The following is a 449,598-nucleotide window of genomic DNA, read 5'->3' as shown; positions in this document are numbered from 1 at the left end:
CCTGTCTGTCGTATCCGGACAGCGGGATGGCATTCACCGGCCGCCGGGACGGCGGGTATACTGACGGCCTGAGCCGCCCGGGCGGCCATCCCAACCGAGGTAAGGAGCAAGTCGTGATCGAAGGGGTCAAGCACATCGTCGCCGTGGCGTCCGGCAAGGGGGGCGTGGGCAAGTCCACCGTCACCGCCAACCTGGCGCTGGCCATGGCCGCCGAGGGCTATCGCGTGGGCGTTCTGGACGCCGATATCCATGGCCCCAGCCAGGCCAAGATGCTCGGCGTGGCCGAGGGCGCACGCCCCGAAGCGGCGGGCGAGAAGACCATGAAGCCGATGCGGGCCCACGGCCTGCAGGTGATGTCCATGGCGTTCCTGATCGATACCCGCGAGCCCACCGTCTGGCGCGGCCCGATGGTCGCCGGCGCCTTCCAGCAGCTGCTGACCCAGACCGTGTGGGACGACCTGGACGTGCTGTTCGTCGACATGCCGCCGGGCACCGGCGACATCCAGCTGACGCTGGCCCAGAAGGTGCCGGTGGACGGCGCGGTGATCGTCACCACGCCCCAGGACATCGCGCTGCTGGACGCGCGCAAGGGCATCGAGATGTTCCGCAAGGTCAACGTGCCGGTGTTCGGCGTGGTGGAGAACATGAGCCTGCACGTCTGCTCGAACTGCGGCCACAGCGAGCCGATCTTCGGCGAGGGCGGCGGCGAGCGCATCGCCGGGGAATACGACACCCGCGTGCTGGGTCAGCTGCCGCTGACGCTGTCGATCCGCGAGCAGGCCGACGGCGGTGCGCCCACCGTGGTCGCCGAGCCGGACGGCGAGATCACCGCCAGCTTCCGCGCCATGGCCCGTCAGGTGGCCGAGCAGCTCGAGGGCGCCTCCCCCGACGCGGGGCCGGCGATCTCGTTCAGCGACTGAAGACGCCGGCGGCGAGAACCGTGACGCCCGCCCCCGGGGCCGCTATCATGGCGGCCCCTATTCGTTTCGATTCCACCCAGCAGGACGACCCATGAGCATCAAATCCGACCACTGGATCCGCCGCATGGCCGAGCGGGAAGGCATGATCGAGCCTTTCGAGGCCGACCAGGTGCGCTATGTGAACGACCGGCGGGTGATCTCCTACGGGACGTCCAGCTACGGCTACGACGTGCGCTGCGCCGACGAGTTCAAGGTGTTCACCAACATCCACTCGGCGGTGGTGGACCCCAAGGGCTTCGACGACAACAGCTTCGTCGACGTCAAGGGCGATGTCTGCGTGATTCCGCCCAACTCCTTCGCCCTGGCGCGCACCGTGGAGTACTTCCGCATTCCGCGCAGCGTGCTGACCATCTGCCTCGGCAAGTCGACCTATGCCCGCTGCGGCATCATCGTCAACGTCACGCCGCTGGAGCCGGAGTGGGAAGGGCACGTGACCCTGGAGTTCTCCAACACCACCAACCTGCCGGCCAAGATCTACGCCAACGAGGGCGTGGCGCAGATGCTGTTCCTCGAGTCCGATGAGGTCTGCGCGACCTCCTACAAGGACCGCGGCGGCAAGTATATGGGGCAGCGAGGTGTGACCCTGCCGCGGACCTGAGAAAGCGTCGATTTGCGGCTGCGCTTGCCATCCTGGCCGCCGGCGGTGCTCGGAATCCTCATGTAGCAGGCTACACTCCGGGTCCTGCGCTCCGGCGGCGCCCAGCCTGCCATCGCTCGCTGCGCAAATCGCCGGCTTTCTTGAGTCTGGGCACCTCGAAAACAGAAGACCCCGAAGGTTCAGCCTTCGGGGTCTTCTTTTGCTCTCGGTGCTTCCAGGCTATCGACTGGCAGCTTGCAGCTTACTCCTCGATATCCTCGTCCAGCTCCTCGGCTGCGTCGGCGTGGGACATGCGCAGGCCCTGTTCCGGCAGCGGCATGCCGTCGAAGCGGGCGCCGCCGTCGCCGAACTGCAGGCGACCCTCCAGGCACCACTTGACGGCGATCGGGTAGATCAGGTGTTCGCGGGCGTGGACCTTGTCCTTGAGGCTTTCTTCGGTCTCGCCGTCGGCCACCTCGACCGCCGCCTGGAGCAGCACCGGGCCGCCGTCGAGCTCCTCGGTGACGTAGTGCACGCTGCAGCCGTGCTCGGCGACGCCGTCGGCCAGCGCCCGGGCATGGGTGTGCAGGCCCTGGTAGGCCGGCAGCAGGGACGGATGGATGTTGATCAGCCGGCCCAGGAAACGCTGCACGAAGCGCGGCGTCAGGATGCGCATGAAGCCGGCCAGCACCACCAGGTCGGGCTCGTGACGCTCGATGACCTTGATCAGGGCGCCGTCGTAGGCCTCGCGGCTATCGTACTCGCGATGGGGCAGGGCGACGGCGTCGATGCCGGCCTCGCGGGCGCGCTGCAGGCCGTGGGCGTCGGCCTGGTTGGAGATCACCGCGACGATCTCGCCGCCCAGGCGGTCGTGGACCTGCTCGTCGATCAGCGCCTGGAGGTTGCTGCCGTTGCCGGAGATCAGCACCACCACCCGACGCGCCTCGGCGGGCTCGGGGGTGAAGTCCTGCAGGGTGTCGCTGCTGTAGTCGCTCTCGCTCATCCCTTCAGGTTCTCCAGCTGGACGACCTCCTCGTCGTCTCCGCGGGCGACGATCTCGCCGATGCGGTAGACCGTTTCACCGAGGCCCTGCAGGTGGGCGCGGGCCTGGTCGGCCTTGTCGGCCGGCACCGCGATGACCATGCCGATGCCGCAGTTGAGCACGCGGTACATCTCGTTCTCCTCGACGTTGCCCTGCTGCTGCAGCCAGTCGAACACCGCCGGGCGCTCCCAGCTGGCCACGTCGACGCGGGCGGCGGCGCCCTCGGGCAGCACCCGCGGCAGGTTCTCGGTCAGGCCGCCGCCGGTGATGTGCGACAGCGCGTGCACCGGCACGTCGGTTTCCTTGATCAGCGACAGCAGCGGCTTGACGTAGATGCGCGTCGGCGCGAGCAGCGCCTCGCCCAAGGGCTTGCCGTCGATGGCGGTGTCCAGGGAGGCCCCGGAGACCTCGAGGATCTTGCGGATCAGCGAGTAGCCGTTGGAGTGGGGGCCGGAGGAGGCCATGCCCAGCAGCACGTCGCCCTCGGCGACCTGACTGCCGTCGAGGATCTCGTCCTTCTCCACCACGCCGACGCAGAAGCCGGCCAGGTCGTAGTCGTTGCCCTCGTACATGCCGGGCATCTCGGCGGTCTCGCCGCCCACCAGGGCGCAGCCGGCCTGCTCGCAGCCGGTGCCGATGCCGGTCACCACGTCGGCGGCGATGTCCACATCGAGCTTGCCCGTGGCATAGTAGTCGAGAAACATCAGCGGCTCGGCGCCGGCCACCACCAGGTCGTTGACGCACATCGCCACCAGGTCGATGCCGATGCTGTCGTGTCGACCCAGGTCCATGGCCAGGCGCAGCTTGGTGCCCACGCCATCGGTGCCGGTGACCAGTACCGGCTCGCGATAGCCGCTGGGCAGTTGGCACAGGGCGCCGAAGCCGCCCAGGCCGCCCATCACCTCGGGACGGCTGGTACGCTTGGCGACGCCCTTGATGCGGTCGACCAGCGCATTGCCGGCATCGATGTCGACGCCGGCGTCCTTGTAGCTGAGGGAGGCGCCGCTCGGGCGGTTGGTGGAATCGGTCATGGCCTGTCCTGTATGAACATTGCGGTCAATGAGGCCCGCGACGCTGGCGGCGCCGCCGGGCTGGGCAAGATGGGGCGTGAATTGTAGCATCACGACGCACGGCTCGCACCGCCGTGCCAGGCATCACACAGGGAGAGCGAGATGCGCAGACAGGGGTGGGTCCTGGCCGTCACGGCGGCGCTGGGACTGTGGTTCTTCATCAGCATCGAGCCGGTGCTGATGCCGTTCTTCGTCAGCATGGTGCTGGCCTATCTCGGCGACCCGCTGGCCGACCGGCTGGAAGAGAGGGGGCTGTCGCGGCGACTGGCGGTGTCGCTGGTGTTCCTGCTGCTGACGCTGATCATCGTGCTGACGCTGCTGCTGGTGATTCCGCTGCTGGGGCGTCAGATCGGCCAGCTGGCCCAGCTGCTGCCGGCGGCCCTGGACTGGGTGCAGGTCACGGTGCTGCCCGAGTTCCGCGAACTCACGGGCATCGACCTGGGCACCGATTTCGACCAGCTGCGTCGGGCGTTGCTCGACAACTGGCGCGAAACCGGCACCGTGGCGGCGACCCTGCTGGCCAAGGCCTCGAAGTCGGGGCTGGCGCTGGCGGCCTGGATCGGCAACCTGGCGCTGATCCCGGTGGTGACCTTCTACCTGCTGCTCGACTGGGACGTGCTGGTGGCCAAGCTGCGCGGTTCGCTACCGCGCCAGTGGGAGCCGGCGGCGGCGCGCCTGGGCCGCGAGTGCGACGAGGTGCTGTCGGCCTTCCTGCGCGGCCAGCTGATCGTGATGCTGTGCCTGGGCGTCATCTACGCCGTCGGCCTGACCCTGCTGGGGCTCAAGTTCGGCCTGCTGGTCGGCCTGCTGTCGGGACTGGCCAGCATCGTGCCCTACCTGGGCGTGATCGTCGGCATCAGCGTCGCCGGCCTGGTGGCCTTCTTCCAGTTCGGCGACTGGCTGATGCTGCTCGCCGTGGCCGGGGTCTTCGGCTTCGGCCAGCTGGTCGAGAGCACGGTGCTGCAGCCCAAGCTGCTGGGCGACAAGATCGGCCTGCACCCGGTGGCGGTGATCTTCGCCGTGCTGGCCGGCGGCCAGCTGTTCGGCTTCACCGGTATCCTGCTGGCGCTGCCGGTGGCCGCCGTGGTGATGGTGGTGTTGCGTTATCTTCACGAGCATTATAAAAACAGCACACTTTACGATGCGGGACGCGGCCCCCAGGACGAGGAGTCACCATGAGTCGATCACCCGCGCAGCTCCCGCTGGGCGTGGGGCTGCGTGACGACGCCACCTTCGCCAACTTCCACCCCGGCCCCAGTGCCACCCTGGTCGATCACCTGAAGCGGCAGCTGGACGACGACGGCGAGCCCTTCCTGTACCTGTGGGGCGGCGAGGGCGTGGGTCGCAGTCACCTGCTGCAGGCCGCCTGTCATGCCGCCTCGGACCGCGACCGTCGCGCGCTTTACCTGCCGCTGGAGGAGCTCGGCCATTTTCCGCCGCTGATGCTGGAGGAGGTGGAACGGCTCGATCTGGTCGCCATCGATGATCTGGAGCGCGTGGTGGGGCGCAAGCGCTGGGAAGAGGCACTGTTCCACGCCTTCAATCGCCTGCGTGACGCGGGCAAGCGGCTGGTGATCGCCGCCGAGGCGCCACCGCGTCAACTGGCGGTCAAGCTGCCCGACCTGGCCTCACGGCTGACCTGGGGCATGACCTTCCACGTACAGGGCCTGGGCGACGACGACCGCCTGACCGCCCTGCAGCTGCGGGCGCGGGTGCGCGGCATGCAGCTGCCGGATGAGGTGGCGCGCTACATCCTCCATCGCGGGCCGCGCAGGCTGGAAGCGCTGTTCGATGCCCTGGAAACCCTCGATCGCGCCTCGCTTTCTGCCCAGCGCAAGCTGACCATCCCCTTCGTCAAGCAGGCGCTGGGCTGGTAGCCGGGAGATGACGTTCACCCCTGATGGCGACACAGCCAGTCGGTATCGAAGCGGAAGGCGTTGAGGACGTCGTCCTGGGTGAAGCCATGGCCTTCCAGAGTGTCTTCCCAGGCCTGGGTATTGCGATAGTCGAGCAGCACCTCGTCGAAGGCGTCGCGTAGCGTGGTGGCGTCCTTCGGGAAGGCGAAGGCGCCCCAGCTGCGCACGATCTCCCCGTTCACCTTCGGATCCTCGAAGCCCTGCACGATCTCGACGCCGGGGTGCTGTGCGTCCAGTTGGCTCACGGTGAGGCCGGTGCCGGCGTAGGCGTCGGCCCGGTCGGCGAGCAGGGCGTCGATGGCCGCCGCATTGTCGTCGAGGCTCACCACCCGGTCATCCGGGACGCCCAGCGCCGACATGATGTCGACCTGGGTCGCGCCGGCGAGTACCGCGACGCGAATGTCGTCGCGTTCGGCGAAGTCCTGGTAGCCGTTGATCTCGAGCGGATTGGAGGCGCGCACCAGCAGGCCTTCCCCGTAGGAGGTGTTGGGGGCCGAGAACAGCACCCGCCGGCAGCGCTCGGGGCGAATCGCCATCTCGGCAGCCGCCATGTCGAAGCGGCCCTCCTCGAGGCCGGGTATCAGGTCGCCGAAGGCGGTCACCTCCCACGCGATGTCGTCGATGCCGAGTTCACCGAGCACGTGGCGGGCGACGTCGGGGCCTGCTCCTCTTGCCTCGCCGTTCTCATCCAGGTAGCCATAGGGCGCTTCGTCGGCCACCGCGATCCGGATGCCACCGCGTGCCTGAAGCGTGTCGAGGTCGGCTGCGAACGACTGGATGGCGACGGTCATCGCCAGCGGCAGTGCCGCCCAACGGACGAGCGTGGTCCAGTCGGCGCCGTACATGCTCCGTTTCATGTCGTGTCTCCTGTCCGACCTGGCGACGCAGGTCGACGCAGGCCTCGACTTCAGGGTAGAAGCCTGCCGGGAGGGGTGCCATCGGAGGCGTCAGCGATTGAGCCGCACCTCGCGATGCTGGCCGTCGGAGAGCGACACCTGATGGACGATCACCCGACGCTTGCCGCTGGTGGGGTCGACCACGCTGCCGGAGACATAGAAGCTGCCGGACGGCAGGCCGCGCAGCATGAAGTAGCCGTCGCCGTCGGTGCGGGCGGTGTGGGTGTAGGCCCGGGCCCGTGGGTCGGCGGGCTCCACCGCGCGTCCGGCCAGGGCCTGTTCGGCGGCCTCGGCGGAGTAGGTGGTGATCGGCGCCACCGAGACCGTCTCGCCGCGGCCGACCACGGTGCCCGAGGCGGTGTCCAGGGTCAGCCGGCCGCTGAGGGCGGCGCTGCCGGTCTTCTCCAGGGCGGCGTACTCGTCGGCGGGGAAGGCCACCTGGCGTGGCACGCGGCCCTCCGGCGACGGTGCCGTGTCGGGGGCCCGCTCGCCGATGTCGATCACCTCGGCGGGGCCGCGCCGCGTGGCGCCGTCGGGCGGCAGTATCTGGCAGCCGGTGAGGATCAGGCCCATCAGGATGGGCAGGAAGGCAGGTCGCATGGCGCGCGTCGCTGCGCGGTTCATCGTACTGGTCATCGCACTCTTCATCGCACTCTCCCCTGAGGGTTGGCCCTGTGCGGGGGAGAGCTTAACGCATATGCACAACGAAAGGGCCACCGCCGATGGCGGTGGCCCTGGGAGACTGTCTGACCCTGGGGCTTACTTGGCGGCCTTGGTCGCGGTCTCGGTGGCCTGCTTGACGTTCTCTTCGGTCAGCTTCTGGCTCTGCTGGACGAAGTCCTGCTGAAGGGAGACGACCTTCTCGGCGTCGCCTTTCATGCGCTCGGTGAGGTCCTTGGCGACCTTCTGCTGGCCTTCCATGTAGCTGCGCAGGCCTTCGGCATCCTTGACGTCGAGCAGGGCGCGAAGCTGGGCCATGCCGGTTTCGCTGTAGGCGCGACCGGCCTCGAGCTGGGCGTTGGTCAGCTTCTCGGCGAAATCCACGGACAGGCTGGCATAGGCACGGGCCGGGCCGAAGAACATGGACTCGAACTGTTCGGTGAACTGCTTGGTATCGAAGTTTTGCATCGTCTTCGCCTCCTGTGATGGCGCACGTTGCGAAGGCCTGGGCGGGATGCCGTCGCCTTCTCTCTTCTGTTGCAATGCACAATAGCAGCGCATTTTGTGCAGTGCAACATCCCCGTTTCGGCCTTTCGTCGTGTCGGCGTCTTGCAAGCCGGCGGGCGCGCCACCATGGTGACAGGAGACCATCAGCCAGGAGGCGAACATGAGCGAGCACCGCATCGAGCGCGACAGCATGGGCGAGCTGGAGGTCCCGGCCGATGCCCTTTATGGCGCCCAGACCCAGCGGGCGGTGAACAACTTCCCGGTCTCCGGCCAGACGATGCCGACGGGCTTCATTCATGCCATCGCCCGCATCAAGCTGGCGGCGGCCCGGGTCAATCGCGACCTGGGGCTGCTGGACGCGGCCCGGGCCGAGGCCATCGAGGCGGCCGCGGAGGCGGTGATCGCCGGCGACCACGACGACCAGTTCCCGGTGGACGTCTTCCAGACCGGCTCCGGCACCTCCAGCAACATGAACGTCAACGAGGTGATCGCCCATCTGGCCAGCCGCGACGGCCTGGACGTGGGCCCCAACGATCACGTCAACATGGGCCAGTCGAGCAACGACGTCGTGCCCACCGCGCTGCATCTCTCGGCGGCGCTGGGCGTGGCCTGCGAGCTGCGCCCGGCGCTGGTGCACCTGCGCGGCACCATCGACGTGCGCGCCGAGGCGCTGGACGGCGTGGTCAAGACCGGCCGTACCCACCTGATGGATGCCATGCCGCTGCGCCTGAGCCAGGAGCTCGGCGGCTGGTCGAGCCAGGTCGGCCAGGCCATCGAACGCTTCGACGATGCCATGGGGCGGCTGTGCCGGCTGGCCCAGGGCGGCACCGCGGTGGGCACCGGCATCAACGCCCATCCCGAGTTCGCCGGGCGCATGGCCGCCGAACTCGGCCGGCAGACCGGGCTGTCGCTGGCGCCCAATGACAGCTTCTTCGCCAGCCTCGGCAGTCAGGACGCGGCGGTGGAGCTCTCCGGCCAGCTCAAGGCGCTGGCCTGTACGATCATGAAGATCGCCAACGACCTGCGCTGGATGAACTCCGGGCCGCTGGCGGGGCTCGGCGAGATCGAGCTCGAGGCGCTGCAGCCGGGCAGCTCGATCATGCCGGGCAAGGTCAATCCGGTGATTCCCGAGTCGGCCGCCCAGGCCGCCGCCCAGGTGATCGGTCACGACGCGGCGGTGACGGTGGCGGGGCAGAGCGGCAACTTCCAGCTCAACGTCATGCTGCCGCTGGTGGCCTACAACCTGCTGGATTCGATCACCCTGATGCGCAACGCCGCCTGGCTGCTGGCCGACCGCGCCATCGCTACCTTCAGGGTGCGCGAGGATCACCTGAGCGAGCCGCTGTCGCGCAATCCGATCCTGGTGACCGCGCTGAACTCGGTGATCGGCTACGACGCCGCGGCGGCCATCGCCAAGAAGGCCTATCAGGCGGGGCGGCCGATCATCGACGTGGCGGACGAGGAGACCGACCTCGGTCGCGAGGAGCTCGAGCGGCTGCTGGATCCGGCGGCGCTGACCCATGGCGGCATCCCGGGCTAGGCATGGTCTGAAAAGTGACTGCGCTCGGCGATACGGTGGCCCGGGGCGCGTCAGTCGTCCTGCTCGCGCTCCCGGGCCTGCTCGACGGTCTCGACCGCGTCGCGATGCTCTTCCCTGGTCGCCGTCGGGTTGTCGTGCTCGTCGGCGCGGGAGGGGCGATAGCAGAGCGTGGTCAGGATCGGGAAGTGGTCCGAGCCGAAGCGTGGCAGGCGCTGCATGCGCCGGAGGGTGAAATGCTCGCTGGCGAAGACGTGATCCAGCGGCCATCGCAGCAGCGCATGCTGGGCATGAAAGGTGCTGAACATGCCGCGGCCGCGGCGTGGATCGAGCATGCCGCTGACCCGGCAGAACAGCCGAGTGCTGCGCGACCAGGCCACGTCGTTGAGATCGCCAGCGACTACGGTGGGCACCGGGTCCTGATGAATGTGCTTGGCCACCAGCATCAGCTCGCCGTCCCGCCACAGCGATTCCTCGCTCTCGTTGGGGGCCGGCGGGCGAGGGTGCAGGGCGTGGAAGCGGATCCGCTCGCCGCTCTCGAGCTCGATGCCGCAATGGATCGACGGGATGTCGTCCTGGATCAGCCACTTGACCTTTGGGTCGACCAGCGGCCGGCGCGAATACAGGTGCATGCCGTAGAGGTTGTCCAGCGGCACGCGCACCGCATGCGGCCAGTCGTCGCCGAGTCCCTCGTCGAGGCGCTCGCCCCACCAGGCGTCGGACTCCAGCGTCAGGATCAGGTCGGGGTCCTTCTTGCGGATGATCGCGAGCAGGGTCTCGCTCTGGCGGTTGGGGGTCAGTACGTTGGCGACCAGCAGCGTCAGGCAACGGTCCGGCCGGTCGTGCCGGGCGCGCTTCACCTGCACCGGCCACAGCGGCGTCCAGGGCAGGATGTAGCGCAGCTGGATGGCGAACACGATGAGGCCGCCGGCGGCGATCCAGGGCGTCACGGCCGCATCGGCCAGCGGCGAGGCCAGCGCGCAGGCGGCACCGGCGAGGCCGATCTGCAGGCGCGGGAACTCACAGATCCGCAGCCACCACCAGTGCCCGGGCACCCGGGCGATCAGGCTGGCCAGCAGCAGAAGGGCGGCGATTCCGCCGAGCAGCCATCCGTGCATGTCGCGTCATCCCTCCGGCATGTCCACCTCGAAAGGGCGTGACCTCACGCCCTCCTCAACATGATGCAACTCGCTCTCCGCTGATCGGTGCCGAGCCATCGCGGTGGCTGAAAGCAGGACCTCGGCCAAGCCCGCTCCAGCCGTCAGGATGGCGCCGGCCGCTAGAGAACCTTGCGGCGCAGCAGGCCTGTCACCGCCTCCCCGACCAGCACCAGCGCGATGATGGCGATGAGGATCGTCGCCACGGTAGGCCAGGCGAAGGTGTCGATGGAACCCTGCAGGATGACCCCGATGCCGCCGGCGCCCACCAGTCCCAGCACTGTGGATTCGCGGATGTTGATATCCCAGCGCAGGATGACGATGGCGAAGAAGGCCGGCATGACCTGGGGCACCACCGCATAGGCGATCACCTTGGCCTTGGAGGCGCCGGTCGCCTCCATGGCCTCCACGGGGCGGCGGTCGATCTCCTCGATGGCCTCGCCCATCAGTTTGCCGATGAAGCCTACCGAACGGAACATGATGGCCAGTATGCCCGCGAGCACCCCAGGGCCGAAGATCGCCACGAACAGCAGTGCCCAGATGATCGTGTTCACCGAGCGGCTGGAGACCAGGATGAAGCGCCCCAGCCACAGGCAGGCGCGGTTGGGCGTGGTGTTCTGCGCAGCAATGTAGGAGACCGGCAGGGCGATGAAGATGGTGAGCATGGTCGCGAGGGTGGCGATGTGCACCGTCTCGATCATCGCATCCGCGATCTCGGCCAGCCGGGTCGGATCCGGCGGCCACATGCGCGCGCCCAAGCTCGAGATCTGGTTGGGGGCGTCCCATACCCATGGCCAGAAGATATCGATGTCGCTGACGGCCCAGACCACCACCATCAGGGTCAGCAGCATCACGCCGAAGCGGATCAGCCGCTGCTTGGGATTGTGCCGTCGCCAGATGCGATCGGCCAAGAGGTCGGTATCGTCTACCATATCTTCTTCCTTACCCAGCCGCTGACGCCTTCGCTGGCCAGGATCACCGCGATGATCACCAGCAGGATGGCGAAGGCGAAGTCATAGTCGTAGCGCCCGAAGGCGTTCATCAGGGTGCTGCCGATGCCGCCGGCGCCGACGATGCCGACCACCGCTGAGGCTCGAAGGTTGCTGTCGAGCTGATACATGGAGAGTCCTACCTGGCGGGGAAGGATCTGCGGGAAGACGGCGTAGAAGAGCGTCGTCAGATAGCCGGCGCCGGTGGAGCGCATCGCCTCCACCTGTCCCCAGTCGATCTCCTCGATCTCCTCGGCGAGCAGCTTGCCGACGAAGCCGATGGAGTAGAGGGTCAGCGTCAAGATCCCCGCCAGCGGGCCGAAGCCCACCGCCGCGACGAACAGGATGGCCACGATCACCGGGTGGAAACTGCGCGAGACGATGATCACCGCGCGCCCCAGCAGGTAGATCGGCAGCGGTGCGACGTTTCGAGCCGCCATCACCGCGAACGGCACCGACAGCAGCACGCCGAGCAGCGTCGCCAGGATGGCGATCTGCAGGCTCTCGGTGAAGCCGGTGAGCAGCAGGTCGAAGCGCGACAGGCTCGGCGGGAAGCCGCCGCCGAAGATGCGCGCCGCCCGGGGAAGCCCCTCGCTGATGCGCTCCCAGTTGAAGGGCAGGCTGCCGAAGGCCCACACCAGGTAGGCCGCCAGCACCACCAGCAGGCCGTAGCGCACCAGCGGGTTGGCGATGAAGGGGGGCTTGCGCCAGGTGCGCGGCGTGGCGCGCGCCTCGCGGTCAGGACTGGCCATCGCGCACCTCCTCCGCGGGGGGCGGGGCGAGTTCGTCTTCCGGCGCCTCGATACCGCCGTAGATGGCATCCAGGGCGGCCTTGTCGAAGTCCGCGGGAGCACCGTCGAAGATCATGGTGCCGTGGCGCAGCCCGACGATACGGTCGGTGTAGGTCCTCGCCTGCGCCACGTTGTGAATGTTGATCAGCACCGGCAGCGCGAGCTCGCTCGCCAGGCTCTGCAGCAGCACCATGATCTGCTCGGAAGTGCGAGGGTCGAGCGAGGCCGTGGGCTCGTCGGCGAGCAGCACCTCGGGCTCCTGCATCAGTGCCCGCACCACGCCGACGCGCTGGCGCTCGCCGCCGGATAGCTCGTCGGCACGCTTGTTGGCGTAGTGGGCGATACCCACGCGCTCCATCAGCACGAAGGCGCGCTCGATGTCGGCCTCCGGGTAGCGCCGGGTGATGGCCTGGAAGAGGTTGACGTAGCCGAGTCGACCGGCCAGCACGTTCTCCATCACGGTGAGACGGTCGATCAGGTTGAAGCCCTGGAAGACCATGCCGATCTTGCGTCGGGCGCGGCGCAGTTCTCCGTGGCGCAGCGTGACAAGCTCGGTACCGTTGAGCTTGATCGAGCCCGAGGTCGGCTCCACCAGGCGGTTGATACAGCGCAGCATGGTGCTCTTGCCGGCGCCGGAGGCTCCCACGATGGAGACGACGCTGTTGCCTTCCACGGTCAGGTCGAGTCCCTTGAGGACCGGCTCGTCACGGCCGTAACGCTTGATCAGGTTGGATATCTCTAGCATGAGGGGTCCGTCGAGAAAGGATCATCAAGACGTCGACGCCGGCCCTGCGGGAAGGCCGGCGCCGCTGACTCGTGAAGGTTACTGGAGGTTGTCGGGGGTGTACTCGACGCCGTTGGCACTCTGGATCGTGCGGATGACCTTCCAGTTGTCCTGATAGTTGATGGGGACGAACTTCTCGACGCCCTCGAATTCCTCGCCAAGCTCGGTGCCAGTGAACTCGAAGCTGAAGAAGGCCTCCTCGATCTTCTCGACCAGGTCGGGATGCAGGTTGTGGGCGTAGTTGTAGGAAGTGGTCGGGAAGCTGTCCGACTCGTAGATGATCTTGACGTCTTCCGGATCGTAGAGGCCGCGGGCGGCCATGCGATCGACCACCTCCGAGGCCACCGGAGCCGCGTCGTAGTCCTGGGCCACCACCCCGAGCATGGATTGATCATGGCTGCCGGAGTACACCACCTCGTAGTCTTCGCCGGGCACGATGCCCATTTCGGGGAAAAGTGCCCGCGGCGCCTGGTTGCCGGAGTTGGAGGTCGGCGAGGTGTGGGCGACGCGCTTTCCCCTCAGGTCCTCCATCTCGTCGATGCCGGAATCGACGTGGGTGTAGAGCTGCAGGGTGTAGCCGAAGCGACCGTCGTCAGAGCCCATCAGCGCGAAGGGCACGGCGCCCGCCAGGTTGACGGCGAAGGGGGTCGGGCCGGTGGAGAAGCCGGCGATGTGCAGGCGGCCGCTGCGCATGGCCTCGACCTGGGCCGAGTTGGACTGCACGGCGAAGAAGCGCACGTCGCGTTCGGTCACCTCCTCGAGGTGCTCGATGAACGGCTGCCAGATGTCGGAATAGATGGCCGGATCCTCGACCGGGGTGTAGGCGAAGATCAGGGTATCGGGATTGGCCCATTCGGATTCGTCTGACGGCCGGTCGGCGACCATGTCGCCATTCTCGTCGCAGTAGATATTGGCCAGTGCGCCGCGCTCGCACTCCTCCTGCGCCTGGGCCTGGCTCGCCAGCATGGCCAGCGGCAGCAGCGTGGAGAGGGCGATGGGGACGAGCGAGCGGTTTCCGGGGCGAGCGGAAGGGTAGATCATGGCGTGCCTCACGATTATTGTTTTAGGGCATGTGGTGTGTTGCATGTTCGGATATCGACATCAGCGAGTCACTGATGATTGATTCCGAATAACCTCTTTCAATCTAGGGTTTGTTACGAAACCATGTCAAACACTTTCCCCGGCGCCGACGGCGCCTGGCGCAACCGCTACCTGCTGATGCGCCACGGGCACAGCCAGGCCAACCAGGAGGGGCGGATCATCAGCTCGCCCGCGCTCGGCCTGACGGGGTTCGGGCTCTCGTCCCAGGGGCATGCTCAGCTCGACCAACTGCTGGTCGACTGGCGCTGGGCCAGGCCCCGGCGCATCCTGCACTCGGACTTTCTGCGGACCGCCGAGACTGCCGAGCGCGTCGCCACGCATTTCGGCCTGGCGCTCACCGCCGAGCCGCGCCTGCGGGAGCGTCATTTCGGTGAGCTCGAGGGGCAAAGCGACGCGCGCTATGCCGAGGTCTGGGCGCTCGACGCCCAGGATCCGACGCTTCGCCAGGGGGACGTCGAGGCCGTGGCCGAGGTGGCGGCGCGCATGCGTGCCGTGATCGACGAGATGGAGGCGCGCCACCGCGACGAGACGATCCTGCTGGTCAGCCACGGCGATCCGCTGCAGATCCTGCTGACCGCCCTGGAGGGGCGCGCGCTGAGCCAGCACCGGGAGCGGGAGCCCCTGGCGCCTGCCAGCATCACGTCTCTATAAGTTCGCCGTCGCCACAACGACGCGCCTGGGCCGGGCTCAGGCGGGGTGTCGGGCGCCCGCATCCGATGTCTCGGGGCCGAGCGTGGCGGACGGTAGTGCGGCCTCGAGGTAGTCGCTCAATCGCTGTCGCTCGGTGTCGGTGACTCGAAGCGCCAGCTTGGTGCGTCGCCAGAGAATGTCCTCGGCGCTGCGTGCCCACTCCTGCTCGACCAGATAGTCGACCTCGGCGGCGGTCAGGCCGGCCCCGAAGGCCTCACCCAGGGCCGCCTGACTGTCGCGGCCGTCGAGGAAGGCTCGGCACAAGGTGCCGTAGGTGCGGGCGAAGCGACGCGCCTGGTGGGCTTCCAGATAGGGATAGTCGACGAGCAGACGAGCCTCGAAGCTCGTTGGGTCGTCGATCTCGCCCCCTGGCAGCGGTGCCGCGGCAGTCCAGGGAGGGCGCATCCCGGTCAGGAAGGGGGAAAGCATCTCGAGGGCCGCCTCGGCCAGCTTGCGGTAGGTGGTGATCTTGCCACCGAAGACCGACAGCAGCGGGGCGCCCTGGGTGTCGAGGTCCAGGGTGTAGTCCCGGGTCATGGCCGACGGGTCGGCGGACTCGTCATCGCAGAGCGGGCGAACGCCGGCGAAGGTGCGGATGACATCGTGGCGGGTCAGGGGAGTCTCGAAGTGGTCGTTGACGACATCGAGCAGATAGTCGACTTCCTCGTCGCTGGCTTCGACCCGGGCGGGGTCGCCCTGGTATCGCCGGTCCGTGGTGCCGATCAGGCTGAAATCTTCCTCGTAGGGCAGCACGAAGACGATGCGCTTGTCGGTGTTCTGCAGAATGAAGGCGCGATCGTCGTGGTTGCGCCGCGGGACGATGAGGTGGCTACCCTGGATCATGTGTACGCCGTAACGCGACGTGCGCGGAGTCATGCCGCGAATGACACCTTCCACCCAAGGGCCTGCCGCATTGATCAGCGTGCGCGCGTGTCGCGTGAAGCGCGTGCCGCTGTCCGCGTGCTCCAGTTCGATTTCCCAGTGGCCATCGACCTCCCGGACGTTGACGCATCGAGTGCCGACCATGATCTCGGCCCCGTGTTCGCGTGCCTGGATGGCGTTGAGGACCACGAGTCGAGCGTCGTCGACCCAGCAGTCGGAGTACTCGAATCCTCGGGACAGATCGGCAGACAGGCCCAGTTCCGGCGTCAGGCGGAGCCCCTGTGACGCCGGCAGGCGTTCACGCCTGCCGAGATGGTCATACAGGAACAGGCCGGCACGGAGCATCCAGGCCGGACGCAGATGGGAGCGGTGGGGCAGGATGAAGCGCAGTGGCCAGATGATGTGGGGCGCCTTGGCGAGCAGTACCTCACGTTCGCGCAGCGCCTCGCGCACCAGTCGGAATTCGTGATGTTCCAGGTAGCGCAGTCCGCCATGGATCAGTTTGCTGCTGGCGGACGAGGTGGCACTTGCCAGGTCCGATTGTTCGCAAAGGCCGACCGAGAGGTCGCGCCCGGCCGCATCGGCGGCGATGCCGGCGCCATTGATGCCGCCGCCGATCACGAACAGATCCAGAATGCCGGGAGACGTCGCCATATCATGCTCCGTCGGGCGCAGGCCCTTGTGAAATCTCGATGATGTTGGAAATCGAAAATAGGGTATTTGGAATCGAACATCAAGCGGGCGTCATGCGAACCGCGTTGCCCCGAACGAGGGGGCTGGTGGCGGCGGAGGGCGGGCAGGGTGCGCTCAGGCGAGGTGCAGGGCGACGTCGTGCTGGCGAAGCAGTTCCTGGATGCGCTCAGAAGGCGGTCGGTCGGTGAACAGCGCATCGAGCTGGGAGAGGTTACCCTGGCGCACGACGGGGTTGCGCTGAAACTTGGAATGGTCGGCGGCCAGGAAGACCTGACGAGAGTTCTGGATGATCGCCTGGGCCACGCGGACTTCCTGGTAATCGAACTCGAGCAGCGAGCCGTCTTCGTCGATGCCGCTGATGCCGATGATCCCGAAGTCGACCTTGAACTGATGGATGAAGTCGATGGTCGCCTCGCCGATGATGCCGCCGTCCCGCGAGCGGACCTGGCCGCCGGCGACGATGACGTTGAAATCTTCCTTGCGCTGGAGGATGGCGGCCACGTTGAGGTTGTTGGTGATGACCTCGAGGCCGCTGTGATCGAGCAGGGCTTCGGCAACGACCTCGTTGCTGGTGCCGATGTTGATGAAGAGCGAAGCGTGATCGGGGATATGCTGGGCGAGCAGATGCGCGATGCGCTGCTTGGCTTCCAGGTTCAGGTTCTTGCGCATCGCATAGGCGGTGTTGACCGTGCTGGATTCGAGGCCGGCGCCGCCGTGAACACGCCGGAGCTGGCCTTCCCCGGACAGTCGGTTGAGATCGCGGCGGATCGTCTGCGGGGTGACGGCGAAATGCTCGGTGAGCTGCTCGATGCTGGCGTAGCCCTGGCGTCGAACGAGTTCGACGATGCTGTCCTGGCGCTGCTGTGGGGTCATGCTAACTCCTTGATGGTTGGCCATCTGCGCCAACCCGGACGCCGCTGCAGGCTGATGCTCGGCCCGTGGCGCGCCGAAAGTCTTAGTCGGGAGGCGGCATCACCAATTGAGTGCTATCAGTCGCTAGCGTAATCTTTTGATCATAATTGAACATTTTCCGGTGAAAAAGCGAAAGTGTTCCCGTGACAACGAGCCATCTCAGGATGCTTTCTCATGGCTTCTTACCTGCTTGCTATCGACCAGGGGACCACCAGCTCGCGCGCGATACTCTTCGATCGAGAGAGTCGCGGCATCGCGATGGCCCAGAGGGAGTTCCCTCAGCAGTTTCCCGCTGACGGATGGGTCGAGCATGATCCCGAAGCCATCTGGGAGAGCGTGCTGGCGACCTGTCGCGAGGTGATTGCCGAGCAGGGAGTGGCCATCGAGGAGATCGCCGGGATCGGCATCACCAATCAGCGGGAGACCACGCTGCTGTGGGATCGGGAAACCGGCAAGCCGCTTCACGACGCGATCGTATGGCAGGATCGGCGTACCGCCGAACACTGCCAGCGCCTTAGAGACGCCGGGCATGCCGAGCTGGTGCAGGCGCGTACCGGGCTTTTGATCGATCCCTATTTCTCGGCCACCAAGCTGGCCTGGCTGCTGGATAACGTCGAGGGTGCCCGTGAGCGAGCCGAGCGTGGCGAGCTGGCATTCGGCACGGTGGATACCTTCCTGATCTGGCGTCTCACCGGTGGTCGGGTGCACGCGACGGATGCAACCAATGCGTCGCGCACGGCACTGTTCGACATTCATTCGCAGCGCTGGGACCCGGATCTGATGGCGCTGTTCGATATCCCGGCCAGCCTGCTACCCGAGGTCAAGGACTCCAGCGACGACTTCGGTCGCACCAATGCCCATTGGTTCGGCGGCGAGCTGCCCATTGCCGGGGTGGCGGGTGACCAGCAGGCGGCCCTGGTGGGCCAGGCCTGTTTCTCGCCGGGCATGGGCAAGAGCACCTACGGCACCGGCTGCTTCATGATCGTGAACACCGGCCTGCAAGCCGAGGTCTCTCGTAATCGTCTGCTGACCACCGTGGGTTATCGCCTGAATGGCGTTCCGACCTATGCCATGGAGGGCAGTATCTTCGTGGCTGGAGCGACCGTCCAATGGCTGCGTGACGGGCTGAAGCTGTTCGCCGATGCATCCGAGACCGAGGCCCTGGCGCGAGAGACCAGTAGCGGTCACGGCGTGTATCTGGTGCCGGCCTTTACCGGGTTGGGGGCGCCACACTGGGATCCCAAGGCCCGCGGTGCGATCCTCGGGCTGACCCGAGACACCGGCATTGCCGATATCGTGGCCGCCGGCCTCCAGGCGGTCTGCTATCAGACGCGGGATCTGCAGGTGTGCATGAGTGACGACATGCGCACGCCGCCGGGCACCCTTCGGGTGGATGGCGGCATGGTGGTCAATGGCTGGGTGATGCAGTTCCTGGCCGACATGCTGGGCGTGCAGGTGGACCGTCCGGGCATTCTCGAGACCACGGCGCTTGGGGCGGCTTATCTGGCCGGTCTGCGACTTGGCTGGTACCGGGATCTCGAGGAGATAGCGGCACTCTGGCAGAGCGAGCGCAGCTTCTTCCCGTCAATGGAGGAGGGCGAGCGCGAGCGCCTCTATAGCGGTTGGCTGGAAGCGGTGGAACGCGTGCGCTGTGACCCTGAAGGTGCAGCGCCAAGCTCCTGATCCGCCGTGACTTGTTTGTGGCGTGCCTGGAAAAAGCGCTTGCATATTTTCGCGGAGTCCGTAGAATACGCATCCGTTGTCACGGCACAGATCGCCGCAAACAGCGACAGCAGGACCATAGCTCAGTTGGTTAGAGCGCCACGTTGACATCGTGGAGGTCGGCGGTTCAAATCCGCCTGGTCCTACCAGATTCCGCAAAAACGCCCCAAGGCTTCCGCTTCGGGGCGTTTTTCGTTGTGCCGATGGCTCGGGCGGGGGCGATGCGCTTCCGCCCGGCGGCATTTGCGGCCGCCGGGCGGATCAAGTCCCTAGTCGAGATCGCTGCGCTCGGCGAACACCTTCACCAGCGCCTCGAGGCCGGCCTGGTCGTCGGCGCCGAAGCGGCCGCGCGTCGGGCTGTCCAGGTCGAGCACGCCCCACAGGCGGTCGTTGACCACGATCGGGATCACCAGCTCGGCCTGGGAGGCGGCGTCACAGGCGATGTGGTCGGGGATGGCGTGGACGTCCTCGACGCGCTGTGTCTCGCGGGAGCGCGCCGCGGCGCCGCACACGCCCTTGCTGAACGGAATCGGATGGCAGGCGGGCTGGCCCTGGAAGGGGCCGAGCGACAGCACCTCGGGCTGGCGCTGCAGGTAGAAGCCGGCCCAGTTCAGCTCGGGCACCTGCTGCATGATGAAGGCGCAGGTCTGGGCGCTGTTGGTCAGCCAGTCACGGGTGTCCAGCAGGGCGTCGAGCTGGCGGGCGAGCAGAGCGTAATCGGTCATGGTCTCTCCTTCAACGACAGGGGCCGGCACAGTGGCCGGCCCCCTTTGGTAGCGTGATCGCGCGCTATGACGCGATCATGCGCCTTATTCGGCTTCGTCTTCGGTCCAGCCCGGCACCGCGGCGCCGTCGAACAGCTCCTCGGCCTTGGCGGCCACTTCGTCGCTCTGGTAAGCATCGACCAGCTGTTGGATCGCCTCGCGGTCCTCGTCACCGGCGCGCACGGCGATCAGGTTGACGTAGGGGGAGTCCGGGCCTTCCTTGATCAGGGCATCGTCCAGGCTCAGGCCGGCCGGCTGGGCGAAGGTGTTATTGATGAAGGCCATGTCCACATCGGGCAGCACGCGGGGCAGCTGGGCGGCCTCGATCTCGCGGAAGTCGAAGTCGTGCGGGTTCTCGACGATGTTCAGCGGGGTCGCCTCGAGGTTCTCGGGATCGTCCAGGGTGATCAGGCCCAGCTCGTGCATCAGGATCAGCGAGCGGCCCTCGTTGGTCGGGTCGTTGGGCAGGGCGATGGTGGCGCCGTCCGGCAGCGCGTCGATGCTGTCGACCTTCTCGGAGTAGGCGCCGATCGGATAGACGAAGGTGCGGCCGGCGATGGCGAAGTCGTAGCCGCGGTCGTCGATCATCGACTGCATGTACGGCTCGTGCTGGTAGGCGTTGGCATCCAGGCTGCCGTCGGCCAGTGCGGCGTTGGGCGTGACGTAGTCGGTGAACTCGACGATCTCGACGTCCAGGCCGTACTCGCGCTCGGCGACGTCGGCGGCGACCTGCATGACGTCGGTCTCGGGGCCGGCCACGGTGCCGACCTTGATGCCGTGCTCGTCGGCGTTGGCCTGGCCGATCGCGAGGGCCAGGGCGGAAGCGGCGAGGCCGCCGATCAGGATGCTGCGCATATCGATGTCTCCCTGTCGAAGCTGACGTGAGGTTCACCCACGACTATAAAGGTATAAAAACGAGATGTGTAATGCGATCTGGTTATCGAGGCGATGTCCTCACTTGTGATCGCTCTTGCGTACCAGATAGTCCCCCAGGCTCTGGAAGCCCTGCACCATGACCACCAGGATCACCACGGTGATGAGCATGATGGTGGGGTTGAAGCGATTGTAGCCGTAGCGGATGCCCAGATCGCCCAGGCCGCCGCCGCCTACCGCGCCGGCCATGGCGGAGTAGCTGATCAGGGTCACGACGGTCACGGTCAGGGCGGTGAAGATACCGCCGCGGGCTTCGGGAAGCAGCACTCGGGTGATGATCTGCCAGGGCGTGGCGCCCATGGACTGGGCGGCTTCCACCAGGCCTGGCGGGATCTCGTTCAGCGCGCCTTCGACCAGGCGTGCCACGAACGGGATGGCGGCGATGGTCAGCGGCACCACCGCGGCGTTGGTGCCGATGGAGGAGCCGACCAGGGTGCGGGTGAAGGGGATGATGGCCACCATCAGAATGATGAAGGGCACCGAGCGGCCGACGTTGGTGATGATGCCGAGCACGCCGTTGAGCGCCGGCTGGGCAAGTACCTGGCGGGGCCGGGTGACGTTGAGCAGCACGCCGAGCGGGATGCCCACCGCGGCGGAGATCAGTCCGGAAATCGCCACCATGTAGAGGGTGTCTAGGGTGGCTTCGAGGATCAGTTCAATTATCGCGCTGGACATGGCCGAGCACCTCCACCTTCAGGTCATGGGTTTCCAGGTAGGCGATGGCGCGGCGCGTCTCGTCCGCGTCGCCCATCAGTTCGGCGATCATCAGGCCCAGGGTGCGATCCTGGATCGACTCCACCTTGGCCTGAAGAATGCTGACGTCGACGCCGCACTCACGGGCCAGCCGCGAGATCAGCGGCGTGGAGACGGCGTCGCCGGAGAAGGCCAGGCGTACCACCGGATGCGTCTTCGCACCGGGCGACTCCTCGAGGCGTTCGACCAGCGTGCGTGGCGGCTCGAGCTCGAGGAAGTCGTTGAGGAAGTCGCGCCCAAGCCGGGTGCCGGGGGCGGTGAAGAAGTCGCCGACGTCGGCTTCCTCGACCAGCTCGCCGCCGGAGATCAGGCTGACGCGATGGCAGATGGTCTTGACCACCTCCATCTCGTGAGTGATCAGCAGGATGGTCAGGCCGAGCTTCTGGTTGATGTCCTGCAGTAGCTCCAGGATGGCGCCGGTGGTATGCGGGTCGAGCGCCGAGGTCGCTTCGTCGCACAGCAGCACCCGCGGACGGCTGGCCAGCGCCCGGGCGATGGCCACGCGCTGCTTCTGGCCGCCGGAGAGCTGGGCCGGGTAGTGGCTGGCCTTGTCGGCCAGGCCGACGAGCTCCAGCAGCGGCGTGACGCGCTCGCGGATCTCCGCTTTCTTCACGCCCATCAGCTCCAGCGGCAGCGCGACGTTGTCGAACACGGTGCGCGAGGTCAGCAGGTTGAAATGCTGGAAGATCATGCCGATGCGATGGCGCGCCTGGTTGAGCGCGTCGCGGGACAGGCCGGTGAGTTCCTGGCCGTCCACCGTGACGGTGCCCGTGGTGGGGCGCTCGAGCAGGTTCACGCAGCGGATCAGGGTCGACTTGCCGGCGCCGGACAGGCCGATCACGCCGTGGATCTGCCCCTTGGGCACGTGCAGGTCAACGGGCTTGAGCGCTTCGACGCCGTCGCGCTTGCCCTTGGTGAAGTAGGTCTTGGATACGTTCTGGAGTCGAATCATCTGGGCCACCGGGGTGGCGCCGGGGGAGGGGCGGGCCGTCAGCCGGCGAGCGGCCAAAAAAAAGGCCACCCTGACGGGTGGCCATCAACGCTGGACACACCCTTTTAGCTGCACTTCCTGCCGCACGGCTCGAAAACCATGCGTCAGCGGCGCCCGCAATCCGGGTCCAAATCGGCGCCGTCAAAATGTGCGCGTATCCTAGGGTTCGAACGGGCGTATGTCAAACCATTTGGTCCAAGTTGGTGTTCGCTAGCCGGGCTGATGGTGAGAATACCCAGAAAAACGCCTGAGACAGGAAAAACGTCTGGCGTAAGGGGCAGGGAGGGGCATCCGGTCGCTCCCGCGCCTCACCGGTGCCGCCATGGACGCCTGGTGTTGCCTTTCCCTACACTGATCACCTTTGCGCCCGTCCGGGCGGCATGACACGAGAGGAAGATCAGCACATGTTCACAGGCATCGTGCAGGGCATCGCCGAGGTGGTGGCCATCGAGGAGGCGGAGGCCTTCCGTACCCATGTAGTGCGCCTGCCGGGGGCGCTGGGCCAGGGGCTCGAGATCGGCGCCTCGGTGGCCCACAACGGGGTCTGCCTGACCGTCACCGAGATCGAGGGCGAGCGCGTCAGCTTCGACCTGATGCGGGAGACGCTGCGCGTCACCAACCTCGGCGAGCTGGCCGTCGGCGACCGGGTCAACGTCGAGCGCGCGGCTCGCTTCGGTGACGAGATCGGCGGCCACGCCATGTCAGGCCACGTGATCGCCACCGCCGAGCTGGTGTCCCTCGACGAGGCGCCCAATAACCGCCGGCTGTGGTTCGAGCTGCCGGAGTCTCTGGGTCGCTTCGTGTTCGACAAGGGCTACATCGGCGTGGACGGTGCCAGCCTGACCATCGGCGAGGCGCGGCCGGCCACTGCCGAGCACGGCCCGCGCTTCTGCGTCGATCTGATCCCCGAGACCCTGGCGCGCACCGTGCTTGCCGACCGGGTGCCGGGCGACCGCGTCAACATCGAGATCGATCCCCAGACCCAGGCCATCGTCGAGACGGTGGAGCGGGTGATGGCCTCTCGCGACGCCTGAGGTGTTCAGCGTGCGTTGGCGAGTCCGCTGGCCAGCGTTCCAAGCATCCCTTATATATCAGGAAGCCGTGCCGCATCGCCGGTAGCGGATGGCGCCTCGATTCCCGGGACGCCATCCGCTACCATGTGCGGCTTTTCTCGCACCCAGCAGGACGCCAAGCGCCGCACAGGACGAATTCTCCATGCAGAAAAGCCTGATCGAACGTCACTTCAAGCTCGCCGAACACGGCACGAACGCGAAGACCGAGATCATCGCCGGGATCACCACCTTCCTGACGATGGCCTACATCATCTTCGTCAATCCGAGCATCCTCTCCGAATCCGGCATGGACTACGGTGCGGTGTTCGTGGCCACCTGTCTGGCCTCCGCGGTGGGCTGTCTCATCATGGGGCTGTGGGCCAACTATCCCATCGCCCTGGCGCCCGGCATGGGCCTCAACGCCTTCTTCACCTATGGCGTGGTGATGGGGATGGGCTACAGCTGGGAAGCGGCGCTGGGCGCGGTCTTCCTGTCCGGCTTCACCTTCTTCCTGCTCAGCGTGTTCCGCATTCGCGAGTGGATCATCAACTCGATTCCCATGTCGCTGCGCCTGGGGATCGCCGCCGGTATCGGCCTGTTCCTGGCCATGATCGCGCTGCAGAATTCCGGCATCGTGGTGGCCAACGAGGCAACCTACGTGGCTCTCGGCGATCTGTCCGAGCCCGCGGCGCTCTACGCGCTGCTCGGCTTCTTCGTGATCACGGCGCTGGCACACCTGCGCGTCACCGGCGCGGTGATGATCGGCATCCTCGGCATCACCGCGCTGTCGATGCTGCTCGGCCATAACGAGTTCGGCGGCATCGTCTCCATGCCGCCCTCCATCGCGCCGACCCTGATGCAGCTCGACCTGGCCGGTGCTCTGGATGTGGCCATGCTCAGCGTGGTGTTCGCCTTCCTGTTCGTCGATCTGTTCGACACCTCCGGCACCCTGATCGGCGTCGCCCATCGGGGCGGCCTGCTCGACAAGGACGGCAAGCTGCCGCGTATCGGCCGCGCCATGATGGCCGACAGCGGCGCCTCCATGGCCGGTGCCGCGCTCGGCACCTCGACCACCACCAGCTACATCGAGTCCACCGCCGGCATCATCTCCGGCGGACGCACCGGCCTGACCGCCGTGGTGGTCGGCGTGCTGTTCTTGATCAGCCTGTTCTTCTCGCCGCTGGCGGGCTCCATCCCGGCCTTCGCCACCGCCGGCGCGCTGCTCTACGTGGCGGTGCTGATGGCGGGCAGCCTGGCCCACGCCGACTGGAACGACGCCACCGAGGCGGCGCCGGTGCTGATTGCGGCACTTGCCATGCCGCTGACCTTTTCCATTGCCGAGGGCATCGCCTTGGGCTTCGTCAGCTACGCCGCCATCAAGGCCCTGTCCGGTCGCTTCCGCGACCTGAATCCGGCCGTGGTGGTGCTGGCGCTGGTCTTCAGCGCCAAGCTGCTGTTCCTCGACTGACACCGACCGACGAGAATCGTGATGAGCATCTACGGCGACTACATCAAGTCCGTCATCCGCACTGTACCCGACTGGCCGCAGCCGGGCGTCAACTTCCGTGACATCACGCCGCTGCTGCAGAACAGCTCGGCCTTCCGCAAGCTGATCGACAGCTTCGTGCACCGCTATCAGGATCTGGAGCTCGACGCCATCGCCGCCATCGATGCCCGCGGCTTCATCGTCGGTGCGCCGCTGGCCTACGAGCTGGGTTGCAGCTTCGTGCCGGTGCGCAAGAAGGGCAAGCTGCCGTTCAAGACCATCAGCGAGACCTATACGCTGGAATACGGCGAGGCCGAGGTCGAGCTGCACAGCGACGCCTTCCGCGAGGGCGACCGCATCCTGGTGGTCGACGACCTGATCGCTACCGGCGGCACCATGCTGGCCGCGGCCAAGCTGATCACCCGCAGCGGCGGCCATGTGGTGGAGACGTCCACCATCGTCGACCTCCCGGACCTGGGTGGCGCCGATCGTATTCGCGAGGCCGGTTTCAACGTCTTCGCGGTCTGTTCCTTCACCGAGGACGAGTGACGCCATCATGAGTCATCGCTATCACCAGCACTTCACCGTGTCCTGGGACCAGCTGCACCGGGACGTGCGCGAGCTTTGCCATCGACTGGTCGAGCGCGACTTCCAGGGCATCGTCGCCATCACCCGCGGCGGCCTGATTCCGGCGGCGCTGATCGCCCGCGAGCTCAATGTGCGACTGATCGACACCGTCTGTATCAAGAGCTACGAGGGGCAGGACCAGGGGGCGCTCGAGGTGATGAAGGGCGTCGACCACGACGGCGACGGCTGGCTGCTGGTGGACGATCTCGTCGATACCGGCAAGACGGCGCGCAAGGTACGCGAGATGCTGCCTCGCGCGCACTTCGTCACAGTCTATGCCAAGCCGGAGGGGCGCCCGCTGGTCGACCAGTACCTCACCGAGGTGGCCCAGGACTGCTGGATCCAGTTCCCCTGGGACATGGGGGTGACCTATGTCGAACCCCTGGCCGACCGGATCAAGCGCTGACTCATGAATAGCCCGTTACCCGACAGCTGGCAGCGCTGGCTCGGCGACGAGTTCGCCGCGCCCTACATGCAGGCGCTGCGTGATTTCCTGGCGGCCGAGAAGGCCGCCCGCAAGGTCATCTACCCGCATTCCTCCGACTGGTTTCGCGCCTTCGAGCTGACGCCACTGGATCGGGTCAAGGTGGTGATCCTCGGTCAGGACCCTTACCACGGGCCGGGCCAGGCCCACGGCCTGTGCTTCTCGGTGCGTCCCGGGGTGCGCATTCCGCCGTCGCTGGTCAACGTCTACAAGGAGCTGGCCACCGACGTCGGCTTCGTGCCCGTCGACCACGGCAACCTGGAGCACTGGGCGCGCCAGGGCGTGCTGCTGCTGAACACCTCGCTGACGGTGGAGCAGGGCAATGCCGGCTCCCATCGCGGCAAGGGCTGGGAGACGTTCACCGATCGCGCCATCGCCACGGTCAGCGAGCACGCCGAGCCCACAGTCTTCCTGCTGTGGGGTAGCCACGCGCGCCAGAAGAAGGCGTTGATCGACACCTCGCTCCATCTGGTGCTGGAGTCGCCGCACCCGTCGCCGCTGTCGGCGCACCGCGGCTTCTTCGGCAACCACCACTTCTCGCGGGCCAATGGCTTCCTCGCCGAGCACGGCCGTGAGCCGGTCGACTGGCAGCTGCCGGCCACGCCGGAGTGACGGACCGCCGTTCCCGGGAGTGGCGACTCGCCCGGGAACGGCCCTTTCCGTCGCTGATTTCGCGTCGTTCAACACCTGTTCCACGACGATCGAGTCGTGTCGTTCCGCTGTCAACGGTCGCCTTAACCTTGGGCCGGCTTGCGGGTAGAATGGCGCGCGATTTTGCGCACGCCCCGTGTGCGACTAAGCTTGCCGACGAATCCCCACGCCCGAAGAGGTCCGCCCCATGAGTGTCCATGCCATCCAGCATCCCCTGGTCCAGCACAAGCTGGGACTGATGCGCGAGGCCGGTATCAGCACCAAGAGTTTCCGTGAACTGGCCGGCGAGGTGGCCAAGCTGCTGACCTACGAGGCGACCCAGGATCTGGAGCTGGAAACCACCGAGCTCGATGGCTGGAGCGGCAACAAGATTCCCGTCCAGCAGCTCAAGGGCAAGAAGACCACCATCGTGCCGATCCTGCGTGCCGGTCTCGGCATGCTCGACGGCGTCACCGATCTGATTCCCAGCGCGCGCATCAGCGTGGTCGGCCTCTATCGCGACGAGGAGACCCTCGAGCCGGTGCCGTACTTCTCCAAGTTCGCCGGCGAGATGGACGAGCGCATGGCCATCGTCATCGATCCGATGCTGGCCACCGGCGGCACCATGGTCGCGACGCTGGACATGCTGCGCGAGCGCGGCTGCCAGCACATGAAGGTGATCGTGCTGGTGGCCTCGCCCGAGGGCATCGAGCGCGTCCAGGAATCCTACCCGGACATCGAGATCTACACCGCCGCGGTGGACGAGCGCCTGGACGAGCACGGCTACATCGTCCCCGGGCTCGGGGACGCCGGGGACAAGATCTTCGGCACCCGCTGATTCAATAAATCATTGATTGCTTTGACGCCCCTTCTTCAGGGGCGTTTTTCTGCCTGGCTCTTACGGAGACTTCGGATGACGGAAAGTACCGCTTCCTCGACCGCCCCGACGGTCGAATCCCCGCTGCGTACGCTGATCGTCGGCGCCCAGATGCTGTTCGTGGCCTTCGGCTCGCTGGTACTGGTGCCGCTGCTGACCGGTCTCGATCCCAACGTGGCGCTGTTCACCGCCGGCATCGGCACCCTGGTGTTCCACGCCGTGACCCGCAACAGCGTGCCGGTGTTCCTGGCCTCGTCCTTCGCCTTCATCGCGCCGATCCAGGGCTCGGTGGCGAGCTTCGGCGTGTCCGCGACCCTCGGCGGGCTGCTGGCCGCCGGCGTGGTCTACGTGGTGATCTCTCAGATCGTGCGCCTCAAGGGCACCGTCTGGCTGCATTACCTGTTGCCGCCGGTGGTGGTGGGCCCGGTGATCATGGTGATCGGCCTGGCCCTGGCGCCGGTGGCGGTGGACATGGCCACCGGCGGCACCAGCGATGCCATCGGCTACGGCCGCGCGATGGTGCTGTCCATGGCCAGCCTGCTGGTGACCCTGGTGCTGGCGGTGTTCGGCCGCGGCCTGATCCGTCTGATCCCGATCCTCGGCGGCATCGTCACCGGCTACGTGCTGGCCGCGCTGATGGGCGTGGTCGACTACACGCCGGTGCGCGAGGCGGCCTGGCTGGCGATGCCCGAGTTCGTGGCGCCGAGCTTCCACTGGGCCGCGGTGCTGTTCATGATCCCGGTGGCCATCGCCCCGGCGGTGGAGCACATCGGTGACATGATCGCCATCGGCTCGGTGACGCGTCGCAACTACCTGGACAAGCCCGGCCTGCACCGCACCCTGCTGGGCGACGGTCTGGCGACCTGCACGGCCTCGCTGTTCGGCGGCCCGCCCAACACCACCTACTCCGAGGTCACCGGTGCCGTGACCCTGACTCGGGCCTTCAATCCGCGGATCATGATCGTCACTGCGGTGATCGCCGTGCTGCTGTCCTTCCTCGGCAAGCTCGGTGCCGTGCTGCAGACCATTCCCGGCCCGGTGATGGGCGGCATCATGACCCTGCTGTTCGGCTCCATCGCGGTGGTCGGCATGAACACCCTGGTGCGCGCCGGCAAGCCGCTGACCGCACCGCGCAACCTGGTGGTGGTGTCGCTGATCCTGGTCTTCGGCATCGGCGGCATGCAGCTCGGCGGTGGCCAGTTCACGCTGCAGGGCGTCGGTCTCGCCGCGCTGGTGGGTATCCTGCTCAACGCCATCCTGCCGCGCGCCGAAGAGGAATAAGGCCTCGCCGCCGGCGCTGTCGCGGCGCCGGCGGCCGGCCTCCCTTTGCGTCTTGCTTCTCTCGTTGCTTTCCCCTCATTCCTTCGCCCTTGGTCTGGCTTGGCAAGGACGCTTCTCGGGTCTACATTTTTATAAAATGTAGAAATTTACCGGAGCGCCTTCATGAGCCAGATCACTCCCATGACCTGGGACGACCCCTTCCGCCTCATCGATCAGCTGGCCGGCGACGAACGCCTGGTCCAGCAGACCGCCCACGACTACTGCCAGGAGCAGCTGCTGCCCCGGGTGCGCGAGGCCAACCGCCTGGAGCGCTTCGATCGCGAGATCATGACCGAGATGGGCGAGCTCGGCCTGCTCGGGGCGACCATCGACGGCTTCGGCTGCGCCGGGATGAACTATGTCAGCTACGGGCTGATCGCCCGCGAGGTCGAGCGGGTCGACTCCGGCTATCGCAGTGCCATGAGCGTGCAGTCGAGCCTGGTCATGTACCCGATTCACGCCTTCGGCAGCGAGGCCCAGAAGGATCGCTACCTGCCGAAGCTCGCCAGCGGCGAGTGGGTCGGCGCCTTCGGTCTCACCGAGCCGGATCACGGCTCCGATCCCGGCGCCATGTCGACCCGTGCCCGGCGCACCGACGGTGGCTGGCGGCTCAGCGGCACCAAGACCTGGATCACCAACGCGCCGATCGCCGACGTCTTCGTGGTCTGGGCCCGGGACGAGGAGGGCACGATCCGAGGTTTCGTGCTGGAGCAGGGCATGGAAGGGCTCTCGGCCCCCAGGATCGACGGCAAGTTCAGCCTGCGCGCCTCGACCACCGGCCAGATCGTGATGCAGGACGTGGAGGTCTCGGACGACGCCCGTCTGCCCGGCGTTACCGGCCTCAAGGGGCCCTTTTCGTGCCTCAACCGTGCCCGCTTCGGCATCGCCTGGGGCAGCATGGGCGCCGCCGAGGCCTGCTGGCACGCCGCCCGTCAGTACACCCTCGATCGCCAGCAGTTCGGTCGCCCCTTGGCCGCCAATCAGCTGATCCAGAAGAAGCTCGCCGACATGCAGACCGAGATCGCGCTGGGACTGCAGGCTGCGCTGCGGGTGGGGCGGATGATCGACGACGGTCAGCTGGTGCCCGAGACCATCTCGCTGATCAAGCGCAACAACTGCGGCAAGGCCCTGGACATCGCCCGTCAGGCGCGGGACATGCACGGCGGCAACGGCATCAGCGACGAGTATCCGGTGATCCGCCACGTCATGAATCTCGAGGCGGTCAACACCTACGAGGGCACCCACGATATTCATGCGCTGATACTCGGCCGGGCGCAGACCGGCATTCAGGCCTTCACCGGATAACGCTTATATCGACGAGCGAGGAGCGCCGGGGGCAAGGCTGAGAGGAGGTCCTACGCCAAGGAAGGCGTCGGTAGCGTACAGGGAGGTATTCACAGCGCCTCCTCGATGGCTTGACGCCGGAGCAGCCACGAGAGGAGGGGGAACTCAATGAGCGGACCGCTGGACGGCGTGGTGGTGCTGGACCTGTCCCGGGTGCTGGCCGGGCCCTGGGCGGGGCAGCTGCTGGCCGACCTGGGCGCCCGGGTGATCAAGGTCGAGCATCCCGTACGCGGCGACGACACTCGCGGCTGGGGGCCGCCCTGGCTGGAGGGCGAGGCGAGCGGCGAAGGGGGCGGCGAGGAGGACGCCGAGCGTTTGGCCGCCTATTACCTCTGCGCCAATCGCGGCAAGCAGTCGCTGGCCGTGGATATCGCCACCGAGGCGGGCCAGGCGCTGGTGCGTCGGCTCGCCGCCGGCGCCGACGTGCTGCTGGAGAACTTCAAGGTCGGCGGCCTGGCCCGCTATGGCCTCGACCATCGGAGCCTGAAGGCGGTGAATCCGGGCCTGATAGGCTGCTCGATCACCGGCTTCGGCCAGGACGGCCCCTACGCCCACCGCGCCGGTTACGACTTCATGATCCAGGCCCTGGGCGGGCTGATGAGCCTGACCGGCGAGCCCGATGGCATGCCGATGAAGACCGGGGTCGCGATCACCGACGTGATGACCGGCCTCTACGCCGCGGTCGGCGTGCTGGCGGCCCTTTACGAGCGGGAGCGGGGCGAGAAGAGCGAGCGGGGAGAACAGGCCGAACAGAGTGAGGAGAGGACCGAAGGGCGTCATATCGACGTGGCGCTGCTCGACGTCCAGCTGGCGACCCTGGCCAATCAGGCGCTCAACGCCCGGGTAACGGGCGAGAATCCCGCCCGCCACGGCAACGCCCACCCCAACATCGTGCCCTACCAGGCCTTCGCCTGCGCCGACGGCTACCTGGTGCTGACGGTGGGCAACGACGCCCAGTTCGCGCGCCTGGCCGAGCTGCTGGGGCATCCGGGCTGGGTCGACGATCCCGCCTTCGCCACCAACGCGGCCCGGGTCGCGCACCGCGAGGCGCTGGTCCCGCGGATCGCCGAGGCGTTCCTGAGCCGGCCGCGCGATGCCTGGCTGGCCGATCTCGAGGCCCTCGGCATTCCTGCCGGGCCGATCAATACCCTGACCGAGGCCTTCGACGATCCTCAGGTGCGTCATCGCGGCCTGTGCCGCAGCCTGGCGCATGCCGATGGCCGGACGGTGCCGCAGATGGCCAACCCGCTACGCTTCGACGGCGAGAGCGCCACCTCCGATTGCCCGCCGCCGGGCCTTGGCCAGGACAGCGATGCCGTGCTCGCCGAGCTGGGCCTCGACACCGAGGCGATCGCGCGGCTGCGGCGGCTGAATATCGTGCGTTGAGGCGCTTCGTGACCTGGGCTCGGTGTTCCTGAGGCCTGGTCAGCGCGGCGAGAAGCGTCGGCTGATGCCGGTCTCGGCGATCATCCGTGTCGAGATCTCCTCCACCGAGAAGCGCGTGGTATCGATGTAGGGGATGTGCATGCGACGATACAGCGCCTCGGCCTCGGCCACTTCCTGCACGCACTGGTCCATGGAGCTGTAGCGGCTGTTGGGACGGCGTTCGTGGCGGATCGCCGCCAGCCGGCGCGGATCGATGGTCAGGCCGAACAGCTTGTGGCGATGCTTGGCCAGCACCGGCGGCAGCTTGAGGCTGCCGTTCTCGTCCTGGTCGTCTTCGGTCAGCGGGTAGTTGGCGGCGCGGATGCCGAACTGCAGCGCCAGGTACAGCGAGCTCGGCGTCTTGCCGCAGCGTGACACCCCGACCAGGATGATGTCCGCCTTGTCGTACTGGTGAGTGCGGGCACCGTCGTCGTTGTCCAGGGCGAAGTGCACCGACTGGATGCGGTCCATGTAGACATCGTCGCTGCCGATGGCGTGGGTACGGCCCACGCTGTAGGAGGAGTGGGTGGCCAGCTCCTGCTCCAGCGGCTCGAGGAAGGTCGAGAAGATGTCGACCTGGAAGCCCTCGGCGTCGCGGATCACGGCGCGCACGTCCTGGTCGACGATGGTGTCGATGATGATCGGCGTGTTGCCGTCCTTGACTGCGGTGGCCTGGATCACCTCGACCAGGCGCTTGGCCTTTTCGACGCTGTCGATGTAGGGCTTGGTCAGCATGCGGATCTCGACGTTCTCGAACTGGGCCAGCAGGCTGCGACCCAGGCTCTCGGCGGTGATGCCGGTGCCGTCGGAAATGAAGAAGGCGGTGCGTGTCATGGGGCTCGCTCGGGCGGGGGAGAATGGCCTCATTGTCGAGTCTCGCGCGGGGCCAGACAAGCGCGACTACAGGAAACGCCAGGATCGGCGAATTGTTGTAAAAAACCTTCAGTGACTTAGCTGTTAGACCAATGGCGAATATGGAAGGCCGTTGATAGAGTCGTTCGCATCCACCCATGACGCTGCGTCATGCACTTTCCGGTGTCGGTTTCCAATCCTAAGGGGGTTTCGTGGACGATTACATTCAGTGGTTCGATCAGCTGGGCATGAACGACGTCGAGCGCGTCGGCGGCAAGAATGCCTCGCTCGGCGAGATGATCTCCAACCTGGCCGAGGCCGGCGTCACCGTGCCCGGCGGCTTCGCTACCACCGCCCACGCCTACCGCGAGTTCCTGTCCCACGAAGGCCTCAACGAGCGCATCAACCAGGCGCTGTCCACGCTGGACGTCGATGATGTCGCCGAGCTGGCCCGCGTCGGTGCCCAGATCCGCCAGTGGGTGATCGACACGCCGCTGCCCCCGACCTTCGAGGCCGCCCTGCGCGAGAGCTACGACAAGCTCGCCTCCATGCACCCCAACCTCAAGGTCGCCGTGCGCAGCTCGGCCACCGCCGAGGACCTGCCGGATGCCTCCTTCGCCGGCCAGCAGGAGACCTTCCTCAACATCGAAGGCTTCGACAACATCAAGCGTGCCGTGCACGAGGTGTTCGCCTCGCTGTTCAATGACCGTGCGATCTCCTACCGCGTGCATCGTGGCTACGCCCACGAGAACGTGGCGCTGTCCGCCGGCATCCAGAAGATGGTGCGCTCCGAGACCGGCGCCTCCGGCGTGATGTTCACCCTGGACACCGAGTCCGGCTACCGCGATGCGGTCTTCGTCACCGCCTCCTGGGGCCTGGGCGAGACCGTGGTGCAGGGGGCGGTGAATCCCGACGAGTTCTACGTCCACAAGTCGACCCTGGCCGCCGGCCGCCCGGCCGTGCTGCGTCGCAACCTGGGCTCCAAGCTGATCAAGATGATCTACACCCAGGATGCCAGCGCCGGCAAGTCGGTCGAGACCGTGGACGTTCCGCTGGCCGACCGCGCGCGCTTCTGCGTCGACGACGAGCAGGTCATGGCGCTGGCCCGCCAGGCGGTGATCATCGAGCAGCACTACGGCCGCCCGATGGACATCGAGTGGGCCATGGACGGCGACGACGGCAAGCTCTACATTGTCCAGGCACGCCCCGAGACCGTGGTCTCCCAGCAGGAAGGCGGCAAGCTCGAGCGTTTCCAGCTCAAGGAAAAGGGCCGTACTCTGGTGACCGGCCGGGCCATCGGTCAGCGCATCGGCAGCGGCGCGGTCAAGGTCGTCGAGACCCCCGAGGACATGGACAAGATCCATGCCGGCGACGTGCTGGTTACCGACATGACCGATCCGGACTGGGAGCCGGTCATGAAGCGGGCTTCGGCCATCGTCACCAATCGCGGCGGCCGCACCTGTCACGCGGCGATCATCGCCCGCGAGCTGGGCATTCCCGCCGTGGTCGGCTGCGGCGACGCCACCGAGGTGCTGGAGGACGGCCGTGAGGTGACCGTGTCCTGCGCCGAGGGGGATACCGGTCACGTCTACGACGGCCAGCTGGCCTTCGAGCGCAACGTCACCAGCGTCGACGCCATGCCGGAAATCCCGTTCAAGATCATGATGAACGTCGGCAACCCGGACCGCGCCTTCAGCTTCGCCGGCCTGCCCAACGCCGGTGTCGGTCTGGCGCGCCTGGAGTTCATCATCAACCGCATGATCGGCGTGCACCCCAAGGCGCTGCTCGACTACGAGACCCTGTCGCCGGATCTGCAGCAGACCATCGACGTGCGCACCGCCGGCTACGACGACCCGGTCAGCTTCTACGTCGACAAGCTGGTCGAAGGCGTCTCCACCCTGGCGGCCTCCTTCTACCCGCAGCGGGTCATCGTGCGCCTCTCGGACTTCAAGTCCAACGAGTACGAGAACCTGATCGGCGGCAAGCTCTACGAGCCGGGCGAAGAGAACCCGATGCTCGGCTTCCGCGGCGCCTCGCGCTACCTGTCCGAGGACTTCCAGGCCTGCTTCGAGCTGGAGTGTCGGGCGATCAAGCGCGTGCGCGACGAGATGGGCCTCGACAACGTCGAGATCATGGTGCCCTTCGTGCGCACCACCGAGGAAGCGAGCGGCGTCATCGACCTGCTGGCCGCCAACGGCCTGAAGCGCGGCGACAACGGCCTCAAGGTCATCATGATGTGCGAGCTGCCGGCCAACGCCCTGCTGGCCGACGAGTTCCTCGAGTACTTCGACGGCTTCTCCATCGGCTCCAACGACCTGACGCAGCTGACCCTGGGCCTCGACCGCGACTCCGGCATCGTCGCCGGCCTCTTCGAGGAGCGTAATCCGGCGGTCAAGAAGCTGCTGTCCATGGCCATCCAGGCCTGCAAGGCCCAGGGCAAGTACGTGGGCATCTGCGGCCAGGGCCCGTCCGACCACCCCGACCTCGCCAAGTGGCTGATGGAGCAGGGCATCGATTCCGTGTCCCTGAACCCGGACGCGGTACTGGAAACCTGGTTCATGCTGGCCGGCGAAACCCTGGGCTGATCGCCCGAGACCGCTGAGCCGGACATCACGACACCCGGGCCTCGGCCCGGGTGTCGTCGTTTCTGCACGCCCTTTGCACGCTTGATGGCGCGCGAGTGGCTAGACTGCAGGCATCACTCAGGCAAAAGGAGGATGCCCGTCATGCCCTCACAGAAACCACGATTCCATCGCCTGGCGACGGCCGGCGCCCTGATCCTCGGCCTCGTGGCGCTCCCGGCGCTGGCCAATCCCGGCAACGGCGGCGGACCGCCGGAGCATGCCAAGGGCGGACAGGGCAGTCAGGGATCATCGGAACGGCTGCACCGGGACGCGACCGACCGTGATCGCCAGCGACACGAGGAGCGCCGCTTCGATGATCGGGACTGGGATCGTGACCGCGACCGCTATGGCCGTGACGGCCCCAGCCTCGAGGAAGCGCTGATCCGCGATATCTTCTACGGCCATCGCGATCGCTATGCCCGTGAGGATCGCGCCTCGATTCCCCCGGGGGTGCGGCAGAACCTGGCCCGCGGCAAGCCCATGCCTCCCGGCATCGGCAAGCGGTTCGACGACGATATCCGTCGCGACCTGCCGCACTACGACGGCTACGAATGGCGCCGCGTCGGTGTCGATGCGGTGCTGGTCGATATCACCAACGACATCATCTACGACGTGATCCGCGACGTGCTCGACTGATCCGCATCGGGTCGCCTTCTCGGGGATCCACCTGTTTCCGACGACGACGGAGACGGGCCATGGTGGATCCCCTCGAGGTGGAGGCGGTGTTCCGGCGCTGCCCGAGCGAGCACTTCGTCTTCGCCCTGACCAGCGAGCTGGTGCCGCGGGACATGATCGAAGGCCAGCCTGGGGCGCGGGATGCCCTGATGCTGGGTGCTTCGATCCGACGCGGCAGCTTCAATCTCTAGGTGCGGGGGGCTCCCGACCACGGCCTGCAAGGCCTGGTGATCCGCTTCCTGGAGCGACAGGCGGCATTGGTGCCGCCTCCGCCCGATCTCTGCCATCGCCACGACGTCGACGATCCCAGCGTGCCGCTGCTGGCGGAGGATGCCGACTGGCTGTCGCGGCCGACGATTCCGGTGATCGTGCTGCCGTGAAGCCCCACAGAGGGCGCGGCTTTTGGCATCATGGGCGGTTGATTGTCTCGAGGAGCCGCCCGATGGCGTATTTTCTGGTAATGGGCGGGCTGGCCCTGACCGTGTGCTTCACCTTCGGATGGATCGTCTGGCGGATGCTGCGCTGGGCCTTCGCGCGTCTGGGGCGCCGTGCGCCGGCCGGAAGAAAGAAGAAGACGGCTGCCAGGGTGTCCAAGGGCAGGCAAGCGGCCGCCAAGGCGTCGGCCAGGGCGTCGAGCAAGGCGACGCCCAGGGATAAGGAGAAGGCGCCATCGCGCCGTGATGCCGCCGCCGCGGGAAAGGATGCCGCGCGCCGTGACAACAAGGCGGAGCCGTCGCCGCCCTGGCGGCTGACCATGGCGCTGGCGCCGCTGCGCGGCGCCTGGCCGCTGGCCGTGCTGCTCGCCGCGCTTTACGGCGGCGGGCGGCTGGTCGCCCATGGCATGGTGGCCCGGCCCCAGCACGCCCCCGATGCCTTTCGCCAGCTGGTCGAGGCCGTGGGCTGGGGCGCGATGGCGTTGGTCGGTGTCGCGCTGGTCGGCCTGTTGGCGAGCTGGCGCTGTCGTCGTCACGCCTAATCACGCAGCCAGTGACGCAGCTTCAGCAGCAGCAGGGCGCCGTCGCCCAGCGAACGGCGCTCGGTGAGCAGCTGGCGCAGCGCGGCCGGGCGATCGGTGATGATGCCATCCACGCCGAGGTCGATCAGCCGGGACATGCGGGCCGGGTCGTTGACGGTCCAGGCCATCAGGGCGTAGCCGTGACGGTGAGCGAGCCTCACCTCGCGGTCGTCGATGCGATTGTGACGCAGCGCCAGGGCATCGTAGCCGCGCCGGGGCAGGGCGCCCCGTAGCGTCAGCTGGGCCAGCAGGATGCGGCGCATCGCGGGCGCCTGGCGGGCGACCTCATCGAGCAGCTCATAGGACTGGGCGGCCAGCCATATTCTCGAGCTCAGATCGGGCTCGCCGCAGGCCGCGCGGCGGACACCGTCCGGCGCGCGGTTCCGGCAGTCTCGCCGTGCCCGGGCCTCGTCTTCCAGTATCGCCACTACCCGGCTCACGAGCCGCTGGCGACGGCCGGGGTCCGGCTTGAGCTCTATCACCAGCCCCGCACGCCCCCTGACCCTCATCAGGGTCTCCTTGAGGCCGGGAATGCGCGTGCCCACGAAGGGGTCGCCGAACCACCCGCCCACGTCCACGTTGTCGAGGACGCCGCGATCGAGGTCGGCGATGCGGCGATCGTCGCCCGCCAGGCGGGACAGGGTGGCGTCGTGGTAGAGCACCACCTCGGCCTCGGCGGTGAGCCGGGCATCGACCTCGATCAGGTCGGCCCCGTCATGGATGGCCCGCTCGATGGCCGGCAGGGTGTTCTCCGGGGCTGCCATCGAGCTGCCGCGGTGGGCGATGTTGTCGACCTCCTCGCGGATCGTGGTGCCCTGGACGACCCACCAGGCCTGGGCGATGGCGAAGGCGAGAACGCCGAGCTCCACGCCCCAGGCCAGGCGCCCGGGGTGTGCGGCTGCCGGCGCCGGCGGACGAGGCTCGCGGTGCGCCAGGCGCAGGTAGAGGCAGCTTCCCAGCAAGGCGTTGGCGGCGATGCCGACGAAGACCGCGGCCAGGGTCACCAGACCGTAGGCGGTGACATAGCCGAGCATGGCGGGTAGCAGGATCTCGCGACGCTCGGGGAGATGGCCCAGCAGCGGGGTGAAGAGGGCGTCGAAGAGGGCCCCGACCCCGAGCGGCAGCACCAGGATCGCCGCCAGCAGCACCAGGATCGATGCCGCGATGCCGGTGCGGCAGCCGTGGGTCAGGCGGGCGCTGCGCTTCAGGGCGCGAAGCGGGCCGACGCCTTCCAGGATCAGCGCCGGCAGGGCCAGATGCCAGCGGGTGTAGAGGGTGGCGGCCAGGGCGGCCCAGCCCAGCACCACCGGGGCGATCGTGGCGAGGAAGGCCCACAGTACCGGGGGGCGCACCTGCTGGACATAATAGGGGTCGAGGTCGCCAAGCAGGCGGCCGTGGAGCGTCACCACGATGCCGGCCATGGGCAGTATCAGCAGCAGCTGCGTGCCGACCTGGAGCAGGGCCAGGCCGGACAGCGCAGGCAGCCGTCGCAGGCTCTGCCATAGCGCCTCGGCGGCCAGGCGAAGATGGTTGTCACGGGGACGCACCGCGACCAGGGTCATGCCGGCCTGCTGCAGGTAGAGGATCAGGAAGGTGATGGCCAGCGTGGCCAGCAGCCAGGCCATTCCGCCCGGTGTCCAGAGCGCCGCGAACAGGGCCTCGAGGGTGATCAGCGGGCGGTCGAGGCGCCCCAGCATCCGGGCCAGGCCCCAGCCCGCCGCCGGCAGCAGCAGGCTGGAGGCGAGCAGGGTGAAGAAGGCGTGAAAGGCGATCAGCGGGCGCAGATGGTGCTTGAGGCTGCGCAGCACATCGCCGCTCAGGCGAGGCGTGGTCAGCATGATGTCGGCATGTCGTGGAGCATGCTCTCACCCTGCCAGCCGAATCAGTCGGGCGGCAAGCCGCCGGACCGTGTCTGCCCGGGTTCAGTCCAGCACGAGGCGGTCGTCGGCGATCAGGATGCCGTTGTTGTCGGCGTAGAGCCACTGGCCCGGCTCGATGGTCGCGCCGCCGAAGCTGACCGGAATGTCCCGCTGGCCCTCGCCGTGCTTCTCGCTCTTGCGCGGATGGGCGGCCAGGGCCTGGATGCCGAGCTCGGTCTCGGCCAGCTCGTCCACGTCGCGCACGCAGCCGTACATCACCACGCCCGCCCAGCCGTTGCCGGCGGCCTGTTCGGCGAGACGGTCGCCGAGCATGGCGCAGCGGGTGGAACCGCCGGCGTCGACCACCAGCACGGCGCCGTCGCCGGGCTCGTTGACGGTCTGGCGCACCAGCGAGTTGTCCTCGAAGCACTTGACGGTGCGCACGGGGCCGAAGAAGGCCTCATGACCGCCGAAGTTGACGAACATCGGCTCGAGCACGGTGACATCGGGGTAGGCGTCGCAGATATCGGGGGTAACGATGGCGGGCATGACGGGGTGTCTCCTCGGTCGCTGAACCCTCGATGATGCCACAGGCAGTCACACAGGAAAGTCCCCCTTGGGAGGAATCGCGACACGGGCAGGGCGCACAAAAAAGCGCCCCGCACGGGGCGGGGCGCTTCGGTCGTCGTCGGTCCACCGGGCGGCGGACCTGCGATGTTGCGAGCATCGGTGACGATGGCGGTGATCAGGCTTCCTGGCTCACCGGGATCACGTTCGAGGCGGCCTTCTGGAATTCCTCGATCTCGTGGAAGTTCATGTAACGATAGATCTCGCCGGCCATGGCATCGAACTCGCTCATGTAGCGGCGATATTCGCTGACGCTCGGCAGGCGACCCTCGACCGCGGCCACGGCCGCCAGCTCGGCGGACGCCAGGAAGACGTCGGCGCCGTCGCCCAGGCGGTTGGGGAAGTTGCGCGTGGAGGTGGAGACCACGGTGCTCTTGGCGGCGACGCGGGCCTGGTTACCCATGCACAGCGAGCAGCCCGGCATTTCCATGCGTGCGCCGGCGCGGCCGTAGATGCCGTAGTAGCCTTCCTCGGTCAGCTGGTGCTGGTCCATCTTGGTCGGCGGTGCCAGCCACAGCTTGGTCTTCAGGCTGCCCGCGGGCTGCTTCTCGAGCAGCTTGCCGGCGGCACGGAAGTGGCCGATGTTGGTCATGCACGAGCCGATGAACACCTCGTCGATGGACTGGCCGGCCACGTCGGAGAGCAGGCGGGCGTCGTCCGGGTCGTTCGGGGCGCACAGCACCGGCTGGTCGAGCTGGTCGAGGTCGATCTCGATCACCTCGGCGTACTCGGCGTCCTTGTCGGCGCGCATCAGGCTCGGGTTCTCGAGCCACTCTTCCATGCCCTTGATGCGGCGCTCGATGGTGCGCGCGTCGCCATAGCCGTTGGCGATCATCCACTTGAGCAGGGTGATGTTGGACTTCAGGTACTCGCTGACGCTGTCCTCGGAGAGGGTGATGGTGCAGCCGGCGGCGGAACGCTCGGCGGAGGCGTCGGAGAGTTCGAAGGCCTGCTCGACGGTGAGGTCCTCGAGGCCCTCGATTTCCAGCACGCGGCCGGAGAAGGCGTTCTTCTTGCCGGACTTCTCGACGGTCAGCAGCCCCTGCTGGATGGCGTAGTAGGGGATGGCGTGGACCAGGTCACGCAGGGTGACGCCGGGCTGACGCTGGCCCTTGAAGCGCACCAGCACCGATTCCGGCATGTCCAGCGGCATCACGCCGGTGGCGGCGGCGAAGGCCACCAGGCCGGAGCCGGCCGGGAAGGAGATGCCCATCGGGAAGCGGGTGTGGGAGTCGCCGCCGGTGCCCACGGTGTCGGGCAGCAGCATGCGGTTCAGCCAGCTGTGGATGATGCCGTCGCCCGGGCGCAGCGAGACGCCGCCGCGATTCATGATGAAGTCGGGCAGGGTGTGGTGGGTCTCCACGTCGACCGGCTTCGGATAGGCGCTGGTGTGGCAGAAGGACTGCATCACCAGGTCGGCCTGGAAGCCCAGGCAGGCCAGATCCTTGAGCTCGTCGCGGGTCATCGGACCGGTGGTGTCCTGGGAACCCACGGTGGTCATCTTCGGCTCGCAGTACATGCCGGGACGGACGCCGTCCATGCCGCAGGCCTTGCCGACCATCTTCTGGGCCAGGGTGAAGCCCTTGCCGGTATCGGCCGGCTGCTCCGGCAGGCGGAAGACGTCGGACGGGGCCAGGCCCAGGGACTCGCGGGCCTTGGCGGTCAGGCCGCGGCCGATGATCAGCGGGATACGGCCGCCGGCACGGGCCTCGTCGAGCAGCAGCTGGGTCTTAAGCTCGAAGGTGGTGAGCACCTCGTCGGTGCCGTGCTTGCAGACCTTGCCTTCATACGGGTAGACATCGATGACGTCGCCCATCTCGAGCTTCTCGACGTCCATCTCGACCGGCAGGGCGCCGGAGTCTTCCATGGTGTTGAAGAAGATCGGCGCGATCTTGCCGCCGAAGCAGAAGCCGCCGGCGCGCTTGTTCGGCACGTTGGGAATGTCGTCGCCGAAGAACCACAGCACGGAGTTGGTGGCGGACTTGCGCGAGGAACCGGTGCCGACCACGTCGCCGACGTAGACGACCGGATGACCCTTGGCCTTCACTTCCTCGATCTGCTTGAGCGGACCGGTAACGCCCGGCTCGACCGGCTCGATGCCGTCGCGCGGGTTCTTGAGCATGGCGTTGGCATGCAGCGGGATGTCCGGGCGCGACCAGGCGTCCGGGGCCGGGGAGAGGTCGTCGGTGTTGGTCTCGCCGGGCACCTTGAACACGGTCAGGGTGATCTTGTCGGCCAGCTTGGGCTTCGCGAGGAACCACTCGGCCTCGGCCCAGGACTCGATGACCTCCTTGGCCACGGCGTTACCGGCCTTGGCGCGCTCTTCCACGTCGTGGAAGGCGTCGAACATCAGCAGGGTGTGCTTGAGCTGCTCGCCCACTTCCTTGGCCAGGTCGGCGTCGTCCAGCAGCTCGACCAGCGAGGCGATGTTGTAGCCGCCCTGCATGGTGCCCAGCAGCTTGACGGCGTGGATCCGGTCGATCAGCGGTGACTCGGCCTCGCCCTTGGCGATGGCGGTCAGGAAGCCGGCCTTGACGTAGGCAGCCTCGTCGACGCCCGGCGGCACGCGGTTGGTCAGCAGGTCGAGGATGGCCTCTTCCTCGCCGGCGGGCGGATTCTTCAGCAGTTCGACCAGGGCAGCCGTCTGCTCGGCGTTCAGCGGCTTCGGCGGAACGCCCGCCTGGGCGCGCTCCTCGACATGTTGGCGATAGGCTTCAAGCACGTGGTGGCCCTCATTGGTTGGTAGTGGCCGAGCGGACTGCGGCGGCGATGACGCCGCGGCGAGTCGCTCGGCTCGTCGGAATCAGCACGGTCAACGGTGGCGCTATTCTAGGAGAAACTGTCGACAATGTTAAGAATCCCGGCCATGGCGGGGGTCGAACTTTGGTCTCTGGTCATGTCCGAGCGCCTTCGGGGTGCCAGTGTGCGGGCGTCGCGTTACCATGGTGCGACTTTCATCAACGCAGAGGAGTGCCGATGGCGGGGCGTGTTGCTTCCCCCTGTGTGGGCCTGTGTTCGACGACGGTGGGCGATCGCGTCTGCCGCGGCTGTCAACGCATCGACGACGAGATTCGCGACTGGCCGGCCCTGAGCGGCGACGAGCGGGAGCAGCGCATGGCCGAGCTGGACGCCCTGCGCGTCGACGTGGCCGGGCGTCATCTGAGCGTGGTCGATGCCGATGCCCTGGAAGCCCAGCTGGTGCGCCACCGGATTCGCTTTCGCGCGGAGCAACCGCCGCTGTCCCGGGCGGTGGAGCTGCTGCGCGTCGGACGCGACCGTATCCGCGACCTGTCGCGTTACGGCCTGGCGCCGCTCAAGCCGCTTGAGCCGCTCGATGCCGCGACCCTGCACGCCCGTCTCGCCGCCGACCTGCTGGCCGCCGCCGAGGCGCGCCGCGAGGCCAGAGCCTCGCACTCCTGATGCTTCCAGACACGAACCGCCGGACCCTTCGATGACCGCCATTGCCGACGCTCCATCCCCCGTTGACCTGCTGCCCGAGGGGCTGCTCGCCTTTCTTCACTGCACGACCCCCGATGCCTGGATCGACTGGGCCCTCGACAACCCCGAACTGCTGCTGATCGACCACGCCCAGTGCGAGAAGAAGGCCGCCTCAACGGCCATGAGCCTGCTCTACCGCTACGTGGATCACCCGCTGCTGCTGACCAAGATGTGCCAGCTGGCCCGCGAGGAGCTGCTGCACTTCGAGCAGGTGGTCAAGCTGATGGAGGAACGTGGCATCGTCTATCGTCACCTCTCGGCCTCGCGCTATGCCGAGGGGCTGCGGCGCCATGTGCGCACTGAAGATCCCGAGCGACTGGTCGATATCCTGATCGTGGGCGCGCTGATCGAGGCCCGCAGCTGCGAGCGCTTCGCCCGTTTGATTCCCCACCTTGACGATGAGCTTGCCAAGTTCTATCGCAGTCTGGTTAAGTCGGAAGGGCGTCACTATGAGGATTACCTGATGCTGGCCCGCCGGGCCACCCCGGAGGCCATCGACGATCGCATCGCCTTCCTCGCCGCGCGAGAAGCCGAGCTGATCACCATGCCGGATACGGCATTTCGTTTTCACAGCGGTGTGCCCGCCTGAGTTCGGGCCGCCGCCCAGCAGGGCCTAACAATCATGCGGGATGCTTCCGACGCCGTAACCCGTGAAGAACAAGATCGCCTGGCGTTATTCGGTCATTTTTCGCTGACCCTGGGCGACGATGCGCTGACCCATTTCAGCTACGACAAGGTCAAGGCGCTGCTGGTCTACCTGCTGCTGCACGAGCAGCCGGTCAACCGCGCGACCCTCGCCGAACTGCTGTGGCCCGACCAGGGCCTCTCCTCGGGGCGGACCAACCTGCGGCATGCCTTGCACTGCCTGCGTCAGTCGCTGGGCGAGCAGGCCGAGGAGGTACTGTCGGTATCCCGCCAGACCATCGCCTTCGAGCTGCCCGAGGCGTGGCGGTTCGACCTCCACGAGCTCCAGTCGATGCTCGAGGCGCCCGCCGAGGTGGCGACCCTGGAAGACATCCTGGAGTGCTACCAGGGCGACCTGGTGGAGGAGCTGCAGCTCGCCGCCTGCGCCGAGTTCCAGCGCTGGCTGGTCCAGGTCCGCAACGAGTGGCGTCAGCGCGTGATCCGCTACGCCGAGGCGGTGCTGGAACAGTCCGAGCCGCTGCCCGATTCGCTGCTGGAGACCCTGGTCAGCCGCTTCTCCGGCTACGGGCCCTTTCACGAGCGGCTGGTGCGCCAGCTCGCCGAGCAGGGCCAGCTGGCCGCCGCCCACGAGCAGTACAACGCCTACCTGCAGCTGCTGGCGCTGACCGGCCAGCAGCCGGATCCCGCCTTCCTTCAGCTGGCGCGCTACTGGTCGGATGGCGTCCCCGACGAGGCCAACGCCCCCGGCGTCGGCTTCTCGCGTACCCTGGCCGCGGACAGCGCACCGCTGCGCGACGACGAGATCGAGATGCGCCAGCTGTCGGTGATGGCGATTCGCCTGGAGCTGGACGCGGATCTTTCCACCCGCGGTGAGACCCGGGCCTGCCTGACCCTGCAGATCGAGCTGATGCGCTGGCTCGAGCAGCAGTGCCATCACCTGGGCGGTTTCTGGCTGCCCGGTGCCGCCGGCGGCATCGGCCTGGCCTGCTTCGGCACCCACGGCCCGGCCCACCAGCTCGCCGAGCTGGTGGCGCTCTACGAACACTGCCAGCGCTCGCTCTCCGACGAGTGCGTCCGACACTGGAGCGGGGAGAGCGAGCCGCCGAGCATCTGCCTCGCAGCCGGCCTCAACAGCGGCCAGGTGGTCTACCTGCCGGAGCGCCACCTGGTCGACCCGCTGGGCGAGGTGACCCAGGGCGCGCTGGAGCTGATGGCCGCCTCCCAGGGCAGCGAGCTGGTGATTTCCCAGCAGGCCAGCCAGCACATGCCGCCGGCGCTCGACCTTCAGCCGCGGCTTTCCTCGCGGCTGGTGGCCAGCGACGGCCGCGTGTGGCTGCGCGCCCTGGTGCTGGGCAGCAACGAGGGCGGGCGCGAGGCGATGCCGCCGAGCCTGATCGGTCGCGAAGGAGCGCTGCGCACGCTGCGCGATGCCCTGGCCCGGGCCGGCATCGGGCTGCGCCAGAGCGTGCTGGTCCGCGGGCCATCGGGGCTCGGTAAGTCGGCATTGCTGGTCGGCTTCCGCCATCTCGAGCAAAGCCGCGAGGCGGCGATCTGCTGGCAGCCCACCACCCGGCTGTCGATCCAGGAGCCCTATGGCGTGGCTCGGCAGCTGCTGCACTGGCACTTCGGCGATGACGTCGATGCCGAGCGACTGGCGTCGCTGATGCCGGAAGACCTCGGCGACGAGTCGCGGCTGCTGCTGGAGGAAGCGCTCGGCGTCTGCGAGCCCCGCGAGGTGGCCTTGCTCACCCAGAACGGCGAGGCCGTGGAGCTGGTGGTCGGGGTGCTGCAGCGCCTGATCGAACGTCTCACCGAGTCGCGCACCCTGGTGCTGATGGTCGACGACCTGCAATGGCTCGACGAGCCCTCCTTCAAGGTGCTGGCCGGCCTCCAGGCGCGCCTGCCGATCAACTGTCCTTTCCTGATGGTGGCCAGCCACCACGGCCGCGAGGCGCTGCCGACCTCGCTCGACTGGGATCAGCAGATCACCCTCGGCCGGCTCGACCCCATGCAGTCGTCCCGGCTGCTCACCCAGCTGGCCCGGCGCTATCGGCTGCAGCTCAGCCCGCGCCTGCGCAGCCAGATCGTCGAGCGCTGCGACGGCGTGCCGCTGTACCTGCAGGAGATCTGCCGCCGCGTCGACCTGGATCGTCGCGAGGGGCGCCAGGTCGACCTCGACGAGCTGCCGCGGGGCCTGCTGGGGCTGTTGGCCAGCCGCATCGACCAGCTCGACGCCGACCGTGACGTCGCCCACGTGGCGGCGGTGCTCGGCCGTCGCTTCCGGCTCGATTTCCTCGCCGAGTGCAGCGACCGGGAGATGCCGCAGCTGAATGCGGCACTGGAGCAGATGATCCGCCTGGAGATCGTCGAGCCGGTCGACGAGACGGAAGAGGGGCGCGAGTACCAGTTCACTCATCAGCTGCTGCAGGAAGCGGCCTACCTGTCCTGCCCGCGGGACGTGCGTGTGGCGCTGCATCGCCAGGTCGTGTCGCTGATCGAGGAGCGTTTTCCGGTGTGGATCAGCCGCCACCCGGGCGATTTCGCCGTCCATCTGCGGCGCAGCGGCCACCACGCCCGCGGGGCGCGCTACTTCGAGCTGGCCGCCCGCGAGGCGCTCAAGGTCAGCGCCAACCGCACCGCGCTGCGCATGGCCGACTTCGGGCTGGCCAGCCTGCGTCACGTGGAAGGCCAGGAAGAACGCGAGGTCAGCCTGCACACGGTGCGTGGCCAGGCCGCCTTCGCCCTGGAAGGGCACGGTTCACCCACCGCCCACGAGAGCTTCGTGCGTGCCCGAGAGCTGCTGACCTGCACCGATGAGGTGCCGGAGGACAGCGAGGACCTGGAGCAGGTGTTTCTGGTCAAGTGGGGCCTGTGGGTCGGCTGCAGCCAGCGCAACGCCCACGCCGATGCCTTCCTGCTGGCCTCGCGGCTGGCGGACCTGGCCGCGCGGCTCGAGGACCCGCGCTACCGGCGCCTGGCCGACTTCGCCCGGGCCAGCTGCGAGTACTGGGCCGGCCGCATCCAGCAGGCCTACGAGCATCTCGAGGAGATCGACCCGCTCAACTCGCCGATGATGATCGAGTGGCTGCCGTTCTCCGATCACCCCCAGGTGGCGGCGACCTGCTTCCAGAGCTGGGCGCTGTGCCTGCGCGGCGACTATCATCGCGCCCAGCAGCAGGTGGAGTCGGCGATCCGCCTGGCCGAGCGCATCAATCACCCGGGCAGCCTGGCCATGGCGCTGATGTATGCCGCGGCGCTCTATCGCCAAGTGGGACACGAGCATCTGGCGTCCCAGCGCGCCGAGCGCGCCTACGAGATCACCGGCACGCCGGACCTGCAGCTGTGGCAGGTCTCCGCGCGGCAGGTGCTGGGCTGGCAGCGGGCGCTGTCCGGCGACCGGGAAGGGCTCAAGCGCATCGAGGCGGCCCAGGAAGAGTTCGTCGAGGTCACCGGTCGCGATCCCTACCAGCGGCCCTCGCTGTGGTGGGTGGACGCCTGTACGTCGCTGGGCGAGCTGGCCCGGGCCGAGGACTATCTCGACCAGTGCCTGCTGATTGCCCGTGAGCGGACCACGCTGTTCGTCGCCGAACTGGCGGTGCACCTGGCGAAGGTGCGCCACCGCCTGGGGCATCCCGCCGAGGAAGTGCGCGGTCTGATCGAGCAGGCGCTCGAGCAGGCACGCGGCGACGGCAACCTGCACCAGCAGCTGTGCGCCCTGGAAGCCTGGCTGACGATGGTCGATCCGGAGGATGAGGACGCGCGCATGGCCTTCCGGGGCCTGCTGGGCGAGGTCAGTCACAGCGATGCCCCGGTGCTGGTGCGCTGGCGGACCCTGCTCGACAAGCGGCTGCCGCATACCGCCGACCTGGAGGACTGACGGCGCACACGCCTGAGGTGCCATGGAAGAAGCAAAACGCCCGGCGAGGCTCGAGAGACGAGCGTCGCCGGGCGTTTTGTGTCGTGCGGGAGGTCGTGTGAGAGAGCCTGTGGAAGCGCGAGGCGTCGAGGCTCAGGTGGCGACTTCCAGCGCGGCGATTCGCGCCAGCGCCTGATCGCGGTGGTCGCCGCACAGTTCGCGGTCGTAATCGAAGCGGGCGCAGACCGCTGGCCGCTCGGGCCGGCCGAACAGCCGGCACAGGTTGTCATCGTCGAGCTGGGCGCAGCGCACCCCGGCGGGCTTGCCGTCCGGCATGCCGGGGATCGGCGAGCTGATCGACGGCGCGATGCAGCAGGCGCCGCAGCCGGGACGGCAGCCGCCGGCGTCCTGTTCTTCGCTCATGGCCGGGCGCGAGCTCACGCCTCGGCCTCCGCCAGCGCCCCCTTGTCGATGCCCTCGAAGGCCTGCACGCGGGTGGCGCGGCCGGTCTCGCGGGCGATCTCGCCGGCCAGCCAGGCGGCGATATGTTCCACCGTGGTCGGCGTCGGCATCGGGATGCAGCGCTCCCGCGGCAGGGTCAGGGCGAAACGCCCCTGTTCGGCCGTGTAGCGGGTGGTCAGGCGGCCGGTGAAGGCGGCATCCAGGCCCTCGACCACGTCGGCCTCGTCCACCAGGTAGCGATCCGCGAGGCGTTCGGCCCACTCGGTCTCGAGCGCCGGGCACCGCTCGCCGTCCTGCCACACGTGCAGCCGCGAGCGGTGGCCGTGGGCGATGCGCTGGCAGTTGCCGGCGTGGCGCTTGAGGCCGTGGCTGTAGGTGTAGGCGGCGCCGTCGATGGCCTCGTCGGTCAGCGTCAGGCGGATCGCCTCGACCCGGGCCGGCGGCTGGCGGCTGAGCGAGGCCGACAGGTGCTCGGCCAGGCGCTCGGCGGTGATGGCCGGCCAGGGCAGCAGGGCGAAAGCCTGGCGCGGGCCGCGGACCTCGAACGGGTAGGGCGACTCGGCGCGCACGCACAGGCCCTCGGCGCACTCATGGACGCTGACGCCGGACGCCTCGGTGGGCACCAGCAGAGTGTGATCGGGGCCCTGGTCGATGCGCGACTTGATCCACGGCTTGACCTCGCCGAAGTCGAACAGCATGCCGTCCTCGCCGAGCTCGCCGTCGAGTTCGGCGTCGACCCGCCAGCTGGCGCCGATCAGCCCGCGTTCGGGGCACCACAGCGAGGCGTCGAGATGGGTGAGGCGGTTGACGAACAGCGTCATCAGTCGATTCCCGTGATCTTGTGGGTCTGCAGCGAGAGCCGCCACTGGGGATGGCTCAGGCAGTAGGCCACGGTCTCGGCCGTGACGTCACCGCCGCCGACCGCCGCGGTGTCCATCGGCTGCAGGAAGAAGTGATGGAAGTCCAGGGCGGTGAAGCGCTCGGGCGGGGCGTCGCTCTGCGGGTAGACCAGCTTGAGCTCGTCGCCGGAGGTCTGGGCCAGCACGCTCTCGCCCTTGGGGCTGACGCACAGCCAGTCGATGCCCGGCGGGGCCGGCAGGGTGCCGTTGGTCTCCACGGCGACGTCGAAGCCGCGCTCGTGCATGGCGGCGATCAGCGCCTCGTCGAGCTGCAGCAGCGGCTCGCCGCCGGTGAAGATCACCTGGGGCGTGGCGGTGCCCGGGGCATCCGGCCACAGCGCGGTCAGGTGATCGACCAGGGCCTCGGCATCATGGAAGCGTCCGCCGTGCTGGCCGTCGGTGCCGCGGATGTCGGTATCGCAGAAGCGGCAGGCCGCGGCGGCGCGATCGGCCTCGCGGCCGGACCACAGATTGCAGCCGCTGAAGCGGCAGAACACGCTGGCGCGGCCGGCCTGGCCGCCTTCGCCCTGCAGCGAGTAGAAGGCTTCCTTGACGCTATACATGGTCGGTCCCTTCGGCGGCGGCATCGGGCCGCTGAGAAGAGGCGGCGGCATCGGGCCGCTGTGAAGAGGTGGCCGCTTCGTCGCCGGTGGTGTCATAGGCGATGGGGTCGATGGCGCCGTTGGCGGCGAAGGCCGCCAGCCGTTCCCGGCAGCTGCCGCAGCGCCCGCAGGCCAGGGCTTCACCACGGTAGCAGGTCCAGGTCTTGCCGTAGTCCAGCCCCATGGCCAGGCCCTCGGCGAGGATCTCGCCCTTGTCGGTGCGCAGATAGGGCGCATGCAGGGTCACCGGCTCGAAGTTGGCGATGCCGGCGACGTCGTTCATGGCCTCGACGAATTCGGGGCGGCAGTCCGGGTAGAGCACGTGATCGCCGCCATGGGCGCCGTAGTCGACCCGGTCGGCGCCGATGTTGACCGCCTTGGCGATCGCCAGCGACAGCAGGATCATGTTGCGGTTGGGGACCACGGTGGCCTTGAGGTTGGCCTCGGCGTAGTCGGCGTCGGGCAGCGCCTGGCTGGCGTCGGTGAGCGCCGAGGCGTCGATCAGGCCATGGATGGCGGTGATGTCGACCACCTGGTGGGGCACGCCCAGCTCGCGGCAGACCTCGCGGGCGACCTCGAGCTCGCGGGCATGACGCTGGCCGTAGTCGAAGGACAGGGCGTGGACCTCGCGGCCTTCGCGCAGGGCGCGATGCAGCACGGTAAAGGAGTCCATGCCACCGGAGTAGATCACCACGGTGGCCGGTGCGGCGGATTCTGACATGGGATACCTGTGGGGCGGAGAATTTGTCTGCCCGGCGCGCGTCACGGGCGCGGCGGGACCTTGGCCGGGGTCCGGTCCGGCAGGGGCGCACAGTGTACTTGACCAACGGGACAGGCGCCAAGGACGCTGATCCATGTCATTCAGCGTGGACAGGCGACGTTGCTAGACTTCGCCCCTTTGCCACCGGTGATGTGAGCCTCATGGAAGCCCCCGAACTGCTGTCGCCCGCCGGCACCGTCAAGAACATGCGCTACGCCTTCGCCTACGGCGCCGATGCGGTCTATGCCGGCCTGCCGCGCTACTCGCTGCGCGTGCGCAACAACGATTTCAGGATCGACAACCTGCACGAGGGCATCGCCTATGCCCACGAGCGGGGCAAGGCGTTCTATGTGGCCTCCAACATCGCGCCGCACAACAGCAAACTCAGGACCTACCTGCGCGACATGGAGCCGGTGATCGAGGCCGGCCCCGACGCCCTGATCATGTCGGATCCCGGGCTGATCATGATGATCCGCGAGCGCTGGCCCGATCAGGTGATCCACCTGTCGGTGCAGTCCAACGTCGTCAACTATGCGGCGGCGAGGTTCTGGCAGCAGCAGGGCATCCGCCGCGTCATCCTGTCCCGCGAGCTGTCGCTGGAGGAGATCGGCCAGATCCGCGCCGAGTGCCCCGACCTCGAGATCGAGACCTTCGTGCACGGCGCGCTGTGCATCGCCTACTCCGGGCGCTGCCTGCTCTCCGGATACTTCAACCGCCGCGACCCGAACCAGGGCACCTGCACCAACGCCTGTCGCTGGAAGTACCACACCGTGGCGGCCGCCGAGGACGAGACCGGCGACCTGGTGCCGGCCCACGCCGCCAGCGGCATCTGGGCCCCGCGTCAGGACGGCGGCATGATCGCCTCCGCCGGCGGCAGGGAGGGCCAGGACACGCTGTCGGCGTTGATCGAGGACCGCTCGCGGCCGGGCGAGCCGATGCCGATGTACGAGGACGAGCACGGCACCTACATCATGAACTCCAAGGACCTGCGCGCCGTCCAGCACGTCCCGAGGCTCGCCGAGATGGGCGTGACCTCGCTGAAGATCGAGGGACGCACCAAGTCGCCCTACTACGTGGCGCGCACGGCCCAGGTCTATCGCCGCGCCATCGACGACGCCATGGCCGGTCGGCCCTTCGACATGCGCCTGATGGACGAGCTCGAGAACCTGGCCAACCGCGGCTACACGGAAGGCTTCTATCGCCGCCATGTCCACGACGAGTATCAGAATTACGAGCTCGGCCATTCGGTGGGCGTGCACCAGCAGTTCGTCGGCGAGGTGCTGGGCTACGATCCCGATCGCGGGGTGCTGGATATCGACGTCAAGAACCGCTTCGAGGTCGGTGACGGCATGGAGCTGATGCTGCCCGGCGGCAACCGTCGCTTCGCCCTCGAACGCATCGAGAACAAGCGCGGCGAAGCGGTGGGCGTGGCCCCGGGATCGGGCCACGTGGTGCGCATCCCGGTGCCGGGCGAGGCCATCGCGCCGGAACGCATCGAGTTCGCCCTGCTGATGCGCGACCTCGCCTGAGGCCGTGCCGGGCTGGACACCACCCGGGACCTTCGGTGAAGCTGACACGGCAGCACAGGCCCACAGCACAAGGAATCGGCATGGCCACCATCGAACATCGCGCCATTCTCGAGGCGCCGCCCGAGCGTGTCTTCGCCCTGCTCGAGCGGGTCGAGGACTTCGTCGACTATTCGGACCTGATCGAGCGCATCGAGCCGCTGGGCGAGGGGCGTTATCGCTGGCACGTGCACGCGGTGCGCATGGACTGGACCTTCGAGGTGGCGATCACCGAGCATCAGCCGCCCGAGGTGCTGGCCTGGGAATCGCTCAGCGGGGTGTGGAACCGAGGCCGCTATCGGCTCACGCCGGTGCCCGAAGGCACCGAGGTGGCGCTGACCCTGGAGTACGAGATTCATAACCGGCTGGTCGAAAAGGCGGTCAAGCGCGCGGTGACACCGTTGGTCAATCGCGTCAGCCAGCAGATTCTCGACCGCGTCGCGGCCAGACTATAGCGTGATCCGAAAGCGGGAACGCCGCCCATCCGGGCGGCGTTCTCGTTTGGTGGCGTCGCTTTGTTCCAGGCACTTTCCGGCGCTGTCTGCTCAGCCCTTGCGCAGCGAGGCATTGAGATGGTCGACCACCTCGGCCCAGTCGGCGTCGGCTTCGAGCGCCTCGCGCAGGAACTCCGCCTGGCCTTCGTTCCAGCAGGGCGCGTCGGGCAGTTCCACGTTCTCGGGCAGCGGCGAGTGGCGCTCGATGAAGCGCTGGATGGCCGCCGGCTCCGAGGCCAGGCCGAGCTGTTCGAAGAGTTCGCTGAACGGATGATCGGGATGTTCCATGACAGGGCACCTGTGCGGGCGGACGTGTGTCTCCACTCTAGCCGTTCGGGCCCCGTCATGGCGATGGTGCGGTCGAGGCGTCTTCAACGCTCGCTCCTCCGTTCCGCCTCAGGGGGCGGCACGCTCGCCGACCAGCGGGGTCAGGAAGCGCCGGCGCCGTTCCTCATCGGGGAGCGGCTGGGCCAGCAGGTGGACCAGCTTGGCCACGGCGGCTTCCGGCGTCATGTCGTCGCCGGACAGCACGCCGGCATCGGACAGCGCCTGACCGGCGGCGTAGTGGCCGATGGCCACCGCCCCGTGGGGGCACTGGCTGATGGCGGCGAGCAGCTTGCCCTCGCCGACGGCCTGGGCCAGTACGCCGGCCAGGCGCGGATCGTCGGGCACGTTGCCGCCGCCCCAGACCTCCAGCAGCGCGCCCTTGACGCGATCGTCCAGCAGCCAGGTCTCGAGCTGCCAGGCGGCGAGCCCCGGCCACAGCACGATGCGCGGCACCGCGCCGGCGGCCAGCGGCGCATAGTCGGGCAGTTCGAAGCGTGGCGCGCCGCGCTGGGCACGCTCCAGGCCGCGGCCGGGGTAGAGCACGGCGTCGTCGTCGACCCATTCGCCGAGCGGCGGGTGGTTGGGGCTGACGAAGGCGTCGGCCTCGCGAGCCTGCCACTTGCGGCTGCGTGCGCCGCGCAGCAGGCGGCCGGCGAAGCAGATCGCCACCTCCTGCAGCCGCGGATCGGCGGCGAAGCGCAGCGCCGCCTCGACGTTGGTCAGCGCATCGCTGCCGGGCGCTTCCAGCGGCTGCATGGCGCCGGTGATCACCACCGGGCGGTCCAGCCCTTGCAGCTGATAGGCCAGGCTGGCGGCGGTCCAGGCCAGCGTATCGGTGCCGTGGATCACCACGATGCCGGCATGATCGGCGTAGTGTTCGGCGATCAGCCCGGCCAGGCGCTGCCAGTCCGCGGGGGTGGCGGCGCTCGAGTCGATGGGCGTCGGCGTGGCGATGAGTCGGAAGTCGGCCAGTCCGGCCTGGCGCGCCGGGGGCAGGGTCGCCAGGGCGCGCCGCAGGCGCGACTCGATGTCGTGGCCGGGGATCAGTCCGTCGGGACTGTCCACCATGCCGAACGTGCCACCGGTGTAGATCACCAGCAGGGAAGAAGCGGTTGACGTCATGGGAGCTCCAGGCGGAAGACGCCCACCATGATAGGGCGCCGGCGCCGGCAGACAAGAGGGTCTGGGGCGGGGCGGGATCAGCGCACCACGAGGTGGCCGGTCTCTTCGCTGGCCAGGCGACGATCGCGCCCGGCCAGCAGGGCGAAGACCATGGCGGCGGCAGTCACGGCCGTCAACGCCAGGGTGATGCCAGGCAGCCCCAGGTCTAGCTCGAGCATCACGCCGATGCCCAGCGGGCCCAGCGAGGCCAGGGCGTAGCCCACGCCCTGCACCATGCCGGAGAGCTTGCCGGCCAGTCGGGCATCCGCGGTGCGCAGCACGATGAGCGACAGCGCCAGGCTGAAGCCGCCGCCCTGGCCGAAGCCGAGCAGCGCCACGCCGGCCCAGCGCCACTCGATCGGCCCCTGCAGCAGTACCCAGAAACCGCCGGCGATCAGGCTCAGCACCAGCATCAGCGCCGGTCGCTGGTCGCGGCCGAGGCGGGCCAGCCAGGGGGCCGACAGCGCCGCGCCCAGCTGCAGCATCACCGAGGCGCCGGTCATCCAGCCGGCCTCGGCATCGTCGTAGCCGCGTTCCACCAGCAGGGTCGGCAGCCAGCCGAAGACGATGTAGGCCAGCGAGGACTGACAGCCCATGTAGAGGGTGACCTGCCAGGCCAGTGGCTGGCGCAGCAGCGCGCCGGTATCGCCGCGGGCCGAGGTTTGCGTCCGCGGTGGCGGGGATGCCGGCATCAGCGTCTGCCAGGCGATCAGGCTGATCGCCGCAAGCGCCGCCCAGCTGGTGAGCGCCGGCGCCCAGCCGCCCAGCGTCTCGGCCAGGGGGATGCTGAGGCCGGCACCCAGGGCGCCTCCCAGGCACAGCGCCATGGTGTAGACACCGGTCATCAGGTCGGCGCTGTCGGGAAGTTCTCGCTTGACCAGCCCGGGCAGCAGCGTGCCGGCGACGCCGATGGCGGCGCCCACCAGCAGGGTGCCGCCGAACAGCCATGCCGGTGCGGCCAGACCGCGCAGGGCGAGGCCGACGGCCAGGATCAGCAAGGCCAGCGACAGGGTGCGCTCGGGGCCCAGGCGTCCTGACAGCCAGGGCGCCATGGGGGCGAAGAGTCCGAGGCAGAGCACGGGCAGGGTGGTCAGGGCGCCGATGGCCAGCACCGGCAGGCCGCTGTCGGCTTCGATGCGAGGGAGCAGTGGGGCCAGTGACGATAGTGCCGGCCGCAGGTTGAGCCCGACCAGCACCATCAGGGCGATGAATGCCAGGGGGGAAGGCGCGGCCCGTTGGCGCGCGCCGTCAGTGATCGCCATCCGGCCCCTCCGTCTGTCGACGGCGCTGCCAGCGTGCGGCGAATTCGGCCTCGCCCTCGAGCTCGTCGGCCGCGCCGAACTGCAGGTGCCGCCCGTCGGACTGGGCGTCGCTGGTGGCACGCTGGCGGATGCCGCTGACGTCCTCGCTGCTGACCAGATCGAAGTCGCCGTGGGTCATGGTGTGCGCGACCAGCGGCCCGTCGTAGGTCCAGCAGCGCTGGGGAACCTTGGAGACGTGCCACCGCTGGCCCTGCCAGTGGGCGATGCCGTCGGCGTCGAGCCGGAAGGCGTCGTCCGGCAGCAGGGCCGCGAACAGACGGGCGTTGAGCACCAGGCCGTTGTCGATCATTTCCACGGGGCCCTGGTACTCGCCCCGCTTCAGGGCGCTGAGCATGTCGTCACGGGCCCGCTTGCCCTCGGGAGTGATCCTGCCCTCGCCGCACAGGTGCAGCAGGTCGCCGTCGACCTGCTTGATGACCCAGACGTGAATCGGGGGCTTGCCGAACAGTCGCTTCCACATGGTTCAGCTCATATGTTGACGCAGGTCGCCTCTCACACTGTCGATCAGGGTGATGAAGTGGCTGTCGCCGCTGGCATCGATGCGATCGACCCGCGCCATGCTGGCCAGGCCGCGATCGACCAGCAGCTGGTCGAAGATCTCCAGCGTGATGGATTCGACGCCGGCCTCTGCCGGTGGCAGGGTGCCGTCGGTCAGGGTGAAGCTCGGCAGCAGGGCGGCGCGTACCCGGGTGGCGCCGCCCTCGGCGAGGACCCGGCGCACGAACAGCCAGCCCTCGCAGGCCAGCCGCTCCCCCGATTCGAGCTCACGCTGGAAGAGGGTGCGATAGCAGGCCCCCTGGGTCGCGGCCTTGTCGGCCATGCTGCGGTAGGCTTCGGTGGTGCGCTGGGCCGAGACCCCGGCGGATTCCAGCTGCTGCCAGGCCGCGCGATGCTCGCGGTCGAGTTGTGCCTGGCGCTGAAAGCGCTGCCAGAGTCGGTAGTCGTTGATCAGCTCTCGCGTGTCCATGGGCATCCTTGCAGGCGTCGTGTCGGCCGATAATGCGAATACATTCGCATTATCGGATATCAATTGCCAGTGCGCTGGCGATCCTGTCCGCCGCGCCGACGCCGGCGCCGCCCCGGTGACTGGCCGTCGCGGTCGCCGCCGTTTCCGCCATGGTTGCCGCCGGCGCTGCTGCGGTTGCCACCGTTACCGCTGCGACCACCGCCGCCGTTGCCGCGACCGTTGCCACCACGTCCATTGCCGCCACGGCCACGATTGCGGCCGTTCTCGATCGGCTCGGGCTTGGCGTTGGGGTCGGGCTCGAAGCCGGGCTCGATGTGCTTGGTCAGGTCGCGCTTCATCAGCTTCTCGATGTTGCCGAGCAGACCATGCTCGTCGACGCACACCAGCGATACGGCCTGGCCGTCGTGACCGGCGCGACCGGTGCGGCCGATGCGGTGCACGTAGTCTTCGGCCACGTTGGGCAGCTCGAAGTTGACCACGTGGGGCAGCTCGTCGATGTCCAGGCCGCGGGCGGCGATGTCGGTGGCCACCAGCACCTGCAGGTCGCCGGACTTGAAGGCGGTCAGCGCGCGGGTGCGGGCCGACTGGCTCTTGTTGCCGTGGATCGCCATGGCCGAGATGTCACGCTTGTCGAGGTGCTCGGCCAGGCGGTTGGCGCCGTGCTTGGTACGGGTGAAGACCAGCACCTGGAACCACTGGCGGCTGCTGATGAGGTGGGTGAGCAGATCACGCTTGCGTTCGCGGTCGACCCGGAAGACGGCCTGGTCCACGGTCTCGGCGGGGGTGTTGCGGCGCGCCACCTCGATCAGCGTCGGATCGTCGAGCAGCTTGTTGGCCAGCGCCTGGATCTCCTTGGAGAAGGTCGCCGAGAACAGCAGGTTCTGGCGCTGCTCGGGGAGCAGCTTCAGCACCTTCTTGATGTCGTGGATGAAGCCCATGTCGAGCATGCGGTCGGCTTCGTCCAGCACCAGGATCTCGACCCCGGAGAGGTCGACGTGGCCCTGCTGCTGCAGGTCGAGCAGACGGCCGGGGGTAGCCACCAGGATGTCGAGCCCCGGGCGGATGGCATCCACCTGGGGCTGCTGGCCGACGCCGCCGAAGATCACGTGGGAGGTCAGCGGCAGGTGCTGTCCGTAGTCGCGCACGCTGTCGCCGACCTGGGCCGCCAGCTCGCGGGTCGGGGTCAGCACCAGGGCGCGCACGCCGCGCTTGGCCGGGCGACGGCCGTCCTTGAGGCGCTGCAGCATGGGCAGGGTGAAGCCGGCCGTCTTGCCGGTACCGGTCTGGGCGCTGCCCAGCAGGTCGCCGCCGCCGAGGACGGCGGGGATGGCCTGGCTCTGGATAGGAGTCGGGGTGGTATAGCCCTGGGCGTCGATGGCGCGCAGCAGCTCGGGGCACAGGCCAAGGTCGGAAAAGGTCATGCAGTCTCCGCGGCAACGTCCCGCCCGATCCGTCGCGCGGGGCGGTCGGATCGAGGCGGAACGAGGGAATGAGGTGAATCGCGGCGGCGGGAGGCGGCCGCGAGAGGCGTCAGTATGCCATAGCGCTGAAAGCGGCGCAGCCGGCGCGGGGGCGTGTCAGGGTGTCGCGCGGCGCTGCTGGCGCGCGACCGCCGACGCGATCTGCTCGGCGGCGGCGTCCCAGCTGCGGCCCAGGGCCCGGACCAGGGCGGGGTAGCCGTCCTCGGCCAGGGGCGTGGTGACGCGGAAGGTCGCCGCATCCAGCAGCGACTGATCGGCGTCGAGCAGCTGCCAGCGTCCGGCCGCCAGGGCCTGGCCGTCGGGGCGCCCCTGGAAGCGGTCCACCGTGACCCTCAGCTGCAGCGGATCGGTGGAGATGCCGGCCTCGGTGTCGAGCAGCACTCGGGTATCGGGCAAGGCACCGGTCAGGCGATCGCGCAGGCCGCGCTCCAGCTGACGGCCCAACGGCTCGGCCCAGCGGTGGCCGCCGGCCTCGCGCAGGGTGATGTCGTCGAGCTGGACGACGATGCCCTCGGCGTCCAGCAACGGCGCCAGGCGAAGCGGCCGCAGCACCAGGGCATGCGTGGCGTTCGAACCGGCGGCGGCCGGCGCGTCGGCATCGGGCAGGGTGTAGCGGGTCGCCGGCGTGCCCCCCAGGGCACAGCCGGTGAGCCAGAGCAGGGCCAGCAGGGCCAGCAGGGCGCGCGGCGCGGTCATGGCGAACTCCTGTCGGTCGGGGCGCGGGGCATGGGATCGTCGGCGTCCAGGCTGTCGAACAGCAGGGCGCCGGGATTGTCGCCGAGGCGGCGGGCGGCCGGCTGGAGGTCTCGCAGCAGGCGCTCGAGCTGGTCCAGGGTCTCGGTGATATCCCGGTAGGCGGGAGCCCCGGGGGAGACGCCCTCGAGGGTGCCGCGCAGCGCCGACAGGGTGCTGTTGAGTTCGCCGGGCAGGGCGCGGGTCTCGGGATCGTCGAGCAGCGACTGGACGCCGGCGGTAAGCTGGCGTACCTGCTCCAGGGTGGCCTCCGACGTGGCCAGGTTGGTCTCCAGGCCCGCGAGGATCGGTTCGAGCTCCAGGTCGTTGAGCTTGTCGAGCAGCGCGGTGACCTGGGCCTGGATCTGTGCCAGCCCGCCGGAAGTGGTGGGGAAGACGGTGCGCTCGGCGAAGGTCTCGGGGGTGTAGTCGTCGGCTCGCTCGGCGTCCAGGCCGAGGTCGACGAACAGCGCCCCGGTGAGCAGGTTGCCGCTCTTGAGCGAGGCCCGCAGGCCGCGCTGGAACAGCCGTTCGAAACGCGCCCGCCACTCGTCCATGTCGAGGGTCTGGCTGTCGATGCCGAGCCGCTGGGGTTCGATACGGATCAGCACCGGGATGGCCAGGCGGGCATCGCGCTCGGGCTGGGGCGAGGTGAAGTTCCAGGGCACGCTGGCCACGGTACCGATGCGCACGCCGCGGAATTCCACCGGGGAGCCCCGGGACAGGCCGCGCACCGTGTCCTCGATGAGCAGCACGTACTCCAGGTAGCGGTCGAAGGTGCCCTCGCGCGCGCTGTCCTCGTCGGCGTAGAGAGTGAAGGTGCTGTCGGGCTCGGCCTGAAGGCCACGCGGCAGATCCTCCGGGACGCCGAAGGTGACGCCGCCGCTGACCATGGCCTCCAGCGAGTCGAGCCTGACGCGCACGCCCTCGGAGTCGAGCCGCAGGTCGACGCCGCTGGAGCCCCAGAAGCGGGTGTTGTCGGTGACCAGTCGGTGATAGGGGCTCTCGATGAAGATGCGGTGGCGCATGCGCCGGGTCTCGACGTCGAACTCGGATTCCTCGACCCGGCCCACGGTGAAGCCCTGGTAGGTCACCGGATCGCCGACGGTGAGGCCGTTGCCCGCCTCGCTGAGCAGGTTGATGCGCAGCCCCTCGGCCCCCGGGGGGGCCACCGGCGGCTGTTCGCTGACCGTGAAACGCTCCGCCTCCTCCTCGCTCTGGCCGGGTTCGAGCTGCAGGTAGGCCCCTGACAGCACGGTATTGAGCCCGCTGATGCCCTCGCGACCGATGCGCGGCTTGACCACCCAGAAGGTACTGTCCTCGACCAGCATCGGCGCAGCCTCGGGCGTCATGCGAGCGGTCAGCACCACCTCGGACAGGTCTTCGGACAGGTTCACCGAGGTCACCTGGCCGATCTCGACGTTGCGGGTCTTGATCAGGGTGCTGCCGGCCTCGATGCCGTCGGCGCTCTCCATGGTCAGGGTGATCAGGGGCCCGCGGCTCAGGTAGCTGTCGTAGACCAGCCAGGCACCGATCAGCAGCGCCACGATGGGCACGATCCAGATCGGCGACAGCGGCGCCTGGCGGGTGGCCCGGGCGCGGTGCTCGTTGTCGGGCGCGGCGTCAGGGGGCGTGTCGTTCATTGCGGGGCTTCCTCATCCGCTGTGGAAGTGGGCGTGTCCCAGATCAACCGGGGGTCGAAGCTCATGGCGGCGAGCATGGTGAGCACCACCACGCCGCCGAAGGCCACGGCCGCGGGGCCGGGCTCGACCGCCATCAGGTTGCCGGCGCGGATCAGCGCCACCAGGATCGCGACCACGAAGATGTCGACCATCGACCAGCGGCCGATGAACTCGGTCAGGCGATACATGCGGGTACGCGTCAGGGAGCGGTCGCCGCGGGCGCGCGGCGCCACCAGGCATAGCCAGACCAGCGCCAGCAGCTTGCCGATGGGCACGATCACGCTGGCGACCAGGATCACCAGGGCCACCGGCCAGGAGCCCATCTCGATCAGCTCGACGATGCCGCCGATGATGGTGCTGGGGCTGGCCCGCCCCAGGCTGACGGTGGTCATGATCGGATAGACGTTGGCCGGCACGTAGAGCACCGCCGCCGCGGCCAGCAGCGCCCAGGTACGTTGCAGGCTGTGGGGGCGGCGCGCATGCAGCGGCTCGCCGCAGCGCCGGCACTGGCCATGGCCGGCGGCATCCAGGCGGCCCACCAGGCCGCAGGTGTGACAGCCGGTGAGTCCCTGGGGGGCGGCGGGGCGGCCGGTCTGGCTGCCCTCCGGCGCCGGCGGTTCGCCGGCCAGCGCGAACCACAGCCAGTCGCGGTCCACGGACTGGTTGGTCGCCAGCAGCAGCAGCGCGAAGGCGCCGAAGGCCCAGAAGGCCGGCCCGAGCGCGATCTGGGCGAGCCCGACGATCTTGATCAGGCTGACCAGGGTGCCGATCAGGAACACGTCGGCCATCATCCAGGGCTGCAGGTGGGCCAGGGCACGAGCCGCGCTGCGACTGGCCGGCAGCGGTCTGCCGCCCAGCAGGCCGATCTGCAGCCACACCACGGCCAGCAGGTAGAGGACCGGCAGCACCAGGATGGTCAGCAGCACCACCATGGCCACCAGGGGAGCATGGTGCGCGATCAGATCGGTGGCGGTCTGGGGCAGGTCGATGCCGTGACCCACGCCGCGCACGCTGAACGCCAGGAAAGGAAAGGACGCGGCGATCGCCAGGCAGGCCAGCGCGGCGATCGCCAGCGCCAGGCTGCGCTGGGCCGGATAACGATGGCGGCGCACCTCGGCGTGGCCGCAGCGAGGGCATACCGCCTGCTCGCCGGAATGCAGCGGCGGCAGCGCCATCAGCCAGTCGCATTCGTGGCAGGCGCGCAGGCGTCGCCGGGTGGCGCGGGCCTCCGGCGGCATGCGGTCGACGTAGGGCGCCTGGGTGGGCAGGGCGAGATGGCGAAAGGCCGGCCTTGGCACGGCGATGGCGTCCTCCTGACGATCCAGCGGCTTGACCTGAAGTGTGTCACGTTGACGCGGGGGGCACCATAGTCAACCATGCGCGTCTCATTTGTTCCGATGGAGACACCATGATGCTTCCCGCCCTGGCGGTGGTGGCAGGCCTGATCCTGCTGGTCTGGAGCGCCGAGCGCTTCGTCGACGGCGCGGCGGCCACGTCCGCCCGACTCGGTCTATCCCCGTTGCTGATCGGCATGCTGGTGATCGGCTTCGGCACCTCGGCACCCGAGATGGTGGTCTCGGCCATCGCCGCCGGGCAGGGCAATCCCGGCCTGGCGCTGGGCAACGCCTTCGGCTCGAACATCGCCAATATCGGTTTGATCCTGGGCCTGGTGGCGCTGATCGCACCGCTGGCGGTGCATTCCGGGATGGTACGGCGTGAGCTGCCGGTGCTGGGCGGCGCGACGGCATTGTCGGCGGTATTGCTGCTGGGTGGCGTGGTGCGCCTCGAGGGCGCGCTGCTGCTGGTGGTGCTGGTGGCCTTCATGGCCTATAGCGTGATTCGCGGCCTGCGCGATGGCACCGATCCGCTGTCGGCGGACACCGAGGCTGAGCTGGCCACGCATCCGATGTCGCTGAAGGCCGCCCTGGGGTGGACGCTACTGGGTCTGGTGCTGCTGGTGGCCAGCTCGCGGCTGCTGGTGTGGGGCGCGGTGGACATCGCCCAGAGTCTCGGCGTCAGCGACCTGGTGATCGGCCTGACGGTGGTGGCGGTGGGCACCTCACTGCCCGAACTGGCGTCGGCGATCAGTGCCCTGCGTCGCGGCGAGCATGACCTGGTGCTGGGCAACGTGGTGGGCTCCAACCTCTTCAATACCCTCGGCGTGGTGGGGCTGGCCGCGGTGATCGCGCCGATCGAGACGGGTCGCGAGGTGCTGTTGCGCGACTGGAGCATGATGGCGGCGATGACCATGCTGATGCTGGTCTTCGCCCTGGGGCGCCGCGGTCGCCAGGGGCGTATCAACCGCCTCGAGGGTGGCGTGCTGCTGGCCATGTACGTGGCTTATATCGGCTTCATGGTGCATCTGGTGGTAGACGCCGGCGGCGCATGATGCACTGCGACATCGCGACACACACGAGCGACATCTCGGCGCGATAAGATGACTTCGTTGCCTGTTCCAGCGGCCGGGGATTCGGCTAGGCTGGGACGGGCAAGGGAAGAATGCGGCAGGGCGCGTCGCGCCCGACGATCAAGAGCACGGAGAGTGCCTTCGCATCACGTTCATCGATCCGCAGGAACGAGGTGTACCTCATGGAACTGGATCCTCTGCTGCTGTCTCGGCTGCAGTTCGCCTTCGTGGTGTCCTTCCATGCCATCTTTCCGGTCTTCACGATCGGGTTGGCATCCTATCTGGCCGTGCTCAACGGTCTCTTCTATCGCACCGCCAATCCCGCCTGGGAACGCCTGGCCAACTTCTGGGCCCGGGTGTTCGCCGTGGTCTTCGGCATGGGGGTGGTCTCCGGCATCGTCATGGCCTTCCAGTTCGGCACCAACTGGAGCAACTTCTCGCTGGCGGCCTCCAACCTGCTCGGCCCGATGCTGAGCTACGAAGTGGTGACCGCCTTCTTCCTCGAGGCGGCCTTCCTCGGCGTGCTGCTGTTCGGGCGCGGCAAGGTGCCCCAGGGCGTGCACCTGTTCGCCTCGATCATGGTGGCGTTGGGCACCTTCATCTCGGCCTTCTGGATCCTGGTGTCCAACAGCTGGATGCAGACGCCGGCCGGCACCGAGCTGATCGACGGGCGCTTCCACGTCACCGACTGGAGCGAGGCGATCTTCACCGCCTCCTTCCCGTATCGCTTCGTGCACTTCGTCATGGCGTCCTTCCTGACCGGCGGCTTCGTGGTGGCCGGCGTCAGCGCCTGGTATCTGCTGATCGGCCGTGACGTCGAGGCCAATCGCAAGGCCTTCTCCATGTGCCTGTGGATGCTGCTGGTGCTGGCGCCGGCCCAGGCCTGGATCGGCGACGAGCATGGCCTGAACACCCTGGAACACCAGCCCACCAAGGTGGCGGCCATGGAGGGCAACTGGGAGACCCAGTCGCGGACGCCGCTGCTGCTGTTCGCCTGGCCCGACCAGCAGGCCCAGGAGAACCACCTCGAGATCGGCATTCCGGGGCTCGCCAGCCTGATCCTGACCCATGATCTGGACGGCGAGGTACCGGGCGTCAGCGCGGTGCCGCCGGAGGAGCAGCCGCCGGTGTGGTGGGTGTTCTGGTCGTTCCGCGTGATGGTCGCCATGGGCCTGGCGATGATCGTCGCGGCGCTGATCGGCGCCTGGCTGCGCGCGCGGGGGCGGCTCTATGAGAGTCGCGGCTACCTGCAGTTCATGCGAGTGATGACGATCGCCCCCTTCCTGGCGGTCCTGGCCGGCTGGTTCGTCACCGAGATCGGTCGCGCGCCCTGGCTGGTGTACGGTCTCATGACCCAGGAAGAGGCGGTGACGCCGTCGCTGACCGGTGGCATGGCGCTGTTCACCCTGATCGGCTATGTCCTGGTCTACGCCGTGGTCTTCTACGCCGGCACCCTGTATCTGACCCGGGTCGTGCGTCAGGGCATGCTCCCCGAGCCGCCCCACGACGACGAGGTGGAGCGACCCAAGCGTCCGCTGTCCGCCGCCCACGTGCCCTTCGAAGATGCCGCCAACCAGCCGGGAAGGAGCTGAACCATGGAAATGTTCGATCTGACACTGATCTGGGCCGGCATCATCGGCTTCGGTGTGATCATGTACGTGCTGATGGATGGCTTCGACCTGGGCGTGGGCATTCTCTTTCCGTTCGCCCCGGACGAGGACAGCCGCGACGTGCTGATGAACTCGGTGGCACCGATCTGGGACGGCAACGAAACCTGGCTGGTGCTCGGCGGGGCCGGGTTGCTGGCGGCCTTCCCGGTGGTCTACTCGGTGTTCCTGCCGGCGCTCTACATCGGCGTCTTCCTGATGCTGGCGGGGCTGATCTTCCGCGGCATCGCCTTCGAGTTCCGCTTCAAGTCGCATCGCAATCGCCATTGGTGGAACCGGGCCTTCAGCTGGGGCTCCACCGTGGCGGCCTTCGCCCAGGGGGCCGTGGTCGGCGCCTACATCCAGGGCTTCCCGGTCGAGGACTTCGTCTATGTCGGCGGTGCCCTGGACTGGCTGACCCCGTTCTCGGTGCTGACCGGCATCGGTTTGGTGGCCGGCTATGCGCTGCTCGGCGCCACCTGGCTGATCATGAAGAGCGAGGGACACACCCAGGCCTGGGCCTACCGCCTGGCGCCGCGCCTGCTGCTCGCGGTGCTGGCGGTGTTCGCCATCATCAGCCTGTGGACCCCCTTCGTGGACGACGCGGTGCGCGAGCGCTGGTTCGGCCACCTGCACCTGCTGTGGGTGTTCCCGGCGCTGGCCCTGCTGTGTGCCTTCTGGCTGTGGCGCTCGGTGCAGGAGCGCCGCGAGGGCCAGCCGTTCATCGCCACCCTGGGGCTGTTCGTCTTCACCTACCTGGGGCTGGTGGTCAGCAAGTGGCCGGTGATCGTGCCGCCGAACTACACCCTCTGGGACGTGGCCTCGGCGCCGGAGTCCCAGCTCTTCCTGCTGCTCGGGGTGCTGTTCGTGATCCCCATCGTGCTGGCCTACACCGCCTGGAGCTACTGGGTGTTCCGCGGCAAGGTCCGCGTGGGCGAGGGGTACCACTGAGACGATGACGCAGGCATCGACATCGCGCGCCTGGCTCGCCGGCCTGGCGCGCGCCGAACGAGGACGATTGGGGCTGGCCGTGGGCTGCGGCCTGATCGCCGGCCTCGCCACCGTCGCTCAGCTGGTGCTGCTGGCCTGGCTGGTGACATCACTCCTGGTGGAGGGCCGCGCGCCCTCCACGCTGTTTCCGGCCTTCGCTGTCCTGGCGGGACTGATGGGGCTGCGCGCCCTGGCCCAGTGGGGCCAGGAGACCCTGGGCCTGGCCGCCAGCCTGCGGTTGCGCCGCCGGGCTCGGCGCGAGCTGCTCGATCACCTGGAGCGGCTCGGGCCGGTGGGCCTCACCGGCCATCACAGCGCCAGCCTGGCGCAGCGGGCGGTGGACCAGGTCGAGGCGCTGGACGGCTACGTGGCCCGCTTCCTGCCGCAGCGCTATCTCGCCGTGCTGCTGCCGCTGGTGATCCTGGCGGTGGTGGCCTGGCTCGACTGGCTGGCGGCCATCTTCCTGCTGCTGGCGGCGCCGCTGATCCCGCTGTTCATGGCGCTGGTGGGCATGGGCGCCGAGCGACTCAACGAGGAGCAGTTCGATGCCGTGGCGCGGCTGTCGCGCCACTTCATCGATCGGGTGCGCGGCATCACCACCCTGCAGCTGTTCGGCCGCACCGCGGCGGCCACCGGGGAGGTGCAGGCCGCCGCCGACGACTATCGGCGGCGTACCCTGCGTCCGCTGCGGCTGGCCTTTCTTTCCTCGGCGGTGCTGGAGTTCTTCGCCGCCGTGTCGATCGCCGTGGTGGCGATCTACGTGGGCTTCGGCCTGCTCGGCTACATCACCTATGGGCCGTCCGATCAGCTGACGCTGTTCTCGGGGCTGCTGGTGCTGCTGCTGGCGCCGGAATTCTTCCAGCCGCTGAGAAGCCTGGCCCAGCACTATCATGACCGGGCCTCGGCCCTGGGGGCGGCCGAGGGCATGGTGGCGCTGCTCGACGAGACGCCGCGCCGCAGCGGCCTGACGCCGGCCGCGCCCCATACCGCTCGTGCGGTGGCCGAGCTGGAGGCGGTCGCGGTGTCGCATCCCGAGCGAGGGCGGGTGCTGGGGCCGCTGGACCTGGCGCTGGCGCCGGGCGAGGTGCTGGCGATCAGCGGGCCCTCCGGCGTCGGCAAGTCGACCCTGCTGCAGCTGCTGGCGGGGTTCCTCGATCCGGACGCCGGCGAGCGTCGCCTCGCCGCGTCGCTTCAGGTGGCCTGGATGGACCAGCGCCCGCTGCTGGTGCATGGCAGCCTGGCCGACAATCTGCGCCTGTCGGCACCGGAAGCCGATGATGCGGCCCTGCACCGGGCGCTCACGGCCGCCGGGCTGGGCGAGCTGGTGGCCGGGCTGCCCGACGGGCTCGACACCCGGCTCGGCGAGCGCGGGGTCGGCCTCTCCGGCGGCCAGGCCCAGCGTCTGGCGCTGGCCCGGGTGTTTCTCTGCGAGGCGCGGCTGGTGCTGCTCGACGAGCCCACCGCCAGTCTCGATGCCGAGAGCGAGGCGGTCGTCATCGAGGCGCTGATGGCCCTGGCCGCCGAGGGGCGCAGTCTGGTCATCGCCAGCCACCGGGCCGCGCCGCTGGCCTGCGCCGACCGCCACCTGACGCTGCGTGACGGCCGTCTGGAGGAGGTGACCCATGACTGAGCGACGGGGCGTGATCGCGACCCTCTCGCCCTGGCTGCGCCTGCTCGGCCACCGCCGCAGCCGCCTGCTGGCCGGCGCCGCGCTGATGGCGCTGGCGCTGGCCTCGGCGATCGGCCTGCTGGCGCTGTCCGGCTGGTTCATTACCGCCACCGGCCTGGCCGGCATCGCCCTGGCCGCCGGGGCGGCCATGACGCTGGACGTCTACGTGCCGGGCAGCGGCATCCGCGGCTTCGCCGTGACCCGCACCGTGGCGCGCTACGTCGAGCGGCTCTACAACCACGACACGGTGCTGCGCCTGCTGGCCGACCTGCGCGGGCGGATGTTCGCGGTGCTGGCCGGCCTCGACGGTCAGACGCTGTCGCGGCGCCGGGCCAGCGACTGGCTGAACCGGCTGACCGCCGACATCGACACCCTGGACAGCCTGTTCCTGCGCCTGCTGGCGCCGGCGGCGGTGGCGCTGCTGGCGATCCTCGCCCTGGCCGGCTTGCTGGCGATCTGGTCGCCGGCGGCGGCCCTGGCGGTGGCGGGGCTGCTCGGCGCCGCCTGGGGCTGGCTGACGCTGGGGCAGGCGCGGCTGGGGCTCGCCGCCAGCCGGCAACGGGTCGATGAGCTGGAGCGCCTGCGCGGCCGGCTGATCGAACAGCTCCAGGGGCTCGCCGAGCTCGAGACCTACGGCACCCTGGCCGGCCAGCGGCGGCGCCTCGAGGCCATCGAGGAGCGGCTCTACGCCGATCAGCGCCGCCTGGGGCGGTTCTCGGCCCTGGGCACGGCGGTGGCCGGGCTGGCCGTCGGGCTTGGCTGGCTCTCGGCGCTGTGGCTGGCGGCGCTGGCCTGGCAGGCCGGAGCGCTGTCCGGCCCGCTGATGGTGATGATGCCGCTGGCGGTGATGGCAATGAGCGAGGCGCTGACCGCGCTGCCCACGGCCTTCACCCAGTTCGGCGCCACCCTGGCCGCCGCCGAGCGGCTCAATGCGCTGGAGGACGCCCGTCGCGACGATGCCGGCGGGCGCGTGGCATCGCTGCGCTCCGGCGCCCTGGCGCTCGCCTTCGAGGAGGTCGCGTTGCGCTATCCCGGGGCCCTGACGCCGGTGTTCGACGACTTCTCGCTGGCGCTTTCGCCCGGCGAGCGGCTGGCCGTGCACGGGGTGTCGGGCAGCGGCAAGTCCAGCCTGGCGGCGCTGGTCACCGGCCAGATGGCGCCGGACGCGGGCCGGGTGCGGCTGAATGAGGTGCCGGTCGGCGAGATCGCCGCCGACGTTCTGGCCGAGCGAGTCGCCTGCCTGACCCAGCACACCGAGCTGTTCGACGACAGCCTGGCGGCGAACCTTCTGCTGGCGGCGCCCGAGGCCGATGACGCGCGGCTGTGGGCCGTGCTCGAGACGGTGGAGCTGGCCGACTGGGCGGAATCGCTGCCGCGCGGGCTCGACACGCGGGTGGGCGAGGGTGGTCGGCGGCTCTCCGGTGGCCAGGCGCGTCGGGTGGCGCTGGCGAGGCTGCTGCTGCGCGACCCGGGGCTGGTGATCCTCGACGAGCCCTTCGCCGGCCTCGATCCGGCGCTGGCCGCGCGCCTCGCCGAGCGTCTCGATGGCTGGCTCGCCGGGCGCAGCGTGCTCTATCTGGTGCACGAGCGGGCCGAACAGACGGCGCTGCCCGGCGTCGACCGCTGGCAGGCCCTGAGCCTGCTGTCGGAGAAGGACTTTGCGCCGCCGCGCGGAATCTTTCAGGATAGGGCAGAGCATTGATACGAGGTGATTCATGCGGGATTTCCTGAAGGCCCTGCCCAAGGCCGAGCTGCATCTGCACATCGAGGGCACCCTGGAACCCGAACTGATGATGGCGCTCGCCGAGCGCAACGGCGTGACGCTGCCCTACGCCTCGGTGGAGGAGGTGCGCGCCGCCTACGATTTCGACGACCTGCAGTCCTTTCTGGACCTCTATTTCCAGGGCATGAGCGTGCTGCTCACCGCCCGGGACTTCGAGGACCTGGCGATGGACTACTTCCAGCGCGCCGCCGCCGAGGGCGTGGTGCACGTGGAGATGCACGTCGATCCCCAGGCGCATCTGTCGCGGGGCGTGGCGCTGGAGGCGGTGATGGAGGGGCTCGAGCGTGCCCGCCGTCGCGCCGAGGACGAGCTGGACCTGTCCACGGCGATGATCCTCGCCTTCCTGCGCGACCGGCCCGCCGAGGAGGCCGAGTCGCTGCTGGAGCAGGCCGCGCCCTATCTCGACCGGATCGACGCCGTGGGCCTCGACAGCGCCGAGGTCGGCCATCCGCCGAGCAAGTTCCGCGAGGCGTTCCGCCGCGCCGGTGAGCTGGGCCTGGCCCGGGTCGCCCACGCCGGCGAGGAGGGGCCGCCCGCCTATATCCATGAGGCGCTGGACGTGCTCGACGTCTGTCGCATCGACCACGGCGTGCGCTGCCTGGAAGACGAGGCGCTGGTCGCGCGGCTGCGCGACGCGGCCATGGTGCTGACCGTGTGCCCGCTCTCGAACCTGCGGCTCAAGGTGGTCGAGCGCATGGAGGCGCATCCGCTGCCGGCGATGCTCGAGGCCGGGCTCAACCTGACGCTCAATTCCGACGATCCCGCCTACTTCGGCGGCGGCATGCTGGAGAATTTCGAGGCCTGCCAGCGTGCCTTCGGCTGGTCCCGCGAGACCTTCACCCGACTCGCCGGTAATGCCATCGAGGCGGCCTTCATGAGCGAAGAACGGCGTGAAGCGCTGCGCGCCAGGCTCGCGGCCTGCGGCTGATCTCGGCGGGAATCCACGAGAAAAGGGCGGCTCCTCGGAGCCGCCCTTTTTCGTACCTGCCTTGCACCTGATGCGTGCCTGGAGGCGCGGTCAGGCGTCTCGCTGATGCACTCGCCGGCCGTTGGCCCAGGTGGCGTACACGGTGCGGTCGTCGCCCAGCATCATCAGTGCGAACAGCGTCTCGGCCAGCGTGCGGCAGCGGGCGGTGCGGCGGGCCAGCAGCGGCGTGGCCTGCGGGTCGAGCACCACGAGGTCGGCCTCGCCACCCTCGCGCAGGCGGCCGATGCGGTCCTCCAGGTGCAGGGCCCGGGCGTTGCCCAGCGTCAGCCGGTAGAAGCCCTGCCAGGCGGTGAGTGGCTGGCCGCGCAGCTGGCCGACCTGGTAGGCGGCCTTGAGGGTGGCGAGCCCCGAGAGATCGGTGCCGGCGCCCACGTCACTGGCGAGCGTGGTGGCGAGCCCCGCCTCGCGGCAGGCCAGGCGGTCGAACAGCCCGCTGCCGAGGAACAGGTTGGAGGTCGGGCAGAAGGCCACGCTGGCGCCGGCCTCGGCCAGCCGGCGGCGCATCGGCTGGTCGAGATGGATGCCGTGGGCGAAGGTGCTGCGCAGGCCCACCAGTCCGTAGCGTTCGTAGACGCCCAGGTAGTCCTGGCACTCGGGGAACAGCTCGCCGACCCAGGCGATCTCGCCCTCGTTCTCCGAGAGGTGGGTCTGCAGGTGCAGGTCCGGGGCATTGCGCAGCACCGCGCCGGTGGCCTCGAGCTGTTCGCGGCTCGAGGTGGGCGCGAAGCGCGGGGTCAGGCTGTATCCGAGGCGGTCCCGGCCGTGCCAGTCGCCGATCAGCCGCTCGCTGTCGGCCAGCCCGCCGAGGGGATCGTCGACCAGCGCCTCGGGGGCGTGGCGATCCATCAGCACCTTGCCGGCCAGCATGCGCAGGCCGCGGGCCCGGGCGGCGGTGAAGAAGGCGTCCACCGAGCCGGGGTGCGAGGTGCAGAATACCTGGGCGGTGGTGGTGCCGGCGCGCAGGGTCTCGTCGAGGAAGGCCTCGGCCACCGCTTCGGCGTGGGCGCGTTCGGCGAAGCGACATTCCTCGGGGAAGGTGTAGTCGTTGAGCCAGTCGAGCAGCTGGCGGCCGTAGGAGGCCATGATGTCGAGCTGGGCGTAGTGCACATGGCTGTCGATGAAGCCCGGCATCATCAGCTTGTCGCCGTAGTCCACCGTCTCGATGCCCGGCGGAAGGTGGGGAGCCAGCTCGGCGAAGTCGGCCACGGCGTGGATGTGGCCGTCGACCAGCCAGACGGCGCCGTCTTCCAGATGGCGCACGCTGCCCGCGGCCGGGGCGTCGTCCTCGCCCGGATCGGCGTCGAAGCTCAGCAGCGGGCCGCGCAGCAGGCGCATGTGGGGTTGGGGGTCGGTCATCAATCTCTCCGCTGAACGCCGCTTGGCCGGCGCTTGGAAAATACGGATTCTGTTGGGTTCTGGCGAATGTTCAGGCGATCAACTGTTCCGGCGCTTATCGGCGTGGTTCTTGGCTATCCGAGGGAAACGCCTGGCGCAGCGGCTCCGGGGCGACGCCGCGGCGGTCGTCGCGTGCGGTGTCGGGCTTGAGCGTCAGCAGCTCGGCGGCCACCGCCAGGGCGATCTCGCAGGGTCGCTTGCCGTGGGCGCCGGGCACGCCGATCGGGCAGCGTACCGTTGCCAGTGCGGTCTCGTCGTGGCCGGCGTCGCGCAGCCGGCTCCTGAAGCTCGCCCACTTGCTGTCGGAGCCGATCATGCCGATCGAGGCGCAGTCGCCGCGCCGGAGCAGGGCGTCGACCAGGGCGCGATCCTCGGCGTGATCGTGGGTCATCACCAGGGCGTGGCAGCCGGCCGGCAGCGAGGCCACCGCGGCCTCTATGTCCACGCCCTCGGCGCCGGCTGCCGGCTGCATGAGATGCAGTCGGTCGCGGTCGCGAGCGTCGTCGGGGAAGGCGTGCTCGCGGCTGTCGAACCACCAGACACGCCAGGGCAGCGGGGCCAGCGCCTGGACCAGCGCCCGGCCGACGTGGCCGGCGCCGAACAGCGCAATGTCCATATCGGCGCCGGCGAACGGCTCGATCAGCACGTGCACGTAGCCGCCGCAGCACTGGCCGGAGCGTCCACCCAGCGGGAAGGCCTCCAGCCGGGTGTCGGTGCGGCCGCTGGCCAGCGCCTCGCGGGCGGCCTCGATCACCTGCTGCTCGAAGTGACCGCCGCCCAGGGTGTCGTGGACGTCGTCGGCGGTGATCACCATCTTGGCGCCGGGCTCCCGCGGGGTGGAGCCGGCCACGCCCACCACGCTGGCCAGGGCGTGGGGGCGCGCCTCGCGCTGTAGCCGGGCGAGCGCCGCGTACCAGGGCTCAGGCGGGCGCATGGTCAGGCCTCTCGTCACGGTCAGCGTCACGCTCGGCATCGGCGCTGGTGCGTGCCTGCCGCAGGGCCTCGGCGGCCATCAGCACCCGCTCCGGGGTGGCGGGCGTGTCCAGTGCCGGGCTGACGCGGTAGTCGGCGAGGCTCGCCAGGGCGTCGCGCAGCGCCGACCACACCGAGATGCCGAGCATGAAGGGCGGCTCGCCCACGGCCTTGGAGCGGTAGATGCTGGCCTGGGAGTTGGGATGGCCCTGCATCAGCTCGACGTTGAAGGTCTCGGGCAGGTCGCCGAAGGCCGGGATCTTGTAGGTGGCCGGGCCGTCGGAGACCAGCCGGCCGGCCTCGTTCCAGACCAGCTCCTCGCTGGTCAGCCAGCCCATGCCCTGGATGAAGCCGCCCTCGATCTGGCCGATGTCGATGGCCGGGTTCAGCGAATCGCCCACGTCGTGGAGGATGTCGGCGCGGCTGACGCGGTACTCGCCGGAGAGCGTGTCGACCTCGACCTCGGCCACGGCGGCCCCAAAGGCGTAGTAGTAGAAGGGGCGGCCGCGGCCGGCGGCGCGGTCGTAGTGGATCAGCGGCGTGGCGTAGAAGCCCTTCTCGGAGAGCGAGACGCGGCCGATGTAGGCGGCCTGGACCAGCTCGCCCCAGGGGATGCGCGTCTCGGCCTCGCCGAGCCCGGCCACCAGCTGGCCGTCCTCCAGGCGCATGGTCTCGCGGTCGAGCCCGCCCGCCTCCTGGTCGAAGTGGCCGGCGGCGAAGTCGAACAGCCGCTCGCGCAGCTTGCTCGCCGCGTCGCGGGCCGCCTGGCCGTTGAGGTCGGCGCCGCTGGAAGCGGCGGTGGGCGAGGTGTTGGGCACCTTGTCGGTGCGGGTGGCGCTGATGCGCACGCGTTCCAGGTCGAGGCCCAGCTCCCGGGCCACCACCTGGCACACCTTGGTGTGCAGGCCCTGGCCCATCTCGGTGCCGCCGTGGTTGATCAGCACGCTGCCGTCGGTATAGACGTGGAGCAGCGCGCCGGCCTGGTTGAGGTGCTGGGCGGTGAAGGAGATGCCGAACTTCACCGGCGTCAGCGCCAGGCCGCGCTTCACGACCGGGCTTGCCGCGTTGAAGGCGGTGATCTCGCGGCGCCGGACCCAGTAGTCGCTGCTCCGCTCCAGCTGGCCGATCAGGTCGTGCAGCAGGGTGAGCTGCTCGACCCGCTGGCCGTAGTGGGTGATATCGCGGGTCACGTCCAGCGGCGTGTCGTCCTCGCCCAGGGCGCGGTAGAGGTTGCGCTTGCGCACGGTCAGCGGGTCTTCGCCGAGATAGCGGGCGATGTCGTCCATGGCGCGCTCGATGATCATCATGCCCTGGGGGCCGCCGAAGCCGCGGAAGGCGGTGTTGGAGGCCTTGTGGGTGCGGGCGCGCTGGCCGGTCACCCGGGCGTCGCCCAGCGAGTAGGCGTTGTCGGCGTGGAACATGGCGCGGTCGACGATCGCCTCGGACAGGTCCGGCGAGTAGCCGCAGTCGCCGATCACGGTGATGTCGCCGCCGGCGAGCACGCCGCGCTCGTCGAAGCCGAGCCGATAGCGGTTATGGAAGGGGTGGCGCTTGCCGGTGGCACGCAGGTCCTCGGCGCGGGGCAGGCGCAGCTTGGCCGGGCGGTTCGTGCGCCGGGCGATCAGTGCGGCGATGCAGGCCCAGGGCGAGGCCTGGGTCTCCTTGCCGCCGAAGCCGCCGCCCATGCGGCGCATCTCCATGGTCACCGCGTGGAAGGGCACGCCGAGCACCTCGGCGACCAGCTTCTGGCTCTCGCTGGGGTGCTGGTTGGAGGTGTAGACCATCACGCCCTCGTCCTCGGAGGGCACCACCAGGCAGGCCTGGCCCTCGAGGTAGAAATGCTCCTGGCCGCCGACGAACTGCTCCCCCTCCAGGACGTGAGGCGCCTCGCTCAGGGCGCGCTGCCAGTCGCCGCGCTCGTGCACGTGGGTGGGGCGCACGAACTCCTCGCGCTCGGCGGCGGCCACCGGGTCCAGCGACGCCGGCTGCTCGTCGATCTCGACGATCGCCTCCCGGACCGCCAGCCGGGCCTCGCGGTGGCTTTCCGCCGCCACCGCGAACAGGCTCTGGCCGAGGTAGCTGATCTCGTCATCGGCGAAGATCGGATCGCCCGGGAACACCGGACCGATGTCGGTATGGCCGGGCACGTCGGCCAGGGTGATCACGTCCACCACGCCCGGCGCGTGGCGGACCTTTTCCAGGTCGAGCCGGGTCAGCCGGCCGTGGGCCACCGGCGAGAAGCCCACCGCCACGTGCAGGGCGTTGGCCGGCGTGGCGATGTCGTCGATATAGGGCGCGCGGCCGGTCACGTGCTTGACGGCGCTCTCGTGGGCGCGGGCATGGCCGGGCGCCTCCCGGGAAGCGCTGGCCGGAGACGTCTCGGAAGGGATATCAGTGAGCGTACGCATCGAGAGTCACCTTGGTCGCGGAATCGTTGTTGTCGTTGGCGCCGTTGTCGTCGATGAGGTCGGCGGAGCCGTGTTCGGCGGCGATCATCAGCCGCAGCCGCTCGAGCAGGTTGCCGGCGGCCAGGCGGCGGTACTCGGCGCTGCCGCGGACGTCAGTCATCGGCGCGAGCTCCTCGCCCAGCGCGGCGCGGGCGGCGGCGAAGGCCTTGGCGTCCGGGGCGCGGCCCTCCAGCGACGCCTCGGCAGCGGGCGCGCGGCGGGGCACGGCCGCCATGCCGCCGAAGGCCAGGTGGACGTCGCGCATCACGCCGTCGTCCAAGCGCCAGGCGAAGGCGGCGAGCACCGCGGAAATGTCGTCCTCACGTCGTTTCGACAGCTTCCAGACCTTGAGATTCTGCGCCGCACTCGGGCGCGGCAGGAAGACGGCGGCGATGAACTCGTCCTCGGCCAGCGCCGTCTTTCGGTAGTCGAGGAAGAAGTCGGACAGCGGCAGCTCGCGCGGGCCACGGGGGCCGTCGAGACGCAGTCGGGCGTCGAGGGCGAGCAGCACCGGCGGGGTGTCGCCGATCGGCGAGGCGTTGGCGATATTGCCGCCGAGCGTGGCGCGGTTGCGGATCTGCGAGGAGGCGAAGCGGTGCATCAGGTGCGCGAAGGCCGGATAGGGCTCGGCGAGCAGCGGCGTCAGCCGGGCCAGGGTCACCGAGGCGCCGATCCACCAGCCGGCCTCGCTCTCCTCGATGGCGTTCAGTTCGGCGACCTGGCGCACGTCGATCAGATCATCCAGCGCCTTGAGCTGCTGGGTGGCCTCGAGCCACAGGTCGGTGCCGCCGGCCACCAGCCGGGCGTCGGGGCGCTCGGTTTTCAGAGAGCGCAGGGCCTTGAGGTCCTGGGGCGTGACGTAATGGCTGACATCGTGGCCCGCCGCGGCGGGCTCGCCACCGCGGGGCTGGCGCAGCCAGGCGATGTTGCCGGCCAGCCCCGCGTCCTCGGCCCAGGCGGGATTGGCCGCGGGGTAGTCGCCCATGCCGAGGGCGGCGTCACGGATCGGGCGGTAGCCGGTGCAGCGGCACAGGTTGCCGCCCAGGGCCTCTTCCAGGCGCGCCTGGTTCAGCGGTGCGGGGCGGCGCCGCTGATCCTCGTAGAGGGTGAACAGCGACATCACGATGCCCGGAGTGCAGAAGCCGCACTGGCTGCCGTGGCAGTCGACCATGGCCTGCTGAGCGGGGTGCAGCCGCTCGCCGTTGGCCAGCCCCTCGACGGTGACCAGGTGGCAGCCGTCCAGCTGGTGGGCCGGGGTCAGGCAGGCGTTGGCGTTGTGATAGACCAGCTCGCCGTCGTCGCCGGGCTCGCCGATCGCCACGGTGCAGGCGCCGCAGTCGCCGGAGGCGCAGCCTTCCTTGGTACCGGTCTGTCCGAGCCGGTCGCGCAGCAGCTCGAGGGTGCTGGTGTCCGCACTGACGTCACGACAGCGCTGACGCCTGCCGTTGAGGTAGAAGTCGATCATGGGGTGTCGGCTCCGATTGTGGTTGTAGTGGCCGGGAATCATGGGATGACTTAATTCTTGACCATATGGTCAGCTTTGGCAAGTACCGCGGCGCCTCTCTCTACTTTTTATACGCCGATCGCGCGTTGGCGGTGATGCCGAATTGCCTTGGTGCCGGGCTCTCAGGCACTCTTTGGCCCCAGATCGGTACCGACAGCGAGGGCCCATGGCCAAGGCAGACAACGGCAGTGAACAGGAAGGCGGTGCCATCCGCCGGCGCAACGAGCAGGCGATCCTGGCGGCGGCGGAGCGGGTCTTCGCCCGTCACGGCTATCGCGGGGCCAGCGTGCAGGAGATCGCCGAGCAGGCGGGGCTGCCCAAGTCCAACGTCCTCTATTACATGGGCAGCAAGCGCAAGCTCTACGTACGCCTGCTGGAACGGGTGATGGAGCGCTGGAACGCCATGCTCGACGACATCTCGGCCGACGACGATCCGGCCGAGGTGCTGTCGGCCTTCATTCGCTCGAAAATGTGGATGTCGCGCCGGCATCCCGAGGGCTCGCGGCTGTTCGCCAGCGAGATCATCGGCGGCGCGCCCTTCCTGCAGGAGTATCTGAGCGGCGAGCTGCGCGACTGGGTGCACAGCCGCGCGGCGGTGTTTCGCCAGTGGGCCGAGCGGGGCCTGATGGACCCGGTCGACCCGGTGTGGCTGATCTTCCTGATCTGGTCCTCGACCCAGCACTACGCCGACTTCGAGGCCCAGGTGCGGGGGATCACCGGCCGCGAGGCGCTCTCCGACGAGGATATCGAGCGCATCACCGAGTTCCTGACCCGGGTGGTGATCAAGGGCTGCGGGGTGAAGCACCCCGCCGACCGCGTGCCGGCCGACGAGGCACCGCTTACTGAGCGGTGACCAGCAGCAGCACCGACAGCGCCGCCGACACCCACATCGCCGGGCGGATGTCCTCGAGGCGCCCGGTGGCCACCTTGATCAGCACGAAGCTCATGAAGCCGAAGGCGATGCCCAGGGTGATCGAGTAGGTCAGCGGCATCAGGATGATGGCCAGGAAAGCGGGGAAGGCCTGGTCGAAGCGCTGCCAGTCGATCTTTCCGATGGGGGCCATCATGAACAGCCCCACCAGCACCAGCGCCGGGGCGGTGGCAATGCCGGGGACCAGCGACAGCAGCGGCGAGAGGAACAGGAAAGGCAGGAACAGCAGCGCGATCACCACCGCCACCAGGCCGGTGCGGCCGCCCTGGGCGACGCCGGCGCCGGACTCGATGAAGGTCTGGGCGGCGCTGGTGCCGAGTGGTGCGGCGATCATCGAGGCGAAGGCGTCCACCGTCATCGAGCGCTTGAGGTTGCGCGGATTGCCGTCCTCGTCCTTGAGGTCCGCCGATTCCGACAGCGCCATGAAGCACGACAGGGCGTCGAAGAAGTTGGTGAACAGCATCACGAAGATGAACGGCAGGTAGGCCACCTTCAGCGCGCCGAGGATGTCGACCTGCATCACGGCGCTGAAGTCCGGCCAGGCGGCCAGCCCGTTCCAGGCCACCATCACCTCGTCGCCCCACAGCCGGCCCATGGGCGCGGCCATCAGCGTGGTCAGGGCGATGCCCATGATCAGCGCGCCGTTGAAGCGCAGGATCACGAACACCGCGGTGGCCACCAGCCCGAGGAAGAAGGTGGCGAGATGGGCGTCCATGGTGCCGAGCGACACCAGGGTGGCGTCGCTGCCGACGATGAAGCCGGCGTTCTGCAGCCCGATGAAGGTGATGAACAGCCCGATGCCGCAGGTGATGGCGTAGCGCAGCGACAGCGGGATGGCCTCGATGATGGCGCGACGCACGTTGAACACCGCCAGCAGGGCGAACAGCACCCCCGACCAGAACACGCAGCCCAGCGCGACTTCCCAGCTGAGACCGGCGCCCAGCACCAGGGTGTAGGTGAACAGCGCGTTCATGCCCATGCCCGGGGCGACCAGGATCGGGTTGCGGGCGTAGAGGCCCATCGCCAGGCTGCTCATGAAGCTGATCAGCACGGTGGCGGAGAGCGCCGCGGAGAAGGGAATGCCGGCGTCCGAGAGCACGGCGGGATTGACCACGATGATGTACATCCCGGCCAGGAAGGTGGCGATGCCGGCCAGGATCTCGGTCTTCAGCGTCGAGCCGCGACGGGTGACGCCGAACCACCGATCGAGGAGAGGCAGGCTGGCCTGCCGCGAGGGGACGTCCGCGTGGAGCGCCCCGTCGGCGCGGGGGGAAGTCTGTTGCATGCCGATACCCTGTTGTTGTTGTGGGTGGTGTGAGGCAGATTTTTTCTGACCTTTTGGTCAAGATCAGCGAGAACCAAGGCTAGCCCCTGGTTCGCCGGCGTGCAAGCGTCGGGCCGGCGGCACCCGGTCACCCGGGGCGTCGTGAAGCGCGCGCCCCTGGGCGGAAGGCAAGAGCGATGACAGACGAAACGACAAGAGACGAGCATGACCACAGGCGTGAATGACGCTACTCCGACCGGCCTGCCCATCGAGGCGAGGCTTGATGACATCCAGGTCGCGCTGGCCGGGCACGCCCGCGCCCTGCTGGTGGCCGAGCCCGGCGCCGGCAAGACCACCCGCGTGCCGCTGGCGCTGCTCGAGGCCGACTGGTGCCGCGGGCAGCGCCTGCTGCTGCTCGAACCCCGCCGCGTGGCCGCCCGGCTGGCGGCGGGGCACATGGCCGATTCCCTGGGCGAAGCCGTGGGGCAGACGGTGGGCTACCGGATGCGTGGCGAGTCCCGCGTCGGGCCCGAGACGCGTCTCGAGGTGGTCACCCAGGGCGTGCTGACGCGCATGCTCCAGGAGGACCCGCTGCTCGAGGGCGTGGCCGGGGTGATCTTCGACGAGTTCCACGAGCGCAGCCTCGACGCCGACCTCGGGCTGGCGCTGACCCTCGACGCCCAGTCGGTGCGCGACGACCTGCGCCTGCTGGTGATGTCGGCGACTCTGGACGTGGCCTCGCTGACCGCCGTGCTCGGCGAGGAAACGCCGGTGATCGAGTGCGAGGGGCGCCAGTTCCCGGTCGCCACTCATCACCGACCGCCGAATCGCTCGTCCCATCCCCGTGACGACGCCGCGCGTCATCAGGCGGCGGTGGTGGCCGAGGCGCTGGCGGCCGACGATGGCGATGCCCTGGTGATCCTGCCGGGCGTCGGCGAGATCCGCCGGCTGGCGCGGGCGCTGTCCGATCGGCTGCCCGATGCCGCCATCCACGAGCTTCACGGCCGGCTGCCGCTGGACGCTCAGCGTCGGGCGCTGGCACCCGACGCCGAAGGCCGCCGCCGGGTGGTGCTGGCCACCGCGATTGCCGAGTCGAGCGTCACCGTGCCCGGCGTGCGGCTGGTGATCGACGCCGGCCAGGAGCGGCTGCCGGTGTTCCAGCCGCGCACCGGCCTCACGCGCCTCGAGACCCGCCGGGTCAACCGGGCCAGCGCCGATCAGCGCCGCGGCCGCGCCGGCCGCCAGGGGCCCGGCGTCTGCTACCGGCTGTGGGCCGAGGAGCAGCCGCTGGTGCCGGACCGCGAGCCGGAGATCCGCCAGGCCGACCTGGCCCCGCTGGCCTTCGAGCTGGCGCGCTGGGGCATCACCGAGCCGCAGTCGCTGACCTGGATCACGCCGCCGCCGGCGGGGGCGCTCGCCGCCGGGCGCGAGCTGCTGCGCGGCCTCGGCGTGCTGGACGATGCCCATCGGCTGACGGCGCTGGGCCGCGCCTGCGCGCGCTGGCCGACCCACCCGCGGCTGGCGGTGATGCTTCAGCGCGCGTCCGAGCTCGACGCGGCGGCCCTGGCCTGCGGCCTGGCGGCGCTGCTCGAGGGTCGCGGCGCCGACGACGAGCGTGACCTGGCCGCGGCACTCGAGCGGCGCTTCGCCAGCCCAGGCGAGGATCGCGCCTGGCAGCGCGATGCCAAGCGCCTGGCGAGCCTGATGGGCTGCCGGCTGTCGTCGCCGCGGATGGAGGCGCTCGGCGAGCTGCTGGCGCTGGCCTGGCCCGAGCGCATCGCCCAGCGGCTCTCGCCGGGGCGCTTCCGGCTGGCCGGCGGCGGGCAGGGCACGCTGCCCGAGTCGCACCCGCTGGCCCACGCCGAGCTGCTGGTGGCGGTGGCCCTGGACGGCGAGGGCGGCGGCGGGCGGATCTTTCGTGCCGCGGCCCTGGACGAGGCACGGCTCACCGCGCTGCATCCCGAGGCCGGCCAGTGGCGCGATCATCTCGAATGGTCGGACGAGCGCGGGCGGCTGGTCGGCGAGCGGCGTCGCGGACTCGGCGCCGTGGTGCTCGAGCGCCGGCCGCTGACGACGCTGCCGCCGGAGGCCGCCCAGCAGGCGCTGCTCGAGGCGGTGCGCCGGCGCGGGCTGCCGTTCGACGAGGCCACCGAGCAGCTGCGCGCCCGGGTCGCGCTGCTGCGCCGCACCCTGGGCGACGACTGGCCGGACTGGTCCGACGAGGCGCTGCTCGACGACCTGGACGCCTGGCTAGGGCCCTACCTGGCCGGGCTGTCGCGCCTCGACGAGGTCGAGGCGCTGCCGTTCGCGCGCATCCTGCGCGACGGCCTGGCCGGCGGCCAGTCGGCCCGGCTCGACGCCCTGGTGCCGACGCATCTGGCGGTGCCCAGCGGCTCGCGGGTGGTGCTGGACTATCGCGGCGAGACGCCGGTGCTGGCGGTGAAACTGCAGGAGGTGTTCGGCTGGGAAGCCGCGCCGCGGCTGGTCGACGGCCGGGTGGCGCCGCTGCTGCACCTGCTGTCGCCGGCGCGGCGCCCGCTGCAGGTCACCGCAGACCTGGCGAGCTTCTGGGCCAACGGCTACCCCGAGGTGCGCAAGGACATGCGCGGCCGCTACCCCAAGCATCCCTGGCCGGAGGATCCGTGGTCGGCCCAAGCCACCGCACGGACCAAGCGGCGGAGCTGAGTCGTTCCCGGGGTCAGGCTCGACGGCGCCACAGCGCCTTTTCGCCCTCGACGATCAGCAGTACGGCCAGCGCGGTGGCCAGGATCACGACCCAGTGCATCGGCGCCAGGCCTGCGGCGCCGAACAGGCGTTGCAGGACGGGCACGTAGGTCCAGGCCAGCTGGATGACGGCAATCAGGCCGATGGCCACCCATACCGGACGACTGCCGAACAGGCCCCGCCATGAGAGCACCCCCTGGATCAGGTAGCGGCTGTTGACCAGGTAGGCGGCGGAGCCCGCGACCAGCATGTTGACCGCACCGGACCTGGCCTGCTCGAGAGCGCCGCCTTGCATGTCGTGGATCCAGGTGAAAATGCCATAGGTGGCCAGCAGCAGCAGCGTCGAGACGAAGATCACCCGCCACAGCAGGAAGAGGTCCAGCAGGGCGGCGTCCGGTTTCCTTGGTGGGCGTCGCATCAGGTCGTGTTCGCCGGGTTCGAAGGCCAGGGCGAGGCCCAGGGTCACCGCCACGGCCATGTTGACCCACAGCGCCTGGAGCGGGCTCACCGGCAGCAGCGCCCCGCACAGCACCGCGACCATGATGGCCAGGCCCTGGGCGCCGTTGGTGGGCAGCAGGAAGGTGATGGTCTTGCGGATGTTGTCGTAGACCTTACGGCCCTCGCGGATGGCGGCGACGATGGTGGCGAAGTTGTCGTCGGCCAGGACCATCTCTGCGGCCTCCCGAGCCGCTGCCGTGCCCTGTCGCCCCATGGCCACGCCCACGTCGGCGCGCTTGAGGGCCGGGCCGTCGTTGACGCCATCGCCGGTCATCGCGCAGACCTCACCGCATGACTGCAGGGCCTCGACCAGCCGTAGCTTGTGCTCGGGGGTGGCTCTTGCGAAGACGTCGACCGTCATGACGCTGTCGATCAGCGCCGCCTCGGACATGCTCTCGATCTCGTGGCCGCTGATCACCCGGCCCGTGTTGGCGAAGCCCAGCCGCTCGGCGATGGCGCGCGCGGTGACGCCGTGGTCGCCGGTGATCATGACCGGACGAATGCCCGCGGCCCGGCACTCGGCCACCGCGGCGATGGCTTCCTCCCGGGGCGGGTCGAGCATGCCCACCAGACCCAGCAGTACCAGTTCCGACTCGGCGTGCTCGTCGGTCAGCTTCAGGCGTGAGGACAGCGGTTTCTCGGCCAGGGCCAGCACGCGCAGGCCCCTGTCGGACAGGGCATGGAGGCGTTGCTCCCAGAGAGAAAGATCCAGTGAGTCCTCGCCCCGCTCGGTGCGCACCCGGTGGCACATCGCCAGCAGCCTGTCCGGCGCGCCCTTGACCAGCAGACGGCGACTCCCTTCCATGTCGTGAAGGGTGGCCATGTACTGGCGTCCGGCGTCGAAGGGGATGGCGTCGTGTCGGACATGATGACGGCGCGTCTGCTCCACCGGCAGGCCGGCCTTGGCGGCGGCCACCACCAGCGCTCCCTCGGTAGGGTCGCCATGGATGCGCCATGCCTCGTCTTCGTGGACCAGCTCGGCGTCGTTGCACAGTACGCCGACGTTCAGGAAGTGACGCAGGGCATGCTGGTCATCGAGGTCGAGCGGGGCCGGGCTGGTCTCGCCGTTGTCGACGCGGTGGAATGCGCCCTCGGGGGCGAAGCCGATGCCGTCGAGGTGAAACTCGCCTTCGGGCAGCCAGATCGACTGGGCGGTCATCTCGTTGCGGGTCAGGGTGCCGGTCTTGTCCGAGCAGATCGTCGATACTGACCCCAGGGTCTCCACCGCGGGGAGACGACGGATGATGGCTCGCGAGCGGGCCATGGCCTGAACTCCCAGCGCCAGGCCGATGGTGACGATGGCCGGCAGCCCCTCCGGGATGGCCGCGACCGCGAGGCCTACCGCGGCCATGAACATCGTCGGCCAGGGACTCCCGTGCAGCAGCACGCCGACCAGCGCCGTGGCGATCGCGCATGTCAGGATCAGCGTTGCCAGTACCCGTCCGGCGCGGTCGAGCTGGCGCAGCAGCGGCGTGCGCAGTGGCTCGACCCTGCCCAGCAGCGCGGAGATGCGGCCGAGTTCGGTGTCCGCTCCGGTCGCCACCACCAGCCCCCGGGCGCTGCCCTGCGCCACCAGGGTGCCGGCATAGGCCATGCTGCTGCGATCGCCGAGCTCGGCGTTTTCCGCCACCGCTGCGGTGCCCTTGTCCACGGGTAACGACTCGCCGGTCAGTGTGGCCTCCTGGTGTCGCAGCCGACGTGCCTCCAGCAGGCGCAGGTCGGCAGGCACGCGATCGCCGCTCTCCAGCAGGACGATGTCTCCCGGCACCAGTGCCTCGGCAGGCACTTCCTGGCGGCGGCCGCCGCGCAGTACCTGGGCGCTTGGGGCGAGCAGGTCGCGAATGCGGGCCAGCGCCTGCTCGGCACGGCCTTCCTGGACGTAGCCGACCAGCGCGATGATGGCGACCACGGAGAGGATGGCAATGGCATCCACGATGGCGCCGAGGGCCAGGCTGCCGAGGGCCGCGACGATCAGAATGACGATCAGCAGGTTCGCGAACTGTGACACCAGCCTGCGCCAGGCGGAGCGAGGGCGTGCCTGGGGCAGGCGGTTGGGACCGAAGCGTCGCCGGCGCTCGGCGACGGCCTCGTCGGACAGGCCGCGCGGATGGCTCTGTTGGCGATCGAGGGCCTCTTCGGCACTCAGGGCGTGCCAGGATGTGGTCGGGGAGTGATAGGCGACGTCCATGCCTTGGCCTCCGTGGCGAGGGCGTGTGATGAGGATGCTGCAGCGCAGCGGAGGCGACAAGTGACGGACACGATTCGCTATCATGTCCGGTTCACCCCTTGACCTGGATCAATGCCATGAATGACGCCGAACCCTGTCCCTGCGGCAGTGGCCTGCCGCTTACGGCCTGCTGTGGCCGCTACCATGACGGTGAGCCGGCGCCGACGCCCGAGGCGCTGATGCGCTCGCGCTACAGCGCCTTCGCCCTGGGCCTGAACGACTATCTGCTGGAGAGCTGGGCGCCCGAGACGCGTCCGACGGCCTTGCCGGACGACGATCCGACCCAGTGGGTGCACCTCGAGATCCTCGATCACGGCGAGGACGGCGATACCGGCAGGGTGCACTTTCGCGCCACCTTCCGCGAGGGGCGCCGCTGGGGCGCTCTGGAGGAGCGGTCGCGCTTTCGGCGCGAGGCGGGCCGCTGGGTCTACGTGGACGGCGAGCCCTCGGTGACCCGGCTCAAGCCGGGGCGCAACGATCCCTGCCCGTGTGGGAGCGGGAAGAAGGGCAAGGCCTGCTGCGTTCGAGGCTGATCCGCCTGTTGGCCGGATCGCCGGCATGAAACACAACAGCCCCGCCGGCATATACCGGCGGGGCTGTTGTGTCTTGCAGCTTCAAGCGTTCGGCTTGCCGCTCCCGGGCAACGCCCGGGTTCAGAGCGTCATGGCGGCGAGCCAGCCGAAGCCGATCAGCGGGATGTTGTAGTGCAGGAAGGTCGGCACCACGCTGTCCCAGATGTGGTCGTGCTGGCCGTCGGCGTTGAGGCCGGCGGTCGGGCCGAGGGTGGAGTCCGAGGCCGGCGAGCCGGCGTCGCCCAGGGCGGCGGCGGTGCCGACCAGGGCGATGGTGGCCATCGGCGAGAAGCCGAAGCCGATCGCCAGCGGCACGTAGATCGAGGCGATGATCGGAATGGTCGAGAACGACGAGCCGATGCCCATGGTGATGAACAGGCCCACCAGCAGCATGACCAGGGCGGCCAGGCCCTTGTGGTCGCCGATCAGGGCGGTGGAGCTTTCTACCAGGCTCTCGACCTGGCCGCTGGCCTGCATGACGCTGGCGAAGCCGGCCGCCGCGATCATGATGAAGCCGACCAGCGCCATCATGCGCATGCCTTCGGTGAAGATGTCGTCCTGCTCGTGCCAGTGGAACACGCCGCTGACGGAGAGTACGGCGAAGCCGAACAGGCCGCCGAGCACCATGGAGCCGCTGACCAGCTGTACCACCACGGTGCCGACCAGCGACAGACCGAGCACGGCGATCTGCCAGGGCTTGAGGTGGCCGGCGGCCTCGGCGGGTGTCTCGTCGCCGTGGGCCAGGTCGCGGTCTTCGTAGCTGCGCTTGCCGCGATAGCTGAGCAGGATCGCCACGACCAGGCCGATCGCCATGCCGCCGATCGGCACGATCATCGCCGTGGGCACCATGGCGGCGGTCACGTCGAGGCCGTTGTCGTTGAGGTTGGTCAGCAGGATGTCGTGGAGAAAGATCGAGCCGAAGCCTACCGGCAGCAGCATGTACGGTGCGGTGATACCGAAGGTGATCACGCAGGCCACGGCGCGACGGTCGAGCTTCAGGTGGTTCATCAGCTTGAGCAGTGGCGGCACCAGCACCGGGATGAAGGCGATGTGCACCGGGATCAGGTTCTGCGAGCTGACCGAGAAGGCCAGCAGCACGCCGAGCAGCACATAGACGATGGTGCGGCGGTGGGGGATTCCCTGGTCCAGCCGGAGCCCGGCGATGGCCTTTTGGGACAAGAGCTGGGTGATGCCCGAGCGTGACAGGGCCACGGCGAAGGCGCCGAGCACGGCGTAGGAGATGGCCACGGTGGCCCCGTTGCCCAGGCCGTCGTTGAAGGCGTCCATGATCTCGCCGATCGGCATGCCGGCATAGAGGCCGCCGACCAGGGTGGCGGCGATCAGCGCGAAGACCACGGACACCCGCATCAGGCTCAGGGTGACCATGACCAGGATGGCAAGCACGATGGCGTTCATGAGGGTTCCTTGCGGGAGGGTCGGAGGAATGGGCGGAAAATCAAGCCGCCCATTGTAGTCATCTCGGCTGGCGATGCCAGGCATGCCGCGCCGTTCGGGCCATCGAGGGCCCGAGAGTGGCGGGGCGAGGGGACGGTTACGATTGCATGGCATCTTTTAGCTTGCTAAAAGAATTGCTATCATCTCGGCCTTTTGCCCCATCCGGTCGTCCTGGCCGGTGGCATCGACGGGAGCGAGTCCATGACTCCAGATCAGAGTTTCGCGCGCTGGGTCCGGGTCGCGCTGGCGGCCTTCGGCGTGCTGTTCGTCTACTTCATCATCGCCGACACCTTCATGCCGATGACCCCCCAGGCCCGGGTGCTACGCCCCGTGGTGCGGGTTGCGCCGGAGGTGTCGGCCCGCGTCGAGGCGGTGGCCGTGACCAACAATCAACGGGTCGAGCGCGGCGACGTGCTGTTCTCGCTCGATCGCGCGCCCTTCGAACTGGCGCTGCACCAGGCCCGGCTTGCCCGAGAGGCGGCGGTCCGCGACAACGCGCTGCTCGAGGCCGATCTCGCCGAGGCCCATGCCGATCTCGATGCGGCCCGGGCCTCCGCCGACGAGCTGGCCGGGGAGCGCCGTCGAGCCGAGACGATGCTCAGTCGCCACAGCATCTCCCGGCAGCGGGTCGACAGCATCGTGGCCGAGGAGCGCCAGGCGCGTTCCTCGGTGGCGGCGGCCCAGGCCCGTATCCGTCAGCTGGAGGTACAGCTCGGCGAACGCGGCGACGGCAACCTGCAGCTGCGCCAGGCGGATAACGCCATCGATCAGGCCGAGCTCGACCTGTCGCACACTCTGGTGCGCGCCGAGCGCGACGGCGTGGTGACCAATCTTCAGCTGCGCGAGGGCGATTACGTCACCCGCGGGCAGCCGGCGCTCGCGGTGGTGGGCGAGGGGCTCGATCTGGTCGCCGACCTGCGCGAGAAGAGCCTTCGACACGTGCGCGAAGGGGAATCGGCCCGGGTGGTCTTCGACGCCCTCCCGGGACGGGTGTTCGAGGCGCGCGTGGCCTCGCGGGATGCCGGCGTGCAGGATGGTCAGCTGGCCGCGGACGGCACGCTGGCGGACATTCCGGCGACCGACCGCTGGGTACGCGACGCCCAGCGCATTCGCCTCCACCTCGAGGTGGAGGATCCGCCCGAGCCGCTGCCCGTCAGCGGCGCGCGGGCCACCGTGCAGCTGCTGCCCGAGGCGAATCCACTGGCGACCCTGTTCGGCGGCCTGCAGATCCGGCTGATGTCCTGGCTGCACTATGTCTATTGATCGGCCAGATCGGCCTGGGCAGGGTGACGACGCTACGGCATCGGAAACGTGGCGCGAGCTGGTGCATCGGGTGAGACGGCTGCTGCTGCGCTCCGCAGGACTGGTGCTGCCGCATCGCGGCCATGGCCCCGAGGAGCAGGAAGCCGGGGAGTCTCGCTTCTCGTCCAACGACATGCGGCAGTGCCTGCGCGTGGCTTTCGCGGGCATGATCGGCTTCGCCATCAGCCACTTCATGCACTGGGACTATGGGGTCTTCTTCACCGTCTATCCCATGTTCCTGGTCGGCATGATACCGGTCTTCAATGCGCACGTGGTGCGCCAGTTCCTGGGCAACGCCTGCCTCAACGTGGTCGAGGTGTCGCTGGTGGTCGGGTTGACCCAGCACATGCCGGTGGTGATGACGGGACTGGCGTTCCTGCTGTTCTATTCGCGTTTCCGGCTGATGGCGAAGGGGCCGCTGTTCCTGTTCGGCGCCAACGGCGTGCTGACGCTCAGCGTGCTGTTGCACTTCGCCAGCTATCCCGAGGTCGATCTCTTCGATCTGCTGACCCATAACGTGGTGGCCAGCGTGCTGGCCGTGTGCCTGGCGGCGTTGATGCACTTGCTGTTTCCCGATCGAGAGGCGCGCCAGCCTCCGCCGACGGTCGACAAGCCGGCTTCCCTTGTGCGACACCAGACGCTGATCGGCGCCATCATCGCCACGCTGTCCTTCACCGTCTTTCAGATCCTGGACCTGAGGGACTCGCTGTCGGCGCAGATGGCCACCATCCTGATTCTCTTCGCGCTGGGTTACCCCAACGCCAGGGTGTCGGCGGTCAAGCGCGGGGTCGGGGCCCTGCTGGGCTGCAACATGGCGATCCTGATGCAGCTGCTGCTGTTTACCCAGGCCGACCATCTGCTGCTGGTGATGCTCAGCTACTGGGTGGGATTGATGCTCTTCGCGCGCATCCATCTGCTCGAGGGCGGGGGATCGGGCGTCGGCTTCGGTGCCCTGACCACCCTGGGCATCCTCTATGGCCAGTACCTGGGCCCGAATCAGGATTTCGTCTATGCCGCCCTGTACCGGTTCAGTTCCATGAGCGTGGCGATGGTCGTCACCCTGGTGGCGATGGCGGTGCTGCATCGGCTGCTCAACGCTTCGCCGATGACACGAGACACGGCGCCCTGAGGGCATACGGCCTGGAGGCACGAGGGGCGATGGGGCTATCATCGGCGCGGTTTCATTTGTTCACGCTTTCGCCAGAGGCACGCCATGACCGATGCTCGACGTTACAGCCCTGCCGCGGCCCGCAACCGCCAGCCGATTCTCGAGGTGCTGGCCGAGGCACTGCCCGGCCCGGCCCGGGTGCTCGAGCTGGCCTCCGGGAGCGGCGAGCATGCCTGCCACTTCGCCGCGGCTCGGCCTGACTGGGACTGGCAGCCCAGCGACCCGACCCCGGAGGCCCGGGCTTCCATCGCGGCCTGGCGTGAGGTGGTCGAGCTGCCCAACCTGCGGTCGCCGCTGGCGCTGGATGCTACCGGTGACTGGCCAGCGGGCCGCTTCGAGGCGATCGTCGCCATCAACCTGATCCATATCTCGCCCTGGGCGGTGACCGAGGCCCTGATGGCGCGGGCCGGAGAGCGTCTCGAGGAAGGCGGTACGTTGCTGCTTTACGGCCCCTACCTGCGCGCGGATCAACCGACCGCGGCCAGCAACCTGGCATTCGATGCCGATCTGCGGTCGCGGGATCCGCGCTGGGGGATCCGCGATCTGGCGGACGTGAGCGCGGAGGCAGAGCGATACGGCCTCTGGCTTGAGCGCCTGGTCGAGATGCCGGCCAACAACCTCTGCCTGGTATGGAGAAAGGGGCTGGCGAAGGAGGCGTGAGTCAGGGCGTCGTGGCAGGCGAGTGACGCCCCGGCCGTGCCAACGGCGTTATTCGGGTACTTCGCCCGGCTGGCGATACTGCACGCCCTCGGCGCGCCTTTGCTGGTCGGTCTTGGTGTCGTCTTCGGCGGGCACGCCCCACACCGTCTCGCGGTGCCCATCGGGCCAGGTGTAGGTGGTGCAGCCGCCGAGGGTGGCCAGCAGGGCGAGGCAGAGCAGGGCGGTCGGGACGCGTCTTGGCATGTCGGGCTCCTTATGAGGAGCGCCCAGCCTATCAGACATGCTCGGGATCGTGGGTCCACACCGAGACGCCGCGTTCTTCACCGGGCACACGGACCGAGAATTCTCCCGGGCCGAGACGCTCCACCTCGTGACCGTCACGGGTCTTGAAGTTCGGCAGCCCACGGCTGATGGCGCCTCCATGCTGTAAATCCTCCAGGTCGGGCAGGTCGTGGTACTCGTCGATGACGTACTCGTTGCCGTGCTCGTCGAAGCCGATGTGGGTCTGTTCGTAGTGGCGCACGTTGGGTCCTCGCATGGCTGGACTTCCTGCAGTATTGCAAGCGGCTAGCCGAAAGGCGAATGGTGCCTTGCAGGCGCCGTGGGTAATCTTGTGAGTCGAGTCATGCGTTTGAAACAGGAGTCTGACATGCCCACTTCCCTGACCCCCGAAGTGCTCGATCACTGGACCGCCGTGGCGGCCGCCAAGAACGAAGCCGAGAAGGCCATTGCCCATTACATGGGTTGAGGCGGTCTCGGCCGAGGTCTGACAGGCCAGGCCGGCACTCGCCATCGAGCATGTGAAGCGGGAGCCCCATGGGGCTCCCGGTTTTCGTTTTGGTATCTCTTCGCCCTGACGTTCTTCCTGTCGTTCCTGCTGGCTTCCCCTGATCGCCCAGCCGGGGCCAGCCATGGAGGAGGCGTCATACTCGATACAATATTTGTACAAAAAGAACATATGGTATAACTTGCTGTACAATATTTTTCTGGCTGGAGATCGAAACGCCATGCTGGCTTCCCTCGTCACGCTTCTCTCGTCCCCCGCGCTCGAATCGCGCAAGCCCCGGTCGCCCCTGGCCGCTGCCCTGCACCGGCATACGGCCACGGTGACGTTCACCCCCGAGGGCATCATCCGTCAGGCGAGCCCGGCTTTCCTGTCGGTTCTCGGCTATCAGGCCTCGGAGGTGCTGGGCCGCCACCATCGGATGTTCTGCGACCCGGAAACGGTGAACGGCCGGGAATACGGAGAGTTCTGGGCGGCACTGGCCCGAGGCGAGCACCGGGCCGGCACCTTCCGACGCCTCGACAAACGGGGGCGCGAGGTCTGGATCGAGGCCACTTATCTTCCGGTGATGAATCGGAGCGGCAAGCATGTCGACCATGTGATCAAGATCGCCAGCGATGTCACCGAACAGCATCAGGCGGCGATGTCACGCAAGGCACTGGTCGAGGCACTCGGTCAGTCCATGGCCGTGATCGAGTTCACGCCGGAGGGTGTCGTGCTCGATGCCAACCCCAACTTCCTGGCCGCGACCGGCTATGAGCGTGAACAGGTCCTGGGCCAGCACCACCGCCTGTTCTGCCACGAGGCCTTCTACGAGCAGAATCCGGACTTCTGGCAGCGTCTGGCCCAGGGCGAGCTCCGTCAGGGCAAGTTCGAACGGATCACGGCCTTCGGGGAGCCGCTGTGGCTGGAGGCCACCTACAACCCGGTCTTCGATGCCGATGGCAGGGTGGTGCGGGTCGTGAAGTTCGCCACCGATGTCACGGCCGACGTGCAGGCCGCCGAGGCCACCCGTGCTGCCGTCGTCTCGGCCCGGGAGACATCGGTCCAGACGGAGCAGATCACGGCCAGCGGCATGGCGCAGCTGCAGGATATCGTTCGGGAGTGCATGGCGTCCGTCGACGAGATGGGGAGCGCCCGGGAGGCCGTGCAGGCACTCGTGGCCCAGGCGGAACGCATCAACGGCATCACCTCGGAGATCGCGCGAATCGCCGAGCAGACCAATCTGCTGTCGCTGAACGCCACCATCGAAGCGGCTCATGCGGGAGAGCACGGCAGGGGCTTCGCTGTGGTGGCGGGCGAGGTTCGACAGCTGGCTCATCGGGCGAGCGAATCGGTGGGGCGGATCGACGACGTGCTCGCCGACAACGCCGCCATGGTGGCCCAGGCAAGCGAGCAGATGCAGTCGGCCGTGGCCAAGAGCCAGCAGATCCATGCCCATGTGACGGACATCGAGCGACTGGTCGGCGAGATTCGGCGAGGCGCTTCGGATGTCACCTCGTCCGTCGACCGTCTGATCGCCGACCAGGCCCCAGACGCCTGACGCGGCGCCTGTACCGGGTGGCGCTCGGCCGCCGCTAAGATAGCTGAGTCCGCCGCAGTGGCGCTTCAGGAAGTGGCTTCAAGACGCCGGCGAGAAGCTTGGTTTCGATGCCTGCTTGTCGCGAATCTTTTCCACCTTGGTCCATATGCTGGCGAGCTCATCCTCGCCGGCCTTTTCCATGTCGATGCCATGCGCGCGGCAGAGCGCGGCGAGTGTAACCTGCACGCCGCCCACTTCCTGAACCGGATCGCCGGCCTTCCGGCCGAAGACGTATTCGACGAGCTGGCGGGCTTCTTCCTGGGTACAGCCGCAGGCCTGGACCAGCTCCAGCGCTTCTTCCAGGAAGCGATGATTGCGTTCGGAGGTGTCTCCGGCAATCTGGCTGCCGAAACATGCCAGTAGCCAGGGCGTCACCCGCTCCTGAAACGATGCGCTGGCGTGAGCTGTGCGGTCCTGAGCGCCGGGCATCGATTCGAGGGTGCCAGTTCTAGGCTCAGACGAGGACCGTACCTGTTCTAGTTCCCTGATCAGCCGGGCGTTTTGCGCGAGCAGTTCCTCGTACGTCGGGTCTTCGCTGCTGCTGCCTTGGGTCATATCGAGTCTCTTTTCGATGCGGGTAGGTAAGCGAAACGCTTTTCGGCGTTGATGCGAGGGGGCTTGATGGTGCCGGCGAGCCGTCTATACGGGGCATGCCTGGTGAGCGTATCGCGATGGCGTGATTTGCCTCTACAGCGAGGGCTGACGACACCTGGCGTTCGAGGCTAAGTCTGATGAGCGACTGCGCCATTCTCTTGTGCGTCTCGGTAAATCCCGGTTCCGACATCTGCCATGACGTATCGCCGACAGCATGGCTACGATGGTCGTGCGTCGGTGCAGCGCAGCAGTTCATTGATGACAAGGAGTCAGTTCATGGCGGATCGTAAAGTGACGGCATCGGGGAAAGGGATCGACGGGGATATCGTCCAGCTGTGTCAGAGCGGTGCGGCCTGGTCGCCCACGTCGCAGGCCGACGCGATCAACGAGATCGAGAGCAACCAGCACTGCTATTACGTCGAGGATGATCAGGGGCGCCGTGCCGATCTTCACGTGGCCGGGTTCGGCGGTGAGAAGTATCTGCGTACCGATCCGGATGCCACCTGCGACAACGATCTTCATCGGCTGCCCGACTGCTGAGTGGCAGCCGCACATGGCAGTGAAAGGCCCGCCAATGGCGGGCCTTTTGCATATTCGGCTACTTGCCGGAATTCTTGCGCTGCTGGTACTGGCTGTAGGCCTGCTTCGCCGCCCGCTTGGCCTTCTCACGGTTCTCGGGCTTGCGGAACCAGTTCGCAATCGCGGCACCAATGGCTTTCTTCATGGCGTGCGCTCCTAGGATATATAGCCTGTCCGATAGTGATGGATGCGACAGTGGGTGAGATCAAGTCCTGTCACAGCCGACCAAAGCTGTTGCAGTGAGCCACCTTGTGAGACGCGTGCGAGCATCCTGCTTCTCTACCGCCGGATGGCGATTTTCATATGCTGGGCCAGTCGGCGCAGAGAGAGCGTTTGGCCATGATTGCGCTTCTCGATCACTGTGCGTATGAACAGCACCGGAAGGAGGGCTGGTGAGCGAGAGAAGTGGTGGTATAGCGTCGAATCGGTGAGACAGATGCGGAAAAGTGAGACAGAGGGTAGGGCAGAGCCCTGATATGGAAAGGGGGACCGGCTTAGGTGTGGCTCTACCATTGAGCTATTCCCAACAGGGCGCAGGCCCGGTGAGCTAGGGAATCAGGATCCTCTGTCGATTCCATTCGCAGAGTCAGGCATGGTCGCTCAGCAAGCCATTTTTCATGCCTTCCCAGACTCCGTCCTGTCATGACGCCAGCGTCGTATTGGGCTGCCCATTCGAGAAACCCAGGATCGACCGAGCCGTATCGCTGCAGGTCTCGTTGTGTGATGCGTTCGAGCCTGGTCTGAGTGGGAGCGGTCAAGAAAATGATCGCATCGAATCCGTCCTCTACCTCTTCGCCCCAGGACATCACGGATCCTGATACCACGAGTCGCGAATTGTGGTTGATCACGGAGCGCATGAGATGGAGGCGTTCCTCTGCCTTGCGCTTTTCCTGAAACGGGGGAGTGGTCGGCATCCAGTAGATGTCGTCGGCTTCTTGAAAGGCTGCCCCGAGATATGTTGCCAGAACGCTCCCCAGTGTCGATGTGCCGGCACCGGCGGCACCTGTGACGAGAGCTCTCATCGCTTGTTCACCACCATGCTTGAGGATTCGCTGGACGTGCATTTGCTCGGTGGCAGGGGAGCAAGTTTTCCGAAAAATGTCCAGACAAAGAAAAACGGCCACCGCTCTGATGAGCTAAGTGGCCGTTTTTCTTGATGTTTGATGGTCGGAGCGACTGGATTCGAACCAGCGACCTTTGCAACCCCATTTTTGCGTCAAGTATCCTTTAAGTTCTTGGTATTGCTGGAAAAAAAAGGGCTATTTAAGGGGCGGCCAAAATGGCCATCGCAGCCAATACGAATCAACAGGTTACGAGCCTTGTTTTCCAAGCAGCTCGGCCATGCTCAGGGCCGTGCCCTTGGCCTGCTGCCAGCGGATGTCGTGGCCGTCCAGGTAGACCTGCGTCATGTCTGGGTCGGCGTGTCCCATCAGCACCTGGATGTCAGCGACCTCGGTACCGGCGAGCTCCTGAAGACGTGAGCCCAGGGCCCGTATCTCGTGGAACGTCGGCCGGGCATTCTCCGGCAGCCGCTTGATGCTCGGCACCTTCAGCCGCAGCCGGGCGAACTCCTTGCTGACCTGGTCGCCGCTGAGCTGTGTCCAGTGATCCTTGCTGGCGCTCTTGCGCATCCGTTCCGGGTGGCGGTGCACGAGGTAGGGCGACATCGGCGGCAGGGCCCGAGCGCGCTTGATGAGGTCATCAACGGGTGGGGTGACCTCGATCGCCACGTATGCGGTCTTGCTGCGTTCTTTGGTCTTCTGGCGGACGTAGTGCAGGCGGTTCCCGCGGACATCATCGAAGCGTGCGTTGACGGCCTCGGCGCGCCCGAACAGACACAAGAGGCCGAGCTCCATCGCGATCTGCATCCAGTCGGGAGCGTGAGCGTAGATGGCCTGAAACTGCTCGACCGTCAGGCGCCGCCGGACCTTCTCGTACTGGTTGCTCGAGCGGGTGGGCTCCACAGGGTTCGTCTGCAGCCAGCCCTTCGTCTGCGCGAATTGGCATACCTGCTTGAGCACGGCGCGATACTGCACATAGGCGCTGCCCTGGTGATTCTCGTCGAGGTACTGGGCACACCAGCGCGTGTCGAGGGTGGCGAGCGGCATGTCGCCGGCGTCCTCGATCAGCCGATTGCCGCGGCCACGCTTGGCTCGCTTGGTCCACTTCGAGAGCTTCTTGTCGGGCTCGACCCATTCGGCAAGCCAAGCCTTCACCGCGGTGGCCAGGGTGTCGCCTTCCTCTCCCAGCACTCGTGCGGCATAGTCGACTCCCTTCATCAGACGAGCGTTCAGGATCCGGGCGGCATCTTGAGCCTTGGCGCGATCCCGGCCCATACCGTGTCGCGTGCCAGTATCCGGGCGGCGGTAGATGTAGTAGCCGTTCTCCTCGTACAGGTTGGGCTCCAGCCCCTTATATCTGCGTTTCCTTGGCCGTGGCGCCATCTCAAGCCTCCAGCACGCTATCCGCCAGCGAATTGCCGGTCTGGCGCCGCTCTGCATCTAGGTCGATGAACCAGGTGCCGCCCATCTTTTTGGCGGGCACGTGTCCCTCGCGACACCAGCGGCGTACGGTGGTCATGGATGGCGGATTGCCGGCGAAGCGAGCCTGCCGCCACTGATCGAGATCCATCAGCTTTCCCATCATCTTAGTCTCCCGTTCTCCGTTGCCCGCCCGGGCCGTGCCCGCGGCTTCCTCGCCACTGTTGTTCCTGCTGGCCCACAGCCGCGTCCTGACGCTGCTGCACCAGCTCCTGCACCTCAGGCATGGCCTCGAGGGTGTGCAGCCGCTGCAGGGCTGTCTGCTGGCGCTGGAGCAGGCGGCTGGCGATCTCGGCCAGCTGCCACATGTCGGCCGGCGCCTCGCCGTCGCGGCGCACCTTGCCGAGGCCATAGCAGCCGCCGCACGGCTGCCGCTGGTTGCCCTTGATCTGGTCGGTACCGCTGCCCATGCACAGCGTGCAGTCGTCTTTCTCGATCTCCCGCCAGTGCTGGTGCCATTCCCCCTCGAGGGCAACGCTCTCGACGTCGCGGTCCAGGTCCCGATAGAGCGCCAGACGCTTGCCATCGAGCGCTCCAGCGCCATGGTGCAGAGCGACCAAGGCGAAGCGTCCGCCTTGGGTCTTGTGGGTGTGGGTGGGCTGGGTCATGGCTCTTTCTCTTCTCTTGACGGCTGATGGTCCCGCGCTGATTCAAATTGGTGCCGGACAGCCCCGGCGGACTCACCACTTCGCAGGTGACGCGCCCTGCTATCACCACAACAGCAGGAAAGCCTAAGTACGCTGTGCTAGCGTGGAGGTACACCACAACAGCACAGGAATGACTAAATGAGTAAAGACAAGTCAGGAGGCAGAGCTCCGCGCCCCTCTTCGCCACCCCCGTCGAGGGAGTATCGGGATCACGTTCCCATTCATCGGGCGCCGCCACCTCCGCCACCAGATCGCAAGTCTTGATAGCCTCAAGGAGAAGTACATGAGCCCGGAGCGGAACACGAAAGAGTTCACCGTCTATAACTCTTTCAATGTGGAAAAGCTGACCGAGACCCTGAACGCCCGGGCTGATCGCCTTTGTACCTTCCTGCTGATCCTGTTGGGGTCGGCTGTTTTCGGCGATCTTGCTAATACCTTCCTTTTGGGGTTCGCCGTTGCCTCTATCGCTGCCATCCAGTTTGTGTGTCGCTTCGGTGAAGCAGCTGGCGGAGCCAAGGCTCAGAAACAGCGTTATGCAGCCCTTCTTGGGCGAATGGGCGATATGCCTGACGAGTCGTTGATCGAACAAATAGAGCGCGTCCACGAACAAGACAGTCGCTCTCTCTCTGCAGTTGAGCTGATTGCATTCAATAAAGCTTGCTTGATGCGCGGCCAGCCTGAGCACATGAAGGCTCTGACCTTTTCTGCTCGTTTGTTGGCACCACTGATAGGTGGTCATCCCTGTGAGCCTGCTGCTACTTCGAAACAGGGGCATGGCACTTCTCCCTGACGCGACTGCAGCTGCCATCTCTAACTCCTCAGAACTGCACCAGCTGGCGCTGGGCGTTATCCATGGGTTGCAGGCGGGCAGGGCACTGCTCTTCGGCGATGCCTTGCCAGTCGGGCTGGCCGGCGCGGCGGTTCAGCGGCACGCCGCGCTCGACCTCGGCGCGCCACAGGGCGACGTCCTCGCAGTACTGCCGGTGCGCGGCGCTGGCGACTTGGGTGTCCATCCGGGTGATGGCGGCGATGGCGAGCAGCAGGGCGGCGCCCACCACCAGGCCGATGAAGATGACGACGCACCCGAGAGCGCGGCGGTCGTTGGGTGTCATGCGCATGGGGTGGCCTCCTCGAGCAGCTGGTGCAGCGCCTCGGCGACCTGGCCGAGCTGCTGGATGCAGGCGTGACGTTCGATGTCGTCGGCATTGCGATCAGGCAGGTAGACCAAGTCACGCAGGCCCGTGCCGTCGGTCCAGTCGGCGGCTTCGGCCTTGGTGCCGATCACCAGGGCGTGGCGGCCCGGGGCGGCGATGCTTCGTTCGTAGCTGACGACAACGTCGTGGCCGCCGGCGAGGTTGATGGCCATGGCGATCTCGTGGATCTGCGCCACCGGTGCGGTGATGCCGATGTGGATGCCGTGACGCTGGAAGACGCGGGCGATGTTCTGGGCGCCCAGGGCGAGAGTGCTCATGCGATCAGCTCTCCCAGGTCGAGGCCACGGCCGCCGGAGCTGGCGCGGGCGCTGACGGTGGTCTGCTGGCGCGTGCGAACCGGAGTGCGGGCACGTAGGCTCTGGCCGTGGAGGTCGGCGACCATCAGCAGGATGGCGAGCGGGGCGATCCAGCCGCGGCGCATGCCCTTCACGATGGCGTCAGCGGCGCGGACGGCGTTCAGCCGGTAGTAGATCGCCTCCGCGGTGCTCTTCACGGTGGCCGGGCTGATGCCGCGCTCTCGGGCGATCTCCTTCTGGGTCATGCCGTTGGCCAGGCCGGCCAGCACCATCGCCTGCTTGGCGGTGGGCCAGCTCGACCCGCGGCCGCCGACGCGGCAGCGGAAGCCGGCGAACTCGATGGTCTGCGGTTGCGGTGTGTGTTCCATGAGAGGCCTCCCCATCCATATCTTTACCTGATGGGTAACTATTACCCATGGGTAAACATTTAGTCAATACCTGCGGGTAATTTTTGGGCGAGCGGGCATAAAAAAACCCGCCTCGAGGGCGGGTTCGATGGGGGCAAAGTGGTGATCAGTGCATCGCGGCTGGAGTCTCTGCAATCGCCTTCTGTATGGCCTGCTGGCCCATATTGTCGGGCAGTAGGCGTATGTGGGGCTTGCTCTCCAGCTCCCGAACAACCTCTCTGTAGGCTTTCAGGCGGGGGCCATTTGCCTCAGGCTGACGGCTGATGAAGACGGCATCCGATGGGGCGGCGCCTGCCGCTATCAGGCGTTCCATCTTGGAGATCCACTTGTCTCCCTTCTCGATGATGCTGCTGGGATCTTCGAGATCGAAGGAGATTGGTTTGATCGCCTGTCGGGTAGTGCTGTTGTCCTTCCAAAGAAATGGGAAGGTCACCTTGTAGTAGCCCGCGGTCAGCGTGCCCCTGTCATAGTGGCGATTCGGCAGATTCTTCAGGAGACGGTTGACCCGCTGGGTCAGCTGCTGCTCGGCGTCCGGCTTGTTGTCGAACTCATGGTGGACGTAGTTGAGGAACAGCTTCTCCAGGGCGTCTTCAGGCTTGGCCGCGGCGATGACGCCGGGGCGGCTGAAGCGCAAAATCGTCTCGGTCGGGCTAGTTAGGTGCTTGAACACAGAGAGCTGTAGTTCGCTATCGTGAGCATGGCTCTTCATCACATCGCTGATTCGTGCCAGCTCGTCGGCAATGCCGCGGCGGGCGTTCAGCAGCACCTTCTTATCCAGTTTGGAGAAGAATTGCGTGATGCGCTTGTAGTGACGCGTCTCAAGACGATATAGGAACGTGCCATCGCTACAGAGCATGACGACCCCCAGGTTCGCGAACTCACCTGTCTCGGGGTAGGGCTGGAAGCGCAGCACCGCATAATTGCAGATGGTGCTCATAGGTTCCTCCAGATGTCATCCTCGTTTAGCCGCTTCAGCCACTGGTGGCGCGCTTCAAGCGTCGGCTGGGATGGCGTCGTATCGTCGTCTGGATCTCTGTAGACCCATTCGTCAGGTAAAAGGTCGACGATCGTATCCCAGTCGGCCAAGGCTCTGTCAAGCACCTCGATATGCGCTTCTCGTACCACCAGGTCGTCCAGGGTCGTCGTTTGGCCGCTGAATACGTGTAGATTCGTCCAGTCCGGCGGTTCAAGGTCCAGCAGGGCGACGTTGTGATCAATGACGGCCAGCTGGTTTTCAGGCGTCATCAGGAGATTGACGTTACCGCCAAGAGCGGTCAACTGCCGGTCACCGTTGTTGACCCATATGTCGAACAGTAGCACACGCTGTTGTAGATCTTCGCCGATGCTGGCTACTTGAGAGAATCGCATTTCTGCTGCCTGATCGAGCAGTAGCGAGGCGAAGGCTGGCCCGCCGCCGAGTTCGTGAGCTTTCTCCACCCCGCAATGCGCCAGCAGCGTTGGTGAGATCTCCATGATGCCGTGATCCGGGATAGGAAGCCCACAGCGGTCACCGAGCTCGGCGCAGAGCAGCTCCGAGACGAGTGCTGAGCGGCCGGCGCCATCAATCCCCTTTACGACATAGACGTCGCCTTCCGTGTCCCTCACTAGGAAAGGGCAGGAACGGCCTTGCTCGGCGGGCCTGAGAATCTCTTCGGCCACCAGCTTGCGTTGGATCATCATCCCTGAGTCGTTGCCTCCCAGCTCACAGTCGGGTCTTTGCCTCCACGGCCACGCCGAGGATCCGGCAGTTGCCGTTGATGGGGATCAGCGGGTAAGCCGGGTTCAGGGCCTTCAGGTAGCGCTGCCCGCTGTCCTCGATCAGCTGCTTGAACGTTGCCTCGTTGCTGTCGGCGAGCAGGGCGGCCACCAGCTTGCCCGGCACGGCTTCGATGCCGGTATCGAACAGCACCAGTGTCCCCTCAGGAACGCTGGGGCGGCTGCCTGCAGGAGCGGTCATCGAGTCGCCCTGCACCTCGAGCCAGAATGCGCGGCCCTGTGCACGGTAGTCGGTGGACTCCTCGTGGGGCTCGGCGCCGGGCTCATAGGGCGTGACACACTCCGTCCAGGCACCGGCCTGCACGCGGCTGATGACCGGGTAGCGGTGGTAGCGAATCGGCTGCGGTGCTTCTTGGACATTGGAGGCTGTTGCCGTTTCGGGCTCCCTATCCAGCCAGCCCTGCGCCAATCCCAGCGCCTTCTCGATATGTCGCGCGAAGTCCTCGCCGATCTTCTTCCGGTGAGCCTTGTCGCTTAAACAGCGTGAGATATAGCTCGGCTCTCGCTCGATGGCGTGAGCCAGAGCGGCTCTCTTCCCCTCAAACCGGTCATTGAGGAGGGCCTTCAGATTGTCACGGCGACGGTCGGCGATATTCATGTGGGTATATTCGGGCACTGTTACTCACAGGTAAATTACCCGCGGGTATTGACTAAAAGATTACCCATGGGTAATTCTTTGGGCAGCAATCACAGGAGCTGCCCATGAAAATCCGCCATGAAGGCCTGCTTCGCTGGATCAGAAGCGCCAGCGATAAGCAGGTTTCCACCACTGGTACCACGCGCGCCTACCTCAAGCAGATCGCCTATGGCCATAAGCCGGCATCCCCGGAGATCGCTGTGCGTGTCGAAGTGGCTTCTGACGGCGCGGCAACTCGCAAGTCACTCCGGCCGAATGATTGGCATGTGCTGTGGCCGGAGCTGATCACTTCCCACACCCCAAAGCCTACCCCCGGCCGGGATACGCCGACGACCGCCTGACCGGGGTGGATATCCATACAGGTAAAGGACAAGGGGACGAGATGACCGCCGCATTGACGCTGCCGAGCTACGGGAATAGCTCACGCACCGACCTGATCCTCGAGGTGGCCAGCCTTGGGCTTGCCGTCGAGGGCGCACTGCATGATTTGGGGCCGGCCGGTGAAGCTCGGGCCCGGGCACAGTTCCATCATGCCATGGCCACGCTGCTGGCGCTGGTGGAAGCCGAACAGGAAGACGACGAGGCCCGGGAGCGGGTCGTCGAACACTGGAGCCACCACGCGCAGCTGGTCGAGGCCTATCAGGCCGATCTGGCGCAGATCGAGGGAGACGAATGATGGGACTGGATATTGCTCAGCTAGATCAGTGGGAGATTGAGCAGGCGTTAGGCGATCTGCATCGGCAGCTCATGCGTGCCCAGTGTGAGGTAGGGGACCTGGAACGCCAGGCAGCTGAACGACGCGAGGAGGAGGCAAGGCTGCTGGCGGCGATCCGTGAGCACCGCCAGCAGTTGGGTCTTGAGGATACGCCTATAGAGCGTCGCTCCAGCTTGTCTTCGCGGCGGTCGGGTCATGGGGTTTCAGCATCGGGTAAAGGGCCATATCGCAAAGATCGCCATGACAAGCCTCAAACGCCTTCTGAGGAAGTGTGAAGCTATGCAGCTCTCGATGCAGTATCCGAGCCAACGCAGGAGCGTCCATCTGATCAGTGTCGCTGGGGAGCAGCCGCAGCTTCTCTCGCGCTATCAGGCGGGCGCCATCCAGTCCTTCCAGGGGGGCCCATGCAGTGCCTATCTCGAGACGAATGCTCTCCGAGAAACAGGTGAGCAGGAAGTCCCGGAAAGCCTCCTTGAAGGCGCCTATCAGTTCCGGCGCGTTCAGGGCGCCATCTGGATCGGCGTCGTTGCGCTCAATCGCTTGATCGCGCAGTTCCTGCCACGTCCGACGATATGGAAGTCTCTTTTCCTCTGTTTCGGTCACAGTGTTGCTCCATCAGGTGCGTTGCGGTGTGTGGAAACTCCTAATTTACCGGAGAGCACTGTGACCCTCTATTCGGGTAATGGAGGTGGCGATGTCCGTTGAAGCCACGTCCTGGGCGCTCCAGCAGCAGGCCGTCACCGATCCCGGTGCGAGGTCGGTGCTTTTCGGCCTGGCCAACCATGCCAACCACGAAGGCCGCCACGCCTTCCCGAGTGTCGACCTGCTGCGCCGCTACACCGGCCTGGGCCGTCGCACGGTGATCGCCAAGCTCAAGCTGCTCCAGCAGGCGGGGCTGATCCGCAAGGGTAACCAGCGGGTCGCCGCGGCGATCATCGACCGCGCCGACCGTCGCCCTACGGTGTATGACCTCGCCCTGGGCATGGGGCTGGAAAGCGTCGAGCCGATCGGCGACGAGCAAGAGCCGGACATGCCGACCGAGCCGGGTGCAAATGCTGCACCCCGTGGGAATGGCTCACGGGATGCACAGGCTGCACCCCGTGAAGGGAACGGGGTGCAGGATTCTGCCAACGGGGTGCAAATGACGACGCCACGGGGTGCAGGAGCTGCACCCGAACCGTCCGGAACCAACCCCAACTCTCTCTCCGGCGCGGGCGACGAGCATCCGATGTTCGGCCAGGCCGCCGGACGCGATGACGACGGCCAACCCCCGGCGGGGGTTCACCGCGTCGCTATGACCCTCGGCTGGCAGCCCGAGCCCGAAGCGTTCGCCATGGCCTGCCAGCGCGCTGGGCTGGCTGCTGACACCGAGTACACCCCGGCCCAACTGGCCAAGTTCACCGCCCACCACGCCGATGCCCCGGGCCGCCGCCACGGCCAGGCCGCCTGGCTCGCCAAGTTCGTCGACTGGATCCGCAACGATGACCGCCGCGCTCAGGCCGCGGCGAGCGCCACCACGGGAGGACAGCCTCATGGAAACCGCACAGGACATGCTGGCCAGCGTCAGCGCTTCGCCAACCTCAGCGCCGCAGAAGGTCGTCGCCTCGTTGAGCAGCGCCGCCGAGAGCAAGCGGCGGGAGCGCCAGGGGGCGAGATCTACGACGGGGACGCTGGCGCCGGTCACTGAGCAAACCATCGACTGGCTGTTCGATGCCCTGGGCCAGCTCTACGGCGTGCACTGGCGCCGCCGCTGTGCCGATGCGGGCTGGGGCGAGGAGATCGAGGGCCAGTGGATCTGCCTCGACGCCACCGGCGAGTGGTTCCAGGCCCTGCAACACCTGAGCGAGCCCCACGTGACCTGCGGGCTGGCCGCGCTGAACGAGGCCGCCGCCACCGCCGTGGCCGAGGGGCGCACCGCCTGGCCCCCGGACAGCGCGATGCTCTTCGCCAAGAGTTGCCGCCTGCGCCCGGAGCCGCTGGGTCTGCCGAGCCTCGAGGAGGCCTGGCGCAATGTGCAGGAGCACGCATTCGCCGGCCAGCCGTACCTCCACGACGCCGTGGCCGCTGCCGCCGAGCACGTGGATCTGCACAACCTGCGCAGCGCGAGCTATCACCAGCTGGCCGAGCACCGCCGGCAGTTCGCCCACTACTACGCCAGCAGCAACCGCGATTGCGTGGTCGAGCGGGTGGCCCGCGGCGAGAGCCTGCGCCCCCGGGCGGCTCTGGGGCACGACGGCCAGCGCAGCCGCGCCGAGTTGGCCGAGCGCACCGGGCGCGAGGCAGCACAGCAGCGCGTGGCCGATGCCGGCCTGCCGCACAGCATGAACGCCGACCAGGGGCTCCGGTCCCTGCGGGCCGCACTGAAAGGAGCCTGACCCATGAGCAACGTGATCCCCTTCGAGTTCGATCAGCAGCAGGTGCGTGTCGTCCAGGATGACGACGGCGACACGCTCTTTCTGGCCCATGACGTCGCACGTGCCTTGGGGTATGCCAAGCCGCGCAATGCCGTGGCCCGTCACTGCAAGGGGGCCCTGAAACGGGGCGCCCTTACCGATGGCGGTCAGCAGGATATGACGGTCATCCGTGAGCCCGACGTCTATCGCCTGATCGTGAAGAGCAAGCTGCCCAGCGCCGAGCGCTTCGAGGCCTGGGTGTTCGAGGAGGTGCTGCCCGCGATCCGCCAGACCGGTGGCTATCAGGTAGCCCAGCCTGCCCCGGCCGAGGACACCACGGCCATCGCTCGCGCCTCGGCCATTGCTGGCGCCCTGGACGGTGCCGCCCGGGCCTTCGGCTTCGACGACAGCATGCGGATGCTCTCGGTCAACCAGGCGGTGCAGAAGCGCACAGGGGTCAACCTGCTCGAGGAGCTGGGCGCGACTCACCTGCTGAGCCCGATGAACGAGCGCTACCTTACGCCGACCGAGCTGGGCCTGCCGCTGGACATGAGCGCCATCGCGGTGAACCGGGCGCTGCGCGACCTCGGCTTCCAGACCCAGGAGGCGGACGGCCGCGGCAAGAAACATTGGGTGATGACCGAGGCCGGGCGCCGCGCGGGTGGGCGGATGCTGGATACCGGTAAGCGCCATGGCGATGGCACGCCGGTGCAGCAGCTCAAGTGGCCGAAGAGCGTGGGCGATGCCCTGCGGGAGGCGGCGGCGTGACCAGCTACAAGGGCGGCCAGCAGGCCCGGCGCGCCGCGATGCTGTGCCAGAACGCGCGTTTCCGCCTCTACCTCGACCAGACGCAGCGCCGCCGGAACCGGCTGAGCCTCTCCGATCTGCCGGACGGTACCCACGCTGAGCAGGACGCCGCCGATGCCATCCGGCGGGCCTGTGGCGTCGGCAGCCGGGCGGAGATCGACCACAGCGACGAGGCGCGGGCGATGCTCGACCGGATCGTCGCCGACTACCAGCGCTGGGAGCGACAGCAGCTCCGTGCCGTATCCCCTACAGGGGATAACCGCGAAATATCCCCCATGGGGGATAAAGCCCCGTCACAGCCACAACAGCAGGAGCGGTACCTATGACCACTGGCAGCAAGGCGCGTCCGGTACGCCGCAAGCGTACCTGGCGGGAACGGTCGCTGACGGGGAAAGCGCTGGGCGCCAACGGGGCAGGCAAGCCTGCCGCGTCTCGCGTCGACCACGAGGGCAGCGAGCAGAAGGCGCTGATCAGCTGGCTGCATGGCGAGTGGCATCGCGGCTCCGAGGTGGGCCAGGCCTACCCGGTGACCTTTCATGTGCCTAATGGTGGCGCTCGCCACAAGCGCACCGCGGGAGAGCTGAAGGCCCAGGGCGTGAAAGCGGGCGTCTCGGACCTGGTGGTGATGGAGGCGCGCGGTGGTCTGCATGGGCTCTACCTCGAACTCAAGGCGACGCCACCGCGAAATGCGTCGCTGGCGCCTTCCCAGCGCGACTGGCTGGCGCTGGCGGACGAGCGAGGATATGGCGCCGTGCTGGCGCAGGGGCTTGAGGAGGCCCGGCAGGTGCTGCGGGAGTACATGGCGCTTCCGCCGACGCAGGTGGCTGGAGCGGTGCAACGGATCGAGGCGGGTACCGACTGGAGGAAGTGATGCGGCTGCCCAAGAGCGTTCAGCAGATTGCCGACGTGATCGGCCAGGAGAAGGCCCTCGGCCTGGTGGTCCACCGGGGCGCGCAACGGCCAGGAGCTGAAGCTCAAGATGACGACATGAGTGCAGCGCTTTATCCGCTCAAGAGGCTAGACGGCGGTTTATCTCTCTGCAGCGGATATTGGGAAGCAGAAGACAGGGCGGATCAACGAGGAGCAGGCATGAGTTACATCGAACACAATCCGCGCATCGCATGGGCCCAGGCCTTCGACTCCGGTATGCGTACCCAGGCCTGTGCCGACCTCGAGGAGGCAGGGTGCAAGGTTCAGACGAGCGGTGCCAAGTCCGGCGGGTGCTACAACGACCACTATCTGCCGGTCTACTCGGCGGTACGGCGCCTCGAACGCGATCAGCCGGTGATCGCCGCAGTCGGCCACTGGCTGTGCCTAGTCGATACGGGCGAGGCGAACGACTATCTGGATGACGTCGCCGACACGGTGCTGACCCGCTTCATTGCGGCGACACCGGAGTGGGCCAGCTACCGCAAGGCGCGCCGCGAGCGCATCAAGGCGCTGGTCTACGCTCGCGTGATGATGGACCGGCTCGACATGGACGGCAGCCGCCGCCCGTGGCGGCCGCTGGAGGTCTGCGAGTTTGTGATGGAATACCAGGGAGTGAAGATCGTCAGCTACAACTGGCAGCGCGACGGCTGGGAGGAGACCTGGGGTCGGCTTGGGTGGGTGGTGGCTGCCTTGGAGCACGAGGCCATGGAGCCGGTGATCGAGGCCAGTCGCCATGCGAATCGGGCGATGCGGGACGAGGCTCTTGCTCCGTTGAGGCTTACGGCCTGATGATCAGTGGTCATTCCAAGAAAGATGGCTCATCCGGATATTTGTCCTTGAGGATCGTGTTGATCACTTCGAACCTGAAGTCTCGTATGGCGTGCCCCTTATCCCGCAATTGCCTAATCATCGCGGGAAGGGGGCGCCCCCCTTTCTTGATGATGGAGTTCACTCCTTTGACCTCGCTTGGGTAAGGCGCATTATGCCCATACTTTTCGACTTTCCCTTTGATGGCAGTGAGAGGGACCCCTGGCGGAGAATCCCAGCACACGATCACAAGGTTAATCGCATTCAGTAGCTGCTGCGATGCAGGGTGAAGCTGTTTTTTTGTGCTGCTAGGAGATCCGCCTGAACTGCTGCTCTGAGCTCCTGGAGAGCGGATGCTCTTGAGCGGATTGAAGTGCGGAGGGCGCGTGGAGTTGGTTAGCTCTAGGAAGTGCTCTGCTGCAACCTTTCCACAGTAGAATGTGTCGCTCAGGTCGCCGTCTCTTTCCTTGTATGAGAATAGGAAGTACTCGTCTGTCAGAGGATCCCCAGTACAGCTCCGTTTCTCTTGCCCTGGGATGATGCTGCTGTAGAAGACGGGCGTGATGACGTACTTTTCGACGAGCTCCACTCTTCGTTCAGGCTTCCGGCAGTACATGTCAGTCCTTGATCTAGTTGATCCATGGATCTGTTTTTCTACCATGACTTTGCATGGCTTGCCTAATTGAAGGTTTGCTGGTAGCTTCATTGCTAAGCTGCGACATGCTTCGCCCTATGGCAGCTGATAGATGCTTATAGCCCCGCCATCAAGCGGGGCTTCTTCGTTCCTAGGCCCTAGGCCCTAGGCCATTGGCGCTTGATTGCTCGCATGGAGCCGGCGAGTATTATCTCCACTTCGATGAGGCAAAAAGCAAGGGAAATGCACAATGGCCGACAGATTCGTCACTTCTTGGTTCTTGGCTCCGCTTAAGCAATCTGATGCTCCGCTCCGGAAAGGCCTTGCAAGGGTCACAGGAGGGGAGGCATACGATAACTCCTTGGTGGATATGGACGAGTACGCAGACATGCTTGCGGACCAATATAATGAGCTCGATAAGGAAGGCTACGACGTCGTGAACGTAGTCCCCATTGAATCCGGTCAGCAGGTGGGAGCCACACTGGGCTACTCCATCACCCAGGGTGCCGTGGTCGTAGGCAAGAGGCGCGACTAAGAGGCACGCCTATAGCAAGTGTTCGGGCCCTGCAAGCATCTTGTGGGGCCTGTCTTCCATAAGCCCGCCGTCGTGCGGGTTTTTTTCGTTTCCGAGGTCGCGATGTCCTGGCTCGATGAGATCGAGATGGCCCGAGATGCCGTTTCGCCCGGGCTGCTTCTCGTCGCCATGCCTAATTGCCTCGAGCCCGTCGAGTGGGCGGATCAGCTCTCCGACGCTTTGGCCTGGGGGCGAATTCGCAAGCCTCAGGAGGTCGCGCTGTTCCTGGCCCACGTCGGCCACGAGTCACGCGACCTGACTAGCCTTGAGGAATCGCTCTGGTACAGCGCAGGGCGCCTCTGTGAGGTCTGGCCTCGCAGGTATCCGAGTATCGAGGCTGCCCGGCCTTACGCCGAGAATCCCGAGGCGCTCGCCAACCACACCTACGGGGGGCGCTTGGGCAACACCATGAAGGGCGATGGCTGGCGATTCCGGGGGCGCGGCTCTATCCAGCTCACCGGCCGTTACAACTACGCCGAGTGCGCTAAAGGAACCGGGCTGCCGCTGATCACCCACCCTGATCGGCTGGCCAGCATTCCGCGCTACGCTGCGATGTCCGCCGTTTGGTACTGGACCACCCGCGTTACTCCGGGCGGTGACATCCGCTCAACCACGAAAGAGATCAACGGCGGCCTCCACGGCCTCGTCGACCGCGATCACCGATTCACAAGAATTCTCCAGCACCTGGGAGGTGCCTGATGCCATGGAAGGATGCAAGTTGGTGGCAGGCGCTGCTCGATGCGGCGTCACTCTGGTGGGAAGACGCGTTGCTGGCGCTATCAGTGGGGTTCGCCGTCATGGTTGGCTTGCTCGCCAAGATTGCCCATGAAGTCCAGTCGGGCCAGCGCCGGCGCTTCATCACGCGCCGCCTGTGGCTCGACATTCCTGCGCTGGTGGCCATGGTCTCCGTCGCCGCCGGCATTAACGTCTATTACGACCTGACCGGCTGGCCGTCATCGGCCGTCGGCGTCGTCTGTGGCTGGCTGGGGCCGCGCAGCATCGACGTGCTGCTGATGGCCGTGGCTGAGCGAGTGCGGGGAGGCAAGTGATGAATGGATTGATCGAGAAAGCCGTGGGTGCGCTCGTCGAGCCGCTATTCGATGTGATCGACCAGGCGGTCACCGACAAGGACGAGGCCAATCGCCTCAAGCAGAAGATCCAGTCTCGTCTGATCGACTCCCGAGACTCGGCCATCAAGGCCCGGATGCAGATCATCCTGGCGGAGGCTACCGGCGAGAGCTGGATCCAGCGCTCGTGGCGCCCACTGCTGATGCTGGTGGTCGTGGCCATCGTCGCCAACAACTACCTGCTCGCTCCCTACCTCGGGGCGATGTTCGGCGTTGGCCTACAGCTTGAATTGCCCGAGCGCCTTTGGGACCTCATGACGCTGGGTGTGGGCGGCTACATCGCCGGCCGCTCTGGGGAGAAGATCGCCCGTGGCGCCACGGGTGGCGGGCTGGTGAGCATGGTGCAGGCCAAAAAACGTGATTGATCGATGGTTTGGTGGTCGGGCTCTGAAAATGTTGTGAGTGCCCCTTCAGGATCTGTGTATTTGGTCGATGATAAAAGTTCAGTCCATTTAGGCCAGCAAGGATCGAACGATGAAAGGAATTACCAAAGCACTCGTTTTTAGCTCGGCGGCTCTTCTCTCCACCAGTGTTCTGGCATTCGGTGAAAGGGGACAGTGGTCGAGTGGCTGGGGGCAAGGGACCAGCGAGTATATGGCTGTCAATCAATACGGTGATGAGCTGTATATTGCTTGTAATCCATATGAGCCTGTCTCCATGACCTTGACGGTAGGAGATAGAACATATGGTGGTGGGCGATATGCCGATGGTGATTTTTCTCTGATCATTGATGGAACTGAAGTCCAGACCCCTTACGATACCGTCTCCCGCGTTGGCGCAAACAACTTCTTCTACGCTTGGGAAAACCTCCGAAGTGCAACGAGCATTGTCGCTTTGACCTCCGACGGAGTGCATGTGGAACTTCCCAGCAAGGGATCATTTGATGCGCTGCCTGAGGCCTTTACGGAAGGTTATCCCTGCCGAACGGAATTCTAAATCTGTCAGAATGGATGAAGCGCCCTGCGGGGCGCTTTTTTGTGCCTAGGCAAGACAAGACGCTTTTGAAAGCGGAGTTAGTTCCGTCGCCATACAGATGGGAAAAACCTGCAGAAACATCGGCAGGAATGGTGAGCCTGGAGGGCATATGCAGTTCGGAGCCAGTATCGACATCGAGGGCATCGAGGCGCTGCGCCGCCAGATGCTGGGGTTTGAAAAGCAGATCCCGTATGCGACGGCGCTGGCTCTGACGCGCGTCGCTCAGCGCGTCAAGGAGGGCGAGCTGGCGGTCATGAAGCGCCGCTTCGATCGCCCGACCAAGTTCACCATGAACAGCCTGTACGTGAAGCGGGCGAAGAAAAGCGACCGGCCGCCGCGGGCGACGGTCTACTTCCGCGACTTCGCGCCCAAGGGCACGCCGGCCGGCACCTACCTGCAGCCCCAGGTCCACAGCGGTAAACGCAACAAGAAGCGCTTCGAGAAGGCGCTGATCCATGCCGGGGCGATGCGCCCCGACGAGTGGGCGATCCCGGGCGGCGGGGCTCGTCGAGACGTGTACGGCAACGTGGCCAAGGGGCAGATCACCCAGATGCTGTCGGGCCTGCGGGCGCTCGGCGAGCAGGGCTACCAGGCCAACGCCACGAGCAGCAGGAGCAGCCGGCGCAAGGGTAACGCGCGGCGCTACTTCGCCGGCTAGGTCGATGACCAGCGCGGCGTCTGGCAGCGCATCAACTCGGCCTTCGGCGAGGGCGTGAAGCCGATCTTCCTGTTCACGCGCGACGAGCTGGGATACCGCACGCGCCTGCCGATGACCAAGATCGCCGAGAACATCGCGAGGGCCAACTATGACCGCGAGCTCTCCCGGGCCATCGAGGAGGCGATCGCCACCGCGCGATGACCTCGAGGCAGGTCGAGCGGGTCCTCCTGTAGGGTGGCCCCATTGCGGGTAATTCGAACCCCAATCGTCGGCTACATACGAGATTTTTCCAGGGTGAGGTTGTTGTTTTGTCGAAGCGCGATAACACGCAGCAGCTCCATCCCGGCTGGCTCAACAAGAAGGACATGGCGGCGAGCCTGCGCATCAGCGTCCAAGCCTTTGATAAATGGGGCGTCGAGCCGGTCGCCCGGATCGGTCGCTCGGTCTACTTCGACGCGGCGTCGGTGCTCGAGAGCCGGATCGCCAAGCTCGAGGAGAAATACCAACCGACAGCAACCGGCGGCGAGCAGGTCGACCCGCTGATCGAGTACAAGATCGACCTCGAGCGGAAAGGCCTGCTGGCGGCCCAGCGAATCGGCCAGGAGCAGAAGAACCAGGTCAAGGCCAAGGAGCTGGTGCCGGCCGACTTCGCGACCTTCGCCCTGTCAAAGATCGCTGCCGAGATCGCCACGATCATGGACACCCTGCCGCTGACCATGCAGCGAAAGCACCCCGACCTCGAGACTCGGCACATCAATACGCTGATGCGTGAGCTGGCCAAGGCCAGGAACAAGGCGGCGGGGTTGGATGACCGCCTGCCGGGGTTCCTGGATGACTATATCGACGCCAACAGCTGACCAGCTGACCGAGCTGGCCAAGGCCGTGCGCATCGGCCTGGCGGCCCTGTACCGGCCGCCGCCCATGACCGCGGTGGAGTGGGCCGACGAGAATTTCTACTTGTCGTCGGAATCGAGCTATCACGAGGGGCGCTGGGAGACCCTGGCGTTCCAGGTGGCCATCCTCAACGCGATGGGCAATGACGAGATCCGCAAGGTGAACGTCATGAAGTCGGCGCGCCTGGGCTACACGAAAATGCTCCTGGCGCTGTGCGGCTACAAGATCGAGCACCAGAAGCGTAACGGCCTGACGTTCTCGCCGACCGACGACGACCGCGATCGCTTCATGAAGTCTCACGTCGAGACGATGATCCGCGACGTGGAGGTGGTGAACGACCTGGCGCCCTGGTACGGCAAGAAGCACCGCGACAACACCATGTCGGCCAAGGTGTTCGCCAACGGCAAGCAGCTGATCTGTCACGGCGGCAAGGCCGCGCGGAACTACCGAGAGATCTCCGCCGACTTCGTCATCTACGACGAGCTGGCCGGCTTCGACCGCGACATCGAGAAGGAAGGCACGCCCACCAGCCTAGGCGACAAGCGCCTCGAGGGCGCGACCTATCCGAAGTCGATTCGCGGCTCGACGCCCAAGGTGCGCGGCAAGTGTCAGATGGAGCAGGCGGCCGACGAGGCGCCGATCCGGCTGCGCTTCCATGTGCCGTGCCCGAGCTGCGGCGAGGAGCAGGTGCTCAAGTGGGGCGGCGACGACTGCGGCTTCGGCTTCAAGTGGGACCCGGGCGATCCGGCCTCGGTGTTCTACCTGTGCGAGCACACCGGCTGCGCGTTCCGCCAGCATGAGCTCCACGACGAGAGCCGCGAGCATCACATCGGCCAGGGCCGCTACATCTGCGACGAGACCGGCATCTGGACCCGCGACGGCATGGAGTGGTTCGACGCCGACGGCCGGGCGATCCCGACGCCGCGGGCGGTGACGTTCTATATCTGGACGGCCTACAGCCCGCTGACGACCTGGGAGCAGATCGTCATCGACTGGCTCGATGCCAAGGACGACTCGGTCAAGCTCAAGACGTTCGTCAACACCACCCTGGGCGAGACCTGGGAGGACGAGCTCGGCGAGAAGCTGGAATGGGAGGCGCTCTATGGGCGCCGGGAAGTGTTCGCCAAGATGCCGGCCCGTGCGGTCGCGCTGACGGGCGGCATCGACACCCAGGACGACCGCTACGAGGCGCGCGTCTGGGCGTGGGGCCCCGGCGAGGAGGCCTGGCTGGTCGATCGTTGGATCCTCTACGGAGACCCGGCCGGCGCCGAGCTGCTCAAGAAGGTCGGCGAGCGGCTGCACCGGACCTACACCCGCGAGGACGGCGCCAAGCTCGGCGTCACGCGCTGGTGCTGGGACTCCGGCGGCCACTACACCGACGAGGTCTACGGCCAGTCGAAGAAGCACGGTCGACGCTGGGTGGTGCCTGTCCGCGGCGCGCCGATCTACGGCAAGCCGATCCAGAACTTCCCCAGGAAGCGCAACCAGAAGGGCGTCTACGTCACCGAGGTCGGCACCGACAACGCCAAGGAGCTGGTCTTCAATCGCTTGCAGATCCAGCCCCAACCCGGGACCCCGGTGCCCGGCTGCGTCCACCTGCCGGTGGACGACGAGCTCTGTGACGAGGAGGAGCTCAAGCAGCTGACCGCCGAGGTCAAGGTCATGAAGATCGAGAAGGGGCGGCGCGTCTATCGCTGGGACGCCGGCGGCCGGCGCAACGAGGCGCTCGATTGTCTCGTCTACGCGCTGGCGGCGCTGCGCATCTCGCAACAGCGCTTCGGCCTCGATCTCGAGGCCGCCAACGATCCCGTCGTGCCGGCGCCGCCGGCGGCGGCATCCACCCCCACGACACCCGCCCCCGCACCACCGGCGTCGCCGTCGGCCGGTGGCGGCTGGCTGCGCACCGAAGGAGGCAACTGGCTATGACGGTCAACCCACAGGACATGCTCGATCGCTACCTCGAGGCCGAGGAGGAGGTGTTGGCGGGCCGCGAGGTCAAGATGAACGGCAAGAGCCTGACCCTGGCCGACCTGCCCGATATTCGCGCGGGTCGCCGCGAGTGGGAGCGGCGCGTCGAGCGGCAGAAAACCGGCGGCGGGCCCGCCTTCGTGAGGTTCGTATGAGGAACTGGATCGACCGGGCCCTGGAGCCCTTCGCCCCGGGCATGGTGGCCCGCCGTGTCGGGGCGCGAATGATGATCCAGGCCTATGAGGCGGCGAACCCCAGCCGGCTGCACAAGGCCAAGGGCGAGACGCGCAGCGCCGACATGGCGCTCCAGGTGGCCGGCAAGCCGCTGCGCGAGCAGGCCCGCTGGCTGGACGAAAACCACGACCTGGTCACCGGGCTGCTCGATCGCCTCGACGAGCGGGTGATCGGCGCCCACGGCATCGGCATCGAGCCGCTGCCGCTGGACAAGAACGGCAAGCGACATCGCGCGCTCGCGTCCCGGATCAAGGCCCGCTGGGCTGCCTGGTCGCTGGCGCCGGAGACCTCGGGGGAGCTGACGCGGCCCCAGATGGAGCGGCTGGTCGCGCGCAGCTGGCTGCGCGACGGCGAGATGCTGGCGCAGAAGATCCGCGGCCGGGTGCCCAACTACCGCTATCTGACCGAGACACCCTTCGCCCTGGAGCTGCTCGAGGCGGATTACCTGCCGTTCGACTTCGACCACCCCGAGCGGGGCATCTATCAGGGCATCGAGCGCAACGAGTGGCGCCGCGTGCGGGCGTATCACGTCTACAAGCAGCACCCGGGCGACCGGCGCGGCTTCTCGTTGAGCACCAAGCGGGTGCCGGCCGAGAACATGATCCACCTGGCGCACCGCAAGCGGATCGGCCAGAGCCGCGGCGTCTCGATCCTGCATGCTGTGCTGACGCGGCTGGCCGACCTCAAGGAGTACGAGGAATCGGAGCGGGTGGCGGCGCGGATCGCGGCCTCGATGACCATGTTCATCAAGAAGGGCGAGCCGCACATGTACGGCGAGGGCGGCGAGTCGGGCGGCACTTCGGGCGCCGGACAGCGCATGCCGGACGGCGGGCGCACCATCCCCGTCGGCCCCGGGATGATGTTCGACGGCCTGATGCCCGGCGAGGACGTCGGCACCATCGAGTCGAACCGGCCCAGCGCCCTGCTCGAGGGATTTCGCGGCGCCATGGTGCGCGCCGTGGGGGCCGGTACTCGGGTGGGCTACAGCACCGTCGCGCGCGACTACAACGGCACCTATAGCGCCCAGCGACAGGAGCTGGTCGAGGCCCAGCTGGGCTACGAGGTGCTGCAGAACGACTTCATCGACGGGTGGTCGCGGCCGGTCTATCGCGACTGGCTGCGGATGGAGATCACCACCGGCGGCATCGAGCTGCCCGACGACCTCGATCCCGACACGCTCTATAACGCCTTCTACCTGGCGCCGGTCATGCCCTGGATCGATCCCAGCAAGGAGGCCAAGGCCTGGCGCGAACTGGTCGAGAGCGGTTTCGCCGACGAGGCCGAGGTGGCGCGTGCCCGCGGCCGCAACCCGGACGAGCTCAAGGCGTCCCGCGAGGACGAGGTGCGCATCAACCGCGAGAAGGGGCTGGTGTTCAGCTCCGACGCATTCCACGAACACTACGGAGGCCAGGCCAATGCCGAGGACCGACAACGCCGGCGCGACCGGCGCGCCGCTGCTGATGCCGCCGATGGCGAAGGCGACACCGATTGACAGCGTGCCGGCGGAGAGCTGGTACAGCATCAATGCCCGCGGCGGCGGGGTTGCCGAGATCGCCATCTTCGACGAGATCGGCGCCTTCGGGATCTCCGCGCAGCAGTTCGCTGAGGAGCTGCAAAGCCATGGCGACGTCTCGCTGATCCGGCTCTATATCCACAGCCCGGGCGGCTCGGTATTCGATGGCATGGCCATCTATAACCTGCTGCTCAATCACCCGGCTCGGGTGGAGGGCGAGGTGCTGGGCGTGGCCGCCTCGATGGCCTCGGTAATCGCGATGGCCTGTCAGCCACTGATCATGCCCGAGAACGCCATGATGATGATTCATCGGCCGAGGGGTATCCAGGGCGGCGAGGCGGACGACATGCGTCGCTATGCCGAGCTTCTCGACAAGGTCGAGGGGACGCTGCTGGCGGCTTATGGAAAGAAGACCGGCAAGAGCGAGGACGAGCTCAAGCCGTTGCTCGCCCAGGAAACCTGGTTCACCGGCGTCGAAGCCGTGGAGCAAGGCTTTGCCGACCAACTGGCGGAACCGCTGCAGGTGGCTGCCTCCCTGAAATCTCAACGTATGCAGGAGTTCGAGCACATGCCTCAGAAGCTCAAGAACCTGATGGATCCCCGCGGCCATGGTGGCCAGACGCCCCCGCCGAACAACGGCGGGCAAGGAGGCGGCGCGCCCCAAGGTGCCGGCCAAGGCGGTGGTCAGACGCCCCCGCCGAACAGTGGCGGCCAAGGCGGCACGCCCCAGGGCGGCGAGGGTGGCGGTCATCAGGCCCCACCCAGCAACGGCGGCCAGGGTGGCGGAACACCCCAGGGCGGGGCCTCGCTGGCGGATTTCCAGGCCCAGGAGCAGCAGCGCCGCAACGCTATCCGGGCGGTGTTCCAGCCGTTCGGCGGGGTGCACGCCGAGCTCGAGCGCGAGTGCCTGGACGACATGAGCATCAGCGCCGAGGCGGCCAAGGACAAGCTGCTGGCCGGCCTCGGGGGGGAGACCACGCCCACCGGCGGCCCGCGCCGCGATACCGGCATCCACGCCGGTAACGGCAACATCGTCGGTGACGGCATCCGCAACTGCATCGAGGCCCGCGTCGGCCTCGGCAACGTCGAGCGCGACAACGCCTACGCCGGCATGACGCTGATGGAGTGCGCCCGCGCCTCGTTGTCCGAGCGCGGCGTCGGCATCGCCTCCTATAGCGGCGACCGCATGGCCATCGTCGGCGCGGCCTTCACGCACTCCTCGAGCGACTTTGGCAACCTGCTGGCCGACGTGGCCCGCAAGGCCATGCTCAAGGGTCACACCGAGTCCGAGGAGACCTTCCAGAAGTGGACGGCCAAGGGCACCCTGCCGGACTTCCGGCCGATGAAGCGGGTCGACCTGACCGCCTTCCCGAGCCTGCGCCAGGTGCACGAGGGCGCCGAGTACAAGTACGCCAGCGTCGGCGATCGCGCCGAGCAGATCATGCTCGCGACCTACGGCGAGCTGTTCGCGATCACCCGGCAGACGATCATCAACGACGACCTGTCGGCCTTCAACCGCATCCCGAGGATGATGGGGCGGGCCGCGATCCGCACCGTCGGCGACCTGGTCTACGCGGTGCTGATGAACAACCCGAAGATGTCCGACGGCAAGGCGCTGTTCCACGCCGACCACAACAACCAGCTGAGCGCCGCGGCGCTGTCGGTGGCGCGCTATGACGAGGCCAAGACCAAGATGCGCCGCCAGAAGGAAGGCGACGCGACGCTCAACATTCGCCCGGCCTACAACATCGTGCCGGTCAGCCTCGAGTCCACCGCCAAGGCGTTGCTGGCGGCCGAGTACGACCCGGCGATGGCCGAGGCCAAGGTGCCCAACCCGGTGCGCGGGCTGGCCGAGGTGGTGGCCGACGCGCGTCTCGATGAGGCCAGCACCACGACCAGCTACCTCGCCGCCGATCCCAACATGCACGACACCATCGAGGTGGCGTACCTGGACGGCAACGACGCGCCCTACCTGGAGCAGCAGGACGGCTTCACCGTCGACGGGGCCAAGTTCAAGGTGCGCATGGACGCCGGCGTCGCGCCGCTGTCCTTCCGCACCATGGTCAAGCTGCCGGGCGCCTGATCGGCTGACGACGAAGCGCTAGACACGCCCACAGGATGACCGGCCTCGGCCGGTTTTTTTGTGGGCGTGATTTTGTCACGTAATAGGAGAGCGAATCATGGCCAAGAACTGCCACCAGATGGGCGACGTCCTCGACTGGACCAACGATACCGGCTCCACCGTCTCCAGCGGTCAGGTCGTCGTGATCGGCGCGCTGATCGGCGTCGCCCTGGTCGACATCGCCAACGGCGCGACCGGCTCGGTCGCCATCGACTACGTGTGGGAGCTGCCCAAGGGCAGCAACGCCATCGGCGCCGGCGAGCGGGTCGACTACGACATCTCGGCCTCGGTGATCGACCAGATCGGCACCCCGGCCAGCGGCGACCTGGTCGGCTGCGGGGTGGCCATCGCCGCCGCGGCCGGCGGCGATGCCACCGTGCTGGTCAAGATCAACGCCCGCGGCGCCGCGGTGACCGCCTAACCCATGACGCGCCCGCCTAGCGGGTGCGCCTCGAGGAGACTGCCATGGCCTGGGAGGACATCGCGGTGCGCGCCCAGCGCCGCATCCTGCGCAAGCTGGGCGAGGACGTCACCTACACCCCCAACGGCGGCGCACCGGTCACGGTGCGCGGGCTGTTCGAGGAGCAGCACCAGTCCGTCGATCCCGATACCGGGGTGCCCGTCTATAGCGTCAACCCGACGCTGACGGTCGTGCTGGCCGACCTGCCGGACGGCAGCCCCGGCATGGGGGATCGCATGACCCGCAAGGAGCGGACCTATCGGGTCGTCGGCAGTCAGCCCGACGACAACGGCGGCACCCTGCTGGAGCTGAAAACGTGACGCATCCCAGAAAGCTGATCCGCGACAAGATCGTCGAGCGGCTCAAGGGCAACACCGATGCTGGCCTGAGAGTCTACGGCAGTCGCGTGCTGCCCTACTGGAATGGCCGGCAGGGCCTCGAGTCGGCCCTGCCGGCCATCCTCGTCTATACGCTCCGCGAGCCGGCCGAGATCTTCAATCAGGCCCCGCGGGAGTATCGGCGCATCGTGCAAGTGGCGGTGCAGGCCGTGGTCATGGGCGAGGACGTCGATGATCCCCTGGACGACCTGGCGCGTCAGATCGAGCTGTGCCTGTTCGCCGAGGACACCCTCGACGGCACGGCCGCCGACCTGGTGTTGCAGGAGACGGAGATCGTCTTCACCGACGAGGGCGAGCGCGAGATGGGCGCCGCCCGTCTGGCCTGGGAAGTGACCTACTACGACGAGATCGAGCCGGCGCTCGAGGACAACCTCGCCACGATTCACGCCGAGTGGGACGTGGCGCCGGCCGACGGCGACCCCGAGGCCTCGGACACCATCACCCCCGAGCAGGAGTAACCCATGCACACCGAGACCCTGAAGCCCGCGCGCGGGCTGCGGGTGCGCGATCCCCTGCGCGATCGTCACCTGCACCACGACGGCGAGCCGGTGACGCTCGACGGCTACTGGCGCCGCCGCCTGCGCGACGGCGACGTGGAGCGCGTGAGGTCCCAACCCGCCCGCCCCCAGGCGAAACGCGACGAGGAATAACCGATGCCTGTTTCATTCAACGAGGTCCCGGCCAGCTTGCTGACGCCGGGCTTTTTCGGCGAGTTCGACAACTCCCGCGCGGTCTCCGGGCCCGGCTTGATGCCCTATCGCCTGCTGATCCTGGGGCAGATGCTGTCGACCGGAACGGCCACCGCCGACACCCCGGTGCGCGTGTTCAGCGCCGACCAGGTGGGCAAGCTCGCCGGCCGCGGTTCGATGCTCCACGGCATGGCACAACGCCACTTCGAGGCCAACGACTACGCCGAGACCTGGGTCATCCCGCTTTCAGACGCGCCCTCGGCAGTCGCTGCGACCGGCGCGATGACCTTCGGCGGCGCGCCCACCGAGGCGGGCACGCTCAACCTCTACCTGGCCGGACGCCGGGTGCGGGTCGGCATCGCCAGCGGGCAGTCGCTCTCGGCGATCGCCACCGACGTCGCCGCCGCCATCAACGCCGACGGCGACCTGCCGGTGACCGCCGAGGTGGACGGCACCACCGCCGAGAAGGTCAACGTCACCGCGCGCAACAAGGGTCCGGCCGGCAACGACCTGGACCTGCGCCTCAACTACCAGACCGGCGAGGAGACGCCCGCGGGCCTGACCGTGACCGTCGAGGCCATGAGCGGCGGCAGCGCCGCGCCCGACCTGGCCGCTGCGATCACGGCCATGGGCGACGACCAATACCACCTGACGGCGCTGCCCTACACCGACTCGACCAGCATCGGCGCCCTGGACGCCGAGCTGCGCGATCGCTGGGGGCCGCTGCGCCAGATCGAGGGCCACGCCTTCGCCGCGGCCCGGGGCACGGTAGGCGAGCTCGGCACCCTGGGCGACGGCGAGAACAGCGAGTTCGTGACCGTCCTCGACGCCGGCTCGGCGCCGACCCCGCCCTATGAGTGGGCGGCGAGCGTCACCGCCGTGGCGGGCTACTACGCCGAGATCGATCGCGGCCGGCCGCTGCAGACGCTGGCGCTGCCCGGCGTGCTCGGCCCGGTGAAGGGCGACCAGCGCACCCAGACGGAGCGCAACCAGCTGCTGCTCGACGGCATCAGCACCCACAAGGTGGGCGCCGACGGCGCGGTGCGCATCGACCGGCTGGTGACGCTCTACAAGACCAACGAGTTCGGGGTGGCGGACCCCTCCTATCAGGACGTCAACACCATGCTGGTGCTGGGCTACCTGCGCTGGGACTTCCGGGCCATGTGGCTGCGCAAGTATCCCCGCCACAAGCTCGCCGACGACAGCACCCGCTTCGGCACCGGGCAGAAGGTGGTGACGCCCAAGCTCGCCAAGGCCGAGGCGATCGCCAAGTTCCGCGAGTGGGAGGAGATCGGCCTGGTGGAGGACGCCGAGCAGTTCAAGCGGGACCTGGTGTGCGAGCGCAACGTCTCGGACCCCAACCGGCTCGACTTCATCCTGCCGCCGGACCTGATCAATCAGCTGCGCGTGACCGCGGCGCAGTTCCAGTTCCGGCGCTGATTCACTCGGGCGGGCGCGGCCCGCCCCTAGCAAGAGGATTCGCACATGAACAAACGAGTCGGCGGCATCATCTTCCTGAAGGTCGACGGCGACCTGATGAGGGCCAAGGGGGCGTTTACCTACAACCTCGGCAAGCCCAAGCGCGAGCCCGTGATCGGCGGCGATGGCATCGCCCACGGCTACAAGGAGAGCGGTCAGGTGGCCTTCATCGAGGGCGAGATCACCGACGATCGCAAGCTCGACCTGGCCACGCTCCTCGAGCTCGAGGACGCGATCGTGACCCTCGAGCTCGCAAACGGCAAGGTCATTTCGCTGCGCGATGCCTGGTACGCCGGTGACGGCACCGGGCAGAGCGAGGAAGGCAACATTCCCGTGCGCTTCGAAGCGCCGGCGGGTGAGGAGATCAAGTGATGGTGAAGCCTGAAACCGTGGTCAAGCTCGACCAGCCGATCGAGTACGGCAGCGAAAAGATCCACGAGCTGGTGATCCGCCGGCCCAAGGCCAAGGACTTTCGCGAGCTGCCGGCCGAGCCCGACATGGGCGACATCCTGACGTTCGCCGGCGACCTGGCCTCGCAGCCGCCCAGCGTCATCGACGAGCTCGACGTCGCCGACATGATGAAGGTGGTCGACGCGGTGGGAAAATTCATGCCGGGTGGCCAAAAGACTGGCGGCAACAGCTCGGCGTGATCGCCTACCTGTTCCATTTCCCGCCGTCCGAGCTGTGGGACATGGACGCCGCCGATCTAGCGTTCTGGGCCGCCCGGGGCGAGGAAATCGCGGAGTATCGCAATGGCTAATCCGAACCCCTTGCGGGTGGTCATCGAGGGCGTCGACCGCCTGACGGCCCCGCTGCGCCGGATCAACCGGCGCATCGAGTCGATGACCTCGCCCATCCGGCGGGTCAACAACAGCCTCAGAACCATGGGCGAGGCGGCCGGCATCGGCCGCCTGGGCTCGGCGATGGGCAACGTGCGCAACCGGGTCGCCGACACGACCCGGCAGGTGGGCGCCCTGGGCGCCCGCCTCGGGGCGATGGGGGCGGTCGCGGCCGGCACCTTCGGCATCCTGGTCAACGGCTATTCGCGCTCGGCCAACGAGGTCAGCGTCTGGTCGGAGCGTCTGGGCATGGGCACGCGCTCGTTCCAGGAGTGGCAGTACGTCGCCGGCCAGTTCAACGTCGAAAACGACGCGCTTCGGGACGGGCTCAAGGAGCTGACCATGCGCGCCGACGAGTTCGTGGTCTCCGGCGCCGGCCCCGCGGCCGAGGCCTTCCAGCGGCTCGGCGTCAGCCAGGAGCGGTTGCGCGAGACCGGCGGCGACACCGAGAAGATGTTTGCCCTGATCCGCGACCGGATCCGCGACATCGACAACGTCGCCAAGCGGCAGCGCATCGTCGACGAGCTGCTGGGCGGCCAGGGCGGCGAACAGATGACCGTAATGCTCTCGGCCAGCGCCGACGAGCTGGCGCGCCTGCGCGGCGAGGCGCACCGCCTGGGCGAGGTCATGGACGAGGGCGCGATCGCCGGCGCCGCCCGCTTCACCAACGGCATGCGAGATCTCTCCGGCGCCCTGTCCGGGGCCCGCAACGCCGTGCTGGGGCCGCTGATGCCGGCGCTGACCGACCTCGCGGCCACCCTGACGGAGCTGTTGGTCGACAACCGCGAGCGGCTGGCCGCCTTCGGCGAGGCCCTGGCCGAGCGCCTGCCCGGCGCCCTGGAGCGCCTGCTCGAGGGATTCCGGGAGGTGCGCGGCGTGGTGGGCGACGTGCTCGACTTCATCCGCCCGATCACCGACCGATTCGGCGGCCTGCGCGTGGCCCTGGCCGCGGTGGCGGCGGTGCTGTTCGGCCCGCTGCTGATGGCCCTGGCGGGCGTGGCTCAGGCGCTGGTCTCGCTGGGCGTGGCGCTGGCCACCACCCCGGTGGGCTGGTTCCTGGGCGCGGTGGCCGCGATCGCCGGCGCCGTCTATCTGATCTACCGCAACTGGGACGGCATCAGTCGGTGGTTCACCGACAAGATCGACGCCGTGCGCTCGGCCTTCGACGAGGGGCTGCTCCAGGGCGTGTATACCCTGTTGCGCGAGTTCAACCCGGTGCTGCTGGTGGCCGAGGCGATCGACGCCATCGTGGAGTACATCACCGGCGTCAGCCTGAGCGATGTTGGTGCCGACCTGATCGACGGCCTGTGGGAGGGTATCGGCGACAAGTTCGACGCCCTGACTCGCTGGTTTCGCGACAAGGTCGAGAGCCTCACCGACCTGGTACCCGACTGGATGAAGGATGCCGGCAGCGCCGTCAGCGACGGCGTTTCCCGGGTGACCGGCGCCGTGGGCGAGGCGTTCAGCGGCGAGTCGCAGCCGGTGCAGCGCGGCATCGGTCCCGGGCCTTCCCGTGCGCTGGCCGATACCGTGCGCGGTGCAGCGGGTGACGCGGGGCAGGGAGGTGAAGCCTCGGTGACGATGCGCTTCGAGAATGCCCCGGCAGGCCTGCAGGTCGTTCAGCAGCAGAGCCGCGGCCTGAACGTAAGCAACGACCTCGGCGAATCCATGGGGGACAGCTGATGACATGGCGCGACCAGTATCGGCCCGCCTCGTTCCGGGGCGTGCCCTTCCATGCGCGGCAGGCCGGCCATAGCGGCGGCCGCCGCAACGTCCAGCACGAATACCCGGGCCGCGACCTGCCCTGGGCGGAAGACCTGGGGCGCAAGGCGCGCACCTACCCGGTCGAGGGCTATGTGCTCGGGGGCGACTACATGTCGGCCCGGGATGCGCTGATCGAGGCCCTCGAGGCCGAGGGCCCCGGCGAGCTGATGCACCCCTATCACGGGGCCCGGCAGGTGGTGGTCGACACGTTCGACGTCCGCGAGGGTAGCCGCGACGGGGGCATGGCCCGCTTCTCGATCACCTTCCTGGAGGCCGGCGAACGCTCGCATCCGGCGGGCCGGCTCGACCAAGTAGCGGCGATCGACCAGCAGGCCAGCGCCCTGACCGACGCCTCGGCCGGGGACTTCGCCGAATCGTTCAGCGTCGCCGGGCTGCCGGCCTTCGTCGCCCAGGCCGCCGAGGCCCTGGTGGGCAATCTCGCCGGCACCGTCCAGGACGTGGCCGACGGTATTGTCGGCACGGTCGAGCAGGCGGCGCGCTTCGCCCGCGACCTGCGCTCGCTGAGCGACGAGGCGAGCGACCTGGTGCAGTCGCCCGATGACTTGGCCGGGCGCGTCATCGGCGTGTTCGAGGACCTGGGGCAGCGGGGGCGGGCGAACCCCGCGGCCGGGACCTCCGCCCTGCAGCGGCTGGCCGATTGGGGGCAGGGCGTGCCGGCGGTGCCGCGCACCACCGGCACCCGGGCCCGGCAGGACGCCAACCGCCAGGCCTTGGCCGACCTGGTGCAGCGGGTGGCCACCGCCCAGGCGGCGACCCAGGCGGTGCGGACGGACTGGCCCACCCACGACGAGGCGGTGGCCGCCCGGGATGCCCTCGGTGATCGGCTCGACACCGCCATGGAGAGCGCCGCCTCGGATGCCGTCTACCTCGAGGCCCAGGCGCTGCGCGCCGACCTGGTGCAGGCGGTGCCGCCGCCCGACCAGTCGCTGGCGCGTCTGTCGCGCTACACGCCCCGGGCGACGCAGCCGGCCCTGGTGCTGGCCTATCGGCTGTACGGCGATGCCGCCCGGGCCGACGAGATCGTGAGCCGCAACGACGTGCGCCACCCCGGCTTCGTGGTCGGCGGCGACCCCCTGGAGATCCTCAATGGCTGACACCCTGACCCTCACCGTCGGCGGGCGCATCTACAGCGGCTGGACCTCGGCCGACGTGACCCGCGACCTCGAGGCGGTGGCGGGTGGCTTTCAGATCGGCGTGACCGACCGTTGGGTGGGGCAGACCGAACCCTGGCCGATTCGCCGCGGCGACGCCTGCCGCGTGGCGGTCAACGGCGAGACGCTGATCGACGGCTATGTGGATGGCGTCTCGCCGAGCATCGACGGCCAGAGCAAGACGCTGACCGTGAAGGGCCGCGACCGCACCGGCGACCTGGTCGACTGCTCCGCGCTCCACAATCCTGCCGAGTGGCACAACATCGGCCTCGAGCGACTGGTGCGGGTGCTGTGCGAGCCGTTCGGCATCGAAGTGACGCGCGAGGTCGACGTGGGCGCGCCCTTCCCTCGCTTCGCCGTGCAGCCTGGCGAGACGGCCTGGGAGGCCATCGAGCGGGCCTGTCGACTTCGTGCCGTGCTGGCCACCGGCCATGCCGGCGGCGTGCTGATCACTCGCGCCGGCGATCAGCGTGCGGCCGATGACCTGGTGTGGGGCGAGAACATCGAGGCGGCCAGCGCCGAGCTCGACATGTCGCGGCGCTTCAGTCACTACACGGTGCAGGGCCAGAACGTCGGCACCGACACCGCCTGGGGTGAGGCCGCCGCCGAGATCGAGGGTGCCGCCCGCGACGCTGGGGTGCCACGCTATCGCCCGCTGATGGTGATGGCCGAGGGCGCCGCCGATGGCGGCAACGCCCAGCAGCGCGCCGAGTGGGAGGCCATCGTGCGCGCCGCCCGGAGCTCGACGGCCAGCGTGACCGTAACCGGCTGGACGCAGCGCAATGGCGAGCTGTGGCGGCCCAACCGCCGCGTCCGCATCAGCTGCGCGTGGCTGCGCCTCGAGGGCGAGATGCTGATCACCGCCGTGACCTATCGCCAGGACGACCAGGCCGGCACCACCGCCACCCTCAAGCTGCAGCGCCCCGACGCCCTGACGCCCAAGCCCGAGGTCCCCGACGCGGCCACCTCGGGCAGCGGCGAGGACGTCGGGCTCAACGACTGGTAGGAGAACCCTCGATGCGCAACGGATCGCTGGCGCGGCTGTCGCGGCGCGTGATGCTGATGCTGGCCCGCGGGGTGCTGCGCCAGGTGGACGACACCGGCCGCCTGCAGCTGCTGCAGGGGACCTTCCTCAAGGGCGAGACCCGGGCCGGACTCGAACGCATGCAGCAGTACGGCATGACCAGCCACCCCCACCCTGGGGCCGAGCTGGTGTCGCTGTTCCTGGGCGGCAATCGCGACCACGGCCTGGTCATCGCCGTGGACGATCGCCGCTATCGCCTCAAGGGGCTGGCCCAGGGGGAGGTCGCGCTCTACGACGATCAGGGCCAGCGGGTCCACCTGACCCGGGACGGCATCGTGATCGACGGCGTCGGCAAGCCGGTGAGCTTCGTCAATGTACCCACCGTGACCATGGACGGCGACCTCGAGGTCGCCGGCCAGGTGTCGGACGCCAAGGGGACGATGCAGGAGATGCGGGACACCTACAACGATCACGATCACGCCGAGAACGACAGCGGCGGTCCCACCGATAAGCCCAACCAGTCCATGACCTGACCGCGAGTCACCGCCCATGACCGATATTCGCCTTGGCTGGCGCGAGGAACTCGCGTCGGCCGACGTCGTGTTGTCGCCCACCGGCGGCGACCTCGAGACCGACGACGGCCTCGAGACGGCCGTCATCGTGTCGCTGTTCACCGATCGCCGCGCCCTCGACGACGACCGCTTGCCGGCCGAGGCCGACGACCGTCGCGGCTGGTGGGGCGACGTCGCCCCACCGGTCGAAGGCGACCAGACCGGGAGCCGCCTGTGGCTGCTGGCGCGCGAGAAGCGCACCGCCGACGTGCTCAATCGCGCCCGCGAGTACACCCGCGAGGCGCTGGCCTGGCTCCTCGAGGACCGGGTCGCCACCCGCGTCGAGGTCGATGTCGAGTACCTCGACGTCGACTGGCTGGCGCTGCTGGTCGAGATCCACCGCCCGGACGGCAGCCGCCTGTCGGGCCGCTACCGCTACAACTGGCGCGCGCAATTCACCGAGGGAGAGTGATCGATGGCATTCCAGCGGCCGACCCTGGCGCAACTGATCGAACGAACCAACGCCGACGTCGCGAGCCGGCTACCGGCCGGCCGCGGCGCGGTGCTGCGCCGCTCCGCGCTCGGCGTGCTGGCACGGGCCCTGGCGGGGCTGAGTCACCTGCTGCATGGCCACCTGGACTACAACGCCCGTCAGCTGCTGCCGGACACCGCCGACAGCGAGCACCTGCGGCGTCACGCTAGTCTGTGGAAGATCCAGCCCACGCCGGCCACCTACGCCAGCGGCCCGGTCACCCTGACCGGCACCGGCAACGTGGCGGCCAATACCGTCCTGCAGCGCGACGACGGCCGCGAGTACCTGGTCGACGCCGGTGTGGTGCTGAGCGGAAGCGGCGAGGTGACGGTGACCGCCCGGGAGCCCGGGGCAGGCGGCAACGTCGAGGCCGGCCTGGCCATGTCGCTGCTCTCGCCGGTGCCGGGGGTCGACAGCGCCGGCACCGTGGCCGCCGGCGGCATCACCGGCGGTGCCGACCCGGAGAGCGATCCCCGGGTGCTGACGCGGCTGCTCAAGCGCATGCAGGAGCCGCCCCAGGGCGGCTCGGATCCCGACTACGAGCAGTGGGTGCTCGCCGTGCCCGACGTGACCCGGGCCTGGGTATACCGCCGCTGGCAGGGCGCCGGCACCGTCGGCGTGGCGTTCGTCTGCGACGACCTCGACCCGATTATCCCCGACGCCGCCAAGGTGGCCGAGGTGCTGGCTGCCATCGAGGAGGAGCGCCCGGTCACTGCCGAGCCGGTGGTGTTCGCGCCCACGCCGGCGCCGCTGAATCCGACCATCAGCGGGCTATCGCCCAACACGCCCGAGGTGCGCGCGGCGATCGCCGCCGAGCTCGCCGACCTGGTCAAGCGCGAGGCCGAGCCGGGCGGCACCCTGCTGATCTCGCATATCCGTGAGGCCATCAGCGTCGCCGCCGGCGAGAGCGACCACGTCCTCGACTCGCCCACCGCCGACGTCCCCCATCCCGCCGGGACCATCGCCGTCATGGGGGACATCACATGGGCATGAATGCGGACCAGTACCGCGACCAGCTGGCGGCGCTGCTGCCCAGCGGGGTGGCTTGGCCCCGCGAGCTGGGCAGCCGCCTGATGCGCCTGCTGCGCTCGCTCGCCGAGGAGCCCGCGCGGGTCGACAGCCGGGCCGTGGACCTGCTGCGCGAGTCGGATCCGCGACGGGCACTGGAGATGCTGGACGATTGGGAGCGCAACTACGGGCTGCCCGAGGTGTGCAGCGCCGCCGGCGAGCAGACCCTGCAGCAGCGCCGCGATGCCCTGGTCTCGAAGATCGTCACCACCGGGGGGCAGTCGCGCGGCTACTTCATCGGCGTGGCCGAGGCCCTGGGCTACTCGATCACCATCGAGGAATTCCGGCCGTTTCGCGTCGGCATGAGCCGCGTCGGCGATCCGCTGACGAACGGCGATTGGCAATTCACCTGGCGCGTGCGCGCCCCGGCGGTGACCGTGCGGGCCTTCCGTACCGGGCGCAGCGCCGTGGGCGAGCCGCTGCGGCAATGGGGCAATGCCGAGCTCGAGTGCAAGCTCGCGCGCCTGCAGCCCTCTCACACCATCCTGCAATTCGCATACGGGGAGTGACCCATGCACAAGATCGAGGCGCCTGGGGCGACCCAGGACAATCGCTTCACCGAGGGCGACCCCTCGTCCGGGGTGCCGGCGACGGAGCTGAGTGCGTCCTTCATGAATGCCGTCCAGGACGAACTCGCGAACGTGATCCAGGAGGCGGGGCTGACCCTGAAAACGGCGGGCACCGAGACCGGCGATCAGCTGCTGGCGGCGCTCAATGCCATGGGGGTGAACACCGGCCAGTTCCAGGACTACTCGGCCCTCCGCACCTATTCGACCGGAGAAGTGGTGCGCGGCAGCGACGGCCAGTTCTACGAGTTCTATGACCGCGACCAGGCCGGCACCGTCCAGGGCGTCGATCCCACCGACAGCCAGAACCGCCCCCACGTCTGGATGGAGTGGGACGGCGTCAAGCCGGGCACGACCATCGAGTGGCGCAGCGAGACGCTGCCGGAGGGCTACCTGGAGAACGACGGCTGGCAAGGTGCGCCGCGCCAGGATTATCGGCGCATCTTTGCCGCCTTTGGCACGACCCATGGGGCAGGGGATGGAAGCACGACGTTCGGCATGCCTGAAGACCGTGGTGAGTTCAAGCGTGGCTGGGATAACGGCCGTGGTGTGGACCCGGGGCGCTCGTTGGCGGCCCATCAGTGGCATGCCGTTGAGAGGCACATACACGCCCTGCCGACGGGAACGGGCATTGATGGGAGCGGCCATTGGGGGGTAGATGACCAATATTGGCAGCATACCAACTCAGCGGGTGTTAATAACACGCCGTCAACTGGCCAAACCGCCGGAACTTACCACGATGACGATGGAGACGGATCGCCGAGCGGCACCTCGTGGACGCCCGGCAACTACGCCGACGAAACCCGCTCCCGCAACAACGCTGTTATCTACCTGACCAAGATCTGAGGAGGCCGCCGTGCGCATTTACGACATCAACCCCACCGACGGCACCGTGATCGACCCGGCCGGCCGCGAGGCACCCCTCGACCCCATGCGCCGTGAGCCGCGCATCCCTGCCGGCGCGACCGGCATCGAACCGCCGGCCACCGGCGCGAATGAGGCCGGCCGCTGGACCGGCGAGGCCTGGGAAGTGGTGGCCGACTGGCGTGGCCACGTCTATTGGCTCGTTGATGGCAGCCGCCACGAGATCACCGAGCTCGGCGTCGAGCCGCCGGCCGAGGCCTTGGACGAGGCCCCACCCGAACCCCTCGGGGATCTCGCCGCCCGCAAGCGCGCCGAGATCGAAACTGGCCTCTCTGCAGCGCTCTATGCCGGCATGCCGTACACGATGCCGGACGGCACCGACGACGTCGTGCAGACCCGCCCCGAGGACGAGTCTAACCTGCTGGGCCTGGCGATCGAGGCGCGTGACCTGCGCGACGGCGGCGAGACCGGCGCCGTTCAGGAGCTCCGCGCGCAGTCGAACGCCCTCTATGCCATGACGCCCGAGCAGATGATCGCCGTCACCGACGCCGCAAAGGTCTTCAAGAAGCAGCAGCTGGCGCGCAGCTGGATGCGCAAGGACGAGATCAAGGCCGCCCTCGAGGCGGGCGATCGAGAAAGTATAGAAGCAGTTGTCTGGAAAAATTAGGACCAAAGCGGAGGTTAGGCCGGCACTTGTTGTGCCGGCCAAGGAAGGCCTAGAAGTCTTCTATGGGAGCATTCTGGGCTTGATCTTTAAGCCTTTCAAAGGTTTTGCCTGGTAGCGCAAAGCTCACCTCCATCGAAGGGCCATAAACCTCGTCATAATATATAACTAATTCGCTCATCCTGACCCCCTCTGGAGTCTCCATTAGCATGTTCTGAAAGTTTGAGTAATCTTCCCACTGGCGAGCGTAAGAGTTTTCGAAATATATTAAATCAAGGTAGCCATTTGCGAGATTGGTTCCTTCAAACTGTGAAACCTTTTGCTCCATGTCTTGTGGTGTTTGAATGCTTCCTTCTTTCATTTGGCTGACAATGTCAAGTTCGCTCGCCTGACCTGCCATAAATGCTAATGAGAAGTCTCGAGAAATGGCGCCGATAATAGAGGCGTAGGTATCTGGAGTAAAATCTGTTGTCAGAGAGACAGTGTCAAGCTCTTGGTCGTCATTGAAATAAAGGCTAGCGAAGAAGTTGTAGGAGAGGAAGCTGGTCTGTTCCTTGCACAGGGCCAAAGACCCCATGTCAGCGCTACAGTCGTAGAAGCCTTCGCTGCGAGGGAAGCTGTCCATGCTCTCTCCGTAATCCCAGCTCTTGAATAGTCTGACATCAGAGGCTATGGCATAGCCTGAAAACGCTACGGCCGACAGACACAGCAAAGGCTTGGTTATAAGCTTTATGCTCAAAACATTTCTCCCTGGAAACCTAAAGCATTTGGTTCGTTGACTATGTTGCTTGTCTCATCGGCCGACAGGCAATGATCTTGAGCAACTCCAGAAACCTAGGATGGCGATGCCTGCGTGTGTGGACAGAGGTGGGGCTCAACCCTGGTCGTTCGCTAGTCTGGTGGCGGGGCCTCGATGCCTCGCCGTCAGACAAAGGAGAACACGCATGGGAACATGGATGAAGGCCGCCGCCGTGGTGGCTTGCGGCCTGGCGCTCTGCGGCTGCAAGACGCAGATCACCACGCAGGTGAACCTCTCGGACCTGGACGATCCGGAGGCGCTGGAAGCGCCCGGCAAGGTGCGCCTTGAGGTCTCAAGCTGCGCCGACTACCAGGACTCGCGACAGCCGTCCGACTCCCTGGTGAAGGCTCAGGAGATGCTACCGCGGATCTTCCCGGCCGCCGAATACCGGGAATGCTATCGCCAAGAAATGAACAGCTGGGCCGAGTTCGACCTGCCGGTGGCCATCGACCATACCTCGGGGGATGGCCCGACCAGCGAGGACACCATCAACCTGGCATCGTCAGAAGGCTATCCGCTATCGCTCTATGTGCCCGAGGCCCTGAGTCAGCGCCTCGAGGAGGCGAAGCGCTCCAATCCGATGATGGGCAGCCTCGACATGTCGGTGCGGATCGAGGTCAACAACGACACCGAGCAAGCCCGATCCGTCCAAGTGTTTGGTGCCTGGGTCGATGGGGCGCCGTATGTGCTGGGCCAGATCGAGCTCGAACCCGGAGCCGAGCACGCCTTCTACCTCTCCGACGTGAGCATCGATCAAGCAATGAAGCATCAGTATGCGGCGGTGCTGAAGGCGCCGTGAGGAAACCTTGACGCGAGCCCCTTGCGGGCGGGGTTCGTCTCCTCGAGCAGCACGCCCCCGGCCATCCGTGGCCGGGGGCTTTTGCGTTTCGGGGATGGCCTATCAACCAGTGTCACATCAGTCAGCGGAACGGCAGATCACCATAGCCCCATATCACGGTTCCGGTGATGAGAAGCCAGATAGCTAGGCGCTGAAACCAGACTCGGCGAGGATCGTCTTGTGCGCGGCTCAGCCCCATCAGTAGCGAGAGTTCGACTCGCTGCTCTGGTGAGGCCTCGGCAAGCAGGCGGGCTTGCCGAAAGTCCAGCCAGGCAGCGAATAGCACCATCAATGAGCCGGATCGTTGGAACCAGCCGCCGCCGTCGACGAGATGCCAGCTGAAGTAGGCCGATAAGAGGGCAGGGCCGGTGGCAGTGATAACCAGCAGCCAGTCTTTTCGGAATGTGGTCATATGCGTGCTTCCAAGGAGAGGCAGCCCTGTCTTTCTTCAGCTCGCTTCATCGATCACGGCAAAACTTTCTGACTGCCGCATTGAGCATGTCCTCGTAGAAGGCGGCCCCTGTTCTGGCGACACCGACAACATCCGAGGGATCGATCGCTTGATTTTGGTGTGTGGTGGGTGGCTCATAGGTGGTTCCATAGTTGGTCACTGGAATGAGCTTGACCTTGCCAGGTGTAAAAGCAATGTCTAGATGGCCATCGGCTTCATAGGTTGCCGGCCCACCACCAGTGACATCGAGTTTGGTGATGGTGATCGGCCCGCCGGAATTGTTGCTAATGGTTGTACCTCCAGGAAGCCTGTCGGTGATTTCCTCGACGGAGTGCTGATCGGCATTCCTTGCGTGCCGCAAGTAGGTAATCAGGGCGTCCCGGGATCTCATGTTTACGTACTTGCCCCTCCATCCTGCCCAAGCGGGTGACTGCTTGAAGTGTGCCTCTGACTTGTTCCAAACCCTTTCGATGAAATGAAGAAATAGTGCCCAGTGATGCTCGAAGTCATCAAGAGATTCGGCGCTCTCCATGGCTTGAATTTGTTTTTTTGCTCTGTCCAGCTCCTGCTGCGGCTTTCGTGGAAGCTCCATGAAATACTCCTGTCTCAGGCTGAAGTGTTGACCATAGCATTCACTGCATTCTAATCGTGCTCAGGATCCTCTGGCACGCCATGTTGGAGATAATCGCCTATCCTCTCTCCATGTGTGGACGCTTCGCCCTCTATGATATTCCCCGCGTCACGCGGTCGCTGCGGCAGGTTCTTGGCGCTGGTATCGAACCGCCGCCGACGTCGCCGCGCTATAACGTGTGCCCGGGTACCTGTATCACTGCCGCCTGGCGTCTAGATGAGGCCGCGCCTCTGGCGTTCGGCCAGCTGTGGTGGGGCTTCCGGCCGCATTGGGCCACCGGCAAGGCGCCGGAGCCGATCAACGCCAAGTCTGAGGGTGTGCCAGCTCCCGCTACTTTCGCTCGGCGTTCGTCCGGCACCGCTGCCTGATTCCGTCGGACGGCTGGTATGAGTGGCTGGCGCCGGCGTACGGCAAGCAGCCGCACTTCATCACCCGCACCGATCGTCAGCCCCTTTGGCTGGCCGGCATCTGGACTCACCGGGCCGACGGCAATCCCGGCTGCGCCATTCTCACCGAGCCCGCCCGAGGAGCCGCGGCCGAGATCCACGACCGCATGCCGCTGGCGCTCGACGACGCCAGCCTCGAGCCTTGGATCGATCCCCTCCTGACCGATCGCGAGGCGCTGCGTCACACGGTCCGCCACATCGATGGCTCTCTCCTGACGCACTGGCCCGTGAGTCGTCGCGTCAATCGCCCCTGCAACGACGATGCCTCGTTGATAGAGTCGACCGACGGCGCAGCGGGGTGAACGCCTACAGAACGGGGGGCTCAGCTCACTATGCTGAGGGTGTGATGTCAGGCGCTTGCGAGTTCATGGCCGAGCCCGCCGCCAGGGAGGCAAGCCGGCGTCACCATCTTCATTCCACCCTGTGGCGGGCCAAGGATGGCCCATTTGCCTCACAGCGGCAGCCGCCGATGCACCTGCCTTGGGCGCCCGGCCTGGTCCCTGGCCACCCGCCACGCTCCATCCGTCACATCCGTCCCGCGCAAGAGCATGTTCATGGTCGTGCCCGGCTGCCACACGTCTTGGCTCGAGTGATCGCTCAGCCGGATCCGGCCCGACACCAGGTGGCCACGCCAGACGAGGTGATACTCGATCAGGCTGCTGTGAGGTGGGGTGGCTCGCCTGACTCCGGTCCAGCCGTTCCGCTCAAGGCGCTTACGCCACTGGGTGATGCGGAGTAGGGTGGCGTCGTCCATAGTAGCAGCGCGTCACGCCTCGCTAGGCACCCAGCTGACCAGCCAGCCCTCTGGTGTCCTCGTGATGTCGACGTTCGCGTTCTCGTCGATCTCGGAGACGATGCTGTCCCAAGCGTCGAGGTCGTCGCCGTCTTCTGGCTTCAGGTGCACCTGACGGCACTGTCTGCGGTTTGCTCCCTGAATGGCGATCTGGATGCGCTGGGCCAGCTGCTCGTGGCTGGATGGCTGGGGCATGATCGATCTCCGGTAGCTGTACGGATGAACAGTATCGGCAGGAGAGGGCGGTAGGGCAAGTGCGCGGATCTCGCAGCGGGCGCGCGTCCGCCACTGCGGCGGTGGTCGCAGATCAGGTGCGACCGCGATAGAGGGTGGGACAGGTGGAAAGCTGTAAGCGGCTGATTTTTCAGCAAAGGCCCGTAGCGAGCACGGCCGTGAATAATTGAAAAACGGATTCAAAACCCGCCGTGATAATCCCTTCGGCGGGCACAAACGACTTAGTTCTTGTCCCTGGGCGGGTTTGGGTCGCCTCCATGGCTGTCAGGGTTCTGGATGGTCCCGTCTTTACGGTGAGGGATGAACTCGCTTCCTTGGTTACGGCTCACCTGCCGCCCATAGTCTATGGCGTCTGCCTTTCGATCGAAGTGTTTGCTGGCGCGTTCTGCTCCCTTTGGATTGCGACGAAGCTCTCTAAACTAAAAGGAAGATTAGTCCATGTGGATCGCGCACAGCTGTGCAGGAACAAGCCTCGATCGCCTACTGAGCTGTTGTCAGGGGAGGAGAGTTTTCCGAATATTTTCCAGAAGTTTTCCAGACAAAGAAAAACGGCCACCGCTCTGATGAGCTAAGTGGCCGTTTTCTCTAATGTTTGATGGTCGGAGCGACTGGATTCGAACCAGCGACCTTTGCAACCCCATTGCAACGCGCTACCAAGCTGCGCCACGCTCCGACGTTCTCGTTTGGGCTTGTCGCCGTTGGGCGTGTCCCCCGAGAACGAGGCGTATATTACCTCGCTCCCCCGGAAATGAAAAGTCCTTTTTGCGCTTTTTTTCAAAAGGTTGGCTCCCCGCGTGGAGAACTGCCCTCGCGTCCCGCGCTTTGTAGAATAGGGGTGACACGGACAGGGAGAACGACGATGCCGCTGATATTGGGGATGAGCATGCTGCTGGCGTGCCAGATGTTGGGTGAGCTGCTGGCGCGGGGGCTGGCGGTACCGATCCCCGGGCCCGTGCTTGGCATGGTGATCCTGCTGGTGGCCCTGCTGGTGCGTGGCAAGGTGCCCGATAGCCTGCGCACCTCCGGCGAGGGCCTGCTGCGTTACCTGACGCTGCTGTTCGTGCCGGCTGGCGTCGGGGTGATGGTGCACGGGGCGCTGATCGGTCGGGACATCCTGCCGATTCTGCTGACGCTGGTCGTCTCCACCGCACTGACGCTGGGCGTCACGGCCTGGGTGCTGTCGCGCCTCCAGGGGCGGCTCGGCAAGGGAGGTCGCGGATGAACGTCGCGCGTCTGGACCAGCTGTGGGTCTATCTGTCCGGCAATCCGCTGCTGTCGCTGTTGCTGACCCTGGTGGCTTTCGCCCTCGCGGTGAGGATCAACAAGGCGCTGGGTGGCACGCCGCTGTTGCATCCGGTGATGCTGTCGATCGCCCTGCTGATCGGCAGCCTGCTGCTGCTCGACATGGATTACGCCACCTATTTCGAGGGTGCGCAGTTCATCCACTTCCTGCTGGGGCCGGCGACGGTCGCGCTGGCCATCCCGCTTTATGACCATCGCGAGCGCGTCCGTCGCCTGCTGGTGCCGCTGGTGTTGGCCTGTGTGACCGGCATCGTGACCGCGGTCGCCAGCACCCTGGGACTGGCGCTGGTGCTGGGGGCCCGACATGAGACCCTGATGTCGCTCGCGCCGCGGTCGGTGACGTCGCCCATCGCCATGGGCATCGCCGAGCAGATTGGCGGCATACCGTCACTGGCGGCCGGACTGGTGCTGCTGACCGGCGCCATCGGCTGTGCGCTGGGGCCGGTAATCTTCCGCTTGCTGCGTATCCAGGACCCGGCGATACAGGGCTTCGCCATGGGGCTGTCAGCACATGGGTTCGGCACCGCCCAGGCGTTTGCTCGCCTCGGCGCGGTGGCCGGCGCCTTCTCGGGACTGGCGATGGGGATCACCGGGTTGCTGACGGCCTTCCTGCTGCCGCCGCTGGTGCATCTGCTGGGGCTGGGCTGAGCCAAAAGACACGGGCACCGGAGGGGTGCCCGTTCGGCTGGCCGTTCAAATCTCTTCCCACAGGCGCTTGCGGAAGTCCTCGGAGAGTTCGGCGACTTTCTCGAGCCGCTGCCAATGTGTCTGGGCAACGTCCTGCATGAGCCGCTGATAGCACGCCTGCAGCGCCTGGGGATCCGCCTCTTCGCGGTAGCAGCCGGCCATGCGCTCGCCGCTCTCGGCCAGGGCGCGCAGGCACTTGGCCTCGAACTGCATGGCCTCCGCCAGACTCTCCAGCCAGGCGAACTGCATCCGTACCAGGGGTATCGGGCCCTGCATCAGCTGTGGGTTCCACCACTGCAGCATGGCCTCGCTGGCGGGCGGGAACACATGGGGGGTGTCTCCCGTTGACTGGGTCATCTCGAACCTCCCGAATCGCACGGTGACAGGATGGTGCAGCGCGTCCGCGACGGTCGCTGCCGTGTTCGAAGTATAGGCGCTCCTGGCCCGGTCGAGGTTCATGGCCGGGCTTTCCTTTTTCCACTTGATGCGGATCAGGGAGTGCGCATATCGGCGATCCCTGGTCTACGGTCTAGGGACGAGTCGATCGGAGGGCATGTCCATGTGGCGCGTCATCTCATCGGTACTGGCAGCCTTCTTCGGTGTACAGAAGGAGGCGAGGCGCAAGGAAGATTTCTCCCGTGGTGGGGCGGGTCCCTTTATCGTCGCGGGGGTGCTGCTTGCCGCCGTGCTGGTGGTGCTGATCGCCGTGGTGGCGATGCTGGCGGCTCGCTGAGGGATCCCGGCTGCGTTGAAGGGCTCGTTGGTGAACAGGGCGCTGGCCTCGCGGTCAGCGAGCAGCGGGAACCTATACTCGATCCAGGCGTGGTGGATGCACGTCGACGTTCAGGAGGGGGCGATGCGGATGCGCAAGCGGCTCGTTTGGACGATGAGCGGGGCCGTCCTGGTCATGCCGGCCACGGCGGCGTTGGCCAACGGCTGGAACATGCCGGTCGGGGTCACCGATCTGAGCCGTGATATCCACGGTCTGCACATGGCCATCTTCTGGATATGCGTGGTCATCGGCATCGTTGTCTTCGGAGCGCTCTTCTATTCGCTCTTTCGCTATCGCCGCTCCCGCGGCGCCCAACCCGCGCGTTTCCACGAGCACACCACGGTCGAGGTGATCTGGACGGTCGTGCCACTGCTGATCCTGGTGGCGATGGCGGTGCCCGCGACGGCCACGCTCAAGTCGATGTACGACGCCTCCGAGGCCGACATGGAGGTGATGATCACCGGCCAGCAGTGGCGCTGGCGCTACGAATACCGCGACGAGGAGGTCGCCTTCCTCTCCAGCCTGGCGACCCCGCGCGAGCAGATCGCCGGCCAGCAGGCCAAGGGCGAGCACTATCTGCTCGAGGTCGACCGGCCGCTGGTACTGCCGGTCGACCGCAAGGTGCGCCTGCTGCTGACCTCCGATGACGTGATCCATTCCTGGTGGGTCCCGGAACTCGGCGTCAAGCAGGATGCCATCCCGGGCTTCGTCAACGAGAACTGGGTACGCATCAACGAGCCGGGCATCTACCGCGGCCAGTGCGCCGAGCTATGTGGCCGCGACCACGGTTTCATGCCGGTCGTCGTCGAGGCGGTGGAGCCCGAACGTTTCGATGCCTGGCTGGCCGAGCGCCAGGCAGAGGCCGCCGAGGCCGCCATGGGGCTCGATCGGGAGTGGGCCATGGAGGAACTGATGGCGCGCGGCGAGCAGGTCTACGGCACCATCTGCGCGTCCTGTCACCAGCCCGATGGCAGTGGCAACCCACCGGTGTTCCCGGCCCTGGCCGGCAACCAGGCGCTGCTGGACGACCGTGAGCGACACATCGAGACGGTGATCGATGGCATCGCGGGCAGCGCCATGCCGGGCTTTGCCAACACGCTGGATCCGGCGGAGATCGCCGCCGTGATCACCTACGAGCGCAACGCCTGGGGCAACGAGGCCGGCGACAGCGTTCAGCCCTCGGCGATCGCCGAGCGGCTCGCCGACTAGACACGCTGGCGATACTTCTTTCGACGGGCGCGTCCTCGAGGCGCCAACCAGGGGGAACCACGATGGCTTCGCACCTGCCTCCCAAGTCGACCACGCAGCACGGCCAGCCCGCCTCCGCGGGGGTGGCCGCCGAGCCGCACTCGCCGCCAGGGGGGCTCAAGCGCTGGCTGCTGACCACCAACCACAAGGACATCGGCACGCTCTACATGCTGCTGTCGCTGTCGATGTTCTTCATCGGTGGCCTGTTCGCCATGGTCGTCCGCGCCGAGCTGTTCCAGCCGGGGCTGCAATTGGTCGAACCCGAGTTCTTCAACCAGATGACCACCATGCACGGGCTGATCATGATCTTCGGCGCGGTGATGCCGGCCTTTGTCGGGCTGGCCAACTGGATGGTGCCGTTGCAGATCGGCGCACCGGACATGGCGCTGCCACGGCTCAACAACTTCAGCTTCTGGCTGCTGCCGGTGGCCTTCTCGCTGCTGCTGTCGACCTTCTTCATGCCCGGCGGGGCGCCCAACTTCGGCTGGACCTCCTACGCGCCGCTGTCCACCACCTATTCGCCGCCGTCCACCACCTTCTTCATCCTCTCGCTGCACCTGGCGGGCATCAGCTCGATCCTCGGTGCGATCAACATCATCGCCACCATTCTCAATCTGCGAGCGCCGGGCATGCGGCTGATGGACATGTCGCTGTTCGTGTGGACCTGGCTGATCACCGCCTTCCTGCTGATCGCGGTGATGCCGGTGCTGGCCGGGGTCATCACCATGATGCTGCTGGACATCAACTTCGGCACCAGCTTCTTCGATGCCGCCGGCGGTGGCGACCCGGTGCTGTTCCAGCACCTGTTCTGGTTCTTCGGCCATCCGGAGGTCTACATCATGATCCTCCCGGCCTTCGGTATCGTCTCGGTGATCATCCCGACCTTCGCGCGCAAGCCGCTGTTCGGCTACGCCTCCATGGTCTATGCCACGGCCTCCATCGCCATCCTGTCGTTCCTGGTCTGGGCGCACCACATGTTCACGGTGGGCCTGCCGCTGGTGGCCGAGCTGTTCTTCATGTACAGCACCATGCTGATCGCGGTGCCGACCGGGGTGAAGGTCTTCAACTGGGTGACCACGCTGTTCCGCGGCTCGATCACCTTCGAGCCGCCGATGCTGTTCGCCCTGGCCTTCGTGGTGCTGTTCACCATCGGCGGCTTCTCGGGGCTGATGCTGGCGATCTCCCCGGCGGACTTCCAGTATCACGATACCTACTTCGTGGTCGCGCATTTCCACTACGTGCTGGTGCCCGGCGCGGTGTTCGCGATCATGGCCGGCGTCTACTACTGGCTGCCCAAGTGGACCGGCCACTATCCGCACCTGCGGCTGTCCCAGTGGCACTTCTGGCTCTCGGTGATCGGCGTCAACCTGACCTTCTTCCCCATGCATTTCGCCGGGCTGGCCGGGATGCCGAGACGGATCCCCGACTACGCGCTGCAGTTCGCCGACTTCAACATGATCACCAGCATCGGCGCCTTCCTGTTCGGGCTGTCCCAGCTGCTGTTCGTGGTGGTGGTGGTGATGTGCGTGCGTGGCGGAGAGAAGGCACCGGCCTGCGCCTGGGATGGCGCCGAGGACCTGGAATGGACGGTGCCGAGTCCGGCGCCGCTGCACACCTTCGAGACGCCACCCGATTTCGAGCCGCGGCGTCACTGAGCCGGCTCCCGGCGGAGGAGGTCGAACATGAGCGGTGGAAGCTACTACGTGCCCGCGTCGAGCAAGTGGCCGGTGCTGGCGTCGCTGGCACTCGGCGCGATGATGGTCGGCACCGGCACCCTGCTGGTCTTCGGGGTCGCCGGCATGCCGGTGATGGTGGTCGGCCTGCTGGCCGTGCTGGGGGTGATGACGCTGTGGTTCCGTGATGTCATCCACGAGTCGCGCAGCGGGTTATACGACGCTCAGATGGATCGCTCCTTCCGCTGGGGCATGGGCTGGTTCATCTTCTCGGAGGTGATGTTCTTCGCGGCCTTCTTCGGCACGTTGTTCTACGTCCGCACCTTCGCGCTGCCATGGCTGGACGGGGAAGGCGCCAAGGGCGTGGCCGCCCTGCTGTGGCCCGATTTCACCGCCTCCTGGCCGCTGCTCGAGCCCCCCGGCGAGGGCATCGAAGGGCCCCGTGCGGTGCTGTCGCCCTGGCAGTTGCCGCTGGTGAATACCCTGATCCTGGTCGGTTCCAGCATCACCCTGACGGTGGCCCACGAAGCGCTCAAGGAAGGCTATCGCACCACGGCGCGACACTGGCTGGCCGGAACCGTGCTGCTCGGGCTGTGTTTCATCGTCATCCAGGGCGTCGAGTACTACGAGGCCTACGCCCACTACGGTCTCACCCTGCATGCGGGTATCTACGGCGCCACCTTCTTCCTGATGACCGGCTTCCACGGCCTGCACGTGATCATCGGCACCATCATCCTGATCGCCATCCTGGTGCGGGTGTCGCGAGGGCATTTCAGCCGGGACGACCACTTCGGCTTCGAGGCGGCGGCCTGGTACTGGCACTTCGTCGACGTGGTATGGATCGGGCTGTTCACCTTCGTCTATGTGTTCTGAGTGCCTGTGTTTCTGAACGCGTGTGTTCCGAGGGCGTGTCCCGAGCCAGTCAGCCGCCGAGGTGGCCGACATGAAAGCCATAGAAGAGCAGGACCAGCAGCAGCGTCGCCAGCACCACGCGCAGCTTGAGGGAGACGAGGACGCGCCGCGAGCGGCCCCCGTCCTTGATCAGGAACCCGGCGCCGGCGACAAGGCTCGCCACCATGGCCAGGAAAACGAGGGCGATCAGGGTCTTGAATAGCATCTCACACTCCGTGAAAGCGTCCGCCCTCCGGGCCGCCGTACGTGGCAGGGGGCGCCGCCTGGGACTCTGGCTCCTGTGCTGGAGCCTGGTGGTGGCGCTCGGACTGGGACTGGGACTATGGCAGTGGCAGCGGGCCGCCGACAAGCGCGAGCTGCTGGTCCGCCACGAGACGGCACCCGAGCTCGAGAACCCCGCCGCATTGCCGCCGGACGGGGCACGTTTGACCCTGAGCGGCGAGTATCTGGGCGACGAGACGCTGTTTCTCGACAATCGCACTCACGGCAATCGGCTGGGCGTGGCGGCCCTGACGCCGCTGCGCGATGAGAAAGGGCGACTATGGCTGGTGGAGCGTGGCTTCCTGGCCACCGGCCCCCGTCGGGAGACGCCGACGGTGACCACGCCCGAGGGCATGGTGACGGTCGGCGGACGCTGGCAGCTCGCCGGAGACAGCGCGCCGCTGTTCGGTCCCAATCGCGAGGGGCGACGGCTGCAGCGCATGACGCTCTCGGCCTGGCCGTCGCTCCACGAGTTTGCCCATGACGGCTGGCTGCATTTAGAGACGGGCCCCGGGCGGCTCGAATCCTGGTGGACGCCCACGGTACTGCCGCCGGAGCGCCACCAGGCCTATGCCCTGCAGTGGTGGGGGCTGGCCCTGGCCGCGCTGGTGGTGATGTGGCTGGGTGGCCGGCGCCTGATACGCGATGGTCGTTCGTCGTCTGTGGACGTGAAGCCTGATCCCGAGGAGTGAGCCGATGCCCCACGATGCTGCCGTTTCCTCCGTCTCGTCGCGGCTCAAGCTGCTGGCGCTGTTTGCGGTGTTCCTGCTGCCCATGGCCGTGGCCTGGGGCATGGTCGAGTGGCGACTGGGCATTCCCGAGGGCCGTATCGCCCACGGGCAGCTGACCCCGGACCTGCCGGCGCTGGAGGACTGGCCCCTCGCTGAGGTGGCCAAGCAGGGCGAGGATGACTGGGTGCTGGCCTTCGACTGTCCGGCGGATTGCGACGCCCAGGCCGATCGCTGGTGGCGCCTGCACCGGGCGCTGGGGCGCGATGCCCATCGCATCAGCCGGCTGCGTCTCGGCGGCAGTGGCGAGGTGCTGCCGGGGGCAGCGGCGGCCGCCTGGACGGAAGCGGCAGCCTGGCGCTCGCCGGGCCGGTTGTGGGTGTTCGATCCCGACGGTCGCGCGGTGCTGGCCTATGCGCCGGATGTCGAGACGGCACAGGTGCTCGAGGACCTCGAGCTGCTGCTCGAGCGCAATCCGGAGCCGCCCATGGCGAGACTCCATGCGGAGTGAGCGCGAAGGAGGTTCGTAGCGTTGCAGTGAGCGGTGGCGGACAGTGAGCAAGGAGGATGGCGATGCGACTCTCCCAGGCGTCTCCGGCATGGCGAAGCGTGCTGCGGCTCAGCCTGGCCGGTACCGGGCTCTGCGCCCTGGTGGTGCTGGCCGGGGCGGCGACCCGGCTGATGGATGCCGGTCTCGGCTGTCCCGACTGGCCGGGCTGCTATGGCGCGCCGCTGGTGCCCGATCCCGAGCGTGCCCTGGCGCACAGTCCCGAGGTGCCCCTGGAGGTCACCAAGGCCTGGATGGAAATGCTGCATCGCTATCTGGCGGCGGGGCTGATCGCCGTTGCCCTGCTGCTGGCGGCACGCGGTCTGCGCCTGCGCCGCGGCCGTGACGGCTATCCCTGGCGATTGACGCTGGGGCTGCTGGTCGTGCTCGCGGTTCAGGGCGCCTTCGGCGCCTTCACCGTGACCTTCAAGCTGTGGCCCCAGGTGGTGACCCTGCACCTGCTGGGTGGCCTCTCGGTGATGGCGATCTTCCTGTGGCTGCACCTGCGGCTGCGCCGTCTGGCGTTTGGCGCTCCTGCGGTCATGCGACCCCGCCGCCTGACGTCGCTGTGGCGGGTGACGCTGCTGGCACTGGTGCTGCAGCTGGCGCTGGGCGGCTGGACTTCGAGCAATTACGCCGGTATCGCCTGCCAGGGGTTCCCTTCCTGCAATGGTCGCTGGGTCGAGGCGCTGGACTGGGGGGAGGGCTTTCATCTGACCCAGGCGGTGGGGCCCAGCTATCTCTACGGCCAGCTGCACGCCGAGGCGCGCAGCGCCATCCAGGTGGGCCATCGCCTCGGGGCCGCGGCACTGCTGGCCTGCCTGATGGCGCTTGGCTGGCGCTATCGCGGTGAGCGACAGATGCGTCCGTGGCTGGCGCTGGCGGTCGGCACCGGCCTGGCCCAGGCGGCCCTGGGCGTGGCCAACGTGCTGCTGTGGCTGCCGCTGTGGCTGGCGCTGCTGCATACGGCGGGCGCCGTCTGCCTGGTGGCCAGCCTGGCCCTGGCGGCGTGGCGATGGCGCTGGCCGGTGCCGCAGGCGGCGTCGGCCAGCGCTCTTTCGGCCTACCAGAACAGCGTCACCAGCGGATAGGCCAGCAGGCTGACCAGCAGGGTGCCGATCAGGTTGAGGACGAAGCCGGCGCGGATCATCGACTGGATGCGCATGTGGCCGGTGGCGAACACGATGGCGTTGGGTGGCGTGGCCACCGGCATCATGAAGGCGCAGCTCGCGGCGATGGCGGCGGGCACGGTGATCAGCAGCGGCGAGATACCCAGCGACACGGCCAGCGCGCCGAGCAGCGGCAGGAAGGCGGCCGCGGTGGCGGTGTTGGAGGTCACCTCGGTGAGGAAGATGATGACCAGCACCACCACCCCGATCAGGACCAGCAGCGGAAAGGCGCCGAAGATCTCGAGGCGCTGGGCGATCCACTCGGCGAGTCCCGAACGGCTGATGGCGCCGGCCAGGGTCAGGCCGCCGCCGAACAGCAGCAGGATGCCCCAGGGCAGCGACTGGGCCGCGTCCCAGGTCATCAGCCGCTCGCCGCTGGCGTCACCCGAGGGCGCCAGAAACAGCGCGATGCCGGCGGCGATGGCGATGCCGGTGTCCGACAGCCAGTCGAGGCCGGCCTGGTTGAGCAGCGGGCGACACACCCAGGCGAGGGCGGCCAGCAGGAAGATCAGGCCGACGCGACGCTCGGCGGCGCTGGTGCGGCCCAGCTTCGCCAGCTCGCGGCGCACCATGCCGGCGCTGTCTTCCCCGCCCGCCAGATGGAAGCGGCGGCGTGTCAGCCACCACCAGGCGCATGCCATCATCGTCACGCTGACCGGCAGGCCGACCAGCATCCACTGGGCGAAGCCGAGGTCGATGCCGCGGCTGTCGGCCAGATAGCCGGCCAGCAGCGCGTTGGGCGGGGTACCGATCAGGGTGGCGATGCCGCCGATGCTGGCGGAGTAGGCGATGGCCAGCAGCAGGGCGGTCGCGTAGCGGGCGAGCTCGTCGGGGTCGCTGTCGTCCAGCAGGCTGATCACCGACATGCCGATGGGCAGCATCATGATCGCCGTGGCGGTATTGGAGACCCACATGCTGAGAAAGCCGGTGGCCAGCATGAAGCCGCCGATCTGGCGGCGCGGTTCGTGGCCAACCACGCGCAGCACGTGCAATGCGATGCGCCGATGCAGGTTCCAGCGCTGCATGGCGATGCCGAGCAGGAAACCGCCCAGGAACAGATAGATGATCGGGTTGGCGTAGCTCGCGGCGGCCTGCTTGATGTCGCCGAGTCCCAGGGCCGGGATCAGCACCAGCGGCACCAGCGAGGTGGCGGGAATCGGGATCGCCTCGGTCGACCACCAGGTCGCCATCAGCAGCGCCAGCCCGGCGCAGGCCCAGGCGCTCTCGTTCATGCCGCCAGGCGGCGGCAGCGTCAGCGTCATCAACAGCCACAGCGGGCCGAGGATCAGCCCGATGCGGGCCGCGGTGGTGGGGGAGCTTTCCGAATCGCTCATGCCTGGCTCCTTGCCGTGAAGGCCCTGGGGGATTGGGGCCGTGGGGGGCAGAGTATAAAATGCGTGTCCTTACCCTTCGATGTTTCCGGGAGTCTGCATGTCCCTTACTACCGCGCTGATCCTGCTGGGCATTGCCCTGGCCATCGTGGCCGGCCTGGCGGCCTATGCCGTGACGCTGTGGCGCGAGGTGCGCCGCCGCCGGGCCTTCCGCGAGGATGAGCTTCGTCGCGCTCATGAGAACTGCCTGGAGAACCTGGAGCTGGTGGCCGCGGCCCTGCAGCAGAAGCAGGTCGATATCACCGAGGGTGCCTGGCGCTGCAAGACGCTGCTCGACATCCTCGACCCGAGCCTGGTCGAGCGCCCGGAGTTTCGCGCCTTCGGTGAGGTGCATGGTCGTACCCGCCACCTGCATACGCACTCCGCGCGCCAGGCACTGACGCCGAAGGCGCGTTTCCAGGAGGACCGTGAGCGCCTGGCCGTTGAGGACGAGATGCGCGAGGCCGTGCTCGAGGCGGCTGGCGCCGTGCTGCAGTTCCGCCGAGACTGGCCCGGTTCGCTTCACTGACGCGTATCTTGTAGGCGATCGCTGACAACGTATGGTTTGCATCCCGCGGTCAGCTTCGGCAAGCTTGTCATCGCACCGTGAATGGCTCATATGCGGAAGGATGCCAGCGTCATATCACGGTCTCTGCTGGCTGAAACCACATTTTCGTGCTTTCTTAACGATGTAGGCGAACGCTGTTCGCTGCCGCTGGCTATGTACCATCGGACCTCCTGGATGGCGTCCCCACGATGGCCATGCAGATTTGTGTGAAGAAGGAGTCTTACATGAAAAAATCTACGACTGGCTTGCTGCTCGGTTCCGCTCTCGTCGTTGGCCTCTCCGGCTGCGCGAGCTCGGCTTCTCAATCCTCCGGCATGGGCGACAGCGCCTCTTCCGATCGTGCCTGGTACCAGCATCCGGCGGTTTGCGGTCTGGCCGGTGGTCTGATCGGTGGCGGCATCGGCTATGCCTCCTCCAGTGAATCCGACGAGGACACCGGTGCGGCCCTGGGCGGCACTGCCGGCGCCACCATCGGCGCCCTGCTGTGCGCCGAGCCCAACAAGGCGGCCGAGCCGGCACCCCGTGACACCGACGGTGACGGCGTGATCGACGCCAACGATCAGTGCCCGGGCACTCCGGCCGGCGTGGCCGTGGATGCCGTGGGCTGCCCGCTGGACTCCGACGGTGACGGCGTGCCGGACTACCAGGACCAGTGCCCGGGTACCCCGGCCGGTGCCGAAGTCAACGCCCTCGGCTGCGTGGAAGACCTGGTGCTGCGTGACGTCAACTTCGAGTTCGACTCCGCGACCCTGACCATGGGCGCCGAGGGCATCCTCGACGACGTCGCCGACAAGCTGGTGGCCAACGAGAACGTCCGCGTTCGCATCGAAGGTCACACCGACGCCGTGGGCAGTGCAGCCTACAACCAGGACCTGTCCCAGCGCCGTGCGGATTCCGTGGCCGACTACCTGGCATCCCAGGGCGTCGATCGCAACCGCATGCGTACCATCGGCTACGGCGAGTCCCAGCCGGTTGCCTCCAACGAGACCGACGCCGGCCGTGCCGAGAACCGTCGCGTCGAGCTGGGCGAGTGGGAGTGATCTCCGACTGAGCCCTCGCCCCGGCCTGCCGGGGCATCTCGAGAGTGAAAGAGGCGCCTTCGGGCGCCTCTTTTCGTTGGGGCGGCAGGTTTCATTGCGACGGCATGGCCTCGTGCCGGCGCCGTCTGCTAGGCTAGGCGCGCTTTCGTAAGCGCTTCCGACGACCATTCTTCTTCTGGCGGCATGTGATCCCTGGTATGGATCACCACTGCGCACAAGGAAATTCTTCATCATGCCCATCGTGACCCTGCCGGACGGCAGCCAGAGAACCTACGACGAACCGCTCACCGTGATGCAGGTGGCCGAGAGCATCGGCACCGGCCTGGCCAAGGCCTGCGTGGCCGGCCGCATCGACGGCGAGCTGGTGGACGCCGCGGACGTCATCGACCGTGACGCCGAGGTGGCCATCATCACTGCCCGCGACGAGGCCGGCCTGGAGATCATCCGCCACTCCTGCGCCCACCTGATCGGGCATGCGGTAAAGCAGCTCTATCCCGATGCCAAGATGGCGATCGGTCCGGTGATCGACGACGGCTTCTACTATGACGTCGACTTCGGCCGCTCGGCGACTCCCGAGGACCTCGAGGCCATCGAGCAGCGCATGAAGGCGCTGATCGACACCGGCTACGACGTGGTGCGCGAGTACGTCGACCGCGACAAGGCCATGCTGACCTTCCTGCATCGCGACGAGCCCTACAAGCAGGAGATCGTGCGCGAGATTCCCGATGGCGAGACCATTCGTCTCTACCATCACCAGGAATACACCGACATGTGCCGCGGCCCGCACGTGCCGAACACGCGCCACCTCAAGGCCTTCAAGCTCACCAAGCTGGCCGGCGCCTACTGGCGCGGCGACGCCGAACGCCCGATGCTGACCCGCATCTACGGCACCGCCTGGGGCGACAAGAAGCAGCTCAAGGCCTATCTCAAGCGCCTCGAGGAAGCCGAGAAGCGCGATCACCGCAAGCTGGCCAAGAAGATGGATCTTTTCCACCTGCAGGAAGAGGCCCCGGGCATGGTCTTCTGGCACCCCAACGGCTGGACCATGTACCAGGCGCTGGAGCAGTACATGCGCCGGGTACAGATCGAGCACGGCTATCAGGAGATCAAGACGCCCCAGGTGGTCGATCTCTCGCTGTGGAAGGCGTCCGGTCACTGGGGCCACTACAGCGACCTGATGTTCACCACCGAGTCGGAGAAGCGCGAGTACGCGGTCAAGCCGATGAACTGCCCCTGCCACGTGCAGGTGTTCAATCAGGGCCTGAAGAGCTACCGTGATCTGCCGCTGCGCCTGGCCGAGTTCGGCAGCTGTCACCGCAACGAGCCCTCCGGCTCGCTGCACGGCCTGATGCGCGTGCGTGGCTTCACCCAGGACGACGCGCACATCTTCTGCACCGAGGGGCAGATCCAGTCCGAGGCCGAGGCCTTCATCGCGCTGACGCTGCAGGTCTACAAGGAGCTGGGCTTCGAGGACGTCGAGCTCAAGCTCTCGACTCGCCCGGATGACTTCATGGGCGAGGCCGAGCTGTGGGATCGCGCCGAGGCCGGTCTCGAGGCCGCGCTGAACAGCACCGGCCTGGACTGGGAGCTGCAGCCGGGCGAGGGCGCCTTCTACGGGCCCAAGATCGAGTTCTCGCTGCGTGACTGCCTGAACCGCGTCTGGCAGTGTGGCACCCTGCAGCTCGACTTCAACCTGCCGGGTCGCCTGGGCGCCCAGTTCGTCGACGAGCACGGCGAGCGCAAGACGCCGGTCATGCTGCATCGTGCTATCCTGGGCTCCTTCGAGCGCTTCCTCGGCATCCTCATCGAGCACTACGCCGGGGCCATGCCGCTGTGGCTCGCGCCGGAGCAGGCCGTGATCCTCAACATCACCGATTCGCAGCGGGATTTCGTCGAAAATCTCGAACGCCGCTTGCAGAAAATCGGCATGCGCGTCAAGGCGGACTTGAGGAACGAGAAGATCGGCTTTAAAATTCGCGAGCATACGTTGCAGAAGGTCCCCTATCTCCTGGTGGTGGGAGATAAGGAAGTCGAAGCCGATTCCATCGCCGTGCGCACCCGCACCGGCGAGGATCTCGGCACCATGACGGTGGAGACCTTCATCGACAAGGTGCTGGCCGAACGGTTATAACGACATCTTCCAAGACTAAAGTGGAGACGGAACCATCAAGCGAAGCAACCCCAGAGGGCGTCCGCAGGACAAGCGGCCCCCGATGAACGAGCGGATTACCGTAGATGAGGTTCGCCTGATCGACAGCGACGGCGAGCAGCTCGGCGTCATGCCGACTCGCGACGCCCTGGAGCGCGCGGAAGCCGCCGGTATGGACCTGGTCCAGATTTCCAATGCCGATCCGATCGTCTGCAAGATCATGGATTACGGCAAGTTCGTCTTCGAGCAGAAGAAGCAGAAGGCGGCACAGAAGAAGAAGCAGAAGCAGATTCAGGTCAAGGAAGTCAAGTTCCGGCCTGGCACCGACGAGGGCGACTATCAGGTCAAGATGAAGAACCTGACACGTTTCCTCGAAGGTGGCGACAAGGGCAAGGTCACGCTGCGCTTCCGCGGACGCGAGATGGCCCATCAGGACCTCGGTCGTAAACTGATGGAACGGATCGCCGCCGATCTCGAAGATCTCGGCACCGTGGAGTCCTTCCCGAAGATGGAAGGGCGGCAGATGATCATGATCATTGCCCCCAAGAAGAAGTGATCCGACGGCCCGTCAAACGGATGGCCGGCGTCTAGCCGGCCATTGGCCCCGGATTTTCTCAAAAACCTCGAGCGGAGTGTATTCTCATGCCGAAAATCAAGAGCAACAGCGGCGCTGCCAAGCGCTTCAAGAAGACGGCCAACGGCTTCAAGCACAAGCAGTCGTTCCGTAGCCACATCCTGACCAAGAAGTCCACCAAGCGTAAGCGTCAGCTGCGTGGTATGCAGCAGGTCCACGACGCCGACAAGCAGCTCGTGCAGCGCATGCTGCCGAACCTGTAATCCTTGGTAGACCATTTTTAAACGTCAGGAGTAAGCCATGACTCGCGTCAAGCGTGGTGTCGTCGCACGTCGTCGTCACAAGAAGATTCTCAGCCAGGCCAAGGGTTACTACGGTGCCCGTTCACGCGTTTTCCGCGTTGCCAAGCAGGCCGTCATCAAGGCCGGTCAGTACGCCTACCGTGACCGTCGCCAGCGCAAGCGTCAGTTCCGTGCCCTGTGGATCCAGCGTATCAACGCCGGTGCCCGTCAGCACGGTCTGTCCTACAGCCGCTTCGTCGGTGGCCTGAAGAAGGCCGGCATCGAGATCGACCGCAAGGTCCTGGCCGATCTGGCCGTCAACGAAAAGGCTGCCTTTGCCGCTATCGTCGAGAAGGCCAAGGCTGCCCAGTAAGTGATCTCGTGACGGCATGGTGGGCTTCTCGTGAGCGCACCATGCCACGGATCGTCGCAGGGGAAGAGCAGCCGCTCTTCCCCTGTTTTTTTGGCATGTGACCCCCTGATCAAGACATCGGAGCACAACGGATGGACCACCTTCCCACTCTGGTCGCCGAGGCCCGCGACGCCGTTCAGGCCGCCGAGAGCATGGCCGCCCTGGACGAGCTGCGAGTGCGCTACCTCGGCAAGAAGGGCGAGATCACCGCGCTGCTCAAGGGCCTCGGCAAGCTGCCCCCCGAGGAGCGCCCGGCTGCCGGCGAGCGCATCAACGAGGCCAAGCAGGCGCTGTCCCAGGAGATCGATGCTCGCCGCCAGGCCCTGGAGAAGGCCGCACTGGAAGCGCGTCTGGCCGCCGAGCGCCTCGACGTGACCCTGCCCGGCCGCGGCCAGCCCAGCGGCGGCCTGCACCCGGTGACCCGCACCCTGGAGCGCATCGAGGGACTGTTCACCCGCGTCGGCTTCGACGTGGCGGTCGGCCCGGAAATCGAGGACGACTATCACAACTTCGAGGCCCTCAACATTCCCGCCCATCACCCGGCGCGGGGCATGGCCGATACCTTCTATTTCGACGCCACCCGGCTGCTGCGTACCCACACCTCGCCGGTCCAGGTGCGCACCATGAAGGACCAGGAGCCGCCGATCCGCATCGTCTGCCCGGGCCGTGTCTATCGCAGCGACTCGGACCTGACCCACACGCCCATGTTCCACCAGGTGGAAGGGCTGCTGGTCGACGAGGACGTGCGCTTCTCCGACCTCAAGGGCACCGTCGAGGACTTCCTGCACGCCTTCTTCGAGCGTGACGACCTCTCGGTCCGTTTCCGCCCGTCCTACTTCCCGTTCACCGAGCCCTCCGCCGAGGTCGACATCGAGTGCGTGATGTGCAGCGGCGACGGCTGCCGCGTGTGCTCGCACACCGGCTGGCTCGAGGTGATGGGCTGCGGCATGGTGCATCCCGAGGTATTCCGCCACGCCGGCATCGACAGCGAGCGCTACAAGGGCTTCGCCTTCGGCATGGGCGCCGAGCGCCTGGCCATGCTGCGCTACGGCGTCAACGACCTGCGGCTGTTCTTCGACAACGACCTGCGCTTCCTCAAGCAGTTCGCCTGATCGACCACCGACTACGCGGAAACAGGAACTGACATGAAATTTTCCGAACAGTGGCTGCGTGAATGGGTCTCCCCGGCGCTGGCGACCCAGGCACTGGCCGACCAGGTCACCATGGCCGGCCTCGAGGTCGATGCCATCGAGCCGGTGGCGGCCGAGTTCACCGACGTGGTGGTGGCCGAGGTCGTCGCCCGCGAACAGCATCCCGACGCCGACAAGCTCAACGTCTGCCAGGTCGAGGACGGCAGCGGCGAGCGCGTCCAGGTCGTGTGCGGCGCGCCCAACGTCGACGTCGGCCAGAAGGTGCCCTTCGCCCGGGTCGGCGCGGTGCTGCCCGGCGACTTCAAGATCAAGAAGGCCAAGCTGCGCGGCGTCGAGTCCCGCGGCATGATCTGCGCCTCCTCCGAGCTCGGTCTCGAGGAAGAGGCGTCGCCGGGCATCCTGGTGCTGCCGGCCGACGCGCCGGTGGGCGAGGGCGTGCGCGATTACCTGGGCCTGGACGACCACACCATCGAGGTCGACCTGACCCCGAACCGCGGCGACTGCCTGAGCGTCAAGGGCATGGCCCGCGAGGTCGGCGTGCTCAACCGCCTGCCGGTCGAAGGCCCGGCCATCGCGCCGGTGGCGGCGAGCCACGACGAGACCTTCCCGGTGCGCGTCGAGGACGCCGACGGCTGTCCGCGCTACCTGGGTCGCGTGATCAAGGGCGTCGACGTGACCGCCGAGACGCCGCTGTGGATGGTCGAGCGCCTGCGTCGCAGCGGCATTCGTACCATCGACCCGGTGGTCGACGTCACCAACTACGTGATGCTCGAGCTCGGTCAGCCGCTGCACGCCTTCGATCGCGCCAACCTCAGTGAAGCCGTGGTGGTGCGTCGCGCCCGCGAGGGCGAGCGGCTGGTGCTGCTCGACGGCCAGGAGATCACCCTGGGCGACGGCACCCTGGTGATCGCCGACGAGCGCGGACCACTGGCCATCGCCGGCGTGATGGGCGGCGAGCACTCCGGCGTCAGCGCCGAGACCCGCGACATCTTCCTCGAGGCGGCGCACTTCTCGCCGCTGGCGGTAGCCGGTCAGGCGCGCTCCTACGGTCTGCACACCGACGCCTCCCACCGCTTCGAGCGCGGCGTGGACCCGGCGCTGGCCCGCGAGGCCGCCGAGCGGGCCACCGCGCTGCTGCTGGACATCGTCGGCGGCGAGCCCGGCCCGCTGGTCGAAGTGGTCGACGCCGAGCGGCTGCCCGGCGACCGCGAGGTGCTGCTGCGTCGCGAGCGCCTGGATCAGGCCCTGGACAAGGTGCTCGACGGTGAAGAGGTCGGCGAGATCCTCGAGCGCCTCGGCCTCGCGGTCGAGAGCGTCGAGGCGGGCTGGCAGGCCCGCATGCCGAGCTGGCGTTTCGATCTGGCCATCGAGGAAGACCTGATCGAGGAAGTGGCGCGTATCCATGGCTACAACCGCCTGCCGGTGCGTCGTCCCCAGGCCCGCCTGGGCCTCGAGCCCGATGTTGAGGCCCGCACGCCGCTGTCCCGTCTGCGCAACCAGATGGTCGCGCGGGGCTACTTCGAGGCGGTGACCTACAGCTTCGTGGCGCCGGAACTGCAGTCCACGCTGCTGCCGGAAGCCGTCTCTCCGACGCTGGCCAACCCGATCTCCAGCGACCTGTCGGTGATGCGGGCGAGCCTGTTTCCGGGCCTGGTGCGTGCGCTGCAGCACAACCTCAATCGCCAGCAGAATCGGGTCCGTCTGTTCGAGACCGGCCTGGTGTTCCGCGGTGAGCTGGACGGCCTGCATCAGGTGCCGATGCTCGGTGCCCTGGTCTGCGGCGCCCGCGATCCGGAAGGCTGGAACGGCGGCAAGGACAAGGTCGACTTCTTCGACCTGAAGGGCGACCTGGAGACCCTGCTGGCCATGGGCGGCGAGCCCGGGGCCTGGCGCTTCGAGCCGGCCGAGCATCCGGCGCTGCATCCCGGCCAGTGCGCGCGCGTGCTGTACCGCGGCGAGGAGGCCGGCTGGATCGGGACCCTGCATCCGGCGGTTCGCGCCGAGCTGGGCCTGAAGGTCGATGCGGTGCTGTTCGAGGTGCGTCTCGAGGCGCTGACCCAGGGTCAGGTGCCGGCCTTCGCGCCGCTGTCGCGCTATCCCGAGGTGCGTCGTGACCTGGCCTTCCTGGTCGACGCCGAGCGTCCGGTCCAGGCGCTGCTGGACACCGTCCACGCCCAGGCCGGCGAATGGCTGGTGGATGTGCGCCTGTTCGACGTCTATCAGGGCAAGGGCGTGGCCGAGGGTCGCAAGAGCGTCGCCCTGGGCTTGACCTGGCAGCATCCTTCGCGCACGCTAAATGACGAGGAAATCAACCACTTGGTCGATGCCATCGTCGAGGAGTCGCGGCTGCATCTGGGCGCCGAGCTTCGCGCATGAGGGATTCCGGGCTCGACCAGCAGCGAGAGGGAAGCGACATGGGGGCGTTGACCAAGGCCGAACTGGCCGAACATCTGCACGCCGACCTCGGTCTCTCCAAGCGTGAGGCCAAGTCCATGGTGGAAGCCTTCTTCGAGGAGATCCGCGCCTGCCTGCGCGAGAACGAGCAGGTCAAGCTGTCGGGCTTCGGGAACTTCGACCTCAGGGACAAGAGCGAGCGGCCGGGCCGTAACCCCAAGACGGGAGAGGAGATTCCGATCTCCGCCCGGCGGGTGGTGACCTTCCGGCCGGGGCAGAAGCTCAAGACGCAGGTCGAGGAGTATCAACCCGAGGAGGGCTGATCGCGCCTCCTTCATGCGACACGCCGACGCCATCCTCCGGGGTGGCGTCGGCTTTTTTGTGCCTGTCGGGACTGCCGCTAGAGGGCGCCGCGCTCCAGCCACCAGGTGATCACCACCTTGAGCACATAGCCCAGCATGCCGGCGCCGAGTACCACGAACAGCATCAGGGTACCGAAGCGTCCGGCCTTCGACTGCCTGGCCAGGTCCCAGATGATGAAGCACATGAACAGCATCAGGCCGCCGATCATCAGGGGGGTGATCCAGGCTTCGAAGGTGTGGGTCATGAGGGCTCCCGGAGATGAGGTGGGCGGGGTGGCCAGTATACGGTCTGACGCCCTGGTCCGCAGTGGGGCGAGGGTGCGGTCATGCCGGCGAGCATGTTAATATCCGATCAAATTTCTCAGGCAAATCCATGACATGCCCAAGCTCAAGATATTCGTCGGCACCATGTATGGCGGCGCCCTGGATGTGGCCGAGCAGGTTCAGCCGCTGTTCGAGGACGCCGGCTATGAGGTCGAGATCTTCGACCAGCCGACCCTGGCCGACCTGACCGACACACCCACCGATCTGGCGCTGTTCTGCGTCTCCACCACCGGCAGCGGCGACGTGCCCGGCAATATGGTGCCCTTCGTGCGCGAGCTGGATGCCCGTAGCCCCGGGCTCACCGAGCTGCGCTACGGCATGATCGCCCTGGGCGACGGTTCCTACGTCGATTCCTTCTGCGGCGCCGGGCGCTCCCTCGACGAGCGGCTTCAGGGGCAGGGCGCCACGCGTCTGGGCGAGCGCCTCGAGATCGACGCCATGGAGACCTTCATGGCCGATGATGCCGCGATACCCTGGGTCGAGGAGTGGATCGCCACCCAGCAGCTGAAGGTGGCCTGATGGGCGCGACCTCGAGCCCCGAGCGGCTCAGTCTGCTGGTCGGGCTGGCGGTGATGATGGCGGCGACCCTGCCGCGCTATCTGATCGGTGGCCATCAGACGCGCCTGATCCTGCTGACGTTCGCGATCGTCGCGGTGCTTGGCGTGGCGCTGGCCCAGTGGCGGCTGCTGGCCGCCGAGGCCCGTCCCAGGCTGCCGGTACTGCTGCGCCGGCTGGTGGTCTTCCTGGCGGCGGGGCTGGTGGCGATGGCGGCCTGGCAGGGCCTCGTCGCCGGCTGGAGCGGCTGGGCGCTGCTGGCTTCCCACGGCACGACCCTGGGGCTGCTGCTGCATGCGATCGCTATCTGGCTCAAGCCCCTGCGCGACTGAGCGCCTGCCCATGCCAGACGAAGAAGCCCCGCCGGCGGATGCCGGCGGGGCTTTTCGTTGGCGGCTTCTCCGGCGCTCAGTTCAGCGTGTAGCAGGGCTCGTATTCGCCGGCCAGCTTCATGCGGCCCTGGGCGACGAAGGAGTTCAGCAGCTCGTCGAGTCGGGCCATGAGTTCGGGCTCGGCGTTGAGGCGGAAGGGGCCGTGGGCCTCGATCAGCCGGATGCCGCGTTCCTTGACGTTGCCGGCCACGATGCCGGAAAAAGCCCGGCGCAGGTTGGCGGCCAGTTCGTGCACCGGCTGTTCGCGATGCAGGGCGAGATTGGCCATGGTCTCGTGGGTCGGGTCGAAGGGCGCCTGGAAGTCGCGGGCCACGGTCAGGCGCCAGTTGTAGTAGAAGGCGTCCTGGCGCCGGCGGCGATACTCGGTGACGCCGTCGATGCCCTTGCGCATGGTGCGTGCCACCTCGACCGGGTCGTCGATGATGATGTCGTAGAGCTCGCGCACGGAGTCGCCCAGGGTGTAGACCAGGAACTCGTCGATGCGCTTGAAGTAGTCGGCGGAATCGGCGGGGCCGGTGAGAATCACCGGCAGCTGCATGTCGGCGTTGTCCGGATGCAACAGGATGCCGAGCAGGTAGAGAATCTCCTCGGCGGTGCCGACCCCGCCGGGGAACACGATGATGCCGTGGCCCAGGCGCACGAAGGCCTCCAGGCGCTTCTCGATGTCCGGCATCACCACCAGCTCGTTGACGATGGGGTTGGGCGCCTCGGCGGCGATGATGCCGGGCTCGGAGACGCCCAGGTAGCGGCCTTCGGCGCGGCGCTGCTTGGCGTGGGCCACGTTGGCACCCTTCATCGGCCCCTTCATGGCGCCGGGGCCGCAGCCGGTGCAGATATCCAGCTCGCGCAGCCCCAGCTGGTAGCCGACGTGCTTGGTGTAGTCGTATTCCTCGCGGGAGATCGAATGGCCGCCCCAGCACACCACCATGCTCGGGTCGCGGCTGGGGTGCAGGGTGCCGGCCTTGCGCAGGATATGAAAGACGGCGTTGGTGGTGCCTTCGCCGGTGGTCAGATCGAAGCGCTGGTGGGTCTGGATCTCGTTGTAGACGTAGACGATGTCGCGCAGCACCGAGGAGAGGTGCTCGCGGATACCGCGGATCATCTTGCCGTCGACGAAGGCCTCAGCGGGGGCGTTCGTCAGCTTGAGGCGAACCCCGCGGTCCTGCTGGATGACCTCGATGTCGAAATCGGGATAGGTCTCCATCAGCGCCAGGCCATCGTCGGTCGGGTTGCCGGAATTCAGCACCGCCAGGGCGCAGCTTCGCAGCAGCTCATGGAGCCCGCTGCGGGAGGTGTCATGCAGCCGGTTGACCTCGTGCTGGGAGAGGATCTCGAGGCTGCCTTCCGGGGAGATGGTGCTGGAAATGGTATTGGCCATGCAGCGCGTCCGTGTCACTGGAAAGGGAGCGGCGGTGTCCGATCGTGCCTGGCCTTCGCTTGCCGGCGCGTCGGATCGCGCCTGGATGACGGCTCGCGGCCGTCTCCTTCGATGCTACCACGCCCCCGGCGAAGGCGCAGCGCTGCGCGTCTCGGGGGGAACTGGTAGAATCTTCAGGCCCGGTCCTTCTGGTCAAGATGCCTTCCGTCATGTTCAACGCCCTGTATTTCCGTACCTTCATCACGCTCGTCGAGACCGGCAGCTTCACCCGGACCGCCCAGCGCCTGGAGATGACCCAGCCCGGCGTCAGCCAGCACATCCGCAAGCTGGAGCGCTACCTCGACAAGTCGCTGCTCGACCGCCAGGGTCGTCGTTTCGTGCTGACAGAAGCCGGTCGGCGGGCCTATGACTACGCCCTCAAGCTGTTCGCCGAACACGAGCAGTTTCGCCACTCCCTGGACGACGAGAGCCTCGACAGCGGCGAGTGCCGCATCGCTTCGCCGGGCAGCGTGGGGCTGATGTTCTATCCCTTCATCCTCGGCCAGCAGCAGATGCATCCGGGGCTGACGGTGAGCTACAGCTTCGCCTTCAACCACGAGATCGTCACCGACGTGCAGGCCGGCCGGCATGACCTGGGCATCGTCACCGAGGCGGTGCGTCACCCCGAGATCGACTGCGAGGCCTGGCACCAGGAGCCGCTGTGCCTGGTGGTGCCGGCGGACTTCACCGGCACCGGCCTGGCCGACCTGATGGCGCTGGGCTTCATCGGCTATGCCGATGGCGTCAACCGCGCCGGCGGGGTGCTGCGACAGAACTTCCCCGGCGAGTTTCGCTCGATGAGCCACTTCCCGCGCCAGGGCTTCACCAACGAGGCCAGCATGGTGCTCGACGCCGTGGCCCGGGGGCTGGGCTTCACCGTGGTCTCGCGGCTGGTGCTCGAGACCTCGCCCTGGCAGCGCCAGGTGCGCGAGCTGTCGTTGCCGAATCCGGTGCAGGAAACGCTCTACCTGGTCACCCGGCGCGGTATGCGCATGCCGCGGCGCTATACCCGTCTGCTCGAGGCGTTCCGCGAGCATCGTCACCACGAACGCTATGGCCACGGCGAGCCCGGCCTGGCCGATCTCGGCGAGGTGCCGGGCGCCGGCGGCCCGCACGGCTGAGTCCCGTCGGCCCAGGTCGCTCACCGCACCATTCTGATCCCGAAACGACAGCGCCCCGCCGAATGGCGGGGCGCTTGCTTGCGTGGCGTCGGACGCGCGGGATCACTCCCGGTAGGCGTCGATGCTCGGGCAGGAGCAGATCAGCTGGCGGTCGCCGAGCACGTTGTCGACCCGGTTGACGGTCGGCCAGTACTTGGCTGCCTTCACCGCCTCGGAGGGGAAGGCGCCCAGCTCGCGGGAGTAGGGGCGTTCCCAGTCGGCGTCCATCAGGTCGGCCATGGTGTGCGGCGCGTTGACCAGCGGATTGTTGTCGGCGGGCCACTCGCCGGCCTCGACCCGGGCCACTTCCTCGCGGATCGCGATCATGGCGTCGCAGAAGCGGTCGAGCTCGTACAGCGACTCGGACTCCGTCGGCTCGATCATCAGCGTGCCGGGCACCGGGAAGGACATGGTCGGGGCGTGGAAGCCGTAGTCCATCAGGCGCTTGGCGATGTCTTCCTCGCTGATGCCGGAGTCGGCCTTGAGCGGGCGGATGTCGATGATGCACTCGTGGGCCACGGTGTCGTTGGCGCCCTTGTAGAGCACCGGATAGTGCTCGCCCAGGCGGGCGGCGATGTAGTTGGCGCCGAGGATGGCGAGCTCGGTGGCCTCGCGCAGGCCGCGGGCGCCCATCATCTTGATGTAGGCCCAGGAGATGGGGAGGATCGAGGCGCTGCCGAAGGGCGCCGCCGCCACCGCGCCGCTGCCGGCCTCGACGCCGTCCAGCGGACGCGCCACGTGGTTGGACACGTAGGGGGCCAGGTGCGCCTTGACGCCGATCGGGCCCATGCCCGGGCCGCCGCCGCCGTGGGGAATGCAGAAGGTCTTGTGCAGGTTGAGGTGGCTGACGTCGCCGCCGAAGTCGCCCGGGCGGGCCAGGCCGACCTGGGCGTTCATGTTGGCGCCGTCGATGTACACTTGGCCGCCGTGGCCGTGGACGATGTCGCAGGCCTCGCGCACGCCTTCCTCGAACACGCCGTGGGTGGAGGGGTAGGTGAGCATGATCGCCGACAGCGACTCGGCGTGCTGCTCGGCCTTGTCACGCAGGTCGTTGAGATCGATGTTGCCGTCGTCGTCGCACTCCACCACCACGACCTTCATGTGCGCCATGGCCGCGGACGCCGGGTTGGTGCCGTGGGCGGAGCTCGGGATCAGACAGACGTCGCGGTGCCCCTGGCCTTCGGCCTGCTGGTAGCGGCGGATCGCCACCAGGCCGGCGTACTCACCCTGGGCGCCGGAGTTCGGCTGCATGGAGATGTGGTCGTAGCCGGTGATCTCCACCAGGAAGTCGGCCAGTTCGTCGATGATCTGCTGATAGCCGGCCACCTGATCCTTGGGCGCGAAGGGGTGGATGCGCGCCAGTTCCGGCCAGGTGATGGGGATCATCTCGCTGGTGGCGTTGAGCTTCATGGTGCACGAGCCCAGCGGGATCATGGCATGGGCCAGCGACAGGTCCTTGTTCTCGAGGCGCTTGAGGTAGCGCAGCATCTCCGTCTCGCTGTGGTAGCGACGGAAGGTCGGGTGCGTGAGGAAGTCGGACTCGCGCTGGCTGCCCGCCGGGATGCCGCTCCTGCCGGCCTCGACGACCTCGGCATCGAGCACCGACACTGCCTGGCCGTGCTCGGCGTCGAGCAGCACGTCGAACAGCAGGTCCAGATCGTGGGCAGTGGTGGTCTCGTCGAGGCTGACGCCGATGTCGCCGTTGTCGAAGTAGCGCAGGTTGACGTCATGGGCCATGGCGCGGCCGTGGATCTTGCGCGCGTCGACGCCGGTCAGGCGCAGGGTGTCGAACCAGCTGTCGTGGGCCAGGCTCACGCCGCCACGGGTCAGGCCCTCGGCGAGGATGGTGGTCAGGCGATGCACGCGGCCGGCGATGGTGCGCAGGCCTTCGGCGCCGTGGTAGACGGCATAGAAGCCGGCGATGTTGGCCAGCAGCGCCTGGGCGGTGCAGATGTTGGAGGTGGCCTTCTCGCGGCGGATGTGCTGCTCGCGGGTCTGCATCGCCATGCGCAGCGCGGTCTCGCCACGGCTGTCCTTGGAGACGCCGATGATGCGGCCCGGGATCGAGCGCTTGAGCTTGTCGGTGGTGGCGAAGAAAGCGGCATGCGGGCCGCCGAAGCCCATCGGCACGCCGAAGCGCTGGGCGGAGCCGACCACCATGTCGGCGCCCATGGCGCCCGGTTCCTTGAGCAGCACCAGCGACAGGATGTCGGCGGCCACGCAGGTCATGATGCCCTTGGCCTTGGCGGCTTCGAGCAGCGGTGCCAGGTCGTGGACGCGACCGCCGTCGCCCGGGTACTGCAGCAGGGCGCCGAAGACGTCGTGCTCGGCGACTTCCGCGGCCGGGGCGACGATCAGCTCGAAGTCGAAGTAGTGGGCGCGGGTGCGCACCACGTCGAGGGTCTGCGGGAAGACGTCGTCGGCGACGAAGAAGGCGTTGGTCTTGGCCTTCTTGTTGGCGCGACGGCACAGCGCCATGGCTTCGGCGGCGGCGGTGGCCTCATCCAGCAGCGAGGCGTTGGCCAGGCTCATGCCCGTGAGGTCCATGACCATCTGCTGGAAGTTGAGCAGGCCTTCCAGGCGACCCTGGGAGATCTCCGGCTGATACGGGGTATAGGCGGTGTACCAGCCGGGGTTCTCCAGCACGTTGCGCTGGATGACCGCCGGCAGGTGGGTGTCGTAGTACCCCTGCCCGATGTAGCTCCGGGCCACGCGGTTCTGGCGAGCCAGGCGATGAAGGTAGTCCAGGGCTTCGGCTTCGCTGCGCGGCGGGTCCAGGTCCAGCTCGCGGCCCAGGCGGATGCCGGCCGGCAGGGTGCGCTCGAGCAGGCTGGCCAGGCTGTCCATGCCCAGAGTGTCCAGCATGGTGGCCACGTCGGAGGCCTCCGGGCCGTTGTGGCGACGGAGGAAGGCGTCATGGTTGGCCAGTTCGGCCAGGCGGCGTTGTTCGAAAGCCATGGAATACCCTATTGCGGTCGCGCCCGATGCGGGCAGGAATAAAGGGAAGAGGGGAACGCGGGGCACGGCGCCAGGGGTGCCCTGGGCGGCCATGCCCCGCCGCCGGGACCGACGGGGTCGGATCAGTCCTCGGCGTCGGCCAGCGCCTGGTAAGCGTCGGCGTCGAGCAGGTCGTCCAGAGCGCTGGTTTCCTCGAGGCGCAGCTTCAGGATCCAGCCGTCTTCATAGGGCGATTCGTTCAGGGTCTCGGGCGCGTCCTCGAGTTCCTCGTTGACCGCGACGACCTCGCCGGACAGCGGGGCGTAGAGATCGGAGGCGGCCTTGACCGACTCGACCACGCCGAACTCGTCGCCCTTGGCCAGGGCGGCACCCACCTCGGGCAGCTCGACGAAGACCACGTCGCCGAGGGACTGCTGGGCGTGGTCGGTGATGCCGATGGTCACCGTGCCGTCGCCGTTGTCGAGGATCCACTCGTGGCTTTCGGCGTAGCGCAGGTTGGCGGGGATAGCACTCATGACGTTTTCCTATACGAAAAAGGTTTCTGGTGTGGGGGCATCCTAACGCCCCCGGCGGCGTTTGGCGAGCCCCGGACGCCATGGGGCATTGCGGGGTGATGCGTGAACGCCCCTCCCAGCGTAGGCCGGGCCGGGGATTCCTGCTCGTTTGTCATGGCGTGAGCCTGCTCGGCGCTGTATGCCGAGTGTGCGGGCCGTCACGGAGCCGGGCTTGCTCCCCTGGTGGCAGGCGGCTAGAGTGGCGCCTGTTTCCGATAAGAAACAAGTTTCTCCGAGTGCGGCGGGTGTGGCCGCGCCGGCGCCGGTGCGTCCGGTGTCAGATGCGATCTCGGCTATGCTTCATGCTGTGAGCTGGCGAAATTGCCGTATTTTCCTATAGGAGACTAGAGCGCCAACGGAATGATCCGCTATGGTACGCGAGTTCGTATCATCGTTGGTATCACTCGCCCGCAAGACATTGCACGTTGGTGCATAACAACAAGCTTTAGGGAGACAAGACGTGGAAACCTTGACCAATTTTCTATCGGCCATCGAAGGGGTCGTGTGGGGCCCCTTGATGCTGGTGCTGCTGCTGGGGGTCGGCCTCTATCTGCAGGCCGGCCTGAAGGCGATGCCCATCCGCAAGCTGGGCACGGGCTTCAAGCTGCTGTGGAAAGGGCGCAGCACCGAGAAGGGTGAAGAGGGCGAAGGCGAGGTCTCGCCGTTCAATGCACTGATGACCTCACTGTCCGCGACCATCGGCACCGGTAACATCGCTGGTGTGGCGACCGCCATCTTCCTCGGCGGCCCGGGCGCGGTGTTCTGGATGTGGATCACCGCCCTGGTGGGCATGGCCACCAAGTTCTCCGAGGCGGTGCTGGCCGTGCGCTATCGCCAGGTCGACGAGGCCGGCGATCACGTCGGCGGTCCGATGTACTACATCCGCAACGGCCTGGGTCAGAAGTGGGCCTGGATGGGCGGCGCCTTCGCGCTGTTCGGGGCCGTGGCGGCCTTCGGCATCGGCAACACCGTGCAGTCCAACTCGGTGGCCGACGGCCTGGGCGAGTCCATCGGCCTGCCGCACTGGGTCACCGGTCTGGTGATCATGGTGCTGGCCGGCGCGGTCATCCTGGGAGGCATCAAGCGCATCGCCAAGGTGGCGGGCAAGCTGGTGCCGATCATGGCCGTGGCCTACATCGTCTGTGGCCTGCTGGTGCTGATCATCAATGCCGACCAGATCGGCCACGCCCTGGGCCTGATCTTCGGCCATGCCTTCACGCCGATCTCCGCGGCGGGCGGCTTCGCCGGTGCGGCCGTGGCCAAGGCGATCCAGTTCGGCGTCGCCCGCGGCGTGTTCTCCAACGAGGCCGGCCTCGGCAGCGCGCCGATCGCCCACGCGGCGGCGCAGACCAAGAACCCGGTCCGCCAGGGCCTGATCGCCATGCTCGGTACCTTCATCGACACCATCGTGGTGTGCTCGATCACCGCGCTGGCGATCCTCACCACCGCCTGGACCTCCGGCGAGACCGGCGCGGCCCTGACCACGCTGTCGTTCAACGAGGCGCTGCCGGGCATCGGCCAGTACGTGGTGTCCTTCGCCCTGGCGGTGTTTGCCTTCACCACCATCCTCGGCTGGGCCTTCTACGGTGAGAAGTGCTTCGAGTACCTGTTCGGCGTGGGCGCCATCAAGTACTACCGGGTGGTCTACATCCTGGCCATCTTCGTCGGCTCGGTGCTGCCGCTCGGCTTCGTGTGGCTGCTGGCCAGCGTGTTCAACGCCATGATGGCGATCCCGAACCTGATTGCCCTGGCGCTGCTGTCGCCGGTGGTGTTCAAGCTTACCCGCGACTACTTCGACGGCAAGGAAGTGCTGCCGGGCGAAGACCTCAACAAGTAAACAACATGCGGCGCGGGACCGTTCTCCGGCCCGCGCCCTCGCTTTCATGGGAGTGATACGACCGCGATGAACGAACAACGCCAGACGCCGCTTCACGATCTCCATCTCGAACTCGGTGCCAAGATGGTGCCCTTCGCCGGCTACAGCATGCCGGTGCAGTACGCGCTGGGCGTCAAGAAGGAGCACGAGCATACCCGCCAGGCCTGCGGCCTGTTCGATGTCTCACACATGGGGCAGGTGCTGGTACGTGGCCCCGAGCCGGCCCAGGCGCTGGAGACCCTGGTCCCCGCCGATCTGGTCGGCCTGGCCGAGGGGCAGCAGCGCTATGGGCTGTTCACCTCCGAGGAGGGGGGCATCCTCGACGACCTGATGATCGTCAACGGCGGCGATCACCTCTACCTGGTCGTCAATGCGGCCTGCAAGGAACAGGACATCGCTCACCTGCGTCGTGGCCTGGCCGGTCACGAGGTCGAGGTGCTGGATCGCGGCCTGCTGGCGCTGCAGGGGCCGAAGGCGGCCGACGTCATGGCACGGCTGTGCCCCGAGGCCTGCGAGATGGTGTTCATGCAGCACGGCCGCTTCACCCTCGACGGCATCGAGACCTGGGTCAGCCGCAGCGGCTACACCGGCGAGGACGGCTTCGAGATCTCGGTGGCCGCCGAGGACACCGAGGCCCTGGCGCGTCGCCTGCTGGCCGAGGAGGAGGTCGAACCGATCGGGCTGGGGGCGCGCGATTCGCTGCGCCTCGAGGCCGGGCTGTGTCTCTACGGCCACGATATCGACACCGCGACCACCCCGGTGGAGGGCGGCCTGATCTGGGCCATCGGCAAGCCGCGCCGCCGCGGCGGCGAGCGGGCCGGTGGCTTCCCCGGCGCCGATCTGGTCCTGCATCAGGTGGCCGAGAAGGATCATCGCCGCAAGCGTGTGGGCCTGCTCGGCGAGGGGCGTGCTCCGGTGCGCGAGGGCGCCGAGCTGTTCGACGACCAGGGCAATGCCGTGGGCGTGGTGACCTCCGGCGGCTTCGGCCCCAGCGTCGGCAAGCCGGTGGCGATGGGCTACGTGACCATCGACCGGGCCGAGGCCGGCACCACGGTCTTTGCCGAGGTGCGCGGCAAGCGCCTGCCGATGGTGGTCAGCAAGATGCCCTTCGTCACCCCGGGCTATCATCGCGGCTGATGTTATACCGTTATCTCAGCCTCCTGGTCTGAGTGCACCGACGAAGCCGTGTTTCGCAGGTGCGTCGAGTCAGAGACGGCCATCCCGAACGGGATGGCCGTTTTTTGTGCGCGTCGTGCGGATGGTGTGTGGAGAGTGTGCGGAGAGTGGGCCAGGGCTGGGCGGCCAAGGAGAGGGGGCGTCAGTCGCGCTGCACCCAGCGAAACGTCAGGCTGATGCGCAGCCCGTGGCCGCGCCGCGACAGCAGGGCATGTTCGAGGTCGGCCTGAACGCCCGGGCCCATCAGCAGCAGGCTGTCGTGGGGCTGGGCGACGTTGAAGGCCGGTGCACGGCGATCCTTCCAGCGGAAGCGCAGCGGGCGGTCGGCGCCGAGGCTGACGGCGGCGATCAGCGGCGCCTCGCCAAGCTCCGGCTCATCGTCGCTGTGCCAGCCCATGCGCTCGTCGCCGTCGGCATAGCGGTTGAGCAGCACGCTGTTGAAGCGGGTCCGGATGCCGGCAACGTTCAGGCGCGCCACGGCGGCGTCACGGATCGCCAGCGCGACGGGGTGCCAGGGTACCGGCGCGAAGTGCTGGCCCGAGTAGCGGTAGCCGGCGTCGCCCATCCACACCTGGCGGCGAGGAATCGGGTGATCGCGGCCGTAGAGGCGCAGCGTCGGGCGCTGCCAGTCCAGTTCGGCGTCGAGCCGGGCGAGGGCCTGGTCGGCGGCGTCGCCGAGCAGATGGGGGAAGCGGCGCAGCGGCGGATGCTCGAGCAGTGGCTCGCCGTCATCGGCGGGGGAAGAAAACAGGTCCATGCCCGCAGGGTGCCAGCCCCAGGGGCCGTAGACCAGTAAGCCACAGGGTCAGACCCCGGCCGCGCCTGATAAATCGCGATGGCTGGCCAGACAACGATACATCGATGAGCTCGGGGTCTGACCCGTCCCGATGTAGTGGGGTGCCAGCTACCGAATCAGGCGGCCAGCGCCAGGCTTGCCAGCGCCATGGCATAGCCGATGGCGGCGCCGGCGATGACATCGCTGATGTAGTGCAGGCCGAGGCCGACCCGGGAGATCGCGATCAGGGCGGCGACCGGGATCAGCACCGGGAGCAGCCAAGGCGAGTGCGCCGCGACCAGAGTGCAGAACATCACCGCGTGCATGGTATGGCCGCTGGGAAAGCTGTAGCGATCCCGGGCCGGCTCCTGGCAGGCGATGCTCGAGAAGGTGATGAAGGGGCGCTCGCGGCACAGTCGTGTCTTCACCAGCCGGTAGAAGACGATCGCCACCAGGGCGGTCAGGGTGTAGTGGAAGGCCAGCTCCCAGCCCTCGTCGCGGCCGTGCAACCAGGGCTGGGCGGCGATCAGCACGACCCAGATCGGCCAGTCGCCGGCCTTGCTGGCCAGGCGCAGCGACCATAGCCAGGGGCGGTGGATGCTGAACCCGGCCAGGCGCTGGCAGAGGTGCCATTCGAGCATATCCAGGCGGTCAAACACGGCAGGGGCGCGAGGTTTCATCGGACATCTCCCGGGCGTGGGTCAGGGCGGCGAGAAAGTCATCGGCGATGGCGGGCCAGCGGTAGCCAAGGGCGCGCTGCCGGGCGGCGCGGCCGAGGCGCCCGTAGCGGGCCGGCTGCTGGCACAGCGCCACCGCGGCGTCGCGGAAGCCGGCCTCGTCGCCGACCGCCAGGTGCACGCCATTGACGTCGTCCTCGATCAGCTCCGCGCCGGCGGCGTGGCGGAAGGCGACGGTGGCCAGGCCGCTGGCCATGGCCTCGAGCAGCACGTTACCCCAGGTCTCGGAGATCGACGGGAAGACGAACAGGTCGGCGCTGGCGTAATAGCGAATCAGCTCGTCGGGTGACACGAAACCGGCGAAGTGGGCCTGGGGCAGAGCGCGCTCGAGGTTGGCGCGGCCGGGCCCGTCACCGACCACCACCAGCGTGAGGCCGGGATGGGCGTCGAGCATGGCGGCGAAGGTGTCGCGCAGCAGGTCGAGGTTCTTCTCGGGCGCCAGGCGGCCCACGTAGAGCGCCACCGGTCGATGCTCGTCGGCGCCCCATCGCTCGCGCAGGGCCGGGTCGCGATGGGCCGGGGAGAAGCGTTCGCCGTCGATGCCGCGCGCCATCACCTTGACCCGTTCGAAGCCGCGCTGACCGAGGTCGCGGGCCTGGGCGTGGGTCGGCACCAGGGTGGCGCCGCAGCGGTTGTGGAAGCGGCGCAGGCGCTGAGTGACCAGCGGTCGGAGCCAGTCGACGCCGTAGTCCCGGCAGTAGTGATCGAAGTTGGTGTGCCAGCCGCTGACCACCGGGATGCCGAGCTTCTCGGCGGCGGCCAGCGCCGACCAGCCGAGCGGGCCCTCGGTGGCCACATAGACGACGTCGGGGCGCTCGGCCTGCCACAGGCGACGGATGCGTCGCCCGGCCGGAAAGCCCAGCCGCACTTCGCGATAGCCCGGTACGGAGGCGCCGCGTACTTGGAGTTCGCTGTCCATGCCTTCGGCGCGATGCGCGCCGTCGGCGGGGCGCGGGCGCACCAGCTGCAGGGAGAAGCCGCGTTGCCGCAGCTGATCGCTGAGCTGGGTCAGGGTGTGAGCCACGCCGTTGATGTCCGGCGTCCAGGTTTCGCTGACCAGGCAGATGCGCATGTCCATCCTCGTGCCGTCGGTGACCGGAGTGGCCCCGTTGACGATTCAGGATGGCCGGGCGGGGTGACAGCACCGCGACATCGGCATGACGCCGTGATGACAGTCGTCGCGGCTTTCGACCAAGTCAACGCAGCACGGTGCGGGGGTCGATGGGCTTGCCGCCGTGACGCATGTCGAACAGCAGGTCATAGCGCCCGGTGGAGGCATGTCGGCTCACGGTGCACAGCGGCGTGCCCTGGCTGACCCGGGTGCCGCTGTCCACCAGCAGGCTGTCGCACATGGCGTAGACGCTCTGCAGGTTGTCCGCATGGTGCACGATCACCACCCGGCCGAGCTGACGCATGCTGTCGGCGAAGCGGACCTCGCCGTCGGCCACGGCCTTGGCGCGGGCGCCCTGGTCGGTGGCCAGCAGCATGGGTTGCAGGGTCCCGCGGCTGTCCTTGCCGAAGGCGCGGGCGACACGATAGTCGTCCAGCGGCCAGGGCCAGTCGCGGGCATCGCTCGGCACCGGGCCGGGATCGGGCGCCGGCCGGGGGCTCGATGACGACGAGCGTGACGGGGCGCTGGACGTGCTGCGGCGGCTCGAGGCGGTCCGGGTGCCGTGCAGCGGCACCGAGACCAGCTGGCCGACCTTGAGGTCGGTGGGGCTGACGCCGGTGTTGGCCGCGGCGATGCTGACCGGCGAGGTGCCGAAGCGCCGGGCGATGGCGCTGTAGGTGTCCCCGGGGCGGATCTGGTAGCGATAGGGGCCGCCGGACGGGGCGCGCTCGTTCTGGCTGGGCACCAGGATACGCTGCCCCACGGCCAGGCCGCGCGGATTCACGCCGGGATTGAAGCGTCTCAGCCGTACCAGCGGCACGTCGGCGCGTCGTGCGATCGCGCCCAGGGTGTCCCCTCGCTGGATAGTCACCCAGTTGCCGGCGGGCGAGCCGCCGCGCATCACTCCCGAGGGGCCGGCGCAGCCGGCCAGCAGGGCGATCAGCAGCAGGGTGAGAAACGTCAGGGCGTATCGAGGGCGGCGTCCTTGGCCTGCCACTGGGCGTTGAGCCATGTGTGGAAGCGTTCCTTGTAGGCGGGATCCTGGTGATAGTCGCCCTGAGTCATCCACTCGGGCACGGTCAGGCGGCGGGCAGTCAGGTGGATCGTGCCCTCGCGGCCGCAGAGGAAATCCCAGAAGCGGGGCTCGGGGCGCGAGTAGCGAAGCGTCACGTCGAGAATGCCGCCCAGCCGGTCGCCGAGCAGGCCCAGCACCTGGGCGATGCCGCCGGCGCGCGGCGGCAGCAGGTGCCGGTAGGGGCTGTGGCGGGCGGCGTGCTTGGCCGGCGTGAAGCGGGTGCCTTCGACGAAGTTGTAGATGGCGATCGGGCGCTCGCGGGCATGGGCGCACATGCGTTCGGTGGCTTCTCGGTCGCGGCGGGCCAGGTGCGGATGGCGCTCGCGCTGCTCGCGGGTCAGCCGGCGCAGCATCGGGAACTCCAGCGCCCAGAAGGCCAGCCCGACCACCGGGATCCAGATCAGCTGGCGCTTGACGAAGAAGTGCGGCATCGGCAGCCGACGGTGCAGGGCCAGGAACAGCGCGAAGATATCGGTCCAGCTGCGGTGATTGGCCAATACCAGCCACCATTCGTCGCGGCTCAGCCCCTCCGGCAGGTCGACGCGCAAGTCGGGGCGAATCCAGTGGCGGATCCACCACAGGTTGACGTCGACCCAGCCCAGGGCCACGCCGTTCAGCCAGCGCAGCACCCGGCGCCGCAGCGGGCGGCCCGGGGTGATCAGCTTGAGCAGGGTGAGCGCGATCAGCGGCACCGCCCAGCACAGGGTGTTGAGGGTCAGCAGCAGCAGGCTGACGATCCCCCTGAGGGTCGACATGCCGTCGGTCTCCTTGAAGAAAGCTATAGGGGTCAATGCTAATGGATCGTGGCGGGGGTGCCCAGCGGTGAGGGCAACATCATGGTCGGGGGCCTGTGTCGTCGACGACTCGGGCCGCTCAGGCGCCAAGTCGCGAGGACAGGCAAGAATGCTTTCCTGTCGCCCGCGATGGCCTGCGGCGCTTCGCATTCGGCTCTGCTTGCAGGGCCAGTGCTGGCCATCCTTGGTCAAGCCGCCCGCTACGACCTGTCCACGGCGCCTCTCGTCCTCGTCAGTCCCTCAGTTCGGGAAGATCCTCGAACAGCGACAGCGCATCGGGATTGGCCAGTGCTTCCCTGTTCCTGACCGGCCGGCCGTGGACCACGTTGCGCACGGCGAGCTCCACCAGCTTGCCCGACAGGGTGCGCGGGAGGTCCTCGACCTGGAGGATCTTCGCCGGCACGTGGCGCGGCGTGGCGTTGGCGCGGATGGTCTCGCGAATGCGCTCACGCAGGCCGTCGTCGAGGGTCAGCCCCGGGCGCAGGCGCACGAACAGCACCACGCGGATATCGTCCTCCCACTCCTGGCCGATGCAAAGCGACTCCAGCACCTCCTCGACCTTCTCCACCTGACGGTAGATCTCGGCGGTGCCGATGCGCACCCCGCCGGGATTGAGCACGGCGTCCGAACGGCCGTGGATGATCAGGCCGTCCTCCGGGGTGATCTCGGCATAGTCGCCATGGGCCCAGACGCCGGGGAAGGTGGAGAAGTAGGCGTCGTGATAGCGCTCTCCGTCGGGGTCATTCCAGAATCCCAGCGGCATGGCGGGGAACGGTTGCGTGCAGACCAGCTCGCCCTTGTCGCCGCGCAGCGGCCGTCCCTCGTCGTCGAACACGTCCACCGCCATGGCCAGCCCGCGGCACTGGATCTGGCCGCGATGGACCGGGCGAATCGGGCAGCCCAGCGCGAAGCAGGAGACGATGTCGGTGCCGCCGGAGATCGAGGCCAGCAGCAGGTCGGCCTTGATGTCGCGATAGACGTAGTCGAAGGAGGCGTGAGACAGCGCCGAACCGGTGGACAGCACCGACCTCAGCGCCCCGAGATCGTGCTCGTGGCCGGGGCGCAGGCCTTCCTTCTCGCAGGCGGCCAGGTAGCGGGCACTGGTGCCGAACACCGTGATGCCCTCGCGTTCGGCCATGGCCCACAGCGCGTCGGGCGAGGGCGAGAAGGGCGCACCGTCGAACAGCACCAGGGTGGCGCCCGAGGCGAGCCCGGAGACCAGCCAGTTCCACATCATCCAGCCGCAGGTGGTGTAGTAGAACAGCACGTCTTCGGGGCCGAGGTCGGTGTGCAGACGATGTTCCTTGAGATGCTGCAGCAGGGTGCCGCCGGCCGAGTGCAGGATGGCCTTGGGCGTGCCGGTGGTGCCCGAGGAATAGAGCAGATAGAGCGGGTGATCGAAGGGCAGCGAGACGAAGTCGATCTCGGTGGCATCGTGGTCCAGGACATCGTTCCAGGCCACGGCCCCGGTGATGTCGCCAAGCTCGGGCGCGTCGGCGAGGAAGGGGAACACCACCACCCGCGCCAGGCCGTCGATGGCACCGGCGATCTCGGCCAGCCGCGGACGGATGTCGATGGCCTTGCCGTTCCAGGTGTAGCCGTCGGCGGCGATCAGCACGCGGGGGCCGATCTGGCCGAAGCGGTCGAGTACGCCCTGGACGCCGAAGTCCGGCGAGCAGGAGGACCAGATGGCGCCGAGGCTCGCGGCGGCGAGCATGGCGATCACCGCGTGCTCGCCGTTGGGCACGATGCCGGCGACGCGATCGCCCGGCACCACGCCGAGATCGTGCAGCGCCGAGGCCAGGGCGGCCACCTGGCGATATAGCGCCTCGTGGCTCAGCTCGCGGCGCGGGCCGCGCTCGTCGTGGACAATCAGCGCCGGGTGCGCGTCGCGCCGGCGCAGCAGGTTCTCGGCGAAGTTCAGCCGGGCGTCCGGGAACCAGCGGGCGCCGGGCATGGCGTCGGGGCGTTCCAGCACGCGCTCGCCGCGTCGCTCGGCGATGATGTCGGCGTCCTCCCACAGCTGGGCCCAGAAGGCCTCGGGATGTGCGAGGCTCCAGGCGTGAAGGGCGGCGTAGTCGGGCAGCTCGATGCCGTGCTGGCGTTCGAGCCGGCGCATCAGGGCGGCCAGGCGAGTCGCCTCGATGGCCTCGGGAGACGGTTGCCAGAGCGGATCGGCCATGGGATGTCCCTCCTGATCGCATTCAGCTGTTGCATTCACCGTCGCGTTTACCTGTCTTGAGACTAGTCGGCGCTGAGGACGGGGGCGGTGATGGTTTCCTGGATGACCTCCCTCAGCGCCTGCGCGGCCACCGAGAGCGCCTCGGCGTTGGCCGAAAGCACGCCCACGGCGCGCTGGATGGTCGGCGCCTCGAGGGTCAGGCAGCGCGCGCCCAGCTCGTGCATCTGATCGATGCACAGTGACGGCACCGCGCTGACGCCGAGTCCGGCGGCCACCATGCGGCCCACGGTGGCGAGCTGATAGCTCTCGAAGGCCACCGGCAGCTCGATGCCCTGAGCGCGCAGCTGCTCCTCGATCATCAGGCGCACCATGGAGGGGCGCTGCAGGGTGATGAAGTCCTCGGAAAGCAGCGTGGGCCAATTCACCCGCTGGCGGCCGGCCAGCGGCGAATCGGCCGGTACCACGGCCACGAAGCGGTCCTCGAACAGCGGCGTGAAGTGCAGGGTGTCGGTGGCTTCCGGGGCGAAGGCGATGCCCAGCTCGACGCGGCCCTGACGCACCATCTCGATGACCTGTTCGTTGATCACGTCGTGAACGGTGACGTTGATCTGCGGGTAGCGCGCGCGAAAGGCCCCGAGCACGGTGGGCAGCTGGTTGCCGGCGAAGGAGGGCATGGCGGCCACGGCGACCCGGCCCAGTCGCAGGGTGAAGCGCTGGCGCAGCAGCTCCTCGGTGTTGTCCCAGTCGGCCAGCAGGCGCTTGGCCAGCGGCACCAGGGACTCGCCCTCCGGGGTCAGCCGTACGCTGCGGGTGCTGCGGGTGAGCAGCCGCCCGCCAAGCGATTCTTCCAGGCTCTTGATGGTCAGGCTGAGGGCCGGTTGAGACAGGTGCAGCCGCTCGCAGGCCTGGGTGAAGCTGAGCGTCTGGGCCACGGCGAGAAACGCGCGGAGTTGCTTGACGGTCATGGGGGCTCCGCTAGTCTATTTGGTAATTAAAATAATCCATAAAAAAATCAAACTTAACAAATATATGATCCCCGTCGACACTGCTGGGGGTCTGCAACACAGCGTCATCAACGGACCATGAGATGAAGCGTCTTCCATGATGGCTGCGCAACAACAACCACTTTCCAACCAGGCGAGGCAGATATGGCCGGATTCGACAAGCGAGTGGGTTCCTTTGAGGAGGCAATGGCCGGTATCGAGAGCGGCATGACCGTGATCGCCGGCGGCTTCGGGCTGTGCGGCATCCCCGAGAACCTGATCGGCGAGATCCAGCGTCGCGGCGTCAAGGACCTGACCGTCTATTCCAACAACTGTGGCGTGGACGGCTTTGGCCTGGGCTTGTTGCTCGAGGATCGCCAGATCAGCACCATCTACGCCTCCTACGTGGGCGAGAACGCGCTGTTCGAGCAGCAGATGCTCGAGGGCGACATCGAGGTGGTGCTGACGCCGCAGGGGACCCTGGCAGAGAAAATGCGCGCCGGCGGTGCCGGCATTCCGGCCTTCTACACCGCCACCGGCTACGGGACGCCCATCGGCGAGGGCAAGGAGGTCCGTGAGTTCAACGGTCGCCACTATATCCTCGAGGAATCCGTCGTCGGCGACTTCGCCATCGTCAAGGGCTGGAAGGCCGATCGCTACGGCAATGTCATCTATCGCGACACCGCCCAGAACTTCAATCCGCTGGCCGCCACCGCGGGCAGGATCACCGTGGTCGAGGTCGAGGAGATCGTCGAGCCCGGCGAGCTGCCGCCGGACCAGATCCATACCCCGGGCATCTACGTCGATCGCATCATCCAGGGCACCTTCGAGAAGCGTATCGAGAAGCGCACCGTGCACCAGGGCTAAGCGCGTCATTACACGATCAACGATGAGGCGAGCCTGTCCGGGAAAGCCTGCGCGAGGCGCTGTGAACCCATCCTTGGGCGCTACTTTTGCCATCCATGGCAAAACCCTCGCTTCGCCTTTCCCCGACGGTCGTCAATCATGACAGACAAGAGGCAATCACGATGGCACTGACTCGCGAACAGATGGCTATGCGCGTGGCGCGCGAACTCGAGGACGGTTTCTACGTCAATCTGGGCATCGGCATTCCCACCCTGGTGGCCAACTACGTCCCGGACGACATCGACGTCATGCTGCAGTCCGAGAACGGCCTGCTGGGCATGGGCCGCTTCCCCACCGAGGAGGAAGTGGACCCGGACATGATCAACGCCGGCAAGCAGACCGTCACCGCCCGTCCCGGCGCGGCGATCTTCTCCTCCGCGGAATCCTTCGCCATGATCCGCGGCGGCCACGTCGACCTGACCGTGCTCGGCGCCTTCGAGGTCGACCAGAACGGCAACATCGCCTCCTGGATGATCCCCGGCAAGCTGATCAAGGGCATGGGCGGCGCCATGGACCTGGTGGCCGGCGCCGAGAACATCATCTGCACCATGACCCACGCCTCCAAGCACGGTGAGTCCAAGCTGCTGGAATCCTGCAACCTGCCGCTGACCGGCGCCGGTTGCATCAACCGCGTGCTGACCGACCTGGCCTACCTCGAGATCGAGAACGGCGCCTTCGTGCTCAAGGAGCGCGCCCCGGGCGTGTCGGTCGAGGAGATCAAGGAAAAGACCGCCGGCAAGCTGATCGTGCCGGACCACGTGCCGGAGATGGTCTTCGCCGACTGACGTCGTCGACGTCGTCAAGGATTTTTTCCTTTCATGGCCCGGGCTTGCCCGGGCCATCTCGTTGCTGGCGAGTGCCGAAAAACTGACCATTCCAAGCGGCACGGCCATGTCACGGGGCTCGTCGTCGCTTGTGCCGGCACGATGCACAGCGTTATCCACAGAAACTGTGGATGGTCCCGCCGGCGCGACGTGAGCCGGGACGCCTCGAGGCCGAATCGTCAAGGGATGCGAGCGGATATCGGGCCGCAAAACGGCGGGTGAGGCGCCGCATGGGTGGCCACGAAAAACGCCCGCCGTATGGCGAGCGCAGACAGTTTTCGTACAGAACCTAGGTGAGCTCGCAGCGGGTGTGATGGGGCAGCAGCAGTTCGGCGCAGCGCTCCTGATTGGCGCTGACCTGCTTCTGCACCAGTGCCAGGCCGCCGGAGGATACGCGATGTTCGTCGCCCTCGGCGAAGACCAGCCGCCGGGCGGGGCCGGGATAGAAACGGTAGTCGAGCAACGGTGACACGGGCAGGATGCCGTGATGGCGGTCGCCGCTGCCCGTGATGCCCGCGTCGGCCAGGGCCGCGTCAAGATGGCTGAGGCGCTGCCCGAGTCTCGCGCAGTCGAATCCGGGGTGGTGCAGGCGCGGCCCCATGGCGGCCAGCCAGCCGGCCAGCGGGTGCGCCGCTGCCAGGGTCTGGTAGGTGGCCCAGTCCGGCATCGGCCAGGGACGACCGCGGCACAGCAGGTTCTGGCCCTTGGTATCGGCGTCGGCGGCCTGGTTCACCAGCCGCTGCAGGGCCTCGCGGGGCGGACGCGACAGGGTGCCGAGCTGAAGCTCTGCCAGCACCAGCCAGGCGCCGTCGTCGGGGGCGGCGAGCAGGGTGGCCAGCAGCCCGCGGTCGGCCATGGCAAAGCGCTGACGCGGGCGATAGCCGAATCGCACCAGGGTCGGCAGCAGGGCTTCCATGGACCAGGGGCCATGATTGAGGGTCAGCAGCGTCAGGTATTCCGGTGGCGCCTCCACCGGCCACAGTCGCAGCCCGCCCAGGTCGGGGTGCTGATGCACGTAATCCAGCCACAGCTGCTGGATGAATTCTTCCCGCTGCATCCTGCCTCATCCTCTTTTATGCGTCGTTGTCCTTTCAGGCAGTGTAAGCCGCGGGGGTGTGGGCGGATTCAACGAGGCGGGCGGCAGGTCCATGACGCAAGAAGGCCGCCCGGAGGCGGCCTTCGTCTCGCACGCGTCGTGCGGCTTACTGGGCGGTCTCGACCGGCATCAGTGCCTGCTCGCGCACGTACTGGTCGAACTCGGTGAAACCGCCGATGTGAGTCTGGTCGGCGAAGATCTGCGGCACGGTCTCGACCGGCTTGCCGATGGTCTTTTCCATGTCGGCCTTGGTGATGCCTTCCTCATGGATGTCCACGTAGCGATGCCCCTGGATGGCGCCGGCGCTCTCGAGCTTCTCGGCGAGGTCCTTGGCGCGAACGCAGAACGGGCAGCCGGGGCGGCCGAAGATGACGACGAACATGACATGACTCCTTGCATCACGGATGCATCGAAAGGAAATAAAGACGAAATCGAGCGCCATTTTGCCCCAGTAGCGCGCATCTGGCCAATAGGCCTCGGCTGAGACGTCGATTGCATCGCGCTATAGGGCGCTTGACGCCGGGGCGTGTGCCCCGGCGGCCGGCTCAGAGAGCGTCGTGGTCGCTGGCGTCGGCGTGGCGCAGCAGCTCGCCGAGCGAGTCATGCAGCGCCGGGCTCGAGACCAGCAGGTTCTCGCCGTAGAGATCCTCGGGCAGGCCTCCGGGTACCGGGTATAGATGCCCGGTCCGTGCCCCGGCTTCGCGGGCGATCAGCAGACCGGCGGCCATGTCCCAGGGCGAGACACTCTCGTAGTAGGCGTCCAGCCGCCCGCTGGCCACCGCGCACAGGTCGAGGGCCGCGGAACCGGCGCGACGCACGTCCTGGCAGTGGGTGAGCACGGCCATCAGCCGGCGCATCAGCGGCGGTCGGCTGTCGCGACGATAGGGGAAGCCGGTGCCGACCAGGCTGGTGGTCATCTCCTTGCTGTCGCTGGCGCGGATCGGCTCGCCGTTGCACCAGGCGCCGCGTCCGGCCAGCGCCGTGTAGGTCTCGCCGAGGAAGGGCGCGTGTACCACGCCGAGCCGCACCTTGCCGCCGCTGGCCCAGCCGACCGATACCGCCACGTGGTGCAGGCCGTGGGCGAAGTTGACGGTGCCGTCGATGGGGTCCACCACCCACAGCGCATCGGGCCGTTCGAGGACCTCGCGGTCCGGCGCGAGCTCCTCGCTGAGCCGTGTCTCCTCGGGAAAGCTTGCCTCCAGCCGCTCGCCGATATAGGTGTCCACCTGCAGGTCGATGTCGGTGACCAGTTCCTGCCCGTGCTTGTAGCGATGGTCGAAATCACCCTGGTCGCGGGCTTCGACGATCATTCGCCCGGCGTGGGTGGCGATGTCGACGGCGATCTCCAGGCGCTGTTCGGGGGTCATGGCGGCTCCTCGGGGTTGGCTGAGTTCCCATGCTAGCAGCAACCCCCGGTCGGCTGGCTATACTGGCCGCCCGTTCATCTCACCGTTACATCCCACTCGTCCATATCCACACAGGAGTGCCGTGATGCAGGCCCTGTCCGCCGATCAATACGACCGCCTGAACCGCCTGGCGCAGGCCTGGGAGCGTACCTTCCTCGAGGCCGCCCGCCGTGAACACGGCTATAACGCTCGGCTCGGGGTGGATGCGCTGTGCTTCCAGCCGCAGGAGATGCCCAGTGGCGAGCGTGGCCTGCTGGGCGCGCTGATCACGCCGGTCTCGCTGTCGCTGGCGCTGGTGCCGGAGGCGAACGACGCGCTACCGCCCGGTGAGGGGGCACGCCTGACGCTGGCGCTGCCCTCCGGACGCTATCCCTTCGAGGCGGTGTCGCTGGGCGGCGGCGAGTGGCTGTGGCAGTGCGTGCTGCTCGAGGATCTCGCCGATCTCGATTCGGTGCAGGACGGCAGTCGGCTGGCCCAGCGGTTGATGGCGCAGGTGATGGCACCGGCTGCCGCCGAGTAGGAGAAAGGTCGCTCTGGTGCAGTGCGGCAAAGGTTCATATGCTGGTGACGCAGCGTCGTAGCTTCACCTTTCCCATGGAACTGGAACGAGGAGACTTCATGACCGCTCAATCTTCCACGCCGCGGGTGGCACTCGTCACCGGCACCAGCAGCGGCATCGGCGAGGCCGTGGTGCGTCACTTCCGCGAGCAGGGCCATCAGGTGCTGGCGGTGGATTTCAATCCCGAGGGGGAGGCGATCGCCGAGCGCGCCGGTGCCGCCTTCTTCCAGGCCGACCTGACCGATGGCGAGGCCTGCAAGGCGGCGGTGGCCGATGCCCTGAGCCGCTTCGGCCGGCTCGATATCCTGGTCAACAATGCCGGCATCCAGCACGTGTCGTCGATCGAGGAATTCCCCGAGGAACAGTGGCGGCGCATCATCGATCTGATGCTGACCGCGCCCTTCCTGCTGACCCAGGCGGCCTGGCCGTCGATGAGGGAGAACGGCTGGGGGCGCATCGTCAACGTGGCCTCGATTCACGCCCAGGTCGCGTCCCCGGGCAAGGCCGCCTACATCAGCGCCAAGCACGGCTTGATCGGGCTGACCAAGACCGCGGCCCTGGAGGGTGGTTCGCAGGGCATCACCGCCAACGCCCTGTGCCCGGCCTACGTGAAGACGCCGCTGGTGGAGAACCAGATCGCCGACCAGGCCAAACTGAACCGGATGGACGAGCAGGAAGTGGTCGAGCAGATCATGCTCAAGAACGCCGCCGTCAAGCGTCTGATCGATCCCGGCGAGGTGGCGTCGCTGGTGGGCTACCTGGCCTCCGATGCGGCGGGGGCCGTCACCGGCGCCAGCTGGAACATCGATCTGGGCTGGACGGCGCAGTAACTCCCGCGTTCGGGCGGCGGGCGGCGAGCAACGAGCTAACCTCTTGCCGTAGCCCGTAGCCCGTAGCCCGTAGCCCGTAGCCCGTATTTCAGCGCCTGACCGGCCGCTTCTGCAGCTTGCGCTGCAGGGTGCGGCGATGCATGCCCAGCGCCCGTGCGGTGGCGGAAATATTGCCGTCGTGCTCCTGCAGCACCTTCTGAATGTGCTCCCAGGTCAGGCGGTTGATCGACGGAGGATGCTCGGCGACCTCGGCCTCGGGATCGGCTTCCTCCTGTGACAGGGCGGCGAGGATCTCCTCGGCGTCGGCGGGCTTGCACAGGTAGTTCACCGCGCCGAGCTTGATCGCCTGCACCGCCGTGGCGATGCTCGAGTAGCCGGTCAGCACGACGACGCGGCAGTCCGGCACCGCCTCGAGCATCTCGGGCAGCAGCTTGAGCCCCGATTCCTGTTCCAGCTTCAGGTCCAGGGTGGCCATGGTGGGTTCATGCTGGCGCGCCAGGGCCAGGGCGCGTTCCGCGTCGTGGGCCACCAGCACCTCGAAGCCACGTCGGCTCATGGCGCGGTGCAGCACGTGGCAGAACATCTCGTCGTCGTCGACGATCAGCAGGCGTTCGTCGGTCTCTTGCATGGCATCCTCGCTGTGATCGGCTCAGGCCTCGGGGGCGCTGCGGGGCAGGGTCACCTCGGTCAGGGTGCCGCCTTCGGGATGATTGTACAGCCGCACGCCGCCGCCGAAGCGATTGATGGTGGCATGGGTCAGGAACAGGCCGATGCCGAGCCCCTTGCTCTTGGTCGAGACGAAGGTCTCGCCGAGCTGGTCGGCGATGTCCAGCGAGACGCCGGGGCCGTGGTCGCGAATGTCGATCACCACCTCGTCGGCCTTCCAGTCGAGCTGGATCAGGATGTTGTCCGGGTTGGCGTCGGCGGCGTTGTTGAGCAGGTTGGTCAGCGCCTGGGCGAGGGTGGTGTCCACGCTCAGGCGGGGCGTGCCGCGGCGGCCGGTCACCTCGAGGCGATAGCCGACGTCCGGGCGCAGTACCAGCCAGCGCTGCACGACCTCCTCCAGCCACTCCCTGGCCTCACGAATCTCCGCATTGGCCATGCGTCGGCGGTCGGCGTTGTCCACCAGGTGGCGCAGGCGCGACTTGCAGGTGTCGACCTGTTCGCGCAGCAGATCGATGTCCTTCTCGAGCAGCTCGTTGCCGCGTGCATCCTCGCGCATCTCGTTGAGCAGCACCGCCATGGTCGACAGCGGCGTGCCGAGCTCATGGGCGGTGCCGGCGGCCTGGGTGGCCACCGCCAGCACCTGCTCGTTACGCAGCACCGCCTCGCGGGTGCGTGACAGAGCCTGCTCGCGGCCGCGCAGGGCGCGGGCCATCTTGAAGATGAAGAAGGTCACCAGCCCGGCGGACAGGGCGAAGTTCAGCCATACGCCGAGGATGTGCAGGCTGATGCCGTCCTGGAGGTGCGGCATGCCGAGCTGGGGCACCGGGTGGTAGAAGACCATCAGCACGCTGGTGCCGGCCAGGCCGGCCACGGCCACGCCCCAGGCATAGCGCCAGGGCAGGGTGGCGGCGGCGATGGTGACCGGCACCAGGTAGTAGTTGATGAAGGGGTTGGTGGCGCCGCCGGTGAAGTAGAACAGCAGCGTCAGGCCGGCCATGTCGGCCAGCAGGTGCGCCAGGTATTCACGGTGACTGACGTCCCGAGGGCGGCCCAGGCGCCACCAGGTGCCGATGTTGATCAGCGCCATCACCACGATCACCGCGCCGACGGCAGGCACGTCGAGCTCGAAGCCGAGTCCCGTCACGCCGATCACGATGCCGAAGAGGAATCCGGTCCAGGTGATGCCGCGGACGATGGTCAGGCGTACCATGTTGCGGTTGGGGGTGGATAGCGGCAGGGGCAGGGCGGCTGGCATGACGGCTCCGCGGCAGAATCGTGGCCGCGATGATACCCGATCGCCCCGCACCGCGTCCCGCGGTGGGGTGCGGTCAGGCGTCGCTCCTCGACCGACCTCGATGTCGTGACCAGCGCATGGCGCGCCCGGTCAGCAGGTCCGGGCTCATCACGCCGGAGGTCACCGCCGGCCGCGACGGCGTGTGCATCTCGAGGCCTGGCACGGCATCGTGTGGGCCAGTCCGTGGCCTCGCATGTGGCGTGTGTCCCGGCGGCATCGCCAGGCCCAGCAGGTCGCGTCCCTGTCGCATCGATCGTTCTCCTGATGAAATCGGGGCATGACGATAGGGGCGCGGGATGACGGAACGATGACGGCGCGCAAGGGAGTCGCGGACAGCGGGTTTCTCCCCGTGGCTCAGGCGGTATATTGGGACTCTCGAATCCTGCTCGATGGATGCCCGATGCGACGACTGCTGATTCCCGTGCTGTTCCTGGTGCTCGGCGCCGCCGCCTTCCTTGGCCTCAGGGCGACGCGACCGGAGCCCGCCGAGGTGGCGCCCCAGGAGCGCAGCTGGCGGGTCGAGACGCTGTCCGTGGCACTGTCGAGTCATGCCCCGCTGCTGCCGCTCTACGGCGAGATCGTCGCGCCCGAGGCGGTGACCTTCACCGCGCCGCTGCCCGCGCGCATCGCCGAACGGCCGGTGCGCGATGGACAGCGCGTGGCCGAAGACCAGTTGCTGGTGGCCCTGGACGTGGCGGACGTGGCCCCGGTGGTGGCGCGGGCCGAGGCGCGGGTCAATGATCTGGAGGCGCAGATCGAGGCGGAGCGGGTCCGCCAGGAGAGCGATCGCACCGCCCTGGCCCGAGAGCGCGAACTGCTCGGCAACGCCCGCCGCCGGCTGGAACGGGTCCGTTCGCTGTCCGAGCGTAACCTGGCCTCGGCCTCGTCGCTGGACGATGCCCGCGATGCCCTGGCTCAGGCGCGGGTCACGGTGGACGCTCGGGAAGGTGCGCTGGCCGGGTATCCCGCCAGGCTGGCCCAGCTCGAGGCCGGGCTGGCCGAAGCCCGGGCGGGGCTGGCCGAGGCGCGTCGTGACGCCGAACGCAGCCGGGTCGAGGCGCCCTTCGCCGGCATCGTCAGCGGCGTGGCGGTGGCGCCGGGTGAGCGGGTCGGCGAGGGCGCCGAGCTGCTGTCGATCTACCCGCGCGATGGTCTGGAACTGCGTGCCCAGGTGCCCAGCGCCTACCTCGACGAGCTGCAGGTGGCGTTGGATGACGGCCGGCATCCCCATGCCGTCGGCGAGAGGGCGCGCTTTCGTCTCGAGGGCTTCGTCGGAGAGAGCGCGCCCGGCGGTACCGAAGCGATCCTGCGCCTGGAGGGGATGCCCCGCGGGCTGCGACCGGGCAGCCTGGTCGACGTGATGCTGCGCCGCCCGCCGGTGGCCGACAGCCTGGCGGTGCCCGCCAGCGCCCTCTATGGCGACGAGGTGCTGTATCTGCGCGATGAGGATGACCGCATGCGCCGGCTGCGGATCGAGCGCCATGGCCCGGTGGCCGGCGATGCGGGGGGGAATGGCGCCGCGACGAACCATGGCTGGGTGCTGGTCAGCGGCGCGGGGCTGGCCGACGGTCAGGAGGTGATCGTCACGCACCTGCCCAACGCCGCCGAGGGGCTCAAGCTCCAGGTGGTCGGCGACGAGGAGGACGAATGAGCCGTCGCCGGGGCCCGCTGGGCTTCTTCGTCCATCATCGCGTCGCCGCCCATCTGGTGATGCTGGTGATGCTGCTGGGCGGGGCGCTGGGCCTGACGCGCATGAACGTCCAGTTCTTTCCCGATTTCTCTCTCGACGTCGTCACCGTGAGCACGGTGTGGGGCGGCGCCGCTGCCGAGGACGTGGAGCAGGGCATCACTCTGCCGCTGGAACAGCGCCTGCGCAGCATCGAGGGTCTCAAGCGCATGACCTCGACCTCGGCCCAGGGGGTGTCCAGCATCACCCTGGAGTTCCGTGAAGGTGCCGACCCGGTGCTGGCGCTGGACGATGTGCGCCAGCGGGTCGCCGAGTTCACCCATCTGCCGGTCGACGCCGAGGAGCCGCGCATCAGCCGGGTGGCGCATTTCGAACCGGTCGCGCGGCTGCTGATTCACGGTACGCTGTCCGACGACGAGCTGCGCCACCTGGCCAATCGCCTGGAGGATTCGCTGCTCCAGGCGGGTCTCGACCGGGTGGAGATCGAGGGATTGCCCGAGCAGCAGATCAGCATCGAGGTGCCGGCCCGTCGCCTGGAAGAGCTGAGGCTGTCCCTCGACGAGATCGCCGAGCGCGTGGAGGCCCTTTCCCGTGATCTGCCGGCCGGGCTGATCGGCCAGCGCGACAGTGCCCGCGAGCTGCGCGCCGTCGAGCAGCGCCGCTCGCCGGCCGGTTTCGCCGAGCTGCCGATTCTCGGCAGCGATCGGGTGCAGCTGCGCCTGGGAGACATCGCCATCATTCGCCAGGAGCCCCAGCAGGGCGAGGTGACGCTGAGCCGAGATGGCCAGGGCGCGGTGGAGCTGCTGCTCCAGCGCAGTGAGGACGGCAACTCCCTGGCGGCCGCCGAGACGCTGCGAGCCTGGCTCGACGAGACCCGGCCGCTGCTGCCGCCCACGGTGACGCTCGAGGTGCACGACGAGACCTGGCAGCTGATCGCCGAGCGTATAGGGCTATTGCTCAGCAACGGATTGGGCGGCCTGCTACTGGTGCTCGGCCTGCTCTATTTCTTCCTGCCGGGCCGGGTGGCCTTCTGGGTGGCGGTCGGCATTCCCACCGCCTTTCTCGGTGCCATGGCCACGTTCTGGATCATCGGCGGCTCGATCAACATGATCTCGCTGTTCGCGCTGATCATGGCGCTGGGGGTGATCGTCGATGACGCCATCGTGGTGGGCGAGGACGCCGACGCCCACTTCCGCCAGGGCGAGGCGTCGCAGCGTGCCTCCGAGGGCGCCGCGCGACGCATGCTGTGGCCGGTGATGGCCTCCTCGCTGACCACCGTCGCGGCCTTCATGCCGCTGCTGATGGTCGGTGGCGTGATCGGCAGCATCCTCGGCGACATTCCGGTGGTGATGATCTGTGTACTGATTGCCTCGCTGCTGGAGTGCTTCGTGGTGCTGCCGGCTCACCTGCGCAATGCCTTCGTGCCCGCCGCGTCGAAAGGCGCCAAGACGCCGAGAGCCTCGCCGCTGGATCGGCCCAGGGCGCGTTTCGATGCCGCCTTCGATGCCTTCCGCCAGGGGCCTTTTCGGCGTTTCTCGGCGCTGACGCTGCGCTATCGGGCCGCCACCCTGGCCGCGGCGGTGGCCGTGGTGCTGGCCACGGCGGGGCTGCTGGCAGGCGGACGGCTGGCCTTCAACTTCTTCCCCACGCCGGAGCCCAACGTGCTCTATGCCAACGCCAGCTTCGTCGCCGGCACCGACCGCGCCCGGGTCGACGCCTTCCTGGGTGACATGGAAACCGCCCTCGCGGCGACCGACGAGGCGCTGGGCGGTGGCCTGGTGGCCCAGGCGGTGACGCGTCACGGCGCGGTGATCGCCGAGGGCGCGGCCGGGCGCAGCGGCGACAACCTGGGCTCGATCATGGTCGAGCTCATCCCGTCCGACGACCGGTCGGCGCGCAATGCCGAGATCATCCGCGACTGGCGTTCGCGCCTCGCGTTGCCGGCGGGTATCGAGAACCTGACCATCAGCGAGCGCAGCGCCGGCCCGCCGGGCAAGGACGTCAACGTGCGCCTGACCGGGGAGTCGGCCGAGGCCCTGAAGCGTGCGGCGGAATCGCTGGCGCGTTCCCTGACCCAGCTGCCCGGTGTGCTGGCCACCGAGGACGACATGCCCTGGGGCCGCGAGCAGCTGATCTATCGGGTCAGTCCCCGCGGTGAGGCGCTGGGGCTGACGGCTCGGGAGCTGGGGCGCCAGCTGCGGGCCGCCTACGACGGTCGGCTGGTGCAGGTCTATCAGGACGGGCCGGACGAGGTCGAGGTGCGGGTGCTGTTGCCCCGCGCGCAGCGCGAGCGGCTGAGCTCGCTGTCGCGACTGTCGATCCGCACCCCCGCAGGCGACTTCGTGCCGCTCGACCAGGTGGCTCGTTTCGACCACCGCCAGGGCTTCTCGGCCCTGCGCCATGCGGACGGTAACCTGGCGGTGGAGGTCACCGCCGAAGTGGATGCGGCGGTCAACACGCCCGACCGCATCCTCGCCGACCTGGAAGCCACGGTGCTGCCGACGTTGATGCGTGATCATGGGGTGCGCTATAGCTTCGAGGGTCGCGCCGCCGACCAGCGCGAGACCTTCGCCGACATGCGCGTCGGGCTGATGGTGGGACTGGCGCTGATGTACGTGGTCCTGGCCTGGGTGTTCGCCTCCTGGAGCCTGCCGTTGATCGTCATGGCGACGATTCCGCTGGCGCTGGTGGGGGCGCTGGTGGGCCACTGGCTGATGGGGCTCGACCTGACCATGCTGTCGCTGTTCGGCCTGTTCGGGCTCTCCGGCATCGTGGTCAACAACGCCATCATCCTGGTGGCCTTCTATCGCCAGCAGCGCCATCGGGGGCTGGCCATCGATGCCGCGCTCAACGAGGCGGTGGTCCAGCGCGTGCGCGCGGTGCTGCTGACCTCGCTGACCACCATCGGCGGGCTGATGCCGCTGCTGTTCGAGACCTCGCTGCAGGCCCAGTTCCTGATCCCGATGGCGGTGTCCATCGCCTTCGGCCTGGGGCTCTCGACGCTGCTGGTGCTGGCGGTGATTCCGGCGCTGCTCAGCTATCTCGAGCACCTGCGCGAGCGCTTCGGGCGCGTGGCGCTGACGGACAGCGAGTGACGGGCGCGGGATCGGGTCATGACTCGTCGAGCAGTTCGGCCAGCAGTTCGGGCTGTCGCGGCATCAGGCCGACCTTGAGCCCCAGCGGTCGGAAGACCCGGTCGAGGCTGGCCATGGAGGCGTTGCCGGCGTCCCGCTCGATGTCCGACAGGGTGCGCCGGCTGACGCCGACCAGCTCGGCATAGGCCGTCTGGGTCAGGCCCAGGACCTCGCGCCGCAGGGTGCGCAGCACGCGGCCTTCGGTGGTCTCGCCGCGCCTCAGCAGGCGCAGCTGTTCGAGCAGCGCCGCCTGGCGCGCCTGGGGAGAGCGGGCCTGTGGCTTCATGTCAGCCCCCAGCGCGTCAGGCGATCATCGAGATGGTTCAGTCCCACCGCCGGCATGTCCAGGATGCGCGACGGCACGCCGCGACCCGCCAGCCGATCGCGAAGGCCCGGCAGGCGCTCGCCCAGGGCTCGTAGCTCACCCATCAGCCGCTCCGGATCGACCAGATCCGCCAGGTGCTCGGCGACTGCCGGCCAGTCGACGTCGCCGCCTCGTTCGAATGTCGGCCCCCACTGCGTCGTCCGGGTCACGCCCTCGGGGTCGGCCTTCATGGGGGCGAAGTCATAGACCGGTGCGTGCCAGATGCCCTCGGGACGCTTGAGCAGAGCGGCATTGCGACCGTGATTGTCCGAATTGCCGAAGGCCAGATTGAGCAGGTCCCGCTTGACCCATTCGATGACGAAAGCGGCCGCATCGAAGGGCTCGCGGCCCTCGCGTACCCGATGCTGGCCCTTCAGCAGCGCCACCAGTCGGCGAATGGCCGCGGGGTGGCGCAGGTGAGTGCCCGGTGCGACGCCGAGCAGCGCGTATACCGATTCCAGACCGTGGCGATGGAGCTGGCCCTGGCGCCATTCGACATCGAAACGCGGCAGCCATAGAGAGGGATAGCGGGTGCCCTCGTGGAGCTCCAGGCCTTCGACAGGCACGGTATCCACGCCAAGGGCATGCAACTCGCGATAGTAGTGATATTCGGCGCGCAGGATGTCGCAGTCGTCGTCGCTGCGGCTCCCGCGGGGAAACTTGACCAGATAATGGGCGTCGGGCGTGCTGTTGTCTTCCTGCCAGGTGTCGATCCACACCTGACGGTCCGGGGTGCGACGTACCAGCAGCTTGGGGGCCTCCCCACCGGCGCCGGTGGCGCCGCCGCTGGCGGCGCCCAACTGCTGAGCGTATTCGAGGAAGTCTGTATGGCGTTCCAGCACGTCTTCCTGCGGGAAGCGCAGGGACGCCAGGGCATCTCCGGCCGGGCGTTCGGGGAGTGCTTCGCGGATGCGCAGGTTTCCTACCGGCGCTATGGTACCGCGACGCAGCAGTTCACTGTCCTGCTGGCCGGGGTCGAGGTCCTGCAACCCCAGATGCTCGATCCAGTAGCGGCGGCTGGCACCAGCCGGCATGATGTCCTCGAGAAAGCCGAACCAGCGGTCGCCGTGGTGAGTCATCATCAGTTCGACGGGCAGCGTGAGGCTGCACGCGTGTTCGTCGTCGTGGAACATCCAGGCCAGTGCATAGTCCTGGAAGTATCCCAGCCTGGCCGGTCCGCGCGTTCCGCGTTCCGGCGCCGGAATCTCGAGCAGCGCGGCGTCCTGCCAACGTGTCTGGTGATGGATCTGGATCGTCAGCTGCATGGAAGGCATCTGTTTTGAGCAATATTCTACTCAGGATAGAGCAGTCAGGCTTTTTTTGAGAACTATTTTTCTCAAAAAAGGGCTTTGTCACAATCTTTGAGCAGATTTCTGCTCAAAATGTTTTGCGCATGCAAGGAGACGACATGACGTCCACCGTACTGATCACCGGCGCCAATCGCGGCGTCGGGCTGGCGCTGGCGCGCCACTACCATGACGCTGGCTGGACCGTGATCGGTGTCTGCCGGGAGGCGTCCTTCGAGCTGGCCGAGGTGGCGGCTCGCGTCATCGAGGGAATCGACGTGACACGCGAGGAGGACGTGGAGCGCTTGGCCGCCGAGCTCGAGGGCCAGGCGCTGGCGCTGCTGATCAACAACGCCGGAATGCTCCACGACGAGGTACTGGGAGAGATCGACTTCGAGGCGATCCGCACCCAGATGGAGATCAACGCCTATGCGCCGCTGCGGGTGGTGGAGGCGCTGCTGCCGTGCCTGGGTGAAGGGGCGAAGATCGCCAACATCACCAGCCGCATGGGCTCGATCGCCGACAACGATTCCGGTGGCCGATACGGTTATCGCGCTTCCAAGGCGGCGCTGAACGCCTTCGGCAAGTCGCTGGCAGTGGATCTGGCCCCGCGCGGCATCGCCGTGGCCCAGCTGCATCCCGGCTACGTACAGACACGGATGGTCGGCTTCGGCGGCCTGATTTCCCCGGCAGAGGCCGCCGCGGGGCTGGCCGAGCGCATCGAGGCGCTGACGCTGGAGACCAGCGGCGGTTTCTGGCACAGCAACGGCGAACGCCTGCCATGGTGAGCGCCGCGCCAGGAGAGAGGGGCGCCTTCGTCACCCCCGCGGCGCGCGAACGGCTGCTGGCGGGCGTCGAGGCGGCCGGCGAGGCGGTGATGGCGATCTATCGACGGCCCTTCGACGTCGAGACCAAGGCCGACGACAGCCCGGTCACCGAGGCCGATCTCTGTGCCCACCATGCGCTGGTCGACCTGCTCGGCGAGGTGACGCCGGAAGTGCCGGTGCTCTCCGAGGAGTCGGAGGACGTGCCCTACGCCACTCGCCGCACCTGGCAGCGCTACTGGCTGGTCGACCCGCTGGACGGCACCAAGGAGTTCATCCGTCGCAGCGGCGACTTCACGCTCAACGTGGCGCTGATCGAGGACGGCGTGCCGACCTTCGGCCTCGTGCATGCGCCGACGCTCGGCGTGAGCTGGTTCGGCCAGCTCGGAGAGGGCGCCTGGCGGCGTGAGGCCGGTGAGACGCGGGCGATCGGCGTGCGCCCTCTGCCGGACCCGGCGTTCGAGGCCTGGCGGGTCATGGGCAGCCGCTCCCATGGCCTGTCGGCGCTGGCGAGCTTCCTGGAACGCCTGCCGTGCCACGCGCTCGTCTCGCGAGGCAGTTCGCTGAAACTGTGTCTGGTGGCGGAGGGGAGCGCCGACCTCTATCCGCGCTTCGGCCCGACCAGCGAGTGGGACACGGCGGCGGCCCAGGCGGTGGTGACGGCGGCCGGTGGCCAGGTACTGGATGCCGGGTCCCTCAAGCCGCTTCGCTGCAACCGTCAAGACTCGCTGCTCAATCCCGCTTTCATCGCCTGTGGCGAGCGAGATCCCCGCTGGGAGCGGGCGCTGGCCGAGAGCCTCGTCGAGGGGGATTGAGCCTCCGCGGTTCGGCTGGAAGTCGACCGCTGTTCGACAATCCCTGAGGCGCAAAATTTTCATCCACGCGTCACCCTGTGACCTCCCCCGTTTGGACTATCGTATAGGTCCGATCAGGTCAGTCGGAGGCGGTCACATGTGTCATGTCGAGATCGAGCGGCGTCCCCTGCACCGACTTCACGCGCGTGTCGGCGCCGCGCCCGAGGTGGTCTTCATCGTGCCGCGTCACGAGCCGTTGCGCGGCGTGGGCTGGGATCCCCGACGGGGGCTCTTCCTGATGCTGCAGTGCGGTGATCGTTGCTATCCGCTCTACGATGTCAGTCGCGGCAGCGACATCCTGGCCATGCGTCTGCTGGCAGTGGAAGTGGCTGCACCCGATGATCCCCGGGTGAAGGCGTTCGTCATCGAGGCGCTGGGCGAGGCACTGGGAGTGGCGGTCTAGTCGTTCCGCCGGGCGCTGCCGAGGTCTCGTCAAGGCGCGGTGGCCGCGAGGCGCTTTCCCGGCGGCTGTCGATAGGCTCGAGACAGAGGCCGGGCCGGGCGGTACAATCGCTGCATTTCCCACACCCATCATCGCCCCGACCTGCTTGGATGCCCGAGCATGCGGGCGAGTACTGATCAGTAACGAGCCTCAATGTCGACCGACCCTATCGCCCAAGAAGCCGCGCTGCGTCGCACCTTCGCGATCATCTCGCACCCCGACGCGGGTAAGACCACCATCACCGAGAAGATGCTGCTGTTCGGAAACGCCATCCAGATGGCGGGTTCGGTGAAGAGCAAGCGCGACGATCGTCATGCCACCTCCGACTGGATGAAGATGGAGCAGGAGCGCGGCATCTCGGTGACCACCTCCGTGATGCAGTTCCCCTACGGCGGGCGTATCGTCAACCTGCTCGACACCCCGGGCCACGAGGACTTCTCCGAGGACACCTACCGTACCCTGACCGCGGTGGACTCGGCGCTGATGGTGATCGACGGCGCCAAGGGCGTCGAGGACCGCACCATCAAGCTGATGGAGGTCTGCCGGCTGCGCACCACGCCGATCCTCACCTTCATCAACAAGATGGACCGCGACATCCGTGATCCCATCGAGGTGATGGACGAGGTCGAGAAGGTGCTCAACATCCAGTGCGCGCCGATGACCTGGCCGATCGGCATGGGCCGTCACTTCAAGGGCGTCTATCACCTCTACAACGACGTGATCCATCTCTACACCCAGGGCCAGGGCAACCGCATCCCCGAGGACAAGCGCATCGAGGGCCTCGACAGTCCCGAGGTCGACGAGATCCTGGGCGAGGATGCCGCCGAGGAACTGCGCATGGAGGTGGAGCTGGTGCGCGGCGCCTCCCATGAGTTCGATCTCGAGGCCTATCGTCGCGGCGAGCTGACCCCGGTGTACTTCGGTACCGCCATGGGCAACTTCGGTGTGCGCGAGATGCTGGACGGCTTCGTCGAATATGCGCCGGCACCCCAGCCGCGGGAGACCAATCTGCGTACGGTGGAATCCGAGGACGGCAAGTTCACCGGCTTCGTGTTCAAGATCCAGGCCAACATGGACCCGAACCACCGCGATCGGATCGCCTTCCTGCGAGTCTGCTCGGGCAAGTACGAGAAGAACATGAAGATGCGCCACACGCGCATCGGCAAGGACGTCAAGATCGCCGACGCCCTGACCTTCATGGCCTCGGATCGTTCCCATGTCGAGGAAGCCTGGCCCGGTGACATCATCGGCCTGCACAACCACGGCACCATCCAGATCGGCGACACCTTCACCCAGGGCGAGGACATGCGCTTCACCGGCATTCCGCACTTCGCTCCGGAGCTGTTCAAGCGCGTGCGCCTCAAGGACCCGTTGAAGATGAAGGCGCTGCAGAAGGGCCTGCAGCAGCTGTCCGAGGAGGGCGCCACCCAGGTGTTCATGCCGATGGACAACAACGATCTGATCCTCGGCGCCGTCGGCACCCTGCAGTTCGACGTGGTCGCCCATCGCCTCAAGGAAGAGTACAAGGTCGACTGCATCTACGAGGGCATCAACGTCCAGACCGCCCGCTGGGTCTACTGCGACGACGCCAAGATGCTCGAGGAGTTCAAGCGCAAGGCCAGCCAGAACCTCGCCATCGACGGCGGTGGCTACCTGACCTACATCGCACCGACCCGGGTCAACCTGCAGATGACCCAGGAGCGCTGGCCGGACGTTCGCTTCAGCCCGACCCGCGAGCACTGACCCGGGCTGCGCCCGGAGGCTTACGCTAGAAGCTTGAAGAGCGGCGCTTCGTGCCTGACAGCGAGAAGAAGAACCGCCCCTAGGCACTTGCCATAGGGGCGGTTCGCGTTACGCTTCTTTCCAGCTTCCAGCTTCCAGCTTCCAGCTTCCAGCTTCCAGCTTCCAGCTTCCAGCTTCCAGCTTCCAGCTTATGTTGATCGACGCCCACTGCCATCTGGACTTTCCCGACTTCGACGCCGACCGCGAGGCGGTGCTGGCGCGTGCCCACGCGGCGGGCGTCGAGCACTTCGTGGTGCCGGGCACCCGGCGTCGCGACTGGCCACGGGTGCTGGCGCTGGGAGCACGGCATGACATCAGTGTCTGCCTGGGGCTGCATCCCTACTTCATGGAGGATCACCGCGAGGGTGATATCGATGCCCTGGCGGCGGCGCTGGACGCGCACCCCGAGGCGGTGGCGCTGGGGGAGTGCGGCATCGATGCGCGCCTCACCGACACCCTGGATGCCCAGTGGGCACTGTTCGACGCCCAGGTCCGCCTCGCCAGGGCGCGGAACCTGCCACTGGTGATCCACTGCGTGCGGGCCAACGATCAGCTGGCCAAGCGGCTGCGTCAGCTGTCGCCCGAGGCCGGCGGGCTGATCCACGCCTTCGCCGGCTCGCCCCAGCAGGCTCAGGCGTTTCTCGATCTCGGCTTCGCGGTGGGGCTTGGCGGGGCGCTGACCCACGAGCGAGCCAAGCGACTGCAGCGCAGCGTGGCGGCGCTGCCGGACGATGGCTACGTGCTGGAGACCGACAGTCCGGACATGCCGCCGGCCGGACATCAGGGGGAGCGCAACGAGCCGGCTCGGGTGAGCGAGGTGTGTCGTCGGGTGGCCGAGCTGCGAGGGCTGACCGCCGAGCGGGTGGCGGCGGACAGCACCGCCACCGCACGGCGGCTGTTCGGCCTGCCGGCGCATGGGTAACGCGGGCGGTCAGACTCTGGCGGCCAGGCTCTCCGGGTCCAGGCGTTCGAGCGGGTAGGGCAGCTGCAGGCGCTTGAACTGCTGGCCGTCGACGCTGAGCGGTTCGGGGGCCTCCTTGGTGCTCATCACCGCGAGCACCTCCGGCTGGCCGTAGGCGTCGAGCTCGGCGCACAGTACTTCGCCCAGGCTCTTGCCGTTGGCATCCTCCACCGCGCTGCCCTCGGCGGGCAGTCGCTCGCCCTCGAGCTGGCCGCGCACCAGGCGCTTCTTCACCTGACCGCGGAAGTGCGCGCGGGCCACGACTTCCTGACCGGTATAGCAGCCCTTCTTGAAGCTGATGCCGCCGAGCGCCTCCCAGTTGAGCATCTGCGGCAGATGGGCGTCGGCCTGGTCGGCGTTCAGCCAGGCCAGCCCGGCCTGGATGTCGTGCAGGCGCCAGACGGCGTTGTCGACCGGGGTGGTCTGATCGGCCAGCGACTGCCAGATGGCTTCGGCGCGCTCGGCGGGCAGGCAGGCCAGCAGGCGAGGGCGCGGCCCGGGATGGGCGAGCAGCTGAAGGTCGTCGCCGTTGGCCTGATGCCAGGCCGTGGGTGGCCGCACGTCCAGGCGCGCCTCGGCCACTGCCGGCGTCTCGCGGCCGATCAGTCCGATCAGCGCCAGGTCGTCGCGGACCGTGAGCTCGGCCTTGTAGAAGGGCGCGAACTTCCTGAGATGGTCGTGCAGGCCCTGCACCAGGCTGCGATGCATCAGCAGCCGGTAGTGGCCCTCGGCCACGCGCCACAGCTGGGCGTTGGCCAGCATCCGGCCCTTGGGCGTGCAGAAGCTGGTCAGCGGCGCGAAGGCGCCGTCGGCCAGCGATACCTGGGCGCTGGTCTGGCCCTGCAGGAAACCTTCGGCGTCGGTGCCGCTGACATCGAGGATGCCCAGATGGACCAGCGGCGTCATCACGGTGGCGTCCATGGCGAGATGGGCCTGGTCCGGCGTCTCGAAGACGAGGCGCGTGTCGTCTTCCCGGCGGCCGCCGAGGCGGTCGAGCCAATCATTCATGTGGGATCTTCCTCGTCTCTTTCCTTAGGCCTTTGCCCCCCGAGATGAGGGCGTCGGGGCGTCAATGCAACCGCTGCCGGGCCCCGAGGCGGCATGCTAGACTCGTGCCATTCCCATCCAGCCGACCGGAGAGCCAGCCCATGGCCCAGCAGAGCCTCACCTTCAAGGGCGTCGAGAACGCCGATCAGGTCAATCGCATCACCACCGCCCTGATGATGCTCGACGGCGTCGAGAGTGTCGAGGTCGGTCGCCACGGGGCGGACGTCGACGGCCGCGCGCGTCGCGAGGCGCTGATCCAGGCCGTCAAGAAGCTGGGGCTCGGCATCGAGGTGTCGTGATGAAGCCGCCGATCCGCGTCACCAGTCAGCGCGATCGCGTGTTCCGCCAGCGGGTCGAGCTCGAGGGTGCGGAGGACCTGTTCGTCGACGTGCCCGAGGCCTTCGGCGGCGAGGGCAGCGCGCCGGATCCTCACGACTACTTCGATCTGTCGCTGGGCGCCTGCAAGGCGATCACCGCCCAGATGTACGCGCGGCGCAAGGAGTGGCCGCTGGAAGGCGTCGAGGTGACGGTCAATCGCGATGAACGAGAGGAGCGCCACGGCGTCTATCGTCTGGAGGTCGTCATGGCCTTCCTCGGCGATCTCGACGACGCCCAGCGGGCGCGGCTCGAGGAGATCAGCGACAAGTGCCCGATCCACCGCCTGATGACCGCCGCCACGGTGGAGATCACCACCCGGCAGCGCGACTGAGCCCTTGAATCCATCCGTGTTCAGGCCCAGTTCCAGGTGATCAGACAATCAGGAGACCCGATGAGCAAGGCATTCCGACTCGAGTCCAAGTACCGGCCCGCCGGCGACCAGCCTTCGGCCATTCAGGGCCTGGTCAACGGGCTCGATGCCGGGCTGGCCCACCAGACGCTGCTCGGCGTGACCGGTTCGGGCAAGACCTACACCATGGCCAACGTGGTCGAGCGCCTGCAGCGCCCGACCATCGTCATGGCGCCCAACAAGACGCTGGCGGCCCAGCTCTACGGCGAGTTCAAGTCGTTCTTCCCCGACAACGCCGTGGAATACTTCGTCTCCTACTACGACTACTACCAGCCCGAGGCCTACGTGCCGTCCTCGGACACCTTCATCGAGAAGGACGCCTCGATCAACGAGCACATCGAGCAGATGCGCCTGTCGGCGACCAAGGCGCTGCTCGAGCGTCGCGACGCCCTGATCGTGGTCTCGGTGTCGGCCATCTACGGCCTCGGCGATCCCGATCAGTACCTGAAGATGCGCCTGCACTTCAATCGCGGCGAGCTGATCGACCAGCGGGCCTTCCTGCGCCGCCTGGCGGAGCTGCAGTACACCCGCAACGACCTGGACTTCAAGCGCGGCACCTACCGGGTGCGCGGCGACGTGATCGACATCTTTCCGGCCGACGCCGAGGACGAGGCGGTGCGAGTGGAGCTGTTCGACGACGAGATCGACGGCATCAGCCTGTTCGACCCGCTGACCGGCGAGGTGCGCGGCAAGGTACCGCGCATGACGATCTACCCGAAGTCGCACTACGTCACGCCCCGCGAGACCATCATGGGCGCCATCGATCGCATCAAGGAGGAACTCGCCGAGCGGCTGGCCTTCATGCGCCAGCACGACAAGCTGGTGGAGGCCCAGCGCCTCGAGCAGCGCACGCTCTATGACATCGAGATGATGCTCGAGCTCGGCTACTGCAACGGCATCGAGAACTACTCGCGCTACCTCTCGGGCCGCGAGCCGGGCCAGGCGCCGCCGACCTTCTTCGACTACCTGCCCAGCGACGCGCTGCTGTTCATCGACGAGTCCCACGTCAGCGTTCCCCAGGTGGGGGGCATGTACAAGGGTGACCGTTCGCGCAAGGAGACGCTGGTCGAGTACGGCTTCCGGCTGCCCTCGGCGCTGGACAACCGGCCGATGAAATTCGAGGAGTGGGAGCGGATCAGCCCGCAGACGGTCTTCGTCTCGGCCACGCCCGGCCCCTACGAGGCCGAGCACGCCGGCCAGGTGGTCGAGCAGGTGGTACGCCCCACCGGGCTGCTCGACCCCGAGCTAGAGGTGCGGCCGGCCTCCACCCAGGTCGACGACCTGCTGTCGGAGATCCGCGAGCGCACCGCGGTGGAGGAGCGCGTGCTGGTCACCACCCTGACCAAGCGCATGGCCGAGGACCTCACCGAGTACCTCGACGAGCACGACGTGCGGGTGCGCTACCTTCACTCCGATATCGACACCGTGGAGCGGGTCGAGATCATCCGTGACCTGCGCCTCGGCAAGTTCGACGTGCTGGTCGGCATCAACCTGCTGCGCGAGGGCCTCGATATCCCGGAGGTGTCGCTGGTGGCCATCCTCGACGCCGACAAGGAAGGCTTCCTGCGCAACGAGCGCTCGCTGATCCAGACCATCGGCCGGGCGGCGCGCAACGCCCACGGCAAGGCGGTGCTCTACGCCGACCGCATCACCGACTCCATGCGCCGCGCCATGGACGAGACCGAGCGTCGCCGGGCCAAGCAGATCGCCCACAACGAGGAACACGGCATCGTGCCGGAGACGGTGCATCGCTCGGTGGCCGACATCCTCGAGGCCGCCGAGGCCCCGGGGCGAAAGGGCAAGGGCCGCAAGAGCGAGCGCAAGGTGGCCGAGGGTTCGGCGGTCTACGATCCGAACGACCTGGGCCCGGCCGAGCTGGCGAAGGAGATCACCCGGCTGGAGGACGCCATGTCCGAGGCCGCGCAGAACCTCGAGTTCGAGGAGGCCGCGCGGCTGCGCGACCGGCTGCTGGAGTTGAAGGAGCGTCAGCTCGCGGTCGGCTAGGTGCGCCTGAAACTGGCGGCACTCGTCGCCATTCAGGCATCGCCTGGCTTTTATGGAATGTGTGGTGAGGAGCATACATGCCGGAAGGACCCGAGATTCGTCGTGCGGCGGATGCGCTGCACGACCACATCGGCGGGCGTCGCCTCGACGACGCCTGGTTCGCGTTTCCCGAGCTGGCGGACCAGGCCGGTTCGCTGATCGGCCGCGAGGTGAGGGCGGTCGACAGCTGGGGCAAGGCGCTGCTGACCCGCCTCGACGACGGTCGGGTACTGTATTCCCATAACCAGCTCTATGGCGTGTGGAAGCTCCACGACGCCGAGCGCGAGCCGGACACCCAGCGCTCGCTGCGCGTGCGCCTGACCGCCGGGAATCGCATGGCGAGCCTCTACAGCGCCTCCGACGTGTCGCTGTGGGAAGCTGGGCGCCTTCACGAGCATCCCTTCCTGTCGCGGCTCGGCCCCGACCTGCTGACCCACGAGGTGACAGTCGACACCATCGTCGAGCGGCTGATGGACCCGCGCTGGCGCGGACGCCGCCTGGGCGGCCTGCTGCTGGATCAGTCCCTGGTCGCGGGGCTCGGCAACTACCTGCGCTCGGAGATCCTGTTCTTCGCCGCGCTCTCCCATCGGGCCCGGCCGGTCGACCTGTCCGACGACAAGCGTCGGGAACTGGCCGAGCAGATGCTGGCCCTGACGCGGCGCTCCTACGAGACCGGCGGGGTGACCAACCGCGACGACTGGGCCGCCGCCGATCGGCGCGAGGGGCGTAGCCGCAGGCGCTGGCGCTTCGCCGCCTTCGAGCGTGAGGGCCTGCCGTGCCATCGCTGCGAGCGGCGGATCGAGAAGCTCAGCGTGGCCTCAAGGCGTCTCTATCGCTGCCCGTCCTGCCAGCCGGACTGAGCCTACCCGAGGCTCTCGGTGAAAAATTATACCGTTATCTTGCTTTTTCCTTATCTCGCTAACATCGGTGGCGCTGCCGGAGAGAGGCAAGTGCGATATAATGTCGCCCCGTTCGAGCCCGCCACCGGTTTCCGGCCGCAGGCGTCTGCCGGATCAGCGTTGAGTCCGGCATCTGCCTTGAGAAGCGGGCGTGTCGACCCACCAATGGAGCGTCTTGCCCATGACCGTGATCCGCCAGGATGACCTCATCCAGAGCGTCGCCGATGCCCTGCAGTACATCTCCTACTACCATCCCAAGGACTTCATCGACGCCATGGCGGCGGCCTACGAGCGCGAGGAGAACCCCGCGGCCAAGGACGCCATCGCCCAGATCCTGATCAACTCGCGGATGTGTGCCACCGGCCATCGGCCGATCTGCCAGGACACCGGCATCGTCACCGTCTTCGTCCACGTCGGCATGAACGTGCGCTTCGAGACCGACATGAGCCTCGACGACATGGTCAACGAGGGCGTGCGCCGGGCCTACAAGCTGCCCGACAACATCCTGCGCGCCTCGGTGCTGGCCGACCCGGACGGCAAGCGTCAGAACACCAAGGACAACACCCCGGCGATCATCCACCACAAGCTGGTGCCCGGTGACACCGTCGAAGTGCACGTGGCGGCCAAGGGCGGCGGCAGCGAGGCCAAGTCCAAGTTCGCCATGCTCAACCCGTCCGACAGCGTGGTCGACTGGGTGCTCGAGCAGCTGCCCAAGATGGGCGCCGGCTGGTGCCCGCCCGGCATGCTCGGCATCGGCATCGGCGGTACCGCCGAGAAGGCCATGGAACTGGCCAAGGAATCGCTGCTCGACCCGATCGACATCCAGGACCTGCAGGCCCGCGGGGCGTCCGATCGCGCCGAGGAGCTGCGCCTCGAGCTCTACGACAAGGTCAATCGGAGCGGCATCGGCGCCCAGGGCCTCGGTGGCCTGACCACGGTGCTCGACATCAAGGTCAAGGACTACCCGACCCACGCGGCCAACAAGCCGGTGGCGATCATCCCCAACTGCGCGGCCACCCGTCACGCCCACTTCACGCTGGACGGCACCGGCCCGGCGGCCCTGCCGGCGCCGAAGCTGGAGGACTGGCCGGAGATCACCCGCGAGGCGGGCGACAACGTCAAGCGCGTCAACCTCGATGCGATCACCCCGGAAGAGGTGCAGAGCTGGCAGCCCGGCGACACCCTGCTGCTCAACGGCAAGCTGCTGACCGGCCGTGACGCCGCCCACAAGCGCATGGTCGACATGCTGGCCAAGGGCGAGAGCCTGCCGGTGGACCTCAAGGGCCGCTTCATCTACTACGTCGGCCCGGTCGATCCGGTCGGCGACGAGGTGGTCGGCCCGGCAGGCCCGACGACCGCGACGCGCATGGACAAGTTCACCCGCACCATGCTCGAGCAGACCGGCCTGCAGGGCATGGTCGGCAAGGCCGAGCGGGGCGAGGCGGCCATCGAGGCGATCCGCGACAACCAGGCCGTCTACCTGATGGCGGTGGGCGGTTCCGCCTACCTGGTGGCCCAGGCCATCAAGCAGGCCCGGGTGGTCGGCTTCGAGGATCTGGGCATGGAAGCCATCTACGAGTTCGAGGTGGAGGACATGCCGGTGACCGTGGCCGTGGACAGCGCGGGCACCTCGGTCCACCAGACCGGTCCGGCCAAGTGGAAGGAGATCATCGCCGAGCGCGCCTGATCCCTGACGCCAGCGTGATGCTCGACGGCCCCGCCAACTGGCGGGGCCGTCGTCGTTTTGCGTATGCTGGGCACTTCGGCCGCTCATCCCACGGAAAGGGAGTCTGCTCATGACGTCATGGCTGCTCGGCATGCTGATCCTCGCCCTCCATCTGCTCGGCATGCTGTCGGCGGTGCAGGCGCTGATGTCGGCGCGTACCTCACAGGGGGCCATCGCCTGGATCCTGTCGCTGGTCACCGTGCCCTATCTGGCGGTGCCGGCCTACTGGGTGTTCGGTCGACCGCGCTTCTATGGTTACGTCTCCGCGCGTGGCGAGCGCGACACCGTGCTCCGTCGCGTGCTGGAAGGCTATCGCGAGCGGATCGTGCCCTACCTGGCCGGCGCCCGGGAGGCCGATGTGCGGGCGGTCGAGAAGCTGGCGATGATGCCGATGACCAGTGGCAATCGCGCCGAACTGCTGGTCGATGGGAAGGCGACCTTTGACAGCCTGTTCGCCGGCATCGACGCCGCCGAGGATTACATCCTGATCCAGTTCTTCATCGTGCGTGACGATGACCTGGGGCGCCGCCTGCGCGAGCGGCTGTGCGCGGCGGCGGAGCGGGGGGTCTGGGTACGCTTCCTGTATGACGAGATCGGCAGCCATGCCTTGCCCGAGCGCTACCTGAAGGCGCTGCGCGAGGCCGGCATCGAAGTCAGCGCCTTTCACTCCTCCCGCGGGTTGAGGCATCGCTTCCAGCTCAACTTCCGCAACCATCGCAAGATCGTGGTGGTCGACGGCTATCAGGGTTGGATCGGCGGCCATAACGTCGGCGTCGAATACCTGGGCCAGCATGCCCGCCACGGGCACTGGCGGGATACGCATCTCAAGCTCACCGGCCCCAGCGTGCTCGGCCTGCAGGAGGCCTTCTGGGAGGACTGGCACTGGGCCACCGGTGAGGTGATCCGCCTGGACTGGCTGCCGCGACAGAGCGAGGCCTCGTCGCAGAACGTGGTCATCGTGCCCTCGGGGCCGGCCGACCCCCAGGAGACCGCCAGCCTGCTGGTGCAGCACGCCATTCATCGCGCCCATGAGCGGCTGTGGATCACCAGTCCCTACTTCGTACCGGATCACAGCGTCCAGGACGCCCTGCGCCTGGCGGCGATGCGTGGCGTGGACGTGCGCATCATGATGCCGGAACGTCCGGACCACCTGCTGGTGTTCCTGTCGGCCTTCTCCTTCCTGCCCGACATGCTGCGCGCCGGGGTCAAGGTCTATCGCTACCAGCCGGGGTTTTTGCACCAGAAGGTGATCCTGATCGACGATGCGGCGGCCTGCGTGGGCACGGTCAACCTCGACAATCGCTCCTTCCGGCTCAATTTCGAGGTCACCGCCTTCGTGCCGGACCGGGGTTTCGCCGCCGAGGTGGAGGCCATGCTGGAGCGGGATTTCGCCGGCTGCCGGGAGGTGTCGCTGGAGGAGATCCGCTCGCGACCGCTGTGGAAGAAGCTGGTGTCCCGGGGCGCCTACCTGTTCGCACCGGTGCAGTGAGCGTCCTTTGCTTGGGTCGTGTGGGCGCCTGGGGTACATTAGCGACCTGGCTGGCCCCCGGGCCGCTAATGCATCCGTGATCGGGAGTCGTGGTGAACCTCGAGACCAAGTGGCTGGAAGACTTCGTCGCCCTGGCCAATACCCGCAGCTTTTCCGCCTCGGCCCGCCAGCGTCATGTCACGCAGCCGGCCTTCAGTCGTCGCATCCGCTCCCTGGAGCAGGCCGTGGGCGTGACCCTGGTCGATCGCTCCACTACCCCGGTCGATCTCACGCCCCAGGGCCAGCTGTTCCTGGTCACTGCGCGCAACATGGTCGAGCAGCTCAACGAGAGCCTCGGGCACCTGCGCGGACTGTCGATGGCCAACGAGGCGCTCGACATCGTCGCCGCCCACTCCCTGGCACTGAGCTTCTTCCCGCCCTGGATCTCTCGCCTGCAGAAGGGCGTGGGCGAGCTGCCGACGCGGCTGGTGGCGATGAACGTGGGCGATGCCATCCACGTGCTGAGGGAAGGCAACTGCGACCTGATGCTGGCCTACTACGACCCCTATGCCACCATGCAGCTCGACGCCGAGGTCTTTCCGTCGTTCTCCATCGGCCAGGTCAAGATGGTGCCGGTGAGCCTGCCGGACGAGTCGGGCAAGCCACGCTTCCCGCTGGAGGGGCGCCAGGAGGTGCCGTACCTGGCCTATACCCAGGGCGCCTTCCTCGGGCGCAGCGTGCGCATGCTGCTCAAGAACGACCCGCTGCGGATGCGGCTGCGGGTGGTCTACGAGACCGCCATGGCCGAAGGCCTCAAGGGCATGGTGCTGCAGGGGGTGGGCATGGCCTGGATTCCCGACTTCTGCATCCGCGAGGAGCTCAACAGCGGTCGCCTGGTGCGGGCTGGCGCCGAGAGCTACGACGTGCCGCTGGAGATCCGGCTCTATCGCTGCTCTCTGGTGCACAAGCCGGGGGTGGAGAAGCTGTGGCGGCAGATGATGAAGTTGCCGCGGGATTTTCTGCAGGCCTGAAAAAGGCGGGATTTCCTACTGCGCTCGATAGCTCGGCCACCGGCGCTGCTCGCTATCCTCATGTAGCAGGCTACACTCCGGTAGCTGCGCTGCGGCGGTGACCGACCTAATCTTCGCTCGTTACGGAAATCTCGACTTTTTTAGCGTTCAAGCATCACTGCTGGGGTTACAGGTACTCGCCGGCGCCTGTCAGGGACCGCCGAAGTCGGCGGGCAGGCCCAGGAAGTTCTGGATGATAAAGAAGTGGTCCTCGAACAGCGCATCGGGTTCGAGGTCGGCCAGCGGCACCCAGCGGGCGTGGTCGCCGCCCTTGACCGGCTTGAGCTGCGGCAGCTGCTGCTCCGGGCGCAGGGCGAAGTAGAAGGCTTCCGCCAGGGTGCGTCCCCGCCAGCTACGATGCGGCTCGTCGAACAGCCGCTGTCCGCGTAGCGATCCCTTCAGCACCGGCTCCGGCACCTTGAGCCGCACCCGCTCGCGCAGCTCCCGCAGGCAGGCGTCCAACAGCCGCTCCTGAGGGCTGATGAAGCCGCCGGGGAGGGCATAGAGCCCCTTGCCCGGCGCCGCGGTACGCTTGACCAGCAGCACGTGCCCCGACTGCACCACCACCGCGCAGGCGGTGACGAACACCGGCGGGTAGGGCGCGTGGGCCCAGGCCTGACGGTACTGCTCCAGCAGCCCCTGTTCCTCCACCAGCTGCTCGAAGGCCTCGGTCTCGAGGAATCCCTTGAGACTGTCCACCACACCCGGCGGCAGGTCGTGGGAGGCGCCGGCGCTGGCGTAGTCGGCCGCGGCGATCGACGAGCGGAACAGGCGCTCGCGGATCTGGCTCGCCGAGATGCCCTCGACCATCGGCACGCTGACGGACTCCCACTGTGGGAAGAGCGAAAGGTAGTAGCTGGACTGGCCGCGGCTGGCGCCGATCAGGCCGATACGCGGCAGTCTGGCATGGCTCGGCGAGGCAATGTCGCGCACCTTGCGCTGCACGTCACGGACCCAGACGTCGTTGTTGTAGAGCGCATCGAGCAGCGGCACGATCTCGAGCCGGGCGTTGTCGTCGGCATCGAAGGCGCTCCTGAGCATCCGGCGGCGCTCGTCGAAGCGCCAGGGATTGCGCAGCGAGCGGGCCTGCCAGGCGGAGCCCACCAGCACGATCACCTGCCGGGCCCGCTTGAGCGCCTCGTGGATCACCGCCAGATGCCCCAGGTGGGGCGGCTGGAAGCGACCGATGAAGACCAGGCAATCGAAGTCGGGGGAGGACGTATCGGCGTCCGGCGGCGGACACATGGCGGGGCTCCGGCGGGAAAAGGCCCATTATGGTGAGCCCCATGAAGCCGTGCAATGCGAATGCTCGTGACGACCGGAAGGCTCCGGTATGCTGACGCGGCAAGGGACTGTGAAGGAGACATCGTGATGTGGAGCCGTATCAAGCAGGTCGTACTCTTCTGGTGGGTCGTGACCCGCGACGCCGTCAAGCTGTGGGTCGAGCGCAACGCCTTCAGCTATGCCGGCTCGCTGGCCTTCTACACGCTGTTCTCGCTGGCACCGACCATGATCATCGCGGTGACCGTCATCGGCGTGGTGCTGGGCGAGGAGGCCGCCCAGGGGCAGATCGTCGCCCAGCTCGAGGGCACCATGGGCACCGGGGCCGCCGAGGCCATCCAGAATGCCGTGGCCCAGTCGCGCATCGAGGCCTCGGGGCTGTGGCCGACGCTGATGGGCATCGGCGCCATGCTGGTCGGTGCGACCACCGTGTTCGGCCAGATGCAGTACTCGCTGAATACCCTGTGGGGCGTCACCGCTCACCCGAAGGCCAACAGCGTGCTGCTGCTGCTGAAGAAGCGCACCCTGTCGATGACGGTGGTGCTGGCCATCGGCTTCATCCTGCTGGTGTCGCTGGTGCTGGGCGTGGCGGTCAGGTCGCTGCTGCACGCGGCCAATGACCTGATGCCGTTCGTCGGTGCCCTGACCGCCGGCATCGAGTTCCTGATCTCCCTGGCGCTGGTCAGCGCCCTGTTCGCGACCATCTTCCGGGTGCTGCCGGACGTGCTGCTGAGCTGGCGCGACGTGCTGGTGGGAGCGGTGGTGACCGCGCTGCTGTTCGCCGTGGGGCGCAGCGCCATCGCCACCTACCTGGCCTATACCGCCACCGCCTCCACCTACGGTGCGGCGGGCTCGGTGGTGGTCGTGCTGCTGTGGGTCTACTACAGCTCGCTGATCCTGCTGTTCGGCGCCGCCTTCACCAAGAGCCTGCTGCTGGCGCGGGGCGGCAAGGTGATCCCGCGCAACACCGCCGTGCTGGTGCATCACGAGCTGGTCGAGGACGAGTCCCGTGACGGGGCCGCGACGAACGGCCATCGCTGGTGGCCCGGCCGCCACCGTGCCGACGCGACGCCTCACGAGACGTCCTCCCACGAGGCGTCTGATGGCACGCCCGCCGGCGAACGTGCCAGCGGGTCGTCCTCCCACGCCGAGGCGAGGGCGAAGGACGCCGATGGCACCAATGGCGACCCGGTCTCCCGGCCCACTTCGCCTCGCTGAGTCTCAGCCGGCCTCGAACCGCTCCCGGGCCATGTCGTCGGCGACCGGGGCCGGGCTGCGCCCCTCCTGCGCGGCCCTGGCGAAGATCTCGTCGAGGATCGTCCCGATGCGGGCGATATGCGCCGCCACCTTCGCGGGTCGAGCGTCGTCACGGCGCTGCCAGGCGATCTCGATCACGCCGCCGGCATTGGCCACGTAGTCGGGCGTGTAGAGGATGCCGCGGGCCTGCAGCTGGCCCGCCACCTCCGCGTGAGCCAGCTGATTGTTGGCCGCCCCGCACACCACCCGCGCCTTGAGGCGCCTCACCACCTCCGGCGTCAGCGCCGCGCCCATGGCGCAGGGGGCGAAGACGTCCACCTCGGCATCGACGATGGCCTCGGGCGCCACGATCTCGGCCTCCAGCTCCCCGGTCAGCCGGGTCACCGCGTCGCGCTCGACGTCGGCCAGCACCAGCCGCGCGCCGGCGTCGTGGAGCCGCCGGGCCAGGTGGGTGCCGACGTGGCCTACGCCCTGGAGGGCGACCCGCAGCCCGGCGAACTGATCCTCGGATTCCGCCCGGCCGAGGCCGTGGTACACGGCGCTCTGCATGGCATGGAAGACGCCGAGCGCGGTCCAGGGCGAGGGGGCGCCGGAGCTGCCGTCGCGGCCGAGCCCGCCCACGTGGGGGGTGACCTCGGCGATGACGCGCATGTCCGCCTCGCCGGAACCGGAATCCTCGGCGGTGATGTAGCGCCCGCCCAGCGAGTCGATCAGTCGGCCCATGGCGCGCAATAGCTCGGGTGTCTTGTCGCGACGCGGATCGGCGATGATCACCGTCTTGCCGCCGCCCAGCGGCAGATCGGCCAACGCCGACTTGTAGGTCATGCCGCGGGACAGCCGCAGCACGTCGGTGAGGGCGTCGGCCTCGCTGGCGTAGGGATAGATTCGCAGCCCGCCGAGCGCCGGGCCGCGGGTGGTGTCGTGGATGGCGATGATGGCGCGCAGGCCGCTGGCCGCGTCGCAGCCGTGAATGACCTGCTGATGGTGGTCGAAGTCGGGATGATCGAAGACCGGCATGAGGCGTCTCCCTTATGAGGAAACCGGGGCAGCGAGACGGCGCGACGAGGCTTGTGACCGCGCAAACGCCGATGTCACCCTGTAGATTAGGTCATCATCATCGCCAACCGCTCACGAAGGAGGCGTCGAATGGAAGCTCATGCCATCAGGGCGCGCGTCAGTGGACGCGTCCAGGGCGTCTGGTATCGCCGTTCCACCCAGGAGCGCGCGAGGCAGGCCGGGGTGACCGGCTATGCCATCAATCTGGCCGATGGCCGCGTGGAGGTGCTGCTGTGCGGGGCACGCGAGGACGTCGAGGCCGTGACGGCCTGGCTGTGGCAGGGGCCACCGAATGCCGAGGTCACGAGCGTCGAGAGCGAAGAGATCGCGCTGGCCCAGGGTGAGGCGCCGGACGATTTCATCACCGGCTGACGGCACCGCGAGCGAGACACGGCGCGCCAACGAGCACCGCCGGCCCACTGGGCCGGCGGTGTCGTCATGACTGACGTTTCGACGCGAATCAGGCGAGGGTCTCGGTGATCCAGTCGACCACGGCACTGCCGTCGACGCCCAGGCAGACGTCGGCCAGCGGCGTCTGCGACCAGCGCGGGGCGATGAACTCGCGACCCTCGGACGCGAACAGGGTCTGCCCCTCCGCGGGTCCTTCGGTGGCCACGTTGAGATGGCCGCTGGCGACGGTGAACAGTTCCGGACGCACCAGCCAGGCCAGGGCCAGGCTGTCGTGCGGGCAGCAGCCGTCGATGCCCAGCGCGCCCTGGTAGAACTCGCGGTAGAAGGCGTAGCTGCCGGCCAGCACCTCGCCCAGCGCGCCCTGGCCGGCGGCGATCCGCTCCATGTGCTGCGGGGCCAGTACGCAGCGGTGGGTGACATCGAGGCCGACCAGGGTCAGCGGCCAGCCGGCGGTCAGCACCCGCTGGGCGGCGTGCGGGTCGTTGAAGATGTTGGCCTCGGCCACCGGGGAGACGTTGCCGCCTTCCTTGATTGAGCCGCCCATCACCACCACGCGCTTGACCCGCTCGGTGATGCCCGGGTCGATCTGCAGCGCCGCGGCCAGGTTGCCCAGCGGCCCCACGGCCACCAGCGACACCTCGCCGGGGCGGGCGTTGACGGTATCGACGATGAACTGGGCCGCGCTGCGGGCGTCGGCCTGGCCGGTCACCGCCGGCAGTGCGATGTCGCCGAGGCCGTTAGCGCCGTGGATGTGCGCCGGCGCCGGATGGCGCGGCTTGACCATCGGCACCGCCGCGCCCTGGGCCACCGGGATGCGCTGGCCGGCCAGCTCGGACAGCAGCAGTGCGTTGTGGGTGGCGGTGTCCACGTCGACGTTGCCGAAGGTGGTGGTCATGCCCAGCAGCTCGATGTCGGGATGGCGCAGGGCGATGGCGATGGCCTGGGCGTCGTCGACGCCCGGATCGGTATCGAAGATGATCGGTTCAGACATGGCGTCCTCGGCGGTCGGTTCAGGGAGTGTTCGGGGTCTGGGACTGAGTCTGGCGCTGCCACTGGGCCACCTCGGCGGCCTCGGGAATGCTCTCGGCCGCACCGGAACGCTGCACGCCGAGGGCGGCGGCCGCAGCGGCCCGGGCCAGGCAGGCCTCGGGGCCTTCGCCGTCCTGCAGCGCCGCCAGATAGTAGCCGATGAAGGTATCGCCGGCGGCGGTGGTGTCGACCGGCGTGACCGGCATCGGCGGCTGGAAGTGGCGCGTCTCGCCGACCTGGTACCAGGCGCCGTCGCCGCCCAGGGTCAGCACGGTCTCGGTGGCCGGCAGGCGACTGGCCAGGGCGTCGAGCAGGGCAGAGGCGGCGCTGCCGGCGGGCAGGCCGGTGAGCATCTCCGCCTCGCTGCGATTGACGAACAGCAGTCGACACGCTTCCAGCGGTAGCTCGGCGGCGTCGGCGGTCATCGGCGCCGGGTTGAAGGCGATATACAGCCCGCGTTCGCGCGCCGCCTCGAACAGGTAGGGCAGGGCGATGCATTCGTTCTGGGCCAGCAGCCAGTCGCCGGGGGAGGCCTCGGCCAGCCGTGCCTCCAGATTGGCCTCGTTGAAACCGTGGTTGGCGCCGGGGAACAGCAGGATGGCATTCTCGCCCGCATCGTCGACCTGGATGATGGCGTGGCCGCTGGGCTCGTCCACCAGTTCGACGCTGTCGACGTCGACGCCGGAGGCCTCGAGCAGGTCGCGGGCCCAGGCGTCCTGACGCCCGAGGCGGCCCCAGTGACGCACCTGACCGCCGGCTCGGGCCATGGCCAGCGACTGATTGGCGCCCTTGCCGCCGAGCCCGACGCGATAGCCGTGGCTGGTGAGGGTTTCGCCGGGCGTGACCAGGTGAGGAACGCGATAGATGTGGTCGAGATTGATCGACCCGAAGTTGTGCAGCATGCCGTCGTCCGGATGAGGGGCTTGGGTGAAAACGATACCGGCGAGAGTATCGGGGGCCGGAGCGACCTTCGCAAGCCAGGCTGCGACCCGACCTCAAATTTATACCGTTATCCCTTTTCTTGAACCACCAAGCTCGGGCCTGGCGGTATAGCGGTTTTCAGTCCTGGAGGGGGCGACTCAGATTGTCGGCGGTGAGCTCGACGATGCGCTGGCGAGCCTCGGGGCTGATCCAGGCGCTATGGGGTGTCACGATCAGGTTGAGCGGTTCGCTCAGGGCATCGATCAAAGGATGGCCGTCGCGCGGCGGCTCCTCGGGCAGCACGTCGACGGCGAGCCCGCCGAGCTTGCCCGCACGCAGGGCCTCGAGTGACGCGATCTCGTCGATCATGCCGCCACGGGCGCAGTTGACCACCAGCGCCGAGGGCTTGAGCCTGGCCAGCAGGTCGGCGTCGACCAGGTGGCGGCTGGCTTCGGTGAGCGGACAGTGCAGGCTGATGGCATCGGCGGTGGGGGCGAGCTCGGCGAGCGTCGGGCGGGCATCCTGCTCGGCGCCGGGGCGCGCGGCGAAGACGACCTCCATGCCGAAGGCGCCGGCGAGTTCGCCGACCCGAGTGCCGAGCTCACCCTGGCCGACGATGACCAGCCGCTTGCCCTCGAGCTGCAGGGTGGTGTGATCCATCAGGCAGAAGAAGGGGCTTTTTCCCCAGCGTCCCTCGGCCACGTCACGCTGGTAGCGCGGCAGGCGGTTGGCCAGGGCCAGCAGTTGCATCAGGGTGTGCTGCGCCACGCTCGCCGTGCCGTAGGCGGCGACGTTGCGCACCTCGATGCCGCGGCGCTCGGCCTCGTCCATGGCGATGTTGTTGGTGCCGGTGGCCAGCACGCAGATCAGCCTGAGATGGGGCAGGGCGGCCAGGGTCTCGGCATCGAGCACCACCTTGTTGACGATGGCGACCTCGGCGCCCTCGAGCCGTGCAACGGCCTCGTCCCGGTCAGTGAAGTCGTGAACGTCGAGGCGAGAGACACGTTCGCGGATCGGCGACAGATCGATACCATCGCCCAGACTGGCGGCGTCGAGAATCACGGCATGCATGGCGGTCTTCCTTGTCGTTAGAGACGTCGCCGCGGGGCTGGGCCTGGGGCCTGACGGCAGGCTATAATGTCGGGCTTTCAGGGCAGGCCAGTGTTGGAATCTTCGCCGCCCGACCCTATATCGCAGAACGTGTCGCGGGCCCGTTCGGTCCGCATCGCCCTCTGGGACGTCGTTACCGGGAGATATCGAACCATGCCCATCTACGAATACGAGTGCAAGGCCTGCGGCCACCGCCTGGAAAAGCTGCAGAAGATCAGCGCCGCGCCGTTGACCGACTGCCCGGCCTGCGAACAGGCCGAGCTCGACCGCCTGGTCTCCGCGGCGGGCTTTCGCCTGGCAGGCAGCGGCTGGTACGAGACCGACTTCAAGTCCGGCAGCAAGAAGAACCTGGCCGGCGGGGGCGAGACGTCCGGGTCGGCGGCCTGACCGCGGTCGTCGCCTCCCTACATCACTTCACGCAACAGAACAGGATACGACATGCGCAGCCATTATAGCGGCCAGCTGAACGAGACCATGGTGGATCAGACGGTCACCCTGTGCGGCTGGGTCCACCGCCGCCGTGACCATGGCGGGGTCATCTTCCTCGACATGCGCGACCGGGACGGCATCGCTCAGGTCGTGGTCGACCCCGACACCGCCGAGGCCTTCGCCAATGCCGACCGCGCCCGCAGCGAATACGTGCTGCGCATCAGCGGCCGCGTGCGTCTGCGCCCCGAGGGCACCCAGAACCCGAACATGCCCACCGGCCTGATCGAGGTACTGGCCAAGGACGTGGAGGTCCTCAACACCGCCGCCACACCGCCGTTCCAGCTCGACGAGCACGGCAAGGTCGGCGAGGAAGTGCGCCTCAAGCACCGCTACATCGACCTGCGCCGTCCGGAGATGATCGACAAGCTGCGCCTGCGCTCGCGCATCTCCCACAGCGTGCGCGCCTATCTCGAGGGGCAGGGCTTCCTCGACATCGAGACGCCGATCCTGACTCGCGCCACCCCGGAAGGCGCCCGCGACTACCTGGTGCCGAGTCGCACCCACGCCGGCAGCTTCTTCGCGCTGCCGCAGTCGCCGCAGCTGTTCAAGCAGCTGCTGATGGTCTCCGGCTTCGACCGCTACTACCAGATCGCCAAGTGCTTCCGCGACGAGGACCTGCGCGCCGACCGCCAGCCCGAGTTCACCCAGATCGACCTCGAGGCCTCCTTCGTCGAGGAAGAGGACATCATGTCGATCACCGAGAACATGGTGCGCAACCTGTTCAAGGACGTGCTGGACGTCGAGCTGCCGGCATTTCCGCGCATGCCTTACGCCGAGGCCATGCAGCGCTTCGGTTCCGACAAGCCGGATCTGCGTATCCCGCTCGAGCTGACCGACGTCGACGACCTGATGAAGGACGTGGACTTCAAGGTCTTCTCCGGCCCGGCCAACGCCGATGACGGCCGCGTGGCCGCGCTCAAGGTCAAGGGCGGCGCCACCCTGACCCGCAAGGAAATCGACGAGTACACCAAGTTCGTCGGTATCTACGGCGCCCGGGGCCTGGCCTGGATCAAGGTCAACGAGCGCGCCAAGGGCCTCGAGGGCCTGCAGTCGCCGATCGTCAAGTTCATGGAAGGCGTGGTCGAGCAGCTGCTGGATCGCGTCGGCGCCGAGGACGGCGACATCATCTTCTTCGGCGCGGACAAGACCAACATCGTCAACGAGGCGCTGGGCGCGCTGCGCGTCAAGCTGGGCGAGGACCTCGAGCTCTACACCGCCGAGTGGTCACCGCTGTGGGTGGTCGACTTCCCGATGTTCGAGGCCGACGGCGAAGCGCGCCTGCAGGCGCTTCACCACCCGTTCACTGCGCCGTCCTGCGACGTGGAAACGCTCAGGAACAACCCGGCCGAGGCGCTGTCCCGCGCCTATGACATGGTCCTCAACGGCACCGAGCTGGGTGGCGGCTCGATCCGTATCCACGACCAGGCCATGCAGCAGAGCGTGCTCGAGCTGCTCGGCATCGGCGAGGAAGAGGCCCGCGAGAAGTTCGGCTTCCTGCTCGACGCCCTGCAGTACGGCGCGCCGCCCCACGGCGGCCTGGCCTTCGGCCTCGACCGCCTGGTGATGCTGATGAGCGGTGCTCGCACCATCCGTGAGGTGATCGCCTTCCCCAAGACCCAGAGCGCGGCCTGCCTGATGACCGACGCCCCTGGCGAGGTCAGCGGCGAGCAGCTCAAGGAGCTCAACATTCGCCTGCGCCAGAAGGCCAAGGCGGAGGGCGCCGCCGAATAATCGGCGAGTCTCCCGTGATCGCACCGGCGCCCCTTGTGGCGCCGGTGTCGTTTCTGGGGTTCGATCCCCAGATTTGCTTTCCCGACGACAAGGTGTCGCGAGGACGCGGTAAACCCATCCCTGGGCGCTTCTTTTGACCTGCCGCGCTAATGTGCATCCTGCACCGCTTGCAGGACCGGTGTTGGCCATCCTTGGCCAACCCGTTCGGCGAGGTTCGCCTCACCCTTGTCAAAAGAACCTCGCTCCCCCTTATCCTCGGCGCTCATCTCGCTGGGTACAGCGACATGGGCGTTTTCCCGACTGACGAGCCACCAAGAAAGGAGGGAATATGGCCGGCCATAGCAAATGGTCCAATATCAAGCATCGCAAGGCGGCTCAGGACGCCAAGCGCGGCAAGATCTTCAACAAGCTGATCCGCGAGCTGACCGTGGCCGCGCGGCAGGGCGGCGGCGATCCCGAGGACAACCCGCGCCTGCGCGCCGCCATGGACAAGGCGCTCGGCAGCAACATGCCCAAGGACACCGTGCAGCGGGCGGTGGATCGCGGCGCCGGCAACACCGACGGCGACGCCATGGAGGAGGTCGTCTACGAGGGCTACGGCCCCGAAGGCGTGGCGGTGATGGTCGAGGCCATGACCGATAACCGCAATCGAACTGTCTCCGAGGTGCGACACGCCTTCGGCAAGCACGGCGGCAACCTCGGCACCTCCGGCTCGGTGGCGTTCATGTTCCACAAGCAGGGGAGGCTGACGCTGCCGGAAGGCGTCGACGAGGAGACGGCCATGGAAGCGACCCTGGCCGCCGAGCCCGAGGACATCGAGACCCTCGAGGACGGTCGCCTGGAGATCGTCACCACGCCGGACACCTTCGGCGCCGTCAAGGACGCCCTGGTCGAGGCGGGCATTGCCCCCGAGGCCAGCGACGTCGGCCTGTATCCGGACAATTACAGCCGCATCGACGACGCCGAGCTCGGCCGGCGCATCGTCAAGCTGGTCGATCGGCTGGAGGATCTGGACGATGTGCAGAATGTTTACACCAACGCCGACTTCGATAATGCCATTCTCGATGAACTGCATGATTGAAGCCGAACACCCACGCGCTCTCGACCTGGCTCCAATGACATTCTCGATAAGCTGCACGATGACGGATCATTTCACGACGAGCGAACGCCCATGCTGATCCTGGGCATCGATCCCGGGTCGCGGATCACCGGCTATGGGGTGCTGGACGTGACCGAGCCCAAGCCGAAGTACGTGACCAGCGGCTGCATTCGCACCCGCGGCGACGATCTCGCCCAGCGCCTGGGCCAGGTCTATGCCGGGGTCAGCGAGGTGATCGGCCTGCACGGGCCCGGCGAGTTCGCCATCGAACAGGTGTTCATGTCGAAGAACGCCGACTCGGCGCTCAAGCTCGGTCAGGCGCGGGGCACCGCCATCGTCTGCGCGGCCAACCACGGCCTGCCGGTCAGCGAGTACGGTCCGCGCCAGATCAAGCAGGCAGTCACCGGCGGCGGGGCCGCCGACAAGGCCCAGGTGCAGCACATGGTGACCGCCATCCTGGGGCTCTCCGGCACGCCCCAGGCCGATGCCGCCGACGCCCTGGCCATCGCCCTGACGCATGCCTATGCCCGGCTCGGGCTGATCCGTCGGGGCAGCTATGGTGGAGGCGGGCGAGGCCGCGGCAAGAGCGCGTCCTGGCGCGACTTTCGCCCCGAGTGATGTCGCCTGACGGCGACGCCGAGTCGGTTGTCGAACAGCGTTCCGCGGGCTGGCATGGCCCGGGGGGGACCAGTATAGTGAGCGCGACGCGCTGCGGATTCATCATCAAGGACAGTGACATATCATGATCGGACGCTTGCGAGGCACCCTGATCGACAAGCAGCCGCCCTGGCTGCTGTTGGACGTGGCCGGGGTCGGCTACGAGCTGGAGGCCTCCATGACCACCCTGGTGGCATTGCCCGGGGTCGGCGAGGACGTGGTGCTGCATACCCATCTCACCGTACGCGACGACGCCCACCTGCTCTATGGCTTTGCCCGCGAGCAGGAGCGGGCGCTGTTCCGTGCCCTGATCAAGGTCAACGGCGTCGGCCCCAAGCTGGCCCTGGCCATCCTCTCCGGCATGGACGAGGACGCCTTCATCCGCTGCGTGATGGACGACGACGTCAAGTCGCTGACACGCCTGCCCGGCGTCGGCAAGAAGACCGCCGAGCGGCTGATCGTCGAGATGCGCGACCGCTTCCCGCACTGGGAGGCCGAAGCGCCCGCCGCCGGCGTGGCACCGTCGCCCGGCGCCGCCGCCGAACCGCGCCAGGACCCGCTGGCCGAGGCCGAGGCGGCGCTGGTCAGCCTCGGCTACAAGCCGGCCGAGGCCGCGCGCATGCTCGCCGGCCTCGAGGAAGAGGGCAGCACCGAGGCGATCATCAAGGCGGCGCTCGCGCGTCGCATGGCCGGTTGATGACCATGCACGATACGCAGCCTTTCATCACGATGCCGGCGGAGGACACCCATGCTGGAGACTGACCGCCTGATCGCCGCCGAGGGTCGCGAGGGCGAGGGCCACCTCGATCACGCCATCCGCCCCAAGCAGCTCGGCGACTACATCGGCCAGCCGAGGGTTCGCGAGCAGCTGGAGATCTTCATCCACGCCGCCCGCGGCCGCGACGAGAGCCTCGACCACACCCTGGTGTTCGGCCCGCCGGGGCTCGGCAAGACCACGCTCGCCAACATCATCGCCACCGAGATGGGCGTCGGCCTGAAGTCGACCTCCGGTCCGGTGCTCGAGCGGGCCGGCGATCTCGCCGCCATGCTCACCAACCTTCAGCCCGGCGACGTGCTGTTCATCGACGAGATCCATCGCCTGTCGGCGGTGGTGGAAGAGATCCTCTATCCCGCCATGGAGGATTTCCAGCTCGACATCGTGATCGGCGAGGGGCCGGCGGCGCGCTCGATCAAGCTCGACCTGCCGCCGTTCACCCTGGTCGGCGCCACCACCCGGGCAGGCCTGCTGACCTCGCCGCTGCGCGACCGCTTCGGCATCGTCCAGCGCCTGGAGTTCTATTCCATCGACGAGCTCAGCGAGATCGTCGCCCGTTCGGCGCGGCTGCTGGGCGTGACCACCGACGACGCCGGCGCCCGGGAAGTGGCGCGCCGCTCCCGCGGCACCCCGCGCATCGCCAACCGCCTGCTGCGCCGCGTGCGCGACTACGCCGAGGTACGCGGCGGCGGACGCATCGACGCCGAGATCGCCGACCAGGCCCTGAACATGCTCCACGTCGACCACCACGGCCTGGACCACATGGACCGCCGCCTGCTGCTGGCGATGATCGAGAAGTTCGACGGCGGCCCGGTGGGCGTCGACTCCCTGGCCGCGGCCATCGGCGAGGAGCGCGACACCATCGAGGACGTCATCGAGCCCTACCTGATCCAGCAGGGGCTGATGATGCGCACCGCCCGCGGCCGGGTGGTGACCCGCCAGGCCTGGCAGCACTTCGGCCTGGCTCCGGACGACCGCGCCCCGGCGCCGACGCCTTCCCAAGACTGACTTCGACGAGACGAGGATTCCCGTGAACGACGCCATGTCCATTCCCCACCTGATCATGAACGCCAGCGGCGTGGTCCAGGCGGTGATGCTGCTGCTGCTGCTGGGTTCGCTGCTGTCCTGGGTGGTGATCTTCCAGCGCACCTTCGTGATGCGCCGCGCGCGCAAGGCCCACCGCGAGTTCGAGGACCGCTTCTGGTCCGGGGTCGACCTCAACGAGCTGTATCGCGAGACGCCCGCCGAGCAGGAGACCCTGGGCGCCGAGCACATCTTTCGCGCCGGCTTCCGCGAGTTCAATCGCCTGATGCCGAAGACCCAGAGTCCCCAGGCCATCCTCGACGGCGTGCAACGCAGCATGCGCGTGGCCTGGTCCCGCGAGGAGGACCGCCTCAACCTGCATCTGGTGTTCCTGGCCACCGTCGCCTCGTCCAGCCCCTACATCGGGCTGTTCGGCACCGTGTGGGGCATCATGGGCTCCTTCCAGTCGCTGTCCATGGCCCAGCAGGCCACGCTCGGCACCGTGGCGCCGTGGATCGCCGAGGCGCTGATCGCCACCGCCATGGGCCTGTTCGCGGCCATCCCCGCGGTGATCTTCTACAACCGGCTGTCGGCGGAATCCAGCCGCCTGCTGGGCAAGTACGAGGACTTCGCCGAGGAGTTCCATTCCATCCTGCACCGCAACCTGCAGGGTCGCGGCGAATCCGCCGCCGGCTGAGGAGGGCACGCCATGCACGGACCCTTCAACCGCATGGGCCGGCGCAAGCCGATGAACGAGATCAACGTCGTCCCCTTCATCGACGTGATGCTGGTGCTGCTGGTGATCTTCATGATCACCGCGCCGATGCTGACCCAGGGCGTCAAGGTGGACCTGCCCCAGGTCACCTCCGAGCCGATCGAGGACAGCGAGGATCACGACCCGATCGTCGTCTCGGTGGACAGCGAGGGCCAGATCTACGTCAGCCTGAGCGGCGACGAGACCGCCGTCGACCTCGACGAGCTCGGCCAGCGGGTCGGTATCCTGCTCGAGCGCGAGCCGGGCACCCGCGTCCTGGTCCGCGGCGACCGCAACGTGGCCTACGGCCAGATCGTCACCCTGATGAGCACCCTGCAGACCTCGGGCGTGGCCAACGTCGGGCTGATCTCCGAGCCCCCGCCCGGGGACGCCTGAGGAGGACGCATGGCTAAACAACATCGCCATGTCGGCTACGGACTGCCGCTGATCCTCGCCGTCGGGCTGCACCTGGGGCTGCTGGTCGTCAGCGTGATCCGCTTCCCGAGCGCCGAGCAGGAGCCGCCCAACCAGGCCATCGTCAACGCCACCCTGGTACGCGCCGAGACCGCCACTGATCAGGCCCAGCAGGCGCAGCAGCAGGCCCGGGCCGAGGCCAGGGCGGAGCAGCAGCGACGGGAGGCCGAAGCCGCAGAGCAGGCGGAGGCGGAACGTCAGGCCGCCGCCGAAGCGGAGCGTCAGGCACAGGAAGCCCAGCGCCAGGCACAGGAAGCGGCCCAGACCGCCGAGCGCGAGCAGGCCCGTGAAGCCGCTGAACAAGCGGCGGCCGAGGCCGAACGCCGCGAGCGCGAAGCCGCGGAACAGGCGGCCGAGCGGGAGCGTCAGCAGGAGGCCGCTCGCCAGCGGCGCGAAGCCGAGGAACAGCGGCAGCGCGAGGCGGAAGCCGAACGCCAGCGTCAGGCCGAGGAAGAGGCCCGCCGTCAGCGCGAAGCCGAGGAACAGCGGCAGCGCGAGGCGGAAGCCGAACGCCAGCGCCAGGCCGAGGAAGAGGCCCGCCGTCAGCGCGAAGCCGAGGCACAGCGACAGCGCGAGGCGGAAGCTGAACGCCAGCGCCAGGCCGAGGAAGAGGCCCGCCGCCAGCGTGAAGCCGAGGCAGAGCGCGAGCGTGAGGCCGCCGCCAGACGCGCCGCCGAGGCCGCCCAGAACAGCCTCGACCAGGCCATCGCCGGCGAATCCGAGGCCGTGGCCAACGCCAAGCAGGCAGAGGAAGCGGCCAACGGCTTCATCAACCTGGTGCGCCAGGCGGTGGAGCAGGCCTGGTCGATTCCGCCCAACGTCCCCGACGGCGCCGCGGCCGAGATATCGGTTCGCCTGGGGCCCTCCGGGGAGCTATTCGCCGCCAACATCGGTCGTAGCAGTGGCAACAGTGCCTTCGACCGTTCGGCGCTGAGCGCGGTGGAAACCGCCGCACCCTTCGCCGAGCTGCGCGAGCTGCCCGCTTCGGTGCAGCGCCAGTACCGTGAGTTCAATCTCAGATTCCGACCGGGGGACATACGCTGATGAGAGCCTTGATCACCACCTGGCTGGCGGCCGTGCTGTTGCTGTGCACGTCGCTGGCCCAGGCCGACCTGACCATCGACATCACCCAGGGCAACGAGCAGGCCACGCCGATCGCCGTGGTGCCGTTCGCCGAAGGCGAGAACCTGCCCCAGGACGTGGCGCGGATCATCTCCGACGACCTGGAGCGCAGCGGCTACTTCGCGCCCCTGGAGCGCGAGGCGATGTTCGCCCAGCCGACCCGCGGCGACGATGTCAGCTTCGGCGACTGGCAGGCGCTGGATACCCGTTATCTGGTGGTCGGCCGCGTCAGCCGCACCGGCGGCGGCGTCGAGATCCAGTACGAGCTGATGAACGTCAGCGGCGAATCGCGGATGCTGGGCGAGGTGATCACCGCCGGTCAGGATCAGATGCGCGCCGCCGCCCACCGCATCAGCGACAAGATCTTCGAGGAGATCACCGGCATTCGCGGCGCCTTCTCCACGCGCATCGCCTACGTCACCTCCCAGGGCGTCGGCGACGACACCGCCTATCAGCTCTACGTCGCTGACGCCGACGGTCGCAACAGCCAGCAGGTGCTGAGCTCGGACGAGCCGATCATGTCGCCGGCCTGGTCACCGGATGGCGGCAAGCTGGCCTACGTGTCGTTCGAGTCCGGCCGGCCCGGCATCTACGTGCAGGAAGTGGCCAGCGGCCGTCGGGCACGCCTGACCTCCTTCGAGGGCCTCAACAGCGCCCCGACCTGGTCGCCGGACGGCCGTCGGCTGGCGATGGCGCTGTCCCGCGACGGGCAGCCGGAGATCTACGTCATGGACGTCGCCTCGCAGAACCTGCAACGCGTCACCAACAGCCAGAGCATCGAGACCGAGCCGGCCTGGTCGCCGGACGGCAACAGCCTGATCTACACCTCGGACCGCAGCGGCGGCCCGCAGATCTATCGTCAGTCGCTTGGCGGCTCGCCGGAGCGCATCACCTTCACCGGCAACTACAACGCTCGGGCGCGCTTCGCCCCTGACGGTGAATCCATCTTCCTGATCCACCGCGGCAGCAACGGCTACCGGGTGGCCAAGCAGGATCTGGAGAGCGGCCGCCTGGTCGAGCTCGGCGACGCCCGCCAGGCCGAGTCCCCCAGTGTCGCGCCCAACGGCACCATGGTAATCTTCGCCACCCAGCAGGGCGGTAATGGTGTGCTGGGGGGCGTTTCCGCGGACGGCCGGGCCTCGTTCCGTCTTCCCGCGGCCCAGGGCGACGTGCGTGAGCCCGCCTGGTCCCCGTTTCTGAACTGAATGTATCCCGCAAGGAAAGGAGTCGAACGATGCAATTCAAGCCTTATGCCCGCACTCTGATCGCCGCCATGTCGATGGCCGTCATGGCCGGCTGCTCCAGCACCGGTGGCACCCAGGAAGGGTCCATGGACGGCACCGCCGGCACCGGTGCCGGTGGCGTGGGGACCGGCACCGCCGGCACCGGCCAGGTCAGCGGCAGCGGCCTCGGCGAGGGCGCCGGTCAGATGGCCGGCTCGCGGATTCCCGAAGTCCGCACCATCTACTTCGCCTACGACAGCGACACCATCCGCCCCGAGTTCCAGTCGGTACTCCAGTCCCACGCCCGCTTCCTGCAAAACAACGGCAACGCCAGCGTGGTGCTGCAGGGCCATACCGACGAGCGCGGCACCCGCGAGTACAACCTGGCCCTCGGTGAGCGCCGCGCCGACGCCGTCAAGCGCTTCCTGAGCGTGCAGGGTGTCTCGCCGTCCCAAGTCGAGGTCGTCAGCTACGGCGAGGAGCGTCCGGCGGCCCGCGGCAGCAACGAGGAAGCCTACGCCCAGAACCGCCGGGTGGTCTTCGCCTACTGAGCCCCGCGCCACGCACGGCACCACGATAGCGAAGGGAGAAAGCGATGAGACCGCGTCTCAGAATCTGGACCGCCGCCGGCGCCTTGAGCCTGCTGGCCGCCCCGGCGCTGGCCCAGCAGCCGGTGGTGGAGGATCTCACCGCCCGCTCCGGCTCAGGCAGCTTCTACGACCAGACCGCCGCCCGCGAACCGGCGGGCGGCAATCTGGAGCTGTTCAACGAGCTGCAGCGCAACCAGGAGCAGCTTCGCCAGCTGCGTGGTCAGGTCGAGGAGCTGCGCTACCAGCTCGACCGCCTCAAGCGTCAGACCCGCCAGCAGTACATGGATCTGGACGAGCGCCTGTCCGCGAACGCCGCCAGCGCGGCGGGCGGGGCCGGTGCCGCCGCGGCCGAGCAGGTGGCCGACAGCGGTGGGGCGGAGGCATCGGGCCAATCGAGCTCTGGTCAGTCAGCCAGCGGCAGCGATGCCGGCGCCCGGGCCGACTACCAGGCGGCCTTCGCCAAGGTGCAGGCCCGGGAGTTCGATGCCGCGACGCGGGCCTTCGAGTCCTTCGTCGACGAACATCCGAGCAGTACCCTCACCGCCAACGCCTACTACTGGCTCGGTGAGCTGCATTCGGCCGGCGGTGATCTCGACGCCGCCGACGCGGCCTTCCAACGCGTGCTCGATGACTTCCCCGACAGCAACAAGGTACCCGACACCCTCTACAAGCTGGGCCTGCTCAAGGCCCGCCAGGGGGATCCGGAAGCCGGCCAGGCGCTGCTCGAGCGGGTACAGCAGGCGTACCCCGACAGCAGCGCCGCCAACCTGGCGGCCGACTTCCAGCGGCAGTCGGGCAACTAGCCCCGGAGGGACATCATGACGGTCTGCAAGATCGACTACGAAGCGCCGCAGGGGCTACTCGACGGCCGGGTGATCCTCGTCACCGGCGCGGGCGACGGCATCGGCCGCGCCGCGGCGCTCGCCTATGCCCGCCACGGCGCCACGGTGGTCCTGCTGGGGCGTACCATCGCCAAGCTGGAAGCGGTGTACGACGCCATCGAGTCCGAGGGACTGCCGCAGCCGGCGATCTTCCCGCTCAACTTCGAGGGGGCGACGCTCAAGGACTACCACGACATGGCCGCGGCCCTGGACAAGGAGTTCGGACGCCTGGACGGCATCCTGCACAACGCCGGCCTGCTGGGCGACATCACCCCCTTCGCCCAGTACGATCCGGCGCTGTGGGAGCAGGTGATGCAGGTCAACATCAACGGGCCGATCTGGATGACCCAGGCGCTGCTGCCGCTGCTGGAAGCGTCGGCGGACGCCTCGGTCATCTTCACCTCGTCCTCGGTGGGCCGTCGCGGCCGCGCCTACTGGGGGGCCTATGCGGTATCGAAGTTCGCCACCGAAGGGTTCATGGAAGTGCTGGCCGACGAGGTGGAGCACCTCGGCACGCTGCGCATCAACACCCTGAACCCCGGCGCCACGCGTACCGCCATGCGCCAGTCCGCCTATCCGGCGGAGGACCCGGGCACGCTGCGCACGCCGGAGGACATCATGCCCACCTATCTGTGGCTGATGGGGCCCGACAGCCGCGGCCACAGCGGCGAGGCGTTCGACGCCCAGCCGCCCCGAACCTGACGCCGACGCAACGGCGTCAGCGATAAGACCAGCAGGCCTCCCGCCAGGGAGGCCTGCTTTTTTTATCGGCCATCATGATATCGCCGCCCCAGAGGGCGTCGCCGTGTCGGGACATCAACGCTTGGGAAGAACTGGCAGCAGCGCCTCGGTCAACGCCTCGGCGGTCTCGAACCAGCGATCCGCCGGCCACAGGCGATAGTCGTCGTCCTCGGTGATATAGCCGTAGCCCACCGCCACCGCGGGCATGCCCGCCGCCCGTGCGGCCTGCATGTCGCGATGGTGGTCGCCGAGATACCAGCAGTCGCCCGGCGACACGCCGAGGCGCCGGGCGGCCTCCAGCAGCGGCGCGGGGTCGGGCTTCTTGACCGGCAGGTCATCGGCGCACAGCAGCGCGCCCGGCTCGAGGCCCAGGGCCTCCACCAGCGGCGCGGCATAGGCGCGCGGCTTGTTGGTGACGATGCCCCAGGGACGACCGGCGTCGCGCCATGCGTCCAGCAGGCGATCCAGCGGCGGAAAGACCCGGCTCTCCACGGCCACCGCCTCGCCGTAGGCGGCCAGCAGGAAGGCCCGGGCGTCATCGTGACCGTCGTGTTCGCGCTCGAGGCCCAGCGCCAGGGTCACCAGGGCGCTGCCGCCGTTGGAGACCTGGGCGCGGATGGTCGGGTAGGGCAGGGGCGCCAACCCGTGATGGTCACGCAGGGAGTTGGTGGCCCGGGCCAGATCCGGGGCGGTATCCACCAGGGTGCCGTCGAGATCGAACAGCAGCGCCTCGGGTGTCGGCCATTCGCGACTCACGATGCCTCCCGCCGGCAGTGCATCAGGTAATTCACCGATACATCGGTGGCCGACAGCCGATAGCGGCGGGTCAGCGGCTGGTAGGTCAGGCCGCTCTGCTCGCAGACCGCCAGGCCGGCCTCGCGGCACCAGCCGGCGAGCTCCGAGGGGCGGATGAACTTGGCATAGTCGTGGGTGCCCCGCGGCAGCATGCGCAGCAGGTACTCGGCGCCGACCACGGCCAGGGCATAGGCCTTGGGATTGCGGTTGATGGTCGAGAAGAATACCTGCCCGCCGGGCTTGACCAGCCGCGCGCAGGCGCGGATCACCGAGGCGGGGTCGGGCACGTGCTCGAGCATCTCCAGGCAGGTGACCACGTCGAACTCGCCGGCATGGGCCTCGGCCATGGCCTCGACGCTGATCTGGCGGTAGTCGACGCGCGCGCCGGTCTCCTCGGCGTGCAGCCGGGCCACCGCCAGCGGCGCCTCGCCCAGGTCGATGCCGGTGACCTCGGCGCCGCGATGGGCCATGGCCTCGGCGAGGATGCCGCCGCCGCAGCCGACGTCGAGCACCCGATGGCCGGCCAGCCCCGCGCGGGCGTCGATGAAGTCGAGGCGCAGGGGATTGATCTCGTGCAGCGGCTTGAACTCGCCGTCGGTATCCCACCAGCGATGGGCCAGGGCCTCGAACTTGGCGATCTCCGCCGCGTCGACGTTGTCCGCTTGCGACTGGCTTGCCGTCATCTGTCCTCTCCGTAGGTGTCGCCGGCCTGCCACTGTGGCGGGCCCGATCTGATTCGGTATGATGCCATTCTACTCGTTCCCGACGCCCCGGCCCATGCCCGGCCGCGTCGGGCTACATGCGACATGACAAGGACCGCACCATGATCCGCAAGGCCGTTCTTCCCGTTGCCGGTTTCGGCACTCGTTGCCTGCCCGCCTCCAAGGCGATTCCCAAGGAGATGATCACCATCGTCGACCGCCCGGTGATCCAGTACGTGGTGCAGGAGGCCGTCGAGGCCGGCATTCGCGACATCGTGCTGGTGACCCACGGCAGCAAGAGCGCCATCGAGAACCACTTCGACAAGCACTTCGAGCTCGAGGCCAGCCTCGAGGCCAAGGGCAAGCAGGAGCTGCTCGAGGAGCTGCGCTCGATCGTGCCGGAAGACGTCAACATCATCAGCGTGCGCCAGTCCGAACCGCTGGGCCTCGGCCACGCGGTGCTCTGTGCCCGCCCGGTGATCGGCGACGACGAGCCCTTCGCCGTACTGCTGCCCGACGTGCTGGTCGATGACGACGGCCTCGAGCGCAACGACCTGGCCGGCATGATCGAGGCCTTCGATGCCACCGGCCGCAGCCAGCTGATGGTGGAGGAGGTGCCCCACGAGCTGGTCTACAAGTACGGCATCGTCGCCCCCGAGGGCGAGCCGCCGGCCGCCGGCGAGGCGGGGGCGCTGGCCGGGCTGATCGAGAAGCCCAAGGTCGAGGAGGCGCCCTCCGACCTGGCCGTGATCGGCCGCTATGCGCTGCCCGGCGCCATCTTCCCGCTGCTCGCCGAAACGCCGCCCGGCGCCGGCAACGAGATCCAGCTGACCGACGCCATCGAGACGCTGCGCCAGCAGAGCGGCGTCGACGCCTGGCGCATGCGCGGTCGCACCTACGACTGCGGCCACCAGCTCGGCTACCTCGAGGCGATTCTCGCCTACGGCCGCCGCCACGCCCGCTACGGCGAGGGCTTCCGCGAGCTGCTGACCCGCTACAGCGGCGAGGAGTAAGCCATGCGCGTTCTGGTCCACGGCAGCGAGCTGGCCGCCGCCACCGCGGCGGCGGCGCTGGCTTCGGTCGGCCACCGGGTGACCTGGTGGCCCCACGCCAGCGCCGACTGGCCGACGCTCGCCGAGAGCGGCTGGCTGGCCAGCGAGCCGCAGCTGATGTCGCGCCTGGAGGAAGGGCGCGCCCAGGGCCATCTCAGGGTTCTCGACGTCGGCGAACCTCTCGAGGGCGACGACTTCGAGGTGCTGTGGCTGGCCCTGTCGCCGGCACAGCGCGAGGAAGGCCGCACCACCGTGGCCGAACTGTCGTCGCGGCTGACCGCAGACGCGGTGCTGGTCAACAATTCGACCTTCCCGGTCGGCGAGACCGACCGCCTGGCCGCCGGCCTCGGCAACGGGCGTCGGGCCGTGGCGCTGGCCGACCTGCTCGAGGAAGGCCGCGCCTGGGAGACCTTCACCCGGCCGTCGCGCTGGCTGCTGGGCTGCGACGACCGCGACGCCGAACGCCAGGTACGCGAGCTGCTGCGAGCGTTCAATCGCCGCCGCGAGGTCTTCCAGCGCATGCCACGCCGGGCCGCCGAGCTGACCAAGCTGGCGATCAACGGCATGCTGGCCACCCGCATCAGCTACATGAACGAGATCGCCGGCCTCGCCGACACCCTGGGGGTGGACGTGGAGGACGTGCGCGAGGGCATGGGCGCGGACAGCCGCATCGGCTACGAGTACCTCTATCCCGGCTGCGGCTTCGGCGGCCCGAGCTTTTCCCGCGACCTGATGCGTCTGGCCGACGTGCAGTCGGCCAGCGGCCGCCATTCGGCGCTGCTCGACCAGGTGCTCGACATCAACGAGCAGAAGAAGGAGACGCTGTTCCGCAAGCTGTGGGCCCACTACCACGGCCGGCTGGAAGGCCTGACCGTGGCCATCTGGGGCGCGGCCTTCAAGCCCGGCACGGCGCGCATCGATCATGCGCCGGTGCTGACGCTGCTGCGCGCCCTCTGGGCCCAGGGCGTGCACGTGCGGCTGCACGATCCCGCCGCCACCGGGGCGCTGCGCGAACGGCTCGGCGACCATCCGTTGCTGGCACTGTTCGACGGCGACCCGGACGAGGCACTCGACGGTGCCGATGCCCTGATGCTGGTCACCGAGTGGAAGGCCTACTGGAACCCGGACTGGCCGCGCCTGGCGTCGCAGCTGAACGGCAAGCTGCTGCTCGACGGTCGCAATATCTACGACCCGGCCCACGTCGCCGACATGGGGCTGTACTATCGGGGGATCGGGCGCCGCGCCGATCCTTGAGTCGGCTCGATTTGCTGCTGCGCTCGACAGGCTGGCCGCCGGCGGTGCTCGCTATCCTCATGTAGCAGGCTACACTCCGGTAGCTGCGCTCCGGCGGCAATCAGCCTGCCTTCGCTCGCGACGTAAATCGAGGCCGACTCCCTAAATAAGCGGTAGAAACAAAACGGCCCCGCCTGATGGCGGGGCCGTTGTCGTTCGCGAGTCCGCTGGGGATCAGGCGAAGTTCTGGGCGACGAAGTCCCAGTTCAGCACGTTCCAGACGTTCTCGAGGTACTTCGGACGCGCGTTGCGGTAGTCGATGTAGTAGGCGTGCTCCCACACATCGATGGTCAGCAGCGGGGTCTGGCCGTGGGCGACCGGGGTGTCGGCGTCGTCGGTGTTGACGATGTCGACGCCGCCGTCGGCGGTCTTGATCAGCCAGGTCCAGCCGGAACCGAAGTTGCCGACGGCCTTGGCGTTGAAGGCGCTCTTGAATTCCTCGAAGGAACCGAACTTGGCGTTGATGGCCTCGGCCAGGGCGCCGGTCGGCTCACCGCCGCCGTTCGGCGACAGGCAGTGCCAGTAGAAGGTGTGGTTCCAGACCTGAGCCGCCTGGTTGAACAGGCCGCCGGAGGCGGACTGGATGATCTCTTCCAGGGACTTGTTGGCGTTCTCGGTGCCGTCGGTCAGCTCGTTGAGCTTGGTGACGTAGGCCTGGTGGTGCTTGCCGTAGTGGTACTCCAGGGTCTCGGCGGAGATGTGCGGCTCCAGGGCGTTCTTTTCGTACGGCAGTGCGGGCAGTTCGAATGCCATTATCGTTTCTCCTCGTTGCTAGTCATGGGTCACGGCGACCCATGGTGTGCCAGTGCGCTGGGGGAGTGCAAGGTCGATGTCGGCCCGGATTCGGCCGTGCCCCGTTCGCTCCCTCGATAAAAAACCGTACACTATCAGTGTGCTGTACCAGTCCGGTCACGGCATCATATCACCCGCCCCAGGGTCCGCCAATTCCGATCAGGGGACTCGGGCATGGGACGCGTGCCGGCGATATCGCCGGCGGGACGCCGACACGCAACGCGCAAGGAGACCACCATGGCAGAGCGCCCGGAAGACCGCCGGCAGCCACACCCGATCGTGCCGGACCCGGATGCCAGCCTGGCCGGGCACCACCGGCCACACGCCCCGCCCAAGGCGACCGTCTGGCCGCTGTGGCTGCTGATCCTGCTGCTCGTCGCGGCCCTGGCCGGGCTGGCCTACGCCGGCTGGCTGGAGCGTCAGCGGCTGGAACAGCGGTTGACCCGACTCAACGGCGATATCTCCAACCTCCATGCCCGCTTCGACGCCTCCGAGGGCCGCGGCGAACTGCTGTCGGAGATCCAGGCGCGGCTCGATGAACTCGAGGGGCTGGACAACACGCTAAGAGACGCACTGGACGACCGTCTCGCACAGCGTCTGGCCGACTGGCAGGACGAACACCTGGCGCCGCTGACCGACGCCCGTTCCACCCTCGAGGGGCGGGTCGCCACCCTGGCCGAGAACGGCGAGGTACGTGCCGAGACCCTGGCCGCGGTGCGCGACTCCATGAAGGCCCTGGAGACGGCCAACCGCGAGGGGCTGGCCGCTCTCACCGAGCGCCTGGCGGCCCTGGAGACGACCCAGCAGGGCGAGGCCGAGCGCCAGCAAGCGCTGGTCGCGCGTCTCGACGAGTCCGAGGCGGCCCTGTCCGACCTCGCCGACGACGTTGAAGCCCTGGCCACGGCGCGCGATGATGAGCGCGAGCGAGCCGAGGCCCTGGAGGCGCGGCTCGCGGACCTGCAGGCCGAACTGCGGGAACTGCGCCAGTCTCAGCTGGCCATGAACGCCCAGCTCGAAGCGCTGCGGCAGTGACAGGACGTCAGCCAGGGGCCCACGACATCATGGACAAGCGTCTCGCCAATCGCCTTGCGGTCGCCTCGCTGTCGATCGGACTCGCGGCCCCCGGGGCGGCCCAGGCCCTCGACGCCAGCATCGAGGGCATCGAGGGCGACCCCGCCGACAACCTCGAGACCTATCTCGACGGGCTGGATGCCGACGATTACTCGCCCCAGCGCCTCGAGGCCGAGGTCCGCCGGCTCGCCGCCGAGTCGCTCAGGGTCTACGGCTATTACGAGCCGACCTTCGAGATCCGCTTCGACGACCCCGACGCGCCGGAAGAGGTGACGATCCGCGTCGATCCCGGCGAGCCGGTGCGCATCGAACGCCTCGACTTCGGCCTGGCCGGTGGCGCCGCCGAGGACGCTCCCTTCCAGGACGCCATCGACGCCTACCCCCAGCAGGAAGGGGAGGTGCTGCTTCACGCGCCGTTCGATGCGCTGCGCAGCCAGCTCTCCGGCCTGGCCCTGGAACGTGGCTACTTCGACTGGCGCTTCACCGAGCGGCGCATGGAGATCCGCCCCTGGGCCCATAGCGCCCGGCTGTCGCTGGCCCTGGACAGCGGCGAGCGCTATCGCTTCGGGCCGGTTCACTTCCAGGGCCAGCACATCGAGACCGAGCGCCTTCAGGCCCTGGCGCCGTTCCACGAGGGCAAGCCCTATCTCGCCGCCGATGTGGCCACCTTCAACCAGCGCCTCGGTCAGACCGAATGGTTCGGTTCGGTCAGCGTGCGCCCCCTGCTGGATGCGGGCATCGGCCAGCTGGCCTTGCCACCGGCGCCCATCGGCTTTCTCAACGAGCTCGACGTGGAGGGCCTGCCGGCCACGGCACCGCCCGACCCTCGCCTGAGCGCGACGGCGCTCGCCGCGGTCGCCACCCTCGAGGCGCCGGCAGTGCCCGAGGTGCCCATCGAGGTCAGCGTCACCCCCGCCGACCGCCACCAGTTCGAGGTCGGCCTGGGCTTCGCCACCGACGTCGGCCCGCGGCTGCGTTTCTCCTGGGACCAGCCCTGGGTCAATCGCTACGGCCACAGCCTCAAGCACGATCTCTACCTCTCGGGGCCGGAACAGCAGTTCAGCGGTGTCTACGACATGCCGCTGGACGACCCGCGACGCGACAGCTATCGCCTTCAGTACGGCCTGCTGAACAAGGAAAACGAGGACACCCAGACCCTGGAAGCCAGCGTGGAATTCGGTCGTCGCTGGCAGTTCGACAACGCCTGGGAGCAGATCGTCTACCTGCGCACCACCTACGAGGACTTCACCCAGGCCGACGAGAGCAATCAGGTGCTGCTGGTCTATCCCGGGGTGCGCTGGACCCGCACCCGCTCGCGCAATCCGACCTTTCCGCGCTGGGGCGATCGTCAGCAGATCTCGGTGCAGTATTCCAGCGAGGCCTGGGGATCCGACGCCGAGTTCCTGCGCATGGACGCCGACTCCCAGTGGATCCGCAGCCTCGGCGACGACTACCGCTTCGTGGGTCGCATCGGCGCGGGCAGCATCGTCACCGACGACTTCACCAACGTGCCGCCATCGCTGCGCTTCTTCGCCGGCGGCGACAGCAGCGTGCGCGGCTACGGTTACGAGAGCCTGGCCCCGGAGAATGCCGACGGCGAACTGGTCGGCGGCGAACAGCGCCTGGTCGGCAGCGTCGAAGCCCAGCGCCGCCTGACCGGTGCCTGGTGGCTGGCCAGCTTCGTCGACACCGGTGACGCCTTCACCGACTGGTGGCCCGAGGAGCTGAATACCAGTGCCGGCCTCGGCGTGCGCTGGATCTCGCCGGTAGGGCCGATCCGCTTCGACGTCGCCCACCCGTTCGACAGCGACGATAGCTACCGCATCCACTTCGCCATCGGCCCGGAATTCTGAAGCGTCATCGTGAACCTGCATCCATCGCATCGGGCCGTGGCCCGTCACCTGAGCCTGCGAGAGTCATCATCGTGAGAATGCGCCGCCTGAGCTGGGCCCTGGTCCGGCTGTTGATCCTGCTGCCGCTGTGGCTGATCGGCCTGGTCATGCTGCTGCTGGGCCTGGCCCTGTCGCCCTGGGGGACCAGCGCCCTGTTCGCCCAGGCCGAGCGACTCGGGCTGCTCGAGGTCGAGCGCGTCGAGGGCGCGCCCCTGGACACGCTGACGATCGAAGGCCTGCGCCTGACGGCCGGTCCGGCCAGCGTCGCGGTCGAGGACTTCGAGCTCGCCTGGGCCGACGACTGCCTGCTCCACGGCCGGCTGTGCATCGACCGCCTGGGCGTGACCGGCGCCCGCATCCGCCTCGGTGCCAGCGACGCCGCCGACGAACCCGCTCCGGAAGAGCAGGAGAGCGCCGGCGGCCCGCCCGGAGCGATCCGTCTGCCGCTGCCGATGGCGCTGCGCGAGCTGCTGCTGGACGACGTCGAGGTGCGTCTCGCCGATGGCACCCGCCTGCGCTGGCAGCACTTCGAGAGCGGCGCCGAGGCCGAGGGCAATGCCCTGACCCTGTCGCCCACGCGGCTCGTCGGGCTGCGACTCACACCGTCGATCTCGCCGGGCAACCGGCTCGCCCTGAGCGAGGCGGAAAGCCGCGACGACGTGCTCACGGCCATCGCGATCGACGCCGCGGTAGCGGTCCGATCGCCGCTGCCGTCCAGCGTCGCGCCGGCTGCCGCAGGCGTGAGGGATTCGCAGCCGTCGACTGACGCTCCCGCCGACGAGCGACTCCGGCTGCCGGACATCACCCTGCCACTGGCCGTGGAGGTGCCAAGTCTGACCCTGGAAGACACCGCCTTCGAGGGGCCCCAGGCCTACGTCATCGACCGGCTCGACCTCAGCGTCACGGCCCGCGATCAGCAGCTGACCGTGCACCCGCTGGCGGTGACCTCCCGGGAGGCCGACGCCACCCTCGAGGCCGAGGTCACCCTGCGCGACGATTACCCCCTCGACGTGAGCCTCGGCGCCGACTTCTATTTGCCCGAACGCCTGCCGGCCCTGGCCGGGCAGCGGCTCGAGCTGGCCCTGACCGGCGATCTGGGCGACCTGGACGTGGCGCTGTCGGCCACCGGCCCCGTGGCAGCCGAGCTGTCGGCCCACCTCGACGCCCTGGACCCGGCACGGCCGTTCACCGCCCGGCTGACCAGCCCCGGGCTGCAGTGGCCGCTGCCTGGCGCCATGCCGACCACCGGCGACGAGGATGACGAGAGCGATGGCGCGTCTGGCCCCCCCGAGCCGTGGCGGGTCGAGCACCTCGAGCTCGACGCTGAAGGCACGCTCGACGACTATCGGGTCAACCTGGGACTGGCCGCCCGGGGGCCGTCGCTGCCGCGCACCGAACTCGCGCTGAACGGTCAGGGCAACCTGCAGCGCTTCGACTGGACGCCGCTGCGCCTGACGCCGCCGGAGGGCACGCTGACCAGCGAAGGGCGGATCGACTGGTCCGAGGCACTGTCGATGTCGGCACGCCTCGACGTCGACGGCTTCGACCCCGAGCCCTTCGTCGAGGGGCTGAGTGGACGGCTGAACGGTCGGCTACAGGTAGCCTTCTCCCAGAGTGCCGACGGCTGGCGGCTCGGCGTGCCGACGCTTGCCGTGGACGGCGAGCTCGCCCAGCAGCCGTTTTCTCTGTCGGGTCAGCTGTCCGGCGATCACGACATGAACTGGGACATCGCCTCGCTGAGTCTGCGCCAGGGCGAGAATCGGCTGGACGCCTCGGGCCGGGTCGCGCCGAGTCGCCTGGATCTGGACGCCCGCATCGACATGCCGCGCCTGGACACCCTCTATCCCGACCTCGACGGGGCGCTGGATGGCGACATCGCGGCCCGCGGCAGCTTCGAGCAACCTCAGCTCTCCTTGAGCCTGAACGGCGACCGGCTGGCCTTCGGCGACAATCGCCTCGCCCGGCTACGCCTGGCGGGTGAGGTGGCCGGCCTGGACGACCCCAGCCTCGACCTGAGCCTGACCGCCGATGACGTCGCCGCCGGCGGCCAGGCCTTCCCGGCCATCGCGCTGGCCCTCGATGGCCGGCTCTCGGCGCATCGCCTGACCCTCGACGTGGACGGCGCCCCGGACGGGCCGCTGGCGGCGCTGAACCTGGCCCTGGAAGGGGCGCTGGACGAGGCCCGCGAGCGCTACCGCGGGCGACTGATGCCGCTGGACGCCGACACCGCCTACGGCCGCCTCGCCCTCGACGAGGCGCTGGCCTTCGACGCCGATCTGACGGCCAGCGCCGTGGACGTCCAGCCGTTCTGCCTGCTCCGAGCCGAGGGCGGCGGGCTGTGCCTGACGGCACCGCTGTCGGCCTCGCCGGACAGCGGCCGCGCCGAGCTGGCCATCCGCGAGCTGCCGATGGACCTGATCAACGACGCCATGCCGGTGGGGTGGGGCGTGGAGGGCGCCACCGAGGGCGATCTGGTGGCCGAATGGTCGAACGGCGGCGCCTGGCAGGCCACCGCCAACCTCGACAGCCGCGTCGAAATCAACGGCGAGGACGCCTATGGCCAGCCCTGGTCGGTACCCGGCACCGGACTCTCGCTCGCCCTCGATGCCGACCAGGGCAGCGCTGACCTGGACCTGGGGCTGACCTTCGGCGACCAGGGGGCGATGCAGCTCGATCTGGGCATCGTCGATCCCCTGGGCACCGGCCGGCTCGAAGGCCGCTTCGAGATCGACGATGTCCGACTGGCGCCCTACCGGCCGCTGATCGCCGACCTGGAGACCCTGGAAGGCGCGCTCGCCGCCGGTATCGACATCACCGGGAATCGCGAGCAGCCGCGCCTGGACGGGCGTCTGGCCCTCGACGGCCTGCGTGCCGAAGGCCTCGGCCTGCCGCTGTCGGTGGTCGACGGCCAGCTGGCCGTCGACCTGGCCGGCGACAGCGCCGACATCGACGGCTACCTGCAAAGCGAAGAGGGCCGACTGAACATCGTCGGCGACGCGAGCTGGCCCTCGGCCGGCGCCTGGCAGGCTGCCCTCGACCTGGAGGGTCGCGAGGCTCCGCTGCTGGCCGCGCTACCGGGCTTCGGCCGCCTGCGCCTGGCCCCCGACCTGGCGATCCGCGCCACGCCCGAGCGGCTTCAGGTCCGCGGCGAGGTGGCCGTGCCCTGGGCCCGACTGGAAATTGGTCGGGTCCCGGCCTCGGCGGTCTCGCCGAGCCCCGACGAGGTCATCCTCACCCGCGAGGAGGCGGAAGCGGCCGACCGCCAGGCCGCCAGCGGTGAGCCGGGCGCCGGCACCGCCGAGGCCATGCAGCAGGCCGGCATGGCGCTGGACGTTCAGGTGGACCTGGTACTGGGCCCGGACATGCGCCTCGAGGCCTACGGGCTGGAAACCGAGCTGCTCGGCGACCTGCAGGTGCGCCAGTCCGACGGCCCCGTGCAGCTGTTCGGCAACGTCAACCTGGAAGACGGCCGCTTCCGGGCCTTCGGCCAGGACCTGATCATTCGCCAGGGCATCCTCTATTTCAGCGGCCCGCCGGGACAGCCGCTGCTCGACTTCGAGGCGGTACGCAACCCGGACAACACCCAGGATGGCGTGGTAGCCGGCCTCCGGGTCACCGGGCCCGCGGCCAACCCGAGCCTGGAGATCTTCTCCGAGCCGGCCATGAACGAGGCCCGGGCGCTGTCCTACGCGCTGCGTGGCCGGGCGCCGGATGACAGCGGCGGCGCCGACGGGGCGCTGACCTCGGCGCTGATCGGCGTCACCCTGGGCCAGGCCGGCGGCGCCGTGGGCGCGATCGGCGAGGCCTTCGGCATCGATGACCTGAGCCTGGACACGTCCGGCAGCGGCGAAGACAGCCAGGTCGTCGTGACCGGGAACCTGACCGACCGGTTGAGCGTCGGCTACGGTGTCGGGATCTTCTCGCCGATCGCCGAGCTGAGCCTGCGCTACAAGCTGTGGCGCGATCTCTACCTGGAAGCGGTCTCCGGCGCCAATCAGGCGGTCGACCTGATCTACACCTTCAGCCTGCCGGGCGATCCCCCGACGCTGACGCGATGAGCGACACGAGCAAGACGAACCAAGGAGCCACACGATGACCACTTCGCCGCTGTACGCCCCCGAGGGCCGCGACACGCCGCTGCAGATACAGGGCCGCCATACGGTCAGCGGCCACGACATGACACCGCCCTGGCCGGCGGGCATGCAGGAGATCGTGCTTGGCCTGGGCTGCTTCTGGGGCGCCGAACGGCTGTTCTGGCAGCTGCCCGGCGTGCATGTCACCGCCGTGGGCTATGCCGGCGGCGTGACGCCCAACCCCACCTACGAGGAGACCTGCACCGGACGCACCGGCCACGCCGAGGTGGTACGCGTCGTGTTCGACCCCGCGACGATCGATCTCGCGACCCTGCTGCGCCACTTCTGGGAGGCCCACGACCCGACCCAGGGCAACCGCCAGGGCAACGATATCGGTCCCCAGTACCGCTCGATCATCCTGGTCACCGACGAGGTCCAGCGCGAGGTCGCCGAGCACAGCCGTGACGCCTACGAACAGGCGCTGGCTCAGGTCGGGCGTGGCCCCGTCACCACCGTCATCGAACCCCTCGAGACCTTCTACTACGCCGAGGACTACCACCAGCAGTACCTCGACAAGAAGCCCGACGGCTACTGCGGCCTCAAGGGCACCGGCGTCAGCTGTCCGATCGGCTGAACGCCTCGCGCATGGAAGGCGTCGCGCCGGCCCAGCCATCCAGCTGAGCGCCGACGCGGCGCGCCAGCCAGCTCGCCAGCCTTCCGCCTCGGCGTTCGATGAAGCCCACATGCCCGCCGTGGCGGGATGTTTCCAGGCGAATCCCCGGGCCCAGCGCGACGTCCTGGTACAGGCGCGGCGGCATGAAGGGGTCATCCTCGGCGTGGAGGATCAGGGTCGGCCGGCGAATGCCGTGCAGAAGCGGCCCGGCCGAGGCGCGGCGATAGTAGTCGGCAGCACCGGCGAAGCCGTGCAGCGGCGCGGTCACCGCGTCGTCATATTGCCGCAGGGTGCCAAGACCGTTCAGGTCCCGGGACGACAGCGCCAACGGCAGCTCGTCGGCGTCGAGCCTCGGCGCCACCTTGGCCTTCAGCGCGCCGAGCAGGTGGCGCTGGTAGACCCGGGCGAAACCCCGCTCCAGGCAGTCGGCACTCGCCGCAAGGTCCACCGGCGGGGCGATGGCGATCGCGCCATGCAGCGCCGGGAACTCGCGATGGGCGTCTTCGGCCACCAGCTTGAGCAGCATGTTGGCCCCCAGCGAGACGCCGCAGGCGATGCGCGGTGCCCGGGGATAGCGCCGGGCTAACCGGGTCAACAGCCAGTGGGCATCGGCGGTATCACCGCTGTGATAGGCCCGCGGGCGACGGTTGGGGTGCCGCCCGCAGCCGCGAAAATGCATCAGCACGGCGCGATGACCTCGCTCGCCGGCGGCCGTCAGCAGCTGCCGGGCATAGGGCGAGTCGATCGAGCCTTCCAGCCCGTGGAACAGCACGAACAGCGGCGCGTCTTCGTCGGCGGGCCCCGGCGCCACCCAGCAGAGCTCGACCACATCCCCGTCGGGCAGCGCCAGCGTCTCCCAGGCCAGCGTCGGGGAGGGCGCCGGCAGCAGCCTCGGCAGCAGGGTCTGCAGGTGGCGATTGGCAAGCCCCGTCGGGGCGCGGAAATCCGCCTGATGACGGCCCGGCGTCATGTGGCGTCGGCCCTGGGTTCGACGAGCCGCTGCCACAGGGCGTCCACCGCCGGGTGGGGGTTCTCGCGAGATCGGAAGAGGCGGATCTCCAGCGGCACCTGCCAGCGCGTACCGCCGGCCGGCACCAGGGTTCCCGACGACAGCGCGGCCTGGATCGAGCGGGCCGGCAGCCAGCCGAGCCCGTAGCCGAGGCCCACCAGCTCGCGGATGTTGCCGCTCTGGATGCTCTCGTTGAGCACGCTGAAGGTCGGCATCTGGCCGAGCGACTGCAGGTGCGCGCGGATGCACTGGTCGATCACCCCGCGGGGGTGATAGGCGATCAGCGGCAGCGGGCGACGCCCGGTATCTTCGAGCGAGAAGCGCGGGCGGCCCTCGGCGTCGGGCAGCGACACCGGCACCAGCCGCTCGCGGCCGAGCACCCGGGCCTCCAGGCCTGCGGTTTCCAGGGGCAGCGTGCCTGGCGTGGCGGGCCAGTAGCACAGCACCAGGTCGCATTCCTGGCGCTCCAGGGCCCGAAAGTAGTCGTCGGCCAGCCAGCCGGTGGCGCGCAGGTAAGGCGTGACCGGCGGGGCGGGATCGAAGCCGGCCAGCCAGTCCGGCAGGAAGTTGGCCAGCAGGCTCTGGGGCGCGGCCAGCCGCAGGCGACTGGCGTCGGCCTCCGCCAGCTGACCGAGACGCTCCCTGGCGGTGTCGACTCGCCGGGTCACGTCCTCGCACAGCGCCAGGAACTCCTCGCCGGCCGGCGTCAGCGACAGCGGCAGGGTCTGGCGATTGATCAGGGTGGCCCCCATCTCCTCCTCGAGCAGCTTGATGCGTCGCGAGAAGGTCGGCTGGGTCACGTTCTGGGTCTCCGCCGCCCGTGAGAAATGACGCGTGCGCGCCAGGGCGATGAAGTCTTCCAGCCAGCGTAATTCCATCGTATTCCTTGTTGCCGGATCACCGGGACGGGGAGTCTACTCAGGTTAGCCGTCGTTGACCAACCGGTCAGGCAAGTCGTCAACGGCGGCCGTTCCCCGAGCTGAAAAGTCGACGAGCGAAGGCGAGACAAGGCAAAAATCAGCGAAAAGCCGGAGTTTAGGAGCCTTAAATGAGGACTTTGACGGGGACGCCTAGTCCGGGCTCGCGCACGAGCTGATTTTTAACGCCGTATCGCCGAGCGCAGGCACTTTTCGATACGTCAGATCCGGCCTTCCTCGACCCCATGACAGGCCACCTGCCCGCCCTGGTCGGTGGCGATCAGCGCCGGGACCTCGTCGCGGCAGCGCGCATTGGCATGCGGGCAGCGGCCGTGGAAGACGCACCCCGACGGCAGGTTCACCGGCGTGGGCACCTCGCCCTGCAGGCGGATGTGCTGCGGGCGGTCGTCCTCGAGCCGCGGAATCGCCGACATCAGCGCCTGGGTGTAGGGGTGGCGCGGGGTGGCGAACAGCGTCGCCGTGGGCGCCACCTCGCACACCCGGCCCAGGTACATCACCGCCACCCGGGTGCCGAAGTGCTCGACCACGGCCAGGTCGTGGGTGATGAACAGGTAGGTCAGGTTGCGCTCTTGCTGGGCCTCCATCAGCAGGTTGAGCACCTGGGCCTGGATCGAGACGTCAAGCGCCGAGATCGGCTCGTCGGCGACGATGAACTCCGGGTCCACCGCCAGCGCCCGGGCGATGGCGATGCGCTGACGCTGGCCGCCGGAGAACTCGTGGCCGTAGCGCGCGCCCCAGTCCGGGGCGATGCCCACCGCGTTCATCACCTCGGCGACCTTGTCCTGGACCTTCGCCGGCGACCAGTCGGGGTGGTGCAGGCGGATCGGCTCTTCCAGCGTCTGCTGGATGGTCATGCGCGGGTTCAGCGATGCATAGGGGTTCTGGAAGATCATCTGCATGCGCCGACGGTAGGGCAGCAGCGCCTTGGTGGTGCGGTCGTCGATGCGCTCGCCGTCATAGCGGATCTCGCCGGCACTGGGGGTGATCAGGCCCATCACGGTGCGGGCCACCGTGGACTTGCCGCAGCCGGACTCGCCGACCACGCACAGCGCCTCGCCGCGCCGGATGTCCAGGTCGACGCCGTTGATGGCGTGCACGTGCTTCTGCTCGCGCACCAGCTTGCCGCCCTTGAACTTGAGCTGCTCGAGGAAGTCGCCGGACAGCGAGAAGCGCTTCTCCAGGCCGCGGATCGACAGCAGCGGCTCGGCCGCCTCATGCGACGCGGCATCGGCGTTCATCGGCGCCGTGGAAGCGCCCGGAGTGGAGCCGGTGGATGAAGAAAGGGGGGCGGTGGTCATCAGTCTTGCTCCTCGGCCGGAATGCGTTCGCGTTCGATCATCTCGGCGACCATGTGGCAGGCCGCCTGGCAGTTGCCCGAGGCGACGAAGCCGGGCACCTCGTCGATGCAGGCCTGTCGACGCGAGCCGTCGGCCCGATTGACGAAGCCGCAGCGCGGATGGAAGGCACAGCCGCTCGGCAGGTGGCTGAGCGACGGCATGCTGCCGGGGATCTGGTTGAGCCGCTCGCCGGGCGTGGCCATCTGCGGCAGGGCGTTGAGCAGGCCCTGGGTGTAGGGATGCTGCGGGTCGTTGATGATCTCGCGGGTCGGGCCCTGCTCGATCACGCGGCCGGCGTACATCACCAGCATGCGCTGGGTGACCTGGCTGACCACGCCCAGGTCGTGGGTGATCAGCACCAGGCCGACGTTGTGCTCCTCGCACAGCTCCAGCAGCAGCGCCATGATCTCGGCCTGGATGGTCACGTCCAGCGCCGTGGTGGGCTCGTCGGCGATGATGATGTCCGGGTCGAGCAGCAGCGCGATGGCGATGATCACGCGCTGACGCATGCCGCCGGAGAGCTCGTGGGGATACTGGTCCAGGCGCGCCTCGGGCGAGGGGATCTGCACCTGCTCGAGCTTGCGCAGCGAGATCGCTCGGGCGTCCTTGGTCGAGATGCGACGGTGGGCCTTCAGGCATTCGATCATCTGCTCGCCGATGGTCAGCACCGGATTGAGCGTCATCATCGGGTCCTGGAAGATCATCGAGATGCGGTGGCCACGGATACGGCGCAGGGCCCGGTCGGACAGGCCGATCAGCTCCTGGCCGTCGAACGTGATGCTGCCGCCGGCAATGTAGCCGGGCTTGGCGATCAGGTTGAGCAGGCTGAAGGCGGCCACGGACTTGCCGGCGCCGGACTCGCCGACGATGCCCAGGCGCTCGCCGCGATCCAGGCTGAAGCAGACGTCGCGCAGGGCCTGGACGTCGCCGCGGCGCAGCGCGAAGCGCACGTCGAGGTGGTTGACTTCGAGAAGTGACATGGGAACTCCTTGGCCTCAGCCCTTGTGCCGGATGAAGAGGCGGCGATTGAGCACGTCGTGCCGGCGACCGTCGGGTATCGGGTACGTATCGATATTCGGCATGGCCTCAGCCCTTGTAGAGACGGGGGTTGAGGACGTCGCGCAGCCAGTCGCCGAGCAGGTTGATGACCAGCACCAGCACCACCAGCACCAGGCCCGGGATCAGGGTGATCCACCAGGAACCGGACTGGATGTAGTCGAACCCGGACTTGATCAGCGAGCCCAGCGAGGGCTGGGTTTCGGGCATGCCGAGTCCGAGGAAGGACAGCGCCGCCTCGGAGATGATGGCATTGGCCACCTGCACGGTGGAGATGACGAAGATCGGCGACAGGGTGTTGGGCAGGATGTGGCGGAACATGATGCGCCGGCTCGGCAGCCCCATCACCCGGGCGGCGTCGACGTACTCCTTGCCCTTCTCGGCCAGCACCGAGGCGCGCACGGTGCGGGCGTACTGGGGCCATTCGGCCAGGCCGATGATCAACACCAGCAGCGGCACCGCATAGGTGCTGAAGGTGGCGCCGCCGAAGATCGCCTTGAACAGTGCACCGACCACGATCGCCACCATCAGGGTGGAGAACGACAGCTGGATGTCGGCCATGCGCATCAGGAAGGCATCGACGCGCCCGCCCAGATAGCCGGCCAGCAGGCCGAAGCACACGCCGAGCGTGGCCTGCAGCGCCACCGCGCCGAAGCCGATGATCAGCGAGACCCTGAGGCCGTAGAGGATGGTCGAGAGCAGGTCGCGGCCCTGGGCATCGGTGCCCATGGTATAGGCCGGATCGCTGCCGTCGACCCAGAACGGCGGCAGCTCCGAGGCCAGGATGTCGATCTGCGCCAGGTCGTAGGGGTTCATCGGCGCCAGCCAGGGCGCCAGGGCGGCGCAGGCCACCATCAGGATGAACACCGCCAGGCTGACCTGGGCGATCGGGTCGCGCAGGAAGCTGTAGAGCAGATAGGAGTCGCGGAAGCGCTCCCAGCGGCTCGCCGTGGACGAGCTCGCAGCGGATGAAGTCGAGGTGGTCATGCGGGCTTTCCTGTCAGCTTGACGGTGGGGTTGACCAGGCCGTAGATCAGGTCGACCAGGGTGTTGGTGATCACGAAGATCAGCCCCACGATCATCAGGTAGGTGACGATCAGCGGAATGTCGGAACGCTCGATGGCGTCGAGGAACATCAGGCCCATGCCGGGCCACTGGAACACCGTCTCGGTGAGGATGGTGTAGGCCACCAGGGTGCCGATCTGCACCCCACCGACGGTGATCACCGGCAGCATGGTGTTCTTCAGCGCGTGCAGGAAGTAGATGCGGCGCAGCGAGATGCCCTTGGCGCGGGCGAACTTCACGTACTCCGACTGCATCACCTCGAGCATCTCGGCGCGGATCAGGCGGATGAACAGCGGCAGCATGATCGAAGCCAGCGAGATGGCCGGCAGTACCAGGTAGGTCAGCCCCTCGAGGGAGGCGAAATTGGTCTCCCAGGTGCCGAACACCGGCACGGGGTCGCCGCGGCCGTAGGCCGGCATGCCACCCTCGGTGCTGATCAGGTCATTGAGCCAGGTGCCCCAGCCGGTATCGGCGGGGAAGGGCGACCAGGACACGCCGATGGCGAACAGCTGGATCAGCACGATGGCGGTCAGGAACACGGGGATCGAGATGCCGATGATCGATACGCCCATGAAGAACCGCGACAGCCAGGCGCGCGGCCGAATGGCGCTGTAGACCCCGATGGGGATCGACAGGGCGATGATCAGGAAGGTGGACGCGGCCACCAGCTCCAGGGTGGCGGGCAGGTGGCGCAGGATGACGTCGGTGGTCGGCTCGTTGAACACGTAGGAGTAGCCGAAGTCGAACTGCACCGCATTGGCGGCGAAGCGCAGGTACTGGACCGCGAAGGGGTCGTTGAGGCCCAACTCCTCGCGCAGCGCCGCACGTTCGCTCTCAGGTACCGACTGGCCGACCATCTGCTGGATGGGGTCGCCCAGATTGTCCTGGATGGCGAAGGCGATCACGCTGATGACGAACATCACCAGCAGCGCATGGAAAAGGCGCTTGATCAGAAAGGCGATCATGAGTGGCGTCCCGTAGGCAATACGGGGTGGCACGCTCGTCCCGAGCGCGCCACCGGGTCAGGATGGGGAAGGCCTCGCCGACGGTCCGCCGGCGAGGGGAGGAATCACTCCTCCTCGACGACCAGGTCCCCGAGGTAGGGGAAGTTCATCACGTTGACGATCGGCTCGATGTTGACGTTGGCGGCGGACGCCCACGCCAGATCCTGCCAGTGCAGCGGGATGAAGGCGGCCTCGTCATGGAGGGTCTGCTCGACCTGCTGCAGCATCTCGGCGCGCGCCTCGAGGTCGACCTCCAGATTGGCCTCGGCGACCAGGGCGTCGAGCTCCGGGTTGCAGTAGTTGCCGGCGTTGTACTGACCGGCCCCGCTGTCGGCATCCGGGCAGGCGGTGAGGTACTCGTGCAGGTTGGCCGAGTCCTCGGTGTCGGCGTGCCAGCCGATCATCATCATGTCGGCCACGCGATCGTCATACTCGCCCCAGTACTGGGCCTTGGGCAGAGTCTTGAGATCCACCGTGACATTGATGCGCGCCAGCATGGCGGCCACCGCCTGGGCGATCTTGGCGTCGTTCACGTAGCGGTTGTTGGGCGCCATCATGGTGATCTCGAAGCCGTCTTCATAGCCGGCCTCGGCCATGAGCTCCTGGGCCCGCTCGATGTCGTAGCGCGGCTCGAGGCCGTCCACGTGGCCGGCATAGCCCTGCGGCGACATCTGGGCCGCCGGGGTGGCGAAGCCCTTCATCAGCCGGTCGGCGATGCCTTCCTGGTTGATCGCATAGGCGAAGGCCTGTCGGACGCGCGGGTCCTGGAAGGCCTCGACCCGCTCCTGGTTCATGTGGAACAGGATGATCCGGGTGCCGGACATGGTGACCAGCTGGGTATCGTCGTCGTTGCGGATGCGTTCCAGATCGTTGGGTGGCACCGGGGCGATGAAATCGACGTCGCCGGAGAGCAGGGCGGCCACGCGGGTGGCGTTCTCGCTGATCGGCGTCATCACGATCTCGTCGACGTTGCCCGGGGACTCCTCGTCCCAGTAGTCGTCGTTGCGCTCGAACACCACGCGCACGCCCTGCTGGCGTTCGGTGACCTCGAAGGGGCCGGTGCCGGAGAGATGCCGCGAGGCGTAGGAATTGCCGTTCTTGACGATCTCGTCCTTGGGATCGCCGTCAGCGTCTTCACCGCTGTAGAACTGGCTGTCCATCGGGAAGATATAGGTCGCCAGGTTGAGCAGCAGCGGGTAGGGCTTTTCGGTGGTGAACTCCACGGTGTGCTCGTCGACCGCGGTCACCGAGTCGATGGGCGCGAAGATCGCCTTGAAGTCGGGGCTGCGCTTGAGACGCTCCACGGTCCACACCACGTCATCGGCGGTGAAGGCATTGCCGCTGTGGAATTCGACGCCCTCACGCAGGGTCATGCGCAGGGTGGTGTCGTCGACCTGCTCCCAGTCGGTGGCCAGGCGCGGGGCGAACTCGAGGTCCTGGTTCCAGCGCACCAGCGGGTCGAAGGTCATGTGGGACAGCTGCAGGATGCCGCCGGAGAGCTGCTCGTGGATGTCGAGCGATACCGGGTCGGCGTCGTAGGCCATGCTGAGGGTGGTCTCGGCCTGGGCGGCCGGGGCGATGGCAGCCGCGGTCATGGCTGCGCCGACGGCGCTGGCCAGAAGGGTCTTCTTGATTGTCATGTTATATTCCATGCCGGAGGAATTGTTATGCGTAGCGCCCCGGAATGAGGCGAACGACCGTTTGTTCCGGTCCGGCATTCAACATAGAGAGTTCCGCGGGGAGAGGACAATCGAAATAACGAGAGGCGTCATGCGCCCGGCGAATGAGGCTCGCCGGGCGGCGGGGGATCAGTCGTCACCGGAGGGCGCCACGCGGTCGATCCGATACAGGGTGGAGACCTGGTCGAGGCCGGTCACGCTGCAGTCCAGGTCGGTGGCGAGTCCATCGTTCAGGCCGTAGACCCAGCCGTGCACGGCCAGTGGCTGGCCACGCTGCCAGGCCCGCTGGAGGATCTTGGTACGGCACAGGTTGTTGACCTGTGCCCGGACGTTGAGCTCGCACATGCGATCGACCTGCTCGCCCAGCGGCAAGCGCTCGAGGTCCGGGCGATGCAGGCTGTAGAGCTCGCGTACCGAATGCAGCCAGTAGTCGACGATGCCGCACTCGCCGCCGGTCACCGCCGCCTTCACCCCGCCACAGCCGTAGTGGCCGACGATCATGATGTGCTTGACCTTGAGCACGTCCACGGCGTACTGCACCACCGACAGGGCGTTCATGTCGTTGTGATGGAGCAGGTTGGCGACATTGCGATGGACGAAGACTTCGCCCGGCGGCAGATCGATGATCTGGTTCGCCGGGACGCGGGAGTCCGAGCAGCCGATCCACAGGTAATCGGGATTCTGCTGCTGGGAGAGGCGGGCGAAGAAATCGGGATCTTCCCGGCTGACGCTCTCCGCCCAGGCGCGGTTGCGCTCGAGCAGCTGCTGCATTTCGGTTTTCATTGAGAAGGGGTCTCTTATGATCGGGGCTGCGGACCACTCGCATTTTTTATTACCGGCATAGCGCCGGTCAATGGCGTCGGGCCTCCCGGGGGCTGCCGACGGCTGGTATGATCGCTGCCACTTCACGCCCATCCCCTTATTCTCATTCATCTATCAGGAGATGCCTGTGTCCGAGTTCGACTACGACCTGTTCGTCATCGGGGCGGGATCCGGCGGCGTGCGCGCCGCACGCACCGCCGCCACCACCGGGGCCCGCGTCGCCGTGGCCGAGGATCGCTACCTGGGTGGCACCTGCGTCAACGTCGGCTGCGTGCCCAAGAAGCTGTATTCCTACGCCGCCCATTTCCATGACAGCTTCGAGGACGCCGGCGGCTTCGGCTGGAACCTGCCCGAGGCGCCGACCTTCGACTGGGCGACCCTGCGCGACAACAAGATCGGCGAGATCAAGCGCCTCAACGGCATCTACGGCCGGCTGCTCGATAACGCCGGCGTGCGGCTGATCAACGGCCGCGCCAGCGTGGTCGACGCCCATCACGTCAGCGTCGGCGGCGAGACCATCAGCGCCGAGAAGATCCTGGTCGCCGTGGGTGGCTGGCCCTGGGTGCCCGACTTCCCGGGCAAGGAGCTGACGCTGGACTCCAACCGCGTCTTCGACCTCGACAGTTTCCCGGAACGCTTCCTGGTGCTCGGCGGCGGCTATATCGCCGTGGAGTTCGCCAGCATCTTCAACGGCCTGGGCAGCGACACCCACCTGATCTACCGTGGCGACCTGTTCCTGCGCGGCTTCGACCAGGAAGTGCGCGAGTTCACCCGCGACGAGATGGCCAAGAAGGGCGTCAACCTGCACTTCGGCACCAACATCGAGACCATCGAGAAGGTCGAGGGCGGGCTCAAGGTCACCCTGACCAGCGGCGAGGCCCTGGAAGTCGACGCCGTGCTGGCCGCCACCGGCCGTCGCCCGCACCTCGAGGGCCTGGGGCTGGACAAGCTCGACGTGGCCACCAGCGACGACGGCAAGCTCAAGATCAACGAGCGCTTCGAGACCTCGGTGCCGTCGATCCTGGCGCTGGGCGACGTGACCGACGGCCCCGAGCTGACCCCGGTGGCGCTGGAAGAGGCGATGAAGCTGGTCGAGCACCACTTCGGCGACACCACGCCGGCACCGCTGGATTACGAGCGCATCGCCACCGCGGTGTTCTGTCATCCCAACATCGGCACCGTGGGCCTTTCCGAAGAGGCGGCCCGCGAGCGTTTCGATGCCATTCGCGTCTACAGCGCCGATTTTCGCCCCATGAAGCACACGCTGTCCGGCAGCAGCGAGCGCTGCCTGATGAAGCTGATCGTCGATGACGCGAGCGACGTGGTGGTCGGCGCCCACATGGTGGGCGATGAGGCCGGCGAGATCATCCAGGGCATCGCCATCGCGGTGCGTGCCGGGCTGACCAAGGCCCAGTTCGACCAGACCGTGGGCATCCATCCCACCGGCGCCGAGGAGTTCGTGACCATGCGCACGCCGACCCGGAACTGACGCCACCGACGGCGACATCTCGCCGTCACGTCATCGCCACATGAGCGGGCCACCCTGACCGGGTGGCCCGCTTGCGTTGGTAGCCCGGAAGGCCCTGGAGACGAAGCGGGACTATGCTGAGAGAAGCCCGCCATGGCGGTGTTTCCGCGAAATCCATAATGTATGTTTATGGTTTTTTGCCGCCTGGATAACATGGCTTTTGAAATAGTAATAAGCGGCTGTTATGATAATTCCCGAATTCGCTAAGCGAACATGATAATGAACGCGACCACAGAGCCTTTCATTCCCTCCGCCGAGCTTGCGCGGCCCAGTATCGCCGACACCGTCGTCGGTCATCAGACCGCCCCGTTGTTCATCCGCAAGCCGAACCCGGACGACGGCTGGGGGATCTATGAACTGGTCAAGTCCTGCCCACCGCTGGACGTCAACTCCGCCTACGCCTACCTGCTCCTGGCCACCCAGTTCCGCGACAGCTGTGCCGTGGCCACCAACGAGGAAGGCGAGATCGTCGGCTTCGTCTCGGGCTACGTGAAGAGCAACTGCCCTGACACCTATTTCCTGTGGCAGGTGGCCGTGGGCGAGAAGGCCCGTGGCACCGGCCTGGCCCGCCGTCTGGTGGAAGCCGTGATGACCCGCCCGGAGCTTTCCGAGGTGCATCACCTCGAGACCACCATCACCCCGGACAATCAGGCGTCCTGGGGGCTGTTCCGCCGACTGGCCGACCGCTGGCAGGCGCCGCTCAACAGCCGCGAATACTTCTCCACCGATCAGCTCGGCGGTGAGCACGACCCCGAGAACCTCGTGCGAATCGGTCCCTTCCAGACTGCCGACATCTGATGTCTCCCGTCGCGGCGCCGGCACATCCCGCCGGCGCCGCGACATCCGATCGTTTCCTTCATCCTTTTTCCGTTTCCCGACAGGAGGTCGCAATGCAGACCCAGACCCTCGAACGCATGGAATCCGACGTCCGGACCTATTCACGCTCCTTCCCGGTCGTCTTCACCAAGGCGCAGAACGCGCGCCTGACCGACGAGACGGGCCGCGAGTACATCGACTTCCTGGCCGGCGCCGGCACCCTGAACTACGGCCACAACAACCCCAAGATCAAGCAGGCCCTGGTCGACTACCTGGCCAGCGACGGCATCGTTCATGGCCTGGACTTCTGGACCGCCGCCAAGCGCGACTACCTCGAGACCCTCGAGGAAGTGATCTTCAAACCGCGGGGCCTGGACTACAAGGTCCACTTCCCGGGGCCGACCGGCACCAACGCCGTCGAGGCGGCCATCCGTCTGGCCCGCGTGGCCAAGGGCCGTCACAACATCGTGACCTTCACCAATGGCTTCCACGGCGTGACCATGGGGGCGCTGGCCACCACCGGTAACCGCAAGTTCCGCGAGGCCACCGGCGGCGTCCCGACCCAGGGCGCGTCCTTCCTGCCGTACGACGGCTACATGGGCGAAGCCACCAACACCCTGGACTATTTCGAGAAGCTGCTCGGCGACAAGTCCGGCGGCCTGGACGTGCCGGCCGGCGTGATCGTCGAGACGGTGCAGGGCGAGGGCGGCATCAACGTCGCCGGCCTCGACTGGCTCAAGCGCCTGGAGGGCATCTGCCGCGCCCACGACATCCTGCTGATCGTCGACGACATCCAGGCCGGCTGCGGCCGTACCGGCAAGTTCTTCAGCTTCGAGCATGCCGGCGTGGTGCCGGACATCGTCACCAACTCCAAGTCGCTGTCCGGCTTCGGTCTGCCGTTCGCCCACGTGCTGATGCGCCCCGAGCTCGACAAGTGGAAGCCGGGGCAGTACAACGGCACCTTCCGCGGCTTCAACCTGGCCTTCACCACCGCCGCCGCGACACTGCGCCAGTACTGGAGCGATGACGTCTTCGAGCGTGACGTGCAGCGCAAGGGCCGCATCGTCGAGGAGCGCTTCCAGAAGATCGCCGCCTGGCTCACCGACGAGCGCGGCATCGAGGCCAGCGAACGTGGCCGCGGCCTGATGCGTGGCATCGACGTGGGCAGCGGTGCGATCGCCGACAAGATCACCGGCCAGGCCTTCGAGAACGGCCTGATCATCGAGACCAGCGGCCAGGACGGCGAAGTGGTCAAGTGCCTGTGCCCGCTGACCATTCCCGACGAGGACCTGATCGAGGCCCTGGACATCCTCGAGGCCAGCGCCCGCCAGGCCCTGAGCTGATCGATTCCCCCGGGCCCGCCTCGTCGCCGACGAGGCGGGCGGTCATCGGCGCCGGCCCGAGCATCGATACATCGAGCGGGGCCGGCCGCCCGTCCCACCAGACACCCCATGGAGAGCGCCAATGATCGTTCGCAATCTCGAGGAAGCCCGCCAGACCGACCGCCTGGTCACCGCCGAGAACGGCAACTGGGACAGCACCCGTCTGTCGCTGGCCGATGACGGCGGCAACTGCTCCTTCCATATCACCCGGATCTTCGAGGGCACCGAGACCCATATCCACTACAAGCACCACTTCGAGGCGGTGTACTGCATCGAGGGCGAGGGCGAGGTCGAGACCCTGGCCGACGGCAAGATCTGGCCGATCAAGCCGGGCGACATCTATATCCTCGACCAGCACGACGAGCACCTGCTGCGGGCCACCAAGACCATGCACCTGGCCTGCGTGTTCACCCCGGGCCTGACCGGCAACGAGGTGCACCGCGAGGACGGCTCCTACGCCCCGGCCGACGACTGACTAGTCCATCTGAGCGCTAAAAGCATTCCCAGACCCCCAAACCAAATGGTTTGGGGTTTTTTGATGGCGAGTAAGGCAGCTTTCTAGAAGCATAGCCGGCTCGACATTGACTTCTGGCGTCTGCTGCGCACCGGCCATTCTAAATGCTAATATCCGAGCTCATTCCCAAAAATGCCCTTGGAGCATGACCGCATGGATGCTGTCGTTATAGCCATCATGGTATTGCCTTTCCTACTCTGGCTCGCCTATATCATTTTCGCCTCAGAGACAAAGTACAAGCTGAGGAAAGCGATTATAAAAGAAGCACGCAGTAAAAAGGTGGTCGGCGAACTTTCAAAGCAGGAGCACAACTTTCTCAATCGAGTCTGCCTCGAGAAAATGGCAGCAATCCCCGACTTGCGAACAGGCCCCGGAACAATAGGGAAACAGGTTTATGAGACACAAGGGGCTTCTCTTCACTATACGACGTCGACTTCCGGGACATTGGGCTGTATCTACTTTTCCATAGATGGAGTCAAGTTATGGCTCCCCAACGAGGCCATCCCGCACCTCAAGGGGCTTGGCAATCATGTCGAATACGTCATTTCAGACAAGATTGCGATAGCCATAAAGGTCAACGAAGGTTTTGATCTCAGACGACTAGAGTCTTCCGGAGAACCACGAGAACAGCCCGCCGACGAATTAAAAAACGACCTATATCGATATCAGAGGCTGCCACTTGAAATTCATGACAATAGTTCTGCCTCAATAGACCAGAGCCATATCGTGAAGTTAGTGGGAGACGATCTTCTGGTAGTGTCTACAAGGCGCGAGAACCCTTATGGGTGGGAGTTTTTGCTTGCCACACCCGTCTTCTTCTACGTGGTGGTGATAGGGCTGTTATGTCTCCTTTTCGCTCCATTCGCAATCAGCGAAGGGCTCGAAGGACTTCATGCCTTAGGTGTGCTCGTGAAGGTCTTTCATCACCATTTTTTGCCATTCTTGATACCGCTGGCTCTCATTTGTCCTATCGTCATTCTCTATCGATGGTTCAAGGTCGTCGTCAATCACGAGTTTTCCACCGTATACTTTAACCGAAGATCACAGGAAGTGGCTTTTCGAAAGGCCGGAGAGGCTGACCTATGCATCATGCCGTGGCAGGAATTTTCTGCCTGGGTGGTGTCACCCACAGCCAACATATTTGCAGTCGAAGTACGGCCTGGCTACTTGTCTTTGGGAGCATCACACCAAAGCCCAATGAACGAAGAAGCCATGATTTCATTTCCGCAAAACGATGAGCATGCTACCAAAGCTTCGTGGAGGTTCATTGCTCACTATATGTCAGGCCGCCAGCGGGGGACTGAGCCTTCAACCAACAAGTTAAAGATCAACCGTTCACCGCTGGAACGCTTTAGGGAGGACCTTCGCGAGGCTCATCAACACCGGCAGACTGCGCGATGGAAAACACTCTTTTGGCACGCCCGCCACTTACTTAGCCTGTACATTCTGCCCTACCTCGTAGATTACATGGACGCCTGGTTCTATGCGGTCTTGGAACGCAAGCGCCTTCAACGAGTACTACCAGCGAGACTGACATCATCGTCACGATCATGACTGCGACGCGCGCCAAACTGAGAAGAATCAGCGCTCCTCATGTGTGAACATAATGGTGATCTCCGCCAGCGTCAGGCCGAACTTGCGCATGGCAGTACGGTTGATCAGCCGGCCATCGGGCTGCAGGTACATCCAGTCGTCCATCTGGAAGGTGAGATCGCGCCCGTCGACCGTCACCTCGAGTGGATAGCTCATATGAAAGACGTGCCCGACCTGGCGGGCCTGCACCACGCCCTCGACGTCGCTGGCGCGACCTTCCCAACGGCCGCCGTCGCGACGCTCGAAGGTCCAGACACGGCGGTCGGTCTCGCCGTCGGCGTAGGTGAAACGCTCATCCAGGGTCAGGGTGTCGCCCTCGACGCTGCCGTCGATGTCCACGGTGAAGCGCCGCTGCACCTCGCCGCTGTAGTCCTGCACCATGCCCCAGGCCCGCGTCTGGCCCTCGAAGTAATGGGCGATGTCGAGCCGCGGTGTGGTCCCCGCATAGCGTTCCACGTCGACGCCGGCACAGCCGGCGAGCATCAGCACCATGGCCAGCCACACGGCCGGCCGGCGGCCCCGGTCCAGCACTTTTCTATACATGGCAAAATCCTTGAATCGACTTTGTATAACAATATAGAGGAGTGAGGCCACGGGTGCCATGCGAGCCGGTCAGATCGTGCCTTAGGCTTTCGGCATGTCATCCGATTCGGGAAACAGCGTGCGAATCTCGGCGAAGCACTGTTCGGCCAGGGCGGAGCGGGGCGCGGTGCGTCGCATCAGCAGCCCCATCGGCGCCTGGGTGCTGGCCTCGGCGATGGGGACCATGCGCAGGTGCTCGCTGAGCGCCTCGATGCCGCTGTTCAGCGGCATGATCGCGCAGCAGAGTCCGGCGCCGACGGCCTGGACGAGCTGGAAGGTGGAATCGCTCTCCAGCACCGGGGCCGGATCCAGGCCATGGCGGCGGAAGCTGACCCCGATGGAGTGGCGATAGTGCATGCCCTTGGTCAGCAGGCCCAGGGGCAGGCCGTCGAGCCGTGACCAGTCGAGCGTCGTCGTCTCGTCGAAGGTGAAAAAGCGGGTGTCGTGCAGCAGTCCCATGTCGGTGGCGCCGAGGCGAATGACCTCGAAATCGGTCGCGTCCAGCGGCTCGAGATAGCACAGCCCGATATCCAGCTGGTTGCGATTGAGGCCATCGATGATGCGCTCCGAGCTCAGCGACTGCAGCGCGAAGCGCAGCTCCGGGAAGGCGCGATTCAGCGGCCGGATGAGCTGCATGGGATCGAGCGCCGCCAGCGGCACCATGCCCAGGCGCAGCGTGCCCACCAGCTGGCCCCGGCAGTTGGCCGCCTCGGACTGCAGCCCGTCGTGGGCCGCCAGCAGGGTGCGCGCCCAGGCCAGAATCCGCTCGCCGGCTTCGGTGAGCCCCTCGAAACGGTGGCCGCGGTTGACCAGTACCAGGTCCAGCTCTTCCTCCAGGGCGCGCAGCCGCATGGACAGCGTCGGCTGCGTCACGTGGCAACGCTCGGCGGCCTTGCCGAAATGATGCGTCTCGGCCAGGGCGAGGAGAAACTTCAACTGCTTGATGTCCATGTCGGATACTGTCGGTCATCGCGGGCGGAAGGGCGCGACACCATCGGGTCGTCGCGTCATTTCATTGAAACCATCTATACAATCCGACCTTGTAGGACGCAATCGATAAACAAACCTGATGAATTATTCACGAGTTTCGATTGGATGCGGCGCGACAAGAAGAATATGTTAGGGAGCTCATTAGTTGGAAAAGAGACGATGAGCCAGGACGATCCTATCAGGGAGTATTCGGGCGCGGCGGGTGGCTGGGGCGCACTGAAAAGCGTGACCAGAAGCTGGCTGGGCAGCGACAACGCGGTCAAGAACATCCGTGCCATGCTCAAGACCAACCAGGATCACGGCTTCGACTGTCCGGGCTGCGCCTGGGGCGAGGCGCCGGAAAACGGCCTGGTTAAGTTCTGCGAGAACGGCGCCAAGGCGGTGAACTGGGAGTCCACCGGGCGCTCCGTCGGACCAGCGTTCTTCGCCGAACACCGCGTCTCGGACCTGCTCCGGCAGAGCGACTACTGGCTGGAGTATCAGGGCCGGCTGTCGCATCCCATGCGCTACGACGCCGACAGCGACCGCTACGTCGAGACCAGCTGGGAAGACGCCTTCGCGCTGGTCGCCGAGCACCTGAACCGCCTCGAGTCGCCCGACCAGGCCGAGTTCTACACCTCAGGGCGGGCCAGCAACGAGGCCGCCTACCTCTATCAGCTGTTCGTGCGCGCCTTCGGCACCAACAACTTTCCCGACTGCTCGAACATGTGCCACGAAGCCAGCGGCATCGGCATGACCGACAGCCTCGGCGTCGGCAAGGGCACCGTGGTGTTCGACGATCTCGAGCACGCCGATGCGATCTTCGTCATCGGCCAGAATCCCGGCACCAATCATCCGCGCATGCTGGAGCCGCTGCGCGAAGCGGTGCAGCGCGGCGCCCAGGTCATCTGCATCAATCCGCTCAAGGAGCGCGGCCTCGAGCGTTTCCAGCATCCCCAGAAACCGCTGGAAATGCTCGGCAACGGCGCCGAACCCACCAGCACCGCCTATTTTCGGCCGGCCCTCGGTGGCGACATGGCACTGATGCGCGGCATCGCGAAGTATCTGCTGGGCTGGGAGCGCGAAGCGCTGGCGGCGGGGGAGCCACCGGTGTTCGATCACGCCTTCCTCGAGGAACACACCGTTGGCCTGGACGACTATCTGGCCGCCGTGGATGCCACGCCCTGGGCGCATATCCGCGCGCAGTCGGGGCTCTCGCTCGACGACATCGAGCTGGCCGCGCAGATGTATCGCCGCGCCGAGCGGGTGGTGATGTGTTGGGCGATGGGCATCACCCAGCACCGCCATTCGGTGGCCACGGTGCAGGAAATCGTCAATCTTCAGCTGCTGCGCGGCAATGTCGGCAAGCCGGGAGCGGGGCTGTCGCCGGTGCGCGGCCACAGCAACGTGCAGGGCGATCGCACCATGGGCATCGACGAGAAGCCGCCGGCGGCGCTGCTTGACGCCCTGGAGCGGCGCTTTCGCTTCGAGGTGCCGCGCGCCCCTGGCCACAACACGGTACAGGCGATACAGGCGATGGAAGAAGGGCGGTCGAAGGTCTTTCTCGGCCTGGGCGGCAATTTCGCCCAGGCCACGCCGGATACCAAGCGCACCCACGCCGCACTGCGACACTGCGAACTGACCGTGCACATCGCCACCAAGCTGAACCGCTCGCACCTGGTGACCGGCCGGGACGCCCTGATCCTGCCGTGCCTCGGCCGCACCGAGATCGACATGCAGGCCGAGGGCCCCCAGGGCGTCACCGTCGAGGATACCTTCAGCATGGTGCACATCTCCCACGGCCAGCTGACACCGCGATCTGCACATTTGCGCTCGGAGCCCGCGATCATCGCGGGCATCGCCCGGGCGACACTGGGCGATCATCCCGTGGACTGGATGTCGCTGATCGCCGACTATGGCCGCATCCGCGAGCTGATCGCGGACACCATTCCCGGCTTCGAGGACTTCAACGCACGGCTGGACCAGCCCGGCGGCTTCCACCTGGGCAACGCCGCCGCGGAGCGGGTGTGGCACACGGACAGCGGCAAGGCCCGGTTCCGCTGCCACGCGCTGCCCGAGGCGCTGGTCAACGCCGGCGTGCTGGCGCGCGGCGAGACCCCGGACCTGATCCTGCAGACGCTGCGCTCCCATGATCAGTACAACACCACGCTCTACGGACTGGACGATCGCTACCGCGGCGTCTTCGGGCTGCGCGAGGTGGTGTTCGCCAGCGAGACGGAGATCCGGCGACTCGGCTTCGCACCCGGTGACCGGGTGGATCTGGTGTCGCTGTGGGACGACGGCCGCGAGCGTCGGGTCAGCGATTTTCAGCTGGTGGCCTATGACATGCCGGACGGGCAGGCCGCTGCCTACTATCCGGAAACCAACCCGCTGGTGCCGCTCGACAGCTACGGCGAGCAGACCTTCACGCCGACCTCGAAGTTCATCGCGATCCGGCTCGAGCGCGCCGCACCCAGCCAGCGGCTGGACGCCGAGACGGCCTGACATCATCGACCGCAGGGCCGTGCGCGCGGAATCCCGGCAGGGGGTCCGGGCGCCGGCGTATCGGCATGACATTCGCCGGCACCGCGACGCGCGTTCCCATGGCGGAAGCGTGAAGGCTGGACGACACTTGGCATCATGACAGGCTGCCGGGGTGTCGCGATAATGACACAAGGGCATCAAGCCGCCACGACGATCATTTCGCATAATATATATTATGTTAAATCGAGGTAGTGACAATGATGGAGAGGCTCTCCTGTAACCCCGCATTGCCACCGTCTTCCTCCCCGCCGCGACATGGACAGCCTGCGCCCTGCTCCTTATCATCCCGTCAGTTCGCGAGGCGTTAGCCTCTCCACTCGCCTGAGCCAAGGATGTCGTCGACATGCCGATTCGCCCCCTGCTGATTGCACCTCTCGCCGCCTTGTTATCGCTCGGTGGTTGCGGTCTGGTGCCCCAGCACGAAGCGTCGCCCCAGCCGGTCTCGCAACAGGCCTTCGCGAATCGCATGGATCGACTCGAAACCGAGCTGACCGCACGCTGTGATGCCAACCTCCAGGCCCTGGCGACGCATCGCGAGGAACAGCTCGGCCTGCGAGCCGATGTTCGCGAGGTCGGCTACCTGCTCCGAAACGTGCGCGGCGAACTCGAGTCAATACGCGACGAGAGCCGCCATGAGCCGGCGTCACGCGACTGCCCGGTGGCCGACGAGCGTCTCGACAACAAGACGCTGGTGGGTCGCAGCGAATGGATCGGCCTGCCGCAGGTCGGCACCTATCTGGAAGCCCGCATCGATTCCGGCGCACAGACCTCGTCGCTGTCGGCCACCGAGATCACGCCGTTCGAGCGCGACGGTGAGGACTGGGTCCGCTTCAAACTGGGGCTCAACGACGAGGACACCGTGGTCGAGAGCATGCGCGACCAGTGGATCGAGGCCCCGGTAGAGCGCCGGGTCAAGATCGTCCAGGCCAATGGCGAAGCCTCGCGCCCCGTGATTCGTCAGCTGGTGACGCTGGGGCCGCTGCGCGAGAGCGTGGAATTCACTCTCAATGATCGCACCCACCTCGACTATCCGGTGCTGCTGGGGCGGCGCTTCCTGATGGACATCACCATCGTGGACGTGGCGCGCCGCCATATCTATGCACGCCCCGAGTACGCTTCATCGTCGGCAACGGAGGCCGACGACACGACCGAGACACCCGACGCGGCAACGAGCCCCTGATTTCTGCATAGGCCGAGCGTCCCGCGCCCAAGGAAGCCGACATGTCCCGACTGCCCTTCTATCTGATCGTCGCCCTGCTGCTGGTCACCGGTATCGCCATGAGCGTTCATCGCCACGTCCAGTTCGAGGTCCCCTGGACGCCGGGCGAACAGCGCAAGGTCTGGGAGATCGAGGCCCAGGTCAACTTCCAGGCCGATGGCGGCCCCGCCAAGGTAGAGATGGCCCTGCCCTCGACCCAGCCCGGCTTCCGGGTGCTGACCGAGCACACCGCTTCTCCCGGCTACGGCCTCAACTACCTCGAGGAAAACGGCTCCCGCCGCGCCCTGTGGTCGGTGCGCGAGGCCCGGGGCAACCAGCAGCTCTACTACAGCGCCCAGGTGCTGGTCGCCGAGAACGCCAAGCCCGCCGAGGTGCCGCCTCCGCGGTCGGCGGCCAATGTGGTCTGGGAGCCTCCCTATGACACCGCGGCCCAGGAAGTCATCGACGATGCCTGGTCGCGCAGCGCCGATGCCTTCACCTTCACCCAGCAGCTGATCAGCGAGTTCAGCGACGAGCGTCGCGATGAAAACGTCCGCCTGCTGCTGACCCAGTTCGACCGCGCACCGCTGCTGCTCCGGCTGCTCCACCAGGCCGACGTCCAGGCCCGCAACGTCAGCGGCCTGCAGCTGGAGAACGGCCGTCGCCGTCAGACGCTGACCACCTGGATCCAGGTCTACGACGGTGACGAGAGCGCGCTGTTCGACCCGGCCAACGGCGAGCGTGGCCGCCCGGACAACCTGCTGCTGTGGGAAAATGCCGGCCAATCGGTGCTGGAGGTCCAGGGCGGCACCAACTCGCGGATCAGCTTCTCGATGATCTCGCGCAACCAGCCCGCCGCTGCCGCCGTGCGCAGCCAGCTGGCCAAGGATGCCGACACCCTGCTCAACTTCTCGATCCACAGCCTGCCGCTCGAGGAACAGGCGCTGTTCCAGACCATCCTGCTGATTCCCATCGGCGCGCTGGTGGTGGTGCTGCTGCGGGTGCTGGTGGGCATCAAGACATCCGGCACCTTCATGCCGGTACTGATCGCGCTGGCCTTCATCCAGACCTCGCTGGTGACCGGGCTGGTCGGCTTCCTGCTGGTCGTGGCCGTGGGTCTGGTGATCCGCAACTACCTGTCGTACCTGAACCTGCTGCTGGTGGCCAGGGTCACGGCGGTGATCATCACGGTCATCGCCATCATCTCGCTGTTCTCGGTGGTGTCCTTCCGCATGGGCCTCAACGCTGGCCTGCAGATCACCTTCTTCCCGATGATCATCCTGTCGTGGACCATCGAGCGCATGTCCATCCTGTGGGAAGAGGAAGGTCCCAAGGAGGTACTGATCCAGGGCGGCGGCAGCATGCTCACCGCGGTGCTGGCCTACCTGGCAATGAACAATCCCTGGATTCGCCATATCACCTTCAACTTCCTCGGTGTGCAGCTGATCCTGATGGCGCTGATCCTGATGCTCGGCAACTACACCGGCTACCGGCTGCTGGAGCTGCGTCGCTTCAAGCCCGTCACGGAGGACTGAGCCCATGTGGACCTCTCCGGGCAAGCTGCGCGCCAAGGGCATCATCGGCATGAACCAGCGCAACATCCGCTACATCGGGCGCTACAACGACCGCCGGCTGTATCCGCTGGTCGATGACAAGCTCCAGACCAAGCTGCTCGCCCAGCAGTACGGCATCACCACTCCGGCGCTGATCGGTACGGTGTCGACGCAGTTCGGCGTCAAGCGCATCCACGAGATGCTGGCCACCCACGGCGGCTTCGTGATCAAGCCGGCCAAGGGCAGCGGCGGCAAGGGCATCCTGGTGATCGAGAAGCGTGACGGGGCGCACTTCGTCAAGCCCAGCGGCACCCATCTCAGCCTCGAGGACGTCGAGCGCCACGTCTCCAACATCCTCTCCGGGCTCTACTCCCTGGGCGGGTCGCCGGACGTGGCGGTGATCGAGGCGCTGATCGACTTCGATGCCTCCTTTGCCGAGTACAGCTACGAAGGCGTGCCGGACATCCGCGTGATCGTCTTCCAGGGCTACCCGGTAATGGCCATGATGCGCCTCTCGACCGCCGCCTCCGACGGCAAGGCGAACCTGCACCAGGGCGCGGTGGGCGTGGGCATCGACATCGCCAGCGGCACGGCGATTCGCGGCGTGCAGTTCGATCGCGCCCGCCACGACCACCCGGATACCGGACACGAGCTGGCCAGCCTGCGCATTCCCGACTGGAAGACGCTGCTCGAGCTGGCCGCCGGCTGCTACGAGATGACCTCGCTGGGCTATCTCGGCACCGACATGGTGATCGATCGCCAGCACGGGCCGATGCTGCTGGAACTCAACGCCCGGCCGGGTCTGGCGATCCAGATGGCCAATGGGGAGGGACTGCGCAAGCGGCTCGACCTCATCGAACGCCAGCCGGAAGGTGTCTCGCCGGAAGCTCGAGTGGCCTTCGCCCAGCATCATTTCGCCCGCGGCAGCGAGCTCGAGCGAGTGGCGCAGGAAGCTCACGAGGCGGCCGAGGCCTGAAGCGACGCGCCCTTCTCACCCACCGCGGCTGGCTCGGGCCATGCCGGGCGCGTAGAATGGCTCCCTCAATCCTCGACCGCATGGCTCGCATGACCGATACCAGCGCCCTGATACAACAGGCCGAGCGACAGTGCCGCCAGCGCGGCGTGCGCTTCACCCCGATCCGCCAGCGGGTGTTGCAGATCATCGCCGACACTCGAGGCGGCCTGAAGGCTTACGAGCTGCTCGATCGCCTCGCCACCGAGCACGCCTCGGCGCGCCCGCCCACCGTGTATCGCGCCCTGGAGTTTCTGATCGACCAGGGGTTGGTGCATCGCATCGAATCGCTCAACGCCTACGTGGCCTGCCCCTGCCCGGAACACGCCCATGGCTTCCAGCTGCTGATCTGTCGCGACTGCGGGCGGGTCGAGGAGCTGCACCTCGATGACATCAACGAGCGCCTCGGCCAACGTGCCCGGGAGCTCGGTTTCGTCGTGCAGCGTCAGACCATCGAGCTGCTCGGCCGGTGCGAGGCCTGCCGGTCGACCATTGCCACCTCCTGAGCCGGACGCCCCATGACCGACACCTTCAAGCGCCTGGAAGGCGCCTCCCTCGACAGCCGTTATCCGCTCGGCGAGATCCTCGACGCCATCCGCTTCAATGACGACGGCCTGATTCCCGCCATCGCCCAGCAGCACGACAGCGGCGAGGTGCTGATGATGGCGTGGATGAACCGCAAAGCGCTGGAAGAGACGCTGGCCACCGGTCGCGTCTGCTACTGGTCGCGCTCCAAGGGCAAGCTGTGGCGCAAGGGCGAATCCTCCGGCCAGCAGCAGCATCTGCGCAGCGCCGCCCTCGACTGCGACGGCGACACCCTGCTGATGCAGGTCGACCAGACCGGTCCGGCCTGTCACAGCGGCCGTCGCAGCTGCTTCTACGTCTCCCTCGAGGGCGAGGATGCGCGCATCACCTCGGCGCCGCTGATCGACCCCGAGGCCCTCTACGGCAAGCGCTGAGGCCATGGCCGCCCTGCTCCACCGCGTCCGACGCTTCGCCGGGCGCCTTCTGACCTGGCCCCTGCTGGGCCTGGTCAAAGCCTACCAGCTGATCCTGAGCCCACTGCTCGGGCCGCGCTGTCGCTACTGGCCAAGCTGCTCCCACTACACGGCCGAGGCGCTGAAGGTCCACGGCCCGTTCCGGGGCGGCTGGCTGGGCCTGCGCCGCCTCCTGCGCTGCCATCCCGGCGCCGAGGGCGGCATCGACCCGGTGCCCGGCGGCCCCAGCGAACGGCTGTGCCGGGAAGACCCCGAGCTCGACGAACATTTCCGCTGTCGCGATGCCGGGGCGGCATCGCGCTCTCGCTAGCGCGTCAGATATCGCCGCCCATGTCCTGAAAGCCCTCGGCGACCTCCCGCTCGAGCCGGGATGCCAGCCTCTCGTCCGACAGCATCGGAAACTCCTTGGCCAGCTTGCCGCTGACGCTGCCATGCTGGCGAATCGAGCGGATGATGCGATCGATATGATCGTCTGGCCCTTCCAACCAGTCCTTGATAGCCAGCCGTGTCTGGTGCCAGGCGCGCTGAAGCGCCGCTTGCCGGTGCATCTCATGCTCCAGCGTATGGCGCACGATATCCAACAGGTATTCGACCTGCCGCGTCAGGTCGGGATATCGCCAGGTGGCGGCCGCCTGCTCGTAGGCGGTGAAGACGAAATCGGACTCGATGCCATCTTCATAGCGCTGCCGTTCAGCAGAAAACGTGGCCGCCGCGCGGAAGGCGTCCATCAGCGGGCGTGAATAGAGTTCCAGAATATGATCGTACTCGGCACGCCGAATGGCCGAAGAAGTAATGGCCGCGGAGACCGGAAGTATGAAGGGCGCTGGCACCGCTTCGTCTCGACGCAGTACATCATTGACCAGAAAGCGGGACACGCGACCGTTGCCGTCGGCCAGGGGATGCAGAAAGACGAAGCCGAAGCTGGCCACGGCCGCCCTCAGGATCGGCGGCGCCCCTTCGGTGACATCCAGGAAATGGCGCAGCCCGTCCAGCATGGCGGGCAGCCAGTCCCAGCGCGGGCAGACATAGTGTACGACCGTGCCATCCTGCAGCGAGCGACTGCCGACGAAGACCGGCGACAGCCGCAGCCCGGGGCGGATCGTCGATATTCCCAGAATGGCACGCTGCAGATCCTCGAGGGCATGGCGGTCCAGCGAGTCAGGCAGGTTCCCGCAATAGGCCTCCATCGCCTCGGCAAACCGCTGGATGCGATCCCGATGCCCGCCTTCGCGCTCGATCACGAAGCTGGCCCGGCTCTCCTTGATCGTCAGCCAGACGGCGCTTCGCCGCAGGATGTCGGTACCAAACTCGTCCTTCATCGCCTCAAGCTGAGCCGCGATATCATAGTGGCCGGTACTCTCGACGCCCGGCGTGCGGCGTATCAGCGGGCAGTAGGATGGCGTGCCTGGCAGGTTGTCGTTGATTCGCCAGCGGCGATTGCGTATCGCGCTGGTCCGGGTCACGTAATATCGCGAGTCGAGCGCATCGCGGTAGTTGCCGCCCATGTCCTCGACGTCCAGCTCACGGCCCGTCAGCCACTCGAAGAAAAAGCCGGCACGGCGCGCATACTGGCCGGTCGGCTCCCGCCGCACCCACTCGGCCAGCTTCGTTTCCGGCAGCACATCGAACAGGCGTGCGAGAAATTCCAGGTGAATGCCCTCGTGCTTCAGGGCAAAGGTCAGCTGGGCGCTCAGGGTATCGGCGGGCCGCATGGCCTCCAGATAGGTCTCGAGGCGACTTCCCCCAAGCTCATGGGTATGGCGCGTACCGCCGATACGGCTGGTAATGGCAAACGGCTGGGTCGCCTCGACGCCGTAGCGCCACGCGAGCCAGCCGTAGCCGATTTCATCCCGAGTTTTCGCCGTCAAAACGATTATCCCGCTGAAGGAACGATTACATATCCAGCCATGCCCATAAAAATGATTATGTCAGGCAGGTCAGCGGGCGGCCAGTGTTCAGGCGGCTTCCTGCTCGGCGACCCGGTAGATGCGCTCGAGCATGGCGTTCAGGCCGTTGCTGCGCGTCGGCGAGAGATGCTTGTCGAGGCCCAGGTCCTTGAGGAAGTGCGGGCTGGTGTCGCGGATGTCCTCCGGGCGACGGTCGTCGTAGATGCGCATCAGCACGGCGATCAGCCCGGAGACGATGGCGGCGTCGGAGATCGCCTGGAAGCGCAGCCGCTCGCCGTCACGCTCGTGGTGCATCCAGACGTTGGACTGGCAGCCCTGGATCTTGAGCTCGTCGCGCTTCCACTCCTCGGGGAAGGCCGGCAGCTGCTTGCCCATGTCGATGATGTACTGGTAGCGGTCCATCCAGTTGTCGAACATCTCGAACTCGTCGACGAGTTCCTGCTGGGCCTGTTCGGCGGTCGTGGTCATGCAACACTCCTTGAAACGGTTAACGCCATTATAACGGCTGGCCCCCGTCGTCGTCCGCCCCCGACGACAGCCCGTGACGCGACTGCTGACGATGCCATTCGGCGTCCTCGGCGTGCAGGTAGCGGGCGGTGGTGTCGAGCCGCGAATGCCGGGCCGTCTCGGCCAGATAGCGCAGTTCGACGCCGGCCTGAGCCTGGTGAGTCAGCGCGGTATGGCGCAGCCAGTGCGGCGTGGCGCGCCGCAGCAGCGCGACCTCGCGGGCGCTTGCCCGGCCCTGGCGCGCCTCCAGCTCATCCGCGGCCCGGCAGAAGGCCTCGCGCATCAGCCGATAGAGCCGGTTCTCGCCCAGCCCGCGCCGGCCATCGAGCCCTCTCAGCATCGGCGTGACCTCGTCAGGCCCCGGCTCGGGCGCCAAGCCGAGCCCCGTTCGCCACTCGCCAAGCAGGCGCATCATGTCCGGTGGCACCGGGATGCTCGCCGCCTTGCCGCCCTTCCCTACCGTGTGCCACCACCATCGCCCCTCGCGGCGATGCACGTCCTGCATCTTCGCCGCCGCCATCTCGCCGATCCGCGGGGCCAGCAGGTAGGCGAAGCCGAACGCGAAGCGGCGTCGCTCGTGCTCGAAGCGCGCACGCGGCGCGGCATCCTCGTCCGGCGCCTCGTTCAGCCACCGCCATAACCAGTCCCACAGCGGCTTCTCCAGGTAGCGCTCCACCCTGCCCTGGCGATTGTCCAGCCGGCGGCGCTTGTCGCGCATCAGCCGGAACGGGTTGTGCCCGACCCAGCCCGCCTCCACCAGCCAGGCGAACAGCCCCTGCAGGATCACCAGGCACTGCCGGCGGCTGGCCGGCGACAGCGGGCCGCGAAACGGCCGCCAGCGCGGGTCGTGGCGCGGCCGGGTCGGCCCGGCCCAGCGCTCGCGGGGCTGCGGATCGGCCAGGAAGGCCTCGAAGGCGTCCAGATGATCGCGGCGCACTTCGGAAAGCGCGAGCTCCTGTTCGGCCAGCCACAGCAGCAGCCGCTCCGCCTCGCGCCGATAGGCCCGCTGGGTGTTGGGGCTGGCGCGATACTCGCCGAGCCACTGGGCCACCGCCTCGGCATCACTGGTCGCGGCGATATGGGCGTGTCCGGCGGCCGGAGCCACCGTCGATGTCGTCGACGGCTCGTCCCGACTCACTACATCGCCCATCGCCTCGTTCAGCGCCGCCACCCGGGCGATCAGCGCGCCCGGCTTCTCGCCATCCCTTTCCACGGCCGTTTACACCTCCCTCGTGGCTATTGTGTCGCAGCGGGCGGGCGACCGAGCCAGACGCCCGACCACCCTTCCCGCCAGCTTTCATCCGCATTTCGCCCTTTGAATTCAATCGTCTGCTCCACCCGGCCGCAGTATCGGCGTTACATCACAAACAATCAAGATAAGCCGCGTAATCTTGATTTTATGCGCTATTCAATAACGTAAATTACGTATTACGTTTAATGTAATTATCTTTATCCCGACACCCGGAACGGGTATAGTGCGACCTGAAAGCCCCGACGGGCGGACTCATGAGACGAGGAGAACGGCATGGCACGCAGCGGCGTACGCTTCGAAGACGTGCAGCGGGCGATCGACGAGCTGATGGCCGCCGGGCAGGCGCCCAGCGTGCAGCGGATTCGCGAGACGCTCGGCACCGGCAGCTTCACCACCATCAGCGAGCATCTGCGCGAATGGCGCAAGCGTCGCGAGGAGAACCGCGACGTGCCGCCGCCCCGCGGCATGCCGGCCCCGCTCCAGGAGCTCGCCGAGTCGCTGTGGCAGCAGGCCCAGGACGCCGCCAACGAGGCCCTGGCCCACTACCGCCGCGAGGCCGACGACAAGGTCGCCGAGGCGCAGCAGGCCGTGGCCGCCGCCGAGCGCCGCGCAGAGGACGCCGAACAGCGTGAGAGCGCCCTGTCGTCCCACCTGACCCACAGTGAGGAGCGCCTCAACGCGCGGACCGCCGAGCTCAGCCGGCTACAGGCAGAGCACGACACCCTGCAGGCCGAGGCCGCTCGCCAGCGCGAGGCCCGCGGCCGGCTGGAGGCACGCCTGGACGAACTGCAGAGCGAGCTGGAACGCCAGGCCCAGGCTCACCGTCAGGCGCAGGAAGAGCTGGAAGCCGCGCACCAGGCGCGGCTCACCCAGGAGGAGCAGCGCCACGAGGCTGCCGAGGCGAGGCTGATGGGGCTGCTCGACGAGGCCCGTCAGGAACGCCAGGCCGCCGAGAAGACCCATGCCACGCGACACGAGCGGCTGGAGAAGCGCCTGGAGGGCGCCAAGGCGGAGCAGCAGGCGCTGCAGGATGCCCTCAAGGAGGAAGAGAAGAAGCGTCGCGCCGAGGAGCAGGCGCGGCGCGATGCCGAAACCGCCCGGTCCGGCCTCGACGAGGAACGCACCCGCCTGGGCGCCCGACTGAAGGACGCCCAGGCGGCCCTCGCCAGCCGCCAGGCCCGCGTGGAAGCCCTGGAGCAGCAGCTCGAGGCGCGACTGTGGTCATCGCTGGAGAAGATGCAGGAAAGCCAGGCCCGGCTTGAGGCCGCGGCCGAAAACGCCTCGGGCCCCGACGATGCGGGGCCCGAGAAACAGGACAGCCAGGACTAGGTCACGACTTGGCCGGCGCGTCGTCGGCGCCGGCCATCGCCACTGACCTGGCCCTATTGATAGTAGGCGTTGGTGGTGTCCGAGTGGTCGGTCACGTCACGGATGCCGGCCAGCTCGGGAATGCGCTCCATCAGGGTCTTCTCGACGCCTTCCTTGAGAGTCAGGTCGACTGCGGCGCAGCCCTGGCAGCCGCCTCCGAAGGCCAGCACGGCCACCTGCTCGTCGGTCAGCTCGACCAGCTTGATCTCGCCGCCGTGGGCCGCGAGCCCCGGGTTGATCTCGCTGTAGAGCACGTAGTTGACGCGATCCGCCAGCGGGCTGTCTTCGTTGACCTTGGGCATCTTGGCATTGGGCGCCTTGATGGTCAGCTGGCCGCCCATGCGGTCGGCGTTGAAGTCGACCACCGCTTCCTCGAGAAAGGCGATGCTGTTCTTGTCGAGGTAGACGACGATCTTGTCGAGCTCCAGACGCTCGTCCGTCGGCTCTTCCTCACCGGGGCGGCAGTACGCCAGGCAGGTCTCGGCATAGGGCGTGCCCGGCTGGGTGATGAAGATGCGCACGGCGATACCCTCGACGTTCTGCTTGGCCAGCAGTTCGGCAAGGTAATCCTGGGCGCTGTCGGTGATCTGAATGCTCTCGCTCATTGCTCTCTCGCTGGTCGAGCCCGGCACGGCCGAGCCGGGATGAGGGTCTGCCTCTATGGTAAGCGACTGCCCGAACCCTGACAATCCCGACTGCCGCACTGGGTTATACCCCAAGCGGCTGCATGAAAACCGGTCACGCACGACATGAAGGACGCTCTCGTCGCGACCCTGCCGCGGGACGTCGGCTTTTGCTAAGATGCGGCGTTTGTCCGGCCTCGCGCCGATCCGTGACGAGCGCTACACCTCATAATTATGCGCCGCTGTCGCGCCCCGATGCCCTTATCGCTGGAGATAGACTCGACCCATGGCCGCCGTTCCGACTCCCCTGACCGCTTCGCTGACCGACAGTCTTCGCCACCGTATCCTGATGCTCGACGGCGGCATGGGCACCATGCTGCAGAATGCCGCGCTGTCGGAGGAAGAGTTCCGCGGGGAGCGCTTCGCCGACTGGCCCACCGATCTGAAGGGCAACAACGACCTGCTGGCGCTGACCTGCCCGGACCTGGTGACGCGCATCCACCGCGACTATCTGGAAGCCGGCGCCGACATCGTCGAGACCAACACCTTCAACAGCACCCGCCTGTCCCAGGCCGACTACGGCATGGAAGACCTGGTCGCCGAGCTCAACCGCGAGTCGGCCCGCCTGGCCCGCGCGGTCTGCGACGGCGTGGCCAAGGAAACCGGCGTGCCGCGCTATGTGGCCGGCGTGCTGGGCCCGACCTCGCGCACCGCCTCGCTGTCGCCGGACGTCAACGACCCGGCCAAGCGCAACGTCACCTTCGACGAGCTGCGCGAGAACTATCGCGAGGCCGCCGAGGCGCTGATCGAGGGCGGCAGCGACCTGATCCTGATCGAGACCATCTTCGACACCCTGAACGCCAAGGCCGCCATCTACGCCCTGGAAGAGCTGTTCGAGGATCGCGGCGAGCGGCTGCCGGTGATGATCTCCGGCACCATCACCGACGCTTCCGGCCGCACCCTGTCGGGCCAGACCACCGAGGCGTTCTGGAATTCGGTGCGTCACGCCAAGCCGATTTCCGTGGGCCTGAACTGCGCGCTGGGCGCCGAGGAGCTGCGCCCCTACCTGCAGGAGCTCTCCGACAAGGCCGACACCTTCGTCTCGGCGCACCCCAACGCCGGGCTGCCCAACGAGTTCGGCGAGTACGACCAGACGCCGGAGGAGATGGCCGCCATCGTCGCCGACTTCGCCGCCAGCGGCCTGGTCAACATCATCGGCGGCTGCTGCGGCTCCACCCCCGAGCACATCGCCGCCATCCACCGGGCGATCCGCGACACCGCGCCCCGTGAAGTGCCCGAGCGCGCGCTGGCCTGCCGGCTGTCCGGTCTCGAGCCGTTCAACATCGCCCACGACTCGCTGTTCGTGAACGTCGGCGAGCGCACCAACGTCACCGGCTCGGCGCGCTTCAAGCGCCTGATCAAGGAAGAGGACTACACCACCGCCCTGGAGGTGGCCCTGGAGCAGGTCGAGAACGGCGCCCAGGTCATCGACGTCAACATGGACGAGGGCATGCTGGAGTCCCAGGAAGCCATGGTGCGCTTCCTCAACCTGATCGCCGGCGAGCCCGACATCGCCCGGGTGCCGATCATGGTCGACTCCTCCAAGTGGGAGATCGTCGAGGCCGGCCTCAAGTGCATCCAGGGCAAGGCGGTGGTCAACTCGATCTCGCTGAAGGAAGGCGAGGACATCTTCCGCGAGCAGGCCACCCGCTGCATGCGCTACGGCGCCGCCATCGTGGTGATGGCCTTCGACGAGGAAGGCCAGGCCGACACCTTCGCGCGCAAGACCGAGATCTGCCAGCGCGCCTATCGCCTGCTGGTCGACGAGATCGGTTTCCCCGCCGAAGACATCATCTTCGACCCCAACATCTTCGCCATTGCCACCGGCATCGAGGAGCACGACAACTACGCCGTCGACTTCATCGAGGCCACCCGCTGGATCCGCGAGCACCTGCCCCACGCCATGGTCTCCGGCGGGGTGTCGAACGTGTCGTTCTCGTTCCGCGGCAACAACCCGGTGCGCGAGGCGATCCACTCGGTGTTCCTCTACCATGCCATCCGCGCCGGGCTGACCATGGGCATCGTCAACGCCGGCCAGCTGGCGGTCTACGACGACCTGCCCGAGGCGCTGCGCGAGGCGGTCGAGGACGTGGTGCTCAACCGCCGCAGCGACAGCACCGAGCGGCTCTTGGAGATCGCCGACGAGTACAAGGGCGACGGCTCCGGCGGCGCCAAGAAGGAAGACCTCGAGTGGCGCAGCTGGGAGGTCGAGAAGCGCATCGAGCACGCCCTGGTCAAGGGCATCACCGCCTACATCGAGGAAGACACCGAGCTCGCCCGCCAGCGCGCCACGCGCCCGATCGAGGTGATCGAAGGGCCGCTGATGGACGGCATGAACGTGGTCGGCGACCTGTTCGGCGCCGGCAAGATGTTCCTGCCCCAGGTGGTCAAGTCGGCGCGGGTCATGAAGCAGGCCGTGGCCTACCTGATCCCCTACATCGAGGCCGAGAAGAGCGCCGACACCCAGGCCAAGGGCAAGATCGTCATGGCCACGGTCAAGGGCGACGTCCACGACATCGGCAAGAACATCGTCGGCGTGGTCCTGCAGTGCAACAACTACGAGGTCATCGACCTCGGCGTGATGGTGCCGGCGGAGAAGATCCTGCAGACGGCCAGGGAAGAGAATGCCGACATCATCGGCCTCTCCGGCCTGATCACGCCGTCGCTGGACGAGATGGTCCACGTGGCCAAGGAGATGCAGCGCCAGGGCTTCGACACCCCGCTGCTGATCGGCGGTGCCACTACCTCCAAGGCCCACACCGCGGTCAAGATCGAGCCGGGCTACGAGCATCCGGTGATCTACGTCACCGACGCCTCGCGGGCCGTGGGCGTGGCCGGCAAGCTGCTGTCGCCGGCGCTCAAGCCCGAGTACGTGGCCGAGATCCGCGCCGAGTACGAGGTCGTGCGCGAGCGCAACGCCAAGCGTCGGCCCAAGGCGGCCGACCTCAGCTACGCCGAGGCCCGTGCGCGCAAGCCGGTCCTCGACTGGGACGGCTACACGCCGCCGGCGCCCGGCTTCACCGGCCTCAAGGTGTTCGAGGACTACGACCTCAACGAGCTGGTCGAGCGCATCGACTGGACGCCGTTCTTCATGAGCTGGGAGCTGGCCGGCAAGTACCCGAAGATCCTCGACGACGAGGTGGTCGGCGAAGCGGCCCGCAGCCTGTTCGCCGACGCCCAGGCGATGTTGACCAAGCTGATCGACGAGGGGCTCATCCACGCCCGCGGCGTGATCGGCCAGTGGCCGGCCAACGTCGTCGATGACGACGTCATCGAGGTCTACGCCGACGAGTCCCGCGGCGAAGTGATCGAGCGGCTGCACCACATCCGCCAGCAGACCACCAAGAACCGCGAGGGCGTCTGCTACAGTCTGGCCGACTTCATCGCGCCGAAGGATGCCGACAAGCCGGACTGGATCGGCGGCTTCGCCGTCACCACCGGCCATGGCGTCGAGGAGCTCGCCAATCGCTACAAGGCCGCCGGCGACGACTACAACGCCATCATGGTCCAGGCGCTGGCCGACCGCCTCGCCGAGGCCTTCGCCGAGCGCATGCACGAGCGGGTGCGCAAGGAGTTCTGGGGCTACGCCGCCGACGAGACCCTCGACAACGAGGCGCTGATCGCCGAGAAGTACCAGGGCATCCGCCCGGCCCCGGGCTATCCGGCCTGCCCCGACCACACCGAGAAGGCGACCCTCTTCCGGCTGCTCGAGGCCGAGGCCAACGCCGGCCTCGAGCTCACCGACAGCTTCGCCATGTGGCCCGCCGCCGCGGTGTCCGGCTGGTACTTCGCCCACCCGCAGTCGAAGTACTTCTCGACCGGCAAGATCACCCGCGACCAGGTCGAGGCGCTGGCCGAGCGCAAGGGCATGACGCTGGCCGAGATGGAGCGTTGGCTGTCGCCGGTGCTTTCCTACGACCCCAGCTGATGGTCGTCTCGCTCGCTCCGGGCCCGCTCAGCGGGCCCGGTTTCGTCATTCCTGGAAGTCGGCATGCTGCCTGAACCCTCTCGTCGTCAGACCATTCTCCTCCTCGTCCAGTCGATCCATGGAGGCCGGCATGCTGCCTGAGACCTCCAGACGCCAGACCATTCTGCGCCTCGCCCTGCCGATCATCGGTGGCATGCTCACCCAGAGCCTGCTCAACCTCGTTGATGCCGCCCTGGTGGGCGCGCTCGGCGAGGTGCCGTTGGCCGCGGTGGGCATCGGCGGCTACGCCATCTTCCTGATCACCGCCGTGGTCTTCGGGCTGTCGTCGGCGGTACAGGCCCAGGCATCGCGCCGCCACGGCGAGCAGGACTGGGCGCGTCGCGCCGTGTCGCTCAACGCAGGCCTGCTGATCGCGCTGGCCGTGGCCGGCCCGCTGACCCTGCTGTGCCTGTGGCAGGCGCCGGCGTTGCTGGCGCTGATCAATCAGGACCCGGCGGTGAACGCCGAGGCGGCCGGCTACTTCCAGTGGCGTGTCGCGTCGCTGGTGCCGGTGGCGATGATCTTCTGCTTTCGCGGCTACTGGAACGGCATCCAGCAGACCGGCCTCTATCTGCGTATCATCCTGGCCATGCACCTGATCAACGTGGTGGCGAGCGTGGGACTGATCTTCGGCCTGGCCGGCCTGCCCGCCATGGGCAGTGCCGGGGCCGGTGCCGGAACCACGCTGTCGCTGTTCGCCGGCCTCGGCCTGTGGGCATGGCACAGCCTGCGTCACGCGCGCTCGAGCGGCTTCTTGACGCGCCGCCCCTGCGCCGGCACCTTCACCACCACGCTGCGCCTGACCGTGCCACACTCCTTCCAGCAGATCTGGTTCGCCGCCGGCTATGCGGTGCTGTTCTGGATACTCGGACGGATCGACACCGCCAGCGTGGCGGTCGGGCACGTGCTGGTGAACCTGTCGCTGCTGCTGATCCTGCCCGGCGTGGGGCTGGGCATGGCGGCGATGAGCCTGGTCGGCGAGTCGCTGGGGCGCCACGACCATCGCGACGCGCACCGCTGGGGCTGGGACGTGGTGCGCCTGGCCTTTCCCTGCCTGGCGCTGATCGCCCTGCCGATGGTGGTGCTGCCCGACGCCGTGCTGGGGCTGTTCCTGCACGACCAGGCGCTGATCGCGCTGGGCCGTTTGCCGCTGCAGCTCACGGCGGCGATGATCGTGCTCGACGCCGCGGCCCTGGTCTTTGCCCAGGCGCTGCTCGGCGCCGGCGCCCAGCGTACGGTGATGACCCTCACCCTGACGCTACAATGGATGATATTCCTGCCGCTGGCCTGGTGGGTCGGCGTGCATCAGGAGGCCGGGCTGCTCGGTATCTGGTGGGTCCAGCTCGGCTATCGCTGCCTCAACTCTCTCGGTTTCATGCTGATCTGGCAGCACCGGGGTTGGCAGCGGCTTGCGGTATGAGCGAAAAGTGCCGATGAACAGGCCCAGCACTCATTCCGTTTCGAATATAAACTATGAAGATTTATTCTTTTATAGAATAATTGCGACCCGTTAAGGTAGTCGCCAAGCTTCGCCACTTCCCCGTTTCAGGTAAGCGCTGAATGTATCGCTACGACACCCATGATCAGACCCTGGTCGACGAACGCGTCGCCCAGTTCCGCGACCAGATGCGTCGCTACCTCGAGGGCAAGATCAGCGACGAGGAATTCCTGCCGCTGCGCGTGCAGAACGGCCTCTATGTGCAGCGCTATGCGCCCATGCTGCGTATCGCCATTCCCTACGGCATGCTGGCCGCCTACCAGCTGCGCAAGCTGGGCGAGATCGCCGCACGCTACGACCGCGGCTACGGCCACTTCACCACGCGTACCAACCTGCAGCTGAACTGGCCCAAGATGGAGGACGTGCCGGACATCCTCGCCGACCTGGCCAGCGTGCAGATGCACGCCATCCAGACCAGCGGCAACGATATCCGCAACACCTCCACCGATCAGTTCTCCGGCATCGCCGCCGACGAGCAGGTCGACCCGCGCCCGTGGTGCGAACTGATCCGTCAGTGGTCCACCTTCCACCCCGAGTTCGCCTACCTGCCGCGCAAGTTCAAGATCGCGGTGACCGGCGCCGAGGAGGATCGCGCGGCGATCCAGGTCCATGACGTGGGCCTGCGCTTCTGGCGCGACGACGCCGGCGAGGTGCGGGTCAAGGTGCTGGCCGGTGGCGGCCTGGGTCGTACCCCGATGATCGGTAACACGGTCTGCGAGGACCTGCCCTGGCAGCACCTGCTGACCTACCTCGAGGCGATCCTGCGGGTCTACAACCAGTTCGGCCGCCGCGACAACAAGTTCAAGGCGCGCATCAAGATCCTGGTCAAGGCACTCGGCATCGACGAATTCCGTCGCCGCGTCGAGGAAGAGTGGGCACACCTCAAGGACGGCCCCCAGACCCTCACCGACGAGGCCGTGGCGGCCGTGGCCGATCACTTCGTCGACCCCGAACGTCGCGAGATCGGCACCGAGGCGATCGAGGCCTACGAGACCCTGCGCGCCGAGAACCGTGCCTTCGGTCGCTTCGTGACCAACAACGTCACCGACCACAAGATCCCCGGCTACAAGGCCGTGACCCTGTCGCTGAAGCGCCGCGAGCATTCGCCGGGCGACGTCACCTCCGAGCAGATGGCCGCCATCGCCGACCTGGCCGACGAATTCAGCTACGGCGAACTGCGCGTGACCCACGAGCAGAACCTGGTGCTCACCGACGTGGCCGTGGACCGCATCGAAGAACTCTGGCAGCGCCTCGACGAGCTCGGCCTGGCCAACCCCACCGTGGGCACCCTGGCCGATCTGATCTGCTGCCCCGGCGGCGACTACTGCAGTCTGGCCAACGCCAAGTCGATCCCGGTGGCTCAGTCCATTCAGGAGCGCTTCGAGGACTTGGATTTCCTCTACGACCTCGGCCCGCTGGAGCTCAACATTTCCGGCTGCATGAACGCCTGCGGCCACCACCACGTCGGCCACATCGGCATCCTCGGCGTCGACAAGAAGGGCGAGGAGTACTATCAGATCTCGCTGGGCGGCAGCCAGGGCAACGAGTCCTCGCTCGGCAAGATCCTCGGCCCCTCCTTCTACCGCGAGGACGTGCCGAGCGTGATCGACAAGCTGCTGCAGGTCTATGTCGGCGAGCGCACCCCCGACGAGACCTTCCTCGACACCTATCGCCGCATCGGCCTCAAACCCTTCAAGGAGCGTGTCTATGCCTGAGCAGACCTCTCGCCCCCTGATCGCCGACCGCCGCGTCGTGACCGATGAGTGGGTCCTCTGCGAGGACGCCACCCAGCGCCCCGAGGGCCAGCCGGCCCTGCTGCCGCTGGCCGACTGGCAGGCCTCCAGCAAGGGCGACGACGTCGCCCCCTGGCTGCCCAGCGACACCGAGATGACCGACGCCCTGGCGCGTGAGCTCGACGCCGCGCCGCTGGTGGCCATCGACTTCCCGAAGTTCACCGACGGCCGCGGTTACAGCATTGCCCGGCTGCTGCGCGAGCGGCACGGCTACCAGGGCCAGATCCGCGCCATCGGCGACGTGCTGATCGACCAGCTGTTCTACATGTCGCGCTGCGGTTTCGACGCCTTCTCGCTGCGCGAGGATCAGATCGTCGAGGATGCCCTCAACGCCCTGAGCACCTTCAGCCGCAGCTACCAGCCCGGTACCGACGACCCGGAACCACTGTTCCGCCGTCGCCTGCGCGAGGCCCACAAGGGCGAAGTCGCCTGACGGATCGCCTCGCCAGAACGCACGAAGCCGGCCCTGGGGCCGGCTTCGTCGTTTCTGGTCATCTGAATCGGCGCTGGCCAGGGTCAGCCCCCACCCAGGCCACCATGGTTGTCGTTACGCGGGCTGATGTTTTACGCCGTAAGCCGAGCGCAGTCACTTCCGGCATCAACCCCGGCGCTTCTGCTGGCGCTCCCGGTTGGCCGCCCTCGCCCGTTCGCTCTTGCGCAGCATCACCCAGGTGGCGCCCAGGCCGCCGTCGGCCTGGCTCGCCGAGGCGAAGGCCTGGACCTCATCAAAGGCCGGCAGCCACTTGGCCAGGTAGGAGCGCAGCACGTTGGCAGGGCTGTCGATCTCGCGCCCGCGACCGTGGACGATCATCACCGAGCGCAGGTCGTGCTCCACGGCTTCACGCAGGAAGGCCGGCAGCGCCTGGCGAGCCTCCTCTACCGGGCGGCGCAGCAGGTGCAGGCTCGCCTGCATCGGGTAGCCACCCTGGCGCAGGCGCTCCGCCACCCCGCGCTGGATGCCGTCGCGACGGAAATCGAGCGGATCGAAGGGCGGCACCAGATCGACGAAGTCGTCGGAGAGGATATCGCGGCCCGCGCCGTCACCGGCCGCGCTTTCTCGCTTGGCGAGCTGCGCCTCGGTGGGCACGCGGCGGGTCTGGCCGGTATGCGCCCGGCCCTGGCCGCGCGACAGGGGTTTCACATCGCCCATCAGGGCCTGGAAATCGGCATCGTCGTGAAGGTCCGTCATGGCACACCTCCTGGCCAGCTGAGTAGAACGCTCATCCTAGCAAATGGCTCAGTGCCATCGCATGTCGAGATGACGCCGTAATATCCGCTATAGAGGATATTGTGCTAATATCCTCTATAGCGGATAAACGTCTTTTTATCCTCTACAGGGGATACCATGAAGATCACCTCACCCGAGATGCTCGCGCACTCGCTGAAGAACGCGCGCAAGCGCCGCCAGCTGACGCAGCAGGCCACCGCCGAGCAGATCGGCATCAAGCAGGCGACCGTCTCCGGCTTCGAGCACCACCCGGAGCGCAGCCGGCTCGAGACGCTGTTCAAGCTGCTGTCGGCCCTCGAGCTGGAGCTTCACGTCACCGAACGCGACAGCACCGAGGAATCGGCAAGCCCCGAGGCGGGCTGGGACCAGGAGTGGTAGGCCATGGCGAATCTCACCGTCGCGATGAACGGCATCGAGGTCGGCACCCTGAGCCTGGCGCGCTCCGGCGCCATGGCCTTCCAGTACCGTCGTGAATGGATCGACCGCCCCGGCGCCCGGGCCGTCTCGCTCTCGCTGCCGCTCTCCACGGCGGCGTACCGCGGCGAGCGAGTCTACAACTTCTTCGACAACCTGCTGCCGGACTCGGAGGCGATCCGCGCCCGCATGCAGGCCCGCTTCCAAGTGCCGACGCGCCACCCCTTCGACCTGCTGGCGAGCATCGGCCGAGACTGCGTCGGCGCCATCCAGCTCACCCCCGAGAATGCCCCGAGTGGCGACGTCCACGACGTCACCGCCGAGCCGCTCGATGATCACGCCATCGAGGCGCTGCTGTCCGGCTACCAGGATGCTCCGCTGGGCATGGCCGAGGGCCAGGATTTTCGCATCTCGCTGGCCGGCGCCCAGGAAAAGACGGCGCTACTCTGGCATCAGGGCCGCTGGCAGCGCCCCACCGGCAGCACGCCCACCAGTCACATCTTCAAGCTGCCGATCGGCTTTCTCGAACACAGCAACATCGATCTGCGCCAGAGCAACGCCAACGAGTGGCTGTGCCTGCGCCTGCTGGAGGCCTTCGGCCTGCCGGCGGCGAAGACCGCGCTCGCCCGCTTCGGCGACCAGGAGGTGCTGGTAGTCGAACGCTTCGACCGCCGCTGGTCGCGGGACGGGTCCTGGCTCATGCGCCTGCCCCAGGAAGACTTCTGCCAGGCGCTGGGAATTGCCCCGGCGCTCAAGTACGAGAGCGACGGCGGCCCGGGAATCGCCCATGCCATGCGCCTGCTGCGCGGCTCCCAGCAGGCCGGCGTGGACCGGAAGCGCTTCTTCAAGGCCCAGATCCTGTTCTGGCTGCTGGCCGCCATCGACGGGCATGCCAAGAACTTCAGCCTGTTCCTCGAGCCGGGAAGCGCCTATCGCATGACGCCGATGTATGACGTCATCTCGGCCTACCCGCTCATGCGCCAGGGCAGCATGGCCGCCGAGCGCGCCAAGATGGCCATGGCCCTGAAGGGCAAGCATCGCCACTACCGCTGGTCGCGGATGGCGCCCCGGCACTTCATCGCCACCGCCGAGCAGGTCGATTATTCGCCCGAACGCGTCACCGCGCTGATGGAGGAGATCGCCGGCTCCGCCGAGCGGATCGTCGGTGACCTCGCCGCCGACCTGCCCGCCGACTTCCCGGCGGCGACCAGCGACCCCATCCTCGAAGGCGTCCTCCAGCAGGCATCGAGATTGGCGGACTTCCTGGCCTGAGTCGCGACGCCCCGCCGTGCTGTTGCGCCGGTGGCGGCTATGGCAGCATGGCCCCCGTTCTGCCGCCCCGGAGTCTCCCCATGCCCTCCCCGCGCCTGCTGATCGGTCTGCCGCTGCTCGCCACCCCGCTGGCGATCGCCGCCTGGCTGTGGCTGACGATGCTCAGCCCCTGGACCTACGAGCGCCCCGAACATCTGGCGCCCATCGGCGAGGGCCCGCATGCGCTGTTCGTCTACGGCACCCTGACCCATGCGCCGATACGCTGGTTGGTCTATGGCCGCGCGGGCGATCCCGAGCCCGCCTCACTGCCGGGATACCGGCGCACCGGACTGGATCTGAAAGCCTGTGCCGACTGCGCGGTGGCAGGCCTGGCGCTGACGGTCAGCGCCGAGGAGCTGGCCCGCCTCGACCGTTACGAGCGGCTCGGCATACGCTACCGGCGGGTCCGGGCCGAGCTATCCGACGGCAGCACCGCCTGGGTCTACCGTCGACTGCCTGACGTCGACTGATCTCGGGTCTTTCGCGAGTCTTAGGGTGGCTTCTGAGGAATAGATAACGGTATAAATTCTTGGCGCGTGTCGCCTTCGTATTTCCTCCAACGGCACGATGCCGCACTATCGAGACGAGAGGACGCGACACGGAGGCATCGCCATGGACGCCGGAATCACCCTGCTCGACATGTTCACTCGCCTGGGCGTGGCCGCCGGCCTGGCACTGGTGCTGGGACTCGAACGCGAGCTACGCGGCAAGCCGGCCGGGCTGCGCTCCCACATGCTGGTGGCGCTGGGCGCCGCCTCCTTCCTGATCGTCGGCCTCGAGATCCTGTACGCCACCGCCGAGGGCGACCCCTCCGCCCGCATCGATCCGACCCGCATCGTCGAGGGCGTGATCGGCGGCATCGGCTTCCTCGGCGCCGGCAGCATCATCCGCAGCGGTACCAGCGTCCAGGGCATCACCACCGGCGCCTCCATCTGGCTGGCCGGCGCCATCGGCATCGCGGCCGGGGTGCGCAACTTCCCGCTGGCGGGCATGGTCACCCTGATGGCGCTGGTGATCATGGTGGTGCTGGGCGGCATCGAGCGCACCTTGCCGCACAACCGCCGACGCGGCGGCGACTGATCCGGGCCGGCAGTTGTGACGGCATTCGGCCGCGGCCTACAATGGCTGCGTTTCTGCCCTGCGATACGACGTTTCGGACAACACCAAGGACCCTCGCCCATGATCACCCTGCTGCATAACCCGCGCTGCTCGAAGTCGCGCCAGGCCCTGGCGCTGCTGGAAGAGCGTGGCGTCGCCGTTCAGGTTCGGCGCTACCTGGACGACCCGCTCGACGGCGCCGAACTGCGCGCGCTGATGGCGCGCGTGACGGCCGAGCCGCGGGAACTGGTGCGTACCGGCGAGGCCGAGTGGAAGGCGCTGGAAGCGGATCGTGACGACTCCGAACAGGTGATCGAGGCCATCGTCGCTCATCCCAAAATCCTGCAGCGCCCCATCGCCGACGACGGCCAGCGGGCGATCATCGGCCGTCCGCCGGAAGACATCCTCGCCCTGCTCGACTGACACTCTTTCCTCCCCGGTATCAGGAAGCTCCATGTCCGCCCTGCCCTATGTGCTGATCCTCTACTATTCCCGCTCCGGTGCGACCCGCGCCATGGCCGAGCGCCTGGCCGCCGGCGTCGAGTCCTGTCGCGGCATCGAGGCGCGACTGCGCACCGTGCCCCCGGTGTCGCCCACCTGCGAGGCGGTCGATCCCGAGATCCCCGCCGAGGGCGCCATCTACGCCGAGCTCGATGACCTGCGTCACTGTGCCGGCCTGGCGCTGGGCAGCCCCACGCGCTTCGGCAACATGGCCGCGCCGCTCAAGCACTTCGTCGACACCACCAGCGAACTGTGGCTGGGCGGCGCCCTGGTGGACAAGCCCGCCACCGCCTTCACCTCCACCGCGAGCCTCCACGGCGGCCAGGAGACCACCCTGATCTCGATGCTGCTGCCGCTGCTGCACCACGGCATGGTCTACGCCGGCCTGCCCTACAGCGAGACCGAGCTGACCGAGACCCGGAGCGGCGGCACGCCCTACGGCGCCAGCCATCTGGCCGGCAAGCGCAGCGACCGTCCCCTCGACGAGACCGAGCGCCAGCTCGCCTACGCCCAGGGCAGGCGCCTGGCACGGCTGGCCCTGGCGCTCGAGGGTGTGGGGGATCGCTCATGAGGCGCTGGCTGGAAGACCTGGAAACCCGCCAGGGGCTCGACCAACTGACCGCGCGGTCGCGGCAGCTGGTCATCGGCAGCTACGTGGTGCTGCTGGCCCTGATGCTGTATCGCGGCGTGGCGATCCAGAGCGACGGCAGCAACGTCGGCCCGCTGGTGGCCTTCGTGCTGCCGCTGGTGCTGTTCCTGCCGTCGATCCTCGCCCGGCGGGCCCGCGGCCACGCCTGGCTCGCCTTCGTCAGCCTGCTCTACTTCGCCCAGGGCGTGATGGTGGCCTCGCTGCCCGGCGAAATGCTGCGCGGCGGGCTCGAGGCGCTGGTCTCGCTGTCGCTGTTCACCGGCTGCACGGGCTATGCCCGCTTCCGCAGCCGCCAGCTCAAGGCCCGGCAGTAAACCGACCGCCCGAGCGGCTGGAACCGCCTCTTGCGAGGCGGTTCACGCTCTCCTGTCCTGGCTGCCACCCCCGTGGCAGCGATGATCCAGCTCAATGGAATCCCGCCCACATGGCGTATGATAGCCATGGTCGACCCGTCCGCCTGCCCAGAGTCGACGGCACGAGGTTGAGCTTGGCGCGGCAAGCGGCGACCATGGGGGCACATTCGAGGAGAACACCATGACACGTGATATCGCCGATATCCGGCGCGACTACGAGGGCGGCCGCCTGGACGAGGCCCAGCTGCCCGAGCAGCCCATGCCGCTGTTCGAAGAATGGATGGCCCTGGCGCTGGACGCCGAAACCCAGGACGCCAACGCCATGACCCTGGCCACGGTGGACAGCCAGGGCCTGCCCCACGCCCGGGTGGTGCTGCTCAAGGGCGCCGACGAGCAGGGGTTCCAGTTCTTCAGCAACTACCACAGCCACAAGGGCAGCGAGCTCGCCAACGTTCCCCATGCCGCGCTGGTGTTCTGGTGGCCGTCGCTGGCCCGCCAGGTTCGCGTGGAAGGCGCCGTCGAACAGGTCAGCGAACAGGAATCCGATGCCTACTTCGCCCGCCGCCCCCGCGCCAGCCAACTGGGCGCCTGGGTCGCCACCCAGAGCGTGGTGATTCCCGGCCGTCAGTGGCTCCAGGAGCGTGAGACCCGCTTCGAGCAGGCCTACGAGGGACAGGACATTCCGCGCCCGGTGCACTGGGGCGGCTATCGCCTGATTCCCGAGATGATCGAGTTCTGGCAGGGACAGCCCAGCCGTCTGCACGACCGCATCCGCTTCGAGCGCCGCGACGATCGCTGGCATCGCTTCCGCCTGGCGCCCTGAAGGCCGCCGAACCGGTGCCGGCATCCAGCATAACCTTCCGACCCCGCCATCGCGCGGGGTCGGGCCTTTGCTCCTCGGCTTGTGTCCTCAGCCTGCTACCGGACTCTCCAGCCGCAGGCGCTGCCAATCGCTCTCGGGCTCGTTGAGTCTGAGCACCGCGTCCATGACCTCCTCCTCCATGTTGTAGCTGAGCCGGAAACCGAGATGCGCCATCAGCGCGCGCATCGGTCGGTTATCGACCATGATCTTGCCGATCATCTCCAGCGTCCCCACGCTGCGGCAGTAACGGATCATCTTGTCCATCAGCAGGCTGCCGATGCCCAGCCCCTGAAGGTCGTCACGCACGATGATCGAGAACTCGGTGCGGATGTTGTCGGCGTCGTTCCATACCCGCACCACCCCGAGCATCTCCTTGCCCCCCTCGGGCAGCGGGTGCTCGGCGATGAAGGCCATCTGACGGTCGTAGTTGATGTGCGAGAGCAGCGACAGGTCCCGCTGGGTGAGATCGGCCTTGTGGTGAAAGTAGCGGAAGCGAATGCTCTCCTCGGACAGCCGCTGGTGAAAGCCGGTGATCAGCGGCGCGTCTTCGGCGCGGATGGGCCTCACCTCCACTTCCCAACCGTTGTTCAGGGTCACCCACTCACGAAGCTCTTCCGGGTAGGGCATGATCGCGAAGCGCGCCGGGGCGCCCAGGTCCATCGCGAAGTCCACCGCCAGCATGCCGTCGCGGTTGAGCACCAGCGGGTTGAGCTCGAGGCCACGCAGCTCGGTGAGATCGCTGGCGATCTGCGAGAGCGTCACCAGCAGCTCGCCGATGCGGGTGAGATCCCGCTCGGGGTCGCTGGAATGCTCACGGATCAGCCGCGCGGCATGGGTCCGCCCGACCAGGTCGGCGGCCAGGCTCATGTTCAGCGGCGGCAGCGCCACCTGACGGTCGGCGAGGATGTTCACCTTGTACCCGCCGATACCGAACACGATCAGCGGCCCGAACACCGGGTCGCGGGTGATGCCGGCGCATAGCTGCATGGAGTGCTTGCCGCGCTGCATGGGCTGCAGGCAGTACTCGCGCACCGTGAAGGCGGGAAACTTCTCGGCCACCTTGTCGCCCAGCCGGGTCACGCCCTCGGCGACCCGCTCGGGACCTTCCAGGTCCTGCAGCAGGCCGGCAGACAGCTTGTGGGGATGCTGACGATAGCGGAACGGCCGACAGTTGCCGTCATGCACCACCTTGAGCGCCAGCGGCCCGGCGAGCGTGTACGACGCCTCGGCCGCCTGCTCGGGGGTCGTCACGTAGCGGCTCTCGGCCACCGGGATGCCGTAGGCGGCCAGCACCCGGGCGGTCTCGGAGTGCGAGAGACACTCGCGTTGCTCGTTCTTCACGCGCTCGATCAGCGTCCGACAGGCGGCCCGGCTCTCCCGGGTGGTGGCGAACGGCAGGCTCGGCGGCGTCTCCTGCAGCAGCTTCTGGACCCGCTGGTAGTTGACCATGAGCATGAAGGCCTTGACCGCCTTCTCCGGCGAGAGATAGGTGGGGATGCCGGCCTCGTGACAGGCCTGTCGGGCGGCCAGTGCCTCGCCGAGGCCCATCCAGCTGGTCAGCAGATTGCGCCGGAAGCGCTGTCGCGCGGCAATCAGCGCCTGGGCGGTGTCCAGGGACGGCGCCATTCGGGTCGGCGCATGCACCACCAGCACCGCATCCACCCCCGGGTCGGCGGCCACCAGCTCGATGATCTCGGTGAACCGTTCGGGGGTGGCGTTGCCGCCGATGTCCACCGGATTCTCCCCCGGCTTGCTGATGTCCATGTCGTCGCGACACAGCGCATCGTGGGTCGCCTCGCTGAACGTCGCCAGCCGACCGCCGGCGCTGATCAGCTTGTCGATGGCCAGCATCGCCGGCCCCAGGCCGTTGGACACCACCGCCAGCCGGTCGCGCTTGAGCGGGCGCATGCGCGACAGCGTCTCCAGAGCGTCGAACAGCTCGTCGGAATCGTCGACGCGCACCACGCCAGCCCTGGCGAAGGCCGCATCGAAGATCTGGTCGCGATGGGCGATGCCCGGCGTGGGCGGCAGGTTGGCGATGTCCGAGGCCGCCGTGCGGCCACTCTTGATCGCCAGCACCAGGCGATGCCGCGAGGCCTCGCGCACCGCGGTCATGAAGTGCTGGGCGTCGTGGATGTGCTCCAGGTGCAGCATCAGTGCCTGGGTCGGCGCGAACTGGTTCAGGAAGTCGATCATGTCCGGCAGCAGCACATCGACGCTGTCGCCGACGGTCAGCAGATGCGAGAAGCCGATGTCGCGCCCCGCGGCCCAGTCGATCATGGCATTGCCCAACATGCCCGACTGGCCGAGATAGGCGACCCGCCCCTTCTGGACCGGCTGACTGGCGTAGGAAGCGTTGAGCCGCCGACCGGGAACGATCAGCCCCATGCAGCCAGGACCCAGCACCCGGATACCGGACTCCCGCGCCGCCGCGAGCATGCGCGCCCGGATCGAGGCCTCACCGTCGCGCGCCTCGTCCAGGTTCGCCCCGCCGGACAACACCAGGGCCGCCCGCACCCCGAAGCGCCCGAGCTCGGCGATCACCCTCGGCACGCGAGCGATCGGCGCACAGACCACGGCCAGGTCCGGCACCCGAGGCAGCTGGTGCACCTTGGCCACGGCGTCGACCCCGTACACGCTGTCATAGCCCTTGGGGTTGACCGCCCACAGCGTGCCCGGAAAACGCCCCTCGAGAAGGTTGCGGATCACGATGCCGCCCATGGAGTGCGGCTTTTCCGACGCCCCGATCACGGCGACGCTGCGCGGCGAGAAGAAGTGGTGCAGGAAGCGTGTGCTCATCCGGGGCTCCGTGGCGAATCGGCTCAGCCTCCTGTGTACGACTTATGGCCACTGTCACGCAAGGCCCCATCACGCTTAGGGTAACCTTGTCGCACCTGGAGCCCCTGCATGATCACGGCCTATCTGACCCACCCCGAGTGCCATCGCCACCACATGGGGCCGGAACATCCCGAGAGCCCGAAACGCCTCGACGCCATTCACGCGCGACTGATGCGCGCCGGGCTTCTTCAGCAGACCATGCAGGGCGACGCTCCCGCCGCCAGCGATGAACAGCTCAGGCGGGTCCACCCCGCCAGCCACCTGAAGAGCCTCGAGGCCTGCGTCCCCGAGCACGGGCTGATCCTGATCGATGACGACACCCTGATGAACCCCCACAGCCTGCAGGCCGCGCGTCACGCAGCGGGCGCCGTGGTGCGCGGGGTCGACCGCGTCTTTCGCCACCAGGCCCACAACGTCTTCTGCGCGGTGCGGCCCCCGGGGCATCACGCCGAACGCGACCAGGCCATGGGGTTCTGCTTCTTCAACAACGTGGCGGTCGGCGCGGCCCACGCCCGCGCCCGATACGGCGCGAAACGGGTGGCGATCCTCGACTTCGACGTCCACCAGTGCAACGGCACCATCGACATCTTCCGCGACGATCCCGAGGTGCTGATCTGCACCAGCTTCCAGTCGCCCTTCTATCCCTGGCGCCACCTCGAGACCGAGGCGTCGAACGTCGTCCATACGCCGCTGCCCGCCGGCACCGACGGTGCCGCCTTCCGCCGAGCCATCGAGCGGGACTGGCTGCCCGCCCTGAACGACTTCGCCCCGGAGCTCGTGCTGCTCTCGGCCGGGTTCGACGCCCATCGTCAGGACCCGCTGGCCGATCTCTGCCTGGAGGACGAGGACTACTACTGGATCACCCGCCTGGCGATGGACATCGCCGAACGCCATGCCGAGCATCGTCTGGTCTCGGTGCTCGAGGGCGGCTACGACCTCGATATCCTGGGCCGCGGCGTCGAAGCCCATCTCAAGGCGCTGATGGGGCAGCCCTTCGACTGAACACGGCGAGTTTCCCGCCCCCGGGAAACGGACCACCCGGGCAACCGACGACCCACGACATGTCGCAGCCCACCTGCCACGGGTCGCACCCGAGTCCGCAGGCCATCGGCGATATGATAGTCTGGAGGAAACCACGTTTCCGATAGTGAACCCGCATGCCCGCCAACAACGATCAAGATGCCGCCCTGCGTATCGCCTCCGGGCGCAAGGCCTTCGTCGAGCCGCTGCGGCTCGGCGAGCGTCTCAAGGAGATCCGCCTGGCCAACCAGTGGACCCTCGGCGACGTCAGCGAGCGTACCGGCCTGGCCCGCTCCACCCTGTCCAAGATCGAGAACGACCAGATCTCGCCGACCTTCACCGCGGTACAGAAGCTGATCAGCGGCCTGGACATCGACCTGCCGCAGCTGCTGTCACAACCGCGCCCCCAGGCCCGCACCATGGGCCGACGCGACCTGACGCGCCGTGGCGACGGCCAGCAGCACCCGACGCCGACCTACGAGCACGAGCTGCTCAGCTGCGAGATGGCACAGAAGCGCATGATCCCGTTCAAGACCATCGTCCGGGCCCGCAGCTTCGACGAGTTCTGCCAGTGGGTGCGCCACGACGGCGAGGAATTCCTGATGGTGCTCGAGGGCGAGATCCAGCTCTACTCCGAGTTCTACGAACCGCTGCACCTGGTCAAGGGCGACAGCATCTACTTCGACAGCGACATGGGCCACGCTCTGGTCTCGGTGAGCGAGGAAGACGCCTCGGTGCTCTCCGTGTGCACGCCCCGCGAATCCCAGTAGCCCGCCCGGCTTCCTCTCCGCCACGCACGCCAGCACCCGCGCTAAGCCCGGCCGACTTTTGATAAGCTGGACGCCATCCCATGGACCGGAACGACAATGGAGCCCGCCCCATGCAACATCTGGACGACAGCACCCGCACCGAGCTCGAAGCCGCCGCCTTCCGTCGGCTGCTGAGCCACCTGGACGAGCACAAGGACGTCCAGAACATCGACCTGATGATCCTCGCCGACTTCTGCCGCAACTGCCTCTCCAAGTGGCTGGTGGCCGCCGCCGAGGAACGCGGCGAAACGCTGGACTACGAGGCCGCCCGCGAATACGTCTATGGCATGCCCTACAGCGAGTGGAAGTCGCTGTATCAACCCAAGGCCACGCCGGAGCAGCTGGCCGCCTTCGAGGCCCGCCAGGCAGAGAAAGTGGAGAAGAAGCAGGACGCCCAGTCGGACGGCCAGTCATGAGCGAGGCCATGATCCCGCTGTCGGTGGCGGTGCTGACGATCTCGGACACCCGCACCGAGGACACCGATCGCAGCGGCCAGGCGCTGGTCGAGCGGCTCACCGCCGCCGGCCACCGGCTGGCCGACAAGCGCATCGTGCCCGACGACGTCTATCGCATCCGCGCCGTGGTCGCCGACTGGATCGCCGATGCCGAGGTACAGGTGGTGCTGACCACCGGTGGCACCGGCTTCACCGGCCGGGATTCCACCCCCGAGGCGGTCTCGGCGCTGCTGGACAAGCGCATCGAAGGCTTCGGCGAGCTGTTCCGCCAGCTGTCCTGGCAGGAGATCGGCAGCTCCACGGTGCAGAGCCGCTGCCTGGGCGGTCTGGCCAACGCCACGGTGGTGTTCTGCCTGCCCGGCTCCACCGGCGCCTGTCTCACCGGCTGGGACGGCATCCTCGCCGAGCAGCTCGACAGCCGGCACAGGCCGTGCAACTTCGCGAACCTGGTCATACCCGAGAGGGGCCAGCATGGCTGATCTCCAGCCCGTCGCGACGGCACTGTCGGCGCTGCTGGAAGGCGTCGCTCCGCTTGAGGCCGAACGCACGGCGATCGATGCGGCCTCGGGGCGCGTGCTGGCCGAGGCGGTCACCGCCCGGCTCGACGTGCCGCCCTTCGACAACAGCGCCATGGACGGCTATGCCCTGCATCATGCCGATGCCGGGCGCTGGCTGCCGGTCCGTCAGCGCATCGCCGCCGGCCACACGGCCGAACCGCTGGAACGCGGCCACTGCGCGCGCATCTTCACCGGCGGCGAGATCCCGCCCGGGGCCGACTGCGTGGTGATGCAGGAGAAGGTCGAGGTGGCGGGCCAGCGAGCCCGGATGCCCGAGGACGTACCGGCAGGCGACAATCTGCGCCGCCGCGGCCGCGACGTGGCGGCCGGCAGCGTGCTGCTCGATGCCGGCCGCCGGCTCGATGCCGCCGCGCTCGGGCACCTGGCCGGCCAGGGCATCACCGAGGTGATGGTGCGACGCCGCCCGAGGATTGCCCTGCTCTCCACCGGCGACGAGATCGTCGACCCCGGCCAGCCGCTGGGGCCGGGACAGATCTACAACTCCAACCGGCCGATGCTGACGACGCTGCTCCAGCGCTTCGGCGCCGACGTGGTCATGACCGCCGCGGTGCCGGACGATGCGCCGAGCACGCGACACCTGCTCGGCGAAGCGGCCGAGGTCGCCGACGTGGTGATCACCACCGGCGGGGTCAGCGTGGGGGAAGAGGATCACGTCCGAGGCGCGGTCGAGGCCCTGGGGCGGCTCGACCTGTGGCGGCTGGCGCTGCGTCCCGGCAAGCCGCTGGCCCTGGGCCGGCTGCCCGGCTCTGGCCCCGGCAACGAAGCCCGCTTCGTCGGGCTTCCGGGCAATCCGGTCTCGAGCTATGTGGGTGCCTGGCTGTTCCTGCGCCCGCTGATGGGCGCCCTGCTGGGCTGTCCGGCCATGGCCGAGCTGCCGGCGCTGGCCGCGCGCGCCACCTTCAGCACCCGCACCGGTCCTCGTCAGCACTACATGCGCGTGACGCTGGACTTCGGCGCCGAGGGCATCGAGGCCCATGCGTTCGCGGACCAGAATTCCGGTGTGCTGTCGTCGTGCGTGGGCGCCGACGCCCTGGCGGTGATTCCGCCCGAGGCCTCAGTGGCGCCCGGCGATGCGATCCGCTGCCTGTGGCTGCGTGCCGACTGAGTCCGCAACGCCCGGCTCGACCGAGACCTCGAGATGGGCTTCCAGGTCCGGCCACAGCCGGGTGAAGGCCTCGTCCAGCGCCAGATAGTCGCGCTCGAGCCATGGCAGCAGTGCGGCGAGTCGGTTGGGGCCCGAGAGCCGGCGCCCCAGCCCCGCCACGGCGCGACAGGTGAAGCCGAAATCGGCATAGCCTCGCAGCCAGTCCTGGCGCACCAGGGCCGGCATCATGGTCGCCAGTCGCGCCGGTGCCGGCCGCGTTTCCAGCAGCCGATAGCAGCGCGACACCAGCCAGTCGCGCTCGGGCACGGTCAGGCGGCGCGCCAGGCAGTGATCCCACATCAGATCCAGGGCGATGCCGGCCACGCGACGCCCGTCGCGCGGCGCCCGGGCCTTGACCTCGAGCAGCACCGGATGGCGATCGATGAAGGCGTCGACGCGCCGATGATGGCGAATGCCCGCCGCCACGCCCGGCCCCCAGGCGTCGAGATCGACGCCCTTGACCCCGTCGGCGATCAGGTTGCCGTAGAGGAAGTCGTCGTTGCCGCCGCGGGCGAGCCAGCCGTGGGCCAGAAAGTTCATGGCGAGGCCTTCACAGGCAGTTGCTTGGCTTGGGCAGACCAGCCAGTCGCGCCGCCCGCTTGGCGGGGCTGCCGGGAAACAGCCGCATCAGGTGCATCGATCGCCCCTTGTCGGGGCCCAGCTCGCGCCCCACCGCCTTGACCAGCGGGCGCATCGCCGGGGCCATCTCGTATTTCACGTAGAAAGCGCGCAGCACCTCGAGCACCTCCCAGTGCTCGGCGCCCAGCTCGATGCCTTCTTCCTCGGCCAGCGCCTCGGCCACCGCCGGCGACCACTGATCGAGATCGACCAGATAGCCCTCCGGGTCGAGGCCGACCTCGGTCTCGGAGACGGTGAGATAACGGGTGATTTCGGTGCTTGCCATGCTCAGTACCAGCTCAGGGTGTGTTCGGCTTCCTCGGTCAGCTGGACGAAGCCGTCGACGTCGACCACCTGCACCGAGCCATCGCAGCGACCCAGCAGCCCGCGCGCCTCGAGGTCCTCGCGCAGCGCATAGAGTCGCCCGGCAATCGCCTCGAAGTGACGCACCAGCTGCGGCAGTCCGCCCTGCACACCGTCCTCGATCAGCAGCAGACGATCCTCGGGTCCCATGGCGGCCAGCGCCTGTTCGTGAACGCGATGACTGGCCGGCGAACGGTTCAGGATATGGAGTTTCATGGTTTCGGCTCCCGGGCCAGGCTAGAAGGTGAGCACGCGCGGGTGATTCTGGACCGCCTCGGCGATCGCTCCGGCCTCGAGGGCGCGGGGAGCGAGCATCAGCTCGTCGGCCGTCAGGCCGAACCGCGTCAGCGCTTCGGCCTCGACCCACAGCGTCTCGATATCATACATCTCCAGCATCTCGAGCGTGGGCGCGGTGCCCTTCTGACCCAGCGCTCCCGCCGTCTGATCCTCGACCAGAGCCGTGACGCCCTCGCCCATGAACAGCAGCGAGACGTCGGTGCCGAAGGCCGCGGCCACCAGGGCGACATCCAGGCCCTCGCGCAGCCAGCTGCTGCCGTGAGGCGCATGGCGCAGGATCACCAGCAGATCACCGGCAAGCGGTTCGTGTTGGTCACTCATGTCACACTCTCCCTCAGGCCCCGAAGGTCACCAGCCGATCGCAGCGCTGGCTCAGGTCGACCAGCTGGCCGACGCCGGTCAGCTCGAACGGCGCCTCGACGCTGTGCCCCGCCTTGCCATGGCGGGCCGCCTCGCGCTCGTCCATCAGCCCACGCCGCAGCGCCGCGGCGATGCACACCTGCAGTGCCACGCCGTGTTCCTCATGCAGCGTCACCCAGCCGTCCGTCAGGTGCGGCTCGTCCTGGGGAGGCGCCGACAGCCGCGCGGCGTTGTAGACCCCGTCGTGGTAGAAGAACACCGCCTCCAGGCGGTGTCCTCGCGCCAGCAGCGCCCGGGCGAATCGCAGCGCCGAGTGGCTGGCCTGATCGCTGTAGGGGGACCCCATCAGCAGGATCGCGTAGCGCATATCATCCTCTCAGAAACAGGCTGGCCCCGCCGAAGCGGGGCCAGCAATTCTCGCATCGCCGTGGCTGGCGTCAATCCTGGCTCATGATGCCGAGCAGGGACAGCAGGCTGACGAAGAGATTGTAGATCGACACGTACAGGGTGATCGTGGCGAGGATGTAGTTGGTCTCGCCGGCCCGGTGCACGATCTCGCTCGTCTGATAGAGGATGGCCGCGGAGGCGAACAGCACGAAGCCGGCGGACACCATCAGCGACAGCGCCGGGATCTGGAAGATCAGCCCGGCGACCATGGCCAGTACCAGCACGATAGCACCCGCCATCAGGAAGTTGGCCAGGAAGCTGAAGTCCTTGCGGGTCACCAGGGCCACGGCCGAGAGACCGAAGAAGGTCAGGCCGGTGAGCCCCAGCGCGGTCATGATCAGCTGGGCACCGTTGGGCAGCGTCAGGTAGGCGCTGAGGATCGGCCCCAGGGTGAAGCCCATGAAACCGGTGAAGGCGAAGGTCGCCAGCAGGCCCATGGCGGAGTTGGCGGTCTTGTGGACCAGGAACATCAGCCCGTAGGCGCCGATGAAGAAGACGAAGATGTTCATCTGCTGAACGCCGAGCGCCATGGCGGCACCGGCCGTGACGGCGGAGAACAGCAGGGTCATCGCCAGCAGGCCATAGGTGTTGCGCAGGACCTTGTTGGCACTGACGGCACTCGCCTGTTGCGTCGTCATTTGCGTGTCTTGGTAAGCCATCGATCCAAAGCTCCGTGTGGTTGATCTTGGCAATAGATACCTCACAGGATGCCGCCTGGACGGTGGGGACGCAAGTTTCGACCCGACACGCGTGTCCCCCTGTGGCGACATGAGCGAGGTGCGACGACCCGCCGGTAACGAGCCCGAGGCAGGCTAGCGGCGTCCACGGCAACACTCATCGCAGGCGGAGGCGCGTGAAGCGCGCCGCCTGAGCGTCTTCACGGGGCAGCGGAGAAGCCGGCCGATCGTGCGGTACACCCTCGCGAACGCCGCGGCGCGCGCCTCAGCGTTGCGGCGCTCAATATCCCGCATCTTCGGATCTGGGTTATGGAAGGCCATGGGCGTCACCTCTCCTGATCCTTGAAGGCTAGCACGGCGACGGCAGCGGCGAGTCGGGCGACCCACCACCGGCATCTTTGAGGAAGGCAGGGCATGAGGCAGATAACGTGACCGGGAGCGGGCACACGCCATGCGCACAATCCTGCGACAGTGAAACACCGGCCTAGCGCATGGAGGGCTGCAAAAACGAAAAAAGCGCCCGTAGGCGCTTGATTCTAAGAAGAAGGTGGCGGAGGGACAGGGATTCGAACCCTGGGTAGGCTCTCACCTACGCCGGTTTTCAAGACCGGTGCATTCAACCGCTCTGCCATCCCTCCGGCTCACGGCGCATATATTACCAATCTTTCCGTTTTGGTCAAGAGTTTCATGCGATCAATGTGTTATCGCACTCCCCGACGCGCTGAAGCTGCCGGGACGAGGGCACCAGACTCACTCGGCGTCGGCGAGACGCCGGTTCCAGTGCCGCTTGACGGTCGCGATGCTCAACCCGGAACGCGTCGCTGCCGCCGACTGGCTGACCCCCTGGTCCTTGAGCGCCTGCACCCTCTCGGTGGTATCGGTCGCCACGGGCCGACCGAGCTTCTTGCCCTGGCGCCTGGCCCGAGCCAACCCTTCCCGGGTTCGCTCGCGGCGCCGGCCACGCTCGAGCTCGGCGAAGGCCTCGAACATGCGATGCAGCGGATGGCCCCCGCGGCTTGCCAGGTCATGCATCGGCAAATCCAGCGACACCACGGACGCACCGGTCTCGGAAAGACGAGCGATGCTCTGCTGAACGTCGATGCTGTCGCACCCGAGCCGATCCAGCTTCAACACCACCAGGGTGTCACCGGGCTCCAGCTTGTGCTCGACCAGGGTCCGGAAGGCCGGACGCTCGCTGGCCGGCACCGAGGCGCCGACCGACTCACCGACCGCCCGATAAGGCACAACCGGATAACCGGCGGCCGCGATGACCGAGAGCTGATCATCGAGAGCCGACTCCCCGGACCCGACACGACAATACGCGAAAGTTCTTCCCATGCTGCTCCCGATCCCTGGCGCCACCGATTCATGACCCGCAAGGCTGGAGTCATGTAATGCTTATTTAGTGATACCAATCATAAGCGGGAAATCCGGTATCACCAAGTCGGACATCACCTTTATTGACACCGAGAAGAGTGACGAGAGGGGACGAACGCCAGGGACCCAAGGCAGCCACCGGAAACCGAAAGGGGCGGCCAACGCCGCCCCCCGCCAGATACCTTTGTGCAGATCAGCGCCTGGCGATGATCCATACCGCATGCACGATGCCGGGAATGTAGCCCAGCAGGGTCAGCAGGATGTTGACCCAGAAATGCAGGCCGAAGCCGACCTGAAGAAAGACCCCCACCGGGGGCAACAGAATCGCCAGCAGTATTCGAATCAGATCCATCGGAGCACTCCTTGTGTCGATCACTGCGCATCGCCGAGGTCGCGACCACGCTTGCTGTCGTGAAAAAACGTTCAACTTTCCGAACCGGCGGCCGATAGGGAAACGACATTCATCGCAACCCCTCGACGCCTGGGAGGTACCTTGTCGTTCCCCACCGAGTATGGCATGTGGATCGCCAGCGCCGCATCACTGATCGGCGCCATCGTGGTCTGGCGCATCGCCAAAGCCAAGGAATAACCCCGACCCGCCCTTTCCCCCTGAACCCGACCGGCCGCCCAGTCCTCGCCTGCCGAAGACGCCCGCATGCCGGTCCGGCACTCAATAGAGCCGCAGCCCCACCCGCGTCACCCGGTTGCCATCCATCTCGTTGACGACCCAGTGGATGCCGTGCCAGTCCACGTCGTCACCGACCACCGGATGCCCACCGACGCGCAGCGAGATGAAGTCGGCGAGCGTCATGTCGTGCTCGCCCGGGCTCAGCGTCAGGCCATAGGCCTCGGCGATATCACCCAGGCGCGCATCGCCATTGAAGTTGAAGGCACCGAAGAACGCGCTCTGGCGACGGAGCGTCGCGTCGCCGTTGAACAGCCGGTTGAGGGCCGGCAGGTCGTCGCTGCGGCCGATCACGCACAGCACGTCCCCGCGCTGCAGCTGGGTGCTGCCCTTGGGATGAACCATCACGCCATCGCGGAACAGGGCGGCGATGATCGCCCCCGAAGGGAAGCGCAACAGCCGGATCGGCACCTCCTCGAGGTCGGTGCTCTCCACGTGATAGACGAACATCTCGAAGTCGTTGTCGTGCTGGATCCCCAGCGGCCCGCGCCGTTTCGGCGTCACGCTGGGCGGCAGTTCGACCCTGAGCGTCTTCGCCACCCATGGCAGCGAGCCGCCCTGGATCAGCAGCGACAGCAGCACCACCGCGAAGGCGACGTTGAAGTAGAGCGCGGCATTCTCGACGCCGCCGATGACCGGGAAGATCGCCAGCACGATCGGCACCGCACCGCGCAGCCCGACCCAGGCGATGAAGCCGACCTCACGCCAACGGAAGCGGAAGAAGGGCTTGATGGCGATCACCACCGCCAGCGGGCGAGCAACGAAGATCAGCGCCAGCGCCACGACCGCGGCCGGCAGTGCATAGACCATCATCTCGCTGGGATTGACCAGCAGGCCCAGTACCAGGAACAGGCCGATCTGGCTGAGCCAGGCCAGGCCATCGTGAACCGGCAGAATGAAGTTGAGATGGCGCCCGGGGCGATTGCCGATCATCAGGCCGGTCAGGTAGATGGCCAGAAAGCCGCTGCCGCCCAGCGCACTGGTCGCACCGAACACGCAGAAGCCCAGCGCCAGCGCCAGCAGCGAATAGAGCCCCGGCGCCAGATCCACCCAGCTGATGAGACGCGCGATCAGCCAGCCGGCGCCCAGCCCCAGCGCGATGCCGACGCCGAACTGCTGCAGGAAGAACAGCGCGGTATCGAGCCAGCCGCCGATCTCACCGACCAGGACCTCCACCAGCATCAGGGTCAGGAAGATCGCCATCGGATCGTTGGTACCGGACTCGATCTCCAGCGTCGCCCCGACCCGCTCGTTGAGGTTGATGCCGCGCCCGCCGAGCATCGAGAACACCGCTGCGGCGTCGGTAGAACCGACGATGGCCCCCACCAGCAGGCCCTGGACCAGGCTCAGCCCGAACACCCACATGGCGATCAGACCGACCAGCGCGCTGGTCACGAACACCCCGAGGGTCGCCAGCGACAGCGCCGGCCGGAAGCCGACCCGGAAGGTCTTGAGGCGGGTGCGCAGCCCGCCGTCGAGCAGGATCATCGCCAGCGCCAGGTGCCCGATCAGGAACGCCAGCGGGTAGTCGTCGAACTGGATGCCGAGCACGCCCTCCTCGCCCGCCAGCATGCCGAGACCGAGGAAGAGCAACAGCAGGGGAACGCCGACCAGGGTCGAGAGCCGGCTGGCCAGCACGCTCAGCGCGATCAGGAAGCCGCTGAGCAGAAAGAGGGTATTGATCGTATCCATGGCATCCTGCCCCAGAAGGTCATCCAAGTATCTCATGGCGCGCCGGTGGTCGCGACGATGGCGCCACGTTGACCGCCACGCTGGTCAGGCGGGACCGGACGCCGATAGACTAGCCGCGATCATCCCCTTGCCCGAGCGCCTCATCGCAGCGCCCGGGCATCGCTGGAGCCGCTCACATGCTGTCATTCATCCGCCGCCCGGCGCGCCCCCGCACCTGGGCCACCCTGACCCTGGCGCTCGGCCTGCCGGCATTGCCCGCGCTCGGCCATGCCGCCCCGGAAGCGCCCGAAGGCGGCTACCCGCCGCTCGGCACCGAGGTCATGGTCCCCGACCTGGGGCGGAACACGCCATCGGAGGCCACCGAGGATCCGCTGGCGGCCTTCGAGGGGCGTTCCGGCGGCCCTGCCGTGGACACGCCCACGCGCCCCATCGCGCCGGCCGTGGCGGTGGGTCCCGTCGAGCCCATCGCGCCACCACCGGTCACGCGGCTCTCGCTGATGCTCGACTGGTATCCCAGTCCGCGCCACGCGGCGCTGTTCGTGGCCCGAGAACTCGACCTGTTCAGCGAACGCGGTCTCGAAGTGGAGATCCGCACGCCCGCCGACCCCAACGTGCCCGCCAAGCTGCTGGCGACCTCCCGCGTGGACCTGGCCCTGACCCGACAGCCGCTGCTGCACCTGCTGGTCGACCAGGGCCAGCCGGTGGTCCGCGTGGCGACCCTGGTCGGCCTGCCGCTCGCATCGCTGGTCCTCGACGATGCCATCGCCCTCGAGTCGCTGGCCGGCAAGCGCATCGGCCACGTCGCCCCGGACGCCGAGCAGGTACTGCTGGCCAGTCTGCTGACGCACCAGGCCCTCACCCGCGACGCCCTGGACAGCCCCGACCTGCATTTCCGGCTGGAGCAGGCCATGCGCGAGGGGCGCGTGGACGGGGTGATCGGCGCGGTGCGCTACCTGCTGCCCCGCGCCCTGGCCGACGACGGCCTGGCGACACGCACCTACACCACCGAAGACATCGGCGTGCCGCGCTATGACGGCCTGATCCTGATGGCCAACCGCGATGAGCTCGCCACGCAGCGCAAGGCCATCGTCCAGCTGGTGGAGGCCCTGGAGGAAGCCACGGCCTGGATCGTCGAGCACCCCAGCGCCAGCTGGGAGCTGCTCGCCGAGGCCGAGCCGGCCATCGATACCCCGGCCAACCGGGCAGCCTGGCCCGAGGCCATGCGCCGCCTGACCCTCACGCCCGCGGCGCTTCACGAACGCCGCTATGCCGACTTCGAACGCTTCCTCAACCAGCGACATCTGGTGTCGGAGACCACGCCGGTCGAGCGTCTGGCCATCGACCCCAACCGTTGACGCCGACGCCTGTCCCGGCGCGGCTCAGTCCGCCTGGCGTGCCAGAAAGCCGTTGACCACGGCCTGGAACGCCTCGGGCTGCTCGGCATGCAGCCAGTGGCCCGCCTCCAGGGTCTCGAGCTCGGCGGTCGGCAGCACCTCGCGCAGCGCCGGCAGCATGGCATCGGTCACATAGGGCGAACGACTGCCGCGCACCACCAGGGTCGGACCCTCGAAGGCGCCCTCGCCGTCCGGTTCGCCGCTGATCGACGCGTAGTCCTCGGCGATCTGGTCCAGCCCGACACGCACCGTCATGCCATCCTCGCCGCGCACCAGGTTGGTGGCCAGGAACAGTCGCGTGGCTCGCTCGTCGATATGGTCCGCCATCAGCGCGTCGGCCTGGCGGCGATCGGCGGGCCGCTCGTCGCGCACGCGCCGCAGCGCGCCGAGCTCCCTGTCGTGGCCGTGCCCGTAAGCCTGGGGCGCAACGTCGGCAACGACCAGCGAGGCCAGCCGTTCGGGCGCCAGCCGCGCCAGGGTGATCGCCACCTTGCCGCCCATGGAATGCCCCAGCACGTGCGCCTTGGCCACGTTCAGCTCATCCAGCAGCGCCAGCACGTCGCGGGCCATGTCGGCGTAGCCCATGCCGGACGCATGGGGCGAGCGGCCGTGGTTGCGCAGGTCCACCGCGATCACCCGGCGCTGCTCCTGCCACTTCTTGATGTGCGAACGCCAGTTGTCGGCGCTGCCCAGCAGGCCGTGGATCACCACCAGCGGCGTGCCGTCGCCGCCGGTGTCGATATGATGGAGAGCGAGAGTCATCGTGAACTCCTTGTCGGGTTAGCGGAACTGCTCGGGCGCCAGATCGCGGTCGCCGGTCAGCGTCACCAGGCGACGCGTCAGCCAGCCCAGCAGCACGCCGTAGAGCGGCAGGAAGAAGGCCAGGCTGATGCCCAGCTTGATGCCGTAGTCCACCCAGGCGATCTCCGGCCAGTGAGTGGCCATGAAGGCATCGGGGCCGCGGTGGAAGGCGATCGAGAAGAAGGCGAAGGTATCGGCCAGGTTGCCGAACAGCGTCGACAGCGCCGGCGCCACCCACCAGGCCTTGAGCCGGCGCAGGCGGTCGAAGACCGTGACGTCGAGCAGCTGCCCCAGCACATAGGCCATGAAGCTGGCCAGGGCGATGCGCGCCACGAACAGGTTCCAGTCGCCCAGCGCCTCAAGCCCGGCGAAGCCGCCGCGGGGAAACACCACCGAGACGACGTAGGAGATCACCAGTGCCGGGAACATCACCCGCAGGATGATGGCCCGAGCCGGCTCCTTGCCGAACAGCCGCACGGTCAGGTCGGTGGCCAGGAAGATGAAGGGAAAGCTGAATGCGCCCCAGGTGGTATGCAGCCCGAACAGGCTGAAGGGCAGCTGGACCAGGTAGTTGCTGGCCGTGATGACGAGGATATGGAAGGCGACCAGCCACGCGAGGCAGCGACGGGTCTGGGCGGCGGTAAGCGCGAACATCGAGCACCTTTTTGGCGGGAGGGGTAAGGGAACCCTCGTCGAATGACAGCCGGCACCCCGGCGAACGAGCGCGAATTATACGCGCCCGCCTGCCGGGGGCCAAACCCGCCTCAGGCGAACCGCGCCCTACTGCTGGCGTGCCCGTTCGGCGCTGCCCAGCGAACGAGCGACCATCGCCTCGTGCACGTCATTCAGGCTGGCCGGATCGTCGATGGTCGACGGCACCCCGAAGGCCTCGCCGTCGGCGATATGGCGCAACAGCTTGCGCAGGATCTTGCCGGAGCGGGTCTTGGGCAGGCGGTCGACCACCAGCACCTGCTTGAGACAGGCCACCGGGCCGATCATCTCGCGCACCCGCGCGACCAGCTCTCGCTCCAGGGTCGCCTCGTCGCCGTCGAAACCGTCCTTGGGAATCACCAGCCCTACCGGCACCTGCCCCTTCAAGGCATCGTGGATGCCGATCACCGTGCACTCGGCCACCGCCGGATGTCCGCCTACCACCTCTTCCATCTCACCGGTGGAAAGCCGGTGGCCGGCCACGTTGATGACGTCATCGGTGCGCCCCATGATGAACAGGTAGCCGTCCTCGTCGAGATAGCCCGCGTCGCCGGTCAGGTAGTAGCCCGGAAAGGCCGCCATGTAGGCCGCCTGGAAGCGCTCTGGATCGCGCCAGATACCGGACAGACAGCCCGGCGGCAACGGCTGCTTGATCATCACGCTGCCCTGCTCCAGCGCCGGCGCGTCGTGGCCGCTGCGATCGAGGATGCGTACGTCGAAGCCCGGCACCGGCACCGTGGCCGAGCCCGCCTTGGGCGGCATCGGCTCCACCCCCTGCAGATTGGCAGCGATGGGCCAGCCGGTCTCGGTCTGCCACCAGTGATCGACCACCGGCACGTCCAGCATCCCCTTCAGCCAGTGGAAGGTCGGCGGGTCCAGCCGCTCCCCGGCCAGGAACAGCGCCTTGAGGCACGAAATGTCGTGGTCCTTCAGGTGCAGCCCCTCGGGGTCCTCCTTCTTGATCGCCCGGAAGGCCGTCGGTGCGGTGAAGAAGGCCTTGACCCGATACTCGGCGATCAGCCGCCAGAAGGCGCCGGCATCCGGGGTCCGCACCGGCTTGCCCTCGTAGACGACCGTGGTACAGCCGCGCAGCAGGGGCCCATAGACGATATAGGAATGCCCCACCACCCAGCCCACGTCCGAGGCCGAGAAGAACACCTCGCCCGGCGCCATGTCGTAGACCGCCTCCATGGAATAGTGCAGCGCCACGCCATAGCCGCCGGTGTCGCGCACCACGCCCTTGGGCTTGCCGGTGGTGCCGGAGGTATACAGCACATAGAGCGGATCAGTGGCCTTCACCGGCACGCAGTCGGCCGGCGCCGCCGCGGCCTCCAGCGTCGCCCAGTCATGCTCGCCCTCGCCGAGTTCGGCCAGGCACTGCTCGCGCTGCAGGATCACGCAGGCCTCGGGCCGGTGGGCGCTCTGTTCCAGCGCCGCCCGCACGATCGGCGGGTAGGGCAGCACCCGGTCGACCTCGATGCCGCAGGACGCGGCCACCACCACCTTGGGCTCGGCGTCCTCGATGCGCACCGCCAGCTCGTGGGGCGCGAAGCCGCCGAAGACCACCGAGTGCACCGCTCCCAACCGCGCGCAGGCCAGCATGGCGATCGGCGCCTCCGGCACCATCGGCAGGTAGATGACCACCCGGTCGCCCTGCTCGACACCGAGATCACGCAGCGCCCCGGCGAAACGCGCCACCCGGTCACGCAGCTCGGCATAGCTGAGGCGAAGCTTGCCCCCGCTGACCGGCGAGTCCCACAGCAGCGCGGCCTGCTCGCCTCGCCCCTGCTCGATGTGGTGATCGAGGGCCGCGTGGCACAGGTTGAGCTCGCCGTCGGCGTACCAGCGGGCGTGCCCCTGTTCGTCGTACTCGAGGATGCGCGTGGGCGGGGACACCCAGGGCAGGCGCTCGGCCTGCTCGGCCCAGAAGGTCTCGGGGTGCTGGATGGAACGCTGGTATTCGCTGTGATAGCTGGACATGGAGGCCTGCCTGTTCGATGAATGTCACCGTGATTGTTGACACACTAGAACAGAAGGGGCCCACAAACCCTCATACCAACGGCGAAATTCGACAAATGGACGATACCAGCCAGACAGTTGTCGACAAACAGCGCCGTCACGGCGTGACAGCAGGGTCGCGGCGCCGACCCTGAACTATAATTGAGCAATGACTGAATCAGGAAAGATGTGACGGATCACGACACCATCCAGGAGCTTGCCAACCGGGCAGGGACGACCACCATCGGCTGCATCGGCAGCATGAGGGGTGAGACATCATGAGCACTTCGCAACGTCAGGCCGCAGGCCTGCTGCACGACGGGGATGACGTCATCGATCAGGCCAGCGCCCTGCTCAAGGCGATGGCCAACGACAACCGGCTGCGGATCCTGTGCCTGCTGGACGGACAGGAGCTGTCGGTCACCGAACTCAACCACCAGCTGGCGCTTAGCCAGTCCGCCCTCTCCCAGCATCTGGCCATCCTGCGACGCGAGCACCTGGTCAGTACCCGGCGCGCCTCGCAGACCATCTACTATTCGCTCAACGGCGATCGGGCGAGAACCCTGCTGTCGGCCCTCGCCCAGATGGAGCTGGGCGGCGACTGAGCCGCTCAGCGCTTCTGCCAGCCCCGCGCCTCCAGGCCCTCGACAACCCGCTCGATCCCGCATTCCACGCCGTGCGACACCGCCAGCCCCAGTCGTCCGGCCAGCGACTGGCGACGCTCCAGGCGCAGCGATACCACCCGCGCCTCATTCATGCGCTCGACGAGATAGGCCTCGCTGGTGCCGATCTCGTCGGCCAGTCCCCGGGACAGCGCCTGCTGCCCGTACCAGCTCTCGCCGGTGGCCACCGCCTCGATGTCCAGGTCGGGGCGGCGTTCGGCGACGTAGTGCTTGAACAGGCCATGCACGTTCTCGAGATCTTCCAGGAACTTCTCGCGCCCTTCTTCGGTATTCTCGCCGAACACCGTCAGGGTGCGCTTGTAGCGACCCGCGGTCAGCACCTCCACGTCGACGTCATGACGCTTGAGCAGGCGATGCAGGTTGGGCACCTGAGCGACCACGCCGATCGAGCCCAGCACCGCAAAGGGCGCGACCCGCAGCCGGTCGGCGCAGCAGGCCATCAGGTAGCCACCGCTGGCCGCCACCTTGTCGACGCACACGGTGGTGGAAAGCCCTGCCTGGCGCAGCCGGTCCAGCTCGGCGGCGGCGAGGCCATAGGCATGCACCAGCCCGCCGGGCGACTCGAGACGCACCACGACCTCGTCCTGCTCGCCGGCCACGTCCAGCACCGCCGAGACTTCCCCGGCGAAGCGCCCGGTGGCGCTGGCCTTCAGGTCGCCATGGAAATCCAGCACCCAGACCGTGCCGGCGGCCTCGCCCTTCTGCTTGCCGCGCGCCTTGTCGTCGCGCCGAAAGGCCTTCTGCAGCCGCTTGCGCGCGCCGGGCTCGCTGGCGGCCAGCTGCAACCGGCGACGGCGACGGCGGCGATCGCCGTTGAGCTCCTCGACCCGTAGCCGGGCCTGCTCGCCCTCGCCGCCGCGGGCACGCATCACCACCATCACGCCCAGGGTCACGATGACCACCACCGCCACCAGCTGGGCCAGGAACATGCCGAAATCCGTCAGCCACTCATTCACCGTGTCTCTCCTTCGTGGGGTCAATCCTTCGCGGCGTCGTTCGCCCGAGGCAGGGCTACCATCCTGCCCAGCCGCGGGCCCGGCCACAAGCCGGCCGACTTGATGGCACCGGCGCTTTTCCCTACTCTCGCGGATCGATCCTTCACCGTCTCCGGAGACCCCCGATGTCCGACAGCACCCTCGACAAGCTCCATGCCCGCTTCGATCCCGAGGCCGCCCGCGGCATGGACGAGGTGTTCCAGTTCCACTTCAGCGACGCCGGCGACTATCACCTGGTGGTGCGGGACGGCGAGCTGGACGTTCAGGAAGGCGTACACGAGGAGCCGTCGGTCAGCCTGAGCCTGAGTACCGAGACCCTCAAGGGCGTGATGAGCGGCGAGATCAGTGGCATGAGCGCCGTGATGAGCGGCCGGCTCAAGGCCACCGGCAACGTCATGCTGGCCACCAAGCTTGGCAGCCTGTTTCCCCGCCGCGGCTGATTTGCCCCTATCGACAGGGATCATCCCGACCGGGGTCAGCCCCCAAGTGCCTCGATAGCACCTACCTGGCCCCCACCTCGGCCAGGTGCGTCTCGATCAGCGCCCGCGAGATCGAATAGGGCGGCGGCAGCTGGGGCAGCCGGCGCGGCGAGAACCAGGCGGCATCGCTGATCTCGTGGCCGTCGATGCGAATGCGCCGGCTGGCCGCCTCGGCGAAGTAGCCGAGCATCAGCGAGTGCGGGAAGGGCCAGGCCTGGCTCTGGAAGTAGCGCAGCCGCCCTACCGTCAATCCCACCTCCTCGAACACCTCACGGCGCACCGCCTCCTCGGCGGACTCCCCCGGCTCGATGAAGCCGGCCAGCGTCGAGTAGCGCCCCGGCGGAAAACGCGGACTGCGGGCCAGCAGCAGCGACTCGCCGTGCGTCACCAGGGTGATGATGCACGGCGAGATACGCGGATAGTTGCGATGGCCGCAGCATTCGCAGTGCATGGCGAACTCGTGATCGAGCCGCGAGGCCGGCGCCCCACAGCTGCCGCAGAAACGGTGATGGCGCAGCCAGGCACCGACCTGCAGCGCCGTGGACACCAGCGCGAACCAGGATTCCGGCAGTCGCGCCAGCCACTCCCGCCCCTCGATCCAGTCATCGCCGGGAACGTCTTCCACCGACAGGGCCACCGGCGCGTCATGCCACCAGCACAGGGGCTGCATGGCCGGGGCCCAGGGTTGCCAGGACTGCAAGGGCCCTCCGTCGCCGGCCGGAGCGATGCGGCCCTGGGCCAGGCGAATCACCCGCCCGGCGGTTTCCTCATGGGGCAGTTCGCGACGCAGCATCAGGGCGTCTCCCGGCCGGGCCAGCCCTCCAGCGTGTCCCAACGGCACTCGCCGCCGGCCTCGCGCACGGTCGCCAGCTTGTCGCGATGGGCCTGCCATTCGGCCTCGTCCGGTGCCTGCACCTTGAGCGTGCCCGGCGTCAGCGAGACCCGGCGCACGTTCAGCCCGCCGCTGGCCGCGGACTCGTCGCCCTCGCCGGCGCTGGCATCCAGCGACAGCGCCGTCTGGCCGCCGGTCATCGCCAGGTAGACGTCGGCCAGGATCTCGGCATCGAGCAGGGCGCCGTGAAGGACCCGGTGGCCGTTCTCGATGTCGTAGCGCTTGCACAGGGCATCGAGATTGTTGCGCTGGCCCGGGTGCTTGTCCCGGGCCATCTGCAGGGTGTCGAGGATGCGGCAGTGATCGGCCACCGGGCCCAGACGAGGCTCGCCGCGGGCCTGGTTCAGCATGCCCAGCTCATGGTCGATGAAGCCCACGTCGAAGGGCGCGTTGTGGATCACCAGCTCCGCCCCCTCGATGAAGGCCCAGAACTCGTCGGCGATCTCGGCGAACAGCGGCTCGTCGGCGACCCGCTCGTCGGTGATGCCATGCACCGCCACCGCCTCGGCGTCGATGGTTCGCTGCGGATTGATGAACTGGTGATAGGTGTTGCCGGTCAGCCGGCGATTGACCATCTCCACGGCGCCGATCTCGATCAGGCGATGGCCGTCACGGGGGTCGATGCCGGTGGTCTCGGTATCCAGGATGATCTGGCGCATGGGGCGTTACCTGTGGTGATCGGCGGTATTGATGCGTGAATCAGGCCTTGGCCTGCATCTCGTCGATGGCCTCGTTGGCCAGGCTGTCGGCGCGCTCGTTGCCGGGATGTCCGCTGTGGCCCTTGACCCAATGCCACTCGACGCGATGCCGTTGCGCCTCCTCGTGGAGGGCTCGCCACAGCTCGGCGTTCTTGACCGGCTGCTTGGAGGCGGTCTTCCAGCCACGCTTGATCCAGCCGTGAATCCACTCGGTGATGCCGCGACGCAGGTATTCGGAGTCGGTCCACAGCTCGACGCGGCACGGCCGGGTCAGCGCCTTCAGCGCCATGATGGCGGCCATCAGTTCCATGCGGTTGTTGGTGGTCTTCTGCTCGGCGCCCTTGAGCGGCTTCTCGTGGGAGCCGCTGCACAGCAGCGCGCCCCAGCCACCCGGCCCCGGATTGCCGCGGCAGGCGCCGTCGGTATAGATCGTCACTTCGGGCAACGCCCCTGATGGTGGTTGGTCTGTCACCCTCGATCACCTTCGTCGGTGGCGGACCGACCAGACACATTGCCCAGCGCCGAGCCGGCCAGCGGCGTCGGAAAGACCACCCTGCCGCGCCCGGGCTGGACCAGCTGGGACCGGCGCCGCGCATGAATCATGTAGCTGTCGCCCAATGGCAGGTTGTGCCGGCGCCCGAGCGTCTCGAGCCGGGCATTGCGGGCCAGGCCGCCGGGCAGGCGAAAGCCGCAGTAGTCTACCCGCTGGGCCTCGAAATCGACAAACGCCAGCCAGTCGGCAAGACGCCCCGGCGTGCGCCAGCGGCCGCGCCCGGGCAGCTGGCGGCGTCGGGCCGGTCGGCAGCGCCGCCAGCCGCTCGGGCCGAAGGGGTGCCAGCCGAACAGGATCAGGTGGCCGTCGTCGGCGGTGACGCGGGCCGCTTCCTGGAGCAGGTGGTGGGGGTCGGGGGCGATCTCGAGCAGGTGATGCACTACCACCAGGCTCAGACAACCATCGGGTAGCGGCAGCGCGTCCAGGGGACACACCAAGGTGGATTCGTGCGAGGCCAGCTCAGGTGTCGGCGCCCAGCACAGCGCGTGACGCACCGGACACATGTCGGCCAGGGTCGGCGCCAGCCCCAGTTCCAGCCCGTGGGCGCCGAACCAGCGCTCGCAGAGCGGACCGAGACAGGCGCGTTGGGCCTGCCACACGGCCTGGCCCGGAGGGCTCGCCCAAAAACGGCGCCCCTCTCGCACCAGTCGCGCCAGGCTCATCGCATCCTGCGAATTTGACATGATCCGTTCATCTCTCCAGAGTACTCGATTTTGCAAAGATCCGATTCAAGGCGCCACCGGCTCGGTTGATACCGGCCCCGGCGCGAGGACCCCGAGCCCATGTTGAGCGTGACACCGATTCCCGCCTTTCGCGACAACTATATCTGGATGCTGCGGCAGGATACGAGCCCCGAGGTCTGCGTGGTGGATCCCGGTGACGCCACCCCGGTGATCGAGACCCTGGAACGCGAGGGCCTGACCCTGGGCAGCATTCTCGTCACCCATCATCACGCGGATCACGTCGGCGGCCTGCCCGAGCTGATCCAGCGCTATTCGCCGCGGGTGATCGGCCCGCACAACCCCGCCATCGAAGGCATCGACGAGCGCGTCGGCGCCGGCGACGAGGTGCGGGTGATCGGACGCCTGTTCGAGGTCCTCGAGGTTCCGGGCCACACCCTGGATCATATCGCGTTCTTCACCGCCGGCATTCCGCCGCTGCTGTTCTGCGGCGACACCCTGTTCAGTGCCGGCTGCGGACGTCTGTTCGAAGGAACCCCCGAACAGATGCATGCCTCGCTGGCGCGCCTCACCGCGCTGCCCGAGGACACCCTGGTCTTCGCGGCCCACGAGTACACCCTGGCGAACCTCGCCTTCGCCAAGGCCGCCGACCCGGACAACCCCGACATCGACGCCGCCGAGCAGGAGTGCCGGCGGGCCCGGGAGCTCGAGCGCCCCACCCTGCCCAGCACCATCGGACGGGAACGGCGCATCAACCCTTTCCTGCGCTGCGAGGACGCTGGCATACGTCGGGCGGCCGCCCCCCAGGGCGACACCGACGACGCCGTGACCACCTTCGCCACGCTGCGCGCCTGGAAAGACGACTTCTGAGACCCACCCCGCTCGGCGCACGTCCCCGTCATGTCGATGGCGGTCGGCGCTGCGCCCCGGAGGCTTCTGCATGACCTATCACACATCGCGCCGGCGACTCCTCGGATTCGCCAGCACGATCGCCATGACCGGCGCCCTGATCGCCGGCGCTTATACCAAGGCCTCGACCCTGCCCGCCGGGCAACTGGGGTCCGAGACGCCGAGCTTCGCCCCGGTGCATCGCGGCGAGCCGGAAGGCCAGCGCACCTTCTGGAGTCATCTGCAGCTGCAGCCGGCCGACGCCTGGTCGCGGCTGCGCGACACCTTCCAGTGGCAGGACCAGTGGCAGCATGGCGCCGGCCATGCCCGGGTCCAGCACTGGATCGACGAATACAGCGCCAAACCTCACAACGTCGCCGAGATCGCCGAACGCGCCCGCCCCTGGCTGGCGTGGATCCTCGAGCGCGTCGAGGACCGTGGCCTGCCCGGCGAGATCGCCCTGGTGCCCTTCGTCGAGAGCTCCTTCGACCCCGAGGCGCGCAGCCACTTCGGCGCCGCCGGCCTGTGGCAGATCATGCCGCGCACGGGCGATGCCCTGGGCCTGAACCGCTCGCGCGGCTGGGACGGCCGCCTGGACGTGGTGCGCTCGACCCAGGCTGCCCTGGACTACATCGAGTACCAGGCCGATCAGTGGTACGAGGGCGACATCGAGCTCTCGCTGGCCGCCTACAACGCCGGCGCCGGCACCGTGAACCGTGCCCAGCGACGCGCCCTGGCCCAGGGCAAGCAGGGCGACTACTGGGATCTCGACCTGCCCAACGAGACCATGGACTATGTGCCCAAGCTGCTGGCCATCGCCGCCATCGTCGGCGATCCCGCGCGCTACAACGTCACACTGCCCGAGATCGAGGGCACACCGGCCTTCGAGCGCGTGCCGGTGACGCGCACCGTGCGCCTCGGCGAAGCGGCGAAGCTGGCCGACGTGCCGACCGGCCAGCTGGCGGCCCTAAACCCCGGCCTGCGCGGCGACACCGCCCGCCCCGGCCAGGTCAGCGAGCTGCTGGTGCCCGCCGACCGGGCCGAACCGCTGCTGGCCGCCCTGGAGCGCACCGCCCCGAGCGCTGGCAGCGCTGAAGAGGTCCATGTGGTACAGCGCGGCGACACCCTCTCCGCCATCGCCTCCCGACACGCCGTGGCGGTCGCCGACCTGGCCCGCTGGAACGGCCTCGACAGCCCCAACGCTTTACAACCCGGCCAGCAGCTGACACTTTCCGGTAGATGATCAGGGGGCCGTCGCCCCCCGACCTGGTACAAGGATGCTGACCGATGCGATCGATCGTCCTGCTGACGACGGCCCTGGCGGCGACGCCCGCCCTGGCCGCGGCCCCGGCCGACGTGCCCACGCGCCACGGCCTGGCCCTCTACGGCGACCCGGCGCTGCCGGCGGATTTCGACCACTTCCCTCACGCCGATCCCGATGCCCCGGTCGGCGGCACCCTGACCCGCAGCGCCAACGGCAGCTTCGATTCCACCAATCCCTTCATCATCCAGGGCACGCCGGCCTCGGGCCTGAACGCCATCTACGACACCCTGATGGTGGCCAATCCGGACGAACCCTTCACCATGTACGGGCTGCTGGCCGAAGGCATCCGCCTCGACCCGGACCGCCGGTGGATCGAATTCGACCTCGACCCCGATGCCCGCTTTCATGACGGCGAGCCGGTCGACGCCGCCGACGTGGTCTTCAGCTTCGAGACGCTCACCGAGAAAGGCCAGCCGTTCTACGCTGCCTATTACGCCGACGTCAGCGACGTGCGGGTGGTCGACGAGAACACCGTGCACTTCGACCTCGCCGACAGCGATTCCCGCGAGCTGCCGCTGATCCTCGGCCAGATGCCGATCCTGCCGGCCCACTATTGGGAAGACCGAGACTTCGAGCGACCCACTCGCGACGCCCTGCTCGGCTCCGGCCCCTATCGCATCGAGGAGATCGACCCCGGCCGGCGCATCGTCTACGAGCGGGTCGATGACTACTGGGGGAAGGATCGTCCGGTCAATCGCGGCCGCCACAACATCGGCCGGCTGGTCTACGACTACTATCGCGACCAGACGGTGGCGCTCGAGGCCTTCAAGGCCGGCAATCTCGACATGCGCATCGAGTCCAGCGCCCGCAACTGGGCCACCGCCTACGATTTCCCCGCCGCCGAAGGCGGCTTCGTCCGGCGCCTGGAAGTACCCGACGGCCAGCCGGCCGGCATGCAGGCCTACGTGCTGAACACACGCCGCGACATCTTCCAGGACGTGCGCGTGCGGGAGGCGCTGAACCTGGTCTTCGACTTCGAGTGGCTCAATCAGAACCTCTTCTACGGCGCCTACGAGCGGACCCACAGCTACTTCGAGAATTCCGAGATGGCCGCCAAGGGCCTGCCGAGCGACGCCGAACTGGCCCTGCTCGAGCCCTGGCGCGACGACCTGCCCGCGCGGGTGTTCGACACTCCCCTCCCCATCGAGCGGCCTGACGACGGGCGCGCTCGCCTGCGCGAGGCGCTGGCGCTGCTCCATGCCGCCGGCTACGAGAACCGCGACGACGGTACCCTGGTGAACACGGAGACCGGCGAGCCGCTGTCCTTCGAAGTGCTGCTCTACGACACCCAGTTCGAGCGCGTCGTGCAGCCGCTGCTGCGCAACCTCTCACGGCTCGGCGTGCAGGGCGACATCCGCATCGTCGACGTCAACCAGTACCTCAACCGGCTGCGCCGCTTCGACTTCGACGTAGTGGTGGGGAGCTTTCCGCAATCCGCCAATCCGGGTAACGAACAGCGTGAGTTCTGGGGCAGCGAGTACGCCGACGCGCCGCAGAGCCGCAACCTGATCGGCCTGGCCGACCCGGCGATCGACGCCCTGGTCGACGACCTGATCGCCGCCGACAGCCGCGAGGCGCTGGACACCGCCGCCCGGGCCCTCGACCGAGTGCTGCGCTGGGGCTTCTACGTCATTCCCCAGTGGCACCTGGGCAGCACCCGCATCGCGGTGTGGGACAAGTTCGGCTGGAAGGAGCCCTTCCCCGAGTACAATCTCGACCTCGACGCCTGGTGGGTCGACCCCGAGCGCGGCGCCGAGATCGAGGCCCGACAGCGCAATCGGTGAGGCGATTCTCGCCGAGGCTCGTCACCGAGAAAGCGCTTCTCTCGTCGAGATTTCATAGAAGCCCTAAGGAAACGCCGTGGCCGCCTACGTACTGCGCCGCCTGCTGCTGATGATCCCCACCCTGCTGGGGATCATGCTGCTCAACTTCCTCATCGTGCAGGCCGCTCCGGGCGGCCCCATCGACCAGATGCTGGCCCGTTTCGAGGGCCTCTCGACCCAGGCCAGCACCCGCCTCGAGGGCGGCGGCGGCGACAGCGCCGGCAGCGGCGAATCCCGCGGCGCCCGCGGCGTGCCGCAGCAGTACATCGACCGCCTCGAAACCCAGTTCGGCTTCGACGAGCCGGCCTACCAGCGTTTCTTCGGCATGCTGGTCGACTATGCCACCTTCGATCTCGGCGAGAGCTTCTTCCGCGGCGAGCCGGTCACCGACCTGATGCTCGAACGCCTGCCGGTATCGATCTCGCTGGGCCTCTGGACCACCCTGCTGGTGTATCTGATCTCGATCCCGCTGGGCATCCGCAAGGCGCTGCGCCACGGCTCGCGCTTCGACGTCTGGAGCTCGGGGCTGGTGATCGTCGGCTACGCCATCCCGGGGTTCCTGTTCGCCATCCTGCTGATCGTGCTGTTCGCCGGCGGCAGCTACTGGGACGTGTTCCCGCTGCGCGGCCTGACCTCGCCGGACTTCAGTGAGCTCTCCGCCTGGGGCAAGATCAAGGACTATTTCTGGCACATCAGCCTGCCGGTGCTGGCCTCGGCGATCGGCAGCTTCGCCACCCTGACCATGCTGACCAAGAACAGCTTCCTCGACGAGATCCACAAGCAGTACGTGCTCACCGCCCGGGCCAAGGGGGCCAGCGACCGTCGCGTGCTCTACGGCCATGTCTTCCGCAACGCCATGCTGATCATCATCGCCGGGCTGCCCTCGGCGCTGGTGGCGATCTTCTTCACCGGCTCGCTGCTGATCGAGGTCATCTTCTCGCTCAACGGCCTGGGACTGCTGGGCTTCGAGGCGGTGATGCAGCGCGATTACCCGGTGATCTTCGGCACCCTGTATCTCTATACCCTGATCGGGCTGATCCTGAAGCTGATCTCCGACCTGACCTACGTATGGGTCGACCCGCGGATCGACTTCGAGACCCGGGAGTCCTGAACATGGCACTGAGCGAGCGTTTCTCCCCCATCACCCGCCGCCGGCTGGCCGTGTTCCGCGGCAACCCGCGCGCGCGCCTGTCGCTGTGGCTGTTCCTGGCCATGTTCGTGATCAGCCTCGGCGCCGAACTGGTGGCCAACGACAAGCCACTGCTGGTCCACTACCAGGGGCAGTGGTACGCGCCGCTGGTCGTCGACTACCCGGACAGCGAGTTCGGCGGTTTCCTGCCCACGCCGGCCGACTATCGCGATCCCTACACCCGTGAGGCCATCGAGGCCGACGGCTGGACGCTGTGGCCCCCGATCCCGTTCTCCTACGACACCCTCGATCAGGACCTCGACCATCCGGCGCCCTCGCCCCCCGACGCCCGCCACTGGCTGGGCACAGACGATCAGGGCCGCGACGTGCTGGCTCGAGTGATCTACGGCTTCCGCCTATCGGTGGTGTTCGCCCTGGTGCTGACCGCCGGCTCCCTGGCCCTGGGCGTGATCATCGGCGGCGTGCAGGGCTACTTCGGCGGCAAGGTCGACCTGATCGGCCAGCGACTGATCGAGATCTGGTCCGGGCTGCCGGTGCTGTTCCTGCTGATCATCCTGGCCAGCCTGGTCGAGCCGAACCTGTGGTGGCTGCTCGGCATCATGCTGCTGTTCTCCTGGCTGGGCCTGGTCGACGTGGTGCGCGCCGAGTTCCTGCGCGCCCGCAACCTGGAATACGTGCGCGCCGCCAGGGCCATGGGGCTGCCGTCGCGGATCATCATGCGCCGCCACGTGCTGCCCAACGCCATGGTCGCCACCCTGACCTTCATCCCGTTCCTGTTCACCGGCGCCATCACCACCCTCACCGCCCTGGACTTCCTCGGCTTCGGCCTGCCACCGGGCTCGCCGTCGCTGGGCGAGCTGGTGGCCCAGGGCAAGAACAACCTCCAGGCGCCGTGGCTCGGCATCACCGCCTTCCTGACCCTGGCGGTGATGCTGTCGCTGCTGGTGTTCATCGGCGAGGGGCTGCGCGACGCCTTCGATCCGCGCCACATCCAGCACGCCAGCGGCAAGGCCGAGTCGGCCGGCGGCGAGCGCCAGACCGCCACCGGGAGCGCCAGATGAGCGACGAGACCCTGCTTCGCCTCGAGGATCTGACCATCGCCTTCGATGACACGCCCGTGGTCGAGGGGCTGTCGCTGGAGGTGCGCCGCGGCGAGACCCTGGCGCTGGTCGGCGAGTCCGGCTCCGGCAAGTCGGTGTCGGCGCTCGGCGCCCTGGGCCTGCTGCCACCCGGGGCCCGCGTCAGCGGTACGCGCCGGCTCGGCGACACCGATCTCGCGCGGCTATCGACGCGCGACTGGCGCGCGATCCGCGGCGGCCGGGTCGGCTTCGTGTTCCAGGAGCCGATGACCTCGCTCAATCCGCTGCACACCGTGGCCCGCCAGATCGGCGAAACCCTGCGCCTGCACCAGGGGCTTCGCGGCGCGGCCGCGCGGCGGCGCGCCCGCGAGCTGCTCGAACAGGTCCAGCTGCCCCGCGCCGAGGAGCTCCTCGACGCCTGGCCCCACCAGCTCTCCGGTGGCCAGCGCCAGCGCGTGATGATCGCCATGGCCATCGCCAACCACCCGCGCCTGCTGATCGCCGACGAACCGACCACCGCGCTCGACGTCACCGTGCAGCAGGAGATCCTGGCGCTGCTGGCCGAACTGCGCGATACCCACGGCATGGGCATGCTGTTCATCACCCACGACCTCAACCTGGTGCGCCGCCACGCCGATCGGGTCTGCGTCATGCGCCACGGCCGGCTGCAGGAGACCGGGCCGGTGTCGCGCGTGTTCGAAGCCCCGGAGAGCGCCTACACTCGAGAGCTGCTGGCCGCCGATCCCACCGGACGCCCCGAACCGGTCACCCATCGCACCCCGCTGCTCAGCGCCCAAGGGCTGGGCATTCGCTTCCAGCGGCCGAAGAAGCTGTTCAGCCGCCGACCGCCGGCCTTCGAGGCGGTCAAGCCGCTGGGCCTGACGGTGGCGCCGGGCGAGACGCTCGGTATCGTCGGCGAATCCGGCTCCGGCAAGACCACCCTCGCCCTGGCACTGCTGCGCCTGCAGCAGAGCGAGGGCGAGATCACCTTCGACGGCGAACGTCTCGACCGCCTCCACGGCGATGCCCTGCGCCGCCAGCGGCGGCGGCTCCAGGTGGTGTTCCAGGACCCTTACGGCTCGCTGTCGCCGCGCATGCCGGTGGCCGACATCGTCAGCGAGGGGCTGCGCTTCCACCACCCCGAGCTGGACGACGCCGAGGTCGACCGCCGCGTGCGCGACACCCTGCGCGAGGTCGGCCTGCCCGAGGAATGCGGGGCCCGCTATCCCCACGAGTTCTCCGGCGGCCAGCGCCAGCGCATCGCCGTGGCCCGGGCCATCATCCTCGAGCCGTCGCTGCTGGTACTCGACGAACCAACCTCGGCGCTCGACCGCACCGTGCAGAAGCAGCTGGTCACCCTGCTGCGCGAGCTGCAGCGCAAGCGCGGGCTCAGCTACCTCTTCATCAGCCACGACCTGGCCGTGGTGCGCGCCATGGCCCATCGCCTGCTGGTGCTCAAGGACGGCGAGGTGGTCGAACAGGGCGACTGCGAAGCCGTGCTGACCCAGCCGACCACCGACTACACCCGAGCACTGGTCGAGGCCGCGGGGCTGTCGCCAATGTCGCCATGAACGTCGTCGTCAGCGTCTCCCCGCGGCCTGATGACCAGGACGTTTCAGGATCGATGATGGTTTAGCCGCTGCGCAAGATAACGGTATAAAACACGGCGACCCGGCGCGACGGTTTTGCTGGCACCGAATCGGGACCTGTTTATACTTGCCGAATGCCGAGGGGAAGGAACGAGAGGAACCGGGATGCCTCAGACAAGGGCGTGGCTGACCACTGTCGTACTGCTGTGTGTGGCCGCCCTGTGGGTCGGCTCGGCGATGGCGACACCTCGGGATCTGGGCACCGGCTGGGAGTATCGCTGGGGCGACTCCCCCGTGTCTGCCGATGGCGTCCCCACCTGGGTGAAACCAGGAGACGACGACGCCTGGAACGCCATCGATTTCCCCGCCAACCCGCCCGGACGCCGAGGACAAACCCATGCCTGGTTCCGACTCTCCCTCCCTGAGGGTGATTGGCAAGATCCGGCACTCTACATTACCAGCATCAACCTGATCGCCGACGTCTACTTGGACGGCGAACGCCTCTACCAACATGGCGCCTTCGATGATGATGGCAACGGCCGCTTCGCAGGCTGGCCCTGGCACATGATCCGTCTCCCCGAGGACTTCGGCGGTCGACAACTGACCCTGCGGGTCTACTCCGACTACACCGCCATCGGCCTGTGGGGCGAGATCATGCTGATCGAACGCGCCGATCTCTTCCCCAAGCTTCTGCGCGACGCTCTGGGTGCACTCATCGTCGGCCCGCTGTGCCTGCTCCTGGCGCTGTTCGCGGTCGGTTTCGCGCTGTTCCAGGACGACCGTCGCCGTTTTATGCCCATCAGTCTGTTCGCGCTGGCCTCCGGCATCATGATCATTGCCGAAAGCCCGGTCGACCAGTTGCTGATCGACCGCCCCCTGCTGTGGGACAACCTCGCCGCCGCAGGCTACTTTACCCTTCCTATCGCACTGGGGCGCCTACTGGAGCACTGGTTCGCCGATACCCGATCACGCCGTATCCGGCGTATCTGGCAGTTCCACCTTGTCTACCTGGTGGGCGCGCTGGGGGCCAGCGGGCTCGGCTGGATCAATCTCTCGATCACCTTTCCGGTCTTCGATGTACTTCTGGTGCTCAGCATCGGTCTGCTGCTGGCGATCATCGCCCCCCATCTCGGCCGGTTCGACGCTCGCCAGAGGGCCATACTGGCCGCCTTCGCTCTGTTCGGGGCGCTGTTGCTGGTCGACATGGCCGTGGCCCATGGCCTGCTGCCCTGGCAGCGGGTACCCACCAGCGCCGGCGCGCTGGCCTTTGCCCTGGTCATCGGGGGCATCTCGCTGATCGACTACGCCCATACACAGAGGGAACTCCGGCGCCTCAACCACCAGCTCGAACAAGAAGTCGAGGAACGGACGCACCAGCTACAGCAGCTGGTGGAGCGCCTCGAGATCGACTCCACCACCGACCCGTTGACCGGCCTGCACAATCGCCGCCACTTCGACGAGTGCCTGCGACAGGAATCCCGCCGGGCCCGGTCCCGGCAGACGCCGCTGGCGATGGCGATGCTCGACATCGACCACTTCAAGCGGATCAACGATGGTCACGGCCATGCAGCGGGTGACCGGGTCCTGGCGGGCATCGCGATGGCGCTCCGGGAACACTTCCGCGACGATGATGAGATATGCCGCATCGGCGGCGAGGAATTCGTGGTACTGCTGCCCGGCACCGGCGCCGATACGGCAAGAGAGCGCGCCGCCTCGCTGATGGCGAGCCTGGCCGACCGCGTCTACTGGCACGACGGCCGCATGCTGGGCCCGGCGACCCTGTCCTGCGGTATCGCTGCCTACCCGGCGCACACCGCCGATCCCATGACGCTGCCCGATCTGGCTGACCGGGCGTTGTACGGCGCCAAGGAAACCGGCCGCAACCGGATCATCACTGCTAGCTGAGCATCGGCCTCACGAAGAAGCGACCACCTAGAACAGCGCCACTTCCTCGGCGCTGAGCTCACGCCACTCGCCGGGCGCCAGCTCCGAGTCCAGCGCCAGTGCACCGATCGACTCGCGATGCAGTCTCTCGACGTGATTGCCGATGGCGGCAAACATGCGGCGCACCTGGTGGTAACGCCCTTCGTGGACGGTCAGCCGCGCGTGCAGCGGATCGAGCATCTCGAGCTCGGACGGCCGCGTCGGCGCCTCGTCACCCTCGAGTTCGATGCCCTCGGCGAAGGCCGCCACCGCGCGCTCGGCCTCGGCGCCTTCCAGGGGGCGCGCCAGGGTCGCCCGATAGACCTTGGCGCAGCCGCGCTTCGGCGAGGTCACGCGATGCGACCACTGGCCGTCGTCGCTGAGCAGCAGCAGCCCGGTGGTCTCCACGTCGAGGCGCCCCACGGTCTGCAGCCGTTCGGCCTTGGGCAGGTCGATCAGGTCCATCGCACGCGGATAGAGGCCGCGTCGCGCCGTGCATTCCACGCCTTCGGGCTTGTGCAGCATCACGTAGCGCAGCCCGACCAGCTCCAGGCGCTCGCCGTTCCAGGTCACGCGGTCATCGGACGCGAGATGGCGGGCAGCCTTCTTCTCGCGCTCACCGTTGACCTCGACCTCGCCGCGCAGCAGCGCCCGCTTGGCGAGGCTGCGCGTCATCTCGGTGCTTTCGGAGAGGAATCGATCCAGTCGCATCAGGCACCCACCCCGTCGGTCAGGCCGAAATGATCGGCATCGCGCCAGGCCGGAAACTTCTCGCGGAAGGCGTGCAGCTCATCCAGCGACAGCGTGCCGGTCTTGACGAAGGCCGTATCGCGGGGCTCGTCGATCACCGGCTCTCCCTTGGCGTCCACCAGCATCGAGTCACCGGCATAGGCCAGGCCCTTGGCATCCTCGCCGACACGGTTGACGCCGATCACGGGGCACAGGTTCTCCACGGCCCGGGCCTGCAACAGCACCCGCCACGGGTGGCGACGCGGGGCCGGCCAGTTGGCCACGCACAGCAGGGCATCGTACTCGAAGTGCTCACCCGGCGCGGGCCGCTGGCGCAGCCACACCGGGAAGCGCAGGTCATAACACACGCTGAGCAGGATCCGGAAGCCCTTGAGCTCGACGATCACCCGCTCGTGGCCCATCGCATAGCGCTCGTGCTCGCCGGCCATGCGGAACAGGTGCCGCTTGTCGTAGTGCACCAGGCTGCCGTCGGGTCGGGCCCAGATCAGACGGTTGAAGCAGTCGCCTTCTTCCACTATCGCCACGCTGCCGGTGACCACGCAGCCACGCCGGGTCGCCTGCTCACGCATCCAGGCCACGGTGGCGCTTTCTGCCATCGGCTCGGCCATCTCGCGGGAATTCATGGTGAAGCCGGTGGCGAACATCTCCGGCAACACGATCAGGTCGGTATCGCCGCCGTCGAGCTCGCCCAGCGACGCCTCCAGCATCCGGCAGTTCGCCTCGGGGTCTTCCCAGCGCAGGTCGGCCTGCACCAGGGTCGTTCTGAGTTCGCTCATCGAGGACTCCATTGGGGATCGAAACGGCCCCCATAGCCTAAACGACAGCGGCCGATGGCGCAGCCACCACGCACCGGTCGACGCCCGCATGATAGGCTGTGGGTTCATTGATTAGGAAAGTAAAGATGTCATCGACCGACCGCGACACCCGGGCCGCTCAGGGAGTCGGCTATGGCCTGGCCGCCTACCTGATGTGGGGCTGCTTCCCGCTGTTCTTTGCCCTCTTCGACGAGGTGCCCGCCTACGAGATCCTGGTACACCGGGTGCTGTGGTCGTGCGTGTTCCTGGCCGGCGTGGCGACCGCACTGCGGCGCTGGAAGCCGGTCGGCGAGGCTCTGGCCCAGCCGCGGCGCCTGGGACGGGTGCTGGCCTGCGCGGTGCTGATCGCCGTCAACTGGGGGCTGTATATCTACGCCGTCGAGACCCATCGGGTGCTGCAGGCAAGCCTTGGCTACTACCTGACGCCGCTGATCAACATCGCCCTGGGCATGCTGGTGCTGCGCGAGCGCATGAGCCGCCTGCAAGGCCTGGCGGTGGGCCTGGCCGGGGTGGCCATCGCCCTGCAGCTGGCGCTGATCGGCACCCTGCCCTGGATCAGCCTGGTGCTGGCGCTGAGCTTCGGCACCTACGGGCTGTTGCGCAAGCAGGTGCCGCTGGACGGCCTCTCCGGGCTGCTGGTCGAGACCCTGCTGCTGATGCCGCTGGGGCTCGTGGCCCTGGGGGCGCTCAGTCAGGCCGGCCTGTCGCATTTCCTCGGCGACAGCCGTACCACGCTGCTGCTGCTGGCCTGCGGGGTGATCACCGCCCTGCCCCTGCTGGCCTTCGCCGGCGCCGCCCGCCGCCTGCGCCTGGGCACCCTGGGATTCCTGATGTACCTGAATCCCAGCCTGCAGTTCCTGATCGCGCTGTTCGTGTTCGACGAGCCGCTGAAGCCAACGCAGCTCGCGACCTTCGTGCTGATCTGGATCGGCCTGGCACTCTACAGCTGGTCGGCCTGGCAGCGCCGCCCGGCCTCAGAGGTCCGCGCCTGATCGCACCGGGGCATAGAGGGCCAGGAAGGTCTCGGATTCGCTCGGCCGCCCCAGATGGAAGCCCTGAAGCAGCTGCACGTCCAGCGATGCCAGCCAGCGGGCCTGGGTCGCGTTCTCCACGCCTTCGGCCACGACCTCCAGGCCCAGCTGGCGACAGAAGCGTATCATCGCCGCATAGGCCTCGACCGCCCGCTCGTGGCGCTCGGCCGCCGCAAGCAGCTCGCGGTCCAGCTTGACGGCGTCGAAAGGTAGCCGCTGCAGCAGCCGGAAGGCGGTGTAGCCGGTGCCGAAGTCGTCCAGCGAGACGCGCACGCCGAGGCGACGCAGGCCGACCAGCGCCTGCTCGATGTGTATCAGCTCCCCGAAGTCGGCATGCTCGGTGATCTCGATCTCCAGGCAGCTCGGCGGCAGTGCCCGCTCGTGCAGGGCATCCCCCAGTGCCGCGACGAAGTCCACGTCTTCCAGGCTCGACAGGCCGACGTTGATCGACAGTCGGAAGTCGCCATCCAACCGCTCCCGATGCCGGCACAGCCAGTCGATGGCCGTGCGGCTGACCCAGCGATCCAGCTGCCGGGTCAGGCCGAGGCTCTCGACCACCGGCAGGAACTCGCCGGGCGACACTTCGCCGAACTCGGGATGCTGCCAGCGCAGCAGGGCCTCGGCGCCCAGCAGGCGATGATCGCGGCGGGAAAACTGCGGCTGGAAGACCAGGCGCCACTGCGACTGCGGTGCCTCGATCAGGCCCTCCAGCGCCTCTGCCAGATGACGGAAACGGGTCGTCCCACCGGGCGCACGAGGCGAGACGCGACGCAGGGGCTGCGGCCAGCCGCGCCGCGCCAGATGCCTCACGCCCTCATCGAGGGCGTCGCGGCACTGGGTGATGTCGCCGCTATGCTCATCGAGACACAGCAGGCTGGCGTACCAGGTCAGCCGCTGGCCGCTACCGCCGGGTGCAAGCTCACCGAGGTGGGCCAGGATGCTGTCGAACAGCGCCTCCACGTCCTCCGGCCGCGACGATGCCGGCACCCAGCCCAGCAGGTTCATGCCGGTCCCCGCGTAGAGATGCCAGCCCTCGGGCAGCGCCCGGCCAAGTACCGGCAACTGCTCGCGCAGCATCGCCTGGGCGGTGACCAGCCCGAAGCGTTCGCGGGCCTCGCGCAGCTGCGGAGAAGCAAGTTCGAACAGGCAGCCGTCCCGACGCGGCGCCTCGACTTCCCAGAGCTGCTGGCTGGGCAGACCGGTCGCGTGATCGATCATCAGCCGGCGCTGGCGACGCGCGATGCGACGCCGCGACCAGGCCATGACCAGCAGGCTCAGACCCAGCACGCCGCTGACGCCGACGCCGGCCCACAGCAGCATCGTGCGCTGCCCCTCGACCTGCTGCATGGCAGCGTCGACGCCGAACCACTCGATGGTGGCGGCCAACGGCGTCGGCACCCGCGCATGCCAGCGGGCGTCCAGCACCCGACGACCTTCCATGACGACCTGGCGTTCGGGCAGGCGCTCGAACACCGGGCTCAGCAGCGTCTCGATGGCCCGAGTCGCCACCCGCCGGGTATCGAGCAGAACGCCGCCGGCGCAGCCCAGGTCCAGCTGGTACGGCAGATGGCAGAACACCGGCACGCCCTGGTCCGACAGCGTCTCGAGCCAACGACGCCGCCTCGGATCCAGGTCGCCGCTGCCGGTAGTCTGCCCCTCGACCAGGTACACCCGGGCGTCGGCCGGCAGGGTTTCCAGCGTCCGGACCACCTCTTCGGGCGTCCAGTCCCACAGCACACCGGCCAGCTGTCCCGACGCCGACGCCCTAAGCCGCGACAGGAAGGCGCGCGTCAGGTTTTCGCCGACGGCGGTATCGTCCCCCAGCACCAGCCAGGGCACCGGCGCGCCGAACGCCTCACCGAGGAAGGCCAACGACGACTCGGCCACCCCGGTGGTCATGATGCGCTTGATGCCATGCTCCCGGGCCTGGCGCTGCAGGACGGGATCGTTGATGCCGATCGCCACCACCCGGGAGGGCGACTGCCCGTTCTCGGGCCGGGCCAGGTAGAAGGCCAGGGCCGCATCATCGATCAGCAGCAGGCGATCGCTGGGCGTCACCGCCTGTCGCCCTTCCAGGCGCTCGCGCTGCAGCATGAAGGCCCGCTCTCGCCCCAGGCGCCGGGCATCCAGGTAGTCCACGTCGAGCGTCGGGGCGCCGAGGTGCTCGGCCACATCGTCGAGGTGCGACAACAGCTCGTCGGTCCACAGGTTGCCGCGGTGATAGGACGCCAGCACCTGAATGCGCGGCACCACATTGTCAGGACGTTCCGTCGTTTCACCGCGATCGGACTCGGCGGAGCTAAGCGAGGCGGCCAAGAGGGCGAGTCCTGCGAGGCAGGCCCCTAGGCATGACGTAAGGTATGGTCTCCGCGCTCGCACCCGCATCGGGTTCATCCGACTCATTGTTGTTCAATGCTTTATCTGAGACCTTGTCATGCCGAACGTCAACCGAAAGTACTAACGCACGGTGTCGGACGGCCTCATTCTCACCGCCGGTCCAGGTACCGGTTCTCCGACAGGGCGTACGCGGGAGGAGTGGCACACGCGGCCTCACCGGCCCAAGATGACGGTACTCTGGCCACCCGACGGCGCTCCATGGCGACCAACGCATCCCCCGACCTTTCCATGCCGGCGTCGATACCGACTCCGCCCGCCGACGCCCCGCTGCTGCTGGTGGGTGCCGGGCATGCGCATCTGCACCTGGTCAACCAGCGCGCCCGTCTGCCCATGCCCCGAGTGGTGCTGCTCGACCCCGGCGGCTTCTGGTACTCCGGCATGGCCGGCGGCGTGCTGGGCGGACAGCATTCGCCCGCCGCGGACCGCCTGGAGCCCATGGCGCTGGCCCGCCGCCATGGCGTCGAAGGCCTGCGCGGGCGTCTGACGGGCCTCGACCTCGAGGCCCGCACGGCACTGCTGGACGACGGGCGGCGACTGGCGGTGTCGGCCGTTTCGCTCAATCTGGGCTCGACGGTCGACACGCCGCCCGCTCATCCCGAGGGCCCCGAGACCTGGCCGGTCAAGCCGATTCCCCGACTGGTGGCGCTGCGACATCGGCTGGCGCACGACTTCGCCGCGGGAAAGTGCCCACGCCTGCTGGTGGCCGGCGGCGGCGCCAGTGGCGTCGAAGTGGCCTGCCAGCTGCGGGCCCTGGCCGATCGCCACGGGGCCGATCCGACGATTCGCCTGCTGACCCGCTCCCCGCGCCTCCTCCCCGAGGCCCCGCCTGGCGCGGTGCGCTGGCTGCATCGGCGGCTCGTCCAACGCCGCATCGCGGTCGAGACCGGACTCGAGCTGGTCGGCCATCTGCCCGGTGGCAGCATGGCGACGCCACCGAATCAGCCGCCGAGTGAGGACAACGCCCATTTCATACCCGCCGATCACGTGATCCATGCCGTCGGCCTGGCGCCACCGACGGTGCTCGAGCGGCTCGGCCTGCCGATCATCTCCGGACGGGGCCTGGCGGTCACCGACACCCTGCAGAGCCCGGCGCTCCCCTGGGTCTTCGCCGCCGGCGACTGCGCCGCCATGATCGACCACGAGCTGCCACGGCTCGGCGTCTACGGCGTGCGCCAGGCGCCGGTGCTGCTCGACAACCTCGCCGCCTGGTGGCACGGCGAGGCGCTGCGCCCTTATCGCCCGCAGTCCCGGGCGCTGTCGATCCTCGACCTGGGCCGTCGTCAGGCGCTGGCGATGCGCGGCGGCGCCTGGTGGGGCGGGCGCCTGGCCTGGTACTGGAAGCGCCGGCTGGACGAGCGTTTCCTGGCCGGCTATCGCTGAAGGGCGCGCTGAAGGGCGATCAGGCCGAGGCCGCGAGAGCCTGATCCAGATCGGCGATGAGGTCGTCGATGTGCTCGATGCCGATCGACAGCCGCACCATGTCGTCCGTCACGCCGGCGGCCTGCAACTCTTCGTCGTTGAGTTGACGATGGGTGGTGGCGGCGGGGATCGAGGAACAGCTCTTGGCGTCGCCGATGTTGACCAGCCGCAGGATCAGCCCCAGGGCATCGTAGAAGCGCGCGCCTGCCTCGCTGCCGCCCTGGATACCGAAACTGAGGATCCCCGAGGCGCGCCCCTGCATGTAGCGGATCGCCAGGGCATGATCCGGATGGTTCTCGAGGCCGGCATAGCGCACCCAGGTGACCCGCGGATGTGTCTCCAGATGGCGGGCCACCGCCAGGGCGTTGTCGCTGATGCGCTCGATGCGCAATGCCAGGGTCTCGAGCCCCTGCAACAGCTGCCAGGCGGACTGGGCAGAGAGCGCCGCCCCCATGTTGCGAAGCGGCACCACCCGGGCACGCCCGATGAAAGCGGCCTCGCCCAGATCCCGGGTATAGCAGACGCCATGGTAGGAGACGTCCGGCTCGTTGAGCAGCGGGAAACGCTCGGCGTGATCGGCCCAGGGGAAACGCCCCGAATCGACGATCACTCCGCCCACGGTGGTGCCGTGCCCGCCGATGTACTTGGTGGCGGAATGGATGACCACATCCGCCCCGTGCTCGATGGGCCGGCACAGGAAGGGCGTGGGCACGGTATTGTCGACCATCAGCGGTACGCCATGGCGGTGGGCCAGCTCGGCCAGTCGCGCCAGGTCCACCACGCCCCCGGAGGGGTTGCCGACGCTCTCGCAGAACACCGCCTTGGTCCGGGCGTCGATCAGTCCCTCCAGGGCCTCGAGGTCATCCTTGTCGGCGAAGCGCACCTCGATGCCCTGACGCGGCAGGGTATGCGCGAAGAGATTGTAGGTGCCGCCGTAGAGTTCGCTGATCGAGACGATGTTGTCACCGGCCTCGGCAACGGTCTGGATGGCGTAGGTGATGGCCGCCATGCCGGAAGCCACCGCCAGGCCCGCGATACCGCCCTCCAAGGCCGCAAGACGCTGCTCCAGAACGGCACAGGTCGGATTCATGATCCGAGAATAGATATTGCCCTCAACCTTGAGATCGAAGAGATCCGCCGCATGCTGGGCGCTGTCGAAGGCGAATGAGGTGGTCTGATGGATCGGCACGGCGACGGCATGCTGGTCGTCTGGTGCATAGCCGTGATGCAGGGCGAGCGTTTCGGGCTTCATGACAACTCCTTGATCGGAAGACGACACGTTAGAGAGCGTACCGGCCAATACTAACCCTACGCGGACTCCCTGGTATCTCAGCGTTTCGTCTGTCGAAGCCCTTCTGACGAGCAAGACGAGCACCGGACACCCAAAAGCCCTCTGCCGATCCTCGCCTGCCACCTCGACTTGCGCCATCGCCCGTTCGGCGGTGAACGTCACGGGTCGGCGCTTCAACGCCGAGCATCGATCAAGAATATCCACGTTCGGTGAAAATGACGAAGGCCGGGGCAAGTGACTACGATTCTCGTGACTCGCGATGATCGAGTATCATGGCCGACCATCACAGGGAACGGCAGCACCATGGACAGCACTCCCAAGCAGAACCTCGGCATCAGCGCCTACCGCTGGCTCAAGCAGGACATCATCCGCGGCGTTTATCCGCCCGGGGAGAAGCTGCTGATGAGTCGGCTCAAGGAACGCTACGACCTCGGCATCGGTCCGCTGCGCGAGGCCCTGTCCCAGCTGGTCGCCGAGCGGCTGGTGGTGGCGATCAGCCAGCGCGGCTACCGGGTCGCGCCGATGTCGCGCGAGGAACTGGCCGACCTCTACGATGCCCGTGCCCAGCTGGAGGGCCTGATGCTGGAGCTGGCCATCCAGCGCGGGGACGACGCCTGGGAAGCCGACGTGCTGGCCAAGGCGCACACCCTGGCCAAGGTCATGGAGGTGCACAGTCCCGAGGAGATGCTCGACGTCTGGGACACCCGTCATCAGGCCTTCCACACGGCCATCGTCGCCGGCTGCAACTCCCCCCACCTGATGCAGGCGCGCCAGGGGCTGTTCGACCAGGTCGAGCGCTATCGCCACCTGTGGCTGCAGGAAACCGTGCTCTCCGACGAGGCCCTGGCGCGCAAGCGCCAGGAACACGCCGCCCTGGTCGACGCCACCCTGGCCCGCGACGTGGAGCGCGCCCGCACGATGATGCGCGAGCATCTGATGACGCCGGTGCCGATCATCCTCGACGCGATGCAGCGCCGCGGCCTGGCATGAACCACGGCCTGGCCTGACCCGAGGCGGCAGGATCGCCTTGATCCCGGTCATCGTGCTGTCACGACCCATGCGGGATACTCCTCACGAGCCCACGGAGGAGTCTTCACCATGCCGCTACCTCATCTGCTTCACCTGACCCGCGACCAGTCACTGCGCCTCGAGCACCTGGCCGAACGCTGCGACCTGCCCGTCAACGAGTTGCTCAACCGCCTCGTCGGCGAAGGCATCGCCAACCTCGAAAGCGAGCTGATGGTCGAAGGTGCCGGCCTGCGCAAGGCCGAGCGCAGCATCGACCAGTTGCTGCGCGAAAGCGGCCTCGGTATCTGAACCGGGTCAAGCGAACGCACGGCGAAAACGACGATAGTCGACCAGCGCCCGCTCGGCCGATACCGCCGCGAGCCGCACCTCCTGACCCGGCAGACACTGCGCCAGCCGCGCGCAGGAGAGCGGCGTCAGTGCCCCCAGCCGCGGATAGCCGCCGATGGTCTGGCGGTCGTTGAGCAGCGCGATGGGCTGGCCGTCCGGCGGCACCTGCACGGCACCGAGGCCGAGCCCCTCGGAGATCATGCTGGCCAGCCGACAGCGCAGCGTCGGCCCACACAGGCGCACGCCCATGCGGTCGGCGCGGTCGTCGACCCGCCAGACCGTATGGAAGGCCGCGGCCAGGCTCGCGCCCTCGAACTCGGCGATCTGGGCGCCCGGCACCAGCGACAGCCGCGGCATCGCCGTGTAGTCCAGGCGCGCCTCCGCGGGCGCCTCCCGCTCGTCGCCGATCGGGTGCTCCCCCGCCTCGGTGCCGACGTGGAGGACATCGCCCTCGGCCAGCGCCTGGCCATGGCCATCGTGGCCGCCGAGCCCTTCGCGCACCACGCTGGCCAGGCTGCCGAGCACCGGCTCGGCGCGGAATCCCCCGGCCACGGCCAGATAGGCGCGCAGCCCGGCGACCGGCTGGGCGAACCGCAGCACCTGACCCGGACGCAGGCGAAACCGCTGCCAGGGCGAGAGCAGCGCGTCGTCGAGGGTCGCCCCGAGATCGGCGCCGGCCAGCGCCAGCGTCAGTTCGCGCTCGGCCGCGAGTGCCAGGCCGCCAAGCGTCACTTCCAGCGCCGCCGCCCCCCAGGCGTTGCCGGCCAGCCGGTTGGCCCAGGCCCAGGCGTGCAGATCGGCGGGGCCGCCCTGGGTCACGCCCAGCCGGCGCACGCCGAAGCGCCCGGCATCCTGCAGCAGCGCCAGCGGCCCCGGGCGCGTCACCCGCAGGCCCGACACGGCATCCTCTATCGCCGCCGTCATCGCGTGTCCTCCATGGCCGTGACATCGGCGCCCCGTCGCACCAGTTCCTCCTTCGAGACCGGCACGAAGCGCACCCGGTCACCGACCCTGAGCAGGCTGAAGCCGTCACGGTCACGGTCGAACAGCCGCGCCGCGGTGCGCCCGATGAGGTTCCACCCCCCCGGCGAGACGGCGGGATAGGCGGCGGTCTGGCGCCCGGCGATGCCCACGCTGCCGGCGGGCACCTTCTTGCGCGGCGTCTCCAGCCGCGGCGTCTCCAGCCGCTCATCGACGCTGCCCATAAAGGCGAACCCCGGCGCGAAGCCCAGCGCATAGACGCGATAGGTCACCTCGGCGTGCCGTGCGATGGTCTCCGCCACGTCGAGCCCCGCCAGCTCGGCCAGGCGCGGCAGCTCAGGGCCGACGCTCTCGTGGTACCAGGTCGGAAGCTCCTGGACCTCGCCCGCGGCGGCCTCGTCATCGGGCGCCAGCGCGGCCAGCGTCTCGGCGAGACGGGCCCGCGCCTCGTCGGGCGTCATCCGCATCGGATCGAAGATCACCAGCAGGGTGGTATAGGACGGCACCAGGTCCACCAGGGCATTGCCGAAGGCCGTCTCGCAGTCGCGCACCAGGGCGGTGATCCAGGGCAGGTTGGCCTCGTCGATGGCATCGAACAGCCGTACCAGCCAGCCGTCGAGCCCCGCCGACTCCAGTCGCGGCAGGCCGGGGACGCTCATGCGCTCCCCTCATCGCCGTCGTCGTCCTCGTCGAGGGCGCGGCGAATGGCCTGGATGGCGGCGATCGACTCGGCGTTGTCGCCGTGCACGCAGAGGGTGTCGGCCGCGAGGATCAGCGCGCTGCCGTCGCCGGCGACGAGTGGCTCGCCGCGGGCGATGCGCCGCGCCTGGTCGACGATCGCGGCCTGATCATGGTGCACGCTGCCGGGCTCGCGCCGCGACACCAGCCGTCCCTCGCCGTCGTAGGCACGGTCGGCGAAGGCCTCGAACCACAGGGTGACGCCGAAGCGCTCGGCCAGCTCGCGGGCGGCGGAATCGTCGCGGGTAGCCATCACCATCAGCGGCAGCTCGGCGTCGAAGGCCACGAGCGCCCGCATCACCCCGGCCAGGATCTCGGGATCGCGCATCATGTCGTTGTAGAGCGCCCCGTGGGGCTTCACGTAGCCCACCGACAGGCCCTCGGCGCGGCACACGCCGGCCAGCGCCCCGAGCTGGTAGAGCACCAGGTTCTCGATCTCCTCCGGCGTGCAGGCCATGTGCCGCCGTCCGAAGCCCACCATGTCCGGATAGGCCGGATGCGCGCCCACGGTGACGCCGTGCTTGCGCGCCAGGCGCACCGTCATGCGGATCACATCGGGATCCGAGGCGTGGAAGCCGCAGGCCACGTTGGCCAGGTCCACGTGGGGCATCACCTCGGCGTCCATGCCCATGGTCCAGGCGCCGAAGCTCTCGCCCATGTCGGCGTTCAGCAGCAGTTTGCGCATGCGTATCGACTCGTCTCTTGGTGTTTCGTTATCCAGCCATTAAAACAGGCGCGCGGCGCGGCCTCACCCCCATGGAGCGGCGTCGTCATGCGTTTTCCCGGAGTTCGAGGCGCAGGTCGTGAATCAGCCGCACGTCGTTGAAGGCGGCCGACCGGGTCTCCTGCTGTCGCAGCCGGAACGCAGCCTGCTCGCGCCTTGGCAGGCCCTGGAACTCGGCGAGCACCTGGAACAGCCAGATCTCCGGGCCCCAGTCGAGCCCGCCGGCCTCGAGGAACTCGAGCGCGCTCAACGGCTCGCCGTCGCCCTCGACCACCGAGAGGTAGAAGCGTTCGACGTCCTCCCTCAGCGCCTGCTGGCGGGCGGCGACCATCGAATCCTCGTGACGCTCGGCGGCCACGGCGGCGGCGACGGGCTCCGGCGCCGCGGCGGGCCGCGGCAGGTCGTGGAGCAGCTCGGTGACGACCCGGGCATCCGGGGCCTGATCGAGCGCCACCGCGCCGGCGGCGGTCAGCGGCGCGGCGCGGTTGACCAGCGCCGGCACCTCGCTGCGCCGGGCGTAGTTGCCGGGCACGAAGCCGGGATGCTCGCGCAGGAAGGCGGCCATGCCCGCCACCAGGCGGCTGCGCGACTGCTGCTGGCGGAAGCGCGCCATCAGCTCGATCAGCCGCCGCTGCACCTCGCGCAGGCTGGTGTAGTGCTGGCTGAGGCGATGCTGGAGCTGGCTGACCAGCAGCTTGCGCAGCGCCCCGTCGGCGCCCACCAGGTCGATCAGCTCGTCGAAGTCGATCAGCGCCAGGCCGTCGAGCAGGCGCACGATCTGCTTCTGGGCGCGGTCGTTCTCGCGGATCTTGTCGGCCAGCCGGCTGACGAAGCCGAAGTCGCTGTTGAGGCGCCGCCAGAGGCTGTCGATGGCGTCGGCGAAGCGGCCGTCGAGGTCGTCCACCGCCTGGCGCAGGCGCAGCAGCTGCTGCTCCTGATGCCAGTACTCGGCGCCGTCACGGGCCTCGCGGTAGCTCTGCACCAGGCCGCGCATCAGCTCCAGCGTCTCGGCCACGTCGGCGTTGACGTGGCGGCGGGTCTCGTCGGCCAGCATCTCGGCGATCAGCTCGCGCACCTTGGGCGCGAGCTTCACCCCGGCCTGCTCGTCGGGCCGCCACAGGATGCGCGCCGACAGCAGCCGATTCAGCGCGGTGGTGCTCAGCCCCTCCAGCGGCACCTCGTCGCGCACGTAGCCGGCCATCAGCGCCTCGGCGTGCTTGCCCAGCAGCGCCAGCCGCTCGGCGCCGGTGCCGAGCAGGCGGTTGTCCAGGGCGTCTGAGTCGCTCGCGCTCACAGCAGCCGCTCCTGGGCCTCCGGGGCCTGGTCGTCGACGGGCAGCTGCTCCTCGTCGCGGATGAAGCGCACCAGCTCGATCAGGTAGTCGATCTTGGCGGTGGCAATGAAATAGTGGCGGTCGGCGTGAGGCTGGCTCAGGTAGCCGCGCTCGCGCAGGCGCTTGAAGACCTGCTTGATCTGGGCGTCGAGCTGCTCGCTCTGGGAGCCGAAGAACGGATCCGTGGCCAGGCGCTCGAGGCGCTCGCGCAGCCCCTGGTTGTCCTCGCAGCGCGAGCTGAAGTCGGCCGGCTTGAGCACGTCGCCGGGCGACACCGGGCCGTCGCGGCCGAGCGCCTCCTGCACCAGCTGCAGCCATTCGAGCATCGGCAGCAGGCTGCCGACGGTCTCCGCCAGCTGGCGGGAGAGCTGGTCGCGGGCGGTGTCGTCCAGCTGGCGCCAGGCCAGGAAGTAGACGCTGCCCTCGTCGTTGCTCGCCAGGCGCCGGTTGAGCGGGCGCAGGTAGGCGTCGAGGCGCTCGCGGGTCGCCTCGTCCTGCAGGCGGCGGAAGGCCGTATCGTCGCTGACCGCGCACAGGAAATCCCCGGCCAGCAGGCGCTCCAGCAGCGGGCCCAATTCCACCATGGAGCGGTCCACCATGGAACGCTCTGCGGTCGAATGCTCTGACATCATGTCCTCGCTCATGCCGATGCCTCCTGACGGTCGTGCTGGCGGTCCTGCAGACGCTGGGCCAGGCGGCTCAGTCGCGGCTCGATGCGCTTGAGCCGGCGCTTGTCCGGCGCGGTCTCGTCGCGGTCGATCAGATAACGGTGCTGGAACAGCATCAGCACGTCCGACTCCGGATTGGGGAAGGCGCCGACGATATGGATGCGGTTGTTGTCGCAGGCGTCGAACAGCTTCTCGACGTTGTGATACGCCAGGGTGCCGATCTCGTCGATGGGCCAGTGCACGGCCACCTCCGCCGGGCCGCGCAGCAGCCGGGTGAAGGCCAGCAGGAACTTGCACAGGATCAGGTAGGCCATGCCGTGGCTGGAGGATTCCAGCAGCTGGCGATCGTTCTTGATCACCAGGTCGGCGCCGCCCTCGTTGAGGTGCAGTTCCAGGCGCAGCAGGCTCTCGACGCTGTACTGCTGGTCGCTGCGCAACAGCTCCACCACGTCGCCCAGGGCGTCGAGGTAGTCGTCGTCCGGCAGCGTGCGGCCGCCGTCGCGCCACTCGCGGTAGCGCTGGGCGAAGCGCTTGAGCGGCTCCCAGAAACCGAGCTCGTCGATGGTCGACTGAATCTTCACCTCGGCCTTGCCGATGCCCTCGAGCCTGAGGTCGTCGGCCACCTCGTCGGAAAGCCGCCGGCTCTGGGCGTTGATGCGCCGGTTGAGGTCGCGGAACACGGTGAAGAACTTGTCGAGATCGTCGCCGAGGTTGCGCCCTTCCTGCAGCAGCTGCTGCTGTTGCCCCTCGAGCAGCTGCAGCATGTCGGCCAGCACCGCCAGCAGGCGGCGCGGACCGGGGTCATCGAGCTTGGCGCGTTCGGCCTCCAGGGTGTCCTGGAAGTCGGCGCTGGCGCCCTTGACCAGGTCGGCCTCGATCTTCTCGCAGCCACGGCGCAGCGCGTCGAGCGCGCGGGCGTGGTCGGCCAGCGCCTGGCGGGCGCGCTCGATGCGCTCGTCGACGTCACCCGGCGCCTCGCCGCGGGGCTCGCTGGCCGGCGCCAGGGTCAGTCCCTCCAGGGTGTCGAGCAGCGGCGTCAGGGTCTCGATCAGCGCCTGCTCGGCCTCGCGGCGACTCTTGAGTTCACCCATCGCCGCCCGATGCTCGGCCCGGTCGGCGTCGAAGGCGTCCTTGAGCGTCTTGCGCTCGCGTTCGGCGGCCTGCTGCGCCTGGCTCAGCTCCGCTTCCCGCGCCACCAGCCGCGGCTTGCGCTCGCCCCAGTCGAGGCGCATGAAGCGGGCGTAGGCATCGAGCTCGTCCCGCCGCGCCTCGGTGTCGTGGATGCGCTGGCCCAGATCCTCGATCTTCGCCCGGGTCTCGCGGACCTTGACCGGGTCAACGCCGCGGTCGGCCAGCTCGCGATCGAAGGCGGCCTCGAGCTCCTCACGCTGGCGGCGGTTGTCCTCCCGGATCTCGCCGAGCTGGCGCCGATACTGCTCGATCTGGCGGTCGATGCCGGCCAGCTGGCCCTGGTGATCGGCGGTGAGCTCCATGCGCTGGGCGCGGTGGGTCTCGTCCAGCGTCGCCAGTGCCTGGTCGCGCTCCTTGCGCAACGCCTGCTGCACCGCCTCCTGCTCCTCGAGGGCCTGGCGGCGGCTCGCCTGACGTTCCTGCTGCGCCTGCTGATGACGCAGCTGACACTGGCTGCGGGCCTGCAGGGCGTAGTCCACTTCTTCCGCGGCGCGGCGCTTCTCACCGCCCGCCCGTTCGAGGCGCGCGTCGGCCTCCTGCACCCTGTCGTGACCGGCCTTGAGCGCCTTCTCGGCGTCCTGCTCCGCCGCCCGGGCGTCGTTCAGCGCCTGTTCGGCGGCGGCGATCTCGGCCTGCAGGCCGGCCTCGTCCTGGGCATGGTCGGGCAGCGCGATGGCGGCCAGGTCGAGGGCCAGGCCGTGGAGATCGTCGCTGGCCTCGTCGTTGAACTGCGGGGCGAGGTCACGCCGTTCGAGCAGCGCCGGCGCCAGCACCTTGCCCAGGGTCTGCTCCCAGCCGGGACGGTGGTGGCGCAGGAAGTGCCGCAGGCTGCCCTGGGCCGGATCGCGCTGCACCTCCAGGGCCTCGAGGCGGGCCTCGGCCCGGGCGCGCTGCTGGCGGACCCGGTCGAGCTCGCGCTCGGCGTCGTCGCGGGCGCGCCTGTGGCCGTCGAGCTCGCCGCGCAGAGCGTCGAGCGTCGCGGCGATGGCGTCCTGGGCGCTGCGCGCCTCGTCGACGCGCAGCTGGGTCCGCTCGGCCTCGCGGGCCTCGTCCTCGGTCTGGGTGCCGTGGGCGAGCTCGGCCTTGAGCTCGGAGAGACGCGCGGTGAGCTGCTCGAGCCGCCCGCGGTAGTCGCCGTCCAGCGCCTGGCGGCGGGTCTGGTAGTCGGCGTCCAGGCGGCTCTCGGCCTCGCGCTGGCTCTCGCGGCGGGCTTCCTTGTCCTCGCCGAGAGCGTCGATCCGGGCCTGGAGCTCGTCGCGGCGGCGCTCGAGCTGATCGCCGAGCTCGACCAGCCGGGCCTCGAGGCGGGCCTTGCTCTCCTGCACCGCCTGCTGCATGAACTCGAGGTGGTCGCGCAGGCCCTGCTGCTGCTCGCGCCACTGGGGCAGCGCCTTCAGGTCCTGCTCCAGGCCAGGCATGTCGGCCTCCTCGAAGGCCTCGAAGCGGTGCTGGAGATCGTCGAGCTCGGTGCGGGTCTGCTCGAGCTCGCTGCCCATCTCGCTGAGGCGGTCGTTGACGTCCTGGCGCGCCTGCTCGTAGGCCTGCTCGCGGGCCTGAAAGTCGCGCTGGCGCTCGCCGATCTGCGCCTCCAGATCGGCCCGGCCGCGTTCGGCCCGGGCACGGTCGGCCTCGAGCTGGGGACGCAGCTGCCACAGGCCGGCCTCCAGGTCGGCGATCTCGCGATCCTGGCGCTGCAGGTCCGAAAGGGCCTGCTGCAGCGGCTCGAGGCGCATCGACTGGCGCATGCGGGCGATCCACTCCCGCGCCTTGGTGTTGCGGATGCGGGTCATCGGCAGCTCGACGCCGTCTTCCTCGAAGATCGCCGCCAGCATGGTCTTGAGGGTGTCCATCTTGCCCTCCTTGGCGTGCACCGCCGAGACCAGCTTCTCCATGTGGCGGATGCGCCGCCCGGCGCGCACCAGGCTGAAGCGGGCGGCCACCTGGCGCAGTTTCAGGCCCTCGCGGCGGCCGCCGCCGCTGCCGTGCTGGGTGAAGTCGTTCTGGATCACCGCGCGGTATTCCGAGGTGGCGCCGAGCTTGTGCGACACCGGGGTGCCCTGGCGGCGCAGCCCCTGGTTCCACTGGGCGTAGTCGAGGGCGACCACGCCGCCCTCGGTCTCGACCAGGTAGTCCTCGGGGCGATAGGGCGCGCCGACGAAGCGATACTCGACGCCGCCCTCGCTCTTGCGGGTGAGCACCGCCTGACAGACGTCGCCTTCCTCGCGGCGATATTCGTAGACCAGATAGCTGTTGCGATGCGGCAGGTAGAAGGCATCGAACTTGCGCCGGGTCTTGGGCACCACCCGGTTGGGCAGCTCCCCGTAGAAGACCGGCACCAGGCGCTGCAGGGTCGTCTTGCCCGAAGCGTTGGTGCCGCAGATGTTGGTGTGGCCATCGACATCCAGTTCGACCACCCCCTCGAGATGACCGTGGATCATCACGATGCGTAACAGCTGAGCCATGCGGCGTCCTTGATCTTTGCTGACAGTCGCAAGCGCCGGAGCAGATGGGGCGACGCCGGGGACAAGCCTTCGCGAGGACGCGGTAAACCCGTCCCTGGGCGCTTCTTTTGACGTCCATGGTCAAAAGAACCTCGCTCCGCCTTGCCCCCGGCCGCCGATGTCTGGCTAACAGAAGGCGCTTCAAGGCCGCCTATCTTGCCAGATCGCTGCGACAAGCTCATGGCATGAACAGGCGTTAGTCCCGGCCTCGACTCCAGGCCGCCACGTCGACAGGTCTTCGAGGGGCGCTGTGAACCCATCCCTGAGCGCTAACTTTTGCCATCCCTGGCAAAAACCCCCTCTGCGACCTGTCCCCGTGGCGTGTGCATGGATCGGTTCGCCGTCTCGGGCGTTACCTTTCTTACTCGGCCTGCTCTTTCATCGCGGCCAGAGCGGCGCGCGGGTCGCGGGGATAGAAGCGCTCCGGCTGGCGAGCCACGTGGGCGAAGACCCGGGTGTCCTTGTAGGGCATCTTCATGAAGCCCGAGACGCCGAGCCCCTCGATGCGTCCCACCGCGGCGAGGATGTCGTCCAGCCGGCGGCGAAATTCGGCCTCCCGGGACGGGTCGAGCAGCCGGTAGTGGCTATGAATCTTCAGGTGCTCGGGCAGCGCCTCGAAGATGATCATGCCGGTGTGGTGGATCTCGTTGAGCGCCTCCAGCGAGGCGATGATGGCCTCGGGCAGCACCAGGAACTCCTCCGGGTCCGGGCCGTCCTCGAAATAGCTGTGCAGCCGCGAGCGATCCTCGAGCTCCGGCACCGCGCTGACCTCGTAGGCCAGGCGCAGGTCGGGCGGGATCACGAAGGGACGATCCGGCCCCTCGCGATCAAGGTGAAGGGTGTCGCGGGCGTTGAACAGGCAGCTCTTGAAGATGCCGCGGCGGTGGATGCCCCGGGCCAGGCTGACCATGTTGTTGACCGCGGCGATGAAAGCCGGCTTGAGCTCGGGGTCGTGCAGGTTCAGCGAGGAGTCGATGTAGACGCCGTCGGCCTCCCAGCGCACCGCCAGCCCGCCCACCACCGGGTACTTGCCGAGCCGGCTGACCGCGGCGAGAAAGGCCTTCTCCGTCTCGCCCATGCCCTGCATGAAGTTCTTGTAGTAGCGGTCGAGCTGCACGTCGTTGACGTCACTGAGCGTCTCCCGGCCGTCCTCCTCGCGCAGGAAGGCCTTGCGCGAGCTGTAGACCACGGTGTCGATCTCGCGGTCGGCGGCCCGGGCCCATACCGGCACCAATGGCGCCTCGGGCGGGCTCGGCAGGTCGAGCATCACCAGCCGCGACAGGCGCGGCATCTCGCGCAGGAAGTGATCGCCGGCCTTCATGCGGGTGCGCGGATCGGGGTCGAGCATGCCGTCGAGCATGCGCGCGAACTCCCTGGGCAGGCCGAGCGAGGTGGCCGGCATGGCGCGGTGGCCGAAGCGACACGACTGGGCCGAGGCCAGCGCATAGAGGGTGCCGGCGGCGCCCTGCTCGTCGAAGCGCGGCGACGACAGCGCGCCGTTGAGCTGGTCGTCGCCGATGAAATAGACGTCGCCCAGGCGGGCGTTGGTCTGCTGCAGGTTGTCCGACATCAGCTCCATGACGTTGGCCGAGACGAATTGCAGCTCGGCGTCGAGCTGGGCGAACACCGAGGAACCCCAGTCGATCAGCGCCACGCTCTCGTCGCGTTCGTCGAACACCAGGTTGGAGGGCTTGATGTCGCCGTGGACGATGGGCCGGCCGGAGGGACCGGACTCGCGGCGCAGGGCGCGCAGGATATCGGCCAGCTGGGCGGCGATGCGCACCACCCTCCGCGGCGACAGCCGCCCCTCGCGCAGCGAGACCTCCTCCAGGTTCTCGCCGGGCGCGCGCTGCATCACCAGGATCGACTGGTGACGCACCCGCTGGAAGGCGATCAGCCGCGGCACCCGGGGATGGGCCACCTGCTCGAGCATGAAGGCCTCTTCCTCGAGGCGATCCTGCAGCGACTGGGGCAGGTTGACCCGGGTGAACTTGAACACGTACTGCTCGCCGCCGGCGGTGAGGCCGGCGAACACGAAGCCGTAAGCGCCCTTGCCGATCAGCTCGATGTGCCGGTAGCCCAGCTGCTCGAGCTGGGCCCGGCACAGCGCCACCCACTCCCGCAGCTTGCGGGCGTCGTGATGGCTCAGCAGATAGACCGACTGGTCTTCCGGAATATAGAACTGCTGCAGCGGCGCCTGGGTCGTGGACATGGTTCAGGAAAGGTGGAGCAACATCGTTTCCGGCTCTTCCAGATACCCCTTCCAGGCGTTGCAGAAGCGCGCGATGGTGCCGCCGTCGAGCAGGCGGTGATCGCCGGCCCAGGTCACGGTCATGATCGCCCGGCGGGTCACCTCGCCGGCCTCGTCGAAGCGCGGCAGCCACTGGCTCTTGCCGATGGCGACGATCGCCGCCTCCGGGGCGTTGATGATCGGCGCGGCATAGGTGCCGCCCAGGGCACCGATGTTGGAGATGCTGATGGTGCCGCCCTGCAGATCCGCCTGGGCCACGCGCCCTTCCCGGGCCGCGCCGGTCAGCCGCTGGATCTCGCCGGCCACGTCCAGCAGGCTCAGGCCTTCCACGCCCTTGACGTTGGGCACCATCAGGCCGGCCCTGCCGTCCACCGCCATGCCGATGTTGCAGGACGGCAGGTAGTGGATCTCGTCGCCGGCCTCGTTGAGCCGGCTGTTGAGCAGCGGGTAGTCCCGGATCGCCAGCGCCATGGCCTTCATGAAGAACGGCATCAGGGTCAGCTTGATCTCCCGCGCCTCGGCCCGGGGCTTCAGCCGCTCGCGCAGCGCCAGCAGCTCGGTGACGTCGATCTCCTCGCCGTACTGGAAGTGCGGGATGGTCGAGGCCGCGGCCACCATCTGGCGGGCCATGGCCGCGCGCACGCCGCGCAGCGGCTCGACGCGTATCTCATCCGGCACTTCGCCCGATGCGGCAGCGGGCGCCACCGGCTCGGCGGCTACCCCGTCGCCTTCGACCAGCGCCAGCACGTCCTCCTTGAGCACCCGCCCGTCCTTGCCGGAGCCGGGAACGTCCTCGAGGCGCAGGTCATGCTCGCGCACCAGGCGGCGCACCGCGGGGCTGGCCGGAATCCGGCCATGGGGGCCTTGCCCGGCAGCGGTCCGATCGGAGCGCTCCTGCCCGGCGGGGCACACGGTGCCCGCTTCCGCCTGCGGCGCCGGCGTCTCGACGCGGGGCGCTCCCGTGTCAGTATCAGCGTCGTCGACCTCCTTCGCCGACGCCGATGCCTCGGCATCTTCCGGCTCGGCGGCCGGCTCACCGTCCGCCATCTCATAGGCGAACAGCGGGGCGTGGACCTTGGCAATCTCGCCCTTGGCCACGTGCAGCTTGGTGACCCGCCCGCCCTCGGGGGCAGTGATCTCGACCAGGGCCTTGTCGGTCATCACCTCGACCACCGGCTGGTCTTCCTCGATGGCGTCGCCCTCGGCGACCCGCCACTCGACGACTTCACACTCCACGATACCCTCGCCGATATCGGGCAGCTTGAACTCGGTCATCGTGCTTGCTCCTGTCCTGGACTCAGTAGTTGACGCTCTCGCGGATGGCCTCGAAGACCTTGAGGTGATCCGGCAGATACTCCTTCTCCAGCGTCAGCGGGAAAGGCGTATCCAGGCCGGTCACGCGCAGGATCGGCGATTCCAGGTACAGGAAGCAGCGCTCCTGGAGGGTGGCGGCGATCTCGCCAGCGAAGCCGCCGGTCTGCGGCGCCTCGTGGGTCACTACCAGCCGGCCGGTCTTGAGCAGCGATTCCGCCACGGTGTCGGCGTCCCAGGGCAAGAGCGTGCGCAGGTCGATCACTTCGCAGGAGATGCCCTCCTTCTCGGCCAGCTCGACCGCGCGGTCGATGACCTCCATCTGGGCGCCCCAGCCCACCAGGGTGACGTCGCTGCCCTCCTTGGTGATCTCGGCCTCGCCCAGCAGCAGCTGATAGTCCTCCTCCGGCACCTCGCCGGTGGAGGCCCGGTAGAGCCGCTTGGGCTCGAAGAAGATCACCGGGTCCGGATCGCGGATGGCCGCCAGCAGCAGGCCCTTGGCCTCGTAGGGATTGCGCGGCACCACGATCTTCAGCCCCGGCGTATGGGTGAAGTAGGCCTCCGGCGACTGGGAGTGATAGTGGCCGCCGGAGATGCCGCCGCCGTAGGGCGCGCGAATGGTCAGGCCGCCGACGTTGAACAGGTCGCCGGAGCGATAGCGGAACTTGGCGGTCTCGTTGACGATCTGGTCGAAGGCCGGAAAGATGTAGTCGGCGAACTGGATCTCCGCCACCGGCACCGAGCCCTGGGCGGCCAGACCGTTGGCGAAGCCGATGATGCCCTGCTCCACCAGCGGCGTGTTGAAGCACCGCGCCCGGCCATAGCGTTCCTGCAGATGACTGGTGGCACGGAAGACCCCACCGAAGCCACCCACGTCCTCACCGAAGCACAGCACCTTCTCGTCCTCGGCCATGGCGATGTCCAGGGCGTGGTTGATCGCCTGCAGCAGATTCATGGTCGGCATGTCAGGACTCTCCCTCGTCGTCGGTGCGGCTCAGCTCGGGGTCGAGGAAGCGCGCGCCCTTCGGATAGGCCTCCGGATGGCGCCGGATATGGGACTTGAGCGCATCGAGCTGCTGCTGCAGGGCCGGCGTGACCTCGGCGTAGACGTCGGTGACCAGGGTATCGAGGGCCGGCGGCGGTCGCTTCTCGGCGCGCTTCATGGCCTCCAGCACCTCGCGGCGCAGCCGCTCCTGCAGTTCCTTCTCCTCGTCGTCGCTCCACCAGCCCTGGTCGTACATCCAGCGCTGCATGCGCAGGATCGGGTCCTTCTCGCGCCAGGCTTCCTCCTCCTTGCGCGAGCGATAGCCGGAGGGGTCGTCCGAGGACGAATGCGCCGCCAGGCGATAGGTCATGGCCTCGATCAGCACCGGCTTGTTGTGCTCGACGGCGATGCGCCGGGCCTCCTGGGTCGCGCGATGCACCGCCAGGATGTCGTTGCCGTCGACGCGGATCACGTGCATGCGATAGCCGAAGGCCCGCGGCGCCACGCCGTCGGCGGCGAACTGCTCGATGGCCGGCGTGGAGATGGCGTAGCCGTTGTTGCGGCAGAAGAAGATCACCGGCACCTCGTGCACCGCCGCCATGTTCAGGGCGGCGTGGAAGTCACCCTCGGAGGCGGCGCCCTCGCCGAAGAAGGTGATGGTGCATTTGCCCTCGCCGGCCAGCTTCTGGCCGTAGGCATAGCCGGTGGCCTGAGGAATCTGGGTGGCCAGCGGCGAGGAGATGGTCATGTAGTGGAGCTTCCGCGATCCGTAGTGGATCGGCATCTGGCGCCCCTTGCCGTAGTCGAGCTCGTTGCCGAACAGCTGGTTCATGAACTCGTCGAAGGTGAAGCCGCGATAGACCAGCGCACCCTGCTCGCGGTACTGGGCCATGATCATGTCGGCCTCGTCGAGCGCCGCGGTGGCGCCGATCACCGCGGCCTCCTCGCCGGTGCACTGCATGTAGAAGCTGAGGCGGCCCTGTCGCTGGGCGGCCATCATGCGCTCGTCGAGCACCCGGGTGGCGATCATCGCCCGGTAGATGGCCCGAGCCTCGTCGCGCTCGAGGGTCGGAGCCTCGGCGCCCTCGCAGAGGGTGCCCTCTTGGGTCAGTACCCGATAGGTGGGAATGCTGAACTCGTCACCGGCCAGAAACTCCGGCACGTGAATATCTCGCGTCGTGGTCATCGTCGTGATCCTTACCCCTTTTGGGGGCAGTGTTGTCGCTCTTGTGTCGGACCGCCAGGGGATCGCCCGGGCGTCGATCAACGCACGATTATGACGTTAACGTAAACTGAAAACCTTCGATAGCACGACGAAAGTCACACGCCGGCGAGGCCGCGTACTTAAGCGGCGGCCGGCTGCAGTCGGGCGAAGACGCTGTCCACGGTCAGCGCCAGCAGCCCGATCAGCAGCGCACCCTGCAACACGTAGGCGGTGTTGCCGTTGACGATGCCGGAGATGATCGGGTCGCCCAGATTGCTCGCCCCCACGGTGGCGCCGATCGCCGCGGTGGCGATATTGATGGTCACCGAGGTGCGGATGCCGGCCAGGATCACCGGCCAGGCCAGCGGCAGCTCCACCTGGCGCAGCAGCTGGCCGCTGGTCATGCCCATGCCGCGGGCGGCCTCGCGCACGCCGGAGTCGACGCCCTCGAGCCCGGTCAGGGTGTTGCGCACGATCGGCAGCAGCCCGTAGAGCAGCAATGCGACGATGATCGGCAGGGTGCCGAAACCCAGCACCGGCACCGCCAGCGCCAGCACCGCCACCGGCGGGAAGGTCTGCCCGATCGAGGCCAGCTGGGCGACCAGCGGCAGGAAGTCGCGGCCGGCACGCCGCGTCACCGCCACGGCGGCGCCGACGCCGATCGCCACCGCGGCCAGCGCCGCGACGGCCACCACCAGCAGATGGCGGCCCAGCAGGGTCAGGAAATCGGCCCGGGCATAGACGACACCGCGGCTGTCCGGTTCGACCAGCCGGAACAGCCCCTCGAGCCAGGGCATGCCCACGCAGGCAGAGAACAGCAGCACCGTCCAGGCCAGCGGCGCCCACCAGCCCCGCTCTCTCGGCGCCACCAGGCGACTCACCGCTTCACTCATGATGCTTCGCCCCCACCAGCCGGCGCAGCGACAGCTCGCCGATCGGCATGTCCTCGTCGTCGACCACGGCCAGGCGCTCGGCATGGCGCCACAGCATCATCGACAGCGCCTCGCGCAGGGTGGCGTGGCGGGAGATACGCTCCCGCGGCAGCAGCCGCGGGCTCAGCGGCATCATCCGCTCGCCGACGGTCAGCAACGCCGCCTCCTTGAGGCCGCGGTCCTCGCCGCCGAGCAGCGATTCGACGAAAGCGTCGGCGGGCTCGCGCAGCAGCTCAAGCGGATGGCCCTGCTGGCGGATGCGGCCGCCGTCCATGACCACCAGCCGGTCGGCCAGCCGCAGCGCCTCGTCCATGTCGTGGGTGACGAAGACGATGGTCTTCTGCAGCCGCGACTGCAGCTCGCGCAGTTCGTGCTGGAGCGTCTCGCGAGTGATCGGGTCCAGCGCCCCGAAGGGCTCGTCCATCAGCAGGATATCGGGATCGGCGGCCAGCGCCCGGGCCACACCGACCCGCTGGGCCTGGCCGCCGGAAAGCTGGCGCGGATACTTTTCGGCGAACTCGTCCATTGACAGGCCGAGCATCGCCATCAGCTCCTCGACCCGCTCGCGGATCCGCGCCGGGGGCCATTTGAGCAGCCGCGGCACCAGGCCGATGTTGCGCGCCACCGTCCAGTGCGGAAACAGCCCGGTGCTCTGGATCGCATAGCCCATGCGCCGGCGCAGGGTCTCCTCCCGGAAGTCGCGGATCTGCTGGCCGTCGATATGGATCTCGCCGTCGCTGTGCTCGATCAGGCGATTGATCATGCGCAGCGTCGTCGACTTGCCGCAGCCGGAGGTGCCCACCAGCACGCACAGCTCGCCGCGCTCGACGCGCAGCGACATGTCGTCCACGGCGGCGGTATCGCCGAAGCGCTTGGACACGCCGATGAGTTCGATCATGTGGCCTCTCCCTGGCGTGTGACGTCGGTCAGGGCGCCCAGCAGGGCATCGGCGATCAGCGCCATGACCAGGATCGGCAGGGCGCCGAGCAGCACCATGTCCATGGCCGCCTGCCCCAGCCCCTGAAAGATGAAGGTGCCGAGGCCGCCGGCGCCGATCAGCGCGGCCACGGCGGTCAGGCCGATGGCCTGCACGGTGGTGATGCGAATGCCCTCGAGGATCACCGGCGCGGCCAGCGGCAGGCGCACCTGGCGGAACACCTGGCCGCGGCTCATGCCCATGCCCCGGGCCGCGTCGATCACGCCGGGGTCGACCTCATCGAGGGCCACGAAGGTGTTGCGCACCATCGGCAGCAGACTGTAGCCGACCAGCGCCAGCAGCGCCGGGGCGGCGCCGATGCCGCTCACGCCCAGCGCCGCCAGCCACTCGACGTGGGCGCCCAGCCAGGCCAGCGGCGCCAGCAGCAGGCCGAACAGCGCCAAGCTGGGAATGGTCTGCAGGAAGTTGAGCACCGCGAAGCCGAGCATGCGGCAGCGCGCCCAGCGTCGCATGGCCAGCGCCAGGGCCACGCCGAGCACTAAACTGACGCCGACGGCGGCGCCGACCAGCAGCAGATGCTCGACGATGGCGGCGATGAAGCCGTCGCGGCGGGCCAGGAACTCCTGGCGCAGCGCCAGCGGGGCGAGGTCGAACGTCAGCCAGGCGGCGAAGCTCGCCAGCGGCACCAGCAACAGCGACCCACCCAGCGTCCGCGACAGCGCCAGGCGCGTGCGCAGCTCGATCAGCGCCAGCAGCAGCAGGAACAGCGCCACCCAGACCCCGGCGCCCACGCCCAGGCGCGCCTGTGGCAGATCGGCCTCGACCAGCCTGGCCGCCGCCAGCGCCAGCCAGGCCGGCAGTGCGGCGAGCATCGCCACCACCAGCCCCAGGGCCCAGCGCAGGTGGCACCGGTCCGGGCGCCAGGCCAGTGCCAGCACGGCGAGCATCGGCACCAGGCTGATCAGGAATCCCGGCCAGCCGGCCGCCTCCCAGGCGGCATGTCCCTGGCCGGGTACGATGCGATTGGGGGCGACGCTGACCGCGTCGAGCCCGCTCCAGGCGACCAGGGTCACCAGCAGCAGGCTCAGGAGCACGGCGTTGGGGCGAGGCACGTCCCTATTCCCTGTCTCCTCGTTCACCCCGCGGCTCATTCGTCCAGGGTATCGAGGAAGTCGCCGGCCACCTTGGCCGGATCGAGGCCGTTGACGGCCACATCACCGTTGAGCCGCTGCAGGGTGTCGCGGTCCAGCGCCTCGAACACCGGCGCCAGCAGGGTCTCGATCTCGGGATGCGCCTCGAGCACCTCGGCGCGTATCACCGGCGCCGGCTGATAGACCGGCTGCACGCCGAGGGTGTCGTCCAGCACGTGCAGATCGAGGGCCTTGAGGCCGCCGTCGGTGCCGTAGGTCATGGCGGCGTTGACGCCGCTGGTCTGCTGGGCGGCGGCGCGCATGGTGGCGGCGGTATTGCCGCCGGAGAGCACCAGCAGCTCGTCCTCGGAGAGCTCGAAGCCATAGGCGTCCTGGAAGGCCGGCAGCGCCTGGGGCGACTCGACGAACTCGGCGCTCGCCGCCAGCTTGAACTCGCCGCCATCGTCGAGATAGCCGGCCAGGTCCTCGAGGCTCGCCAGCTCGTGCGCGCGGGCCAGATCGCCGCGCACGCTGATCGCCCAGGTGTTGTTGGCCTCGGCGGGCGTCAGCCACACCAGGTCATTGGCCTCGCGATCCTTCTGACGGACCGTCTCATAGGCCTGCTCGGCGTCCTTCCACACCGGGCTGTCGGCCATGTCGAAGAAGAAGGCACCGTTGCCGGTGTATTCCGGGTAGAGATCGATCTCCCCGGTGGTCAGGGCCCTGCGCACGATGCTGGTGGCGCCAAGCTGCAGGCGATCCTCCACCGCGATGCCGCCGGCCTCCAGGCGTTGCAGGATCAGCTGCCCGAGCACCGAGCCCTCGGTGTCGATCTTGGAGGCGATCACCACCGGCTCTCCGGCGGCGTCCTGGGCCTGCGCCGCGCCCAGGGTCATCAGAGTGCCGGCCGCGATGGCGGCGAGACGTGTCAGTGCTGGCTGCATGGATACCACCCGCTTCCCGAATGAATGTATGCTGGAGTATAAGACCTGTATAGCTTCGCTGTCAGAGCGCCATCTCAACGCCCGGAGCGAGACCGCATGCCGCCATTCCGCGATGACATCCGCCCCTGGCACCACCCGCTGGTACGCGACCTGGCCTGGCTGCTGCAGGCACCTGACCTGATCACCCTCGAGACCCCCGGCCGCCCCGATCGCCGCAGCCTGGGTCTCGAGAGCGACGCCGCCCTGAGCGACTATCTGAGCCACCTGGACGACGCCCCGGGCGATCTGGAGCGCTACGTCGGCGCTGCCCTGGAGGGGCGCATGGGCCACTATCACGAGCGCCTGTGGCAGTTCCTGCTCGATACCGCACCGAATACCCGCCTGCTCGCCCACAACCTGCCAGTGCTTCAGGAGCGCCGCACCCTGGGCGAGCTCGACCTGATCTACGCCGAATCGCCGGATCCCGTGCCCGTCCATCTCGAGGTGGCGATCAAGTACTACCTGGGCCTCACCGAGGGCCCGGGCGCCGACGACGATCAGGCTCGCTGGGTCGGCCCCGGCGGGCTCGACAGCCTGGCCCTCAAGCGCCATCACCTGGAGCACCACCAGCTGCCGCTGGCCCAGCGCCCGCTGGCGCGCCAGGCGCTGGCCGAACGGCTTGGCGGCCCGGTGGCGCGACTACGTCAGCGCCTGGCCATGCCCGGGGTGTTGTTCTACCCCTGGCAGACGCCGCTGCCCTCCCCGCGCCAGGCCACGGCCGACCACCTGCGCGGCCAGTGGCTGCACTGGCACGACTGGCCAGCCTGGTGCGAGCGCCTGCCGGGAAACGCACTCGGCGCCTGGCTGTGCAAGCCTCACTGGCTGGCGTTTCCTCCCCTCCCGCAGCTGAGCCCGCTGCCGGTCCTCGAGCATCGGCTGCGCCTGCACTTTCTCCGCGGCGGCGCGCCGGTTCAGCTCGCCATCCTTCTCGACACCACCTCGTCCCCGAGCTGGCAGCGCGTCTTCGTCGTCGACGATGCCTGGCCCCATCGCCTCCCGCTGCCACCGGCATGATGCACTAACGGCCTTCTCGCGCCGGACTTGAGCGACATATTTTGTAACCTGAATTTACAAACAGCGTTTCTCAACTATGCTGACCATAAGGCCGCCCCCGGCGGTCCGACAGACCGGCGACAGTGAGTCGCTCCCTGGGTTACATGCCGTTCGGAGGAATGCCACATGAACCAGGTACTGCGGTTGCCCCACATGCCCGTTGAGCAACACTCACTCCCTCGAGCGCGGCCGATGGGCCGCGGCCAACGCCAGGAGTCACGCCTCCGAACGCGCTCCCGGCCCCATGAACGAGTCGACGTCGGCTGTCTCGCCCACGCCCCTCATGAAGACCTTGGCCCGGTGGACCTCGCCAACGCCCAGCGTCGAATCGATTTCTATTCACGCTGGCACGGGCTGACGGAACCCCGCCTGAAGATCTGGAAGGCTTGCTGAGCAATCGCCCGAGCGGGCGGCTCACGAAGGAAGGTGACGCATGAACATGAACGCTCGGATCGCCCCGCGCTGGCATCATGTCCACGCCGACTGGTGGCAGGACGACCGGGGCAACGACATCCACCGTGTCGACATCGATGACGATGCCCTCTATCACTGCCATCTCGTCGGATCGACCCTGCCCTGGGACGCGGTCGCCGTCAGCCTCGACGAAGCCATGGCACTGGTCGACGAGACGCTGGGCGCGGAGCCGCACTGAGTCTTCTGCCCCCAGACGCGAAACGCCCGGCACAAGGCCGGGCGTTTCAATTGCGGATCGATCGAGTATCAGGACTCAGTCGCCCGGCGCCTCGAACACCCAGCCGGTGCCCTCGCGGCTGTCCTTGAGCACGATGCCCAGTGCGGCCAGCTCGTCGCGGATGCCGTCGGCGGTGGCGAAGTCGCGGGCCTTCTTGGCCGCGGCGCGCTCGGCGATCCTGGCCTCGATCTCGGCCTCGGTCAGCGGCAGCTCGCCGCCACCGGCGCCCTTGAGGAAGGCCGCCGGCGCCTGCTGCAGCAGGCCGAGCACGCCGCCCAGGCGCTTGAGCTCGGCGGCCAGGGCCGGCGCTTGCTCAGGGCTTTCCTTCTTGGCGCGGTTGAGCTCGCGAGCCAGGTCGAACAGCACCGACACCGCCTCGGCGGTGTTGAAGTCGTCGTCCATGGCCGCGGTGAAGCGCTCGTCGAAGCGCGCATCGACCTCGCCTTCCCGTACCTCGACGCCGTCCAGGGCCAGCCCGTCAAGAGCATTGTAGAAACGCTCCAGCGACTTGCGGGCGTCGGCCAGCGACTCCGGTGCGTAGTTGATCGGGCTGCGATAGTGGCTCGACACCAGCAGGTAGCGCACCACCTCGGCGTCGTGATGCTCGAGCACGTCGCGGATGGTGAAGAAGTTGCCCAGCGACTTGGACATCTTCTCCTGGTTCACGCGCACCGCGCCGGCGTGCATCCAGGTGTTGACGTAGGGCTTGCCGGTGGCGGCCTCGCTCTGGGCGATCTCGTTCTCGTGGTGCGGGAAGGTCAGGTCCGGCCCGCCGCCGTGGATGTCGAAGGTCTCGCCGAGGCAGCAGGTGGACATCGCCGAGCACTCGATGTGCCAGCCCGGGCGCCCCTCGCCCCAGGGCGAGAGCCAGTTGACCTCGCCGGGCTTGGCGGCCTTCCACAGCACGAAGTCGAGCGGGTCTTCCTTGTGCTCGTCGACGTCGATCCGGGCGCCGGAGCGCATGTCGTCCAGGTCGCGGTTGTTGAGCTTGCCGTAGCCGTCGAACTTGCGCACCCGGTAGTAGACGTCGCCGTTGTCCGCCGCGTAGGCATAGCCCTTGTCGATCAGCGTCTGGATCATCGAGACGATCTCGTCCAGGTGCTGGGTCGCGCGCGGCTCGGCGTCCGGACGCAGCACGCCCAGGCGGCCCTCGTCCTCGTGCATGGCATCGATCATGCGGTCGGTGAGCGCCTCGATGGTCTCGCCGTTCTCGTCCGCCCGCTTGAGGATCTTGTCGTCGATGTCGGTGATGTTGCGCACGTAGCTGACGTCGTAGCCGCGGGCCCGCAGGTAGCGGGTGATGACGTCGAAGGCCACCATCACCCGGGCGTGGCCCAGGTGACAGAAGTCATAGACGGTCATGCCGCAGACGTACATGCGCACCTTGCCCGGCTCGATGGGCGTGAAGGTTTCCTTGCGACGCGTCAGGGTGTTGTAGATCTGCATGTCAGCCCTTCTTCTGGGCCTTGGCCCAGCCATCCTTGAGTCCCACGGTGCGGTTGAATACCAGCTTGCCGTCGCGGCAGGCGTGGCGGTCGGCGCAGAAGTAGCCGACCCGCTCGAACTGGAAGCGACTCTCGGGCGCCGCATCGGCCAGGCTCGGCTCGCCCATGGCCTGCACCACGGTCAGCGACTCGGGGTTGAGGTGCTCGAGGAAGTCGGCGTCCTTGTCCTTGTCCGGCTGCTCGACGGTGAACAGGTTGTCATAGAGGCGCACCTCCATCGGCACCGCCTGGGCGGCGCTGACCCAGTGGATCACGCCCTTGACCTTGCGACCCTCGGGGTTCTTGCCGAGAGTATCGAAATCGACCGAGCAGCGCAGCTCGCTGACCTCGCCGGCCTCGTCCTTGATCACCTCGTCGCAGCGGATGACGTAGGAGTTGCGCAGCCGCACTTCCTTGCCCGGCGCCAGGCGGAAGAACTTCTTCGGCGGCTCCTCCATGAAGTCGTCGCGGTCGATGTACAGCTCGCGGGAGAACGGAATCTCGCGCACCCCCATGTCCTCACGGGCCGGGTGCCCGGCGACCCGATAGGTCTCGGCGAAGTCCTCGGCGACGTTGGTCAGCACCACCTTGAGCGGCTTGAGCACGCACATGGCGCGCGGCGCGTTGTCCTCGAGGTCGGAACGGATCGCGTGGTAGAGCATGGCGATATCGACCAGGCCGCCGTCGGCGCGGGTCACGCCGATCATCTCGCAGAACTTGCGGATCGAGGCCGGGGTATAGCCGCGGCGACGCATGCCGGACAGGGTCGGCAGGCGCGGGTCGTCCCAGCCGTCGACGATGTTCTCGTCCACCAGCAGCTTGAGCTTGCGCTTGGAGGTCAGGGTGTAGTTCAGGTTCAGCCGCGCGAACTCGATCTGGCGCGGCTTGGCCGGCACCGGCAGGTTGTCCAGGAACCACTCGTACAGCGGGCGGTGATCCTCGAACTCCAGGGTGCAGACGGAGTGTGTCACCCCTTCCAGGGCATCGGACTGGCCGTGGGTGAAGTCGTAGGACGGGTAGATCTTCCACGTGTCGCCGGTCTGGTGGTGCGAAGCGTGGCGGATGCGATAGAGGATCGGGTCGCGCAGGTTGATGTTCGGCGCGGCCATGTCGATCTTGGCGCGCAGCACCTTCTCGCCCTCGGCGAACTCCCCGGTGCGCATGCGCTCCAGCAGGTCGAGGTTCTCCTCGACGCCGCGCTCGCGGTACGGGCTCGGCGTACCGGCCTCGGTCAGGGTGCCACGATACTCGCGCATCTCCTCCGGGGAGAGATCGTCGACGTAGGCCTTGCCCTCACGGATCAGGTGCTGGGCCCACTCGTAGAGGGTATCGAAGTAGTCCGAGGCGAAGCGCACGTCGCCGGCCCACTCGTAGCCCAGCCAGCTGACGTCTTCCTTGATGGCGTCGATATAGGCCTGCTCTTCCTTCGCCGGGTTGGTGTCGTCGAAGCGCAGATGACAGTCGCCACCGAACTGCTCGGCGAGCCCGAAATTCAGACAGATCGACTTGGCATGGCCGATGTGCAGGAAGCCGTTGGGCTCCGGCGGGAAGCGGGTGACGATCTTCCCCTGTCGGCCGGCCTCGATCTCCTCGCTGATCTGGTTGCGAATGAAGTTCGGCGCGCTGGTGGTCTCGCTGGTCATGTTGATTGGGCAACCTCTGGTTGAACGCGGGCCTGTCGTCGCGACGCCGCGGGCCTGACCACGGCTTCGCGCATCGACGCAAAGCGGCTATTATAGCGCCACGTGCCCATACGGCGCCAAGGCATCCCGCTTCGAGAAGACAGGACATCGTGATGATCATCTTGCAGACCAATTTCGGCGATATTCATGTCGCCCTGAACCACGACAAGGCCCCGAAGACGGCTGCCAACTTCGAGCAGTACGTGCGCGACGGCTACTATGACAACACCCTGTTCCACCGCGTGATCGACGGTTTCATGGTCCAGGGCGGCGGCTTCGACCTGGACTTCAACCAGAAGCAGACCCGCACCCCGATCGAGAACGAGGCCGACAACGGCCTGGCCAACACCCGCGGCACCCTGGCCATGGCCCGCACCCAGGACCCGCACTCCGCCAGCGCCCAGTTCTTCATCAACGTGGCCGACAACGACTTCCTCAACCATCGCGGCAAGAACCTGCAGGGCTGGGGCTACTGCGTGTTCGGCGAGGTCGTCGAGGGCATGGACGTGGTCGAGCGTATCAAGGGCGTGACCACCACCCGCCGCGGCATGCACGCCGACGTGCCGGCCGAGGACGTGATCATCCAGCGCGCCTACGTCCAGGACGACACCGAGGCCTGAGCCCTCGCCCCGTGAGTCCCGCGCCCTCGCCCTCCGGCGGGGGCGCTTTCCTTCATCCGCTGCCCGCGAGAGACGCCATGTCGACCCTGCTGATCTCCGATCTTCACCTGCATCCTGGTGCCCCGGCCATCACCGAGGGCTTCCTGAACTGGCTGGAGACCCGCGCCGCCGACGCCGAGGCGCTCTATATCCTCGGCGACTTCTTCGAGGCCTGGATCGGCGATGATCTGCTGGACCTCGGCGCCGCCGATCCCACCGGCACCGCCGCGCTCGCAGAGCGCATCGCCGCAGCCCTGAAGCAACGCGCCGAGGCCGGCACCGCGATCTACCTGATGCACGGCAACCGCGACTTCCTGCTCGGGGAGCGCTTCGCCGACGCCGCCGGCGCCACCCTGCTGCCCGATCCCAGCGTGGTCACCCTCGGCGACGAGCGGGTGCTGCTGATGCACGGCGACAGCCTGTGCACCCGGGACGAGGCCTACATGGCCTTCCGCGCCAAGGCCCGCGACCCGCAGTGGCAGGCGCAGATCCTGGCCATGCCGATCCCCGAGCGCATCGCCCTGGCCAAACAGCTGCGCGACCAGTCCGGAGAGGCCAATTCCAACAAGGCCGAGGACATCATGGACGTGACGCCGGCCGAGGTGGTCGAGGCCCTGCGCGAGCACGGCGTGACCACGATGATTCACGGCCATACCCACCGCCCCGCCATCCATGACGTCGACCTAGACGGCGCGCCGGCGCGTCGCTTCGTGCTGGGCGACTGGCAGCCGAACCAGGGCTGGGACATCGAGATCGTCCCGGGACAGGCGCCGGTGCTGCGCGACTTCCCGCTGCAGGGCTGAGCCGGGCGCTCTGCGCCCTCGCGGCAGCAGGACGCGAGCCGGCGCGACAGACGCCTAAAAAAGAAGGCCGGGTGGCAACATGCCACCCGGCCTTCTTCGTGGTGCGATCAACGTTAGTGGTTTGATGAACGTCCCGATGCTAAGGGCAAGCCGACATCCTCAGCGAGCGGGAATGCTCATGATCTTTTCCCCGACCTCGCTCACCGCCGGCGAGAAGCTGGCCTGACGCGGGGGATATTCCTCGAAGGATTCCACGAAGCGATTGACCACCTCCTGCGCCAGCGGAATCGTCCATGAGCGGTTCTCCTGCCACTCTTCGAAGCCGCGGGCATCATGGAAGCGCTCGAACGGGTCCAGCTCCAGGTTGGTAATCAGCGGCGTGGTCAGCTGGTTCAGCTCGCCGTTGAACCACTGATCCTGCTCGGTGAACAGGAACTTCCAGTCGTTGAAGCGCACGCCGTGGAACTGGGTCTCGGTGAAGTAGAAGAATTCACGACGATTGGAGGGACCTTCCCCGGTGATCAGCGGCGTCTGGTCATAGCCGTCGAGATGCACCCGATAGTTGCGCCCGCCGATCTCGGCGCCATCCAGCAGGTCCTCCTTCAGGTCCGGCTGGCCCAGCTGCGCCATGATCGTCGGCATCCAGTCTTCCATGATCATGAACTCGCCGGTGGTGGTGCCCTCGGGAATGACCCCGGGCCACTTGACCATCATCGGCACGCGGAAGGCGCCCTCGTAGCCGCCCACGCCCTTCTCGCCGCGGAACGGCTGGTTGCCGCCGTCCGGCCAGGAGTTGGACGCCGCCCCGTTGTCGGTGGAGAACATCACGATGGTGTTGTCGTCGACGCCCAGCTCCTCCAGCAGGTCGAGCAGCTCGCCCACGTCGTCGTCGAGCTCGACCATGCCATCGGCGTAGATGCCCATGCCGGTGATACCGTCGTACTCCTCGTTGAGGTGAGTCTGATAGTGCATGCGCGTGGTGTTGTGCCAGACGAAGAACGGCTCGTCGTTCTCCACGGCCTCGCGGATGAAGCGCGTGCTCTGCTCGAGGACTTCCTGATCGAGGTTGCGCTGCCGCTCGCGGCCGAAGTTGCCGAGATCCTCGATCTCCTGGCCGCCATCCTCGGTGGCGAAGGAATGAATGACCCCGCGCTGCACCAGACCGGCCTCCTGCGCCGCCTCGTGGGGGTACTCGGGCTGTTCCAGGTACTCGCCGGCATTGAGGTGATAGAGAATGCCGTAGAACTCGTCGAAGCCGTGATTGGTCGGCAGGTGCTCGTCGAGATCGCCGAGGTGGTTCTTGCCGAACTGGCCGGTGGCGTAACCGAGCGGCTTGAGCATCTCCGCCAGGGTCGGGTCTTCCTCGCTAAGGCCGTTGGGGGAGCCGGCGATGCCCACCGTGGACAGCCCGGTGCGCATCGGATACTGGCCGGTGATGAAGGCCGCCCGTCCCGCGGTGCACGATGCCTGGGCATAGTGATCCATGAACAGCATGCCGTCGTCGGCGATGCGATCGATATTCGGCGTCGGGCCGAACATCATGCCGCGGTGATAGGCGCCGATATTCCACATACCGACATCATCGCCCCAGATGATGAGGATGTTGGGACGTTCGGCATCTTCCGTGCCTTCCTGGGCGGCGGCCGGCACCACGACCGACATGCCCAGCATCATCGCCGCTACCAGACGGCATTTCGAATCACGCATGGTCTCGCTCCTGTGACGTTCATTGTCCGGATATCCCACAACAGCGAGTTAAGTGTAGTGAAGGCGTCAGTAGCCGCCAGGCAATCGCCCTCTCTTTCTGATCCCCCTCAAACCGGGCCCCATCTGGCTGGCACGGACGTGCTCCTCGTCCTTTCAGCGACGGCAGCCGGCAAGCCCGGCCTCGAGCGCCTCGGCGTCCGGCATCTCTCCGGCTTCGGCGATCAGCTCCAGGCGCGAGTCGCGGCGCCACTCGCTGGGCGAGAGCGGCGCCTCGCCTCCGGCACGATTGACCGTGACCCATCCCGCATCCGTGTGCAGCACGCCCTTGACCCGCAGCGCCGCCGGCAGGGCGTCCAGCCAGGCCGTGATGGCCGCGCCGTCGAAGACCTCATCGGCATGCCAGCGCCAGCCGAGGCTTTCATGGCCCAGCGATGCGCCGCTCTCCCGCACCGGCGCCCCGACGCGCGGCGCCCGGGCGTCGAGATCGAGCAAGAGCCCCGGCGTCTGGGTCTGAATCTGGTCCTGAGCCGTGGCCTGAGCACGATGCGCCGCCGGAGCGGCAGGCACGGTCTGATCCCGGTGAGCACCGGCGTCGAGCACCCGCTCGACCGGCAGTCGGCCCTGCGGCGCCTCGCCGATCCAGCGCTCGCCCGGCAGCGTCTCGGCCAGCCAGTCTCGCGCCGCCGATACCTGCTCCGCACCGAGACGATCGACCATGGTCAGGGCCACGCCGTCGGCCAGCCGCAGCTGATCGAGGAAGGTCTCGTGGCCTCGCGCGCGCGGATCGTCCAGGCGTCGCGGGTCCAGCACCGCCACCACGTCCCGAAGCGAGAGCACACCGGCGAAGGCCTCTCCCCGCAGCAGCTCGATCAGCCCCGACGGGTGGCCGAGCCCGGAAGGCTCGATGATCAGTCGGTCGGGCCGCTCGCGTCGCAGCAGCTGCACCAGGCTCGTCTGCAGCACCGTGGCCAGCTGACAGCACAGGCAGCCGCCCGGCAGCGCCTGGACCACGACATCGTCGCGTTCGGCGAACATCGTCTGGTCGACGCCGACCTGGCCGAACTCGTTGATCAGCACCGCCCAGCGCTCGCCGGGTGGCTTGTGCGCGATCAGGTGATGGATGAGCGTACTCTTGCCGCCCCCCAGGAAGCCGGTGATCAGATGGGCGGGAATATCGCGAAGCGGCGGCCGGGCCATGGGCAACTCTCGTCGGCGGAAGGAAGATCGGTGGTCATCATCGCATGCTCACCGCTCCGCGCCCCAGGACGACAATCCAACGAGGGTAAAGCACACAAGATAACGGTATAAGTGGGCGAGCCGACTGGCTCGGTCAGATTCGCCGCGACAACACGAACGACAGACATGAACGACAGACACGAAAAAGGGGGCCGAAGCCCCCTTTTTTCCTCTTTCCTCTACCGCGGCGCGAGTCGACCGTCAGGGACGCTCGATCTCGGCCTGCTCACGCAGGTGGTCGAGCAGGCCGTTGACCGCCGCCTGGGAGCGCAGCTGCTGGGCCATGCGCGCCACGAAGGACTCGATCTGCGCGTTGGCTTCGCCCTCGGTGACGGATTCCAGTCCGATCAGCACCACCCGCTGACCGTCGTTGGCACGGCCGTAGACGGTCTCGCCCTCCGACGGGTGCGGCAGACGGAAGGCGGCCTCGATCACCGGTTGAGCCAGACCGCTCTCGGCCTGGCGGCTCAGCGATTCGGCGCGCTGCCAGTCGAGGTCCAGGGTCTCGCCGCCACGCAGCGACGCGAGCATCTCGTCGGCGCGCGCTTCCAGGGCCTCGCGGGTCTTGTCGGCCTCGACGGCCGCCACGACACGGTCGCGCACCTCGTCCAGCGGCAGCGTGGTGGCATCGCGATGCTCGACCACGCGCAGCACCATACGGCGATCCTCGTCCAGCTCGATGACCTCGCTGTTGAAGCCCTCCTCCAGCACGTCATCGCTGAAGGCCTGGCGCATCACGCCGGGCTCGGACAGCACGCCGTCGGCGGCGTCGCGGCTCACCCAGTCGCTCTGCTGACGCTCGAGATCGAGATCCTCGGCCACGCTGGCCAGGTCCTCGGCGGCGAAGCTCTCGTCGATCAGCCGCTGGGCCTTGTCGTTGAAGGCGTCTTCGACCTGCGCCAGCGCCACGTCCTGGCGCAGGCGGTCGCGGGCCTCTTCGAACGGCGGGCGATCGAGCTCGGTGACCTGGATCAGATGCAGCCCATTGTCGGTCTCGACGATATCCGACACCTGCCCCTCGTCGAGGGCGAAGGCCGCGTCCTCGAAGGCCTCGCCGAAGAAGCCGCGACTGATCACGCCCAGGTCGCCGCCGGCATCGCTGGTCGAGGTATCGTCGGAATAGTCGGCGGCCAGATCGGCGAAGGCCTCGCCGTCGGCCAGCCGGGACTTGACCTCCTCCAGGCGGGCCACCGCGTCCTCGCGGCTGCGCTCGTCGCCGAAGCCGACCATGATGTGGGAGACACGGCGGTCGGCGCTGGCCGCTTCATCCTGCCAAGCCTGGCGCAGGTCCTCGTCGCTGACCTCGACGTCATCGGCCATGGCCTGCTTGTCGAGCACCACATAGGCCAGCTTGACCTGCTCGGGGCGCTGGTAGGCGTCGGCGTGAGCCTCGTAGTAGGCCTGGAGATCGGCGTCGTCGATATCAGGCGCCGTCTCCAGGTCGGCCGGGGTCAGGGCATAGTGACGGAAGGTGCGCGCCTGGCGCTGCAGTTCGGCGAGGCGCTCCTGCTCGCTCGGCAGGCTGAACTCGCTGATGACCAGGCCCTGCTGGAGCTGGCGACGCTTCATGTCCTCGCGCAACTGGGCACGGAAGGAAATGGGCGTGAAGCCGGCGCTGGCCAGACGATTCTTGAACAGCTCGCTGTCGAAACGGCCGTTGGCGTCCTGGAACTCCGGCAGGGTGACGATCAGCTGGTCGATCTGGGCATCGGACAGATGCAGGCCGCCCTCCTCGGCATACTGGGCCAGCAGCTGGTTGGTGATCAGGCTGTCGAGCGTCTCGGCCCGCAGCTGACGCTCCTGCTCCGGCGGCACCTGGCCGCTGCGGATCGCCCGCTGCACCTGAAGCTCGAGCTGCTGACGCGTGATCGGCTCGCCATTGACCGTGGCGACCTCCTCACCGTCGCTGTTCAGCAGCCCCACCAGGGACTCCACGCCGAACAGGGCCATGGTCACCACCACGGCGCCGACCAGGATCTTGGCACCCCAACTGGTGGAGCGGTCACGAATACTTTGCAGCATGCAGGCCTCTGCGGATCAAGTGGTTCGGGACGCCCATCTTACAGGCGTCCAGCTTGGCCACGCGACGACGAGCACAGCACGCTCGGCGCCTGCGGGGCTCCGAAAACGAAACAGGCGCACCGCGACAGCGGTGCGCCTGTAGGGAAACGTCGGTCAGGAAGACGGCAAGGCCGTGTCCTTAGTTGACGGAATCCTTGAGCGCCTTGCCGGCCTTGAAGCTCGGCACCTTGGCGGCGCTGATCTCGATCGGCTCACCGGTCTGCGGGTTACGGCCGGTACGCGCGGCCCGCTCCTTGACGGTGAAGGTGCCAAAACCCACCAGGGAGACGCTGTCGCCCTTCTTCAGGCTGTCAGCCACGGCGTCGACCATGGCGTCCAGCGCACGGGAAGCGGCTGCCTTGGGAATATCGGCAGACGCAGCAATGGCTTCGATCAGCTCGGACTTGTTCACACTTCACCCCTTGACTGTTACGTAAATTGGCTCTAATCGGCGAGACTTACGGCTGACTGACGCGATCACAGCATGGCGATAGTTTATAGCAATGCGATGAAAGACGTGTCAAGCAACCTTCCCTGACAATCCCCGTCATGCCGGGGTTTTCACCCCGGCAAGCAGGAAAAAATGTCGTCAGTGTGTACTGATCATCGAGTGAGAAGAGGCCTTGTCTTCCGCTCGAGATTCTTCATCCTGGCCACCGGTTTTTTCACCCAGGGCGGTCTCGAGAACTTCGTCGATCCAACGCACGGGCCGGATGTCGAGTGCCTGCTTGATGTTGTCCGGGACCTCTTTCAGGTCGCGGCGGTTCTCTTCAGGAATAAGCACGGTCTTTATACCACCGCGCCTGGCGGCCAGCAATTTCTCCTTGAGCCCGCCGATCGGCATCACCTCGCCGCGCAGGTTGACCTCGCCAGTCATGGCCACGTCGCAGCGAACCGGGCGGCCGGTGTAGGCCGAGATCATCGCCGTGACCATGGCGACGCCGGCGCTCGGGCCGTCCTTCGGCGTGGCGCCCTCCGGCACGTGGATGTGCAGGTCTTCCTTCTCGAACCGTTCGGGATCGATGCCGAAGCTTTCCGCCCGCGCCCGCACCACGGTCTGGGCGGCACTCACGGACTCCTTCATCACGTCGCCCAGCGAGCCGGTCTTGTTGATGCGCCCCTTGCCGGGCGTCACCACCGACTCGATGTTGAGCAGCTCGCCGCCCACCGAGGTCCAGGCCAGGCCGGTGACGCGACCCACCTGGTCCTCCTGGTCGGCCAGACCGTAGCTGTAGCGACGCACGCCGGCATAGGCCTCGATGTCGGCGGCAGCGAGGATGGCCGGCGCCTGGGCGCCTTCCTTGCCTTCCTTCTCGATGCGCTCGCGCAGCACCTTGCGGCAGACCTTGGCGATCTGGCGCTCGAGCTCGCGCACGCCGGCCTCGCGGCTGTAGTAGCGAATCAGCTCCAGCAGGGCCTCGTCGGCGAAGCCGAGCTCGTCGTCCTTGAAGCCGTTGGCCTTGAGCTGCTTGGGCACCAGATAGCGCTTGGCGATGGCGAGCTTCTCGTCCTCGGTGTAGCCGGGCAGACGAATCACTTCCATGCGGTCGAGCAGCGGGCCGGGGATGTTCATCGAGTTGGCGGTACAGATGAACAGGGTCTCGGACAGGTCGTAGTCCAGCTCCAGGTAATGGTCGCTGAACTTGTCGTTCTGCTCCGGGTCGAGTACCTCGAGCAGCGCCGAGGACGGGTCGCCGCGGTGGTCCATGCCCACCTTGTCGACCTCGTCGAGCAGGAACAGCGGGTTCTTGACCCCGGCCTTGCTCATGCGCTGGATCGGCTTGCCGGGCAGCGAGCCGATGTAGGTGCGGCGGTGGCCACGAATCTCGGACTCGTCACGCACCCCGCCGAGGGCCAGGCGCACGTACTTGCGGTTGGTGGCGCGGGCGATGGAGCGACCCAGCGAGGTCTTGCCGACGCCGGGCGGGCCGACCAGGCACAGCACCGGGCCCTTGAGCTTCTTGACCCGCTTGTGCACGGCCAGGTATTCGAGGATGCGCTCCTTGACCTCCTCGAGGCCGTAGTGATCCTCGTCCAGCACCTTCTGGGCGTGAGCCAGGTCATGGCGCACCCGGGTGCGCTTCTTCCACGGCACCGCGATCAGCCAGTCCAGATAGGAGCGCACCACCGTGGCCTCGGCGGAGGACGGCGTCATCATGCGCAGCTTGCCGAGCTCCTGACGCGCCTTCTCGGCGGCGTCCTTGGGCATCCCGGACGCCTCGATGGCCTGCTCGTACTTGTCGGCCTCGTTGGGCGCATTCTCGAGCTCGCCCATCTCCTTCTGGATGGCCTTCATCTGCTCGTTCAGATAATACTCGCGCTGGGACTTTTCCATCTGGTCCTTGACCCGCGAGCGAATGCGCTTTTCCACCTGCAGCAGGTCGATCTCGGACTCGATCAGCGCCATCAGATGTTCGATGCGGTCGCGCACGCGATCCATCTCGAGCAGCTGCTGCTTGTCGTCGATCTTCAGCGACAGGTGGGCGCAGATGGTGTCCACCAACCGGCTCGGATCCTCGATGCCCGACAGCGAGTTGAGCACCTCGTTGGGCACCTTCTTGGACATCTTGACGTACTGCTCGAACTGGTTGAGCAGCACGCGCACCAGGGCATCCTGCTCGCGCTCGGACAGCGGTTCGCTGTCGCGCAGCACCACCTCGGCGCGGCTGTAGCCGTCGTCGACGGACAGGATGTCCTGGATGTCGGCCCGGGACTCGCCCTCGATCAGCACCTTGACGGTACCGTCGGGCAGCTTGAGCAGCTGCATGATCTCGGCCACGGTGCCGATGGCGAACAGGTCCTCGTTATCCGGATCGTCCTTGCTGGCCTCACGCTGCGCCACCAGCAGCACGCGCTTGTCGGCCTCCATGGCGGCTTCCAGGGCCTGGATGGACTTTTCACGGCCGACGAACAGCGGGATGACCATCTGCGGGTAGACGACCACGTCCCGCAGCGGCAAAAGGGGCAGACTCAGGGTCTGTTCGGCGTTCTGCTGCATCGCAGACCTTCCTCAAACGATCAGTGGAGATACCCAAGGAATGGGGGCGATGACGCGGCATTGCAAGGCCAAGGCAATGACGGCGCAAAGAAAAGGGCCGCCGAGGCGGCCCTTGGGTCGACGCGGCCCGATCGCGGGCAGCGCACCGGCGCGAGACGGGCGTCTCAGCCGTCGGTGCCGTCGACCTTCTGCGATTCCTGCTGGGAGTAGATCAGCAGCGGCTCGCTTTCGCCGGCGATGACGGACGCATCGATCACCACCTTGGAGACGCCTTCCAGGGAAGGAATCTCGTACATGGTGTCGAGCAGCACCGACTCGAGGATCGAGCGCAGGCCGCGCGCCCCGGTCTTGCGCTCCATGGCCTTGTGAGCCACCGCACGCAGCGCGTCCTCGCGGAAGTCGAGCTCGACGTTCTCCATCTCGAACAGCCGGGCGTACTGCTTGATCAGCGAGTTCTTCGGCTCGGTGAGGATCTGGATCAGCGCATCCTCGGTGAGCTCGGTCAGGGTCGCGATCACCGGCAGACGGCCGACGAACTCGGGAATCAGGCCGAACTTGACCAGATCCTCGGGCTCCACGTCCATCAGCAGGTCGCCGACACCCTTGGTCTCGTCCTTGCTCTTCACCTCGGCGTTGAAGCCGATGCCGCCCTTCTCGGCGCGGTCACGGATGACCTTGTCGAGGCCGGCGAAGGCACCGCCGACGATGAACAGCATGTTGGTGGTGTCGACCTGGACGAACTCCTGCTGCGGATGCTTGCGACCACCCTGGGGCGGCACCGAGGCGGTAGTGCCCTCGATCAGCTTGAGCAGCGCCTGCTGCACGCCCTCACCGGAGACGTCCCGGGTGATGGACGGGTTGTCCGACTTGCGCGAGATCTTGTCGATCTCGTCGATGTAGACGATGCCGCGCTGGGCCTTGTCCACATCGTAGTCGCACTTCTGCAGCAGCTTCTGGATGATGTTCTCGACATCCTCGCCGACGTAGCCCGCCTCGGTGAGCGTGGTGGCATCGGCGATGGTGAACGGCACGTTGAGCAGCCGCGCCAGCGTCTCGGCCAGCAGCGTCTTGCCACTACCGGTCGGGCCGATCAGCAGGATGTTCGACTTGCCGAGCTCCACTTCGTCCTTGGACGCATAGCGCAGCCGCTTGTAGTGGTTGTAGACCGCCACCGACAGCACCATCTTGGCGCGGTCCTGGCCGATCACGTAGTCGTCGAGGGTGTGACGAATCTCGCGGGGGGCAGGCAGACGCTCCTCGTCGCTCTCGGCATCGGCATCGAGCACCTCCTCGCGAATGATGTCGTTGCACAGATCGACACACTCATCGCAGATATAGACGGACGGGCCGGCAATCAGCTTGCGCACTTCGTTCTGGTTCTTGCCGCAGAACGAGCAGTACAGCAGCTTGCCGCCTTCGTCCTTGCCTTTGCCGTCGGCCATTCGCGTACCTCTCTCGCAGCGGCGGCCCGTGGGCCGCCGGGAATCACGTAATCACAGCGTGGTTGATTTCACGCTATCAGGATGTCGGCCGCTTATCCAGCACGGCGTCGATCAGGCCATATTCCGCCGCCTGAGGACCGCTCATGAAGTTGTCGCGGTCGGTATCCCGGGCGATCGTCTCGAAGTCCTGACCGGTATGATCGGCCAGGATCTGGTTGAGCTTCTCGCGAATACCGAGGATCTCGCGGGTGTGGATCTCGATGTCCGAGGCCTGACCCTGGTAGCCGCCCAGCGGCTGGTGGATCATCATCCGCGAGTTGGGCAGGCAGTAGCGCTTGCCCGCCGCGCCGCCGGCCAGCAGCAGCGCACCCATGCTCGCCGCCTGACCGATGCACACGGTGGAGACGTCGGGCTTGATGAACTGCATGGTGTCGTAGATCGACATCCCCGCGGTGACGGAGCCACCCGGCGAATTGATGTACAGATGGATGTCCTTGTCCGGGTTCTCGGACTCCAGGAACAGCATCTGTGCCACCAGCAGGTTGGCCGTGTAGTCCTCGACCGGCCCCACCAGGAAGATCACGCGCTCCTTGAGCAGGCGGGAGTAGATGTCGTAGGCCCGCTCGCCGCGTGCGCTCTGTTCGACCACCATCGGCACCAGGCCGCCGGCGGATTGGGTATCGAACTCGTTGCTCATGGTGATGTCCTTGCGTCCGATGTGTGGGGGCGACACCAGTAGCCCGCCGGGCTGGGCTGATCTCGCGAGGGTCACGGAGTTTTCATACCTCAGGGAAAGGTGGGGGTGAATAGCGCACTATTCAACGCCGCGCCTCGCCGATGGCGAAAAACGCCATGCGTCACCGCCGATCAGCGACATCCCGGCAGGACGTCCACCCTTCCGCCCGCGGCGGGCGGAAGGGTGAAAGCGGCCATCAGGCCTGGGCTTCGGCCTCGTCGGCCTCTTCGTCGTCGGCCTGGCCACCCTGCTGCTGGGCGGCGGCCAGCGCATCCTGGTAGCTCATCTCGACGTCCTTGACGCCGGCCTGGCCAAGCAGCACGTCGACGGCCTTCTCCTCGAGGACCGCGGACTTGACCTGATCCTTCATCTGGTCGTTGCCCATGTAGTAGTCGACGACCTGCTGAGGCTCCTGGTACTGCTGAGCCAGCTCCTCGACCTTGGCCTTGATCTCGTCGTCGGAGACGTCGAGCTCGTTGACCTTGATCACTTCGGCCAGCAGAAGGCCGATCTGCACGCGGCTCTTGGCCTGCTCGGCGAACAGCTCGTCCGGCAGCTGGCTGACGTCGAAGTCCTCGCCGAGGCCGAACTGCTGAGCGGCCTGACGCTTGAGACCATCGGTCTCCTGCTGGATCAGGGCCTGCGGCACCGGAATCTCGTTGGCCTGCTTGAGCGCCTCGAGGACCTGCTGTTTGACGCGATTGTCGACGGCCTGGCTGGCCTCGCGGGTCATGTTCTTGGTGATCTCGTCACGGAACTTGGCCAGATCACCGTCTTCGACGCCGAACTTCTCGACGAAGGCCGCATCGATCTCGGGCAGGGCCTGGGCCTTGACGCCGTTGACCTTGACCTTGAAGGTCGCTTCCTGACCGGCCAGCTGCTCGGCCTGGTAGTCCTCGGGGAAGGTGACCTTGAGCTCCTTTTCCTCACCGGCCTTGGCGCCGATCAGCTGCTCTTCGAAGCCGGGGATGAAGCTGCCGGAACCGATCACCAGGTCGTGACCCTCGGCGCTGCCGCCTTCGAACGGCTCGTCACCCAGGTAGCCCTGGAAGTCGATGTTGACCTGATCGCCGTCCTCGGCAGCACGCTCCACCTCTTCCCAGGCGGCGTTCTGCTTGCGCAGGGTCTCGATCATCTCGTCGACGTCGGCGTCGGTGACCTGGACCACCGGACGCTCGACCTCGGTGCCCTCGATGGAAGCCAGCTCGATTTCCGGGTAGACCTCCAGGGTCGCGGTGAACTCGAGGTCCTTGCCCGCCTCGTTGACGTGGGCTTCGATCTGCGGGTTACCGGCCGGGTTGAGGCTCTCGTCGGTGATGGCCTTGACGTAACGCTCGCGCATCACCTCGCCGACCACCTCGTCGCGCACGCCGCGACCATAGCGCTGACGGATCACGGACATCGGCACCTTGCCCTGACGAAAACCATCCAGGCGCACGTTCTTGGCGGCGTCCTTGAGGCGAGCGGCAACGGCATCGTCGATTTCGGCGGCCGGCACCTGAACCGTGACGCGGCGTTCAATCTGGGAGGTCGTATCGACGGAAACTTGCATGAATTGTCCTCTGCCGACTGGGGCGTTCAGTGTGTGAAAAAGCGCTGCGTGAAGAGCGTTGAAACATTCAAGGGCAAGGATTCTATGAATCCCGCCCAGCAGTGGCAAGCGCCATGCACGAAGTTATGGGGGCGATCACCCGATTAGACAAGGGGATATCGTCGATTCTCCGTGCCCTGGTCCGACCGGACGCGGCAATCGCAGCTGCCGGAAACGACAACATCGCCGCCCACCCCGAAATGGATGGCAGCGTCACGAAACGATAACGACGGGAGATCACTGAAAAACAAAGAAGAAGGAAGGCAATGGGGTGGATGATGGGGATCGAACCCACGACCACCGGAGCCACAATCCGGGGCTCTACCACTGAGCTACATCCACCATTTCGATTTCGCTCGACCGACACGAGACCGCTAAGACGCCATCTGGACTGGCACGCCCAGCAGGACTCGAACCTGCAACCTACGGCTTAGAAGGCCGTTGCTCTATCCGGTTGAGCTATGGGCGCATTCTACGTTCCCGAGCATCTTACCGCAAGCAGAAAATTGAACTTTTTTCTATTCAATCAACAGCTTGTGGTCGGGGTGGAGGGATTTGAACCCCCGACATCCTGCTCCCAAAGCAGGCGCGCTACCAGACTGCGCTACACCCCGCCGGCTCTTGCACGGCCTCGACGCCGCCGCAGGGGCCTCATCGAGCGCTGCGTATTTTACGGATCTCTCCGCGCTCGTCAAGCCACAATGCCCTTTGATCAGGATGTTAGCCGATCCTCCTTTGTCTTCATCTCCGCCCGCCTGCTCCCCATGACCGCCCTGCCCCGCGGCCGGCCCCCGAGATCGCTTTGCCTGAACGCCGGCTCATGCGAAAATCGCCGCTCTTTTTCTCACCGTCTTCTTTTCACCCAGAGGGAAACTCGATGTCCGCCCAACTGATCGATGGCAAGTCCATTGCTGCCCGAGTCCGCCAGCAGGTCGCACGCCAGGTGCAGGCACGCCGCGAGGCCGGAGCACGGGTCCCCGGGCTCGCCGTCGTGCTGGTGGGGCAAGACCCGGCATCCGCCGTCTACGTGCGCAACAAGCAGCGCGCCTGCGAGGAAGCCGGCATCCAGTCGATCAAGTACGAGCTGCCCGCCGAGACCTCCCAGGCCGAGCTCGAGGATCTGGTCGATCGCCTCAACGCCGACACGAGCGTCGATGGCATTCTGGTCCAGCTGCCGCTGCCCGACCACCTCGATTCGCGCCCGATCCTCGAGCGCATCCTCCCCCACAAGGACGTCGACGGCTTCCACCCCTATAACCTGGGTCGGCTCGCCCAGCGCCTGCCGCTGCTGCGTCCCTGCACGCCCAAGGGCATCATCACCCTGCTGCAGGACACCGGCGTGGACGTGCGCGGCCTGGATGCCACCGTGGTCGGCGCCTCCAACATCGTGGGCCGCCCCATGGCCATGGAACTGATGCTGGCCGGCTGCACCACGACCGTCTGCCACCGCTTCACCCGCAACCTCGAGGAGCACGTGCGTCGCGCCGAGCTGCTGGTGGTCGCCGTCGGCGTGCCGGGGCTGGTCAAGGGCGAATGGGTCCGTGACGACGCCATCGTCATCGACGTGGGCATCAACCGCCAGGACGATGGCCGCCTGATCGGCGACGTGGAGTTCGAGCCCGCCGCCGCCCGTGCCAGTTACATCACGCCGGTCCCCGGCGGCGTGGGGCCGATGACCGTGGCCTCGCTACTCGAGAACACCCTGCTCGCCGCCGAGATGCACGACGCTCAAGCCTAACTCCCTCTTGGGGTCAGACCCCGGCAACACCGCCAACAGGGCCACGGAGACCGGCGACTGCCGTGCACCCGTGGCCCGATTTCGTTAAGATGTGCCGCTGATTTCCACCGACTCGCGAGGTCCGCCCGATGAGCGACAAGATGAACGTCGAAAGCTTCAATCTCGACCACACCAAGGTCAAGGCGCCCTACGTCCGTCTGGCCGGCGTCACCGTTGGCCAGCACGGCGACGAGATCACCAAGTACGACATGCGCATCTGTCAGCCCAATCAGGACCACATGGCCATGCCCGGCCTGCACTCCCTCGAGCACCTGATGGCCGAGATGTCGCGCAACCATACCGACAAGGTCGTCGACATCAGCCCCATGGGCTGCCAGACCGGCTTCTACTGGGCGATGATCAACCATGACGACTACGAGGGCATCCTGACGCTGATCGAGAAGACTCTCGAGGACGTGCTGGAGGCCAGCGAAGTCCCCGCCTGCAACGAGATGCAGTGCGGCTGGGCCGCCAGCCACAGCCTCGAGGGCGCCAAGAACATCGCCCGCGGCTTTCTCGCCAAGCGTGACGAGTGGGCCCAGGTCTTCGGCGAAGACGCCTGACCCCCTCCTTCTGACACCTCACTTCGCGGAGACACCGGATAGATGAAACGCATCGGCATCATCGGCGCCATGGCCCAGGAAGTCGCTCGACTGGCGGACATGCTCGAGGATCGCGAGACCCGCACCCACGTCGGCTCCACCTTCCATCACGGCCGCCTGCACGGCGTCGAGGTGGTGATCCTGCAGTCCGGAATCGGCAAGGTGAACGCCGCCATCGGCACCACCCTGCTGATGGACATGTACCAGCCGGAAGCGATCATCAATACCGGCTCCGCCGGCGGCTTCGGCGAAGGGCTCGAGATCGGTGACGTGGTGGTCTCCAGCGAGGTGCGCCACCACGACGTAGACGCCGTGGTGTTCGGCTATGAACATGGCCAGGTGCCGCAGATGCCGGCCGCCTATCTGCCCGACACGCGGCTGGTGACAGTGGCCCGGGAATGCATCGAGGCGATGAACGAGGTCAACGTGGTCGAAGGGCTGATCGCCACCGGCGACGTCTTCATGGCCTGCCCCGAGCTGGTGGCGACCACGCGCTCACGCTTCCCCACCATGCTCGCCGCCGAGATGGAGGCCGCGGCCATCGCCCAGACCTGCCATCTCTACGGCTGCCCCTTCGTGGTGATCCGTGCGCTGTCCGACATCGCCGGCGGCGGCGACAACCATCTTTCCTTCGAGGAGTTCCTCGACAAGGCCGCCGATCACTCGACGCGCATGGTCACCGCCATGGTGGCCAGGCTCGCCGAGCCGGCGACCGCGAGCGTCGCCGTCGAGGACTGACGCGTGCCCGGGCGCCGCTTCCGCCTGCTGGGGCTGGCCCTGTGCCTGCCCCTGCTGTTCGGTGGCTGCGCCAGCCAGCGCAGCACCGATGGCATCCCCGCCATCGAGGCCCTGGACAACCCCGCCAACGCCGAGACCAGCTTCCGGCGGCTTCCCGAAAGCGTCTACACGCCGCCGGACTGGCCCGCCCCGCTGACCGCCCGGGTATATCTGCCGGACACGCCGCGCGACGCCCGTCGCCCGGCGGCGCTGGTCGTCCACGGCGGCGGCTGGCAGCGGCGCTCCCCCGACGACATGACGCCGATCGCCGAGCGACTGGCCGCCCGCGGCTACGTGGTCGCCAACATCGCCTATCGCTTCGCCCCCGACCACCGCTTTCCCGCCCAGCTGCACGACCTGCAGGTCGCCATGACCTGGCTGCATGACAATGCCGACGCCTGGCGCATCGACACCGACCGCATCGTCGGCGTGGGCTATTCCAGCGGCGCCCACCTCGTCAGCCTGCTCGCGGTACAGCAACCCGGCTCCCCACTCGACCGCCCTCATGGCGGAGAGAGGACACGCCTGGCCGCCGTGGTGGCAGGCGGCCTGCCCAGCGACCTGATGAAGTTCGACGACGGCCGCCTGGTCAGGGAATTCATCGGCGGCACCCGTGCCGAGAAGCCCCGCGCCTATCGCCTGGCCTCCCCCGCCCGCCAGGTCGGCCCGCTGACGCCGCCCCACTTCCTGTTCCACGGCGATCGGGACAGCCTGGTCCCCGTGGACCACGCCACCGACATGTATCGTCACCTCGACGCCGCCGGCGTTCCCGCCGAGCTTTACCTGCAGACATGGCGCGGCCATATCACTGCCTTCCTGACCCGTGACGACGCCATGGACGCCGCCCTGGCCTTCCTCGATGAGCAGCTCTCGACGGAAGAATGAGCGGCAGCGTGAAAGCGCCTGAAACAAAATCCCCCCCCCGAAGGCGGGGACCTTCGAAGGGTTCTTGTCCATCAACGCACGACGCTTGTCAGCTCAGCTTCCAGCCCAGCGTCTCGCCGGCCTGCAGCGGCACGATGACCTGGCCGTCGGGATAGGGCAGGCTTTCCGGCAGCGTCCAGTCCTCGCGCACCAGGGTCACGGTGCCGGTGTTGCGCGGCAGGCCGTAGAAGTCGGGCCCATGGTGGCTGGCGAAGCCTTCCAGACGATCCAGCGCACCGACCTGCTCGAAGGCCGTGGCGTAGAGCTCCAGGGCGTGCGGCGCGGTGTAGGCGCCGGCACAGCCGCAGGCACTTTCCTTGTCGCCCTTGGCGTGGGGCGCGCTGTCGGTGCCGAGGAAGAACTTGCCGCTGCCCGAGGTGGCCGCCTCGATCAGCGCCTGACGATGGCGCTCGCGCTTGAGGATCGGCAGGCAGTAGTAGTGGGGCTTGATGCCGCCGACCAGCATCTGGTTGCGGTTGAACAGCAGGTGATGGGCGGTGATGGTGGCCGCCACGTTGGCCGGTGACTCGGCCACGAAGGCCGCCGCGTCGGCGGTGGTGATGTGCTCGAAGACCACCTTGAGCGACGGGTGACGCGCCAGCAGCGGCTTCATCACCCGCTCGATGAACGTCGCCTCGCGATCGAAGATGTCGATCTCGGCGTCGGTCACCTCGCCGTGCACCAGCAGCGGCATGCCCAGCCGCGCCATGGCCGCGATGGCCGCATCGCAGTTCGCCAGGTCGGTCACGCCGGAATCGGAGTTGGTGGTGGCCCCCGCCGGATACAGCTTGACCGCCTGCACCAGCCCGGAGGCATGGGCACGCTCGATCTCCTCGGCCGTGGTCCGATCGGTGAGGTAGAGCGTCATCAGCGGCTCGAAGTCGAGCCCCGCCGGCACCGCCGCGAGGATGCGCTCGCGATAGGCCAGCGCCTGCTCGGTGGTGGTCACCGGCGGCTTGAGGTTGGGCATGATGATGGCACGGCCCATCTGCCGGGCACTGGCAGGGACCACGGCATCCAGCACTGCGCCATCGCGCAGGTGAAGATGCCAATCGTCGGGGCGGGTCAGGGTCAAGGAGGTCACGATCTATCCTGTCTCGGCGATTCCGGGGATGAAAGGGGCCGCAAGGCCCGGCGCTGGCGGCAGTATACAGGAAGCGGCCTCCAAGGCGGGATGCGGGATGTGAGAGGCGCAGGATGTGAGAGGCAATGCGCCATCGCCCTGCCCGGCGGCCGGCCCCGCTGACGAACGCGGGTGCGCCGGCCCGCCGCGATGCCGTATCATAGGCGCCGATCCTGCCAGGCCTGTCGAGCCTTCGCCGCGACCCGCGGACGTGAGTCGCGCGACTGCCCGCGTCACGTCGGGCGGCCTTGGCCAAGAGGCCGGGCTCATGGCGGATCCGCGACACGTCCGACAGTTTCCTGGGAGAGAACATGCCGAAGGTTCGTCACTACGCCGACCTCGTCGCCATTCTGGCCGGCCTGATGTGGCTGCTGGTCTACTGGTCGGTGAGCTACTCGGTGTACATCGACAACATCGAGCCCACCATGGCGGCGCTGCTGATCGCGGGCAGCCTCATCATGATCAGCTTCGTGCACCGCCCGATTCGCGTACTGCTGAGCCGCTACCACGTGCGCAAGCGACGCACCGAGATGTGGATGCACATCCTCGCCCTGCCCCTGGGCCTGGCGTTCTTGATCGCCATCCTGATCGAGCATCTCATCACGCCCATCGACGGCATTCAGAAGATGCTGCTGTTCAACGTGCTGGCGACCGCCGGCTGGCTGGTGTTCATCTTCACCCTGGCGGTCAAGCTGCTGATTCACATGATCAAGGAGAAGCGCAAGGCCCGCTAGCCAAGCGCTCCCTCCCCCGGCCGGTTCAGAAGCGGTCGACCCGGAAGGGCCGCATGTCGATCGCCGGCGCCTCCCCCGCCATCATCTGCGCCAGCAGCTGGCCGGTCGCCGGCCCCAGGGTGAAGCCCTGGTGGCCATGACCGAAGGCGCACCACAGCCCCGCCTGCCCATCCACCGGCCCGATCACCGGCTTCATGTCCGGCGTGCAGGGCCTTGCGCCCTTCCAGGGCTCGGCGTCGAGCCGCTCACCGAGCGGATACAGACGACGCGCGCTGGCCTCCGCGGCGGCCAGCTGATCGAGATGCGGCGGCGCCTCCAGGCGCTCGAGCTCGGCACCGGTGGTCAGGCGGATGCCGGCCCGCATCGGCGCCAGCAGATAGCCGACCTCCGCGTCCATCACCCAGTGATGCAGCCGCGCCTCGCCTCGACTGGCGTAATGCATGTGATAGCCGCGCTTGGGAAAAAGCGGCAGCGACACCCCGAGGCGCGACAGCCACCGGCGCGACCAGGGGCCGAGCGCCAGCACCACCGATTCGGCCGACAGCGTCTCGCTCCCGATGCCCACCTGCCAGCCGCCGCCCCCCGTCGACAGCGTCTCGACCTCCGCCCGGACGATGCGCCCGCCCTCGCGCTCGAACGCCTCGGCATAGGCCGAAACCAGCGCGCCGGGATCGGCTACCGTCCACGGATCCAGCCAATGAATCGCCCCCGCCAGCCCGTCGTTCACATCGTTTCCCAGACTCGGCTCCATGGCGGCCAGCGACTCGGCATCGAGGGCCCGATAGCGGACACCGAACCGTTCCGCGTTCTCTTCGGCTTCGGCGAGACGTGCCTGGAGCGCGGAGCGATGACGATATACCTCGAGCCAGCCCTCGCGGCGCACCAGCGACTCGGCGCCGGCGGCCTCGATCATCGCCCCGTGGGCATCCAGGCAGCGCTCGATCAGCGACGCATATTCAGGCACGATCCGCCGATATCGATCGGGGGCGGAGTGTTTCCAGTACTGCCAGAGGGGGCCGGCCGCCTCGAGCATGCCGCCGGGCCGATAGCGGATATCCACCTGGCGATTGGGCAGCACGCGCCACAGGGTGGCGAGATCCCGCGGGAAGGGATAGGGCCGCACCGCCTCGCGCTGGATGATGCCGGCGTTGCCGAACGAGGTCTCGCGCCCGGGGGCGCGCCGGTCCACCAGGGTCACGACCTGCCCCCGCCGGGCCAGATGCCAGGCCACCGACACGCCGACCATGCCCGCTCCCAGTACGATGGTGCCGCTGCTCATCCGTTCATTCCCTTGTCGATGCTGTGACCCCATCATCCCCAAGAGCGCAGGAGCATCGCAAGCATGGCCTCAAGTGTCGCCGCCTTCCGCCTCGATGCGGGCACGGATGAAGTCGCCGTGGCCGACGTGCAGCAGCTCGGCCAGGCGACGAATGCGGTGCTCCTCGAGGGGATGCTTGTCGCCGTCGACCAGCGCCAGCGACCACATCTCGCGAACCAGCGCGACCCGCTGGTCGTAGTCGCAGCCATCGCGCACCGCGCGCAGGAAGCGATGGTGGTCCACCGCCGACTCCGTCTCGTCGCAGGCCTGGCGCACCAGCGCCTGCGCCTCCTCGCCGGGAAGCCCGAAGCGAGCGGCGAGAATCACCGCGAGATGCTCGAGCTCGGCCTCTTCCAGGCGATAATCCGCGCGGATCACCTCGCACAGCAGCACCGCCGCCGCCAGCGCCTGGCCGGGCTCGGCCTGTTCAGACGACGACGCCGGCGCCATCATGTCCTGAAAGAGCCGTTGCAAGGACTGGATCATAGGAACTCCCGACATGCCGAACATGATTCCCCTCCTCGTCGCCCTGGCCTGCGGGCTGGGCGCCGCCCTGGCCGCACGCGGCGCCTGGCAACGACGCAGCGTGAATCGCTGGCCCACGGCACTGGCGACGGTCGAACGCACCGAGGTGCAGGTCGTCGACGACCATCACCGCCGCGCCGACCGTGACGAGCATCCCAGGCGCTTCCTCGCCCGCCTCCACTACCGCTTCGAGGTCGAGGGGAACGAATATCGCTCTGACAACGGCCAGTTCGACGGCGTTCCCGACTTCACGAGCCGGGAAGCCGCCGAAGCGTTTTTCTCCCGAACGCCACCGGGCAGCCGCTTGACCGTTCGCTACGACCCCATGCGGCCCGAGCTGACGCAGCACGGCGAACAGCGCCAGCCCACGGCCCGGCTTGGGCTGGCAGCGTTTCTGGGCGTGGCGGCGATTGGGGCGCTGTGGGTATGGTGGTGAGCTCGGCATCGACACCTGATGCAGACAAGCCCAGGCTGGCGACGAACGTCACGGCAGCATCCGGCCGACCAGGCTGGCCAGGTGCAGCCGCCAGCGATAGCGCCGCTCCAGGGCCTGCATCATGCTCAGATCGTTGCGGTCGCGCCAGCTTCCGCGATGCCGCTTGAACGCACGAGCCGTATCGAAAGACACGAACGCCAAGCCATCCGATACGACATGATGCCGGGAATCCTCGAGGAGCCGTGTGCGATCGGCACAGAAGTGTTCGAACTCATCCGAGGCGATGACCCGGAGCGGTCCTCCCGTCAGCGAGACCGGCGCCTTGGTCAGCACATCGATATAGCGGGCCTTCCTCAGGCCGTACACCTGCATCAGCGCTTCCGGGCCGAACAGCACCTCTGGCGACGACACACCGGACCGGGAGAGCAGGCAACGCAGCTCGGCGCCGAAGTCAGGGGAAAACCTGGCCCGATGGGCATGCAGGGCATGGTTCAGGAAATGCCGGCCGCCGGGCGTCAGCACAAGCTCGGCGATACGCTCCCGTTCCTGCGGGCAGCTGAGCAATAACCAGCCCTTCTGCGCCACGCGCGCGGGGGGCCGCATGCCGACCGCCATGACCAGTCGTTTGACCACAAGCGGCGCCTTGTGCGACCTCGAGCGGGGCCAACCAGGCGGCACGGGGTCCAGGCAACGCAACAGGTACTGCCAGCCGCCGGACGACACCGACACCTCCTGCCTCTCGGTCACCACCCCGGGAAGAACCATCTCGCTGCTCCAGGCATCCTCCATGGGGGTCAGGGCAAGCAGCCCGGGGCCTTCCTGAGCCCCATCGAGCTCCCGGACCGCGGTGACGACCGCCGACGTGGCACCGCTATCAACCATCGGCAACACCTCTTCTTCGGGCACCCGCCTGCCGAGCGCTTGATGACGTCAGAAGCGTTCTTGACGTGAAGCGTCCGGCCTCGGCGTATCGCCATGCCGCTGGATCGGCACAGCCGTTAACACGAGGTTACATTGTTAACATGCCGTCAGAATGATGGTTTTTCCCATGACAGCGTGATCAGGCGAGACGTGAAGAGGTCAGTCGAAAGAGGTGGATCACACCCCGTAATACTCCCGGTACCAGGCCACGAAACGACGCACACCCTCTTCGACGCCGACCCGAGGGCAATAGCCCGTAAGGTTGAACAAGGCCTCGGTGTCCGCCCAGGTACGCGGTACGTCACCTGGCTGCATGGGCTGGAAATCGCAGATCGCTTCGCGGCCGGTGGCACCTTCCACCGCATGCACGAAGTCCATCAGCGATACCGGGCTACCGTGACCGATATTGTACAGCGCATAGGGCGCGTCGCTGATATCGGGCGTCTCGGTCGTGCCGCCAGGCTGTCGCTCAGGCACCTCGTCCAGAATGCGCGAGATCCCCTCGACGATATCGTCGATATAGGTGAAGTCGCGTGACATGTCGCCGTGGTTGAAGACCTGGATCGGCTCACCGGCCAGGATAGCGCGTGTGAACTTGAACATGGCCATGTCCGGGCGCCCCCAGGGACCATAGACCGTGAAGAAACGCAGGCCGGTGGTTGGCAGGTCGTAGAGATGGGAGTAGGTGTGCGCCATCAGCTCGTTGGCCTTCTTGGTGGCCGCATAGAGACTGATGGGATGATCGACGTTATCAGAGGTATCGAAGGGCACCTTGTCGTTGGCGCCATAGACCGAGCTGGAGGAAGCATACACGAGATGCCCCACCCGCCCGTGACGACAGCCTTCCAGCACGTTGAGGTGGCCGATCAGGTTGGCATCGGCATAGGCGTGGGGGTTTTCCAGCGAATAGCGCACCCCCGGCTGCGCCGCGAGGTGAATCACTCGCTCGAAGCCCTCTGCCTCGAAAAGCGTCGCTACCGCCTCGCGGTCGGAAAGTTCGAGCCGAATGAAGCGCACGTCCTGGCAGTCCTGCAGGTCATCCAGCCGAGCCTGCTTGAGCGCCACGTCGTAGTAGGGGTTGAGGTTATCGACACCGACGATCTCATGCCCCTGCCCCGAGAGCCTCCGGGCGACGGCATGACCGATGAATCCTGCCACGCCCGTGATCAATACCTTCATGCTCTCCTGCGCCTCCTGGCTCGTGTTCTACGGGCACTGCTGGCCCTTATGGTGGCGCGCATTGTACCTCAGTGCCAGAACGGGCCGCAGCACTCCGCCCCTGCCGTCACGCGACGACCATGCTAGAATTTTGCCTTTTGCGCCGACACTCGCGCCGCGCCAATCACTCGGCTCTGAGCGTCGCAGGATGAAACCGCCGTGCAGGACGACACCATGACCCGCAAAAGATTCGCCTTCGTCATCGAGGACCTCTACGGCGGCGGCGCCCAGAAATCGCTGCTCTATACGGCCGACCAGCTGCGCCAGCGCGGTCATGCGGTCAAGGTATTCACGCTGCGGGAGCGCATCGAACATCGACTGCCCGAAGGGCTCGAGATCGAGAACCTCGCCGTGGTCACCCGCTTCACCAAGGCCACCAGCACGGTACTGACCGAGAAATGGCAGGCCTCACGGATCAAGCGTGCTCTGACGCCCTGGCGACCGGACGTGGTGATCTCCTGCTCCTGTGACAAGATCACCCGCCACCTCGACTTCCCGAACCTCTACTTCTGGATCAAGTCGGATGTCTCGGCCAAATTCAGCGACACCAAGCAGCGTGAGCGCGCCTTCGCCAAGGTCCGGCGCTTCTATAAAGACCGCCAGGTCATCGCCGTGTCGCAGGGCGTCAAGGAGAACCTCGAGCAGATCGTCGGTCTCGAGGCCGAACGCATCGTGCCTATCTACAACCCCTATGAACGCGGCCCCTTCATGGCCATGGCCGAGGAAGACGCCCCGGTTCCTGAGGGCGACTATTTCCTGTGCGTGGCGGCCATCGAGCCCCGCAAGCGTCATGACCGCCTGCTGCGGGCCTATGCCGAAAGCGCCGTGACCACGCCCCTGGCGATCATGGGCAAGGGCAAGCCGGAACACGAAGCTGCCGTTCGCGAGCAGATAAAGGAGCTCGGACTCGAGGACCGCGTGCTGTGGCTGGGCTATCACCACAACCCGTATCCCTTCATCCGCCACGCCAAGGCGATGGTTCTGACCTCGGATGCCGAGGGGCTGCCGCGAGTGCTGATCGAGGCCCTGCTGCTGCACACGCCGGTGGTCAGCGTAGACTGCCCCAGCGGCCCTCGAGAGATCCTTACCCAGGAGCTGGCCGATTTTCTCGTCGCCACTGATGACGAAACAGGCCTGGCTCAGGCATTGGCGAACATGGACCGTGCGCCAATCACCATCGAGCCGCGCCACTATCAGCAGTTCCTCAAGGAAACGGTCCTGCCCCAGTTCGAGGCGCTGTGACGGTGAAGCTGCTCGACATCCCCTTCGACGACCGCCGACGTCGCTATCTGGTGTTTCATGCCGACGGCCTGCCAGCCCAACTGCGCCTGGCCAGCACCAGTACCACCGCCGCCTTCGAGGCCGCGGGCAGCAGCCGCTTCTATCTCTCACAGGACGGGAAGATCCTCGCCAAGGTGGTGCCCGACAAGTTCACCAAGCGCAAAGCGCCATTCAGCTGGTTCAGCCGCGACTATCTGGAGAAGCGCTGGCTGCTGCAGTCGGATGCCCGCAAGGAATTCCTCAGCCTGGGCATCCTCCAGCGGGCCGGCCTCGCCACGCCTCGCTGCCACGGCTGGGGTCTATCGCTGAACCCGGCGAATCGCAACGCCTCGCTGTTGCTGATGGAACACCGTCAGGATGCCAGGCCGGGGGGCGATGTCTTCGAGTCACTGGACGACGCCGGCCGATACCGTTTTCTGGAACGCTTCTGCGAAGAGGTGGCCCGTCTCGCTCGCGCCGGCTACGTTCACCGCGATCTTCACTACAACAACCTGCTGGTGGCCGATGACGGCACGCTGATCTGGATCGATGCTCATGTACGCCGGCTGCCCAGAAAAAAAGCCGACCAGTGGCCGGCTTTAGAAAGCACTCTCGTTGCTCATAAACTCTATGGCACCACTTACCGCGAATACGCCGCATCTACCATATCGAGACTCTTCATACCCTGAACTCATACATCATGCATCGGTAAGCGCATCATGTTCCAGAGATAAATACCGCTTTGCGACCGCTTCAGAGTCGAACCTATCGACAAAGGCATCAGGAACGTCAGGCATGTCCTCGACGACTCTCTTAAGTGCGCCACCCAATGCAAGGCCATCGTCCAAGGGGGCTAGATATTCTGCAAACTCTTGCACTAGAATCTCTCTTGGCCCCGAGCAACAATCAACACTAGCAACCGGGGTACCACAAGCCAACGCTTCGGCAAGAACCAGGGAGAATCCCTCATAATCAGAGCTTAGAACAAGTGCCCTTGCCTTGGCCATGTAAGGATAAGGGTTATCACGATGCCCGAGAAGGATGACGCTACCTCTCAGCTCCAGCCTATCAACTTCTTCTTCAATGAAAGACTTCGCCCCGCCCTCACCAATGATCACCAACGGGATGTCTAGTTCGCTATAATGATAGGCATTCAGCAGTCTATCGAAGCGCTTGGATCTTTGCTCAAGCCTTCCTACGAATAAAACATATTCTGGAGGCACATCATCGACGAAACACTCTGAAAACTCTCTCACCGAAGCCAGCTCAACGGGATTATGGACGGCCAGACGTCTAGCAGGCTCTACAGAAAACAGGTTTTCCAACGACTCGATGATACCATCCGAAACGCCCAATACTTTTTTACCATTGTAGAGGCGGCGAACATCACGAGACTTCTTTTTCTTTCGCCATCCGCTCTTGTTACCCACAAGCTCGCGTGCAGGGTCGGAGTGCAAACAGTACCAAGCAACCGCTGACAGCGAAGAACGACTCACCACTTTATGAGAGTAATTCAGATGGGAAACGACGAGAGTCGCTTCCACCCCCTCTCTCGCCAAGTGTTCATCCAGCAGCTCAGCGTGACGCGAGTGGCGGCGCCACTTTGCATATGCCCCTTTATATCCCATGGGCAACGCAAAGATACGGGTCTCGTCGGGAAAACTTCCTGACACCCTGTCACTCAAGGCAACAAGTGTCACGGGCACTGAAAGCCTGAAAAAAGCCCAGCACAAGCGTCGAATGACAGCAGGAGCACCGCCAGTATCCAAATGATCTACGATAAATAAAACGCTATGCATAGTATGACACACGCAAGTCCACTAGATCGTTTCAGGAGGGCCATTCGAAAGTATCGGGCCAACACGCCGGATCCAAATCACCGGAGAGACTCTCGGGGACACTTTCACGCAAGGCAACGATCATCAATTCCAATGCCTGCTGTCCCTTAGTCTCACCCACGATGCGCTGCCACCACTCACGATGTACCGCCATGACCCGTACCGGCACGCTGTCCAAACCCAGCCGCTGCGCCATCGCCAGGCGATGCAGGCCACGATTGATCTTGATCAAACGCCCTTCTCGGCTTACCGCCACGCCCAGCTTGTCCTTGCCGCGAGAACCATCGAACCCTCGTACGGCCATGTCATCAAGAAAGCTCAGATACACGCGCAGGTACATCAGGATTCGCTCTTCGGAATCCAACAACACCCCCTGCTGATGGGAAGACCACGGTCTGCCGGCTTTCAAGCGAGCCGCATACCTGGCGAAACTTTCACTCCGCGTCAGATCGTCGCGATGTTCATCGAGATCGCTGATAAAACGGTAACGGGAACTGAATCGCAGATCGCCACGCCGAAGATCCCATTCGCCATCCCAGAGGAAACGCGATGAGGAAGGACGCTGGCGACGATCATACCCACGCCAGTCGGTGCTCTGGATCAGCTCACGCGGGTCGACTTCAAGGGTCAGCCGATCCCCGAGAGATTCTTCCATCGCTCGCCGCGGCAGCCCCTTTCGTTCGATCGTGGCACTGCCGTATCGGCCCCTGAGCCACCGGCGCAACAACCGCCTCTCCAGTGGCAGGCCAACTCCCTCCTGGAATGCTTCACGTACCGAGACCTGCAGACGGGCACGGCGAATGGGCCAGCGCATGCGATCATCGTAAAGAGGAAAGAACGCCGGATCTCCGGCAGGCGCCAATGGAATCGAGTGGCGAGCCGCTGGTTGGTGGCAAAATGATTTCATGGATGCGGTAACAGTTCCCTGATGCGGTGAGTCGGCAGTCTCCCGGCCGCCTTGCTCGCTTCTTGTAGGCCACCAAGGCCTCTTGTTATTCGAAATAAACGCCTGAGTGCACGGTATATATTGCACACATCACTATTGAACTCGGCCAATACGCAAGAAGCAGAGACACTTTACCCAAGGCCCTTCGTCTCGTACATAGACCGGCGGTCATAGCCGGCAACCGCGTGGCAGTCGTGTGTGCAGCAGTGGGACTCACCGGTAAAAACCATATCCTACGCCAATGCAAACAGTTAGAATGCTACACATATGCTTGATGGCCTGACAAGCGTCTCCGACACATCGAGCCACGGCAAGCCGAAAGCACGAAGCCCTCCCCGGATAGTGAAACATTGCAACCTTCGACATTTCCTCCCAGACGCATCATGATCGTTTTGCGCCGCCTCGGTACCGGTGGCATCGAGACCGCCACGATGACACTGGCCAACGCCATGGCGGCGGCCGGACACGAGGTTCACCTGCTGGTGCTGAAAGGCCAGCCGATCCAGCAGCCCTCCCCCGACGTCATCGTTCACTGCCGTGACATAGACAGGGAACAGCGCCGCAGCGCCGCCGGGATGGCGTGGCACCTTCTCAGTCGGCTGTTGCTTTCTCCCCTCATCCCTCAGTCTGGGTTCATATGGCAAGGATGGCGCTGCAGCCGAGCCTTCGATGCCTTCGTGACCAACGTCGAGCAGCAATACGGCAAGCTGGACCAGATCTTGCTCCGCGGCCAGGGGGCCTTCGAGCTACTGTGGCGTGTCAAGGATCCGCGGACCTGGCGCGTCGTGGAAGCCGTGACAGGGCGCTTTCCCGAACATGCACTGGGGCGCTGGCTGACGCGCTGCCTGTTCAAGAACCACCGCGTGATCAGCGTCTCCGAGGGAGTGAAAGCGAACCTGCAGGCTTACCTCAACGCCCAGGGAGTTTCCATCGAAACGAGTCACGCCATCCATAATGCCGTGCCCTTTGAAGCGATCCGTCACTCGGCATCAGCGCCCCCGCCGGTCGAGATCCCCGGGCCTTTCCTCGTCCATGTCGCCCGACTGGTACCGGTCAAGAGGCAATGCCTGCTGCTCGAGGCCTTCGCCCTGGCACGCCAACAAGGGTTGAAGCATCGCCTGGTGATCATCGGCGACGGCTCCGAGCGTGCCCGACTGGAAAACCTGTCCCAAGCACTGGGCATCGACAACGCCGTCGATTTCCTCGGCCATCAGGCCAATCCCTATCCCTGGATGGCACGCGCGGATGCACTGGTGCTCAGTTCCCGTTTCGAGGGGCTCGGTATCGTACTGATCGAAGCGCTGGCGCTCGGCACGCCCTGTGTCGCCACCAGGGCGCCAGGGGGCATCAACGAAGTGCTGGTCGACGAACAACAGCAATTGATCACCGACGCCACCCCGGAGGCACTGGCCGCCGGCATGCATCGGGCCGTCGCATCACCGATCGAGGTTCAACCGGCCTGGATAGAGCGCTTCAGCGAGCGCAGAATCGTCAGCCAGTTTCTCGATCTCATCGATGACCGCCAGGAGCCCGCCGATGCCAACCACGCATGATCACACCCTGCCCCTGGCGCCCGAACGCGAGGTCGACGGCAGCATCGATGAAAAGGGCAAGCTGCACCTATCGGAAGCCACGTCCTCGACCAGCGGTTGGAGCTGGATGCTGGAAGTTCGCTATCAGGCTCGCGGCCGCTGGCGGCAACCCGGCATCACGGTTCGAGAAAATGGACATGAGCGCTTCATCCAGTACCTCGAACCCGGGCAAGCCGGCAAGCGTCTGCTCAATCTTACCGGTATCGACGATCTCGGCGCAGTGACACTCTCGGCCGAAAGATGCCGGCTGGCCCCCCAAGCGCGACTGCTCGGCTTCCAGCGCCCGGCACTCGACGACGGGCCACTGATGATCATCGCTCCCCACCCCGATGACGCCGAGCTCGCCGCCTACGGCCTGTACCGCCAGCATGCCGAACGCACCTGGATCCTGACCCTGACCGCGGGCGAACGCCACAAACGGCTCGATCGACAGTACCTGCCGTTCCTCGATCACGATCTGAAGAGCGCCAGCCGTCGCAAAGGCTGGATTCGGAGCTGGAACAGCGCAACGACGCCCCAGCTCGCCGGCGTCGCCCAGGATCGGCTCTACATGCTCGGTTATTTCAACGACACCCTGGCCACTCTGCTGGACACCCCGAACATCTGCGCCCCCTCTCTGGCCGATGACGCGCTATCACCTGCCGACTTCAGGCGTTGGAACGCGCGGCCACTGGCCTCCGATGAGCTCCCGGGCGGGCCCAGCAACCGGGGAGACGACCTGCTGGCCGATCTGATAGGGCTGCTCGATCAGGTGCGCCCCAGTACCGTGGTGGTGCCCCATCCAGAACTCGATCCGCACCCCGACCACCAAGCCGCCGCAGCGGCTCTGGCAACGGCACTAAATGCCACGATGCATCGACCCGAGCGAGTGCTGCTCTATGCCAATCACCTCAAGAGTCAACGCGGCTTCCCCCGCGGGCCGGCCCATGCCGCATCTGGCGTATGGCCGGTCGCTTGCTCGACATCAGGCCTGGGGGCATGGTCGCTCTACAGCCAGCCGCTCGACCTGGAAGCGCAGCGGGAAAAAGCCGTGGCCATGGACAGCATGCACGACCTGCGCGACAAACCAGGCTGGGAGCGTCGGCTGAAACGTGCAGTGAAACGCCGACTGAGCGGCATTCAGCCCGAGCGTTGGGCCGACTACGGCCAGCACGACTTCTTCCAGACTCACATCAAGGCGCAGGAAATGTTCGCTCTCGTCGGCACCGAGGCGCTCATGGAATATTTCGCCTCCCACTGAACATCAGGCCATCAACCCCCAGCGACATGGCAAACACCACGCGCAGCGATGGCCGTTCAGCCCCTTCCGATGGCGCCATCGGAGGGGGGCGGCACTGGCGGGCGCTGAACCGTTCGGCCTGGCGATGCGATATTGGCGCCGCAAGCCCGGCACCGGAGACGTATCGTTCACATCCGCTAAAATCAGTTGCCCCGGGAGGGGGAGGCAAGAAACGCCTCAGCGACGACATCGGGCCGGAAATTCTCCAGCCAGGCTTCCTGGATGGCAGGCTTGTCTCGAGCGAGCGCGTGGCGAATGCCCTCCGCCAGCCCCTCGACCGAGTGCGGCGTAATGCAGGCCTCGAGATCACCCTTGAGGATCTCGCGAATGCCGCCTGGGCAGTCGACGCTGAGCACCGGGGTGTCACAGGCCAGCGCCTCGAACAGCACGATGCCCATGCCCTCGAAACGCGAGCTGAGCACGAACAGCCGGGCATGATGCATCCACGGATAAGGATTGGCACGTTGCCCCGCGAAGATCACGCGCTCGGCGATCCCCAGCGTCTCGGCCAGCGCCTCAAGCCGCTCACGCTCCTGCCCATCGCCCACCAGCACCAACGGCATCGACGTGTCAGCCGCCGCATAGGCGCGTAACAGCAGGGCATGATCCTTGGCCGGTACCAGGCGGGCGACGTTGACCAGATAGGGGGGCTCGGGCAGGTCGGGCTCCGGCTCCGTCATGGCCTGACGAATACCGTCGATCGGGCAAGGATTGGGAATGACCGTCACAGAGGCCGGCGTGAAGCCCCAGCATTTCGCCGCTTCATCGAGGCTCTCGGCCACCCCATGCGATACCGTCACTAGGTGGCGGTGGTCATACAGGCAACGGCTCAGCAGCCGCCCCCGCCAACCGACCTTTCGAACATGCAGGATGTTTTCCAGCACATAGCGCGCCCGCTCATCGCGGAACGTCCAGACCAGTTCGAAGGTACCAACGCCCCGGAAGACGATGCGATCGAAGCGCCCGTACCGACGCTCGGCGCGACGTAGCCAGCGATGAAAGACCCAGCCGCCCATCACGCCGGTGCCCAGGAAAAGCGAGCGTTTCATGAGCGGGTTGATGACGAGGCGAGCGAACAGCTCCAGCAACAAGCCGATGCCGGTCAGCCGGCTCCACCAGCGCAGGTTGAGCCGATGCCCTCGTACCTCATCGCGTGCCGGACGCAAGGGATCGACCACCTCGCGCAAGCTGAGCAGATGGCTCTCATGCCCCGCCTCCGCGAAGGCATCGGCGAGGTTGACCGCAACGCGCTCCATGCCGCCCATCTTCAAGGAGCGAACGACGACCAGGGTTCTCATCGGACCGCCTTTCGAAAAACAAGGACCGTCAAGCCACTAGACCGTTGCCAGTGCCAGATATGGGTCACCAGTCCGCCCATGATCAGGGTGAACACATAACCGCCGGACCAGAAGGCCAGATAGGACTCGAACAGGTTGGCGATCATGAAGAACACGAAGAAGCCGAAACCGAACAGCGCCATGTCCCCCGGCATCACACCGCCTCGCCAGGCCAGCCAGGTACCGCGCGCGACCCAAGTGGCCAACAGCGCCACCACGCTCGCACCCAGCAGCCCATAGCCGACCAGTACCTCCAGGAAGGTATTGTGCAGATGTCCAAAACGTTGGCGAATAGTATCCGGCAGCCACGCCGTCTGTTCCATCACCAGGCTGCGCCCCTCGCCGCCCCAACCGACGAACGGACGCTCGGCGATCCACTCCGTGGCCGCACGCCAGGAGTGGATTCGAACGCCAACGCTGGAATAGGGTACGCCGCCCCAGTCGCCCTCGATAACGCTGGTGATCACCTGCTGTTCGACCAGCAGCCTGCGCTCCACGGTGCCATGGAAAGTCGAGAACAGCACCACGATGGCCAGCAAGACGCCGATGACGGCCGCCCATGCCCGGTGACGAGACGCCTCGGCGTGTCGACTGAGCTTCCTGGCTCTCCAGGCCCAGCCTCCCAGCATCACCAGCGACGCGACGATGGTTGCCAGCCAGACGCCGCGCGTCTGAGTCACGACGAGCCCCACCAGGCACACGATCAGCATGGCGCACCAGGCCAGGCGGCGCCCCAAGGCCAGTCGCCCTGCCGAGCACATTCTCGGGGCGAAAGATGCCAGCCCCAGGGCCGCCACGCCGAACAGCATTGCCACATGCTGAGCGTTGTGGATGCCGAAACCGACGCGCCCTCCCGCCAACCCTCGCTGCCAGCTCTGCCAACCATGGCCCTCGAGCCACACCGCCAGCAGGAAACCCGGCACGGCGACTGCCCAGACCCATAAGGTCAGCCGCGTGCTGCCCCCCAGCCACCAGGCCATGCCGATGAACAGGAACCACTTGGCCAGGCGATCCAGCTCGGGATTGTCCGGCACCCACTGCGGGTGATGCAGATAGCCGAGCCCCCAGCTCAGCAGCTGAACCAGCACTATCATCAGCAGCAACCACAGTGGCGCCGACGACCGCAGCCGCCGCCCCCAATACAGCACCGCGAATAGCCCCAGCAGCGCCATGACCGTGCCCGCTTTCTGGCCGACATCCGGCCACGCCACACGCCCTGCGGCATACAAGAAGGTGGCAAGCAGCCCGAGCCATGTCAGAACGCGTGACACCTGCGTTTCGGGAAAGAAATGTGTGGGTAACCTGCTATCAGGAAAAACCGGAGGTAACACGGATGTCAGCCGCCTGCATCGCGAAGGAAATGGCAGAGCATGCTACCAGAATTCCCACGCATTCGAACGGAGAACTCCCATCACCAGGCGCCGATTTTCACGGCAATGCCGGCCATGCACCTCATCGCGCCTTTCCTCGGGTCTCCAGCCGAACGACGGGAGCCGCCTCGGCGTTCTGCGATTCACGCCCCAGCAGATCGCACAGCCCGCTGCCGTGGGTGAAACCGTCCACACCGAGCTTGAGCGTTTCACAGGCTTGGTGGCTGTCCATCTGGTGCTCGGCGTCATGCAGCGCCTGAAGCAGCTCACGCAGCGTCTCGGTGGGCAACACGGCCTCACGGGCGCGCATGATCTTGGGGTGCGAAGTGCCGACCACGTTCTCGCCGATCAGCAGTTCCTCGTAGAGCTTTTCTCCGGGCCTCAGGCCGGTAAACGCGATCTCGATATCGCCCTCGGGGCTATCGCCATCGCGCACCTCCAGCCCGGTCAGGCGGATCATGCGCCGCGCCAGGTCGACGATCTTCACCGGGTCGCCCATGTCCAGCACGAAGACATCGCCCCCCTTGGCCATGGAGCCCGCCTGGATGACCAGCAAGGCCGCCTCGGGAATGGTCATGAAGTAGCGGGTGATCTCGGGGTGGGTCACGGTCAAGGGGCCGCCCTGCTCGATCTGGCGCCGGAACAGCGGGATCACCGAACCGCTGGATCCCAGCACGTTGCCGAAACGCACCATCGAGAAGATCGTGTGGTGTTCCCCTTCGCCGCCGCGCCGCGCGGCCAGGTCCTGCAGCACCAGCTCGGCCATGCGCTTGGTGGCACCCATCACGTTGGTGGGGCGCACCGCCTTGTCGGTGGAGATCAGCACGCAGCGCTCCACGCCAAGCTTGGCCGCGCTCTCCGCCACTACCCGGGTGCCCCGCACGTTGTTGCGCACGCCCTCCAGCACGTTGTGCTCGACGATCGGCACATGCTTGTAGGCCGCCGCATGATAGAGGGTATCGACCTCATAGCGGCGCAGCGTCGCCTCCATACGCTCACGATCGCAGACATTCCCCAGCAGCGGATAGATAGGGAAGTCCGCCCCCATGTCACGCTTCAGCGCCTCGAGCTCCTGATCGATGGCATAGAGCCCGTATTCGCTGATCTCGTAGAGCACAAGCGCCCTGGGGGCGCCGCGCATCACCTGGCGACACATCTCGCTGCCGATCGAGCCGCCGGCGCCGGTCACCATCACCACCTTGCCGCGGATGCTGGCGTCCACCAGGGCCTCGTCGGGCGGCACCGGGTCCCGCCCCAGCAGGTCCTCCAGTTCCACCTCGCGCAGCTGGTCCAGGCTGGCTTCGCCGGAGACGATCTCGGGCATGGAGGGGACCGTCTGCACGTGCACCGGCAGGTCCGTCAGCTTGTCCAGGGCCTGCTTGCGCTCGGCCTTGGTCGCGTTGGGCATCGCCAGCAGCACCCGCTTGAGGCCATGATGCTCGACGAGCCCGGCGATGGCGTCCGGCTCCATCACCTTGACCCCCTTGATAGTGCTGCCCCACAGCGAAGGAGAATCGTCCAGGAAGGCCGTGACCACGAACTCACGCCCGCTGGAGAGCGCCAGCGCCAGCTGAGCCCCCGCCCCGCCAGCGCCATAGATGGCCACTGGCTCCTTCTCGGCGAAGTGGCGGTTCAGCCAGTGATAGTAGCTGCGCACCAGCAGGCGCGTACCGCCCACGTACACCAGGGTCACCAGGGCGAAGTTCACCGGCACCGAACGCGGGAAGCCCTGCCACTGGAAGAAGTAGGCCGCCGCCCACATCATCAGCGCCAGCAGCACCGCGCCCTTGACCACCGCCCACAGCGCCTGAGGGCCCATGAAGCGCACCACCGCACGGTACAGCCCCAGCCGAGCGAACACGAACACCCCCACCACCGGCACGACCAGGAACATCCACCAGTAAGGTTCGAGGTAACTGGCCGGCCACCACTCGGCCAGGCGCAGCGCATAGCCCGACCACAGCGCCAGCGGCAGCGCCACCAGATCGGCCGCCACCATCAGCAGACGCTTGTGCGCGCGGCTGAGATCGACGATCGCTCGGTGCATGCGTGAATGATTCATCATCTCGTCCTTGTATTGCGTGGCCTCGGGGTCAATGACACAGCGCTCGATCGCTCGGGGTCAATCGCTGCCGAACAGGTCGCGGGTATAGACCTTGTGGGCCACGTCCTCCAGCTCGGCAACCATGCGATTGCTGAGGATCAGCTCCGCTTCCTGCTTGAAGGCGTCCAGGTCGCGCATCACCCGCGAGCCGTAGAAGGTATCCTCTTCCAGTACCGGCTCATAGACCACCACCTCGATGCCCTTGGCCTTGAGCCGCTTCATCACGCCCTGCATGGCACTGGCGCGGAAGTTGTCCGAGCCGGCCTTCATGATCAGGCGATAGACCCCCACCACCCGCGGCTGACGCCGGATCACCGACTCGGCAATGAAGTCCTTGCGAGTGGTGTTGGCGTCGACGATGGCCTGGATCAGGTTGTTGGGCACGTCCTGGTAGTTGGCCAGCAGCTGCTTGGTGTCCTTGGGCAGGCAGTAGCCGCCATAGCCGAAGGAAGGGTTGTGGTAATGGCTGCCGATGCGCGGGTCCAGCCCCACGCCCTCGATGATCTGGCGGCTGTCCAGGCCATGGGTCTCGGCGTAGGTGTCCAGCTCGTTGAAATAGGCCACGCGCATGGCCAGATAGGTATTGGCAAACAGCTTGATGGCCTCGGCCTCGGTGCTGTTGGTGTACAGCACCGGCACTTCCTCCTTCACGGCCCCCTGCTCGAGTAGTCCGGCGAAGGTTTCGGCGCGCTCGGAACGCTCGCCGACGATGATCCGCGACGGGTAGAGGTTATCGTAGAGCGCCTTGCCCTCTCGCAGGAACTCCGGCGAGAACAGCAGATTATCGGTACCGAAACGTTGGCAGGCCTCGGCAGTGTAGCCCACCGGCACGGTGGACTTGATGACCATCACCGCCGCGGGGTTGATGGCCATCACGTCCCGGATCACCGCCTCGACGGTCGAGGTATTGAAATAGTTCGTCTCGGGGTCGTAATCGGTGGGCGTGGCGATCACCACGAAGTCGGCATCACGGTAGGCGACTTCCTTGTCCAGGGTGGCAGTGAAGTCGAGCGCCCGGTTGGCCAGGAAGTCGCTGATCTCGGCGTCCTCGATGGGCGAGACCCGGTCGTTGAGCTGCGCCACCTTCTCCGCCACGATGTCCAGCGCCACGACCTGATTGTGCTGGGCCAGCAGCATGGCATTGGAGAGGCCCACATAGCCGGTGCCGGCAATGGCAATCTTCATGCATTCACCTGTCAGAAACTGCCCCGCGGGGGCCGCCCAAGCGGCCCCCGCGGGATCCTTGTCGAACCAGCCGCGGGCGATCCGCGGCCGCCGCATGAGCGTCTTAGATCACCCGCTTGATCAGCTGGGCCAGCAGTTCCTGCTGACCGTGTTCCGCGCCCTTCAACGTCACCTCGGCCTGGGGTGGCGCTTCGTAGGGGCTGCTGATGCCCGTGAAGTCGGCGATTCTGCCCTCTCGGGCCTTCTGGTACAGCCCCTTGGGATCGCGCTGCTCGCAAATGTCCAGCGGCGTGTCCACGTGCACTTCGATGAAGTCGCCCTCGTCGAACAACGCCCTGGCCGCATCGCGGTCGGCGCGGAACGGCGAGATGAAGGCGGTGATCACGATGATGCCCGCCTCGGCGAACAACCGCGCCACCTCGCCCACCCGGCGAATGTTCTCGGTGCGGTCGGCTTCCCCCATTCCCAGGTCCTTGCACAGACCATGGCGGATGTTATCACCGTCCAGCAGCATGGTGTGGTAGCCACGACGGTTCAGCTCCACTTCCAGGGCGTTGGCCAGGCTCGACTTGCCGGAACCGGAAAGACCGGTGAACCACACGCACTTGCCGGCATGGCCGTTGAGCTGCTCGCGCATGGCCTGGGTCACGCTGGTGCGGTTCCACACCACGCTGGCCTTGCTGTCGTGCTCGCGGAACTCGTAGGGCAGCTCGCTCTCCAGCGGCCGGTGGATCATGCCGGCCCCCACCGTGATGTTGGTCAACCGGTCGATGATGATGAAGCTGCCCGTTCCCGGGCTGGTGCGATAGTCGTCCACCGGTACCGGCGCGGTCAGCTCCAGCGCGCAGCGTGCGATGGCGTTGAGGTCCAGATGATCGGCGTGACGATGCTCCAGGGTGTTGACGTCGACCTGATAGTCGATCGCTGCCACCTTGCCCGCCACATCTCGGGTCGCCAGCTTGATGTCGTAGAGCTTGCCGGGCTCGAGTGCCGTTTCGTGCATCCACACGATATCGGCCTCGAAGCTGGTGGCCAGCGGCACTTCATCATTTTCGGCGACCAGCCAGTCGCCGCGGGAGATGTCGATCTCGTCTTCCAGGGTCACGGTGATCGCATCGCCGGGATAGGCGTGCTCGAGATCGCCGTCCCAGGTCACCAGCCGCTCGACGGTCGACACCTTGCCGGAGGGCAGCGCCCTCACCTTCTGGCCCGGGCTCATCACACCGGCGGCCAAGGTTCCGGCATAGCCGCGAAAATCCAGATTGGGGCGATTGACATACTGTACCGGCAGTCGAAGATCGCGCAGGTTCTGGTCGTGGGTGATCTCGACAGTCTCGAGCAGCTCTAGCAGCGCCGGTCCCTGTTTTCCATCGACCCGGTACCAGTTCATCGCCTCGCTCGGGTTGACGACGTTGTCGCCCTTGAGCGCCGAGAGCGGCACGAAGCGGATGTCCGGGGCGTTGAGCTTGCCGGCGATCTCCTGGTACTCGGCGACGATTTCCTCATAGCGCTCCTGGGAGTAGCCGACCAGGTCCATTTTGTTGATCGCCACCACCAGGTGCTGGATGCCCAGCAGATCGGCGATGAAGCTGTGCCGGCGCGTCTGGGTCTGCACCCCGTGGCGCGCATCGACCAGGATCACCGCCAGGCTCGCGGTCGACGCCCCGGTCGCCATGTTCCGGGTGTACTGCTCGTGCCCCGGCGTATCGGCAATGATGAACTTGCGCCGATCGGTGGAGAAGAAGCGATACGCCACATCGATGGTGATGCCCTGCTCCCGCTCCGACTGCAGGCCGTCGACCAGCAGCGCCAGATCCACCTCATCCCCGGTCGTCCCCGCCGTCTTCGACGCCTGAGTGATCGCCGCCAGCTGATCTTCGTAGATCATCTTCGAATCGTGCAGCAGCCGCCCGATCAGCGTCGACTTCCCGTCATCCACGCTACCGCAGGTGATGAAGCGGAGCAGGTCTTTTTGCTCGTGTTCTTTGAGGTAGCTCTCGATGTCTTCCGAGATCATCGCGGATTGATGTGACACAGTCTTTTCTCCGTCCTGGTGAAGAGCACGCGCGCTACGAGCTCCGAGCCTCGGGCTACGAGCAGGCCGTGCTCTCTTCATGTTCGCTGACTAGTTTCGAGGTTGATGCGCCAGTGTCTTTAGCAAAGAGCCCAGCATACGTGACAAGGTCATGGCTTCTTGTCGCCAATGTTGGCCTGTGGACTCAGATATATAACCGACTTCAATAGCTATCAGGGCTTGGGTAGCAAGCTCTCCACACGAACCTTTCGCAATGGACACGAAACGGAACTTTTCTCGTTCGGTATAACGCTCAAACCCCTCTGCAATATTGCTGGGAATCGATAGAGCAGAACGAGTGATTTGATCCTTGAAGCCAAAATCACGTAAGCCTTTTAGCTCGCGATATACCTCTACACTGAGACACTTGCTACGTTGCCAGACTTCCATTTGTTCGTGCCGCATTAGCTACTCCCGAGCCGACTTCGAGAATATTGTAGCTCGCCCGCAGCCGCAGCCCGCAGCCCGTAGCCCGTAGCCCGTAGCCCGTAGCCCGTAGCTCAGAAGTACCCCTCCCGCTTCTTGCGCTCCATCGACCCCGCCTGATCGTGATCGATGGCACGGCCGCTGCGCTCGGAGGTTTTCGTCAGCAGCATTTCCTGAATGATCTCGGGCAGGGTGGTGGCCGTGGATTCCACCGCGCCGGTCAGCGGATAGCAGCCGAGGGTGCGGAAGCGTACCCACTTCTCTTCCGGCACTTCGCCGGCTTCCAGCGGCAGGCGGTCGTCGTCGACCATGATGTCCATGCCGTCGCGATGCACCACCGGACGTGGCGCGGAGAAGTAAAGCGGCACGATGGGGATGGATTCCAGGTAGATGTACTGCCAGATGTCCAGCTCGGTCCAGTTGGAGAGCGGGAAGACGCGGATCGACTCGCCCTGGTTCACCTTGGCGTTATAGGTGTTCCACAGTTCGGGGCGCTGGCTCTTCGGGTCCCAGCGATGGTGCTTGTCGCGGAAGGAGAACACCCGCTCCTTGGCACGGCTGGCTTCCTCGTCGCGGCGGGCCCCGCCGAAGGCCGCGTCGAAGCGATGCTTGTCCAGCGCCTGCTTCAGCGACTGGGTCTTCATCACGTCGGTGTACTTGGAGCTGCCGTGATCGAAGGGATTGATCCCCGCCGCCCGGCCTTCCTCGTTGATGTGCTCGATCAGTTCCATGCCGGCCTCTTCGGCCATGCGGTCGCGGAACTCGATCATCTCGCGGAACTTCCAGGTGGTGTTGACGTGCATCAGCGGAAACGGCGGCACGCCCGGATAGAAGGCCTTGCGCGCCAGATGCAGCATCACCGAGGAATCCTTGCCGATCGAATACAGCATCACCGGGTTGCGGAACTCCGCCGCCACCTCACGGATGATATGGATCGACTCCGCCTCGAGCTGTTTGAGGTGGGTCTTACGTTCGGGGGTGATCTCCATCATTACCTTTCCATTGGATTCGGAATTGTTAAATCGTGGCTGCGGGCTGCGGGCTGCAGGCTGCGGGCTACGGGCTACGGGCTACGGGCTGGACAGAAATGATGCACCAACACTTTCATCTTGCAACTTCCAGCTCGAAGCTCGCCGCCCGAAGCTCGTTACTGGCGCGAAGCGCCTGGCTTCAAGCTGGCCCGCAGGGCCGTTTCCCAGCGCTCGTCACGCTGGCCACAGACGATAAAGAACGGGTTGAGCACGCTGTCCTGCTGGTTGCAGCGCAGCGGTTCCAGGGCCTCGGCATCGAGGACCTGGCCGCCGGCGGCGGTGACCACGGCCTGGGCGGCGGCGGTGTCCCATTCGCAGGTGGGCGCGAGGCGCGGATAGAGATCGGCAGTACCTTCAGCCACCAGGCATAGCTTCAGCGAGCTGCCCATGGAGACGCGCTCATGGGCGGGCAGCCCGGCACAGAAGGCCTCGAACTCGTCGGAACCATGGGAGCGGCTACCGACGATCTTCCAGACCGCCTGCTCGGGCTCCGGCAAGGCACGCACCGAGATCGACTCGAGGGAGCCACCGGCCTGCTGCTTCCAGGCGCCCTGCCCGTGCTGGCCGATCCACGTAGTCCCGCCCGCGTCGCCCACGGCGGGCGCATGCACGATGCCGAACACCGGCACGCCGTCTTCGATCAGCGCGACATTGAGGGTGAATTCACCGTTCTTCTTGATGAACTCCTTGGTGCCGTCCAGCGGATCGATCAGCCAGTAGCGGCCCCACGCCCGACGGGTCGCGAACGGAATCCCACCGGACTCCTCGGAGAGGATCGGCACCTGCGGGGACAACGCTTCGAGCAACGCGACCAGAGCATGATGCGAGGCCATGTCCGCCTCGGTCAGCGGGCTGTCGTCCCCTTTGGTCGCCACCTCGAAGTCACGTCGATACACGGCCATCACCTCACGACCCGCGGCATGCACACCCTCGATCAAGCGGAAGCGCAGATCGTCAGTTACGAAATCGGTCAAGAATAATCTCCTTCGGGCAGGCGCTGCGCGCCGGCTACGAGCTACGGGCCACGAGCTGCGGGCTGTTGGCAGCAAGCTTGCGAAAGCGGAGGCTTCCCGAAGCCCGAAGCCCGCAGCCCGAAGCCGCGTTCTTAAAACCCCCACACCACCGGTATCAGCCCCACCGCCGTGACACCGACGATCAGGCTCAGCGGGGCGCCGAGGCGCAGGTAGTCGAGAAAACGATAGCCGCCGGGCCCCAGCACCATCAGGTTGGTCTGGTAGCCCAGCGGGGTCATGAAGCTCGCCGAGGCGGCGAACATGATCGCCACGGCGAAGGGCAGTTCGTTGACGCCCAGTTGCTCGGCCACCGCCATGGCGATGGGGAACATCAGCACCGCGGCGGCGTTGTTGGTGATCAGCTCGGTGAAGATCACCGTCATCGCGTAGATTGCGGCCAGCGCCGCCCAGGGGGCCAGGCCGTCGATCAGCAGCAACCACTGGGCGATCTGGGCGGCGGCGCCGGTTTTGGCCATGGCCGCCCCCAGGGCGAAGGAGGCGGCGATCACGATCAGCACGGTCAGGTCGAGGTAGCGCCGCGCCTTGCTCGCCGGCACGCAGCGGGTCACCAGCATGGCGCCACCGGCCAGCAGCGCGGCCTCGAGGATGCTCAACCACCCGCTGGCACTGGCGGCCACCATGGTGCCCAAAATGGCAATCGCCAGCGGCGCCTTGCGGAAGTCCGGCGGCGTGGAGTCGTTCAGCCCGCTCACCAGCAGGAAATCCTTGCGGTAGCGATACTGGTCGACGAAGTCCTGGGCGGTTTCCAGCAGCAGGGTATCGCCCACCTGCAGGCGAATGTCGCCCAGCTTGCCGGACAACCGCTGGCCATGGCGCGAGATGGAAAGGATCACCGCCTGGTAGCGTGAGCGGAAGCGCGACTCTCGCACCGTCTGGCCCAGCCCGGCGAAGTCCGGGCCGATCACCGCCTCCACCAGGCAGCGCCGGTGATGGTCGATATCCAGCTTGTGCACGTCGCCGCCGGCGGGGCGCAGGCCGTGGATGCGGCGCAGCTCCCGGGCGCATTCCGGGGCGCCGATGAACACCAGCACATCGCCGGCCTGCAGTTCGGTCTCCGGCGGCACGGCGGTGAGCAGGCGGCCATGGCGCTCGATGTCGGCCAGGTAGCCATGGCTGAGGCTGCGCAGGCCCGCATCGGCGATCGTCTTGCCCACCAGCGGGCCCTTGGCGGTCACCACCACCTCCACCGCATACTCGCGGGCCTGCTCCAGCTGTTCCAGCACGCCCCGGCGGTTGGGCAGCAGCCAGTCGGCGAACAGCATCAGGAAGACGCCGCCCACCAGCAGCAGCGGCACGCCCACCCAGGCCAGCTCGAACATCGACAGCGACAGGCCGCGCTCGGTCTGCAGCAGGCCATCCACGACCAGGTTGGTACTGGTACCGATCAGCGTGCAGGTACCGCCCAGGATGGCGGCGTAGCTCAGCGGCAACAGCAGCTTGGAAGGCGGCAGCTTGAGCCGGCCGGCCCACTCCTGGATGGCGGGAATGAACATCGCCACCACCGTGGTGTTGTTCATGAAGGCGCTTAACCCGGAAGCCGGTAACAGCACTCTGAACTGCGCCCGACGCAACTGCCTAGGCCGGCCCAACAGGCCATGGGCGATCCACTGGATGGCCCCGGTTTCCTTGAGGCCGGCCGCCACCACATAAAGGGTGGCGATAGTCATCACCCCGGGGTTGGAGAAACCGGCCAGGGCCTCGCCGGGGGTCAGGATGCCGCTCACCACCAGCACGGCCAGCGCCGCCATCAGCACCACGTCCGGCGCGATGCGGGTCGTCACCAGCGTAACGAGCACCGCCAGCACCGTGGCCAGCGTAAACAGGGCGTCGAAGGGCATTAAGACGATATCAAAGCGAGAAGAATAGGGTTTTTAACAACAACAAAGCCACAGGCAACAGCCAGCAACAAAGCCACAGGGTCAGCCTCCGATTTCCCCAGGCACCCCATCACAACTCATAGAACTCGCGATACCACTCGACGAACCGCGCTACGCCTTCCTTCACCGGTGTGGCGGGTTTGTATCCCACGGCCTTCTCCAGTTCGGTGGAGTCGGCGTAGGTATCCGGCACATCACCTGGCTGCAGCGGCAACAGGTCCTTGATCGCCTTCTTGCTCAGCGCTTCCTCGATGGCCTCGATGTAGGCAGAGAGTTTGACCGGGTCGTTGTTGCCAATGTTGAAGATGCGATACGGGGCATTGCTGGTGGCCGGATCCGGTGTATCACTGTTCCACTCGGGATTGGGCTTGGCAACGTCGTCGCTGACCCGAATCACACCTTCGACGATATCGTCGACATAGGTGAAATCGCGGGTATGGTGGCCATGGTTGAACACCGGGATCGGCTCGCCAGCCAGGGTCTTCTCGGTGAACAGAAAAAGCGCCATGTCCGGCCGGCCCCAGGGGCCATAAACGGTGAAAAAGCGCAGGCCGGTGGTCGGCAGGCCAAACAGGTGGCTGTAGCTGTGAGCCATCAGTTCGTTGGCCTTCTTGGTGGCGGCATAGAACTGCAGCGGGTGATTGACGCTCTCGTGCTCGGAGAACGGCATCTGGGTGTTGGCTCCATAGACACTGCTGGTGCTGGCGTAAGTCAGATGCTGCACCCGATGGTGCCGGCAGGCCTCCAGGATATTGGTGAAGGCCACCACATTGCTCTGCACATAGGCATGCGGGTTTTCCAGCGAGTATCGCACCCCGGCCTGGGCGGCCAGGTGGATCACGCGCTCCGGCTTGTGCGCCTCGAACGCCGCGTTAACTGCCTGCTGATCGGCCAGATCCTCGCGCACGAACACATAGTCGCTGCCGGTGCGCTCCGCGGTCTCCTCAAGGATCTTCAGGCGGGCTTCCTTGATCGTCGGATCATAGTAGTCGTTGACCACATCGAAGCCGATCACGCTGTCGCCGCGTTCCAGCAGCTGTTTGGCGGTGTGGAAACCGATAAAGCCGGCATTGCCGGTCACGAGAATTTTCATGGAATTCCTTTTAGAGTCGCAAGACGAGATTCAAGAGGTTCATCTGCCCCCTCATAAACGCAGATCCACCGCTTCCTGGGGTAGCACATGCTTCAGGTCATACAGCACATGCTCGGGCTTGCCCCAGGCGCGGACCCCCTCGACGCCTAACTCGCAGAACTCGTGGTGAGCCACGGCGAGTATCATGGCATCGTAGGCCCCGTCCTCCGGCTGTTCCACCGGGCGAATACCGTACTCGGCCTCGGCCTCGTCTTTGTTTACCTGGGGATCGAAGACATCGACCTCAACGTTATAGTCGGACAGCTCGGCGAGGATATCCACTACACGGGTATTGCGCAGGTCCGGACAGTTCTCCTTGAAGGTCAGCCCCATCACCAGCACCCGAGCGCCTTCCACATGAATCCGTCTCTTGATCATCCGCTTGATCAACTGCCCCGCCACATAGGCACCCATGCCGTCGTTGATACGCCGTCCAGCGAGGATCATCTCTGGGTGGTAGCCTACCTGCTCTGCCTTGTGGGTCAGGTAGTAGGGGTCCACACCAATGCAGTGGCCTCCCACCAACCCCGGACGAAACGGCAGGAAGTTCCACTTGGTGCCGGCGGCTTGAAGCACCTCCTCAGTATCGATGCCCAGCCGGTTGAAGATCACGGCCAACTCGTTGATTAGGGCAATGTTGATATCGCGCTGAGTGTTTTCGATGACTTTGGCCGCCTCGGCCACGGCAATGGAGCTCGCTTGGTGGGTGCCGGCAGTGATCACGCGGCCATAGAGCGCATCCACGAAATCGGCGACCTCGGGGGTGGAGCCCGAGGTCACCTTCTGGATAGTAGTTACCCGATGTTCCTTGTCACCGGGGTTGATGCGTTCCGGGCTATAGCCGGCGAAGAAATCGCGGTTGTAAGCCAATCCCGAGACCCGTTCGATCACCGGGATACAGTCCTCTTCCGTGGCACCAGGGTAGACGGTACTCTCGTAGATCACCACGTCGCCTCGGCCTACCACTTGGCCAAGGGCCTCGCTGGCCTTGATCAAGGGCGTAAGATCCGGCCGTCGACTGGCATCGATTGGCGTAGGCACAGTGACGATATAAACATTGCATTCGCGTAGCGTCTCGAGCTCACTGGAAAAGCTCAACTGGCTAGCCTCGGCCAGCAGATCGGGCTCTACCTCCAGGGTATGGTCCACCCCATCACGCAGTTCACCAATCCGCCCGGCGTTGATGTCGAACCCCACCGTGGGCAGCACCTTACCGAACTCCACCGCCAACGGCAGGCCCACATAGCCCAGGCCGATCACGCCCAGACGAACGTTATCCATGCTCAGCATGCGCTGTACTCTTGTCTTCATTCAAAAAGTTCATTGACTCCGGCGAACACGATCGCCCTTTCCCTTACCCAGCACCGTCTGAATGATATAGCGGAAATAATCGGGCACCGTCAGCTTCTGGAGCATCTTTTGGTCGGTCTCGGCGAGCAGGCGTGGCGTAGACATATCGATATCGTTGACCTGAGCCAGCCCGGTTATGCCCGGTCGAGCATCGAACACGCCGCGGCTAGCGCGCTCGGCAATCAGCTCTTCCTGATTGAACAGACCGGGCCGAGGGCCTACCAGGCTCATCTCGCCCTTGAGCACATTCCAGAGCTGAGGCAATTCATCCAGCTTGGTACGCCGCAAGAAATGTCCGAAAGGGGTAATCGCCGAGGCATCGGCCAGGTGTGAAGCCACCGAGGCGGTCTCTGGTTTCATGGTACGGAATTTCACCAGTACAAAAGGCTGTTGGTGACGGCCTACCCTCCGTTGGCGAAAGAGCGGCGAACCAGTGTCGAACAGGCCGATCAGCGTGAGGGCAAGCAGGACTGGCGCACCAAGTACCAAGCCGAAGAAGGAGAAAAGCAGGTCGAAGAAGCGTATCACCGGATATTCCTTGTGGGTGGTCGTTCAGAGGTCGCAAAAATCAGGAGGGAAGTGTGGACTGCCGATAAGCCTCGGCCGTTTCCCGAAGAGCTTGATCGACGGATACCGGTGGCTCCCAACCCAGCACCTTGCGCGTCTTGTCGATATCCACACAGAGGCTACCGCACAACCGCTGGGCCACGGCGCGCTTGCCCAGCAAGCTGGCCCCTAACTCCAGCAATGCAGCCGGTGCCGGTACCAGTCGGGCGGGCATGCCCAGTGCATCGCCCAAACGCCGCAACAACTCAGTGGTAGACAGATCATCTCCATCCGCGGCGAGAAATATCTGGTTGGCCGCAGCAGGGTGTTCAAGGCATATCACTATCAGGTCGACCAAGTTCGCACGCGCCACCAGGCTGCGTCGATTATGGATCGCCCCCAATGGCAGAGGCACACCTCGACTAAGCCAGCGCATCATGCTGGCAAAATTGGCCTTCACCCCCGGCCCATAGACCAGCGGCGGGCGGATAATCACCACCTCCAGCCCGGTTTCCTCACTCAAGGCCAGCAAGCCCTGTTCCGCCTCGAACTTGGATAGACCATAGGCATCCCCCGGCTCGGGAGAAGCATCGGCGGTGAAACTCCCGTCTGCATTGGTCGATTCGCCATTGACCTTGATCGAGCTGATAAATATAAACCGGGATACACCAGCCTGAGCCGCCTGACGAGCCAGATTGAGAGTCCCTTGTACATTAGCGCGCCGGTACGAGGTCAAGGGATCGGCTTCCGGGTCGTCCATCACATGAACGCGAGCGGCACAATGTACCACGGCCTGACAGCCCCGTAGCGCCTCGCGGCAGTCGTTATCGGGGGACAATTCCCCGATTGCCGCCCACGCATGCATGGGCGGCGTTTCCGGCTCTCGGCGAAGGCCTAGCAACGGCTCCCGATCTGGTGCTATTGCCAAGCGTTCCACCACACCACTTCCCACGAAGCCCGTGGCACCGGTAACCAGGATACGTGCCGCAGGCGTATCGCTCATGCTTGCCCCTCCAATTCCCTATAAATCGCCAAGTGCTGATCAACAATCCGTTCAATAGCAAACTCACGCTCGGCCAGTTCACGCCCGGCTTGCCCCATGGCACGGCGTTGCTCGGGACTTTCGACCAGTTCCTGGATGGCATCGGCCAAGGCCGTGGCATCCCGGGCGGGCACCAGTATTCCCGTTTCTCCCGATTCGATGGCATCCCGGCAGCCCGGTACATCCGTGGTGACCACCGGCCGCCCGCAGGCGGCCGCCTCCACCAGGCTCTTCGGTAAGCCCTCCCGGTAGGAAGGCAGGCAGACGATGTGTGACTGGGCATACTGCTTCGGGATGTCGCTCAAATACCCCAGTAGCTCCACTAGCCCTTCGTCTTGCCAGGCAGACAATTCATCCTGCGTGATGGTGGTGGGATTGCCCGGGTCCGGCGAGCCGATAAGGCGACATTTCACCACCACCCCACGATCAGCCAGGAGACGTGCCGCCTGCACGAACTCCACCACGCCCTTATCATGCAGCAGGCGTGCCGCCATGGTAACCACAGGCATTCCTGTCGGCTCGGACACCCAGGGGCACTCGTCCAGCGCAATGCCCGAGCCACGTATCAACCGCGCCTGGGGGGCTTCAATCGCGCCAATGGCCAACAATGCTTGCCGGTCATCCGGGTTCTGGAAGATCACTGCGGAGTTACGATGGCCCAGCGCCAATCGATACAGCAGGCTGACAAGGCGTTTGACCAGTCCCGCCTTACCGCCCTGGGCCACGAACACCGTTCCTAGCCCCGATACCGCCGCTACCACGGCTGGCACCCTGGCCAAACGTGCCGCCAGTCCGCCATATAGTACCGGCTTGATGGTCACGAGATGCGTCAGCTCAGGCTTGACCCGTCGCATCAAGCGATAGAGGGAAACAATAGCGGCCAGCTCCCTGGCAGGGTGCTGACCACTGCGACTCATAGTGATTTCGTGATGAATCAGGCCCAGATCATGAATCTTCTGGATGGCATCACTGCCACCGGCAGTCGCTACGTGCACCTCATGGCCCGCTTGCTGAGCAGCCAAGGCGACAGGGAGTCGGTGTGAAAGAAAAAAGTCCGGGGAGTTAACCACGAAAAGTAGCCGTCCCAAGACACTCACCTCGTTTCCTCCAACCACGCTTGAAACATCAATACATCCCAAAGATAGTAGTGCCAGCGGCGCTTACCTGAAACATGCTCATTCCACATTTTCCGAATGGGCACTGGATCGAAAAAACCTTCTTCACGCAAGCGCCTCTCTCCCAACAGTTCCTCGCCCCACTCTCGTAGCGGACCCCGAAGCCAATGCTCGGTGGGCACACCGAACCCCTGCTTGGGGCGCTCCATTAGTTCACGAGGCACATAACGGTAGAGAACCTTCCTAAGCAGCCACTTACTTTTCTCATCCCGGTACTTATATTTTGTTGGCACTCTCCAAGCAAACTCCACCAAACGGTGATCGAGCAATGGCACACGCGCTTCCAAGCTCACCGCCATGCTTGCACGGTCCACTTTGGTGAGGATGTCATCGGGCAGGTAGGTCATCTGATCCAGATACATCATGCGTTCACGCAATCCCGGAAGTTTCGGGAGATGATCAGGTCGGCTGAGAACAGTATCAGGCTCCGTAGCACCCAAAACAAGGTGGTCCGGTTTTGACCAATGCGACACGAGCTGATGGTAAAAGGCTTCTCCGCAGGGATGAGCAAGTATTTCGGCCAACTTAGGCAACCGATCGGCGAAGTGCTGAATACGAAGTTTTTTAGGTAGCACGGCCATAGCGCGTTCCAATGCCTTTGCTGGCGCATAGCGTGCTATCCATGCAGCAAGCCGACGAACAGCCAGAGGAACGCGTTCCAACTTTCTCCATATATTCTCACCAGTAAAATAACGACCATAGCCGTAAAAAAGCTCATCCCCTCCATCTCCCGAGAGACTAACCGTCACATGCTGTCTCGCCAGCTGGCTAACCAAATATGTCGGTATCTGTGACGAATCGGAGAAGGGTTCGTCATAGATGGTCGGCAATTTTGGGATAACATCCCTGGCTTGCTCGGGGGTAACGTACAGCTCCGTGTGATCGGTACCCAAATGCTCAGCCACAGCTTTGGCATGCTTAGCCTCGTTGTAGCCTTCTTCGTGAAAGCCAATGGTGAATGTCCTGACGGGTCGTTCACTCTGAGCCTGCATGAGCGCGGCAATGGTGGTGGAGTCATACCCTCCGGAAAGAAAGGCACCCAACGGCACATCCGCAGCCATACGCCGGCCAATGCTATCGCGTAGCAGAGCCTCCAGCTCGTTGGTCAGTACCTCGTAGTCAGTGCCAGAAACGGCCACGCCTCGTTCGGCCACCTGGCCCAGGTTCCAATAACATCGAGGCTCGCCGATAGCGCTTCCATCCTCACCGATAGCAACAAAGTGCGCTGGCGGAAGCTTGGCGATGCCCTGGTAAATACTCCAAGGCGTTGGCACATAGTTGTGCCTCATGTACAGGGCCAAGGCATCGCGATCGACTTGCCCCTGCCAGTCAGGATGTGCAGCCAGTGCTTTCAGCTCTGAACCGAACAGGAAGGCATTGCCGCTGCGACCGTAATAAAGCGGCTTCTCGCCCATGCGATCCCGAGCCAAGAACAAAATCCGATCTTGAACATCCCAGAAAGCGAAAGCAAACATGCCGTTTAGCCGTTCCAACGCCCCCTGCATCCCCCAGTAGCACAGAGCTGCCAGCAGCGTCTCTGTATCAGAGTGTCCCTGCCAGTTGAAAGCGACACCCTCAGCCCCCAGTTCCGAGCGCAGTTCCTGGTGATTGTAAATCTCACCGTTGTAAACGAGGACGTAGCGCCCGCAGGGCGAGTGCATGGGCTGGCGACCGGCAGGGGAAAGATCAAGAATGGAAAGACGTCGATGAGCCAAGGCGAGGCCGGCTTGCGGGTCCAGCCAAGTTCCAGCATCGTCCGGACCTCTTGACTCAATCTGCCGTGCCATATGCTCAGCTATAGCCGGCTCAATCCATCGGCCTCCCCAGTAACCTGCGATACCACACATTAGGCAGGCTTCCCTAGCAGAAACAACACTCCAGCAATTCCATATTTCATCTTGAAACCAGCCTCTCGTATAATCGCGAGTACTCTTCCACTACCCGCGGCAACGCATATCGCTCTTCAATTCGTGCGCGCGCCGCACTACTCAACAGTGCCTGTTGATCAATTGTGTTATCCAACATGGTTAGAAGCGCATTAGACAGCGCCTCGCTGTCTAAAGGTGGAACCACCATTCCCGTCTCACCGACAATATCGCGGCTATCCCCCACATCCGTAGCCACACAAGGTACTCCTAGCGCCATCGCCTCACCCAGCACATTAGGGAAAGCTTCACCCCAAGCGCTACTCAGGCAAAGAACATCCATTGAGCGCATTAACTCTGGAATATCACTGCGTTCACCAACAAAATAAAATCGATCCACCAGTGAATTTGGCACAATGTCGGCCAATGTGGGATTGTCAAGATTAACATTTCTTCCCGCCATCAGACAGACAACATCTTCTCGATAACTCATCACCTTCACAGACGCACGCAAGAAAGAAGCATGATCTTTCATGGGGTGGTAACGAGCAACATGACCAATGACTTTAACATCACTGGAAATCCTCAAATCCTTACGAACAGCTTCACCAATTTTAAAGCACGGCTGAAGCTCTTCAATATCAAACCCATTTGGAATAACCTTACTCGCACTCGAACTAAAGCCAAATAACTCATGTTGACGACATGACAAGCCACTATTATACAAAATTACATCTGGCTTTTTAGAAAGCCACCTATTGCATCGAATAACTTGACGCGTCATAAACTTCTCAGCCCCAACTGAGTGAAGGCTATGACGTACATTCCACAGCAAATACGGGGATCGAGCTAGCGAAAACTTCGCCGCCAAAGTAGCAGCTAAATTACCATGATACATCCATCCCTGTATAATATCGGGAGATACTTTCCTTACAACCTCCCTTAACAAAAGAGCGCTTTTAACAACATCAAACCCTTTTTTTAAACCAAGCTCATAAACTGGAACCCCAAGCTCACGTATCTTCCCACCGAAACTTCCACTGTCTCGCAATGAAATCACTATTGACTCATTGCTTGATGCCAAACCACCTAACAAAACATTATAAAGAGCCCGCTCAGCACCACCTGTAGACAAACTAGATATTATGTGCAAAACTTTCATTTAAGCCCAAGCCTATCATAGTTATATTTAACAAAAACACCCCCCTTCCTAAAAACCAGAATATTATAAAAAAAGGCGGAAAAAAACCAAAAAATGAAAAAAGGCCAAAAAACATTCCTAACAAAACCGAATGTCACGGCCACCGAATTCCTATGAAAATAAAAAGATAACAAAACAGCTACAATCGACCAAAAAACAGACCAAACCCCTCCTTTGCGCAGCAGCAAAGCCACAACTTGAATTCCTGCAATCAAGATCAAAATATAAGCAATAATTCCCAGCATCCCAGCAGCAGAATAAAACTCTGCAAAAGGATTATATGCCATACCAGATTCATGCCCATAGAATAAATCATCTTGAAACAAGTCATTAAACTCGCTGCTTGGGGTGGTATATAAGCCACGCGGAACAGGAAGGAGACTAAGAGGAGCACGTATAATGTGCCCCCCATCTGTACTGTAATCCTCTAGCACAACTTCATTGAGTATGTATTGAGTGCGCATAAACTCCATGCCCGAAAAGGCAATATCAACCCACCCGCGACTCGATAAAGCCTCTTCTACGCCTTCCATGCCCCCACTCTTAAATTGGGAATAAAATGGCTTTGCTAATGAAACCAACAAAACAGAAGCAACTAGAATGGCCGGTATTAAAACCGGAAACTTTTTTAACAAAGAAACCTTTCCATATTTTTTTCCATACAACAAACCAAGCACCAAAAAAGAAAAAACCAAAGGGACTCTAAATCCTAAAAATAGAGAAACAAGAATAACAGCAAAAGAAACTGCTTTCTTCCATTTCCCTCCATAGAAAAAGAGAAGCACTGAAACAACAACACTCAGCCAAACAAAAAAAGGCAGCAAAAAACCTGAAGAGCTTATCAGGTCTCGCTTCTTCTCTACAAAAAGAAGGCCTACTCCATGACTATAAATCAAAAACAAAAAAATCAAGCCCCAAGCCACAAAGGCAAAAGCCATTGTAATGTTCACTATACTGCACGGAGTTTTATCTTCTTCTAGAAAGACTCTTGAAAACACTACATCATTTAATAGCGCAAAAAACAAGATCAATATGTAAAACAAGGAAAAAATAAGATAAAGCTCAGGCTCAGGATCGACAACAGGCCATCCGGGGGGACCTGCCAGACCAGCCCCTATCAACAAGGGGAAAGAAAATAGCAAAGCCGACCCGCCCGCTAAGAAGAAAACATCAAACACCCTCTTTTTCAAAAAAAGATAGGTGGCCAAAGTTAACGCAAAGAACACAAGTACTATGTGCTCGAGACCATAAAAACTCAAGCCAGAGTAAGAAGTCATTTTTATTAATGCCTATAAACAAAAAAATGATCAATATCCATACCGTGACATTGCCATTCTTAAAACCAAGTTAACCAAAAAACTCGAAGACTTTTTCTTTTTTTCCACCGGCCTAACATACACCTCCCTGCTCAGCCTCATTCGGTTGCCAGCAGATATGTGCCCTCCACTAAGCGGCTCATACATCTTAAAATCATGAAATATAGGTTTAAGGGTTTCTTCAGGGCAGCTTGTTAAATCCTCATACTTCATTCTAAAGCAACTCCTCCTCGAAAACCAAACTGAGAACTCGACCATATAGTTAATAACAAGCCAATAAACAGCGGTTCGAAAAGGCTTTTTTGCTTGAATTTTTTTTTGCACTCCTCTAGCTTTATCCTTATTCCAGGTTTTAGACAGAGATTCGATTATACCATACGGTGACTTTATCAAGTGGATGACAGTAAGATTGCATTTTACAAACTTATTCAAATGAAGAAGTCTAACAGGGCTTTTAGATGAATCTGTAACTACACAACTTCCCGTCAACGAGGAAATTTTCTCATAAAGACTCTCAAGAAGTTCTAAATACCACTTATATTGCTTCCCTATAACAGGAAGCAACCCAAAAAGCCAAGCACGAACTTTTTTTGGATGGCTATAAAACCTATCTAGTCGAGCAAACTTTTCAATCTCACTTTGCGACAGGTCATTTTCTATTTTCCAAGCATCAATTATTGATTTCCAGCAACAACACCTATCAAGAGGCGATCCGCAAGCACAATACTCACTTGATAAATAAGCCGAGATAAGGTTACACAACTCTCCTGAAGAAAAAGCACCAGGCTGTGTCCCTATAATCATATCAAGAAGCGTTGACCCGCTCCTTCCAGATCCGGCAATGTAAATTATTTGCATCGAAGACTCTCTATATATCGCCGAATTTCCATAGCTAGGGCATCAGGTACAGGAGGACGACTTTCCTCTGAAAGGTTTAATGCTCTAAGCTTTTTATATAATCCAAGCGAATTGATTCCAAACGTACTCTTGATAACTCTTGCTATGTTTACCAACCAATATTGTCGATTCAACCACAACAAGAAGTCTCGAAAAAACAATGATCTAGGGGACTTGTTGGAATTAATAACAGAGAATTTTTCCCTATCGTCACTTTCAACTCCAAGAAATTCTAAAACATCTTCATAAACAGATCTGACATCTCTCTTCAATTCAGACTGATCAACAACCAAAACCTGACCTTCACCAAATGCTCTTTTATATTTTATCACATATTTATGATGATTCATTAGTTCAGGGTATAAAAGGCGCCACTCAGGCAAGGAATCTAGTGTTTCTATCTTGCCAAAATCAAGCGATTCAAATTTTGCACGCTCCCTTACCCATGCTTTTCTTAAGTCTTTTTCTTTTTCCCACCCCCCAAAGTATTGCTGCGCATGCAATGAAGCTACAAACCCTACCGGCTCACGGACCATTATAACAATTTTAGCAGAAGGGTATTCTTCTTTTATTCTCCTCAATGCTGTATTAGAGTAAAGGTACCAAACTGATGCTTCACCAACGACCTTCTCTGTCTCGGCATTCTTAAACAGCGATTGATAGTGTCGCTCATCCTTGATCTTTCGATTTGGATCACGCTCATCAAGATAGAAAAGTGGCTCTTTAGGATTCGAGATAAAAATATCTGGATGTTCAGACAAATAGCTTGCCAAAGCTGTCGTCCCACATTTGGGAGCCCCAACAATAAAGAGATGCTGCTGATTCATAACTTTTCCTAAAACGACAATGCCGAACTAGAGATCTTCAATTTTTTTCTTGCAACCCGCCAAAGCAAGATATTCCAAATACTTATAGATACAGCGGTAGCAATTGCTGAGCCAGCCATTCCAAAGTTTGGTATTAATATTATATTTAACACGACATTAACTGCAGCTGCTAAAGCCACTCCTTGCAACGTATCCCGCTCGTGACCAGTCATGTTGAGTAAGATGCCAACGGACCCCATCGAAGCATTAATTAATTGCCCTACTCCAAGAATCCCAAGCGCCAAGTACCCTACTCTATACTCACTACCAAACAATAGCTCAAGTAACGGGGCTCCCCACAATATCATTACTATGGTAGGTGGGATTGCTATCAAAAGAATCACGCGCGCACTTGATGTTACAAGCTTCTGTAAACGTGACATATCACCTTCTTCGTAGAGACGTGCGAAATGTGGTTGGACTACTTGATTGACGGACTGGAGGCCAAAAACCACTAATGTAGCAACCTGAACAACTACTTTATACACACCAACTTCATCGTCCTCTCGAAATACACCAAGTATCAGGATGTCAGCATGTGCGTTGATAAGCTGCAACCCTACCAATATGGCCATTGGTATAGCAGCTTTTCTCCAATAGCGAGACTGGTATTCCGGCTTAGGCCTAGCTCTTAACCCACTTGGCCTCTCTCGTATTAGCAATGCCGCACCTATTAAAAAGGCCATCAAAGCAGCCACAGCATGGAGCCCCATAGCCAGTACAGGAGTAGGAGAAAAATACTGCCAGACCAAAAAAACTGCTGTTACTAACAAGAGGGTTAGTGTTGGCCTTAAGACGATTTCAGAAAGCTGGCCTAATATTACTTTGCGTAATCCTCGTAGTGCTGCCCCACGAATATTACCCAAAGCTATGAGAGGCACCAAGGCAAGCCCCACACCAAGAGTATTTCGCCGAGATTCTCCCAACCAATCCCCGGCAAGCCAAAGAGCTATCAAGCCCAAAATAGCCATGCCTAATGAAAACAACATCACATAATGGTTTCCCCATCGCCACAATCCACGCATTACCCCCCAATTCTGATTTGCCTGTGCCTTAGCTGTTTCACGAACAACCAAATGAGGCAACCCAACTTGGGCCGGTATTGCAAGCAGCATAATGAATGAAAGAGCAAAAGCGTATACTCCATAGCCACCTGCACCCAGCACTCTCGCCAAGACAACAGCCAGAGCAAATGTAGCTAAAGCATGACTGGCCTTCATCAGTAGGCTTCCTACCCCGCCACGCAGGAGCTGTGCACGCAGGCCTTCACCGCTGAATTGCCTAAGGACACGCTGAATCACTGTTAATATTACCTATAAGAATTTTAATCTAAATCTGATGGGGCCTTTAAGGTCTTCGACGCTGAGTGTAGAAGCCGACTTGCCAAACAAAATCAGTACATGGCATGTTTTCATGGCACCAACCCTCCGGTCAGCGTCACCTCGATCTTATGACCGGTCTGCTCGGCCCAGCGTTCGATCTCGGCCTTGAGGGCCTGCTGAGCGAGGGGTTCGCCATGCACCAGGCGCACGTGACGCGGCGGGTGGCGCATGCGCTTGACGAAGTTGAGCAGGTCGTGCTGGTCCGCGTGGGCGGAGTAGCCGCTGACGGTCTCGATGCGCGCGCGGATGTCGATGCGCTGGCCATCGAGTTCCACCCAGCCGCCGCGGGGGCCGTAGTGCTGAATGTCGCGGCCCGGCGTGCCGGCGCCCTGGTAGCCGATGAACACCACGGCGTGGCGCTCGTCGGGCAGCATGCGTTTGAGGTAGTTGACCACCCGGCCGCTGGCGGCGATCACCACCGCAGGGCGGTGGCTGGTGGCCAGGTAATCGACGGTGCGCTCGTGCTCCTCGTGGCTGGCCACGGTGTAGAGGTTCTCGAAGCTGAGCGGGTGGCGGCCGCCGCGCAGCCGGCGATGGGCTTCGGCGTCCCACCAGGGCTTGAGTTCGCGGTAGACCTCGGTGAAGCGTGCCGCCAGAGGCGAATCGACGATGATCTCCAGGTCGTGCCAGGGGCCGGCGGCGCCGCGGTGGATCAGCCCTTCCAGCTCATAGAGCAGCTCCTGGGTGCGGCCGATGCTGAAGGCCGGCACGATCACCGTGCCACCGTTTTCCAGGGCGCGGTCGATGGCCGCCTTCAGCCTGGCCTGGCGGTGCCGGCGATCCTCGTGGCGGCGATCGCCGTAGGTGCTCTCCAGCACCAGGGTATCGGCACGATAGGGCGAGCGTGGCGCCGGCAGCAGCGGGGCATGGGGTGCGCCGAGGTCGCCGGAAAAGACGGTGCGATGCGTCTGGCCATGGGCCTTGTCGAGGCTTTCCACTTCCACATAGGCGGAACCGAGGATATGCCCGGCTCGCTGCAGCTTGACCCGCAGGCGATGGCGCTCGTCATCGAGGACGGTGTGCCATGCCCGGTAGTCGAGGGGCATCAGGCGCTGCGTCACTTCCTCGAGGAAGCGCTCGATCAGGGCGCGATCGCGGGTGAAGCCGATCTTGAGGGCATCCTCGATCACCAGCGGCAGCAGCCGGGCCGAGGGCACTGAGCAGAGGATGGCCCCCTGGTAGCCCGCCGCCAGCAGGTAGGGCAACCGGCCGATGTGATCGATGTGCACATGGGTGGCCACCAGCGCCAGCACGTCATCGACCGGGAAGCGCACTAGGTGCTGTTCCAGGCTGTCGCGATGCTCGGCATCCTGGCCCTGGAAGAGGCCGCAGTCGACCAGCAGGGCGCGGTCCGGGGCGATCTGCAGGCGGTGGCAGCTGCCGGTGACGCCGGTGGCGCCGCCGTGGTGAAGAAGTCGAGGGTAGTCGTCCATGACCGGGCCTCCAGGCTTCAGCTATTGGATGCAGCCTCGTGACGGCTCGGCCCCCGGGCCAGCGGAACCGAGCATGATCCACCGTCGCGTGTCGCTGGAGGAAACCGGGGCTGCCCCTACCGCTTTGCGGCTGGGTCGGATGCTAGCCGGCGTCTTCGTTGAGGCTTTCGCGCACCAGGCTGACGAAGTGAAGCAGGAAGACGCCCATCACCGCGAGCATGCCGCCGAGCACCACACCCAAGGCGAGGATCAGGGCTCGGCTGGTGCCTTGTTGCTTTAGGCTTTGCACGGCCGTTTGCCCCGTTTCACCAGCGGTAAGTCCCTCCAGCTCGGCCTCGAGCTCGAACTTGCGGGACAGGGTGCTGGCGATGCGTTCCGAGGCGCCGTCGCTGCTGTGGGCAAGCGTATTCTCGACGTTGGCCAGCTGGCTTTCCAACGCCTGGCGACGGCGCTCCACCCGCGCCTGCTGCCCCTCTACGATCTTGTCGAGAAGCAGGCGATGATGCGCCTCTACGCGCTCGGCCAGGGTCTCGGGCGCGGTGCTGGTAAGCTTGACGATCTCGGTGTTGTCAGGATGGGAGACTTGGGTCTCGAAATCCAGATCGTCAACGCCTTCGGACGCCATCAGTTCACGAGTCGCCGTCCCGAGGTAAAGGCTCTGCGTACGAGACACCAGAGACGTCGGCGATTCGAAAGGCTCCCCGGTGCCGCGTTCCGCCACCTGATAGATGGAAGTGTAGGTGTAGGTCGGTGTCTGCAGTAGAGCATAAGCCAGCGCCATCAGCACCACCGCGGTGAAGATACCCGCCATGGCTTTCCAGCGCCGCACCAATAGCTTGGCGAGGTCGATCAGGGAAATTTCATCATCTGAGGTAGTCGCCTGGGACGGCTGGGGGGCTTGTGATTCTTGATGGACAGGCATTGACGTCGTCTCGCTCGACATTGATCGATCCAGGAATGGGCATCTCGCAGGCACGCTACCGCCCGGGAATTGTTCCGGGCGTTTTCCCATGCCCTGCTTGAGTGGTGACGGATCATAACGCTTTCGTCCGCGGATACGACCCAACACCTTTTCAAACCCTCGATTCTACGCTAGAGACGAGGGTCGCTCTATCGGCTGGCAAGAAGCGCCGCCGACAGGCTAATTACACTTGGTTGCTTTGGGCGACCGAGCCGTAAAAAACCCCCTGACGCGTTCCGCCAGAGGGTTTTCCAGTCAGCCTAACGCAGTCGAAGGACCCACCATACGGCAATTTGCCGTGCAACAGGGCGCTTCTTTCAGCAACGGTGCCATCGCTGGTACTGCAACGGCCCAGCCGGATCGCTGTTGGCTCGGCGCCTTTAATAACAATGAGTTAAGCACACTTCGCCTGACGCCTCAACCTGAAAGGAGTGGCTGGGCGACCAGGCCCGCGGCAATTCACAATGCGGCGTCCAGCATGGCCTGAGCCTCTTCGATCAGGGCCTGCAGATGGGCCTCGCCGCGAAAGCTCTCGGCATAGACTTTGTAGAGCGGTTCGGTGCCGCTGGGGCGCGCGGCGAACCAGCCGTTCGCGGTTTCCACCTTGAGCCCGCCGATCGGCGCATCGTTACCGGGCGCATTGACCAGCATGCGCTCGACCCGGTCTCCCGCCAGGATGGTCACCGCAAGGCTCGATGGCTCCAGGCGCTTGAACGCCCGCTGCTGCTCGGGCGTGCAGGCGGTATCGACGCGGCGGTAGTGAGGTGCTCCGTGTCGCTCGGTCAGTTCGCGATAGGCCTCGCTGGGGCGCTTGCCGGTCACGGCCATCAGCTCGGCGGCCAGCAGGCACAGCAGGATGCCATCCTTGTCGGTCGACCAGGGCCGGCCATCGAGGGTGAGGAAGCTCGCCCCGGCGCTTTCCTCTCCACCGAAGGCCAGCCAGCCCCGGTGCAGGCCATCGACGAACCACTTGAAGCCCACTGGCACCTCGTGCAGCTCGCGGCCTCGCGCCGCCACCACGCGATCGATGATCGACGACGACACCAGCGTCTTGCCGACCTTCAGCGTCTCGTCCCAGCCGTCGCGATGCGTCAGCAGGTAGTCGATGGCGACCGCCAGGTAATGGTTGGGATTCATCAGCCCCGCGGCGTCGACGATGCCGTGGCGGTCGGCATCCGGGTCGTTGCCGAAGGCCAGATCGAAGCTTTCCTTCATCGCCAGCAGGTTGGCCATGGCGGCCGGGCTCGAGCAGTCCATGCGGAGCTTGCCGTCATGGTCCGGCGGCATGAAGGCGAAGCTCTCGTCGATCTCGGTGTTGACCACCTCGAGGGCGAGGCCGTGGCGCTCGACGATGGCCTGCCACACCGGCAGCGCGGTGCCGCCCATCGGGTCGACGGCCAACGTGAGGCCGGCGTTCTTGATCGCGTCCAGGTCCACCACCGAGGCCAGGCCATCGACGTACTCGCCCACCATGTCGTGGTGCACCGCCCGCGTCAGGGCCTCTTCCAGGGTGACCTCGGCCACGCCCTCCAGGCCCTGGGCGAGGAGTTCATTGGCGCGACGCTCGATCCAACCGGTCACGTCGCCTTCGGCGGGGCCGCCATGGGGCGGGTTGTACTTGATGCCACCGTCTTCGGGCGGATTGTGCGACGGCGTGACGATCAAGCCATCGGCCGGGGCGGCATCGGCCTCGGCGTTGTGAGCAAGGATCGCCCGGCTCACCACCGGGGTGGCGGTCAGCTCGCCGTCGCGCTCGATGCGCACCTCCACGCCGTTGGCGATCAGCACCTGCAGCGCCGTCTCCCAGGCCGGGCGCGACAGCGCGTGGCTGTCACGGCCCAGATACAGTGGGCCGGTGATGCCGGCCTGGCGGCGATAGTCGGTCGTGGCCTGGGCCACCGCCAGGATGTGGGCCCGATTGAAGGAGCCCACCAGAGAACGCCCGCGGTGCCCGGACGTACCGAAGCTTACCGCCTGGGCCGGATCGGCCGGGTCGGGCTGAATATCGTGAAACGCCTGAATCACGTCCTGCATGTCGCTATCTCCCTCTTCATCAGGCGCCCTGTGCCTATCTCCCGGCCACCATGGTGCCACAGTCCGAACGAAGATGCCGAACGAGCCCCATCAGCCAGGGCTCAGCGCCCTGGCCGCTGCCCTACCACTAAGGTCGCGTTGTTCGATGCCCGCCAGCCCTCCATCATTCTCAGCGAACAGACACAAAAAAGGCCCCATAGGGACCAGTTGAACTCGCCGGCTCCAGTTCGAATGGCCGTCCAAGGGCGGCCATTCGAACGACAATAAGCCCACGGCGCGACAACAAGCACAACACCTCTTGTATTCAAGGCCTCCTCCAACAACAAGACCGGCCTTGTCGATTCTCTCCAGCCACACGTCTCGCAGCGCTTCCTTCCCGGCCTCCTCCTCGCATCCGTGAGCGCGCCACCGCCTGCGTGTTACCGATCATCCTCCGCTCTGCCCAGTGCGCATTCTCAGCGTCTATCTCGTGCCCATCGCCTGATTCGAACGATCCGGCGTGACGGCTAGCCCCTGCCCGCGTGCCGCAATCGGAACCGCACAGGTCGCAAACGCACCGCCCCTTCACGGCCGGATTCTGGATGCTGTCAGAGCCAATGATTACAAACACATAAGGATGCATCGATGGCCGTCTCCCCGAAACGCCCGCAGGGTGCCCGTTCGTCTCGTCTCGCCGCCCCGCTGCTGGCCCTGGGCCTCGCCGCCTCAGTGCCGGCCCTAGCTGCCGACATGGACTTCTCCAACGAATACAACGCCAGCTCGATCCACGCCGAGGGCGATGCCTGGTTCATCGACCGCGTCGAGACCCTGACCGACGGCGAGGTTGACATCACCCTGCACACCGGGGGCGCGCTGGGCTTCCGCTCGGGCGATCACTTCTACGCCGTGGCCGACAATGCCGTGCAGATCGCCGACAGCCTTTCCGGCACGCTGGGCGGCATCGACCCCATCTTCCTGCTGTCCTCGCTGCCCTTCCTGGCCGACGACGTCGAAGCGGCCCATCGACTCTACGAGATCGCCCGCCCCGAATACGCCAAGGTATTCGAGGATAACGACCAGATCCTGCTCTATGCCTCGCCCTGGCCGGCGAGCGGCATCTGGGCCGAGGAGCCCATCACCAGCATGGAGGCGCTCGAAGGCCTCAAGATCCGCAGCTATGACCGCAACGGCACCGCCACCCTGGTCAGCGCCGGCGCCTCGCCGGTGAAGCTCTCCTGGGCCGACGTGGTGCCCCAGCTCGCCACCGGCGGCATCGAGGCGGTGCTCACCTCCGCCGAGGCCGGCGCCAACGGCAGCTTCTGGGAGCACCTGAGCGACTTCAGCGCGATCCAGTACGCCGTACCGCTCAACATGGTGCACATGAACCGCGGCGCCTTCGAATCGCTGAGCGAGGAAGACCAGCAGGCCGTGCTCCAGGCCGCCGAGGAAACCGACGCCCACAACTGGGAAGTGGTGAAGCAGCGCGTGGCCGAGAACTATGCCCAGCTCGAGGAGCACGGCATCGACATTCACGATCCGGTACCGGCCGAGTTCCAGGCCGCCCTGGCCGAGGCAGCACAGCCGGTGGTCGACGACTGGGTCGAGAGCACCGGCGAGCGTGCCAGCCGCATCCTCGAGGAATTTCATCAGGGGAACGACGGCCAGGAGAGCGACGAAGAGACCGCGCAATGAGTTCACAGCATCGTCGTGACGGCGCCGCGTTTCCCAGCGTCGCCGCCCTGCTGGTGGATGCACTCGGCCGGCTGATCAGCGCCCTCGCGGCGCTGGGAGCCGGTCTGGCCATGCTGCTGGTGGTCTACATGCTCGGGCACATCCTGCTCGAGATCGGCCTGCGCCTGTTCGGACGCTCCACCTTCATCCTCGACGAGTACATCGGCTACGCCGTGGCGGCGATGACCTTCCTCGGATTGCCCTATGCCCTGGAAAAGGGCGGGCTGATCCGCGTGGCGCTGGTGCTCAAGCGGCTGCCCCGGGCGTGGCGCTGGCCGCTGGAGCTGCTCGCCAGCGTCTCGGCGCTGCTGGCTTTCGGCTGGCTGGCCCACTACTGGACCATCGCCGTGCAGCGCAGCTTCCAGCGCGGCATCGTCAGCGAGACCCTGGCGCAGACCCCGCTGTGGATTCCCCAGGGCACGGTGCTGGTCGGTCTCTACCTGCTGTGTCTGGTGCTCGTCATCCGCTCGCTGCGCATCCTGGTGCAGCGCCACGCCTTCGACGGCGGAGACCTCTGAATGGAAACGCTATTCGTCGGGGCCAGCGTCATCGGCCTGCTGCTCGTCGTGCTCGCGCTGGGCAGCTGGGTGTTCGCCGGTCTGACCATCGTCGCCATGCTCTCGCTGTGGGGGCTCGGCGACTTCGATGCCAACCGCATCGGCCTGATTCTGTCCAAGATCCTGTTCCGCGCCGCCAACAGCTGGGAGCTCTCGGCCATCCCGCTGTTCATCCTGATGGGCGAGCTGATCTTCCGCTCCAATATCTCCGAACGGCTGTTCCGCGGCCTGACCCCGCTCACCCGTCGCCTGCCCGGCGGCATCCTGCACACCAACGTGCTCGGCTGCACGCTGTTCGCCGCCGTCAGCGGTTCCAGCGCTGCCACCACGGCGACCATCGGCAAGATCACCACCCGCGAGCTCGAGCAGCGTCGGTACGACCGCGACCTGTCGATCGGCTCGCTGGCCGGCGCCGGCAGCCTGGGGCTGCTGATCCCGCCGTCGATCGTGATGATCGTCTACGGCGTGCAGGCCGAGGTCTCTATCAGCAAGCTGTTCATGGCCGGGGTGCTGCCGGGGCTGGTGATCGCCGTGCTGTATGTCGGCTACGTGGGGCTGCGCTGTCTGCTCAACCCGAGCCTGGCCCCCAGGGCCGAGGACAGCGGCGGCGGCGTGTTCCAGGCGCTGCGCGACCTGTCGCCGGTACTGGGGCTGATCGTGATCGTGCTGGGCGCCATCTACACCGGCATCGCGACCCCCTCCGAGGCCGCCGCGGTGGGCTGCGCCGCCACCCTGGCGCTGCTGCTGTGGGAGCGCCAGCTGACGGTGGCGCTTTTCATGGACGCCCTGCGCGGCGCCCTGATCAGCTCGGTGATGGTGTGCAGCCTGCTGGTGGCCGCCGCCCTGCTCTCCACCGCCATGGGCTATCTGCACCTGCCCAGCGATCTGGCCGGCTGGATCGCCCAGCAGGGCTTCTCGCCGATCGCCCTGCTGCTGGCCATGGCCCTGTTCTACGTGCTGCTAGGCCTGTTCCTGGACGGCATCTCGATCACCGTGATGAGCCTGCCGATCACGCTGCCGATCATCATCCAGGCCGGCTACGATCCGCTGTGGTTCGGCGTCTTCCTGGTGATCATGGTGGAGCTGGGGCAGATCACCCCGCCGGTGGGCTTCAACCTGTTCGTGCTTCAGGGCCTGACCGGCGAGAGCATCGGCCGCGTGGCACTGGCCGCCGCGCCGTTCTTCCTGCTGATGTGCCTGGCCGCACTGATCATCAGCGTCTGGCCGCAGATCGCCCTTTGGCTGCCCACGGTGCTGTCGGGGTAGAACATCGAGAGCGACTCCATGTCCAGCGCCCGACTCGACACCTCGAGTCGGGCGCCTTCGTATGGTGAAGCCATACGCACCCAGAAACCGCAAGAACATACGCGGAGAGACGATCGTCCACGGCAGTTACTCGTTGCCTGACTCGAGAAAAAGGGCCCACGTTTTACCAGAGCCCTTCCCTGACCGCGGCACCCGAGGCGACACCCAACACGACAAACTCGAATTCGACGTGCCAACCACCTGCACGTATTGGCCAAGCACTGGGTGACGACTCACAACGGCCTTTGAAGCACCCGGAATTATGAGTTGAGGCACAAGCACGCATGCGCCTTACTTCCCCTTTAACCAACGGCCAGGCCGAGTGGCCTTTCAAGCCGCACGAGTCAGTATACGTACATGTGGTCCAAGTAGACGGCCAACGTCTTGATCGCTGTCTGATTGACCGTCTTAAGCTTTCCGTAAAAAAGGCGGATCACACAAGTAGGCAAACAGAAAAAAGCGGCTGCCTCAGGCCAGCCGCTCTAACAACCATGAAGCTCATCCCTAAATCAGATGTTCACTCATTACCTTCTGACTCTGACGAAACTTCATCGTAGCCAATGCTGACAGAGCCCGGCTGAGCTTCACCGCCGTCTGTCTCTGGCTCATAGCGAACAGTGTATGTGACCTCACTACCTGAAACCTCCAGATTGCAAGTATCGTTTTCATAATCGTCACCGAACACATCGCTAGTCAGCTCCTCTGCGTCGGGCTCTTCGCCTTCCACACGTTTAGCCGCGACAGCCGTAGCCAAGGAGCGAGCATCCGCTTTACAGGCATTATCCTGCGCACGCTGCGTATAATCTTGGTATTGCGGAATCGCAATCGCGGCCAGAATACCGACGATTGCCACAACCACCAGCAGCTCGATCAGGGTAAAGCCGCCCTGAGCGCTCCGAATGCCTCGTTTCATGCCCTGTGTTGCCATTACCTACACCCCTCGTTCGATTCAGGTCACGCGAGCCGGCGCCCGCCTCTCGCACGACGACAGCTCGCCGCCTTGGCGCTTACATTAAGTTACAGCCAGGCACCCTGCAAGCTTCTCGTACTCGCACTTCCTAATATATCAGAATTCACTCATTCCATTACCTTATACATGAAGCCATTATTTGGAATGACGGACCGCTGACAGCTATGGTCGCTGACCACACGAAACGACTAGAATCGGCTTCAAGCCCTTTCACGATGTCAGCCCGCCGTGCATTCACGGCGACCAGGCAGCCCCCGGAGCCTCATGAACGACTATCGCCCTCCCGCCACCGAACATCAGGCCTCTTCCCAGGAGCCGTCTTCTGGCGCCGGCCGCTCCCACGGCATGCGCGGACTGGCGCACCGGCTGGTCGCGGACGGCCTGCTGGCCGAAGCGGCAGCACAGCGTGCCGAGCAGGAAGCCCGGGATGCCGAGACCTCGCTGCTGGAGCACGTGATCACCACGGGCCTGGTCCAGGCCCGCTCCGCGACGCTCACGGCCGCCTGGGAATATGGACTGCCGATCATCGATCTGGATGCGCTGCGACTGGAGAGCCTGCCGGACGCCGCCGACTACCCCGACAGGCTGCTGCGCAAGCTCGGCGTGCTGCCGCTGCATCGCAGAGGACACCGGCTCACGGTGGCGGTGCCCTACCCCAGCACCCTGGCCCAGCTCGACGAGCTGCAGTTCGCCACCGGCCTGACCCTGGAAGGCATCCTGGCCCCTGTCGACCAGCTCGGCCCGGTGCTGGAGGCCTATCTGGCGCGCAGCGAATCCTCGATGCTGGACGAGCTGTCGAACGTCGATGACGCCGTGGGCGAGCTGCAGTTCGATGAGGGCGTGGTCGATGCCAGCGACGAACAGCAGGCAGCGGCGACCGCCGGCGACGACGCGCCGATCGTCAAGTTCGTCAACAAGATCCTGCTCGACGCCATCCGCCGTGGCGCCTCGGACATTCACTTCGAGCCCTACGAAACCAGTTACCGGGTGCGCTTTCGCATCGACGGCATCCTGCACGACGTGGCCCATCCGCCCTTCGCCATGCGTAGCCGCATCGCCGCGCGCCTCAAGGTGATGGCCCGGCTGGACATCTCCGAGCGGCGCCTGCCCCAGGACGGCGCCATCAAGCTCAAGGTCTCGTCGAGCCGCTCCATCGACTTCCGCGTCAACTCGCTGCCCACGGTCTACGGCGAGAAGCTGGTGCTGCGCATCCTCGACCCCGGCTCGGCCCAGATGGGCATCGAACAGCTCGGCTTCACGCCCGAGCAGCGCGCCATGTACGAAGGCGTGCTGGATCATCCACAGGGCATGATCCTGGTCACCGGCCCCACCGGCAGCGGCAAGACGGTCACGCTCTACACCGGCATCAACATTCTCAACGAGATCGAACGCAACATCTGCACCGCCGAGGACCCGGTGGAAATCAAGGTCCCCGGCGTCAACCAGGTCAACGTGCTGCCCAAGATCGGGCTGGACTTCGCCAGCGCCCTGCGTGCCTTTCTGCGCCAGGACCCGGACGTGGTGATGGTCGGCGAGATCCGCGACCTGGAAACCGCTGAAATCGCGGTCAAGGCGTCCCAGACCGGCCACCTTGTGCTGTCCACCGTGCATACCAACTCCGCGGCCGAGACCCTGACCCGGCTTGCCAACATGGGCGTGGCACCGTTCAATATCGCCAGCTCCGTGAGCCTGATCATCGCCCAGCGCCTGGCCCGCCGGCTGTGCCCTGACTGCAAGCAGCCCGCCGACATCCCGCACGAGGCACTGCTGGCCCAGGGCTTCAGCGAGGAAGAAGTACAAAGCGCCACCATCTATGAACCGGTGGGATGCCAGCACTGCACCCAGGGCTTCAAGGGCCGGGTCGGCATTTACGAGGTGGTGCCGATCAGTGAGCCCATGAGCCAGCTGATCATGACCCATGGCAACGCCATGGACTTCGACACCCAGGCACGCGAGGAGGGCCACCCGGACCTGCGTCGCAGCGGCCTGCTCAAGGTCATGCAGGGCATGACCAGCCTGGCCGAAGTCAACCGGGTCACCAAGGACTAGAAAAATTCGCAACGCGGGGAACACACCATGGCAACCGCCAGCCTGAACAAGGCCCAGAAGCTCAAGCTGTATCGCTGGCGCTGGTCCGGCAAGGGGCCCCAGGGGCGCAAGGTCAGCGGCGAGATCATCGCCAGGAGCCGCGTCGAGGTCGAGAAGGAACTCTCCGGCCAGAACATCATCGTCAAGACCATCCGCCGCAAGAGCGGCATCGGCAACGGCATGGGCAAGGTGAAGCCCCGCGACATCATGCTGTTCGCTCGGCAGATGGCCACCATGATCCGCGCCGGCGTGCCGGCCCTGCAGGCCTTCCAGGTGGTCGCCGAGAGCATGAAGAAGCCGGCCATGCGCGCCCTGGTGCAGGAGCTGATGAACGAGGTGGCCGCCGGCGCCAGCTTCTCCGAGGCACTGAGGCGTCACCCGCTCTACTTCGACCGGCTGTTCTGCAATCTGGTGGAAGCCGGTGAGCAGTCCGGCTCGCTGGATCGCATGCTCGAACGGGTGGCCACCTACAAGGAAAAGGTGGAATCGCTCAAGGGTCGGGTGAAGAAGGCGCTGTGGTATCCGGCGGCGGTGGTCGCGGTGGGCATCGGCGTCACCGCGATCCTGCTGATCAAGGTGGTGCCGCAGTTCGAGAGCCTGTTCCACGGCTTCGGCGCCGAACTGCCGGCGATGACGCGCATGACCATCCAGCTCTCCGAACTGGCCCAGCAGTACTGGCCGTGGGCGCTGGGTGCGGTAGTCGCGGCCATCGTCCTGATCCGCGCCGGCATCAAGCGCTCCGAGGCCTTCGCCTACCGCATGCATGCCCTGGCGCTGCGCATCCCGGTGATCGGCGACATCCTCGACAAGTCCTGCGTGGCCCGCTACTCACGCACCCTGGCCACCACCTTCGGCGCCGGGGTGCCGCTGGTGGAGGCACTGCAGACCGCTGCCGGCGCCTCCGGCAACAAGGTCTACGAGCGCGCGGTGGAACAGATCCGCGACGACGTCGCCACCGGCCAGCAGCTGCACTTCGCCATGCGCCTGACCGAGCAGTTCCCGCCGCTGGCGGTACAGATGGTCGGCATCGGCGAGGAAGCCGGCGCCCTGGACGCCATGCTCAACCGGGTGGCGGACTACTACGAGGAAGAGGTCGACAACAAGGTCGACGCCCTCACCTCGCTGCTCGAACCGTTCATCATCGTGGTGCTGGGCGTGCTGGTGGGCGGCCTGGTGATCTCGATGTACCTGCCGATCTTCGAGCTGGGGAGTGTGATCTGACGATCAGCAAGGAGTGAGGAGATGAGGCGTGAGGCGAAAAGGCGCCTCACTCCATACCGATAGCCCGCCATCCTTACCGACTCCCCATCCTGGGCGGGCGATGCGCTGGCGCTTATCGCCCCTACGCGTCGCCACGATGTTCAGATGCCCTGAGACGTGATCGCGGGTAGGCTGGATAAGCCGAAGGCGCATCCTGCGAGGCCTGACCACCGACACCGACGATCCCGGCCCGACGCCTCACCCCTCACCCCTCACCGACAGGCAACGGCGCCTGCATGGCCGCCACCACCACCGGCCGCAGCTTCTGCACCAGCTCGTGAACGGAGACCCGCTCGCCGTAGTCATGCTCGGCGATGTCGCGGAGTGCATCCAGGCCGGACAGCGTGAAGATTACCGAGCCGAGGATGAAGTGCAGCCGCCAGAAGCGTTCTGCGTCGGGCAGCTCCGGCGTGGCCAGCCGTACCAGCTCGATGAACCGATTGAAGGCGTCACCATACTGCGACTGGATATAGCCGCGCAGATGCCCCTGGGCCTGGCTGTAGGCCAATCCCAGCAGACGCATGAATACCTTCAGGCTGTCGCGCTCGGCCGGCACCTCGAGCACCGTGCGAGCCATGGTCTCCAGCAGCTCCTCGAGCGGAATCCGGCTGCCATCACGAGCGTGCCGCGCCTCGAGCTCGTCCAGAGCACGATGGAAGCGTTCGGTAAAAGGGTCCAGGTAGCGGGCGAACACCGCCTGAATCAGCGACTTCTTGGAACCGAAGTGATAGTTGACCGCGGCCAGGTTCACCTTGGCCTTGCTGGTGATGTTGCGCAACGAGGTCTCGGCAAAGCCGCGCTCGGCGAACAACACCTCGGCGGTGTCGAGAATGCGAGTGACGGTATCGGGCTGGGCCATCGAGTCGATCCGGTATTATGTGGTCTCAGGCGTGAGGAAACGCATGTTTCAAACTATCCATGTTCCATGAGAGTGCAGCGCCAAGGGCCTCGAGGTCAACCGTCATACGCTTGATACGCATCGGGCCGGCGGCGGCATGGCGAGCCAGCGCCCACGCCAGCGAGGCATCACGAGACTTTTACTGGATGAATGGCCATGCTGTATACTTGATCAATAATCGCATTCCATCCGCTCCGGAGGCCGCATGACTCGCCCCCTCACGTCACGCCAGCAGAACGTCTACGACTTCATCGTCAAGACCATGAACGAGCTGGGCTATCCGCCGACCCGAGCGGAGATCTCACGCGCCCTGGGCTTCAAGTCGCCCAATGCCGCCGAGGAACACCTGCGCGCCCTGGAACGCAAGGGTGTCATCCGTGTCATCCGTGGCACCTCCCGCGGCATTCGCCTGCCGGCCCAGGACGCCGAGGTCACGGAGAGCGCTGCGGGCGAGGAGCCGAGCCAGAGTCAGGGTCTGCCGATCATCGGTGAGGTCGCCGCCGGCAGCCCGATCCTGGCCGCCGAGCACATCGACCGCTACTGCCCGCTGCCCCCGGAATACTTCACCCCGAAGGCCGACTACCTGCTGCGGGTGCGCGGCCTGTCGATGAAGGATGTGGGCATCATGGAAGGCGACCTGCTTGCCGTGCATCGTACGGAGCGCATCCGCGACGGCCAGATCGTGGTCGCACGCCTGGAAGACGAGGTGACGGTCAAGCGCTTCCACCGCCAGGGCCACAAGGTACGTCTCGAGGCGGAGAATACCGACTTCGATCCCATCGAGGTCGACCTGCGCCATGACGCCTTCGAGATCGAGGGCATCGGTGTAGGGGTCATCCGCGGCGGCAACGGCCAGGCTTTAGGTTAGGCACTTCCCGAGCTTGTCCATACGGCGTTAAAGCTCTCCTCGGTATGCTCATTGAACGGCTTGTCAACTCGCGCGCGAGCCCGGTCCGCCTCTCGTCGAGCTTTGCCTTGCGACCTACAAGGATGTGGGAAGTGCGTTGGCCCGTAGGGAACGGGCCTAGCTCTGGACTGCGCTCAGAAAGCGCTATAGCCAGGAGGTTGCTGCTTTGACACGCAAGATCCTGCACGCCGACTGCGACTGCTTCTACGCCGCCGTCGAGATGCGCGACGACCCGAGCCTGCGCGATATTCCCATCGCTATCGGCCGCTCGCGCGAACATCGCGGGGTCATCGCCACCTGTAATTATCCGGCCCGGACCTTCGGCATCCATTCGGCGATGCCCACGGCCCAGGCCCTGAGACTCTGCCCTCACCTCACCCTGCTGCCGGGCGACTTCGACAAGTACCGCGAGGTATCCCGGCAGATTCAGGCCGTGTTCTATGAGCTCACCCCGCTGGTCGAGCCGCTGTCGCTGGACGAAGCCTATCTGGACGTCACCGATGTCGAGGGCTTCCAGGGCAGCGCCACCTGGATGGCCCAGTGGATCAAGCAGGAGTGCCTAACGCGCACCGGCATCACCGTCTCGGTGGGGGCCGCTCCGTCCAAGTTCCTGGCCAAGGTGGCCAGTGACTGGGAGAAACCGGACGGGCTGACGGTGATTCCGCCGGACCGTGTCGAGGCCTTCGTGGCGAGCCTGCCCGTCGGCAAGCTGCACGGGGTAGGACCCGCCACCCGGGCCCGCCTGGAGGCGCTGGACGTGGCCACCTGCGCGGACCTGTGCCGCCTGCCGCGAGAACGGCTGCTGGAGGAGTTCGGCAAGTTCGGCCAGCGGCTGTTCGAGCTGGCCAGAGGTATCGACGAGCGTCCGGTCAAGGTGGAGCGGGAGCGAAAATCGATCAGCGTGGAGACCACCTTCGACCGCGACCTGCCAGACCTGCCGAGCGCCCAGCAGGCGCTGGCACCGCTGTGCGACAAGCTGGCCCTGCGGGTGGCTCGCCATGGGGAGCCGGCGATCGCCGGGCTGTTCGTGAAGGTGCGCTTCGATGACTTCAGCCTGACCACCTTGGAGAGCCGCGGCCAGGCCATCGGCCGCGACAGCTATCATCGCCTGCTGGAACAGGCCTGGGCCCGGGCCTCGCGCCCGGTGCGACTGCTGGGCGTGGGCGTCAGGCTACAGCCCGAGGCCGCCCGCCAGCAGCTGACGCTGGCGTTTTAGTTCAGAGCCATGGGGCAGCCTTTCACGGCGTCTCCTCTCGATCCACCACCTTGACCTCCTGCAACGACACACCGTGCCGCAGGGCCTCTCGGACCCGTTCGTCATAGCTTTCCTTGGCCGACAGGCGATGGATCACCACGCGCCGCGGCAGGAACATCAGCTCGACCAGTACCAGGGCGCCCAGCAGCCCGACCCCGAGGAGCCACCAGCCGGTCGGATCGAAGAAAAGCGCCAGGCCATAGGTCATCACCGACGTCAGCAACAGGCCGAACCAGAGCTGGTGCAATCCGAAGAAGCGATTATGGCGAAGCATCTGTCGGCGGATCAGGCGAGCCGAACGCGCCACGGGAGTAGCCGTCATGGTCATGGGAAGTCGTAGCCAGGCAGAAATCGCCTGCCACTATGCCAAAACGGGCAGCGACGCATCACCCCATCACGTGACAGGAACGACGCCTTATCGGATTAAAGTTTCCATGCGATAACGCTCTGTTACACCTGGAAACAATCGATGATGCCCGAGAAGTCACAAGGCGCTCGGGCGGTGATGCCACTCTAATCGGGGCGAGAGCGACCGGGCGCCGGCGACACCTCCGGCGCCCGGCCGATTCAGGCGAACACCACCGTCTTGTTGCCATGCACCAGCACGCGATCCTCGAGATGCCAGCGCAGCCCTCGGGCCAGCACCGTCTTCTCGACGTCGCGGCCGAAGCGCACCAGGTCATTGGGCGTGTGGCAGTGACTGACCCGATGGATGTCCTGCTCGATGATCGGGCCGGCATCCAGCTCCTGGGTCACGTAGTGGCAGGTGGCACCGATCAGCTTCACGCCGCGCCGATAGGCCTGATGGTAGGGCTTGGCCCCGGCGAAGGACGGCAGGAAGCTGTGATGGATGTTGATCACCCGTCCGGCGTAGCGCTCGCAAAGGTTCGGCGGCAGGATCTGCATGTAGCGCGCCAGCACGATGCTGTCGGCCCGACTCTCGTCGATCAGGCGCTGCACCTCGGCGAAAGCGACCGACTTGTCGGCGGGGTCGACCGGCACGTGGTGATAGGGAATGCCGTGCCACTCCACCAGCGAACGCATGTCCTCATGGTTCGAGATGACCGCGGCGATGTCGCAGTCCAGCTCGTTGGCCGTCCAGCGATAGAGCAGGTCCACCAGGCAGTGGCTCTCGCGGGAGACCATCAGCACTACCCGCTGGCGTTGCTGAGTGTCGGTCAGCGACCAGTCCATCTCGAATTCGTCGGCGATCGGCGCAAAGGCATCGCGCAGCGACTCGGCGGACATGCCGATGGAATCGGCGAGGATCACGTAGCGCATGAAGAAGCGCCCGGACTCCAGGTCGGAGTGCTGGCTGGCCTCGGTGATGGAACCGCCCTGCCCGGCTATGAAGCTGGAAACACGCGAGACGATCCCCAGATTGTCGGGGCAGGAAACCACGAGACGGTAATAGTGTGACATCGAAAGACCGTAGTTTGGATGAATCGAACAATCCCCCATTGTAGCGAAATCCTGTCCGTCGAGTCAGACCTTCGTCGCCTGACGAGGCGCGTTGTGACGCCGTGCCACCATCCCGTATAGTGATCGTCACATTTTCCGTCGACGTTCCCTTGATGCCACAACCCCGCGTCCAGATCCGCCCCCGCCGCCGCCCGCCCCTGCATTTCCTGCCGCTGGGTGGCTGCGGCGAGATCGGCATGAATCTCAATCTCTACGGCTACGCAGAGAAGGAGCACGAGGACCGCTGGATCGCCGTGGACTGTGGCATGATGATCCGCCAGGACCTGCCGGACAGCCCGCTGCAGGTGCCGGACCTTGCCACCCTGGACACCCTGGGCATCGCCCCCGAAGCACTGATCATCACTCACGGGCACGAGGACCATATCGGCGCGGCGGCCTGGCTGTGGCCACAATGGGGTTGCCCGATCCACGCCACGCCGCTGGCCGCGGGGCTGCTGCGCGCCAAGTTCGCCGAGCGCGGCCTGTCGCAGTCGGCGATCCACGTCATCGAGCCCGGCGAGGCGTTGAGCGTCGGCCCCTTCGGCCTGCGCTACCTGCCGCTGACCCACTCGATTCCCGAGAGCTGCGCCCTGCTGATCACCGCGGGCTCGCATCGCGTGCTGCATACCGGCGACTGGAAGCTCGATCCCGAGCCGCTGATCGGCCCCGCCGTGGAGGCCGAACTGTACCGCGCCCTGGCGCCGGTCGACCTGGTGGTGGGCGACTCCACCAATGCGCCGTTACCCGGCCACTCCCGCAGCGAGGGTGAGGTCGCCGATGCCCTGGCCCGAGCCATCGAAGGCTGCCAGGGACGCGTGGTGGTCAGCTGCTTCGCCAGCAATCTGGCCCGGGTGCTGGCCATCAGTCGCGCCGCCGAGCGCTGTGGCAGGCGTGTCGCACTGATGGGGCGCTCCATGGAACGCATGGTCGGCGTGGCGCGTGGTCTCGGCTATCTGGATGACATGCCGCCGCTGGTGCCGATTTCCGACATGGGCTACCTGCCCCCCCAGGAAGTACTGGTGATCGCCACCGGCAGCCAGGGCGAGCCCCGCGCGGCACTGTCACGCCTGGCCCGTGGTCGCCACCCGCACGTCGAGCTGGAAGCCGGCGACAGCGTGATCTTCTCCTCCAAGGCGATTCCCGGTAACGAACGCCTGATCGAGCGTCTCAAGCGCGGCCTGAGCCATCTCGGTGTATCGCTGCTCGACGAGAGCAACCACGCGGAGCTGCATGCCTCCGGCCACCCCGCCCAGGAGGAGCTCGCCACCCTATACGGCTGGACGCGCCCCCGCCATCTGCTGCCGGTGCACGGTGAACCCCGCCACCAGCAGGCCCACCAGAGCCTGGCGCAGTCGCTCGGCATCGCGGCGCCGATCGTCCCGCGCAACGGCGACATGATTCGCCTGGACGGCGAGGGGCTGCATCTGGAGGCTCGCCATGCCCAGACGCCACGCATCATCCATCAGGACGAGGTCGCCCGACTGCCCGGCCTCGGCGGCGGAGAGGCCCGGCACGGTCAGCTGCACCTGGCGCTCACGGTGATGGCCACCGAACAGGGCTGGACCCGCATTGGACGCCTGCTGCTCGATGCCAGCGAGACGAGCCCGCTGGACGAAGATGCCTTCATCGACTGGCTCGACGATTGCCTGGACGACATCCAGGTGGAATCCCTGGCCGACCTGCGCCTCGCCCTGCGGCCACGCATGCTCGCCTGGTTCGGCGACCACCTGCGCCGAATGCCCGAGATCCATCTGCAGATACTCGCGGCCGAAGCGGAAGTCTCGGGCTGAGACTTTGCGGCCGGCAGATACCGGAGCCCGCTCACAAGATAGATTCGCCACAAAAGAAAAACCCCGAAGGCCAAACCTTCGGGGTTTTCTTGTCACTCAGCGCTGAATTTACGCCTTGTCGGCGGCCTTCTTCGGCGGACGGCCGCGCTTGCGCTGGGGCTGTTCCGGCACGAGATCCTCGACGGAAAGGCCCGCCTCGTTAATCTGCTCGCGGATTTCGGCGAGCTTGCGAGCCTTTTCGGCTTCCTCTTCCTGGCGCTGACGCTCCTCGTCATTCTTCTGTTCGATGACTTCACCAATCACTTCGGCCAGCTTATGGAGTTGCTCCATGCTGAGTTGGCGGGCCGCCGCACGGGCCACGTTCTTGTTGCGCGCGATACGCTCCAGGGTCTGCTCGGACATTGCCCCCTCCAGGACGCAGGTTGATGGTCGGCCACGCTCGGCCGATACCAGTAAAAGTATATGCTCAACAGCGTTTTTGGCAAGAAAAGCCGAGGGCCGGTGCTCGGGAATAGTCGCCGGGAAAGTAGACGAAACCGTGAACCGCAAAGAGAAAAAAGCAGGGGGATTAGCAAGCAGGAAAACGGCACCGGGGCAGTAGACGATCCTCCGACCCGGCGCCGATAGGCAATGGCTAGCCGCCGGTCATGTTCATGAAGCGCACCACCTGCACATCGCCATCGGTGGTGAAATGATGGCGCTCGGGCTTGAGCGGCATGGCCGCCACGATGGCGGCCTTGAGGGCCTCGATATCGCCGGGGTGGCGGCGTACCACGGCCCGCAGGTCCACCGAATGCTCGTTGCCGAGACACAGCAGCAGCCGGCCTTCGGCGGTGACGCGAACCCGATTGCAGCTGGAGCAGAAGTTGTGGCTGTGCGGCGAGATGAAGCCCACCCGGGTATCGCTGTCGGGCATGCGGAAATAGCGCGACGGCCCGAGCGTCGACTCGGTGGTCGGCAGCAGCGTATGGCGTGTCTCGACCAGCGCCTGCACTTCGTCGCTGGAGCAGAAGGTCTCCTCGCGCCCGTGGTCCGAGACCTCGCCCAGCGGCATCTCCTCGATGAAGCTGATATCGAGCCCCTCACGGCGCGCGAAGTCCACCAGATCGATGACCTCGTCGTCGTTGCGGCCCTTGAGGATGACCGCATTGAGCTTGATGCGCTCGAAGCCGGCCGCCTTGGCGGCGCGAATGCCGTCGATGACTCGCTGCAGATCGCCGGTGCGCGTCAGCCGCCGGAAACGCTCGGGGTCCAGGGAGTCGATGCTGATGTTGAGCCGCTCGAGGCCGCCCTCGCGCAGGCGACGGGCATACTTGGGCAGGCTCGCACCGTTGGTGGTCATGGCGAAGTCCTTGAGCCCCGGCAGTGCACCGATGTCCTCCACCAGACGGTCGATGTCGCGCCTGACCAGCGGCTCGCCGCCGGTCAGGCGAACCTTTTCCACCCCGAGCTCGGTGAAGGCCCGGGCCACCAGCGTCAGCTCTTCGAGGGTCAGCACCTGGGCTCGCGGCAGGAAGGTCATCTCCTCGCTCATGCAATAGACGCAGCGAAAATCGCAGCGATCGGTGACCGAGATGCGCACGTAGCGCACGCGTCTACCGAAGTCGTCGATGAGCTCATCGGTCATGATGACACCTCCCAGCGCTTGGCATCGCGATGATCGGTCTGGCGCTCGGCCACCCAGTAGTCACCGCTGGCGGTGTGCTCCTTCTTCCAGAAGGGAGCACGGGTCTTGAGATAATCCATGATGAAATCGCAGGCCTCGAAGGCCGCCCGCCGATGGGCGCTGGCGACCACCACCAGCACGATGGGATCCCCGGGCCCAAGACGGCCGACACGATGAATGACCCGCATGCCCTGCAGGGGCCAGCGAGATTCGGCCTCGTCGACGATCGCCTCGAGGGCCGCTTCGGTCATGCCCGGATAATGCTCCAGGCTCAGTGCCTGCACGTCCGGGCGTTCGTTGAAGTCACGCACCAGGCCGGTAAAGGCGATCACGGCGCCGATATCGGTGCGCGTCTCGATCAACCGGCGCTGTTCCTCGCCGGCGTCGAAGGCCTGTTGTTGTACTCGCACACGTGACATGGTCAGCCTCCGGTCACCGGGGGAAAGAAGGCCACTTCGTCCTCGGCGGTCAGCGGCGTCGCATTGCCCGCCATGACCTGATTCACGGCGCACAGCACGCGCCTTTCCTCGAGGCCGGCGAAGCGTTTGTCCATGGCCTTGAGGGCGGCCTTGAGCCCGCCCACGTCGGCTCGTTCGAGCGCGTCAAAGGGCAGCGACACCTCGCCGACGCCCAGTCGTTCGCGGAGTTCGGCCAGGCACTTGACCAGGATACAGGGCTCGCCGGCGGCGCAGCGCGCGCCCAGCGAGACCTCGCCGGCCTCGCCCTCCCCGGTCACGATGGGCACCTCGTCGGCCTCGGCCTCTCGGGCGTAATCACCGGACTTGCCGCCGGTCTTGGCCTCCAGGCGGATCTCGCCGATCTCCATCGTCTTGTCCACCGCCTTGCACATATCGTAGAGGGTCAGGCAGGCCACGGACACGGCGGTCAGCGCCTCCATCTCGACGCCGGTACGGCCGTTGAGCCGGCAAGTGGCGGAGACGTGGACGCCGGCATTGGCCTCGTCGAGTTCGAAGTCCACGCTCACCTTGGACAGCGCCAGCGAATGGCACAGCGGTATCAGCTCGTGGGTGCGCTTGGCGGCCTGGATGCCGGCGATACGCGCCGTGGCCAGCACGTCGCCCTTGGGCAGGTCGCCATCGGCCAGCAGCGCCAGGGTCTCGGGACGCATGCGGATCGTCCCGGAGGCACGCGCCTCGCGACGGCTCTCGGCCTTGTCGCCGACATCGACCATGTGGGCTTCGCCGCGGGCGTTGAGGTGAGTCAGGCTCATGAAGGGCGCCTCATGTCAGTCGGAAAAGGGGTTGGATGGCCACCGGCTCGCCGGGCTCGACCGCGGCGCGGGCCGCGTCGATCTCGATCAGGCAGTCGGCGGCCACCATGGAAGACAGGATACCGGAGCCCTGGGCACCGGTGGGCCGCACCCAGCGCCGCCCCTCGGCGTCGCTGCGGCAGGTGGCACGCAGGAAGTCGGTGCGACCGACGCGGCCTGTCAGCGCGACCTCGGCCAGGGCGGTGTCGCGCCGGGGGGCGAGATCGTGGCGCCCCTGCAGCCGCTTCAGCAGCGGCGCCACGAACTGCAGGCAGGTGACCATCGCCGCCACCGGATTGCCGGGCAGCCCGATGAACGGCACCTCGCGCTCGCCGAGCGTGCCGCAGGCCAGCGGCCGGCCGGGGCGAAGGGCGATGCGCCAGAAGGCCAGCCGACCGACCGACTCCAGCGCCTGGCGCGTGTAGTCGGCCTGCCCTGCCGACACGCCGCCGCTGGTCAGCACCAGGTCGGCATGGCGGGCGGCGCCGTCGAGGGACGCGACCAGGGCGTCGCGATCGTCGGCCAGGATGCCAAGGTCGATGACCTCGGCACCGTGTTCCGTCAGCAGGCCGGCCAGCGAGAAACGATTGGCATCATGGATGCCGGCCGCGGGCAGCGGCTCGCCCGGGGCAGTGACCTCGTCGCCGGTGGAGAAGATCGCCACCCGAGGCCGACGATGAACGGCCGCCTCGGCGAATCCCAGCGAGGCCAGCAGGCCCAGTTCGGCCGCCCCCAACCGGGTACCGGCGGCCAGCGCCCGCTGGCCACGGGCGATATCCTCGCCAGCCTGGCGCACGTTCTGGCCCAGGCGAACGGTCTCGGGGCGCTCGACCTCGACGGCATCGCCGCACGCGTTCAGCTGTTCGCCCATGATCACGGTATCGGCGCCCGGCGGTAGCGGTGCCCCGGTGGTGATGGTCACGCATTCCCCGGGGCCGAGCGGCGTCTCGCGCCGGCGCCCCGCCAGCACCTCGCCGACCCGATGCCAGCGCGACGGGCCCTGGCCGGATGTCCACGCCAGGGCGATGCCGTCCATGGCGGCATTGGTGTTCTGGGGCACGTCGATGGGAGAGTCCAGCGCGACGGCCAGCACCCGGCCATGCAGGGCACCGAGGGACACCGATTCGGCGGGCAGCGGGCCGGACACCAGGCCCAGCAGGGCCTCTCGAGCCTCGTCCGGCGACAGGGTCCGTTCGGCGAGGTCGAAACAGGACAGCGTCATGATGCCGTGCCCTCGCCTCGCGGGCCACGCCGACCGGCCCAGCGGGTGGGCCAGTCGGCGACCCAGTCGGCAAGGCCGTCGAGATCGTTCAGGTCCAGCCGCTCGACGTCGTCGGGCAACTCAGGCGCCCCGTCGCTGGCCACCGCCACGATCCAGCCGTCCCCGGCCGCGCGCAACGGCTTGCCCACCGCCTCGCGGTAGAGCTCGAGCTTGGGCAACGGCCAGGCCTTGAAGCCCTCCACCAGCACCAGGTCCGGCCGCTGGGGGCGCACCATCTCGATCAGTTCGGCGAGATCGGCCTCTTCGCGATCGGGGGTCTCCATCATCAGCGCGACCCGGGCGCGGGACGCCACCAGGATCGGCTCGGCGCCGGCCTGGCGCAGGCGATGGCTGTCCTTGCCCGGCTGGTCCACGTCGAAGGCATGATGGGCGTGCTTGATCACCGCCACGCGCAGGCCGCGCTGGCGCAGCGCCGGCAGCAGTCGCTCCAGCAGGGTCGTCTTGCCGGTGCCGCTCCAGGCGGCAATGCCCAGCAGCGGCAGGTCATCCTCCAGCGGCACGGAGCCGACGGGTGTGTCGCTCATGGGCGCAGTGTCTCCCGGCGACGCGCTTCCAGGCGCCGCTTGTCATCCAGGGTATTGAGATTGACGAAGGCCTCGGCGCGGTCCGACATGTCCACCTCGCACCAGGCATGACGCGCGATCCAGCGGTCGACCTTGCGCTCGCCGGCGGCCAGCGCCTCGCCCAGGTCGTCGACCAGGTCGCGTCGGATCAGCGCCACGACCGGATGCAGCCGCTCGCCGTCGTGGGCCACGGCGATATCGGCGCCGCCCCGGCCCGCGATGAGCCGCGCCACCAGATCGTCCGGCAGCGCCGGGCAATCGCAGGGCACCACCACCACCCAGTCGGTGGCAGCCGCCCGCAGCCCGCTGTAGAGGCCCATCAGCGGGCCCATGTAGCCCGTCTCGGCGTCGGCGATGACCCGATCGGCCCACTCGGCGTAGGCCTCGGGATGGCGGTTGGCGCTGATCAGGAGCTCCGCCACGCGCCCGACCAGCGGCGCGACGGCATGGGCGATCAGGGGACGGCCCGCAAAGGCCTCGAGGCCCTTGTCGCATCCCCCCATGCGACGCCCCTGCCCGCCGGCCAGTACCAGGCCGGTGAGCGCATCACGATCGATCACGAACAGGCTCCGTCCAGACGTTCTGCATATCGCGTCATGATGCCTCAGCGTCGCGGCGGGTGCCATGACCATAGGGTCAACTTGCGTTCCGAAACCGACCCGTGGGGCATGCCGACTTATCGCCGGCACGGGGAGAGGGTATCATTCGTCAATTATTTTCCACGCCCCAACCAGCAACAGGATCGCGGCCCGGCCGCGAAAGACCACGATGGATGAAGGCTTCAATGTCGGCGCAAGGCTGCGCCAGCTGCGCAAGGAGAAAGGGCTCTCCCAGCGCGAGCTCGCCAAGCGCGCCCAGGTGACCAACAGCAGCATCTCGCTGATCGAGCAGAACAGCGTCAGCCCTTCGGTGAGCTCGCTGAAGAAGATCCTCGATGCCCTGCCGGTATCGATCAGCACCTTCTTCGCCGGCGAGGAGACCAGCCATCCCCGGCCCTTCTACAAGGCGTCGGAACTCACCGAGATCGGCGACGGCCAGCTGTCGTGGCGTCTGGTGGCCGCACGCCGCCCGGATCGACGCATGTCGGTGCTCCACGAACGCTATCCGCCCGGGGCCGACAGCGGCGAGGAAATGCTGGAACACGAAGGCGAGGAAGGCGGCGTGGTGATCTCTGGACGGATCGAGATCACCGTCAACGGCGAGGTGGAGGAGCTGTCGGCCGGGGATGGCTACTACTTCGATTCACGGCTGCCCCACCGCTTTCGCAACGTCGGCGACGAGGAATGCGTGATCGTCAGCGCCAATACCCCGCCGTCGTTCTCCGACGGCGGGGAAGAGCTGCATCACGGCTGAGCGCGTTCACTCCCCCGCCCGATACAGCCACTGGATGCTGGAGAAATCCAGCCGGCCACTGCCCTGGGCGCTGTGCAGCGCGAACAGGTTGCGCGCCTGGGAGCCCATGGGCACGCTGGCCCTGGCCTTGAGCGCCAGCTCCCAGGCCAGCCCCAGGTCCTTGGCCATCAGGTCGGTGAGAAATCCGCCCTGATAGTCGCGCGACGCCGCCGAGCCCTCCATGACCCCTGGCCAGGGGTTGTAGACGTTGAGCGCCCAGTTGCCGCCGCTGCTCTGCTTCATGATCTCGGACAGCACCGCCGGATCGAGCCCGCTCTTCACCCCCAGCGCCAGCGCCTCGGCGGTGCCGCTCATCAGGATGCCGAGCAGCATGTTGTTGCAGATCTTGGCGACCTGACCGGCGCCGACCTCGCCGGCGTGAAAGATGTTCTTGCCCATGGCCTCGAGCACCGGCCGGGCCTGTTCGAATCCCGCCTCCTTCCCACCGACGATGAAGGTCAGCGTCCCGGCCTTGGCGCCGCCGATGCCGCCGGAGACCGGCGCATCCAGATAGGTCAGCCCCCGCGCGGCCGCCGCCTCGCCCACGCGGCGGGTCTCGTCGGGCGAGATGGTCGAGGCATCGATCACCAATGGCTTCTGTGCCAGGGCATCGAGCAGCCCCGGCGAGGCGCCATCGCCCAGATAGAGACCGAGCACGTGGGCCCCGGCCGGCAGCATGGAGATGACCACCTCGGCGTCGCGACAGGCCGCCTCGGCGCTGTCGGCGCGCCTGGCCCCCTGCCCCTCGAGGTCCGCCATGGCGGCCTCGACCAGGTCGAAGACGCAGACGTCGTGACCCGCGCTCAGCAGGTTGGCGGCCATGGGCGATCCCATGTTGCCGAGTCCGATAAAGGCGATGTTCATGGCGTGGCTCCTTGTCTTGTTCTAATGGGATAAACCTGCACTGGGCGTCTCCAGACGCCATTAACCGATACGTTGCCCCACCCCGAGATCTCTCAGCGGATGCGCTTCGCTCGACCACGGCGAGGCCAGCATCGCCTGAAGGTCGGCCTCTGGCACGCTGGCCACGTCGGCATGGGACCAGCGGGGTGACTTGTCCTTGTCGACCAGCAGCGCGCGCACGCCCTCGGCCAGATCGCCGCGCTGGCAGCATTGCACCGAGAGCCCGAGCTCGTCGCGGAAAGCGTCGGCCAGCCCGGTGTGGCGATGCCGCTCGAGCATCCGCCATACCAGGTGCGCGGTCAGCGGGCAGCCGGCAGCGAGGCGCTGACGATTGGCCGTGAGCCACGCATCGTCGCGGTCGTCGGCAAGAATGCGCGCCACGGCATCGGCGGCACTCGTCTCGCCGACCAGCGACTGCAGATGATCACGCCGCGGCCAGACCTGTCCCTCCGGCGCCTGCTCGCGGGCCTCGAAGCGGTCGAGCACGCCTTCCACGGCCAGCCGGCACGCCGCCGGGGAGTGATCGCCATGATCGGCCTCGGCCAGGGCAGCGAGCAGGTCATCGCGGCGCTCGCGGGGCACGAAGCGATCGGCCAGCCCCAGGTCCAGGGCATCGCGGGCGTTGAGCTGGGCGCCGGTCAGTCCCAGGTAGGCGCCGATGCCGGGCGGCATGCGATTGAGGAACCAGCTCGCGCCGATGTCCGGGTAGAGCCCGATGGTGATCTCGGGCATGGCGATCAGAGTGGTCTCGGTGACCACACGCTGGAAGCCGCCGGCCAGCAGCCCCAGGCCGCCGCCCATGACGATGCCGTCACCCCACACCAGCAGCGGCTTGGGATAGGTGTGGATGCGGTGATCCAGCCGGTACTCGGCGGTGAAGTAGCGCGTGGCGAAGGTCTCGTCACGGGCTTCGTCGTCGGCCAGCGAGCGATACAGCGCCACCACGTCGCCGCCGGCACAGAAGGCCTTGCCGCCGGTGCCTTCCAGCCACACCGCCACCACCCGCTCGTCCAGCGCCCAGGCCTCCAGCCTGTCTTCCAGCAGCCGGATCATCTCCAGCGACAGTGCATTCAGCGCCTTGGGCGCATTGAGGGTCGCCACGCCGATCCGGCCGCCGCCGCGCGTGGGGAGTTCGTCGAAGCTGACCACGGGGTCCGACATCACTGTCTCCTGATAGTCCGTGTGAGATAGTCCGTGCGAGATCGTCCGTACAAGGGTGACAGCCGCCAGCCGTCAGCCGGCCGCTGCCCTGGTGTCAGGTCACTGCAGGCCCTCGACGACGCCGTCGGCCAGCAACCGACGGGCGACGATCAGCCGCATGATCTCGTTGGTGCCCTCGAGGATCTGGTGCACGCGCGTGTCGCGTACCAGCCGTTCGAGGGGATATTCGCGGATATAACCATAGCCACCGTGCAGCTGCAGGGCCTCGTTGCAGACGTTGAAGCCCATGTCGGTGGCGAAGCGCTTGGCCATGGCACAGTGGGCGGTGGCCTCCGGGTCGCCCTGGTCGAGCCGCCAGGCGGCGTGACGCACCATCAGCCGCGCCGCGGTGAGCTCGCTGGCCATGTCGGCCAGCTTGAACTGCAGCGCCTGGAAACTCGCCAGCTCGCGCCCGAACTGCTTGCGCTCGCCCAGGTAGTCCCGCGACAGCGTGAGCGCCTGCTGGGCCGCGCCCAGCGAGCAGCTGGCGATATTGAGCCGGCCGCCATCGAGCCCCTTCATGGCGAAGCGGAAGCCTTCGCCCTCCTCGCCCAGCCGGTTGCCCACCGGCACGCGCACGCCGTCGAAGCTGATCAGGCAGGTGGGCTGGCTCTTCCAGCCCATCTTGTCTTCCTTCTTGCCGACCTCGATGCCGGCGGCATCGGCCGGCACCAGGATCGCCGAGATGCCGCCGGCGCCGCTGTCCGGCTCGCCGGTGCGCGCCATCACCACCAGCACCTGGGTGGCACCGGCGCCGGAGATGAACATCTTCGAGCCACTGATGACATAGTCATCGCCATCGCGCACCGCCCGGGTGGTGAGGCTGGCCGCGTCCGAGCCGGCGCCCGGCTCGGTGAGGCAGTAGGAGCCCAGGGCCTCACCCGCTATCATGGCCGGCAGATAGCGCTCGCGCAGGGCATCGCTGCCCCAGCTGGCGACCATCCAGGTCACCATGTTGTGAATGGTGAGATAGGCGGTGGTGGCGATGCAGCCCTGGGCGAGGCGCTCGAAGATCAGCGAGGCATCGAGTCGCGACAGTCCAAGCCCGCCGTGTTCCTCCGGCGTGTAGAGGCCGAGGAAGCCGGCCTCGCCGGCCCGACGAATGACGTCGACGGGAAAATGGCTGCGGGCATCCCAGTCGGCGGCATGGTCGGCCAGCTCGGCCCGGGCAAAGTCGGCGGCCGCATCGGCCAGCGCTCGCTGGTCTTCGGTCAGCGCAAAATCCATGGTGACACCTCCGTCGAGAGAATCGGGAACGGCCGAATGCCGGGCCGGCGATGCGCACCCGCGGGTCCTTCCCTGCGGCTATCGCCAACCTAGCAACTGCTCGGGTTATCCCATATCCCGCCATGGTCTAACAAGCACTTTACGTTAACGTAAACCTCGTCTAGGGTTTCTCGGACGAGGTGGGAAACCGCCGGTGGACCACCCGGCTACAGGAACGATCGACATGACGCGAACGCCCTCCCAGGCACAGGACAGCGAGAACGACGCCCTGCCCCGGCAGCAGCGCACCTACACCATCGGCGAGCTGGCCCAGATCTTCGAGGTCACGCCCCGCACCATTCGCTTCTACGAGCAGGAGGGGCTGCTGGCCCCCACCCGCCAGGGCCAGAAGCGCATCTACCGCGAGAAGGATCGCGTGCGCCTCAAGCTGACCCTGCGCGGCAAGCGGCTGGGCTTCTCGCTGGCCGAGATCCGCGAGGTGGTGATGATGTACGACGCCATGCCGGACGGCAACGCGCGCCAGCTCCGGCGGCTGCTGGAGCTGCTGGCGGAGAAGCGGGCCAACCTGGAGCGCCAGCTCGAGGATATCCGCCTGATGCGTCTGGAGATCGACGACGTGGATCAGCGGGCGCGGGAGGTGCTGCGCCAGCTGGAGGACACCCCGTAACCGGAGCGACCAGTGCGGCAGGGTTTCCCGAGACAACACAGCCATGTCCCGAGATAACACAACAATGAGAGCCACCATGCCACGCCAGACCCGACACGCCAGCTATCTGAGCGGCATCAGCGACACGCCCCTCAAGGGCCAGACCATCGGCGACTGCTTCGACGACACGGTCGCCCGCTTTCCCGACCGGGACGCCCTGATCAGCCGCCACCAGGGCCTGCGCTATCGCTGGCGGGAGCTTCAGGCCGACGTCGACCGCGCGGCCCGCGCCCTGATGGCGCTGGGCGTGGCAAAGGGCGACCGGGTCGGCATCTGGTCGCCCAACTGCGCCGAGTGGGCCATCACCCAGTTCGCCACCGCCAAGATCGGCGCCATCCTGGTCAACATCAATCCCAGCTACCGCACCCACGAGCTGGAGTATGCACTGCGCCAGTCCGGCACCTCGACGCTGATCCTGCAGGGGCAGTTCAAGACCACCGACTACGTGGCGATGCTGGCCGAACTGGTGCCGGAGCTCGATGACGTCACGCCCGCCGACCTCAAGAGCGCCACCCTGCCCGAGCTCGAGCGGGTGATCTGCCTGGATGGCACCCGGGCGCTGCTCGGCATGCACAGCTGGGAGACGATGCTCACGCACGCCGACCGGATCAGTGACGAGCAGCTGGCCGAGCGTCAGTCCGGGCTCGAGTTCGACGAACCGATCAACATCCAGTACACCTCCGGCACCACCGGCGCCCCCAAGGGCGCCACACTCTCCCACCACAACATCCTCAACAACGGCTTCTTCGTCGCCCGCACCCTCGACCTCACCGAGGCCGACCGCATGGTGATCCCGGTGCCGCTCTACCACTGCTTCGGCATGGTGATGGGCAATCTCGGCTGCATGACCCACGGCGCGGCGATGATCTATCCCGGTGACGGCTTCGATCCGCAGGCCACCCTGGCGGCGGTGGCCGAGGAGCGCGCCACCACGCTCTACGGCGTGCCGACCATGTTCATCGCCGAGCTGGAGCATCCCGAGTTCGAGCACTTCGACCTCTCCAGCCTGCGCACCGGCATCATGGCCGGCTCGATCTGCCCCATCGAGGTGATGCGCAAGGTCATCGAGCGCATGCACATGCAGGGCGTGACCATCTGCTACGGCATGACCGAGACCAGTCCGGTCAGCCTGCAGACCCGCACCGATGCACCGCTCGAGAAACGCGTGACCACCGTCGGCAGCATCCATCCGCACCTGGAGGTCAAGCTGATCGATCCCGGCACCGGTGCCGCGGTCCCGCGCGGCGAGCCCGGCGAGCTCTGCACCCGGGGCTACAGCGTGATGCTCGGCTACTGGCACAACGAGGAGGCGACCGCCAAGGCCATCGACGCAGCCGGCTGGATGCACACCGGTGACCTGGCCACCATGGACGACGACGGCTATGTGGCCATCGTCGGGCGCATCAAGGACATGATCATCCGCGGCGGCGAGAACATCTATCCGCGCGAGATCGAGGACTTCCTCTACACCCACCCGGCGATCTCGGACGTCCAGGTGATCGGCGTGCCGGACGATAAATACGGCGAAGAGGTCATGGCCTGGGTCAAGCTTGCCGACGACCAGCCCCTCGACGAAGACGGGCTCAAGACCTTCTGCCAGGGCAGGATCGCCCACTACAAGATCCCGCGCTACGTGAAGTTCGTCGACGCGTTTCCGATGACCGTCACCGGCAAGATCCAGAAGTTCAAGATGCGCGAGGAAGCGACGCACGAGCTGGGGCTCGGCTGAGCTCAGCCAGCCACGCCGCAGACTCGACGGCCCGCCGGGGATTGCATCGGCGGGCCGTGTCGCGCTTCAATACGACTTGACCCCTTCGAGATTGCCCCTTCGAGACCGACGCATGATCTCACCGGCTAGGACATCGCGCCCCCACCACCGCCCCTGGCAGCGCCTCATCGCGCTGCTGGTGGTGCTGGCGTTTGCCCTCGCGTCCCTGCCCGGTCATGCGACCACAGCGGCCTGCCAGGCCGAGTGTGCACAGATGTCGATGTCGTTCGACGAGCGGCCCGATGTCAGTGATGCCTGCGGCGGCTGTGCCGCCCCGGCCACCTCGCTTTCCCCCGCGGTCATGGCCCCTGACGCCATGGCCGCCCCCGTGGCCACGCTCGTCAGTGACCACATCCCGCAGCCACCGCGTCGCCCCCCGCGAACCTGACGACTCCCCCGGGCCATGCCCGAAAACCGACACTCACTGCACGAATCGGCCCGTCGACGACGGCGCCAAGGGAGTCGCACCATGTATAACGAATGCTTCGCCACCATGGGCCACATGGGCGTGTTCGGCTGGCTGATGCCACTGGCCGGCCTGCTGTTGCTGGGGCTCGGCATCGCCGCGCTCATCAAGTATCTGTTCACCTCTCACAAGGGAGATCGCTCATGAAACCCGCCTTCTCACACCTGCTGCTGACCGCCGGTCTCGCCCTGGGGGCCACCACCGCCCACGCGGCACTGCCGGACACCGCCATCCTCTACAAGAATCCCCAGTGCGGCTGCTGCGATGGCTATGCGCGCCATCTGGAGCGCCTGGGGATCGACGTGACCGTGGTCGATGACCAGCCCCTCGGCGAGATCAAGCAGGACGCCGGCGTCCCTTACGGCCAGGGCTCCTGCCACACCGTCGAGATGGGCGACTACGTGATCGAAGGCCACGTGCCGATGGCCGCCGTGGAGGCACTGTTCGCGCAGCGGCCCGACACCGACGGCATCGGCCTGGCCGGCATGCCGAGCGGCACCCCGGGCATGCCGGGACCGCAGAACGCGCCCTACGAGGTCTATCAGTTCCGCGACCAGCAGGCCTCGCCGTTCATGACGCTGTAACGGCTATCCTCAAGGCCGAAAAAAACCCCGCAAGCCTCGGGCTCGCGGGGTTTTATCGTCTCGGTGACTGTCGAACGACGGGCGTGATCACATGCCCTTGGGCGCGAAGATCCCCGGCGCGTTGCGCCAGTAGCCCTTGTAGTCCATGCCGAAGCCGAACACGTAGCGATCCTCGACCTCGAGGCTGCAGTAGTCGGCCTTGAGATCCGGCATCGCCTTGCGATCGTGACGCTTGTCGACCAGCACCGCGGTGGAGATGCTGGCGGCACCGGCCTCACGGCAGTAGTCGAGGATGGCGGCGAGCGTGGAGCCCTCATCGAGGATGTCATCGACGATCACCACGTGGCGGCCGGCCATGGGCACTTCCGGCGAGACGCGCCAGAACAGCTCGCCACCGCGGGTGCCGCCGCGATAGCGCGTGGCGTGCAGGTAATCGACCTCGAGCGGGAAACCGAGGCGGGTCAGCAGGTGCCCGGTGGTGATCAGGCCGCCGTTCATCACGCAGTAGAAGACCGGCAGCTTGTCGCCGAGATCGCTGGCGATCTCGTCGGCCATGCGATCCAGGGCACGCTCGACCTCCTCCTGGCTGATCAGGCAATCGGCAGAATCCATGACCTCACGCATGTCCGCCAGGGACGGAAGGGCATTGGCATCGAGTTTGGGCATCGGAAGCTCGTCGTATGTCGAAATTCAGGGAACCGTCAGTCGGCGGCCATGGCCTCGAGGTGCGCATGCACCCGACGCCAGCGGGACAGCGCGCCGAGCGCGTCGAGATCGGGCCGGGCCCGGCCGTAGCGCAGCTTGGCGGCGCGTTTGGTGGTGCGTCCCTCGCAGGCCTCGACCACCTCAAGGGCGGCGGCGCGATCGTTGCACACCAGCAGCATGTCGCAGCCGGCCTCCAGGGCCTGGCGGGCGCGTTCGGCGGGCGCCCCGGCGCTGGTCGCACCGGCCATGCTCAGGTCATCGGAGAAGATCGTGCCCTTGAAGCCCAGCGACTCGCGCAGCATCCCGAGCCAGGCCGGCGAGAAACCCGCGGGCCGATGATCGAAGGCCGAGTACACCACGTGAGCGGGCATCATGCCTCCCAGACGTGCCGACAGCCCTGCGAAGGGCAACAGATCGCGCTCGCGCAGTGCCTCGAAGGATCGCTCGTCCACCGGCAACTCGTGGTGGGAGTCCGCAACCACACCGCCATGGCCGGGAAAATGCTTGCCCACCGCGGCCATGCCGGCTTCGTGCAGGCCTTCGATGAAGGCGCCGGCCAGGCGCGTCACGACCTCGGGATCGGCGCCGAAGCTGCGGTCGCCGATCACCGTGGACTGGCCATCGTCGACGTCGAGCACCGGGGCGAAACTGAGATCCAGCCCGCAGGCCGCCATCTCCATGCCGAGCAGCCAGCCGGCATCCTGGCACAGGCGCCGAGCGACCTCGGGCGCCGCCTTGTGCTCGCGACCCAGCCGCCCCATGGCCGGCAACCGGGTCACGCCCTCGCGCAGGCGCTGCACCCGCCCGCCTTCCTGGTCGATGGCCAGCAGCAGTTCAGGGCGCACCTGGCGGATCGAGCGGCACAGCTCACGCACCTGGGCGGCGTCTTCCACGTTGCGGCCGAAGAGGATCACGCCACCGACCGCCGGTCGCGCCAGCAGCGCTCGCTCCTCATCGCGCAGCTGCGTCCCTTCCAGGTCCAGCATCACCGGTCCGAGCGTCTGGGTCATGTTCGCCTTCCTGACGGATGAAGGGAGGCGATTCTAGACCAAAGCCGGCGCCGACAACAGTCCGCCCCGATATCGCCTCGCATGTGAAATCACCTCGCATGTGAAGATAGAAGACCCCGGACAAGCCGTCGCCACCTCCGTAGAATATGCGCATCACCCTTTACCACCCTCTCCTCGCGGATAAGGAGCATCCCTTGCCTGTCGATCTTCCCCCTAGCCTGTTGTGGCCGCTGGCCGCGATCGTCGGCCTGTGCCTCGGCAGCTTCCTCAACGTGGTGATCACTCGCCTGCCGGTGATGCTGATGCGGGAGTGGCGGGCCGAGGCCCGCGAGGCGCTGGAGCTCGAGGCGGAAGACACCTCGACCTTCAACCTGGCCACGCCGCGCTCGATGTGCCCACGTTGCGAGGCCCCCATCGCCTGGCACGACAACCTGCCGCTGATCGGGTGGCTGAAACGCCGCGGGCGCTGCGCTCGCTGCGCCACCCGCATCAGCCCCCAGTATCCACTGGTGGAGCTGGCCGGCGCCCTGCTGACGCTCGCGGTGACGGCACTGTTCGGCCCCACCCTCGAGGGGCTGTTCGTCCTCGGCGCCTGTCTGAGCCTGCTGGCGATGGCGGCCATCGACCTGCGCACCCAGCTGCTGCCGGACGCCCTGACCCTGCCGCTGCTGTGGGCCGGCCTGCTTTACCAGCTGCTGTTCCAGCCGCTGCAGCTGCCGAGCGCGGTGATCGGCGCCATGGCCGGCTATCTCTCGCTGTGGGGCTTCTACTGGCTGTTCAAGCTGGTGACCGGCAAGGAAGGCATGGGCTACGGCGACTTCAAGCTGTTCGCCGCGCTGGGCGCCTGGCTGGGCTGGGTCTACCTGCCGCTGGTGCTGATCCTGGCCGCCGGGGCCGGCGCCATCGTCGGCGTGATCGTCCAGCTGGCCGTGCCGCGCCTGCGCGGCGCCCCCATGCCCTTCGGCCCCTGGCTCGCCGCGGCCGGCTGGATCGCGCTGCTGGTCGGTGAGCCGCTGATGGCCCACTACCTGACCCTGATGATGTGATGGGAGATGACAGAGAGATGAGCGACACGACCCTGATCATCGGCGTGACCGGCGGCATCGCCTCCGGCAAGTCCACCGTGGCCCGCGCCTTCGCCGCGCACGACATTCCCTGGGTGGACGCCGACGACGTTGCCCGCGAGGTGGTCGAGCCCGGCGAGCCTGCCCTCGCCGCCATCGCCGCGCGCTTCGGCACGAAAGTGCTGCAGGCGGACGGACGCCTGGATCGCCGAGCCCTGCGCGAGATCGTGTTCACCGACGAGGCCGAGCGGCGCTGGCTGGAATCCGTGACGCATCCGCGCATCCGCGAACGCCTGCTCGAACGCCTGGCCGAGTTCCGCGAAAGCCCGGCCCCCTACGCGCTGCTGGTCTCGCCGCTGCTGTTCGAGTCGGGCCAGCACACACTGGTCGACCGGGTGCTGGTCGTCGACGTGCCGGAGGCGCTGCAGATCGAGCGCACCGCCGCCCGCGATGGCGTCGACGACGCCCAGGCCCGCGCCATCGTGGCCGCCCAGATGCCCCGCGACACGCGCCTGGCCCGCGCCGACGACGTGCTGGACAACGCCACCGACGAGGCCGGCCTGGCCGCCCGGGTGGCCGAGCTGGACCGGCACTATCGAACGCTTTCCGGTTTGCCCCCGGCGCGCTGATTCGTCATCCTTTCCTCGATTGACTGACGCCGAGAGAATCCCTATGAGCCAAGCCGAGTCCGAGCGCCCCCTCGAGGTCGCCTGCCCCCAGTGCCGCACCAAGGTGGCCTGGAGCGAGGACAATCCCTACCGCCCCTTCTGCAGCAAGCGCTGCCGCCTGCTCGACCTGGGCGCCTGGGCCGACGAATCGCATCGCATCGCCGGCGAGCCCGCCATGGACGAGACCGACATCGACGACCTGCTGGCCCGCGCCGACCGCGACGGCGGCGTCTGAGCCGATGACCACCCCCGCGCCCGAATACCAGCTGCTGGCCCGCCTGGAGGCCGCCTTCGATGGCCTGGTCGAGGCCAGCGAGACACTGGTCAACACCTGGCGTCACGAGGGTGGCCAGGCCTGGGCCTTCGGTCGTGAACAGGCCGATGCCGCCTGGCTGCGCGAGGCGCTGCTGGACGTCTGGTATCAGGATGGGCAGGACGGACGCAGCACGCGCAGTCATGTCGGCCTGGTGGCCGCCACGCCGGCGGTCATGGAGGCCGCCCGGCGGGTCAACGACACCAAGCAGGCATTCGCTGACCTGCTGGCCAGGATCCGGGAGGAAGAGCCCTCACTGCTGCCCGAGATCAAGGCGGTGCTGCCCTTTCGCCATCCCGAGCTGCATACCCATCTACGTGGCAGCGGCCTGGCGAGGCTGCATCTCAAGCAGTGCTGGCGAGCCATTCCGCTGGCCCCGGCGCCGGTGGCCAGGGTGCGCTTCGCATGGTACTCGAGCGGGCGCTCCATCAAGCGACTGAGCGTGCGCGAGGCCGAACAGAAGCTGCTGGCCCTGGATACCGACGCCCCGCACGTGCGCATCCAGCTGCGTCAGCTGGCCGGCATTCCGGACGGCGAGCCCCTGGCCCAGGTCCAGACCCAGGCGCCACTGATGCGGGCCAACCTGTTCTTTCGCGAGCCCCTGGAAGACGGCCATCGGCGACGCGCCATGAACGTGGCACTGCCGCTGTTCGTCCCGGCCGACGACGGGCGTTTGCCGGATCACAACCAGCCCCCCGACCACCCGCCCCAGACGCGCACGCGTGCGCGTCGCCGCGACGAGCGACTGGAACAGGAGCCGCTGCTCCCGAGCCTCAGGGTCTATCGCTACCGCCGCTGACGGCCGTACCGGGTCTCAGGTTAGGCGCCTCAGGCAATACGCCCGAGTGACTGAAGCGTCTGCAGCAGATCGCTGACGCTGTCTTCCTGCTGGGAATAATCCTGCATCAGCTCACGGAGACGGCGCTCGAAGAGCTGCTGGCGGCTCTCCGACGATTCCACCTGCCGGGCATGCGGTGCATCCGTAGAGGAAGGCTCGTCGGGAATATCCGGGGCCGCGCCGGGGGTCTCGAGTTCGCGCAATGCCTCGGCGAAGGCATCATCGAGTTCACGGAACTTGCGTAACTTCTCACGCTCATCCATGGGCTTTTGAAATTTGTGCTGTTTCATTCGCAACCAGTCGGTTCAAGGCCTGGCCAGAGAAGGACGACAACGAGGGCCATGGCCAGGCGAGATACCCAGAGATTATACCCCTCGGCTCTGCGACAAGCACCTGCCTGACGGTTCTCGCCCGCATTATGTGCAGAAACGCTCAATACCCGGAGGCAAACTTGCCTTCGCCCCCCGTTAGGCGGCATAAAACAGTGACTGTGGCCCTACAACGATATCAACTGCCACCGCAGGCAACATTCCGGCACAAGATCTGCTAGCCAAGGATTACTAGCGGCGCACGGGGAACAACGCAGTACGAGGGGAAGGCCATGTGCCAGGATATGATGCGCGCGGAAATATGGCTGCAAGACACGATGGGCAGCCAGAAGGGAATCGAAGAGCTGGCCAGCAAGATGGGCTATTCCTCATCACAGGTCAGGCGCCGGTTCCGACATTATTTCGGACTGTCGCCGGGCGCCTATCGCGACCGATTACGGCTCGAGAAGGCGGCACGCCTGCTGATTCACACTTCCAGCAACATCAATCAGATTGCCGGCGTCTGCGGCTATCGGAATCACTCCGCATTCTCACGCGCCTTTCAGCGCCATTACGAACAGTCTCCGCGTCGGTTTCGCCAGGCGGTGCGCGTCTCGCTCAAGCGCCGGCTGAACGCGACGGAAGACTTTCACTATGACATTCGGGAACAGCCCTCGCACAAGGCCGTGCTGACACGCCTCTACCGCCCGGACAGGCTTCGCGACGACCTGCGCGACTGGCTGCGTCACACCCCGGGCGCCGAAGCGCTGCCGGCTCGGCTCGACAAGGCTCCCCCCGTGGCCATCTTTCACGACCGACCACTGGAAGGCGCCCTGCCCCGACTCGACCTGGGCGTGCAGCTGAGCGGCGGAGACGCCAACCTGGCACTACCGCCGGCCTTCCGCACGCTTCATCTGCCGGCTCAGCGCCACGCCTGCGTGCCACTGCAGGACATCGGCCAACTGGACGCCGCCGTGCTCTACATGGCCTGTCGCGGAGTTTCCGGAGAGGGAGAGCCCATCAGTGGCGACGCGCCGCTGCTGCTGCAGGCCGGCCACGGCCTGGAACTTCGCATCCCGCTGCTGTGATGCACGCAAAGACGCCGCCCCTTCGGGCGGCGTCTTCACTGAATGCTCTTGCCGTCTGCCGATGTCGCTCGACCGACGATCGTGCTCAATCTTCGGTGCGCACCAGCCAGGACTCGACGGTCTCGGCACCGAACTCGTCCTTCCAGGCTTTCAGGGTCTTCTGATTGCCACCGCGCGTCTCGACGACTTCGCCGGTCTGCGGATGCTTGTAGATCTTCAGCTTGCGCTTGCGACGGGTGCCGGCGCTGGGGGCTGCGGCCTTCGGCGCGGCGCCAGGCTTCGGATTCAGCAGTTCGATGACGTCATTGGCGCTCTTGTCGAATTCCTTCATCAGGGCTTCGAGCTTGGTCTTGAATTCCAGCTCGGCCTTGAGGCGCTCGTCATTCTCCAGTCGATCGAGTTCGTCCTGAAGTTGCTTGAGCTGCTGTTCCTTCTGCATGTAGTTGCTGAGCAGTGAGGACATGTAAAAGTTCCTTGTCTAGGGAGGAGTCTCGGGAATGCCTCGACATTATTGCGTCTATCGGCATATAACGCAACGTTTACACAATGCTTAACTCGCGCACCGAGGCGTTTAAATATAAAGCGCCAACTCACTCATAAAATGCATTTTATTAACGCTTTTTAATATAGCAGCGATTCAACGCCTGTCATCGGCTGGCTCACAAACGGAAGACGCCCGTCCTCTCGGACAAGACCCCCAAACGAAAAAAGAGGCGCCGCCCTCGCGGGCGGCGCCTCCGGTCTTGCCAAGATTCACTGCATGGGCAGAGCCCGGGAATCTTAGTCCTGACCCATCTGCTGCTTGATCAGGTCGCCGATGGTGGTCGGGCCATCCTGGTCGGTTTCCTGCTGTTCGCGCAGCTTGGTCATGTTGCGACGAGTGTCGTCCTGATCCTTGGCCTTGACGGACAGGCTGATCTGACGATTCTTGCGATCGACGCCGACGATGCGGGCCTCGACGCTGTCGCCCTCGTTCAGCACGTTGCGCGCATCTTCGACGCGGTCGGCGCTGATCTCGGAGGCCTTGAGCACGGCCACGACATCGGTCGCCAGCTCGACGTGAGCTTCCTTGGCATCGACCTCGACCACACGGCCGGTGACGATGGAGCCCTTGTCGTTGACGGCCAGGTACTCGGCAACCGGATCGCTGTCCAGCTGCTTGATACCGAGAGAGATGCGCTCACGCTCCGGATCGATGGACAGGATGACGGCTTCGGCCTCGTCGCCCTTCTTGAAGTTGCGAACGGCCTCTTCGCCGGTCTCGGTCCAGGAGATGTCGGACAGGTGAACCAGACCGTCGATGCCGCCTTCCAGACCGATGAAGATACCGAAGTCGGTGATCGACTTGATGGTACCGGCAACGCGGTCGCCCTTGTTGTACTGGGCGTTGAAGGTTTCCCACGGGTTGGCGGTGCACTGCTTGATACCCAGGGAGATACGACGACGCTCTTCGTCGATATCCAGCACCATGACGTCCACGTCGTCACCGACCTGAACGACCTTGGACGGATGGATGTTCTTGTTGGTCCAGTCCATTTCGGAGACGTGAACCAGACCCTCGACACCCTCTTCCAGCTCGGCGAAGCAGCCGTAGTCGGTGAGGTTGGTGACGGTGGCGTGCACCTTGGTGCCTTCCGGGTAGCGGGCCTTGATGTTGACCCACGGATCCTCGCCCAGCTGCTTCAGGCCCAGGGAGACGCGGTTGCGCTCGCGATCGAACTTCAGCACCTTGACGCTGACTTCGTCGCCCACGGACACGATCTCGCTCGGATGCTTGATGCGCTTCCAGGCCATGTCGGTGATGTGCAGCAGGCCATCGACGCCGCCCAGGTCGACGAAGGCGCCGTAGTCGGTCAGGTTCTTGACGATACCGACGATCTGCTGGCCTTCCTGCAGGGTTGCGAGCAGGGCTTCACGCTCGGCGCTGTTCTCGGCTTCGAGAACGGCACGACGGGAAACGACAACGTTGTTGCGTTTCGGGTCGAGCTTGATGACCTTGAAGTCCAGTTCCTTGTTCTCGAGGTGCGTGGTGTCGCGCACCGGACGCACGTCGACCAGGGAACCCGGCAGGAAGGCGCGGATGGAATCCACGTCGACGGTGAAGCCGCCCTTGACCTTGCCGTTGATCACGCCCTTGACGATCTCTTCCTTCTCGAAGGCCGCTTCCAGAACCTTCCAGGCCTCGGCGCGCTTGGCCTTCTCGCGAGACAGACGGGTCTCGCCGAAGCCGTCTTCCACGGCTTCCAGGGCGACGTGGACTTCGTCGCCGACGGCGATGGTCAGCTCGCCGTTGTCGTCGCGGAACTGGGCCGCGGGGATCTGACCTTCGGACTTCAGGCCGGCATTGACGGTGACCCAGTCACCCTCGATGTCGACGACGGCAGCCGCGACGATGGCGCCCGGCTCCATGTTGATGTCCTGGAGAGACTGTTCAAACAGTTCAGCAAAGCTTTCGCTCATGATGTTCCTACGTGATCAACGTTGTGCGGCAGGGCCGCTCCTCCGTACCACCAGCGAGTACGGGCCATTTCAGACTGCCCCCGGGGATGTTGGCGCTGGTTCGACCTGGCCGGGCTCACGGGACACATAGGTGCCCGACCACGTCATCACATCGTTCCGGGGGCGCCGCAAGGGAGCTCAGGTGTCGGAGGCGAGCCCACGCCGGGCCAGCAGCTCCGTCAGCCGATCCACCACTTCCGGTATCGTCAGGCTCGTGGTGTCCAGCTCGACGGCGTCTTCGGCCGGTACGAGCGGGGCCACGCTGCGCTGCATATCGCGTGCATCGCGTGCCTGAATCTCCTTGAGAAGACTCGATAGACTAGCATCCACCCCTGCCTCTCGCAACTGGCGCTGGCGCCGCCGCGCCCGCTCCTCCGCGCTGGCGGTGAGGAAGATCTTCAGTGGCGCCTCGACGAACACCACGGTGCCCATGTCGCGCCCGTCGGCGACCAGCCCCGGGGCCTGGCGGAAGTCGCGCTGGCGCTTGAGCAGCGCCTCGCGCACCGCCGGCAGCGAGGCCACGCGCGAGGCGGCGTCACCGACCTGTTCGGTGCGAATGGTGCGGGTCGCGTCTTCGCCCTCGAGCAGGACGCGCGCCTCGCCGTTCTCGGCCAGGAACACCACATCCAGCGTCTCGGCGATTGCCGCCACCGCCGGCTCGTCGTCCAGGGCCACGTCGTGCTTGGTGGCGGCCAGGGCGGTCAGCCGGTAGAGGGCCCCGCTGTCCAGCAGGTGCCAGCCCAGCCGCTCGGCCACCAGCCGGCTGATGGTGCCCTTCCCGGCTCCGCCCGGGCCGTCAATGGTCAGTACCGGCGCCTGTTCGCTCATGAGGCCTCCTGCTCTTCGGCGAGAGTCAGCCCGACGCGGCGGGCCAGGTCCACGAAACCGGGGAAGGACGTGGCCACGTTGGCGCAGTCGTCGATGACGATCTCGCCGGAGGCACGCAGCGCCGCCACGCTGAAGGCCATGGCGATACGGTGGTCGCCGAGGCTGTCGATGCGCCCGCCACCGTAGCTCGGGCCGTCGCCGCCCTGCCCTTCGCGACGACCGACGATATCGATGCCGTCTTCATAGAGGCGGTTCTCGACGCCCAGCGCGGAGAGGCCATCGGCCATGGCCTTGAGGCGGTCGGATTCCTTGACGCGCAGCTCGGCGGCCTCACGCAGTCGGGTGGTGCCCTCGGCGTTGGCGGCGGCGACGAACAGCGCCGGAAACTCGTCGATGGCCAGCGGCACCTGGTCGACCGGAATGTCGATGCCCTTGAGCGGCGCATAGCGGATGTGCAGGTCGGCGACCGGCTCACCGCCTACCTCGCGCTCGTTCTCGAGGCGCAGGTCGGCGCCCATCTGCTTGAGGATGTTGATCACCCCGATGCGGGTCGGATTGGTGCCCACGTGCTCGAGCACCAGATCGGCCCCCGGCGTGATGGCCGCCGCCACCAGGAAGAAGGTCGCCGAGGAGATGTCCGACGGCACGTCGATCGGCGCCGCGGTCAGGCGACCGCCACCCTGCAGCCAGCAGGTATCGCCTTCGCGCCCGACCTCATAGCCGAACCCGTTGAGCATGCGCTCGGTGTGGTCGCGGGTCGGCGCCGGCTCGCGCACCCGGGTCTCGCCCTCGGCGTAGAGTCCGGCCAGCAGCAGGCAGGACTTCACCTGGGCGCTGGCCATCGGCATGTCGTAGTCGATGCCCTTGAGCGGCTGGCCGCCCTTGATCTTCATCGGTGGGCGACCGCCCTCGGCGGTCTCGATCACCGCGCCCATCTCGCGCAGCGGATCGGCCACGCGCCCCATGGGGCGCTTGGTCAGCGAGTGGTCGCCGGTCAGCTCGGTGTCGAACGACTGGCCGGCCAGCAGCCCGGCGAACAGGCGCATGGCCGTGCCGGCGTTGCCCACGTAGAGCGGTCCCGCCGGCGCCTTGAGGCCGTGCAGGCCGACGCCGTGAACGGTGACGCGCCCCTGGTGCGGCCCTTCGATGGCCACGCCCATCTCGCGGAACGCCTGCAGGGTGGCCAGGCTGTCCTCGCCTTCCAGGAAGCCGGAGACCTCGGTCACGCCCTCGGCCAGGGCGCCGAGCATGATCGAGCGATGGGAGATCGACTTGTCGCCGGGCACGCGGATGCGCCCGGTCACGCCGCCACCGGGGCTGACCCGGTAGCGCAGCTGGTCTTGTGCTTGCATCTGGTATTCCGCCTGGTAACTGGTCTGGTTAAGCAGGGAATCGAAGTAGTGCCGGGCATGACTGGCGCGATCGAAGGTCGCCAGCATGGCATCGGTGTCGCCGCGCTCGACCGCCTCGCGCAGCCGGGCCACACCGGCCTCGAAGTCGTCGAGGGCATGCAGCACGGCGTCGCGATTGGCGACGAAGATATCGCGCCACATCACCGGGTCGCTGCCGGCGATGCGGGTGAAGTCGCGAAAGCCGCCGGCGGCGTAGCGAAAGATGTCGAGACGCTCGTCCTGGCGTGCCAGGGTATCCACCAGCGAGAAGGCCAGCAGGTGCGGCAGATGACTGGTGCGGGCCAGCACCTCGTCGTGGCGCGCCACCTCCATTTCCAGCACCTCGGCACCGGCGGCTTCCCACAGCCCGCGCACGCTGCCCAGGGCGGCGCGATCGGTGGTCGGCTCGGGCGTCAGGATCACCTTGTGACCGACGTAAAGCTCGGGGTTGGCCGCCGCCACGCCGCTCTTCTCGGAGCCGGCGATGGGATGGCCCAGCACCAGGCTCGCCGGCATGCCGCCAAACACCTCCACGGCCGCCTCACGGATGGCGCCCTTGGTGCTGCCCACGTCGGTGATCACCAGGCCTTGCTCGACGGCGCCGGCCGCGGCGAGCTCGCCCATCACCTGGCGCATGGCCAGCACCGGCACCGCGAGCACCACCAGGTCGACGCCCTCGAGCAGCGAGTCCAGCCGGGTGTCACCGCGGTCGATCAGCCCCATCTCGATGCCGCGCGCGATCTCGTCGGCGTCGGGATCACAGGCCAGGATCTCGGCGCCCTTTTCATCCGCCCCGAAGCCGGCGGCGCCCTTTTCAGCCGCCCCGAAGCCGGCGGCGCCCTTTTCAGCCGCCCCGAAGCCGGCGGCACGGAGCGCGGCGGCGAGCGAGCCGCCGATCAGCCCGAGGCCGACGATCAGCAGCCGGGAGGGCATTGCCTTCTGCTGCATCCTAGAGCACGCCCTGGGGGTAGGAGCCCAGGATCTTGAGCTCGGCGGCGCGCAGGCGCACTTCCTCGAGCACCGCGGCGACGCGGGGCTCGTCGCGATGGCCCTTGAAGTCGATGAAGAACACGTAGTTCCACACGCCGCTGCGCGACGGACGCGTCTCGAGGCGGGTCATGTCGATCTGGTGGCGGTGGAACGGCTCGAGCAGGTCGTGCAGGGCGCCGGGCTGGTTGCGCATGGCGACCACGATGGAGGTCTTGTCCTCGCCGGACATCGGCACCGGCTGATTGCCGATGATCAAAAAGCGCGTGGAGTTGTCCGGGCGATCCTCGATCTTCTCGGCCAGTCGCGTCAGGCCATAGAGCTTGGCGGCCATGTCGCCGGCGATGGCGGCGCTGTGCCACTCGGTCTTCACCAGGCGTGCGGCCTCGGCGTTGGAGGATACCGGAATACGCTCGGCGTGGGGGTAGTGGGCATCCAGCCACTTGCGACACTGGGCGAAGGACTGCGGGTGCGAGTAGATCCGCGAGACCTTGTCGCGACGCGTGGTGTCGGCCACCAGCAGGTGATGGTGGATGCGCAGCACCACCTCGCCGCAGATACCCATGCCGGAGTCCATGAAGGAGTCCAGGGTATGGTTGATCACGCCCTCGGTGGAATTCTCCACCGGCACCACACCGTAGTTCACGGCGCCGGCCTCGACCTCGCGGAACACCTCGTCGATCGCCGCCATCGGCAGGCTCACCGCGCTCTCGCCGAAGTGCTTGAGCGCGGCCTGCTGGGTGAAGGTGCCCTCGGGCCCCAGGTAGGCGACCTTGACCGGCTGCTCGAGCGCCAGGCAGGCGGACATGATCTCGCGGAACAGGCGCGCCATTTCCTCGCCGTCGAGGGGTCCGGGGTTGAGCTCCATGATCCGGCGCAGCACCTGGGCCTCGCGCTCGGGCCGATAGAACACGGCCTTGGGATCGCCCTGGGTCTTGACCTCGGCGACGCGACGGGCGCACTCGGCTCGCTCGCTGATCAGACGCAGGATGTCGGTGTCCAGCTCGTCGATCCGCTGCCGCAGCGAATCGAGATTGATGGGGGCATCACTCATCGGTGGTTCCCTTTGTCTCGGGGCCACGCCCCGTTGTCATACGGAGATATCAGGCGCGAGGGCGGGCGCCGCATGGACGCCCGCCCCCACCTCACCCGTTGCGTCGTTCGAAGTCGGCCATGAAGTCGATCAGGGCATCCACGGCGGCCTCGGGCACGGCATTGTAGAGACTGGCCCGCATGCCGCCGACGCTACGATGCCCCTTGAGGTTCAACAGGCCTGCTCGCTCGGACTCCGCCAGGAAGGCCTTGTCGAGCCGGTCGTCGGCGAGCACGAAGGGCACGTTCATCCGCGAGCGGTTGAGCGGGGCGATCGGGTTCGAATAGAAGCCGCTGCCGTCGATGGCGGCATAGAGCTTCTCGGCCTTGCGCGCGTTGAGGGCGTCCATGGCGGCCAGCCCGCCGATATCGTGCTTGAGCCACTGGAACACCAGCCCGGCCAGGTACCAGCCGTAGGTCGCCGGGGTGTTGACCATGGAGCCCGCCTCGGCCTGTGCCTTGTAGCCCATCAGGCTCGGCATCTCGGCGCAGGCCTGGTCGAGCAGGTCGTCGCGCACGATCACCAGCGTCAGGCCCGCCGGGCCGATGTTCTTCTGGGCACCGGCATAGATGACGCCGAACCGCGAGACATCGAGCGGCCCGGACAGGATGCTCGACGACATGTCGCACACCAGCGGCACCTCGGTGCCGTCCGGGCGCACCGCTTGCGGCACGTAATCGAACTCGATACCGCCGATGGTCTCGTTGGCGGTGTAGTGCAGATAGGCGGCGTCATCGCTCAGCGCGATATCGGCCTGGCGTGGCACGGCGCTATGGCCGTTCGCCTCGCTGGAGGCCACCACCGGCGCCGCACCGAACAGGTGACGCGCCTCGGCGATGGCCTTCTTGCCCCAGATCCCGGTGTGCAGGAAGTTGGCGCTGCCGCCCCGGCCCAGCAGGTTGTAGGGCACGGAAGCGAACTGCAGGGTCGCCCCGCCCTGGGTGAACAGCACCCGGTAGTTGTCGGGAATCGCCAGCAGCTCGCGCAGGTCGCGTTCGGCCTGCTCGGCGATGGCCACGAACTCGGCGGAGCGATGGCTCATCTCCATCACCGAGAGACCGCGCCCCTGATAGTCCAGCAGCTCGTCTCGGGCACGTTCCAGCACCGGTTGCGGCAAGGCGGCAGGGCCGGCGCAGAAATTGAAATGGCGTGTCATCAGCGTTGTCGTTCCGTTAGCTATTACTGCTCGTCGTCCGCGGCGGACGGCTCGCCGCCGGCCGGGGCATCGGGGGCGCCGCTCTCGTCACCCTCTGCGTCCTCGGCGGGCGCCGCGTCTTCCTCGGGCTCGTCGATGCGCACCGTCTTGACCAGTGACTCGGCCTCGCCCAGGCGAATCAGCATCACGCCCTGGGTGTTACGCGAGCTGATCGACACCTCGTCGACGCGGGTCCGCACCAGGGTGCCCCGGTCGGTGATCAGCATCATCTCGTCGGCACCGTAGACCTGCATCGCCGCCACCAGGGCGCCGTTGCGCTCGCTGGTCTGCATGGCGATCACGCCCTGGCCGCCGCGGCCACGCAGCGGGAATTCCTCCAGGCGGGACCGCTTGCCGTAGCCGTTCTCGCTGGCGGTGAGGATGTAGATCTGGCCGCCGTTGCCATTGACGTCCTCGACGCTATCGACCGACGCGTCCTCGCCCTCGCTGTCGATCCGCTGGCTCTGCGGAATGATCAGGCTGATCACCTCGGCGCCGTCGAGCAGCTTCATGCCACGCACGCCGCGGGCGGTGCGGCCCATGGCGCGCACGTCGTTTTCCTCGAAGCGGATCGCCTTGCCGTTGGACGACAGCAGCATGGCATGGTCCGAACCGCTGGTGATGGCGGCGCCGACCAGGCGGTCGTCTTCTTCCAGCTCGATGGCAATCAGGCCCACGCTGCGCGGCCGGGAGAACTGTTCCAGGCTGGTGCGCTTGACGGTGCCCTTGGCGGTGGCGAAGAAGATGTAGCTTTCGGGATCGTACTCGCGCACCGGCAGGATGGCGTTGATCGACTCGCCCTCGTCCAGCGGCAGCAGGTTGACCAGCGGCTTGCCGCGCGAGCCGCGGCTGGCCGCCGGCATCTCGTAGACCTTGAGCCAGTAGACCTTGCCGCGGTTGGAGAACAGCAGCACGGTGTCGTGGGTCGAGGCCACCAGCAGATGCTCGATGACGTCCTCGTCCTTCATCGAGGTGGCGGACTTGCCGCGGCCGCCACGGCGCTGGGCCTGGTAGTCGGACAGCGGCTGGGTCTTGGCGTAGCCGGAGCGGGACACGGTGACCACCATGTCTTCCTCGGCAATCAGGTCCTCGATGGACAGGTCGAGATGGCTGGCCTGAATCTCGGTGCGACGCGTCTCGCCGAACTGATCGCGCACGGCGACGAGCTCCTCGCGGATCACTTCCAGCAGGCGCTCGGCGCTGGCCAGGATCTCGGTGAGCTCGGCGATACGCTCGAGGATCTTCAGGTACTCGTCGAGCAGCTTCTCGGTCTCGAGGCCGGTCAGGCGATGCAGGCGCAGCTCGAGGATCGCCTGGGCCTGGGCCGGCGAGAGGCGATACTCGGTGGCCGCGTCGTTGAGGCCGAACCCTTCCTCCAGGTCCTCGGGCTTGCAGGAGTGGGCGCCGGCCCGCTCGAGCATGCCGGTGACCTGCCCCGGCGACCAGCTGCGGCCGAGCAGCTTCTCCTTGGCCTCGGCGGCGTTCGGCGAGGCCTTGATCAGCTCGATCACCTCGTCGATGTTGGAGATCGCGACGGTCAGGCCTTCGAGGATATGACCGCGCTCGCGGGCCTTCTTGAGCTCGAACAGGGTGCGCCGGGTGACCACCTCGCGGCGGTGGCGGATGAAGGCCTCGAGCACTTCCTTGAGATTGTGCGTGCGCGGCTCGCCGCCCTCGAGGGCGACCATGTTGATGCCGAAGACGTTCTGCAGCTGGGTCTGGGCGAAGAGGTTGTTGACCACCACCTCGCCGGACTCGCCGCGCTTGACCTCGATGACGACGCGCAGGCCGTCCTTGTCGGACTCGTCACGCAGCTCGGCGATGCCGTCGATGCGCTTGTCCTTGACCAGCTCGGCGATCTTCTCGATCAGCCGCGCCTTGTTCACCTGGTACGGCAGCTCGGTGACGATGATGTGATCGCGACCGGTCTTGTCGTCATGCTCGATGGTATGGCGGGCGCGCACGTAGATGCGTCCGCGGCCGGTGCGATAGGCCTCGAGGATGCCAGCGCGGCCGTTGATGATGCCGCCGGTGGGAAAGTCCGGACCGGGGATGTACTCCATCAGGTCGTCGACCGTCAGGGTGTGATCGTCGATCAGCGCCAGGCAGCCGTCGATCACCTCGGTCATGTTGTGCGGCGGGATGTTGGTCGCCATGCCCACGGCGATGCCCGAGGAGCCGTTGACCAGCAGGTTCGGCACCTTGGTCGGCAGCACGTCGGGGATGCGCTCGGTGCCGTCGTAGTTGTCGACCCAGTCGACCGTGTCCTTCTCGAGGTCGGCCATCAGCTCGTGGGCGAGCCGGGCCATGCGCACCTCGGTGTAACGCATCGCGGCGGCGTTGTCGCCATCGATGGAACCGAAGTTGCCCTGGCCGTCCACCAGCACGTGGCGCATGGAGAAGTCCTGGGCCATGCGCACGATAGTGTCGTAGACGGCGCTGTCACCGTGTGGGTGGTACTTACCGATGACATCGCCGACGACGCGCGCCGACTTCTTGTACGGCTTGTTCCAGTCGTTGCCCAGCTCGTGCATGGCGTACAGCACACGGCGGTGGACCGGCTTCAGGCCATCGCGCACGTCGGGCAGCGCACGGCCGATGATCACGCTCATCGCGTAATCGAGGTACGACTGCTTGAGCTCGTCCTCGATGTTGACTGGCAGAATCTCTCTGGCGATGTCACCCATGGGTCGTCGAATCCTTTGCACTGCAAGAGGTTGGCGCGCCGTCTGGCCGTGAGACGGCGCGCCATTTCAGCCGAGCATCATACCACTCCGGGCGCCGCAAAGCAGCGGTCTGACGGGCCATCGCCGTTCACGGCGTTCCTGGCATGCCTTGACGGCGATACCCCGCCAGAGGAGACGCTGACGCCTCCTCGTGCCGCCGCGTCACCTCATTCGACAACCAGCGGCACCAGAGCCTCGTACAGATCGCCGCTGATGCTCACCGCCTTGTTGGTGGCCACGTCCAGCAGCACGAAGGTGATGTCGGCGCTGGCCACGGTCTTGCCATCACGCGCCCGGCGCACTTCCTGGTGCATGCGGGCACTGCGGCTGCCGAGCTCGGCCAGGGCGGTGACGACCTCGAGCTCGTCGCCGGCCGTGGCGGCACGTCGGTAGTCGATGTTGAGATTAACGACGACGAAGGCCACCTCCCCCCGGCGAACCACCTCGCCGAGCGCCGGGCGCTCGTCGAAGAAGCTCCAGCGCCCCTCCTCGAGGAACTCCAGATAGCGGGCGTTGTTGACGTGGCCGTAGCCGTCCAGGTGGTAGCCGCGAACGCGCAGCGAAATGGTGGAACGACGATCATCCATGAGAATCTCCCGGGACCATGAAAGAGGGAAAACCGATTCTAGTCAGGCCCGTCGCCGACATTCAAACAGCAGTTTGAAGCCGATGCCGTTCACGTGCTGGCACCCCCGTTCCCCATTCGCCATAATGTGCCTCCTTTTCGCCCAGGAAACGCTTCATTCATGTGGTTCAAGCACTTGCATCTCTATCGCCTGCACGACGCGCCCGAGCTGGACGCCGCCCGCCTCGAGGAAGCGCTCGGCGAGCAGGCGTTTCGCCCGCTGGGCGGCAGTGAGGCGCGCCGCCTCGGCTGGTGCGCCCCCGCCGGACGGGCCGGCACTCAGCTGCTCCACGAGCTGCAGGGCCAGCGCCTGATCACCGCCCTGCGCCAGGAACGCCTGCTGCCGGCCGCCGTGGTCAAGGAAGAGCTGGAGGAGCGCGTCGAGGCGATCGAGGTCGCCGAGAGCCGCAAGCTGCGCCGCCAGGAAAAGCTCACGCTCAAGGAGCAGGTCTACGAGGAACTGCTGCCCCGAGCCTTCGTTCGCAGCCAGAAGGTCGACCTGTGGTGGGACACCCGCCGCGGCCTGATCGCCGTCAATACCAGCAGCCGCAAGCGCGCCGAGGAGCTGCTCGATCTGCTGCGCGAGACGCTGGGCAGCCTCAAGGTCACGCCACTGGCCAGCCAGACCCTGCCGATGCGCGCCATGACCACCTGGCTCGGCGATGCCGCCTCCCGGCCCGAGGACATGGCGCTCGGCGACCAGGTCGAGCTCAAGGCCAAGGGCGACGACGGCGTACTGCGAGCCCGCCAGGTCGACCTCGACAGCGACGAGATCCAGCAGCTGCTGGAGAGCGGCCGCCAGGCCAGCAAGATGGCGCTGGGCCTCGAGGGCCGGCTGACCTTCGTGCTCCACGACGACCTGGCGGTCAAGTCGCTGCGCTTCGACGACGCCCTGATCGACGAGGCCGGCCAGACCGACGACGGCGACGACGCCCTGGTGCGACTGGAAACCGATTTCATGCTGATGACCCAGGCGCTGGCCGACGGCATCGAGCGCCTGCTGGCCTGGCTGGGCGGCGAAGCCCAGGCCGGCCAGGCCACCCCTTCCGCCTGACCGACACGGCCCCGCGCTCATGACGACCATGCAAGACCAACACGACAACGATCCCTGGGCCGAGATTCGGCCCTATCATGACGACGAAGTGCCCGAGGTCCTCGAGCGCCTCGCCCGTGATCCGGAACTGCTCGATGCCCTGACCCGTTTCCGCCTGCCGCGCCTGGCCAGGTGGATGCCGCGACTGTCGCGGGCCATCGCCAGCGCCGCGGTACGCCGCGAGGTGCGCGGCGTCACCTCCATCCGCGGCTTCCAGGATCGCATCGCGTCCTACATGCAGAGGATGATCCGCAACTCGACCACCGACTTTCGCGTCGATGGCCTCGAACGGCTGGAACCCGACACGGCCTATCTGTTCATCGGCAACCACCGCGACATCTCGCTGGATCCGGCGTTCGTCAACTACGCCCTCTATCTGGCGGATCGCAACACGGTGCGCATCGCCATCGGCGACAACCTGCTGCAGAAGCCCTATGTCACCGACCTGATGCGGCTCAACAAGAGTTTCATCGTGCCACGCAGTGCCCGCGGCAAGCGCGCCATGCTGGCCGCCTATCAGAAGCTCTCGGCCTATATCCGCCACTCGATCACCGGCGACAACCACTCGATCTGGATGGCCCAGCGCGAGGGCCGCGCCAAGGACGGCATCGACGGCACCGACCCGGCGATCGTCAAGATGCTGAGCATGGCGCGACGCAGCGAGGACCGCGATGCCGGCATCGGCGAGGCCATCGCCGAGCTGCGCGTGGTGCCGGTATCGATCAGCTACGAGTACGACCCCTGCGACGTCCAGAAGGCCCGCGAGCTGCATGCCGTGCACACCAGCGGCGGCTACGACAAGAGCGAGTTCGAGGACATCCGCTCCATCGTCGCCGGCATCACCGGTCAGAAGGGCCGTGTGCACCTGCGCTTCGGCACCCCGCTCTCGGCGGACTTCGACAGCCCCGAGGCGGTCGCCGCGGAGATCGACCGCCAGGTACTGGGCGGCTATCACCTCTTCCCCAGTCACTACCTGGCCCTCGAGGCGCTGGGGGACGCCCCGGAGCTGCTCGACCTGAGCGAGGTCACCGACGCCGACCGCGCCCGCTTCCAGGCTCGCCTGGCCGAGGTGCCGGCGGAACTGCGCGACTGGTGGCTGGCCCAGTACGCCAATCCGGTACGCCACGTTCGCGGCAGGATATAGCCCGGCTGTCGTATGCTGTGGGGTGACAGGGAGCGTCGCCCCAGCGCCGACAGGAGAGCCTGAATGCCCCCGAGCCACGAACAGCGAGCCACCCAGGCACGGGAAGCCCACAAGGTCACGCTGGTCGGCGCGGTGGTGGACTTCCTGGTCGGCATGGCCAAGCTCATCGCCGGCCTGATGGTGGGCTCGGCGGCACTGGTCGCCGACGGCATTCACTCGTTCTCCGACATCCTCACCGATCTGTTCGTGATGGCGGCCACGCATTTCGGCCGCCAGGCGCCCGATCAGGGACATCCCTACGGCCACGGCCGCATCGAGACCCTGGCCACGCTGTGGCTCGGCGGCGTGCTGATCTTCGTCGCCGGCGCCATCGCCTGGGCGAGCCTGGGCCGGCTGATCGGCGGCGATGCGGTCCCCGCCCCCGGCGGATGGGCGATCACCATCGCGCTCGCCTCGCTACTCGCCAAGGAAGCGATCTATCACTACACGATGCGCGCCGCACGGCGTATCGGCTCACGCCTGCTCGAGGCCAACGCCTGGCACTCCCGTTCCGACGCGCTCTCCACCCTGGTGGTGCTGGTCGGCCTGGTCGCGACCCAGCTGGGGTACGCCTGGATGGACGCACTGGCGGCGATCGTCGTCGGCGTGATGGTCGGCCGGATCGGCGGGCGCCTGCTGTGGGAGTCCAGCCAGGAGCTGATCGACACGGCGCTGCCCGAGGACGAGCAGGCGCTGCTGAAGCGCACCGCCGAGACGGTGCCCGGTGTCCATGGCGTCCACGAGCTGCGCACCCGCCGCATCGCCGGCGACGCCCTGCTCGACCTGCATATCGTGGTGCCACCGCGGGTCACCGTGTCCGAGGCCCACGAGATCGGCAATGCCGTCAGCCGCCGACTGCGCGAGGCCATGCCGCACCTGGCCGACATCACCTTCCATATCGACCCCGAGGACGACGAAGGCCAGACCGAGCACAGCCGGCGCCCGGGCCTGCCGCTGCGTGACGATGTCGAGTCGCTGCTCGACGATGCCTGGGGCGATTCCCCGGCCTGGCGGGCCCGCATCGACCTGGACCTGCATTACCTGGACGATCGCATCGACGTGTCGCTGTATCTGGCGGCACCGGAGGCGCTCGATCTGGATGGGGCCGCGGCCGACCTGCGGCGCGCGGCCGCCGACCTCGACTGGCTGGGCCGGCTGCGGCTCTGGCAAGGGCCGGGACGCGCCTGAGCGCGATTCATGCTCTCGCATTGATGCCGCTACCCGCCTAAGATGCAAGCCACCATCCTTCATTAGCGGGACGACATGTCCGACGCCCTTCGCCCCGGCCCGATATCGCCCGGCCGCCGGCGCTGCCTGGCCCTGCTGGGCGGTCTGCTGACGGCGGGTGTCCTGGGCCTGCATACCGCCGACGCTCAGACACGCCTCGACCGCGCGCGCCTGCGCGTCAGCATGCGTCAGGCCTATGGCGAGAACGGCGTCTCGGTGCTGGAAGAATGGCTGGCGATGCTCGACGAGCTGAGGGGGGCCGACATCGACGCCCAGCTGCGCGGGGTCAACGACTTCGTCAACCGCCGGGTGCGCTGGCTGGAAGATGAAAGGGTCTGGGGTCAGGAAGACTACTGGGCGACGCCGCTGGAGACGCTGGGCCGCGGCGCCGGCGACTGCGAGGACTTCACCATCGCCAAGTACGTGTCGCTGCGCGAGCTGGACGTGCCCGAGTCACAGCTGCGACTGATCTACGTCAAGGCTCGCATCGGCCGCAGCCGAATCACCCAGGCGCACATGGTGCTCGGCTACTATGCCGCGCCCGGCGCGGAACCCATGGTGCTGGACAATCTGGTGACGTCGATCACGCCGGCCAGCCGACGCACCGATCTCGACCCGCTGTTCAGCTTCAACGGCAGCGGCCTGTGGGCCGGGGGCTCCAGCCAGTCGCGCGCCGATCCGGTGGCGCGTCTCTCGCGTTGGCGCAGCGCCATCGACCGCATGCGGCAGCAAGGATTCATCCAGGGGGGATAACGCATGTCACTCATCAAGCAGCTGTGGTTGATCATCGTCGGGCTGGTGCTGCTGTCCTTCGGAGCCAGCCTGTTCATCGGCGTGACCACGAGCCGCGCCTACATCGAACAGGAAGTGCGCATCAAGAACGCCGACAATGCCAACGCCCTGGCGCTGACGATGACCCAGATGCCGAAGGACGACGTCACACTGGAGCTGCTGATCGCCGCCCAGTTCGATACCGGCTACTACCGACGCATCGAGCTGCGCACCCCCACCGGCGAGCTGATCGATGCCCGTCAGGCCGACGAGGCCATCGGCGATGTCCCGGCCTGGTTCGTCGATCTGATCGACTTCAACGTGGCGCCCGGCGTGGCGGTGATCCAGGACGGCTGGCAGCAGTTCGGCACCCTGACCGTGGAAAGCCAGCACAGCTACGCCTACCGCTCGCTCTGGCACAGCACCCTGAAGCTGACCGGTTGGTTCGCGCTGGCCGGGACCCTCGGCCTGCTGCTGGGCGGCTGGCTGATTCGCGGCATCCGCCTGCCCCTGCACCGCGTCGTGGAGCAGGCACGGGACATCGGCATGCGCCGCTTCACCACCTCCCCCGTGCCACGCACCCGGGAACTGGGTGACGTGGTCGAGGCCATGAACCAGCTGAGTCGCGACGTGGGCGACATGCTCGGGCGCGAGAGCCAACAGCTCGATGTTCTGCGACGCCGCCTGCAGCACGACGCGGTGACCGACGCCCTGAACCGCGAGGCCTTCCTCACCCAGCTGCAGATCCACCTGGAGAGCCAGGACTTCCGGGCCAGCGGAGGCCTGGCGCTGATCCGCGTCAGCCACCTGGCTGACATCAACGAGCGGCTCGGCCATGCCGGCGCCGATGCCCTGCTCAAGGAGCTCGTGTCCTCGCTGGAACAGCTGGCCCAGGACCACGGCAGCGGCCTGGTCGGGCGCCTCAACGGCAGCGACTTCGCCCTGCTGCTGCCCGGGCTCGACGACCTGACCTTCGCCCAGCAGAAGCTGAGCCCCCGGATTCAGGCGCTGACCGAGGCCCGCGACACCGCCATCCTGCTGCCCGGTGCGATCGGCCACTATGTCCAGGGTGACAATCGCGGCACGCTGCTGGCCGGCCTCGACGGCGCCCTGTCGATGTCCGAATCCCACGGACAACAGGATATCGTCATCCTCGACGGCGACCAGCCGGGCAGCCTGTTCAAGAGCCATGCCGAATGGCGAGAGGCACTCCAGGGCGCCCTTCAGGAAGGCGTCGACCTGGCCCGTTATCCGGTACTGGATCGCGACGGCAAGTTGCTGCACTTCGAGTGCCCCTCACGGCTTCGCCTGAAGCAGCAGTGGCACTCCGCCGGCGTGTTCATCCCCTGGGTATCGCGGCTGAGGATGACGACCCAGCTCGATCTGGCCGTCGTCGACGCTGCCCTGCGGGACATCACCCAGCGTCATCAGCCGGTGGGTATCAACCTTTCCGCCGACGCGATGCGGGATGCTCGCTTCGCACTGGAGCTTCGCGCGCGTCTCAGCGCCCGCCCCGAGGCCGCCCGTCTGCTGTGGATCGAGATCCCCGGCAATCTGGCCATTCAGGATGTCGAGCACTTCCGCAGCCTGTGCAAGGCGCTCCAGCCTCTGGGCTGCCGGGTGGGGCTCGAGCACGTCGGCGCCGAGTTCACGCGCATCTCCAACCTTCACGACCTTGGCCTGGCCTATCTCAAGATCGACGGCTCGCTGACGCAGGGCATCTCGGAAAGCCATGAGCAGCAGACGATCCTGCGCGGCATGGCGACGCTCTGCCACTCGCTCGGCATCCTGGCCATCGCCGAGGGCGTCGAGACCCACGACCAGGCCCGGGCACTCTTCGAGCTGGGGCTCGACGGGGTGACCGGCCCGGGCATTCGCCACAATGACAAGACCGGCTTCTAGCCGTCTTCACGCCCCAACGAACACCGCCGGCCACAAGGCCGGCGGGATTCTCGCTGGTTCCTTCAACAAGCCAGCGGAGACGTTCAGATCACGTCGTCATCGCCCTCGCGATCCGACACCAGATGCAGACCATTGAGCCGACGACGCAGCGACTGACGTTCCATGACCTTCTGCTGGGCCGCCTCGGGCAGCTCGGTGAAACGAATGAGCCCCTTGTCCATCAACAGGGCGATCACGTCCTCCAGCACCCGCACGAAGGCCAGATCCGACGCCTGGAAACGCGCCTTGCCGGACTCGCCCTCCGACAGAAACGCCAGCAGCTCCGGCGAATCGGCCGGAATAAACTCGGCGCAGTCCGCCGTCTCCTCGCGACTGACCAGCTGTATGTGCCCACCCTCGTCACGCTGGACGTACATGATTCGCTCTCCTCTGGGTCACTGAAAGCATATTAGCAGGCATGGGACCAAGAAAACGCGCCCGGCACAGGCCGGGCGCAACGGTGACTGATCCAGCCGAAGTCACTCGATATCGAGCTGGCCATCGCTTATCAAGGACTGCAGGAAAGCCGCGGAGTCGGCACCATGCATATCGACTCCCTCAAGAGTGATCGTTTGATCGGCTGCACTTGTGTCGCTTTCTCCCAGTGCACCACTGGTGCTGATATGCAAGATGGTATCGGCGCCGACTGTCGATGCCTGAATATAGCTGGACAGATCCTCACCATCCTGCATGCCGGACAACAGATCCGACAGGTCCAGCTTATCCGCGTTGACATCGGTGCCGAAGATGCCCGTCGTGAAATCAGTCACCGTATCCTCGGCGGGAGTCGTACTACTGCCTTCATCACCGAGGTTCCAGGCAAAGACATCGGCTCCCAGGCCACCGGTGAGGATGTCATCCCCCGCACCGCCAATCAGCAGGTCGTCTCCGCCGTCCCCGCTGATCGTATCGCTGCCCTCATTACCAATCAGGATATTGCTGTCAGCGTTACCGGTCAGGATATCATCGTAATCCGACCCGATAATATCCGGTGACACATCCGACGCGGCTACGGTGACACCGGCGCTTTCGCTCGAGTAATCCTGCGTCCCTTCAGGAAGCAGCAGCACATCGAGGCTGCTACTCGCAACATCACCATCACCATCCACGATTTCGACAGGCACGCTGAACGCCACTTCCTCTCCTGGCTCAATGGCCGTCGTGCCGAAGTCACCGATCTGGAAATCATCTCCCGCGGCACTGTTCACATACTCGATGCTGTTGTAGCCGTTTGCCGTGTAGCTGGAGATGATAGTGCCCTCAGCGACACCATCGACCGTAGCACTACCATTACTGTTGAACGTCACGGTAAAGGTATTACCATCGAGGATGACTGTGTATCCGGTATCCAAACCGGCCACGATGGATGTCACCTGCTGCATTTCCCCGCCGTAACTGATACCGATGACTGTAATAATTTCCTGGCTTCCATCGCCGACCTTGTTGGAGTTGACTCCACTATCGTCATCGTCGAAAGCCGTGATGGTCACGCTGGCATCGCTACAGCTGGTAAAGGTCGCCGAAGCACCGTTTACCGTGTAGTGCTTGTCAAACGTATGATCCTGATTCGCCAGAACACTATAAGGTGTACCTTGAGGATTACCGACCAGGTCGACCACAAAGTCGACCCGCATGCCTTGCAAGTGTCCTATAAAGGCATTACCCACACCGCCCGTCTGGGCAGTGGTATTGACGCTACCAGCATTGATGGGCGTCAATAGAAGATCGTTACTGTCGTCTTCCACGTTAAAATAATCATTCCCGACCTTCGTTACGGTATTGAAGCCCGCCCATGCACCATTACCGCCGGTAAAGTCATAATCTCCACTGTTGAAATCGATGGTGCTATCTCCTCCATCCACAGTGCCGGACATGTTGATGTGATAAGTATCTTGGCCACTGTCATTGACAGTTAAATCGATCGTGAATACCTCACCTGCTAACGTCGAGGCCGTCAGCGTCTGACCATCTTCCGAGACGCTATAGATGATCGACAGACCTCCGGACGTCAGAGGATCACCATCGGCATCCAAAGCCGAGGCTCCATTCAGTGAATCCGAGAACAGAACCGATCCTGCCCCGTCAGCACCGAAGTTGTCCTCAACTTGCCCGTCGACATCCAGCAGCCCCGTCAGTGCATTAGTGGTCGTATTGACCAGGTAGGCATTTTGGGGGGCGATTGCCGTCGGCACATCGTCCACGATGTCGATGGTGATGGTGCCGGTGACCGTGTTGCCGGCCGCATCGGTGGCGGTGTAGCCGTAGCTCTC

The 449,598-nt window shown here is 66.8% G+C and carries 432 protein-coding genes, 6 tRNA genes and 2 pseudogenes; 226 read left to right on the top strand and 214 right to left on the bottom strand.

The features are described 5' to 3' along the window. Positions 1-26: 26 nt before the first annotated feature. Positions 27-920 carry an iron-sulfur cluster carrier protein ApbC gene (apbC, locus tag CVH10_RS02150; protein WP_268746153.1) on the top strand — a complete coding sequence of 298 codons (894 nt, stop codon included), beginning with the start codon at positions 27-29 and terminating at the stop codon, positions 918-920. Positions 921-1,011: 91 nt separating this feature from the next. After that, positions 1,012-1,578: a dCTP deaminase gene (gene dcd / locus CVH10_RS02145; protein WP_016854669.1), complete on the top strand. Its 567-nt coding sequence runs from the start codon at positions 1,012-1,014 to the stop codon at positions 1,576-1,578. A 241-nt stretch (positions 1,579-1,819) separates the two neighbouring features. Here dcd and purN read toward each other — a convergent pair whose 3' ends face one another. Beyond that, positions 1,820-2,560 carry a phosphoribosylglycinamide formyltransferase gene (gene purN / locus CVH10_RS02140; RefSeq protein ID WP_106487686.1) on the bottom strand — a complete coding sequence of 247 codons (741 nt, stop codon included), beginning with the start codon at positions 2,558-2,560 and terminating at the stop codon, positions 1,820-1,822. Beyond that, positions 2,557-3,630 carry a phosphoribosylformylglycinamidine cyclo-ligase gene (gene purM, locus CVH10_RS02135; protein WP_046080265.1) on the bottom strand — a complete coding sequence of 358 codons (1,074 nt, stop codon included), beginning with the start codon at positions 3,628-3,630 and terminating at the stop codon, positions 2,557-2,559. Before purM ends, purN begins: the two co-directional genes overlap by 4 nt. Before the next feature lie 141 nt (positions 3,631-3,771). Here purM and CVH10_RS02130 point away from each other — a divergent pair, with 141 nt between their 5' ends. Continuing rightward, positions 3,772-4,848, top strand: coding sequence for an AI-2E family transporter (locus tag CVH10_RS02130; RefSeq protein WP_035598601.1), 1,077 nt, complete (start codon positions 3,772-3,774; stop codon positions 4,846-4,848). Beyond that, positions 4,845-5,546 carry a DnaA regulatory inactivator Hda gene (gene hda / locus CVH10_RS02125; RefSeq protein ID WP_035598602.1) on the top strand — a complete coding sequence of 234 codons (702 nt, stop codon included), beginning with the start codon at positions 4,845-4,847 and terminating at the stop codon, positions 5,544-5,546. The genes CVH10_RS02130 and hda overlap by 4 nt, the downstream gene beginning before the upstream one ends. 14 nt (positions 5,547-5,560) lie before the next feature. Here hda and ehuB read toward each other — a convergent pair whose 3' ends face one another. The 3 genes from ehuB to CVH10_RS02110 all read right to left on the bottom strand — a co-directional run bounded on the left by ehuB (position 5,561) and on the right by CVH10_RS02110 (position 7,609). Next, complete coding sequence (ehuB, locus tag CVH10_RS02120; protein WP_035598604.1) at positions 5,561-6,442, bottom strand: ectoine/hydroxyectoine ABC transporter substrate-binding protein EhuB; 882 nt, start codon at positions 6,440-6,442, stop codon at positions 5,561-5,563. A gap of 90 nt (positions 6,443-6,532) precedes the next feature. After that, positions 6,533-7,129 carry a hypothetical protein gene (locus tag CVH10_RS02115; RefSeq protein ID WP_369335706.1) on the bottom strand — a complete coding sequence of 199 codons (597 nt, stop codon included), beginning with the start codon at positions 7,127-7,129 and terminating at the stop codon, positions 6,533-6,535. 111 nt (positions 7,130-7,240) lie between these two features. After that, positions 7,241-7,609, bottom strand: a complete 369-nt coding sequence (locus tag CVH10_RS02110) for a phasin family protein (protein WP_035598607.1) — start codon at positions 7,607-7,609, stop codon at positions 7,241-7,243. Positions 7,610-7,808: 199 nt separating this feature from the next. On the opposite strand from CVH10_RS02110, the gene CVH10_RS02105 reads away from it, so the two are divergent. Next, positions 7,809-9,188, top strand: coding sequence for a lyase family protein (locus CVH10_RS02105; RefSeq protein ID WP_035598610.1), 1,380 nt, complete (start codon positions 7,809-7,811; stop codon positions 9,186-9,188). Positions 9,189-9,238: 50 nt separating this feature from the next. On the opposite strand, the gene CVH10_RS02100 is transcribed toward CVH10_RS02105, so the two are convergent. From CVH10_RS02100 to phnD, 5 genes are all read right to left on the bottom strand, one after another. Then, on the bottom strand, positions 9,239-10,303 hold the full coding sequence (locus CVH10_RS02100) for an endonuclease/exonuclease/phosphatase family protein (protein ID WP_106487685.1): 1,065 nt from the start codon (positions 10,301-10,303) through the stop codon (positions 9,239-9,241). A 161-nt stretch (positions 10,304-10,464) separates the two neighbouring features. Next, positions 10,465-11,274: a phosphonate ABC transporter, permease protein PhnE gene (gene phnE / locus CVH10_RS02095; protein WP_035598616.1), complete on the bottom strand. Its 810-nt coding sequence runs from the start codon at positions 11,272-11,274 to the stop codon at positions 10,465-10,467. After that, a complete protein-coding gene (gene phnE / locus CVH10_RS02090; protein ID WP_046080273.1) occupies positions 11,268-12,083 on the bottom strand; it encodes a phosphonate ABC transporter, permease protein PhnE in 816 nt (271 codons plus the stop codon). Before phnE (CVH10_RS02090) ends, phnE (CVH10_RS02095) begins: the two co-directional genes overlap by 7 nt. Next, positions 12,070-12,867, bottom strand: coding sequence for a phosphonate ABC transporter ATP-binding protein (gene phnC, locus CVH10_RS02085; protein ID WP_035598623.1), 798 nt, complete (start codon positions 12,865-12,867; stop codon positions 12,070-12,072). Before phnC ends, phnE (CVH10_RS02090) begins: the two co-directional genes overlap by 14 nt. Before the next feature lie 78 nt (positions 12,868-12,945). Then, entirely contained in the window at positions 12,946-13,947 is a 1,002-nt protein-coding gene (phnD, locus tag CVH10_RS02080) for a phosphate/phosphite/phosphonate ABC transporter substrate-binding protein (protein ID WP_106487684.1), read from the bottom strand. A 123-nt stretch (positions 13,948-14,070) separates the two neighbouring features. Between phnD and CVH10_RS02075 the strand changes: the two genes are divergently transcribed. Further along, complete coding sequence (locus CVH10_RS02075) at positions 14,071-14,658, top strand: histidine phosphatase family protein (RefSeq protein WP_106487683.1); 588 nt, start codon at positions 14,071-14,073, stop codon at positions 14,656-14,658. Positions 14,659-14,694: 36 nt separating this feature from the next. Here CVH10_RS02075 and glpD read toward each other — a convergent pair whose 3' ends face one another. Together glpD and CVH10_RS02065 are read right to left on the bottom strand one after the other, a co-directional pair. After that, complete coding sequence (glpD, locus tag CVH10_RS02070; protein WP_106487682.1) at positions 14,695-16,233, bottom strand: glycerol-3-phosphate dehydrogenase; 1,539 nt, start codon at positions 16,231-16,233, stop codon at positions 14,695-14,697. A 153-nt stretch (positions 16,234-16,386) separates the two neighbouring features. Then, on the bottom strand, positions 16,387-17,145 hold the full coding sequence (locus CVH10_RS02065) for a DeoR/GlpR family transcriptional regulator (protein ID WP_035598632.1): 759 nt from the start codon (positions 17,143-17,145) through the stop codon (positions 16,387-16,389). 213 nt (positions 17,146-17,358) lie between these two features. Between CVH10_RS02065 and glpK the strand changes: the two genes are divergently transcribed. Both glpK and CVH10_RS02055 read left to right on the top strand, forming a co-directional pair. Continuing rightward, entirely contained in the window at positions 17,359-18,867 is a 1,509-nt protein-coding gene (glpK, locus tag CVH10_RS02060; protein ID WP_035598634.1) for a glycerol kinase GlpK, read from the top strand. 111 nt (positions 18,868-18,978) lie between these two features. Further along, positions 18,979-19,055 (top strand) — tRNA-Val (locus CVH10_RS02055). A gap of 120 nt (positions 19,056-19,175) precedes the next feature. Here CVH10_RS02055 and CVH10_RS02050 read toward each other — a convergent pair. From CVH10_RS02050 to CVH10_RS02035, 4 genes are all read right to left on the bottom strand, one after another. Next, entirely contained in the window at positions 19,176-19,631 is a 456-nt protein-coding gene (locus tag CVH10_RS02050; RefSeq protein ID WP_035598636.1) for a GAF domain-containing protein, read from the bottom strand. A gap of 84 nt (positions 19,632-19,715) precedes the next feature. Beyond that, positions 19,716-20,525 (bottom strand): MetQ/NlpA family ABC transporter substrate-binding protein, encoded by an 810-nt coding sequence (locus CVH10_RS02045; RefSeq protein ID WP_035598638.1) that lies wholly within the window; start codon positions 20,523-20,525, stop codon positions 19,716-19,718. 99 nt (positions 20,526-20,624) lie between these two features. Beyond that, positions 20,625-21,278: a methionine ABC transporter permease gene (locus CVH10_RS02040; RefSeq protein WP_106487681.1), complete on the bottom strand. Its 654-nt coding sequence runs from the start codon at positions 21,276-21,278 to the stop codon at positions 20,625-20,627. Further along, the gene (locus tag CVH10_RS02035; RefSeq protein ID WP_106487680.1) at positions 21,259-22,308 is read right to left on the bottom strand and encodes a methionine ABC transporter ATP-binding protein; all 1,050 of its coding nucleotides are present in this window, start codon (positions 22,306-22,308) and stop codon (positions 21,259-21,261) included. Before CVH10_RS02035 ends, CVH10_RS02040 begins: the two co-directional genes overlap by 20 nt. Before the next feature lie 443 nt (positions 22,309-22,751). Between CVH10_RS02035 and CVH10_RS02030 the strand changes: the two genes are divergently transcribed. From CVH10_RS02030 to CVH10_RS01990, 9 genes are all read left to right on the top strand, one after another. Beyond that, positions 22,752-23,381, top strand: coding sequence for a riboflavin synthase subunit alpha (locus CVH10_RS02030; RefSeq protein WP_106487679.1), 630 nt, complete (start codon positions 22,752-22,754; stop codon positions 23,379-23,381). 181 nt (positions 23,382-23,562) lie between these two features. Continuing rightward, positions 23,563-24,867 carry an NCS2 family permease gene (locus tag CVH10_RS02025; RefSeq protein WP_035598646.1) on the top strand — a complete coding sequence of 435 codons (1,305 nt, stop codon included), beginning with the start codon at positions 23,563-23,565 and terminating at the stop codon, positions 24,865-24,867. A 21-nt stretch (positions 24,868-24,888) separates the two neighbouring features. Next, entirely contained in the window at positions 24,889-25,434 is a 546-nt protein-coding gene (locus tag CVH10_RS02020) for an adenine phosphoribosyltransferase (protein ID WP_016854700.1), read from the top strand. A gap of 4 nt (positions 25,435-25,438) precedes the next feature. Further along, positions 25,439-25,918, top strand: a complete 480-nt coding sequence (gene gpt, locus CVH10_RS02015; protein ID WP_035598737.1) for a xanthine phosphoribosyltransferase — start codon at positions 25,439-25,441, stop codon at positions 25,916-25,918. 3 nt (positions 25,919-25,921) lie between these two features. Beyond that, positions 25,922-26,608 carry a uracil-DNA glycosylase gene (gene ung, locus CVH10_RS02010; protein WP_106487678.1) on the top strand — a complete coding sequence of 229 codons (687 nt, stop codon included), beginning with the start codon at positions 25,922-25,924 and terminating at the stop codon, positions 26,606-26,608. A gap of 226 nt (positions 26,609-26,834) precedes the next feature. After that, the gene (upp, locus tag CVH10_RS02005; protein WP_035598651.1) at positions 26,835-27,464 is read left to right on the top strand and encodes a uracil phosphoribosyltransferase; all 630 of its coding nucleotides are present in this window, start codon (positions 26,835-26,837) and stop codon (positions 27,462-27,464) included. Positions 27,465-27,539: 75 nt separating this feature from the next. Continuing rightward, complete coding sequence (locus tag CVH10_RS02000) at positions 27,540-28,784, top strand: uracil-xanthine permease family protein (RefSeq protein WP_035598654.1); 1,245 nt, start codon at positions 27,540-27,542, stop codon at positions 28,782-28,784. Between the two features lie 162 nt (positions 28,785-28,946). Then, entirely contained in the window at positions 28,947-30,128 is a 1,182-nt protein-coding gene (locus CVH10_RS01995) for an acyl-CoA dehydrogenase (protein ID WP_106487677.1), read from the top strand. Between the two features lie 147 nt (positions 30,129-30,275). Further along, entirely contained in the window at positions 30,276-31,553 is a 1,278-nt protein-coding gene (locus CVH10_RS01990; protein ID WP_106487676.1) for a CaiB/BaiF CoA-transferase family protein, read from the top strand. A 39-nt stretch (positions 31,554-31,592) separates the two neighbouring features. Here CVH10_RS01990 and CVH10_RS01985 read toward each other — a convergent pair whose 3' ends face one another. Beyond that, on the bottom strand, positions 31,593-32,426 hold the full coding sequence (locus CVH10_RS01985; protein WP_035598661.1) for a pyruvate, water dikinase regulatory protein: 834 nt from the start codon (positions 32,424-32,426) through the stop codon (positions 31,593-31,595). A 230-nt stretch (positions 32,427-32,656) separates the two neighbouring features. On the opposite strand from CVH10_RS01985, the gene ppsA reads away from it, so the two are divergent. The 5 genes from ppsA (at position 32,657) to CVH10_RS01970 (ending at position 36,719) form a co-directional block, all read left to right on the top strand. Beyond that, positions 32,657-35,029 carry a phosphoenolpyruvate synthase gene (gene ppsA, locus CVH10_RS01980; RefSeq protein ID WP_035598663.1) on the top strand — a complete coding sequence of 791 codons (2,373 nt, stop codon included), beginning with the start codon at positions 32,657-32,659 and terminating at the stop codon, positions 35,027-35,029. Between the two features lie 141 nt (positions 35,030-35,170). After that, positions 35,171-35,704: an anti-virulence regulator CigR family protein gene (locus tag CVH10_RS01975; RefSeq protein WP_052052570.1), complete on the top strand. Its 534-nt coding sequence runs from the start codon at positions 35,171-35,173 to the stop codon at positions 35,702-35,704. Between the two features lie 59 nt (positions 35,705-35,763). Further along, positions 35,764-35,934 (top strand): hypothetical protein, encoded by a 171-nt coding sequence (locus CVH10_RS25550; protein WP_181244336.1) that lies wholly within the window; start codon positions 35,764-35,766, stop codon positions 35,932-35,934. Then, entirely contained in the window at positions 35,935-36,123 is a 189-nt protein-coding gene (locus CVH10_RS25235; protein WP_146142901.1) for a hypothetical protein, read from the top strand. Positions 36,124-36,185: 62 nt separating this feature from the next. Continuing rightward, positions 36,186-36,719 (top strand): hypothetical protein, encoded by a 534-nt coding sequence (locus tag CVH10_RS01970; protein ID WP_146142900.1) that lies wholly within the window; start codon positions 36,186-36,188, stop codon positions 36,717-36,719. Here the strand turns inward: CVH10_RS01970 and CVH10_RS01965 are convergent. The 3 genes from CVH10_RS01965 to acnB form a co-directional block, all read right to left on the bottom strand. Further along, entirely contained in the window at positions 36,716-38,596 is a 1,881-nt protein-coding gene (locus tag CVH10_RS01965) for a glycerophosphodiester phosphodiesterase family protein (RefSeq protein WP_106487675.1), read from the bottom strand. The genes CVH10_RS01970 and CVH10_RS01965 overlap by 4 nt on opposite strands. 84 nt (positions 38,597-38,680) lie before the next feature. Then, complete coding sequence (gene rraA, locus CVH10_RS01960; protein WP_035598672.1) at positions 38,681-39,166, bottom strand: ribonuclease E activity regulator RraA; 486 nt, start codon at positions 39,164-39,166, stop codon at positions 38,681-38,683. A gap of 196 nt (positions 39,167-39,362) precedes the next feature. After that, the gene (gene acnB / locus CVH10_RS01955) at positions 39,363-41,966 is read right to left on the bottom strand and encodes a bifunctional aconitate hydratase 2/2-methylisocitrate dehydratase (protein WP_035598675.1); all 2,604 of its coding nucleotides are present in this window, start codon (positions 41,964-41,966) and stop codon (positions 39,363-39,365) included. Positions 41,967-42,220: 254 nt separating this feature from the next. Here acnB and CVH10_RS01950 point away from each other — a divergent pair, with 254 nt between their 5' ends. From CVH10_RS01950 to CVH10_RS01940, 3 genes are read left to right on the top strand one after another with little or no spacing between them, the layout of a single operon-like run. After that, positions 42,221-42,664 carry a DUF1289 domain-containing protein gene (locus tag CVH10_RS01950; RefSeq protein ID WP_106487674.1) on the top strand — a complete coding sequence of 148 codons (444 nt, stop codon included), beginning with the start codon at positions 42,221-42,223 and terminating at the stop codon, positions 42,662-42,664. A 31-nt stretch (positions 42,665-42,695) separates the two neighbouring features. Beyond that, a complete protein-coding gene (locus CVH10_RS01945; RefSeq protein WP_035598680.1) occupies positions 42,696-43,331 on the top strand; it encodes a tRNA-(ms[2]io[6]A)-hydroxylase in 636 nt (211 codons plus the stop codon). 33 nt (positions 43,332-43,364) lie between these two features. Continuing rightward, positions 43,365-47,264, top strand: coding sequence for an AAA family ATPase (locus tag CVH10_RS01940; protein WP_106487673.1), 3,900 nt, complete (start codon positions 43,365-43,367; stop codon positions 47,262-47,264). A gap of 132 nt (positions 47,265-47,396) precedes the next feature. On the opposite strand, the gene CVH10_RS01935 is transcribed toward CVH10_RS01940, so the two are convergent. Genes CVH10_RS01935 through queC form a run of 4 tightly spaced genes read right to left on the bottom strand, consistent with a single transcriptional unit; the run spans position 47,397 to position 49,927 of the window. Next, on the bottom strand, positions 47,397-47,666 hold the full coding sequence (locus CVH10_RS01935; RefSeq protein WP_106487772.1) for a YkgJ family cysteine cluster protein: 270 nt from the start codon (positions 47,664-47,666) through the stop codon (positions 47,397-47,399). A 14-nt stretch (positions 47,667-47,680) separates the two neighbouring features. After that, positions 47,681-48,526, bottom strand: coding sequence for a 6-carboxytetrahydropterin synthase (locus CVH10_RS01930; RefSeq protein WP_035598684.1), 846 nt, complete (start codon positions 48,524-48,526; stop codon positions 47,681-47,683). Beyond that, entirely contained in the window at positions 48,526-49,167 is a 642-nt protein-coding gene (queE, locus tag CVH10_RS01925) for a 7-carboxy-7-deazaguanine synthase (protein ID WP_035598687.1), read from the bottom strand. Before queE ends, CVH10_RS01930 begins: the two co-directional genes overlap by 1 nt. After that, positions 49,160-49,927: a 7-cyano-7-deazaguanine synthase QueC gene (queC, locus tag CVH10_RS01920; RefSeq protein ID WP_106487672.1), complete on the bottom strand. Its 768-nt coding sequence runs from the start codon at positions 49,925-49,927 to the stop codon at positions 49,160-49,162. The genes queE and queC overlap by 8 nt, the downstream gene beginning before the upstream one ends. A gap of 200 nt (positions 49,928-50,127) precedes the next feature. Between queC and yegQ the strand changes: the two genes are divergently transcribed. Both yegQ and CVH10_RS01910 read left to right on the top strand, forming a co-directional pair. Continuing rightward, the gene (yegQ, locus tag CVH10_RS01915; RefSeq protein WP_106487671.1) at positions 50,128-51,495 is read left to right on the top strand and encodes a tRNA 5-hydroxyuridine modification protein YegQ; all 1,368 of its coding nucleotides are present in this window, start codon (positions 50,128-50,130) and stop codon (positions 51,493-51,495) included. Between the two features lie 80 nt (positions 51,496-51,575). Then, positions 51,576-51,986, top strand: a complete 411-nt coding sequence (locus tag CVH10_RS01910) for an SRPBCC family protein (protein ID WP_035598695.1) — start codon at positions 51,576-51,578, stop codon at positions 51,984-51,986. Positions 51,987-52,076: 90 nt separating this feature from the next. Here the strand turns inward: CVH10_RS01910 and CVH10_RS01905 are convergent, their stop codons facing one another. From CVH10_RS01905 to CVH10_RS01865, 9 genes are all read right to left on the bottom strand, one after another. After that, positions 52,077-52,313, bottom strand: a complete 237-nt coding sequence (locus tag CVH10_RS01905; RefSeq protein ID WP_046080300.1) for a DUF2789 domain-containing protein — start codon at positions 52,311-52,313, stop codon at positions 52,077-52,079. 108 nt (positions 52,314-52,421) lie between these two features. Then, on the bottom strand, positions 52,422-53,474 hold the full coding sequence (locus CVH10_RS01900) for an asparaginase (protein ID WP_035598700.1): 1,053 nt from the start codon (positions 53,472-53,474) through the stop codon (positions 52,422-52,424). Positions 53,475-53,551: 77 nt separating this feature from the next. Continuing rightward, positions 53,552-54,775: an MFS transporter gene (locus CVH10_RS01895; RefSeq protein ID WP_369335705.1), complete on the bottom strand. Its 1,224-nt coding sequence runs from the start codon at positions 54,773-54,775 to the stop codon at positions 53,552-53,554. Then, complete coding sequence (locus CVH10_RS01890; protein ID WP_106487670.1) at positions 54,762-55,295, bottom strand: hypothetical protein; 534 nt, start codon at positions 55,293-55,295, stop codon at positions 54,762-54,764. The genes CVH10_RS01895 and CVH10_RS01890 overlap by 14 nt, the downstream gene beginning before the upstream one ends. A 3-nt stretch (positions 55,296-55,298) precedes the next feature. Beyond that, a complete protein-coding gene (locus tag CVH10_RS01885) occupies positions 55,299-55,802 on the bottom strand; it encodes a hypothetical protein (protein ID WP_035598708.1) in 504 nt (167 codons plus the stop codon). A gap of 59 nt (positions 55,803-55,861) precedes the next feature. Further along, the gene (locus tag CVH10_RS01880) at positions 55,862-57,223 is read right to left on the bottom strand and encodes a DEAD/DEAH box helicase (protein ID WP_106487669.1); all 1,362 of its coding nucleotides are present in this window, start codon (positions 57,221-57,223) and stop codon (positions 55,862-55,864) included. Positions 57,224-57,379: 156 nt separating this feature from the next. After that, positions 57,380-57,979, bottom strand: coding sequence for a membrane integrity-associated transporter subunit PqiC (locus CVH10_RS01875; RefSeq protein WP_046080306.1), 600 nt, complete (start codon positions 57,977-57,979; stop codon positions 57,380-57,382). Continuing rightward, on the bottom strand, positions 57,976-59,658 hold the full coding sequence (gene pqiB / locus CVH10_RS01870) for an intermembrane transport protein PqiB (protein ID WP_106487668.1): 1,683 nt from the start codon (positions 59,656-59,658) through the stop codon (positions 57,976-57,978). Before pqiB ends, CVH10_RS01875 begins: the two co-directional genes overlap by 4 nt. Further along, entirely contained in the window at positions 59,655-60,935 is a 1,281-nt protein-coding gene (locus tag CVH10_RS01865; RefSeq protein WP_046080531.1) for a paraquat-inducible protein A, read from the bottom strand. The genes pqiB and CVH10_RS01865 overlap by 4 nt, the downstream gene beginning before the upstream one ends. Before the next feature lie 170 nt (positions 60,936-61,105). On the opposite strand from CVH10_RS01865, the gene CVH10_RS01860 reads away from it, so the two are divergent. The 6 genes from CVH10_RS01860 (at position 61,106) to CVH10_RS01835 (ending at position 69,120) form a co-directional block, all read left to right on the top strand. After that, a complete protein-coding gene (locus CVH10_RS01860) occupies positions 61,106-62,086 on the top strand; it encodes a calcium/sodium antiporter (protein ID WP_035598719.1) in 981 nt (326 codons plus the stop codon). Positions 62,087-62,286: 200 nt separating this feature from the next. Beyond that, positions 62,287-63,696, top strand: coding sequence for a cytochrome ubiquinol oxidase subunit I (locus CVH10_RS01855; protein ID WP_035598721.1), 1,410 nt, complete (start codon positions 62,287-62,289; stop codon positions 63,694-63,696). Between the two features lie 3 nt (positions 63,697-63,699). After that, complete coding sequence (cydB, locus tag CVH10_RS01850) at positions 63,700-64,701, top strand: cytochrome d ubiquinol oxidase subunit II (protein WP_106487667.1); 1,002 nt, start codon at positions 63,700-63,702, stop codon at positions 64,699-64,701. Positions 64,702-64,705: 4 nt separating this feature from the next. Further along, positions 64,706-66,370, top strand: coding sequence for a thiol reductant ABC exporter subunit CydD (gene cydD / locus CVH10_RS01845; RefSeq protein WP_106487666.1), 1,665 nt, complete (start codon positions 64,706-64,708; stop codon positions 66,368-66,370). Then, positions 66,363-68,111, top strand: a complete 1,749-nt coding sequence (gene cydC, locus CVH10_RS01840) for a thiol reductant ABC exporter subunit CydC (RefSeq protein WP_106487665.1) — start codon at positions 66,363-66,365, stop codon at positions 68,109-68,111. Before cydD ends, cydC begins: the two co-directional genes overlap by 8 nt. A gap of 13 nt (positions 68,112-68,124) precedes the next feature. Continuing rightward, positions 68,125-69,120, top strand: a complete 996-nt coding sequence (locus tag CVH10_RS01835; RefSeq protein ID WP_106487664.1) for an adenosine deaminase — start codon at positions 68,125-68,127, stop codon at positions 69,118-69,120. A 90-nt stretch (positions 69,121-69,210) separates the two neighbouring features. Here the strand turns inward: CVH10_RS01835 and guaD are convergent, their stop codons facing one another. From guaD to xdhA, 4 genes are all read right to left on the bottom strand, one after another. Further along, positions 69,211-70,536 carry a guanine deaminase gene (gene guaD, locus CVH10_RS01830; protein WP_106487663.1) on the bottom strand — a complete coding sequence of 442 codons (1,326 nt, stop codon included), beginning with the start codon at positions 70,534-70,536 and terminating at the stop codon, positions 69,211-69,213. A gap of 94 nt (positions 70,537-70,630) precedes the next feature. Further along, positions 70,631-71,509: a xanthine dehydrogenase accessory protein XdhC gene (xdhC, locus tag CVH10_RS01825; RefSeq protein ID WP_106487662.1), complete on the bottom strand. Its 879-nt coding sequence runs from the start codon at positions 71,507-71,509 to the stop codon at positions 70,631-70,633. Next, positions 71,496-73,955 carry a xanthine dehydrogenase molybdopterin binding subunit gene (gene xdhB, locus CVH10_RS01820; RefSeq protein ID WP_106487661.1) on the bottom strand — a complete coding sequence of 820 codons (2,460 nt, stop codon included), beginning with the start codon at positions 73,953-73,955 and terminating at the stop codon, positions 71,496-71,498. The genes xdhC and xdhB overlap by 14 nt, the downstream gene beginning before the upstream one ends. Beyond that, positions 73,939-75,459, bottom strand: a complete 1,521-nt coding sequence (gene xdhA / locus CVH10_RS01815) for a xanthine dehydrogenase small subunit (RefSeq protein WP_106487770.1) — start codon at positions 75,457-75,459, stop codon at positions 73,939-73,941. The genes xdhB and xdhA overlap by 17 nt, the downstream gene beginning before the upstream one ends. 205 nt (positions 75,460-75,664) lie before the next feature. Between xdhA and CVH10_RS01810 the strand changes: the two genes are divergently transcribed. Then, on the top strand, positions 75,665-76,351 hold the full coding sequence (locus tag CVH10_RS01810) for a TetR/AcrR family transcriptional regulator (RefSeq protein ID WP_106487660.1): 687 nt from the start codon (positions 75,665-75,667) through the stop codon (positions 76,349-76,351). Here CVH10_RS01810 and CVH10_RS01805 read toward each other — a convergent pair. Then, positions 76,338-77,714: an NCS2 family permease gene (locus CVH10_RS01805; protein WP_106487659.1), complete on the bottom strand. Its 1,377-nt coding sequence runs from the start codon at positions 77,712-77,714 to the stop codon at positions 76,338-76,340. The two genes, CVH10_RS01810 and CVH10_RS01805, sit on opposite strands and share 14 nt — an antisense overlap. A gap of 204 nt (positions 77,715-77,918) precedes the next feature. Here CVH10_RS01805 and hrpB point away from each other — a divergent pair, with 204 nt between their 5' ends. After that, positions 77,919-80,378, top strand: a complete 2,460-nt coding sequence (gene hrpB / locus CVH10_RS01800) for an ATP-dependent helicase HrpB (protein WP_106487658.1) — start codon at positions 77,919-77,921, stop codon at positions 80,376-80,378. A 13-nt stretch (positions 80,379-80,391) separates the two neighbouring features. On the opposite strand, the gene CVH10_RS01795 is transcribed toward hrpB, so the two are convergent. Beyond that, entirely contained in the window at positions 80,392-83,103 is a 2,712-nt protein-coding gene (locus CVH10_RS01795) for an HAD-IC family P-type ATPase (protein ID WP_106487657.1), read from the bottom strand. 116 nt (positions 83,104-83,219) lie between these two features. On the opposite strand from CVH10_RS01795, the gene CVH10_RS01790 reads away from it, so the two are divergent. Further along, positions 83,220-83,675 (top strand): YchJ family protein, encoded by a 456-nt coding sequence (locus tag CVH10_RS01790; protein WP_106487656.1) that lies wholly within the window; start codon positions 83,220-83,222, stop codon positions 83,673-83,675. A 120-nt stretch (positions 83,676-83,795) separates the two neighbouring features. Here CVH10_RS01790 and CVH10_RS01785 read toward each other — a convergent pair whose 3' ends face one another. Then, positions 83,796-85,130: a Na+/H+ antiporter family protein gene (locus tag CVH10_RS01785; protein ID WP_035595798.1), complete on the bottom strand. Its 1,335-nt coding sequence runs from the start codon at positions 85,128-85,130 to the stop codon at positions 83,796-83,798. Between the two features lie 240 nt (positions 85,131-85,370). On the opposite strand from CVH10_RS01785, the gene CVH10_RS01780 reads away from it, so the two are divergent. The 3 genes from CVH10_RS01780 to CVH10_RS01770 all read left to right on the top strand — a co-directional run bounded on the left by CVH10_RS01780 (position 85,371) and on the right by CVH10_RS01770 (position 88,299). Further along, complete coding sequence (locus tag CVH10_RS01780) at positions 85,371-86,432, top strand: HlyD family secretion protein (RefSeq protein ID WP_035595800.1); 1,062 nt, start codon at positions 85,371-85,373, stop codon at positions 86,430-86,432. A 61-nt stretch (positions 86,433-86,493) separates the two neighbouring features. Next, positions 86,494-87,600, top strand: coding sequence for a DUF2955 domain-containing protein (locus tag CVH10_RS01775; protein WP_369335704.1), 1,107 nt, complete (start codon positions 86,494-86,496; stop codon positions 87,598-87,600). Positions 87,601-87,684: 84 nt separating this feature from the next. Then, positions 87,685-88,299, top strand: coding sequence for a DUF938 domain-containing protein (locus CVH10_RS01770; protein WP_035595804.1), 615 nt, complete (start codon positions 87,685-87,687; stop codon positions 88,297-88,299). A gap of 48 nt (positions 88,300-88,347) precedes the next feature. On the opposite strand, the gene CVH10_RS01765 is transcribed toward CVH10_RS01770, so the two are convergent. Both CVH10_RS01765 and CVH10_RS01760 read right to left on the bottom strand, forming a co-directional pair. Beyond that, entirely contained in the window at positions 88,348-88,542 is a 195-nt protein-coding gene (locus CVH10_RS01765) for a hypothetical protein (protein ID WP_035595806.1), read from the bottom strand. Positions 88,543-88,573: 31 nt separating this feature from the next. Continuing rightward, entirely contained in the window at positions 88,574-88,837 is a 264-nt protein-coding gene (locus CVH10_RS01760; protein ID WP_106487654.1) for a hypothetical protein, read from the bottom strand. 403 nt (positions 88,838-89,240) lie between these two features. Here CVH10_RS01760 and CVH10_RS01755 point away from each other — a divergent pair, with 403 nt between their 5' ends. After that, a complete protein-coding gene (locus CVH10_RS01755; RefSeq protein ID WP_369335703.1) occupies positions 89,241-90,626 on the top strand; it encodes a PAS domain S-box protein in 1,386 nt (461 codons plus the stop codon). Between the two features lie 78 nt (positions 90,627-90,704). Here CVH10_RS01755 and CVH10_RS01750 read toward each other — a convergent pair whose 3' ends face one another. Further along, entirely contained in the window at positions 90,705-91,220 is a 516-nt protein-coding gene (locus CVH10_RS01750) for a hypothetical protein (RefSeq protein WP_219924670.1), read from the bottom strand. A 234-nt stretch (positions 91,221-91,454) separates the two neighbouring features. On the opposite strand from CVH10_RS01750, the gene CVH10_RS01745 reads away from it, so the two are divergent. Then, positions 91,455-91,799, top strand: a complete 345-nt coding sequence (locus CVH10_RS01745) for a DUF3892 domain-containing protein (RefSeq protein ID WP_369335702.1) — start codon at positions 91,455-91,457, stop codon at positions 91,797-91,799. Between the two features lie 58 nt (positions 91,800-91,857). Here CVH10_RS01745 and CVH10_RS27205 read toward each other — a convergent pair whose 3' ends face one another. Both CVH10_RS27205 and CVH10_RS01740 read right to left on the bottom strand, forming a co-directional pair. Beyond that, positions 91,858-91,983, bottom strand: coding sequence for a hypothetical protein (locus CVH10_RS27205; protein WP_369335701.1), 126 nt, complete (start codon positions 91,981-91,983; stop codon positions 91,858-91,860). A gap of 361 nt (positions 91,984-92,344) precedes the next feature. Beyond that, positions 92,345-92,860 carry an AAA family ATPase gene (locus CVH10_RS01740; protein ID WP_106487769.1) on the bottom strand — a complete coding sequence of 172 codons (516 nt, stop codon included), beginning with the start codon at positions 92,858-92,860 and terminating at the stop codon, positions 92,345-92,347. A 3-nt stretch (positions 92,861-92,863) separates the two neighbouring features. On the opposite strand from CVH10_RS01740, the gene CVH10_RS27200 reads away from it, so the two are divergent. Further along, entirely contained in the window at positions 92,864-92,995 is a 132-nt protein-coding gene (locus CVH10_RS27200) for a hypothetical protein (protein ID WP_369335715.1), read from the top strand. 153 nt (positions 92,996-93,148) lie between these two features. On the opposite strand, the gene CVH10_RS01735 is transcribed toward CVH10_RS27200, so the two are convergent. Genes CVH10_RS01735 through CVH10_RS01725 form a run of 3 tightly spaced genes read right to left on the bottom strand, consistent with a single transcriptional unit; the run spans position 93,149 to position 94,986 of the window. Then, entirely contained in the window at positions 93,149-94,282 is a 1,134-nt protein-coding gene (locus CVH10_RS01735; protein ID WP_106487652.1) for a phage integrase Arm DNA-binding domain-containing protein, read from the bottom strand. A 1-nt stretch (position 94,283) separates the two neighbouring features. Next, positions 94,284-94,484 carry an excisionase gene (locus CVH10_RS01730; protein WP_106487651.1) on the bottom strand — a complete coding sequence of 67 codons (201 nt, stop codon included), beginning with the start codon at positions 94,482-94,484 and terminating at the stop codon, positions 94,284-94,286. 1 nt (position 94,485) lies between these two features. Continuing rightward, positions 94,486-94,986 carry a hypothetical protein gene (locus tag CVH10_RS01725; RefSeq protein ID WP_106487650.1) on the bottom strand — a complete coding sequence of 167 codons (501 nt, stop codon included), beginning with the start codon at positions 94,984-94,986 and terminating at the stop codon, positions 94,486-94,488. 322 nt (positions 94,987-95,308) lie between these two features. Here CVH10_RS01725 and CVH10_RS01720 point away from each other — a divergent pair, with 322 nt between their 5' ends. Continuing rightward, complete coding sequence (locus tag CVH10_RS01720) at positions 95,309-95,815, top strand: hypothetical protein (protein ID WP_106487649.1); 507 nt, start codon at positions 95,309-95,311, stop codon at positions 95,813-95,815. A gap of 28 nt (positions 95,816-95,843) precedes the next feature. Here the strand turns inward: CVH10_RS01720 and CVH10_RS01715 are convergent, their stop codons facing one another. From CVH10_RS01715 to CVH10_RS01690, 6 genes are all read right to left on the bottom strand, one after another. After that, complete coding sequence (locus CVH10_RS01715; RefSeq protein WP_106487648.1) at positions 95,844-96,143, bottom strand: hypothetical protein; 300 nt, start codon at positions 96,141-96,143, stop codon at positions 95,844-95,846. Next, a complete protein-coding gene (locus CVH10_RS01710; protein WP_106487647.1) occupies positions 96,134-96,496 on the bottom strand; it encodes a hypothetical protein in 363 nt (120 codons plus the stop codon). The genes CVH10_RS01715 and CVH10_RS01710 overlap by 10 nt, the downstream gene beginning before the upstream one ends. Continuing rightward, positions 96,493-96,903: a LuxR C-terminal-related transcriptional regulator gene (locus CVH10_RS01705; RefSeq protein ID WP_181244335.1), complete on the bottom strand. Its 411-nt coding sequence runs from the start codon at positions 96,901-96,903 to the stop codon at positions 96,493-96,495. The genes CVH10_RS01710 and CVH10_RS01705 overlap by 4 nt, the downstream gene beginning before the upstream one ends. Positions 96,904-97,048: 145 nt before the next feature. Beyond that, positions 97,049-97,879 carry a DUF3037 domain-containing protein gene (locus CVH10_RS01700; RefSeq protein ID WP_106487645.1) on the bottom strand — a complete coding sequence of 277 codons (831 nt, stop codon included), beginning with the start codon at positions 97,877-97,879 and terminating at the stop codon, positions 97,049-97,051. Then, positions 97,876-98,622 carry a HipA family kinase gene (locus tag CVH10_RS01695; RefSeq protein ID WP_106487644.1) on the bottom strand — a complete coding sequence of 249 codons (747 nt, stop codon included), beginning with the start codon at positions 98,620-98,622 and terminating at the stop codon, positions 97,876-97,878. The genes CVH10_RS01700 and CVH10_RS01695 overlap by 4 nt, the downstream gene beginning before the upstream one ends. Before the next feature lie 22 nt (positions 98,623-98,644). Then, complete coding sequence (locus CVH10_RS01690; RefSeq protein ID WP_106487643.1) at positions 98,645-99,316, bottom strand: LexA family transcriptional regulator; 672 nt, start codon at positions 99,314-99,316, stop codon at positions 98,645-98,647. 104 nt (positions 99,317-99,420) lie between these two features. Here CVH10_RS01690 and CVH10_RS01685 point away from each other — a divergent pair, with 104 nt between their 5' ends. Then, entirely contained in the window at positions 99,421-99,696 is a 276-nt protein-coding gene (locus tag CVH10_RS01685) for a hypothetical protein (RefSeq protein WP_106487642.1), read from the top strand. Positions 99,697-99,737: 41 nt separating this feature from the next. Beyond that, positions 99,738-100,031, top strand: coding sequence for a hypothetical protein (locus CVH10_RS01680; RefSeq protein ID WP_106487641.1), 294 nt, complete (start codon positions 99,738-99,740; stop codon positions 100,029-100,031). A gap of 192 nt (positions 100,032-100,223) precedes the next feature. Here CVH10_RS01680 and CVH10_RS01675 read toward each other — a convergent pair whose 3' ends face one another. Continuing rightward, on the bottom strand, positions 100,224-100,673 hold the full coding sequence (locus CVH10_RS01675) for a hypothetical protein (protein ID WP_106487640.1): 450 nt from the start codon (positions 100,671-100,673) through the stop codon (positions 100,224-100,226). A 91-nt stretch (positions 100,674-100,764) separates the two neighbouring features. Here CVH10_RS01675 and CVH10_RS01670 point away from each other — a divergent pair, with 91 nt between their 5' ends. The 6 genes from CVH10_RS01670 to CVH10_RS01645 are packed head-to-tail and all read left to right on the top strand — an operon-like array spanning position 100,765 to position 104,989. Next, positions 100,765-101,757: a DnaT-like ssDNA-binding domain-containing protein gene (locus CVH10_RS01670; protein ID WP_181244334.1), complete on the top strand. Its 993-nt coding sequence runs from the start codon at positions 100,765-100,767 to the stop codon at positions 101,755-101,757. After that, entirely contained in the window at positions 101,678-102,445 is a 768-nt protein-coding gene (locus CVH10_RS01665; protein WP_369335700.1) for a hypothetical protein, read from the top strand. The genes CVH10_RS01670 and CVH10_RS01665 overlap by 80 nt, the downstream gene beginning before the upstream one ends. A 3-nt stretch (positions 102,446-102,448) precedes the next feature. Further along, positions 102,449-103,231, top strand: coding sequence for a BRO family protein (locus CVH10_RS01660; protein ID WP_106487638.1), 783 nt, complete (start codon positions 102,449-102,451; stop codon positions 103,229-103,231). Next, positions 103,228-103,596, top strand: coding sequence for a hypothetical protein (locus CVH10_RS01655; RefSeq protein WP_369335699.1), 369 nt, complete (start codon positions 103,228-103,230; stop codon positions 103,594-103,596). The genes CVH10_RS01660 and CVH10_RS01655 overlap by 4 nt, the downstream gene beginning before the upstream one ends. Next, positions 103,593-104,141 (top strand): VRR-NUC domain-containing protein, encoded by a 549-nt coding sequence (locus CVH10_RS01650; RefSeq protein ID WP_106487637.1) that lies wholly within the window; start codon positions 103,593-103,595, stop codon positions 104,139-104,141. Before CVH10_RS01655 ends, CVH10_RS01650 begins: the two co-directional genes overlap by 4 nt. Next, entirely contained in the window at positions 104,141-104,989 is an 849-nt protein-coding gene (locus tag CVH10_RS01645; protein WP_146142899.1) for a hypothetical protein, read from the top strand. The genes CVH10_RS01650 and CVH10_RS01645 overlap by 1 nt, the downstream gene beginning before the upstream one ends. A 10-nt stretch (positions 104,990-104,999) precedes the next feature. Here CVH10_RS01645 and CVH10_RS25230 read toward each other — a convergent pair whose 3' ends face one another. Further along, positions 105,000-105,623, bottom strand: a complete 624-nt coding sequence (locus tag CVH10_RS25230; protein WP_181244333.1) for a hypothetical protein — start codon at positions 105,621-105,623, stop codon at positions 105,000-105,002. A gap of 268 nt (positions 105,624-105,891) precedes the next feature. Between CVH10_RS25230 and CVH10_RS01640 the strand changes: the two genes are divergently transcribed. The 29 genes from CVH10_RS01640 to CVH10_RS01515 all read left to right on the top strand — a co-directional run bounded on the left by CVH10_RS01640 (position 105,892) and on the right by CVH10_RS01515 (position 127,779). Then, complete coding sequence (locus CVH10_RS01640) at positions 105,892-106,176, top strand: hypothetical protein (protein ID WP_106487635.1); 285 nt, start codon at positions 105,892-105,894, stop codon at positions 106,174-106,176. Positions 106,177-106,278: 102 nt separating this feature from the next. Continuing rightward, positions 106,279-106,914, top strand: a complete 636-nt coding sequence (locus tag CVH10_RS01635) for a glycoside hydrolase family 19 protein (protein WP_181244332.1) — start codon at positions 106,279-106,281, stop codon at positions 106,912-106,914. Beyond that, entirely contained in the window at positions 106,914-107,264 is a 351-nt protein-coding gene (locus CVH10_RS01630; RefSeq protein ID WP_106487634.1) for a hypothetical protein, read from the top strand. Before CVH10_RS01635 ends, CVH10_RS01630 begins: the two co-directional genes overlap by 1 nt. Then, a complete protein-coding gene (locus CVH10_RS01625) occupies positions 107,264-107,707 on the top strand; it encodes a 3TM-type holin (RefSeq protein WP_106487633.1) in 444 nt (147 codons plus the stop codon). Before CVH10_RS01630 ends, CVH10_RS01625 begins: the two co-directional genes overlap by 1 nt. Positions 107,708-107,816: 109 nt before the next feature. Next, a complete protein-coding gene (locus tag CVH10_RS25225) occupies positions 107,817-108,278 on the top strand; it encodes a hypothetical protein (RefSeq protein WP_146142897.1) in 462 nt (153 codons plus the stop codon). A 148-nt stretch (positions 108,279-108,426) separates the two neighbouring features. After that, positions 108,427-108,975 (top strand): hypothetical protein, encoded by a 549-nt coding sequence (locus CVH10_RS01620; RefSeq protein WP_219924669.1) that lies wholly within the window; start codon positions 108,427-108,429, stop codon positions 108,973-108,975. Between the two features lie 54 nt (positions 108,976-109,029). Next, the gene (locus tag CVH10_RS26510; RefSeq protein ID WP_219924668.1) at positions 109,030-109,176 is read left to right on the top strand and encodes a hypothetical protein; all 147 of its coding nucleotides are present in this window, start codon (positions 109,030-109,032) and stop codon (positions 109,174-109,176) included. Between the two features lie 107 nt (positions 109,177-109,283). Next, the gene (locus CVH10_RS01615) at positions 109,284-109,832 is read left to right on the top strand and encodes a terminase small subunit (RefSeq protein ID WP_219924667.1); all 549 of its coding nucleotides are present in this window, start codon (positions 109,284-109,286) and stop codon (positions 109,830-109,832) included. After that, a complete protein-coding gene (locus CVH10_RS01610; RefSeq protein ID WP_106487764.1) occupies positions 109,807-111,795 on the top strand; it encodes a phage terminase large subunit family protein in 1,989 nt (662 codons plus the stop codon). The genes CVH10_RS01615 and CVH10_RS01610 overlap by 26 nt, the downstream gene beginning before the upstream one ends. Continuing rightward, complete coding sequence (locus tag CVH10_RS01605; protein WP_106487632.1) at positions 111,792-111,992, top strand: primosomal replication protein PriB/PriC domain protein; 201 nt, start codon at positions 111,792-111,794, stop codon at positions 111,990-111,992. Before CVH10_RS01610 ends, CVH10_RS01605 begins: the two co-directional genes overlap by 4 nt. Continuing rightward, complete coding sequence (locus CVH10_RS01600; RefSeq protein ID WP_106487631.1) at positions 111,989-113,563, top strand: phage portal protein; 1,575 nt, start codon at positions 111,989-111,991, stop codon at positions 113,561-113,563. The genes CVH10_RS01605 and CVH10_RS01600 overlap by 4 nt, the downstream gene beginning before the upstream one ends. Continuing rightward, positions 113,487-115,667 carry a ClpP-like prohead protease/major capsid protein fusion protein gene (locus tag CVH10_RS01595; protein WP_219924666.1) on the top strand — a complete coding sequence of 727 codons (2,181 nt, stop codon included), beginning with the start codon at positions 113,487-113,489 and terminating at the stop codon, positions 115,665-115,667. Before CVH10_RS01600 ends, CVH10_RS01595 begins: the two co-directional genes overlap by 77 nt. A 97-nt stretch (positions 115,668-115,764) precedes the next feature. Further along, positions 115,765-116,127 (top strand): DUF2190 family protein, encoded by a 363-nt coding sequence (locus CVH10_RS01590; protein WP_106487630.1) that lies wholly within the window; start codon positions 115,765-115,767, stop codon positions 116,125-116,127. Between the two features lie 44 nt (positions 116,128-116,171). Continuing rightward, positions 116,172-116,486, top strand: a complete 315-nt coding sequence (locus CVH10_RS01585; RefSeq protein WP_106487629.1) for an electron transfer flavoprotein — start codon at positions 116,172-116,174, stop codon at positions 116,484-116,486. Further along, complete coding sequence (locus tag CVH10_RS01580; protein WP_106487628.1) at positions 116,483-117,022, top strand: hypothetical protein; 540 nt, start codon at positions 116,483-116,485, stop codon at positions 117,020-117,022. The genes CVH10_RS01585 and CVH10_RS01580 overlap by 4 nt, the downstream gene beginning before the upstream one ends. A gap of 3 nt (positions 117,023-117,025) precedes the next feature. Further along, positions 117,026-117,214 (top strand): DUF2635 domain-containing protein, encoded by a 189-nt coding sequence (locus CVH10_RS01575; RefSeq protein ID WP_106487627.1) that lies wholly within the window; start codon positions 117,026-117,028, stop codon positions 117,212-117,214. Between the two features lie 3 nt (positions 117,215-117,217). Then, on the top strand, positions 117,218-118,693 hold the full coding sequence (locus CVH10_RS01570) for a phage tail sheath subtilisin-like domain-containing protein (RefSeq protein ID WP_106487626.1): 1,476 nt from the start codon (positions 117,218-117,220) through the stop codon (positions 118,691-118,693). Between the two features lie 45 nt (positions 118,694-118,738). Continuing rightward, the gene (locus CVH10_RS01565) at positions 118,739-119,104 is read left to right on the top strand and encodes a phage tail tube protein (protein ID WP_106487625.1); all 366 of its coding nucleotides are present in this window, start codon (positions 118,739-118,741) and stop codon (positions 119,102-119,104) included. Further along, positions 119,104-119,382 carry a phage tail assembly protein gene (locus tag CVH10_RS01560; RefSeq protein ID WP_106487624.1) on the top strand — a complete coding sequence of 93 codons (279 nt, stop codon included), beginning with the start codon at positions 119,104-119,106 and terminating at the stop codon, positions 119,380-119,382. Before CVH10_RS01565 ends, CVH10_RS01560 begins: the two co-directional genes overlap by 1 nt. Then, entirely contained in the window at positions 119,379-119,492 is a 114-nt protein-coding gene (locus CVH10_RS25220; protein WP_219924665.1) for a GpE family phage tail protein, read from the top strand. Before CVH10_RS01560 ends, CVH10_RS25220 begins: the two co-directional genes overlap by 4 nt. Next, positions 119,485-121,254: a hypothetical protein gene (locus CVH10_RS01555; protein WP_146142895.1), complete on the top strand. Its 1,770-nt coding sequence runs from the start codon at positions 119,485-119,487 to the stop codon at positions 121,252-121,254. Before CVH10_RS25220 ends, CVH10_RS01555 begins: the two co-directional genes overlap by 8 nt. Beyond that, positions 121,254-122,450 (top strand): DNA circularization protein, encoded by a 1,197-nt coding sequence (locus CVH10_RS01550; protein WP_106487622.1) that lies wholly within the window; start codon positions 121,254-121,256, stop codon positions 122,448-122,450. The genes CVH10_RS01555 and CVH10_RS01550 overlap by 1 nt, the downstream gene beginning before the upstream one ends. Next, positions 122,443-123,513 (top strand): phage baseplate assembly protein, encoded by a 1,071-nt coding sequence (locus tag CVH10_RS01545; RefSeq protein WP_106487621.1) that lies wholly within the window; start codon positions 122,443-122,445, stop codon positions 123,511-123,513. Before CVH10_RS01550 ends, CVH10_RS01545 begins: the two co-directional genes overlap by 8 nt. A gap of 11 nt (positions 123,514-123,524) precedes the next feature. Beyond that, positions 123,525-124,064, top strand: a complete 540-nt coding sequence (locus CVH10_RS01540) for a phage baseplate assembly protein V (RefSeq protein WP_106487620.1) — start codon at positions 123,525-123,527, stop codon at positions 124,062-124,064. A gap of 16 nt (positions 124,065-124,080) precedes the next feature. Continuing rightward, complete coding sequence (locus CVH10_RS01535) at positions 124,081-124,554, top strand: phage GP46 family protein (protein WP_106487619.1); 474 nt, start codon at positions 124,081-124,083, stop codon at positions 124,552-124,554. A 3-nt stretch (positions 124,555-124,557) separates the two neighbouring features. Then, the gene (locus tag CVH10_RS01530; protein ID WP_106487618.1) at positions 124,558-125,607 is read left to right on the top strand and encodes a baseplate J/gp47 family protein; all 1,050 of its coding nucleotides are present in this window, start codon (positions 124,558-124,560) and stop codon (positions 125,605-125,607) included. Continuing rightward, a complete protein-coding gene (locus CVH10_RS01525; protein WP_106487617.1) occupies positions 125,598-126,191 on the top strand; it encodes a YmfQ family protein in 594 nt (197 codons plus the stop codon). Before CVH10_RS01530 ends, CVH10_RS01525 begins: the two co-directional genes overlap by 10 nt. Positions 126,192-126,194: 3 nt before the next feature. Then, positions 126,195-127,094 (top strand): phage tail protein, encoded by a 900-nt coding sequence (locus tag CVH10_RS26505; protein ID WP_219924664.1) that lies wholly within the window; start codon positions 126,195-126,197, stop codon positions 127,092-127,094. 10 nt (positions 127,095-127,104) lie between these two features. After that, complete coding sequence (locus tag CVH10_RS01515; protein ID WP_106487616.1) at positions 127,105-127,779, top strand: DUF4376 domain-containing protein; 675 nt, start codon at positions 127,105-127,107, stop codon at positions 127,777-127,779. 49 nt (positions 127,780-127,828) lie between these two features. Here the strand turns inward: CVH10_RS01515 and CVH10_RS01510 are convergent, their stop codons facing one another. Further along, on the bottom strand, positions 127,829-128,401 hold the full coding sequence (locus CVH10_RS01510; protein WP_106487615.1) for a hypothetical protein: 573 nt from the start codon (positions 128,399-128,401) through the stop codon (positions 127,829-127,831). A 331-nt stretch (positions 128,402-128,732) separates the two neighbouring features. Here CVH10_RS01510 and CVH10_RS01505 point away from each other — a divergent pair, with 331 nt between their 5' ends. Beyond that, a complete protein-coding gene (locus CVH10_RS01505) occupies positions 128,733-129,374 on the top strand; it encodes a hypothetical protein (RefSeq protein WP_106487614.1) in 642 nt (213 codons plus the stop codon). 121 nt (positions 129,375-129,495) lie between these two features. Here CVH10_RS01505 and CVH10_RS01500 read toward each other — a convergent pair whose 3' ends face one another. After that, on the bottom strand, positions 129,496-129,825 hold the full coding sequence (locus CVH10_RS01500) for a hypothetical protein (RefSeq protein ID WP_106487613.1): 330 nt from the start codon (positions 129,823-129,825) through the stop codon (positions 129,496-129,498). Between the two features lie 46 nt (positions 129,826-129,871). Further along, entirely contained in the window at positions 129,872-130,456 is a 585-nt protein-coding gene (locus tag CVH10_RS25215) for a hypothetical protein (RefSeq protein WP_146142894.1), read from the bottom strand. Positions 130,457-130,536: 80 nt separating this feature from the next. Here CVH10_RS25215 and CVH10_RS01495 point away from each other — a divergent pair. Continuing rightward, a pseudogene (locus CVH10_RS01495) lies at positions 130,537-131,243 on the top strand (SOS response-associated peptidase). Between the two features lie 464 nt (positions 131,244-131,707). Here CVH10_RS01495 and CVH10_RS01485 read toward each other — a convergent pair. The 3 genes and pseudogenes from CVH10_RS01485 to CVH10_RS01475 form a co-directional block, all read right to left on the bottom strand. After that, on the bottom strand, positions 131,708-131,929 hold the full coding sequence (locus CVH10_RS01485; RefSeq protein WP_106487611.1) for a DUF1654 domain-containing protein: 222 nt from the start codon (positions 131,927-131,929) through the stop codon (positions 131,708-131,710). A gap of 260 nt (positions 131,930-132,189) precedes the next feature. Next, positions 132,190-132,348 (bottom strand): annotated as a pseudogene (locus tag CVH10_RS01480) (DUF2188 domain-containing protein); the annotation flags it as partial. 216 nt (positions 132,349-132,564) lie between these two features. Further along, positions 132,565-132,641: transfer RNA gene (locus CVH10_RS01475), tRNA-Pro, on the bottom strand. Positions 132,642-132,827: 186 nt separating this feature from the next. Here CVH10_RS01475 and CVH10_RS01470 point away from each other — a divergent pair. After that, positions 132,828-133,190 carry a CidA/LrgA family protein gene (locus tag CVH10_RS01470; RefSeq protein WP_035595812.1) on the top strand — a complete coding sequence of 121 codons (363 nt, stop codon included), beginning with the start codon at positions 132,828-132,830 and terminating at the stop codon, positions 133,188-133,190. Continuing rightward, on the top strand, positions 133,187-133,918 hold the full coding sequence (locus CVH10_RS01465) for an LrgB family protein (RefSeq protein ID WP_035595814.1): 732 nt from the start codon (positions 133,187-133,189) through the stop codon (positions 133,916-133,918). Before CVH10_RS01470 ends, CVH10_RS01465 begins: the two co-directional genes overlap by 4 nt. A gap of 45 nt (positions 133,919-133,963) precedes the next feature. Here the strand turns inward: CVH10_RS01465 and CVH10_RS01460 are convergent, their stop codons facing one another. Further along, positions 133,964-134,314, bottom strand: coding sequence for a hypothetical protein (locus tag CVH10_RS01460; RefSeq protein WP_146142893.1), 351 nt, complete (start codon positions 134,312-134,314; stop codon positions 133,964-133,966). Positions 134,315-134,516: 202 nt separating this feature from the next. On the opposite strand from CVH10_RS01460, the gene CVH10_RS01455 reads away from it, so the two are divergent. The 4 genes from CVH10_RS01455 to CVH10_RS01440 all read left to right on the top strand — a co-directional run bounded on the left by CVH10_RS01455 (position 134,517) and on the right by CVH10_RS01440 (position 138,523). Further along, positions 134,517-134,690 (top strand): DUF2970 domain-containing protein, encoded by a 174-nt coding sequence (locus CVH10_RS01455; RefSeq protein ID WP_081945834.1) that lies wholly within the window; start codon positions 134,517-134,519, stop codon positions 134,688-134,690. Between the two features lie 129 nt (positions 134,691-134,819). Then, positions 134,820-135,938 (top strand): cytochrome c oxidase subunit II, encoded by a 1,119-nt coding sequence (coxB, locus tag CVH10_RS01450; RefSeq protein ID WP_046078785.1) that lies wholly within the window; start codon positions 134,820-134,822, stop codon positions 135,936-135,938. A gap of 62 nt (positions 135,939-136,000) precedes the next feature. After that, positions 136,001-137,632 carry a cytochrome c oxidase subunit I gene (gene ctaD / locus CVH10_RS01445; RefSeq protein ID WP_106487608.1) on the top strand — a complete coding sequence of 544 codons (1,632 nt, stop codon included), beginning with the start codon at positions 136,001-136,003 and terminating at the stop codon, positions 137,630-137,632. 27 nt (positions 137,633-137,659) lie between these two features. Then, positions 137,660-138,523, top strand: coding sequence for a cytochrome c oxidase subunit 3 (locus tag CVH10_RS01440; RefSeq protein WP_106487607.1), 864 nt, complete (start codon positions 137,660-137,662; stop codon positions 138,521-138,523). 49 nt (positions 138,524-138,572) lie between these two features. On the opposite strand, the gene CVH10_RS01435 is transcribed toward CVH10_RS01440, so the two are convergent. Further along, entirely contained in the window at positions 138,573-138,767 is a 195-nt protein-coding gene (locus CVH10_RS01435; protein ID WP_106487761.1) for a DUF2909 family protein, read from the bottom strand. A 91-nt stretch (positions 138,768-138,858) separates the two neighbouring features. Here CVH10_RS01435 and CVH10_RS01430 point away from each other — a divergent pair, with 91 nt between their 5' ends. The 3 genes from CVH10_RS01430 (at position 138,859) to CVH10_RS01420 (ending at position 141,189) form a co-directional block, all read left to right on the top strand. After that, positions 138,859-139,515, top strand: a complete 657-nt coding sequence (locus tag CVH10_RS01430) for an SURF1 family protein (RefSeq protein ID WP_369335698.1) — start codon at positions 138,859-138,861, stop codon at positions 139,513-139,515. 4 nt (positions 139,516-139,519) lie between these two features. Next, complete coding sequence (locus tag CVH10_RS01425; protein ID WP_106487605.1) at positions 139,520-140,062, top strand: hypothetical protein; 543 nt, start codon at positions 139,520-139,522, stop codon at positions 140,060-140,062. A 62-nt stretch (positions 140,063-140,124) separates the two neighbouring features. Further along, positions 140,125-141,189 (top strand): heme A synthase, encoded by a 1,065-nt coding sequence (locus CVH10_RS01420; protein WP_106487604.1) that lies wholly within the window; start codon positions 140,125-140,127, stop codon positions 141,187-141,189. Here CVH10_RS01420 and CVH10_RS01415 read toward each other — a convergent pair. Next, the gene (locus CVH10_RS01415; RefSeq protein WP_035595830.1) at positions 141,162-142,601 is read right to left on the bottom strand and encodes a DASS family sodium-coupled anion symporter; all 1,440 of its coding nucleotides are present in this window, start codon (positions 142,599-142,601) and stop codon (positions 141,162-141,164) included. The two genes, CVH10_RS01420 and CVH10_RS01415, sit on opposite strands and share 28 nt — an antisense overlap. Positions 142,602-142,698: 97 nt before the next feature. Between CVH10_RS01415 and CVH10_RS01410 the strand changes: the two genes are divergently transcribed. The 9 genes from CVH10_RS01410 to CVH10_RS01370 all read left to right on the top strand — a co-directional run bounded on the left by CVH10_RS01410 (position 142,699) and on the right by CVH10_RS01370 (position 151,529). Next, positions 142,699-143,166 carry a DUF2489 domain-containing protein gene (locus tag CVH10_RS01410; protein WP_035595832.1) on the top strand — a complete coding sequence of 156 codons (468 nt, stop codon included), beginning with the start codon at positions 142,699-142,701 and terminating at the stop codon, positions 143,164-143,166. A 263-nt stretch (positions 143,167-143,429) separates the two neighbouring features. Then, the gene (locus CVH10_RS01405) at positions 143,430-144,245 is read left to right on the top strand and encodes an OmpA family protein (protein WP_046078745.1); all 816 of its coding nucleotides are present in this window, start codon (positions 143,430-143,432) and stop codon (positions 144,243-144,245) included. A gap of 232 nt (positions 144,246-144,477) precedes the next feature. Beyond that, positions 144,478-146,376: a threonine--tRNA ligase gene (gene thrS, locus CVH10_RS01400; protein ID WP_035595836.1), complete on the top strand. Its 1,899-nt coding sequence runs from the start codon at positions 144,478-144,480 to the stop codon at positions 146,374-146,376. Between the two features lie 34 nt (positions 146,377-146,410). After that, a complete protein-coding gene (gene infC, locus CVH10_RS01395) occupies positions 146,411-146,950 on the top strand; it encodes a translation initiation factor IF-3 (RefSeq protein WP_081945830.1) in 540 nt (179 codons plus the stop codon). An 86-nt stretch (positions 146,951-147,036) separates the two neighbouring features. Further along, the gene (rpmI, locus tag CVH10_RS01390; RefSeq protein WP_035595839.1) at positions 147,037-147,231 is read left to right on the top strand and encodes a 50S ribosomal protein L35; all 195 of its coding nucleotides are present in this window, start codon (positions 147,037-147,039) and stop codon (positions 147,229-147,231) included. A gap of 37 nt (positions 147,232-147,268) precedes the next feature. Further along, positions 147,269-147,622: a 50S ribosomal protein L20 gene (gene rplT / locus CVH10_RS01385; protein WP_016854830.1), complete on the top strand. Its 354-nt coding sequence runs from the start codon at positions 147,269-147,271 to the stop codon at positions 147,620-147,622. Positions 147,623-147,753: 131 nt separating this feature from the next. Next, positions 147,754-148,773 (top strand): phenylalanine--tRNA ligase subunit alpha, encoded by a 1,020-nt coding sequence (pheS, locus tag CVH10_RS01380; protein WP_035595842.1) that lies wholly within the window; start codon positions 147,754-147,756, stop codon positions 148,771-148,773. Between the two features lie 33 nt (positions 148,774-148,806). Beyond that, entirely contained in the window at positions 148,807-151,188 is a 2,382-nt protein-coding gene (pheT, locus tag CVH10_RS01375) for a phenylalanine--tRNA ligase subunit beta (RefSeq protein ID WP_106487603.1), read from the top strand. Between the two features lie 38 nt (positions 151,189-151,226). Beyond that, positions 151,227-151,529, top strand: coding sequence for an integration host factor subunit alpha (locus tag CVH10_RS01370; RefSeq protein WP_035595846.1), 303 nt, complete (start codon positions 151,227-151,229; stop codon positions 151,527-151,529). 77 nt (positions 151,530-151,606) lie between these two features. On the opposite strand, the gene CVH10_RS01365 is transcribed toward CVH10_RS01370, so the two are convergent. Then, positions 151,607-151,813: a DUF2788 domain-containing protein gene (locus CVH10_RS01365; RefSeq protein WP_016854834.1), complete on the bottom strand. Its 207-nt coding sequence runs from the start codon at positions 151,811-151,813 to the stop codon at positions 151,607-151,609. Between the two features lie 133 nt (positions 151,814-151,946). Between CVH10_RS01365 and CVH10_RS01360 the strand changes: the two genes are divergently transcribed. Continuing rightward, the gene (locus CVH10_RS01360) at positions 151,947-152,411 is read left to right on the top strand and encodes a flavodoxin domain-containing protein (protein ID WP_035595849.1); all 465 of its coding nucleotides are present in this window, start codon (positions 151,947-151,949) and stop codon (positions 152,409-152,411) included. Continuing rightward, a complete protein-coding gene (locus CVH10_RS01355; protein WP_035595851.1) occupies positions 152,411-152,779 on the top strand; it encodes a hypothetical protein in 369 nt (122 codons plus the stop codon). The genes CVH10_RS01360 and CVH10_RS01355 overlap by 1 nt, the downstream gene beginning before the upstream one ends. 76 nt (positions 152,780-152,855) lie before the next feature. Here CVH10_RS01355 and ppnN read toward each other — a convergent pair whose 3' ends face one another. Continuing rightward, on the bottom strand, positions 152,856-154,217 hold the full coding sequence (gene ppnN / locus CVH10_RS01350; RefSeq protein WP_035595853.1) for a nucleotide 5'-monophosphate nucleosidase PpnN: 1,362 nt from the start codon (positions 154,215-154,217) through the stop codon (positions 152,856-152,858). A gap of 209 nt (positions 154,218-154,426) precedes the next feature. On the opposite strand from ppnN, the gene CVH10_RS01345 reads away from it, so the two are divergent. After that, positions 154,427-155,377, top strand: a complete 951-nt coding sequence (locus CVH10_RS01345) for a LysR family transcriptional regulator (protein WP_035595855.1) — start codon at positions 154,427-154,429, stop codon at positions 155,375-155,377. A 102-nt stretch (positions 155,378-155,479) separates the two neighbouring features. On the opposite strand, the gene gcvP is transcribed toward CVH10_RS01345, so the two are convergent. Continuing rightward, complete coding sequence (gene gcvP, locus CVH10_RS01340; RefSeq protein WP_106487602.1) at positions 155,480-158,374, bottom strand: aminomethyl-transferring glycine dehydrogenase; 2,895 nt, start codon at positions 158,372-158,374, stop codon at positions 155,480-155,482. Between the two features lie 122 nt (positions 158,375-158,496). Next, positions 158,497-158,889, bottom strand: a complete 393-nt coding sequence (gcvH, locus tag CVH10_RS01335; protein WP_016854840.1) for a glycine cleavage system protein GcvH — start codon at positions 158,887-158,889, stop codon at positions 158,497-158,499. Between the two features lie 499 nt (positions 158,890-159,388). On the opposite strand from gcvH, the gene CVH10_RS01330 reads away from it, so the two are divergent. Together CVH10_RS01330 and gcvT are read left to right on the top strand one after the other, a co-directional pair. Further along, positions 159,389-160,765 carry a sodium:alanine symporter family protein gene (locus CVH10_RS01330; RefSeq protein ID WP_035595861.1) on the top strand — a complete coding sequence of 459 codons (1,377 nt, stop codon included), beginning with the start codon at positions 159,389-159,391 and terminating at the stop codon, positions 160,763-160,765. Between the two features lie 66 nt (positions 160,766-160,831). Next, the gene (gene gcvT / locus CVH10_RS01325; protein WP_106487601.1) at positions 160,832-161,941 is read left to right on the top strand and encodes a glycine cleavage system aminomethyltransferase GcvT; all 1,110 of its coding nucleotides are present in this window, start codon (positions 160,832-160,834) and stop codon (positions 161,939-161,941) included. Positions 161,942-162,122: 181 nt separating this feature from the next. Here the strand turns inward: gcvT and CVH10_RS01320 are convergent, their stop codons facing one another. The 7 genes from CVH10_RS01320 to CVH10_RS01290 all read right to left on the bottom strand — a co-directional run bounded on the left by CVH10_RS01320 (position 162,123) and on the right by CVH10_RS01290 (position 169,619). Next, positions 162,123-162,737 (bottom strand): alpha-ketoglutarate-dependent dioxygenase AlkB, encoded by a 615-nt coding sequence (locus tag CVH10_RS01320; RefSeq protein ID WP_106487600.1) that lies wholly within the window; start codon positions 162,735-162,737, stop codon positions 162,123-162,125. Between the two features lie 155 nt (positions 162,738-162,892). Beyond that, positions 162,893-163,435 (bottom strand): phosphatase PAP2 family protein, encoded by a 543-nt coding sequence (locus CVH10_RS01315; RefSeq protein WP_035595867.1) that lies wholly within the window; start codon positions 163,433-163,435, stop codon positions 162,893-162,895. After that, positions 163,407-164,564, bottom strand: coding sequence for a glycosyltransferase family 1 protein (locus tag CVH10_RS01310; RefSeq protein WP_106487599.1), 1,158 nt, complete (start codon positions 164,562-164,564; stop codon positions 163,407-163,409). Before CVH10_RS01310 ends, CVH10_RS01315 begins: the two co-directional genes overlap by 29 nt. 124 nt (positions 164,565-164,688) lie before the next feature. Then, a complete protein-coding gene (locus CVH10_RS01305; protein WP_369335697.1) occupies positions 164,689-165,615 on the bottom strand; it encodes a LysM peptidoglycan-binding domain-containing protein in 927 nt (308 codons plus the stop codon). Beyond that, positions 165,564-166,433 carry an acetyltransferase gene (locus tag CVH10_RS01300; RefSeq protein ID WP_035595871.1) on the bottom strand — a complete coding sequence of 290 codons (870 nt, stop codon included), beginning with the start codon at positions 166,431-166,433 and terminating at the stop codon, positions 165,564-165,566. Before CVH10_RS01300 ends, CVH10_RS01305 begins: the two co-directional genes overlap by 52 nt. A gap of 271 nt (positions 166,434-166,704) precedes the next feature. Beyond that, positions 166,705-168,654 carry an acetoacetate--CoA ligase gene (locus tag CVH10_RS01295; RefSeq protein WP_106487597.1) on the bottom strand — a complete coding sequence of 650 codons (1,950 nt, stop codon included), beginning with the start codon at positions 168,652-168,654 and terminating at the stop codon, positions 166,705-166,707. Between the two features lie 62 nt (positions 168,655-168,716). Further along, a complete protein-coding gene (locus tag CVH10_RS01290) occupies positions 168,717-169,619 on the bottom strand; it encodes a LysR family transcriptional regulator (protein WP_035595876.1) in 903 nt (300 codons plus the stop codon). A gap of 183 nt (positions 169,620-169,802) precedes the next feature. Here CVH10_RS01290 and CVH10_RS01285 point away from each other — a divergent pair, with 183 nt between their 5' ends. Next, positions 169,803-170,504, top strand: coding sequence for a CoA transferase subunit A (locus tag CVH10_RS01285; protein ID WP_035595878.1), 702 nt, complete (start codon positions 169,803-169,805; stop codon positions 170,502-170,504). A gap of 161 nt (positions 170,505-170,665) precedes the next feature. Further along, positions 170,666-171,328: a CoA transferase subunit B gene (locus tag CVH10_RS01280; RefSeq protein WP_035595879.1), complete on the top strand. Its 663-nt coding sequence runs from the start codon at positions 170,666-170,668 to the stop codon at positions 171,326-171,328. 328 nt (positions 171,329-171,656) lie between these two features. On the opposite strand, the gene CVH10_RS01275 is transcribed toward CVH10_RS01280, so the two are convergent. The 3 genes from CVH10_RS01275 to CVH10_RS01265 form a co-directional block, all read right to left on the bottom strand. Continuing rightward, positions 171,657-172,424 carry a hypothetical protein gene (locus CVH10_RS01275; RefSeq protein WP_035595880.1) on the bottom strand — a complete coding sequence of 256 codons (768 nt, stop codon included), beginning with the start codon at positions 172,422-172,424 and terminating at the stop codon, positions 171,657-171,659. Positions 172,425-172,569: 145 nt separating this feature from the next. Further along, a complete protein-coding gene (locus CVH10_RS01270; protein WP_035595881.1) occupies positions 172,570-172,845 on the bottom strand; it encodes a GrxA family glutaredoxin in 276 nt (91 codons plus the stop codon). A gap of 163 nt (positions 172,846-173,008) precedes the next feature. Then, a complete protein-coding gene (locus CVH10_RS01265; protein WP_035595882.1) occupies positions 173,009-173,830 on the bottom strand; it encodes an inositol monophosphatase family protein in 822 nt (273 codons plus the stop codon). Positions 173,831-173,954: 124 nt separating this feature from the next. Here CVH10_RS01265 and hybE point away from each other — a divergent pair, with 124 nt between their 5' ends. After that, positions 173,955-174,389, top strand: a complete 435-nt coding sequence (gene hybE / locus CVH10_RS01260; RefSeq protein WP_035595883.1) for a [NiFe]-hydrogenase assembly chaperone HybE — start codon at positions 173,955-173,957, stop codon at positions 174,387-174,389. 98 nt (positions 174,390-174,487) lie between these two features. Next, positions 174,488-175,258, top strand: a complete 771-nt coding sequence (locus CVH10_RS01255; RefSeq protein ID WP_106487595.1) for a 3-hydroxybutyrate dehydrogenase — start codon at positions 174,488-174,490, stop codon at positions 175,256-175,258. Between the two features lie 88 nt (positions 175,259-175,346). Here CVH10_RS01255 and CVH10_RS01250 read toward each other — a convergent pair whose 3' ends face one another. Then, positions 175,347-175,886: a response regulator transcription factor gene (locus CVH10_RS01250; protein ID WP_035598567.1), complete on the bottom strand. Its 540-nt coding sequence runs from the start codon at positions 175,884-175,886 to the stop codon at positions 175,347-175,349. Positions 175,887-175,907: 21 nt separating this feature from the next. Next, on the bottom strand, positions 175,908-177,179 hold the full coding sequence (locus tag CVH10_RS01245) for an ATP-binding protein (protein WP_035598570.1): 1,272 nt from the start codon (positions 177,177-177,179) through the stop codon (positions 175,908-175,910). A gap of 439 nt (positions 177,180-177,618) precedes the next feature. On the opposite strand from CVH10_RS01245, the gene CVH10_RS01240 reads away from it, so the two are divergent. Together CVH10_RS01240 and CVH10_RS01235 are read left to right on the top strand one after the other, a co-directional pair. Continuing rightward, positions 177,619-178,869: an efflux RND transporter periplasmic adaptor subunit gene (locus tag CVH10_RS01240; protein ID WP_106487594.1), complete on the top strand. Its 1,251-nt coding sequence runs from the start codon at positions 177,619-177,621 to the stop codon at positions 178,867-178,869. Beyond that, complete coding sequence (locus tag CVH10_RS01235) at positions 178,866-182,000, top strand: efflux RND transporter permease subunit (protein ID WP_035598576.1); 3,135 nt, start codon at positions 178,866-178,868, stop codon at positions 181,998-182,000. Before CVH10_RS01240 ends, CVH10_RS01235 begins: the two co-directional genes overlap by 4 nt. Before the next feature lie 16 nt (positions 182,001-182,016). Here the strand turns inward: CVH10_RS01235 and CVH10_RS01230 are convergent, their stop codons facing one another. Then, a complete protein-coding gene (locus CVH10_RS01230; RefSeq protein WP_106487593.1) occupies positions 182,017-182,325 on the bottom strand; it encodes a helix-turn-helix transcriptional regulator in 309 nt (102 codons plus the stop codon). Then, positions 182,322-183,668, bottom strand: a complete 1,347-nt coding sequence (locus tag CVH10_RS01225) for a type II toxin-antitoxin system HipA family toxin (RefSeq protein WP_106487592.1) — start codon at positions 183,666-183,668, stop codon at positions 182,322-182,324. Before CVH10_RS01225 ends, CVH10_RS01230 begins: the two co-directional genes overlap by 4 nt. 143 nt (positions 183,669-183,811) lie before the next feature. Between CVH10_RS01225 and CVH10_RS01220 the strand changes: the two genes are divergently transcribed. From CVH10_RS01220 to CVH10_RS01200, 5 genes are all read left to right on the top strand, one after another. Beyond that, positions 183,812-184,477 carry an SDR family oxidoreductase gene (locus CVH10_RS01220; protein WP_035598586.1) on the top strand — a complete coding sequence of 222 codons (666 nt, stop codon included), beginning with the start codon at positions 183,812-183,814 and terminating at the stop codon, positions 184,475-184,477. Continuing rightward, positions 184,471-185,328 carry a 3'(2'),5'-bisphosphate nucleotidase CysQ gene (gene cysQ / locus CVH10_RS01215; RefSeq protein ID WP_106487591.1) on the top strand — a complete coding sequence of 286 codons (858 nt, stop codon included), beginning with the start codon at positions 184,471-184,473 and terminating at the stop codon, positions 185,326-185,328. The genes CVH10_RS01220 and cysQ (CVH10_RS01215) overlap by 7 nt, the downstream gene beginning before the upstream one ends. Positions 185,329-185,464: 136 nt before the next feature. After that, positions 185,465-185,770: a hypothetical protein gene (locus CVH10_RS01210; RefSeq protein ID WP_035598588.1), complete on the top strand. Its 306-nt coding sequence runs from the start codon at positions 185,465-185,467 to the stop codon at positions 185,768-185,770. A 192-nt stretch (positions 185,771-185,962) separates the two neighbouring features. Beyond that, positions 185,963-187,552 (top strand): peptide chain release factor 3, encoded by a 1,590-nt coding sequence (gene prfC / locus CVH10_RS01205; RefSeq protein ID WP_035598590.1) that lies wholly within the window; start codon positions 185,963-185,965, stop codon positions 187,550-187,552. A gap of 190 nt (positions 187,553-187,742) precedes the next feature. Next, complete coding sequence (locus tag CVH10_RS01200; RefSeq protein ID WP_106487590.1) at positions 187,743-188,513, top strand: TatD family hydrolase; 771 nt, start codon at positions 187,743-187,745, stop codon at positions 188,511-188,513. A 9-nt stretch (positions 188,514-188,522) separates the two neighbouring features. On the opposite strand, the gene CVH10_RS01195 is transcribed toward CVH10_RS01200, so the two are convergent. Next, complete coding sequence (locus CVH10_RS01195) at positions 188,523-189,560, bottom strand: folate-binding protein YgfZ (protein ID WP_081945883.1); 1,038 nt, start codon at positions 189,558-189,560, stop codon at positions 188,523-188,525. Between the two features lie 140 nt (positions 189,561-189,700). Between CVH10_RS01195 and CVH10_RS01190 the strand changes: the two genes are divergently transcribed. The 7 genes from CVH10_RS01190 to CVH10_RS01160 all read left to right on the top strand — a co-directional run bounded on the left by CVH10_RS01190 (position 189,701) and on the right by CVH10_RS01160 (position 197,553). Then, the gene (locus CVH10_RS01190; RefSeq protein WP_035598529.1) at positions 189,701-189,898 is read left to right on the top strand and encodes a hypothetical protein; all 198 of its coding nucleotides are present in this window, start codon (positions 189,701-189,703) and stop codon (positions 189,896-189,898) included. After that, positions 189,898-190,308, top strand: coding sequence for an OsmC family protein (locus CVH10_RS01185; RefSeq protein WP_035598526.1), 411 nt, complete (start codon positions 189,898-189,900; stop codon positions 190,306-190,308). Before CVH10_RS01190 ends, CVH10_RS01185 begins: the two co-directional genes overlap by 1 nt. Positions 190,309-190,368: 60 nt before the next feature. Then, positions 190,369-192,390 carry an excinuclease ABC subunit UvrB gene (gene uvrB / locus CVH10_RS01180; protein WP_106487589.1) on the top strand — a complete coding sequence of 674 codons (2,022 nt, stop codon included), beginning with the start codon at positions 190,369-190,371 and terminating at the stop codon, positions 192,388-192,390. A 77-nt stretch (positions 192,391-192,467) separates the two neighbouring features. Then, positions 192,468-193,289 carry an endonuclease VIII gene (nei, locus tag CVH10_RS01175; protein WP_106487588.1) on the top strand — a complete coding sequence of 274 codons (822 nt, stop codon included), beginning with the start codon at positions 192,468-192,470 and terminating at the stop codon, positions 193,287-193,289. A 220-nt stretch (positions 193,290-193,509) separates the two neighbouring features. Further along, positions 193,510-195,015: a fumarate hydratase gene (locus tag CVH10_RS01170; protein ID WP_035598516.1), complete on the top strand. Its 1,506-nt coding sequence runs from the start codon at positions 193,510-193,512 to the stop codon at positions 195,013-195,015. A gap of 109 nt (positions 195,016-195,124) precedes the next feature. Then, positions 195,125-196,543 (top strand): cardiolipin synthase, encoded by a 1,419-nt coding sequence (cls, locus tag CVH10_RS01165; RefSeq protein ID WP_035598513.1) that lies wholly within the window; start codon positions 195,125-195,127, stop codon positions 196,541-196,543. A gap of 92 nt (positions 196,544-196,635) precedes the next feature. Further along, positions 196,636-197,553: a LysR substrate-binding domain-containing protein gene (locus CVH10_RS01160; protein ID WP_046078713.1), complete on the top strand. Its 918-nt coding sequence runs from the start codon at positions 196,636-196,638 to the stop codon at positions 197,551-197,553. 189 nt (positions 197,554-197,742) lie between these two features. Here the strand turns inward: CVH10_RS01160 and CVH10_RS01155 are convergent, their stop codons facing one another. Further along, positions 197,743-198,837 (bottom strand): bifunctional nicotinamide-nucleotide adenylyltransferase/Nudix hydroxylase, encoded by a 1,095-nt coding sequence (locus tag CVH10_RS01155; protein ID WP_106487587.1) that lies wholly within the window; start codon positions 198,835-198,837, stop codon positions 197,743-197,745. A 126-nt stretch (positions 198,838-198,963) separates the two neighbouring features. Here CVH10_RS01155 and CVH10_RS01150 point away from each other — a divergent pair, with 126 nt between their 5' ends. Further along, positions 198,964-200,091: a YihY/virulence factor BrkB family protein gene (locus CVH10_RS01150; RefSeq protein ID WP_106487586.1), complete on the top strand. Its 1,128-nt coding sequence runs from the start codon at positions 198,964-198,966 to the stop codon at positions 200,089-200,091. 3 nt (positions 200,092-200,094) lie between these two features. Here CVH10_RS01150 and CVH10_RS01145 read toward each other — a convergent pair whose 3' ends face one another. Beyond that, positions 200,095-201,147 (bottom strand): Glu/Leu/Phe/Val dehydrogenase, encoded by a 1,053-nt coding sequence (locus CVH10_RS01145; RefSeq protein WP_106487585.1) that lies wholly within the window; start codon positions 201,145-201,147, stop codon positions 200,095-200,097. 129 nt (positions 201,148-201,276) lie between these two features. Between CVH10_RS01145 and CVH10_RS01140 the strand changes: the two genes are divergently transcribed. Further along, positions 201,277-201,558 carry an acylphosphatase gene (locus CVH10_RS01140; protein ID WP_035598502.1) on the top strand — a complete coding sequence of 94 codons (282 nt, stop codon included), beginning with the start codon at positions 201,277-201,279 and terminating at the stop codon, positions 201,556-201,558. 88 nt (positions 201,559-201,646) lie between these two features. On the opposite strand, the gene CVH10_RS01135 is transcribed toward CVH10_RS01140, so the two are convergent. The 3 genes from CVH10_RS01135 to CVH10_RS01125 form a co-directional block, all read right to left on the bottom strand. Then, a complete protein-coding gene (locus CVH10_RS01135; RefSeq protein WP_035598501.1) occupies positions 201,647-202,588 on the bottom strand; it encodes a nucleoside hydrolase in 942 nt (313 codons plus the stop codon). Between the two features lie 19 nt (positions 202,589-202,607). Continuing rightward, positions 202,608-203,528: a ribokinase gene (locus tag CVH10_RS01130; protein ID WP_106487584.1), complete on the bottom strand. Its 921-nt coding sequence runs from the start codon at positions 203,526-203,528 to the stop codon at positions 202,608-202,610. 157 nt (positions 203,529-203,685) lie between these two features. After that, the gene (locus CVH10_RS01125) at positions 203,686-204,618 is read right to left on the bottom strand and encodes a D-2-hydroxyacid dehydrogenase (RefSeq protein ID WP_106487583.1); all 933 of its coding nucleotides are present in this window, start codon (positions 204,616-204,618) and stop codon (positions 203,686-203,688) included. A gap of 192 nt (positions 204,619-204,810) precedes the next feature. Between CVH10_RS01125 and CVH10_RS01120 the strand changes: the two genes are divergently transcribed. From CVH10_RS01120 to CVH10_RS01060, 13 genes are all read left to right on the top strand, one after another. Next, on the top strand, positions 204,811-205,044 hold the full coding sequence (locus tag CVH10_RS01120) for an FmdB family zinc ribbon protein (protein ID WP_016854884.1): 234 nt from the start codon (positions 204,811-204,813) through the stop codon (positions 205,042-205,044). Positions 205,045-205,095: 51 nt separating this feature from the next. Continuing rightward, the gene (gene aspS / locus CVH10_RS01115) at positions 205,096-206,877 is read left to right on the top strand and encodes an aspartate--tRNA ligase (protein ID WP_106487582.1); all 1,782 of its coding nucleotides are present in this window, start codon (positions 205,096-205,098) and stop codon (positions 206,875-206,877) included. A gap of 328 nt (positions 206,878-207,205) precedes the next feature. Further along, positions 207,206-207,958 (top strand): YebC/PmpR family DNA-binding transcriptional regulator, encoded by a 753-nt coding sequence (locus tag CVH10_RS01110; protein WP_035598492.1) that lies wholly within the window; start codon positions 207,206-207,208, stop codon positions 207,956-207,958. Between the two features lie 90 nt (positions 207,959-208,048). Next, positions 208,049-208,594: a crossover junction endodeoxyribonuclease RuvC gene (gene ruvC, locus CVH10_RS01105; protein WP_035598490.1), complete on the top strand. Its 546-nt coding sequence runs from the start codon at positions 208,049-208,051 to the stop codon at positions 208,592-208,594. A 124-nt stretch (positions 208,595-208,718) separates the two neighbouring features. Further along, a complete protein-coding gene (gene ruvA, locus CVH10_RS01100; protein ID WP_046078706.1) occupies positions 208,719-209,330 on the top strand; it encodes a Holliday junction branch migration protein RuvA in 612 nt (203 codons plus the stop codon). A gap of 51 nt (positions 209,331-209,381) precedes the next feature. Next, positions 209,382-210,416 (top strand): Holliday junction branch migration DNA helicase RuvB, encoded by a 1,035-nt coding sequence (gene ruvB, locus CVH10_RS01095; protein ID WP_106487581.1) that lies wholly within the window; start codon positions 209,382-209,384, stop codon positions 210,414-210,416. Positions 210,417-210,438: 22 nt separating this feature from the next. Next, positions 210,439-211,128, top strand: a complete 690-nt coding sequence (gene tolQ, locus CVH10_RS01090) for a protein TolQ (protein WP_016854890.1) — start codon at positions 210,439-210,441, stop codon at positions 211,126-211,128. Positions 211,129-211,140: 12 nt separating this feature from the next. Beyond that, positions 211,141-211,581: a protein TolR gene (gene tolR / locus CVH10_RS01085; protein ID WP_035593146.1), complete on the top strand. Its 441-nt coding sequence runs from the start codon at positions 211,141-211,143 to the stop codon at positions 211,579-211,581. Between the two features lie 9 nt (positions 211,582-211,590). Next, on the top strand, positions 211,591-212,703 hold the full coding sequence (gene tolA / locus CVH10_RS01080; RefSeq protein WP_106487580.1) for a cell envelope integrity protein TolA: 1,113 nt from the start codon (positions 211,591-211,593) through the stop codon (positions 212,701-212,703). Beyond that, complete coding sequence (tolB, locus tag CVH10_RS01075) at positions 212,703-213,986, top strand: Tol-Pal system beta propeller repeat protein TolB (protein ID WP_106487579.1); 1,284 nt, start codon at positions 212,703-212,705, stop codon at positions 213,984-213,986. The genes tolA and tolB overlap by 1 nt, the downstream gene beginning before the upstream one ends. Before the next feature lie 29 nt (positions 213,987-214,015). Then, positions 214,016-214,555: a peptidoglycan-associated lipoprotein Pal gene (pal, locus tag CVH10_RS01070; RefSeq protein ID WP_035593153.1), complete on the top strand. Its 540-nt coding sequence runs from the start codon at positions 214,016-214,018 to the stop codon at positions 214,553-214,555. Between the two features lie 44 nt (positions 214,556-214,599). Next, positions 214,600-215,397 (top strand): tol-pal system protein YbgF, encoded by a 798-nt coding sequence (gene ybgF, locus CVH10_RS01065; RefSeq protein WP_035593155.1) that lies wholly within the window; start codon positions 214,600-214,602, stop codon positions 215,395-215,397. Positions 215,398-215,412: 15 nt separating this feature from the next. Beyond that, positions 215,413-216,177 (top strand): YciK family oxidoreductase, encoded by a 765-nt coding sequence (locus CVH10_RS01060; RefSeq protein WP_035593158.1) that lies wholly within the window; start codon positions 215,413-215,415, stop codon positions 216,175-216,177. Positions 216,178-216,291: 114 nt separating this feature from the next. On the opposite strand, the gene CVH10_RS01055 is transcribed toward CVH10_RS01060, so the two are convergent. Together CVH10_RS01055 and ubiG are read right to left on the bottom strand one after the other, a co-directional pair. Next, the gene (locus tag CVH10_RS01055; RefSeq protein WP_106487578.1) at positions 216,292-216,972 is read right to left on the bottom strand and encodes an HAD-IA family hydrolase; all 681 of its coding nucleotides are present in this window, start codon (positions 216,970-216,972) and stop codon (positions 216,292-216,294) included. Further along, positions 216,969-217,694 carry a bifunctional 2-polyprenyl-6-hydroxyphenol methylase/3-demethylubiquinol 3-O-methyltransferase UbiG gene (gene ubiG / locus CVH10_RS01050; RefSeq protein WP_035593162.1) on the bottom strand — a complete coding sequence of 242 codons (726 nt, stop codon included), beginning with the start codon at positions 217,692-217,694 and terminating at the stop codon, positions 216,969-216,971. The genes CVH10_RS01055 and ubiG overlap by 4 nt, the downstream gene beginning before the upstream one ends. A gap of 140 nt (positions 217,695-217,834) precedes the next feature. Here ubiG and galU point away from each other — a divergent pair, with 140 nt between their 5' ends. Together galU and CVH10_RS01040 are read left to right on the top strand one after the other, a co-directional pair. Further along, positions 217,835-218,725, top strand: coding sequence for a UTP--glucose-1-phosphate uridylyltransferase GalU (galU, locus tag CVH10_RS01045; RefSeq protein ID WP_046078698.1), 891 nt, complete (start codon positions 217,835-217,837; stop codon positions 218,723-218,725). 3 nt (positions 218,726-218,728) lie between these two features. Further along, entirely contained in the window at positions 218,729-220,018 is a 1,290-nt protein-coding gene (locus CVH10_RS01040; protein WP_106487577.1) for a nucleotide sugar dehydrogenase, read from the top strand. A 213-nt stretch (positions 220,019-220,231) separates the two neighbouring features. On the opposite strand, the gene CVH10_RS01035 is transcribed toward CVH10_RS01040, so the two are convergent. Beyond that, a complete protein-coding gene (locus CVH10_RS01035; RefSeq protein ID WP_035593170.1) occupies positions 220,232-220,810 on the bottom strand; it encodes a superoxide dismutase in 579 nt (192 codons plus the stop codon). Positions 220,811-221,086: 276 nt separating this feature from the next. Here CVH10_RS01035 and CVH10_RS01030 point away from each other — a divergent pair, with 276 nt between their 5' ends. The 4 genes from CVH10_RS01030 (at position 221,087) to msrA (ending at position 228,519) form a co-directional block, all read left to right on the top strand. After that, positions 221,087-221,881 carry a hypothetical protein gene (locus tag CVH10_RS01030; protein WP_035593173.1) on the top strand — a complete coding sequence of 265 codons (795 nt, stop codon included), beginning with the start codon at positions 221,087-221,089 and terminating at the stop codon, positions 221,879-221,881. A 29-nt stretch (positions 221,882-221,910) separates the two neighbouring features. After that, positions 221,911-223,773, top strand: a complete 1,863-nt coding sequence (locus tag CVH10_RS01025; RefSeq protein WP_106487576.1) for an autotransporter assembly complex family protein — start codon at positions 221,911-221,913, stop codon at positions 223,771-223,773. A gap of 77 nt (positions 223,774-223,850) precedes the next feature. Then, on the top strand, positions 223,851-227,870 hold the full coding sequence (locus CVH10_RS01020; RefSeq protein WP_106487575.1) for a translocation/assembly module TamB domain-containing protein: 4,020 nt from the start codon (positions 223,851-223,853) through the stop codon (positions 227,868-227,870). 34 nt (positions 227,871-227,904) lie between these two features. Beyond that, positions 227,905-228,519 (top strand): peptide-methionine (S)-S-oxide reductase MsrA, encoded by a 615-nt coding sequence (gene msrA, locus CVH10_RS01015; RefSeq protein WP_035593182.1) that lies wholly within the window; start codon positions 227,905-227,907, stop codon positions 228,517-228,519. On the opposite strand, the gene CVH10_RS01010 is transcribed toward msrA, so the two are convergent. The 8 genes from CVH10_RS01010 to can all read right to left on the bottom strand — a co-directional run bounded on the left by CVH10_RS01010 (position 228,500) and on the right by can (position 237,429). Then, positions 228,500-229,528, bottom strand: coding sequence for a hydrolase (locus CVH10_RS01010; protein ID WP_106487574.1), 1,029 nt, complete (start codon positions 229,526-229,528; stop codon positions 228,500-228,502). The two genes, msrA and CVH10_RS01010, sit on opposite strands and share 20 nt — an antisense overlap. After that, positions 229,525-230,445: a LysR family transcriptional regulator gene (locus CVH10_RS01005; RefSeq protein WP_106487573.1), complete on the bottom strand. Its 921-nt coding sequence runs from the start codon at positions 230,443-230,445 to the stop codon at positions 229,525-229,527. The genes CVH10_RS01010 and CVH10_RS01005 overlap by 4 nt, the downstream gene beginning before the upstream one ends. A gap of 260 nt (positions 230,446-230,705) precedes the next feature. Then, entirely contained in the window at positions 230,706-231,743 is a 1,038-nt protein-coding gene (locus CVH10_RS01000) for an ABC transporter ATP-binding protein (protein ID WP_106487760.1), read from the bottom strand. 59 nt (positions 231,744-231,802) lie between these two features. Then, a complete protein-coding gene (locus CVH10_RS00995) occupies positions 231,803-232,822 on the bottom strand; it encodes an ABC transporter ATP-binding protein (protein WP_106487572.1) in 1,020 nt (339 codons plus the stop codon). A 106-nt stretch (positions 232,823-232,928) separates the two neighbouring features. Then, positions 232,929-233,885: an ABC transporter permease gene (locus CVH10_RS00990; RefSeq protein ID WP_035593190.1), complete on the bottom strand. Its 957-nt coding sequence runs from the start codon at positions 233,883-233,885 to the stop codon at positions 232,929-232,931. Next, positions 233,882-234,928, bottom strand: a complete 1,047-nt coding sequence (locus CVH10_RS00985; protein ID WP_035593192.1) for an ABC transporter permease — start codon at positions 234,926-234,928, stop codon at positions 233,882-233,884. The genes CVH10_RS00990 and CVH10_RS00985 overlap by 4 nt, the downstream gene beginning before the upstream one ends. A gap of 104 nt (positions 234,929-235,032) precedes the next feature. Then, positions 235,033-236,607, bottom strand: coding sequence for an ABC transporter substrate-binding protein (locus CVH10_RS00980; protein ID WP_106487571.1), 1,575 nt, complete (start codon positions 236,605-236,607; stop codon positions 235,033-235,035). Positions 236,608-236,775: 168 nt separating this feature from the next. Beyond that, positions 236,776-237,429: a carbonate dehydratase gene (can, locus tag CVH10_RS00975; protein ID WP_035593195.1), complete on the bottom strand. Its 654-nt coding sequence runs from the start codon at positions 237,427-237,429 to the stop codon at positions 236,776-236,778. 160 nt (positions 237,430-237,589) lie between these two features. Here can and gorA point away from each other — a divergent pair, with 160 nt between their 5' ends. The 5 genes from gorA to CVH10_RS25210 all read left to right on the top strand — a co-directional run bounded on the left by gorA (position 237,590) and on the right by CVH10_RS25210 (position 243,262). Beyond that, a complete protein-coding gene (gene gorA, locus CVH10_RS00970; RefSeq protein ID WP_106487570.1) occupies positions 237,590-238,957 on the top strand; it encodes a glutathione-disulfide reductase in 1,368 nt (455 codons plus the stop codon). Between the two features lie 258 nt (positions 238,958-239,215). Continuing rightward, complete coding sequence (ectA, locus tag CVH10_RS00965; protein WP_035593201.1) at positions 239,216-239,794, top strand: diaminobutyrate acetyltransferase; 579 nt, start codon at positions 239,216-239,218, stop codon at positions 239,792-239,794. Positions 239,795-239,886: 92 nt separating this feature from the next. Continuing rightward, positions 239,887-241,155: a diaminobutyrate--2-oxoglutarate transaminase gene (ectB, locus tag CVH10_RS00960; RefSeq protein ID WP_106487569.1), complete on the top strand. Its 1,269-nt coding sequence runs from the start codon at positions 239,887-239,889 to the stop codon at positions 241,153-241,155. Positions 241,156-241,276: 121 nt separating this feature from the next. Then, entirely contained in the window at positions 241,277-241,669 is a 393-nt protein-coding gene (locus CVH10_RS00955; RefSeq protein WP_035593206.1) for an ectoine synthase, read from the top strand. A gap of 192 nt (positions 241,670-241,861) precedes the next feature. Next, entirely contained in the window at positions 241,862-243,262 is a 1,401-nt protein-coding gene (locus CVH10_RS25210) for a hypothetical protein (protein WP_146142892.1), read from the top strand. A 27-nt stretch (positions 243,263-243,289) separates the two neighbouring features. Here CVH10_RS25210 and CVH10_RS00950 read toward each other — a convergent pair whose 3' ends face one another. Next, positions 243,290-243,844: a DUF3833 domain-containing protein gene (locus CVH10_RS00950; RefSeq protein ID WP_106487568.1), complete on the bottom strand. Its 555-nt coding sequence runs from the start codon at positions 243,842-243,844 to the stop codon at positions 243,290-243,292. 81 nt (positions 243,845-243,925) lie between these two features. Further along, positions 243,926-244,819 (bottom strand): LysR family transcriptional regulator, encoded by an 894-nt coding sequence (locus CVH10_RS00945; RefSeq protein ID WP_219924663.1) that lies wholly within the window; start codon positions 244,817-244,819, stop codon positions 243,926-243,928. 213 nt (positions 244,820-245,032) lie between these two features. Here CVH10_RS00945 and CVH10_RS00940 point away from each other — a divergent pair, with 213 nt between their 5' ends. From CVH10_RS00940 to yidD, 7 genes are all read left to right on the top strand, one after another. Next, complete coding sequence (locus CVH10_RS00940) at positions 245,033-247,357, top strand: FdhF/YdeP family oxidoreductase (protein ID WP_106487566.1); 2,325 nt, start codon at positions 245,033-245,035, stop codon at positions 247,355-247,357. A gap of 505 nt (positions 247,358-247,862) precedes the next feature. Then, positions 247,863-248,576 carry an ATP-dependent zinc protease gene (locus tag CVH10_RS00935; RefSeq protein WP_369335696.1) on the top strand — a complete coding sequence of 238 codons (714 nt, stop codon included), beginning with the start codon at positions 247,863-247,865 and terminating at the stop codon, positions 248,574-248,576. A gap of 41 nt (positions 248,577-248,617) precedes the next feature. Next, a complete protein-coding gene (locus tag CVH10_RS00930; RefSeq protein ID WP_106487564.1) occupies positions 248,618-250,129 on the top strand; it encodes an inactive transglutaminase family protein in 1,512 nt (503 codons plus the stop codon). 4 nt (positions 250,130-250,133) lie between these two features. Next, positions 250,134-251,123, top strand: coding sequence for an alpha-L-glutamate ligase-like protein (locus CVH10_RS00925; RefSeq protein WP_035593219.1), 990 nt, complete (start codon positions 250,134-250,136; stop codon positions 251,121-251,123). An 89-nt stretch (positions 251,124-251,212) separates the two neighbouring features. Next, on the top strand, positions 251,213-251,665 hold the full coding sequence (locus CVH10_RS00920) for a Fur family transcriptional regulator (RefSeq protein ID WP_035593221.1): 453 nt from the start codon (positions 251,213-251,215) through the stop codon (positions 251,663-251,665). A gap of 12 nt (positions 251,666-251,677) precedes the next feature. Further along, entirely contained in the window at positions 251,678-252,118 is a 441-nt protein-coding gene (hisI, locus tag CVH10_RS00915) for a phosphoribosyl-AMP cyclohydrolase (RefSeq protein WP_106487563.1), read from the top strand. Positions 252,119-252,122: 4 nt separating this feature from the next. After that, a complete protein-coding gene (gene yidD, locus CVH10_RS00910) occupies positions 252,123-252,467 on the top strand; it encodes a membrane protein insertion efficiency factor YidD (RefSeq protein WP_106487562.1) in 345 nt (114 codons plus the stop codon). A 4-nt stretch (positions 252,468-252,471) separates the two neighbouring features. Here yidD and CVH10_RS00905 read toward each other — a convergent pair whose 3' ends face one another. The 3 genes from CVH10_RS00905 to CVH10_RS00895 all read right to left on the bottom strand — a co-directional run bounded on the left by CVH10_RS00905 (position 252,472) and on the right by CVH10_RS00895 (position 255,733). Next, a complete protein-coding gene (locus CVH10_RS00905) occupies positions 252,472-254,025 on the bottom strand; it encodes a Fic family protein (protein WP_106487561.1) in 1,554 nt (517 codons plus the stop codon). A gap of 87 nt (positions 254,026-254,112) precedes the next feature. Then, positions 254,113-254,532, bottom strand: a complete 420-nt coding sequence (locus CVH10_RS00900; protein WP_035593233.1) for a SufE family protein — start codon at positions 254,530-254,532, stop codon at positions 254,113-254,115. Positions 254,533-254,560: 28 nt separating this feature from the next. Beyond that, complete coding sequence (locus CVH10_RS00895; protein ID WP_106487759.1) at positions 254,561-255,733, bottom strand: site-specific integrase; 1,173 nt, start codon at positions 255,731-255,733, stop codon at positions 254,561-254,563. Between the two features lie 363 nt (positions 255,734-256,096). On the opposite strand from CVH10_RS00895, the gene CVH10_RS00890 reads away from it, so the two are divergent. Beyond that, positions 256,097-257,152 carry a DNA-binding protein gene (locus CVH10_RS00890; protein WP_106487560.1) on the top strand — a complete coding sequence of 352 codons (1,056 nt, stop codon included), beginning with the start codon at positions 256,097-256,099 and terminating at the stop codon, positions 257,150-257,152. A gap of 53 nt (positions 257,153-257,205) precedes the next feature. Here CVH10_RS00890 and nfuA read toward each other — a convergent pair whose 3' ends face one another. Further along, entirely contained in the window at positions 257,206-257,796 is a 591-nt protein-coding gene (nfuA, locus tag CVH10_RS00885) for a Fe-S biogenesis protein NfuA (RefSeq protein WP_035593239.1), read from the bottom strand. Positions 257,797-258,100: 304 nt separating this feature from the next. On the opposite strand from nfuA, the gene metH reads away from it, so the two are divergent. From metH to CVH10_RS00865, 4 genes are all read left to right on the top strand, one after another. Then, on the top strand, positions 258,101-261,802 hold the full coding sequence (metH, locus tag CVH10_RS00880) for a methionine synthase (RefSeq protein WP_106487559.1): 3,702 nt from the start codon (positions 258,101-258,103) through the stop codon (positions 261,800-261,802). Between the two features lie 130 nt (positions 261,803-261,932). Next, positions 261,933-263,261 carry an MATE family efflux transporter gene (locus CVH10_RS00875; protein ID WP_106487558.1) on the top strand — a complete coding sequence of 443 codons (1,329 nt, stop codon included), beginning with the start codon at positions 261,933-261,935 and terminating at the stop codon, positions 263,259-263,261. Between the two features lie 140 nt (positions 263,262-263,401). Further along, positions 263,402-265,054 (top strand): nitrite/sulfite reductase, encoded by a 1,653-nt coding sequence (locus CVH10_RS00870; protein ID WP_035593249.1) that lies wholly within the window; start codon positions 263,402-263,404, stop codon positions 265,052-265,054. Beyond that, positions 265,047-265,565, top strand: coding sequence for a DUF934 domain-containing protein (locus CVH10_RS00865; protein WP_035593252.1), 519 nt, complete (start codon positions 265,047-265,049; stop codon positions 265,563-265,565). The genes CVH10_RS00870 and CVH10_RS00865 overlap by 8 nt, the downstream gene beginning before the upstream one ends. 165 nt (positions 265,566-265,730) lie before the next feature. Here the strand turns inward: CVH10_RS00865 and smrA are convergent, their stop codons facing one another. Next, positions 265,731-266,321 carry a DNA endonuclease SmrA gene (gene smrA / locus CVH10_RS00860; RefSeq protein ID WP_035593255.1) on the bottom strand — a complete coding sequence of 197 codons (591 nt, stop codon included), beginning with the start codon at positions 266,319-266,321 and terminating at the stop codon, positions 265,731-265,733. A gap of 156 nt (positions 266,322-266,477) precedes the next feature. Between smrA and CVH10_RS00855 the strand changes: the two genes are divergently transcribed. From CVH10_RS00855 to pdxH, 8 genes are all read left to right on the top strand, one after another. After that, positions 266,478-266,738, top strand: coding sequence for a helix-turn-helix domain-containing protein (locus tag CVH10_RS00855; RefSeq protein ID WP_035593258.1), 261 nt, complete (start codon positions 266,478-266,480; stop codon positions 266,736-266,738). Positions 266,739-266,741: 3 nt separating this feature from the next. Continuing rightward, positions 266,742-268,046: a type II toxin-antitoxin system HipA family toxin gene (locus tag CVH10_RS00850; RefSeq protein WP_106487557.1), complete on the top strand. Its 1,305-nt coding sequence runs from the start codon at positions 266,742-266,744 to the stop codon at positions 268,044-268,046. Between the two features lie 80 nt (positions 268,047-268,126). Further along, a complete protein-coding gene (locus CVH10_RS00845; protein ID WP_035593264.1) occupies positions 268,127-268,555 on the top strand; it encodes a gamma-glutamylcyclotransferase family protein in 429 nt (142 codons plus the stop codon). Positions 268,556-268,697: 142 nt separating this feature from the next. Continuing rightward, positions 268,698-269,165 (top strand): MgtC/SapB family protein, encoded by a 468-nt coding sequence (locus CVH10_RS00840; RefSeq protein ID WP_046078659.1) that lies wholly within the window; start codon positions 268,698-268,700, stop codon positions 269,163-269,165. 99 nt (positions 269,166-269,264) lie between these two features. Continuing rightward, a complete protein-coding gene (gene arsC, locus CVH10_RS00835; RefSeq protein ID WP_106487556.1) occupies positions 269,265-269,606 on the top strand; it encodes an arsenate reductase (glutaredoxin) in 342 nt (113 codons plus the stop codon). Between the two features lie 31 nt (positions 269,607-269,637). Next, on the top strand, positions 269,638-270,255 hold the full coding sequence (gene wrbA, locus CVH10_RS00830; protein ID WP_035593272.1) for an NAD(P)H:quinone oxidoreductase: 618 nt from the start codon (positions 269,638-269,640) through the stop codon (positions 270,253-270,255). Further along, on the top strand, positions 270,252-270,647 hold the full coding sequence (locus CVH10_RS00825; RefSeq protein WP_106487555.1) for a DUF2069 domain-containing protein: 396 nt from the start codon (positions 270,252-270,254) through the stop codon (positions 270,645-270,647). The genes wrbA and CVH10_RS00825 overlap by 4 nt, the downstream gene beginning before the upstream one ends. 220 nt (positions 270,648-270,867) lie before the next feature. Continuing rightward, the gene (gene pdxH, locus CVH10_RS00820) at positions 270,868-271,509 is read left to right on the top strand and encodes a pyridoxamine 5'-phosphate oxidase (protein ID WP_035593279.1); all 642 of its coding nucleotides are present in this window, start codon (positions 270,868-270,870) and stop codon (positions 271,507-271,509) included. Between the two features lie 87 nt (positions 271,510-271,596). Here the strand turns inward: pdxH and CVH10_RS00815 are convergent, their stop codons facing one another. Continuing rightward, complete coding sequence (locus tag CVH10_RS00815; RefSeq protein WP_106487554.1) at positions 271,597-274,347, bottom strand: bifunctional acetate--CoA ligase family protein/GNAT family N-acetyltransferase; 2,751 nt, start codon at positions 274,345-274,347, stop codon at positions 271,597-271,599. Positions 274,348-274,455: 108 nt separating this feature from the next. Here CVH10_RS00815 and CVH10_RS00810 point away from each other — a divergent pair, with 108 nt between their 5' ends. The 5 genes from CVH10_RS00810 to glp (CVH10_RS00790) all read left to right on the top strand — a co-directional run bounded on the left by CVH10_RS00810 (position 274,456) and on the right by glp (CVH10_RS00790) (position 278,353). Then, positions 274,456-275,388 (top strand): histone deacetylase family protein, encoded by a 933-nt coding sequence (locus CVH10_RS00810; RefSeq protein ID WP_106487553.1) that lies wholly within the window; start codon positions 274,456-274,458, stop codon positions 275,386-275,388. 155 nt (positions 275,389-275,543) lie between these two features. Further along, positions 275,544-276,176 carry a helix-turn-helix domain-containing protein gene (locus tag CVH10_RS00805; RefSeq protein ID WP_035593288.1) on the top strand — a complete coding sequence of 211 codons (633 nt, stop codon included), beginning with the start codon at positions 275,544-275,546 and terminating at the stop codon, positions 276,174-276,176. A 110-nt stretch (positions 276,177-276,286) separates the two neighbouring features. Continuing rightward, complete coding sequence (locus CVH10_RS00800; RefSeq protein ID WP_035593290.1) at positions 276,287-276,631, top strand: DUF1244 domain-containing protein; 345 nt, start codon at positions 276,287-276,289, stop codon at positions 276,629-276,631. Continuing rightward, positions 276,628-277,149, top strand: a complete 522-nt coding sequence (moaB, locus tag CVH10_RS00795) for a molybdenum cofactor biosynthesis protein B (RefSeq protein WP_035593292.1) — start codon at positions 276,628-276,630, stop codon at positions 277,147-277,149. The genes CVH10_RS00800 and moaB overlap by 4 nt, the downstream gene beginning before the upstream one ends. Beyond that, positions 277,142-278,353 (top strand): gephyrin-like molybdotransferase Glp, encoded by a 1,212-nt coding sequence (gene glp / locus CVH10_RS00790; RefSeq protein ID WP_106487552.1) that lies wholly within the window; start codon positions 277,142-277,144, stop codon positions 278,351-278,353. The genes moaB and glp (CVH10_RS00790) overlap by 8 nt, the downstream gene beginning before the upstream one ends. Here glp (CVH10_RS00790) and CVH10_RS00785 read toward each other — a convergent pair. The 10 genes from CVH10_RS00785 to CVH10_RS00740 all read right to left on the bottom strand — a co-directional run bounded on the left by CVH10_RS00785 (position 278,303) and on the right by CVH10_RS00740 (position 284,908). Further along, the gene (locus CVH10_RS00785; protein ID WP_035593298.1) at positions 278,303-278,932 is read right to left on the bottom strand and encodes an ACP phosphodiesterase; all 630 of its coding nucleotides are present in this window, start codon (positions 278,930-278,932) and stop codon (positions 278,303-278,305) included. The genes glp (CVH10_RS00790) and CVH10_RS00785 overlap by 51 nt on opposite strands. 10 nt (positions 278,933-278,942) lie before the next feature. Beyond that, positions 278,943-279,296 (bottom strand): TusE/DsrC/DsvC family sulfur relay protein, encoded by a 354-nt coding sequence (locus CVH10_RS00780; RefSeq protein ID WP_035593300.1) that lies wholly within the window; start codon positions 279,294-279,296, stop codon positions 278,943-278,945. A 2-nt stretch (positions 279,297-279,298) separates the two neighbouring features. Further along, complete coding sequence (gene tusB / locus CVH10_RS00775) at positions 279,299-279,589, bottom strand: sulfurtransferase complex subunit TusB (RefSeq protein WP_035593303.1); 291 nt, start codon at positions 279,587-279,589, stop codon at positions 279,299-279,301. A 21-nt stretch (positions 279,590-279,610) separates the two neighbouring features. Next, complete coding sequence (gene tusC / locus CVH10_RS00770; RefSeq protein WP_035593305.1) at positions 279,611-279,991, bottom strand: sulfurtransferase complex subunit TusC; 381 nt, start codon at positions 279,989-279,991, stop codon at positions 279,611-279,613. Positions 279,992-280,004: 13 nt separating this feature from the next. Continuing rightward, positions 280,005-280,397 carry a sulfurtransferase complex subunit TusD gene (gene tusD / locus CVH10_RS00765; RefSeq protein WP_106487551.1) on the bottom strand — a complete coding sequence of 131 codons (393 nt, stop codon included), beginning with the start codon at positions 280,395-280,397 and terminating at the stop codon, positions 280,005-280,007. A gap of 70 nt (positions 280,398-280,467) precedes the next feature. Next, positions 280,468-281,136 (bottom strand): Bax inhibitor-1/YccA family protein, encoded by a 669-nt coding sequence (locus CVH10_RS00760; RefSeq protein WP_035593309.1) that lies wholly within the window; start codon positions 281,134-281,136, stop codon positions 280,468-280,470. A gap of 566 nt (positions 281,137-281,702) precedes the next feature. Further along, a tRNA-Ser gene (locus CVH10_RS00755) sits at positions 281,703-281,792 on the bottom strand. Positions 281,793-281,904: 112 nt separating this feature from the next. Next, positions 281,905-282,492, bottom strand: a complete 588-nt coding sequence (locus CVH10_RS00750) for a recombinase family protein (RefSeq protein ID WP_106487550.1) — start codon at positions 282,490-282,492, stop codon at positions 281,905-281,907. Positions 282,493-282,724: 232 nt separating this feature from the next. Continuing rightward, on the bottom strand, positions 282,725-282,883 hold the full coding sequence (locus CVH10_RS00745) for a YqaE/Pmp3 family membrane protein (protein ID WP_035593311.1): 159 nt from the start codon (positions 282,881-282,883) through the stop codon (positions 282,725-282,727). Positions 282,884-283,201: 318 nt separating this feature from the next. After that, positions 283,202-284,908 (bottom strand): potassium/proton antiporter, encoded by a 1,707-nt coding sequence (locus CVH10_RS00740; protein ID WP_035593314.1) that lies wholly within the window; start codon positions 284,906-284,908, stop codon positions 283,202-283,204. A gap of 176 nt (positions 284,909-285,084) precedes the next feature. Between CVH10_RS00740 and CVH10_RS00735 the strand changes: the two genes are divergently transcribed. Then, positions 285,085-286,263 (top strand): ABC transporter substrate-binding protein, encoded by a 1,179-nt coding sequence (locus CVH10_RS00735; RefSeq protein WP_106487549.1) that lies wholly within the window; start codon positions 285,085-285,087, stop codon positions 286,261-286,263. Positions 286,264-286,287: 24 nt separating this feature from the next. On the opposite strand, the gene CVH10_RS00730 is transcribed toward CVH10_RS00735, so the two are convergent. From CVH10_RS00730 to CVH10_RS00720, 3 genes are all read right to left on the bottom strand, one after another. Further along, positions 286,288-287,064 carry an alpha/beta fold hydrolase gene (locus CVH10_RS00730; RefSeq protein WP_035593319.1) on the bottom strand — a complete coding sequence of 259 codons (777 nt, stop codon included), beginning with the start codon at positions 287,062-287,064 and terminating at the stop codon, positions 286,288-286,290. Positions 287,065-287,082: 18 nt separating this feature from the next. Next, positions 287,083-287,757, bottom strand: a complete 675-nt coding sequence (locus tag CVH10_RS00725; RefSeq protein ID WP_035593322.1) for a 7-cyano-7-deazaguanine/7-aminomethyl-7-deazaguanine transporter — start codon at positions 287,755-287,757, stop codon at positions 287,083-287,085. 126 nt (positions 287,758-287,883) lie between these two features. After that, positions 287,884-289,794, bottom strand: a complete 1,911-nt coding sequence (locus CVH10_RS00720) for a propionyl-CoA synthetase (RefSeq protein ID WP_106487548.1) — start codon at positions 289,792-289,794, stop codon at positions 287,884-287,886. Between the two features lie 296 nt (positions 289,795-290,090). Here CVH10_RS00720 and CVH10_RS00715 point away from each other — a divergent pair, with 296 nt between their 5' ends. Continuing rightward, complete coding sequence (locus CVH10_RS00715; RefSeq protein ID WP_106487547.1) at positions 290,091-290,417, top strand: helix-turn-helix transcriptional regulator; 327 nt, start codon at positions 290,091-290,093, stop codon at positions 290,415-290,417. Positions 290,418-290,422: 5 nt separating this feature from the next. On the opposite strand, the gene sohB is transcribed toward CVH10_RS00715, so the two are convergent. Further along, positions 290,423-291,451: a protease SohB gene (gene sohB, locus CVH10_RS00710; RefSeq protein WP_106487546.1), complete on the bottom strand. Its 1,029-nt coding sequence runs from the start codon at positions 291,449-291,451 to the stop codon at positions 290,423-290,425. A gap of 164 nt (positions 291,452-291,615) precedes the next feature. On the opposite strand from sohB, the gene CVH10_RS00705 reads away from it, so the two are divergent. Continuing rightward, complete coding sequence (locus tag CVH10_RS00705) at positions 291,616-291,930, top strand: SCP2 sterol-binding domain-containing protein (protein WP_035593331.1); 315 nt, start codon at positions 291,616-291,618, stop codon at positions 291,928-291,930. A 61-nt stretch (positions 291,931-291,991) separates the two neighbouring features. Here CVH10_RS00705 and nudC read toward each other — a convergent pair whose 3' ends face one another. From nudC to CVH10_RS00685, 4 genes are read right to left on the bottom strand one after another with little or no spacing between them, the layout of a single operon-like run. Then, complete coding sequence (gene nudC / locus CVH10_RS00700; protein ID WP_106487545.1) at positions 291,992-292,762, bottom strand: NAD(+) diphosphatase; 771 nt, start codon at positions 292,760-292,762, stop codon at positions 291,992-291,994. Further along, positions 292,762-293,520: a DNA polymerase III subunit epsilon gene (gene dnaQ, locus CVH10_RS00695; protein ID WP_106487544.1), complete on the bottom strand. Its 759-nt coding sequence runs from the start codon at positions 293,518-293,520 to the stop codon at positions 292,762-292,764. The genes nudC and dnaQ overlap by 1 nt, the downstream gene beginning before the upstream one ends. Positions 293,521-293,560: 40 nt before the next feature. Further along, positions 293,561-294,031 (bottom strand): ribonuclease HI, encoded by a 471-nt coding sequence (rnhA, locus tag CVH10_RS00690; protein WP_106487543.1) that lies wholly within the window; start codon positions 294,029-294,031, stop codon positions 293,561-293,563. Continuing rightward, a complete protein-coding gene (locus CVH10_RS00685; RefSeq protein WP_035593339.1) occupies positions 294,028-294,795 on the bottom strand; it encodes a methyltransferase domain-containing protein in 768 nt (255 codons plus the stop codon). Before CVH10_RS00685 ends, rnhA begins: the two co-directional genes overlap by 4 nt. A 99-nt stretch (positions 294,796-294,894) precedes the next feature. On the opposite strand from CVH10_RS00685, the gene gloB reads away from it, so the two are divergent. The 7 genes from gloB to CVH10_RS00650 all read left to right on the top strand — a co-directional run bounded on the left by gloB (position 294,895) and on the right by CVH10_RS00650 (position 304,550). Beyond that, the gene (gloB, locus tag CVH10_RS00680; protein WP_106487542.1) at positions 294,895-295,662 is read left to right on the top strand and encodes a hydroxyacylglutathione hydrolase; all 768 of its coding nucleotides are present in this window, start codon (positions 294,895-294,897) and stop codon (positions 295,660-295,662) included. Positions 295,663-295,732: 70 nt separating this feature from the next. Next, entirely contained in the window at positions 295,733-296,923 is a 1,191-nt protein-coding gene (locus tag CVH10_RS00675; RefSeq protein WP_106487541.1) for a transglycosylase SLT domain-containing protein, read from the top strand. Positions 296,924-296,967: 44 nt separating this feature from the next. Beyond that, the gene (locus CVH10_RS00670; protein ID WP_035593345.1) at positions 296,968-298,788 is read left to right on the top strand and encodes an extracellular solute-binding protein; all 1,821 of its coding nucleotides are present in this window, start codon (positions 296,968-296,970) and stop codon (positions 298,786-298,788) included. Between the two features lie 76 nt (positions 298,789-298,864). Then, complete coding sequence (locus CVH10_RS00665; protein ID WP_106487540.1) at positions 298,865-299,938, top strand: microcin C ABC transporter permease YejB; 1,074 nt, start codon at positions 298,865-298,867, stop codon at positions 299,936-299,938. 2 nt (positions 299,939-299,940) lie between these two features. Continuing rightward, positions 299,941-301,038: an ABC transporter permease gene (locus CVH10_RS00660; RefSeq protein WP_106487539.1), complete on the top strand. Its 1,098-nt coding sequence runs from the start codon at positions 299,941-299,943 to the stop codon at positions 301,036-301,038. Next, on the top strand, positions 301,035-302,627 hold the full coding sequence (locus CVH10_RS00655; protein WP_106487538.1) for an ABC transporter ATP-binding protein: 1,593 nt from the start codon (positions 301,035-301,037) through the stop codon (positions 302,625-302,627). The genes CVH10_RS00660 and CVH10_RS00655 overlap by 4 nt, the downstream gene beginning before the upstream one ends. 114 nt (positions 302,628-302,741) lie before the next feature. Beyond that, the gene (locus CVH10_RS00650) at positions 302,742-304,550 is read left to right on the top strand and encodes a GGDEF domain-containing protein (protein WP_369335695.1); all 1,809 of its coding nucleotides are present in this window, start codon (positions 302,742-302,744) and stop codon (positions 304,548-304,550) included. A 27-nt stretch (positions 304,551-304,577) separates the two neighbouring features. On the opposite strand, the gene CVH10_RS00645 is transcribed toward CVH10_RS00650, so the two are convergent. Together CVH10_RS00645 and CVH10_RS00640 are read right to left on the bottom strand one after the other, a co-directional pair. After that, on the bottom strand, positions 304,578-305,279 hold the full coding sequence (locus CVH10_RS00645) for a pseudouridine synthase (RefSeq protein ID WP_035593355.1): 702 nt from the start codon (positions 305,277-305,279) through the stop codon (positions 304,578-304,580). Beyond that, a complete protein-coding gene (locus tag CVH10_RS00640) occupies positions 305,279-306,094 on the bottom strand; it encodes an amidohydrolase (protein ID WP_106487536.1) in 816 nt (271 codons plus the stop codon). Before CVH10_RS00640 ends, CVH10_RS00645 begins: the two co-directional genes overlap by 1 nt. Positions 306,095-306,219: 125 nt before the next feature. Here CVH10_RS00640 and rarD point away from each other — a divergent pair, with 125 nt between their 5' ends. After that, positions 306,220-307,125, top strand: coding sequence for an EamA family transporter RarD (gene rarD, locus CVH10_RS00635; RefSeq protein ID WP_106487535.1), 906 nt, complete (start codon positions 306,220-306,222; stop codon positions 307,123-307,125). Here rarD and CVH10_RS00630 read toward each other — a convergent pair. Beyond that, positions 307,108-309,414 (bottom strand): EAL domain-containing protein, encoded by a 2,307-nt coding sequence (locus tag CVH10_RS00630; RefSeq protein WP_181244331.1) that lies wholly within the window; start codon positions 309,412-309,414, stop codon positions 307,108-307,110. The two genes, rarD and CVH10_RS00630, sit on opposite strands and share 18 nt — an antisense overlap. 345 nt (positions 309,415-309,759) lie before the next feature. Between CVH10_RS00630 and CVH10_RS00625 the strand changes: the two genes are divergently transcribed. Then, entirely contained in the window at positions 309,760-310,941 is a 1,182-nt protein-coding gene (locus CVH10_RS00625) for an NAD(P)/FAD-dependent oxidoreductase (RefSeq protein WP_369335694.1), read from the top strand. A gap of 19 nt (positions 310,942-310,960) precedes the next feature. Here CVH10_RS00625 and CVH10_RS00620 read toward each other — a convergent pair whose 3' ends face one another. After that, on the bottom strand, positions 310,961-312,232 hold the full coding sequence (locus CVH10_RS00620) for an O-acetylhomoserine aminocarboxypropyltransferase/cysteine synthase family protein (RefSeq protein ID WP_106487532.1): 1,272 nt from the start codon (positions 312,230-312,232) through the stop codon (positions 310,961-310,963). A gap of 342 nt (positions 312,233-312,574) precedes the next feature. Here CVH10_RS00620 and csiR point away from each other — a divergent pair, with 342 nt between their 5' ends. Together csiR and CVH10_RS00610 are read left to right on the top strand one after the other, a co-directional pair. Next, positions 312,575-313,261 carry a DNA-binding transcriptional regulator CsiR gene (gene csiR, locus CVH10_RS00615; RefSeq protein WP_035593369.1) on the top strand — a complete coding sequence of 229 codons (687 nt, stop codon included), beginning with the start codon at positions 312,575-312,577 and terminating at the stop codon, positions 313,259-313,261. 108 nt (positions 313,262-313,369) lie between these two features. Continuing rightward, entirely contained in the window at positions 313,370-313,588 is a 219-nt protein-coding gene (locus CVH10_RS00610; protein WP_035593372.1) for a hypothetical protein, read from the top strand. A 6-nt stretch (positions 313,589-313,594) separates the two neighbouring features. Here the strand turns inward: CVH10_RS00610 and CVH10_RS00605 are convergent, their stop codons facing one another. From CVH10_RS00605 to CVH10_RS00540, 14 genes are all read right to left on the bottom strand, one after another. Continuing rightward, positions 313,595-314,551 (bottom strand): biotin-dependent carboxyltransferase family protein, encoded by a 957-nt coding sequence (locus CVH10_RS00605; protein ID WP_106487531.1) that lies wholly within the window; start codon positions 314,549-314,551, stop codon positions 313,595-313,597. Then, positions 314,548-315,267, bottom strand: a complete 720-nt coding sequence (gene pxpB, locus CVH10_RS00600; protein WP_106487530.1) for a 5-oxoprolinase subunit PxpB — start codon at positions 315,265-315,267, stop codon at positions 314,548-314,550. The genes CVH10_RS00605 and pxpB overlap by 4 nt, the downstream gene beginning before the upstream one ends. Further along, on the bottom strand, positions 315,264-316,031 hold the full coding sequence (locus CVH10_RS00595) for a 5-oxoprolinase subunit PxpA (RefSeq protein ID WP_106487529.1): 768 nt from the start codon (positions 316,029-316,031) through the stop codon (positions 315,264-315,266). The genes pxpB and CVH10_RS00595 overlap by 4 nt, the downstream gene beginning before the upstream one ends. A gap of 85 nt (positions 316,032-316,116) precedes the next feature. Next, the gene (locus CVH10_RS00590) at positions 316,117-317,364 is read right to left on the bottom strand and encodes a hypothetical protein (protein ID WP_106487528.1); all 1,248 of its coding nucleotides are present in this window, start codon (positions 317,362-317,364) and stop codon (positions 316,117-316,119) included. Beyond that, positions 317,361-317,987: a hypothetical protein gene (locus tag CVH10_RS00585; protein ID WP_035593561.1), complete on the bottom strand. Its 627-nt coding sequence runs from the start codon at positions 317,985-317,987 to the stop codon at positions 317,361-317,363. Before CVH10_RS00585 ends, CVH10_RS00590 begins: the two co-directional genes overlap by 4 nt. A gap of 56 nt (positions 317,988-318,043) precedes the next feature. After that, positions 318,044-321,724: an ATP-binding protein gene (locus CVH10_RS00580; protein ID WP_106487527.1), complete on the bottom strand. Its 3,681-nt coding sequence runs from the start codon at positions 321,722-321,724 to the stop codon at positions 318,044-318,046. Between the two features lie 400 nt (positions 321,725-322,124). Beyond that, on the bottom strand, positions 322,125-323,975 hold the full coding sequence (locus tag CVH10_RS00575; protein ID WP_106487526.1) for a phosphotransferase: 1,851 nt from the start codon (positions 323,973-323,975) through the stop codon (positions 322,125-322,127). A gap of 3 nt (positions 323,976-323,978) precedes the next feature. Further along, the gene (locus CVH10_RS00570; protein WP_106487525.1) at positions 323,979-325,289 is read right to left on the bottom strand and encodes a 2-oxo acid dehydrogenase subunit E2; all 1,311 of its coding nucleotides are present in this window, start codon (positions 325,287-325,289) and stop codon (positions 323,979-323,981) included. Between the two features lie 22 nt (positions 325,290-325,311). Continuing rightward, complete coding sequence (locus CVH10_RS00565; protein WP_106487524.1) at positions 325,312-326,289, bottom strand: alpha-ketoacid dehydrogenase subunit beta; 978 nt, start codon at positions 326,287-326,289, stop codon at positions 325,312-325,314. Between the two features lies 1 nt (position 326,290). Further along, positions 326,291-327,496 (bottom strand): thiamine pyrophosphate-dependent dehydrogenase E1 component subunit alpha, encoded by a 1,206-nt coding sequence (locus CVH10_RS00560; protein WP_106487523.1) that lies wholly within the window; start codon positions 327,494-327,496, stop codon positions 326,291-326,293. 158 nt (positions 327,497-327,654) lie between these two features. Further along, the gene (locus CVH10_RS00555) at positions 327,655-328,407 is read right to left on the bottom strand and encodes an ABC transporter permease (RefSeq protein ID WP_106487522.1); all 753 of its coding nucleotides are present in this window, start codon (positions 328,405-328,407) and stop codon (positions 327,655-327,657) included. Then, positions 328,400-329,344, bottom strand: a complete 945-nt coding sequence (locus CVH10_RS00550) for an ABC transporter ATP-binding protein (protein WP_106487521.1) — start codon at positions 329,342-329,344, stop codon at positions 328,400-328,402. Before CVH10_RS00550 ends, CVH10_RS00555 begins: the two co-directional genes overlap by 8 nt. Beyond that, positions 329,341-330,534 (bottom strand): ABC transporter permease, encoded by a 1,194-nt coding sequence (locus CVH10_RS00545; protein WP_106487520.1) that lies wholly within the window; start codon positions 330,532-330,534, stop codon positions 329,341-329,343. The genes CVH10_RS00550 and CVH10_RS00545 overlap by 4 nt, the downstream gene beginning before the upstream one ends. Next, positions 330,531-331,457 (bottom strand): ABC transporter substrate-binding protein, encoded by a 927-nt coding sequence (locus CVH10_RS00540; RefSeq protein WP_106487519.1) that lies wholly within the window; start codon positions 331,455-331,457, stop codon positions 330,531-330,533. The genes CVH10_RS00545 and CVH10_RS00540 overlap by 4 nt, the downstream gene beginning before the upstream one ends. A gap of 96 nt (positions 331,458-331,553) precedes the next feature. Between CVH10_RS00540 and CVH10_RS00535 the strand changes: the two genes are divergently transcribed. Together CVH10_RS00535 and CVH10_RS00530 are read left to right on the top strand one after the other, a co-directional pair. Further along, positions 331,554-332,510, top strand: coding sequence for a DUF1853 family protein (locus CVH10_RS00535; RefSeq protein WP_035593407.1), 957 nt, complete (start codon positions 331,554-331,556; stop codon positions 332,508-332,510). Between the two features lie 472 nt (positions 332,511-332,982). Then, positions 332,983-333,201: a hypothetical protein gene (locus tag CVH10_RS00530; protein ID WP_035593410.1), complete on the top strand. Its 219-nt coding sequence runs from the start codon at positions 332,983-332,985 to the stop codon at positions 333,199-333,201. 75 nt (positions 333,202-333,276) lie between these two features. Here the strand turns inward: CVH10_RS00530 and cysS are convergent, their stop codons facing one another. After that, positions 333,277-334,686: a cysteine--tRNA ligase gene (gene cysS / locus CVH10_RS00525; RefSeq protein WP_035593413.1), complete on the bottom strand. Its 1,410-nt coding sequence runs from the start codon at positions 334,684-334,686 to the stop codon at positions 333,277-333,279. Position 334,687: 1 nt separating this feature from the next. Beyond that, a complete protein-coding gene (locus CVH10_RS00520; protein WP_035593415.1) occupies positions 334,688-336,367 on the bottom strand; it encodes a glutamine--tRNA ligase/YqeY domain fusion protein in 1,680 nt (559 codons plus the stop codon). A gap of 152 nt (positions 336,368-336,519) precedes the next feature. Here CVH10_RS00520 and CVH10_RS00515 point away from each other — a divergent pair, with 152 nt between their 5' ends. Together CVH10_RS00515 and CVH10_RS00510 are read left to right on the top strand one after the other, a co-directional pair. After that, the gene (locus CVH10_RS00515) at positions 336,520-337,026 is read left to right on the top strand and encodes a peptidylprolyl isomerase (RefSeq protein WP_106487518.1); all 507 of its coding nucleotides are present in this window, start codon (positions 336,520-336,522) and stop codon (positions 337,024-337,026) included. A 77-nt stretch (positions 337,027-337,103) separates the two neighbouring features. Continuing rightward, positions 337,104-337,868, top strand: a complete 765-nt coding sequence (locus tag CVH10_RS00510) for a UDP-2,3-diacylglucosamine diphosphatase (RefSeq protein ID WP_106487517.1) — start codon at positions 337,104-337,106, stop codon at positions 337,866-337,868. A gap of 159 nt (positions 337,869-338,027) precedes the next feature. On the opposite strand, the gene CVH10_RS00505 is transcribed toward CVH10_RS00510, so the two are convergent. The 11 genes from CVH10_RS00505 to CVH10_RS00455 form a co-directional block, all read right to left on the bottom strand. Further along, positions 338,028-339,575, bottom strand: coding sequence for an arylsulfatase (locus tag CVH10_RS00505; RefSeq protein WP_106487516.1), 1,548 nt, complete (start codon positions 339,573-339,575; stop codon positions 338,028-338,030). Between the two features lie 153 nt (positions 339,576-339,728). Then, positions 339,729-340,772 carry a GTP-binding protein gene (locus tag CVH10_RS00500; RefSeq protein ID WP_106487515.1) on the bottom strand — a complete coding sequence of 348 codons (1,044 nt, stop codon included), beginning with the start codon at positions 340,770-340,772 and terminating at the stop codon, positions 339,729-339,731. A gap of 240 nt (positions 340,773-341,012) precedes the next feature. Next, entirely contained in the window at positions 341,013-342,833 is a 1,821-nt protein-coding gene (locus CVH10_RS00495; RefSeq protein WP_106487514.1) for a SurA N-terminal domain-containing protein, read from the bottom strand. A gap of 178 nt (positions 342,834-343,011) precedes the next feature. Further along, positions 343,012-343,284, bottom strand: a complete 273-nt coding sequence (locus CVH10_RS00490) for an HU family DNA-binding protein (protein ID WP_016855018.1) — start codon at positions 343,282-343,284, stop codon at positions 343,012-343,014. 177 nt (positions 343,285-343,461) lie between these two features. Further along, a complete protein-coding gene (lon, locus tag CVH10_RS00485; protein WP_035593426.1) occupies positions 343,462-345,870 on the bottom strand; it encodes an endopeptidase La in 2,409 nt (802 codons plus the stop codon). A gap of 164 nt (positions 345,871-346,034) precedes the next feature. Beyond that, the gene (gene clpX, locus CVH10_RS00480; RefSeq protein ID WP_035593428.1) at positions 346,035-347,312 is read right to left on the bottom strand and encodes an ATP-dependent Clp protease ATP-binding subunit ClpX; all 1,278 of its coding nucleotides are present in this window, start codon (positions 347,310-347,312) and stop codon (positions 346,035-346,037) included. A 76-nt stretch (positions 347,313-347,388) separates the two neighbouring features. Beyond that, positions 347,389-348,009, bottom strand: a complete 621-nt coding sequence (gene clpP, locus CVH10_RS00475; protein ID WP_016855021.1) for an ATP-dependent Clp endopeptidase proteolytic subunit ClpP — start codon at positions 348,007-348,009, stop codon at positions 347,389-347,391. A gap of 235 nt (positions 348,010-348,244) precedes the next feature. After that, on the bottom strand, positions 348,245-349,600 hold the full coding sequence (gene tig / locus CVH10_RS00470; protein ID WP_035593431.1) for a trigger factor: 1,356 nt from the start codon (positions 349,598-349,600) through the stop codon (positions 348,245-348,247). A 306-nt stretch (positions 349,601-349,906) separates the two neighbouring features. Beyond that, a tRNA-His gene (locus CVH10_RS00465) sits at positions 349,907-349,981 on the bottom strand. A 50-nt stretch (positions 349,982-350,031) separates the two neighbouring features. Then, positions 350,032-350,108, bottom strand: a tRNA-Arg gene (locus tag CVH10_RS00460). A gap of 68 nt (positions 350,109-350,176) precedes the next feature. After that, positions 350,177-350,253: transfer RNA gene (locus tag CVH10_RS00455), tRNA-Pro, on the bottom strand. A gap of 263 nt (positions 350,254-350,516) precedes the next feature. Between CVH10_RS00455 and folD the strand changes: the two genes are divergently transcribed. The 4 genes from folD (at position 350,517) to CVH10_RS00435 (ending at position 353,680) form a co-directional block, all read left to right on the top strand. Further along, positions 350,517-351,377: a bifunctional methylenetetrahydrofolate dehydrogenase/methenyltetrahydrofolate cyclohydrolase FolD gene (gene folD, locus CVH10_RS00450; RefSeq protein WP_035593433.1), complete on the top strand. Its 861-nt coding sequence runs from the start codon at positions 350,517-350,519 to the stop codon at positions 351,375-351,377. Between the two features lie 128 nt (positions 351,378-351,505). Beyond that, entirely contained in the window at positions 351,506-351,979 is a 474-nt protein-coding gene (locus CVH10_RS00445) for an S-ribosylhomocysteine lyase (RefSeq protein ID WP_035593435.1), read from the top strand. A gap of 42 nt (positions 351,980-352,021) precedes the next feature. Beyond that, positions 352,022-352,756, top strand: coding sequence for a 5'-methylthioadenosine/S-adenosylhomocysteine nucleosidase (gene mtnN / locus CVH10_RS00440; protein ID WP_035593438.1), 735 nt, complete (start codon positions 352,022-352,024; stop codon positions 352,754-352,756). Between the two features lie 3 nt (positions 352,757-352,759). After that, the gene (locus CVH10_RS00435) at positions 352,760-353,680 is read left to right on the top strand and encodes an alpha/beta hydrolase (protein ID WP_106487513.1); all 921 of its coding nucleotides are present in this window, start codon (positions 352,760-352,762) and stop codon (positions 353,678-353,680) included. Between the two features lie 88 nt (positions 353,681-353,768). Here CVH10_RS00435 and pyrC read toward each other — a convergent pair whose 3' ends face one another. After that, complete coding sequence (gene pyrC / locus CVH10_RS00430; RefSeq protein ID WP_106487512.1) at positions 353,769-354,803, bottom strand: dihydroorotase; 1,035 nt, start codon at positions 354,801-354,803, stop codon at positions 353,769-353,771. Positions 354,804-355,153: 350 nt separating this feature from the next. Here pyrC and CVH10_RS00425 point away from each other — a divergent pair, with 350 nt between their 5' ends. Beyond that, complete coding sequence (locus CVH10_RS00425) at positions 355,154-355,576, top strand: hypothetical protein (protein WP_035593445.1); 423 nt, start codon at positions 355,154-355,156, stop codon at positions 355,574-355,576. A 25-nt stretch (positions 355,577-355,601) separates the two neighbouring features. On the opposite strand, the gene CVH10_RS00420 is transcribed toward CVH10_RS00425, so the two are convergent. Beyond that, on the bottom strand, positions 355,602-356,855 hold the full coding sequence (locus CVH10_RS00420) for an FAD-binding oxidoreductase (RefSeq protein WP_106487511.1): 1,254 nt from the start codon (positions 356,853-356,855) through the stop codon (positions 355,602-355,604). A 69-nt stretch (positions 356,856-356,924) separates the two neighbouring features. Then, entirely contained in the window at positions 356,925-357,380 is a 456-nt protein-coding gene (locus CVH10_RS00415) for a TerB family tellurite resistance protein (RefSeq protein WP_106487510.1), read from the bottom strand. 13 nt (positions 357,381-357,393) lie between these two features. Here CVH10_RS00415 and CVH10_RS00410 point away from each other — a divergent pair, with 13 nt between their 5' ends. Beyond that, positions 357,394-357,855, top strand: coding sequence for a DUF3592 domain-containing protein (locus CVH10_RS00410; RefSeq protein ID WP_106487509.1), 462 nt, complete (start codon positions 357,394-357,396; stop codon positions 357,853-357,855). A gap of 48 nt (positions 357,856-357,903) precedes the next feature. Here the strand turns inward: CVH10_RS00410 and CVH10_RS00405 are convergent, their stop codons facing one another. Together CVH10_RS00405 and CVH10_RS00400 are read right to left on the bottom strand one after the other, a co-directional pair. Then, the gene (locus tag CVH10_RS00405; RefSeq protein WP_146142891.1) at positions 357,904-358,761 is read right to left on the bottom strand and encodes a hypothetical protein; all 858 of its coding nucleotides are present in this window, start codon (positions 358,759-358,761) and stop codon (positions 357,904-357,906) included. 192 nt (positions 358,762-358,953) lie between these two features. Then, entirely contained in the window at positions 358,954-359,955 is a 1,002-nt protein-coding gene (locus CVH10_RS00400; protein WP_106487507.1) for an NAD-dependent epimerase, read from the bottom strand. 213 nt (positions 359,956-360,168) lie between these two features. Here CVH10_RS00400 and CVH10_RS00395 point away from each other — a divergent pair, with 213 nt between their 5' ends. Both CVH10_RS00395 and CVH10_RS00390 read left to right on the top strand, forming a co-directional pair. Next, positions 360,169-361,236: a glycosyltransferase gene (locus CVH10_RS00395; RefSeq protein WP_106487758.1), complete on the top strand. Its 1,068-nt coding sequence runs from the start codon at positions 360,169-360,171 to the stop codon at positions 361,234-361,236. A 2-nt stretch (positions 361,237-361,238) separates the two neighbouring features. Beyond that, positions 361,239-361,943, top strand: coding sequence for a lipopolysaccharide kinase InaA family protein (locus CVH10_RS00390; protein ID WP_369335693.1), 705 nt, complete (start codon positions 361,239-361,241; stop codon positions 361,941-361,943). Between the two features lie 9 nt (positions 361,944-361,952). Here the strand turns inward: CVH10_RS00390 and CVH10_RS00385 are convergent, their stop codons facing one another. Next, on the bottom strand, positions 361,953-362,954 hold the full coding sequence (locus tag CVH10_RS00385; protein ID WP_181244330.1) for a glycosyltransferase: 1,002 nt from the start codon (positions 362,952-362,954) through the stop codon (positions 361,953-361,955). A 130-nt stretch (positions 362,955-363,084) separates the two neighbouring features. Then, positions 363,085-363,906, bottom strand: a complete 822-nt coding sequence (locus CVH10_RS00380; protein ID WP_369335692.1) for a hypothetical protein — start codon at positions 363,904-363,906, stop codon at positions 363,085-363,087. A 515-nt stretch (positions 363,907-364,421) separates the two neighbouring features. Between CVH10_RS00380 and CVH10_RS00375 the strand changes: the two genes are divergently transcribed. Next, entirely contained in the window at positions 364,422-365,591 is a 1,170-nt protein-coding gene (locus CVH10_RS00375; protein ID WP_106487503.1) for a glycosyltransferase, read from the top strand. After that, entirely contained in the window at positions 365,575-366,870 is a 1,296-nt protein-coding gene (locus CVH10_RS00370; RefSeq protein ID WP_181244329.1) for a PIG-L family deacetylase, read from the top strand. The genes CVH10_RS00375 and CVH10_RS00370 overlap by 17 nt, the downstream gene beginning before the upstream one ends. A 182-nt stretch (positions 366,871-367,052) precedes the next feature. Here the strand turns inward: CVH10_RS00370 and CVH10_RS00365 are convergent, their stop codons facing one another. The 23 genes from CVH10_RS00365 to pgm all read right to left on the bottom strand — a co-directional run bounded on the left by CVH10_RS00365 (position 367,053) and on the right by pgm (position 396,607). Continuing rightward, positions 367,053-368,207 (bottom strand): glycosyltransferase, encoded by a 1,155-nt coding sequence (locus CVH10_RS00365; RefSeq protein WP_106487501.1) that lies wholly within the window; start codon positions 368,205-368,207, stop codon positions 367,053-367,055. Beyond that, positions 368,204-369,517, bottom strand: coding sequence for an O-antigen ligase family protein (locus tag CVH10_RS00360; RefSeq protein ID WP_369335691.1), 1,314 nt, complete (start codon positions 369,515-369,517; stop codon positions 368,204-368,206). The genes CVH10_RS00365 and CVH10_RS00360 overlap by 4 nt, the downstream gene beginning before the upstream one ends. A gap of 181 nt (positions 369,518-369,698) precedes the next feature. Further along, positions 369,699-371,678 carry a polysaccharide biosynthesis protein gene (locus CVH10_RS00355; protein ID WP_369335690.1) on the bottom strand — a complete coding sequence of 660 codons (1,980 nt, stop codon included), beginning with the start codon at positions 371,676-371,678 and terminating at the stop codon, positions 369,699-369,701. Positions 371,679-371,738: 60 nt separating this feature from the next. Continuing rightward, positions 371,739-372,905: a nucleotide sugar dehydrogenase gene (locus CVH10_RS00350; protein ID WP_106487499.1), complete on the bottom strand. Its 1,167-nt coding sequence runs from the start codon at positions 372,903-372,905 to the stop codon at positions 371,739-371,741. Positions 372,906-373,008: 103 nt separating this feature from the next. After that, complete coding sequence (gene cysN / locus CVH10_RS00345) at positions 373,009-374,940, bottom strand: sulfate adenylyltransferase subunit CysN (RefSeq protein WP_106487498.1); 1,932 nt, start codon at positions 374,938-374,940, stop codon at positions 373,009-373,011. A gap of 90 nt (positions 374,941-375,030) precedes the next feature. Then, positions 375,031-375,384, bottom strand: a complete 354-nt coding sequence (locus CVH10_RS00340) for a four helix bundle protein (RefSeq protein WP_106487497.1) — start codon at positions 375,382-375,384, stop codon at positions 375,031-375,033. A 95-nt stretch (positions 375,385-375,479) separates the two neighbouring features. Next, positions 375,480-376,397, bottom strand: a complete 918-nt coding sequence (gene cysD, locus CVH10_RS00335; RefSeq protein ID WP_106487496.1) for a sulfate adenylyltransferase subunit CysD — start codon at positions 376,395-376,397, stop codon at positions 375,480-375,482. A 155-nt stretch (positions 376,398-376,552) separates the two neighbouring features. Continuing rightward, a complete protein-coding gene (cysQ, locus tag CVH10_RS00330) occupies positions 376,553-377,410 on the bottom strand; it encodes a 3'(2'),5'-bisphosphate nucleotidase CysQ (protein WP_369335689.1) in 858 nt (285 codons plus the stop codon). A 131-nt stretch (positions 377,411-377,541) separates the two neighbouring features. Further along, complete coding sequence (locus CVH10_RS00325; RefSeq protein WP_106487495.1) at positions 377,542-379,308, bottom strand: SLC13 family permease; 1,767 nt, start codon at positions 379,306-379,308, stop codon at positions 377,542-377,544. 109 nt (positions 379,309-379,417) lie between these two features. Further along, on the bottom strand, positions 379,418-380,440 hold the full coding sequence (locus CVH10_RS00320; RefSeq protein WP_106487494.1) for an NAD-dependent epimerase: 1,023 nt from the start codon (positions 380,438-380,440) through the stop codon (positions 379,418-379,420). A 51-nt stretch (positions 380,441-380,491) separates the two neighbouring features. Further along, on the bottom strand, positions 380,492-381,769 hold the full coding sequence (gene tviB, locus CVH10_RS00315; protein WP_181244328.1) for a Vi polysaccharide biosynthesis UDP-N-acetylglucosamine C-6 dehydrogenase TviB: 1,278 nt from the start codon (positions 381,767-381,769) through the stop codon (positions 380,492-380,494). A 30-nt stretch (positions 381,770-381,799) separates the two neighbouring features. Then, positions 381,800-382,357, bottom strand: a complete 558-nt coding sequence (locus CVH10_RS00310) for a sugar transferase (protein WP_106487493.1) — start codon at positions 382,355-382,357, stop codon at positions 381,800-381,802. Between the two features lie 40 nt (positions 382,358-382,397). Further along, a complete protein-coding gene (locus CVH10_RS00305) occupies positions 382,398-383,378 on the bottom strand; it encodes an SDR family oxidoreductase (RefSeq protein WP_106487492.1) in 981 nt (326 codons plus the stop codon). Next, positions 383,375-384,514: a glycosyltransferase family 4 protein gene (locus tag CVH10_RS00300; RefSeq protein WP_106487491.1), complete on the bottom strand. Its 1,140-nt coding sequence runs from the start codon at positions 384,512-384,514 to the stop codon at positions 383,375-383,377. Before CVH10_RS00300 ends, CVH10_RS00305 begins: the two co-directional genes overlap by 4 nt. Then, entirely contained in the window at positions 384,511-386,439 is a 1,929-nt protein-coding gene (gene asnB, locus CVH10_RS00295; protein ID WP_106487490.1) for an asparagine synthase (glutamine-hydrolyzing), read from the bottom strand. The genes CVH10_RS00300 and asnB overlap by 4 nt, the downstream gene beginning before the upstream one ends. A gap of 46 nt (positions 386,440-386,485) precedes the next feature. Then, positions 386,486-387,619, bottom strand: a complete 1,134-nt coding sequence (locus CVH10_RS00290; RefSeq protein ID WP_106487489.1) for a glycosyltransferase — start codon at positions 387,617-387,619, stop codon at positions 386,486-386,488. Then, positions 387,616-388,935 (bottom strand): hypothetical protein, encoded by a 1,320-nt coding sequence (locus CVH10_RS25205; RefSeq protein ID WP_146142890.1) that lies wholly within the window; start codon positions 388,933-388,935, stop codon positions 387,616-387,618. The genes CVH10_RS00290 and CVH10_RS25205 overlap by 4 nt, the downstream gene beginning before the upstream one ends. Positions 388,936-388,965: 30 nt before the next feature. Then, positions 388,966-389,832 carry a sulfotransferase gene (locus CVH10_RS00280; protein ID WP_106487487.1) on the bottom strand — a complete coding sequence of 289 codons (867 nt, stop codon included), beginning with the start codon at positions 389,830-389,832 and terminating at the stop codon, positions 388,966-388,968. Next, positions 389,823-390,698, bottom strand: a complete 876-nt coding sequence (locus CVH10_RS00275) for a sulfotransferase (RefSeq protein ID WP_106487486.1) — start codon at positions 390,696-390,698, stop codon at positions 389,823-389,825. Before CVH10_RS00275 ends, CVH10_RS00280 begins: the two co-directional genes overlap by 10 nt. 8 nt (positions 390,699-390,706) lie before the next feature. After that, positions 390,707-392,038: an oligosaccharide flippase family protein gene (locus CVH10_RS00270; protein WP_369335688.1), complete on the bottom strand. Its 1,332-nt coding sequence runs from the start codon at positions 392,036-392,038 to the stop codon at positions 390,707-390,709. Positions 392,039-392,148: 110 nt separating this feature from the next. Then, positions 392,149-393,552, bottom strand: coding sequence for an MBL fold metallo-hydrolase RNA specificity domain-containing protein (locus CVH10_RS00265; protein ID WP_106487484.1), 1,404 nt, complete (start codon positions 393,550-393,552; stop codon positions 392,149-392,151). Positions 393,553-393,694: 142 nt separating this feature from the next. Next, positions 393,695-394,495, bottom strand: a complete 801-nt coding sequence (locus CVH10_RS00260) for a Wzz/FepE/Etk N-terminal domain-containing protein (RefSeq protein ID WP_369335687.1) — start codon at positions 394,493-394,495, stop codon at positions 393,695-393,697. Positions 394,496-394,972: 477 nt separating this feature from the next. After that, complete coding sequence (pgm, locus tag CVH10_RS00255; protein ID WP_369335686.1) at positions 394,973-396,607, bottom strand: phosphoglucomutase (alpha-D-glucose-1,6-bisphosphate-dependent); 1,635 nt, start codon at positions 396,605-396,607, stop codon at positions 394,973-394,975. A 564-nt stretch (positions 396,608-397,171) separates the two neighbouring features. Between pgm and CVH10_RS00250 the strand changes: the two genes are divergently transcribed. From CVH10_RS00250 to CVH10_RS00240, 3 genes are read left to right on the top strand one after another with little or no spacing between them, the layout of a single operon-like run. After that, positions 397,172-398,218, top strand: a complete 1,047-nt coding sequence (locus CVH10_RS00250; RefSeq protein ID WP_106487482.1) for a TRAP transporter substrate-binding protein — start codon at positions 397,172-397,174, stop codon at positions 398,216-398,218. Next, positions 398,215-398,775 (top strand): TRAP transporter small permease, encoded by a 561-nt coding sequence (locus CVH10_RS00245; protein ID WP_052052355.1) that lies wholly within the window; start codon positions 398,215-398,217, stop codon positions 398,773-398,775. The genes CVH10_RS00250 and CVH10_RS00245 overlap by 4 nt, the downstream gene beginning before the upstream one ends. Further along, positions 398,776-400,080 carry a TRAP transporter large permease gene (locus CVH10_RS00240; protein WP_106487481.1) on the top strand — a complete coding sequence of 435 codons (1,305 nt, stop codon included), beginning with the start codon at positions 398,776-398,778 and terminating at the stop codon, positions 400,078-400,080. A 556-nt stretch (positions 400,081-400,636) separates the two neighbouring features. On the opposite strand, the gene CVH10_RS26500 is transcribed toward CVH10_RS00240, so the two are convergent. Then, positions 400,637-401,047 (bottom strand): type IV pilin protein, encoded by a 411-nt coding sequence (locus CVH10_RS26500; protein ID WP_369335685.1) that lies wholly within the window; start codon positions 401,045-401,047, stop codon positions 400,637-400,639. A 306-nt stretch (positions 401,048-401,353) separates the two neighbouring features. Between CVH10_RS26500 and pilB the strand changes: the two genes are divergently transcribed. Both pilB and CVH10_RS00225 read left to right on the top strand, forming a co-directional pair. Next, positions 401,354-403,138: a type IV-A pilus assembly ATPase PilB gene (gene pilB / locus CVH10_RS00230; RefSeq protein WP_106487480.1), complete on the top strand. Its 1,785-nt coding sequence runs from the start codon at positions 401,354-401,356 to the stop codon at positions 403,136-403,138. Positions 403,139-403,165: 27 nt separating this feature from the next. Next, positions 403,166-404,398 carry a type II secretion system F family protein gene (locus CVH10_RS00225; RefSeq protein WP_106487479.1) on the top strand — a complete coding sequence of 411 codons (1,233 nt, stop codon included), beginning with the start codon at positions 403,166-403,168 and terminating at the stop codon, positions 404,396-404,398. A 244-nt stretch (positions 404,399-404,642) separates the two neighbouring features. On the opposite strand, the gene CVH10_RS00220 is transcribed toward CVH10_RS00225, so the two are convergent. Continuing rightward, complete coding sequence (locus CVH10_RS00220) at positions 404,643-405,296, bottom strand: TetR/AcrR family transcriptional regulator (protein ID WP_106487478.1); 654 nt, start codon at positions 405,294-405,296, stop codon at positions 404,643-404,645. A 244-nt stretch (positions 405,297-405,540) separates the two neighbouring features. On the opposite strand from CVH10_RS00220, the gene lexA reads away from it, so the two are divergent. Together lexA and dinB are read left to right on the top strand one after the other, a co-directional pair. Continuing rightward, positions 405,541-406,203: a transcriptional repressor LexA gene (lexA, locus tag CVH10_RS00215; RefSeq protein ID WP_106487477.1), complete on the top strand. Its 663-nt coding sequence runs from the start codon at positions 405,541-405,543 to the stop codon at positions 406,201-406,203. 205 nt (positions 406,204-406,408) lie between these two features. After that, complete coding sequence (gene dinB, locus CVH10_RS00210) at positions 406,409-407,458, top strand: DNA polymerase IV (RefSeq protein ID WP_106487476.1); 1,050 nt, start codon at positions 406,409-406,411, stop codon at positions 407,456-407,458. Between the two features lie 22 nt (positions 407,459-407,480). Here the strand turns inward: dinB and CVH10_RS00205 are convergent, their stop codons facing one another. Both CVH10_RS00205 and purU read right to left on the bottom strand, forming a co-directional pair. Further along, positions 407,481-407,825, bottom strand: a complete 345-nt coding sequence (locus CVH10_RS00205; RefSeq protein WP_146142889.1) for a hypothetical protein — start codon at positions 407,823-407,825, stop codon at positions 407,481-407,483. A 239-nt stretch (positions 407,826-408,064) separates the two neighbouring features. Beyond that, complete coding sequence (gene purU / locus CVH10_RS00200; protein WP_106487474.1) at positions 408,065-408,919, bottom strand: formyltetrahydrofolate deformylase; 855 nt, start codon at positions 408,917-408,919, stop codon at positions 408,065-408,067. Between the two features lie 236 nt (positions 408,920-409,155). Here purU and CVH10_RS00195 point away from each other — a divergent pair, with 236 nt between their 5' ends. Then, complete coding sequence (locus tag CVH10_RS00195) at positions 409,156-410,748, top strand: ribonuclease J (RefSeq protein WP_106487753.1); 1,593 nt, start codon at positions 409,156-409,158, stop codon at positions 410,746-410,748. Between the two features lie 108 nt (positions 410,749-410,856). On the opposite strand, the gene CVH10_RS00190 is transcribed toward CVH10_RS00195, so the two are convergent. The 7 genes from CVH10_RS00190 to mobA all read right to left on the bottom strand — a co-directional run bounded on the left by CVH10_RS00190 (position 410,857) and on the right by mobA (position 416,089). Next, positions 410,857-411,150, bottom strand: a complete 294-nt coding sequence (locus CVH10_RS00190) for an H-NS family nucleoid-associated regulatory protein (protein WP_035593505.1) — start codon at positions 411,148-411,150, stop codon at positions 410,857-410,859. Positions 411,151-411,382: 232 nt separating this feature from the next. After that, positions 411,383-412,375, bottom strand: a complete 993-nt coding sequence (gene moaA / locus CVH10_RS00185) for a GTP 3',8-cyclase MoaA (protein WP_046078547.1) — start codon at positions 412,373-412,375, stop codon at positions 411,383-411,385. Beyond that, complete coding sequence (gene moaE / locus CVH10_RS00180) at positions 412,372-412,833, bottom strand: molybdopterin synthase catalytic subunit MoaE (protein ID WP_106487473.1); 462 nt, start codon at positions 412,831-412,833, stop codon at positions 412,372-412,374. The genes moaA and moaE overlap by 4 nt, the downstream gene beginning before the upstream one ends. A 2-nt stretch (positions 412,834-412,835) precedes the next feature. After that, positions 412,836-413,645, bottom strand: coding sequence for a cyclic pyranopterin monophosphate synthase MoaC (gene moaC, locus CVH10_RS00175; RefSeq protein WP_106487472.1), 810 nt, complete (start codon positions 413,643-413,645; stop codon positions 412,836-412,838). 10 nt (positions 413,646-413,655) lie between these two features. Beyond that, positions 413,656-414,906, bottom strand: a complete 1,251-nt coding sequence (glp, locus tag CVH10_RS00170) for a gephyrin-like molybdotransferase Glp (RefSeq protein WP_035593512.1) — start codon at positions 414,904-414,906, stop codon at positions 413,656-413,658. Continuing rightward, on the bottom strand, positions 414,903-415,490 hold the full coding sequence (gene mobB, locus CVH10_RS00165; RefSeq protein WP_106487471.1) for a molybdopterin-guanine dinucleotide biosynthesis protein B: 588 nt from the start codon (positions 415,488-415,490) through the stop codon (positions 414,903-414,905). Before mobB ends, glp (CVH10_RS00170) begins: the two co-directional genes overlap by 4 nt. Then, on the bottom strand, positions 415,487-416,089 hold the full coding sequence (mobA, locus tag CVH10_RS00160) for a molybdenum cofactor guanylyltransferase MobA (RefSeq protein ID WP_369335684.1): 603 nt from the start codon (positions 416,087-416,089) through the stop codon (positions 415,487-415,489). The genes mobB and mobA overlap by 4 nt, the downstream gene beginning before the upstream one ends. 208 nt (positions 416,090-416,297) lie before the next feature. On the opposite strand from mobA, the gene CVH10_RS00155 reads away from it, so the two are divergent. Continuing rightward, positions 416,298-416,882 (top strand): cupin domain-containing protein, encoded by a 585-nt coding sequence (locus CVH10_RS00155; protein WP_035593518.1) that lies wholly within the window; start codon positions 416,298-416,300, stop codon positions 416,880-416,882. A 6-nt stretch (positions 416,883-416,888) separates the two neighbouring features. Here the strand turns inward: CVH10_RS00155 and mmsB are convergent, their stop codons facing one another. The 3 genes from mmsB to CVH10_RS00140 all read right to left on the bottom strand — a co-directional run bounded on the left by mmsB (position 416,889) and on the right by CVH10_RS00140 (position 420,251). Continuing rightward, positions 416,889-417,785, bottom strand: a complete 897-nt coding sequence (gene mmsB, locus CVH10_RS00150) for a 3-hydroxyisobutyrate dehydrogenase (RefSeq protein WP_035593520.1) — start codon at positions 417,783-417,785, stop codon at positions 416,889-416,891. 60 nt (positions 417,786-417,845) lie between these two features. Next, the gene (locus CVH10_RS00145; protein ID WP_106487470.1) at positions 417,846-418,985 is read right to left on the bottom strand and encodes an enoyl-CoA hydratase/isomerase family protein; all 1,140 of its coding nucleotides are present in this window, start codon (positions 418,983-418,985) and stop codon (positions 417,846-417,848) included. A 99-nt stretch (positions 418,986-419,084) separates the two neighbouring features. Beyond that, a complete protein-coding gene (locus CVH10_RS00140; RefSeq protein WP_106487469.1) occupies positions 419,085-420,251 on the bottom strand; it encodes an acyl-CoA dehydrogenase family protein in 1,167 nt (388 codons plus the stop codon). Positions 420,252-420,474: 223 nt separating this feature from the next. Here CVH10_RS00140 and CVH10_RS00135 point away from each other — a divergent pair, with 223 nt between their 5' ends. The 5 genes from CVH10_RS00135 (at position 420,475) to CVH10_RS00120 (ending at position 423,775) form a co-directional block, all read left to right on the top strand. After that, positions 420,475-420,918 carry a MerR family DNA-binding transcriptional regulator gene (locus CVH10_RS00135; protein ID WP_035593526.1) on the top strand — a complete coding sequence of 148 codons (444 nt, stop codon included), beginning with the start codon at positions 420,475-420,477 and terminating at the stop codon, positions 420,916-420,918. A 76-nt stretch (positions 420,919-420,994) separates the two neighbouring features. Beyond that, positions 420,995-422,686 (top strand): AMP-binding protein, encoded by a 1,692-nt coding sequence (locus tag CVH10_RS00130; protein ID WP_106487468.1) that lies wholly within the window; start codon positions 420,995-420,997, stop codon positions 422,684-422,686. 112 nt (positions 422,687-422,798) lie between these two features. Continuing rightward, a complete protein-coding gene (locus tag CVH10_RS00125) occupies positions 422,799-423,113 on the top strand; it encodes a hypothetical protein (RefSeq protein WP_035593530.1) in 315 nt (104 codons plus the stop codon). An 81-nt stretch (positions 423,114-423,194) separates the two neighbouring features. Next, complete coding sequence (locus CVH10_RS25545; RefSeq protein ID WP_181244327.1) at positions 423,195-423,338, top strand: hypothetical protein; 144 nt, start codon at positions 423,195-423,197, stop codon at positions 423,336-423,338. After that, the gene (locus CVH10_RS00120) at positions 423,335-423,775 is read left to right on the top strand and encodes a DUF411 domain-containing protein (RefSeq protein WP_035593532.1); all 441 of its coding nucleotides are present in this window, start codon (positions 423,335-423,337) and stop codon (positions 423,773-423,775) included. Before CVH10_RS25545 ends, CVH10_RS00120 begins: the two co-directional genes overlap by 4 nt. Before the next feature lie 87 nt (positions 423,776-423,862). Here CVH10_RS00120 and CVH10_RS00115 read toward each other — a convergent pair whose 3' ends face one another. Together CVH10_RS00115 and nagZ are read right to left on the bottom strand one after the other, a co-directional pair. Further along, complete coding sequence (locus CVH10_RS00115) at positions 423,863-424,441, bottom strand: hypoxanthine-guanine phosphoribosyltransferase (RefSeq protein WP_035593534.1); 579 nt, start codon at positions 424,439-424,441, stop codon at positions 423,863-423,865. A gap of 35 nt (positions 424,442-424,476) precedes the next feature. Continuing rightward, positions 424,477-425,490: a beta-N-acetylhexosaminidase gene (gene nagZ, locus CVH10_RS00110; protein ID WP_106487467.1), complete on the bottom strand. Its 1,014-nt coding sequence runs from the start codon at positions 425,488-425,490 to the stop codon at positions 424,477-424,479. Between the two features lie 194 nt (positions 425,491-425,684). Between nagZ and CVH10_RS00105 the strand changes: the two genes are divergently transcribed. The 4 genes from CVH10_RS00105 to CVH10_RS00090 are packed head-to-tail and all read left to right on the top strand — an operon-like array spanning position 425,685 to position 428,334. Further along, positions 425,685-426,536 carry an A24 family peptidase gene (locus tag CVH10_RS00105; RefSeq protein ID WP_106487466.1) on the top strand — a complete coding sequence of 284 codons (852 nt, stop codon included), beginning with the start codon at positions 425,685-425,687 and terminating at the stop codon, positions 426,534-426,536. A gap of 17 nt (positions 426,537-426,553) precedes the next feature. After that, entirely contained in the window at positions 426,554-427,183 is a 630-nt protein-coding gene (gene coaE / locus CVH10_RS00100) for a dephospho-CoA kinase (RefSeq protein WP_106487465.1), read from the top strand. Positions 427,184-427,226: 43 nt separating this feature from the next. Continuing rightward, the gene (gene yacG, locus CVH10_RS00095) at positions 427,227-427,457 is read left to right on the top strand and encodes a DNA gyrase inhibitor YacG (protein ID WP_106487464.1); all 231 of its coding nucleotides are present in this window, start codon (positions 427,227-427,229) and stop codon (positions 427,455-427,457) included. A gap of 4 nt (positions 427,458-427,461) precedes the next feature. Next, positions 427,462-428,334 carry a DNA replication terminus site-binding protein gene (locus CVH10_RS00090; protein WP_106487463.1) on the top strand — a complete coding sequence of 291 codons (873 nt, stop codon included), beginning with the start codon at positions 427,462-427,464 and terminating at the stop codon, positions 428,332-428,334. Positions 428,335-428,363: 29 nt separating this feature from the next. On the opposite strand, the gene CVH10_RS00085 is transcribed toward CVH10_RS00090, so the two are convergent. Continuing rightward, complete coding sequence (locus tag CVH10_RS00085; RefSeq protein WP_106487462.1) at positions 428,364-428,663, bottom strand: hypothetical protein; 300 nt, start codon at positions 428,661-428,663, stop codon at positions 428,364-428,366. A gap of 311 nt (positions 428,664-428,974) precedes the next feature. Here CVH10_RS00085 and CVH10_RS00080 point away from each other — a divergent pair, with 311 nt between their 5' ends. After that, on the top strand, positions 428,975-429,769 hold the full coding sequence (locus tag CVH10_RS00080; RefSeq protein WP_035593548.1) for a helix-turn-helix transcriptional regulator: 795 nt from the start codon (positions 428,975-428,977) through the stop codon (positions 429,767-429,769). Positions 429,770-429,854: 85 nt separating this feature from the next. On the opposite strand, the gene CVH10_RS00075 is transcribed toward CVH10_RS00080, so the two are convergent. The 8 genes from CVH10_RS00075 to CVH10_RS00040 form a co-directional block, all read right to left on the bottom strand. Beyond that, positions 429,855-430,232: a histone-like nucleoid-structuring protein, MvaT/MvaU family gene (locus CVH10_RS00075; protein ID WP_035593549.1), complete on the bottom strand. Its 378-nt coding sequence runs from the start codon at positions 430,230-430,232 to the stop codon at positions 429,855-429,857. A gap of 317 nt (positions 430,233-430,549) precedes the next feature. Further along, positions 430,550-432,229, bottom strand: a complete 1,680-nt coding sequence (gene rpsA, locus CVH10_RS00070; RefSeq protein WP_035593551.1) for a 30S ribosomal protein S1 — start codon at positions 432,227-432,229, stop codon at positions 430,550-430,552. Positions 432,230-432,406: 177 nt separating this feature from the next. Continuing rightward, positions 432,407-433,096 (bottom strand): (d)CMP kinase, encoded by a 690-nt coding sequence (gene cmk / locus CVH10_RS00065; RefSeq protein WP_106487461.1) that lies wholly within the window; start codon positions 433,094-433,096, stop codon positions 432,407-432,409. Next, positions 433,093-435,420 (bottom strand): bifunctional prephenate dehydrogenase/3-phosphoshikimate 1-carboxyvinyltransferase, encoded by a 2,328-nt coding sequence (locus tag CVH10_RS00060; RefSeq protein WP_369335714.1) that lies wholly within the window; start codon positions 435,418-435,420, stop codon positions 433,093-433,095. Before CVH10_RS00060 ends, cmk begins: the two co-directional genes overlap by 4 nt. Before the next feature lie 16 nt (positions 435,421-435,436). After that, positions 435,437-436,528 (bottom strand): prephenate dehydratase, encoded by a 1,092-nt coding sequence (gene pheA / locus CVH10_RS00055; RefSeq protein WP_035599783.1) that lies wholly within the window; start codon positions 436,526-436,528, stop codon positions 435,437-435,439. Positions 436,529-436,619: 91 nt separating this feature from the next. Further along, entirely contained in the window at positions 436,620-437,723 is a 1,104-nt protein-coding gene (serC, locus tag CVH10_RS00050) for a 3-phosphoserine/phosphohydroxythreonine transaminase (RefSeq protein WP_035599780.1), read from the bottom strand. A gap of 23 nt (positions 437,724-437,746) precedes the next feature. Next, the gene (gene gyrA, locus CVH10_RS00045) at positions 437,747-440,449 is read right to left on the bottom strand and encodes a DNA gyrase subunit A (RefSeq protein ID WP_106487459.1); all 2,703 of its coding nucleotides are present in this window, start codon (positions 440,447-440,449) and stop codon (positions 437,747-437,749) included. Positions 440,450-440,655: 206 nt separating this feature from the next. Further along, on the bottom strand, positions 440,656-441,075 hold the full coding sequence (locus CVH10_RS00040; protein ID WP_035599774.1) for a thioesterase family protein: 420 nt from the start codon (positions 441,073-441,075) through the stop codon (positions 440,656-440,658). A 159-nt stretch (positions 441,076-441,234) separates the two neighbouring features. Between CVH10_RS00040 and CVH10_RS00035 the strand changes: the two genes are divergently transcribed. The 5 genes from CVH10_RS00035 to CVH10_RS00015 all read left to right on the top strand — a co-directional run bounded on the left by CVH10_RS00035 (position 441,235) and on the right by CVH10_RS00015 (position 447,289). Then, entirely contained in the window at positions 441,235-442,167 is a 933-nt protein-coding gene (locus CVH10_RS00035; protein WP_016856473.1) for a recombination-associated protein RdgC, read from the top strand. A 28-nt stretch (positions 442,168-442,195) separates the two neighbouring features. Continuing rightward, positions 442,196-443,350 (top strand): 1-acyl-sn-glycerol-3-phosphate acyltransferase, encoded by a 1,155-nt coding sequence (locus tag CVH10_RS00030; RefSeq protein WP_106487458.1) that lies wholly within the window; start codon positions 442,196-442,198, stop codon positions 443,348-443,350. A 63-nt stretch (positions 443,351-443,413) separates the two neighbouring features. Further along, entirely contained in the window at positions 443,414-444,577 is a 1,164-nt protein-coding gene (locus CVH10_RS00025) for a cation diffusion facilitator family transporter (protein WP_106487457.1), read from the top strand. Positions 444,578-444,652: 75 nt separating this feature from the next. Beyond that, the gene (locus CVH10_RS00020; protein ID WP_035599765.1) at positions 444,653-445,369 is read left to right on the top strand and encodes a transglutaminase-like cysteine peptidase; all 717 of its coding nucleotides are present in this window, start codon (positions 444,653-444,655) and stop codon (positions 445,367-445,369) included. A gap of 3 nt (positions 445,370-445,372) precedes the next feature. Further along, the gene (locus CVH10_RS00015; RefSeq protein WP_106487456.1) at positions 445,373-447,289 is read left to right on the top strand and encodes an EAL domain-containing protein; all 1,917 of its coding nucleotides are present in this window, start codon (positions 445,373-445,375) and stop codon (positions 447,287-447,289) included. 83 nt (positions 447,290-447,372) lie between these two features. Here the strand turns inward: CVH10_RS00015 and CVH10_RS00010 are convergent, their stop codons facing one another. Both CVH10_RS00010 and CVH10_RS00005 read right to left on the bottom strand, forming a co-directional pair. Beyond that, complete coding sequence (locus CVH10_RS00010) at positions 447,373-447,705, bottom strand: tryptophan synthase subunit beta like protein (protein ID WP_106487455.1); 333 nt, start codon at positions 447,703-447,705, stop codon at positions 447,373-447,375. Between the two features lie 102 nt (positions 447,706-447,807). Next, positions 447,808-449,598 (bottom strand): type I secretion C-terminal target domain-containing protein (locus tag CVH10_RS00005; protein WP_146142888.1); only part of this gene is annotated, 1,791 nt, incomplete at its 5' end.

It is taken from the genome of Halomonas sp. ND22Bw (assembly GCF_003011945.1).
In the GTDB taxonomy this organism is placed as follows: domain Bacteria; phylum Pseudomonadota; class Gammaproteobacteria; order Pseudomonadales; family Halomonadaceae; genus Halomonas; species Halomonas halophila.
The sequence above is the reverse complement of the archived record's forward strand: the minus strand, read 5'-3'. Positions and strand labels throughout refer to the sequence as shown.

Excerpts from the sequence above, each read along its gene's own strand:
- CVH10_RS00675 (WP_106487541.1), top strand. The coding sequence starts at position 295,733 with ATGACCTATCACACATCGCGCCGGCGACTCCTCGGATTCGCCAGCACG.
- moaE (WP_106487473.1), bottom strand. The coding sequence starts at position 412,833 with ATGTCACGTGTGCGAGTACAACAACAGGCCTTCGACGCCGGCGAGGAA.
- CVH10_RS00760 (WP_035593309.1), bottom strand. The coding sequence starts at position 281,136 with ATGGCTTACCAAGACACGCAAATGACGACGCAACAGGCGAGTGCCGTC.
- xdhB (WP_106487661.1), bottom strand. The coding sequence starts at position 73,955 with ATGCGTACGCTCACTGATATCCCTTCCGAGACGTCTCCGGCCAGCGCT.
- CVH10_RS02110 (WP_035598607.1), bottom strand. The coding sequence starts at position 7,609 with ATGCAAAACTTCGATACCAAGCAGTTCACCGAACAGTTCGAGTCCATG.
- CVH10_RS00955 (WP_035593206.1), top strand. The coding sequence starts at position 241,277 with ATGATCGTTCGCAATCTCGAGGAAGCCCGCCAGACCGACCGCCTGGTC.
- CVH10_RS00195 (WP_106487753.1), top strand. The coding sequence starts at position 409,156 with ATGAATCTCAATCTCTACGGCTACGCAGAGAAGGAGCACGAGGACCGC.
- CVH10_RS01590 (WP_106487630.1), top strand. The coding sequence starts at position 115,765 with ATGGCCAAGAACTGCCACCAGATGGGCGACGTCCTCGACTGGACCAAC.
- CVH10_RS01630 (WP_106487634.1), top strand. The coding sequence starts at position 106,914 with ATGCCATGGAAGGATGCAAGTTGGTGGCAGGCGCTGCTCGATGCGGCG.
- CVH10_RS00950 (WP_106487568.1), bottom strand. The coding sequence starts at position 243,844 with ATGTATAGAAAAGTGCTGGACCGGGGCCGCCGGCCGGCCGTGTGGCTG.
- yidD (WP_106487562.1), top strand. The coding sequence starts at position 252,123 with ATGGCCGCCCTGCTCCACCGCGTCCGACGCTTCGCCGGGCGCCTTCTG.
- CVH10_RS01780 (WP_035595800.1), top strand. The coding sequence starts at position 85,371 with ATGACTCCAGATCAGAGTTTCGCGCGCTGGGTCCGGGTCGCGCTGGCG.
- CVH10_RS00245 (WP_052052355.1), top strand. The coding sequence starts at position 398,215 with ATGAGTTCACAGCATCGTCGTGACGGCGCCGCGTTTCCCAGCGTCGCC.
- CVH10_RS01710 (WP_106487647.1), bottom strand. The coding sequence starts at position 96,496 with ATGAGCACTCTCGCCCTGGGCGCCCAGAACATCGCCCGCGTCTTCCAG.
- tolA (WP_106487580.1), top strand. The coding sequence starts at position 211,591 with ATGGCTAAACAACATCGCCATGTCGGCTACGGACTGCCGCTGATCCTC.
- cmk (WP_106487461.1), bottom strand. The coding sequence starts at position 433,096 with ATGAGCGAACAGGCGCCGGTACTGACCATTGACGGCCCGGGCGGAGCC.
- phnC (WP_035598623.1), bottom strand. The coding sequence starts at position 12,867 with ATGCTAGAGATATCCAACCTGATCAAGCGTTACGGCCGTGACGAGCCG.
- hybE (WP_035595883.1), top strand. The coding sequence starts at position 173,955 with ATGCAGGCCCTGTCCGCCGATCAATACGACCGCCTGAACCGCCTGGCG.
- CVH10_RS00380 (WP_369335692.1), bottom strand. The coding sequence starts at position 363,906 with ATGCGCTGGCCCATTCGCCGTGCCCGTCTGCAGGTCTCGGTACGTGAA.
- rplT (WP_016854830.1), top strand. The coding sequence starts at position 147,269 with ATGACTCGCGTCAAGCGTGGTGTCGTCGCACGTCGTCGTCACAAGAAG.
- CVH10_RS01125 (WP_106487583.1), bottom strand. The coding sequence starts at position 204,618 with ATGCATGCCGTGATTCTCGACGCCGCCAGTCTGGGCGATGGTATCGAT.
- CVH10_RS00135 (WP_035593526.1), top strand. The coding sequence starts at position 420,475 with ATGACGCGAACGCCCTCCCAGGCACAGGACAGCGAGAACGACGCCCTG.
- CVH10_RS01940 (WP_106487673.1), top strand. The coding sequence starts at position 43,365 with ATGCGGGATGCTTCCGACGCCGTAACCCGTGAAGAACAAGATCGCCTG.
- CVH10_RS01535 (WP_106487619.1), top strand. The coding sequence starts at position 124,081 with ATGACCGATATTCGCCTTGGCTGGCGCGAGGAACTCGCGTCGGCCGAC.
- asnB (WP_106487490.1), bottom strand. The coding sequence starts at position 386,439 with ATGTGTGGTATCGCAGGTTACTGGGGAGGCCGATGGATTGAGCCGGCT.
- CVH10_RS00605 (WP_106487531.1), bottom strand. The coding sequence starts at position 314,551 with ATGACGGCGGCGATAGAGGATGCCGTGTCGGGCCTGCGGGTGACGCGC.
- CVH10_RS01010 (WP_106487574.1), bottom strand. The coding sequence starts at position 229,528 with ATGACGCCGGGCCGTCATCAGGCGGATTTCCGCGCCCCGACGGGGCTT.
- CVH10_RS01345 (WP_035595855.1), top strand. The coding sequence starts at position 154,427 with ATGTTCAACGCCCTGTATTTCCGTACCTTCATCACGCTCGTCGAGACC.
- CVH10_RS00325 (WP_106487495.1), bottom strand. The coding sequence starts at position 379,308 with ATGCCCTTCGACGCCCTGTTTACGCTGGCCACGGTGCTGGCGGTGCTC.
- CVH10_RS00340 (WP_106487497.1), bottom strand. The coding sequence starts at position 375,384 with ATGCGGCACGAACAAATGGAAGTCTGGCAACGTAGCAAGTGTCTCAGT.
- CVH10_RS27205 (WP_369335701.1), bottom strand. The coding sequence starts at position 91,983 with ATGAAGAAAGCCATTGGTGCCGCGATTGCGAACTGGTTCCGCAAGCCC.
- xdhA (WP_106487770.1), bottom strand. The coding sequence starts at position 75,459 with ATGATCGACTTCTACCTCAACGGCAGGCGTCAGCGCTGTCGTGACGTC.
- apbC (WP_268746153.1), top strand. The coding sequence starts at position 27 with ATGGCATTCACCGGCCGCCGGGACGGCGGGTATACTGACGGCCTGAGC.
- CVH10_RS01735 (WP_106487652.1), bottom strand. The coding sequence starts at position 94,282 with ATGGCGCCACGGCCAAGGAAACGCAGATATAAGGGGCTGGAGCCCAAC.
- CVH10_RS01360 (WP_035595849.1), top strand. The coding sequence starts at position 151,947 with ATGCCCAAGCTCAAGATATTCGTCGGCACCATGTATGGCGGCGCCCTG.
- CVH10_RS00275 (WP_106487486.1), bottom strand. The coding sequence starts at position 390,698 with ATGAATCAGCAGCATCTCTTTATTGTTGGGGCTCCCAAATGTGGGACG.
- CVH10_RS00625 (WP_369335694.1), top strand. The coding sequence starts at position 309,760 with ATGGCGACCAACGCATCCCCCGACCTTTCCATGCCGGCGTCGATACCG.
- CVH10_RS01670 (WP_181244334.1), top strand. The coding sequence starts at position 100,765 with ATGTCCGTTGAAGCCACGTCCTGGGCGCTCCAGCAGCAGGCCGTCACC.
- CVH10_RS01970 (WP_146142900.1), top strand. The coding sequence starts at position 36,186 with ATGGCGTATTTTCTGGTAATGGGCGGGCTGGCCCTGACCGTGTGCTTC.
- thrS (WP_035595836.1), top strand. The coding sequence starts at position 144,478 with ATGCCCATCGTGACCCTGCCGGACGGCAGCCAGAGAACCTACGACGAA.
- purU (WP_106487474.1), bottom strand. The coding sequence starts at position 408,919 with ATGTCACACTATTACCGTCTCGTGGTTTCCTGCCCCGACAATCTGGGG.
- xdhC (WP_106487662.1), bottom strand. The coding sequence starts at position 71,509 with ATGCGCCCGCCTGAGCCCTGGTACGCGGCGCTCGCCCGGCTACAGCGC.
- CVH10_RS01405 (WP_046078745.1), top strand. The coding sequence starts at position 143,430 with ATGAAAAAATCTACGACTGGCTTGCTGCTCGGTTCCGCTCTCGTCGTT.
- CVH10_RS00280 (WP_106487487.1), bottom strand. The coding sequence starts at position 389,832 with ATGCAAATAATTTACATTGCCGGATCTGGAAGGAGCGGGTCAACGCTT.
- wrbA (WP_035593272.1), top strand. The coding sequence starts at position 269,638 with ATGTCCGCCCTGCCCTATGTGCTGATCCTCTACTATTCCCGCTCCGGT.
- ubiG (WP_035593162.1), bottom strand. The coding sequence starts at position 217,694 with ATGACGGCAAGCCAGTCGCAAGCGGACAACGTCGACGCGGCGGAGATC.
- CVH10_RS01700 (WP_106487645.1), bottom strand. The coding sequence starts at position 97,879 with ATGAGCACCATCTGCAATTATGCGGTGCTGCGCTTCCAGCCCTACCCC.
- CVH10_RS00855 (WP_035593258.1), top strand. The coding sequence starts at position 266,478 with ATGAAGATCACCTCACCCGAGATGCTCGCGCACTCGCTGAAGAACGCG.
- cydC (WP_106487665.1), top strand. The coding sequence starts at position 66,363 with ATGACTGAGCGACGGGGCGTGATCGCGACCCTCTCGCCCTGGCTGCGC.
- CVH10_RS01810 (WP_106487660.1), top strand. The coding sequence starts at position 75,665 with ATGGCCAAGGCAGACAACGGCAGTGAACAGGAAGGCGGTGCCATCCGC.
- tolR (WP_035593146.1), top strand. The coding sequence starts at position 211,141 with ATGCACGGACCCTTCAACCGCATGGGCCGGCGCAAGCCGATGAACGAG.
- coaE (WP_106487465.1), top strand. The coding sequence starts at position 426,554 with ATGAGCGACACGACCCTGATCATCGGCGTGACCGGCGGCATCGCCTCC.
- CVH10_RS00735 (WP_106487549.1), top strand. The coding sequence starts at position 285,085 with ATGCTGTCATTCATCCGCCGCCCGGCGCGCCCCCGCACCTGGGCCACC.
- CVH10_RS01560 (WP_106487624.1), top strand. The coding sequence starts at position 119,104 with ATGGTGAAGCCTGAAACCGTGGTCAAGCTCGACCAGCCGATCGAGTAC.
- CVH10_RS02030 (WP_106487679.1), top strand. The coding sequence starts at position 22,752 with ATGTTCACAGGCATCGTGCAGGGCATCGCCGAGGTGGTGGCCATCGAG.
- CVH10_RS01745 (WP_369335702.1), top strand. The coding sequence starts at position 91,455 with ATGACGTATCGCCGACAGCATGGCTACGATGGTCGTGCGTCGGTGCAG.
- yacG (WP_106487464.1), top strand. The coding sequence starts at position 427,227 with ATGAGCCAAGCCGAGTCCGAGCGCCCCCTCGAGGTCGCCTGCCCCCAG.
- CVH10_RS01805 (WP_106487659.1), bottom strand. The coding sequence starts at position 77,714 with ATGCAACAGACTTCCCCCCGCGCCGACGGGGCGCTCCACGCGGACGTC.
- pxpB (WP_106487530.1), bottom strand. The coding sequence starts at position 315,267 with ATGAGCGTCCCCGGCCTGCCGCGACTGGAGTCGGCGGGGCTCGACGGC.
- coxB (WP_046078785.1), top strand. The coding sequence starts at position 134,820 with ATGCGCAAGCGGCTCGTTTGGACGATGAGCGGGGCCGTCCTGGTCATG.
- CVH10_RS01900 (WP_035598700.1), bottom strand. The coding sequence starts at position 53,474 with ATGACGTCAACCGCTTCTTCCCTGCTGGTGATCTACACCGGTGGCACG.
- upp (WP_035598651.1), top strand. The coding sequence starts at position 26,835 with ATGAGTGTCCATGCCATCCAGCATCCCCTGGTCCAGCACAAGCTGGGA.
- CVH10_RS02040 (WP_106487681.1), bottom strand. The coding sequence starts at position 21,278 with ATGTCCAGCGCGATAATTGAACTGATCCTCGAAGCCACCCTAGACACC.
- CVH10_RS00620 (WP_106487532.1), bottom strand. The coding sequence starts at position 312,232 with ATGAAGCCCGAAACGCTCGCCCTGCATCACGGCTATGCACCAGACGAC.
- CVH10_RS00400 (WP_106487507.1), bottom strand. The coding sequence starts at position 359,955 with ATGAAGGTATTGATCACGGGCGTGGCAGGATTCATCGGTCATGCCGTC.
- CVH10_RS00320 (WP_106487494.1), bottom strand. The coding sequence starts at position 380,440 with ATGAAAATTCTCGTGACCGGCAATGCCGGCTTTATCGGTTTCCACACC.
- CVH10_RS00260 (WP_369335687.1), bottom strand. The coding sequence starts at position 394,495 with ATGTCGAGCGAGACGACGTCAATGCCTGTCCATCAAGAATCACAAGCC.
- CVH10_RS00145 (WP_106487470.1), bottom strand. The coding sequence starts at position 418,985 with ATGTCGGACCCCGTGGTCAGCTTCGACGAACTCCCCACGCGCGGCGGC.
- CVH10_RS00890 (WP_106487560.1), top strand. The coding sequence starts at position 256,097 with ATGGCACGCAGCGGCGTACGCTTCGAAGACGTGCAGCGGGCGATCGAC.
- CVH10_RS01565 (WP_106487625.1), top strand. The coding sequence starts at position 118,739 with ATGAACAAACGAGTCGGCGGCATCATCTTCCTGAAGGTCGACGGCGAC.
- CVH10_RS00930 (WP_106487564.1), top strand. The coding sequence starts at position 248,618 with ATGTCCCGACTGCCCTTCTATCTGATCGTCGCCCTGCTGCTGGTCACC.
- CVH10_RS00090 (WP_106487463.1), top strand. The coding sequence starts at position 427,462 with ATGACCACCCCCGCGCCCGAATACCAGCTGCTGGCCCGCCTGGAGGCC.
- ybgF (WP_035593155.1), top strand. The coding sequence starts at position 214,600 with ATGAGACCGCGTCTCAGAATCTGGACCGCCGCCGGCGCCTTGAGCCTG.
- CVH10_RS25215 (WP_146142894.1), bottom strand. The coding sequence starts at position 130,456 with ATGGAGCTTCCACGAAAGCCGCAGCAGGAGCTGGACAGAGCAAAAAAA.
- CVH10_RS01555 (WP_146142895.1), top strand. The coding sequence starts at position 119,485 with ATGGCTAATCCGAACCCCTTGCGGGTGGTCATCGAGGGCGTCGACCGC.
- CVH10_RS01795 (WP_106487657.1), bottom strand. The coding sequence starts at position 83,103 with ATGGACGTCGCCTATCACTCCCCGACCACATCCTGGCACGCCCTGAGT.
- glpK (WP_035598634.1), top strand. The coding sequence starts at position 17,359 with ATGGCTTCTTACCTGCTTGCTATCGACCAGGGGACCACCAGCTCGCGC.
- CVH10_RS00035 (WP_016856473.1), top strand. The coding sequence starts at position 441,235 with ATGTGGTTCAAGCACTTGCATCTCTATCGCCTGCACGACGCGCCCGAG.
- queE (WP_035598687.1), bottom strand. The coding sequence starts at position 49,167 with ATGTATAGCGTCAAGGAAGCCTTCTACTCGCTGCAGGGCGAAGGCGGC.
- CVH10_RS01720 (WP_106487649.1), top strand. The coding sequence starts at position 95,309 with ATGAGCCCGGAGCGGAACACGAAAGAGTTCACCGTCTATAACTCTTTC.
- CVH10_RS01975 (WP_052052570.1), top strand. The coding sequence starts at position 35,171 with ATGCCCTCACAGAAACCACGATTCCATCGCCTGGCGACGGCCGGCGCC.
- CVH10_RS00515 (WP_106487518.1), top strand. The coding sequence starts at position 336,520 with ATGATCATCTTGCAGACCAATTTCGGCGATATTCATGTCGCCCTGAAC.
- ung (WP_106487678.1), top strand. The coding sequence starts at position 25,922 with ATGAATAGCCCGTTACCCGACAGCTGGCAGCGCTGGCTCGGCGACGAG.
- CVH10_RS00290 (WP_106487489.1), bottom strand. The coding sequence starts at position 387,619 with ATGAAAGTTTTGCACATAATATCTAGTTTGTCTACAGGTGGTGCTGAG.
- CVH10_RS01770 (WP_035595804.1), top strand. The coding sequence starts at position 87,685 with ATGACCGATGCTCGACGTTACAGCCCTGCCGCGGCCCGCAACCGCCAG.
- gcvT (WP_106487601.1), top strand. The coding sequence starts at position 160,832 with ATGAACGAACAACGCCAGACGCCGCTTCACGATCTCCATCTCGAACTC.
- CVH10_RS01730 (WP_106487651.1), bottom strand. The coding sequence starts at position 94,484 with ATGATGGGAAAGCTGATGGATCTCGATCAGTGGCGGCAGGCTCGCTTC.
- CVH10_RS01485 (WP_106487611.1), bottom strand. The coding sequence starts at position 131,929 with ATGCCCCAGCCATCCAGCCACGAGCAGCTGGCCCAGCGCATCCAGATC.
- yegQ (WP_106487671.1), top strand. The coding sequence starts at position 50,128 with ATGGAAGCCCCCGAACTGCTGTCGCCCGCCGGCACCGTCAAGAACATG.
- cls (WP_035598513.1), top strand. The coding sequence starts at position 195,125 with ATGACGTCATGGCTGCTCGGCATGCTGATCCTCGCCCTCCATCTGCTC.
- CVH10_RS00655 (WP_106487538.1), top strand. The coding sequence starts at position 301,035 with ATGAGCGACGAGACCCTGCTTCGCCTCGAGGATCTGACCATCGCCTTC.
- CVH10_RS00510 (WP_106487517.1), top strand. The coding sequence starts at position 337,104 with ATGTCGACCCTGCTGATCTCCGATCTTCACCTGCATCCTGGTGCCCCG.
- nudC (WP_106487545.1), bottom strand. The coding sequence starts at position 292,762 with ATGCTGCGTCGCGAACTGCCCCATGAGGAAACCGCCGGGCGGGTGATT.
- CVH10_RS01285 (WP_035595878.1), top strand. The coding sequence starts at position 169,803 with ATGGCCGGATTCGACAAGCGAGTGGGTTCCTTTGAGGAGGCAATGGCC.
- CVH10_RS01650 (WP_106487637.1), top strand. The coding sequence starts at position 103,593 with ATGACCACTGGCAGCAAGGCGCGTCCGGTACGCCGCAAGCGTACCTGG.
- CVH10_RS01500 (WP_106487613.1), bottom strand. The coding sequence starts at position 129,825 with ATGACCACATTCCGAAAAGACTGGCTGCTGGTTATCACTGCCACCGGC.
- CVH10_RS01635 (WP_181244332.1), top strand. The coding sequence starts at position 106,279 with ATGTCCTGGCTCGATGAGATCGAGATGGCCCGAGATGCCGTTTCGCCC.
- CVH10_RS00985 (WP_035593192.1), bottom strand. The coding sequence starts at position 234,928 with ATGATCGCCTTTCTGATCAAGCGCCTTTTCCATGCGCTGCTGGTGATG.
- phnE (WP_035598616.1), bottom strand. The coding sequence starts at position 11,274 with ATGGTAGACGATACCGACCTCTTGGCCGATCGCATCTGGCGACGGCAC.
- CVH10_RS01785 (WP_035595798.1), bottom strand. The coding sequence starts at position 85,130 with ATGAACGCCATCGTGCTTGCCATCCTGGTCATGGTCACCCTGAGCCTG.
- CVH10_RS00190 (WP_035593505.1), bottom strand. The coding sequence starts at position 411,150 with ATGTCCGAGCAGACCCTGGAGCGTATCGCGCGCAACAAGAACGTGGCC.
- CVH10_RS25210 (WP_146142892.1), top strand. The coding sequence starts at position 241,862 with ATGGATGCTGTCGTTATAGCCATCATGGTATTGCCTTTCCTACTCTGG.
- CVH10_RS25230 (WP_181244333.1), bottom strand. The coding sequence starts at position 105,623 with ATGTACTGCCGGAAGCCTGAACGAAGAGTGGAGCTCGTCGAAAAGTAC.
- pdxH (WP_035593279.1), top strand. The coding sequence starts at position 270,868 with ATGACACGTGATATCGCCGATATCCGGCGCGACTACGAGGGCGGCCGC.
- CVH10_RS02045 (WP_035598638.1), bottom strand. The coding sequence starts at position 20,525 with ATGCGCAGCATCCTGATCGGCGGCCTCGCCGCTTCCGCCCTGGCCCTC.
- CVH10_RS00715 (WP_106487547.1), top strand. The coding sequence starts at position 290,091 with ATGAGCACTTCGCAACGTCAGGCCGCAGGCCTGCTGCACGACGGGGAT.
- CVH10_RS00420 (WP_106487511.1), bottom strand. The coding sequence starts at position 356,855 with ATGAGCAGCGGCACCATCGTACTGGGAGCGGGCATGGTCGGCGTGTCG.
- hrpB (WP_106487658.1), top strand. The coding sequence starts at position 77,919 with ATGACCACAGGCGTGAATGACGCTACTCCGACCGGCCTGCCCATCGAG.
- CVH10_RS02035 (WP_106487680.1), bottom strand. The coding sequence starts at position 22,308 with ATGATTCGACTCCAGAACGTATCCAAGACCTACTTCACCAAGGGCAAG.
- CVH10_RS00500 (WP_106487515.1), bottom strand. The coding sequence starts at position 340,772 with ATGGCCCGGCCGCCGCTTCGCGATATTCCCGCCCATCTGATCACCGGC.
- CVH10_RS00670 (WP_035593345.1), top strand. The coding sequence starts at position 296,968 with ATGCGATCGATCGTCCTGCTGACGACGGCCCTGGCGGCGACGCCCGCC.
- CVH10_RS01270 (WP_035595881.1), bottom strand. The coding sequence starts at position 172,845 with ATGTTCGTCGTCATCTTCGGCCGCCCCGGCTGCCCGTTCTGCGTTCGC.
- metH (WP_106487559.1), top strand. The coding sequence starts at position 258,101 with ATGGCCGCCGTTCCGACTCCCCTGACCGCTTCGCTGACCGACAGTCTT.
- mtnN (WP_035593438.1), top strand. The coding sequence starts at position 352,022 with ATGAAACGCATCGGCATCATCGGCGCCATGGCCCAGGAAGTCGCTCGA.
- CVH10_RS00125 (WP_035593530.1), top strand. The coding sequence starts at position 422,799 with ATGATCTCACCGGCTAGGACATCGCGCCCCCACCACCGCCCCTGGCAG.
- CVH10_RS00845 (WP_035593264.1), top strand. The coding sequence starts at position 268,127 with ATGCCCTCCCCGCGCCTGCTGATCGGTCTGCCGCTGCTCGCCACCCCG.
- CVH10_RS01305 (WP_369335697.1), bottom strand. The coding sequence starts at position 165,615 with ATGGCTCAACGCCCAGTGGCAGGCCAAGGACGCCGCCCTCGATACGCC.
- CVH10_RS01510 (WP_106487615.1), bottom strand. The coding sequence starts at position 128,401 with ATGGACAGCTTCCCTCGCAGCGAAGGCTTCTACGACTGTAGCGCTGAC.
- CVH10_RS01155 (WP_106487587.1), bottom strand. The coding sequence starts at position 198,837 with ATGTGTCCGCCGCCGGACGCCGATACGTCCTCCCCCGACTTCGATTGC.
- glpD (WP_106487682.1), bottom strand. The coding sequence starts at position 16,233 with ATGGCGACGTCTCCCGGCATTCTGGATCTGTTCGTGATCGGCGGCGGC.
- rpsA (WP_035593551.1), bottom strand. The coding sequence starts at position 432,229 with ATGAGCGAAAGCTTTGCTGAACTGTTTGAACAGTCTCTCCAGGACATC.
- CVH10_RS01855 (WP_035598721.1), top strand. The coding sequence starts at position 62,287 with ATGGAACTGGATCCTCTGCTGCTGTCTCGGCTGCAGTTCGCCTTCGTG.
- CVH10_RS00020 (WP_035599765.1), top strand. The coding sequence starts at position 444,653 with ATGTCCGACGCCCTTCGCCCCGGCCCGATATCGCCCGGCCGCCGGCGC.
- CVH10_RS00220 (WP_106487478.1), bottom strand. The coding sequence starts at position 405,296 with ATGGCCCAGCCCGATACCGTCACTCGCATTCTCGACACCGCCGAGGTG.
- CVH10_RS00645 (WP_035593355.1), bottom strand. The coding sequence starts at position 305,279 with ATGCGACTGGATCGATTCCTCTCCGAAAGCACCGAGATGACGCGCAGC.
- CVH10_RS01035 (WP_035593170.1), bottom strand. The coding sequence starts at position 220,810 with ATGGCATTCGAACTGCCCGCACTGCCGTACGAAAAGAACGCCCTGGAG.
- CVH10_RS00540 (WP_106487519.1), bottom strand. The coding sequence starts at position 331,457 with ATGCAGCCAGCACTGACACGTCTCGCCGCCATCGCGGCCGGCACTCTG.
- aspS (WP_106487582.1), top strand. The coding sequence starts at position 205,096 with ATGCGCAGCCATTATAGCGGCCAGCTGAACGAGACCATGGTGGATCAG.
- ehuB (WP_035598604.1), bottom strand. The coding sequence starts at position 6,442 with ATGAAACGGAGCATGTACGGCGCCGACTGGACCACGCTCGTCCGTTGG.
- CVH10_RS00640 (WP_106487536.1), bottom strand. The coding sequence starts at position 306,094 with ATGAGCGAACTCAGAACGACCCTGGTGCAGGCCGACCTGCGCTGGGAA.
- CVH10_RS00545 (WP_106487520.1), bottom strand. The coding sequence starts at position 330,534 with ATGAGCCGCGGGGTGAACGAGGAGACAGGGAATAGGGACGTGCCTCGC.
- CVH10_RS01995 (WP_106487677.1), top strand. The coding sequence starts at position 28,947 with ATGAGCCAGATCACTCCCATGACCTGGGACGACCCCTTCCGCCTCATC.
- CVH10_RS01005 (WP_106487573.1), bottom strand. The coding sequence starts at position 230,445 with ATGGAATTACGCTGGCTGGAAGACTTCATCGCCCTGGCGCGCACGCGT.
- CVH10_RS00825 (WP_106487555.1), top strand. The coding sequence starts at position 270,252 with ATGAGGCGCTGGCTGGAAGACCTGGAAACCCGCCAGGGGCTCGACCAA.
- CVH10_RS00785 (WP_035593298.1), bottom strand. The coding sequence starts at position 278,932 with ATGAACTTTCTGGCCCACGGCTGGCTCGCCCGCGGCGGCAACGACGAC.
- CVH10_RS01530 (WP_106487618.1), top strand. The coding sequence starts at position 124,558 with ATGGCATTCCAGCGGCCGACCCTGGCGCAACTGATCGAACGAACCAAC.
- smrA (WP_035593255.1), bottom strand. The coding sequence starts at position 266,321 with ATGACGGACCTTCACGACGATGCCGATTTCCAGGCCCTGATGGGCGAT.
- CVH10_RS00365 (WP_106487501.1), bottom strand. The coding sequence starts at position 368,207 with ATGAGAACCCTGGTCGTCGTTCGCTCCTTGAAGATGGGCGGCATGGAG.
- CVH10_RS00355 (WP_369335690.1), bottom strand. The coding sequence starts at position 371,678 with ATGAATCATTCACGCATGCACCGAGCGATCGTCGATCTCAGCCGCGCG.
- CVH10_RS00550 (WP_106487521.1), bottom strand. The coding sequence starts at position 329,344 with ATGATCGAACTCATCGGCGTGTCCAAGCGCTTCGGCGATACCGCCGCC.
- gcvP (WP_106487602.1), bottom strand. The coding sequence starts at position 158,374 with ATGGCTTTCGAACAACGCCGCCTGGCCGAACTGGCCAACCATGACGCC.
- CVH10_RS00530 (WP_035593410.1), top strand. The coding sequence starts at position 332,983 with ATGAACATGAACGCTCGGATCGCCCCGCGCTGGCATCATGTCCACGCC.
- CVH10_RS02025 (WP_035598646.1), top strand. The coding sequence starts at position 23,563 with ATGCAGAAAAGCCTGATCGAACGTCACTTCAAGCTCGCCGAACACGGC.
- gyrA (WP_106487459.1), bottom strand. The coding sequence starts at position 440,449 with ATGGGTGACATCGCCAGAGAGATTCTGCCAGTCAACATCGAGGACGAG.
- CVH10_RS00745 (WP_035593311.1), bottom strand. The coding sequence starts at position 282,883 with ATGGATCTGATTCGAATACTGCTGGCGATTCTGTTGCCCCCGGTGGGG.
- CVH10_RS01935 (WP_106487772.1), bottom strand. The coding sequence starts at position 47,666 with ATGAGCGAAGAACAGGACGCCGGCGGCTGCCGTCCCGGCTGCGGCGCC.
- clpX (WP_035593428.1), bottom strand. The coding sequence starts at position 347,312 with ATGGCCGACGGCAAAGGCAAGGACGAAGGCGGCAAGCTGCTGTACTGC.
- CVH10_RS00935 (WP_369335696.1), top strand. The coding sequence starts at position 247,863 with ATGGATCGACTCGAAACCGAGCTGACCGCACGCTGTGATGCCAACCTC.
- CVH10_RS01760 (WP_106487654.1), bottom strand. The coding sequence starts at position 88,837 with ATGCGAGGACCCAACGTGCGCCACTACGAACAGACCCACATCGGCTTC.
- nei (WP_106487588.1), top strand. The coding sequence starts at position 192,468 with ATGCCGGAAGGACCCGAGATTCGTCGTGCGGCGGATGCGCTGCACGAC.
- CVH10_RS01225 (WP_106487592.1), bottom strand. The coding sequence starts at position 183,668 with ATGCAGCTGACGATCCAGATCCATCACCAGACACGTTGGCAGGACGCC.
- folD (WP_035593433.1), top strand. The coding sequence starts at position 350,517 with ATGTCCGCCCAACTGATCGATGGCAAGTCCATTGCTGCCCGAGTCCGC.
- CVH10_RS00425 (WP_035593445.1), top strand. The coding sequence starts at position 355,154 with ATGCCGAAGGTTCGTCACTACGCCGACCTCGTCGCCATTCTGGCCGGC.
- lexA (WP_106487477.1), top strand. The coding sequence starts at position 405,541 with ATGACTCGCCCCCTCACGTCACGCCAGCAGAACGTCTACGACTTCATC.
- CVH10_RS01040 (WP_106487577.1), top strand. The coding sequence starts at position 218,729 with ATGCGCGTTCTGGTCCACGGCAGCGAGCTGGCCGCCGCCACCGCGGCG.
- pheT (WP_106487603.1), top strand. The coding sequence starts at position 148,807 with ATGAAATTTTCCGAACAGTGGCTGCGTGAATGGGTCTCCCCGGCGCTG.
- CVH10_RS00865 (WP_035593252.1), top strand. The coding sequence starts at position 265,047 with ATGCCTGAGCAGACCTCTCGCCCCCTGATCGCCGACCGCCGCGTCGTG.
- rarD (WP_106487535.1), top strand. The coding sequence starts at position 306,220 with ATGTCATCGACCGACCGCGACACCCGGGCCGCTCAGGGAGTCGGCTAT.
- CVH10_RS01320 (WP_106487600.1), bottom strand. The coding sequence starts at position 162,737 with ATGGACCTGTTTTCTTCCCCCGCCGATGACGGCGAGCCACTGCTCGAG.
- CVH10_RS00725 (WP_035593322.1), bottom strand. The coding sequence starts at position 287,757 with ATGTTCGCGCTTACCGCCGCCCAGACCCGTCGCTGCCTCGCGTGGCTG.
- CVH10_RS01705 (WP_181244335.1), bottom strand. The coding sequence starts at position 96,903 with ATGGAACACACACCGCAACCGCAGACCATCGAGTTCGCCGGCTTCCGC.
- tusB (WP_035593303.1), bottom strand. The coding sequence starts at position 279,589 with ATGAAACTCCATATCCTGAACCGTTCGCCGGCCAGTCATCGCGTTCAC.
- CVH10_RS01425 (WP_106487605.1), top strand. The coding sequence starts at position 139,520 with ATGCCCCACGATGCTGCCGTTTCCTCCGTCTCGTCGCGGCTCAAGCTG.
- CVH10_RS00875 (WP_106487558.1), top strand. The coding sequence starts at position 261,933 with ATGCTGCCTGAGACCTCCAGACGCCAGACCATTCTGCGCCTCGCCCTG.
- CVH10_RS00370 (WP_181244329.1), top strand. The coding sequence starts at position 365,575 with ATGCCAACCACGCATGATCACACCCTGCCCCTGGCGCCCGAACGCGAG.
- CVH10_RS02050 (WP_035598636.1), bottom strand. The coding sequence starts at position 19,631 with ATGACCGATTACGCTCTGCTCGCCCGCCAGCTCGACGCCCTGCTGGAC.
- hisI (WP_106487563.1), top strand. The coding sequence starts at position 251,678 with ATGACCGACACCTTCAAGCGCCTGGAAGGCGCCTCCCTCGACAGCCGT.
- CVH10_RS00250 (WP_106487482.1), top strand. The coding sequence starts at position 397,172 with ATGGCCGTCTCCCCGAAACGCCCGCAGGGTGCCCGTTCGTCTCGTCTC.
- ruvA (WP_046078706.1), top strand. The coding sequence starts at position 208,719 with ATGATCGGACGCTTGCGAGGCACCCTGATCGACAAGCAGCCGCCCTGG.
- CVH10_RS00375 (WP_106487503.1), top strand. The coding sequence starts at position 364,422 with ATGATCGTTTTGCGCCGCCTCGGTACCGGTGGCATCGAGACCGCCACG.
- CVH10_RS25550 (WP_181244336.1), top strand. The coding sequence starts at position 35,764 with ATGGTGGATCCCCTCGAGGTGGAGGCGGTGTTCCGGCGCTGCCCGAGC.
- CVH10_RS00075 (WP_035593549.1), bottom strand. The coding sequence starts at position 430,232 with ATGTCCTCACTGCTCAGCAACTACATGCAGAAGGAACAGCAGCTCAAG.
- CVH10_RS01875 (WP_046080306.1), bottom strand. The coding sequence starts at position 57,979 with ATGACCGCGCCGCGCGCCCTGCTGGCCCTGCTGGCCCTGCTCTGGCTC.
- CVH10_RS01240 (WP_106487594.1), top strand. The coding sequence starts at position 177,619 with ATGCGACGACTGCTGATTCCCGTGCTGTTCCTGGTGCTCGGCGCCGCC.
- CVH10_RS00265 (WP_106487484.1), bottom strand. The coding sequence starts at position 393,552 with ATGGACGACTACCCTCGACTTCTTCACCACGGCGGCGCCACCGGCGTC.
- CVH10_RS01740 (WP_106487769.1), bottom strand. The coding sequence starts at position 92,860 with ATGAGAGCTCTCGTCACAGGTGCCGCCGGTGCCGGCACATCGACACTG.
- CVH10_RS01595 (WP_219924666.1), top strand. The coding sequence starts at position 113,487 with ATGCCGAGGACCGACAACGCCGGCGCGACCGGCGCGCCGCTGCTGATG.
- CVH10_RS00115 (WP_035593534.1), bottom strand. The coding sequence starts at position 424,441 with ATGCCCAAACTCGATGCCAATGCCCTTCCGTCCCTGGCGGACATGCGT.
- CVH10_RS01790 (WP_106487656.1), top strand. The coding sequence starts at position 83,220 with ATGAATGACGCCGAACCCTGTCCCTGCGGCAGTGGCCTGCCGCTTACG.
- CVH10_RS01460 (WP_146142893.1), bottom strand. The coding sequence starts at position 134,314 with ATGACCCAGTCAACGGGAGACACCCCCCATGTGTTCCCGCCCGCCAGC.
- CVH10_RS01525 (WP_106487617.1), top strand. The coding sequence starts at position 125,598 with ATGGGCATGAATGCGGACCAGTACCGCGACCAGCTGGCGGCGCTGCTG.
- CVH10_RS01605 (WP_106487632.1), top strand. The coding sequence starts at position 111,792 with ATGACGGTCAACCCACAGGACATGCTCGATCGCTACCTCGAGGCCGAG.
- CVH10_RS00815 (WP_106487554.1), bottom strand. The coding sequence starts at position 274,347 with ATGAGCACACGCTTCCTGCACCACTTCTTCTCGCCGCGCAGCGTCGCC.
- CVH10_RS01765 (WP_035595806.1), bottom strand. The coding sequence starts at position 88,542 with ATGCCAAGACGCGTCCCGACCGCCCTGCTCTGCCTCGCCCTGCTGGCC.
- glp (WP_035593512.1), bottom strand. The coding sequence starts at position 414,906 with ATGACGCTGTCCTGTTTCGACCTCGCCGAACGGACCCTGTCGCCGGAC.
- CVH10_RS00560 (WP_106487523.1), bottom strand. The coding sequence starts at position 327,496 with ATGACCACGACGCGAGATATTCACGTGCCGGAGTTTCTGGCCGGTGAC.
- CVH10_RS01680 (WP_106487641.1), top strand. The coding sequence starts at position 99,738 with ATGACCGCCGCATTGACGCTGCCGAGCTACGGGAATAGCTCACGCACC.
- cydD (WP_106487666.1), top strand. The coding sequence starts at position 64,706 with ATGACGCAGGCATCGACATCGCGCGCCTGGCTCGCCGGCCTGGCGCGC.
- tviB (WP_181244328.1), bottom strand. The coding sequence starts at position 381,769 with ATGCTGAGCATGGATAACGTTCGTCTGGGCGTGATCGGCCTGGGCTAT.
- CVH10_RS01965 (WP_106487675.1), bottom strand. The coding sequence starts at position 38,596 with ATGCTGACCACGCCTCGCCTGAGCGGCGATGTGCTGCGCAGCCTCAAG.
- CVH10_RS01440 (WP_106487607.1), top strand. The coding sequence starts at position 137,660 with ATGAGCGGTGGAAGCTACTACGTGCCCGCGTCGAGCAAGTGGCCGGTG.
- nagZ (WP_106487467.1), bottom strand. The coding sequence starts at position 425,490 with ATGACCCAGACGCTCGGACCGGTGATGCTGGACCTGGAAGGGACGCAG.
- CVH10_RS01145 (WP_106487585.1), bottom strand. The coding sequence starts at position 201,147 with ATGCCGGTCTTCGATCATCCCGACTTCGACCACCATCAGCAGGTCATT.
- CVH10_RS01415 (WP_035595830.1), bottom strand. The coding sequence starts at position 142,601 with ATGAGCGATTCGGAAAGCTCCCCCACCACCGCGGCCCGCATCGGGCTG.
- CVH10_RS00410 (WP_106487509.1), top strand. The coding sequence starts at position 357,394 with ATGCCGAACATGATTCCCCTCCTCGTCGCCCTGGCCTGCGGGCTGGGC.
- CVH10_RS26500 (WP_369335685.1), bottom strand. The coding sequence starts at position 401,047 with ATGGCAACACAGGGCATGAAACGAGGCATTCGGAGCGCTCAGGGCGGC.
- moaC (WP_106487472.1), bottom strand. The coding sequence starts at position 413,645 with ATGAGCCTGACTCACCTCAACGCCCGCGGCGAAGCCCACATGGTCGAT.
- pheA (WP_035599783.1), bottom strand. The coding sequence starts at position 436,528 with ATGAGTGATGCCCCCATCAATCTCGATTCGCTGCGGCAGCGGATCGAC.
- prfC (WP_035598590.1), top strand. The coding sequence starts at position 185,963 with ATGTCGACCGACCCTATCGCCCAAGAAGCCGCGCTGCGTCGCACCTTC.
- CVH10_RS01620 (WP_219924669.1), top strand. The coding sequence starts at position 108,427 with ATGCAGTTCGGAGCCAGTATCGACATCGAGGGCATCGAGGCGCTGCGC.
- CVH10_RS01190 (WP_035598529.1), top strand. The coding sequence starts at position 189,701 with ATGGCCCAGCAGAGCCTCACCTTCAAGGGCGTCGAGAACGCCGATCAG.
- CVH10_RS01625 (WP_106487633.1), top strand. The coding sequence starts at position 107,264 with ATGAATGGATTGATCGAGAAAGCCGTGGGTGCGCTCGTCGAGCCGCTA.
- dnaQ (WP_106487544.1), bottom strand. The coding sequence starts at position 293,520 with ATGCGCCAGATCATCCTGGATACCGAGACCACCGGCATCGACCCCCGT.
- glp (WP_106487552.1), top strand. The coding sequence starts at position 277,142 with ATGGCTGATCTCCAGCCCGTCGCGACGGCACTGTCGGCGCTGCTGGAA.
- CVH10_RS01600 (WP_106487631.1), top strand. The coding sequence starts at position 111,989 with ATGAGGAACTGGATCGACCGGGCCCTGGAGCCCTTCGCCCCGGGCATG.
- CVH10_RS00995 (WP_106487572.1), bottom strand. The coding sequence starts at position 232,822 with ATGTCACTTCTCGAAGTCAACCACCTCGACGTGCGCTTCGCGCTGCGC.
- CVH10_RS01210 (WP_035598588.1), top strand. The coding sequence starts at position 185,465 with ATGTGTCATGTCGAGATCGAGCGGCGTCCCCTGCACCGACTTCACGCG.
- ppnN (WP_035595853.1), bottom strand. The coding sequence starts at position 154,217 with ATGGCCAATACCATTTCCAGCACCATCTCCCCGGAAGGCAGCCTCGAG.
- CVH10_RS01255 (WP_106487595.1), top strand. The coding sequence starts at position 174,488 with ATGACCGCTCAATCTTCCACGCCGCGGGTGGCACTCGTCACCGGCACC.
- gloB (WP_106487542.1), top strand. The coding sequence starts at position 294,895 with ATGTTGAGCGTGACACCGATTCCCGCCTTTCGCGACAACTATATCTGG.
- CVH10_RS01130 (WP_106487584.1), bottom strand. The coding sequence starts at position 203,528 with ATGCTGCACAACTTCGGGTCGATCAATCTCGACCACATCTATCGCGTT.
- CVH10_RS01235 (WP_035598576.1), top strand. The coding sequence starts at position 178,866 with ATGAGCCGTCGCCGGGGCCCGCTGGGCTTCTTCGTCCATCATCGCGTC.
- CVH10_RS25545 (WP_181244327.1), top strand. The coding sequence starts at position 423,195 with ATGTATAACGAATGCTTCGCCACCATGGGCCACATGGGCGTGTTCGGC.
- CVH10_RS00840 (WP_046078659.1), top strand. The coding sequence starts at position 268,698 with ATGGACGCCGGAATCACCCTGCTCGACATGTTCACTCGCCTGGGCGTG.
- lon (WP_035593426.1), bottom strand. The coding sequence starts at position 345,870 with ATGCAGCAGAACGCCGAACAGACCCTGAGTCTGCCCCTTTTGCCGCTG.
- uvrB (WP_106487589.1), top strand. The coding sequence starts at position 190,369 with ATGAGCAAGGCATTCCGACTCGAGTCCAAGTACCGGCCCGCCGGCGAC.
- CVH10_RS00920 (WP_035593221.1), top strand. The coding sequence starts at position 251,213 with ATGACCGATACCAGCGCCCTGATACAACAGGCCGAGCGACAGTGCCGC.
- moaA (WP_046078547.1), bottom strand. The coding sequence starts at position 412,375 with ATGACCGATGAGCTCATCGACGACTTCGGTAGACGCGTGCGCTACGTG.
- guaD (WP_106487663.1), bottom strand. The coding sequence starts at position 70,536 with ATGACCGACCCCCAACCCCACATGCGCCTGCTGCGCGGCCCGCTGCTG.
- CVH10_RS01540 (WP_106487620.1), top strand. The coding sequence starts at position 123,525 with ATGCGCAACGGATCGCTGGCGCGGCTGTCGCGGCGCGTGATGCTGATG.
- ectB (WP_106487569.1), top strand. The coding sequence starts at position 239,887 with ATGCAGACCCAGACCCTCGAACGCATGGAATCCGACGTCCGGACCTAT.
- CVH10_RS00555 (WP_106487522.1), bottom strand. The coding sequence starts at position 328,407 with ATGAGTGAAGCGGTGAGTCGCCTGGTGGCGCCGAGAGAGCGGGGCTGG.
- CVH10_RS01295 (WP_106487597.1), bottom strand. The coding sequence starts at position 168,654 with ATGGCCGATCCGCTCTGGCAACCGTCTCCCGAGGCCATCGAGGCGACT.
- tolB (WP_106487579.1), top strand. The coding sequence starts at position 212,703 with ATGAGAGCCTTGATCACCACCTGGCTGGCGGCCGTGCTGTTGCTGTGC.
- CVH10_RS01315 (WP_035595867.1), bottom strand. The coding sequence starts at position 163,435 with ATGAAACCTCGCGCCCCTGCCGTGTTTGACCGCCTGGATATGCTCGAA.
- CVH10_RS01990 (WP_106487676.1), top strand. The coding sequence starts at position 30,276 with ATGAGCGGACCGCTGGACGGCGTGGTGGTGCTGGACCTGTCCCGGGTG.
- CVH10_RS01455 (WP_081945834.1), top strand. The coding sequence starts at position 134,517 with ATGTGGCGCGTCATCTCATCGGTACTGGCAGCCTTCTTCGGTGTACAG.
- CVH10_RS01060 (WP_035593158.1), top strand. The coding sequence starts at position 215,413 with ATGACGGTCTGCAAGATCGACTACGAAGCGCCGCAGGGGCTACTCGAC.
- nfuA (WP_035593239.1), bottom strand. The coding sequence starts at position 257,796 with ATGAGCGAGAGCATTCAGATCACCGACAGCGCCCAGGATTACCTTGCC.
- CVH10_RS00505 (WP_106487516.1), bottom strand. The coding sequence starts at position 339,575 with ATGCGTGATTCGAAATGCCGTCTGGTAGCGGCGATGATGCTGGGCATG.
- CVH10_RS01645 (WP_146142899.1), top strand. The coding sequence starts at position 104,141 with ATGCGGCTGCCCAAGAGCGTTCAGCAGATTGCCGACGTGATCGGCCAG.
- CVH10_RS01025 (WP_106487576.1), top strand. The coding sequence starts at position 221,911 with ATGGACAAGCGTCTCGCCAATCGCCTTGCGGTCGCCTCGCTGTCGATC.
- CVH10_RS00580 (WP_106487527.1), bottom strand. The coding sequence starts at position 321,724 with ATGGCTCAGCTGTTACGCATCGTGATGATCCACGGTCATCTCGAGGGG.
- tig (WP_035593431.1), bottom strand. The coding sequence starts at position 349,600 with ATGCAAGTTTCCGTCGATACGACCTCCCAGATTGAACGCCGCGTCACG.
- cysS (WP_035593413.1), bottom strand. The coding sequence starts at position 334,686 with ATGCAGATCTACAACACCCTGACGCGTCGCAAGGAAACCTTCACGCCC.
- tusC (WP_035593305.1), bottom strand. The coding sequence starts at position 279,991 with ATGAGTGACCAACACGAACCGCTTGCCGGTGATCTGCTGGTGATCCTG.
- CVH10_RS00925 (WP_035593219.1), top strand. The coding sequence starts at position 250,134 with ATGTGGACCTCTCCGGGCAAGCTGCGCGCCAAGGGCATCATCGGCATG.
- CVH10_RS00395 (WP_106487758.1), top strand. The coding sequence starts at position 360,169 with ATGACCCGCAAAAGATTCGCCTTCGTCATCGAGGACCTCTACGGCGGC.
- CVH10_RS01230 (WP_106487593.1), bottom strand. The coding sequence starts at position 182,325 with ATGAAGCCACAGGCCCGCTCTCCCCAGGCGCGCCAGGCGGCGCTGCTC.
- CVH10_RS01140 (WP_035598502.1), top strand. The coding sequence starts at position 201,277 with ATGGAAGCTCATGCCATCAGGGCGCGCGTCAGTGGACGCGTCCAGGGC.
- CVH10_RS00900 (WP_035593233.1), bottom strand. The coding sequence starts at position 254,532 with ATGACCACGACCGCCGAACAGGCCCAGCAGGAACTCGTCGACGAGTTC.
- CVH10_RS01570 (WP_106487626.1), top strand. The coding sequence starts at position 117,218 with ATGCCTGTTTCATTCAACGAGGTCCCGGCCAGCTTGCTGACGCCGGGC.
- CVH10_RS01370 (WP_035595846.1), top strand. The coding sequence starts at position 151,227 with ATGGGGGCGTTGACCAAGGCCGAACTGGCCGAACATCTGCACGCCGAC.
- CVH10_RS00495 (WP_106487514.1), bottom strand. The coding sequence starts at position 342,833 with ATGCTGCAAAGTATTCGTGACCGCTCCACCAGTTGGGGTGCCAAGATC.
- purM (WP_046080265.1), bottom strand. The coding sequence starts at position 3,630 with ATGACCGATTCCACCAACCGCCCGAGCGGCGCCTCCCTCAGCTACAAG.
- moaB (WP_035593292.1), top strand. The coding sequence starts at position 276,628 with ATGAGCGAGGCCATGATCCCGCTGTCGGTGGCGGTGCTGACGATCTCG.
- CVH10_RS01195 (WP_081945883.1), bottom strand. The coding sequence starts at position 189,560 with ATGAATGATTGGCTCGACCGCCTCGGCGGCCGCCGGGAAGACGACACG.
- CVH10_RS01585 (WP_106487629.1), top strand. The coding sequence starts at position 116,172 with ATGGCCTGGGAGGACATCGCGGTGCGCGCCCAGCGCCGCATCCTGCGC.
- mmsB (WP_035593520.1), bottom strand. The coding sequence starts at position 417,785 with ATGAACATCGCCTTTATCGGACTCGGCAACATGGGATCGCCCATGGCC.
- CVH10_RS00575 (WP_106487526.1), bottom strand. The coding sequence starts at position 323,975 with ATGTCCACGACCCAGGCGCCGCTGCAGCAGTTCTATATTCCGGAAGAC.
- CVH10_RS00780 (WP_035593300.1), bottom strand. The coding sequence starts at position 279,296 with ATGGCAAGCACCGAAATCACCCGTTATCTCACCGTCTCCGAGACCGAG.
- CVH10_RS00040 (WP_035599774.1), bottom strand. The coding sequence starts at position 441,075 with ATGGATGATCGTCGTTCCACCATTTCGCTGCGCGTTCGCGGCTACCAC.
- CVH10_RS00080 (WP_035593548.1), top strand. The coding sequence starts at position 428,975 with ATGTGCCAGGATATGATGCGCGCGGAAATATGGCTGCAAGACACGATG.
- can (WP_035593195.1), bottom strand. The coding sequence starts at position 237,429 with ATGAAAACCGAAATGCAGCAGCTGCTCGAGCGCAACCGCGCCTGGGCG.
- CVH10_RS01355 (WP_035595851.1), top strand. The coding sequence starts at position 152,411 with ATGGGCGCGACCTCGAGCCCCGAGCGGCTCAGTCTGCTGGTCGGGCTG.
- CVH10_RS01690 (WP_106487643.1), bottom strand. The coding sequence starts at position 99,316 with ATGAATATCGCCGACCGTCGCCGTGACAATCTGAAGGCCCTCCTCAAT.
- CVH10_RS01310 (WP_106487599.1), bottom strand. The coding sequence starts at position 164,564 with ATGCGCATCTGCCTGGTCAGCGAAACCTGGACGCCGGACATCAACGGC.
- CVH10_RS00140 (WP_106487469.1), bottom strand. The coding sequence starts at position 420,251 with ATGGATTTTGCGCTGACCGAAGACCAGCGAGCGCTGGCCGATGCGGCC.
- CVH10_RS00720 (WP_106487548.1), bottom strand. The coding sequence starts at position 289,794 with ATGTCCAGCTATCACAGCGAATACCAGCGTTCCATCCAGCACCCCGAG.
- CVH10_RS00520 (WP_035593415.1), bottom strand. The coding sequence starts at position 336,367 with ATGACCAGCGAGACCACCAGCGCGCCGAACTTCATTCGCAACCAGATC.
- CVH10_RS01880 (WP_106487669.1), bottom strand. The coding sequence starts at position 57,223 with ATGACCTTTTCCGACCTTGGCCTGTGCCCCGAGCTGCTGCGCGCCATC.
- CVH10_RS00205 (WP_146142889.1), bottom strand. The coding sequence starts at position 407,825 with ATGACCATGACGGCTACTCCCGTGGCGCGTTCGGCTCGCCTGATCCGC.
- CVH10_RS01895 (WP_369335705.1), bottom strand. The coding sequence starts at position 54,775 with ATGGCGATCACTGACGGCGCGCGCCAACGGGCCGCGCCTTCCCCCCTG.
- CVH10_RS00750 (WP_106487550.1), bottom strand. The coding sequence starts at position 282,492 with ATGGGAAGAACTTTCGCGTATTGTCGTGTCGGGTCCGGGGAGTCGGCT.
- rraA (WP_035598672.1), bottom strand. The coding sequence starts at position 39,166 with ATGCCCGCCATCGTTACCCCCGATATCTGCGACGCCTACCCCGATGTC.
- CVH10_RS00940 (WP_106487566.1), top strand. The coding sequence starts at position 245,033 with ATGAGCCAGGACGATCCTATCAGGGAGTATTCGGGCGCGGCGGGTGGC.
- CVH10_RS01275 (WP_035595880.1), bottom strand. The coding sequence starts at position 172,424 with ATGCAGCGGGAAGAATTCATCCAGCAGCTGTGGCTGGATTACGTGCAT.
- CVH10_RS00595 (WP_106487529.1), bottom strand. The coding sequence starts at position 316,031 with ATGCGCAAACTGCTGCTGAACGCCGACATGGGCGAGAGCTTCGGCGCC.
- CVH10_RS01860 (WP_035598719.1), top strand. The coding sequence starts at position 61,106 with ATGATGCTTCCCGCCCTGGCGGTGGTGGCAGGCCTGATCCTGCTGGTC.
- CVH10_RS01865 (WP_046080531.1), bottom strand. The coding sequence starts at position 60,935 with ATGCCGCCGGAGGCCCGCGCCACCCGGCGACGCCTGCGCGCCTGCCAC.
- CVH10_RS01950 (WP_106487674.1), top strand. The coding sequence starts at position 42,221 with ATGGCGGGGCGTGTTGCTTCCCCCTGTGTGGGCCTGTGTTCGACGACG.
- CVH10_RS01695 (WP_106487644.1), bottom strand. The coding sequence starts at position 98,622 with ATGATGATCCAACGCAAGCTGGTGGCCGAAGAGATTCTCAGGCCCGCC.
- dcd (WP_016854669.1), top strand. The coding sequence starts at position 1,012 with ATGAGCATCAAATCCGACCACTGGATCCGCCGCATGGCCGAGCGGGAA.
- CVH10_RS01170 (WP_035598516.1), top strand. The coding sequence starts at position 193,510 with ATGACCGTGATCCGCCAGGATGACCTCATCCAGAGCGTCGCCGATGCC.
- CVH10_RS02065 (WP_035598632.1), bottom strand. The coding sequence starts at position 17,145 with ATGACCCCACAGCAGCGCCAGGACAGCATCGTCGAACTCGTTCGACGC.
- CVH10_RS01220 (WP_035598586.1), top strand. The coding sequence starts at position 183,812 with ATGACGTCCACCGTACTGATCACCGGCGCCAATCGCGGCGTCGGGCTG.
- CVH10_RS01750 (WP_219924670.1), bottom strand. The coding sequence starts at position 91,220 with ATGACCCAAGGCAGCAGCAGCGAAGACCCGACGTACGAGGAACTGCTC.
- CVH10_RS01245 (WP_035598570.1), bottom strand. The coding sequence starts at position 177,179 with ATGCCAGCCGCCCTGCCCCTGCCGCTATCCACCCCCAACCGCAACATG.
- CVH10_RS00305 (WP_106487492.1), bottom strand. The coding sequence starts at position 383,378 with ATGAGCGATACGCCTGCGGCACGTATCCTGGTTACCGGTGCCACGGGC.
- CVH10_RS01660 (WP_106487638.1), top strand. The coding sequence starts at position 102,449 with ATGAGCAACGTGATCCCCTTCGAGTTCGATCAGCAGCAGGTGCGTGTC.
- CVH10_RS00810 (WP_106487553.1), top strand. The coding sequence starts at position 274,456 with ATGATCACGGCCTATCTGACCCACCCCGAGTGCCATCGCCACCACATG.
- CVH10_RS00800 (WP_035593290.1), top strand. The coding sequence starts at position 276,287 with ATGCAACATCTGGACGACAGCACCCGCACCGAGCTCGAAGCCGCCGCC.
- CVH10_RS00240 (WP_106487481.1), top strand. The coding sequence starts at position 398,776 with ATGGAAACGCTATTCGTCGGGGCCAGCGTCATCGGCCTGCTGCTCGTC.
- CVH10_RS01110 (WP_035598492.1), top strand. The coding sequence starts at position 207,206 with ATGGCCGGCCATAGCAAATGGTCCAATATCAAGCATCGCAAGGCGGCT.
- CVH10_RS00730 (WP_035593319.1), bottom strand. The coding sequence starts at position 287,064 with ATGACTCTCGCTCTCCATCATATCGACACCGGCGGCGACGGCACGCCG.
- CVH10_RS01185 (WP_035598526.1), top strand. The coding sequence starts at position 189,898 with ATGAAGCCGCCGATCCGCGTCACCAGTCAGCGCGATCGCGTGTTCCGC.
- clpP (WP_016855021.1), bottom strand. The coding sequence starts at position 348,009 with ATGAGCAACGAGTTCGATACCCAATCCGCCGGCGGCCTGGTGCCGATG.
- CVH10_RS01640 (WP_106487635.1), top strand. The coding sequence starts at position 105,892 with ATGGCCGACAGATTCGTCACTTCTTGGTTCTTGGCTCCGCTTAAGCAA.
- CVH10_RS00130 (WP_106487468.1), top strand. The coding sequence starts at position 420,995 with ATGCCACGCCAGACCCGACACGCCAGCTATCTGAGCGGCATCAGCGAC.
- CVH10_RS01930 (WP_035598684.1), bottom strand. The coding sequence starts at position 48,526 with ATGACGCTGTTCGTCAACCGCCTCACCCATCTCGACGCCTCGCTGTGG.
- CVH10_RS01290 (WP_035595876.1), bottom strand. The coding sequence starts at position 169,619 with ATGACCGTCAAGCAACTCCGCGCGTTTCTCGCCGTGGCCCAGACGCTC.
- CVH10_RS00805 (WP_035593288.1), top strand. The coding sequence starts at position 275,544 with ATGCCCGCCAACAACGATCAAGATGCCGCCCTGCGTATCGCCTCCGGG.
- pqiB (WP_106487668.1), bottom strand. The coding sequence starts at position 59,658 with ATGAACGACACGCCCCCTGACGCCGCGCCCGACAACGAGCACCGCGCC.
- arsC (WP_106487556.1), top strand. The coding sequence starts at position 269,265 with ATGATCACCCTGCTGCATAACCCGCGCTGCTCGAAGTCGCGCCAGGCC.
- cysD (WP_106487496.1), bottom strand. The coding sequence starts at position 376,397 with ATGATGGAGATCACCCCCGAACGTAAGACCCACCTCAAACAGCTCGAG.
- CVH10_RS00980 (WP_106487571.1), bottom strand. The coding sequence starts at position 236,607 with ATGACAATCAAGAAGACCCTTCTGGCCAGCGCCGTCGGCGCAGCCATG.
- CVH10_RS25205 (WP_146142890.1), bottom strand. The coding sequence starts at position 388,935 with ATGACTTCTTACTCTGGCTTGAGTTTTTATGGTCTCGAGCACATAGTA.
- pilB (WP_106487480.1), top strand. The coding sequence starts at position 401,354 with ATGAACGACTATCGCCCTCCCGCCACCGAACATCAGGCCTCTTCCCAG.
- CVH10_RS00660 (WP_106487539.1), top strand. The coding sequence starts at position 299,941 with ATGGCACTGAGCGAGCGTTTCTCCCCCATCACCCGCCGCCGGCTGGCC.
- CVH10_RS01470 (WP_035595812.1), top strand. The coding sequence starts at position 132,828 with ATGCCGCTGATATTGGGGATGAGCATGCTGCTGGCGTGCCAGATGTTG.
- CVH10_RS01000 (WP_106487760.1), bottom strand. The coding sequence starts at position 231,743 with ATGAACGCCGATGCCGCGTCGCATGAGGCGGCCGAGCCGCTGCTGTCG.
- rpmI (WP_035595839.1), top strand. The coding sequence starts at position 147,037 with ATGCCGAAAATCAAGAGCAACAGCGGCGCTGCCAAGCGCTTCAAGAAG.
- CVH10_RS02020 (WP_016854700.1), top strand. The coding sequence starts at position 24,889 with ATGAGCATCTACGGCGACTACATCAAGTCCGTCATCCGCACTGTACCC.
- CVH10_RS01945 (WP_035598680.1), top strand. The coding sequence starts at position 42,696 with ATGACCGCCATTGCCGACGCTCCATCCCCCGTTGACCTGCTGCCCGAG.
- CVH10_RS00155 (WP_035593518.1), top strand. The coding sequence starts at position 416,298 with ATGGATGAAGGCTTCAATGTCGGCGCAAGGCTGCGCCAGCTGCGCAAG.
- CVH10_RS01505 (WP_106487614.1), top strand. The coding sequence starts at position 128,733 with ATGAAGGCCGCCGCCGTGGTGGCTTGCGGCCTGGCGCTCTGCGGCTGC.
- pal (WP_035593153.1), top strand. The coding sequence starts at position 214,016 with ATGCAATTCAAGCCTTATGCCCGCACTCTGATCGCCGCCATGTCGATG.
- CVH10_RS00850 (WP_106487557.1), top strand. The coding sequence starts at position 266,742 with ATGGCGAATCTCACCGTCGCGATGAACGGCATCGAGGTCGGCACCCTG.
- CVH10_RS00120 (WP_035593532.1), top strand. The coding sequence starts at position 423,335 with ATGAAACCCGCCTTCTCACACCTGCTGCTGACCGCCGGTCTCGCCCTG.
- CVH10_RS01715 (WP_106487648.1), bottom strand. The coding sequence starts at position 96,143 with ATGCGCATGACACCCAACGACCGCCGCGCTCTCGGGTGCGTCGTCATC.
- CVH10_RS00060 (WP_369335714.1), bottom strand. The coding sequence starts at position 435,420 with ATGCCCTCCCGGCTGCTGATCGTCGGCCTCGGGCTGATCGGCGGCTCG.
- CVH10_RS01300 (WP_035595871.1), bottom strand. The coding sequence starts at position 166,433 with ATGTCGACCCTCAGGGGGATCGTCAGCCTGCTGCTGCTGACCCTCAAC.
- hda (WP_035598602.1), top strand. The coding sequence starts at position 4,845 with ATGAGTCGATCACCCGCGCAGCTCCCGCTGGGCGTGGGGCTGCGTGAC.
- queC (WP_106487672.1), bottom strand. The coding sequence starts at position 49,927 with ATGTCAGAATCCGCCGCACCGGCCACCGTGGTGATCTACTCCGGTGGC.
- CVH10_RS01610 (WP_106487764.1), top strand. The coding sequence starts at position 109,807 with ATGACTATATCGACGCCAACAGCTGACCAGCTGACCGAGCTGGCCAAG.
- CVH10_RS01120 (WP_016854884.1), top strand. The coding sequence starts at position 204,811 with ATGCCCATCTACGAATACGAGTGCAAGGCCTGCGGCCACCGCCTGGAA.
- CVH10_RS01030 (WP_035593173.1), top strand. The coding sequence starts at position 221,087 with ATGGCAGAGCGCCCGGAAGACCGCCGGCAGCCACACCCGATCGTGCCG.
- CVH10_RS00015 (WP_106487456.1), top strand. The coding sequence starts at position 445,373 with ATGTCACTCATCAAGCAGCTGTGGTTGATCATCGTCGGGCTGGTGCTG.
- CVH10_RS00870 (WP_035593249.1), top strand. The coding sequence starts at position 263,402 with ATGTATCGCTACGACACCCATGATCAGACCCTGGTCGACGAACGCGTC.
- CVH10_RS00445 (WP_035593435.1), top strand. The coding sequence starts at position 351,506 with ATGAGCGACAAGATGAACGTCGAAAGCTTCAATCTCGACCACACCAAG.
- CVH10_RS00350 (WP_106487499.1), bottom strand. The coding sequence starts at position 372,905 with ATGAAGATTGCCATTGCCGGCACCGGCTATGTGGGCCTCTCCAATGCC.
- CVH10_RS01910 (WP_035598695.1), top strand. The coding sequence starts at position 51,576 with ATGGCCACCATCGAACATCGCGCCATTCTCGAGGCGCCGCCCGAGCGT.
- CVH10_RS01435 (WP_106487761.1), bottom strand. The coding sequence starts at position 138,767 with ATGCTATTCAAGACCCTGATCGCCCTCGTTTTCCTGGCCATGGTGGCG.
- serC (WP_035599780.1), bottom strand. The coding sequence starts at position 437,723 with ATGACACGCCATTTCAATTTCTGCGCCGGCCCTGCCGCCTTGCCGCAA.
- CVH10_RS00610 (WP_035593372.1), top strand. The coding sequence starts at position 313,370 with ATGCCGCTACCTCATCTGCTTCACCTGACCCGCGACCAGTCACTGCGC.
- CVH10_RS01410 (WP_035595832.1), top strand. The coding sequence starts at position 142,699 with ATGTCCCTTACTACCGCGCTGATCCTGCTGGGCATTGCCCTGGCCATC.
- CVH10_RS00685 (WP_035593339.1), bottom strand. The coding sequence starts at position 294,795 with ATGTCAAATTCGCAGGATGCGATGAGCCTGGCGCGACTGGTGCGAGAG.
- CVH10_RS01135 (WP_035598501.1), bottom strand. The coding sequence starts at position 202,588 with ATGTCTGAACCGATCATCTTCGATACCGATCCGGGCGTCGACGACGCC.
- CVH10_RS01420 (WP_106487604.1), top strand. The coding sequence starts at position 140,125 with ATGCGACTCTCCCAGGCGTCTCCGGCATGGCGAAGCGTGCTGCGGCTC.
- CVH10_RS01465 (WP_035595814.1), top strand. The coding sequence starts at position 133,187 with ATGAACGTCGCGCGTCTGGACCAGCTGTGGGTCTATCTGTCCGGCAAT.
- CVH10_RS01890 (WP_106487670.1), bottom strand. The coding sequence starts at position 55,295 with ATGTGGAAGCGACTGTTCGGCAAGCCCCCGATTCACGTCTGGGTCATC.
- CVH10_RS01575 (WP_106487627.1), top strand. The coding sequence starts at position 117,026 with ATGCACACCGAGACCCTGAAGCCCGCGCGCGGGCTGCGGGTGCGCGAT.
- CVH10_RS02000 (WP_035598654.1), top strand. The coding sequence starts at position 27,540 with ATGACGGAAAGTACCGCTTCCTCGACCGCCCCGACGGTCGAATCCCCG.
- ruvB (WP_106487581.1), top strand. The coding sequence starts at position 209,382 with ATGCTGGAGACTGACCGCCTGATCGCCGCCGAGGGTCGCGAGGGCGAG.
- CVH10_RS01200 (WP_106487590.1), top strand. The coding sequence starts at position 187,743 with ATGTTGATCGACGCCCACTGCCATCTGGACTTTCCCGACTTCGACGCC.
- CVH10_RS00085 (WP_106487462.1), bottom strand. The coding sequence starts at position 428,663 with ATGAAACAGCACAAATTTCAAAAGCCCATGGATGAGCGTGAGAAGTTA.
- CVH10_RS00535 (WP_035593407.1), top strand. The coding sequence starts at position 331,554 with ATGCCGCCATTCCGCGATGACATCCGCCCCTGGCACCACCCGCTGGTA.
- CVH10_RS01265 (WP_035595882.1), bottom strand. The coding sequence starts at position 173,830 with ATGACCCCCGAACAGCGCCTGGAGATCGCCGTCGACATCGCCACCCAC.
- CVH10_RS01905 (WP_046080300.1), bottom strand. The coding sequence starts at position 52,313 with ATGGAACATCCCGATCATCCGTTCAGCGAACTCTTCGAACAGCTCGGC.
- phnE (WP_046080273.1), bottom strand. The coding sequence starts at position 12,083 with ATGGCCAGTCCTGACCGCGAGGCGCGCGCCACGCCGCGCACCTGGCGC.
- ectA (WP_035593201.1), top strand. The coding sequence starts at position 239,216 with ATGAACGCGACCACAGAGCCTTTCATTCCCTCCGCCGAGCTTGCGCGG.
- csiR (WP_035593369.1), top strand. The coding sequence starts at position 312,575 with ATGGACAGCACTCCCAAGCAGAACCTCGGCATCAGCGCCTACCGCTGG.
- mobB (WP_106487471.1), bottom strand. The coding sequence starts at position 415,490 with ATGAGCGACACACCCGTCGGCTCCGTGCCGCTGGAGGATGACCTGCCG.
- CVH10_RS02075 (WP_106487683.1), top strand. The coding sequence starts at position 14,071 with ATGTCAAACACTTTCCCCGGCGCCGACGGCGCCTGGCGCAACCGCTAC.
- CVH10_RS00030 (WP_106487458.1), top strand. The coding sequence starts at position 442,196 with ATGCAAGACCAACACGACAACGATCCCTGGGCCGAGATTCGGCCCTAT.
- CVH10_RS00740 (WP_035593314.1), bottom strand. The coding sequence starts at position 284,908 with ATGGATACGATCAATACCCTCTTTCTGCTCAGCGGCTTCCTGATCGCG.
- phnD (WP_106487684.1), bottom strand. The coding sequence starts at position 13,947 with ATGATCTACCCTTCCGCTCGCCCCGGAAACCGCTCGCTCGTCCCCATC.
- CVH10_RS02115 (WP_369335706.1), bottom strand. The coding sequence starts at position 7,129 with ATGAAGAGTGCGATGACCAGTACGATGAACCGCGCAGCGACGCGCGCC.
- CVH10_RS01280 (WP_035595879.1), top strand. The coding sequence starts at position 170,666 with ATGGCACTGACTCGCGAACAGATGGCTATGCGCGTGGCGCGCGAACTC.
- CVH10_RS02100 (WP_106487685.1), bottom strand. The coding sequence starts at position 10,303 with ATGCACGGATGGCTGCTCGGCGGAATCGCCGCCCTTCTGCTGCTGGCC.
- pheS (WP_035595842.1), top strand. The coding sequence starts at position 147,754 with ATGGACCACCTTCCCACTCTGGTCGCCGAGGCCCGCGACGCCGTTCAG.
- CVH10_RS01685 (WP_106487642.1), top strand. The coding sequence starts at position 99,421 with ATGAAAATCCGCCATGAAGGCCTGCTTCGCTGGATCAGAAGCGCCAGC.
- CVH10_RS00010 (WP_106487455.1), bottom strand. The coding sequence starts at position 447,705 with ATGTACGTCCAGCGTGACGAGGGTGGGCACATACAGCTGGTCAGTCGC.
- gcvH (WP_016854840.1), bottom strand. The coding sequence starts at position 158,889 with ATGAGTGCTATCCCCGCCAACCTGCGCTACGCCGAAAGCCACGAGTGG.
- CVH10_RS01550 (WP_106487622.1), top strand. The coding sequence starts at position 121,254 with ATGACATGGCGCGACCAGTATCGGCCCGCCTCGTTCCGGGGCGTGCCC.
- msrA (WP_035593182.1), top strand. The coding sequence starts at position 227,905 with ATGACCACTTCGCCGCTGTACGCCCCCGAGGGCCGCGACACGCCGCTG.
- CVH10_RS01020 (WP_106487575.1), top strand. The coding sequence starts at position 223,851 with ATGCGCCGCCTGAGCTGGGCCCTGGTCCGGCTGTTGATCCTGCTGCCG.
- cydB (WP_106487667.1), top strand. The coding sequence starts at position 63,700 with ATGGAAATGTTCGATCTGACACTGATCTGGGCCGGCATCATCGGCTTC.
- ctaD (WP_106487608.1), top strand. The coding sequence starts at position 136,001 with ATGGCTTCGCACCTGCCTCCCAAGTCGACCACGCAGCACGGCCAGCCC.
- CVH10_RS00570 (WP_106487525.1), bottom strand. The coding sequence starts at position 325,289 with ATGACCGAGTTCAAGCTGCCCGATATCGGCGAGGGTATCGTGGAGTGT.
- CVH10_RS01885 (WP_035598708.1), bottom strand. The coding sequence starts at position 55,802 with ATGGACACGCGAGAGCTGATCAACGACTACCGACTCTGGCAGCGCTTT.
- CVH10_RS02105 (WP_035598610.1), top strand. The coding sequence starts at position 7,809 with ATGAGCGAGCACCGCATCGAGCGCGACAGCATGGGCGAGCTGGAGGTC.
- CVH10_RS00990 (WP_035593190.1), bottom strand. The coding sequence starts at position 233,885 with ATGACCACCTCGACTTCATCCGCTGCGAGCTCGTCCACGGCGAGCCGC.
- CVH10_RS01985 (WP_035598661.1), bottom strand. The coding sequence starts at position 32,426 with ATGACACGCACCGCCTTCTTCATTTCCGACGGCACCGGCATCACCGCC.
- CVH10_RS01545 (WP_106487621.1), top strand. The coding sequence starts at position 122,443 with ATGGCTGACACCCTGACCCTCACCGTCGGCGGGCGCATCTACAGCGGC.
- CVH10_RS01365 (WP_016854834.1), bottom strand. The coding sequence starts at position 151,813 with ATGACCCACACCTTCGAAGCCTGGATCACCCCCCTGATGATCGGCGGC.
- CVH10_RS26505 (WP_219924664.1), top strand. The coding sequence starts at position 126,195 with ATGCACAAGATCGAGGCGCCTGGGGCGACCCAGGACAATCGCTTCACC.
- CVH10_RS00585 (WP_035593561.1), bottom strand. The coding sequence starts at position 317,987 with ATGGTGGAATTGGGCCCGCTGCTGGAGCGCCTGCTGGCCGGGGATTTC.
- CVH10_RS01250 (WP_035598567.1), bottom strand. The coding sequence starts at position 175,886 with ATGCAAGAGACCGACGAACGCCTGCTGATCGTCGACGACGACGAGATG.
- gorA (WP_106487570.1), top strand. The coding sequence starts at position 237,590 with ATGCCTGTGTCCGAGTTCGACTACGACCTGTTCGTCATCGGGGCGGGA.
- CVH10_RS01150 (WP_106487586.1), top strand. The coding sequence starts at position 198,964 with ATGTGGAGCCGTATCAAGCAGGTCGTACTCTTCTGGTGGGTCGTGACC.
- cysQ (WP_106487591.1), top strand. The coding sequence starts at position 184,471 with ATGGTGAGCGCCGCGCCAGGAGAGAGGGGCGCCTTCGTCACCCCCGCG.
- ruvC (WP_035598490.1), top strand. The coding sequence starts at position 208,049 with ATGCTGATCCTGGGCATCGATCCCGGGTCGCGGATCACCGGCTATGGG.
- CVH10_RS01835 (WP_106487664.1), top strand. The coding sequence starts at position 68,125 with ATGCGGGATTTCCTGAAGGCCCTGCCCAAGGCCGAGCTGCATCTGCAC.
- CVH10_RS02130 (WP_035598601.1), top strand. The coding sequence starts at position 3,772 with ATGCGCAGACAGGGGTGGGTCCTGGCCGTCACGGCGGCGCTGGGACTG.
- galU (WP_046078698.1), top strand. The coding sequence starts at position 217,835 with ATGATCCGCAAGGCCGTTCTTCCCGTTGCCGGTTTCGGCACTCGTTGC.
- CVH10_RS01725 (WP_106487650.1), bottom strand. The coding sequence starts at position 94,986 with ATGACCCAGCCCACCCACACCCACAAGACCCAAGGCGGACGCTTCGCC.
- CVH10_RS00565 (WP_106487524.1), bottom strand. The coding sequence starts at position 326,289 with ATGCCGACCATGAATCTGCTGCAGGCGATCAACCACGCCCTGGACATC.
- CVH10_RS00415 (WP_106487510.1), bottom strand. The coding sequence starts at position 357,380 with ATGATCCAGTCCTTGCAACGGCTCTTTCAGGACATGATGGCGCCGGCG.
- purN (WP_106487686.1), bottom strand. The coding sequence starts at position 2,560 with ATGAGCGAGAGCGACTACAGCAGCGACACCCTGCAGGACTTCACCCCC.
- tusD (WP_106487551.1), bottom strand. The coding sequence starts at position 280,397 with ATGCGCTACGCGATCCTGCTGATGGGGTCCCCCTACAGCGATCAGGCC.
- CVH10_RS00705 (WP_035593331.1), top strand. The coding sequence starts at position 291,616 with ATGTCCGACAGCACCCTCGACAAGCTCCATGCCCGCTTCGATCCCGAG.
- CVH10_RS00225 (WP_106487479.1), top strand. The coding sequence starts at position 403,166 with ATGGCAACCGCCAGCCTGAACAAGGCCCAGAAGCTCAAGCTGTATCGC.
- CVH10_RS00025 (WP_106487457.1), top strand. The coding sequence starts at position 443,414 with ATGCCCCCGAGCCACGAACAGCGAGCCACCCAGGCACGGGAAGCCCAC.
- CVH10_RS25225 (WP_146142897.1), top strand. The coding sequence starts at position 107,817 with ATGAAAGGAATTACCAAAGCACTCGTTTTTAGCTCGGCGGCTCTTCTC.